Annotated in this window: 348 protein-coding genes, 5 tRNA genes, 4 pseudogenes and 1 riboswitch (1 of these 358 only partly in view); of the genes and pseudogenes, 113 read left to right on the forward strand and 244 right to left on the reverse strand. The window is 71.8% G+C overall.

Going from position 1 to position 377,093, the window contains the following annotated elements:
- From Q1B24_RS01555 to Q1B24_RS01565, 3 genes are all read right to left on the reverse strand, one after another.
- A protein-coding gene (locus tag Q1B24_RS01555; RefSeq protein WP_299922479.1) for an ABC transporter permease crosses the window boundary here: on the reverse strand, nt 1–1,003 show its 5' portion. 278 nt of this gene lie to the left of the window's left edge; only the first 1,003 of its 1,281 coding nucleotides appear in the window; the start codon lies at nt 1,001–1,003; the stop codon falls past the left edge of the window.
- A gap of 20 nt (nt 1,004–1,023) precedes the next feature.
- Nucleotides 1,024–1,800, reverse strand: coding sequence for an ATP-binding cassette domain-containing protein (locus Q1B24_RS01560; RefSeq protein WP_299922481.1), 777 nt, complete (start codon nt 1,798–1,800; stop codon nt 1,024–1,026).
- Nucleotides 1,801–1,887: 87 nt separating this feature from the next.
- Entirely contained in the window at nt 1,888–2,988 is a 1,101-nt protein-coding gene (locus tag Q1B24_RS01565) for a substrate-binding domain-containing protein (RefSeq protein WP_299922483.1), read from the reverse strand.
- A gap of 201 nt (nt 2,989–3,189) precedes the next feature.
- On the opposite strand from Q1B24_RS01565, the gene aceB reads away from it, so the two are divergent.
- Nucleotides 3,190–4,770 carry a malate synthase A gene (gene aceB / locus Q1B24_RS01570; RefSeq protein ID WP_299922485.1) on the forward strand — a complete coding sequence of 527 codons (1,581 nt, stop codon included), beginning with the start codon at nt 3,190–3,192 and terminating at the stop codon, nt 4,768–4,770.
- On the opposite strand, the gene Q1B24_RS01575 is transcribed toward aceB, so the two are convergent.
- From Q1B24_RS01575 to Q1B24_RS01645, 15 genes are all read right to left on the reverse strand, one after another.
- Entirely contained in the window at nt 4,727–6,094 is a 1,368-nt protein-coding gene (locus Q1B24_RS01575; RefSeq protein ID WP_299922487.1) for a guanine deaminase, read from the reverse strand. The genes aceB and Q1B24_RS01575 overlap by 44 nt on opposite strands.
- On the reverse strand, nt 6,091–6,909 hold the full coding sequence (gene xdhC, locus Q1B24_RS01580) for a xanthine dehydrogenase accessory protein XdhC (protein WP_299922489.1): 819 nt from the start codon (nt 6,907–6,909) through the stop codon (nt 6,091–6,093). Before xdhC ends, Q1B24_RS01575 begins: the two co-directional genes overlap by 4 nt.
- Before the next feature lies 1 nt (nt 6,910).
- Nucleotides 6,911–9,286, reverse strand: coding sequence for a xanthine dehydrogenase molybdopterin binding subunit (gene xdhB, locus Q1B24_RS01585; RefSeq protein WP_299922491.1), 2,376 nt, complete (start codon nt 9,284–9,286; stop codon nt 6,911–6,913).
- Nucleotides 9,283–10,677: an FAD binding domain-containing protein gene (locus tag Q1B24_RS01590; RefSeq protein WP_299922493.1), complete on the reverse strand. Its 1,395-nt coding sequence runs from the start codon at nt 10,675–10,677 to the stop codon at nt 9,283–9,285. Before Q1B24_RS01590 ends, xdhB begins: the two co-directional genes overlap by 4 nt.
- Before the next feature lie 19 nt (nt 10,678–10,696).
- Complete coding sequence (locus tag Q1B24_RS01595; RefSeq protein ID WP_299922495.1) at nt 10,697–11,548, reverse strand: bifunctional allantoicase/(S)-ureidoglycine aminohydrolase; 852 nt, start codon at nt 11,546–11,548, stop codon at nt 10,697–10,699.
- Entirely contained in the window at nt 11,545–12,888 is a 1,344-nt protein-coding gene (gene allB / locus Q1B24_RS01600) for an allantoinase AllB (RefSeq protein ID WP_299922497.1), read from the reverse strand. Before allB ends, Q1B24_RS01595 begins: the two co-directional genes overlap by 4 nt.
- A 2-nt stretch (nt 12,889–12,890) precedes the next feature.
- A complete protein-coding gene (gene uraH, locus Q1B24_RS01605; RefSeq protein ID WP_299922499.1) occupies nt 12,891–13,211 on the reverse strand; it encodes a hydroxyisourate hydrolase in 321 nt (106 codons plus the stop codon).
- Complete coding sequence (uraD, locus tag Q1B24_RS01610; RefSeq protein ID WP_299922501.1) at nt 13,211–13,705, reverse strand: 2-oxo-4-hydroxy-4-carboxy-5-ureidoimidazoline decarboxylase; 495 nt, start codon at nt 13,703–13,705, stop codon at nt 13,211–13,213. Before uraD ends, uraH begins: the two co-directional genes overlap by 1 nt.
- Entirely contained in the window at nt 13,702–14,556 is an 855-nt protein-coding gene (gene pucL / locus Q1B24_RS01615) for a factor-independent urate hydroxylase (RefSeq protein ID WP_299922503.1), read from the reverse strand. The genes uraD and pucL overlap by 4 nt, the downstream gene beginning before the upstream one ends.
- A 3-nt stretch (nt 14,557–14,559) precedes the next feature.
- Nucleotides 14,560–15,813 carry an aldolase/citrate lyase family protein gene (locus Q1B24_RS01620; RefSeq protein ID WP_299922505.1) on the reverse strand — a complete coding sequence of 418 codons (1,254 nt, stop codon included), beginning with the start codon at nt 15,811–15,813 and terminating at the stop codon, nt 14,560–14,562.
- A gap of 20 nt (nt 15,814–15,833) precedes the next feature.
- Nucleotides 15,834–16,154 carry a hypothetical protein gene (locus tag Q1B24_RS01625; protein WP_299922507.1) on the reverse strand — a complete coding sequence of 107 codons (321 nt, stop codon included), beginning with the start codon at nt 16,152–16,154 and terminating at the stop codon, nt 15,834–15,836.
- 11 nt (nt 16,155–16,165) lie between these two features.
- A complete protein-coding gene (locus Q1B24_RS01630) occupies nt 16,166–17,878 on the reverse strand; it encodes a sodium:solute symporter family protein (RefSeq protein WP_299922509.1) in 1,713 nt (570 codons plus the stop codon).
- A gap of 309 nt (nt 17,879–18,187) precedes the next feature.
- Nucleotides 18,188–19,765: a glutamine-hydrolyzing GMP synthase gene (gene guaA, locus Q1B24_RS01635; RefSeq protein WP_299922511.1), complete on the reverse strand. Its 1,578-nt coding sequence runs from the start codon at nt 19,763–19,765 to the stop codon at nt 18,188–18,190.
- Between the two features lie 302 nt (nt 19,766–20,067).
- A complete protein-coding gene (locus Q1B24_RS01640; protein WP_299922513.1) occupies nt 20,068–21,804 on the reverse strand; it encodes a GMC family oxidoreductase in 1,737 nt (578 codons plus the stop codon).
- Entirely contained in the window at nt 21,801–23,417 is a 1,617-nt protein-coding gene (locus Q1B24_RS01645) for a succinic semialdehyde dehydrogenase (protein WP_299922515.1), read from the reverse strand. Before Q1B24_RS01645 ends, Q1B24_RS01640 begins: the two co-directional genes overlap by 4 nt.
- Before the next feature lie 124 nt (nt 23,418–23,541).
- On the opposite strand from Q1B24_RS01645, the gene Q1B24_RS01650 reads away from it, so the two are divergent.
- On the forward strand, nt 23,542–24,069 hold the full coding sequence (locus Q1B24_RS01650; protein ID WP_299922517.1) for a hypothetical protein: 528 nt from the start codon (nt 23,542–23,544) through the stop codon (nt 24,067–24,069).
- Here Q1B24_RS01650 and Q1B24_RS01655 read toward each other — a convergent pair.
- The 4 genes from Q1B24_RS01655 to Q1B24_RS01670 all read right to left on the reverse strand — a co-directional run bounded on the left by Q1B24_RS01655 (nt 24,066) and on the right by Q1B24_RS01670 (nt 29,595).
- On the reverse strand, nt 24,066–25,778 hold the full coding sequence (locus Q1B24_RS01655) for a glycerol-3-phosphate dehydrogenase/oxidase (protein WP_299922519.1): 1,713 nt from the start codon (nt 25,776–25,778) through the stop codon (nt 24,066–24,068). The two genes, Q1B24_RS01650 and Q1B24_RS01655, sit on opposite strands and share 4 nt — an antisense overlap.
- Nucleotides 25,779–25,822: 44 nt before the next feature.
- Complete coding sequence (locus tag Q1B24_RS01660) at nt 25,823–26,932, reverse strand: GuaB3 family IMP dehydrogenase-related protein (protein ID WP_299922521.1); 1,110 nt, start codon at nt 26,930–26,932, stop codon at nt 25,823–25,825.
- Between the two features lie 94 nt (nt 26,933–27,026).
- A complete protein-coding gene (locus tag Q1B24_RS01665; RefSeq protein WP_299922523.1) occupies nt 27,027–27,734 on the reverse strand; it encodes a TetR/AcrR family transcriptional regulator in 708 nt (235 codons plus the stop codon).
- A 25-nt stretch (nt 27,735–27,759) separates the two neighbouring features.
- Complete coding sequence (locus Q1B24_RS01670) at nt 27,760–29,595, reverse strand: NAD(P)/FAD-dependent oxidoreductase (RefSeq protein ID WP_299922525.1); 1,836 nt, start codon at nt 29,593–29,595, stop codon at nt 27,760–27,762.
- A 104-nt stretch (nt 29,596–29,699) separates the two neighbouring features.
- Here Q1B24_RS01670 and Q1B24_RS01675 point away from each other — a divergent pair, with 104 nt between their 5' ends.
- A complete protein-coding gene (locus Q1B24_RS01675) occupies nt 29,700–30,920 on the forward strand; it encodes a GAF domain-containing protein (RefSeq protein ID WP_299922527.1) in 1,221 nt (406 codons plus the stop codon).
- A gap of 147 nt (nt 30,921–31,067) precedes the next feature.
- On the forward strand, nt 31,068–32,711 hold the full coding sequence (locus tag Q1B24_RS01680; RefSeq protein WP_299922529.1) for a CHAP domain-containing protein: 1,644 nt from the start codon (nt 31,068–31,070) through the stop codon (nt 32,709–32,711).
- A gap of 10 nt (nt 32,712–32,721) precedes the next feature.
- Here Q1B24_RS01680 and guaB read toward each other — a convergent pair whose 3' ends face one another.
- The 4 genes from guaB to groES all read right to left on the reverse strand — a co-directional run bounded on the left by guaB (nt 32,722) and on the right by groES (nt 37,481).
- Nucleotides 32,722–34,224 carry an IMP dehydrogenase gene (gene guaB / locus Q1B24_RS01685; RefSeq protein ID WP_299922531.1) on the reverse strand — a complete coding sequence of 501 codons (1,503 nt, stop codon included), beginning with the start codon at nt 34,222–34,224 and terminating at the stop codon, nt 32,722–32,724.
- Nucleotides 34,225–34,466: 242 nt separating this feature from the next.
- Entirely contained in the window at nt 34,467–35,336 is an 870-nt protein-coding gene (locus Q1B24_RS01690; protein WP_299922533.1) for a GNAT family N-acetyltransferase, read from the reverse strand.
- Nucleotides 35,337–35,484: 148 nt separating this feature from the next.
- Nucleotides 35,485–37,107, reverse strand: coding sequence for a chaperonin GroEL (gene groL, locus Q1B24_RS01695; RefSeq protein ID WP_299922535.1), 1,623 nt, complete (start codon nt 37,105–37,107; stop codon nt 35,485–35,487).
- A gap of 80 nt (nt 37,108–37,187) precedes the next feature.
- Complete coding sequence (gene groES / locus Q1B24_RS01700) at nt 37,188–37,481, reverse strand: co-chaperone GroES (protein ID WP_056605525.1); 294 nt, start codon at nt 37,479–37,481, stop codon at nt 37,188–37,190.
- A gap of 189 nt (nt 37,482–37,670) precedes the next feature.
- On the opposite strand from groES, the gene Q1B24_RS01705 reads away from it, so the two are divergent.
- Nucleotides 37,671–38,861, forward strand: a complete 1,191-nt coding sequence (locus tag Q1B24_RS01705; protein WP_299922541.1) for a class I SAM-dependent methyltransferase — start codon at nt 37,671–37,673, stop codon at nt 38,859–38,861.
- Between the two features lie 13 nt (nt 38,862–38,874).
- On the opposite strand, the gene Q1B24_RS01710 is transcribed toward Q1B24_RS01705, so the two are convergent.
- A complete protein-coding gene (locus tag Q1B24_RS01710; protein ID WP_299922543.1) occupies nt 38,875–40,665 on the reverse strand; it encodes a glycoside hydrolase family 3 N-terminal domain-containing protein in 1,791 nt (596 codons plus the stop codon).
- A 250-nt stretch (nt 40,666–40,915) separates the two neighbouring features.
- Here Q1B24_RS01710 and Q1B24_RS01715 point away from each other — a divergent pair, with 250 nt between their 5' ends.
- The gene (locus tag Q1B24_RS01715; protein WP_299922545.1) at nt 40,916–42,310 is read left to right on the forward strand and encodes a nucleobase:cation symporter-2 family protein; all 1,395 of its coding nucleotides are present in this window, start codon (nt 40,916–40,918) and stop codon (nt 42,308–42,310) included.
- Between the two features lie 85 nt (nt 42,311–42,395).
- Here the strand turns inward: Q1B24_RS01715 and Q1B24_RS01720 are convergent, their stop codons facing one another.
- Entirely contained in the window at nt 42,396–43,022 is a 627-nt protein-coding gene (locus Q1B24_RS01720; RefSeq protein WP_299922547.1) for an MBL fold metallo-hydrolase, read from the reverse strand.
- On the reverse strand, nt 43,019–44,137 hold the full coding sequence (locus Q1B24_RS01725) for an S-(hydroxymethyl)mycothiol dehydrogenase (protein WP_299922549.1): 1,119 nt from the start codon (nt 44,135–44,137) through the stop codon (nt 43,019–43,021). The genes Q1B24_RS01720 and Q1B24_RS01725 overlap by 4 nt, the downstream gene beginning before the upstream one ends.
- A gap of 135 nt (nt 44,138–44,272) precedes the next feature.
- Between Q1B24_RS01725 and Q1B24_RS01730 the strand changes: the two genes are divergently transcribed.
- Together Q1B24_RS01730 and Q1B24_RS01735 are read left to right on the forward strand one after the other, a co-directional pair.
- Nucleotides 44,273–44,830 carry a SigE family RNA polymerase sigma factor gene (locus Q1B24_RS01730; RefSeq protein WP_299922551.1) on the forward strand — a complete coding sequence of 186 codons (558 nt, stop codon included), beginning with the start codon at nt 44,273–44,275 and terminating at the stop codon, nt 44,828–44,830.
- The gene (locus tag Q1B24_RS01735; protein ID WP_299922554.1) at nt 44,827–46,065 is read left to right on the forward strand and encodes a hypothetical protein; all 1,239 of its coding nucleotides are present in this window, start codon (nt 44,827–44,829) and stop codon (nt 46,063–46,065) included. The genes Q1B24_RS01730 and Q1B24_RS01735 overlap by 4 nt, the downstream gene beginning before the upstream one ends.
- Nucleotides 46,066–46,071: 6 nt before the next feature.
- On the opposite strand, the gene Q1B24_RS01740 is transcribed toward Q1B24_RS01735, so the two are convergent.
- Entirely contained in the window at nt 46,072–46,731 is a 660-nt protein-coding gene (locus Q1B24_RS01740) for a hypothetical protein (protein WP_299922556.1), read from the reverse strand.
- A gap of 119 nt (nt 46,732–46,850) precedes the next feature.
- Between Q1B24_RS01740 and Q1B24_RS01745 the strand changes: the two genes are divergently transcribed.
- Together Q1B24_RS01745 and Q1B24_RS01750 are read left to right on the forward strand one after the other, a co-directional pair.
- A complete protein-coding gene (locus Q1B24_RS01745; RefSeq protein ID WP_299922558.1) occupies nt 46,851–47,297 on the forward strand; it encodes a hypothetical protein in 447 nt (148 codons plus the stop codon).
- A complete protein-coding gene (locus Q1B24_RS01750; RefSeq protein WP_299922560.1) occupies nt 47,297–48,868 on the forward strand; it encodes a hypothetical protein in 1,572 nt (523 codons plus the stop codon). Before Q1B24_RS01745 ends, Q1B24_RS01750 begins: the two co-directional genes overlap by 1 nt.
- A 73-nt stretch (nt 48,869–48,941) precedes the next feature.
- Here Q1B24_RS01750 and tsaD read toward each other — a convergent pair whose 3' ends face one another.
- Genes tsaD through glmS form a run of 9 tightly spaced genes read right to left on the reverse strand, consistent with a single transcriptional unit; the run spans nt 48,942 to nt 57,830 of the window.
- Nucleotides 48,942–49,988, reverse strand: coding sequence for a tRNA (adenosine(37)-N6)-threonylcarbamoyltransferase complex transferase subunit TsaD (gene tsaD / locus Q1B24_RS01755; RefSeq protein ID WP_299922562.1), 1,047 nt, complete (start codon nt 49,986–49,988; stop codon nt 48,942–48,944).
- Nucleotides 49,981–50,436 carry a GNAT family N-acetyltransferase gene (locus Q1B24_RS01760; RefSeq protein WP_299922564.1) on the reverse strand — a complete coding sequence of 152 codons (456 nt, stop codon included), beginning with the start codon at nt 50,434–50,436 and terminating at the stop codon, nt 49,981–49,983. Before Q1B24_RS01760 ends, tsaD begins: the two co-directional genes overlap by 8 nt.
- Nucleotides 50,433–51,071, reverse strand: a complete 639-nt coding sequence (gene tsaB / locus Q1B24_RS01765) for a tRNA (adenosine(37)-N6)-threonylcarbamoyltransferase complex dimerization subunit type 1 TsaB (RefSeq protein ID WP_299922566.1) — start codon at nt 51,069–51,071, stop codon at nt 50,433–50,435. The genes Q1B24_RS01760 and tsaB overlap by 4 nt, the downstream gene beginning before the upstream one ends.
- 10 nt (nt 51,072–51,081) lie before the next feature.
- Entirely contained in the window at nt 51,082–51,972 is an 891-nt protein-coding gene (tsaE, locus tag Q1B24_RS01770; RefSeq protein WP_299922568.1) for a tRNA (adenosine(37)-N6)-threonylcarbamoyltransferase complex ATPase subunit type 1 TsaE, read from the reverse strand.
- Nucleotides 51,969–53,036: an alpha/beta hydrolase gene (locus tag Q1B24_RS01775; RefSeq protein WP_299922570.1), complete on the reverse strand. Its 1,068-nt coding sequence runs from the start codon at nt 53,034–53,036 to the stop codon at nt 51,969–51,971. Before Q1B24_RS01775 ends, tsaE begins: the two co-directional genes overlap by 4 nt.
- Nucleotides 53,033–54,202, reverse strand: a complete 1,170-nt coding sequence (gene alr, locus Q1B24_RS01780) for an alanine racemase (RefSeq protein WP_299922572.1) — start codon at nt 54,200–54,202, stop codon at nt 53,033–53,035. The genes Q1B24_RS01775 and alr overlap by 4 nt, the downstream gene beginning before the upstream one ends.
- 8 nt (nt 54,203–54,210) lie before the next feature.
- Nucleotides 54,211–55,611, reverse strand: a complete 1,401-nt coding sequence (locus tag Q1B24_RS01785) for an NAD(P)H-hydrate dehydratase (RefSeq protein WP_299922574.1) — start codon at nt 55,609–55,611, stop codon at nt 54,211–54,213.
- Nucleotides 55,612–55,614: 3 nt separating this feature from the next.
- Nucleotides 55,615–55,968: a holo-ACP synthase gene (locus Q1B24_RS01790; protein WP_299922576.1), complete on the reverse strand. Its 354-nt coding sequence runs from the start codon at nt 55,966–55,968 to the stop codon at nt 55,615–55,617.
- 17 nt (nt 55,969–55,985) lie between these two features.
- On the reverse strand, nt 55,986–57,830 hold the full coding sequence (glmS, locus tag Q1B24_RS01795; RefSeq protein WP_299922578.1) for a glutamine--fructose-6-phosphate transaminase (isomerizing): 1,845 nt from the start codon (nt 57,828–57,830) through the stop codon (nt 55,986–55,988).
- 65 nt (nt 57,831–57,895) lie between these two features.
- On the opposite strand from glmS, the gene coaA reads away from it, so the two are divergent.
- Entirely contained in the window at nt 57,896–58,864 is a 969-nt protein-coding gene (gene coaA / locus Q1B24_RS01800; protein WP_299922580.1) for a type I pantothenate kinase, read from the forward strand.
- A 49-nt stretch (nt 58,865–58,913) separates the two neighbouring features.
- Here coaA and Q1B24_RS01805 read toward each other — a convergent pair whose 3' ends face one another.
- A complete protein-coding gene (locus Q1B24_RS01805) occupies nt 58,914–59,873 on the reverse strand; it encodes a hypothetical protein (protein ID WP_299922582.1) in 960 nt (319 codons plus the stop codon).
- 161 nt (nt 59,874–60,034) lie between these two features.
- Complete coding sequence (locus Q1B24_RS01810; RefSeq protein ID WP_299922584.1) at nt 60,035–61,027, reverse strand: GNAT family N-acetyltransferase; 993 nt, start codon at nt 61,025–61,027, stop codon at nt 60,035–60,037.
- A gap of 140 nt (nt 61,028–61,167) precedes the next feature.
- On the opposite strand from Q1B24_RS01810, the gene Q1B24_RS01815 reads away from it, so the two are divergent.
- A complete protein-coding gene (locus Q1B24_RS01815; RefSeq protein WP_299922586.1) occupies nt 61,168–61,518 on the forward strand; it encodes a hypothetical protein in 351 nt (116 codons plus the stop codon).
- Here Q1B24_RS01815 and Q1B24_RS01820 read toward each other — a convergent pair.
- The 4 genes from Q1B24_RS01820 to rplM all read right to left on the reverse strand — a co-directional run bounded on the left by Q1B24_RS01820 (nt 61,515) and on the right by rplM (nt 64,486).
- On the reverse strand, nt 61,515–62,045 hold the full coding sequence (locus Q1B24_RS01820) for a hypothetical protein (protein ID WP_299922588.1): 531 nt from the start codon (nt 62,043–62,045) through the stop codon (nt 61,515–61,517). The genes Q1B24_RS01815 and Q1B24_RS01820 overlap by 4 nt on opposite strands.
- Before the next feature lie 13 nt (nt 62,046–62,058).
- Nucleotides 62,059–63,405, reverse strand: coding sequence for a phosphoglucosamine mutase (glmM, locus tag Q1B24_RS01825; protein WP_299922590.1), 1,347 nt, complete (start codon nt 63,403–63,405; stop codon nt 62,059–62,061).
- 122 nt (nt 63,406–63,527) lie between these two features.
- Nucleotides 63,528–64,028 carry a 30S ribosomal protein S9 gene (rpsI, locus tag Q1B24_RS01830; RefSeq protein ID WP_299922592.1) on the reverse strand — a complete coding sequence of 167 codons (501 nt, stop codon included), beginning with the start codon at nt 64,026–64,028 and terminating at the stop codon, nt 63,528–63,530.
- 14 nt (nt 64,029–64,042) lie between these two features.
- On the reverse strand, nt 64,043–64,486 hold the full coding sequence (gene rplM, locus Q1B24_RS01835; RefSeq protein WP_299922594.1) for a 50S ribosomal protein L13: 444 nt from the start codon (nt 64,484–64,486) through the stop codon (nt 64,043–64,045).
- A gap of 257 nt (nt 64,487–64,743) precedes the next feature.
- On the opposite strand from rplM, the gene Q1B24_RS01840 reads away from it, so the two are divergent.
- The 11 genes from Q1B24_RS01840 to Q1B24_RS01890 all read left to right on the forward strand — a co-directional run bounded on the left by Q1B24_RS01840 (nt 64,744) and on the right by Q1B24_RS01890 (nt 78,191).
- Entirely contained in the window at nt 64,744–66,069 is a 1,326-nt protein-coding gene (locus Q1B24_RS01840; protein WP_299922596.1) for an FAD-dependent oxidoreductase, read from the forward strand.
- Between the two features lie 137 nt (nt 66,070–66,206).
- Entirely contained in the window at nt 66,207–67,511 is a 1,305-nt protein-coding gene (locus Q1B24_RS01845; protein ID WP_299922597.1) for a citrate synthase, read from the forward strand.
- A 158-nt stretch (nt 67,512–67,669) separates the two neighbouring features.
- Nucleotides 67,670–70,015 (forward strand): helix-turn-helix domain-containing protein, encoded by a 2,346-nt coding sequence (locus tag Q1B24_RS01850; protein ID WP_299922599.1) that lies wholly within the window; start codon nt 67,670–67,672, stop codon nt 70,013–70,015.
- A gap of 145 nt (nt 70,016–70,160) precedes the next feature.
- Nucleotides 70,161–70,871 (forward strand): hypothetical protein, encoded by a 711-nt coding sequence (locus Q1B24_RS01855; RefSeq protein ID WP_299922601.1) that lies wholly within the window; start codon nt 70,161–70,163, stop codon nt 70,869–70,871.
- 1 nt (nt 70,872) lies between these two features.
- Complete coding sequence (locus tag Q1B24_RS01860) at nt 70,873–71,397, forward strand: SigE family RNA polymerase sigma factor (RefSeq protein ID WP_299922603.1); 525 nt, start codon at nt 70,873–70,875, stop codon at nt 71,395–71,397.
- A 31-nt stretch (nt 71,398–71,428) separates the two neighbouring features.
- Nucleotides 71,429–71,962 (forward strand): GNAT family N-acetyltransferase, encoded by a 534-nt coding sequence (locus Q1B24_RS01865; protein WP_299922605.1) that lies wholly within the window; start codon nt 71,429–71,431, stop codon nt 71,960–71,962.
- Nucleotides 71,963–72,049: 87 nt separating this feature from the next.
- Complete coding sequence (locus tag Q1B24_RS01870; protein ID WP_299922607.1) at nt 72,050–73,348, forward strand: trypsin-like peptidase domain-containing protein; 1,299 nt, start codon at nt 72,050–72,052, stop codon at nt 73,346–73,348.
- 120 nt (nt 73,349–73,468) lie between these two features.
- Nucleotides 73,469–74,620 (forward strand): acyl-CoA dehydrogenase family protein, encoded by a 1,152-nt coding sequence (locus tag Q1B24_RS01875; protein WP_299922609.1) that lies wholly within the window; start codon nt 73,469–73,471, stop codon nt 74,618–74,620.
- 10 nt (nt 74,621–74,630) lie between these two features.
- A complete protein-coding gene (locus Q1B24_RS01880) occupies nt 74,631–75,767 on the forward strand; it encodes an acyl-CoA dehydrogenase family protein (RefSeq protein WP_299922611.1) in 1,137 nt (378 codons plus the stop codon).
- A complete protein-coding gene (locus tag Q1B24_RS01885; protein WP_299922613.1) occupies nt 75,767–76,927 on the forward strand; it encodes an acyl-CoA dehydrogenase family protein in 1,161 nt (386 codons plus the stop codon). Before Q1B24_RS01880 ends, Q1B24_RS01885 begins: the two co-directional genes overlap by 1 nt.
- A 25-nt stretch (nt 76,928–76,952) precedes the next feature.
- A complete protein-coding gene (locus Q1B24_RS01890) occupies nt 76,953–78,191 on the forward strand; it encodes a hypothetical protein (RefSeq protein ID WP_299922615.1) in 1,239 nt (412 codons plus the stop codon).
- Between the two features lie 3 nt (nt 78,192–78,194).
- Here Q1B24_RS01890 and Q1B24_RS01895 read toward each other — a convergent pair whose 3' ends face one another.
- From Q1B24_RS01895 to Q1B24_RS01910, 4 genes are all read right to left on the reverse strand, one after another.
- A complete protein-coding gene (locus Q1B24_RS01895; protein WP_299922617.1) occupies nt 78,195–79,463 on the reverse strand; it encodes a glycosyltransferase in 1,269 nt (422 codons plus the stop codon).
- Entirely contained in the window at nt 79,460–80,491 is a 1,032-nt protein-coding gene (locus Q1B24_RS01900) for a hypothetical protein (protein WP_299922618.1), read from the reverse strand. Before Q1B24_RS01900 ends, Q1B24_RS01895 begins: the two co-directional genes overlap by 4 nt.
- A gap of 91 nt (nt 80,492–80,582) precedes the next feature.
- Nucleotides 80,583–81,611 carry a GNAT family N-acetyltransferase gene (locus Q1B24_RS01905; protein WP_299922620.1) on the reverse strand — a complete coding sequence of 343 codons (1,029 nt, stop codon included), beginning with the start codon at nt 81,609–81,611 and terminating at the stop codon, nt 80,583–80,585.
- Nucleotides 81,608–83,287: an ATP-binding cassette domain-containing protein gene (locus tag Q1B24_RS01910; RefSeq protein WP_299922627.1), complete on the reverse strand. Its 1,680-nt coding sequence runs from the start codon at nt 83,285–83,287 to the stop codon at nt 81,608–81,610. The genes Q1B24_RS01905 and Q1B24_RS01910 overlap by 4 nt, the downstream gene beginning before the upstream one ends.
- Before the next feature lie 296 nt (nt 83,288–83,583).
- Here Q1B24_RS01910 and Q1B24_RS01915 point away from each other — a divergent pair, with 296 nt between their 5' ends.
- A complete protein-coding gene (locus tag Q1B24_RS01915) occupies nt 83,584–84,900 on the forward strand; it encodes an Nramp family divalent metal transporter (RefSeq protein ID WP_299922629.1) in 1,317 nt (438 codons plus the stop codon).
- 3 nt (nt 84,901–84,903) lie between these two features.
- Here Q1B24_RS01915 and Q1B24_RS01920 read toward each other — a convergent pair whose 3' ends face one another.
- The 3 genes from Q1B24_RS01920 to mgrA are packed head-to-tail and all read right to left on the reverse strand — an operon-like array spanning nt 84,904 to nt 88,089.
- Nucleotides 84,904–85,638, reverse strand: coding sequence for an N-acetyltransferase (locus tag Q1B24_RS01920; protein ID WP_299922631.1), 735 nt, complete (start codon nt 85,636–85,638; stop codon nt 84,904–84,906).
- Between the two features lie 43 nt (nt 85,639–85,681).
- Entirely contained in the window at nt 85,682–87,058 is a 1,377-nt protein-coding gene (locus Q1B24_RS01925) for an FAD-dependent oxidoreductase (protein ID WP_299922634.1), read from the reverse strand.
- Nucleotides 87,055–88,089, reverse strand: a complete 1,035-nt coding sequence (gene mgrA, locus Q1B24_RS01930) for an L-glyceraldehyde 3-phosphate reductase (RefSeq protein ID WP_299922636.1) — start codon at nt 88,087–88,089, stop codon at nt 87,055–87,057. The genes Q1B24_RS01925 and mgrA overlap by 4 nt, the downstream gene beginning before the upstream one ends.
- A gap of 88 nt (nt 88,090–88,177) precedes the next feature.
- On the opposite strand from mgrA, the gene Q1B24_RS01935 reads away from it, so the two are divergent.
- From Q1B24_RS01935 to Q1B24_RS01945, 3 genes are read left to right on the forward strand one after another with little or no spacing between them, the layout of a single operon-like run.
- Nucleotides 88,178–89,440 (forward strand): cytochrome P450, encoded by a 1,263-nt coding sequence (locus tag Q1B24_RS01935; RefSeq protein ID WP_299922638.1) that lies wholly within the window; start codon nt 88,178–88,180, stop codon nt 89,438–89,440.
- Nucleotides 89,441–89,470: 30 nt separating this feature from the next.
- A complete protein-coding gene (locus Q1B24_RS01940; protein ID WP_299922639.1) occupies nt 89,471–90,178 on the forward strand; it encodes a sortase in 708 nt (235 codons plus the stop codon).
- A gap of 60 nt (nt 90,179–90,238) precedes the next feature.
- On the forward strand, nt 90,239–91,189 hold the full coding sequence (locus Q1B24_RS01945; RefSeq protein ID WP_299922642.1) for a phosphotransferase: 951 nt from the start codon (nt 90,239–90,241) through the stop codon (nt 91,187–91,189).
- On the opposite strand, the gene Q1B24_RS01950 is transcribed toward Q1B24_RS01945, so the two are convergent.
- A complete protein-coding gene (locus Q1B24_RS01950) occupies nt 91,186–91,794 on the reverse strand; it encodes a methyltransferase (RefSeq protein WP_299922644.1) in 609 nt (202 codons plus the stop codon). The two genes, Q1B24_RS01945 and Q1B24_RS01950, sit on opposite strands and share 4 nt — an antisense overlap.
- On the reverse strand, nt 91,787–92,623 hold the full coding sequence (gene truA, locus Q1B24_RS01955; RefSeq protein ID WP_299922646.1) for a tRNA pseudouridine(38-40) synthase TruA: 837 nt from the start codon (nt 92,621–92,623) through the stop codon (nt 91,787–91,789). Before truA ends, Q1B24_RS01950 begins: the two co-directional genes overlap by 8 nt.
- A 127-nt stretch (nt 92,624–92,750) precedes the next feature.
- Here truA and Q1B24_RS01960 point away from each other — a divergent pair, with 127 nt between their 5' ends.
- Genes Q1B24_RS01960 through Q1B24_RS01980 form a run of 5 tightly spaced genes read left to right on the forward strand, consistent with a single transcriptional unit; the run spans nt 92,751 to nt 95,785 of the window.
- The gene (locus Q1B24_RS01960) at nt 92,751–93,116 is read left to right on the forward strand and encodes a metalloregulator ArsR/SmtB family transcription factor (RefSeq protein ID WP_299922648.1); all 366 of its coding nucleotides are present in this window, start codon (nt 92,751–92,753) and stop codon (nt 93,114–93,116) included.
- Nucleotides 93,113–93,634, forward strand: a complete 522-nt coding sequence (locus Q1B24_RS01965) for an SRPBCC domain-containing protein (RefSeq protein ID WP_299922650.1) — start codon at nt 93,113–93,115, stop codon at nt 93,632–93,634. Before Q1B24_RS01960 ends, Q1B24_RS01965 begins: the two co-directional genes overlap by 4 nt.
- On the forward strand, nt 93,634–94,212 hold the full coding sequence (locus Q1B24_RS01970) for a maleylpyruvate isomerase N-terminal domain-containing protein (protein ID WP_299922652.1): 579 nt from the start codon (nt 93,634–93,636) through the stop codon (nt 94,210–94,212). Before Q1B24_RS01965 ends, Q1B24_RS01970 begins: the two co-directional genes overlap by 1 nt.
- Complete coding sequence (locus Q1B24_RS01975; protein WP_299922654.1) at nt 94,209–94,808, forward strand: dihydrofolate reductase; 600 nt, start codon at nt 94,209–94,211, stop codon at nt 94,806–94,808. The genes Q1B24_RS01970 and Q1B24_RS01975 overlap by 4 nt, the downstream gene beginning before the upstream one ends.
- Before the next feature lie 20 nt (nt 94,809–94,828).
- A complete protein-coding gene (locus Q1B24_RS01980; RefSeq protein WP_299922656.1) occupies nt 94,829–95,785 on the forward strand; it encodes a ketopantoate reductase family protein in 957 nt (318 codons plus the stop codon).
- A gap of 208 nt (nt 95,786–95,993) precedes the next feature.
- Here the strand turns inward: Q1B24_RS01980 and rplQ are convergent, their stop codons facing one another.
- The 11 genes from rplQ to Q1B24_RS02035 all read right to left on the reverse strand — a co-directional run bounded on the left by rplQ (nt 95,994) and on the right by Q1B24_RS02035 (nt 111,114).
- Complete coding sequence (gene rplQ / locus Q1B24_RS01985; protein ID WP_299922658.1) at nt 95,994–96,596, reverse strand: 50S ribosomal protein L17; 603 nt, start codon at nt 96,594–96,596, stop codon at nt 95,994–95,996.
- Between the two features lie 164 nt (nt 96,597–96,760).
- Nucleotides 96,761–97,777 (reverse strand): DNA-directed RNA polymerase subunit alpha, encoded by a 1,017-nt coding sequence (locus Q1B24_RS01990; protein WP_299922660.1) that lies wholly within the window; start codon nt 97,775–97,777, stop codon nt 96,761–96,763.
- A gap of 125 nt (nt 97,778–97,902) precedes the next feature.
- The gene (gene rpsD, locus Q1B24_RS01995) at nt 97,903–98,511 is read right to left on the reverse strand and encodes a 30S ribosomal protein S4 (protein WP_299922661.1); all 609 of its coding nucleotides are present in this window, start codon (nt 98,509–98,511) and stop codon (nt 97,903–97,905) included.
- Between the two features lie 28 nt (nt 98,512–98,539).
- The gene (rpsK, locus tag Q1B24_RS02000) at nt 98,540–98,935 is read right to left on the reverse strand and encodes a 30S ribosomal protein S11 (protein ID WP_056906616.1); all 396 of its coding nucleotides are present in this window, start codon (nt 98,933–98,935) and stop codon (nt 98,540–98,542) included.
- 82 nt (nt 98,936–99,017) lie between these two features.
- Entirely contained in the window at nt 99,018–99,392 is a 375-nt protein-coding gene (rpsM, locus tag Q1B24_RS02005) for a 30S ribosomal protein S13 (protein WP_172262137.1), read from the reverse strand.
- Between the two features lie 155 nt (nt 99,393–99,547).
- The gene (rpmJ, locus tag Q1B24_RS02010) at nt 99,548–99,661 is read right to left on the reverse strand and encodes a 50S ribosomal protein L36 (RefSeq protein ID WP_004008316.1); all 114 of its coding nucleotides are present in this window, start codon (nt 99,659–99,661) and stop codon (nt 99,548–99,550) included.
- Between the two features lie 30 nt (nt 99,662–99,691).
- The gene (gene infA / locus Q1B24_RS02015; protein WP_056599768.1) at nt 99,692–99,913 is read right to left on the reverse strand and encodes a translation initiation factor IF-1; all 222 of its coding nucleotides are present in this window, start codon (nt 99,911–99,913) and stop codon (nt 99,692–99,694) included.
- A 221-nt stretch (nt 99,914–100,134) separates the two neighbouring features.
- Entirely contained in the window at nt 100,135–102,597 is a 2,463-nt protein-coding gene (locus Q1B24_RS02020; protein WP_299922667.1) for a transglutaminase domain-containing protein, read from the reverse strand.
- Nucleotides 102,594–103,775, reverse strand: a complete 1,182-nt coding sequence (locus Q1B24_RS02025; RefSeq protein ID WP_299922669.1) for a DUF58 domain-containing protein — start codon at nt 103,773–103,775, stop codon at nt 102,594–102,596. Before Q1B24_RS02025 ends, Q1B24_RS02020 begins: the two co-directional genes overlap by 4 nt.
- A 16-nt stretch (nt 103,776–103,791) precedes the next feature.
- Complete coding sequence (locus Q1B24_RS02030) at nt 103,792–104,763, reverse strand: MoxR family ATPase (protein ID WP_299922671.1); 972 nt, start codon at nt 104,761–104,763, stop codon at nt 103,792–103,794.
- 69 nt (nt 104,764–104,832) lie between these two features.
- Complete coding sequence (locus tag Q1B24_RS02035; protein WP_299922673.1) at nt 104,833–111,114, reverse strand: fibronectin type III domain-containing protein; 6,282 nt, start codon at nt 111,112–111,114, stop codon at nt 104,833–104,835.
- A gap of 176 nt (nt 111,115–111,290) precedes the next feature.
- On the opposite strand from Q1B24_RS02035, the gene Q1B24_RS02040 reads away from it, so the two are divergent.
- A complete protein-coding gene (locus Q1B24_RS02040; protein WP_299922675.1) occupies nt 111,291–112,469 on the forward strand; it encodes an FHA domain-containing protein in 1,179 nt (392 codons plus the stop codon).
- Complete coding sequence (locus Q1B24_RS02045) at nt 112,466–113,929, forward strand: serine/threonine protein kinase (protein WP_299922677.1); 1,464 nt, start codon at nt 112,466–112,468, stop codon at nt 113,927–113,929. The genes Q1B24_RS02040 and Q1B24_RS02045 overlap by 4 nt, the downstream gene beginning before the upstream one ends.
- A gap of 24 nt (nt 113,930–113,953) precedes the next feature.
- On the opposite strand, the gene Q1B24_RS02050 is transcribed toward Q1B24_RS02045, so the two are convergent.
- From Q1B24_RS02050 to rpsJ, 25 genes are all read right to left on the reverse strand, one after another.
- Nucleotides 113,954–114,985, reverse strand: coding sequence for a TerC family protein (locus Q1B24_RS02050; protein ID WP_299922679.1), 1,032 nt, complete (start codon nt 114,983–114,985; stop codon nt 113,954–113,956).
- A gap of 217 nt (nt 114,986–115,202) precedes the next feature.
- The gene (map, locus tag Q1B24_RS02055) at nt 115,203–116,027 is read right to left on the reverse strand and encodes a type I methionyl aminopeptidase (protein WP_299922681.1); all 825 of its coding nucleotides are present in this window, start codon (nt 116,025–116,027) and stop codon (nt 115,203–115,205) included.
- Between the two features lie 16 nt (nt 116,028–116,043).
- Nucleotides 116,044–116,619 (reverse strand): adenylate kinase, encoded by a 576-nt coding sequence (locus Q1B24_RS02060; protein WP_299922683.1) that lies wholly within the window; start codon nt 116,617–116,619, stop codon nt 116,044–116,046.
- Nucleotides 116,620–117,915: a preprotein translocase subunit SecY gene (gene secY, locus Q1B24_RS02065; protein WP_299922685.1), complete on the reverse strand. Its 1,296-nt coding sequence runs from the start codon at nt 117,913–117,915 to the stop codon at nt 116,620–116,622. It lies immediately after the preceding gene.
- Nucleotides 117,916–118,121: 206 nt separating this feature from the next.
- The gene (rplO, locus tag Q1B24_RS02070) at nt 118,122–118,562 is read right to left on the reverse strand and encodes a 50S ribosomal protein L15 (RefSeq protein WP_299922687.1); all 441 of its coding nucleotides are present in this window, start codon (nt 118,560–118,562) and stop codon (nt 118,122–118,124) included.
- Nucleotide 118,563: 1 nt separating this feature from the next.
- Nucleotides 118,564–118,746 carry a 50S ribosomal protein L30 gene (gene rpmD / locus Q1B24_RS02075; RefSeq protein ID WP_056599717.1) on the reverse strand — a complete coding sequence of 61 codons (183 nt, stop codon included), beginning with the start codon at nt 118,744–118,746 and terminating at the stop codon, nt 118,564–118,566.
- A complete protein-coding gene (gene rpsE, locus Q1B24_RS02080; protein WP_299922690.1) occupies nt 118,746–119,363 on the reverse strand; it encodes a 30S ribosomal protein S5 in 618 nt (205 codons plus the stop codon). Before rpsE ends, rpmD begins: the two co-directional genes overlap by 1 nt.
- A 46-nt stretch (nt 119,364–119,409) precedes the next feature.
- On the reverse strand, nt 119,410–119,793 hold the full coding sequence (gene rplR, locus Q1B24_RS02085) for a 50S ribosomal protein L18 (RefSeq protein WP_299922692.1): 384 nt from the start codon (nt 119,791–119,793) through the stop codon (nt 119,410–119,412).
- Between the two features lies 1 nt (nt 119,794).
- On the reverse strand, nt 119,795–120,337 hold the full coding sequence (gene rplF / locus Q1B24_RS02090; protein WP_254182544.1) for a 50S ribosomal protein L6: 543 nt from the start codon (nt 120,335–120,337) through the stop codon (nt 119,795–119,797).
- Between the two features lie 34 nt (nt 120,338–120,371).
- Entirely contained in the window at nt 120,372–120,791 is a 420-nt protein-coding gene (gene rpsH / locus Q1B24_RS02095; protein ID WP_172262165.1) for a 30S ribosomal protein S8, read from the reverse strand.
- 69 nt (nt 120,792–120,860) lie between these two features.
- Nucleotides 120,861–121,046 carry a type Z 30S ribosomal protein S14 gene (locus Q1B24_RS02100; RefSeq protein WP_011757321.1) on the reverse strand — a complete coding sequence of 62 codons (186 nt, stop codon included), beginning with the start codon at nt 121,044–121,046 and terminating at the stop codon, nt 120,861–120,863.
- 1 nt (nt 121,047) lies between these two features.
- On the reverse strand, nt 121,048–121,614 hold the full coding sequence (rplE, locus tag Q1B24_RS02105; RefSeq protein ID WP_210439929.1) for a 50S ribosomal protein L5: 567 nt from the start codon (nt 121,612–121,614) through the stop codon (nt 121,048–121,050).
- Nucleotide 121,615: 1 nt separating this feature from the next.
- Nucleotides 121,616–121,969: a 50S ribosomal protein L24 gene (rplX, locus tag Q1B24_RS02110; RefSeq protein ID WP_216659223.1), complete on the reverse strand. Its 354-nt coding sequence runs from the start codon at nt 121,967–121,969 to the stop codon at nt 121,616–121,618.
- A 3-nt stretch (nt 121,970–121,972) separates the two neighbouring features.
- The gene (gene rplN, locus Q1B24_RS02115; RefSeq protein ID WP_299922704.1) at nt 121,973–122,341 is read right to left on the reverse strand and encodes a 50S ribosomal protein L14; all 369 of its coding nucleotides are present in this window, start codon (nt 122,339–122,341) and stop codon (nt 121,973–121,975) included.
- A gap of 103 nt (nt 122,342–122,444) precedes the next feature.
- Nucleotides 122,445–122,729, reverse strand: coding sequence for a 30S ribosomal protein S17 (gene rpsQ, locus Q1B24_RS02120; RefSeq protein ID WP_210439927.1), 285 nt, complete (start codon nt 122,727–122,729; stop codon nt 122,445–122,447).
- The gene (gene rpmC / locus Q1B24_RS02125) at nt 122,726–122,968 is read right to left on the reverse strand and encodes a 50S ribosomal protein L29 (RefSeq protein WP_204811325.1); all 243 of its coding nucleotides are present in this window, start codon (nt 122,966–122,968) and stop codon (nt 122,726–122,728) included. Before rpmC ends, rpsQ begins: the two co-directional genes overlap by 4 nt.
- The gene (gene rplP, locus Q1B24_RS02130) at nt 122,968–123,387 is read right to left on the reverse strand and encodes a 50S ribosomal protein L16 (RefSeq protein ID WP_210650189.1); all 420 of its coding nucleotides are present in this window, start codon (nt 123,385–123,387) and stop codon (nt 122,968–122,970) included. Before rplP ends, rpmC begins: the two co-directional genes overlap by 1 nt.
- Nucleotides 123,388–123,390: 3 nt before the next feature.
- Complete coding sequence (gene rpsC, locus Q1B24_RS02135) at nt 123,391–124,194, reverse strand: 30S ribosomal protein S3 (protein ID WP_299922711.1); 804 nt, start codon at nt 124,192–124,194, stop codon at nt 123,391–123,393.
- Nucleotides 124,194–124,637 (reverse strand): 50S ribosomal protein L22, encoded by a 444-nt coding sequence (gene rplV, locus Q1B24_RS02140; RefSeq protein WP_299922713.1) that lies wholly within the window; start codon nt 124,635–124,637, stop codon nt 124,194–124,196. Before rplV ends, rpsC begins: the two co-directional genes overlap by 1 nt.
- On the reverse strand, nt 124,634–124,915 hold the full coding sequence (gene rpsS / locus Q1B24_RS02145) for a 30S ribosomal protein S19 (RefSeq protein ID WP_090969263.1): 282 nt from the start codon (nt 124,913–124,915) through the stop codon (nt 124,634–124,636). The genes rplV and rpsS overlap by 4 nt, the downstream gene beginning before the upstream one ends.
- A 5-nt stretch (nt 124,916–124,920) precedes the next feature.
- Entirely contained in the window at nt 124,921–125,757 is an 837-nt protein-coding gene (rplB, locus tag Q1B24_RS02150; RefSeq protein WP_299922718.1) for a 50S ribosomal protein L2, read from the reverse strand.
- Between the two features lie 25 nt (nt 125,758–125,782).
- Nucleotides 125,783–126,088 (reverse strand): 50S ribosomal protein L23, encoded by a 306-nt coding sequence (rplW, locus tag Q1B24_RS02155; protein WP_186342465.1) that lies wholly within the window; start codon nt 126,086–126,088, stop codon nt 125,783–125,785.
- Entirely contained in the window at nt 126,085–126,957 is an 873-nt protein-coding gene (rplD, locus tag Q1B24_RS02160) for a 50S ribosomal protein L4 (RefSeq protein WP_299922723.1), read from the reverse strand. Before rplD ends, rplW begins: the two co-directional genes overlap by 4 nt.
- A gap of 2 nt (nt 126,958–126,959) precedes the next feature.
- Nucleotides 126,960–127,637 carry a 50S ribosomal protein L3 gene (gene rplC, locus Q1B24_RS02165; protein WP_299922725.1) on the reverse strand — a complete coding sequence of 226 codons (678 nt, stop codon included), beginning with the start codon at nt 127,635–127,637 and terminating at the stop codon, nt 126,960–126,962.
- A gap of 9 nt (nt 127,638–127,646) precedes the next feature.
- Nucleotides 127,647–127,955 (reverse strand): 30S ribosomal protein S10, encoded by a 309-nt coding sequence (gene rpsJ / locus Q1B24_RS02170; RefSeq protein WP_008360994.1) that lies wholly within the window; start codon nt 127,953–127,955, stop codon nt 127,647–127,649.
- A gap of 437 nt (nt 127,956–128,392) precedes the next feature.
- Here rpsJ and Q1B24_RS02175 point away from each other — a divergent pair, with 437 nt between their 5' ends.
- Nucleotides 128,393–128,800: a hypothetical protein gene (locus tag Q1B24_RS02175; protein WP_299922727.1), complete on the forward strand. Its 408-nt coding sequence runs from the start codon at nt 128,393–128,395 to the stop codon at nt 128,798–128,800.
- Here the strand turns inward: Q1B24_RS02175 and Q1B24_RS02180 are convergent.
- From Q1B24_RS02180 to Q1B24_RS02190, 3 genes are read right to left on the reverse strand one after another with little or no spacing between them, the layout of a single operon-like run.
- Nucleotides 128,776–129,516, reverse strand: a complete 741-nt coding sequence (locus tag Q1B24_RS02180) for a tRNA (guanosine(46)-N(7))-methyltransferase TrmB (protein ID WP_299922729.1) — start codon at nt 129,514–129,516, stop codon at nt 128,776–128,778. The genes Q1B24_RS02175 and Q1B24_RS02180 overlap by 25 nt on opposite strands.
- Nucleotides 129,517–129,559: 43 nt before the next feature.
- A complete protein-coding gene (locus Q1B24_RS02185) occupies nt 129,560–130,939 on the reverse strand; it encodes an aspartate aminotransferase family protein (protein WP_299922731.1) in 1,380 nt (459 codons plus the stop codon).
- Nucleotides 130,936–131,394: an Lrp/AsnC family transcriptional regulator gene (locus tag Q1B24_RS02190; protein WP_299922733.1), complete on the reverse strand. Its 459-nt coding sequence runs from the start codon at nt 131,392–131,394 to the stop codon at nt 130,936–130,938. Before Q1B24_RS02190 ends, Q1B24_RS02185 begins: the two co-directional genes overlap by 4 nt.
- A gap of 194 nt (nt 131,395–131,588) precedes the next feature.
- On the opposite strand from Q1B24_RS02190, the gene Q1B24_RS02195 reads away from it, so the two are divergent.
- From Q1B24_RS02195 to Q1B24_RS02250, 12 genes are read left to right on the forward strand one after another with little or no spacing between them, the layout of a single operon-like run.
- Nucleotides 131,589–133,034, forward strand: a complete 1,446-nt coding sequence (locus Q1B24_RS02195; protein ID WP_299922735.1) for a gamma-aminobutyraldehyde dehydrogenase — start codon at nt 131,589–131,591, stop codon at nt 133,032–133,034.
- Nucleotides 133,035–133,070: 36 nt separating this feature from the next.
- Nucleotides 133,071–134,321: an extracellular solute-binding protein gene (locus Q1B24_RS02200; protein ID WP_299922737.1), complete on the forward strand. Its 1,251-nt coding sequence runs from the start codon at nt 133,071–133,073 to the stop codon at nt 134,319–134,321.
- Nucleotide 134,322: 1 nt separating this feature from the next.
- A complete protein-coding gene (locus Q1B24_RS02205) occupies nt 134,323–135,429 on the forward strand; it encodes an ABC transporter ATP-binding protein (RefSeq protein ID WP_299922739.1) in 1,107 nt (368 codons plus the stop codon).
- The gene (locus Q1B24_RS02210; RefSeq protein WP_299922741.1) at nt 135,426–136,337 is read left to right on the forward strand and encodes an ABC transporter permease; all 912 of its coding nucleotides are present in this window, start codon (nt 135,426–135,428) and stop codon (nt 136,335–136,337) included. The genes Q1B24_RS02205 and Q1B24_RS02210 overlap by 4 nt, the downstream gene beginning before the upstream one ends.
- A gap of 10 nt (nt 136,338–136,347) precedes the next feature.
- Nucleotides 136,348–137,223, forward strand: a complete 876-nt coding sequence (locus Q1B24_RS02215) for an ABC transporter permease (protein ID WP_299922743.1) — start codon at nt 136,348–136,350, stop codon at nt 137,221–137,223.
- Between the two features lie 60 nt (nt 137,224–137,283).
- A complete protein-coding gene (locus Q1B24_RS02220; RefSeq protein ID WP_299922746.1) occupies nt 137,284–138,645 on the forward strand; it encodes a saccharopine dehydrogenase C-terminal domain-containing protein in 1,362 nt (453 codons plus the stop codon).
- Nucleotides 138,645–140,006, forward strand: a complete 1,362-nt coding sequence (gene gabT / locus Q1B24_RS02225) for a 4-aminobutyrate--2-oxoglutarate transaminase (protein ID WP_299922748.1) — start codon at nt 138,645–138,647, stop codon at nt 140,004–140,006. The genes Q1B24_RS02220 and gabT overlap by 1 nt, the downstream gene beginning before the upstream one ends.
- A complete protein-coding gene (locus Q1B24_RS02230; protein WP_299922750.1) occupies nt 140,006–141,460 on the forward strand; it encodes an NAD-dependent succinate-semialdehyde dehydrogenase in 1,455 nt (484 codons plus the stop codon). The genes gabT and Q1B24_RS02230 overlap by 1 nt, the downstream gene beginning before the upstream one ends.
- A 10-nt stretch (nt 141,461–141,470) precedes the next feature.
- Entirely contained in the window at nt 141,471–142,832 is a 1,362-nt protein-coding gene (locus Q1B24_RS02235; RefSeq protein WP_299922752.1) for a transaminase, read from the forward strand.
- Nucleotides 142,829–143,305, forward strand: coding sequence for an AraC family transcriptional regulator (locus Q1B24_RS02240; protein ID WP_299922754.1), 477 nt, complete (start codon nt 142,829–142,831; stop codon nt 143,303–143,305). The genes Q1B24_RS02235 and Q1B24_RS02240 overlap by 4 nt, the downstream gene beginning before the upstream one ends.
- Nucleotides 143,306–143,314: 9 nt before the next feature.
- Nucleotides 143,315–143,758 (forward strand): VOC family protein, encoded by a 444-nt coding sequence (locus Q1B24_RS02245; RefSeq protein WP_299922756.1) that lies wholly within the window; start codon nt 143,315–143,317, stop codon nt 143,756–143,758.
- Nucleotides 143,759–143,789: 31 nt separating this feature from the next.
- Complete coding sequence (locus tag Q1B24_RS02250) at nt 143,790–144,215, forward strand: hypothetical protein (RefSeq protein WP_299922759.1); 426 nt, start codon at nt 143,790–143,792, stop codon at nt 144,213–144,215.
- A gap of 9 nt (nt 144,216–144,224) precedes the next feature.
- Here Q1B24_RS02250 and Q1B24_RS02255 read toward each other — a convergent pair whose 3' ends face one another.
- From Q1B24_RS02255 to Q1B24_RS02290, 8 genes and pseudogenes are all read right to left on the reverse strand, one after another.
- A complete protein-coding gene (locus Q1B24_RS02255; RefSeq protein ID WP_299922761.1) occupies nt 144,225–144,815 on the reverse strand; it encodes a mismatch-specific DNA-glycosylase in 591 nt (196 codons plus the stop codon).
- Nucleotides 144,816–144,921: 106 nt separating this feature from the next.
- Nucleotides 144,922–146,115 (reverse strand): elongation factor Tu, encoded by a 1,194-nt coding sequence (gene tuf, locus Q1B24_RS02260; RefSeq protein ID WP_299922765.1) that lies wholly within the window; start codon nt 146,113–146,115, stop codon nt 144,922–144,924.
- Between the two features lie 90 nt (nt 146,116–146,205).
- On the reverse strand, nt 146,206–148,323 hold the full coding sequence (fusA, locus tag Q1B24_RS02265; RefSeq protein ID WP_299922767.1) for an elongation factor G: 2,118 nt from the start codon (nt 148,321–148,323) through the stop codon (nt 146,206–146,208).
- 89 nt (nt 148,324–148,412) lie between these two features.
- On the reverse strand, nt 148,413–148,883 hold the full coding sequence (rpsG, locus tag Q1B24_RS02270; RefSeq protein WP_135838828.1) for a 30S ribosomal protein S7: 471 nt from the start codon (nt 148,881–148,883) through the stop codon (nt 148,413–148,415).
- On the reverse strand, nt 148,883–149,254 hold the full coding sequence (rpsL, locus tag Q1B24_RS02275) for a 30S ribosomal protein S12 (RefSeq protein ID WP_056906817.1): 372 nt from the start codon (nt 149,252–149,254) through the stop codon (nt 148,883–148,885). Before rpsL ends, rpsG begins: the two co-directional genes overlap by 1 nt.
- 198 nt (nt 149,255–149,452) lie before the next feature.
- Nucleotides 149,453–150,709: pseudogene (locus tag Q1B24_RS02280) on the reverse strand (MFS transporter); the annotation flags it as partial.
- Between the two features lie 56 nt (nt 150,710–150,765).
- Entirely contained in the window at nt 150,766–151,209 is a 444-nt protein-coding gene (locus Q1B24_RS02285; protein ID WP_299922773.1) for a MarR family transcriptional regulator, read from the reverse strand.
- 188 nt (nt 151,210–151,397) lie between these two features.
- Entirely contained in the window at nt 151,398–152,885 is a 1,488-nt protein-coding gene (locus Q1B24_RS02290; protein ID WP_299922775.1) for an NCS2 family permease, read from the reverse strand.
- Nucleotides 152,886–152,954: 69 nt separating this feature from the next.
- Between Q1B24_RS02290 and Q1B24_RS02295 the strand changes: the two genes are divergently transcribed.
- Together Q1B24_RS02295 and Q1B24_RS02300 are read left to right on the forward strand one after the other, a co-directional pair.
- Nucleotides 152,955–153,242: a DUF2530 domain-containing protein gene (locus tag Q1B24_RS02295; protein ID WP_254182517.1), complete on the forward strand. Its 288-nt coding sequence runs from the start codon at nt 152,955–152,957 to the stop codon at nt 153,240–153,242.
- Nucleotides 153,239–153,850 (forward strand): class I SAM-dependent methyltransferase, encoded by a 612-nt coding sequence (locus tag Q1B24_RS02300; RefSeq protein ID WP_299922780.1) that lies wholly within the window; start codon nt 153,239–153,241, stop codon nt 153,848–153,850. Before Q1B24_RS02295 ends, Q1B24_RS02300 begins: the two co-directional genes overlap by 4 nt.
- 12 nt (nt 153,851–153,862) lie before the next feature.
- Here Q1B24_RS02300 and Q1B24_RS02305 read toward each other — a convergent pair whose 3' ends face one another.
- Nucleotides 153,863–154,645 carry a DUF3027 domain-containing protein gene (locus tag Q1B24_RS02305; RefSeq protein ID WP_299922782.1) on the reverse strand — a complete coding sequence of 261 codons (783 nt, stop codon included), beginning with the start codon at nt 154,643–154,645 and terminating at the stop codon, nt 153,863–153,865.
- A 111-nt stretch (nt 154,646–154,756) separates the two neighbouring features.
- Between Q1B24_RS02305 and Q1B24_RS02310 the strand changes: the two genes are divergently transcribed.
- Nucleotides 154,757–156,205, forward strand: a complete 1,449-nt coding sequence (locus tag Q1B24_RS02310; RefSeq protein WP_299922785.1) for an MFS transporter — start codon at nt 154,757–154,759, stop codon at nt 156,203–156,205.
- Nucleotides 156,206–156,244: 39 nt separating this feature from the next.
- Here the strand turns inward: Q1B24_RS02310 and Q1B24_RS02315 are convergent, their stop codons facing one another.
- The gene (locus Q1B24_RS02315; protein ID WP_299922787.1) at nt 156,245–156,640 is read right to left on the reverse strand and encodes a cold-shock protein; all 396 of its coding nucleotides are present in this window, start codon (nt 156,638–156,640) and stop codon (nt 156,245–156,247) included.
- A 201-nt stretch (nt 156,641–156,841) separates the two neighbouring features.
- On the opposite strand from Q1B24_RS02315, the gene Q1B24_RS02320 reads away from it, so the two are divergent.
- Nucleotides 156,842–158,965 carry a S8 family serine peptidase gene (locus Q1B24_RS02320; RefSeq protein ID WP_299922789.1) on the forward strand — a complete coding sequence of 708 codons (2,124 nt, stop codon included), beginning with the start codon at nt 156,842–156,844 and terminating at the stop codon, nt 158,963–158,965.
- Nucleotides 158,966–159,022: 57 nt separating this feature from the next.
- Here the strand turns inward: Q1B24_RS02320 and Q1B24_RS02325 are convergent, their stop codons facing one another.
- The 6 genes from Q1B24_RS02325 to Q1B24_RS02350 all read right to left on the reverse strand — a co-directional run bounded on the left by Q1B24_RS02325 (nt 159,023) and on the right by Q1B24_RS02350 (nt 166,311).
- A complete protein-coding gene (locus Q1B24_RS02325; protein WP_299922791.1) occupies nt 159,023–160,393 on the reverse strand; it encodes an MFS transporter in 1,371 nt (456 codons plus the stop codon).
- Between the two features lie 46 nt (nt 160,394–160,439).
- On the reverse strand, nt 160,440–161,210 hold the full coding sequence (locus Q1B24_RS02330; protein WP_299922793.1) for a 3-hydroxybutyrate dehydrogenase: 771 nt from the start codon (nt 161,208–161,210) through the stop codon (nt 160,440–160,442).
- A gap of 98 nt (nt 161,211–161,308) precedes the next feature.
- The gene (locus tag Q1B24_RS02335) at nt 161,309–163,156 is read right to left on the reverse strand and encodes a helix-turn-helix domain-containing protein (RefSeq protein ID WP_299922795.1); all 1,848 of its coding nucleotides are present in this window, start codon (nt 163,154–163,156) and stop codon (nt 161,309–161,311) included.
- A 35-nt stretch (nt 163,157–163,191) separates the two neighbouring features.
- Entirely contained in the window at nt 163,192–164,325 is a 1,134-nt protein-coding gene (locus Q1B24_RS02340; RefSeq protein WP_299922797.1) for an RDD family protein, read from the reverse strand.
- A 43-nt stretch (nt 164,326–164,368) separates the two neighbouring features.
- On the reverse strand, nt 164,369–165,499 hold the full coding sequence (locus Q1B24_RS02345; protein WP_299922805.1) for an FHA domain-containing protein: 1,131 nt from the start codon (nt 165,497–165,499) through the stop codon (nt 164,369–164,371).
- Nucleotides 165,496–166,311: a protein phosphatase 2C domain-containing protein gene (locus tag Q1B24_RS02350; protein WP_299922807.1), complete on the reverse strand. Its 816-nt coding sequence runs from the start codon at nt 166,309–166,311 to the stop codon at nt 165,496–165,498. Before Q1B24_RS02350 ends, Q1B24_RS02345 begins: the two co-directional genes overlap by 4 nt.
- Before the next feature lie 332 nt (nt 166,312–166,643).
- Here Q1B24_RS02350 and Q1B24_RS02355 point away from each other — a divergent pair, with 332 nt between their 5' ends.
- The 3 genes from Q1B24_RS02355 to Q1B24_RS02365 all read left to right on the forward strand — a co-directional run bounded on the left by Q1B24_RS02355 (nt 166,644) and on the right by Q1B24_RS02365 (nt 170,966).
- Complete coding sequence (locus Q1B24_RS02355; protein WP_299922809.1) at nt 166,644–168,650, forward strand: helicase C-terminal domain-containing protein; 2,007 nt, start codon at nt 166,644–166,646, stop codon at nt 168,648–168,650.
- Nucleotides 168,651–168,753: 103 nt separating this feature from the next.
- Entirely contained in the window at nt 168,754–169,320 is a 567-nt protein-coding gene (locus Q1B24_RS02360; protein WP_299922811.1) for a CGNR zinc finger domain-containing protein, read from the forward strand.
- Nucleotides 169,317–170,966: a DNA repair helicase XPB gene (locus Q1B24_RS02365; RefSeq protein WP_299922813.1), complete on the forward strand. Its 1,650-nt coding sequence runs from the start codon at nt 169,317–169,319 to the stop codon at nt 170,964–170,966. The genes Q1B24_RS02360 and Q1B24_RS02365 overlap by 4 nt, the downstream gene beginning before the upstream one ends.
- A gap of 102 nt (nt 170,967–171,068) precedes the next feature.
- On the opposite strand, the gene Q1B24_RS02370 is transcribed toward Q1B24_RS02365, so the two are convergent.
- A complete protein-coding gene (locus Q1B24_RS02370) occupies nt 171,069–172,112 on the reverse strand; it encodes an NAD(P)-dependent alcohol dehydrogenase (protein ID WP_299922815.1) in 1,044 nt (347 codons plus the stop codon).
- Between the two features lie 49 nt (nt 172,113–172,161).
- Nucleotides 172,162–172,632, reverse strand: coding sequence for a MerR family transcriptional regulator (locus Q1B24_RS02375; RefSeq protein ID WP_299922818.1), 471 nt, complete (start codon nt 172,630–172,632; stop codon nt 172,162–172,164).
- Between the two features lie 93 nt (nt 172,633–172,725).
- On the opposite strand from Q1B24_RS02375, the gene Q1B24_RS02380 reads away from it, so the two are divergent.
- Nucleotides 172,726–173,592 (forward strand): oxygenase MpaB family protein, encoded by an 867-nt coding sequence (locus Q1B24_RS02380; RefSeq protein WP_299922820.1) that lies wholly within the window; start codon nt 172,726–172,728, stop codon nt 173,590–173,592.
- Complete coding sequence (locus Q1B24_RS02385; RefSeq protein WP_299922822.1) at nt 173,589–174,173, forward strand: hypothetical protein; 585 nt, start codon at nt 173,589–173,591, stop codon at nt 174,171–174,173. The genes Q1B24_RS02380 and Q1B24_RS02385 overlap by 4 nt, the downstream gene beginning before the upstream one ends.
- A gap of 7 nt (nt 174,174–174,180) precedes the next feature.
- Here the strand turns inward: Q1B24_RS02385 and Q1B24_RS02390 are convergent, their stop codons facing one another.
- Nucleotides 174,181–174,903 (reverse strand): GntR family transcriptional regulator, encoded by a 723-nt coding sequence (locus Q1B24_RS02390; protein ID WP_299922824.1) that lies wholly within the window; start codon nt 174,901–174,903, stop codon nt 174,181–174,183.
- A gap of 163 nt (nt 174,904–175,066) precedes the next feature.
- Here Q1B24_RS02390 and Q1B24_RS02395 point away from each other — a divergent pair, with 163 nt between their 5' ends.
- Nucleotides 175,067–175,633, forward strand: a complete 567-nt coding sequence (locus tag Q1B24_RS02395) for an alpha-ketoglutarate-dependent dioxygenase AlkB (protein WP_299923195.1) — start codon at nt 175,067–175,069, stop codon at nt 175,631–175,633.
- Nucleotides 175,634–175,645: 12 nt separating this feature from the next.
- Here Q1B24_RS02395 and Q1B24_RS02400 read toward each other — a convergent pair whose 3' ends face one another.
- The 7 genes from Q1B24_RS02400 to Q1B24_RS02430 form a co-directional block, all read right to left on the reverse strand.
- A complete protein-coding gene (locus Q1B24_RS02400) occupies nt 175,646–176,365 on the reverse strand; it encodes an SRPBCC family protein (protein ID WP_299922825.1) in 720 nt (239 codons plus the stop codon).
- Nucleotides 176,366–176,367: 2 nt separating this feature from the next.
- Complete coding sequence (locus tag Q1B24_RS02405; protein WP_299922826.1) at nt 176,368–177,213, reverse strand: xanthine dehydrogenase family protein subunit M; 846 nt, start codon at nt 177,211–177,213, stop codon at nt 176,368–176,370.
- Nucleotides 177,210–179,672: a xanthine dehydrogenase family protein molybdopterin-binding subunit gene (locus Q1B24_RS02410; protein WP_299922827.1), complete on the reverse strand. Its 2,463-nt coding sequence runs from the start codon at nt 179,670–179,672 to the stop codon at nt 177,210–177,212. Before Q1B24_RS02410 ends, Q1B24_RS02405 begins: the two co-directional genes overlap by 4 nt.
- Nucleotides 179,669–180,154, reverse strand: a complete 486-nt coding sequence (locus Q1B24_RS02415) for a (2Fe-2S)-binding protein (protein WP_299922830.1) — start codon at nt 180,152–180,154, stop codon at nt 179,669–179,671. The genes Q1B24_RS02410 and Q1B24_RS02415 overlap by 4 nt, the downstream gene beginning before the upstream one ends.
- Nucleotides 180,155–180,282: 128 nt before the next feature.
- A complete protein-coding gene (locus Q1B24_RS02420; protein ID WP_299922832.1) occupies nt 180,283–181,347 on the reverse strand; it encodes a ScyD/ScyE family protein in 1,065 nt (354 codons plus the stop codon).
- Nucleotides 181,348–181,462: 115 nt separating this feature from the next.
- Entirely contained in the window at nt 181,463–182,680 is a 1,218-nt protein-coding gene (locus tag Q1B24_RS02425) for a transcriptional regulator (protein ID WP_299922834.1), read from the reverse strand.
- A 125-nt stretch (nt 182,681–182,805) separates the two neighbouring features.
- On the reverse strand, nt 182,806–183,720 hold the full coding sequence (locus Q1B24_RS02430; protein ID WP_299922836.1) for a hypothetical protein: 915 nt from the start codon (nt 183,718–183,720) through the stop codon (nt 182,806–182,808).
- A 231-nt stretch (nt 183,721–183,951) separates the two neighbouring features.
- Here Q1B24_RS02430 and Q1B24_RS02435 point away from each other — a divergent pair, with 231 nt between their 5' ends.
- Nucleotides 183,952–185,391: an HNH endonuclease signature motif containing protein gene (locus Q1B24_RS02435; RefSeq protein WP_299922839.1), complete on the forward strand. Its 1,440-nt coding sequence runs from the start codon at nt 183,952–183,954 to the stop codon at nt 185,389–185,391.
- A 311-nt stretch (nt 185,392–185,702) separates the two neighbouring features.
- Here the strand turns inward: Q1B24_RS02435 and Q1B24_RS02440 are convergent, their stop codons facing one another.
- From Q1B24_RS02440 to Q1B24_RS02455, 4 genes are read right to left on the reverse strand one after another with little or no spacing between them, the layout of a single operon-like run.
- The gene (locus tag Q1B24_RS02440) at nt 185,703–186,836 is read right to left on the reverse strand and encodes an XdhC/CoxI family protein (RefSeq protein WP_299922841.1); all 1,134 of its coding nucleotides are present in this window, start codon (nt 186,834–186,836) and stop codon (nt 185,703–185,705) included.
- Nucleotides 186,829–187,956 carry a VWA domain-containing protein gene (locus Q1B24_RS02445; RefSeq protein WP_299922843.1) on the reverse strand — a complete coding sequence of 376 codons (1,128 nt, stop codon included), beginning with the start codon at nt 187,954–187,956 and terminating at the stop codon, nt 186,829–186,831. The genes Q1B24_RS02440 and Q1B24_RS02445 overlap by 8 nt, the downstream gene beginning before the upstream one ends.
- Nucleotides 187,953–188,819: a MoxR family ATPase gene (locus tag Q1B24_RS02450; RefSeq protein WP_299923197.1), complete on the reverse strand. Its 867-nt coding sequence runs from the start codon at nt 188,817–188,819 to the stop codon at nt 187,953–187,955. Before Q1B24_RS02450 ends, Q1B24_RS02445 begins: the two co-directional genes overlap by 4 nt.
- A gap of 53 nt (nt 188,820–188,872) precedes the next feature.
- Nucleotides 188,873–189,418 carry a nucleotidyltransferase family protein gene (locus Q1B24_RS02455; RefSeq protein WP_299922845.1) on the reverse strand — a complete coding sequence of 182 codons (546 nt, stop codon included), beginning with the start codon at nt 189,416–189,418 and terminating at the stop codon, nt 188,873–188,875.
- 156 nt (nt 189,419–189,574) lie between these two features.
- Here Q1B24_RS02455 and Q1B24_RS02460 point away from each other — a divergent pair, with 156 nt between their 5' ends.
- Both Q1B24_RS02460 and Q1B24_RS02465 read left to right on the forward strand, forming a co-directional pair.
- Complete coding sequence (locus tag Q1B24_RS02460; protein WP_299922847.1) at nt 189,575–190,330, forward strand: DsbA family protein; 756 nt, start codon at nt 189,575–189,577, stop codon at nt 190,328–190,330.
- Nucleotides 190,327–190,974, forward strand: coding sequence for a vitamin K epoxide reductase family protein (locus Q1B24_RS02465; protein WP_299922849.1), 648 nt, complete (start codon nt 190,327–190,329; stop codon nt 190,972–190,974). Before Q1B24_RS02460 ends, Q1B24_RS02465 begins: the two co-directional genes overlap by 4 nt.
- A gap of 28 nt (nt 190,975–191,002) precedes the next feature.
- On the opposite strand, the gene Q1B24_RS02470 is transcribed toward Q1B24_RS02465, so the two are convergent.
- From Q1B24_RS02470 to Q1B24_RS02495, 6 genes are read right to left on the reverse strand one after another with little or no spacing between them, the layout of a single operon-like run.
- Nucleotides 191,003–191,347: a cupin domain-containing protein gene (locus Q1B24_RS02470; protein ID WP_299922851.1), complete on the reverse strand. Its 345-nt coding sequence runs from the start codon at nt 191,345–191,347 to the stop codon at nt 191,003–191,005.
- Nucleotides 191,344–191,763, reverse strand: coding sequence for a hypothetical protein (locus Q1B24_RS02475; protein WP_299922853.1), 420 nt, complete (start codon nt 191,761–191,763; stop codon nt 191,344–191,346). Before Q1B24_RS02475 ends, Q1B24_RS02470 begins: the two co-directional genes overlap by 4 nt.
- Nucleotides 191,760–192,491, reverse strand: a complete 732-nt coding sequence (gene narI / locus Q1B24_RS02480) for a respiratory nitrate reductase subunit gamma (protein WP_299922855.1) — start codon at nt 192,489–192,491, stop codon at nt 191,760–191,762. Before narI ends, Q1B24_RS02475 begins: the two co-directional genes overlap by 4 nt.
- The gene (narJ, locus tag Q1B24_RS02485) at nt 192,488–193,186 is read right to left on the reverse strand and encodes a nitrate reductase molybdenum cofactor assembly chaperone (protein WP_299922857.1); all 699 of its coding nucleotides are present in this window, start codon (nt 193,184–193,186) and stop codon (nt 192,488–192,490) included. The genes narI and narJ overlap by 4 nt, the downstream gene beginning before the upstream one ends.
- Nucleotides 193,186–194,850 carry a nitrate reductase subunit beta gene (narH, locus tag Q1B24_RS02490; RefSeq protein WP_299922859.1) on the reverse strand — a complete coding sequence of 555 codons (1,665 nt, stop codon included), beginning with the start codon at nt 194,848–194,850 and terminating at the stop codon, nt 193,186–193,188. Before narH ends, narJ begins: the two co-directional genes overlap by 1 nt.
- A gap of 23 nt (nt 194,851–194,873) precedes the next feature.
- Nucleotides 194,874–198,572 carry a nitrate reductase subunit alpha gene (locus Q1B24_RS02495; RefSeq protein ID WP_299922862.1) on the reverse strand — a complete coding sequence of 1,233 codons (3,699 nt, stop codon included), beginning with the start codon at nt 198,570–198,572 and terminating at the stop codon, nt 194,874–194,876.
- A gap of 215 nt (nt 198,573–198,787) precedes the next feature.
- Here Q1B24_RS02495 and Q1B24_RS02500 point away from each other — a divergent pair, with 215 nt between their 5' ends.
- Nucleotides 198,788–200,146, forward strand: a complete 1,359-nt coding sequence (locus Q1B24_RS02500; protein WP_299922864.1) for a nitrate/nitrite transporter — start codon at nt 198,788–198,790, stop codon at nt 200,144–200,146.
- On the forward strand, nt 200,143–201,540 hold the full coding sequence (locus Q1B24_RS02505; protein WP_299922866.1) for an MFS transporter: 1,398 nt from the start codon (nt 200,143–200,145) through the stop codon (nt 201,538–201,540). Before Q1B24_RS02500 ends, Q1B24_RS02505 begins: the two co-directional genes overlap by 4 nt.
- 13 nt (nt 201,541–201,553) lie before the next feature.
- Here Q1B24_RS02505 and Q1B24_RS02510 read toward each other — a convergent pair whose 3' ends face one another.
- From Q1B24_RS02510 to Q1B24_RS02550, 9 genes are all read right to left on the reverse strand, one after another.
- Nucleotides 201,554–202,054, reverse strand: a complete 501-nt coding sequence (locus Q1B24_RS02510) for a hypothetical protein (protein ID WP_299922868.1) — start codon at nt 202,052–202,054, stop codon at nt 201,554–201,556.
- Nucleotides 202,055–202,139: 85 nt separating this feature from the next.
- The gene (locus Q1B24_RS02515) at nt 202,140–202,982 is read right to left on the reverse strand and encodes a hypothetical protein (RefSeq protein WP_299922870.1); all 843 of its coding nucleotides are present in this window, start codon (nt 202,980–202,982) and stop codon (nt 202,140–202,142) included.
- Between the two features lie 247 nt (nt 202,983–203,229).
- Nucleotides 203,230–204,795 carry a hypothetical protein gene (locus Q1B24_RS02520; protein WP_299922872.1) on the reverse strand — a complete coding sequence of 522 codons (1,566 nt, stop codon included), beginning with the start codon at nt 204,793–204,795 and terminating at the stop codon, nt 203,230–203,232.
- Between the two features lie 189 nt (nt 204,796–204,984).
- Nucleotides 204,985–206,613: a chaperonin GroEL gene (gene groL / locus Q1B24_RS02525; protein WP_299922874.1), complete on the reverse strand. Its 1,629-nt coding sequence runs from the start codon at nt 206,611–206,613 to the stop codon at nt 204,985–204,987.
- Nucleotides 206,614–206,831: 218 nt separating this feature from the next.
- A complete protein-coding gene (locus Q1B24_RS02530) occupies nt 206,832–208,361 on the reverse strand; it encodes a pilus assembly protein TadG-related protein (RefSeq protein WP_299922876.1) in 1,530 nt (509 codons plus the stop codon).
- Entirely contained in the window at nt 208,361–208,786 is a 426-nt protein-coding gene (locus tag Q1B24_RS02535; RefSeq protein WP_299922878.1) for a TadE/TadG family type IV pilus assembly protein, read from the reverse strand. Before Q1B24_RS02535 ends, Q1B24_RS02530 begins: the two co-directional genes overlap by 1 nt.
- A 200-nt stretch (nt 208,787–208,986) precedes the next feature.
- Entirely contained in the window at nt 208,987–209,853 is an 867-nt protein-coding gene (locus Q1B24_RS02540) for a hypothetical protein (RefSeq protein WP_299922880.1), read from the reverse strand.
- Nucleotides 209,850–210,707, reverse strand: coding sequence for a hypothetical protein (locus Q1B24_RS02545; RefSeq protein WP_299922882.1), 858 nt, complete (start codon nt 210,705–210,707; stop codon nt 209,850–209,852). The genes Q1B24_RS02540 and Q1B24_RS02545 overlap by 4 nt, the downstream gene beginning before the upstream one ends.
- Nucleotides 210,708–210,716: 9 nt before the next feature.
- Nucleotides 210,717–211,556, reverse strand: a complete 840-nt coding sequence (locus Q1B24_RS02550; RefSeq protein ID WP_299922884.1) for an SGNH/GDSL hydrolase family protein — start codon at nt 211,554–211,556, stop codon at nt 210,717–210,719.
- A gap of 124 nt (nt 211,557–211,680) precedes the next feature.
- Here Q1B24_RS02550 and Q1B24_RS02555 point away from each other — a divergent pair, with 124 nt between their 5' ends.
- Both Q1B24_RS02555 and Q1B24_RS02560 read left to right on the forward strand, forming a co-directional pair.
- The gene (locus Q1B24_RS02555; protein ID WP_299922886.1) at nt 211,681–212,910 is read left to right on the forward strand and encodes a DUF2157 domain-containing protein; all 1,230 of its coding nucleotides are present in this window, start codon (nt 211,681–211,683) and stop codon (nt 212,908–212,910) included.
- Nucleotides 212,907–213,404, forward strand: coding sequence for a GDYXXLXY domain-containing protein (locus Q1B24_RS02560; RefSeq protein ID WP_299922888.1), 498 nt, complete (start codon nt 212,907–212,909; stop codon nt 213,402–213,404). The genes Q1B24_RS02555 and Q1B24_RS02560 overlap by 4 nt, the downstream gene beginning before the upstream one ends.
- Nucleotides 213,405–213,422: 18 nt before the next feature.
- On the opposite strand, the gene Q1B24_RS02565 is transcribed toward Q1B24_RS02560, so the two are convergent.
- From Q1B24_RS02565 to Q1B24_RS02585, 5 genes are all read right to left on the reverse strand, one after another.
- Nucleotides 213,423–213,698, reverse strand: coding sequence for a MoaD/ThiS family protein (locus tag Q1B24_RS02565; RefSeq protein ID WP_299922890.1), 276 nt, complete (start codon nt 213,696–213,698; stop codon nt 213,423–213,425).
- A gap of 15 nt (nt 213,699–213,713) precedes the next feature.
- A complete protein-coding gene (gene thrC, locus Q1B24_RS02570) occupies nt 213,714–214,994 on the reverse strand; it encodes a threonine synthase (protein ID WP_299922892.1) in 1,281 nt (426 codons plus the stop codon).
- Between the two features lie 10 nt (nt 214,995–215,004).
- A riboswitch (SAM riboswitch) is annotated at nt 215,005–215,144 on the reverse strand.
- 76 nt (nt 215,145–215,220) lie between these two features.
- Nucleotides 215,221–216,051 carry a trehalose-phosphatase gene (gene otsB, locus Q1B24_RS02575; protein WP_299922894.1) on the reverse strand — a complete coding sequence of 277 codons (831 nt, stop codon included), beginning with the start codon at nt 216,049–216,051 and terminating at the stop codon, nt 215,221–215,223.
- A gap of 69 nt (nt 216,052–216,120) precedes the next feature.
- Entirely contained in the window at nt 216,121–216,666 is a 546-nt protein-coding gene (locus Q1B24_RS02580) for a LytR C-terminal domain-containing protein (RefSeq protein ID WP_299922897.1), read from the reverse strand.
- Nucleotides 216,667–216,731: 65 nt separating this feature from the next.
- The gene (locus Q1B24_RS02585; RefSeq protein ID WP_299922899.1) at nt 216,732–217,025 is read right to left on the reverse strand and encodes a DUF3263 domain-containing protein; all 294 of its coding nucleotides are present in this window, start codon (nt 217,023–217,025) and stop codon (nt 216,732–216,734) included.
- A gap of 183 nt (nt 217,026–217,208) precedes the next feature.
- On the opposite strand from Q1B24_RS02585, the gene Q1B24_RS02590 reads away from it, so the two are divergent.
- Nucleotides 217,209–218,651, forward strand: a complete 1,443-nt coding sequence (locus Q1B24_RS02590) for a trehalose-6-phosphate synthase (protein ID WP_299922901.1) — start codon at nt 217,209–217,211, stop codon at nt 218,649–218,651.
- Here Q1B24_RS02590 and Q1B24_RS02595 read toward each other — a convergent pair whose 3' ends face one another.
- From Q1B24_RS02595 to Q1B24_RS02610, 4 genes are read right to left on the reverse strand one after another with little or no spacing between them, the layout of a single operon-like run.
- A complete protein-coding gene (locus Q1B24_RS02595) occupies nt 218,652–220,223 on the reverse strand; it encodes an FMN-binding glutamate synthase family protein (RefSeq protein WP_299922903.1) in 1,572 nt (523 codons plus the stop codon).
- 58 nt (nt 220,224–220,281) lie between these two features.
- On the reverse strand, nt 220,282–221,001 hold the full coding sequence (locus Q1B24_RS02600; RefSeq protein WP_299922905.1) for an anti-sigma factor: 720 nt from the start codon (nt 220,999–221,001) through the stop codon (nt 220,282–220,284).
- Nucleotides 220,988–221,629, reverse strand: a complete 642-nt coding sequence (locus Q1B24_RS02605) for a sigma-70 family RNA polymerase sigma factor (RefSeq protein ID WP_299922907.1) — start codon at nt 221,627–221,629, stop codon at nt 220,988–220,990. Before Q1B24_RS02605 ends, Q1B24_RS02600 begins: the two co-directional genes overlap by 14 nt.
- Nucleotides 221,630–221,668: 39 nt before the next feature.
- Nucleotides 221,669–222,310 carry a fasciclin domain-containing protein gene (locus tag Q1B24_RS02610; protein WP_299922909.1) on the reverse strand — a complete coding sequence of 214 codons (642 nt, stop codon included), beginning with the start codon at nt 222,308–222,310 and terminating at the stop codon, nt 221,669–221,671.
- Nucleotides 222,311–222,436: 126 nt separating this feature from the next.
- On the opposite strand from Q1B24_RS02610, the gene Q1B24_RS02615 reads away from it, so the two are divergent.
- The 6 genes from Q1B24_RS02615 (at nt 222,437) to pdxY (ending at nt 228,896) form a co-directional block, all read left to right on the forward strand.
- Nucleotides 222,437–223,690, forward strand: a complete 1,254-nt coding sequence (locus tag Q1B24_RS02615; RefSeq protein ID WP_299922911.1) for an alpha/beta fold hydrolase — start codon at nt 222,437–222,439, stop codon at nt 223,688–223,690.
- Entirely contained in the window at nt 223,687–225,036 is a 1,350-nt protein-coding gene (locus Q1B24_RS02620) for an MFS transporter (protein WP_299922913.1), read from the forward strand. The genes Q1B24_RS02615 and Q1B24_RS02620 overlap by 4 nt, the downstream gene beginning before the upstream one ends.
- The gene (locus Q1B24_RS02625) at nt 225,033–226,469 is read left to right on the forward strand and encodes an aminotransferase class V-fold PLP-dependent enzyme (protein ID WP_299922915.1); all 1,437 of its coding nucleotides are present in this window, start codon (nt 225,033–225,035) and stop codon (nt 226,467–226,469) included. Before Q1B24_RS02620 ends, Q1B24_RS02625 begins: the two co-directional genes overlap by 4 nt.
- Entirely contained in the window at nt 226,466–227,176 is a 711-nt protein-coding gene (locus Q1B24_RS02630; protein WP_299922917.1) for a uracil-DNA glycosylase, read from the forward strand. The genes Q1B24_RS02625 and Q1B24_RS02630 overlap by 4 nt, the downstream gene beginning before the upstream one ends.
- Before the next feature lie 73 nt (nt 227,177–227,249).
- Nucleotides 227,250–228,023 carry a class III extradiol ring-cleavage dioxygenase gene (locus Q1B24_RS02635; RefSeq protein ID WP_299922919.1) on the forward strand — a complete coding sequence of 258 codons (774 nt, stop codon included), beginning with the start codon at nt 227,250–227,252 and terminating at the stop codon, nt 228,021–228,023.
- A gap of 9 nt (nt 228,024–228,032) precedes the next feature.
- Nucleotides 228,033–228,896 carry a pyridoxal kinase PdxY gene (pdxY, locus tag Q1B24_RS02640; RefSeq protein WP_299922921.1) on the forward strand — a complete coding sequence of 288 codons (864 nt, stop codon included), beginning with the start codon at nt 228,033–228,035 and terminating at the stop codon, nt 228,894–228,896.
- An 84-nt stretch (nt 228,897–228,980) separates the two neighbouring features.
- Here the strand turns inward: pdxY and Q1B24_RS02645 are convergent.
- Nucleotides 228,981–229,055 (reverse strand) — tRNA-Thr (locus Q1B24_RS02645).
- 49 nt (nt 229,056–229,104) lie between these two features.
- Here Q1B24_RS02645 and Q1B24_RS02650 point away from each other — a divergent pair.
- Nucleotides 229,105–230,949: a glycoside hydrolase family 13 protein gene (locus Q1B24_RS02650; RefSeq protein WP_299922923.1), complete on the forward strand. Its 1,845-nt coding sequence runs from the start codon at nt 229,105–229,107 to the stop codon at nt 230,947–230,949.
- A gap of 17 nt (nt 230,950–230,966) precedes the next feature.
- On the forward strand, nt 230,967–232,175 hold the full coding sequence (locus Q1B24_RS02655; RefSeq protein ID WP_299922925.1) for a DUF4032 domain-containing protein: 1,209 nt from the start codon (nt 230,967–230,969) through the stop codon (nt 232,173–232,175).
- On the opposite strand, the gene Q1B24_RS02660 is transcribed toward Q1B24_RS02655, so the two are convergent.
- From Q1B24_RS02660 to cysS, 3 genes are all read right to left on the reverse strand, one after another.
- Entirely contained in the window at nt 232,159–233,694 is a 1,536-nt protein-coding gene (locus Q1B24_RS02660) for a metallophosphoesterase (protein ID WP_299922927.1), read from the reverse strand. The genes Q1B24_RS02655 and Q1B24_RS02660 overlap by 17 nt on opposite strands.
- Nucleotides 233,695–233,764: 70 nt before the next feature.
- Nucleotides 233,765–234,721 carry a 23S rRNA (guanosine(2251)-2'-O)-methyltransferase RlmB gene (gene rlmB, locus Q1B24_RS02665; RefSeq protein ID WP_299922929.1) on the reverse strand — a complete coding sequence of 319 codons (957 nt, stop codon included), beginning with the start codon at nt 234,719–234,721 and terminating at the stop codon, nt 233,765–233,767.
- A gap of 62 nt (nt 234,722–234,783) precedes the next feature.
- Nucleotides 234,784–236,184: a cysteine--tRNA ligase gene (gene cysS / locus Q1B24_RS02670; RefSeq protein ID WP_299922931.1), complete on the reverse strand. Its 1,401-nt coding sequence runs from the start codon at nt 236,182–236,184 to the stop codon at nt 234,784–234,786.
- 110 nt (nt 236,185–236,294) lie between these two features.
- Here cysS and Q1B24_RS02675 point away from each other — a divergent pair, with 110 nt between their 5' ends.
- A complete protein-coding gene (locus Q1B24_RS02675) occupies nt 236,295–237,500 on the forward strand; it encodes a peptidase C39 family protein (RefSeq protein ID WP_299922933.1) in 1,206 nt (401 codons plus the stop codon).
- 14 nt (nt 237,501–237,514) lie between these two features.
- On the opposite strand, the gene Q1B24_RS02680 is transcribed toward Q1B24_RS02675, so the two are convergent.
- Nucleotides 237,515–239,032, reverse strand: a complete 1,518-nt coding sequence (locus tag Q1B24_RS02680; protein WP_299922935.1) for a molybdopterin-dependent oxidoreductase — start codon at nt 239,030–239,032, stop codon at nt 237,515–237,517.
- A gap of 37 nt (nt 239,033–239,069) precedes the next feature.
- On the opposite strand from Q1B24_RS02680, the gene ispF reads away from it, so the two are divergent.
- Nucleotides 239,070–239,555 (forward strand): 2-C-methyl-D-erythritol 2,4-cyclodiphosphate synthase, encoded by a 486-nt coding sequence (gene ispF / locus Q1B24_RS02685; RefSeq protein ID WP_299922938.1) that lies wholly within the window; start codon nt 239,070–239,072, stop codon nt 239,553–239,555.
- 8 nt (nt 239,556–239,563) lie between these two features.
- Nucleotides 239,564–240,247, forward strand: a complete 684-nt coding sequence (locus Q1B24_RS02690; RefSeq protein WP_299922940.1) for an IspD/TarI family cytidylyltransferase — start codon at nt 239,564–239,566, stop codon at nt 240,245–240,247.
- Here the strand turns inward: Q1B24_RS02690 and Q1B24_RS02695 are convergent.
- On the reverse strand, nt 240,228–240,821 hold the full coding sequence (locus Q1B24_RS02695) for a 2-C-methyl-D-erythritol 4-phosphate cytidylyltransferase (RefSeq protein WP_299922942.1): 594 nt from the start codon (nt 240,819–240,821) through the stop codon (nt 240,228–240,230). The two genes, Q1B24_RS02690 and Q1B24_RS02695, sit on opposite strands and share 20 nt — an antisense overlap.
- A gap of 2 nt (nt 240,822–240,823) precedes the next feature.
- Nucleotides 240,824–241,309 carry a CarD family transcriptional regulator gene (locus tag Q1B24_RS02700; RefSeq protein ID WP_056602200.1) on the reverse strand — a complete coding sequence of 162 codons (486 nt, stop codon included), beginning with the start codon at nt 241,307–241,309 and terminating at the stop codon, nt 240,824–240,826.
- 190 nt (nt 241,310–241,499) lie between these two features.
- Here Q1B24_RS02700 and Q1B24_RS02705 point away from each other — a divergent pair, with 190 nt between their 5' ends.
- The 3 genes from Q1B24_RS02705 to Q1B24_RS02715 are packed head-to-tail and all read left to right on the forward strand — an operon-like array spanning nt 241,500 to nt 243,454.
- The gene (locus Q1B24_RS02705; RefSeq protein ID WP_299922948.1) at nt 241,500–242,210 is read left to right on the forward strand and encodes a UbiA family prenyltransferase; all 711 of its coding nucleotides are present in this window, start codon (nt 241,500–241,502) and stop codon (nt 242,208–242,210) included.
- Between the two features lie 21 nt (nt 242,211–242,231).
- Nucleotides 242,232–242,714 carry a hypothetical protein gene (locus Q1B24_RS02710; protein ID WP_299922950.1) on the forward strand — a complete coding sequence of 161 codons (483 nt, stop codon included), beginning with the start codon at nt 242,232–242,234 and terminating at the stop codon, nt 242,712–242,714.
- Nucleotides 242,711–243,454 carry a phosphoglyceromutase gene (locus Q1B24_RS02715; protein ID WP_299922952.1) on the forward strand — a complete coding sequence of 248 codons (744 nt, stop codon included), beginning with the start codon at nt 242,711–242,713 and terminating at the stop codon, nt 243,452–243,454. Before Q1B24_RS02710 ends, Q1B24_RS02715 begins: the two co-directional genes overlap by 4 nt.
- A gap of 187 nt (nt 243,455–243,641) precedes the next feature.
- Here Q1B24_RS02715 and phoU read toward each other — a convergent pair whose 3' ends face one another.
- A complete protein-coding gene (gene phoU / locus Q1B24_RS02720) occupies nt 243,642–244,292 on the reverse strand; it encodes a phosphate signaling complex protein PhoU (protein WP_299922954.1) in 651 nt (216 codons plus the stop codon).
- 120 nt (nt 244,293–244,412) lie between these two features.
- On the opposite strand from phoU, the gene Q1B24_RS02725 reads away from it, so the two are divergent.
- The 3 genes from Q1B24_RS02725 (at nt 244,413) to Q1B24_RS02735 (ending at nt 247,504) form a co-directional block, all read left to right on the forward strand.
- Nucleotides 244,413–245,651: an ATP-binding protein gene (locus tag Q1B24_RS02725; RefSeq protein ID WP_299922956.1), complete on the forward strand. Its 1,239-nt coding sequence runs from the start codon at nt 244,413–244,415 to the stop codon at nt 245,649–245,651.
- Nucleotides 245,648–246,325, forward strand: a complete 678-nt coding sequence (locus tag Q1B24_RS02730) for a response regulator transcription factor (protein WP_254180847.1) — start codon at nt 245,648–245,650, stop codon at nt 246,323–246,325. The genes Q1B24_RS02725 and Q1B24_RS02730 overlap by 4 nt, the downstream gene beginning before the upstream one ends.
- A gap of 261 nt (nt 246,326–246,586) precedes the next feature.
- On the forward strand, nt 246,587–247,504 hold the full coding sequence (locus Q1B24_RS02735; protein ID WP_299922963.1) for a DMT family transporter: 918 nt from the start codon (nt 246,587–246,589) through the stop codon (nt 247,502–247,504).
- Here the strand turns inward: Q1B24_RS02735 and Q1B24_RS02740 are convergent.
- From Q1B24_RS02740 to Q1B24_RS02755, 4 genes are all read right to left on the reverse strand, one after another.
- Nucleotides 247,501–248,022, reverse strand: coding sequence for a YbjN domain-containing protein (locus tag Q1B24_RS02740; RefSeq protein WP_299922965.1), 522 nt, complete (start codon nt 248,020–248,022; stop codon nt 247,501–247,503). The genes Q1B24_RS02735 and Q1B24_RS02740 overlap by 4 nt on opposite strands.
- Nucleotides 248,019–249,275 (reverse strand): D-inositol-3-phosphate glycosyltransferase, encoded by a 1,257-nt coding sequence (gene mshA, locus Q1B24_RS02745; RefSeq protein ID WP_299922967.1) that lies wholly within the window; start codon nt 249,273–249,275, stop codon nt 248,019–248,021. Before mshA ends, Q1B24_RS02740 begins: the two co-directional genes overlap by 4 nt.
- A 95-nt stretch (nt 249,276–249,370) precedes the next feature.
- Nucleotides 249,371–249,745 carry a hypothetical protein gene (locus tag Q1B24_RS02750; RefSeq protein ID WP_299922969.1) on the reverse strand — a complete coding sequence of 125 codons (375 nt, stop codon included), beginning with the start codon at nt 249,743–249,745 and terminating at the stop codon, nt 249,371–249,373.
- 73 nt (nt 249,746–249,818) lie between these two features.
- Nucleotides 249,819–250,712 carry a ribonuclease HI family protein gene (locus Q1B24_RS02755; protein WP_299922972.1) on the reverse strand — a complete coding sequence of 298 codons (894 nt, stop codon included), beginning with the start codon at nt 250,710–250,712 and terminating at the stop codon, nt 249,819–249,821.
- 25 nt (nt 250,713–250,737) lie between these two features.
- Between Q1B24_RS02755 and Q1B24_RS02760 the strand changes: the two genes are divergently transcribed.
- Both Q1B24_RS02760 and Q1B24_RS02765 read left to right on the forward strand, forming a co-directional pair.
- Complete coding sequence (locus Q1B24_RS02760) at nt 250,738–251,490, forward strand: SDR family NAD(P)-dependent oxidoreductase (RefSeq protein ID WP_299922974.1); 753 nt, start codon at nt 250,738–250,740, stop codon at nt 251,488–251,490.
- A gap of 20 nt (nt 251,491–251,510) precedes the next feature.
- Nucleotides 251,511–252,200, forward strand: coding sequence for an amino acid racemase (locus Q1B24_RS02765; protein ID WP_299922976.1), 690 nt, complete (start codon nt 251,511–251,513; stop codon nt 252,198–252,200).
- A gap of 30 nt (nt 252,201–252,230) precedes the next feature.
- On the opposite strand, the gene Q1B24_RS02770 is transcribed toward Q1B24_RS02765, so the two are convergent.
- The 4 genes from Q1B24_RS02770 to Q1B24_RS02785 form a co-directional block, all read right to left on the reverse strand.
- Nucleotides 252,231–253,130: a hypothetical protein gene (locus Q1B24_RS02770; RefSeq protein WP_299922978.1), complete on the reverse strand. Its 900-nt coding sequence runs from the start codon at nt 253,128–253,130 to the stop codon at nt 252,231–252,233.
- The gene (locus Q1B24_RS02775) at nt 253,123–254,337 is read right to left on the reverse strand and encodes an SAM-dependent methyltransferase (protein ID WP_299922980.1); all 1,215 of its coding nucleotides are present in this window, start codon (nt 254,335–254,337) and stop codon (nt 253,123–253,125) included. Before Q1B24_RS02775 ends, Q1B24_RS02770 begins: the two co-directional genes overlap by 8 nt.
- Nucleotides 254,338–254,483: 146 nt before the next feature.
- On the reverse strand, nt 254,484–255,752 hold the full coding sequence (locus tag Q1B24_RS02780) for a hydroxyacid-oxoacid transhydrogenase (protein ID WP_299922982.1): 1,269 nt from the start codon (nt 255,750–255,752) through the stop codon (nt 254,484–254,486).
- A complete protein-coding gene (locus tag Q1B24_RS02785) occupies nt 255,745–256,644 on the reverse strand; it encodes an NUDIX domain-containing protein (RefSeq protein ID WP_299922984.1) in 900 nt (299 codons plus the stop codon). Before Q1B24_RS02785 ends, Q1B24_RS02780 begins: the two co-directional genes overlap by 8 nt.
- A gap of 43 nt (nt 256,645–256,687) precedes the next feature.
- On the opposite strand from Q1B24_RS02785, the gene Q1B24_RS02790 reads away from it, so the two are divergent.
- Entirely contained in the window at nt 256,688–257,716 is a 1,029-nt protein-coding gene (locus Q1B24_RS02790; RefSeq protein WP_299922986.1) for an acyltransferase family protein, read from the forward strand.
- On the opposite strand, the gene Q1B24_RS02795 is transcribed toward Q1B24_RS02790, so the two are convergent.
- The 25 genes from Q1B24_RS02795 to Q1B24_RS02915 all read right to left on the reverse strand — a co-directional run bounded on the left by Q1B24_RS02795 (nt 257,646) and on the right by Q1B24_RS02915 (nt 293,134).
- A complete protein-coding gene (locus tag Q1B24_RS02795) occupies nt 257,646–258,428 on the reverse strand; it encodes a lysophospholipid acyltransferase family protein (protein ID WP_299922988.1) in 783 nt (260 codons plus the stop codon). The genes Q1B24_RS02790 and Q1B24_RS02795 overlap by 71 nt on opposite strands.
- Before the next feature lie 47 nt (nt 258,429–258,475).
- Nucleotides 258,476–259,723: a geranylgeranyl reductase family protein gene (locus tag Q1B24_RS02800; protein ID WP_299922993.1), complete on the reverse strand. Its 1,248-nt coding sequence runs from the start codon at nt 259,721–259,723 to the stop codon at nt 258,476–258,478.
- A 110-nt stretch (nt 259,724–259,833) separates the two neighbouring features.
- The gene (locus Q1B24_RS02805; RefSeq protein WP_299922995.1) at nt 259,834–263,679 is read right to left on the reverse strand and encodes a DNA-directed RNA polymerase subunit beta'; all 3,846 of its coding nucleotides are present in this window, start codon (nt 263,677–263,679) and stop codon (nt 259,834–259,836) included.
- Between the two features lie 117 nt (nt 263,680–263,796).
- Entirely contained in the window at nt 263,797–267,378 is a 3,582-nt protein-coding gene (locus tag Q1B24_RS02810; RefSeq protein WP_299922997.1) for a DNA-directed RNA polymerase subunit beta, read from the reverse strand.
- Between the two features lie 254 nt (nt 267,379–267,632).
- Nucleotides 267,633–268,412: a hypothetical protein gene (locus Q1B24_RS02815; protein WP_299922998.1), complete on the reverse strand. Its 780-nt coding sequence runs from the start codon at nt 268,410–268,412 to the stop codon at nt 267,633–267,635.
- Nucleotides 268,409–269,077, reverse strand: coding sequence for a hypothetical protein (locus tag Q1B24_RS02820; RefSeq protein WP_299923000.1), 669 nt, complete (start codon nt 269,075–269,077; stop codon nt 268,409–268,411). The genes Q1B24_RS02815 and Q1B24_RS02820 overlap by 4 nt, the downstream gene beginning before the upstream one ends.
- Before the next feature lie 47 nt (nt 269,078–269,124).
- The gene (locus tag Q1B24_RS02825; RefSeq protein WP_299923002.1) at nt 269,125–270,438 is read right to left on the reverse strand and encodes an MlaD family protein; all 1,314 of its coding nucleotides are present in this window, start codon (nt 270,436–270,438) and stop codon (nt 269,125–269,127) included.
- Nucleotides 270,435–271,877 carry an MCE family protein gene (locus tag Q1B24_RS02830; RefSeq protein ID WP_299923004.1) on the reverse strand — a complete coding sequence of 481 codons (1,443 nt, stop codon included), beginning with the start codon at nt 271,875–271,877 and terminating at the stop codon, nt 270,435–270,437. Before Q1B24_RS02830 ends, Q1B24_RS02825 begins: the two co-directional genes overlap by 4 nt.
- The gene (locus Q1B24_RS02835) at nt 271,874–273,034 is read right to left on the reverse strand and encodes an MCE family protein (RefSeq protein ID WP_299923006.1); all 1,161 of its coding nucleotides are present in this window, start codon (nt 273,032–273,034) and stop codon (nt 271,874–271,876) included. Before Q1B24_RS02835 ends, Q1B24_RS02830 begins: the two co-directional genes overlap by 4 nt.
- A 3-nt stretch (nt 273,035–273,037) precedes the next feature.
- Nucleotides 273,038–274,000 (reverse strand): MCE family protein, encoded by a 963-nt coding sequence (locus Q1B24_RS02840; RefSeq protein WP_299923008.1) that lies wholly within the window; start codon nt 273,998–274,000, stop codon nt 273,038–273,040.
- Nucleotides 273,997–275,034, reverse strand: a complete 1,038-nt coding sequence (locus Q1B24_RS02845) for an MlaD family protein (protein WP_299923010.1) — start codon at nt 275,032–275,034, stop codon at nt 273,997–273,999. The genes Q1B24_RS02840 and Q1B24_RS02845 overlap by 4 nt, the downstream gene beginning before the upstream one ends.
- A complete protein-coding gene (locus Q1B24_RS02850; RefSeq protein ID WP_299923012.1) occupies nt 275,031–276,305 on the reverse strand; it encodes an MCE family protein in 1,275 nt (424 codons plus the stop codon). The genes Q1B24_RS02845 and Q1B24_RS02850 overlap by 4 nt, the downstream gene beginning before the upstream one ends.
- 7 nt (nt 276,306–276,312) lie before the next feature.
- Nucleotides 276,313–277,137 (reverse strand): ABC transporter permease, encoded by an 825-nt coding sequence (locus Q1B24_RS02855; protein WP_299923014.1) that lies wholly within the window; start codon nt 277,135–277,137, stop codon nt 276,313–276,315.
- 3 nt (nt 277,138–277,140) lie between these two features.
- Nucleotides 277,141–277,926 (reverse strand): ABC transporter permease, encoded by a 786-nt coding sequence (locus Q1B24_RS02860; protein ID WP_299923017.1) that lies wholly within the window; start codon nt 277,924–277,926, stop codon nt 277,141–277,143.
- A 7-nt stretch (nt 277,927–277,933) separates the two neighbouring features.
- A complete protein-coding gene (locus Q1B24_RS02865; protein WP_299923019.1) occupies nt 277,934–278,890 on the reverse strand; it encodes an ABC transporter ATP-binding protein in 957 nt (318 codons plus the stop codon).
- Between the two features lie 149 nt (nt 278,891–279,039).
- On the reverse strand, nt 279,040–279,915 hold the full coding sequence (locus tag Q1B24_RS02870; protein WP_299923021.1) for an HDOD domain-containing protein: 876 nt from the start codon (nt 279,913–279,915) through the stop codon (nt 279,040–279,042).
- A 253-nt stretch (nt 279,916–280,168) separates the two neighbouring features.
- Complete coding sequence (locus Q1B24_RS02875; RefSeq protein ID WP_299923023.1) at nt 280,169–280,612, reverse strand: PA2169 family four-helix-bundle protein; 444 nt, start codon at nt 280,610–280,612, stop codon at nt 280,169–280,171.
- Nucleotides 280,613–280,724: 112 nt separating this feature from the next.
- Nucleotides 280,725–281,705 (reverse strand): electron transfer flavoprotein subunit alpha/FixB family protein, encoded by a 981-nt coding sequence (locus tag Q1B24_RS02880; protein WP_299923025.1) that lies wholly within the window; start codon nt 281,703–281,705, stop codon nt 280,725–280,727.
- A complete protein-coding gene (locus Q1B24_RS02885) occupies nt 281,702–282,472 on the reverse strand; it encodes a hypothetical protein (RefSeq protein ID WP_299923027.1) in 771 nt (256 codons plus the stop codon). The genes Q1B24_RS02880 and Q1B24_RS02885 overlap by 4 nt, the downstream gene beginning before the upstream one ends.
- On the reverse strand, nt 282,472–284,994 hold the full coding sequence (locus tag Q1B24_RS02890) for an FAD-dependent oxidoreductase (RefSeq protein ID WP_299923029.1): 2,523 nt from the start codon (nt 284,992–284,994) through the stop codon (nt 282,472–282,474). The genes Q1B24_RS02885 and Q1B24_RS02890 overlap by 1 nt, the downstream gene beginning before the upstream one ends.
- A 154-nt stretch (nt 284,995–285,148) precedes the next feature.
- Complete coding sequence (locus Q1B24_RS02895) at nt 285,149–286,852, reverse strand: BCCT family transporter (RefSeq protein ID WP_299923031.1); 1,704 nt, start codon at nt 286,850–286,852, stop codon at nt 285,149–285,151.
- A 146-nt stretch (nt 286,853–286,998) separates the two neighbouring features.
- Entirely contained in the window at nt 286,999–289,029 is a 2,031-nt protein-coding gene (betT, locus tag Q1B24_RS02900) for a choline BCCT transporter BetT (protein WP_299923033.1), read from the reverse strand.
- A 27-nt stretch (nt 289,030–289,056) separates the two neighbouring features.
- Nucleotides 289,057–290,775, reverse strand: coding sequence for a choline dehydrogenase (betA, locus tag Q1B24_RS02905; protein ID WP_299923035.1), 1,719 nt, complete (start codon nt 290,773–290,775; stop codon nt 289,057–289,059).
- On the reverse strand, nt 290,772–292,250 hold the full coding sequence (locus tag Q1B24_RS02910; RefSeq protein ID WP_299923036.1) for an aldehyde dehydrogenase family protein: 1,479 nt from the start codon (nt 292,248–292,250) through the stop codon (nt 290,772–290,774). Before Q1B24_RS02910 ends, betA begins: the two co-directional genes overlap by 4 nt.
- A gap of 98 nt (nt 292,251–292,348) precedes the next feature.
- Complete coding sequence (locus Q1B24_RS02915) at nt 292,349–293,134, reverse strand: IclR family transcriptional regulator (protein ID WP_299923037.1); 786 nt, start codon at nt 293,132–293,134, stop codon at nt 292,349–292,351.
- A gap of 130 nt (nt 293,135–293,264) precedes the next feature.
- Between Q1B24_RS02915 and Q1B24_RS02920 the strand changes: the two genes are divergently transcribed.
- A complete protein-coding gene (locus Q1B24_RS02920) occupies nt 293,265–294,944 on the forward strand; it encodes a formate--tetrahydrofolate ligase (protein WP_299923038.1) in 1,680 nt (559 codons plus the stop codon).
- Nucleotides 294,945–294,963: 19 nt separating this feature from the next.
- Here the strand turns inward: Q1B24_RS02920 and Q1B24_RS02925 are convergent, their stop codons facing one another.
- A complete protein-coding gene (locus Q1B24_RS02925) occupies nt 294,964–296,460 on the reverse strand; it encodes a trimethylamine methyltransferase family protein (RefSeq protein ID WP_299923039.1) in 1,497 nt (498 codons plus the stop codon).
- A 50-nt stretch (nt 296,461–296,510) separates the two neighbouring features.
- On the opposite strand from Q1B24_RS02925, the gene Q1B24_RS02930 reads away from it, so the two are divergent.
- From Q1B24_RS02930 to Q1B24_RS02950, 5 genes are all read left to right on the forward strand, one after another.
- The gene (locus Q1B24_RS02930) at nt 296,511–297,284 is read left to right on the forward strand and encodes an IclR family transcriptional regulator (RefSeq protein WP_299923040.1); all 774 of its coding nucleotides are present in this window, start codon (nt 296,511–296,513) and stop codon (nt 297,282–297,284) included.
- Nucleotides 297,281–297,946, forward strand: a complete 666-nt coding sequence (locus Q1B24_RS02935; protein ID WP_299923041.1) for a corrinoid protein — start codon at nt 297,281–297,283, stop codon at nt 297,944–297,946. Before Q1B24_RS02930 ends, Q1B24_RS02935 begins: the two co-directional genes overlap by 4 nt.
- Complete coding sequence (locus Q1B24_RS02940; protein WP_299923042.1) at nt 297,946–298,830, forward strand: dihydropteroate synthase; 885 nt, start codon at nt 297,946–297,948, stop codon at nt 298,828–298,830. Before Q1B24_RS02935 ends, Q1B24_RS02940 begins: the two co-directional genes overlap by 1 nt.
- Nucleotides 298,831–298,840: 10 nt before the next feature.
- Complete coding sequence (locus tag Q1B24_RS02945; protein WP_299923043.1) at nt 298,841–300,832, forward strand: ASKHA domain-containing protein; 1,992 nt, start codon at nt 298,841–298,843, stop codon at nt 300,830–300,832.
- 73 nt (nt 300,833–300,905) lie between these two features.
- On the forward strand, nt 300,906–301,412 hold the full coding sequence (locus tag Q1B24_RS02950; RefSeq protein WP_299923044.1) for a DUF1638 domain-containing protein: 507 nt from the start codon (nt 300,906–300,908) through the stop codon (nt 301,410–301,412).
- On the opposite strand, the gene Q1B24_RS02955 is transcribed toward Q1B24_RS02950, so the two are convergent.
- Both Q1B24_RS02955 and Q1B24_RS02960 read right to left on the reverse strand, forming a co-directional pair.
- On the reverse strand, nt 301,409–302,257 hold the full coding sequence (locus tag Q1B24_RS02955) for a methylenetetrahydrofolate reductase (RefSeq protein WP_299923045.1): 849 nt from the start codon (nt 302,255–302,257) through the stop codon (nt 301,409–301,411). The two genes, Q1B24_RS02950 and Q1B24_RS02955, sit on opposite strands and share 4 nt — an antisense overlap.
- A 129-nt stretch (nt 302,258–302,386) precedes the next feature.
- Complete coding sequence (locus Q1B24_RS02960; RefSeq protein ID WP_299923046.1) at nt 302,387–303,097, reverse strand: hypothetical protein; 711 nt, start codon at nt 303,095–303,097, stop codon at nt 302,387–302,389.
- A 196-nt stretch (nt 303,098–303,293) separates the two neighbouring features.
- Here Q1B24_RS02960 and Q1B24_RS02965 point away from each other — a divergent pair, with 196 nt between their 5' ends.
- Entirely contained in the window at nt 303,294–304,493 is a 1,200-nt protein-coding gene (locus Q1B24_RS02965) for a histidine kinase (RefSeq protein WP_299923047.1), read from the forward strand.
- On the forward strand, nt 304,490–305,167 hold the full coding sequence (locus Q1B24_RS02970; protein ID WP_299923048.1) for a response regulator transcription factor: 678 nt from the start codon (nt 304,490–304,492) through the stop codon (nt 305,165–305,167). The genes Q1B24_RS02965 and Q1B24_RS02970 overlap by 4 nt, the downstream gene beginning before the upstream one ends.
- A gap of 123 nt (nt 305,168–305,290) precedes the next feature.
- On the opposite strand, the gene rplL is transcribed toward Q1B24_RS02970, so the two are convergent.
- Together rplL and rplJ are read right to left on the reverse strand one after the other, a co-directional pair.
- Nucleotides 305,291–305,680, reverse strand: coding sequence for a 50S ribosomal protein L7/L12 (gene rplL, locus Q1B24_RS02975; RefSeq protein ID WP_299923049.1), 390 nt, complete (start codon nt 305,678–305,680; stop codon nt 305,291–305,293).
- 89 nt (nt 305,681–305,769) lie between these two features.
- On the reverse strand, nt 305,770–306,435 hold the full coding sequence (gene rplJ / locus Q1B24_RS02980; RefSeq protein ID WP_299923051.1) for a 50S ribosomal protein L10: 666 nt from the start codon (nt 306,433–306,435) through the stop codon (nt 305,770–305,772).
- A 285-nt stretch (nt 306,436–306,720) separates the two neighbouring features.
- Here rplJ and Q1B24_RS02985 point away from each other — a divergent pair, with 285 nt between their 5' ends.
- Nucleotides 306,721–307,710, forward strand: coding sequence for a DnaB-like helicase C-terminal domain-containing protein (locus Q1B24_RS02985; protein ID WP_299923053.1), 990 nt, complete (start codon nt 306,721–306,723; stop codon nt 307,708–307,710).
- A gap of 37 nt (nt 307,711–307,747) precedes the next feature.
- Here the strand turns inward: Q1B24_RS02985 and Q1B24_RS02990 are convergent, their stop codons facing one another.
- From Q1B24_RS02990 to Q1B24_RS03015, 6 genes are all read right to left on the reverse strand, one after another.
- Nucleotides 307,748–308,605, reverse strand: a complete 858-nt coding sequence (locus Q1B24_RS02990) for a hypothetical protein (RefSeq protein ID WP_299923055.1) — start codon at nt 308,603–308,605, stop codon at nt 307,748–307,750.
- Nucleotides 308,606–308,773: 168 nt separating this feature from the next.
- Nucleotides 308,774–309,496: a 50S ribosomal protein L1 gene (gene rplA / locus Q1B24_RS02995; RefSeq protein ID WP_299923057.1), complete on the reverse strand. Its 723-nt coding sequence runs from the start codon at nt 309,494–309,496 to the stop codon at nt 308,774–308,776.
- A 62-nt stretch (nt 309,497–309,558) separates the two neighbouring features.
- Nucleotides 309,559–309,987: a 50S ribosomal protein L11 gene (gene rplK, locus Q1B24_RS03000; protein ID WP_056907132.1), complete on the reverse strand. Its 429-nt coding sequence runs from the start codon at nt 309,985–309,987 to the stop codon at nt 309,559–309,561.
- Nucleotides 309,988–310,205: 218 nt separating this feature from the next.
- Entirely contained in the window at nt 310,206–311,054 is an 849-nt protein-coding gene (gene nusG / locus Q1B24_RS03005) for a transcription termination/antitermination protein NusG (protein ID WP_299923062.1), read from the reverse strand.
- A 50-nt stretch (nt 311,055–311,104) separates the two neighbouring features.
- Nucleotides 311,105–311,362, reverse strand: a complete 258-nt coding sequence (gene secE / locus Q1B24_RS03010; protein ID WP_299923064.1) for a preprotein translocase subunit SecE — start codon at nt 311,360–311,362, stop codon at nt 311,105–311,107.
- Between the two features lie 39 nt (nt 311,363–311,401).
- A tRNA-Trp gene (locus Q1B24_RS03015) sits at nt 311,402–311,474 on the reverse strand.
- A gap of 150 nt (nt 311,475–311,624) precedes the next feature.
- On the opposite strand from Q1B24_RS03015, the gene Q1B24_RS03020 reads away from it, so the two are divergent.
- On the forward strand, nt 311,625–312,674 hold the full coding sequence (locus Q1B24_RS03020; protein WP_299923066.1) for an adenosine deaminase: 1,050 nt from the start codon (nt 311,625–311,627) through the stop codon (nt 312,672–312,674).
- 181 nt (nt 312,675–312,855) lie between these two features.
- On the opposite strand, the gene Q1B24_RS03025 is transcribed toward Q1B24_RS03020, so the two are convergent.
- From Q1B24_RS03025 to Q1B24_RS03065, 9 genes are all read right to left on the reverse strand, one after another.
- Nucleotides 312,856–313,914 (reverse strand): UDP-N-acetylmuramate dehydrogenase, encoded by a 1,059-nt coding sequence (locus Q1B24_RS03025; RefSeq protein WP_299923069.1) that lies wholly within the window; start codon nt 313,912–313,914, stop codon nt 312,856–312,858.
- Complete coding sequence (locus Q1B24_RS03030; protein ID WP_299923071.1) at nt 313,907–314,311, reverse strand: MaoC/PaaZ C-terminal domain-containing protein; 405 nt, start codon at nt 314,309–314,311, stop codon at nt 313,907–313,909. The genes Q1B24_RS03025 and Q1B24_RS03030 overlap by 8 nt, the downstream gene beginning before the upstream one ends.
- Nucleotides 314,308–314,721 (reverse strand): MaoC family dehydratase N-terminal domain-containing protein, encoded by a 414-nt coding sequence (locus Q1B24_RS03035; protein WP_299923073.1) that lies wholly within the window; start codon nt 314,719–314,721, stop codon nt 314,308–314,310. Before Q1B24_RS03035 ends, Q1B24_RS03030 begins: the two co-directional genes overlap by 4 nt.
- Nucleotides 314,722–314,888: 167 nt before the next feature.
- Nucleotides 314,889–315,059 carry a 50S ribosomal protein L33 gene (gene rpmG, locus Q1B24_RS03040; protein WP_056907127.1) on the reverse strand — a complete coding sequence of 57 codons (171 nt, stop codon included), beginning with the start codon at nt 315,057–315,059 and terminating at the stop codon, nt 314,889–314,891.
- A 49-nt stretch (nt 315,060–315,108) separates the two neighbouring features.
- Nucleotides 315,109–315,185: transfer RNA gene (locus Q1B24_RS03045), tRNA-Met, on the reverse strand.
- 38 nt (nt 315,186–315,223) lie between these two features.
- Nucleotides 315,224–315,296, reverse strand: a tRNA-Thr gene (locus Q1B24_RS03050).
- A gap of 46 nt (nt 315,297–315,342) precedes the next feature.
- Nucleotides 315,343–316,761, reverse strand: coding sequence for an amidase (locus Q1B24_RS03055; protein WP_299923075.1), 1,419 nt, complete (start codon nt 316,759–316,761; stop codon nt 315,343–315,345).
- A gap of 41 nt (nt 316,762–316,802) precedes the next feature.
- On the reverse strand, nt 316,803–317,357 hold the full coding sequence (locus Q1B24_RS03060) for a DNA-3-methyladenine glycosylase I (RefSeq protein WP_299923077.1): 555 nt from the start codon (nt 317,355–317,357) through the stop codon (nt 316,803–316,805).
- A 32-nt stretch (nt 317,358–317,389) separates the two neighbouring features.
- On the reverse strand, nt 317,390–318,337 hold the full coding sequence (locus Q1B24_RS03065; protein ID WP_299923079.1) for a pirin family protein: 948 nt from the start codon (nt 318,335–318,337) through the stop codon (nt 317,390–317,392).
- Between the two features lie 134 nt (nt 318,338–318,471).
- On the opposite strand from Q1B24_RS03065, the gene nemA reads away from it, so the two are divergent.
- From nemA to Q1B24_RS03080, 3 genes are read left to right on the forward strand one after another with little or no spacing between them, the layout of a single operon-like run.
- Nucleotides 318,472–319,566: an N-ethylmaleimide reductase gene (gene nemA, locus Q1B24_RS03070; RefSeq protein WP_299923081.1), complete on the forward strand. Its 1,095-nt coding sequence runs from the start codon at nt 318,472–318,474 to the stop codon at nt 319,564–319,566.
- Nucleotides 319,567–319,624: 58 nt separating this feature from the next.
- On the forward strand, nt 319,625–321,508 hold the full coding sequence (locus Q1B24_RS03075; RefSeq protein ID WP_299923083.1) for an ABC transporter ATP-binding protein: 1,884 nt from the start codon (nt 319,625–319,627) through the stop codon (nt 321,506–321,508).
- A complete protein-coding gene (locus Q1B24_RS03080) occupies nt 321,505–323,430 on the forward strand; it encodes an ABC transporter ATP-binding protein (RefSeq protein WP_299923085.1) in 1,926 nt (641 codons plus the stop codon). The genes Q1B24_RS03075 and Q1B24_RS03080 overlap by 4 nt, the downstream gene beginning before the upstream one ends.
- A gap of 6 nt (nt 323,431–323,436) precedes the next feature.
- Here the strand turns inward: Q1B24_RS03080 and Q1B24_RS03085 are convergent, their stop codons facing one another.
- The 3 genes from Q1B24_RS03085 to Q1B24_RS03095 form a co-directional block, all read right to left on the reverse strand.
- Nucleotides 323,437–325,293 carry a glycoside hydrolase family 15 protein gene (locus tag Q1B24_RS03085; protein ID WP_299923087.1) on the reverse strand — a complete coding sequence of 619 codons (1,857 nt, stop codon included), beginning with the start codon at nt 325,291–325,293 and terminating at the stop codon, nt 323,437–323,439.
- On the reverse strand, nt 325,283–326,701 hold the full coding sequence (gene zwf / locus Q1B24_RS03090) for a glucose-6-phosphate dehydrogenase (RefSeq protein ID WP_299923089.1): 1,419 nt from the start codon (nt 326,699–326,701) through the stop codon (nt 325,283–325,285). The genes Q1B24_RS03085 and zwf overlap by 11 nt, the downstream gene beginning before the upstream one ends.
- Nucleotides 326,702–326,763: 62 nt before the next feature.
- Entirely contained in the window at nt 326,764–328,011 is a 1,248-nt protein-coding gene (locus Q1B24_RS03095) for a homogentisate 1,2-dioxygenase domain-containing protein (protein ID WP_299923091.1), read from the reverse strand.
- 64 nt (nt 328,012–328,075) lie between these two features.
- Here Q1B24_RS03095 and Q1B24_RS03100 point away from each other — a divergent pair, with 64 nt between their 5' ends.
- Genes Q1B24_RS03100 through Q1B24_RS03110 form a run of 3 tightly spaced genes read left to right on the forward strand, consistent with a single transcriptional unit; the run spans nt 328,076 to nt 331,413 of the window.
- On the forward strand, nt 328,076–328,954 hold the full coding sequence (locus Q1B24_RS03100; RefSeq protein ID WP_299923093.1) for a hypothetical protein: 879 nt from the start codon (nt 328,076–328,078) through the stop codon (nt 328,952–328,954).
- Nucleotides 328,951–330,180, forward strand: coding sequence for a fumarylacetoacetase (gene fahA, locus Q1B24_RS03105; RefSeq protein ID WP_299923095.1), 1,230 nt, complete (start codon nt 328,951–328,953; stop codon nt 330,178–330,180). The genes Q1B24_RS03100 and fahA overlap by 4 nt, the downstream gene beginning before the upstream one ends.
- 51 nt (nt 330,181–330,231) lie before the next feature.
- Nucleotides 330,232–331,413 (forward strand): glycosyltransferase, encoded by a 1,182-nt coding sequence (locus Q1B24_RS03110; protein ID WP_299923097.1) that lies wholly within the window; start codon nt 330,232–330,234, stop codon nt 331,411–331,413.
- Here Q1B24_RS03110 and mptB read toward each other — a convergent pair.
- Nucleotides 331,404–332,753 (reverse strand): annotated as a pseudogene (gene mptB, locus Q1B24_RS03115) (polyprenol phosphomannose-dependent alpha 1,6 mannosyltransferase MptB); the annotation flags it as partial. The gene Q1B24_RS03110 and the pseudogene mptB overlap by 10 nt on opposite strands.
- 112 nt (nt 332,754–332,865) lie before the next feature.
- On the opposite strand from mptB, the gene Q1B24_RS03120 reads away from it, so the two are divergent.
- Together Q1B24_RS03120 and Q1B24_RS03125 are read left to right on the forward strand one after the other, a co-directional pair.
- Nucleotides 332,866–333,774 (forward strand): phosphodiesterase, encoded by a 909-nt coding sequence (locus tag Q1B24_RS03120; protein WP_299923099.1) that lies wholly within the window; start codon nt 332,866–332,868, stop codon nt 333,772–333,774.
- A gap of 35 nt (nt 333,775–333,809) precedes the next feature.
- Nucleotides 333,810–334,490 carry a histidine phosphatase family protein gene (locus tag Q1B24_RS03125; protein WP_299923101.1) on the forward strand — a complete coding sequence of 227 codons (681 nt, stop codon included), beginning with the start codon at nt 333,810–333,812 and terminating at the stop codon, nt 334,488–334,490.
- 19 nt (nt 334,491–334,509) lie between these two features.
- Here the strand turns inward: Q1B24_RS03125 and Q1B24_RS03130 are convergent, their stop codons facing one another.
- The 4 genes from Q1B24_RS03130 to Q1B24_RS03145 all read right to left on the reverse strand — a co-directional run bounded on the left by Q1B24_RS03130 (nt 334,510) and on the right by Q1B24_RS03145 (nt 338,220).
- On the reverse strand, nt 334,510–335,850 hold the full coding sequence (locus tag Q1B24_RS03130) for a nitrate/nitrite transporter (RefSeq protein WP_299923102.1): 1,341 nt from the start codon (nt 335,848–335,850) through the stop codon (nt 334,510–334,512).
- Nucleotides 335,847–336,803, reverse strand: a complete 957-nt coding sequence (locus tag Q1B24_RS03135; RefSeq protein ID WP_299923104.1) for a carbohydrate kinase — start codon at nt 336,801–336,803, stop codon at nt 335,847–335,849. Before Q1B24_RS03135 ends, Q1B24_RS03130 begins: the two co-directional genes overlap by 4 nt.
- A gap of 7 nt (nt 336,804–336,810) precedes the next feature.
- Nucleotides 336,811–338,040, reverse strand: coding sequence for an AGE family epimerase/isomerase (locus Q1B24_RS03140; RefSeq protein WP_299923106.1), 1,230 nt, complete (start codon nt 338,038–338,040; stop codon nt 336,811–336,813).
- 98 nt (nt 338,041–338,138) lie between these two features.
- Nucleotides 338,139–338,220: transfer RNA gene (locus Q1B24_RS03145), tRNA-Tyr, on the reverse strand.
- Between the two features lie 86 nt (nt 338,221–338,306).
- Between Q1B24_RS03145 and Q1B24_RS03150 the strand changes: the two genes are divergently transcribed.
- A complete protein-coding gene (locus Q1B24_RS03150) occupies nt 338,307–338,798 on the forward strand; it encodes a YajQ family cyclic di-GMP-binding protein (protein WP_299923108.1) in 492 nt (163 codons plus the stop codon).
- 286 nt (nt 338,799–339,084) lie between these two features.
- Here Q1B24_RS03150 and Q1B24_RS03155 read toward each other — a convergent pair whose 3' ends face one another.
- Together Q1B24_RS03155 and Q1B24_RS03160 are read right to left on the reverse strand one after the other, a co-directional pair.
- Nucleotides 339,085–339,312, reverse strand: coding sequence for a hypothetical protein (locus Q1B24_RS03155; protein WP_299923110.1), 228 nt, complete (start codon nt 339,310–339,312; stop codon nt 339,085–339,087).
- 417 nt (nt 339,313–339,729) lie between these two features.
- Nucleotides 339,730–340,386, reverse strand: a complete 657-nt coding sequence (locus Q1B24_RS03160; RefSeq protein WP_299923112.1) for a B12-binding domain-containing protein — start codon at nt 340,384–340,386, stop codon at nt 339,730–339,732.
- Between the two features lie 277 nt (nt 340,387–340,663).
- Between Q1B24_RS03160 and Q1B24_RS03165 the strand changes: the two genes are divergently transcribed.
- A complete protein-coding gene (locus Q1B24_RS03165) occupies nt 340,664–342,604 on the forward strand; it encodes a 2-oxoacid:acceptor oxidoreductase subunit alpha (RefSeq protein ID WP_299923114.1) in 1,941 nt (646 codons plus the stop codon).
- Nucleotides 342,604–343,725 (forward strand): 2-oxoacid:ferredoxin oxidoreductase subunit beta, encoded by a 1,122-nt coding sequence (locus tag Q1B24_RS03170; protein WP_299923116.1) that lies wholly within the window; start codon nt 342,604–342,606, stop codon nt 343,723–343,725. The genes Q1B24_RS03165 and Q1B24_RS03170 overlap by 1 nt, the downstream gene beginning before the upstream one ends.
- Before the next feature lie 36 nt (nt 343,726–343,761).
- Here the strand turns inward: Q1B24_RS03170 and Q1B24_RS03175 are convergent, their stop codons facing one another.
- Complete coding sequence (locus tag Q1B24_RS03175; RefSeq protein WP_299923118.1) at nt 343,762–344,172, reverse strand: hypothetical protein; 411 nt, start codon at nt 344,170–344,172, stop codon at nt 343,762–343,764.
- A gap of 101 nt (nt 344,173–344,273) precedes the next feature.
- On the opposite strand from Q1B24_RS03175, the gene rarD reads away from it, so the two are divergent.
- On the forward strand, nt 344,274–345,182 hold the full coding sequence (rarD, locus tag Q1B24_RS03180) for an EamA family transporter RarD (protein ID WP_299923120.1): 909 nt from the start codon (nt 344,274–344,276) through the stop codon (nt 345,180–345,182).
- A 231-nt stretch (nt 345,183–345,413) separates the two neighbouring features.
- Nucleotides 345,414–346,672 (forward strand): annotated as a pseudogene (locus Q1B24_RS03185) (IS256 family transposase).
- A 537-nt stretch (nt 346,673–347,209) separates the two neighbouring features.
- On the opposite strand, the gene Q1B24_RS03190 reads toward Q1B24_RS03185, so the two are convergent.
- The 16 genes from Q1B24_RS03190 to Q1B24_RS03265 form a co-directional block, all read right to left on the reverse strand.
- The gene (locus Q1B24_RS03190; protein ID WP_299923122.1) at nt 347,210–348,208 is read right to left on the reverse strand and encodes a polyprenyl synthetase family protein; all 999 of its coding nucleotides are present in this window, start codon (nt 348,206–348,208) and stop codon (nt 347,210–347,212) included.
- Nucleotides 348,205–349,797 (reverse strand): NADH-quinone oxidoreductase subunit NuoN, encoded by a 1,593-nt coding sequence (gene nuoN, locus Q1B24_RS03195; protein ID WP_299923124.1) that lies wholly within the window; start codon nt 349,795–349,797, stop codon nt 348,205–348,207. The genes Q1B24_RS03190 and nuoN overlap by 4 nt, the downstream gene beginning before the upstream one ends.
- Nucleotides 349,794–351,281: an NADH-quinone oxidoreductase subunit M gene (locus Q1B24_RS03200; protein ID WP_299923126.1), complete on the reverse strand. Its 1,488-nt coding sequence runs from the start codon at nt 351,279–351,281 to the stop codon at nt 349,794–349,796. The genes nuoN and Q1B24_RS03200 overlap by 4 nt, the downstream gene beginning before the upstream one ends.
- Nucleotides 351,278–353,188, reverse strand: a complete 1,911-nt coding sequence (nuoL, locus tag Q1B24_RS03205) for an NADH-quinone oxidoreductase subunit L (protein ID WP_299923199.1) — start codon at nt 353,186–353,188, stop codon at nt 351,278–351,280. The genes Q1B24_RS03200 and nuoL overlap by 4 nt, the downstream gene beginning before the upstream one ends.
- Before the next feature lie 94 nt (nt 353,189–353,282).
- Nucleotides 353,283–353,576 carry an NADH-quinone oxidoreductase subunit NuoK gene (gene nuoK, locus Q1B24_RS03210; protein ID WP_254180917.1) on the reverse strand — a complete coding sequence of 98 codons (294 nt, stop codon included), beginning with the start codon at nt 353,574–353,576 and terminating at the stop codon, nt 353,283–353,285.
- The gene (locus Q1B24_RS03215) at nt 353,573–354,385 is read right to left on the reverse strand and encodes an NADH-quinone oxidoreductase subunit J (RefSeq protein WP_299923129.1); all 813 of its coding nucleotides are present in this window, start codon (nt 354,383–354,385) and stop codon (nt 353,573–353,575) included. The genes nuoK and Q1B24_RS03215 overlap by 4 nt, the downstream gene beginning before the upstream one ends.
- The gene (nuoI, locus tag Q1B24_RS03220) at nt 354,382–354,939 is read right to left on the reverse strand and encodes an NADH-quinone oxidoreductase subunit NuoI (RefSeq protein ID WP_299923131.1); all 558 of its coding nucleotides are present in this window, start codon (nt 354,937–354,939) and stop codon (nt 354,382–354,384) included. The genes Q1B24_RS03215 and nuoI overlap by 4 nt, the downstream gene beginning before the upstream one ends.
- Entirely contained in the window at nt 354,932–356,272 is a 1,341-nt protein-coding gene (gene nuoH / locus Q1B24_RS03225) for an NADH-quinone oxidoreductase subunit NuoH (protein ID WP_299923133.1), read from the reverse strand. The genes nuoI and nuoH overlap by 8 nt, the downstream gene beginning before the upstream one ends.
- Nucleotides 356,272–358,776: an NADH-quinone oxidoreductase subunit G gene (locus Q1B24_RS03230; protein WP_299923135.1), complete on the reverse strand. Its 2,505-nt coding sequence runs from the start codon at nt 358,774–358,776 to the stop codon at nt 356,272–356,274. Before Q1B24_RS03230 ends, nuoH begins: the two co-directional genes overlap by 1 nt.
- Nucleotides 358,773–360,083 carry an NADH-quinone oxidoreductase subunit NuoF gene (nuoF, locus tag Q1B24_RS03235; RefSeq protein ID WP_299923137.1) on the reverse strand — a complete coding sequence of 437 codons (1,311 nt, stop codon included), beginning with the start codon at nt 360,081–360,083 and terminating at the stop codon, nt 358,773–358,775. Before nuoF ends, Q1B24_RS03230 begins: the two co-directional genes overlap by 4 nt.
- Nucleotides 360,084–360,143: 60 nt before the next feature.
- Nucleotides 360,144–360,818, reverse strand: coding sequence for an NADH-quinone oxidoreductase subunit NuoE (gene nuoE, locus Q1B24_RS03240; protein WP_299923138.1), 675 nt, complete (start codon nt 360,816–360,818; stop codon nt 360,144–360,146).
- Nucleotides 360,815–362,155, reverse strand: coding sequence for an NADH-quinone oxidoreductase subunit D (locus tag Q1B24_RS03245; protein ID WP_299923140.1), 1,341 nt, complete (start codon nt 362,153–362,155; stop codon nt 360,815–360,817). The genes nuoE and Q1B24_RS03245 overlap by 4 nt, the downstream gene beginning before the upstream one ends.
- Complete coding sequence (locus tag Q1B24_RS03250) at nt 362,155–362,808, reverse strand: NADH-quinone oxidoreductase subunit C (protein ID WP_366916414.1); 654 nt, start codon at nt 362,806–362,808, stop codon at nt 362,155–362,157. The genes Q1B24_RS03245 and Q1B24_RS03250 overlap by 1 nt, the downstream gene beginning before the upstream one ends.
- A 206-nt stretch (nt 362,809–363,014) precedes the next feature.
- Nucleotides 363,015–363,569, reverse strand: a complete 555-nt coding sequence (locus Q1B24_RS03255) for an NADH-quinone oxidoreductase subunit B family protein (RefSeq protein WP_254180924.1) — start codon at nt 363,567–363,569, stop codon at nt 363,015–363,017.
- Nucleotides 363,570–363,575: 6 nt separating this feature from the next.
- Nucleotides 363,576–363,935, reverse strand: coding sequence for an NADH-quinone oxidoreductase subunit A (locus Q1B24_RS03260; RefSeq protein ID WP_191194416.1), 360 nt, complete (start codon nt 363,933–363,935; stop codon nt 363,576–363,578).
- Between the two features lie 212 nt (nt 363,936–364,147).
- A complete protein-coding gene (locus Q1B24_RS03265; RefSeq protein ID WP_299923147.1) occupies nt 364,148–364,837 on the reverse strand; it encodes a demethylmenaquinone methyltransferase in 690 nt (229 codons plus the stop codon).
- A 102-nt stretch (nt 364,838–364,939) separates the two neighbouring features.
- Here Q1B24_RS03265 and Q1B24_RS03270 point away from each other — a divergent pair, with 102 nt between their 5' ends.
- On the forward strand, nt 364,940–365,935 hold the full coding sequence (locus Q1B24_RS03270; protein ID WP_299923149.1) for a L,D-transpeptidase family protein: 996 nt from the start codon (nt 364,940–364,942) through the stop codon (nt 365,933–365,935).
- Between the two features lie 25 nt (nt 365,936–365,960).
- Here the strand turns inward: Q1B24_RS03270 and Q1B24_RS03275 are convergent, their stop codons facing one another.
- The 4 genes and pseudogenes from Q1B24_RS03275 to Q1B24_RS03290 all read right to left on the reverse strand — a co-directional run bounded on the left by Q1B24_RS03275 (nt 365,961) and on the right by Q1B24_RS03290 (nt 368,839).
- Nucleotides 365,961–366,326, reverse strand: a complete 366-nt coding sequence (locus tag Q1B24_RS03275) for a hypothetical protein (RefSeq protein WP_299923151.1) — start codon at nt 366,324–366,326, stop codon at nt 365,961–365,963.
- A gap of 100 nt (nt 366,327–366,426) precedes the next feature.
- On the reverse strand, nt 366,427–366,678 hold the full coding sequence (locus tag Q1B24_RS03280; protein ID WP_299923153.1) for a hypothetical protein: 252 nt from the start codon (nt 366,676–366,678) through the stop codon (nt 366,427–366,429).
- A gap of 634 nt (nt 366,679–367,312) precedes the next feature.
- A pseudogene (locus tag Q1B24_RS21820) lies at nt 367,313–367,588 on the reverse strand (AMP-binding protein); the annotation flags it as partial.
- Nucleotides 367,589–367,651: 63 nt separating this feature from the next.
- The gene (locus Q1B24_RS03290) at nt 367,652–368,839 is read right to left on the reverse strand and encodes an AMP-binding protein (protein WP_299923157.1); all 1,188 of its coding nucleotides are present in this window, start codon (nt 368,837–368,839) and stop codon (nt 367,652–367,654) included.
- Nucleotides 368,840–368,958: 119 nt separating this feature from the next.
- Here Q1B24_RS03290 and Q1B24_RS03295 point away from each other — a divergent pair, with 119 nt between their 5' ends.
- Complete coding sequence (locus tag Q1B24_RS03295) at nt 368,959–370,200, forward strand: isochorismate synthase (RefSeq protein ID WP_299923159.1); 1,242 nt, start codon at nt 368,959–368,961, stop codon at nt 370,198–370,200.
- 14 nt (nt 370,201–370,214) lie between these two features.
- Here Q1B24_RS03295 and Q1B24_RS03300 read toward each other — a convergent pair whose 3' ends face one another.
- Nucleotides 370,215–370,850 carry an MBL fold metallo-hydrolase gene (locus Q1B24_RS03300; protein WP_299923162.1) on the reverse strand — a complete coding sequence of 212 codons (636 nt, stop codon included), beginning with the start codon at nt 370,848–370,850 and terminating at the stop codon, nt 370,215–370,217.
- Between the two features lie 136 nt (nt 370,851–370,986).
- Between Q1B24_RS03300 and Q1B24_RS03305 the strand changes: the two genes are divergently transcribed.
- A complete protein-coding gene (locus tag Q1B24_RS03305) occupies nt 370,987–372,198 on the forward strand; it encodes a glycoside hydrolase family 16 protein (RefSeq protein ID WP_299923164.1) in 1,212 nt (403 codons plus the stop codon).
- A 51-nt stretch (nt 372,199–372,249) separates the two neighbouring features.
- Here Q1B24_RS03305 and menD read toward each other — a convergent pair whose 3' ends face one another.
- From menD to Q1B24_RS03320, 3 genes are read right to left on the reverse strand one after another with little or no spacing between them, the layout of a single operon-like run.
- Entirely contained in the window at nt 372,250–373,854 is a 1,605-nt protein-coding gene (menD, locus tag Q1B24_RS03310) for a 2-succinyl-5-enolpyruvyl-6-hydroxy-3-cyclohexene-1-carboxylic-acid synthase (protein ID WP_299923166.1), read from the reverse strand.
- Nucleotides 373,851–374,804 carry an o-succinylbenzoate synthase gene (locus Q1B24_RS03315; protein WP_299923168.1) on the reverse strand — a complete coding sequence of 318 codons (954 nt, stop codon included), beginning with the start codon at nt 374,802–374,804 and terminating at the stop codon, nt 373,851–373,853. Before Q1B24_RS03315 ends, menD begins: the two co-directional genes overlap by 4 nt.
- Entirely contained in the window at nt 374,801–375,820 is a 1,020-nt protein-coding gene (locus tag Q1B24_RS03320) for an AMP-binding protein (RefSeq protein WP_299923170.1), read from the reverse strand. The genes Q1B24_RS03315 and Q1B24_RS03320 overlap by 4 nt, the downstream gene beginning before the upstream one ends.
- Before the next feature lie 71 nt (nt 375,821–375,891).
- Between Q1B24_RS03320 and Q1B24_RS03325 the strand changes: the two genes are divergently transcribed.
- Together Q1B24_RS03325 and Q1B24_RS03330 are read left to right on the forward strand one after the other, a co-directional pair.
- Nucleotides 375,892–376,179 carry a DUF1330 domain-containing protein gene (locus Q1B24_RS03325; protein ID WP_299923172.1) on the forward strand — a complete coding sequence of 96 codons (288 nt, stop codon included), beginning with the start codon at nt 375,892–375,894 and terminating at the stop codon, nt 376,177–376,179.
- Between the two features lie 52 nt (nt 376,180–376,231).
- Nucleotides 376,232–376,396, forward strand: coding sequence for a hypothetical protein (locus Q1B24_RS03330; RefSeq protein ID WP_299923175.1), 165 nt, complete (start codon nt 376,232–376,234; stop codon nt 376,394–376,396).
- Between the two features lie 12 nt (nt 376,397–376,408).
- On the opposite strand, the gene Q1B24_RS03335 is transcribed toward Q1B24_RS03330, so the two are convergent.
- Nucleotides 376,409–376,885, reverse strand: coding sequence for a hypothetical protein (locus Q1B24_RS03335; protein WP_299923177.1), 477 nt, complete (start codon nt 376,883–376,885; stop codon nt 376,409–376,411).
- Nucleotides 376,886–377,093 lie beyond the last annotated feature (208 nt).

The following is a 377,093-nucleotide window of genomic DNA, read 5'->3' on the forward strand; positions in this document are numbered from 1 at the left end:
CCGCGAGCAGTCCGCTGATCGCGGCCATGCTCGAGCAGATGACGAAGGCCATGATCCGCACGCGCTTGACGTTGATTCCGGCACGCCGCGCCGCCTCCGCGTTGCCGCCGACGGCGTAGAGGTGGCGGCCGAAGCGGCTCTTGGTCAGCACGTAGGTCCAGAACAGGAGCAGTGCGATCACGACGGGAGCCACCCACGGGATGCCGCTGATCTCGAACAGCTCCGGGTTGGGCGCGCGGTTGGCGCTCAGGAGGGCGGTCAGGCCGAGCACGATCACCGCGAGGACGGCGATCTGGATGACGACCAGGCCGAGAGGCTTGTGGACCAGCCCCTTCGCCGAGAGCGAGCGGTAGCGCCACAGCGAGAGCGCGGCGAAGCCCACCACGATCAGGATCGCCGCGATCCACCCGGCGGTGACCGGGACGTTCTTGATCGACAGTCCACGGAGGACCGCGTCGTTGAAGCGGAGCGACCCGCCCGAGCCGATCAGCTTGAGCGGCACCGCCTGCAGGGCGAGGAAGAAGGCGAGGGTGACGACGAAGGAGGGGATCCCCAGGAATGCGACGAGCGAGCCGATCGCCAGGCCGATCACCGCACCCACGGCGACACCGGCCAGGGTGGCCGCCCACCACGTCCAGTCGTAGTCGATGAGCATCAGCGCGATGATCGTGGCCGACGCACCGCCCGCGACGCCGGCCGACAGGTCGATCTCGCCGATCAGCAGGACGAAGACGATGCCCATCGCCAGGACGATGATCGAGCCGGACTGGATGACCAGGTTGGCCATGTTGTAGGTCGTGAGGAACCGGTCGTTGAGGGAGGCGAACACGGCGAAGAGGAAGACCAGGCCGAGGATCGCGGGCAGGGAACCCATGTCACCGCCGCGCAGGCGGTTGACGTAGTCACGGGCCGAGTCGCCGATGGTGGCAGCCTGCCGGTTGTCGTTGTCGAAGCCGCTGGGGGCGGGGCTGGGAACGGATGCGGTGTCGGTGTCAGTAGTCATGGTGGAGTCTCCGGTCCTTCTCAGACGTCCGCGGTCAGGGCGTTCTCGGCGATGCCGAGGTCCCCGGAACGCCCTGCGGTGATGAGCTCGACGATCTGGCTGTGCGTGACGTCCTTGGCCGGGACGTCGGCCGCCACCCGGCCGAGGTAGAGCGCGGTGATCCGGTCGGCGACCTCCAGGACGTCACCCATGTTGTGCGAGATCAGCACCACACCCAGGCCACGGTCGGCGAGACGGCGTACGAGGTCGAGGACCTGTCGCGTCTGGGCCACACCGAGGGCCGCAGTGGGCTCGTCGAGGAGGACGACCTTGGAGTTCCACAGGACCGCCTTGGCGATGGCCACGGTCTGACGCTGGCCGCCGGAGAGACTGGCGACGCTCTGGCGCACCGACTTCACGGTGCGCACCGAGAGCGAGGCGAGGGTCTCGCGGGCACGCGTCTCCATCGTCACCTCGTCGAGGCCGAAGCGGCTGGTCTCCTCGCGCCCGAGGAACATGTTCTCGACGATGTCGAGGTTGTCGCACAGCGCGAGGTCTTGGTACACGATCTCGATGCCGAGGGCGGCCACGTCACGCGGGCCGTGCACCTCGACCTTCTTGCCCTCGAAGACGTAGTCCCCGCTGTCGCGGCCGTAGATGCCGGCGATGATCTTCACGAGGGTGGACTTGCCCGCACCGTTGTCGCCGACGAGCGCGGTGACCTGTCCGGGATAGACGGCGAAGTCGACGTCGTGCAGCACGTGCACCACCCCGAAGCTCTTGTTGACTCCGCGCAGCTCGAGCAGCGGTTCAGGCATTGACCTACTCCGATCCAGATAATTTGTTGTTCGCGTCACGGAACGGCGTCCGGGTCACCGACCCGGACACCGCTCCGTGCCAGGCGATCAGGAGATGCCGGCCTCGGCGCACAGGTCGGCGAACTCGCCGGTGCACACGTCCTCGGCCTTCTGGCCACCGTCCTCGATCACGTCACCGACGTTGTCCTTGGTGATGGCCTGCGGCTCGAGCAGGATCGACGGCACGTCGCGGCCACCCTCGGTGTCCTCGGTCACGCCGGTCGTCTCGGCGTCCTCGCCGTTGACGAGCGCGATCGCGGCGTCGGCCAGCGCCTCGGCCTCCTGCGTGGCGGACTTGTAGACCGTCATGCACTGGGTGCCGGCGAGCACGTTCTGCAGGCCCTCGACCGTCGCGTCCTGGCCGGTGACCGGGACCTTGCCGGCCTGGCCGTTGCCCTCGAGGATGCTGATCGCGGCACCGCCGAGACCGTCGTTGGCCGCGAGGACCCCGTCGACCTTGCCGTCGGCAGCGGTGTAGAGCTGCTGGAAGATCGTGGCGGCCTCCTCGTTGTCCCAGTCCGGGACGGCCTGCTCACCGACGACCGTGTAGTTGCTCATCTCGTCGAGCACGCTGTGCGCACCCTCGGCGAAGAGCGTGGCGTTGTTGTCGGTGGGCGAGCCGTTGAGGAAGACGATGTTGGCCTTCTTGTCGCCGAGGCAGTCCGCGAGGCCCTGGCCCTGCAGCTCACCCACGACGGTGTTGTCGAACGACACGTAGTACTCCGCCGACCCGCCGAGGGTGAGTCGGTCGTAGTCGATGGTCGCGACGCCCTGGGAGCCCGCCTTCTCCTGGATGGCGGCACCCGACTCGGAGTCGAGGTTGACGATCGCGAGGACCGTCACGCCGTTGCCGATCATGGTGTCGGCGATCTGGGTCATCCGCTCCGCGTCACCCTCGGCGTTCTGGATGTCGTACTCGACACCCGCCTCGTCGAAGGCCGCCTCGAGGGCCGGGCGGTCCGCGCTCTCCCAGCGCACCGAGGACTCGGTGTCGGGGAGGATGACGCCGATCTTGCCCGTGGCCTCGCTCCCGCTGTCGGAGCCGCTGCCGGAGTCACCGGAGTCACTGCTGTCGTCGCTGCCGCAGGCGGTCAGCGCCATCGAGAGGCCGAGCAGGGGGACCAGGACCAAACTGTGCTTGCGCTTCACGCGAACCGCCTCCTAGCGATCTGTCGTACGGCTGCCGCTGAGCGCGGAGGCGCGTACATATGTTGTTCCACGCAACATATATGGGGTGACCACCGTCACGTCCAGACCGTCGCGGTGCCTGTTGCCGGTTCGTTACCAAAACGGCCGACGAGGCCCCTGTGGACTGGACCACCGGTCCGTCGTGAGGGCTAGCGTGGCGCCATGACCGGCCTCGACGTGTCCGCCCCTCCCGTGCCGCGGTCCGAGGAGGTGTTGACGCCGGAGGCGCTCGCCTTCGTGGCCGACCTCGACGCGCGGTTCCACGAGCGGCGCGACGAGCTGCTCGCCGCGCGCCGGGCCCGGCGCGCGGAGGTCGCCCGGACCGGCCGCCTCGACTTCCTGCCCGGGACCGCGGACGTGCGCACGTCGGAGTGGACGGTCGCGCCGGTGCCCGACGACCTGCGCGACCGCCGCGTCGAGATCACCGGCCCCACCGACCCCAAGATGGCGATCAACGCCCTCAACTCGGGTGCGCGCGTGTGGCTCGCCGACCTCGAGGACGCCAACACGCCGCACTGGCGCAACGTCGTGGGCGCCCAGCTGACCCTGCGCGACGCCGTCCGGGGGCGGCTGACCTTCACCTCTCCCGACGGCAAGGCGTACGCCGTCGCCGACCCCGCGCACGCGCCGGTGGCCCTCCCCCGCCCGCGCGGGTGGCACTTCGACGAGGCCCACCTCACCGCCGCCGGCCGACCGGTCGTCGCCGCCCTGGTGGACTTCGGGCTGCACTTCTTCCACAACGCCCGCGAGCTGCTCGCCTCCGGGAGCGGGCCCTACTACTACCTGCCCAAGCTGGAGTCCCACCTCGAGGCGCGCCTGTGGGACGACGTCTTCACCCACGCCGAGGCGGCGCTCGGGGTGCCGCACGGCTCGGTGCGCGCGACCGTGCTCATCGAGACCATCACGGCCGCGTTCGAGATGGACGAGATCCTCTGGGAGCTGCGCGACCACGCGGCGGGACTCAACGCCGGCCGCTGGGACTACCTGTTCAGCATCATCAAGAACTTCCGCGACGCAGGACCGGGCTTCACCCTGCCCGACCGCAACGCGGTGACCATGGCGGCACCGATGATGCGGGCCTACAGCGACCTGCTCGTGCAGACCTGCCACCGCCGGGGCGCCTTCGCGATCGGCGGGATGGCGGCGTTCATCCCGAGCCGGCGCGACCCGGAGGTCAACGAGCGCGCCTTCGCCAAGGTGCGCGAGGACAAGACCCGCGAGGCCGGCGCCGGCTTCGACGGCTCGTGGGTGGCCCACCCCGACCTCGTGCCGTTGTGCGCCGAGGTGTTCGACGCCGCACTCGCCGGGGCTCCGAACCAGCTGGGCGTCACGCGCGACGACGTGTCGGTCTCGGCCGACGACCTCCTCGCGGTCGGCCAGACGCCCGGCGAGCGCACCGAGGCAGGACTGCGGGGCAACGTGCGGATCGGCATGCAGTACCTCCACGCCTGGCTGTCCGGCAACGGCGCCGCCGGCATCGACAACCTCATGGAGGACGCCGCCACCGCCGAGATCTCGCGCTCGCAGGTGTGGCAGTGGGTGCACAACGACGCCACGCTCGACACCGGCGAGGTGGTCACGCGCGAGCTCGTCGAGCGGCTGGTCGCCGAGGAGCACGAGGCCCTCGCCGGCGCGGTGGACGACGACGCCCGCCAGCTCTTCGTCGACTGCGCGCTGGGCGAGGAGTTCCCCGACTTCCTCACCCTGCAGGCGTACGACGTCCTGCTGGCGCGGGGCGACTGACCGGCCGGACGAACCCGCCCGAGGCGACCTGGTCGCCACCGACCCACACGTCGGCGACGTCGGCGTCACCGGCGAGCGCGAACACCTTGCCGAGCGCCTCCTCCGGCGACCCGGCGTGCCGCAGCCCGATGTCGAGCGCGGTGCCGACGGGTGGACGCACGCAGATCGCGTCGAACTGCTTGCCGGGGCTGAGGTCGCCCGTCACGTCACCGAGGCCGAGCGCCGCCGCACCGGCCGCGGTGCTGAGGTGCAGGAGGTGCCCGGCGGCCAGCGGCAGCCCGTCGGCGCCGAGCAGGTGCTGCAGGAAGTAGGCCTGCAGGCCCTCCTTGAAGATCGAGAACCCGGTGCCCGCCCCGACGTCGCTGCCGAGCGCGACCCGCACACCCGCACCGACGTGGCGGCGCAGGGAGAACATGCCCGACCCCAGGGCGGCGTTGCTCGTCGGGCAGTAGGCCACCGCCGTGCCCCGGGCGGCCAGCACGGCGAGCTCGGCATCGGTCGGGTGGACGTTGTGGGCCAGCACCGAGCACCCGCCGAGCAGCCCGTGGTGGTCGTAGGTGTCGACGTAGTGGGCCCGGTGCGGGAACTGGTCGGCGACCGTGGCGACCTCCGCGTTGTTCTCGTTGACGTGGGAGGTGAAGCAGGCGCCGTCGACCGCGGCGAGGACGTCGGCGCAGGAGGCCAGGATCTCGTCGGACGCCGAGAGCGCGAAGCGGGGCGTGACGGCGTAGCGCAGCCGGCCGCGCCCGTGCCAGTCCTTCGCCAGCCGGACCGCCTCCTCGTGGGAGCGCTCGGCGGTGGTGAGCAGCGGCTCCGGCAGCACGCGGTCGCTGACCACGAGCCCGCTCGTGATCCGCAGCCCGAACCGTTCGGCCTCGGTGAAGAGCGCGTCGACCGCGGGCGCGAAGTGGGACCCGAAGACCAGGGACGTCGTGGTCCCCGCGGCGATCAGCCCGGCCACGAGCTCGCCGGCCACCGTGGCGGCGTACGACGTCGACGCGAGGCGCTCCTCCTCCGGCAGGGCGCACCGCTCGAGCCACTCGAGCAGCGGCATGCCGAGCGCGCCGATCACCCGCACCTGCGGGAAGTGGACGTGGGTGTCAACCAGGCCCGGCAGCAGGATCCCGGCCCGCAGGTCGATCACGGGCGCCGCGGGGAGACGGGCCGCGACCGAGGCGAAGGGCCCCCGGTCGGTGATCACGCCGTCGTCGGAGACCGCGAGGCCGAGATCGTCGTCGTAGCGGAAGGCGGGGCCGCTGGAGGTGAACGGGTCGTCGGGGGCGTCGTAGGCGCGGGCCCGGTAGACGACCCCGGCACCGCTCACCTGAGGGTCCTGCGGTCGGCGGCGAGGAGGTCCATCAGCTCGGCCGCGACCGAGACCGCGATGGCGACGGGCAGCTTGGACGAGGAGGCGGGGCCGGGCAGCCCGATCGGGCAGCGGATGCGAGCGACGGCTGCTTCGTCGTGCCCCTCCACAGCGAGCCCCGTGCGGAAGCGGGCCCACTTGGCGGCCGAGCCGATCAGCCCGACCGAGCCGAGGTGCGTGCAGCGCAGTGCCGCGTCGCAGAGGGCGAAGTCCTCGGCGTGGTCGTGGGTCATGACCAGCACGTGGGTGCCGGGCGGGACGGCTCCCAGCGCCAGCTCGGGGACCGGTGAGTGGTGGACCCGCACCCGGGCCTCGCCGTCGGCCGGCAGGGCGAGCCGCTCGTCGGCGAGCAGGCCGGGGCGGGAGTCGACGAGGTGCAGGTCGAGGTCGTGCGCCGCGAGGATGCGGGCCAGCTGGAGACCGACGTGGCCGAGGCCGAAGATCGCGACGGAGCCGACCACCGGCAGCGGCTCGAGCAGCAGGGTCACCTCGCCACCGCAGCACTGGCGGCCGTGATCGGTGCGGGCCTTGTCGGTGAGGCCGAGGACGAGCTGCTCGGGGGTCTGGGTCCCCTGATCGACCATCGTCCGGGCGCGGGCGAGTGCGGTCTCCTCCAGGTTGCCGCCGCCCACGCTCCCCCACGACTCCCCGGCCGAGACGACCATCTTGGCGCCGGCGTCGCGGGGCGCGTGCCCGCGGACGTCCACGACGGTCACCAGCACTCCCGCCTCCCGCTGCTCCCGCAGCCGCTCGACCGCTCCCAGCCAGTGCATGTCAGCCCTCCCCCGCCGCGCCGGCCGCCTGCTCGGACCGGGGGTGGAGGGGCGGCGCCGCCGGGTCCGGCCGGTCGGGCACCGCGCCGGGCAGGCCCTCGACGACGTGGTCGGGGGCCGCGCCCCGCGCGCGCTCGGCCGCCCAGAAGACCGCCTCGGGCGTGGCCGGGGAGGCGAGCTCGACGCTGGCACCCTCCGGTCCGAACGCCGCGACCGCCTCCCGCAGCGCCTCACGGACCGCGAACGCCAGCATGAGCGGCGGCTCACCGACCGCCTTCGAGCCGTAGACCGCACCGTCCTCGTGGGCGTGCTCGAGCAGGGCGACGTGGAGCTCGTCGGGCAGCTCGCCCAGGCTCGGGAGCTTGTAGGTGCTGGCGGACTGGGTGGTCAGCCGGCCGCGCCCGGGGCCGTCGGACTCGTCCCAGCGCAGGTCCTCCATCGTCAGCCAGCCCACCCCCTGCACGAAGCCGCCCTCGACCTGGCCGATGTCCACGAGCGGGGAGAGGCTGTCGCCGACGTCGTGCACGATGTCGACCCGCACGGTGCGGTGGGCGCCGGTGAAGCCGTCGACCTCGACCTCCGCCGCGGCGACGCCGTAGGCGAAGTACTTGAAGGGGTGGCCGCTCATCAGCGTGGAGTCCCAGTGGATGCCCTCGGTGCGGTAGAAGCCCGCGGCCCACAGCTGCACCCGGCTGAAGTAGGCCTCCCGCACCAGCTCTGCCCAGGGCAGGCCGCGCCCCGCGTCGACCTCGCGGAGGCGCGCCAGGACCTGCTCGCAGGCGTCCTTGACCGCACCCCCGTTGAGGTCGGTGCTGGAGCTCGCCGCTGTCGCGGACGTGTTGGGCACCTTGTCGGTGCGGGTGGGTGCGACGCGGACCTTCGCGAGGGGCACGCCCAGGGTGGTGGCCGCGACCTGCAGCATCTTGGTGTGCAGCCCCTGGCCCATCTCGGTGCCGCCGTGGTTGATCAGCACCGACCCGTCCTTGTAGACGTGCACGAGCGCGCCGGCCTGGTTGAAGGCGGTGAAGTTGAAGGAGATGCCGAACTTCACCGGCGTCACCGCGAGGCCGCGCTTGCGGTGGGGGTGGGCGGCGTTGAAGGCCGCGACACCGGCCCGACGGCGTACGACATCACCGGTCTCGAGCACCTGGTCCCACGCGGCGGCGAGCCGCTCGGGGTGGCGCACCACCTGACCGTAGGGCGTGGCCTGGGACTCGACGTAGAAGTTCTTCCGGCGCAGGTCGACGGGGTCGACCCCGAGCAGCGGGGCGCAGCGACCGAGGATGTCCTCGATCACCAGCATCCCCTGCGGCCCGCCGAAGCCGCGGAAGGCGGTCTGGGAGGTCTTGTGGGTGCGGGCCACGCGGCCGTGCAGGAGCACGTGCGGGATCCAGTAGGCGTTGTCGACGTGGCACAGCGCCCGGGCCAGCACCGGCTCGCTGAGGTCGAGGCTCCAGCCGCCGTCCGAGGTCAACGTCGCCTCGAGGGCCGCCAGCCGCCCGTCGTCGTCGAAGCCGACGCGCCACTGGGCGTGGAAGCCGTGGCGCTTGCCGGTCATCGTCATGTCGTGGGTGCGGCTCAGGCGGAGCCGGACGGGCCGACCGGTCAGGACCGCACCGAGGGCGGCGATCGCCGCGAAGCCGTGCGGCTGCATCTCCTTGCCGCCGAAGCCACCGCCCATCCGCAGGCACTGCACGGTGACGTGGTGGCTGTCGAGGCCGAGCACGTGCGCGACGATCTCCTGCGTCTCGCTCGGGTGCTGGGTGCTGCTCTGCACGAACACCTGACCGCCCTCGTCGACGAGCGCCAGCGAGGCATGGGTCTCGAGGTAGAAGTGCTCCTGCCCCGCCATCTCGGTGACGCCGCTGAAGACGCGGGTGGCGCCGGCCAGGCCCTCCTCGACGTCACCCCGGGCGATGACCGGTTGGCCGCCCTGGAAGTGCTCGGCCTCGATCGCCTCGGCGAGGGACACGATCGCGGGCAGCTGCTCGTAGTCGACCTCGACCGCGGCCGCGCCCTGCCGGGCTGCCTCGAGGGTGTCGGCCAGCACCCAGCAGACCGCGTGGCCGACGAACATCACGACCTCGGGGAACAGCGGCTCGTCGTGCTTCACGCCGGCGTCGTTGGTGCCGGGCACGTCGTCGGCGGTCAGCACGCGGACGACGCCCGGCACGGCGAGCGCGGGTGTGGCGTCGAGCCGGGTGACCCGGGCGTGCGGGTGGGGCGAGCAGACCGGGTGCGCGTGCAGGACGTGCGGCGTGCGGTGCACCAGGTCGTCGGTGTAGAGCGCGTGGCCGGTGACGTGCAGGGCGGCGCTCTCGTGGGGCAGGGCGAGGCCGACGACCGCGTCGTCCGGGCGCTCGGAGAGGCGGCTCACGACGACTCCCCCTCGCCCCACGCCTCGCACCACCAGGCCCGCAGCGCGTTGCCCAGCATCGCCGAGCGGTAGGCGGCGCTGGCCCGCTGGTCGTCGATGGGCGTGCCCTCATTGGCGAGCACCAGCGACGCCGCCTCGACGGTCTCCGCGGTCCACGGCCGACCCTCCAGGGCGGACTCGGTGGCGCGGGCGCGCAGGGGTGTCGCGGCGACCCCGCCGAGACCGATGCGTGCCCGCACGACGGTGCCGTCGACGACGTCGAGGGCGGCGGCCACCGCGACGCTGGAGATGTCGTCGTAGCGACGCTTGGCGACCTTGCGGAAGGTGGCGTGCGCGGCCAGCGGTGCGGGCACGCGGACGGCCCGGATGAGCTCGCCGGCGCGCAGCACGGTCTCGCGGTAGCCGGTGAAGAAGTCGGCCAGCGCGACCTCCCGGTCGCCGTACGCCGAGGCGAGCACCACGGTGGCGTCGAGGGCGAGCAGGGCGGGCGCGAGGTCGCCGATCGGCGACGCGGTGGCGAGGTTGCCACCGATCGTCGCGCCGTTGCGGATGAGCGGCGAGGCGAAGAGCGGCCACACCTCGGTGAGCAGCGGCACGGTGCCACCGAGCGCGGCCTCGACCTCGCTCAGGGTCAGCGCGGCGCCGATCTCGATCGGGCCGTCCGTAGAGAAGCCCCGCAGCTCGGGCAGCCGGTCGACCGCGACGACGTGGGACGCCCGACGACCGCGCAGGTTGGCCTCCACGCCCCAGTCGGTGGACCCGGCGACCACCACGGCGTCGGGGTGCTCCGCGAGGAGCGCGAGGGCCTCGGCGAGGTCGCCGGGACGGTCGAAGCCGTCGACCCGGGTGCGTACGACGTCGGGCGCGGGCCGGGCCTGCCTCTCGGCCAGCGGGTCCGCCGGCGCAGGAGCGTCGAGGGCGCGGGCCGCGTCGCGGATCGGGCGGTAGCCGGTGCAGCGGCACAGGTTGCCCGCGATCGCGTGCAGGTCGAACCCGTCAGGACCCTCGGGGCGGTCGGGGCGGTAGTACTCCGCGGCCATCGAGCACGCGAAGCCGGGCGTGCAGTAGCCGCACTGGGAGCCGCCGCCGGCCGCGAGCCCGGCCTGCACGGGGTGCAGGTGCTCGGGCGTGCCGAGGCCCTCCGCGGTGACGACCTCCTGCCCGTCGAGCGCGAGGGCCGGCACGAGGCAGGCGTTGACCGGCGTCCACCGGCTCCCTGCGCCGGCGGGGCGCACGACCATCACGGCGCAGGCGCCGCACTCCCCCTCCGCACACCCCTCCTTGGCCCCGGTGAGCCCGAGGCCGCGCAGGAAGTCGAGCGCGTTGGTGTGGGTGGGCGTGCCGACGAGCGGGCGCGGTCGCCCGTTGACGGTCACCTGCGGATCCGGCATGTTCCTCCCCCTCGTGAATCTACGCGCCCGACGTCACGACCGGGTGAAGTCGCGGGTGCCGGTTGACGTCCTTGTAGAGCAGGTAGCGGAACCGGCCGGGACCGCCGGCGTAGCAGGCCTGCGGGCAGAAGGCGCGCAGCCACATGAAGTCGCCCGCCTCCACCTCCACCCAGTCCTGGTTGAGCAGGTAGACCGCCTTGCCCTCCAGGACGTAGAGCCCGTGCTCCATCACGTGCGTCTCCGGGAACGGGATCGCGCCGCCGGGCTCGAAGCTCACGATGTTGACGTGCATGTCGTGGCGCACGTCGAGCGGGTCGACGAAGCGCTGCGTGCCCCACGCGCCGCCCGTGTCAGGCATCGGCTCGATCGCCACGTCGTCCTCGTGCACCACGAAGGGCTCGGGCACCTCGACGCCGTCGACGCGCTCGTAGGCCTTGCGGATCCAGTGGAACGTCGCGGACTCCCCGGTCGTGCGCAGCGACCAGGCCGTGCCGGGCGGGAGGAAGGCGTAGGTCCCGGGACGCAGGGCGTGCACGTCTCCCCCGGACCGTCCGCCGACGCGGAGCTCGGCGGTCCCGTCGACGACGAGGAGCACCGACTCCGCGTCGGGGTCGTCGTCGGGCCGGTCCGACCCGCCGCCCGCCGCCACCTCGACGACGTACCACGAGAACGTCTCGGCGAAGCCGGACAGCGGCCGGGCGATCACCCAGAGGCGGGTGTCGTCCCAGTGCGGCAACCGGCTGGCGGTGATGTCGCTGAGCGTGCCGCGCGGGATGACGGCGTACGCCTCGGTGAAGACCGCCCGGCCGGACTGGCCGGTGGTCAGGTCGGTCTGCGACGGCAGCCCGCCCCGTGGCACCCAGTAATTCATCGGGCCTCGCCTCTCCTCAGCAGTCGTCCCCGTGGCCCGGCCGCCAGGTCGACCGGACGACCGCGCAGCCAGGTGGCCCGCACGGTGCCGGTGAGCGTACGCCGGGCGTAGGGCGTGACCGGGTTCTTGTGGTGGAGCGCGGCGGGGTCGACCACCCGCTCCTCGTCGGGCGCGAACACGCAGAGGTCGGCGTCGGCGCCGACCGCGATCTCGCCCTTGCCGGCCAGGCCCACCCGGCGGGCGGGCGCCGTGGCCATCCAGCGCACCACGTCGGTGAGGGGTACGCCGCGCTCGCGGGCGCCCGTCCAGACGACCGGCAGGCCGAGCTGGAGGGAGGCGATGCCGCCCCAGGCGTCAGCGAAGTCGCCGGTGTCGCGGTGCTTGAGGTCGGCGGTGCACGGCGAGTGGTCGGAGACGACGAGGTCGATGTCGCCGTCGGCCAGCGCCTGCCACAGCGCGTCGCGGTTGGTGGCGTCGCGGATCGGAGGGCAGCACTTGAGCTCGGTGGCGCCGTCGGCGACGGTCGCGGCGTCGAAGTGGAGGTAGTGCGGGCAGGTCTCCACGGAGACGTCGACGCCGTCGGCCCGCGCGGCCCGCAGGGCCGGCACCGCGCCGGAGGCACTCAGGTGCACCACGTGGGCGCGCCCGCCGGTGCGGCGGGCGGTGTCGATGACCAACGAGACGGCCCGCTCCTCGGCGGCATCCGGCCGGCTCTCCAGGAAGCCTCGGTAGGCCGTGCCGTGGGCACACTCGGTGATCTCGTCGCCGTCCTCGGCGTGCACGATCATCAACGAGCCGATCCGGGCGGTCTCGGCCATCGCGGTGGCGAAGTCGGCCGCGGCCAGGTGCGGGAACTCCTCGACGCCGGAGTCGAGCAGGAAGCACTTGAAGCCGAGGACGCCGGCCTCGTGGAGCGGTGCCAGGTCGGCGACGTTGCCGGGGACGGCGCCGCCCCAGAAGCCGACGTCCACCCACACCTGGTCGACCGCGACGCGACGCTTCTCCTCCAGCGCCGCGACCGTCGTGGTGGGCGGGACGCTGTTGAGCGGCATGTCGACGATCGTGGTGACGCCGCCGGCGGCCGCGGCCCGGGTGGCGCTGGCGAAGCCCTCCCAGTCGGTGCGCCCCGGCTCGTTGACGTGGACGTGGGTGTCGACCAGCCCCGGCAGCAGCACCTCGTCGTCGGTGAGCTCGACGACCTCCGGCGCCGCGAGATCGTCGTACGCCGCCAGCGCGACGACGCGACCTTCGCGAATGCCGACCGCGACGGCTTGCTCCACGCCGTCGACGACCGCGCGAGCGGCACGGATGACGGTGTCCAGCTCCGTCGGGGGTGCCACGCTCAGCTGCCCCGGTAGGTCGAGTAGCCGAACGGGCTCAGCAGGAGCGGCACGTGGTGGTGCCGGTCGTCGACGACGCTGAACACGACGACGACCTCGGGGTAGAAGGCGGCCCGGTCCTGCGCGGCGAACCACGCCCCGGTGTCGAAGCGCAGGACGTGGTCCTCGGCGACGAGGTCGGCGGCGAGGTCGCCGACCCGGCCGTCGGCGTCTGTCACGGCCTCGGCGAGGACGCTCCCGTCCGCGGACTCGAGCGTGACGCGCAGGCCCGTGGCCGGCCGTCCGGTCGCGGTGTCGAGGACGTGGGTGCTCAGCGACGCCATCAGGACAGTGCCTCCCTCATCCGCAGGACGGCGATCTGGGTCAGCTGGTCGATCGTGGCGGCGCGCTCGAGGTCGTCGCTGTTGTCGAGGCGCTGCTGCAGGTGCTCGAGGATGTCGTGCCCGTCGCGGCCCGCCGCCCGGACGATGAAGACACGACCGAAGCGCTCCTCGTAGGCGCGGTTGCCGTCGGCGAGCCTGCGGGCGAGATCGGCGTCGTCGTGGTCGACGCCGGACTGCTCGCGCGCGGAGTGGTCGGCGTCGTGCAGCGCTGCGTCGGCACGCTCGCCGATGCGGGGGTGCCGGGCCAGCGCCTGCGTGAGGTCCTCGTCGGAGATGGTCGCCGACGCGGCGACCATCGCGGCCTCGACGTCGCCGAGGGTGTCGTACGGCCTGCCGGCGACGACCCGGTCGGCCCACCGCGGCGCGTCGAGGCAGGTCAGCAGCAGCTGCCGGGCCTCGTCGTCGCTCGCGGCGTCGAAGCGGGAGACGCTCATGGCTCCTCCCGCATGACGGTCGCCTCGATCAGCCCGTAGGGCCGGTCGGCGGCGATGAACACCTCGCCCGGGTTGTCGAGCCCGAAGGGCTCGAGGTCGACGAGGAAGTGGTGCTTGTTGGGGGCCTCGAAGGAGATCCGGTCGATCTCGTCGTGCGCCTCGAGCACCGCGCGGCCCATCGCGTAGAGCGTCTCCTGCAGGGCGCGGCTGTAGGTCGTCGCGAAGGTCGCCAGGAGCCTCGCGCGCACCGCGTCCCAGGTGGTGTTCCAGTCGACGTCGTCGAGGCGGGAGAAGCGCCAGGCGGCCTTCAGCTCGGTCGCCAGGACGCGGTCGTCGGCGTCGGCGAGCGTCGTGTACTCGTCGCGCAGGAAGCCCGTGAACTCCGAGCCGGTCGACTTCAGCACCACCAGGTCGCGCAGCCCGGAGGTGACCACCGGTCCCGCCGACGTCACCTCGACCACCGTGGTGCGCACCTCGCCACCACGCCGCACGAAGGCGTGGTCGTGACCGAAGCCGTTGACGGGGATCCGGTCCCACGCGTGCTCCTCGACCCGCACCACGGCTCCCTCCGCGGCCGGCGTGGCCTCGAGCAGGCGGCTGCCGAGCGCGATCGCGTAGTCCTCGGGCGAGCTGACACCGTGCTTCTTCGCGTAGGCGAACGCCGTGTTCTTCTGCGTGTCGGTGGGGAGCACGTGCGACTGGTCGCCGTCGGTGTGCGCCGCGGCGAAGTCGCCGTGGAGCGACGTCGACACGGTGAGGTCGCGGATCTGGTGGCGCTCGGTGTCGCGCACGATGCGCACCACACGCGTCTCCGCCTTGCCGTAGCGGTTCGGTCCAAGAACGATCCCCATGCCTCAGCCTTCCTGTCCTCGGGTGCGGTGTGCCAGCCCGGCGAGCCGGTGCGGGTCGAGCCCGGTGCCCTCGCCCACCTCGTCCTGCGACAGGGCGCCGCAGTCGGTCCCGCGCAGCAGGAAGTCGGCGAGCGCGCGGGCGGTCGCCGGCTCGTCGAGGACGCCGGAGTCGCGGCGCTCGACGTAGGTGCGCAGCCGGTCCGCCGCGGCTGCGAGCCCGTCGCGGTAGAACCCGAACGTGGCCGCGAACCGGGTGGGCAGCTGCGCCGGGTGGAGGTCCCACCCCTGGTAGTAGCCACGCGCGAGCGAGCGCCGCACGAGCCGCAGGTGGTTGGCCCACGCGGCCTCGACCTCGTCGGGCCCGCCGACCGGCAGCAGGTTGGTGGAGCCGTCGGAGAGGCGTACGCCGGTGCCGGCCGCGGCGGCCTGCATGACCGCCTTGGCGTGGTCGGCGACGGGGTGCTCGAGGCTCTGGTGGGCCGCGGCGATGCCGCAGGAGGCGGAGTAGTCGTAGGTGCCGTAGTGGAGGCCGGTGCAGCGGCCGGCCGAGGCGTGCACCATCCGCGCGACGAGCGCGCTGCCGTCGGGGCCCAGGATCGACTGCGGGGTCTCGACCTGGATCTCGAAGCGCAGGGCCCCGTCGGCGAGGCCCAGCTCGCGCTCGAGTCGCGTGGCCACGTGGACGAGCGCCTCGACCTGCTCGACAGCGGTCACCTTCGGGAGCGTGACGACGAAGGTCGGCGGCAGCGGGCCGTCCTCGACCAGACCGGCGACGAAGAGGGTCAGGGTGCGCACGCCCCGGGCCCGGGTCGGGGCCTCGAACCCCTTGAACCGGATGCCGGTGAAGGGCGCGGCCGTCCCGGCGTCGAGGGCCGCCCGCAGGTCGCGCGCCGCACGTCGTACGTCGTCGTCCTCCTCGTCGTCGGACCGGGTGCCGTAGCCGTCCTCGAAGTCGATGCGGAGGTCCTCGACGGGCTCGCGCTCGAGCTTGGCGCGCACCAGCGACAGCAGGTCGCCGTCACCGTCGAGGAGCGCGAGCAGGCGGTCCTCGTGCTGCTCCACCACACCGAGCGCGGCCGCGCCGTGGTCGCCGATCAGGCCCGGGTGGAAGCGGTCGGCCGGGACGTACACGGTGTGGACGGGCTGACGCCCGGCGCGCTCACCCGGGTAGTGGGCCGCGAGCGCGGCGTCGACGTCCGCGAGGCGGACGTCGAGCTCGCTCGCGAGACCACCGACGAGGTGGTCGAGGCTCTCCATGCGGAGACCCTAGACCCGCGTCAGTGCGTCGGGGGGCGCTTGCGCTGGGGCGCCGGGCGGGTCGGGTCGTCGTCGGGCCGGTCGAAGCCCTCCGGCACGACGATGGGCCGCAGCCGCGCCCAGCCGATGAAGACGGCGGCGACCACGATCAGCGCCAGCCCGGTCCACAGGTTGGCGTTGACGCCCCCGGTCTTGTCCGGCTCGTGCTCGCCGAGCAGCCCGGCGAGCACGAGGATCACGCCGTAGATGCCCATGAGGGCGCCGATGATGTTGCGGATGTCGAACGCGCCGGCCTTGTGCGGAGCGGCTGAGGTGTCGGACGTGCCGGACGTGTCGGTCATGGTGGCCCCTCTCAGAAGGCGAAGTTGAGGATGATGACCATCGCGAGCGAGATGCCGGCGAGCGGGAGCGTGCGGCGCCACCAGGGGTACGACGCCTCGTGGGGGTCGGTGCGCTCCTCGCGCGGCGTCTCGGAGTAGACCAGGCCCCTGAGCTCGGAGGCGGGCTTGGGCTTGGTCACCAGGGAGACCACGACGCTCAGCACGATGTCGACCGTGAAGGCGACCGACGCCGCGAGGAAGGCCACACCCTGGCCGGACAGCTCGAAGACACCAGCCGCAGCGGTGCGGTCGACCGCGATGGCCGACAGGGTGCCGGCCACGAGTCCCACCCAGCCGGCCGTCGGGGTCATCCGCTTCCAGAACATGCCCAGGATGAAGGTCGCGAACAGCGGTGCGTTGAAGAACCCGAACAGCGTCTGGAGGTAGTTCATGACGTTGTCGTAGCCGAGCGCGATCTGGGCGGTGAAGATCGCGACGACCGTCGCGCCCACGGTGGCGATCCGGCCGATCCGCAGGTAGTAGTCGTCGCTGTGGTTCTTGCGGATGTAGCGCTGCCACAGGTCGTAGGAGAAGACCGTGTTGAAGGCGGAGATGTTGGCCGCCATGCCGGCCATGAAGGCCGCGAGCAGGCCCGCGATCGCGAGGCCGAGCAGCCCGTTGGGCAGGACGTCGCGCATCAGGAGCAGCAGCGCGTCGTTGTAGGCGACGCCCTCCCCGGACGCGCCGCCCTCGGGACTGCCGCCGTTCTTGAGGTCGATCATCTCCTTGACCAGGACGGCGGAGATCATGCCCGGCACGATGACGATGAAGGGGATGAACATCTTGGGGAAGGAGCCGATGATCGGCGTCTTGCGGGCCGAGGAGATGGAGTCGGAGGCCATCGCCCGCTGCACCTCGACGAAGTTGGTCGTCCAGTAGCCGAAGGACAGCACGAAGCCGAGCCCGAAGACGATGCCGATGACCGACAGGAGCGGGGAGTCGAAGCCGGAGAGCGCCTGGCCCGGCCAGGCGTTGAGCTGTTGGTCCGCTGGCGGCGCCTCGGACGCGGACGACGCCCCGGCCGACGCGGCGGTGATCTTGTCGGTCAGTCCGTCCCAGCCACCGACGCGGTGCAGGCCGATCAGCGTGAGCGGGACCAGGGAGGCCACGATGACGAAGAACTGCAGCACCTCGTTGTAGATCGCGGCGCTCAGTCCGCCGAGGGTGATGTAGGAGAGGACCACGACGCCCGCCACGATCAGCGCGATCCAGATCTCCCAGCCGAGCAGGGCGCGTACGATCCCCGCCAGCAGCGCGAGGTTGACACCCGCGATCAGCAGCTGCGCGACCGCGAAGCTGATCGCGTTGACGAGGTGCGCGCCCGTCCCGAACCGTCGGAACATGAACTCCGGCACGGAGCGGACCTTCGAGCCGTAGTAGAACGGCATCATCACGACGCCGAGGAACAGCATCGCCGGGACCGCGCCGACCCAGAAGTAGTGGAACGTCGGCAGGCCCAGCTCGGCACCGTTGGCCGACATGCCCATGATCTCGACGGCCCCGAGGTTGGCGGAGATGAAGGCGAGACCGGTCACCCAGGCCGGGAGCGAACGTCCCGAGAGGAAGAAGTCGATCGACTCCGACACCGACCGCCGGGCCATCACGCCGATGCCGAGCACGAAGCCGAAGTAGATCGCGACCAGCAGGTAGTCCAGCCAGGTCGCGTCGATCAGGGTTTCGGACACGCGTTCCTCCCGAGCGTCAGCAGTGATTCAGTTGGGGCCACCGAGAAACCTAGACCCCGGGCGACGGCGGGCGCGACCACCCCTCGGGAGGTCAGTCGCCGACGACGACCTCCACCTCGAAGCCCTCGGAGCTCTCCAGGTGGCGCGATGTGCTGCTCGCCACCGGCGTGCGGGTAGCGGTGAGCAGGACATGTTCCGAGGGCCGAAAAGGTGTATCACTCACCGCTCCCCGCCGGACCGCCCGGGTGGCGGTGCGTGAGGCAAGTTTCGGGGCGTCAGAACCTGCGCCACTCACCGCTGCCGGCGAGCTCACTCCCACTCGATGGTGCCCGGAGGCTTGGAGGTGATGTCGAGGGTGACCCGGTTGATCTCCTCGACCTCGTTGGTGATCCGCGTGGAGATGCGCTCCATCACCTCGTACGGCAGGCGGGCCCAGTCGGCGGTCATCGCGTCCTCGGAGGTGACCGGGCGGATCACGACGGGGTGGCCGTAGGTGCGGCCGTCGCCCTGGACGCCGACGGAGCGGACGTCGGCGAGGAGCACGACCGGCATCTGCCAGATGTCGCGGTCGAGGCCGGCGCGGGTGAGCTCCTGGCGGGCGATGGCGTCGGCGCGGCGCAGGATGTCGAGGCGGTCGGCCGTGACCTCGCCGATGATCCGGATGCCCAGGCCCGGGCCGGGGAACGGCTGGCGCCACACCATGTCCGCCGGCAGGCCGAGCTGCTCGCCGACGAGGCGGACCTCGTCCTTGAACAGGGTGCGCAGCGGCTCCACGAGTGCGAACTCGAGGTCCTCGGGCAGGCCGCCGACGTTGTGGTGCGACTTGATGTTGGAGGTGCCGGCACCTCCGCCGGACTCCACGACGTCGGGGTAGAGCGTGCCCTGCACGAGGAAGCCCACCTTGTCGCCGTGCTCGGCCGCCTCGCCGAGCACCTGCACCTCGGCGGCCTCGAAGGCGCGGATGAACTCGCGGCCGATGATCTTGCGCTTCTCCTCCGGGTCGGTGACCCCGGCGAGGGCGGACAGGAACGTCTCGCGCGCGTCGTAGACGTGGAGGTTGACGCCGGTCGCGGCGACGAAGTCGCGCTCGACCTGCTCGGCCTCGCCCTCGCGGAGCAGGCCGTGGTCGACGAAGACGCAGTGGAGGCGGTCGCCGATGGCGCGCTGCACGATGGCGGCCGCCACGGCGGAGTCGACGCCGCCGGACAGGCCGCAGATCGCCAGGCCGCTGTCGCCGATCTGCTCGCGGACGCGCTCGATCTGCTCCTCGGCGATGTTGAGCATGGTCCACGTCTGGCGCGCGCCGGCGATGTGGTGCAGGAAGTGCTCGAGCACCTTCTGGCCGTGCTCGGAGTGCAGGACCTCCGGGTGCCACTGGACGCCGGCGAGGCCGCGGCCCACGTCCTCGAAGGCGGCGACCGGGGTGTCCTCGGTGGAGGCGAGCACGGTGAAGCCCTCGGGTGCCCGCGCGACGGAGTCGCCGTGCGACATCCAGACCTTGTGCTCGGTCGGGAGGCCCTCGAGGAGCGTGCCCGGCTCGGAGACGGAGACCGGCGTACGTCCGTACTCGCGCGCGCCGGTGTGGGCGACCTCGCCGCCGAGGCCCTTGGCCATCAGCTGGAAGCCGTAGCACATGCCGAAGACCGGCACCCCGGCCGTGAAGACACCGGAGTCGATGCCCGGGGCGCCCTCGGCGTAAACGCTCGACGGGCCGCCCGACAGGATGATCGCCTTCGGCTTGCGCGCGAGCATCTCGGCCACCGGCATGGTGTGCGGAACGATCTCGGAGTAGACCCGCGCCTCGCGGACGCGCCGCGCGATCAGCTGGGCGTACTGCGCCCCGAAGTCGACGACGAGGACCAGGTCGTGCTCTCCAGGCTGCGTCACGCGCCGAGTCTATCGACGTACGCCCCTGGGATGGGACCGGGCCGAGACGCGGCCGAAATCGCCCCAGGGCCCGATCGGGGAGCGAGTGCGGAGCATCGGGCCCGGCCCGCTCATCCCGGTCCGAAATCGCCCCAGGGCCCGATCGGGGAGGGAGGGTGATCGGGCCCTGGGGCTTTGGCTCCCAGCCACTGCGAGCAGCGACGGGACGAGAGACCCGGCCCTTGGGAGGGAGCATGACTGCCGGGTCCCTCACCCGGCCCAACGATGTCTCCGAGAGGTGGTTACGGCCCGATCGGGTGTTTTCAGCTCACGCCGACGATGGGCAGGCGCAGTGCTCCCGGCGCGGCCTCCGGGACGGCGGGGTTCTTCGGCGCCACCGGAGCGAGCCGGCGGTAGGCCGAGCCGAGCGCCGGACGCGGGTCGGCCTCGCCCTTGTTGGGCCAGAACGACATCGCGCGCTCCGCCTGGGCGGTGATCGTGAGCGACGGGTTGACCCCGAGGTTCGCCGACACCGCCGAGCCGTCGACCACGTGCAGGCCGTCGTAGCCGTAGAGGCGCTGGTAGGGGTCCACGACACCGGTCGCGGGCGAGTCGCCGATGGCGCAGCCGCCGATGAAGTGCGCCGTCAGCGGCATCCCGAGGGGCTCGCCGATCGCGCCGTAGGCCCGACGGGCGCCCATGATCCGAGCCAGCCGGCGTACGGCGTCGTAGGCCGGTGCGATGTAGGTCGGGTTGGGGGCGCCGTGGCCCTGGGTCGACGACAGGTAGCCGAAGCCGCCGCGCTTGCGCCACACCGTGGTGATCGAGTTGTCGAGCGTCTGCATGACCAGGGCGACCACGGTGCGACGCGACCACGTGTCGAGCGAGTAGAGGTCGCGCAGCCCGTCGCGCTGGCGCCACAGCTCCTTGCCCCACGTGCGCCACCGCTTCTCGCCGAGCACCTCGTCGACGAGCACGGTCGCCATCAGCGGCATCACGTTGCGACCGCGGCCGTAGCGGACGGGCTCGACGTGCGTGTGCTCGTCGGGGTGGAAGCTCGAGGTGATCGCGACGCCGTCCGTCCAGTCGACGGCGTCGTCGTTGGCGGTGGCCCAGAGGATGGCTTCGGAGTTGGTGCGCGTGAGGACGCCCAGCCGGTCGGAGATCCCGGGCAGCGAGCCCTCGGCCTTGAGGCGGTGCAGCAGGCGCTGCGTGCCGATCGCGGCGGCGGAGAACACGACGTGGTCGGCGGTGAAGGTCCTGACCGCTCGCCGGCGCGACAGCTTGGCCTTGGTCCAGCGGGCCGTGACCTCGTACCCGCCCCCGGCGCGAGGTCGTACGTCGGTGACGGTGGTCAGCGGGTGCACGACGGCGCCGTTGCCCTCGGCGAGGTGGAGGTAGTTCTTGACCAGGGTGTTCTTCGCGTTGTGCCGGCAGCCGGTCATGCACGAGCCGCAGTTGATGCAGGTGGACCGCTCCGGCCCGGCGCCGCCGAAGAACGGGTCGGGCACCGTCTCGCCCTCGGCCTGCCCGGGCTCCCCGAAGAAGACGCCCACGGGCGTCGGCACGAACGTGTGGCCGACCCCCATCTCGTCGGCCACCTTCTTCATCGCCACGTCGGCGGGCGTGGTCCTGGCGTACGTCGTGACGCCCAGCATCCGCTTGGCCTGGTCGTAGTAGGGCGCCAGCTCGGACCGCCAGTCCGTGATGTGCGACCACTGCGGGTCCTGGAAGAAGGGCTCCGGGGGCTCGTAGAGGGTGTTGGCGTAGTTGAGGGAGCCGCCGCCCACACCGGCGCCGGCGAGGATGAAGCAGTCGTGGACGATGTCGATGCGCTGGATGCCGTAGAGACCGACCTCCGGGCGGAAGAGGAACTTCTTCACGTCGCCGCCGTGCTCCGGCAGCTCGTCGTCGGCGAAGCGGGCGCCGGCCTCGAGCACCCCGACCGAGTAGCCCTTCTCGGTCAGCCGCAGGGCCGTGACCGAGCCGCCGAAGCCCGACCCCACGACGAGGACGTCGTAGTGCGTGGCCTCGGGGGCGGCTTGCGGGGTGGAAGTCATGCCAGGCCCAGCTTGTTCATCAGCCGCAGCGCCCCGGTCATGACCTTGGCGTTGGTCTCCTCCGACATCCCGAACATGGGCGCGATCGGCATGAGTCGCTGCGTGGCGACGGACTGTGCCTCGGTGTAGCGGTGGATGCCCTCGGCGCCCTGGCGGCGGCCGAGGCCGGACTCGCGCATGCCCCCCATCGGGGCACCCAGCGAGCCGAACGTCGCGCCGTAGGCCTCGTTGACGTTGACGGTGCCGCACCTGATGCGACGGGCGAGCGCGCGACCGCGCGCAGCGTCGCGGGTCCAGACCGAGGCGTTGAGACCGTAGCTGCCGTCGTTGGCGCGCTCGACCGCCTCGTCCTCGCTGTGGAACCGGTAGAGCGAGACGACCGGGCCGAAGGTCTCCTTGCCGAAGCACTCCATGTCGGCCGAGACACCCTCGAGGATCGTGGGCTCGAAGACGAAGGGGCCGAGGTCGGGACGGTGCCGGCCGCCGGTGAGCACGCGCGCACCCTTGGCGACGGCGTCCTCGACGTGACGGGTCACCGTGTCGAGCTGGGCCTGGGAGATCAGCGAGCCGATGTCGACCGACCAGTCCTGGCTGGCGCCGAGGGTCATCGCCTGCGTGCGCGAGACGAAGGCGTCGACGAAGCGGTCGTAGACCTGGTCGGCGACGAAGAGGCGCTCCATCGACACGCACAGCTGGCCGGCGTTGGAGAAGACCGCGCGGGTGGCGCCCTCGGCGGCCCGCTGGACGTCGGCGTCGCGGAGCACGAGCATCGGGTTCTTGCCACCGAGCTCGAGGGAGCAGCCGATCAGCCGCTCGGCGCACCCCTGCGCGATGAGCCGGCCGGTGGCGGTCGATCCGGTGAAGCAGACGTAGTCGGCGTGGGCGACGATCGCGCCGCCCACCTCGGGACCGGGGCCGGCGACCACCTGCCACGTCTCGGCCGGGATGCCCGCCTCCTCGAGGAGCTGCGCGGCGAGCAGCGCGGTCAGCACGGTCTGGGCGTCGGGCTTGGAGACCACGGCATTGCCGGCCAGCAGCGCCGGGATGCCGTCGCAGAGCGCCATCGAGAGGGGGTAGTTCCAGGGCGAGATGATGCCGACGACGCCCTTCGGCACCCGGTTGACCTCGGCGCGGGTGAGCACCGGGAACATGCCGCCGACCCGCCGGGTGTCGAGGTGCTCGTGGGCGGTGCGGGCGTAGTAGCGCGCCGTGAGCGCGAGGTGGGCGACCTCGAGGTACGCGTCCTTGCGGGCCTTGCCCGACTCCCACACCACCAGGTCGATGAGCTCCTGCTGGCGGTCGAGCAGCAGGTCGTGCAGGCGGAGCAGCGCCGCCGCCCGGTCGTCGACGGAGGTGGCCGCCCACGACACCTGGGCGCGGCGGGCCCGGGTGAACGCCTCGGCGACGTCGGCGGGACTCGACTGGGGGACGTGCGCGAGCGGCGTGCCGCCGATCGGCGACGCCACGGCGAGCGTGTCCCCGGTGGTGCTGACGAGGCGCCGCGTGAGGCTGGCGACGTAGGCCCGGTCGAGGCCGTAGGCCGCGGTCGCGTCGTGCTCGGGGTCCGCGGGCCCGTCGGTGATGGGACCGGAGGCGGGGGTCTGCTCACTCATTCCTGCAGCGTAGGTCGCGGTCGACGCCGTTGCTACCGGTTGGTCACTTCGTCCCAACATTCGACATATCGGCCAGATTTGTCCAACCGCGATCGGGCACGCCGCCGGCGTCTAGGCTCGCCGCATGACGACGCCGGTGCCCGCCTCCGCGCCCTTCGCCCCGTCCACCCGCATCCTGGCCGGCTCGCTCATGGGCGCCCTGGTCGTGATCGGGGTCGCCCTGTCGGTGGTGCTGCCCGCCCCGGACGCGTTCCCCCTCCTGCCGCTGGCGGTGCAGGTGCTGGCCGGTGTCGTCGCGCACCTGCTGCTCGAGACCGTCGGCTACCGCACCCCGCCCCTGGCCGCGGACCTCTCCGACGACGAGGCGGCCGCACAGGCCCGCACCCGCTGGCAGGCGCTGATGATCATGCGGTTCGCCATCGCGGAGTTCATCGCGATCGCCTCGGTCGCCGCCGCGTTCGTGCTGCCCGACGGCAGCATCCTCACCTACCTCGGCGGCGCCGCCGTCTCGCTGGTCCTGATGGTCGTGCACGTGTGGCCGGGTGCCCGACCGGTCGGCAAGGTCGCCGACGCGCTCGAGGCCGGCGGCAAGCGCTCCGGCCTGCGCGAGGCCTTCGGCCTGTCGGCACCGGGACCGATCCAGCGGCTCTAGACGATCTCGGGAGCCTTGACCCTCGCCTCGTCGGCCTCCTGGTCGGTCGGCATGAGCTGGCTCTGCCGCTCCGCCTCGACGCGTCGCAGGTAGTGGTCGACCTCCGCTTCGGTCTGCGCCTCGTCCCACCCCAGCGCCTCGGCCATCAGCTCGGCTGCCGGCCTGGAGGCGGCGATCCCGCGGTCGAAGGTCTCGATGGACACGCGTGTACGCCTGGCCAGCACGTCGTCGAGGTGGCGCGCGCCCTCGTGGGTGACGGCGTAGAGCACCTCGGCGCGCAGGTAGTGCTCGGCCCCGGGCAGGGGCTCGCCGAGATCGGGACGACGGTGGATCAGGGCGAGCAGCTCGTCGACGAGCCCGCCGTAGCGACCGAGCAGGTGGTCGATCATCCCGATCTCGAGGCCGGACGCGCGGCTGAGCGCGACCCGCTGGTTGGTGCGCGCCTCGTGGCCCCACGCCCCCATCAGCGGCACCCGGTCGGTGATCGAGGCGGGGGTGGCGTCGAAGTCACGGATCGCGTGGTCGACGGCGTCGCGCGCCATGACGCGGTACGTCGTCAGCTTGCCGCCGGCGACCAGCACGAGGCCGGGCACGGGGTTGGCGACGGTGTGCTCGCGGGAGAGCTTGGTGGTCTCTCCCATGTCGCCCTCCTTGCGCATCGGCTTGAGGAGCGGGCGGAGGCCGGCGTAGACCCCCACCACGTCACGGTGGTCGAGCGGGTCCTTGAGGAGCCGGTTGGCGTGCTCGAGCACGTAGTCGATGTCGGTCTTGCTGGCGGCGGGGTGGGCCAGGTCGAGGTCCCAGGCCGTGTCGGTCGTGCCGATGATCCAGAACTGGTCCCACGGGATCACGAACAGCACGGACTTCTCGGTCTTGGTGATGAAGCCGCACTCGGACCGGATCCGGTCCTTGGGCACGACGACGTGGATGCCCTTGCTGGCGTCGACGTCGAGCTGCGCCTCGCCGCCCACCAGGTCCTGCACCTCGTCGGTCCACACGCCGGCCGCGTTGATGACGACGCGGGCTCGGATCTCGAGGTCGCGCTGGCCCTCGAGGTCGCGGGCCCGTACGCCGACGACGCGGTCGCCCTCGCGCAGGAAGCCGGTCACCTTGGTCCGGGTCGCCACGTGGGCGCCGTTGTTGGCGGCGGTGCGGGCGATGGTCATCACCAGCCGGGCGTCGTCGACCTGGCAGTCGTAGTAGCGGATCGCGCCGTGGAGGTCGTCGGTGCGGATGTCGGGCGCCATCCGGGCGAGCTGCTTGCGGAAGACGTGCTTGTGCTTCGGCACGCCCATGTCGTACTTGCCCGTCATCGCCATCGTGTCGTAGAGCGCGACGCCGGCACCGACGTAGGGGCGCTCCCACGCGTGCTCGAGCGGGTAGAGGAACGGCACGGGCCGTACCAGGTGCGGCGCGAGCCGGGTGAGCAGCAGGCCGCGCTCCTCCAGCGCCTCCTTGACCAGCGCGAAGTCGAACATCTCCAGGTAGCGCAGGCCACCGTGCACCAGCTTCGACGAGCGCGAGGAGGTGCCGGAGGCCAGGTCGCGCTGCTCGACGAGGCCCACCTTGAGGCCGCGCGTGACCGCGTCGAGAGCGGCGCCCACGCCGACGATGCCGCCGCCGACGACCAGCACGTCGAGCTCGCCGGACCCCAGCTGCTGGAGCGCGTCGGCGCGCTGGTCGGCATCGAGGGCCTTGGCGAGCGTCATGCGGTCAGTGTCTCAGGGGCGCCCCAGCCCGGACCGACCGAGGATCAGTGCTGGACGACGACCTCGATGCGCTGGAACTCCTTGAGCTCGGTGTAGCCCGTGGTCGCCATGGCGCGGCGCAGGGCGCCGACGAGGTTCATCGTGCCGTCGGCGGTGCGCGAGGGACCGAACATGATCTCCTCCAGCGAGCCGACCGGGTCGAACTGCACCCGCTGGCCGCGCGGGAGCTCGGCGTGCGTCGCCTCGCTCCCCCAGTGGAAGCCCCGGCCCGGGGCCTCGCTGGCACGGGCGAGCGGCGAGCCGATCATCACCGCGTCGGCGCCGCAGGCGATCGCCTTGGCGATGTCGCCCGAGCTGCCGATGGAGCCGTCGGCGATGACGTGGACGTATCGGCCGCCGGACTCGTCGAGGTAGTCACGGCGGGCCGCGGCCACGTCGGCGACCGCGCTCGCCATCGGCACCGCGACGCCGAGGACCGTACGCGTGGTGTGGGCGGCACCGCCGCCGAAGCCGACGAGCACGCCGGCGGCGCCGGTGCGCATGAGGTGGAGCGCGGCCTGGTAGGTCGCACAGCCGCCCACGATGACGGGGACGTCGAGCTCGTAGATGAACTCCTTGAGGTTCAGCGGCTCGGCGTTGCTGCTCACGTGCTCGGCGGAGACGGTCGTGCCGCGGATGACGAACATGTCGACCCCTGCGTCGACGACGGCCTTCACGTGCTCCTTGGTGCGCTGTGGCGACAGCGACCCGGCCACGGTGACACCGGCGGCGCGCACCTCCTTGAGGCGCGCGGTGATCAGCTCGGGCTTGATCGGCTCGGTGTAGATCTCCTGCATCCGGCGGGTGGCGTCGGCGCCCTGGAGTCCGGCCACCTCCTCCAGCAGGCCGGTCGGGTCGTCGTAGCGCGTCCAGAGGCCCTCGAGGTTGAGCACCCCGAGCCCGCCCATCTGCCCGAGGGCGATCGCCGTCGAGGGCGACATGACGGAGTCCATCGGCGCGGCGAGCACGGGGATGTCGAAGCGGTAGGCGTCGATCTGCCAGGCGGTGCTGACCTCCTCCGGGTCGCGGGTGCGCCGGGAGGGCACGATCGCGATGTCGTCGAAGGAGTAGGCGCGGCGACCGCGCTTGGCACGGCCGATGTCGATCTCGCTCATGACCGGAAGCCTATCGGCGAGCAGCAGGCCCGGCCGGGCCCCCACCCGACCGGACCTTCTGGACCCGGGATCCATACCCCACGTTTGGATCCGGTCAGATGGTACCCAATTCTGGGCCGGGTGGCACACTTCCGCCGATCGAGCTGCTGGGACGGCCCCCGGTCGGTCCGTCGGTCGCTCCGTCGACGGCCGTGCGCAGCGACCGGCGCAGCCACGCGGCGTACCGCTCGACCGTCCAGCCGCGGTGCTGCGCGAGCGTCAGGTAGGTCTCCGCGCGCGTCAGCAGGTAGACCTCGTCGACGGCGTCCGGCGCCGGCTCCCCCCGCGCGAGCAGCCGCACCAGGTCCTCGCACATCGCCGCGTGGGCGAGGTGGGCACCCCGGACGAGGTCGCGCAGGGCGGGGTCCTGCTCGGCGCCAGTCCCCAGCACCCACACCAGCGGACCCATCGGTACGACGATGCTGCAGGCGAGCTCGACGAACCGGTCGAGCCGCACCTCCACGTCGGGCTCGTCCTCGAGCCGCAGGGCGGCGAAAGCCTCCAGCAGCCCGCCGCGGCGCCCGAACCCGGCGGACCGGAAGGCCGCCATGAAGACACCGGCCTTGGTGCCGAAGGTCTTGGTCACCAGCTCGACGGACACCTCCGACTCGGCAGCGACCAGGGCGAGGGTGGTGCCGCTCCAGCCCCGCTCGGCGAACAGCCGCGCGGCCACCTCGGCGACGTGGATCCGTCGTCGCTCGGCGGCCGCGCGGCGCCCGCTGGCGTCGTACGAGCGGCGCTCCGGGGCGGCGTCCTGCTCCACCCCGCGAGCCTAGGTGACCCGGGTGCTACCCGATGTGGTGGACCTCCTGGAGCCCGTGGACGGGCGTCTCGATCCCCTCGTGGCGCGCCTTGAGCTGCAGCGCGAGGTAGAGGGAGTAGTGCCGCGACTGGTGGAGGTTGCCGCCGTGCATCCAGAGGTTGTCGACCTGCGTCGGCTTCCACATGTTGCGCTGCTCGCCCTCCCACGGGCCGGGGTCCTTGGTCGTCTCCGACCCGAGTCCCCAGCACTTGCCCAGCCGGTCCGCCGTCTCCTGGTCGACCAGGTCGGCCACCCAGCCGTTCATCGAGTTGTAGCCGGTGGCGAGGACGACCACGTCGGCAGGAAGCGTCGTCCCGTCCTCGAGCACGACCGCGTCCTCGGTGAGGTGGTCGACCTGGCCCTGCACGAGCTTCACGTCACCGTTGGCGACGAGCTCGGCGGCACCGACGTCGATGTAGTAGCCCGAGCCACGGCGCAGGTACTTCATGAACAGCCCCGAGCCGTCGTCGCCCCAGTCGTGGCGGAACCCGGACGCCTCGAGCCGCTCGTAGAAGTCCTTGTCCTTCTCGGCCATCGCCTCGTAGGCGGGGATCTGGAAGGTGTGCAGGATCCGGTACGGCAGCGACGCGAAGATGAGGTCGGCCTTCTCGGTCGTCACGCCCGCGGCCAGCGCGCGCTCGGAGTAGAGGTCGCCGAGCCCGAGCTCCATCAGGCTGTCGCTCTTGACGATGTGGGTGGACGAGCGCTGCACCATCGTCACGTCGGCGTCGTGCTCCCACAGCGCGCCGCAGATGTCGAAGGAGGAGTTGTTGCTCCCGATCACGACGGCCTTCATGCCGGCGTACGCGTCGGGGCCGGGGTGGGCGGACGAGTGGTGCACGTCGCCGCGGAAGACGTCCGTGCCGGGCAGGTCGGGGATGCGCGGCTTGCCGCTCATGCCGGTGGCGAAGACCAGCTGGGTCGGCCGGAGCGTGAGCGGCTTGCCCTCGCGCTCGACCTCGACCGTCCACTGCTGCGTCTCGTCCGACCAGCTCGCGCTCGTGGCGACGGTGCTCGACCAGTAGGGCACCTCCATGATCGACACGTAGGACTCGAGCCAGTCGCCGATCTTGTCCTTGGGCGCGAAGACCGGCCAGTTGTCGGGGAACTTCAGGTAGGGCAGGTGGTCGTACCAGACCGGGTCGTGCAGGCAGAGCGACTTGTAGCGGTTCCGCCACTGGTCGCCGGGACGCGGGTGCTTGTCGATGACCAGGCTGGGCACGCCCAGCTGGCGGAGGCGGGCGCCGAGCGCGATCCCGCCCTGGCCGCCGCCGACGACGAGGACGTACGGCTGCGTCGTGCTGCCGAGGCTCTCGGCCTCCGCCTGACGCCGCTCCTGCCACGTGACCCGGTCCTTGGTCGCGCCGTGGTGGGTGCCCATCGGTCGGTGGGTGCCGCGCGGCTCCTCGTGGCCCTTGAGCTCGTAGAGCGCCGTCAGCAGCGTCCACGCCCGGTCGTCGCCGTCCTCCTGGGTCAGGCGGAGCAGGCCGTTGCCCCGACCCACCGCGGTCTCGAAGCCGATCCACGCCGTCACGACGCCGTCGGCCTCGTCGGGAGGCTCGGTGGTCGCCATGCCCGACGGGGCGACCCGCGCCCCGACGTCGGTCACGAGCCCGGCCACCTGGTCGCGACCCTCGACGGTCTTGATGTTCCAGGTGAAGGCCACCAGGTCGCGCCAGTAGCAGTCGGTCGCGAACAGCCCGGCTGCCGCCTCTCCGTCACCGGCGGACACTGCGGCCTCGAAGCGGGCGAGCCACGCGTCGACGCGTGCCTGCGGGTCGCTCGAGCCGCTGGCGGTCTCGGGTTCCAGGGTCTGGGTCATCGTCTCTCCTTCGCCTACGCTGGTGTGACCGAGCACACACCTCGTCCGCCGGGTGGCGACAGGGTTGCGAGACGTTGCAACGGGCCCGGCCCGGAGGGACACCCATGACCGACCGCGAGCTGCACCGCAGCCGTGAGGCTGCGATGTCCGGTGGCGCGCACGGACCGCGGGCCCGTACCGAGATCGCGGCCTCGTGGCGACGCGTGGCCGCCACCGGCCTCGACCCGGGCGCGGGCGCCGAGATCCCGCCGCTCGTCGAGCTCGAGCTGGAGCGACGCCGTGCCGCGAGCGGCCTGGCCGACCTGGTGCCCCGCCTCGCCGAGTCGCTCGCACCTGTCGTCGACGCCGGGCAGCTGGTCGTCGTGGCCGACGCCGAGGGGCGGGTGCTGTGGCGCCTGGGCAGCAGCGCGGTGCGGCGGATGGCCGACGGCCTCGGGTTCGTCGGCGGCTCCGCGTGGACCGAGGCCAACGTCGGCACCAACGCGATCGGCACCGCCCTCGTCCTGGGCACCGCCGTCCACGTGCAGGGGCCCGAGCACTTCGTCGAGTCGCACACGCGGTGGGGCTGCGCCGCGGCGCCGCTCGTCGACCCGTGGACCGGTCGCACCCTCGGCGTGCTCGACGTCAGCGGCCCGAGCCGCGGCATGCACCCCGCCGAGCTCGCGCTCGTGCAGCTGGCGGCACAGATGACCTCGTCCGAGCTGGTCGCCCGGCACCGCGCCGACCTCGACCGGCTGCGGGCACGCGCGGCTCCCCTGCTGGCCGGGCTGAGCGGTGACGCCCTCGCCATCGACCACGCCGGGCACCTGGCTGCCGCGATCGGCAGCCGCAGCCCCGACCGGGTGGCGCTGCCCGACCGCCTCGTCGCCGGCCGGGTGTGGCTTCCCACGCTCGGACACGCCACCGCGGAGCCGCTCGACGGCGGCTGGCTGCTGCGCCTCGAGGGCGACGAGCGGGCCGAGCCGTCGACGTCGTCGCTGGTGCTCGAGCTCGACGGGGACCCCCGCCTGCGGGTCACCGGCTCCAGCGGCTCGTGGTCGCGCAGCCTGTCGCCGCGCCATGCCGAGATCCTGCTGTCGCTGCTGACCTCCGGCCCGGAGGGGCGGACGGCGACCCAGCTCTCCGAGGACCTGTTCGCCGATCCCGGCCGCACCGTCACCGTCCGCGCCGAGATGTCGCGGCTGCGCCGCCTCGCGGGGAGCCTCCTGCTCTCCGCGCCCTACCGCCTGGCGCACGGCCTGGCGACGGAGGTCCGCGGCGACCGGTCCTCGGCGATGCCACGCTCCTCCGCACCGGTCGTACGCCGGTGGCGCGCCGACGTGTGAGCGTTCGGCAACGGCTCGTGCACGGCTCGGCAAAGACGGTCACGCACCCCTGACGCCCTGCCTACCGTCGTGCAGGTGGGGAGACGAGGGAGCAGAAGGCTCGCGCGCGCTGTCGCGGCGACCTGCCTGGCCAGTGGGGTGCTGGGTGTGGGCACCACGGCAGCGCACGCGGCCGACGACTACCCGTGGGCCTGGCAGGGCCAGTGCCCGATCCTCCCGCAGGCGCCGATCGAGGAGCCCGCGCCGGCTCCCCCACCCGCACCCGAGCCCGGCCGGCAACCCGGACAACCAGGACAACCCGACCAGCTGGGCGAGTCACCGGCGCCCGTCATCGAGCCCCCGCCGCCCCCGCCGCCGGTCCTCGACCCGGTCTCCGGCCACCTCTACGACCCGCGCGGGCCGCGGCCGACGTGTGCCCGCAACGTCTGGTCGATCAACGGCTCGATCGGCGACCCGTGGGGCTTCGTGCTCCGCAACTGCACCAGCTTCGTCTCGTGGCGCCTGCACGAGCGCAACGGCCTCGCGGGCTTCGCCAACGACTACCGGGGCGAGCACTGGGGCAATGCCAACCGCTGGGACGACGTGGCGCGCCGGCTGGGCTACCGGGTGGACTCCGTGCCCGCCATCGGTGCCGTCGCGCAGACCGACGCGGGGCGCGTCGGCCACGTGGCGTGGGTGAGCGCGATCGGCCCCGGGACCGTGACGATCGAGGAGTACAACCTCGCCTCGCCCGGCGGCTACGGCACCCGCACGGTCCCGGTCGGTGAGTTCCGCTACCTGCACCTCGCCGACGTCGCTCCCTCGCCGCTGGTCGGCTCGGACCGGCCCGTCGTCGCGGTGTCCGACGACCGCGGCGGTTCGTGGACCGCGCGCGTCGACGACACCGGCACGCTGCTCGTGGCCGCCCCCGGCCGACCGGCCCGCGTCGCCGGCACCCGGGGGGCCTTCACGCCCGTGGTCGCGCCGGCGCTGAGCGTCGACCACCGCGGGCGGCCGTGGGTCGCCGCCACCGCACGTGACGGTCGGGTCCTGGTCGGTACGACGCGTCGCGGGCGCCTCGTCCTGCGCCCGGTCGGCACCTCGGCCCCGACGGCGAGCCCCGCGCTCGCCCCGTCACGCACCCACCGACCGGTGCTCGCGACGGTCTCGGCGGACGGCACGCTGGTGACCCGGCGCCTCACCCGCGAGGGTCGCTGGAGTCGTCCCGACCGCGTCGGACGGCCGGCGTCCTGGTCGACCCACACCGCGCCCGTGCTCGGCACGGACGCGACCGGCCGTACGTGGCTGGTCGCGGTCGGCGCACGGGGCGCGACCTTCACGCAGCCGCTCGAGCGCGGCCGCCTGCAGCGGCTGGCCGGACCGACGGCGTCGCCCACCTCGACGCCAGCGCTCACCACCGCCGGTGACGGCACCACGCGGCTGCACCAGGTCAGCGCGACGGGACGCCTCGTCGTACGCACGCTCACCGGTCGGCGGTGGACCCGGCCCACCGCGCTCGCCGGGCAGTGGTCGCCGTACGCCTCACCGGCCGTGGGCGAGGCCGGTGGCGGCCTGCACGTGGTGGCCACCGACCGCACCGGTGCCGTCGTGGTGCGGAGCGCGGTGCCCGGCCAGCCCTCGCGCCTGCCGGTGCGCGTGCGCGCCCCGCGTGACCTCACCCGCTCGCCCGCTCTGGTGATGCGTCGTGGGGCCGGCCTGTTCGTGGTGACGCGCTCCGGACCACGCCTGCTGGCCCGCCCGACGCCGGCCGTCGTCGACCCGCTGCCTGCGCGCAGCAGCTCCGCTCCCTGAGGAGCGCGGGTCAGCTGCCGCTGTAGTTGGGCGCCTCGACGGTCATCTGCACGCCGTGGGGGTGGCTCTCCTTGAGCGAGGCCGACGTGATCCGGACGAACCGGCCCTTGTCCTGCAGCTCGGGGATGGTGCGGGCGCCGACGTAGAACATCGACTGGTTGAGCCCGCCGACGAGCTGGTGGGCGACCGCGGACAGCGGCCCGCGGTAGGCGACCTGGCCCTCGATGCCCTCGGGCACGATCTTGTCGTCGCTGGCGACCTCGGCCTGGAAGTAGCGGTCCTTGGAGTAGGACTTCTTGCCGCGGCTGCTCATCGCCCCCAGCGAGCCCATGCCGCGGTAGGACTTGAACTGCTTGCCGTTGACGAACACGACGTCGCCGGGCGACTCCTCGCAGCCGGCGAGCATCGAGCCCACCATCACCGCGTCGGCTCCGGCGACGAGGGCCTTGGCGATCTCCCCGGAGTGCTTCATGCCGCCGTCGGCGATCAGCGGGACGCCGGCCGGCTTGGTGGCCAGCGACGCCTCGTAGACCGCGGTCACCTGCGGCACGCCCACGCCCGTGACGACGCGGGTGGTGCAGATCGAGCCGGGCCCCACGCCCACCTTGACCGCGTCGGCGCCCGCGTCGACGAAGGCCTGCGCGCCCTCGCGGGTCGCGACGTTGCCGCCGATGACCTGCACGTGCTTCGTCGCCGGGTCGGACTTGAGCCGGCGGACCATGTCGAGGAGGAGGTGGACGTGGCCGTGGGCTGTGTCGGCGACGAGCACGTCGACGCCGGCCTCGACCAGCGTCGTGGCGCGCTCCCAGGCGTCGCCGAAGTAGCCGATGGCGGCGCCGACCAGCAGCCGGCCGTCGGCGTCGTAGGACGCGTGCGGGAACTGCTCGCCCTTGACGAAGTCCTTGACGGTGATCAGGCCGCTGAGCCGGCCCTCGCCGTCGACGAGCGGCAGGCGCTCGCGCTTGTGGGCCCGCAACAGGGTGGTGGCCTCGTCGCGAGAGATCCCGACGTGCCCGGTGATCAGGCCGTCGCGGGTCATCACCTCGTCGACCTTGGTGGTGGCCCACTCCGCGACCGGGGTGAAGCGCAGGTCGCGGTTGGTGATGATGCCCAGCAGGTGGTCGTCGAGGTCGACGACCGGCAGGCCGGAGACTCGGTACTCACCGCACAGCCGGTCGAGCTCCTCCAGCGTCGCGTCGGGGCCGATGGTGACGGGGTTGGAGATGATCCCGGTCTGGGTGCGCTTGACCAGGTCGACCTGGCGGGCCTGGTCCTCGATGGAGAGGTTGCGGTGCAGGACGCCGATGCCGCCCTCGCGGGCCATGGCGATCGCCATCCGGGCCTCGGTCACGGTGTCCATGGCCGCGCTCACGAGCGGGACGCGGATCGAGATCTCACGGGTCAGGCGGGTGGTGGTGTCGATGTCGCTCGGGGCGAGGTCGGACTCCCCCGGCAGCAGCAGCACGTCGTCGTAGGTGAGGCCGAGCGCAGCGAACTTCTCCGGGATCTCCACGCGCCCATTCTACGATGCGGCGGCAGGGCGCCCGGCCCCGGTGACCCGGCTGGTCCCGGGGTGGTCGAGGATTGCCGGGACGCGCGTGCAACCTCCCGGCGGCGTCACTGCGTTCAGACGGACATGGAGCAGAACAGTGCGTGACGAGGGGGCGTTCGTGGAGTTCGCCGCGTCGTCGCGAGCCCACCTCCGGCGCACCGCCTACCCCACCTCGGCGAGATCATCCGCTGACCCCGGGAACCTCAGGCGCGTGCAAGCCTCCGCACCGGGATCCGCACGGTGAGGTCGTCGCTGCCCATCCGGATCCGTCCGCGCAGGCCCGTGCCGAGGACGAGCGGCAGCACGGCCGGATTGTCCGCTGCGGTCCGTACGACGATCTCCTCGGCCTCGGAGGTCCGCGCCGCCCGCGCGGTCTCCAGGAGCAGCCGCGACCCGATCCTGCGGCGCCGCCAGGCCGGGTCGACCGCCAGCTCGACGTGCCAGGCGCCCCCGTCGTCGACCGCCCAGGTGGCCTGGCCGACGACGACGCCCGCGACGACGGCGCGCACCTCGCCCTCGTGCACCTCGAGGACCGGCTCCTGGTCGGCCGACAGGTCCTGCGGCCCGGGCGCCGGGGTCGCCGCCGCGGCAGCGAGCACGTCCGCCACGAGCTCGGCGAGCGCCCTGCCGCGGGCGTGCTCCGCGGCCGTGAACGGCGCCGTACGCCGCAGCTGGACCACGACGTCGCCGATCTCGAGGTCCATGCCGTCCATCAGCGGTGAGAGCCCCGCGGCGTCCCGGTCGGCCTCGGCGTCGAAGAGCTGCGCCACGACGTCGGGGAAGGTGGCCGGCTCGGCGAGGATGCTGCGCGCCGCCAGGACATAGCGGGTCGGCTGGTCGGCCAGCGCGGCCTCGGTGCACGGGAGCACGCTCACGCGGGTGCCGCCCGACCGCTCGACGAGGTCGGCGAGGTCGGCGAGCTCCCAGTCGCCCGGCGTACGGAGCACGAGCTCGTCCGTCACCCGGTCCACGCCGGGGAAGACCTGGAGGCCCAGGATGTTCACGCCGGCCGCCCCGCAGGCGGTGGTCAGCTCGGCCAGGGCACCGGGACGGTCGTCCAGGGTCGTCCGCACTCTCCACAACATGTGCCGATGGTGCCCGGGCGATGTTTCGAACGGTGGTGCGAGGTGTGACGCGCGCGTCACATGGCGACGGCCCGCCCCGCCCCCGCCGAAGTGGCGGAGCGCGGAGCGGGCCGTACGGACCTGGTGGAGCGGCCGGTCAGTGGCCGTGGCCGTGACCGTGGCCGGCGGCGGCCGCCGGCTCCTCCTCCTCGGGCTTGTCCACGACGAGCGTCTCCGTCGTGAGCAGCATCGCGGCGATGGACGTCGCGTTGACGAGCGCCGAGCGGGTGACCTTGACAGGGTCGAGGACGCCCTGGGCGACCAGGTCGCCGTACTCCTCGGTGGCGGCGTTGTAGCCGTTGCCGACGCCGAGCTCGCGGACCTTGGAGGTCACGACATAGCCGTTGACGCCGCCGTTCTCGGCGATCCAGCGCAGCGGCTCGTCGGCGGCCTTGCGGACCACGCGGACACCGGCGGCCTCGTCACCGGTCAGGCCGAGGTTGTCCTCGAGCACCGACACGGCGTGGATGAGCGCGGAGCCACCGCCGGGGACGATGCCCTCCTCGATCGCGGCACGCGTCGCGGAGACGGCGTCCTCGATGCGGTGCTTCTTCTCCTTGAGCTCCACCTCGGTCGCGGCGCCGACCTTGATCACGCAGACACCGCCGGCGAGCTTGGCGAGGCGCTCCTGGAGCTTCTCGCGGTCCCAGTCGGAGTCGGTGTTCTCGATCTCGGCCTTGATCTGGTTGACGCGGCCGTCGACGGCCGTGCTGTCGCCGGCGCCGTCCACGATCGTGGTGTGGTCCTTGGTGATGACCACGCGGCGCGCCTGGCCCAGGACCTCGAGGCCCACCTGGTCGAGCTTGAGGCCGACCTCGGGGGCGACGACCTGACCACCGGTCAGGGTCGCGATGTCCTGCATCATCGCCTTGCGGCGGTCACCGAAGGCCGGGGCCTTGACGGCGGCGACGTTGAAGGTGCCACGGATCTTGTTGACCACGAGCGTCGAGAGCGCCTCGCCGTCGACGTCCTCGGCGAGGATGAAGAGCGGCTTGCCGGTCGCGATGACCTTCTCCAGGACCGGGAGGAGCTCCTGGATCGAGGAGATCTTGCCCTGGTGGAGAAGGATGTAGGGGTCGTCGAGGACGGCCTCCATCGACTCCGGGTCGCTGACGAAGTAGGCCGAGATGTAGCCCTTGTCGAACTGCATGCCCTCGGTGAACTCGAGCTCGGTGCCCATGGTGTTGGACTCCTCGACCGTGATCACGCCGTCCTTGCCGACCTTGTCGAAGGCCTCGGCGAGCAGGTCGCCGATGTGGCTGTCGCGGCTCGAGATCGTCGCGACGGACGCCATGTCCTCGCGGGACTCGACCTCGCGGGCCGCCTCGCGCAGGGCGTCGCCGACTGCCTCGGCCGCCGCGTCCATGCCGCGCTTGAGACCCATCGGGTTGGCACCGGCCGCGACGGCGCGCAGGCCCTCGTGGACCATGGCCTGCGCCAGGACGGTGGCGGTGGTGGTGCCGTCACCAGCGATGTCGTTGGTCTTGGTGGCCACCTCCTTGGTGAGCTGGGCACCGAGGTTCTCGAACGGGTCGTCGAGCTCGATCTCGCGAGCGACGGTCACTCCGTCGTTGGTGATGGTGGGGGCGCCCCACTTCTTGTCGAGGACGACGTAGCGGCCCTTGGGACCGAGCGTCACCTTGACGGCGTTGGCGAGGGCGTCGACGCCGCGCTCGAGGGCGCGGCGGGCGTTCTCGTCGAACTCCAGGATCTTGGGCATTGCTGTGCTCCTCTAGGGGTGTTCGGGGCCGAACGACACGGATCCCGGCTGGCGCGAGGCCAGCCGGGATGCCAGGTGCGTCAGGAGACGACGGCGAGGATGTCGCGGGCGGAGAGAATGAGGTACTCCTGGCCGGCGTACTTGACCTCGGTGCCGCCGTACTTGCTGTAGATGACCTTGTCGCCCACGGCGACGTCGAGCGGGACGCGGTTGCCGTTGTCGTCGATGCGACCGGGACCGATCGCCACGACCTCGCCCTCCTGGGGCTTCTCCTTGGCGGTGTCCGGGATGACCAGGCCGGAGGCGGTGGTCTGCTCGGCTTCGAGCGTCTGGACGACGATGCGGTCCTCGAGGGGCTTGATGTTGACCGACACTTCGGATCAACCTCCACTTTCTCGTACGAGAGATCTTCAGGACGTGGGCTCGTGATCCGGCGGCACGCCGTCGCGGGGGTCGTGCCAGGCTCACGAGCGCTGGCGCTCTCGGGGTGAGAGTGCCAGAGCAGACGCTAGCACTCTGCCCGATCGAGTGCTAGCGGGTGTCGCCGCTGACAGGATGGCGGCGTGGAGATCGAGACGCTGGACTGGCTGCGCACGGCCGAGGGCGCCCGCCTGCTCGCGGCCGCCGACCGGGCCTGGGCGGACCACCCGGGCGACCCGGTGCGGGTCGCGGGCGACGTACGCCGGGTCGAGCCCGACGCGGAGAAGGCCGCGGCCGCCACCACGCAGGCCCAGCTGCGGGCGAAGGCCGTGGTGAAGTTCGGCGAGGCCGCCCACCTGATGTTCTTCACCCCCGACGCGCTCGAGCAGGCGACGCGGGCGCGGGTCGCGGACCACCGGGCCGCCCGGCTCGCCGCCGCGATCCCCGGCGGCAGCGTCATCGACCTCGGCTGCGGGATCGGCGGCGATCTCGTCGCCTTCGCCCGGGCCGGGCTCGTCGCAGGCGGGGTCGACCTCGATCCCGTCCGCGCGGCGATGGCACGCGCGAACCTCGAGGTGCTGGGGCTCCCCGGCGCCGCGCAGGTGGGTGACGCGACGACCGTCGACCCGCGCGCGTTCGACGCCGCCTTCGCCGACCCGGCGCGTCGGGGCGGTCGGGGGCGGGTCTTCGACGTGGAGGGCTGGACGCCGCCGTGGCCGTGGGTGCTGGACCTGCTGGCCCGCCGGTCGCTGGTCAAGGTCGCCCCCGGCATCGGTCACGACCTGGTCCCGGTCGGCGTCGAGGCGGAGTGGGTCAGTGACGGCGGTGACGTCAAGGAGGCCGTGCTCTGGTCGCCCGACCTGGCGACCACCGACCGCCGCGCCACGGTGATCGGCGAGCACGGTCTCGCCACCCTCACCGACGAGGACTCCCCCGCCGACGGGGAGGCAGGGACCGAGGTCCGCAAGGTCGGGGCCTACCTCTACGAGCCCGACGGCGCCGTGATCCGCGCCGGCCTGGTCACGGCGGTCGCCGCCGGCGTGGGTGGCGGCCTGGTCGACCCCCACATCGCCTACGTCACCAGTGACGCCTCGTTCCGTACGCCGTTCGCGCGGGGATACCGCGTCGTCGAGCACCTGCCCTACCGCGAGAAGCAGCTCCGCGCGGCCCTGCACGAGCGCGGGATCGGCCGCCTGACGATCAAGAAGCGCGGGGTGCAGGTCGTCCCTGAGGAGCTCCGCAAGCGGCTGTCGCTGCGGGGGGACGACGAGGCGACGCTGGTGCTCACCCGGGTGTCGGGGCAGGGCACGGCCCTGCTCGTCCAGCCGTTCTGACCGGCGCCTCTCGTCAGCAGCCGGGGCGTGCGACGCCCGACACGGTCACGGGCAGTCGACCCGGCGCTGCGGCCTGTCCGGTCAGCACCTCGACCAGCACCTGCATCGCGGCGGGCGTGTCCCCGTAGGTGGCGATCCGGGTCGGAGCGGCCACCCGGCCCAGCACCCACGGGCTGTCGGTGGCCACGGCGACCTGACCGTCGACCGGCGCGTCCTTGAACCCGGTGAAACCGACCTGCGTGCCCGCAGCGAGCCGGGCCTCCTCGCCGGCGTTCCACGCGTCGAGGCGCCGTTCGCGGCGCGCCTCGGACCTCTCCCAGGCGCGCACGCGGCTCTGGTAGGCGCGCTTGCGCTCCTTCTTCCGCCGCTCGGGCCGCGGCTTCGCGTCGGTGAGGGTCGCCGGTGCTGCGCGGCGCGCCAGCACCGTGATCCCGGCCGCCTCGGCCGCGGGGGTGAAAGTCCCCACCGCGCCCGGGTCGCCGTAGGCGTGCACGACGTCGCCGACCAGCCGTCCCGAGCACGCTCCGTCGGTGACGGTCACGGCGGCTGCGGACAGCCGTCGCGAGGCGGCCGGCGCCGAACTGCGGGCCTTCCCTGGACCGGAGAGCTGGGTCAGCAGGGCGATCTGCCGCGCGGCCGCCTGCTCGAGGCGCCGCCGGGGCAGGTCGCCGCGGCGTACGGCGCGGACCAGCGCCGCCCGTGCGACGGCGGGCGACGGGGGCATGAGCAGGACGTCCGAACCGGCGCGCAGGGCCTGCACCGCCGTCCGCCCGGGGTCACGGCCGCGGGTGACGGCCGCCATCTCGAGCGAGTCGGTCACCACGAGTCCCTCGAAGCCGAGCTCGTCGCGCAGCAGGCCGGTGACGACCTTGCGCGACAGCGACGACGGCACCCGGGGGTCGATGGCGCGGACGTCGAGGTGGCCGACCATCACCGCCGGGAGCCCCGCCTCGACACCGCGGGCGAACGGGACGAGGTCGGACTCCTCGAGCTCTGCCCTCGTCCTGGTCTGCACGGGCAGGGTCAGGTGGCTGTCGGCCGGCACGGACCCGTGGCCCGGGAAGTGCTTGATCACGGGCAGCACGCCGGCCTGGGTGAAGCCGGTGGCCGCGGCGACGACGTGCTCGGCGACGACGCCGGGCCGCGACGAGGCTGACCGCGAGCCGATCGTCGGGTCGCCGGGGCCCGAGGTGACGTCGGCGTCGGGCGCGAAGTCGACCGTGAAGCCGAGCCCGCGCAGCTCGCCCGCCCCGGCGGCGTACGTCGCCCGCGTCAGCCCGGGGTCGTTCGCGGCGCCGGTGCTCATGAAGGTCGGGAAGCGGGTCGCCGCACCCCGCAACCGCTCGACCACTCCGCCCTCCTGGTCGACGCCGAGGAAGAGCGGCCACTTCCGGGGCACCTGACGGGTGAGGGTCCGGTTGACGGCCCTGACCTGGTCGGCCGAGGCGACGTTGGCGCTGAAGGCGATGACCCCGCCGAGGTGCAGGTCACGGACCATCCGCACCGGAGCCCGGGTGCCTTGCCAGTCGGCGACGATCACCTGTCCGGCGAGGTCCGGCAGCTCCATCCGCCTGACGATCCGCGCCGCGCGGTCCAGCTCGTCCCCGTCGGGCCCCCAGCCCTCCGCCAGCCCGAGCTCCTCCGACGGCGTCGGCGGGACGGTCGGCGTGCTGGTCGCCGCGGTGCTCTCGGCCGACCGCTCCTCGTCGCGTCCCGGGGCCTGGCCGTCGCACGCGACCAGGGAGGCGACCAGCACGAGGGAGGTTCCGAGGCTCGCCAGGTGGGAGGCCGGTCGCGAGCGCATCACGCCATGGTGGCACGGACGCCCGGCCCGCTCGTCGGGGAGACGCCCCCCGGGGCGATCGCGGAATCGGCAGGCGACCCACAGAAGATCCACCAGTGATCAACGCGCAACCCACAGGCGACCCACGGGCGACCGCTGATCGCGTCGGCAGACCTTCACACCTGGCAGGGCGGATCGTGTCAACTTGTTGCGTGGCCCGGGTCGGAGGGCTCTTGTGAGGATCTGCGGAACCCCCTGGGAGAGGAACACCATGACCTCCGACCGATCACCCCGCAACGAGCCGTCGACGCTGCCGGCCCACGTGAAGTACGACATCGACGAGATGCCCCCTGTCGGGGAGGCGATACTGCTGGCGCTCCAGCACGTGATGGTGATGATGGCGAGCAACGTCACCATCCCGATCATCCTGGCCACCGCCATCGGCGCGACGACCGGGGAGACCGTCTTCCTCGTCCAGGTCGCGCTGTTCGCCGCCGGTCTCACCACGCTGATCCAGACGATCGGCATCGGTCCGGTGGGCGCGCGGCTGCCGGTGGTGCAGGGCACGAGCTTCGGCTTCCTCGTGGTGTCGATCCCACTGGCACGGGACTACGGGCTCGCAGCGGTGCTCGGCGGCGCGCTCTTCGCCGGCTTCGTGAAGTTCGCACTGGGCTTCAGCCTGAGGTGGCTGCGCAACCTGTTCCCCCCCCTGGTCAGCGGCATCGTGGTGCTGGTCATCGGCATCGGCCTGCTGCCGACCGGCATGCTCCTCTTCGCTGGCGGCAACGGCGCGGAGGACTTCGGTTCCTGGGAGAACCTCGGCCTGGCCAGCCTCGTCCTCGTGGTGCTGCTGCTCGCCTACCGCTTCGGCCGCGGGATCATCGCCTCGGCCTCCGTGCTGGTCAGCCTGGTGGTCGGCTACCTCGTCGCGATCGCGCTCGGGAAGGTCGACTTCACCCCCGTGGCGGACGCGTCGTGGTTCGCCTTCCCGACCCCGCTCGAGTTCGGCATGGACTTCCCGGCGGCGGCCTTCATCGCCATGGGCGCGATGGCGATCGCGGTCTCGATCGAGACGATCGGCGACCTGTCGGCCATCACCAAGGCAGGCGCCGGACGCGAGGTGACCGACCGCGAGCTCGCCGGTGGCGTCATGGGCGACGGGGCGGCCACCAGCATCGCCGCCCTGTTCTCCGCGCTCCCCAACACCACCTTCGGGCAGAACGTGGGCCTGGTGGCCCTCACCGGCGTGATGAGCCGCCACGTCGTCTCCATCTGCGCCGGTTTCCTCATCGCCCTGGGCCTCGTGCCCAAGCTGGCCGCGGTCATCACCGTGATGCCCGCCGCGGTGCTGGGCGGCGCGGCGGTCGTCATGTTCGGCATGTTGCTCGGGGCCGGCATCCAGCTGCTCTCCGAGTGCCGCCTGGACCGTCACGACCTGATCGTGATCGCGGCGTCCATCGGCGTGGGCCAGGGCTTCGCGGCCGTTCCCGCCGCGGCCGAGGTCATGCCCGAGTCGCTCCGGGTGCTGATGATCTCGGGCATCCTGCCTGCCGCGCTCATCGCGGTCGTGCTCAACCTCGCCCGTCCCGCACCCGAGGTCGGGGCCGCGTTCGTCGACGTGGACACCGCCCTTCCCGAGACCGTGCGCCGGCCCGACCGGCAGTAGTCACCCGGCAGCAGACAGCGGCTGAGCCGCCCGGCCCGTACGACGCCAGGCGGCTCAGCCGGGCATCACTCCGGCCTCGGGCGGCTCAGCCCGAGAGGCCCTCGCGCTCGGCGCCGATGGTGGTGTCGGGGCCGTGCCCGGTGTGCACGACGGTCTCGTCGGGCAGCTCGAGCAGGCGACGACGGATGGAGTCCACGATGACGTCGGAGTCGGAGTAGGAGCGTCCCGTCGCGCCCGGCCCACCCTGGAACAGGGTGTCACCGGTGAAGACGCAGCCGAGGTCGTGGACGTAGAGGCACACCGCACCCGGCGCGTGGCCCGGGGTGTGGATCACCGTCACGGCCGCACCACCGATGGTGAGCGTCTGGCCGTCGGACAGGTCGACGTCCCACAGCTCGGCGCCCTCCTCGTCGCCACCGTGGGTCAGCTCCCACAGCGGCCGGTCGTCGGGGTGCAGCAGGATCGGCGCACCCGTACGACGACGCAGCTCGGGCGCCACCCGTACGTGGTCGTCGTGCGCGTGCGTGCACACGATCGCCTTCACCGTCCGGCCCGCGACGACCGCCAGGATCGCGTCGACGTCGTGGGGGGCGTCGACGACCAGGCACTGCTCGTCGTCGCCGATCACCCACACGTTGTTGTCGACCTCGTGGGTCTCCCCGTCCAGGGAGAAGGTCCCCGAGACGACGGCGTGGTCCACGCGGGCGGTCACAGGACCACGACCGAGCGCAGCACGTCCCCGTGGTGCATCTTCTCGAACGCGGCCTCGACGTCGCCGATGCCGATCTCCTCGGTGACGAAGGCGTCGAGGTCCAGCCGGCCCTGCTGGTAGAGGTCGACCAGCATCGGGAAGTCGCGCGAGGGCAGGCAGTCGCCGTACCAGCTCGACTTGAGCGACCCACCGCGACCGAACACGTCGATGAGCGGGATGTCGGGCATCTTCATGTCGGGCGTGGGCACCCCCACCAGGACGACGGTCCCGGCCAGGTCACGCGCGTAGAACGCCTGCTTCCACGTCTCCGGGCGACCGACCGCGTCGATCACCACGTCCGCGCCACCCTCGTGACCCGTCCCGTCCGGCGGCGGCGTCAGCGACCGGATCGCCTCGACCGCGTCGACCTTCTTCGAGTTCACCGTGTGGGTGGCACCGAGCGTGCAGGCCTGCTCGAGCTTCCGGTCGTCGATGTCGACGGCGATGATCTTCGAGGCTCCCGCCAGCGCGGCGCCGGCGATCGCTGCGGCACCGACGCCGCCGCATCCGATCACGGCGACCGTCGAGCCACGCCCGACGTTGCCGGTGTTGATCGCCGCACCCAGACCGGCCATCACGCCGCAGCCGAGGAGACCCACCGCCGCGGCCCGGGCCGACGGGTCGACCTTCGTGCACTGGCCGGCGGCGACCAGCGTCTTCTCCGCGAAGGCACCGATGCCCAGCGCCGGCGACAGCTCGGTGCCGGCCAGGTCGCCCTCCGCGAGCGTCATCTTCTGGGTGGCGTTGTGGGTCGCGAAGCAGTACCACGGCTCGCCCCGGTCGCAGGCCCGGCAGTTGCCGCACACGGCGCGCCAGTTCAGCACCACGAAGTCGCCGGGAGCCACCGACGTCACGTCGGGGCCGACCGACTCGACCACGCCCGCGGCCTCGTGGCCGAGCAGGAACGGGAAGTCGTCGTTGATGCCGCCCTCCCGGTAGTGGAGGTCGGTGTGGCACACCCCGCAGGCCTGGATCTTGACCACCGCCTCGCCCGGGCCGGGATCGGGGACGTTGATCGTGGTGAGCTGCACCGGCTCGCCCTTCGCGAGCGCGACGACGGCCTGGACCTGCTGCATGTGGGTGCCTCCTGTGGGTCGGGTCGACGAGAGCCTTGCAACGTCGACCAAACAGATGCAACCACCTCCCGGTCGGTCGCGTCCTCATCCCGACACGCCACGCACGACGGCACGAGGACCACGGGGAGGTGCAGGGTGACCACGACACTCGTGGACATGGGTTCGCAGGGTGCGGGATCCGCCAAGGACGCCGCCTTCTCGGCGTACATGTCGGCGCGCCAGCCGGCGCTCTACCGGACGGCGTACCTCCTGGCCGGCGACCACGCCGCAGCCGAGGACCTGCTCCAGACGGCCTTCGCCAAGCTCTACCTCTCCTGGGACCGGATCCGCGACCGCGAGGCGCTCGACGGCTACGTCCGTCGGATCATGGTCAACGAGAACAACTCGCTGTGGCGGCGGGCGTGGAAGCGGCGCGAGCACGCGACCGACACGATGCCCGAGACCGGGGCGCTCGACACGTACGACGACGGGATGGGCGGCGAGCTGTGGTCGTTCGTCCAGACCCTGCCGCCCAAGCAGCGCTCGGTCGTGGTGCTGCGCTACTACGAGCAGCTGAGCGAGGCCGAGATCGCCGACGTGCTCGGGATCTCCGTCGGCACCGTCAAGTCCCAGGCCAGCCGCGCGCTGGCCGCGCTGCGGGCCCGTGCGCCGCAGTCCCTCCACCCCCACCAGCCCGGAGACGATGCACGATGAGCCGAACTCCTCTCGAGGACCAGGTGCACGACGCGCTCCACCGCACCGCCGCACCCCTGCAGCGCGCCCCCTTCACCGTCACCGACGTCCGGACCCGCGCCCGCCGCATCCAGCGCCGACGCACCGCCGTCGCCGGAGCCGCCGTCGCCGCCGTCCTCGCGATCGCGATCCCGGTCGGCGCGAGCATGGTCGGGCCCACTCCTCGCAGCGACGTCCCGCCCGCGACGCAGCCGCCGGCGCCCCGGATCACCGGGACGGTGCGCATCGACCCGCTCAGCGCACCGACGGGTCCCGACGTCGCCGTGCCCCTCATCAACGTCGACGACCCGAGCCTGGTCGTCGACGGCGAGACCATCGACCTGCCGCGGCGCTACGACCAGCTGACGCCGTACGTCGAGGGCTGGATCGGCACCGCCCCCACCGACGACGGCGGCGGGCGCTCCGTGCAGGTCCTCGACCCCGACTTCCGGGTCCTCGACGCGGTCGCGCCGGCCAGCCCCATGGTCGTGTCGGCCGACGGCTCCCGCATCGCCTGGGCGAACCATGACGGGGTGCGCTGGACGCTCGTCGACCGGGACCGCGACGGGGACCGCGCGGAACGAACGACCTCCCTCGCACCCGGCCCCGCGGACGCCCGGGTCCGACCCGTCGGCTTCCTGCCCGGCGAGGCGCTCCTCGTGGCCACGACCGATCCCGCCACAGGTCAGGAGTCGGCGCTCGTCGTCACCGCCGACGGCAGCACCTCGCCGCTCCCCGCCGCCCTGCGGGTGGGCTCGTCGTCCGAGGTCACCGGCCTCTACTCCGTCCAGACGGAGTTCACCGGAGACGGCTCCTGCTGGGAGGTCCGCGACGCCGGCGCAGACGGCGCCGAAGTCTGGCGGACGTGCGACTACTCGCTCCTGGGCTTCAGCCCCGACGGCCGGCACCTGCTCGGCTTCACCGACTACCTGACGGCGGAGGGCTCCCCCACGCTGGCGGTCCTCGACGCCGCGACCGGCGAACGGGTGGTCGACTTCGAGGTGGTCGGCGCCCGCACGGGGGTCGTCGCCATCAACCCCGAGGTCGCGTGGGAGGACGACAGCACGGTCGTGGCCACGCTGGTGACCGGCGAGCGGCAGTACGTCGTACGCCTCGGGCTCGACGGCACGGTCGAGCGGGTCGGCGGCGAGGCGGTCGACCTCCGTCCGGGTCAGGTCGCGCTCAAGCTCGCCGCCCCCGGCGTCACCTCGGGCTGAGGAGTCTCACAAGCGCATCCGCGGGCTGGAGTAGCTCGCGACGACTGACTGGAGCAGCTCCTGCTGCACCTCGTCCGGCACCTTGGGGTCGAAGTTCAGCTGGACCTTCGTGACGCGGTTGTCCTCCCAGAGCGTGACGGCGTGCATGTCATAGAACTTGTCCCTCGCCGTGTAGTAGCCGGAGGTGAGACCGCCCATGAGGACGTCGTCCTGCTTCTCGTAGTTCGGCGGCTTCTGCCCGCGCTTCCAGAAGTACCTCTCGGCCTGCTTGGGCGTCAGCACGTCGCCACCCGTCGGGGACACGCTGAGCAGCGCGCCCCCGCTCTTCCCGTCCACGCGCCCGAGGGCGGTGTCGACGACCACGGAGTCGAAGGTCTGCTGCCATCCCTTGGGCACGTTGACCCGGATGTCGTCGACCTCGAGCCGCGGCCCGGACGCAGGCTCGACCGTCTCGGCCTCGGGGACGAGCAGCGGCTCGGTCGGGCTCGGGGTCAGGGTGTCCGTGGGGTCGTCGGTCGGGGACGTCGACGACGTCTCGGTCCCGGACGGGTCGGTCCCGCCGTCGTCGCTCCCGCACGCGCCCAACGCCAGCACCGTCATGATCAGGACCGCCACCGCCGCGGTTCCGCGTCCACCCATCGTCGTACCCCCGAGTCGTCGTCGCACGGCCCAGACGGTAGCGGACCGCACCTGTTTCCCCGCTTTTCGTCGGGGGGCGAGGGCGTCTGTGAAAATGCCTCCGACAACGACGTTTCACCGCCGGGCACGGCGGGAATGGGGGACGCATGCTGACCGCTGCAGACGTAGGACTCGTGACCGACGTGATGAAGGGCATCAACGCGCCCGAGAGCCTCATCCAGAGGATCACCGCGCTGCTCACCAGCAACTCCGACGGACTCGTCGGCACGGAGGTCATGCCGGTCGGGACCGGTCACTTCGGCGGCTCCACCACCGGTCACCGACTGGGCGTCAACGCCCAGATGGCGCACCAGGAGGCCGTGGACGAGTTCCAGAAGCTCGCCGACTCCCTGCGCACCTACAGCGACGCCATCAAGCTCTGGGCCGACGAGGTCCGTGACGTCGACGGCAGCACCAACGCCGAGATGACGATGCGTGCGGCCGCGCTCGCCCAGGTCACCGACCACATCGGCCAGGCGCGCGACCAGTCCTCGAGCACCACCATGGGTGACGGCCAGTACACCGAGCCCCCGGCCGCTGGGGACGGTGCCTGATGACCGACGGAGTCGAGCGCGCACGGCTGCGCACCTACCTCACCGGCGCCCAGCACGAGACGACCGACATGGCCGGGGACAACTGGAGGCAGTGCGGCTACCTCCTCGCCGAGACCGCCGCGGCGCTGCGCAAGGGAGCCTCCCAGATCCGCGACGGTGAGGGTGAGGGCCAGGACGGCGGGCTGTCGGGGATGATGGCCGACACCCTGCTGGCGGCCTTCGAGGCGTCCTCCACGAGCATGGAGGACAAGGGCACCCGTCTCGTCGGCGGTGGTGACGCCCTCAAGGACACGGCTCGCGTGATGAGCAACGCCAAGACCGCCGAGGCGGGCATGGCCGACCTCCAGCAGCCGCCGGCCTACACGGCGCCGACCCCGATGCCGGGCGTCCAGCCCACGCCGCAGGAGATCCAGGCCGAGGCCAACAAGCGGCAGGCAGCCAATCAGGAGATGGCGGCCTACAACACCGCCCGCGCGCAGCAGGAGGCCGCGGCCGCGCAGTGGACGCAGAAGCTCGACGCCGTCTTCCTCGGCTCGATCCCGCCGATGCAGGCGATCCACGGCCAGCCCGACCCGACCGAGCCGCCCCCGTCCGTGCCGAGCAGCCCGACCGGCCCGTCGCTGCCGACGACGCCCTCCACGCCGGGCACGCCCAGCACCCCCGTCTCGACGCCTCCGAAGGATCCGACGGTGGGCAGGGAGCCTCAGTTCGACCTGGGCAGGGACCCGCAGTTCGACCTGGACAGGGATCCGGACCGGGACCCCGGGAGGCCCGAGAGGCCCGAGAGGCCCGACCCGATCGACCCGGAGAGGCCCGACCCGATCGACCCGCAGCCTCCCCGCAACCCGATCACCACGCCCATCCACCCGACGCACCCGACCGACGTCCAGGGCCCCACCAGCACGGTGACGGGCTCGTCGCAGAGCGGTGTGACCTACACCCCCTCCGCGGGGCAGGCTCCCGGTGCGGTGTCGACGGGCGGCGCGGCCGGCGGCGTGAACGCTGCGGCGATGGGCGCCGCAGGTGCCGCCGGCGGTGCCAGCGGCATGGCGGGCGGCATCCGTGCCGGCTCCGCTCCCGCTCCGACCGGCGGCTCTCCTGCCCGTCCGATCGGCGCGACCGGGCGCAGCGGCAGCGCGGGTGCGCTCTCGCGTCCCGCCGGTTCCGCGGGCTCGCCCGCAGCGCGTGGCGCGTCGGCGGGCTCCCCCGCCTCTGCCCGTGGCGCGGGCTCGGCCGCAGCGCGTGGCGCGTCGGCGGGCTCCCCCGCCTCTGCCCGTGGCGCGGGCTCGGCCTCGGCGCGCGGCGCCGGTGCAGCAGGTGCCCGTGGCGCCGGCTCGGCAGGTGCGCGCGGTGCCGGTTCGGCCGGCGGCCGTGGTGCCGGGTCGGCCGGTGGTCGCGGCGCGGCCCAGGGCTCCGGCCGCGGATCGAGCGGTGCCCGTGGCGGTGCCGGCGGGGCCTCGGGTCGCGGCGGCCGCAAGGGTGAGCGTGACCAGACGACCGACCGCGACAGCCTCGTCTACGAGCAGGACTGGCTCAGTGACGACGACGTCGCCCCCGGAGTCCTCGACTGAGCGTCGTCTCGTTCGAGCGTGCGTGATGCAGGCCCCCGCTCTCGGGCGGGGGCCTTCGTCATCTCCGAGGCCGTCAGGCGACGACGGTCGTGATCGGCTGGGACGAGTCGGCCGGCAGGTCGAGCAGGGACGGCGTACGACCCCGGGCGACGAGCTCGGCGCCGAGGGCGGCGACCATGGCGCCGTTGTCGGTGCACAGGCCCGGCCGCGGGACGCGCACCCGGATGCCCTGCGCCGAGGCCCGCTCCTCGGCCATCGCGCGCAGCCGGCTGTTGGCGGCCACGCCGCCGCCGATGAGGATGTCCTCGATGCCGCGGCTGGTGGCTGCGTCGATCGCCTTGCGGGTCAGCACGTCGCAGACCGCCTCCTGGAAGGACGCGGCGACGTCGGCGACGTCGATGGAGACGCCCTCACGCTGCTGCGTCTCGACCCAGCGGGCGACGGCGGTCTTGAGACCGGAGAACGAGAAGTCGAAGCGGTGCCGCTCGAGGTCGCGGCGGCTGGTGAGACCACGCGGGAAGTCGATGGCGACGCTGTTGCCGCTGCGCGCCTGCTTGTCGATGTGGGGTCCGCCGGGGAACGGCAGGCCGAGCAGCCGGGCGACCTTGTCGAAGGCCTCCCCCGCCGCGTCGTCGATGGTCGAGCCCATGGGCTCGACGCCGACCGTGACGTCGGTGACCTCCAGCAGGCTCGAGTGGCCGCCGGAGACGAGCATGGCCAGGCACGGCTCGGGCAACGGGCCGTGCTCGAGCTGGTCGACCGCGACGTGGGCGGCGAGGTGGTTCACGCCGTAGATCGGCTTGCCCAGGCCGAGCGCCAGGGCCTTGGCGCTGGCCACGCCCACCAGCAGCGCGCCGGCCAGGCCGGGACCGCTGGTGACGGCGACGGCGTCGATGTCGCTCAGGGCGATGCCGGCCGTCTCCGCGGCACGCTCGATCGTCGGGACCATCGCCTCGAGGTGGGCGCGGCTGGCGACCTCGGGCACCACGCCGCCGAAGCGGGCGTGCTCCTCGACGCTGCTCGCGACCGTGTCGGCCAGGAGGGTGTGGCCGCGGACGATGCCGACCCCCGTCTCGTCGCAGGAGGTCTCGATCCCGAGGACCAGCGGCTCGTCAGTCATGGGCCGTCGCCGTGTGCTCGCGGGCGGCGCCCGGCAGCCAGCGGCACATCACCAGCGCCTCCGACCCGTCGCGGTAGTAGTGCGGGCGCACGTCGATGACGCTGAACTGCCGCGCCACGTAGAACCCGAGCGCGGAGGAGTTCGTCACGCTCACCTCCAGCAGCATCCGCGAGGCGCCCTCGGTGTCGACGAGCAGCTCGTCGAGCAGGCGCGAGGCGATGCCCGTGCGGCGCGCGTCGGGACGTACGCCGATGCGGAGCAGGTCGACGATGTCGCCCGCGGTCATGGTGACGGCATAGCCGGAGAGGTCGTCGGCGACGACGAAGCGACGCCCGAGTCCCTCGATCTCCTGGCGGATCAGCGCCTCGTTCCACGCGTCGGGGCCGAAGAGCTCCTGCTCGAGGGCGCTCAGGGCGGGGAGGTCGGCGAGCGTGGCGGGACGGATCAAGACACGGTCTTTCTGGGTGCGCCGGCGACCGCGTCGGGGCGCCGCAGGTAGAGGGGCTCGGGGTCCAGCAATTCTACGAGCTCGGCCGCGACGCCCGCAGCCAACCAGCCCGCGCCCGGGCGCACGGGGGCGATCGCGTGCGGGAACGCCTCGGGGTAGAGCTCGGGCCCGGCGCCGGCCACGGGCGCGTCGGTCGCGACCTCGGCCGGACGCGTGACGACCGGGCCCTCGAGCCGTCGGCCGTCGGCGTCGTAGGAGGCCAGGTAGACCTCCTTGCGCCGGGCGTCGGTGGCGACGAGGAAGCTGCCGGGGGTCGTGCGCCTGCTGACGACCTCGAGGGCGACGGCGTCGAGGGAGCAGACCCCGTAGACGGGGATGTCGAGCACGAACCCGAGGGTGCGGGCCGTCACCACGCCGACCCGGAGTCCGGTGAACGGCCCCGGGCCGACCCCGACGGCGACGGCCGTGAGGTCCTGTCGTACGACGCCCGCCTCCTCCATGGCGCGGGCGATGAGCGGCGCGAGGTGTTCGCCGTGCTTCATCGGCTGCTCGGACGAGTGCTCGACGACCACCCGCTCGCCGTCGTGGAGGGCGACGGAGACCAGCGGGGTCGCGGTGTCGAAGGCGAGGAGCACGGCGTCGAGGCTACTGGCCGACGATCCAGCGCAGCGAAACCCGCCGCGGGTCGAGCTCGTCGGTGGCCGGCGCGTCGCCGACGGTGCGCTCGATGACGACCTCGAGGCGCGAGTCGGCCAGGCCCTCGGCCAGTCCCGCGCCCCACTCCACCACGGTCACGGCCGAGTCGAGGGAGGCGTCGAGATCGAGGTCGTCGAGCTCGTCGAGCCCGCCGAGCCGGTAGGCGTCGACGTGCACGAGGTCGGGCCCCTCGCCCAGGGCCGGGTGCACGCGGGCGATCACGAACGTCGGTGAGGTCACGCCGCCGCGCACGCCCAGGCCCTCGCCGAGGCCTTGGGTGAAGGTCGTCTTGCCGGCGCCCAGCTCACCCGTGAGCACCACCAGGTCACCGGCGACGAGGCCGGAGCCCACGCGGGCGCCGAGCGCGCGCATCGTCTCGGCGTCGGGGGCGTCGAACGTCGTGCCGAGCCACCGCGCGAGCTCGACGTAGGGGCTCGTGCCACCGGTAACGACGAAGTCGTGCGCCTCCCAGAAGGCGACGGTGCCGGGCAGCTCCTCGCGGGCGACGACGCGCACCGCCGAGCGCCCGGTGGCCGCCTCCACGGCCGCGTCCACCAGCGCGGAGGCCACTCCCCTGCCCTGCGCCGCGGGTGTCACGCCGAAGCGGCGCAGCACCAGCGCGCCGGGCGTGGGGTCGAGGACGACGCAGCCCACCGGCTTCCCGTCGAGGACGGCGAGCAGGCCGCCCCGCCGGGCCAGCAGCCGCCGGACGGAGTCGAGGTTCTCGCCGAGTGCATCGGCCGGCGGGTCCAGGACCGGTCGGGCGCCGAACGCCTCCTGCACGACCGCGAGGACGTCGGCGGCCGCCTCGGGACCGATCCGGCGTACGACGACGCTCACAGCAGGCCCTGCCCCTGGGCGAGGGAGATCAGGTCGTCGAGCTCGGCGGTGACCTGCTTGTGCCGCTCGAGCAGCACCATGTGGCCCGCGCCCTCGCACTCCAGCAGGCTCGAGCCCGGGATCCGGCTGTGCAGCTTGCGGCTGTGCCCGATGGAGGTGATCTTGTCCTCGGTGCCGCAGATGATCGACGTCGGCACGCGACCGAGCGGCTCGAGGTGGTCGAAGTGGTCGAGGGTCGCGAAGGCGGGGTAGAAGTCGGCGACCACCGCGAACGGCGTCGCGTCGAGCATCGAGAAGACGAACTCGACGTGCGAGGCGGGGACAGGGTCGGTGCCGAACGCGTAGCGGTCGGTGACGACGTCGGCGACGGCGTGGCCCCACCCGCGAGCGAGGTCGACGATCCTGTGGCCGCGGTCGAGGGTGCGCACGGCCCGACCGAGGAAGCGGCCGCCGAGGCCGAGGGGCAGCATCGGGAACAGGATGCGGCCCGGGTCGAGGCCGCCGGCCGTGGTGGACATCAGGGCAGCACCGACCACCGTGTCGCCGAACAGCTCGGGGTAGTGCTCGGCAAGCGAGATGACGCTCATCCCGCCCATCGAGTGACCGACGACGACGCAGCGTCCGGGGACCGTGTGCTCGATGACGCGGCGCAGGTCGTGACCGAGCTGCTCGAGCGTGCAGTGCTCCTCGTCGGAGCGCGCGGAGCGCCCGTGGCTGCGCTGGTCGTAGAAGACCGTGCGGACCTGGCCGCGGTAGGCGGCACGCTGGAAGTGCCAGGAGTCGAGGTTGAGCGAGTAGCCGTGCACGAAGACGACCGTCAGGTCGTCGTCGGTCGCGGGCACCCCGCCGAAGTCCTCGGGCTCGTCGATCTCGACGTGCAGGTCGACCGCGTCGTCGGCGACGACCACCCGCGGCGCGCTGTGGAGCTCGCCGAACCCCACCTCCTCGCCGGCGACACGGTTGCCGATGACGCGGTTCTGGCGCGCGATGCCCACGGCGCCGGCAGCAGCGGCCAGGCCGGCTGCGCCCACGACGGTGCCGAAGATGCGGCCCTTGATGCTCAACGGGTGGTCCTCACGGAGTCCTCGGTGTCGGTGTCGGTGTCGGTGTGGACGTGGCGGCGGGTCAGCCGACCGCCGACCCGGGTCACGATCTCGTAGCTGATCGTGTCGACGGCGTCGGCCCAGTCCTGGGCGGTGGGCTCGCCGAGGTCGCCCGGGCCGAAGAGGACGACCTCGGTCCCGGTCGGCGGCAGCTCACCGTGGAGCTCGACGACGAGCTGGTCCATGCACACCCGCCCGCGGATCGGTCGCTGCGAGTCGTCGACCCAGACGTGGGCGGTGTTGCCCGCGGCCCGTGGGACACCCTCGCCGTAGCCGACCGGCACGACGCCGACGGTGGTGTCCTCGTCGGCGTACCAGGTGTGCCCGTAGGAGACGCCCTCCCCGGCCCGCACGACCTTGCTCATCACCAGGCGTGCGCGCACGGTCATGGCGGGCCGGAGGCCGACGCGGGGGCTGGTGCCGGGCGCCGGGTCGAGGCCGTAGGTCGCGATGCCGCAGCGGACGAGGTCGAAGTGCGACGAGGGCCGCAGGAGCGTCGCGGCGGAGTTGGCGAGGTGAGTGACGTCGGGGTCGAGCCCGGCCGCGTCGGCCAACGCGAGCGCCTCGCGGAAGGCCGCCTCCTGGGCGTCGTTGGCCGGGTGGGCGGGCTCGTCGCTGGCGGCGAAGTGGGACCAGATCCCGGTGACGGTGATCCGCCCCTGCCGCTCGAGGTCGCTCGCGACCGCGAAGAGGTGCTCCCACTCCGAGCGGGAAGCTCCCCCGCGGGAGAGGCCGGTGTCGACCTTGAGCTGCACCCGGGCGGGGCCGACGGCGGCGATCTCCTCGAGCTCGGCCACGGAGTAGGCGGTCAGCTCGACCCCGGCCGCGACCGCGGCGGCGAAGTCGTCGCCGGGGGCGCTCAGCCAGCAGAGCAGGTGGCCGTGGTCGCCGGCGGCCCGCAGGGTGAGTGCCTCCTCGATGGTGGCCACCCCGAGCCAGTCGGCGCCGGCGTCGCGGGCGGCGGCGGCCACCTCGACCATGCCGTGCCCGTAGCCGTCGGCCTTGACGACCGCCATCAGCTGGACGGGACCGTCGACGCTCACGAGGTCCTTGAGGATGCGGACGTTGTGCCGCACGGCAGCGAGGTCGACCACGATCTCGGCGCGCGTGGGCACGGGATCGCTCATGCGTGCGATCATCCCAAACCTTCGAGGGTGTCGCGCACCAGCCGCGGGATCTGGACCGCGACCCGGCTCGCGGTCAGCGGTCCACCACCGGCCGCCTGGGTGGCGGCGGCCCCGTGCAGCCACGACCCGACCGACGCGGCGTCGTAGGGCGCGAGCCCCGCTGCCAGCAGGGCGCCGACCAGTCCGGCGAGCACGTCGCCGGCGCCGGCGGTGGCCAGCCACGGCACCCCGGTGGTGGTCACGCGCACCCGTCCGTCGGGGTCCGCGACGAGCGTGTGGTGGCCCTTGAGCAGCACGACGCAGCCGAAGCGCTCCGCCGCGGCGCGGGCGTGTGCGAGCGGCGAGGCCTCGACCTCCTCGCGCTCCGCCCCGAGCATCGCGGCCAGCTCGCCGGCGTGGGGGGTCAGCACGCAGCCGGGGACCGGGCCGTCCACGTGGCGCAGGGCGTCGGCGTCGACAACGACGGGTACGTCGTCGGCGCGGGCCTCGGCGAGCATCGCGCCGGCGTCGTCACCGCCGCCGGGGCCCACCACCCAGGCTTGGACCCGGCCCGCGCCGACCACCTCGGGGTGCGCGCTGCGGACGGTGTCGGCGATCGCCTCCGGACCGACGTAGCGCACCATCCCGACCAGGCCGGCGTTGGCTCCCGCCACGGCGAGCAGCGCAGCGCCCGGGTAGGTGCCCGAGCCTGCGCGGACGCCGACGACCCCGCGGGTGTACTTGTGGGCGACGTCGTCGGGTCGCGGGAGCAGGTCACGCACGTCGGCGGGCTGGAGCGCCTCGACGGCCGGCGGGCCGAGGTCGGTGGCGTCGAGGCCCAGGTCGACGAGGTGCACGGCGCCGCTGGCGAGGGACGCGGGGTCGACGAGGTGGGCGACCTTGTGGGTGCCGAAGGTGACCGTCAGGTCGGCGCGGACATGGGGTCCGTCGACGGTGCCGCCGTCGACGTCGACCCCCGACGGCACGTCGACCGCCACCACGGGTACCTCGGGGAACCGCTCCAGCGCCGCGACCGCGTCGGGACGGAGTCCGGGGCGACCCCCGATGCCGACGATGCCGTCGACCAGCACGTCCGGCTCGGAGGACAGGGCGTCGAGATCACGGACTGCGCGCCCTCCGGCACGCTCGAGCGCGGCCAGGCCGGCCGGGTGCACGCGATCGGCGAGGAGCAGCGCCTCGACCGCGGCGCCCCGGGCAGCGAGTCGTGCGCCGGCCCACAGCGCGTCACCGCCGTTGTCGCCGGGGCCGACGAGCAGCAGCACCCGCCGGCCGTATCCACCGCCGAGCAGGTCGAGCACCGCGGCGGCCAGGCCCGCGGCGGCGCGCTGCATCAGGGCGCCCTCGGGCAGGCGGGCCATCACGGCCGACTCGGCCCGGCGTACGTCCTCGACGAGGTGGGCGCGCAGCACGGCTCAGGACTCCAGGACCACGACGGCCGAGGCGATGCCGGCGTCGTGGGACAGCGAGACGTGGACGTGGGCGACCCCCATCGCCTCGGCGCGGGCGGCGACGGTCCCGCGGATCTCGAAGCGCGGGCGACCGGTCTCCTCGGAGACGATCTCGGCGTCGTGCCACGCCATCCCGACGGGCGCGCCGAGCGCCTTGGCGATCGCCTCCTTCGCGGCGAACCGCGCGGCCAACGACGCCGGCGGGCGCGACGCCTCGTCGTCGGTGAACAACCGTGCACGCAGGGACGGGGTGCGTTCGAGGGACTGGACGAAGCGGTCGATGTCGACCACGTCGATGCCCACGCCGATGACCGGCACGCGACTAGCCCCGGCCCTTACTCGACCGTGACGGACTTGGCGAGGTTGCGCGGCTGGTCGACGTCGTGGCCGAGCTGGGTGGCCAGCTCGCACGCGAAGAGCTGCAGCGGCACGACGGCGACGAGCGGCTGGAGCAGCACCGGCACCTGGGGCAGCGTGATCAGCACGTCGGCGTACGGCGTGATGGCGGTGTCGCCCTCCTCGGCCAGGCAGAGCGTGCGGGCGCCGCGTGCACGCACCTCCTGGATGCCACTGATCATCTTGTCGTGCAACTGGTCGCGGCCGCGGGGCGGCACCACGCACAGGATCGGCAGGCCCTCCTCCACCAGCGCGATCGGGCCGTGCTTGAGCTCGCCGGCGGCGAAGCCCTCGGCGTGGAGGTAGGCGATCTCCTTGAGCTTGAGCGCGCCCTCGAGCGCCACCGGGTAGCCCGCGTGGCGGCCCAGGAAGAGCACCGAGCGGCTGCCGACGTGGTCGCGCGCCAGTCCATAGACCTGCTCGGCCTTGGCGAGCACGGTCTCGATGTGGCCGGGCATCTGGTCGAGCTGGTCCATGACCTGCGAGATCTCGTCGCCGTAGCGGGTGCCCTTGACCTGCGCGAGGTAGAGCGCGAGGAGGTAGCAGGCGACGAGCTGGGTCAGGAAGCCCTTGGTGGACGCGACACCGATCTCGGGCCCGGCATGCGTGTAGATCACGCCGTCGGACTCGCGCGGGATGGTCGAGCCGTTGGTGTTGCAGATCGAGAGCACCTTCGAGCGCTGCTCACGCGCGTGGCGGATCGCCTGCAGGGTGTCGGCGGTCTCGCCGGACTGGCTGATCGCCACGACGAGCGTGGAGGCGGTGAGGATGGGGTCGCGGTAGCGGAACTCGCTGGCGAGCTCGACCTCCACCGGGATGCGGCACCAGTGCTCGATGGCGTACTTGGCCACCATGCCGGCGTAGAACGACGTACCGGCGGCGATGATGATGATCTTGTCGATGTCGCGCAGGTCCTGGTCGGACAGGCGCATCTCGTCGAGCTGCAGCAGGCCGTCGGTGCCGCGGCGACCGAGCAGCGAGTCGGCGACGGCGCGCGGCTGCTCGAAGATCTCCTTGCGCATGAACCAGTCGTGACCGTCCTTCTCGGCGGCCGAGAGGTCCCAGTCGACGTGGTAGCGCCGGCCCTCGGCGGGCGTGCCGTCGAAGCCCGAGACGCTGACGCCCTCGCGGGTGATGGTGACGACCTGGTCCTGGTCGAGCTCCATCGCCTCGCGGGTGTGCTCGATGAAGGCCGCGACGTCGGAGCCGAGGAAGTTCTCGCCCTCGCCGATGCCGACCACGAGGGGTGAGTTGCGGCGGGCCGCGACGACCCGGTCCGGGTCCTGCGAGTCGACGGCGACGAGCGTGAAGGCGCCCTCGAGGCCGCGGCAGACGTTCTGCATGGCGACCGTCAGGTCGACGCCGGTCTCGAGCTGCTCCTCCAACAGGTGGGCGGCGATCTCGGTGTCGGTGTCGGAGGCCATCTCGACGCCCTCGGACTCCAGGCGGGCGCGCAGCTCGGCGAAGTTCTCGATGATGCCGTTGTGCACCAGCGCCACCCGGCGCGCGCGGCCGAGGTGGGGGTGGGCGTTGCGGTCGGTCGGCGGGCCGTGGGTGGCCCAGCGGGTGTGGCCGATGCCGGTGGTGACCTGCGGCAGCGGGGAGTCGGCGATGGCCTTCTCGAGGTTGGCCAGCTTGCCGGCGCGCTTGTCCGACACGATCGTGCCGCCGTCGACGAGGGCGATCCCGGCGGAGTCGTATCCGCGGTACTCCAGGCGCCTGAGGCCTTCGATCACGACGCCTTCAGCCGGTTTGGCACCTACGTACCCGACGATTCCACACATGGCCGGGGAGTCTATCGGCAGGCCGCTGCACGCCTGCGCCCCCGTGCGGTGCCACAATCGCACCCATGTCCGAGGTCGCACCGCCCTCCAACGGTGGCGAGACCTCCCCCTACGTCGAGCTCGAGCGGGCGGCGTGGGCACAGCTGGCCGGCACGGCCGAGACGACGCTGACGCGCGACGAGGTCGCCCGGCTCCGGGGCCTCGGCGACCAGCTCGACCTGCGCGAGATCGAGCAGGTCTACCTCCCGCTCTCCCGCCTGCTGAGCCTCTACGTCGCGGCCAACTCCCGGCTCCACCGCGAGCAGGAGGAGTTCCTGCACCGCGTCACCCCGCCGCGTACGCCGTTCGTGATCGGCCTCGCGGGCTCCGTCGCGGTCGGCAAGTCGACCACCGCGCGCGTCCTGCAGCAGATGCTCGCCCACTGGCCCGAGCACCCCAACGTCGCGCTCGTGACGACCGACGGCTTCCTGCTCCCCAACGCCGAGCTCGAGCGCCGCGGGATCCTGCACCGCAAGGGCTTCCCGGAGTCCTACGACCGCCGGGCGCTGCTCAAGTTCGTCATCGACATCAAGTCTGGCCGCGACGAGGTCGAGGCGCCGATCTACTCCCACCTCGTCTACGACGTCCTGCCCGACGAGAAGGTCGTGGTCAAGCGGCCCGACATCGTCATCATCGAGGGCCTCAACGTGCTCCAGCCCGCGCGCGTGCGCGACGACGGCCGCACCGGTCTCGCGGTCAGCGACTTCTTCGACTTCTCCGTCTACGTCGACGCCGCGCTCACCGACATCAAGCGGTGGTACGTCGACCGCTTCCTGCGGTTGCGCGAGACCGCGTTCCGCGACCCGGCGTCCTACTTCCGCAAGTACGCCGCGCTCTCCCACGACGAGGCCGTCGACCAGGCCACCCGCATCTGGGACTCGATCAACGAGCCCAACCTCGTGCAGAACGTCGCCCCCACCCGCTCCCGCGCCAACCTCGTCCTCCGCAAGGACGCCGACCACTCCGTCCGCTACGTGCGCCTGCGCAAGCTCTGAGGCCTCGCCCGCGGACGTCATGGGAATCCGCGGTTCGAACCTCGATTTCTCATGACGTCCCGAGCGGGCAGCCGCGCGAGACCAGCGCGTCGATGATCTGGGCGAAGAAGTCGTCGGCCGCCGTGCGCAGACCCACCAGCGGCAGCCGCAGCACGATCGCGCGGTCCAGCGTGACGGCGTTGTGGCGCAGGGCGTCCGCGACGACGTTGGTCGCCCACTCGTGGTGGATGCCGTCGATCTCGACCACGACGCCCCACTCCTCCCAGCACACGTCGAGGTACCACCGGCCGTCCCGGCCCTGCCGGACGACCTGCCGGCTGGGCTCCGGCACGCCACGACGCCGGCACTCCTGGGCGAACTCGTGCTCGCCGAGCGAGCGCACGCCACCGAGGAGGTCGGTGATGACCGTGGTGACGAGCAAGCGCCGTCGGTCCCGCTTCACGGTCAGGACGTGGGCGCCGAAGCGGTCGGCGGTGGTCATGCGCTGCTGGACGGTCATGGTCAGCAGGAGCGTGGCCTGCTTGTCGCTGCGTGCCCAGAGCGCAGCCCGTACGCCGGCGACCTCGGGCCGGGTGCGCGGGATCCCGCTGGGTGCCAGGTCCGTCGTCAGCAGCCGTCGGGTCTGTCGGATGTCGACGCCCGCCGCCTTCCTGGCCAGGACGCCCCTCGGCACCGACACCCGGATGACGTCCTCGGTGTAGTGCTCCAGCCCGCCCGCGATGAGTGCGGACGCACCGTCGAGGCAGCCGCGGTCGCCGGACTCGAGGACTGCCGCCCACATCCGGCCCTCCTTCGCGAGCGGCCCGGTGTGCACGGCGATCGACTGGGTGTGGACCGGCCTCCAACGACCGCCGGTCAGGTGGGCGCCGAGCTCCCCGCACGTGATGCCGAGCCCGCGCAGCTGGTCGCGCGACACGACGCCTCCCTGGGCGTCTCCGACGACGCGCACGGCCGTACGTCGTTGGTCCCGCTCCTCGCGGCTGCGTGGGGCCTGTCCTCGTCCTGGCATCCGGCGATGCTCGCCGACGAAGCAGAGGTCGCCCCCGGTCACCGCGCTGGCCCTGTGGAGGGCGACGACGGGCAGGCGGTTGTGGACGACCAGTGGCTCGCCGCCTCACCGGGACGTCATGGGAATCCGCGGTTCGAACCTCGATTTCCCATGACGTCCGCTCACAGCTTCTTCTGCAGCTCCAGCAGCGTCTCGATGGTGCGGTAGCCCAGCGCCTCGTTGACGGCGAACATCTGGGTGTTGACCTCCGCGTTCGAGGTGTCGACGGAGACCAGGTCGGGGTACGTCGCCACCGCGAGGTCGTGGGTGGCGAGCTTGAGCACCAGCCCGAGCCGCCGGCCCCGGTGGGCGGGGTCGACGAGGGTGATGCCGACCTGCGCGTGCACCCGGTCGGTGTCGTCGACGCGTACGTCGCTCACGCCGGCCACGGAGCCGTCGGGGGCGAGCGCCATCGCGGTGTGCACGTGCCGGCCGACCGACACCTGCAGCTGCTCGGCCTCCCGGATCCTCTCCGGCGTCCACTCCGAGGCCCGGAGGTCGAGCTCGCCGAGCGGGATCTCGGAGAACAGCATCCCGAGCAGCCGCCCGAAGGAGCCGACGTGGTCGTCGGGGCAGACGGTGTCGAACGTGATGATCCGGTAGCCGTCGGGCGTCGGCGCCCGAGCCGCCAGCGACTCGCGACGGTCGAGGTAGTCGGCGACCGCGAGCTCCTTGATCGACTCGCGGCTGGCCACCTCGAAGCCCTGCGAGTGGGCGAACGCCTCCGCCGGTGCCGTTCCTCCTGGCGGCAGGTACGCCTCGGCGGTGAGGGTGGTGCGACCGTGCCCGCGCGCGAGGACCTCGATCTCGGCGAGCAGCGCCGACCCGATGCCCTCGCGGCGGCGGACGGCGTCGACGTACACCGCCGAGCCGGCGAGGTGCAGGTTGTCCTGCGAGGTGAGGATCGCCATGCCGGCACCGACCATCTCCCGGCCGTCGATCGCACCGAGGAGGGTGGTCGTGCGCTCGGGGTTCTCCGCCGGCAGCGCGACGCGGCTCTGCTCCCACACCGGCCACGGCTTCCCGGGCCGCTCGGCCGTGGCGGCGTGACCGACCTCCCACCACGCCCGCAGCGCCGCCTCGTTGCGGGGGTTGATCTGCTCGATGTCGACCACGTGGCGACCGTAGCCGCGCACCCGCGCACGCGCACGCCGATGTCTGAGGGCGTCGTGAGGGCCAGGTCGGGCCGCGGACGTTCACGGCGTCCTCAGATAACGGGGTGCGTGACCTGCTCCCGCTTTGGCAGGGTCGCCGCATGACGACCGCCTCACCCCTCCGCGACCGGCTGCGCGCAGCGATGCTCGACGCCCGGCGGGCACGCGACGCCGAGACCACCTCGACGCTGCGGACCGCCCTCGCGGCGCTCGAGAACGCCGAGGCAGTGCCCGCCGGTGCACGCGCTGGCGCGCTCGAGGACGCACCGGTCGGCGCCGGGGCCACCGAGGCGGAGCGGCGGCAGCTCACTGACGTCGACGAGCTCGCCGTCCTCGACGCCGAGATCGCCTCGCTCCTCGAGGCCGGACGGGCGTACGCCTGCTCGGTCCCCGAGCGCGCGGCCGCCGCCCGCAGGGCGGCGCAGACGTTGACGGGCCTGCGCGGCGACTAGCGGCGCGAGGCGCGCCGAAACCGCGCCGCCTCGATCCGGTCGGCCTCGCGGATCGCCGACCTCGCCATCACCCGTCCCCGCCAACGCACGATCGCTCCGATCACGAGGACGAAGACGGGCATGCCGATCCCCAGCCAGAGCCAGGTGGCGAGCGGTGAGCTCGTCTCCACCGACGAGCCGTCCGGCGAGACCCACAACGTCCAGGTGTCACCGACCTCACGTTGGGCGGGCCCTGAGCGACGGAACGTCGCGGTCCGCACGACGTCGCCCTCGGACCAGCGCAGCTCGTAGGAGGTCAGGGTGCGGTCGTCCTCCCCCGGGCGGGGGCCCTCGCGCACGGCGACGACCGTCGTCTCCTCCTGGTCGGTCCCGCCCAGCAGGTGAGCGCGCGTGCCCGGCATCAGGGCGACCAGCACCACGGCGAGCACCAGCCCGATCCCGACCCCGAGGACGACGTCACCAGGTGAGAGCCACCCGCGCTGCTGGGGCTCTCGCTCGTCGGAACCGGGTCGTGGGTCGCCGTTCACAGCAGGTCGCTGCCTACAGCGCCAGCTGGCGGCGTACGACGTCGGCGAGCCGCGAGGCGACGCCCTCGGCCTCGTCCTCGGTGGGCGCCTCGACCATCACCCGCACGATCGGCTCGGTGCCCGAGGGGCGCAGCAGGATCCGGCCCCGCTCCCCCAGCACGGCCTCCTCCTCCGCGACGGCCGCGGCCAGCACGGCGTCCTCGTCGGCGCGGGACTTGTCGACGCCGGACACGTTGAGGAGCACCTGCGGGAGCCGCGTCATCACGGAGGCGAGGTCGGCCAGCGACCGACCGGTGGTGGCCATCCGCTCCATGACGTGCAGCGTGGTGAGGATGCCGTCGCCCGTCGTGGCGTGGTCGCTGAGGATGACGTGGCCGGACTGCTCGCCGCCGAGGTTGTAGCCGGAGACCTTCATCGCCTCGAGGACGTAGCGGTCGCCCACCTTGGTCTGCCGCACCCCGACGCCGCCCGCGCGCATGGCGTGGACGAAGCCGAGGTTGCTCATCACGGTCGCGACGACCGTGTCCTTGGCCAGCCGCCCCTGCTCGAGCAGCGAGAGGGACAGGATCGCGAGGATCTGGTCGCCGTCGACGACGTTGCCCTCGGCGTCGACGGCGAGGCAGCGGTCGGCGTCGCCGTCGAGCGCGAAGCCGGCGTGGGCGCCGTGCTCGACGACGGCCTTCTGCAGGTCGCCGAGGTGGGTGGACCCGCAGTCGTCGTTGATGTTGAGGCCGTCGGGGTCGGCGTGGATCGCGATCACGGTCGCGCCGGCGTCCTCGAGCGCGCGCGGGCCGGCGGCGTGCGCGGCGCCCTCGGCGCAGTCGAGGACGACCTTGAGGCCCACCAGGGGGTGGCTGATCGTGCTCTCGAGGTGGGCGGCGTACTCCTCCACCGCGCTCTCGTAGACATCGACCCGGCCGACGGCGCCACCGGTGGGCCGCTCCCACGGCTCGCCCATGCGGCGCTCGATGGCGATCTCGATCGCGTCGTCGAGCTTGTGGCCGCCCCGGGCGAGGAACTTGATGCCGTTGTCGGGCATCGGGTTGTGCGACGCCGAGAGCATCACGCCGAGGTCGGCGCCGAGCCGGTCGGTCATGTAGGCCACGCCGGGCGTCGGCAGCACGCCCAGCAGCAGCACGTCGACCCCGGCCGAGGCGAGGCCCGCGACGACCGCGGCCTCGAGGAACTGCCCGGAGATGCGGGTGTCACGGCCCACCACGGCGAGAGGACGATGCCCCTCGAACTCGCCGCGGTCGGCCAGGACGTGTGCGGCGCAGACCGAGAGGTCGAGGGCCAGCTCGGCGGTGAGATCGGCGTTGGCCAGGCCCCGGACGCCGTCCGTGCCGAAGAGTCGCGTCATGGCCCGGGAGCCTACGGGTCGCGCACGCCCGCCGCAGAAACGAGGTCTGCCGGACGGGGGTGCAGATGCGACGAGGCCCGCACCGTCGTGACGACGGTGCGGGCCTCGAGGTGCAGGCTGGGTCAGCGCTTGCTGAACTGCGAGGCCTTGCGGGCCTTCTTGAGACCGGCCTTCTTGCGCTCGACGACGCGGGCGTCGCGGGTGAGCAGACCGGCCTTCTTGAGCGCCGGGCGGTTGGCGTCGGTGTCGATCCCGTTGAGGGAGCGCGCCACGCCGAGGCGCAGGGCACCGGCCTGGCCGGCGATGCCGCCGCCGTGGATGCGCGCGATCACGTCGAAGCGACCCTCGAGCTGAAGCTCGACGAACGGCTCGTTGGCGATCTGCTGGTGCAGCTTGTTGGGGAAGTAGCTGTCCATCGAGCGGCCGTTGATGGTCCACTCGCCGGTGCCGGGGACGATGCGCACGCGGGCGACGGCCTCCTTGCGGCGGCCGGTGGCCGCGCCGGGGGCGATGGTGGCCGGACGGGCCGGGGTGTCGGCCGAGGCGTCGCTCTCGGACGTGTAGGAAACGCCCTCGGCGTTGGCCTCGAAGGTCTCCTCGACCTCGGTGGTGTTCTCAGTCATCTGTGAGTCCTCAGTCACTGGGAGATCTGCGAGATCTCGAACGGGGTGGCCTGCTGGGCCAGGTGCGGGTGGTCGGGGCCGGAGTAGACCTTGAGCTTCTTCAGCACCTGGCGACCGAGCTTGTTCTTCGGGAGCATGCCCCACACAGCGCCTTCGATGGCCTTGCGGGCGTCCTTCTCCAGGAGCTCACCGAAGGGGGTGGCCGAGAGGCCGCCCGGGAAGCCGGAGTGGCGGTAGGCCATCTTGGTGGTCTTCTTCGACCCCGAGAGCGACACCTTCGAGGCGTTCACGATGATGACGAAGTCGCCCATGTCCATGTGGGGGGCGAAGGTCGGCTTGTGCTTGCCGCGGAGGAGGTTGGCGGTCTGGACGGCGAGGCGGCCCAGGACCACGTCGGTGGCGTCGATGACGTGCCACTCACGCTGGATGTCAGCGGGCTTGGGGCTGTACGTGCGCACGGCGGTATCCCGTTCTGGTTCGTTGGTCCCGGCCCTCGGACGAGGGCCGACTGGTGCTGCTGCGGCTTCTGACGAACACGGCCCGGATCGCTCCCCGGCTCCGCTGGGAGACTGGGGATGACGTCCGGATCTGCGCCCGGTCCCTGAGGGATCGGGCGCGGCAGGAGTCGCGACCAGCAAGACTACGGCTCACGCGCGAGGGGGGTCAAAACGAGGAGCGGGCACCCGGAGCGCGGTCGCGTGAGCACAATGGCTCCGTGCGCAACGGCGGCGTCTCCTTCTGGTGGCAGCAGGTCGGGCTGCCCACTCCCACCGACCGGCTCGAGGGTGACATGTCGTGCGACGTGGTGGTCGTCGGCGGCGGGCTCACCGGGCTGTGGACGGCGTACTACCTCGTCGAGGCCGATCCCGACCTCGACGTCCGCGTCGTCGAGGCGGAGTTCGCCGGCTTCGGCGCCTCGGGCCGCAACGGCGGGTGGCTCTCGAGCGAGCTCGCCGGGAGCGCGCGGACGTACGCCGCCGTGGCGGGCGAGGACGGCGTACGTCGCCTGCGTGACGCGCTGCGCGGCACGGTCGACGAGGTCGTCGGCGTGGCCGCGCGCGAGGGCATCGAGGCCGACATCGTCCGCAGCGGCGTGCTGAGCGTCGCGCGGTCGGAGGCGCAGCGCCAGCGCCTCGGCGGTGAGCTCACCGCGGCCCAGGTGGCCGAGCGGATCCGGGTGGCCGGCGCCGTGTCGGGCCACCTCGACCCCGACTGCGCGCGGGTGCAGCCCGCGAAGCTGGTGGCCGGCGTCGCCCGCGTCGTGCGGGAGCGCGGCGTACGCATCCACGAGGGCACCCGCGTCACGTCGGTCTCCCCCGGCACGATCGCCACCGAGCGCGGCACGCTGCGCGCCCCGGTGGTGCTGCGCTGCCTGGAGGGCTTCACCGCCGGGCTCTCCGGGCACCGGCGCGACTGGCTGCCGATGAACTCCGCGATCGTGGTCACGGCGCCGCTCACCGCGTCGCAGTGGCGCGAGATCGGGTGGGAGGGCGAGGAGCTGCTCGGCGACGAGGCGCACGCCTACTGCTACGCCCAGCGCACCGCCGACGGCCGCATCGCGATGGGTGGACGCGGCGTGCCCTACCGCTTCGGCTCGCGGACCGACGACGACGGCCGCACCCAGGACCGGACCGTCGAGCAGCTGCGCTCCACGCTGACGACCCTCTTCCCCTCGCTGGCCGGCGTGCGGCTCGACCACGCCTGGTGCGGGGTGCTGGGCGTGCCGCGCGACTGGAGCGCCAGCGTGGCCTACGACCCCGCGACGGGCCTCGGCCATGCCGGCGGCTACGTCGGCTCGGGCCTCACCGCCACCAACCTGGCGGGCAGGACGCTGCGCGACCTGGTGCTCGGCCACGACACCGAGCTGACCCGGCTGCCGTGGACCGGGCACCGGGTCCGGAGGTGGGAGCCGGAGCCGTTGAGGTGGGCCGGGGTGCACGCGCTGTACGGCCTCTACCGCGCCGCCGACCGTCGCGAGGACGCCGGCCTGGCACGCACCAGCCGCATCGCCCGGGTGGCCCACCGCGTCGCCGGACGGTGATGCCGTCCGGTGCCGCCGCACGTCCCACTGCTGGACACCTGATTCGCGGTCGTCACACGCCCCGGTCTAGGTTGAGGGGACCCCACAGACGTACACAAGACGCTCGAAACGCATCGAGCGCAGAGACAGGAGCCGACGTGACCGACGTTGCGGCCAAGGATTCCCTGACTGTCACCGACAACCGGACCGGTCAGACGTACGACATCGCGATCACCGACAACACGATCGCCGCCAAGGACCTCGGACAGATCCGCCTCGATGAGGAGCAGCCCGGTCTCGCGACCTACGACCCCGGGTTCGTCAACACCGCCTCGTGCCGCTCGTCGGTGACCTACATCGACGGCGACAAGGGCATCCTGGAGTACCGCGGGTACCCCATCGAGCAGCTCGCGGAGAAGTCCAACTTCCTCGAGGTGGCCTACCTCCTCATCCACGGCGAGCTGCCCACCAAGGAGCAGTACGACACGTGGGTGCACGAGATCACTTACCACACGTTCGTGCACGAGAACGTGAAGTCGTTCATGCAGGGCTTCCGCTACGACGCCCACCCGATGGGCATGCTGATGGCCTCCGTCGGCGCGCTGTCGACGTTCTACCCCGACGCCCGCAACATCAGCGACGCCGACAACCGGCACATGCAGATCGTGCGGATGATCGCGAAGATGCCGACCCTCGGCGCCTGGGCGTTCCGCCACGCGCAGGGCAAGCCCTACGTGTACCCGGACAACGACCTGGGCTACACCGCCAACTTCCTCTCGATGCTCTTCAAGATGAGCGAGTCGAAGTTCGAGGCCGACGAGCGCCTGGTGAAGGCCCTCGACGTGCTCTTCATCCTCCACGCCGACCACGAGCAGAACTGCTCGACCAACGCGGTCCGCTCGGTCGGCTCCTCGCAGGTCGACCCCTACTCCGCCGTCTCGGCGGGCGTGGGCGCGCTCTACGGCCCGCTGCACGGCGGTGCGAACGAGGCCGTGCTGCGGATGCTCAAGCGCATCGGCAGCAAGGAGAACATCCCCGCCTTCATCGACGGCGTGAAGGACGGCAACGAGCGCCTGATGGGCTTCGGGCACCGGGTCTACAAGAACTACGACCCGCGCGCGAAGATCATCAAGAAGTCCGCCGAGGACGTCTTCGAAGTCACGGGCACCAACCCGCTCCTCGACATCGCGCTCGAGCTGGAGAAGATCGCGCTCGAGGACGAGTACTTCGTCAAGCGCAAGCTCTACCCCAACGTGGACTTCTACTCGGGCCTGATCTACGAGGCCTTCCAGTTCCCGCCGGAGATGTTCACCGTGCTCTTCGCCATCGGCCGTACGCCGGGCTGGCTGGCGCAGTGGTCGGAGCTGGTGCAGGACAAGGACCAGAAGATCGCCCGCCCCAAGCAGATCTACACCGGCGACCGCGAGCTCACCTTCACCGCGGCGTCCGAGCGCTGGGCGTAGTCCCCGGCTCACCGTCGTACGCACAACGCCCCCGGCCTCATGGCCCGGGGGCGTTGTGCGTCGTGGACCTCGGGTCGTCCAGTGCTTCAACAGGACCGGGGCCGGTCACTACACTCCCGAGCACTCGGGGTGGCGACGGCATCGGTCACGGAGGTGACGTGGGGACACGTGGGGACAGCACCCTCGGCAGGGTGCTGCGCGGGATGCGCGAGGACGCCGGCCTCTCCCAGGAGGAGCTCGCCGAGCGCGCGGGGTTGAGCCCGCACGCGATCAGCGCCCTCGAGCGCGGGACCCGTACGCGCCCCTACCCCCACACGCTGCGCTCGCTCGCCGCAGCGCTGGACCTCACCGAGGAGCAGCGCGCGACCCTGCTGGCGGCCGTCCCGTCGAGGGCACCGCGCGCTTCCTCCACCGCTTCGGGCGCCACCCCCGGCGCCACTCCCGAGACCGCTCCCGGCCGGCGCGAGCTGCCGGTCCCCGCCACGCCGCTGATCGGTCGTGACGACGACGTCGGGCGGGTGGGCGACCTGTTGCGCGGGAGTCGCCTGGTGACCCTCAGCGGGCCCGGCGGCGTGGGCAAGACCCGCTTGTCGCTGGCGGCGGCGGCGGCCGTCCGCGACCGCTACGCCGACGGCGTGCTGCTGGTCGAGCTCGCGCCGCTCCTGGAGCCGGGCCAGCTGCTCCCCGCGGTCGCCGACGCCGTGGACGCCACCCGCGACCCCACCCGGTCGGTGGCCGATGACATCGTCGACCGGTTGCGCGGCCAGCACCTGCTCCTGGTGCTGGACAACGTCGAGCACCTCCTCGACGCCGCGCCCGACGTCGCCGCCCTCGTGGAGGCGGTGCCCGACCTCTCCGTCCTGGCGACCAGCCGGGCGCCGCTCCGCGTGCGCGGCGAGACGGAGTACGCCGTCGACCCGCTCGAGGTGGACGACCTGCCGGACGGGTCGCCCTCCCCCGCCGCCCTGCTCCTGCTCGACCGCGCGCAGCGGGTCAACCCCGGATGGGGTGCCGACCCGGCCGACGCCGTGGCGGTCGGCGCCACCTGCGAGCGCCTCGCCGGGCTGCCGCTCGCCCTCGAGCTCGCCGCCGCCCGGGCGCGGCTGCTCGACCCCGGCTCGCTGCTGGAGCGGCTCGACACGGCGCTCCAGGCGGGGCCGCGCGACCTGCCGCCGCGCCAGCGCACGATGCGGGCGACGCTCGACTGGAGCCAGGGACTGCTCGATGCACCGGCCCGCCGGCTACTGCGGCTCATGGGGGTCTTCGCCGGTGGCACCACCCTCGCCGACCTCGAGGCGATCGCGGCCCGCGTCGGCATCGCCGACGACGAGGTCGTCACCAGCCTCGAGGAGCTCGTCGAGCACTCGCTGGTCCTCGCCGAGGGCCAGGGGCGCCTGCGGATGCTCGAGCCGGTGGCCCAGTACGCCCGCGACCTGCTGCGGGAGGCGGACGAGTGGGACGAGGCCGCACGCGCCCACGCGGCCCACTACCTGACGGTCGCCCAGGCCAACCACTCGAGCTATCGCGACGGCGGCCAGGTCGCGGCGCTCCACCGCATCGACCTCGAGCACGCCAACCTCACCGCGGCCGCCGAGCGCTCACTCGCGGCGGGAGACATCGAGACCCCGGCCCGGATGGCCTGGGAGCTGTGGCTCTACTGGTGGCTGCGCGGGCACCACGACCACGGCCGGCGGTTCGCGGAGACCGCCCTCCACCACGCCGCCGACCTGCCCGACGACGTGCACGCCCGCGCCGCGCTCGCGGCCGCCACGATGGCCTTCGCGATGGACGACGTCACGGCGGCCGCCGCCTCGTGGGCACGGGCCCACCAGCACGCGGGTGACGACCCGGTGGTCCTCTCCAACGCTGTCGCGGGCGAGGGCCTGGCGGCGCTCGTCGACGGCGACCTCGTGCTGGCCCGTGACCGTTTCGAGGAGGCCATGCACCATGCCGCGGTCGGCGGACCCGAGGTCCAGTGGACCTGGGGGTTGGCGCACGTCTGGCTGGGCACCGTCGCACTCCTCGACGGTGACGCCGACGAGGCAGTGCGGCTGATCGAGGCCGGCCTGGACTCGGCCAGGAGCCGCGAGGACCGGTTGTCGTCCTACATCGCCCTCTACAACCTCTTCCAGGTCGAGCTCGGGCGCGGCGACCACGACGCCGCCCGCCGCCACCTCGAGGAGAGCACCCGGCTCTCGCTCGAGACCGGCGACCAGGCCAACCTCGCCTACCTGCTCGACGCGGGCGCGGTGCTCGCCGCCGCCTCCGACCAGCACGCACGGGTGCCGCTGCTGCTGGGTGCGGCTCAGGCGATCCGGGAGGCGCAGGGAGCCCGAGGCTACGGCTACTACCGGCCGGACCCCGACACCATCACCGCCGCGGCCGACGACGCGCGGTCGCACCTGGGCGCCGACCGCTACGACGACGCCCTGGACACCGGGCGCGGGTTCTCCCCCCTGCAGGCCGCGGCGATGCTGCGCGGCCCCGACCCGACCCCGGCCTGACAGGGGCCTGACAGGCCGGACGGGGGCCTGACACCGGCTCGTACATCCCTCGCACACCTGCGGCTGTCCGTGGTCCACGGCGTCGTACGCACCGAGGGTGGTGGCCCGGCACGGATCCGTGCCCCCACCACCCGAGGAGCCACAGATGAGCACCACGCTCGATCCGTCCACCGCGTCCGGTCCGCACCGCGATGCCGGCACCGGCGCACCCACCCGGCCACCCGGCCGCGTCTGGGTGCTCGCCGGCCTCGGCGCCGGCCTCGCGGGCATCGCCTCCGTCCTCGCCAGCGGCATGGTCGACGCCGTCTACGACCCGGCCAACGGCGGGGACGCCGAGGCGATCACCGACGCCACCGCGGAGCTGGTGCCGCAGATCCTCACCTTCCACACCGCGACGATGGTCTCGTGCGCCCTGCTGGTCGTGTTCGCGGCAGGCCTGCACCGACACCTGCAGCGACGTACGCACCCCGACAGCATCGTGCCGGGGGTCGCGGCGATCGGGCTCGTGATGGTCTGCGTCGCCCAGCTGCTGGGCGCCGGGCTGACGACCGAGTTCGCCTTCGGGCTCTCCGATCCCGACGACGTGCTCGTCCCCGAGACGGTCGTCTTCTTCGGCCACTGGATCGGCACCATCCCGTGGCTGTGGGGCGGCATCGGGCTGACCGCCCTCGCCCTGGCCAGCGCGGCGCTGAAGCAGGGCGCGTTCTCCCGCTGGCTCGGCTGGACCAGCCTCGTGCTCGGGGGACTGACCACCGTGCTCCTGGTCAGCCCGCTGCAGTACATGGCGGGCATGACCGGGCCGATCTGGCTCGTGGTCGTCTCCGCCGCGCTCCTGCGCTCGGTGCGCCGGTCCTGACATGGCCGCCGTCGTGCACGACGAGGCGCCGACGGCGCCCGACTTCGCGTCGTACGTCGCCGCCCGGCGACCGGCCCTGCTCCGCTGGGCGCGCGTCGTCGCGGGCGACCCGCACAGCGCGGAAGACCTGCTCCAGGACTCACTGGTCAGGGTCCTCCCCCGCTGGGAGGGCATCCGCGAGGGCGCGGCGGCCGACGCCTACGTCCGGCGCACCATCACCCGCCAGTACGTCAGCTGGCAGCGGCAGCCGTGGCGACGCGACGAGGTCGCCTCGGCCGCCGTGCCGGAGACCGCTCCGGCCGACGGGCCGGCCACGACCGTGGAGCACGCCGGGCGGCTCTGGGACCTCGTCCTGGCGCTCCCGCCGCAGCAGCGTGCCGCCGTCGCGCTGCGCTACTACGAGCAGCTGAGCGTGGCCGAGACGGCCGCGGTGCTCGGCTGCTCGACCGGCACCGTCAAGTCCAACACCAGCCGCGGCCTCGCGGCGCTACGCCGGTCCGTCGCCCACGCGGCGCCGAGCCCCTGACCACCCCGAACGACCGCCGAGAGGACCTCCCATGCCACCGCCGCCCACCACCACCGACAAGACCCGCCCCACCTGGCTGCCCGCCGACTTCCGCCACCCGACACGGGTCGACGTCCCCTTCGGGCACCACCTGCGACCGATCCGCGCCGAGGACACCGACCTGGACATGGTCGCCGTGATGGGCTCGCGCGATCGGCTGTGGAGCATCTACGGCGAGGCGTGGGGATGGCCGCCCGCCGACATGACGCACGAGGCCGACCGCGCCGACCTCGCCCGCCACGCGGCGGAGATGGAGACCCACGAGTCCTTCAACTACGCGCTCCTCGACACCGACGAGACGGCGCTGCTGGGCTGCGTCTACATCGACCCGCCGGAGAAGCCGGGCGCCGACGCCGAGATCTCCTGGTGGGTCGTGGACGAGTGCGTGGGGACCGAGCTGGAGGCGGCCCTCGACGAGCTGGTCCCGCGCTGGATCGCCACGGAGTGGCCGCTGGAGCGGCCGCGCTACGTCGGGCGCGACCTCACCTGGGCGGAGTGGCTGGCGCTTCCCGACCTGCCCCGCTGAGGCCGCGCAGTGATCCGCGGCGAGGTCTCTGCACCTTCCCAGCCCGTTCTCAGGGCATCCACAGGGTCGCGGCGCATCGTCGAGGACATGAGCGACGGACAGACCCCCCAGCACCCCCAGCCGGCCGACGACAACCCCTACCAGCGCGCCTCGGCGGGGTGGACCGGCACCGAGTCGCACCACACCCAGCCCCTGCCGCCGGCGTACGGCGCGCAGTCGGGGTTCCCCGTCCAGCAGCCCGCTCAGACGCCGCCGCGCGAGCGCGCGGGCCGGGGCCGCGCAGGTCTGGTCGCCGCGGTCGTCGCCACCTCCCTGCTGGTCGGCGGAGGGGCCGGCATCGGCGGTGCGGCCTGGTGGGACGCCACGCAGGACGGGTCGGGCGGCTCCTCGCAGACCAGCCCGGTCTCCACCTCTCCGGTCGCCTCGCAGTCGCAGACCCCGGCCGCCGACGGGTCGGTGGAGTCCGTGGCGCAGAAGGTGCTGCCCAGCGTCGTCAAGATCGACGTCACCACGGCCCAGGGCGGCGGGTCCGGCTCCGGGATCGTCCTCACGGCCGACGGCACGATCCTCACCAACAACCACGTGGTGGAGGGCGCCGAGGCGGGCAGCCTCACCGTGTCCTTCGACGACGGCACCAGCGCGGAGGCCGAGGTCCTCGGCACCGACCCGCTCACCGACACCGCGGTCATCAAGGCTGCGGGGGTCTCCGACCTGACTCCGGCCACCATCGGCAAGTCCGCCAACCTCGGCGTCGGCGAGAGCGTCGTCGCGATCGGTTCGCCGTTCGGCCTCGACGCCACCGTCACCAGCGGCATCGTCAGCGCGCTCGACCGTCCCGTCAACGTCGGCTCCGACGACCAGGGCAACTCCACGACGTACCCCGCGATCCAGACCGACGCCGCGATCAACCCCGGCAACTCGGGCGGCCCGCTCGTGGACCTGACCGGTGCCGTGATCGGCATCAACTCCTCGATCCGCACGGCGGCGTCGCAGTCGCCCTACGGCGGCCAGTCCGAGGCGGGCTCGATCGGCCTCGGGTTCGCGATCCCCATCGACGAGGTGATGCCGATCGTCGACCAGATGGCGGCAGGCGAGACCCCGACCCACGCGCGCCTCGGCGTGCAGGTCGGCGACCCGCAGACCGGTGAGGGCGCCGGCGCCGTCGTGAGCGAGGTGACGCCCGGCTCGACGGCGGACAAGGCCGGCCTGGACTCCGGCAGCGTGGTCACCAAGGTCGACGACCAGCGGATCACCGGCGCCGACTCTCTCGTCGCGACCATCCGCTCCTACCGCCCCGGCGACTCGGTGACCCTCACCTGGACCGACAGCGGCGGGGAGGAGCAGAGCGCCGAGCTCGTGCTCGACTCCGACGCCACACAGGGCTGACCCCCGGTAACGGGTCCGACACCGCACTCCCGCCCCCATCAGTGGGGGCGGGAGTGCGTGCATGGACCCGTTACCGGGTGACCGCCATGATGGGGCCACCCGTCCGACCCGAGGAGTCACATGCAGCTCGAGCTCAGCCCCGCCGACGCGGAGTTCCGGTCGCGGATGCGGGAGATCTTCACGACCAAGGTCCCGCAGGAGATCCGCGACACCGTGCTCGAGGGACGGCACCTCACCCGGGACCAGATCGTGGAGGCCCAGCGGACCCTCAACGCCGAGGGCCTCGCCGTGCCGCACTGGCCGGTCGAGTGGGGCGGCCAGGACTGGACCGAGCTCCAGCGGCACCTGTGGCACGAGGAGATGCAGCGCGCGGGCGTGCCGATCCCGCTGGCGTTCAACGCGTCCATGATCGGGCCCGTGATCGCCCACTTCGGCACCCAGGAGCAGAAGGAGCGCTTCCTCCCCGCCACTGCCAACCTCGACATCTGGTGGTCGCAGGGCTTCTCCGAGCCCGACGCGGGATCCGACCTCGCCAGCCTGCGCACGAGCGCGGTGCGCGACGGCGACGACTGGGTCGTCAACGGTCAGAAGACGTGGACCACGCTGGGCCAGCACGGCGACTGGATCTTCACCCTCGTCCGCACCGACCCCGAGGTGAAGAAGCAGGCCGGCATCTCGATGCTCCTCATCGACATGACCACGCCCGGCGTCGAGGTGCGCCCGATCGAGCTCATCGACGGCGGCCACGAGGTCAACGAGGTGTGGTTCTCCGACGTGCGGGTGCCCGGCGACCTGCTGGTCGGTGACCTCAACGGCGGCTGGACCATCGCCAAGTTCCTCCTCGGCAACGAGCGGGTCGGCGTCGCGCCGGTGGGTGCGACCAAGCGGGCGCTGTCGGCGCTCAAGTCCCACGCGGGCGCCCTGCTCGACGACCCGCTCGTGCGGGCCCGCATCGCCGAGCTGGAGAACGACCTGCTCGCCCTCGAGCTCACCGCGCTGCGCGTGGTCGCGCACTCCTCCGACGGTGCGCCGCACCCCGCCTCGTCGGTCCTCAAGCTCCGCGGCACCGAGCTCCAGCAGGCCGTCAGCGAGCTCGCCCTCGACCTGGCGGGTCCGGCCTCGCTGGCCGCCCGTGCGGACGACGACTCGCCCCAGGAGGGCTGGGCGCGCCGTGCGGCGCCGACCTACCTCAACCTCCGCAAGGCCTCCATCTACGGCGGGTCCAACGAGATCCAGCGCCAGATCATCAGCCGCACGATCCTGGGACTCTGAGGGGGACGACGTGGACTTCACCTACGACGACGAGCAGCAGGCGCTGCGCGAGGCCGTCCGCGGCCTGCTCGCGACGGCGTACGCCGACCACGAGGCGCGGCGCCGCACGGTGGCCGACGACCCGGGCTTCGACCGCGCCCTGTGGGGGCGCCTGGCCGAGATGGGCGTCCTCGGGCTGCCCTTCAGCGAGGCCGACGGGGGCGTCGGCGCCGGTCCGGTCGAGATCGGGATCGTGTGCCAGGAGCTGGGCCGCGTGCTCGCGCCCGAGCCCTACCTGTCCGGGGTCGTCCACGCCGGAGGCCTGGTGGCCGCGGTCGGGACGGCGGAGCAGAAGGCCGAGCTGCTGGGGCGCCTCAGCGCCGGCGAGGTCCTGCTCGCTGCGGCCGACACCTCCCCCGGCGACCGCTGGACCTCGGACGCCGACGGCGTACGTGCCTCGGTGGCCGACGGTACCTGGACCCTCGACGGCGTCGCCGACCCGGTCATGGGCGGCGCGTCCGCCGACCACCTCGTCGTCACGGCAGCGCTGCCCGACGGCGGCACGGGCGTCTTCGTCGTGGACGCGGCCGCGGCGTCGGTGACCGGCTACGCAGCCGCCGACCTGACCCGGGCGGCCACGGTCCGCTTCGAGGGCAGTGAGGCCACTCCGCTGGGCGAGCCCGGCCGCGACCTGTCGGCCAGCATCGCCACGATCAGCGACCTGACCCGCATCATGGGCGCCAACCAGGCGCTCGGCGTGATGCAGAGCCAGGTCCGCGCGACGACCGACTACCTCAAGAGCCGCAAGCAGTTCGGGGTCACCCTCAACACCTTCCAGGCGCTCACGTTCCGCGCCGCCGACATGTACGTCTCGCTCGAGCTCGCCCACAGCACCGTCGACTGGGCGACCATGACCATCGCGGGCGGCGACCGCGAGGTCGTGGCCGACGCCGCCGACCGCGTCGGGCTCCAGGTCGGCCGGGCGGCGCGCCACATCGGGCAGGAGGCGATCCAGCTGCACGGCGGCATCGGCATGACCGCGGAGTACGCCGTCGGCGTGGGGACCGCGCACCTCACGGTGCTCGAGCAGTGGCTCGGCAACGCCGGGCACCACCTCGGCCGGCTGTCCGCGCGCGTCACCGACCACGAGCTGGTGGACGCGGTCTGATGGACCTCTCGCTCACCGACGAGCAGCAGGCCTTCCGCGACCTCGCCCGCGACTTCCTCGAGCGGGAGGCCGTCCCGCACCGGATGCGGTGGGACCACGACGAGTCCGTCGACCTGGCGATCGTGCCGAAGATGGCCGAGCTGGGGTTCTTCGGACTCACCATCCCCGAGGAGTACGGCGGCGTGGGTGGCGACTACGTCACCTACTCCCTCGCGATGGAGGAGCTCGGCCGGGCCGACTCCGCGCTGCGCGGCATCGTGTCGGTGAGCAGCGGCCTGGTCGGCAAGTCGATCCTGGACCATGGCTCCGAGGAGCAGAAGCAGGAGTGGCTGCCCCGGCTCGCCTCCGCGACGGCACTCGGGTGCTTCGGGCTCACCGAGCCGGGCACCGGGTCCGACGCGGGCAACCTCACCTCCCGGGCGGTCCGCGACCCTTCGACAGGCTCGGACTGGGTGATCGACGGCCAGAAGCTCTTCATCACCAACGGGACGTGGGCCGACGTGGCCCTCGTCTTCGCGCGCACGAGCGACGACGGCCCGCGGGGCGTGACCGCGTTCCTCGTCCCGACCGACTCCCCCGGCTTCGAGGCCCGCGAGGTGCGCAACAAGCTCGGTCTGCGCGGCCAGGCCACCGCCGAGCTGTTCCTGTCCGGCGTACGCGTCCCGGACTCGGCCCGGCTCGGCGAGGTCGGCCAGGGCTTCAGGATCGCGATGGGCACCCTCGACAAGGGCCGTCTCGCCGTCGCCTCGGGCTGCGTCGGGATCGTGCAGGGCTGCCTCGAGACGTCGGTGGCGTACGCCACGGAGCGCACGCAGTTCGGCAAGCCCATCGCGTCCTTCCAGCTCGTGCAGGACCTCATCGCCGGCATCTCGCTCGACGCCGACGCTGCGCGGCTGCTGGCCTGGCGGTGCGCCGACCTCATCGACCGGGGCCAGCCCTTCGGGGTCGCTGCCTCCAAGGCCAAGCTCTTCGCCTCGGAGGCCGCCGTGCGCGCCGCGAACAACGCGATCCAGGTGCACGGCGGGGCGGGCTACGTCGACGACTTCCCGGTCGCGAAGTACCTGCGGGACGCGCGGGTGATGACGCTCTACGAGGGCACGTCGCAGATCCAGAAGCTCATCATCGGCCGCGCCGAGACGGGCATCAGCGCCTTCGGCTGACGCCGTACGCCCCTAGACTCCGGGCGTGCGCCAGGCAGCCGTAGTGCCTCCCGTCGTCGGCCTGGCCGTCGCTGCGCTCGTCGTCGTCCTCACCGGCCAGGGCGGCAGCCCGACGACCGTCACCGCACCCGCGGTGCCGGCGGAGATGGCGGGCTACTCGCACCTGACCGGCTCGGTCTCGTCGTCGCCACCTGGATCCGTCGTCGCGCTGTGGCAGCACGGCTACGGCGTCGAGTTCCTCGACTTCCCCCAGGCGGTCGTGCTGGGCGCGGGAGGCGACACCTACCGCCGCGTCGACGTCGCCGAGGGGCGCGCCGGCGGGGAGACCCAGGGCGACCCGGCGCCGATGCTGCTCTCGCCGGACGGCAGCCGGGTGGCGGTCGGCGACCACGACATGGACCGCTCCGACGTGGTCGTCGTCGACCTGAGCACCGGCGACACCACCCGCCACCCGCTCCCCACCGGGCGCAGCGTCGTCCCGGTGGCCTGGTCCGCGGACGGTCGGACGCTCGCGAGCCTGGTCTCCGACGAGGCCACCAACCCCTACTCCGGCGGTCGCATCACCGGCGACATCGCGGTGCTGGACCCCACCGACGGCGCCACCGACGTGCTGGACCTCGACAGGTCGTCCACCGGGGCCGCGTTCTCGCCCGACGGATCGGAGGTGGCGGTCGACCAGTCCGGGGTGGTCACCGTCGTTGACCTGCAGGACGGTGCCGAGCGGAGCCTCGAGGTCGACGGGGTGCTGGCGGGTCCCGCCGCCTGGTCACCCGACGGCCGGCTGCTCGCCGTCACGACGACGAAGCCGGTACAGGCGCCGCCGGGTGTGGAGGCTCCCGGCATCCCGACCGGGCTGGCCTTCGTCGACGCGACCGGGGGCGCCGGCGACGTGCCCGACCCCCTTCCGCTCGACCTCACCGGTCCGGGGCGCGTCCTGGGCTGGTCCGGCCAGGACGAGGTGCTCACCGTGCTCGCCGTCGAGGGCACCGACACGTGCTGCGGGTACGACCAGCAGACCCTCTCCGTGGTCCCGCTCGACGGCACCGAGCCGCGCACCCTGATGCGGATGTCGGACCTGACGTCCTTCGGCGTCGGTCGCTTCCAGCTGGCCGCGTCCGTCGCCGCCTCGCTCGAGGTCGTCACCCCCGACGACGTCGACCGAGGCCCGTGGCCGTGGCCACTGCGTGGCGTCCTCGCCGTCGCGGCCGGCCTGCTGGCGTGGGTGCTCGCGCGCGCCGTGCTGCGCCGCACGCGTCGTTCGTAGCCGTCAGGCCCAGCCCCCGAGCCACGCCGCCAGCGTGACGTCCTCGGTCCACGGCCGCAGCGTCGCGTCGAGCGGCGGGCCTGCGGTCGCGAGGTCGGGGCGCCCCCACCGCTCGGCCCGACGGCGCAGGCGCAGGTCCTGCAGCTCGGCGCGACCGGCCGCGACCTCGCGGGAGCCCATGCCCCCGTCGAGGCCGTCGAGGAGCGACGTCCACGCAGCGACGTCGCCGAACAGGCACTGGCGCACCTCGAGGTGGAGCCGTGCCGACGCCGGCACGTCCTCCTCGGCCGGCACCGCCCGGGGGTCGTCGCCCACCAGGTCGCGCTGCCGCTCCGTGAGTCGTACGACGGTGCGCGGCAGCGCGGCCAGCAGCGAGTCGACGCTCACCAGCAGCTCCGCGTCGCCCAGGGTCGGGGCGAGGGTGACGACCAGGTCGGCCGGACCGCGCGTCAGTCCGCGCCAGGTGGTGCCGGGCGCGGACGTGCGATCGGCGACGGCCACAGTCTCGGCGAGGAGTGCGCCCGGGTCCGCCTCACGGGCTCCCGCGTCCGGTCCGTCGTGCCAGGCGACGGCGTCGCGGCGGTGCGCCACCAGGCCGCCGGCGGTCCAGGAGCGGTGGGCGAAGTCCCAGTCCTCGCCGCCGTAGGCGGAGAAGGTCTCGTCGAAGCCACCGACCTCGTCGTACCACCAGCGGCTGCACGCGAGGACGGCGCTGATGACGAAGCGGTGGCTGGTGTGGTCGGCGTCCAGCAGGTCGCGGCTGTCGGCGTACGCGTCGCGGAGCCAGGCCGGCTCGGGCAGCTCCAGCGGTGGCGCGACCTCCTCGATCGCACCGTCCGGCGCGGTGCCGGCGAGGTCGGCGTGCCGGCGGCGTCCCACGACCAGCGCCTCGGGCAGGGCCTCGGGCAGGGCGACCATGCGCTCGACGAAGTGCGGCTCGGGGACGGTGTCGGCGTCGAGCAGCACCAGCAGCTCACCCGTGCTCGCCGCGACGCCGAGGTTGCGCGCGGCTGCCGCCCGGAAGCCGTCGTCGTGCTGCCGGACCACGCGCACCCCGGGCGGGACCTCGGGCGCCCGGTGCGACCCGTCGTCGGTGACGATCACCTCGTCCGGCAGCCGGGTCTGGCGGCGCAGTGCCGCGAGCGTGCGGTCGAGCTCGTCCTGCTGCTCGAAGTGGGTGACCACGACCGACACCCGCCGCCGGGGCGCACCGTCGGGCGCGAGGTCCCAGCGGTTGCCCGGCACCGAGGTGCCCCAGGGCGGCGCGGTCATCCGACCGACGCCCACCACGCGCGGTAGGCCGCGGCCGTCTCCTCGATCCGCGGACCGAGGTCGGCGTCGGGAGCGGTCCACGTCGACGTCGGCCGGCGCAGCACGGCGTCGAGGCGCGGGACGAGGGTGGAGTCGTCGAAGAGGCTGAGGGTGCCGGGACGGAGCGCGGCCATCTCGCGGGCGTAGGAGCCGTCGCGCACGAGGGGGCGCCGGCCGGCGGCGATCCAGGAGTTGAGGCTGCCCGACGCGGAGACGTTGCGGTGTGCCGTCACCCCGACCGCCACGCCGCGGAGCGCGTGGACCAGGTCGTCCTCGGGCACGCGGCCGGTGACCTCCACCGGCACTCCCCTGTCCCGGGCCGTGCGGACCAGCCCGTCGACCTCGTCGGCGTGGCCCGGCGCAGCGTCGCCGAGGATCCGCACCGAGGCCATCGTTCCGGCCCGTCGCAGCGCGGCGACCGCGCGGACGACCTGGCGGTGGCCCTTGCCGGGGTAGACGAAGCCGAAGACGCCGACCACCGGCTCCGGGTCGACGGCTCCGCCTGCCGCAGCGGACGGAGCGGGTCGACCGGGCCGACCGGGCGCGACGGGCACCGGCAGCGGGATGACGGTCCCGCGGGCCCCGGTGGCGCTCCAGCGGTCGACGAGGGCGTGCTCGTGCCACGAGTTGGTGGCCCATGCGTGGCTCGCGCGCACGATGCGTCCGTACGCCTCGGCACGCGCGGCGAACACGGGGCCGTCGGTGGGCTGCGGGACGTCGTGCAGGGTCACCGTCAGGCGCACCCGGCGGGCGAGCCGCTCCACCGCGGCCGCCGCCTCTCCCGGCTCGCGGCCCAGCAGCCGGTCGGTCAGGTGCAGGTGCACCGCCGCCCCGGGGACGAGCTGGGCGACGTCGCGGACCACGGGCGCGCGGGCAGCGCCGGCCACCTCGCCGGCGTATCGGGTGACCCCGTGCGTGTCGGGGCCGAGGAGCAGGTGGTGCGGCGCGGCGAGGTCCGTGTCGTGGAGGTGGGAGGCGGGCCTGAGCACCCGATCATCCTCATCGACGTTGGACAGACCCGTGCTCCCCCCAAGGCATGGGGCGCGGCCACACCGGCGTGAGCGTGCGCACGCTGCGGGGTCAGGTCGTGGCGAGCTTCTTCTGGAAGTCGCCCAGGCGCGCGACCGGACGGAAGCCGAGCACCTCGTTGACGCCGATCATGTGGCTGTTGACCTCGGCGTTGTAGGTCGTCAGCCGGGTGATGTCGGGCCGCTCGCTCTGCAGCAGGCGCAGGTTGGCCACCTTGACCGCGACCCCCAGCCGGTGGCCCCGGTGGGCACGACGCACGAGCGTGCCCCACTGGTAGGCATGACCCGTCTCGTGGGCGGTCGTGGCGAGGTCGGAGTAGGCGACCACGTCCCCCGAGGACGACAGCGCGACGGTGTTGTACTTCGTGCGCCCCTGCCGCGCGACCGTCTCCTCACGCTCGCGCACGGCTTCGGTGCTGACCGCCTCCGGCTCGAGCTCGAGGTCGCCGGTGGGCGCTTCGGTGGCCAGGATCGACGTGATCTCGGCCCATCCCTGCAGCAGGTCGTCGGGCACCGGACCGCTCCACGAGCGGAGCGTGTACGCCGGGTGGGATCGGGCCGCGTCGTCGGCGAGCCCGGCGAGCAGGTCGTCGTCGACCGGCAGCCGGAGCTCGCGCTGCACCTCGGACAGGGCGAGCTCGTAGCCACGAGCCCGGGCGAACTCCGGCCCGGAGGCACCGTCGCCCGCCGACCCGGCGTCGTACGGCCACGACGACAGGCCGGTGAGCACGCGACGTCCACGCGCGCGGGCCTCGTCCTCGAGCAGCGTGAGCAGGGCGGTGCCGGTGCCCCGACGCCGGTGGGTGGGCAGCACGTGGACGTCGAGCTCGGCCAGCTCGACGTTGTCGAGCAGCGGGGTGCGCAGCCACCCCGCTCCGACCGTCGTCCCGCCCGCGACGGCCGACCAGGCACCCGACCGGCTGTGGCTACCGGCGGCCTGCATCGTCGCCCGCAGCTCCTCCAGCTGCCACGGCGTCGCTACCTCGCCCAGCTCGTGGCGCGCCGAGGCCTCGTACACGTGGTGCCAGGCGGCGAAGGCGGTGTCGTCGGTCGGGTCGACCGGCAGGATGTCGAGGCTCATCGGGCGCGGGACACCCGACCCTCGTCCCAGACCGGGCCGTCGGACTCGTAGACCTCGCCGTCGGCGCCGTAGACCAGGAAGCGGTCGAAGCCGCGGGCGAACCATCGGTCGTGCGTCACCGCCAGCACGGTGCCGTCGAAGGCCTCGAGCCCCGCCTCGAGCGCCTCGGCGGACTGCACGTCGAGGTTGTCGGTGGGCTCGTCGAGCAGCAGCAGCGTCGCCCCCGACAGCTCGAGCAGCAGGATCTGGAACCGCGCCTGCTGACCGCCGCTGAGCGAGTCGAACCGCTGCTCGCCGGCGTGGGCGAGCTCGTAGCGGTCGAGCACCCGGCTGGCGGCCTCGCGGCCCATGCCGTCACGGTGGTCGTCGCCGCGGTGCAGGATCTCCAGCAGGGTGCGCCCGACGAGCTCGGGGTGCTCGTGGGTCTGCACGAACCACCCCGGCCGCACCCGCGCCCCCAGCTTGGCGCTGCCGGTGTGCGCCACCGGCGCAGGCGGTACGCCGACGGGCTGGTGCTCGACGTCGGGGTCGCTGCCGCCGGCGGCGAGGAGGCGCAGGAAGTGCGACTTGCCGGAGCCGTTGGAGCCCAGCACGGCCACCCGCTCGCCGTACCAGACCTCGAGGTCGAACGGCTTCATGAGGTGGGTCAGCTCGAGGTCGGTGCACACCACCGCCCGCTTGCCCGTGCGCCCGCCCTTGAGCCGCATCTTCACCTGCTGCTCGCGCGGCTGCTCGGTCGGCGGGCCCGCTTCCTCGAACTTCTTCAACCGCGTCTGCGCCGCCTGGTAGCGGCTGGCCATGTCGGAGTTGTAGGCCGCCTTCTGCTTGTACATCAGCATCTGGGCGCGCAGCTTGGCGTACTCCTCGTCCCAGCGGCGGCGCAGCTCCTCGAAGCGCTCGAACCGCTCGGCCCGCGCCTCGTGGTAGCTCGCGAAGCCGCCGGGGTGGGTCCACACCAGGTTGCCCGCACTGCCGAGCTCGACCGTGACGATGCGGGTGGCGGTGTTGTCGAGCAGCTCGCGGTCGTGGCTGATGAACAGGATGGTCTTGGGCGACTCCCGGATGCGCTCCTCGAGCCAGATCTTGCCGGGCACGTCGAGGTAGTTGTCCGGCTCGTCGAGCAACAGCACCTGGTCGGGCCCCTGCAGGAGGTACTCCAGCACCAGCCGCTTCTGCTCACCGCCCGACAGCGTGGTGAGCGCGCGGTACTTCGCCCGGTCGAAGGGCATCCCCATCGCAGCGGTGGTGACCTTGTCCCACACCACCTCGAGGTCGTAGCCGCCGACGTCGCCGTAGTGCCCCAGCGCCTCGGCGTACGCCATCTGCACCGGCTCGCTGTCGTCGTCCATCAGCCGCAGCTCCTGCGCCGCGACCTCCTGCGACCAGCGGCGTACGTCGGCGGGCGCGACCGACAGCAGCAGGTCCGCGACCGTCTCGTCGGCGCCCCCGTGGCCGACGAACTGGCGCATCACCCCGAGCCCGCCCGAGCGCGTGACCACCCCGGCGTGCGGCTTGAGGTCTCCGGTGACGATCCGCAGCAACGTGGTCTTGCCCGCGCCGTTGGCGCCGACCAGCGCGACCTTCTGCCCGTCGCCGACCCGGAAGCTGACGTCGTCGAGCAGCACCCGCCCGTCCGGCAGCTCGTAGCGCACTCCGGCGACATCCACATGACCCACGGCCGCATTCTCGCAAGCCACCCAGCCCGCCGTCGCGTGGATATCCCCGCGCCACTACCTGAGGGCCACGCAGACGTCATGAGGATCCGGGATTCGAACCTCGAATTCTCATGACGTTACGACGAGCCGCCGTCGACCAGCGCGGGGCCCTGGTCACGGCTCCGCCAGGACGAGATTCACCGCCACGACCCGTCCGACGCGGACGTGCCCATCCGCGCCGGTTCGCAGATCTCGCCTACGGCCAGGAGTCGCCGCACCGCCGGCCACTGGTCCAGACCACCGTTAGGGTGCTGGCCATGGCTGACACGACCTCCACCGGCTCGACCGGCTCGACCGGCTCGACCGGCTCGACCGGCTCGACCGGCTCGACCGGCTCGACCGAGCAGACCACCGCCCCCCGTTGGCGGATCATCGGCCCCGGGCTCGTCGTCGCCGCGACCGGCGTCGGGGCGGCCGACCTCGTCGCGACGCTGATCGCGGGGCAGAAGTTCGGCTACACGCTGCTGTGGTGCGTGGTCGTGGGCTGCCTGATGAAGATCGTGCTCGTCGAGGGCGCCGGTCGCTACTCGCTCTCCACCGGACGCACGATCTTCGAGGGCTGGCGTTCGCTGGGCGCCTGGACGACGTGGTACTTCGCGCCGTACATCGTGGTGTGGGGCTTCGTCTACGGCGCCGCCGCGATGGCCGGCACCGGCCTCGCGCTGGCCGGCCTGACCGGCGTCCTGTCGGTCACCTGGTGGGGCATCCTCTCCGGCCTGCTCGGCCTGGTGCTCGTGTGGACCGGGCGCTACAGCGTGTTCGAGAAGGTGCTCGCGGCGCTGGTCGGGATCATGTTCGTCACGATGGTGGGGGCCGCGCTGCTGACCGTGCCCAACCTCGGCGAGGTGCTCACCGGCCTGGCGCCGAGGATCCCGGAGGACGGGCTGATCAACACCCTGGCCCTCGCCGGCGGTGTCGGCGGCACCATCACGCTCGCCGCCTACGGCTACTGGCTGCGCGAGAAGGGGTGGAGCACCCCGGCCTACATGCGGGTCATGCGCATCGACAACACCGTCGCCTACGTCGTCACCGGCATCTTCGTCCTGGCCACCCTGGTGGTCGGCGCCGAGCTGCTCTACTCCACGAGCGTGGCCATCGAGTCCGGCGACGCGGGCCTCCTCGACCTCGGCGTCGTGCTGCAGGATCGCTACGGCGACTGGGCCGGCAAGCTCTTCCTGGTCGGCTTCTGGGCCGCCGCGATGTCCTCGCTGGTCGGCGTGTGGAACGGCGTGAGCCTGATGTTCGCCGACTTCATGACCAACGTGACCGGCGGCGAGGAGAAGGACGCCCGCGCCGGCGGCAAGTGGTACAAGGTCTACATCCTCTGGCTGACGTTCCCGCCGATGGTGATGATGTTCCTCGGCAAGCCCGTGTGGCTGATCCTCGCCTACGGCGTCCTCGGCGCGTTCTTCATGCCGTTCCTCGCGATCACCCTGCTGTGGCTGCTCAACACCGACCGCACTCCCGCGGAGTGGCGCAACAAGCTGCACTCCAACGTGCTCATGGCGATCATCGCGCTCGCCTTCCTCGCGCTGTGCGTCAACGAGGTCCGCAAGCTCGTCAGCGGCGCCTGACGCTCACACGCCGGTGGGGTGCCTGACCCAGACGTTGGGCTCGACGTAGGTCACCGTGCCGTGCTCGGCGTCGCACATCACCGGCGCCAACGCCCCGGGTACGACGACCGGGCCGGTCGTGTCGAACGCCAGCCCGGTCCACTCCCGCCACTCCTCGACCGTGCCGGGGATGACCATGGAGCGCGGCGCCACCCGGTCGATCCGTCCGCCCGCCCGGACGTGCACGCGCAGCCACGGGTCGATGGGCAGCCCGTCGTGGCGGGTGCGGGCGGCGTACGCCGTCATCGACTCGTGCACGTCGCTCTTGCCGTTGGGGCGCACGGGCGCGAGCAGCTCGGGGAAGCCGAGCCGGCCGGCGTTGTCACGCAGCGCGGTGACGATCCGGCCCGACAACCCGGTGCCCTGCAGGCCGGGCTCGATGGCGATCTCGACCGCGGAGACGGCGTTGGGCTCCTCGCCCCACAGCGCGGTCAGCAGGCCGCTGCGGATCGCGAAGTCCCACCCCGCGTCGGGCAGCTCGTCGTCGTCGAGCCGGAAGGGCACGGAGTGCGCCTTGGCGACCTGGCGCCCCGACGCGTCGAGGCAGACGAGCACGAACTCGGCGAAGTGCTCCAGCGAGGCGTAGTAGCCGTTGCCGATGGGGTCGTGCTTCATGAATTCCGGCCACGACGTCTCCATGTCCCAGAAGGTGTCCATGAGGTCCGGCCGCTCGGCGAGGGTGACGATCTCGACGTCCATGTCGTCATCCTGACCGACCCGGACGGCCGGCGCCCGCCGTTTTTCAGAGCCGCTCGGCCACCCGCCGCGCCGCGATCTGCAGGACCTCCCACGTCGTGGCGAACGGCGGGGCGTAGGAGAGGTCCATCCAGGCGAGGTCGTCGACGGATCCGCCCGCCCACAGCACGGCGGCCGCGGTGTCGATGCGCTTGCCCGCGCCGTGCCCGCCCACGACCTGCACGCCGAGCAGCCGGCGGGTCGCGCGGTCGGCCATCACCCAGATCGCGATCGGCTCGGCCTCGGGCATGTAGCCAGCGGCCGTCGAGCCCTCGGTGACGAGGGCGACCGGGTCGAAGCCGGCGCCCTCCGCGTCGGCACGGGACAGCCCGGTGCGGGCGATCTCGAGGTGCACCTCGCCCGAGGAGAAGCGCGTGATCGACGTGTCGACCATCCCGTCGAACGACAGGTCGCCACCCGCCAGGCTGTCGCCGAGCGCCCGCCCGTGCTTGGTCGCGTGGGTGCCGAGCGGGCGGAAGACCCACTGGTCGTCGATGCGGCGGCGCACCTCGCAGCAGTCCCCGGCCGCCCAGACGTGGTCGGCCACCCGCCCCTGGGGGTCGGGCCGCAGCGCCCCGTCCTCGGTCATCTCCAGTCCGCTGCCCGCCAGGAACCCGGTGGCCGGCTTGACGCCGACCGCCACCACGACGAGGTCGGCCTCCCGCGAGCCGCCTTCCCAGTGCACCCCGGTCACCCGGTCGCCGTCGAGCTCGAGACCGGTGACCTCGGCGCCGAGCACCAGCTCCACCCCCGCATCGACCAGCCCGGTGTTGACCCGGTCGGACATCTCGTCCTCGAGCATCCCCATGCCGCGCGTACGGGTCAGGACGGTGACACCGAACCCCTGCTCGAGTGCCGCCTCCGCGACCTCGACGCCCACATAACCCGCCCCCACGACCACCACGTGCGCGCCCGGTCCGACGCGCGCGAAGCTGCGCACCCACGCGGCGCCGTCGTCCAGGGTCTTGACCACGCCCACCCCGTCGTACGACGTCCCGTCGGGGCGCAGCGCCCAGTCGGGCACGACCGCCGGGGCACCGGTGGCGACGACCAGGTCGTCGTAGTCCAGCACGTCCCCCGCGGCCGTCGTCACCGTGCGTGCCGCCAGGTCGACCGCGACGACCTCGGTCCCGAGGCGCAGGTCGATGCCGGCGTCGCGGTGCTCGTCGGCGGTGCGGGCCACCAGGTCGTCACCGCTGCCGACGTCTCCGGCCATCCAGTAGGGGATCCCGCAGGCGCTGTAGGACGTGTGGCGCCCCGCCTCGAGGGCGACGACGGACAGCGCCTCACCGCGTCCCGCCGCCGTGCGGAGGGCCTGGTGCGCCGCCGACATGCCGGCGGCGTCGGCGCCGACGACCACCACGCGCCTGGGGGCCGGGCTCATTCCTCGATCTGCTTCGCCCAGAGGTTGACTCCGGAGTCGACGGCGTAACGGTCGATCTCGGCGAGCTCGGCCTCCGTCAGCGGCGTCGCGTCGAGTGCGTCGAGGTTGGTGTCGAGCTGCTCCACGCTGGAGGCCCCGATCACCGCACTCGTCACGCGGTCGTCGCGGAGCACCCACTGGAGCGCCAGCTGCGCGAGCTTCTGCCCGCGGCCCTCGGCGATCGCGTTGAGCGACCGCACGCGCCCGAGCGTCTCGTCGTCGAGGCCGGTGATGGTCGAGCCGTCGCGAGCCGCACGGGAGTCCTCCGGGACGCCGTCGAGGTAGCGGTCGGTGAGCAGTCCCTGGGCGAGCGCGGTGAAGGCGATGCAGCCCATCCCCTGCTCCTCGAGCTCGTCGAGCAGCCCGCCCTCGATCCAGCGGTTGAGCATCGAGTAGGACGGCTGGTGGATGAGCAGCGGCGTGCCGAGCTCGCGTGCGACGGTGGCTGCCTCCCGCGTGCGCTCCGGGGAGTACGACGAGATGCCGGCGTAGAGCGCGCGCCCGGACCGCACCGCGGTGTCCAGCGCCATCATCGTCTCCTCGACGGGCGTCTCCGCGTCGAAGCGGTGGCTGTAGAAGATGTCGACGTAGTCGAGCCCCATCCGCGCGAGCGACTGGTCGAGGGAGGCCAGGACGTACTTCCGCGAGCCGCCGCCCTGGCCGTAGGGGCCCGGCCACATGTCGTAGCCCGCCTTGGTCGAGATGACGAGCTCGTCGCGGTAGGCCGCGAAGTCGTCGGCGAGGTAGCGGCCGATGTTCTCCTCGGCGCGGCCGTAGGGCGGGCCGTAGTTGTTGGCGAGGTCGAAGTGGGTGACCCCGCGGTCGAACGCCCGTCGCAGGATGGCGCGCTGCGTCTCCTCGGGCCGGTCGGTGCCGAAGTTCTGCCACAGCCCGAGGGACAGGGCCGGCAGCCGGAGGCCGCTGCGGCCGGTCCGCCGGTAGTGCATCCCGGTCGTGTCGTCGTACCTGTCGGGGGCTGCTTCGTAGGCCATGGCGCACATCCTGCCCGGTCCACGTTCAGGGGCGCGCCGGGGTTCTTCCTGATCGACGGTGACCGCGCAGGTGGGCTTGACTGGGTGCATGACCTCCTCGCTGCGCGGGACCGCCTTCCGGCTCGCGCTGTCGACCGCACGGCGGGTGCCCTACGTGCGCCGCGTGCCGGCGGGGATCCGGTTCCCGCTCGAGCGCGACGGGGTCGACCCGGTCGCCCGGCTGGCGACGACGCGTGAGACCGGTGAGGTGGTGCGCCTGGCGAGCCTGTTGGGCACCCGGGTCTGGCTGGTCACGGGGTACGGCCCGGCGCGGGCCGTGCTGGCCGACTCCGGCTCGTTCGCCAACGACGTGCGCGACATCATCGGCCGTCAGGACCGATCGCCGGCCGAGCGGATCGGTGGGCTCGGGATGACCGACCAGCCCGACCACGGACGTCTGCGCGGTGTTCTCACGCCGTGGTTCACCCGCCGCAGGATGGCCGAGCTCCAGGACGACATCGACCGCGTCGTCGCTGCCGCGCTCGACGACATGGCCGCCCACGGACCGGTGGTCGACCTCGTCGAGCGGTTCGGCTTCCGGGTCCCGTTCGGGGTCATCTGCGACCTGCTCGGCATGCCCGAGGTCGACCGCGACGAGTTCCGGCGGCACGGCGCTGCCCGCTTCGACCTCCGCGACGCGGGCAGCGGGATCTTCGACACCGCCGCCGGCACCCGGCAGTTCCTGATCGACCTGGTCGCGTCCGAACGGCGCAGCCCGCACCTCCCCGACGGGCTGGTGGCGCAGATGGTGGCCGAGCACGGCGCCGACTTCGACGACGTCGAGCTGGGCGGCCTGGCAGACGGGGTCTTCCTCGGCGGCTACGAGACCAGCGCCAGCATGCTCTCGCTCGGCACCTGGGTGCTGCTCCAGCACCCGGCAGCGTGGGCGACCCTGCAGCGAGGCGAGCCCGCCGAGGTCGACCGGGTGGTCGAGGAGCTGCTGCGCTTCGTGTGCCCGGTGCAGATGGCGTTCCCCCGCATCGCACGCCACGAGATCACGGTCGGCGACCAGGTCGTCCAGCAGGGCGACATCGTCCTCGTCTCGCTGACCGGAGCCGAGCGCGACCCGGCCCACCGCGTCGACCCCGAGCAGTTCGACCCGACCTCCGCCGGAGCGGGCACCCTCGCCTTCGGCCACGGGCTGCACCGGTGCGTCGGTGCCGAGCTGGCCCGGATGGAGCTGCGCACCGCCCTCGTCGCACTGGCCCGCAGGTTCCCCGACCTGGCACTCGCCTGCGACCCCACCGACCTGCGGTTCACCGAGCTCGCCATCGTCCACGGCGTGGCAGCCCTGCCGGTCCGGCTGGGGTGAGGGCGACCACCCGCTGCGTACGGTGGAACGGTGGTCCGGAGCGTCGTCGCCCTCCTCGCCGCGGCCGTCGTCGCGGTGGTGTCGGGCTGCTCGGCCGAGGGCGCGCGACGTACGACGAGTGAGCCCGCCCGGACGCCCGCCAGCCCACCCACCAGCCCACCCAGCGCGACGCCGTCCTCCCCACCCGCCGAGCAGCCGACCCCGCCCGTCGAGAAGACGACACCCGAGCCGCGCCGCTCGTTCGTCACCATCCCCGCGATCGGCCTGCGCGACTTCCCGGTGGTGCGCTACCGCGGGTCACCCGACGACGCCCCCGGGACCGCCCTGCAGAACGCCGGCGAGATGGCTTCGCCCCGCGGACCGCGCGGCGGCACGGGGCCCGGCGAGGTCGGCAACTACATCGTCACCGGGCACCGGCTGACCGGGACCGCTCCCCTGCGCAACTCTCCCTTGCTGGACCGCGGTGACCGGATCCTGGTCCGCACCGGTGACACCGTCCACGTCTACGAGGTACGGCGTACCCGCTGGACGTCGTTCCGGCAGCCGGCCTCCCTCCGCGCCCAGCGCGCCGAGGTGCCCGGCCGGCCTGCCGCGGACGCGACGAGGCCGATGATCACGCTGTCCACCTGCGCCACGCTCGAGGACCACGCCGCCGGCAACTACTGGTCCGACGAGTTCGACAACCCCGAGCACCGCATCGACAAGATCGGCGTCCTCGTCGCGACGCGGCCGGCCTGACGACCGGTCCGCCCGAAATGGCGTTGCCGGCGCGGCCCGGACCGGGATTGGATGCCCGCCATGCCGACCACTCCTGCCTCGCCCGGGCTCAGCGACCGGTGGCGCGACCCCGGCTTCCTCGACGCCGCCCACGCCTGGATCGCCGACCGGCTGAGCGAGTGCGACCGCGCCGTCGTCGGGGCGATCGAGCAGCCCCACGTCACCGACTGGTCGACGGTCATGCGGGTGCCGACGGAGGACGGACCGGTGTGGTTCAAGGCCAACGACGAGAGCATGCGCCACGAGGCGGCCGTGACGGCACTGGTGGCGCCACGCTCCGCCGGGCGGGTGCCGACGCCGCTGGCCGGGGATCCGCGCACCGGCTGGCTGCTGCTCGCGGACGCCGGCCCCCGCCTGCGCGACGTCATCCCCGTCGAGCGCAGCCTCGAGCGGTGGCACGACGTGCTGGAGGCCTACGCCCGGATCCAGGTCGCGTGCGAGGACGAGGTCGACGCGCTCCTGGCAGCCGGGCTCCCCGACCGGCGGCTCACCACGCTGCCCGAGGCGTACGACGACCTCCTCGCGCGCCTCGACGACACGGACCCGCGCCTGCCGGGCGCAGGCGCGATCGCCGACCTGTGCGAGCGGCTGGCCGCGTTCGGCATCGAGGAGACCGTCCAGCACGACGACCTCCACGACGGTCAGGTCTTCCTCGGCAACGGCGTGCACCAGGTGCTCGACTGGGGTGACGCCTGCGTCTCCCACCCCTTCTTCACCCTCGCGGTCACGCTGGAGGGCGTGGTGGCGTGGGGTGTCGACGACGAGGAGGGGTCCGAGGACGTCGAGCCCTACCGGACGTCCTACCTGCGCCCCTACGCCGAGCGCTACCCGCTGACGGACGCCGACCTCCACGAGGCGGCGCGGGTCGCCACGCGCCTGGGCTGGATCTGCCGCGCGGTCAACGGCCACCTGCCGCAGGACCCGGGCCACACCCACACCCGGCTGCGGATGTTCCTGGACGGCGGAGCCTAGGCGGGCGCCTCGGCCCGCCGGGTCTCCAGCACGCGGAAGCCCTTGCTGCTGGCGAGGCGCTCGGTCGGCCAGCCCTGCTCGGTCAGCCACCGCTGGAGGGAGTCGGCGCCGAGGTTCTTGCCGACGACGCTGACCATCCGGCCGCCGGGGGCCAGACGGGGCAACCAGGTGAGGAGCAGCTCGTGGAGCGCCTCCTTGCCGATGCGGATCGGCGGGTTGGACCAGATCTCGTCGAAGACCTGGTTGCCCGGCACCTGCTCGGGCAGGCAGGCCACGAAGCGCGAGTCGAGGCCGGCGGCGCGGGCGTTGTCGTTGGCCAGCAGCAGTGCGCGCTCGTTGACGTCGACACCGGTCACGTTGGCCAGCGGCACCGCCTTCGCGATCGCCAGGCCGATCACGCCGTAGCCGCAGCCCAGGTCGAGGAACTGGCCCTGCACGGGCGGCTCGAGCTCCTTGAAGAGCACGGCGGTCGCGTGGTCGAGGTGGCCGCGGCTGAAGACACCCGACCCGGTGTCGAGCGTCAGGGCGTGGCCCCACAGGTCGGCGGTGAAGCTCTCCCGCTCGAAGGGCACGCCGGGGTCGGCGGTGAAGTAGTGCTCAGGCATCGATCGCCTCTCGTCGGGCTCGTGCGCGCTCGGCCTGGGCGGCCAGCTCGTCGTCGTCGGGATAGCCGACCTCCTCCAGCGTGAGGCCGTGGGCGTGCACCACACGCACCCCCTGGTCGCGTCGCCGCCCGGCCATCACCTCGGCCGGCCAGCCGACGGGCTGCCGTCCCTCGCCGACCGCGATGAGGCAGCCGACCAGCGCGCGCACCATGTTGTGGCAGAAGGCGTCGGCGCGGACGGTGCCGACGACGAGGCCGGCGTCGTCGCGGCGCCAGTCGAGGTCGAGCAGGGTGCGGACGGTGGTCGCGCCCTCCCGCTGCTTGCAGAAGGAGGCGTAGTCGCGGAGGCCGAGCAGGGGCGCGGACGCCTCGTTCATCGCGTCGAGGTCGAGGCGCCTGCCCCAGGTCAGCACGTGGCCGCGCACGAGCGGGTCGGCGAGCTCCTGGGCGTCGGCGATGCGGTAGGCGTAGCGCCGCCAGACCGCCGAGAACCGGGCGTCGAACCCGTCGGGCGCCTCCACCATCCGGCGTACCCGCACGTCCGGCGGCAGGATCCCGTCCACGCGCCGCGCCAAGGCCTGCGCCGGGGGGTCCTGGGAGCGTCCGGCGGAGGCGGCCAACAGGTCGGCGACGACGTCCACGTGCGCCACCTGCCCGCGCGCGTGGACGCCGGCATCGGTGCGACCGGCCACGGTCACGCGCACCTCCGGCACCCGCAGCGCGGTGGCCAGCGCGGCTTCCAGCGTTCCCTGGACCGTACGACGCCCCGGCTGGGCGGCCCAGCCGGAGAAGTCGGCGCCGTCGTAGGCACAGTCGATCCGCAGGCGCACGACAGCGATCCTAGGCGTCGACCGCGCCCACCCCGATCCCGCCCGACCTTTGTCAACCAAGTGGTTGACAACTGCTGCCGCGGCGGCCTACCTTCTATTCAACCAATCAGTTGAAGAAGGGTGCTCCGTGACCGACCAGCTCTCCCGTGTCTTCGCCGCACTGGCCGACCCGACCCGGCGCGACATGGTCGCCCGCCTCACCGAGGGCGACCACTCCGTCAACGACCTGGCCGCGCCCTACGACGTGAGCCTGCAGGCCGTCTCGAAGCACCTCAAGGTGCTCGAGGACGCCGGCCTGGTGACGCGGACGCGGGAGGCCCAACGACGTCCGGTGCACCTGGAAGCCGAGGTGTTCGACCTCATGACGAAATGGATCGAGCGCTACCGCCGACAGGCCGAGGAACGCTTCGGGCGCCTCGACGCCGTGCTCGCGCGGATGCAGGACGACGACGACCCCAGCTCCACCCACCCGCAGGAAGGAACCGCATCATGACCACCGTGCAGAGCAACGACGCTGCCACCCGCTACCCCGAGGCCGCCATCGAGGCCGACCCGACCGTGCCGGCCATCCACATCTGGCGCGACTTCGCCGCGACGCCCGCCCAGCTGTTCCGCGCCCACACCGACCGCGATCTCTTCGCCCAGTGGAGCGGTCCGAGCAGCGTCGGCGCCGAGATCACCGAGTGGGACGCGCGCGAGGGCGGCTGCTGGCGCTACACCGCCCGCGGCCTCGAGGGCCGCGACGAGTTCGAGACCTCCTTCCACGGGTGCTTCCACACCGTGCGCGAGGACCGCCTCGTCCAGACCTTCACCTGGGACGGGATGCCCGACGCCGTCGCGCTGGAGACGATGACCTTCGAGGACCTCGGCGACGGCCGCACCCGGCTCCACGCCTTCAGCCTGTGCGACTCCTTCGAGGCACGCGACGGCTGGCTGAGCAGCGGCATGGAGGTCGGCGTCCACGACGGCTACGCCGCCATCGACCGGATGCTCGCCGAGGGCACCCTCTGATGGCCCTCCCCGACGACCCGGCGGACCGCCACGCGGCGGTCGCCGGGGGCTTCGGGCGGCTGGTGGCGCAGACGACCGACTGGTCGGCGCCCGCCCCGGTCGACGGGTGGACGGCTCGCGACGTCGTCGGCCACCTCGTCGGCTGGTTCCCGCCCTTCCTGGCAGGCGGCGGCGTCGACCTGTCCGCCGGCCCCTCGGCGGACGACGACCCGGTCGCTGCGTGGCGGCACCAGGCCGTCGCCGTGCAGGCCCTCGTCGAGGAGCGGGGCCACGAACCGTTCACCCATCCCCGCGCCGGCAGCCACCGGCTCGCCGACGCGGTCGACCGCTTCTACACCGCCGACGTCTTCATGCACTCGTGGGACCTCGCCCGTGCCGGCGGCCATGAGCCGGGGCTCGACGACGACTACGCCGGCCAGCTGCTGGAGGGGATGCGCCCGATCGAGCAGCTGCTCCGCGACTCCGGGCAGTACGGCCCCGCGGTCCCCGTGCCGGACGACGCGCCCGTCGTCGACCGGCTCATGGGCTTCGTCGGTCGCGATCCCGCCTGGCGCGCCGGCACCGGAGGCACCCCATGAGCACCGTGGTGATGAGCAACGTGGTCTCGGTGGACGGATTCATCGCCGACCTGCACGACGATCCGGGCCCCCTGTTCGAGTGGTACTTCAACGGCGACCGGGCGCTGGACGCCCAGGACATGGCCGACCCGGCGCCCGGCGGACTGCGGGTGTCGCAGACGTCGTACGACTACGTCCGCCCCGTGTGGGACTCCATCGGCTGCATGGTGATCGGGCGCCACCTGTTCGACATCACCAACGGGTGGGAGGGGCGTCCCCCGACGGGTGACCACGTGGTCGTGGTGTCGCACCGACCGAAGCCAGAGGGGTGGCACCCGGAGGCGTCGTACCACTTCGTCGACGACGTGACCACGGCGATCGCCACCGCGCGTGACCTGGCCGGCAACCGGACGGTGTCCGTCGCCGCCGGCGACGTGGGCGGACAGGCCCTCGCCCTCGGTCTCGTCGACGAGGTGGCCATGGACGTCGTGCCGGTGGTCCTCGGCACCGGCAAGCGCTACTTCGGCGCGGTCGAGACCCAGCACCTCCTCGACGACCCGGAGGTCGTCGTCCAGGGCGACCGGGTCCTCCACCTCCGGTTCCGCGTGCGCCGCTGACCCCTCGTAGGGTCGAGGCCATGAGGTACGTCGTCTACGGTGCTGGCGCCGTCGGTGGAGTCATCGGCGGCACGCTCGCCCGGGCCGGCCACGCGGTCACGCTGGTGGCTCGGGGCGCCCACCTCGAGGCCATCAGGGCGGAGGGCCTGGTGCTCGACGCCGGGGACGGCCGCCACCGCATCGACGCCCCGGCCACCGACACGGCGGCCGAGGTCCGGTGGACCGACGACACCGTCGTGGTGCTGGCGGTGAAGTCCCACCAGGCGACCGCCGCCCTCGCCGACCTCCGCGCCCACGCCCCGGCCGACGTACCCGTGGTCTGCGCCACCAACGGCATCGCCACCGAGGCTGCTGCACTGCGCCTGTTCGCGAGGACGTACGCCGTCTGCGTGATGCTCCCGGCGACCCACCTCGAGCCCGGCGTGGTGGTGGCGTCGTGCCACCCGACGCCGGCGATCCTCGACATCGGCTGCTTCCCCGGTGGCACCGACGCCACCACCGCTGCCGTGGCCGCAGACCTCCGCGCCGCAGGGATCGCGTCGGAGGAGCGCGCCGACATCATGGCGATGAAGCGCCGCAAGCTCGTGATGAACCTCGGCAACGGGGTCGACGCGTCCTTCGCCCAGGGCGACGCTGCCGCCGAGCTCGCCGAGCGGGCCCAGGCCGAGGGCGAGCGGGTGCTGGCCGCGGCCGGCCTGACCGTCGTCACGGCCGAGGAGGAGCGCGAGCGGCGCGGCGCGACCCTGCAGCGCCGGCCGGACCTCGAGCGTCGCGGCGGCTCCACCTGGCAGAGCCTCACCCGCGGCACCGGCGACTCGGAGATCGATTACCTCGCCGGGGAGGTCGTGCTCCAGGGCCGGCTGCACGGCGTCCCCACGCCGGTCAACGACGCCGTGGTCGCGGCCACCCGCCACCTCGCCGCCACCGGCGGCGCCCCCCGCAGCCTCGACGCCGCCGAGGTCCTCGCCCGCCTCTGAGCCCCGCCGAGCGGTGGGTGAGACACCTTCTCGGCCCTCCGAACCTGCACCACTCACCGCCATGACGACCAGCGGTGCGTGAGCCACCTTTTTGCGCGCCCAGAACCTGGCTGGGCCACCGCTCCCCCGCGTGTCGTCGTACGCCGCCCCGGACGCACGAAGGCCCGCCACCCCCAGCGGGGTGACGGGCCTCGGTGAGGACCTGGGATCAGGCCTTGGGCTCGTCCGACTCCTCGGCAGCCTCAGCGGCGGCCTCGTGCTCGGCGGCAGCAGCCTCGTGCTCCTCGGCGGCAGCCTCGTGTGCCTCGGCAGCAGCCTCGTGCTCGGCGGCCGCGGCCTCGTGCTCCTCGGCCGAAGCGGTCTCGGCGGTGGTGTCCTCGACCGGCTCGTCGGCGGCGGGCGCCGGAGCGGCAGCAGCCGACGTCTTCTTGGTCGAAGGCGCCTTCGGGCTGTAGGCCTCGGTCACCAGCTCGATGACCGCCATGGGGGCGTTGTCGCCCTTGCGGGGGCCGATCTTGGTGATGCGGGTGTAGCCACCGGGACGCTCGGCGAAGGTCGGCGCGATCTCGGTGAACAGCGTGTGCACGACCGACTTGTCGCGGACGGTCTTGAGGACCTCACGACGGTTGTGCAGGTCGCCGCGCTTGGCCTTGGTGATCAGCTTCTCCGCGACCGGGCGCAGCAGGCGCGCGCGGGTCTCGGTGGTGGTGATCCGGCCGTGCTCGAACAGGGCGGTGGCCAGGTTCGACAGCATCAGGCGCTGGTGGGCGGGGCTGCCGCCGAGGCGGGGGCCCTTCTTGGGCTTGGGCATTGGTCTTCTCGTTTCTCCCGAGCCGTATCAGGTACTCGAGTAGATGGGTTTCAGTGGATCTGGGTGGTGATGGTGCGTGCCACGCAAGGCGGAGGAGGAAGGCGTCCCGGGTTTGGACGTCGACCGACGACAACGCCGCGAGGCGCGTGCCAGCGCCGCTCAGATCAGAGCTGCTCGTCCTCGATGAACGCATCGTCGTCATCGTCGCCGTAGGCGGCGAGGGCGGCGTGCGGGTCGAAGCCGGGCGCGCTGTCCTTGAGCGAGAGGCCCATCTCGACGAGCTTGGCCTTCACCTCGTCGATGGACTTCGCGCCGAAGTTGCGGATGTCGAGCAGGTCCTGCTCCGAGCGCGAGATGAGCTCGCCCACGGTGTGGATGCCCTCGCGCTTGAGGCAGTTGTAGCTGCGGACCGTGAGCTGCAGGTCCTCGACCGGCAGGGCCAGGTCGGCAGCCAGCTGCTCGTCGACGGGCGACGGGCCGATGTCGATGCCCTCGGCCTCGACGTTGAGCTCACGGGCCAGGCCGAACAGCTCGACGAGCGTCTTGCCGGCCGAGGCGATCGCGTCGCGGGGACGGATCGACTGCTTGGTCTCGACGTCGATGACGAGCTTGTCGAAGTCGGTGCGCTGCTCGACACGGGTGGCCTCGACCTTGTAGGTCACCTTCATGACGGGGCTGTAGATCGAGTCGACCGGCATCCGGCCGATCTCGTTGTCGGCACCCTTGTTCTGCACGGACGAGACGTAGCCGCGGCCGCGCTCGACGACGAGCTCCATCTCCAGCTTGCCCTTGTCTGACAGCGTGGCGATCTTGAGGTCGGGGTTGTGCACCTCGACGCCGGCGGGCGGGGTGATGTCGGCGGCGGTGACGTCACCGGCGCCGGACTTGCGCAGGTACATCACGACCGGCTCGTCGTGCTCGGAGGAGACGACGATGCCCTTGAGGTTGAGGATGATCTCGGTCATGTCCTCGGTGACGCCCTCGATGGTCGAGAACTCGTGGAGCACCGAGTCGACCTTGATGCTGGTGACGGAGGCACCGGGGATCGAGCTGAGGAGCGTACGACGCAGCGAGTTGCCGAGCGTGTAGCCGAAGCCGGGCTCGAGGGGCTCGATGACGAACCGCGAACGGAACTCGTCGACGGTCTCTTCCGTGAGGGTAGGGCGCTGAGCGATAAGCACGGAGTTTTTCCTTTCCGGATCCACCCACTATTTGACGGATCCGAACCTGATGAGGTTGGCGGAGAAGAAGGAATGGGACGAGCTGAGCCGGTGGTCGCCCGCCGAGGGCGACCACCGGCGGTGGATCACTTCTTGGAGTAGAACTCCACGATCAGCTGCTCCTGGACCGGGACGTCGATCTGCGCCCGGACCGGGACCTGGTGGATCAGGACGCGCATCCGCGACGGGATGACCTCCATCCAGGCGGGGGTGACGCGCTCGCCGTGGGTCTCACGGGCCACGATGAGCGGGGTCAGCTCGAGCGACTTCTCGCGCACGTCGATGATGTCGTGGTCGGTGACCTGGTAGGACGGGATGTCGACCTTCTTGCCGTTGACCAGGAAGTGGCCGTGCACGACGAGCTGGCGGGCCTGACGACGCGTACGGGCGAACCCGGCGCGGTAGACCACGTTGTCGAGGCGGCACTCGAGGAGCTGCAGGAGGTTGTCGCCGGTCTTGCCCTGGCGACGGCTGGCCTCCTTGTAGTAGCGGACGAACTGCTTCTCCATCACGCCGTAGGTGAAGCGCGCCTTCTGCTTCTCACGGAGCTGCAGCAGGTACTCGGACTCCTTGATGCGACCGCGGCCGTGCTGGCCGGGGGCGTAGGGACGCTTCTCGAAGGCAGCGTCGCCGCCGACGAGGTCGACACCGAGACGGCGCGACTTGCGGGTCATGGGACCGGTGTAGCGGGCCATGTGTCAGTCTCTCTTTCTCAGTCTCGGGTCAGACGCGGCGGCGCTTGGGCGGCCGGCATCCGTTGTGCGGGGTGGGCGTGACGTCCTGGATGGTGCCGACCTCGAGGCCGATGGCACCCAGTGACCGGATGGCGGTCTCACGACCCGAGCCCGGGCCCTTGACGAAGACGTCGATCTTCTTCATGCCGTGGTCCATGGCGCGACGGCCGGCGGCCTCGGCAGCCATCTGGGCGGCGAAGGGGGTGGACTTGCGCGAGCCCTTGAAGCCGACGGTGCCGGCAGAGGCCCACGAGATCACCGCACCGGTCGGGTCGGTGATCGTGACGATGGTGTTGTTGAACGTGCTCTTGATGTGGGCTTCGCCCTGAGCGACGTTCTTCTTCTCCTTGCGGCGCACCTTGGTCGCGCGGCTCTTGGGAGGCATTCAGTAACTCCTGATGAGGTCTGGTCTGGAAGCTTGCGTAGGGACTGAAGTGATCAGCGCTGCACCCGATGAGGGGCGCAGATCACTTCGCCTTCTTCTTGCCGGCGACGGTGCGCTTGGGACCCTTGCGGGTGCGCGCGTTGGTCTTGGTGCGCTGACCGCGGACCGGGAGGCCCATGCGGTGGCGGCGACCCTGGTAGCTGCCGATCTCGATCTTGCGGCGGATGTCCGCCTGGACCTCACGGCGGAGGTCACCCTCGATCTTGAAGTTGGCTTCGATCTCGTCGCGAAGCTTGACCAGCTCCTCGTCACCGAGCGTGTGAACGCGAGCGTTCGGGTCGACGCCGGTGGTCTCGAGCAGCTGCTGGGCGCGGGTACGGCCGATGCCGTAGATGTAGGTGAGAGCGACCTCGATGCGCTTGTCGCGCGGGAGGTCAACACCAACGAGGCGTGCCATGTGGCGGTTCCTTGTCTGTTCTCGCATCGGTTTCGGTTCGTGTCGCGTCCCATCCCGCCTCGGGTGGGCTCCGGCCGGTGCTCCGGAGGTGACTTCGACTCAGGCGGTGCCCGGTCTAGCGATCACGTTGTGGGGTGGTGCAGGTGCTGCTGGTCTCAGCCTTGCCGCTGCTTGTGGCGCGGGTTCTCGCAGATGACCATGACCCGACCGTGACGGCGGATGACCTTGCACTTGTCACAGATGGGCTTGACGCTGGGGTTGACCTTCATGTCAACGATCCTTGCTACTCGGCTGGCTGGTTACTTGTAGCGGTAGACGATGCGACCCCGCGTGAGGTCGTACGGCGAGAGCTCCACCACGACCCGGTCCTCGGGGAGGATCCGGATGTAGTGCTGTCGCATCTTGCCGCTGATGTGCGCGAGCACCTTGTGCCCGTTGGCCAGCTCCACGCGGAACATGGCATTGGGAAGGGCCTCCACGACGGTGCCCTCGATCTCGATCACGCCTTCTTTCTTCGGCATGTCCTCCACAATCTGTTGCAGTGCTGGATCAAAATGCTGGTGTCTACCGTGGCCCGGGAACCGCCCGGCACCCTGCTGCGCAGGTGGCCGGTGGACCTCGTGAGGCGGTCCGGGGAGCCTCTTCCCCGGGCACGCGTGCAGCCGTCTGGGACGATCACACGAGATTCCGGGCAGCCGCGAGGCGCCACGAAACACAGCCCACGTTGGGCCGACGCACCAGTTTAGTCAGGCGTGCGTCGAGAACGCCAATCACCGAGGGCGCGCAGGCGCCGGGTCACCGCCGCGACACGCCCGGGCGCGGGGGCGGGGTCCTCGACCGGGGCCGGCGCTGCGTCGCGCGTGGGCGCGGACGTCGTACGCCGCAGGGAGCGGAGGCTGACGGCAGCGCGGACCCGCTGCCACCGGCCCACGTCGTGCGACATCGCCCGGCGCTCGGCGTCGACCGACTCCCAGTAGGTGCTCGCCGAGGCCACCTCGGGCACGCTCGGGCCGAAGACGAAGCTGTCGGCCCGGCGGGCCAGTGCACCGGCCTGCCCGGACACGATCCCGACCGACTGCTCGCGGCGGGTGACGGTCGGGCCCAGCGGCACGGGCTGACCGAGGTCGCGGGCGTGGTCCACGAGCTCGCGCCAGGCACCGACGAAGCGCGCCGAGGGCGAGGCCGCGCTGCGCCGACGGTGCCGACGGAACGCCTTGAGCCCGACCACGGCGGCCAGCAGCAGCGCGGCCACGAGCAACGGCACCCCGACGTACGTCAGCACGATGCCGACCCACGCGGGAAGCCCCGGGATCAGGCTCTCCTCGTCCTCCTCGGCCTTCTTCTTGCGGGTGGCCTTGCGCTCCTTGAGGTCGGCGTCGCTCTGCTCCCCCGCGTCCGACGGCGGCGGGATCGGGTTGGGCGGCGGGATGACCGTCCCGGACATCGGCGTGTTGGTCTCCGGCACCTGGTCGGCCGGCGGGGTGTCCGACATGAACATCTCGGTCGGCAGGGTCTTCCACGACCCGTCGGCGGCGCGGAGCTCGACCCACGCCGCGACCTCCTTGCCGGTGACCCGGCCGCCCTCCGGCACGACTGCGCCCAGCACGACGCGGGCGGGCACACCGATGTCGTTGGCGATCAGTGCCATCGTCGCGGCGTACTGCTCGTCGTTGCCGACGATCTGCGGCGCGTTGACGAACTCGTCGGACAGCCGCCAGGCGCTGTGGCCGGCGACGTAGATGCGCTCGGTGCGACCGATGCCGTCGGAGTACTTGCCCTCCGAGCGGAGGTGCTCGGCCGCGGCCAGCACGCGGTCCATGGGGTCGGTGCCGCCCTCCTCGCTCCACTTCTCGGCCGGGCCCTGGATGAACGCCGCGCCCGCCGGCAGCGGCGTCAGGTCGGCCGACCCGACGGTCTCGTCGGTGAGCTCGTCGTCGGGCTCAACGGCGGTGAAGGAGTAGCGGTCGCCGGGCTGCATCCCGGTCGGGACGACGGCGGTCGAGGTGGCGAGGTTGTAGCGGAACACCTCGGCCTTGGCACGTGCGTCACTGGTCTCGAAGGCCATCGACCGCAACGCGCCGACGGTGGGCAGCCACACCCCGCTCCACCCCTCGCCGAGGGTGACGCTCGCCTCGACCTCCGTGCCCCGGACCGGGTTGTCGATCGTGGACGAGACACGCTGGAAGGAGTCGTCGGCAGGGCCGGGCAGGGCGTTGTCGGTGGCGCCCCACACCATCCCGTCGTAGCGGTCCATCGTCGCGAACCGCACCCGGGTGCCGACCGGGACGCCGTCGATGTCGAGCAACGTCTTGTCGTAGACGTTGGCGGGGTTGGGCTCGCCCTTGAGGTCGACGTACTTGCGGAAGCCGGCGAGCGGGGAGGGGTAGCGGCCGATGTCGAAGGGCGGCTCCACCCAGGAGCGGGCCACGGCACGGCGGGAGTCGTCGGCGACGAACAGCGCGCTCACCGGGTGCGCGAGGAGCGCCGCGAGACCCAGCATCACGACCGCGCCGACACCGCGGACGTACGACGTGCTGCCCCCGTGCACGGTGGCACTCGCCCGGCGGGCCCGGACCGCCAGCCAGCCGAGGGCCAGCGCGGTGAACACGGCGCCCTGCAGGACGAGGGACTGGGGGTGCCGCACCCCGAGCAGGATCGCCGCGGAGAGGACGACGGTCATCCCCGCCACCGGCAGCAGTGCTGCGAGCCAGGCGCGACGCACCGGCTGGTGGGCGAGCGCGGTGCCGACCAGTCCGGCGACCATGCCCGCCAGCCACGGCAGCACCAGCAGCGGCCCGTCGCCGTCGACGGGCGGCAGCGTGGTCAGCAGGTCCTTCCAGCCGAAGATCGCCTGGTCCGCGACGCGGGCGAGGGTCGATGCCCCGGGGAGGGTGTAGGCGTCGCCCAGCGAGCGCAGGCAGAGCGGTCCCCCGAGCAGGAAGAACAGCACGAGACAGATCACGACCGCGGAGATGACCGGCCAGCCCGCAGCGCGGGTCAGGTGGGTGACCACGACTGCGAGCACGGCGCCGAGCAGGCCGACCACGAGGTAGGCCGAACCGGTGAACGAGGACCCGAAGGCCGACAGCGCCACCGCGGCCAGGGCGAGCGCGAAGCCCATGTCGACCCACGAGTCGCGGTCGGGCACCAGGGCGCTGCGGCGTACGCGCGTGCGGGTGCCCGTTGCCGACGCGTCCGGTCTCATCGGACGCTCCAGCGGAGGAGGCCGCCGAGGTCTTCCTTGGCGGCGAGGTGGAGCACCGGGAGACCGCCCGTCTCGGTGACGCGGCTGGTGCCGTGGGGGTCGACCACGATGCCGAAGCGACGCACCTCGGGCGGGAAGGCCGCGGACGAACGCAGCAGGTCGGTGAACGGCGACTCGCTGCCGCCGATGAAGAAGGCGAGGCTGGTGTCGGGTGCCAGCATGGTGGCCTGGCGACCCGACTCGACCAGGCCGCGGTCCCCGAAGTCGGCGCGGCAGACAGCGTCGAGGGCGAGGTGGCCGTCGGAGCCCGAGGACGCGTGCGCGCCGCACACGAACGACACGTCGAACTCGTCGAGCACCGCCCGCACTGCGATGGAGGCGGCCACCGCCATCGCGGTCTCGAAGTCCTCGGGGTCGGACCAGGCGTCGAGCCGGTCGTCGACGACGATCGTGGCGTGGCTGCGGCGGGTGTCGAGGTACTGCCGCACGAGGAGGGCCGACTCGCCGGTCGAGGCCATCACCTTCGCCGACGACCGCCAGTGGATGTGGCGCAGATCGTCACCCGGGACGTACTCGCGCAACGCGTGGAAGGCGAGGTCGCTCTGGCTGACGGCGTCGGTCGAGACTCCCTCGAGGTCGCGCATCAGGCCCGCGCCCAGGGACTCCATCGGGACGAGGTGCGGGCGCACGAGCACCTCACGCACCGGCGTCCAGACCACGTCGCGGGAGAAGATGCCGACCGGGTCGCCCCGTCGCGTCATCGCCGGCCCGACCGCGATCACGCCGCGTCGCTCGGTGCGGATGGTGAACGACTCCTCGTGGGCCGCGCCGGGCGCGAGCGAGCTGATGCCGTAGCGGTGGACCGCCGACCCGACCGGGACCTCGAGCGTCGTCGGGACCAGGCGGGAGGAGGCGCGGTTGACGACCTGGACGCCGGCCGCGACCGACTCCCCCGCCGCCACCCGCTCGGGCTGCAGGCGCAGGTCGACCGTCACGGACGTACGGCCGAGGAGGAAGGGCAGCGCGAGCACCGTCAGCACCAGGCACCCCGTGCCCAGCACCGCCAGCTCGCGCCAATGCGCGACCACGGCGACCAGGAGCGCGCCCAGGCCGAGGCCGAGGACCAACCAGCCGATCGGCTTGATGACCTCGAGCGCGTGGTTCAGCCGCTGCCTCATCGACCTCATCGACGCGTCAGGCCCCTACGCGGTCGGTCGGGGGCGCGACGGCGTCGAGCAGGCGCGAGATGACGGTCTGGACGTCGACACCGCTGAACTGCGCCTCGGCGTCGAGCAGCAGCCGGTGCGAGAGCACCGGCTCGGCGAGGTCCTTGATGTCGTCGGGGACCACGTGGTCACGACCGTCTGCGGCGGCCCACGTCTTCGCGACGCGGACGAACGCCAGGCACCCGCGCGCCGACAGCCCGAGCTTGACGTGCGGCTGGCGGCGCGACTCCTCGGCCAGCTCGGCGACGTAGCCGATGACCGCGGGGTCGACGTAGACCTCGTCCGCCAGACCGCTCATCTGCGCGATCGTGGCGGCGGTGATCACCGGCGTGACCAGGGCGGCGCGGTCGCGGACGGCCGCGTTGTTGAGCAGCTCGACGGTCGCCTGGCGGTCGGGGTAGCCGACCGAGGTCTTCATCAGGAACCGGTCGAGCTGGGCTTCGGGCAGCCGGTAGGTGCCGGCCTGCTCGATGGGGTTCTGCGTGGCGATGACGAGGAACGGCCGGCCGACGGGGTGCGCGACGCCGTCGACGGTGACGCGCCCCTCCTCCATCACCTCGAGCAGCGCCGACTGCGTCTTGGGCGAGGCACGGTTGATCTCGTCGGCCAGCACGATGGTGTGGAAGATCGGGCCCGGGTGGAACTCGAACGTGCCCTTGTGCTGGTCGTAGACCGTGACGCCGGTGACGTCGGAGGGCAGCAGGTCGGGCGTGAACTGGATGCGGGCGTGGCTGCCCTGCACCGTGTTGGCCAACGCCCGGGCCAGCATCGTCTTGCCCGTGCCCGGAAAGTCCTCGAGCAGGATGTGCCCCTCCGAGAGCAGGCAGGTCAGCGCGAGCCGGACGACGTGGCGCTTGCCGAGGACGGCCTTCTCCATGTTGTCGGTGAGCTGGTCGAAGGTCGACTTGAACCATTCGGCCTGTTCATGGCTGATCGTCACGAGGTGCTCCTGGTGTGGGGGACGGGTCGATGGGGGTCGGGCGCTGACGTGTCCGTGGCTGGTGGCGCGTCACCAGTCCCGCCACCCGGATCCCGCGGACTGGTAGCTGCCCTCGTTGGGGCGGTAGTCGGGTGTGGTGCAGTTGAGGGCGACCTGACCCAACGCGACCGAGCCGTAGTGGAAGGCGTTGCCTCCCCGGTCCTCGGCGGGCTCGACGGAGAACAGGATGTCGGAGCGGAAGCGGCGCTGGATGGTGCAGGTGTAGCGCGACATGAAGCCGCGGACGCTGAAGTTGATGAACGCGCAGTTGTCGTCCTCGCACGTGTCACCGGTCCAGCCCCGGGAACCACAGTCCGGCACGTCGGCCGGGCGATCGGCCCGGGTCGAGCAGCGGTCGCCCCGGAAGATGACGACCTCGGGCTCGGGCGGCGCCGCCGTGGAGCCGTCGGCGGTGCGCGACACGGGTCCGCGCCCGTTGGCCGGGTCCGAGAGCGTGACGGTCACCCGCTCACCGTGGCGGAAGCCGACGTCGAGGTTCTGGGTCTGGACGCTCCACTGCCCGGCCGGCACCTGGAACGACTGGTTGCGATCGGCGGAGGAGACGGTGACGGTCGCCGGACGACCGTTGGACGTCCCGCTGACCACCCAGGACAGCCTCCGGCCGTCAGGGACGGGCTGGATCGACGCGAGGTGGTCGGGCTGGAGAGGTCCGTAGGTCTGCACGTTGACCACTCCGCTGAGCGTGCACCCGGCAGGAGCGTCCTCGTTGCACACGCGGAGCTGCACGGGGTAGGCCTGCATGTTGTCGGGCACCTGGACGCGCGGGGCGTTGGTGCCGGTCTGCTGCGGGTAGTTCCTCGCGATGCCACCACCGACGAGGACGTCGACGCGGCTCGTGGAGCCCCTCGAGTCCGGGACGGTGTACTGGAGCTGGATCTCCTGGTTCGCACCGGTGGCAGTCGCCTGGAACGACCCCCACGGGGCCGGTCGGCCGACGGCCTGGATGGCGGTGGGAGCGCTGGGCTGCGAACGCTTCCCCGTCTCGCCGACGGGCTGGTTCGCGGCGACCACCGTGTAGGAGTAGGTCAGCCCGTCGTAGGGAACCCCCGTGTGGGTGCAGCTGAGCGATGCCAGCATCTGGCACCCGGGCACGGGTCGTGAGTCACCGCCGGTGGTGTAGCTCACGGTGTAGGCCGTGGGTCCGGGCCCCTCGGGAAGCACGGCCTGCCAAGCGATGCGGATGCTGGTCTGGTTGGCACCGGCCTCGAGGTCCGATACCGCCGGAGCCGCTGGCGCGGACGGAGTGCCGAGCGGCTGCATCGGCGAGGAGGTCCGCACCAGCGAGTAGCCCACCTGGTTCTGCGCCTTCACGTCGAAGGTGTACTGACGGTTGTTGTCCAGCCCCGTGGCGATGTAGGTCATCGTGTTGCCGGGGACGGTCGCCGTCGGGCCGCCGGGCCAGGTGATGGTGTAGTCCAGGATCCTCGAGGTGTTGGTGGTCGGCTTGTCCCAGCCGATGGTGATCTGCCCGTCGCCGCGCTCGATCATGCGGATGTTCTGGACCCGGCCGGGCTGGGTGTCGGCACGGGCGGTGCGGGACAACTTGCTCCAGTCGCCGCCCCCCACACGGTTCACCGCCTGGACGCGGAAGCTGTAGTTGCCGCCCGTCTTGAGCTTGCGGAACACGCACTCGTTGGTGTCGCAGCGCTGCCGGGTGCCGGACCTCTCCTCACGCACGAAGTAGTGGGTGACGGGAGCGCCGCCGTCGTCGTCGGGCGGCGCCCATCCCATCTTGATGGTGCCGACCTCGTCGGAGAGCGGGTAGGGGCGCGGCTCACCGGGCGCTCCCGGCACCCCGACGACCCGGAACTGGATGCGGCCCCGCGCGCGGCGGGTGGGCGGCGGGTCCGACTCGTCGACGTCGCTGACGACCAGGTCGAAGCCCGCGTCCACCCCGCGGGCGTCCTCCGAGGCGCGCAGGGTGAGCCGGCCGCCGTCGACGCTCGCCTTGACCGCCGGGTTGCCGGTGTTCTGGACCGACACGATGCGCGGCTGCGGGTCGGCGACGCCGGCCTCGAGGTAGGCGCCGATGTCGTAGCTGCGGGACTGCCCGGCCTCCATCGTCTCCACGCGGATCGGCAGCAGCCTCGGCGGCGGCGCCTGGGCGAGCCGGAAGCGCACCTCCTGGGTGTTGCTGTCGCCCGCCCGCACGGTCAGGACGGCCTCACCACCCTCGGTGGCATCGTCCGCGGCGGTGATCGCGACGACGGAGCCCAGCGGGCTGCTGACGTCGACACCGTCGACCGTCTGGCTCCACTCGGCGGAGAAGTCGAGTCCCACGGCGTCGCGGGGGTCGACCGTGAACACCTTGCAGTAGGTGGCGATGTCGAGGTCGTAGCGCTGGCCGGCCGACATCGGGATGACGCTCGAGGGGCACTCGAGCGACGGGGTGTCGTCGCCGACCACGACAGGGATCGACAGGATCGCCGTCACGCCGTCCTCGGTCGTCGTGGCGTCCTCGTTGCCGCTGGCGTCGGTCGCGGTGGTCACCTCGACGAGCACCGAGCCCGGCCCGCGGAAGCCCGCCTGCGCGGACAGGGTGAAGCGGTTGTCCCCGTCGGGGCCGACGGTCAGGGCAGTCGGCGAGGCGGACCACGAGCGACGGCCCGAGGCCAGGCGCACCCGTCCCCCGTCGGGCGCGGCGATGTAGTCGGAGACCTTGCCGGTGGTGCTGGAGCCGGCGTCGAGCTCGATGAGCGACCCGGGAAGGACGTAGGGCAGACCGTTTCCTGTGGGCGGGACGTACACCGACGCGGCCGCGGTGGCCCCGTCGGCGTCGCGGACCTGGAAGGGCAGCACCTTCGGGGCCTCGCCCCGGTTGGCGCGCACCTGGGTCCCACCGACCACCCGGGCCGACGGGTCACCGGAGACCTCGACCACCTCGAGGTCCTCGGCGGCACCGTCGGGGTCGTAGGCGCCCTCGAGGACGTCGACGGTGACGCTCCCGCTGTCGTCGGCCCGGCCGAAGGCGTCGTAGACGATCGGCGGGTTGTCGTAGTCGGCCGCCGTGGTCAGCGTCATCGTCGCGCGTGACTCGTCGATGCCGTTGGTGACCCGGTAGACGAGCACGGTCGGTGGCGCCTTGGCGGAGTCGGGCGCCGGCACCGTCACCAGGTTGGTCTCGGGGTCGAGGCGGGCGCCGTCGGGACCGTCGAGGATCTCGATCTCGACCGAGTCACCGGCGGCGATGAAGTCGTTGGCGAGCGGGTCGAAGGTCGCCGTACGTCCCGGCTCGACGGTGAGTCGGTCCTCGACGGCCAGCGGCGGCTGGGGCTGCCCCGGCTCGACGACCGCCACCCGGACCGTTCCGGTCGCGAAGGCACCCTGCGAGTCGACGACCGAGTAGGTGAACTCGTCGGTGCCGACCGTGCGCGGGTAGGCCTGGTACTCCAGGAAGTTGCCGCCGACGGCCTCGATCCGACCGAGCCGCGGGGCGGAGGTGATGCCGGTGACCGTGACCGGATCGCCGTTGCGGTCGACTCCCACCCCGGGGATGCGGACCTTCACCGTGTCCCCGGAGACCACCCGGCCCTCGAGGGTCGGCGGCTCGGGGGCGTCGTTGGGGTCGTCGGCCGGCACCACGGTCACCCTGAGGGTGCCGTCGGCCCGCTTGCCCTCGAGGTTCTGGGCGACGTAGGTGACGGTGTAGGTGTCGCGCTCCTCGATGTCGTCGGGCGCGACGTAGCGGACCACGCGCCCGGACACGAAGGCCTTGCCGACGTCGCCGGTGACGTCGATGGGCGCGACCACGGCGAGCCGGCCGGGGGTGTCGGTGCTCGACAGGTCGTTGAGCAGGGCGAGGCGGTCGCCGGCCGGGGACACGTCGTTGTCGAGCACCGGCGCCGAGACTGCTGCGCCGGCTCGCACCACGACCTTGTCGGAGACCGTGATGGGGGTGTTGTCGGCCGGCGCCGCGCGTTGGGTGACCACGACCTCGCCCTGGACCGCGGAGCTGCTGCCGTTGCTGATCGTGTAGGCGACGGTCTGCGTCGACGGCACGAGGTCGGGGCGGGTCGCGGAGATGCGCAGCCACCGCCCGTCGACGATCGCCACGTCCAGCTGGCCGTCGAGGTCCGCACTCGCGCGCAGCACAACCAGCAGCCCGCCCGCAGGGTCGAGGTCGTTGGCCAGCACGTCGACGATGCCCGGGTTCTGCCCGAAGACGGTCAGGGTGTCGGGCATGGCGATCGGCTCGGCCGCCCGCTTGGGACGGGCCCGCACGTCGACCCGGATCGTCGCCTGGTCGAGGGGTGCGTTGCCGAAGGCTGCGTCATAGCTGAGGAAGTAGGTCCCGGCACGTTCACCGGTGAAGGTCAGCTGGCCGGAGTCGAGGTCGGAGACGACCTCGGCGCCGGGCTGCCGGGGCACCTTGCCGCCCAGCGAGAGCTCGGCGTCGGTGGCGTTGGGGTCCGACCCGGGCAGGTCGTTGAGCAGGGGCCGGATCTTGATCGGCTTGCCGACCTCGCCGCGTACGACGTCGGGCTCGGCCTGCGGGGCGTAGGCCTTCTGGTCCTTGGGCGCCTGGACCTGGAAGCTCATCGACTTCGTCACGGGTGCGGAGCGTCCGTCGGTGACGGCGAACTCCACGCGGACCAGCTGCGGTCCGTCGGCCGCGCCGGACGGGGCGGTGAAGCGGATGCGGCCGTCGGCGGTGGTGCGGGCAGCGGCACCCGTCTGCTCGCCACCCACGGCCGTCGCGGAGTCCAGGAGCAGGGTGTCGCCGTCCCGGTCGTCGCGCCAGTCCGCGAGCACGGGTACGGCGAGCTCGCCCCGGTGCGGCACCTTGTAGGTCGGCTTCTTCCAGCCCTCGCGCAGCGTGGGCGGCTCGTTCTGCTCGGTCCCACGCACCTCGACGTCGACGGAGGCGTTGGCCGAGACGCCGTTGCGGCCGTCGTCGATGAAGTAGTCGAACCGGGCGGGCCGGGCGTCCTCGGGCATCTGGAGGACCAGCGTCTGCCCGTCGGGGCTGATCTCGACGCGCGCACCGCCGGACGGCTGGTCCACGTCGACGATGCTCAGCAACCGCCCGGTGGGCGCCGAGTCGTTGTCGAGCGGGTGCAGCACGGTCGTACGACCGGCGCGGACGCCGTAGGAGTCGGGCTTGGCGCGCGGCGGTCGGCTGTCGGCGTCGCTCTGGTTCTCGTTCTCCTCGTCGTCGTCCTTGTTCTTCTTCTTCGACGTGAAGGCTTCCCAGTTGTCGATGCGGACGGGCTTGTCCTGCTGAACGTCCCAGACGTTGCCGCTGTTGGCGTCGTTGAGGACGATCTCGCCGCGGTTGACCCGGAACGCGAGGTTGGTCGCGTTGCCGCCGAGGTCCTTCTCGTTGACGTCCTGCGACCCGCACTGCACGGCGAGCGCTCCGAGCCCGCCGGACCAGGCGCCGAAGACGCAGGCGCCGAGGCGGACCGGCTCGACCGGTGTCCCGGAGCTGTCGGAGACGGTGGTGACGTCGCCGGAGTCGAGGTCGACGCTCAGCAGCCCGTCGGGCGCCCCGACCAGCACCGCGTCGTAGGCCGGCCCCGGCTGCTGCAGCCGACTCCCCGGCGGCACGGTCACGGTGGCCCCGTCGACGACGCCGAGGACTCCCGCGTCGGCATCGAGGGTGACGACGCGGTCGCCGACGGTGGTGACGTCGGAGACCTGGCCGGCGTCACCGGACAGGTCCCGCGCGCGCGGCTTGCGGAAGCCCGCGGCGGTGGGGGCCAGCGTCGTGACGGTGCCCTCCTCGGTGGACGTCACGACCACCGTCCCCGACTGGCTGACGGTCAGGGCCGCGCCCTCGCCGACCTCGGCGAGCGGCTTCGCCTGCCGGTCGACGGCGCTCACCACCGGCTTGCCGAGCTGGTCGTCGTAGCGCACCGCCCACACCTCGCCGGTCTCGGCGTCCGCCGTCGCGAGCGTGCCGCCGGCCATGGCGACGTCACCGGAGACCGGGACCGCCGCGGAGCCGCCGTCCTGGGCCTCGAGCCGGCTGGTCTCGATGACCTGCCCGCGGCTCGTCCCGGCGTCGAGGGTCACGACGGCCGCGCCGTCCTGGACCACGTCGAGGCGGGCCTTGCCGTTGTCACCCGGCACCACGCCGTCGAGCTGGTTGATCGGCTTGTTGAGCCGGCCGGACCAGCCCTTCTTGCCGTTGACGACCCAGACCCCGCCGTCGTTGAGCTCGGCCTCGTGCTTCTTGTAGCCGTCGGCGGACACGGCGTAGACGATGACGGCGGTCGTCGCGATCGCCAGCGCGACGCCGGAGGCGATGCCCGCCCGGTGTCGACGCAGAGCAGTCACACGTGCCACGCGAGTCCCCCTTGGCCCCACGGATGAGGTGCGCCCGCCGCACTCACCCAGGCAGGAGCGTATGTATGTCTCAGACGTTCGGACAAGTTTCCGACAAATCCCGACCATGTGCGCGGGACAGGCGTGATGGGTGATGATGGAACCGTGGGCGTGTACGAGGGGAGCCGACGTTGATCGTGGAAGCGCGGTACGCCAGTGGGGCCGGCGTGCTCGTCGGCAGCGGCGCGCACTGGGTGCTGCTGACCGACCCCGGTGACGAGCGGGTCGTCCAGGAGATCTGGGAGGCCCTCGCGCTGACCGCGCCGTCGGGGGCGAGCGCCGCCGAGCGGGTGCTGGCGATCGCCGAGAAGGCGTTCGAGGGCGATCCGCCCGGCCTGGCCCTCGTCGACTTCACCTCCGGCGCCTCCACGACCGTGTCGCGCGGCGCCGGGCACGTGCGCCTCGCCGGACCGGCGCGGGTGCTCAGCCTCGACGCCGGCGCCGACCCCGACGGCCTCGCCAGCACCCGGCGCCTCGTGGGCGGGGTCGTCTCCGCAGACCGGGTCGAGCTCACGCCCGTCTCGGCCCGCACCGCCCCGGTGCACCGCGCCCAGGAGACCGCGCCGCCCGCGGCTGCCGCCCTCATCGACGGCATCCCCGACGCCATCCTGGCCGCCAAGGGTCCCGACGGCCCTCCCCCGCGCACCCGCGTACGCCGTCCGGTCGAGGACACCGGCTCCCTGGTCGACACCTCCGAGCCCGACCCCCTGATGATGCAGCGCATCGAGGAGGGGGCGCACACCACGATCCGGCCTCCGTCGGCTCCGACGTCGGCTCCCGAGCCCGACGGGCACGACGATCATGACGGCGCGACGTCGCTGCGACCGGCCCACCTCACCCACGGCACGACCCCCACGGTGCTCGCCGTCAGCTGCCCGCTGGGCCACCTGACCCCACCGATCGCGCCGCAGTGCCGGGTGTGCCACCAGCGGGTCGCCCCGCAGGAGCCGCGGCGGGTGGACCGGCCGTCGCTGGGGGGCCTGCGCCTCCCGACCGGCGAGGTCGTCCCCCTCGACCGGGGCGTGATCCTGGGCCGCAAGCCCGCGCCCGCCCAGGGCAGCACCGACTGGCCGCACCTCGTCCACCTGCCCTCCGACCACTCCTTCGTGTCGAGGCAGCACCTGCAGCTCGAGCTCGACGGGTGGGACGTGATCGCCCGCGACCTCGACAGCCGCGGGGGCACCACGATCGCTCCCCCGGGTCGCGACCCGGAGCGGATGAAGCCCGGCGACGCCTACGTGCTCGAACCCGGCACGGTGCTCGACCTGGCCCACGTCTACAGCGTCCGCTACGAGTCGGGGGCGGTCGCCCGGTGAGCGCACCTGTCATCCCGGGGTTCGCGTTCGTCGAGCACCTGGGCAGCGGCGGCTTCGCCGACGTCTTCCTCTATGAGCAGCAGTGGCCGCGCCAGCGCGTCGCGGTCAAGGTCGTCCGTCCAGACGTCCCGCTGACCGACCGCGAGAAGTACCTGTTCACGGCCGAGGCCAACGCCATGGCACGCCTCGCCGACCACCCCTACATCGTCTCGGTGATCACGGCCGGGGTCACGGCCGAGGGCGGCCGCCCGTTCCTCGTGATGCGCTACTGTCCCCCGCCCGACCTCGGCGTGCGGGTCCGCGCCAACCCGATGGCGCCGGTCGACGCGGTCTCCACCGGCATCAAGCTGGCGAGCGCGATCGAGACCGCGCACCGCTCGGGGATCCTGCACCGCGACATCAAGCCCAGCAACGTCCTCGTCACGACCTACCACGAGCCTGCGCTGACCGACTTCGGCATCGCCGGTCACATCGCCGACGTCGAGGGCGACAGCGACGTCCGCATCTCCTACCCCTGGTCGCCGCCCGAGCTCCTCGACGGTCGGTCCAACGGGTCGGTGGCCTCCGACGTCTACTCCCTCGGCGCGACCATCTGGCACCTGCTCGTGGGCAGGTCCCCCTTCTCGATCCCGTCGGGCGACAACTCCACCCGCGCCCTGAGCGCGCGCATCCTGCACGCCGCTCCCCCGGCCACCCAGCGCCCCGACGTCCCGCCCGCGCTCGACCGGCTCCTGCAGCAGTGCCTCGCCAAGCGTCCCGAGCACCGTCCGGCCAGCGCCCTCGAGCTCGCCCGCGCGCTCCAGCGCATCGAGTCGGCGGCCGGCTGGGCGCGCACAGCCGTCGCCGTGGAGGGCGACCGGCCCGACGCGTCCGTCGGCGTCGGTGAGGCACGCGCGGCATCGGGCGCACCCGGCTCGTTCGGGTCCTCCGGGCCGGCGGGGTCGACGGGTCCTGCCGAGGACGCGACGGCGATGAAGCCGGTCACCGTGATCTCGGCGAGCGGCCCACGGCGGATCGCGGCCCAGGACCCCTCACCGCTCGCCCCGGACGGCGAGGAGGAGCGCGCCGGCGTGCCGGGCCTGGTCTGGGCCGGCGTCGGTGTCGCGGTCCTCGCGCTGCTGGTCGGCTTCCTCGTCCTCGGCGGCAACGACCGGGCCGAGGACCCGGGCGTGGTGGTCCCGACGGAGTCCCAGACACCGGGCGACGTCGTTCCCGATGTCCTCATCGAGGCGGTCACGCTCACCGGCAGCCGCACGCCGCGCGGGGTGCTGTTCGAGTGGCGGCCGCCCGTGCCGGTGGAGAACGGCGACTCGTTCAGCTGGCACCGCGACGACACCGACGAGTACGGCAGCACGTCGCGGAGGCGGCTGCTCGTGCGCACCGACGACCCGGTGTGCCTCGACGTGCGGATGACCCGCGGGTCGGACAACTCGCCCAGCGCGAGCCAGTGCGTGTCCTGACCCGCGGGTCCCGACGTCAGGGGGTCAGTCGTCCTCCCAGTCGCGGCGCGGGCCGGTGGCCGCGTCCTGCTCCTCCGGCGACATCCGGCTCGAGGCCCACAGCGACAGCACCGCGGTGATCGCCAGCGTGGCGACGATGACCACGAGCGAGAGCCAGATCGGGATCTCCAGCCAGGCGTAGTCGAGGGGCTCGCCGCCGTTGATGAACGGCAGCTCGTTCTCGTGCAGGGCGTGGAAGAAGAGCTTGACGCCGATGAACGCCAGCAGGAACGCGAGGCCGTAGGAGAGGTAGATCAGGCGCTGCAGGAGGCCGCCGATCAGGAAGTAGAGCTGGCGCAGACCCATGAGCGCGAAGATGTTCGCGGTCAGCACCAGGTAGGGCTCCTTGGTGATGCCGAAGATCGCCGGGATCGAGTCCAGCGCGAACAGCAGGTCGGTGGTGCCGAGGGTGAGGATCACGATGAACATCGGCGTGATCATCTTCTTGGCGCCCTCGCCGGTGATGACCAGGCTCTTGCCGTGCCACTCCGAGGTGGCCGGGAAGCGACGCTCGACGAACGCGACGAGCTTGTTCTCCTCGAACTCGTCGTCCTCGTCCTCGGCGCCTTCCTTGGCGAGCTTGAACGCGGTGTAGATCAGGAACAGGCCGAAGAGGTAGAAGATCCAGCTGAAGTTGCTGATCGCGGCCGCGCCGACGGCGATGAAGATGGCCCGCATGACCAGCGCCATCACGATGCCGATCATCAGGGCGTACTGCTGCAGCTCCCGAGGCACGGCGAACTTGGCCATGATGATGATGAAGATGAAGAGGTTGTCGATGGAGAGCGAGTACTCCACGAGCCAGCCGGAGTAGAACTCGAGCGCATACGTGCCGCCTGAGGTGTACCAGACGCCGAGGCCGAAGAGGATGGCCATGCCGACGTAGATCGAGAGGTAGGTCGCACACTCCTTCATGCTCGGCTCGTGCGGCCGGCGGCCGACCACGGCGAGGTCGAAGGTGAAGATCGCAAGGGTCACCACGCCAGTGGCGATCCAGACCCAGGTGGGTACGTCCACGCTGTTGCTCCTAGGGATGAGGCGAGATCGGTGTCCGCGCAGCGCACGGACGCCAGAGGTCTCTTCCGCTCGCCCGCCCGGGAAGACCCGGGGTGACGAACCAGTGGCACCGGGCGCCGCTCGCGCGGACGCCGTACTGACGACACCACTGCCGAGGAATACTCCCCTCCAACCGCGTCAGTCTGTCATGCGGCTCGGGGAGGGAGTGAAATCGACGTCAGCGTCCGCCGAATGGGACGCCGAGCGCGGCCAGCCGGCCCTGCCCGCCGTCGACCGCCGTGAGCACCCAGGCGCCCTGCGGCGTGACGGTGAACGTGTGCTCGAAGTGGGCGGCGAAGGACCCGTCCACGGTCGCCACGGTCCACTCGTCCTCGAGCAGGTCGGTGTGCTTGCTGCCCAGCGTGACCATCGGCTCCACGGCGAGCGCGAGGCCCTCGACGATGGACGGGCCACGGCCGCGTCGGCCGACGTTGGGCACGTTGGGCGGCATGTGCATCTCCGTGCCGATGCCGTGGCCGGTGTAGTCCTCGAGGATCCCGTAGCGACCCTGCGAGCGGACGTAGGTCTCGACGGCGTGGCTGATGTCGCCCACCCGGCCGCCGAGCCGGGCAGCGGCCATGCCGCGCCACAGCGACTCCTCGGTCACCCGCAGCAGCTCGGTCACGTCGTCGGACACCTCGCCCACCGGGACGGTGATCGCGGCGTCGCCGTGCCAACCCTCGACGATCGCGCCGCAGTCGATCGAGACGACGTCACCCTCGGCCAGCGTGCGCGGGCCCGGGATGCCGTGCACCACCTCGTCGTTGACCGAGGCGCAGATCGTCGCCGGGAACGGCGGGTGGCTGTAGCCCTTGAAGGACGGCACGCCGCCGTGGTCGCGGATGTTGGTCTCGGCCAGCGTGTCGAGCTCGAGGGTGGTGACCCCCGGCCGGACGGCGGCACGGAGCAGCTCGAGGGTCTCCCCCACGAGCCGCCCCGCCACACGCATCAGGTCGATCTGCTCGGGGGTCTTGATCTCGATCCCCCGGTCCCGGAACGCCATGGCCCTGCGCCGGCGGTCAGCTCTGGGGGACGACGTCGAGCGCGTCGAAGATGCGGGTCGTCACCTCGTCGACCTCGCCCATCCCGTCGACCTCGACGAGGATCCCGCGCTCGCGGTAGACGCCGATAAGGGGCTCGGTCTGCTCGGCGTAGACCTCCTGGCGGCGGCGGATGACCTCTTCGGTGTCATCGGCGCGGCCATCGGTCTGCGCCCGCTGGAGCAGACGCTGCACGAGCTCCTCGGCGTCGACCGTCAGCACGACGACGGCGTCGAGCTGGTGGCCGGTGAAGGCGATCATCCCGTCGAGCTCCGTGACCTGGGCCAGGGTGCGGGGGTAGCCGTCGAGCAGGAAGCCGGGCGCGGCGTCGGCCTCGTCGATGCGGTTGCGCACCATCAGGTTGGTGACCTCGTCGGGGACGTACTCACCGGCGTCCATGAAGCGCTTGGCCTCGACGCCGAGCGGCGTGCCCTGGGAGACGTTGGCGCGGAAGATGTCGCCGGTGGAGATCGCCGGGATGCCGAAGTGGTCGGCCACGAACCGGGCCTGGGTGCCCTTGCCCGCCCCCGGCGGGCCCATCAGGATCAGTCTCATCTACTTAAGGAATCCTTCGTAGTTGCGCTGCTGGAGCTGGCTCTCGATCTGCTTCACGGTGTCGAGTGCCACGCCGACCATGATGAGGATGGACGTGCCGCCGAACGGGAAGTTCTGGTTGGCCTGGATCATCGCGAAGGCGACGAGCGGGACCAGCGAGATCAGACCGAGGTAGAGCGCTCCAGGGAACGTGATGCGGGACAAGACGTAGGACAGGTAGTCCTCGGTCGGCTTGCCCGCCCGGATCCCGGGGATGAAGCCGCCGTACTTCTTCATGTTGTCCGCCACCTCGACGGGGTTGAAGGTGATCGAGACGTAGAAGTACGTGAAGAAGATGATCAGCAGGAAGTACGTCGCCATGTAGAGCGGGTGGTCACCGTTGACGAAGTAGGTCCCGATGAAGTCGAGCACGGGGTTCTGGCTCTCGGGGTTGAACTGCACCGCCATGGCCGGGAGGTAGAGCAGCGACGAGGCGAAGATGACCGGGATGATGCCGGCCTGGTTCACCTTGAGCGGGATGTAGGTGGAGTTGCCACCGAACATCTTGCGCCCCACCATCCGGCGGGCGTACTGCACCGGGATGCGGCGCTGGGCCTGCTCGATGAAGATGACGCCGGCGACGAGGATCAGGCCGATCACCATGACGATGGCGAAGGTGACCCAGCCCTGGGACGTCTGCACGCTCCACAGGGACGCCGGGAAGGTGGCGACGACCTGGGTGAAGATCAGGATCGACATGCCGTTGCCGATGCCGCGGTCGGTGATCAGCTCACCGAGCCACATGATGACCGCGGTGCCGGCGGTCATGGTGACGACCATGACCAGGAAGGTCGCGGTGCCGTCGTCGTGCAGCAGGTCGCGGGTGCAGCCCTGCAGCAGCGCGCCGCTGCGGGCGAGGGCCACGATGCCGGTGGCCTGCAGCACGGCCAGGCCGAGCGTCAGGTAGCGCGTGTACTGGGTGATCTTCGTCTGACCGGCCTGGCCCTCCTTCTTCAGCGCCTCGAGCCGTGGGATCACCACGACGAGCAGCTGCAGGATGATGGAGGCCGTGATGTACGGCATGATCCCCAGCGCGAAGATGGTGAGCTGGAGCAGCGCACCACCCGAGAAGAGGTTGATCAGGCTGTAGAGGCCGCCCTCTTCGAGCTGGTCGATGCACGCCTGGACGTTGGCGACGTGCACACCCGGGGTGGGCACCTGGGAGCCGAGCCGAAAGATCGCGATGATCAGCAGGACGAAGAGCAGCTTGCGCCGCAGGTCCGGAGTCCGGAAAGCGTTGGCGAACGCGCCTAGCACTGGTTCCTCTTTCGTATGGGTGCCCAGCCAGGATCGGCGGGCGGACGAGACACCCTCGCCGTCGTACGGCGGAGGGCCCGGGGAAGCCTAACAGTCGGGGTTCGGCCCGCTTCCTCCCCGCCGACGAGCAAGGGGAGAACGACGAAGGCCCGGCCGACAGTTCCTACTGTGGGCCAGGCCTTCACCGGATGAGCGAGATCGCAGCCTCAGGCCACGGTCGCGGTGCCGCCGGCAGCCTCGATCTTCTCCTTGGCGGAGCTCGAGAACGCGTCGGCGCTGATCTGGACGGCGACCGAGATGTCGCCCTGGCCCAGGACCTTGACGGGCTGGTTCTTGCGAACCGCACCCTTGGCGACGAGGTCCTCGACCGTCACGGTGCCACCCTCGGGGAAGAGCTCCCCGAGGCGGTCGAGGTTGACGACCTGGAACTCGACGCGGAAGGGGTTCTTGAAGCCCTTCAGCTTGGGCAGGCGCATGTGGATCGGCATCTGGCCACCCTCGAAGGCAGCAGGCACCTGGTAGCGCGCCTTGGTGCCCTTGGTGCCGCGGCCGGCCGTCTTGCCCTTGGAGCCCTCACCGCGACCCACACGGGTCTTGGCGGTCTTGGCGCCCGGAGCGGGACGCAAGTGGTGCAGCTTGAGCGTCATGTCACTCCACCTCCTCGAACGTCACCAGGTGACGGACAGTGTTGATCATGCCCCGGATCTCCGGGCGGTCTTCCTTCACGACGACGTCGCCGATCCGCTTGAGACCGAGCGAGCGCAGCGTCTCGCGCTGGTTGGCCTTGAGGCCGACCAGTCCGCGCTTCTGCTGGACCTTGAGCTGTGCCATCAGGACTGCACCCCCGCGGTCTCGGTCTGGCCCTCGGCGCGTGCCTTGAGCAGCGCGGCGGGGGTCACGTCCTCGACGCGCATGCCACGGCGAGCAGCCACGGCCTCGGGCTCCTCGAGCATCCGCAGCGCCTCGACGGTCGCGTGGACGATGTTGATCTGGTTGGACGAGCCGAGCGACTTGCTCAGCACGTCGTGGATGCCGGCGCACTCGAGCACCGCACGCACCGGGCCACCGGCGATGACGCCGGTACCGGGAGCGGCGGGACGCAGCAGGACGACCCCCGCGGCCTTCTCGCCCTGGACCGGGTGCGGGATGGTGCCCTGGATGCGGGGGACCTTGAAGAAGTGCTTCTTGGCCTCCTCGACACCCTTGGCGATCGCGGCAGGGACTTCCTTCGCCTTGCCGTAGCCGACGCCGACCAGGCCTTCACCGTCGCCGACGATCACGAGGGCGGTGAAGCTGAAGCGACGACCACCCTTCACGACCTTGGCGACTCGGTTGATCGCCACGACTCGCTCGATGTAGACAGACTTCTCGGCCTGGCCACGACCGTTGTCGCGTCCGCGACGGTCGCCCGAGCCACCGCTGCGCTGTCCGCGCTGGGCTCCGCTCATGAGATGTGCTCCATATCTAAGTTCTCTCTCTGGTCGCGTGAGGCGATCAGAAGGACAATCCGCCCTCGCGGGCGGCATCGGCGAGGGCCGCGATGCGGCCGTGGTACTTGTTGCCGGCCCGGTCGAAGACGACGTCCTCGATACCGGCGGCCTTGGCACGTGACGCCACCAGCTCGCCGACGAGCTTGGCCTTGGCGGTCTTGTCGCCCTCGGTGCCACGGACGTCGGCCTCCATGGTGGAGGCGTAGGCCAGGGTGGCGCCCTGCAGGTCGTCGACGACCTGCACCGAGAGGTGCTTGGCCGACTTCGTGACCACCAGGCGCGGACGCTCGGCGGTCCCGTTGATCCGCTTGCGACCACGCGCCTGGCGGCGCAGGCGCGCCCGGACGCGGTTGGCGGTGTGCTTGTTGTTGCTCAGCGAGATCGCCATGTCACTTACCGGCCTTTCCGACCTTGCGGCGGATGTGCTCGCCGGCGTAGCGCACGCCCTTGCCCTTGTAGGGCTCGGGCTTGCGGAGCTTGCGGATCTTGGCCGCAACCTCTCCGACGAGCTGCTTGTCGATGCCGACGACGCCGAGCTTGGTCGGGCCTTCGGTGGTGAAGGTGATGCCCTCGGGGGCGTCGAAGATGATCGGGTGCGAGTAGCCGAGCTGGAACTCGAGCTGGGTCGGACCCTTGGGCAGGACGCGGTAGCCCACGCCCACGATCTCGAGCTTCTTCTCGTAGCCCTCGGTGACGCCCACCACCATGTTGTTGATGAGCGTGCGGGTCAGGCCGTGGAGCGAGCGGCTGTTGCGCTCGTCGTCGGGACGCTGAACCTCGAGGACGCCGTCCTCGCCCTTGGCGACCGTGATCGGCGCGGCGATGGTGTGCGACAGGGTGCCCTTGGGGCCCTTGACGGTCACCAGCGACTCATCGATCGCGACGTCGACACCGGACGGGACCGCGATGGGGAGCTTGCCAATGCGCGACATGCTTCTCTCTCTTCCTGGTCTCAGATGGTCCGGGTCACCAGACGTAGGCGAGGACTTCGCCGCCCACGCCCTTCTGGTTCGCCTGGCGGTCGGTGAGCAGGCCCTGCGACGTCGAGATGATCGCGACGCCGAGGCCACCGAGGACCTTGGGCAGGTTCGTGCTCTTGGCGTAGACGCGCAGGCCGGGCTTGCTGATGCGGCGAACACCCGCGATGGAGCGCTCCCGGTTGCGGCCGTACTTGAGGGTCACGGTCAGCGTCTTGCCGACCGAGGGCTCGCCCTCGGCGGTGACGTTGTCGGCGACGTCGTAGGAGGTGATGTAACCCTCCTGCTTGAGGATCTCCGCGAGGCCGGCCTTCATCTTGCTGTAGGGCATCGACACCACGTCGTGGTACGCCTGGTTGGCGTTGCGCAGACGCGTGAGCATGTCTGCGATCGGGTCAGTCATCGTCATGATGTGGTTCTTTCTCGTCGTGGTTTCCCGCAGCTCACGGCCGCGGGACCTTCAACGTGTGTGAGGTGATTACCAGGAGGACTTGGTGACGCCGGGGAGCTCGCCGCGGTGGGCCATCTCCCGCAGGCAGATCCGGCACAGGCCGAACTTGCGGTAGACGGCCTTCGGGCGACCGCAGCGCTGGCAGCGGGTGTAGCCGCGGACAGCGAACTTCGGCTTGCGGGCGGCCTTGACCTTGAGGGCAGTCTTCGCCATGTCAGTTCTCCTTGAACGGGAACCCGAGCTGCTTCAGCAGCGCGCGGCCCTCGTCGTCGTTGGTGGCCGTGGTGACGACCGTGATGTCCATGCCGCGCGACCGGTCGATCCTGTCCTGGTTGATCTCGTGGAACATGACCTGCTCGGTCAGACCGAAGGTGTAGTTGCCACGCCCGTCGAACTGCTTGGGCGAGAGACCGCGGAAGTCGCGGATGCGGGGAAGCGCCAGGGACAGCAGGCGGTCGAGGAACTCCCACATGCGGTCGCCGCGCAGCGTGACGTGGGCGCCGATCGGCATGCCCTCGCGCAGCTTGAACTGCGCGATCGACTTGCGCGCCTTGGTCACGGCCGGCTTCTGGCCGGTGATCGCGGTCAGGTCGCGGATCGCGCCCTCGATGAGCTTGGAGTCACGCGCAGCCTCGCCGACGCCCATGTTGACCACGATCTTGGTCAGGCCGGGCACCTGCATGATGTTGGCGATGTCGAACTCGGAGCGCAGGGCGGGGACGATCTCCTCGCGGTAGCGCGCCTTGAGACGGGGAATCTCAGTGGTCTGGGTCTCGGCCATCTCAGATCTCCTTGCCGGACTTGCGGGACACGCGGACCGACCGGGTCGCGGCGTAGGTCGAGCCGTCGGGACGGCGCTTGGTGACCTCGTCGCGGCGGAAGCCGACGCGCGTGACGCCGTCACCCTCGACCAGCATCACGTTGGAGACGTGGATGGGGGCCTCGCGGGTGATGATGCCGCCGGTGGTGTTGGTCTGCTGAACGGACTTGGTGTGGCGCTTGACGAGGTTGACTCCCTCGACGATCACCCGGTCCTCCTCGCGGAGCACCGAGATGACCTTGCCCTGGGCACCCTTGTCCTTGCCAGCGATCACCTTGACGGTGTCGCCCTTCTTGATGTTCATGTTCTTACCCATCTCTCACAACACCTCCGGGGCGAGCGAGATGATCTTCATGAAGCGCTTCTCGCGCAGCTCGCGGCCGACGGGGCCGAAGATGCGCGTGCCACGGGGCTCGCCGTCGCTCTTGAGGATGACGGCGGCGTTCTCGTCGAAGCGGATGTAGGAACCGTCGGCGCGGCGACGCTCCTTGACGGTGCGCACGACCACGGCCTTGACGACGTCGCCCTTCTTGACGTTGCCACCGGGGATCGCGTCCTTGACGGTGGCGACGATGACGTCACCGATGCCGGCGTAGCGACGCCCAGAGCCACCGAGAACACGGATGCAGAGGATCTCCTTCGCACCGGTGTTGTCGGCGACCTTGAGTCGCGACTCCTGCTGGATCATTGATTTCTCCTGGTTGTCGAGCTGGTTCTCGCCCTCTCAACGGGGGGCGAGCCTGGCCGAACTGATATGTGGAAACTTGTGCTCGAGGTCGCGGGGCCTCAGGTCACTTGGCCTTCTCCAGCACCTCGACGAGGCGCCAGCGCTTGGTGGCCGACAGCGGACGGGTCTCCATGATGAGGACCCGGTCGCCGATGCCGCACTGGTTGGTCTCGTCGTGCGCCTTCAGACGCGACGTCTTGCGCAGGACCTTGCCGTAGAGGGCGTGCTTCACGCGGTCCTCGACGGCGACGACGATGGTCTTGTCCATCTTGTCGCTGACGACGAGGCCCTCACGGACCTTGCGCTGGTTGCGCTCGTCGGCCGACTGGGTCGCAGTGTTCTCGCTCATGCCTTCGCCTCTTCGTTGGTGCCCGGGGTGGTACGGATGCCGAGCTCGCGCTCGCGGACCACGGTGTAGATGCGGGCGATGTCCTTCTTGACCACGCGCAGGCGGCCGTTGCTCTCGAGCTGACCGGTCGCGGCCTGGAAGCGCAGGTTGAACAGCTCCTCCTTGGCCTCGCGCAGCTTGGCCTCGAGGGCGGGTGCGTCGAGCTCGTCGAGCTCGTGTGCGTTGAGCTTGGTAGCCATCAGAATTCACCGGCCTCACGGGAGATGAACCGGCACTTCATCGGGAGCTTGTGCATCGCGCGGCGCATGGCCTCACGAGCAGTCACCTCGTCGACACCGGAGAGTTCGAACATGACGCGGCCGGGCTTGACGTTCGCCACCCACCACTCGGGCGAGCCCTTGCCGGAACCCATGCGGGTCTCGGCGGGCTTCTTGGTCAGCGGACGGTCCGGGTAGATGTTGATCCAGACCTTTCCGCCACGCTTGATGTGACGGGTCATGGCGATACGGGCCGACTCGATCTGTCGGTTGGTCACGTAGTGACCCTCGACCGCCTGGATCCCGAAGTCACCGAAGGCGAGCGACGTGCCGCCCTTGGCGGCGCCGCGACGCTTGGGGTGGTGCTGCTTGCGGTGCTTGACACGACGGGGCATCAACATGGCTCAGGCCTCCGTTCCTGCGCTCGGTGCCGCCTCGGCCGGAGCCTCGGTGGACTCGGCGCGAGGTGCGCGGTCGCCGCGCGAGCCACGGCTCGGGCGCTCGCCGCCACGGGTGTTGGGACGACCGCCGCGACCCGGAGCACCGGCGCGGGCGGCCTGCTGGGCCTGGCGCTCGGCACGGGTGCCGGCGACCTCGCCCTTGTAGATCCAGACCTTCACGCCGATGCGACCGAAGGTGGTCTTGGCCTCGTAGAAGCCGTAGTCGATGTCGGCGCGGAGGGTGTGCAGGGGCACGCGGCCCTCGCGGTAGAACTCCGTGCGCGACATCTCGGCACCGTTGAGGCGACCCGAGCACTGGATCCGGATGCCCTTGGCACCGGAGCGCATCGAGGTCTGCATGGCCTTGCGCATGGCGCGGCGGAACTGCACGCGGCCGGCGAGCTGCTCGGCAACGCCCTGGGCGACCAGCTGCGCGTCGATCTCGGGCTGCTTCACCTCGAGGATGTTGAGCTGCACCTGCTTGCCGGTGAGCTTCTCGAGCTCGCCGCGGATGCGGTCGGCCTCGGCGCCGCGGCGACCGATGACGATGCCCGGGCGGGCGGTGTGGATGTCCACCCGCACGCGGTCACGGGTGCGCTCGATCTCGACCTTGGAGATGCCCGCCCGCTCCATGCCCTTGGAGAGCAGCTTGCGGATGGCGACGTCCTCACCGACGTACGACTTGTAGAGCTTGTCGGCGTACCAACGGCTCTTGTGGTCGGTGGAGATGCCCAGGCGGAAGCCGTTCGGGTTGATCTTCTGACCCATCAGGCACCCCTTCCGTTCTTGTTGGCGCGGCCGTTCTTCGTGGCCAGCGCGTCGGCCGGCTGCACCGCGAGGGTGATGTGGCTGGTGCGCTTGTTGATGCGGGTCGCACGGCCCTGGGCACGCGGACGCCAACGCTTCATCGTCGGGCCCTCGTCGACCATGGCGACGGAGAGCACGAGGTCGGCCCGGTTGAGGCCCTCGGTGGTCTCCGCGTTGGCGATCGCGCTCTCCAGCACCTTGTAGACGGTCTCGGAGGCGGCCTGCGGCGCGAACTGCAGCAGGGTCAGGGCCTCATCGACCTGGAGGCCGCGGACCATGTCGACGACACGGCGGGCCTTCATCGGGGTGATCCGCACGTAGCGTGCGCTCGCATAGGCGCCCGGCTGGTCGCCGAGCAGCGTGCTGCGGCGCGCACTGGTGCGGCTGCGCTCGGTGGTGCTCATCGACGGCGTCCCTTCCGGTCTTCCTTGACGTGCCCGCGGTAGGTGCGGGTGGGGGCGAACTCCCCGAGCTTGTGGCCGACCATGGAGTCGGTCACGAAGACCGGGACGTGCTTGCGACCGTCGTGCACGGCGATGGTGTGGCCGATCATGTCGGGCACGATCATCGACCGGCGCGACCAGGTCTTGATGACGTTGTGGCTGCCCTTCTCGTTCTCGGCGTCCACCTTCTTCTGAAGGTGGTCGTCGACGAAGGGGCCCTTCTTGAGGCTGCGAGGCATGTCGGTTACTTCCTACCCTTGCCGGACTTGCGACGACGGATGATCTGGGAGTCGCTGGCCTTGCGCTTGCGCGTGCGGCCCTCGGGCTTGCCCCAGGGGGAGACGGGGTGGCGACCACCGGACGTCTTGCCCTCACCACCACCGTGCGGGTGGTCCACCGGGTTCATGACGACACCGCGGACGGTCGGGCGGACGCCCTTCCACCGCATGCGGCCGGCCTTGCCCCAGTTGATGTTGGACTGCTCGGCGTTGCCGACCTCACCGATCGTGGCGCGGCAGCGCACGTCGACGAAGCGCATCTCGCCCGAGGGCATGCGCAGCGTGGCGCGGCTTCCCTCGCGGGCGACCAGCTGGGCGGAGTTGCCGGCCGAGCGGGCGATCTTCGCGCCGCCGCCCGGTCGCATCTCCACGCAGTGGATGGTCGTACCGACCGGGATGTTGCGCAGCGGCAGGTTGTTGCCGGGCTTGATGTCGGCGTTGGGGCCGGACTCCACCGGGGTGCCCTGGGTCAGACCCTTGGGCGCGACGATGTAGCGCTTCTCGCCGTCGGCGTAGTGCAGCAGCGCGATGCGCGCGGTGCGGTTGGGGTCGTACTCGATGTGAGCGACCTTGGCCGGGACGCCGTCCTTGTCGTAGCGACGGAAGTCGATGATGCGGTAGGCGCGCTTGTGACCGCCACCCTTGTGCCGGGTGGTGATGCGGCCCTGGTTGTTGCGACCGCCGTTCTTCGGCAGCGGGCGCGTCAGCGACTTCTCGGGCGTGGACCGGGTGATCTCGACGAAGTCGGCCACCGACGAGCCACGACGGCCCGGGGTGGTCGGCTTGTACTTGCGGATAGCCATATCAGTTTCCTAGTCAGGAGCCCGGTCAGGAGACCGGACCTCCGAAGATGTCGATGCGGTGACCCTCGGCGAGGCTGACGATCGCGCGCTTGGTGTTGGGCCGCTTGCCCAGGCCGTAGCGGGTGCGACGCGTCTTGCCCTGGCGGTTGATCGTGTTGACCGAGGTGACCTTGACGTCGAAGACCTTCTCGACCGCGATCTTGATCTCGGTCTTGTTGGCGTCCGGGTGGACGATGAAGGTGTACTTGTTGGCGTCGAGCAGGCCGTAGCTCTTCTCCGACACGACCGGGGCGATCAGGACGTCGCGGTGGTCCTTGTGCAGGGTGCTCACTTGTCGCTCTCCTTCTGGTCGGCGCGGGTCAGACCGGCGGCCTCGGCGTCCTCGGCGGACTTGAACCAGAAGTCGCCACCGGAGACGTCGTAGGCGGCGTCGCCCTCGACGAGGTAGGTGCCGGACTGCAGGCCCTGGACCTCGTAGCCCTTCGGGTTCTTGCCGCTCTTGAGCGGGGCCTTCGCACCGGCGGGGAGCGCCGGCTCGTCGGTGGCCTGCTCGGTCGCGGCGGGCGCGGCCGACTCGGTCTTCGCGGTGGAGGCGCCAGCGACGCTGGTGCCGTTCACGAAGGCGTCGTAGGCACCCTTGGTGAAGACCACGTCGTCAGCGGCGACCACGTCGTAGGTGTTGAGCTGGTCGACGGCGACGATGTGGACCTCGGGCGCGTTGCGCAGCGAGAGCCAGGTGAGGGCGTCGGAGCGCTCGAGCACCACGAGGTAGCCCACGCGGTCGGTCAGCGACGTCAGCGCGGCGATCGCGGCCTTGGTGGAGGGCTTGTCGCCCGACACCAGACCGTCGACCACGTGCACGCGGCCGTTGCGGGCCCGGTCGGAAAGGGCACCGCGCAGGGCGGCTGCCTTCATCTTCTTGGGGGTGCGCTGGGAGTAGTCGCGCGGCTGCGGGCCGTGGACGGTGCCACCGCCGGCGAACTGCGGGGCGCGGGTCGAGCCCTGGCGGGCGCGGCCGGTGCCCTTCTGCTTGTAGGGCTTGCGGCCACCGCCGCGGACCTCGCCGCGGGTCTTGGTGGCGTGCGTGCCCTGGCGTGCAGCAGCCTGCTGCGCCACGACGACCTGGTGGATCAGGGGGATGTTGACCTCGACGTCGAAGATCTCGGCGGGGAGGTCCACCTTGACGGTGTTGACAGCCATGCTCAGGCCTCCTTGCCAGTAGCGGCGGAGTTCTTGGCGGCCGAGCGAAGGACGACGAGACCGTTCTTGGGGCCGGGAACGGCGCCCTTGACCAGGATCAGGCCCTTGTCGGCGTCGACGGCGTGCACCGTCAGGTTCTGGGTGGTGACCGTGTCGGTACCCATGCGGCCCGACATGCGGGTGCCCTTGAACACGCGACCCGGGGTGGCGCAGGCGCCGATGGAACCGGGCTTGCGGTGGTTGCGGTGCGCACCGTGCGAGGCGGAGACGCCGGAGAAGCCGTGACGCTTCATCGTTCCGGCGAAGCCCTTGCCCTTGCTGGTGCCGGTGACGTCGATCTCCTCGCCGGCGGCGAAGGTCTCGACGGTCAGCTCCTGGCCCACGGTGTAGCTCGCGGCGTCGGCCGTGCGGATCTCCGCGACGTGGCGACGCGGCGTGACGCCGGCCTTGGTGAAGTGACCGGCCTCGGGCGAGTTGACCTTGCGGGCCTCGATCTCGCCGAAGCCGACCTGGATGGCGTTGTAGCCGTCCACCTCGGGCTGGCGGACCTGGGTCACGACGTTGGTCGCGGCCGCGATCACGGTGACGGGGACGACCTTGTTGTTCTCGTCCCAGAGCTGGGTCATGCCGAGCTTGGTGCCCAGCAGCCCCTTCACGTTGCGTTCGAAAGTCTTAGCCATGTCGTCGCCTCAGAGCTTGATCTCGATGTCGACACCGGCAGGCAGATCGAGACGCATCAGCGAGTCGACGGTCTTCGGCGTCGGGTCGATGATGTCGATCAGGCGCTTGTGCGTGCGCATCTCGAAGTGCTCGCGGGAGTCCTTGTACTTGTGGGGCGAACGGATGACGCAGTACACGTTCTTCTCGGTCGGCAGCGGCACAGGGCCGGCGACCTTCGCACCCGTACGGGTGACGGTGTCCACGATCTTCCGCGCCGAGGTGTCGATCACCTCGTGGTCATAGGCCTTGAGCCTGATGCGGATCTTCTGTCCCGCCATAGGTCCCTGTCCTCTTCGATCTCGTACGCCTGGTCTGGTTTCGGCTCTCCGCCCCTGGTGGGCGGGTGCCGCCTGTCTCTCCTCCACCCTCCGACCCCCGCGGTCGGGCGTGTCGCGCTGCCAACTGAAACTGATCTGGCTCGTGACACGACCCCGAGGGGAAGCGGTGATGCTCTGGGTGGCACCCGACGGTTGTCGGATCTGGTCGGGTCTCCGATCACCATGTGACCTGGCGCGGTGCACGCAGACGACTGGCTCGATCAAGGAGACGCGATTCAGAAGTCAAGGTGTGTGCCGCACCCCGGCGACCCGCCGGAGCAACCGGAACATCTTGACAGACCGGACGCGCCCACGCCAAATCGCACACGTCCGGCTCGATCGGCGGCCCGGGCCGAAGGCCTCTTGCCCCGCCCCGGAGGCCGACCTACCGTCGACGGATGGCCGGCCCGGTCGCGCTCCTGCTCTGCACCCTGATGCTGGGTGCGGCGGTGGGGCTGGCCCTCTACCAGGCCGAGCTGGGCAGGGTGGTGCGCGGCGTGCGCACCCGCCTCTCTCCTCCCCCCGCCAGGCCGTCGGCCCCGTCGATCGAGCAGCTCGCGGCGTCCCTGCGGCGGGTGCGGCGCGAGGTCGTCTCCCCCGTGCCCGGGACCCCGATGGCGCGCCGGCGCGGCACCGTGGCGGCGTACGACGACCTGCTGGCGCTGGCAGCACGCGCGCTCGGGGTGCCGGACCTGCTCACCGGCATGCGCGAGGGCGCCGACCGCGACGCCGAGCGACTGCGGCTCGAGCACCTCCTCCGCGGCGCCGGCCTGGTGCTCGATCAACCGCGGTCGGACCGCCGGTAGCAGAAGTCGGCGATGTCGCGGCCGACGTCGCGGCCCTTCCGCTCGAAGCGGGTGACCGGCCGCTCCTCCCACCGCTCGACGCGGCCGCCCTCGAGGGTCGGCTCCGCGTCGAGCACCTCGCGCATCTGGTCGGCGTAGTCCCCCCAGTCGGTGGCCAGTCGCCACGCGCCACCGGGCACCAGTCGCGACGAGGCGAGCGCGGCGTTGGCGGGGTTCACCAGCCGCCGCTTGCGGTGCTTGGTCTTGCGCCACGGGTCGGGGAAGAAGGTCCAGATCTCGGCGAGGCTGGCCGGGCCGAGGAGGTTCTCGAGGGTCCAGACGGCGTCGACGGAGCAGAAGCGCACGTTGTCGGCACCTGCCTCCGCGACGCGCCACAGCGAGTCGGCGATGCCGGGGAGCCACACCTCGAGCCCGAGCACGTTGTGGTCAGGACGCGCGGCAGCGAGCACCGACGTGGCCTCACCGATGCCCGGGCCGATCTCGACGATCAGGGGCGCCTCGCGACCGAACCACTCCGCGAGCGAGAACCCCGGGCGGTCGACGGCCTCCTCGGGGATCACCCAGTCGGCGTGGTGGGCGGCCCACGACTCGGCCTGGCGCGGCGTGAAGCGGCTGCCCCGCCGCGAGTAGGTGAGCACCTCCCGCATCCGGCGCCCGTCCGCGGTGAGCTTGTGGTGCGGGCGGGCGGGGCGTACGACGTCGTTCACGAGGTCCATCCTCCCCGCTCCCCCGGTTCGGACGCACATCTGCGCCGACGGGTCAGAGGTGCTCGAGCGCGCCCGTGAGCACCGAGCGCAGCCGCTGCTCGATGTCGTCGAACTCGGGCTGGCCGATGATGAGCGGCGGCGCGAGCTGGATCACCGGGTCGCCGCGGTCGTCGGCCCGGCAGTAGAGGCCGGCCTCCCACAGCGCACCGGAGAGGTAGCCGCGCAGCAGCCGCTCGGACTCCGCGTCGTCGAACGTCTCCTTGGTCTCGCGGTCCTTGACCAGCTCGATGCCGTAGAAGTAGCCGTGCCCGCGCACGTCGCCGACGATCGGGATGTCGAGCAGCTTCTCCAGGGTCGCCCGGAACGCGGGGGCGTTCTGCTGGACGTGGTCGGTGAGGCCCTCCCGCTCGAAGATGTCGAGGTTGGCCATCGCCACCGCCGACGAGACCGGGTGGCCGCCGAAGGTGTAGCCGTGCGCGTAGGCCGTCGCGCCCTGCTTGAAAGGCTCGAACAGCCGGTCGCTGGCGATCATCGCGCCGATGGGCGAGTAGCCCGAGGTCATGCCCTTGGCGCAGGTGATGATGTCAGGTTGGTAGCCGAACTCGGTCGCACCGAACATCTCCCCCACCCGGCCGAACGCACAGATCACCTCGTCGGAGACGAGCAGGACGTCGTACTCGTCGCAGATCTCCCGGACCCGCTCGAAGTAGCCGGGCGGCGGCGGGAAGCAGCCGCCGGCGTTCTGGACCGGCTCGAGGAACACGGCCGCCACGGTGTCGGGGCCCTCGAACTCGATGGCCTCGGCGATCCGGTCGGCCGCCCAGCGGCCGAACGCCTTCTCGTCGTCGCCGACATAGTCCGGACGCCGGTAGAAGTTGGTGTTGGGCACCTTGTGGGCACCCGGGACCAGCGGCTCGAACATCTCCTTCAGCGGCGGGATGCCCGTGATGGACAGCGCGCCCTGCGGGGTGCCGTGGTAGGCGACGGCACGGGAGATGACCTTGTGCTTGTTGGGCCTGCCGGTGAGCTTGTAGTACTGCTTGGCGAGCTTCCAGGCCGACTCGACCGCCTCGCCGCCGCCGGTGGTGAAGAAGACGCGGTTGAGGTCGCCGGGGGCCATCGCCGCGATCCGGTCGGCCAGCTCGACGGCACGCGGGTGCGCGAACGACCAGAGCGGGAAGAACGCGAGCTCCTTCGCCTGCCTGGCGGCCGCCTCGGCGAGCTCCTCGCGGCCGTGGCCGACCTGGACGACGAACAGGCCGGCGAGGCCGTCGATGTACTCGCGTCCGTGGCTGTCCCAGATCTTGTGGCCCTCGCCCCGCACGATCAGCGGCATCTCGCCGCCGTTCTCGTAGGTCGAGTGCCGCGTGAAGTGCAACCAGAGGTGGTCGCGCCCGGCGGCCTGGTAGTCGAACGACTGGTCGATGCTCATCGTGTACCCCAGTTGTAGTGCTGCTTGTTGAGCTTGAGGTAGACGAACGTCTCCGAGGAGACGACGCCCTCGAGCTCTCGGACCTGACGGATGACGTCGAGCAGGTGCGGGTCGTCCTCGCACACCACCTCGACGAGGAGGTCGAAGCTGCCCGCGGTGGTGACCACGTAGTCGACCTCGGGCACGGCGGCGAGCCGGTCGCCCACCTTCATCGGGTCGCCCTCGGTGCGGACCCCGATCATGGCCTGGCGCGTGAAGCCGACCTGCGTGGGATCGGTGACAGCGACGACCTGCATCACCTCGGAGTCCAGCAGCTTCTGGACCCGCGCGCGGGCCGCGGCCTCGGAGAGGCCCACCGCCTTCGCGATGGCGGCGTACGAGATCCGGCCGTCCTCCTGGAGCAGCTCGATGATGCGCTTGGCGGTCGCGTCGAGCCGCACGGTCCCCTCACCCACGCCCGTCCCCGCTTCGCTCGCTCATGGCGCCCATCGTGGTGCCCGAACCGGCGGTCCGCAAGTCATCGAGCGCGGAATCCGCATTTCGCGGCTGTTAATTCTGCGATTCCCGCACAATCTTCGGCAACAACTATGGCGATGGCCGCCCCACCCGTCCTAGTCTCCCCTCACTGCACCCGACCGGGAGGACCCCCGTGACCAGCCCACGCACGCTGCGCAACTTCATCGGTGGCACGTACGTCGACGGCGGCGCCGGCGCCACGAGCGACGTCGTCGACCCGACGACCGGCCAGGTGGTCGCCCACGCCCCCGTGAGCGGCGCGGAGGAGGTCGACGCGGCCTACGAGGCGGCCGGGCGAGCCTTCGGCGAGTGGGGTCGTACGACGCCCTCCGAGCGGCAGCAGGCGCTCCTGGGCATCGCCGGCGCCATCGAGTCGCACGCCGAGGAGCTGATCGCCCTCGAGTCGGCCAACACCGGCAAGATCAAGGCGCTCACCGCGAGCGAGGAGATCCCGCCGATGGTGGACCAGCTGCGCTTCTTCGCCGGCGCGGCGCGGGTGCTGGAGGGCAAGGCCGCGGGCGAGTACATGGCCGGCCACACCTCGTGGATCCGGCGCGAGCCGATCGGCGTCGTCGGCCAGGTGACGCCGTGGAACTACCCGCTCCTCATGGCGGTGTGGAAGATCGGCCCGGCCCTGGCGGCCGGCAACACCGTGGTCCTCAAGCCGAGCGACACCACGCCGGAGAGCACCCTGCGGCTGGCCGAGATCGCCGCGGAGCACCTGCCCGCGGGCACGCTCAACGTGGTGACCGGCGACCGCGAGACCGGACGCCTCCTCGTCGAGCACCCGACGCCGGGACTGGTGGCGATCACCGGGTCCGTCCGAGCCGGGGCCGAGGTCGCGGCGAGCGCCGCACCCCAGGTCAAGCGGGTGCACCTCGAGCTGGGCGGCAAGGCGCCGGTCGTGGTCTTCGACGACGCCGACATCGAGGCCGCGGTCGAGGGGATCGCGATCGCCGGCTACTTCAACGCCGGGCAGGACTGCACCGCGGCCACGCGGGTCCTCGTCGCCCCGGGCATCCACGACGACTTCGTCGCCGCGCTCGCCGACTACGCGAAGGGGTCGGCCCCGGTGGGCCTGCCCGACGACGAGGACGCCCTCTTCGGCCCCGTCAACAACGCGACCCAGTTGGCCCGGGTGAGCGGGTTCATCGAGAACCTGCCGGCCCACGCGACCGTGTCCGCCGGTGGCAACCGGCGTACGGACCTCGGCGACGGCTACTTCCTCGAGTCGACCGTCCTCTCCGGGCTGCGGCAGGACGACGAGGCGATCCAGAACGAGATCTTCGGACCCGTCATCACGGTGCAGCGCTTCACCGACGAGGAGGAGGCGGTCCGCTGGGCCAACGGCGTCGACTACGGCCTCGCGTCGTCGGTGTGGACCAGGGACTTCGGCCGGGCGATGCGCATGTCGAAGGCGCTCGACTTCGGGTGCGTGTGGATCAACACCCACATCCCCCTCGTCGCGGAGATGCCGCACGGTGGCTACAAGAAGTCCGGCTACGGCAAGGACCTCTCGATGTACGGCTTCGAGGACTACACCCGCATCAAGCACGTCATGGCCAACATTGAGATCTAGAGGGCGAGAGCCGAGCGACGCGGAGGAGATGCACTGATGACACCCATCCCGAGGCGGCGGCGACCCCTGTCCCCACCGGCCGCTGCGCTGACGGCAGCAGCCGGCGGCGGACTGAGTCGTCGGGCCCTGCTCGGCACCGGCGTCGCCGCCGGCGCCGGCCTGGCGCTCAGCGGGTGCGCCCCGCCCGAGCCGCCGGCGGCGAGCGGGCTCGCCGCGCTCGACCTCCCCACCGACGTCTCCGACACCGAGAAGACCCTCCAGTGGGCCAACTGGACGGCCTACCTCGACATGAACGGCAAGGAGACGACGTCCCCGACCCTGGACGCGTTCCGGGAGCAGAGCGGCCTCGACGTCGGCTACTTCGAGGAGATCGACGACAACGACTCCTACTACGCCAAGGTCGGCCCCCAGCTGCGTGCCGGCCAGGACATCGACCGCGACATCATCACCCTGACCGACTGGATGGCGGCCCGGCTCATCCGCGACCAGGTCGTCCAGCCGCTGGAGCTCATCCAGATGCCCAACGTGGTCAACAACCTCCTGCAGCCGCTCAAGGACGCCTCCTTCGACCCCGGCCGGCTCCACTCGATCACGTGGCAGAGCGGCTTCGCGGGCATCGGCTACAACCGGGAGAAGGTCGGTCGTGAGCTCAAGTCGCTCGACGACCTGTGGACCGACGACCTCAAGGGAAAAATCGTGGTGCTCTCGGAGTTCCGCGACACGGCCGGCCTGGTCATGCAGTCCCAGGGCGTCGACATCGAGAGCGACTGGGGCCAGGCGGAGTTCGAGAAGGCGCTCGACTTCATCGAGCAGAAGATCGACGAGGGCTACATCCGCAAGGTGAAGGGCAACTCCTACATGGAGGACCTCACCAGCGGCAACGCGGTCGCGGGCATCACGTGGAGCGGCGACATCTTCGTCCTCGCCTACGACACCGAGGACCCCAGCTGGACCTTCACCCTGCCCGAGTCGGGCGGCACGCTGTGGTCGGACAACATGATGGTCCCCATCACCTCGACCCACCGCAGGAACGCCCAGCGGCTGATGGACTACTACTACGACCCGGCCGTCGCGGCGCAGGTGGCCGCGTGGGTCAACTACGTGTGCCCCGTCGAGGGCGCCCAGGCCGAGATGGAGAAGATCGACCCCGAGCTCGCCGAGAGCCCGTGGATCTTCCCCACCGCCGACTTCATCGCCGACAACAACGTCCAGCAGTTCCGGGTGCTCGACGCGGACGAGGACATCCTGTACGCCGACCTGTGGTCCACGAAGGTGATGGGGAACTGACATGGCCGGATTCCGCGAGGCGCGAGGCGACCTCCAGCTCGAGAGCGTGACCAAGACCTTCGGCGACTTCACCGCCGTCGACGACATCGACCTGACCGTCCCGCGCGGCTCGTTCTTCGCGCTGCTCGGGCCCTCGGGCTGCGGCAAGACCACCACCCTGCGGATGGTCGCGGGCCTCGAGCAGCCCACCGCCGGGCGGGTGCGGATCGGCGACACCGACCTCACCGGGTCGCGGCCCTACGAGCGGCCGGTCAACACCGTCTTCCAGTCCTACGCCCTGTTCCCCCACCTGACCATCCACGACAACGTCGCGTTCGGGCCGAAGCGTCGCAAGGACAAGGACGCGGCGCAGCGGGCCGACGACGCCCTCGAGCTGGTGCAGATGACGTCCTTCGCGGCCCGCAAGCCCGCGCAGCTCTCGGGCGGGCAGCAGCAGCGCGTGGCGCTGGCCCGGGCACTGGTCAACCACCCCGAGGTGCTGCTGCTCGACGAGCCGCTGGGCGCCCTCGACCTCAAGCTGCGACGCGAGATGCAGGTCGAGCTCAAGCGCATCCAGACCGAGGTGGGCCTGACCTTCATCCACGTCACCCACGACCAGGAGGAGGCCATGACCATGGCCGACACGGTCGCGGTGATGAACCGGGGCCGCATCGAGCAGCTCGGTCCTCCCGCCGAGCTCTACGACCTCCCCCGCACGCGATTCGTGGCCAACTTCCTCGGCCAGGCCAACACCGGGGTCGGCACGATCGAGGGCCGCGACGGCGACCACCTGGTGGCCGACGTCCTCGGCACCAAGGTCAAGGTCCTCGAGGCGCGCTCGCAGGTGCACGACGGCGAGATGATGTTCGGCGTACGTCCCGAGAAGGTGACGGTCTCGCGCAAGCAGCCCGACGGCGTCGGCAACGACGTGAAGGGCGTGGTGCGCGACGTGTCGTTTCTCGGGGTGGCGACCAGCTATCTCGTCGACATGCCCAGCGGCACCACGTGGAGCTGCTACGAGCAGAACCTCGACGTCGAGCCGCTCGACCTCCGACCCGGTGACGATGTCTGGCTGACCTGGAACCCCGGCCACGCGTTCGGGGTGCCGGTGGAGGAGATCGCCGTATGAGCGCCCTGGCCCACGTGGCCGGCGACCCGGCGGTGGCTCCGCCTCCCCCGGCGCCGGAGACGAAGAAGCGCGGCTGGACGGCGTACCTCCTGCTGCTGCCGGGGGTGCTGTGGCTCGGCGTCTTCTTCATCCTGCCGCTCGTGCAGCTGGCGTCGGTCAGCCTGCAGAGCCGCTACCCGGGCTTCCCCGGCTACTACTACCGCGACCTGAACTTCGAGAACTACGTCAGCGCCCTGACCGACTACGCGCCGCACTTCGCGCGCTCGTTCCTCTACGCCGGCCTGGCGACGTTCTTCGCCTTCGTCGTGGCCTACCCGTTGGCCTACGCGATGGCGTTCAAGGTCGGCCGCTGGCGCAACCTGATGCTGATCTGCGTCATCGCGCCGTTCTTCACCTCGTTCATCCTGCGCACGTTCGCCTGGTCGCAGATCCTCGCCGACGAGGGTCCCGTCGCGGCGGTGCTCAACTTCCTGCACCTGCTGCCCGGCGGCAACATCATCAACACGCCGCTGGCCGTGATCGCCGGTCTCACCTACAACTTCCTGCCGTTCATGGTGCTGCCGATCTACGCCTCGCTCGAGCGGGCCGACCCGCGGGTGATCGAGGCCGGGGGCGACCTCTACGCCAACGGCTTCACGACCTTCCGCACGGTGACCCTGCCCATGTCGATGCCCGGCGTGCTCGCCGGGACGCTGCTGACGTTCATCCCGGCGGCCGGCGACTTCGTCAACATGGAGCTGCTCGGTCCCCAGCGCGGGAAGATGGTCGGCAACGTCATCAACGACCAGTTCCTCGCCGTCCCGGGCGGATACCCGGTGGCCGCGGCCCTGTCGTTCACGCTCATGGCCGCGATCCTGGTGATGGTCTTCCTCTACGTACGCCGCTTCGGCACCGAGGAGCTGGTGTGACGTGGCCACGATGACCCCCCCGACGACGACGCCGGCCCCGCCGGCCGACCGCTCGCCCGCCTACCGGCCCTCGAGCGCCAAGCGGGTCCAGCTGTGGCTGGCCAACCACTTCGCGGTCCTCACGGCCGTCCTGGTGCTCCTCTACCTCTTCCTGCCTGTCGCCTACACGTTCGCGTTCTCCTTCAACGACCACGGCAAGACCAACATCGTGTGGCAGGGCTTCACCTGGGAGCACTGGCAGGACCCCTGCGGCGTGCCGGGTGTCTGCGAGTCGCTGGTCACCTCGCTGCAGGTCGGCGTGATCTCCACCGTCGTCGCCACGGTCCTCGGCACGCTCATGGCGCTGGCCATGGTCCGCTACCGCTTCCGCGGCAAGGCTGCGAGCAACCTGCTGATCTTCGTGCCGATGGCCACCCCCGAGATCGTCATGGGCGCGGCGCTGCTGACGATCTTCGTGCAGGGCTTCGCCAACATCGGCATCAACCTCGGCTTCACGACGATCGTCTTCGCCCACATCATGTTCTGCCTGAGCTTCGTGGTCGTCACCGTCAGGGCCCGCATCCAGTCCCTCGACCCCCGGATCGAGGAGGCCGCGCAGGACCTCTACGCCAGCCCGATGCAGACCTTCTGGAAGGTCACCTTCCCGCTGATCCTGCCCGGCATCGCGGGCGCCGCGATGCTCGCCTTCTCGCTGTCCTTCGACGACTTCATCATCACGAACTTCGTCTCCGGCAACGAGGCGACGTTCCCCAAGTTCGTCTACGTCGCCTCCCGCCGGGGCATCCCGGCCGAGGCCAACGTCATCGGCTTCTCGATGTTCGTGATCGCCGTGCTCCTCGTCGTGGGTGCGCAGGTCGTGAGCTCGCTCCGGGCCTCCAAGAAGTGACCCCCTGCCCCGCACACCGACCTGACCGACCTGACAGACCTGACAGAGAAGAGACGACGAGTGCCTGAGCCGATGCGTGTGCTGATGGTCGGGGCCGGCGGGGTCGGTGACGCCGCCGCCCGGATCGCGGTGGAGCGCGACTTCTTCGAGGCCTGGGTGGTGGCCGACTACGACCTCGCCCGGGCCGAGCGCACCGTCGCCGCGGCGCGCGGACGCCGTACGGGCGAGGAGCGCTTCACCGCCGCGCAGGTCGACGCCTCCGACACCGAGGCGGTGACGGCGCTCGCCCGGCAGGTCCGCGCCACCCACGTCTTCAACGCGGTGGACCCCCGCTTCGTGATGCCGATCTTCACCGGCGCGCTGGCCGCGGACGCCGACTACCTCGACATGGCGATGAGCCTGTCGGTGCGCCACCCCGACGTCCCCTACGAGGAGGTCGGGGTCAAGCTCGGCGACGAGCAGTTCGCCCGGGCCGGCGAGTGGGAGGCCGCCGGCCGCCTGGCGCTGCTCGGCATCGGCGTCGAGCCGGGGCTCTCCGACGTGTTCGCGCGCTACGCCGCCGACGAGCTCTTCGACCACATCGACGAGCTCGGCACCCGCGACGGCGCCAACCTCGTCATCCGCGACGACGACGGCAACGAGGTATTCGCGCCCGGCTTCTCGATGTGGACGATCATCGAGGAGTGCCTCAACCCGCCGGTCGTGTGGGAGCGGGAGCGGGCCGGCGGCGACCTCGAGAAGGGGTTCTTCACCCTGCCGCCCTTCTCCGAGCCCGAGGTCTTCGACTTCCCCGAGGGGATCGGACCGGTCGAGTGCGTCCACGTCGAGCACGAGGAGGTCCTCCTGATGCCGCGCTGGGTCGAGGCCGACCGGGTCACCTTCAAGTACGGCCTCGGCGAGGAGATGATCGCGATCCTCCGCACCCTCCACACGCTCGGCCTCGACTCGACCGAGCCCGTCTCGGTCAAGGGCGTGGAGGTCTCGCCCCGCGACGTGGTCGCGGCCTGCCTGCCCGACCCCGCGACCATCGGTCCGCGGATGGAGGGCAAGACGTGCGCCGGGCTCTTCGTGACCGGCACCGGCAAGGACGGCGCGCCGCGGTCGACGTACCTCTACCACGTCGTGGACAACGCCGACTCGATGCGCGACTACGGCGCCCAGTGCGTGGTCTGGCAGACCGCGATCAACCCCGTCGTCGCGCTGGAGCTGCTGGCCGACGGGACCTGGTCGGGCAGCGGCGTCCTCGGCCCCGAGGCGCTGCCTCCGAAGCCCTTCCTCGACCTCCTCGCCGCACCCAAGCCCGACGGGTACGGATCCCCGTGGGGCCTCGAGGACAGAACACCCCACGACGTTCTTCTCCCCCGCTCCGCTCCTCCGAACAACGCCGCAGGGACCCCGAAGGACCGGACCAAGGACCACTGATGACCCTCTCCCAGCAACGCATCCTCGCCACCGAGATCCCCGGCCCGCGCTCGCAGGCCCTCCAGGCCCGCAAGGTGGCGGCCGTCTCGGCCGGCGTCGGCACGACCCTGCCGGTCTACGTCGAGCAGGCGGGCGGCGGGATCCTCCGCGACGTCGACGGCAACCAGCTCATCGACTTCGGCTCGGGCATCGCCGTCACCACGGTCGGCAACGCCGCCCCGCGGGTGGTCGAGGCGGTGCAGCGGCAGGTCGCCGACTTCACCCACACCTGCTTCATGGTCACGCCCTACGAAGAGTACGTCGCGGTGTGCGAGAAGCTCGCGACGCTCACCCCCGGCGACCACGAGAAGCGCTCGGCGCTCTTCAACTCGGGCGCCGAGGCCGTCGAGAACGCGGTGAAGGTCGCGCGCCACCACACCGGTCGCGACGCGATCGTGGTGTTCGACCACGCCTACCACGGCCGCACCAACCTGACCATGGCGCTGACCGCGAAGAACATGCCCTACAAGCACCGCTTCGGGCCGTTCGCCGGCGAGGTCTACCGCGCGCCGATGGCCTACCCCTACCGCTGGCCCGGCGGCGCGGACGCCTGTGCCGAGGAGGCCTTCGACGCGTTCGTCGCCACGGTGCACACGCAGGTGGGCGAGGCGAACTGCGCGGCCGTGCTCATCGAGCCGATCCAGGGCGAGGGTGGCTTCATCGTCCCGCCCCCGGGCTGGCTGCCGCGGGTCGCCGAGTGGTGTCGCGAGCAGGACATCCTGCTCATCGCCGACGAGATCCAGACCGGCTTCGCGCGCACCGGCGACTGGTTCGCCTGCGACCACGAGGGCGTCGTGCCTGACCTGGTGACCACGGCGAAGGGCATGGCCGGCGGCCTGCCGCTCGCCGCCGTGACCGGTCGCGCGGAGGTGATGGACTCCGTCCACGTCGGCGGTCTGGGCGGCACCTACGGCGGCAACCCGGTCGCCTGCGCGGCCGCGCTCGCCGCGATCGAGACCATGGACGCCGAGGACCTGCCGGCCCGGGCGCGGCAGGTCGAGGCCGCCTTCCTGCCCCGGCTCCGCGCACTCGCCGAGCGGCACCCCGACCGGGTGGGCGACATCCGCGGGCGGGGCGCCATGCTGGCGGTCGAGCTGGTCAGCGACGGCCCGGGACGTACGCCGGACCCGGCGCTCGCCGCGGCCGTCCACCGGGCCTGCTCCGCGGACGGGCTGGTCACGCTCACCTGCGGCACCTTCGGCAACGTGTTCCGGTTCCTGCCGCCGCTCGCGATCGGCGACGACCTGCTCGCCGAGGGGCTCGACGTCTTCGAGGCCGCCTTCGACGCGGCGGTCGACGGCACCAGTGGCAAGGTGGGGTGATGGCTGACAACACCGTGCTCGAGACCGTCCCGACCCGGCTGCTCATCGGCGGAGCGTGGGTCGACGCCACCGGCGGCGGCACCTTCGAGGTGCACAACCCTGCCGACGCCGGCGTCCTGACCCGGGTCGCCGACGCGACCCCCGCCGACGGCGAGCGCGCGCTGGCCGCCGCTGCAGCCGCCCAGCAGGAGTGGCGCGCCACGGAGCCGCGCGCCCGCGGCGAGATCCTGCGCAAGGCCTTCGAGCTGCTGACCGAGCGTGCCGACGACTTCGCCCGGCTGATGACCCTCGAGATGGGCAAGACGCTCGCCGAGGCGAAGGGCGAGGTGACCTACGGCGCCGAGTTCTTCCGGTGGTTCTCCGAGGAGGCCGTGCGCATCCACGGGCGCTACTCCCCCGCGCCCTCCGGCAGCACCCGGCTGATCACCATGAAGGGCCCCGTCGGCCCGACGCTGATGATCACGCCCTGGAACTTCCCGCTCGCCATGGGGACGCGCAAGATCGGTCCGGCCATCGCCGCCGGGTGCACCATGGTGGTCAAGCCCGCCGCCGAGACGCCGCTGACGATGCTCGCCCTCGCCGCGCTGCTCGAGGAGGTCGGCCTGCCGGCCGGCGTGCTCAACGTCATCACCACCACCGACTCCGGCGGGGTCTGCGAGCCCATCATCACCGACCCCCGCCTGCGCAAGCTCACCTTCACCGGGTCGACGGCGGTGGGCAAGAAGCTCGTCGCCCAGGCCTCCGACCAGCTGCTGCGGGTCTCGATGGAGCTCGGCGGCAACGCCCCGTTCCTCGTCTTCGAGGACGCCGACCTCGACGCTGCGGTGGACGGCGCGATGCTCGCCAAGATGCGCAACATCGGCGAGGCGTGCACCTCGGCCAACCGGTTCCTGGTGCACGAGTCGGTCGCGGAGGAGTTCTCCCGCCGGTTCGCCGAGCGGATGGGCGCACTGAGGGTCGGCGACGGCACCGAGGACGGTGTCGACGTCGGACCGCTGATCACCGACAAGGCGCGGGCGGGTGTCCACGAGCTGGTCGACGATGCCGTGTCCGCCGGGGCCCGTGCGCTCGTCGGCGGCGAGGTCCCCGCAGGGGCGGGCCACTTCTACCCGCCGACCGTGCTGGTCGACGTACCCTCGAGCGCCCGGGTGTTCCGCGAGGAGATCTTCGGCCCCGTCGCCCCGGTCTCGACCTTCGCCGACGAGGAGGAGGCGCTGCAGCGGGCCAACGACACCGAGTACGGCCTCGTCGCCTACGTCTTCACCCGCGACCACGCCCGCGTGCTGCGGGTCAGCGAGGCGTTGGAGTTCGGGATGGTCGGCGTGAACACCGGCATCGTGTCCAACCCGGCGGCTCCCTTCGGTGGCGTGAAGCACTCCGGCTTCGGCCGCGAGGGTGGCTTCGAGGGCATCGAGGAGTACCTCGAGACCAAGTACGTCGGCAGCGCGCTGTGAGCCGCCGACCATGACCACCATCGACCGTGGGCGACTGGCGGCGCTGCACGCCGAGGAGCAGCAGCGCTTCGTCGACCTGCACCCGACCTCGGCACGGCTCGCCGCCGAGGCCGGCGAGCACCTGCTCGCCGGGGTCCCGATGCCGTGGATGACGCGGTGGCCGGGGTCGTTCCCGCTGTTCGTGGAGTCGGCCGCGGGCGGTCGCTTCACCGACGTCGACGGCCTGGCCTACGTCGACCTGTGCCTCGGCGACACCGGGTCGATGACCGGTCACTGCCTGCCGGCCGTCGCCGACGCCGTGCGGGAGCGAACCGAGCGCGGCATCACCACGATGCTGCCCTCGACGGACGCCGCCTGGGTCGCCGGCGAGCTGAGCCGACGCTTCGGGCTCCCCCGCTGGCAGATGGCGATGACGGCGACCGACGCCAACCGCTTCGTGCTCCGCTTCGCCCGCCACCTCACCGGACGGCCCCGGATCGCGGTGATGGACTGGTGCTACCACGGCACGGTCGACGAGACGCTCGGCGTCCTCGAGCACGGCCGGGCGGGTGACCGGGTCGTCGCGCGGCCGGGTGCGCTCGGTCCGCAGGTCGACGTGGCCCGGACGACCGCCGTGGTCCCGTTCAACGACCTCGACGCGCTCGACACCCGGCTCGCCGAGGGTGACGTCGCCTGCCTGCTGATGGAGCCGGCGCTGACCAACATCGGGATCGTGCTGCCCGACGACGGCTACCTCGCTGCTGTCCGCGAGGTCACCCGGCGTCACGGGGTGCTGCTCGTCAACGACGAGACCCACACGATCTGCGCCGGTCCGGGCGGAGCCACCGCGGCGTGGGACCTCGAGCCCGACCTCGTGGTCATCGGCAAGCCGATCGGTGGTGGCATCCCCGTCGCGGCCTACGGCATGACCGAGGAGGTCGCCGCGCGCCTCGAGGGTCCGATGCTCGGTCACGACATCGACGTCGCCGGCGTCGGCGGCACTCTGTCGGGGTCGGCGCTGGCCATGGCCGCCGTGCGGGCGACGCTCTCCACCGCCCTGCGGCAGGAGGACTTCGAGGTCTCGATCCCCCTGGCCGAGCAGTTCACCGACGGCATCCGCGAGGTCATCGCCGAGCACGACCTGCCCTGGCACGTGCAGCGGCTGGGCTGCCGTGCGGAGTACTGGTTCTGCCCGCCGCCGCGCACCGGCGCGGAGGCCGCGGCGGCCGTCGACGAGGAGCTCGACGCGTTCTTCCACCTCTGGACCGTCAACCGCGGGGTGCTGCTGGCTCCCTTCCACAACATGTCGCTGTTCTCGCCGTTCCACGACCGGACCGACGTCGACGCGCACACCTCGGCGTTCCGCGGCGCGGTGGAGGCGCTGCTCGGATGACCGCCCGCCCGACCGGGCAGCGCCGCGTCCCCGGCGACGTGCTGGTGCACCTGCGCCGCACGCGCGACCACCTCGACCGGCACTTCGCCGAGCCCTTCGACCTCGACCACCTCGCCGGCCTCGCCGGGATGAGCCGCTTCCACTTCCTGCGGTCGTTCGCGCTGACGTACGGCGTGACGCCGGCGGCGTACCTCTCCGAGCGACGCGTCGAGCGGGCCCAGGACCTGCTGCGCGCGGCGAACCTCACCGTGACCGAGGTGTGCCACGCAGTGGGCTACAGCAGCCTGGGCTCGTTCAGCGCGCGGTTCCGGGCGATCGTCGGGGAGAGCCCGAGCGACTTCCAGCGTCGCTACGCGTCCGCGGGCAACCCGCGCATCCCCGGGTGCTACGTCTTCATGGCCGGGCTCGTCGAGAAGCGCGACGTGGGGAGCACCGCAACGCAGGAGAAGCACGGCGACACCGGAGGTTCCTAGGCTCGTCCCATGATCACCAACATCTCCCTGCTGTCCGTCTGGGTGAAGGACATCGACGAGTCCCTCGCCTTCTACACCGACGTGCTCGGCTTCGAGGTCGGCGACGACCTCCAGCTCGGGCCCGACTTCCGCTGGTGCACGGTCGTGCACCCGAAACAGCCCGAGGTCCACCTCCACCTCACCACGCCCAGCGGCCCCCTCCCCGACTACCTCATCGAGGCGATGAGGCGCGCCCAGGACGAGGGCGGGCTGCCCGGGGTGGGGTTGAACGTCGACGACTGCCGGGCGACCTACGAGGACCTCAGGGCCAAGGGCGTGGAGTTCCTGCAGGAGCCCGAGGAGCGGCCCTACGGCGTCGAGGCCCTGATGCGCGACAACTCCGGCAACTGGATGGTCCTGGTCGAGAAGCGCGACTACGTCCCCGAGGACTTCGATGGCGTCGACATGGGCTGACGCCCGGCTCCGCCCGGCGTACCGTGGACGGATGAGGAGCGGGCTCGCGACCGTCGGCGTGCTGCTGCTGGCGCTCGTGGTGCTCCGGGTGGCCTGCGCGGCCCTCCGCGGCGACCTGGGCGAGTGGCGCAGCGCCCGCGCTCTCGGGCGGGTCGCGCAGCGGGCACGGCGTCGCCGGCACGGGGCCGAGGTGGTCCCGGTCGGCCGGCCGGTCGAGCAGGTGGCCGCCGACCTGCGCCGGCTCCACGCCGCCTTCCACCGCGGCGGGATGCGCTTCGCGAAGTACGAGGGCTGCCGCCTGGCCTACGACCGGGTGCTCGGCGAGGCCGCCGACATCGCGGGCTGCCCGCACCTGCTCGCGGTCCTGCCGCCCGGGGAGGAGCTCGACCACGAGCGTGAGCGGGTGGAGGGGCTGCTCGTCCACCACGGCCTGCTCCCGCCGCCGTACGCCGTCTGAGTCCGGGTCTCAGGACCCAGGCGTGCGCTCGAGCACCCCGGCGGCCCGGGCCGCCTCGGCGTAGGCCGCGGCGAGCGTGTCCACGGTGTCGTGCGCGTTGAGCCCCGACGGGTTGGGCACGACGAACACGCGCGAGCTGCCCCAGCGTCCGGGCTGCTCCCCGACCTTCGCGCCCCGCTGGCCGAACGCTGTGCGGTAGGCGGTGACACCGGCGACGGCCACGACGGACGGGCTCCGCTCACCCACGAGTGCGCGAAGGCGCTCCCCGCCGTCGCGCAGCTCCTCGGTCGTGAGCTCGTCGGCCCGCGCGGTCGCCCGCGCCACCACGTTGGTGATGCCGATCCCCCGCCGGCGCAGCTCGTCGCGGTCCTCGTCGGTCATCCCGGCCGACGGGTCGATCGGCCTCGGGACGATCCCGGCCCGCAGGAGCGCGGGGTAGAAGCGGTTGCCCGGGCGGGCGAAGTGGCTCTGGGTCGCGGCGGTCCACAGCCCCGGGTTGATGCCGACGAACAGCAACCGGAGCGGCTGGTCGTCGGCCGGGAGGAGGTCCGGGACCTCGACGTCGCGGAACGACTCCAGCTCCGCCCTGGTGAACCCCATGACCCCATCCTGCCGGGCCGGGCCCACGACGGACGCACGAGACCCCGCCTCCCTTGCGGGAGACGGGGTCTCGGGTGCTGCGGTGCCGGTCAGTGACCGGCGGTGATCACTTGGTGATCTTGACGACGCGGCCGGCGCCGACGGTGCGGCCACCCTCGCGGATGGCGAAGCGCAGGCCCTCGTCCATCGCGATGGGCTGGATGAGCTCGACCGACATCTCGGTGTTGTCACCCGGCATGACCATCTCGGTGCCCTCGGGCAGGGTCACAACACCGGTCACGTCAGTCGTACGGAAGTAGAACTGGGGACGGTAGTTGTTGAAGAACGGCGTGTGACGGCCGCCCTCGTCCTTGCTGAGGATGTAGACGGAGGCGTCGAAGTTGGTGTGCGGGGTGGTCGTGCCCGGCTTGATCACGACCATGCCGCGCTCGACGTCCTCGCGCTTCGTGCCACGGAGGAGCAGACCGACGTTCTCGCCCGCCTGGCCCTCGTCGAGGAGCTTGCGGAACATCTCGACACCGGTGACGGTGCTCTTCTGCGAGCCCTCGCGGATGCCGATGATCTCGACCTCCTCGTTGACCTTGACGATGCCACGCTCGATGCGACCGGTGATGACGGTGCCACGACCGGTGATCGTGAAGACGTCCTCGACGGGCATGAGGAAGGGCTTGTCGGTCTCGCGCTCGGGGGTCGGGATGTAGTCGTCCACGGCCTGCATGAGCTCGGCGATCGAGTCGGCCCACTTGGCGTCGCCGTTGAGGGCCGGGAAGGCCGCCACGCGCACGACGGGGATGTCGTCGCCCGGGAACTCGTACTCGGAGAGGAGCTCGCGCACCTCCATCTCGACGAGCTCGATGAGCTCCTCGTCGTCGACCATGTCGCACTTGTTGAGCGCCACGACCAGGGCGGGCACGCCGACCTGGCGGGCGAGCAGCACGTGCTCGCGGGTCTGCGGCATCGGGCCGTCGGTGGCGGCGACCACGAGGATCGCGCCGTCCATCTGCGCCGCGCCGGTGATCATGTTCTTGATGTAGTCGGCGTGACCGGGGCAGTCGACGTGCGCGTAGTGACGCACCTCGGTCTGGTACTCGACGTGCGCGATCGAGATCGTGATACCGCGCTGGCGCTCCTCGGGAGCCTTGTCGATCTGGTCGAACGCCGAAGCCTCGTTGAGGTCCGGGTGCTTGTCGTGCAGCACCTTGGTGATCGCCGCGGTCAGCGTCGTCTTGCCGTGGTCGATGTGACCGATGGTGCCGATGTTGACGTGCGGCTTGGTCCGCTCGAACTTCGCCTTAGCCACTGGGGCTCCTCCTGATTGTTGTTCTCTGCGTGTGAGAGTTGGTGACTCGTGGGTGTGGGTGGTGCTGGTGCCGAGGATCCGAGGCGCGAACTACTCGCCGCGGACCTTCTTGATGATCTCGTCGGCGATGTTCGTGGGAACCTCGGCGTACGAGTCGAACTCCATCGAGTACGACGCCTGACCAGAGGTCTTGGACCTCAGGTCGCCAACGTACCCGAACATCTCGGACAGCGGCACGAGGGCGCTCACGACCATGTCGCCGTGACGCTCCTCCTGCGCCTGGATCTGGCCGCGGCGCGAGTTGATGTCGCCGATGACCGTGCCGAGGAAGCTCTCGGGGGTGGTCACCTCGACGGCGAACATCGGCTCGAGCAGCACCGGCTTGGCCTTGCGTGCGGCCTCCTTGAAGGCCTGGTTGCCGGCGATCTTGAACGCGAGCTCGGACGAGTCGACGTCGTGGTAGGCGCCGTCCTCGAGCGAGAACTTCACGTCGACCATGGGGTAGCCGGCGAGCACGCCGAACTCCATGGCCTCCTGGCCACCCTGGTCGACCGAGGGGATGTACTCCTTCGGGACGCGACCACCGGTGACGTTGTTGACGAACTCGTAGCCCGCGCCGACGCCGGTCTCGGGGTCGATGTTCGGCCCGAGGTTGACGACGACCTTCGCGAACTGGCCGGAGCCACCCGTCTGCTTCTTGTGGGTGTAGGAGTGCTTCTCGACCGTGTTGCGGACCGTCTCGCGGTAGGCGACCTGCGGCTTGCCGACCGTCGCCTCGACGCGGAACTCGCGCTTCATGCGGTCGACGAGGATCTCCAGGTGGAGCTCGCCCATGCCGGCGATGATCGTCTGCCCGGTCTCCTCGTCGGCCTTGACCGTGAAGGTCGGGTCCTCGTCGGAGAGACGCTGGATGGCGGTACCGAGCTTCTCCTGGTCGCCCTTGGTCTTGGGCTCGATCGCGACCTCGATCACCGGGGCCGGGAACGTCATCGACTCGAGCACGACCTGGTTGTTCGGGTCGCTCAGGGTGTGGCCGGTCTTGGTGTCCTTGAGGCCCATGACGGCCACGATCTGGCCGGCGCCGACCGACGCGATCTCCTCACGCTTGTTGGCGTGCATCTGGTAGACCTTGCCGATCCGCTCCTTGCGACCGTTGACCGAGTTGACCACGGTCGAGCCGGCCTCGAGCTTGCCCGAGTAGACGCGGACGTAGATCAGCTTGCCCAGGTGCGGGTCGGAGGCGATCTTGTAGGCGAGGCCGGAGAACGGCTCGTCGTCGGAGGGCTTGCGGGAGATGGCCTCCTCCTCGTCGCGCGGCGAGTGACCGACGATGGCGTCGATGTCGAGCGGCGAGGGGAGGTACTTGACGACCGCGTCGAGCAGGGGCTGGACGCCCTTGTTCTTGAACGCGGTGCCGCAGAGGACCGGGTTGACCTTGTCGGCCAGCGTGGCGCGACGGATCGCGGCCTCGAGCTCCTCGACGGTGAAGTTCTCGTCACCCTCCTCGAGGTACTTCTCCATGATGTCGTCGTCGGCCTCGGCGAGCGTCTCGATGAACTTCTCGCGGTACTCCGCGGCCTGCTCGGCGAGGTCGGCCGGGATCTCCTCGACGTCGTAGTCCTCACCCATCTTGGTCTCGCCGCGCCAGGTGAGGGCACGCATGCCGACCAGGTCGACGACACCGAGGAAGTCGGACTCCGCGCCGATCGGCAGCTGGAGCACGAGCGGGGTGGAGTTGAGGCGCTCGACCATCATGTCGACGCAGCGGAAGAAGTCCGCGCCGGTGCGGTCGAGCTTGTTGACGAAGCACATGCGGGGGACGGAGTACTTGTTGGCCTGGCGCCACACCGTCATGGTCTGCGGCTCGACACCGGCAACACCGTCGAAGACCGCCACGGCGCCGTCGAGGACGCGCAGCGAGCGCTCGACCTCGGCGGTGAAGTCCACGTGGCCGGGGGTGTCGATGATGTTGATCTGGTGGTTCTTCCACCAGCAGGTCGTCGCGGCCGACGTGATGGTGATGCCGCGCTCCTGCTCCTGCTCCATCCAGTCCATCGTGGCGCCACCCTCGTGGACCTCACCGATCTTGTAGGTGATGCCGGTGTAGAAGAGGATGCGCTCGGTGGTGGTGGTCTTGCCGGCGTCGATGTGCGCCATGATGCCGATGTTGCGGACCTTGTTGAGGTCGGTGGTGATGTCGACAGCCACTGTTGTGTCTCAGTCCCTCGGAAGTTGGTGGGAGCTCGTGGGGTGAGGGGCCGTACGACGCGCGCTGCGGGTCGTACGGCCCCTCGCCGTCACCAGCGGTAGTGGGCGAAGGCCTTGTTGGACTCGGCCATCTTGTGGGTGTCCTCGCGCTTCTTCACAGCGGCACCGAGGCCGTTGCTCGCGTCGAGGATCTCGTTCATCAGACGCTCGGCCATGGTCTTCTCACGGCGGTCGGCGGCGTAGCCCACGAGCCAGCGCAGGGCCAGCGTGGTGGAGCGGTTGGCCTTGACCTCGACGGGGACCTGGTAGGTCGCGCCGCCGACGCGGCGGGACTTGACCTCGATGGCCGGCTTGACGTTGTCCATCGCGCGCTTGAGCGTGACGACCGGGTCGGTGCCGGTCTTCTCGCGGCAGCCCTCGAGTGCGGTGTAGACGATGCGCTGCGCCACAGCCTTCTTGCCGTCCTGCAGGACCTTGCTCACGAGCTGGGTGACCAGCTGGGAACCGTAGACCGGGTCGACGACGAGGGGGCGCTTGGGAGCGGGACCCTTGCGAGGCATTACTTCTCCTTCTTCGCGCCGTAGCGGCTACGGGCCTGCTTGCGGTTCTTGACACCCTGGGTGTCGAGCGAGCCGCGGATGATCTTGTAGCGGACACCGGGAAGGTCCTTCACGCGGCCGCCGCGGACGAGCACGATCGAGTGCTCCTGCAGGTTGTGACCGACACCCGGGATGTAGGCGGTGACCTCGACGCCACTGCTCAGGCGCACGCGGGCGACCTTGCGGAGGGCGGAGTTCGGCTTCTTCGGGGTGGTCGTGTAGACGCGGGTGCAGACGCCTCGGCGCTGCGGGGATCCCTTCAGGGCAGGCGTCTTGTTCTTGGACACCTTGTCCTGGCGGCCCTTGCGGACCAGCTGGTTGATGGTGGGCACCTGGTGGTTCCCTCTCTCTGTCTGCTCATCACGGTCCGACGCGGTGCCGGACTCGGGTGTCGTGCGCTGCTGCATGTGCCTGTTGCGAATACCGTGGCCAGCCGGGGCGCGGCCTGGAACGCCGCGAAGTCCGAGCATGGGCATGGGTCTGGACGTGCCAGACACGAAGATTGAGGCTACTCGGGCGCCACGGCAGGGTCAAAATGCCGCTGGTGCCGCCCGGACGCCCGGTTCGACGACCCGCCGCTCCCGCTCGCGCCGCGTGCGGTCGAGCCGGAGGTAGAGCCCTGCCGAGAGCGCCACACCGGCGATCGTGAGCAGCCCCCCGCCCAGCAGCGTCCAGCGAGCGCCGTACTCCTGGCCGATCCAGCCGATGACGGGCGCACCGACCGGGGTGCCGCCCATGAAGATCATCAGGTAGAGGGCCATCACGCGACCGCGCACGCCGGCGTCGGTGTGCAGCTGCATGTAGGTGTTGGCGCTGGTGATGAAGGTCAGGGCGGTGAGGCCGGTGACCGGCGCGAGCAGCGCGAAGGTGAGGTAGGAGGGCATCAGCCCGGCCAGCATCACCGAGGCACCGAAGGCCAGGGCGGCCCCCACGACGAGGCGCTGGCGCACGTGGCTGCGGCGGGCGGCGAGCAGGGCGCCGGCGAGGGAGCCGACAGCCAGGAACGAGCCGAGCAGCCCGAACTCCTCCGGCCCCTTGCCGAACACCTCGGTGGCCATCAGCGCCGAGGTGATCTGGAAGTTGAGGCCGAAGGTGCCGGCGAAGAACACCAGCCCGAGGACGAGCAGCAGGTCGGGGCGGGCCCGGACGTAGGCCACGCCCTCGCGGATCGCGCCGGGTCCCCGGTCAGCAGGCGCCGCGGCGTCGATCCGGCTGGCGTCGAGGTGGCGCAGCGACCAGATCGGGGCGGCGTACGACACCGCGTTGAGCAGGATGACCCACCCGGTGGCCACCGCTCCCCCGCCGAAGGCGGCGATGAGGACGCCGGCCAGGCCGGGGCCGACGAGGCGGGCGGCGTTGAAGCTGGCGGAGTTGAGGCCGACGGCGTTGGTCAGGTCGACCGGGTCGACGAGCTCGGAGACGAAGGACTGGCGAGCCGGCGCGTCGAAGGCCGACGCGGAGCCGAGGAGGAAGGCCAGGACGTAGACGTGCCAGACCTCGGCGACGCCGGTGACGGCGAGGATGCCGAGGACGGCGGCGGGCAGCGCCATGCCGAGGTTGGTGAGCTGCAGCAGTCGCTGCTTGGGCATGCGGTCCGCGATCAGGCCGGCGAACGGCGTCAGCAGCAGGAACGGCAGGAACTGGAGCCCGGTCGTGATGCCCAGCGCGGTGGCGCCGGACCCGACGGCGAGCTCGAGCACCAGCCAGTCCTGGGCGACGCGCTGCATCCAGGTGCCGGTGTTGGACACGACCCCGCCGGCTGCGTAGCGACGGTAGTTCGGGTTGGAGAGGGAGCGGAACGTGGGACTCGTGGTGACTCCTCAGTCGGTCATGGGTCAGGTGGTCAGTCGGCGACGGCGAGCCGGGCCAGGATCGGGGCCGCGTCGCGGAGGGTGGCGCGCTCGGCGGGCGTGAGCTCGCTCAGGCGCCGGGACAGCCAGGCGTCGCGGCGCTGGCGGTCGGCCAGCACGGCGGCACGGCCGGCGTCGGTGAGGGAGACGACGACCTGGCGGCCGTCGGTCTCGTGGGGGCGCCGCTCGACGTAGCCGTCGGCCTCGAGGCAGTTGACGGTGCGGGTCATCGACGGGGGCTGGACGCGCTCGGCGCGGGCCAGGTCGCCGACGGTCTGCTCGCCCGTCCGGACCAGCAGCCCCAGCACGACCATCTGCGGGATGCTCAGGTCGTTGTCGGGGTGGCGCTCGGAGACGAGGCGGCGGCGCAGGCGCATGACACCGGCCCGAAGCTCGGAGGCGAGCCCGGCGTCGGTGCGGAGGTCGGCGGTCGGCATGTCGTTAGCGTAACTCATTACCTGTGCTAACCATTCCGTCGGCCCCGCGCACTGCCGGGGACTCCCCGCCCATGCGGGGAGTCCGTCACCTGGAGGCCGTTGCAACCCCCACCAAGTGGCAGAGTCCCCGCTCGAGCGGGGACTCTGCCGAGGGGGTCCGGGCGAAACCCGGATCAGTGGTCAGGCGATCAGGAGAGCCAGCCGCTGATCGGCGTGTAGGCGAAGTAGACGACGAACAGGGCCGCGACGACCCACATGAGCGGGTGGACCTCGCGGGTCTTGCCGACGACGACCTTGATGAAGACGTACGCCACGAAGCCGGCGCCGATGCCGACCGAGATCGAGTAGGTGAAGGGCATGAGGACGACGGTGAGGAAGGCCGGGATGGCCACCTCGAGGTCGCGCCAGTCGATCTCGGTGACCTGCTGCATCATCAGGAAGCCCACGAGCACCAGCGCCGGGACGGCCGCCTCCGAGGGGATGGCCGCGACGAGGGGCGTGAAGAAGGTGGCCAGCAGGAACAGCGCGCCGGTGACCACGGAGGCCAGACCCGTGCGGGCGCCCTCGCCGACGCCCGAGGCGCTCTCGATGTAGGACGTGTTGGACGAGACACCGGCGGCGCCGCCGGCGATCGCGGCGACGGAGTCGACGACCAGGATGCGCTGGGCGCCCGGCGGGGTGCCCTCCTCGTCGTTGAGGCCGGCCTCGGCGCCGATCGCCGTCATCGTGCCCATCGTGTCGAAGAAGTCGGCCAGCAGCAGCGAGAAGACGAGGAGCAGGGCGGCCAGCACGCCGGTGCCGGCGCTGCCGAAGGCGCCGAAGAGGTCGACCTCGCCCAGCGTGTCGAAGGACGGCAGGCCAACGACGTCGCCGCTGAGCGTCGGCACGCTGAGCGACCAGCCCTTGGGGTTGTCGGCCGAAGCCGCACCCAGGCCGGCGATGGCCTCGACGACCACGGCGACGACGGTGGTGACGAGGATCGAGATGAGGATCGCGCCGCGCACCTTGCGCACCCAGAGGGCGACCATGAGCGCCAGGCCCAGGCAGAACACGAGCACCGGCCAGCCGCCGAGGTGGCCGTCCGCACCGAGCTGGACCGGCACCGTGGTCTGGAAGGCGTCGGGGATGCGGGTCACGACGCGGGCGTCGACGAAGCCGATGAGGGCGATGAAGAGGCCGATGCCGACCGAGATGGCGACCTTGAGCTGCTGGGGCACGGCGTGGAACACGGCCTTCCGGAAGCCGGTGAGCACCAGCAGCAGGATGATGATGCCCTCGAGGACGACGAGACCCATCGCCGCGCCCCACGTGGACTGCCGGGCGATGGTGCTGGCGACGAACGCGTTGAGCCCCAGGCCGGTGGCCAGCGCGAGCGGGAAGTTGGCGAACCCGCCCATGGCGATGGTCAGCAGGCCGGCGACCAGCGCCGTGCCGGCGGCGATGGCCGGGATTCCGCTGCCGGGCTCGGCGCCGCCGCCGAGGAAGGCGCCCGTCGAGTCGGGCACGAAACCGAGGATGAGCGGGTTGAGCACGATGATGTAGGCCATCGTCAAGAAGGTGACGACGCCTCCGCGGACCTCCTGGCCGACGGTCGAGCCGCGCTGGCTGATCCGGAAGTAGCCGTCGAGGCCGGAGCCCTGCGGTCGCTGTCGCTGTGTCTGCGTCTGGTCGCTCACAGGACCGCAGTGTGGCACGACTGCGCTACGCCCGTGTTTCGCGTCTTCCCCCGCGTGTAGCGTGAGCGCGTGGACCTGGGCGACGAGCAGCCGACGCAGCACGAGATCGGGCGCCGCACCTACATCGTGGCGCAGGTCGAGCCGCTCGACGTCGACGGTGTCCGCACCACCGAGGTCGGCACCGCCCTGTGGTTGTTGGGCTTCCTCGGGCTGCTGCCGTTCTGGGGTGCACTCGAGGACAGCGGCCGCACCTGGTGGCTGTGGACCTGCCTCGCCGGCTTCGGCCTGGGCCTGTGCGGCCTGGAGTACTGCCGCCGCCGGCGCAAGGAGCGGGCCTCGCAGCAGGCCGTCCGATGAGCACCCCGACGAGCCGGGCGAAGACGCGCTGGGAGCTCGCCGGCCCGGCCAACCTCGGCTACGGCCGGCACTTCGCCGACCTCGTCGACCGGGGCGCCGACGTGGCGGGCGAGGCCCGGCTCGCTGACGCGCTCGTGCCCCGCGGTGCCCGCGTCATCGACATCGGCTCGGGCATGGGTCGCGTCGCTGCCGCGCTGACTGACCGGGGCCACGACGTCGTCGCGACCGAGCCGGACCCCGCGCTGCGGGCCCAGTCACGGGCGACGTACGCCGACCTCGAGGTCCTCCCCCACGATGCGCTGGCCCTCGACCCGGCGGAGGTCGGCACGTTCGACCTCGCGGTGCTCGTCGGCAACGTGATGATCTTCCTCGCCGAGGGCACCGAGCGGTCGGTGCTGGCACGCGTGGGCGACCTGCTCGTCCCGACCGGGCGGGCGCTGGTCGGCTTCCACCTGCAGCCGGTCAAGGCCGGCAGCCGCACCTACCCCGCCGACGAGTTCGTCGCCGACGCGGAGTCGGTCGGCCTGCGGGTGGTGCACCGGTTCGGCAGCTACGAGCTGCACGAGCCCGTCGACGACTACGCCGTGTGGGTGCTGGCGAGGGACTAGCTCGCGCGAGTTCTAGAAGGTCTCGAGCTCGTCCTCGACGAGGGTGTCGAACACGTGGTCGGGCAGCGGGAGCGGCTGCTGCTTGCGCGCGAGCTTGACCTCCGAGTGGGCGCCGCAGCCGTGGTCGAGGGTGACCACGCGACCGTCGTCGTTGGCGTTGCCGTTGGCACAGACCCCGAAGCGCGTCGAGAGCGAGCCGTTGAGCCGCACCAGGAAGCCGCACGACCAGCAGGTGTCCGGGGCGCTCTTCGCCAGCGGCGCGTCGGGACCACCAGGTCCGGCCTGCCAGCGCTCGGCCGCCATGTCGATGCCCTCGCGGCTCAGGGTGCGCACGCGACCCAGGCCGAGGTCCTCGGCCACCTGTCGCACCTGCGCCCGGGCATCGCCGTCGAGCGGGTCGTCGCCGACGAGGTAGGTCGGGACCAGCCGGACGTCCTCGTCCTCGACGGGAAGCAGGTCGCCGGGCGAGAGGTCGCCGGGCTGGAGCCGCTCCTTGTAGGGCACCCAGTCGGGCGCCACGATGGCCTCCTCGCCGGGCAGCAGGACCACCTCGTTGACGGTGAGGTCCTTGCCGCGCTTGGCCCGCGTCATCGTGACCGACCAGTACCAGCCCGGGTAGCCCCGGCGGGCACAGGCGAAGTGGTGGGTGACGACGCGCTCACCCTCGGCACGCGCGCCGAGGTGCTCGCCGAGGTCTGCCGGCTCGGCGACCTCGAGGACGACGCTGCGCGCCAGCTCCACGGCCTTGGCGAGGACCGAGTCGGGCTTGCCGGCACGAGTGGGGAGAGCGATCACCTGCGCATCATGGCAAATGGTCGGTGGCCCTGTCCCGTCGGGGACCCTCGGCGAGACCGGACCTCCGGGTGTCGGCGGCGGAGGTCGAGGCAGTAGGTCAAGATGGTGCTCGTGACCTCCGACCGTCCCGATCCCGCCCCGGGGCCGCAGTCGGGACCGCAGTCGGGGCGGTCCGAGACGGCCACCGACCCGCCCCGCGCGGGTGCCGCCGCGCCCCCCTCGGGCACCGTACGACGCTCGCTCTCGGGCGCGGCGCGGGGAGCCCGGGCCGCGGGCCGCGGCGCGGGGACTGCAGGGCACTACGCGGTCACCCAGGCGCGGCGGGCCACCCGCGCGGAGGGGGCCGGCGACTCGGGGCTCTCACGCCTGATCGAGCTCCACGCCTTCAACGCCGCCGGCGACGCCGCCGTCGCCATCTCGCTCGCCGGCACCCTGTTCTTCCAGGTCCCGACCGGGGAGGCGCGCGGCCAGGTCGCGCTCTTCCTCGGCCTCACGATGCTGCCCTTCGCGATCGTCGCGCCGCTCATCGGCCCGTTCCTCGACCGCTTCAGCCACGGTCGACGGTGGGCCGTCGGCGCGACCATGGCGATCCGCTGCTTCCTGTGCTGGGTGCTGGCGACGGCGGTGGTCAGCGAGTCCGACTGGCTGTTCCCCGCGGCGCTGGGGTGCCTCGTCGCCTCGAAGGCGTACGGCGTCACGCGCGCCGCCGCGGTCCCCCGGCTGCTGCCGCCCGACCTGACGCTGGTCAAGGCCAACGCCAGGGTGTCGCTGGCCGGCGTGGTGGGGGCGGGCCTGTCCGCGCCGCTCGCGATCCTGGCCTCGACCTTCGGCCCGGAGTGGTCCCTGCGCTACGGCTTCCTGGTCTTCGTGCTCGCGACGATCTGGGCCATCCGGTTGCCCGAGAAGGTCGACGCCAGCAGGGGCGAGGGCGAGATGGTGCTCACCGGCCCCACCGAGGCGGGGCGCACCGGGCGACGCCCGCGCACCCGCATCCCGGGGGACGTGGCGTTCGCGCTGCGTGCCAACTGCGGGCCACGGTGGCTCTCGGGGTTCCTGACGATGTTCATGGCGTTCCTGCTGCGCGACAACCCGATCGGTGACATGCGACCCGAGGTGCTGCTCGGGCTCGTGATCGGCGCAGCGGGCCTCGGCAACACCCTCGGCATCACGATCGGGTCGCTGCTCAGACGCCTCAACCCGGCCGTGACGGTGGTGCTCGCCCTGCTGGCCGACGCCGTGGTCGCGACCCTGGCCGCGGTGTTCTACGGACTCGTCACCCTGGTGCTGCTCGGCCTGACGGCGGGGCTGGCGCAGGCCCTGGCCAAGCTGTCGCTCGACTCGACGATCCAGCGCGACGTCCCCAGCCGCATCCAGGCCAGCGCGTTCGCCCGCTCCGACACCACCCTGCAGCTGGCCTGGGTCATCGGCGGTTTCGTCGGGATCGCGATGCCGCTGATGCCACAGCTCGGCCTCGGCATCGCCGCCGGCCTGCTGGGCCTCTGGGCGTCGTTCGTGCTGTTCAGCCGCTCGGGCCGGGCGTCGCGACCGGCCCGCACCTGACGTCGTACGACGCGTGGCGCGGGCAGGGCCGGAGTCGCCTCAGACGTCGAGCTCGTCGGCCAGGGCGCGCAGCACCTTGGCCGTGCCGCGCGCGGCAGCTCGCTCGGGGTGCCGACCCCGGCGGTAGGTCTCCTCGACACCCTCGAGCATCTTGATGAGGTCCTCGACGATGGTCACCATCGCCTCGGGCTGCTTGCGCTGGGCGTTGCGCTGGTTGCGGGCGACCGAGGCCGGAGCGTCGATGACGCGCACCTGCAGCGCCTGGTCGCCGCGGCGGCCCTGGGCGATGCCGAACTCCACCTTGGTGCCGGCCTTGAGCGTGGCCGTGCCCTCGGGCAGCGCGTCGGCGTGGACGTAGACGTCCGGGCCGTCCTCCTGCGACAGGAAGCCGAAGCCCTTCTCCGCGTCGTACCACTTCACCTTGCCACTCGGCACGGTCCACCCCACTCAGCTCTGCGCTCGGCGCCGCGTGGAACCACGCGGCGGGCACAGGATAGGGGGCCGCACCGCGCACGGACCAACGGGTTGTCACCCGGGGGGCTTTGATCTGGTGACACCCCTGCTGGGACCATGGGAGGCTCGGGGGTCCCACCGCGGGGGCGGGGGACGACACGGACGACCAAGCGGGAGAGACGCGTGCGCACACGACGGACGAGACGGTTGCTCGGCTGCGGCGCGCTCGCGCTCGCCCTGGGCCTGTCCGTGCCCGCCGTGGCGCCGGGCGCCGCGACCGCCGACGACGCCCCTGCGGCCGCTGCTCCGGGTGACCTCGTCCTCGTGACGCTGACTGGCGCCGGCACCTCCGCCGGTCGCGCGGAGGCGCCCGAGCTGCTGGCGGAGCAGGACGCCGTCCTCGCGGCCATCGGCGCGGGCGAGCCCGTGTACCGCTGGACCACGGCGCTCAACGGCTTCGCCGCCCGGTTGACCGCGGACCAGCTGACCACCCTCGACGACCAGCCCGACGTCACCTCGATCGAGGTCGACTCGATCCGCCCGCTGGCGGGACGCCCGTCGCTGGCCGCCGTCCGCGACGCCGCCGCCAGCCCCCGCCTGCGCGGCGGGGCCGGCGTGGTGATCGGCGTCGTCGACTCGGGCATCGCGCCGGAGTCACCCGCGTTCGCCGAGGTCCCGGGCCTCGGGGCCGACCCGGAGGCCTTCGCCGGTGCGTGCGTGGAGGGCGACGGCTGGACCCCCGAGGACTGCACGCGCAAGATCGTCGGCGCCCGCTGGTACGTCGACGGCTTCGGCGCCGAGCGGGTGAGGTCATCGGAGTCGCTGTCCCCCCGCGACGCCCTCGGCCACGGCACGCAGGTCTCCTCGGTCGCGGCCGGCAACGCCGGTGTCAGCGTCCGGGTCGACGACCGCGACGCAGGCTTCTTCGGCGGCGTGGCCCCGCAGGCACGGATCGCCGCCTACAAGGCCTGCTGGGGCGCACCCGACCCCGCCGACGACGGCTGCTCGACCGCTGACGTCGTCTCGGCGGTCGACGCCGCGGTCGCCGACGGCGTCGACGTCCTGAGCCTCGCCCTCTCCGGTGGCGAGCGCATCGACACCCTGCAGCTGGCGCTGCTCGGCGCTGCCGAGGCCGACGTGGTCGTCATCGGCGCCTCCGGCAACGCGGGCAGGTCGGCCTATGCGGCCCACGCGGGTCCGTGGGTCACGACGGTCGGCGCCGCCGTGGGCCGCATGTCGCGGGCCCGTGTCTCCCTCCCGGGCGGCCGGTCGTGGGCCGGCGGCGGACGCCCCTCGGAGGTGAGGGGCCGCGCCGTGCTCGCCCAGGACGCGGCGGCGCCGGGGGCGTCGCGACGCGCGGCCGCGCAGTGCCGGCTCGAGGCCCTCGACTCACGCCTGGTCGCGGACCGGGTGGTGGTCTGCCGGCGCGGGGCGATCGGGCGCATCGACAAGTCCGAGGCCGTCGCGCAGGCAGGCGGCCGCGCCATGGTCCTGGTCAACCGTCGTCCCGGCTCCGTCACCGCCGACCTCCACTCCGTGCCGACCGTCCACCTGTCGGCGTCCGCCGGTCGGTCGTTCAGCCGTTGGGTGTCCCGACACCCCGACGCGCGGGTCACGGTGTCGCGCGTCGCCGGCGACCCCGGCACCCGGCGTACGGCCCGGTGGAGCGCCGCGGGCGACCCGCGCGGGATCACGGTCAAGCCCGACGCCGTGGCCGACGGCGACGCCGTGCTGGGCGCCCTGCCGGGCTCCACCGGCCGCACGTGGGGCGTCTTCAGCGGCAGCTCCGCGGCGACGGCACACGCCAGCGGGCTCGCGGCGCTGGTCCTCGGCGAGCACCCGGAGCGGTCCGCCTCCGTGGTCCGGTCGCTCCTGGTGACGTCGGCCCGGCCGGTTCCCGGCTCCTCCGTCCTGGAGCAGGGGTCCGGTGCCCTCCCGTCCCGGGCGCCGACCGCGCACCTCGCCCTCGACGTCGCTCCCGAGGAGTGGCGCCGCGCCGTGCGCCGCCACCGTCTGGCGCGCCTCAACACGAGCTCGCTCCTGATGCCCGCGCGGCAGCGCCGCGCGGTGCGCACGGTGACCAACATCGGCACCCGTCCGGAGTACTTCTCCGTCACCGCTCGCGGCTTCACCTCGCACCGCGTGCGCGTGCAGCCGCTGGCCGTACGCCTCGCGCCCGGCGAGTCGGCCGACTTCACCGTCACGGTGTCCGGGCCCACCGCTCCCGGCCGCCTCGACGACGGCATGCTGGTCTGGCTCGGCGCCCGCGGCGGCGTCACCCGCGTGCCGGTCGCCCTGACCCGCTGACGCCGACGGGCCGCCGTCCCGCAGGGGACGACGGCCCGCGCCGGGCGTGGAGGGGGTTCAGTCCTGGAGCACCCGGTCGTGGCGCAGCGAGCTCGCCCTGGTCTCGTGGGCGACCAGCACGGCGATGACCGTGATCACCGACGCGATGGTCATGTAGATGGCCACCTTGGGCACGTTGCTGACCCCGGCGCTGGCGTCGCCGAGCAGCTCGATGGCGATGATCGGGGCAAGGGCGCCGGCGAAGATCGACGCGAGCTGGTAGCCCACGGAGGCGCCGGTGTAGCGGACCGAGGTGCCGAAGAGCTCGGAGAAGAAGGCTGCCTGCGGGGCGTACATCAGCGCGTGCAGGACCAGGCCGACGACGATCGCCAGGATGATCTTGCCCTCGGACCGGGAGGCGATCAGGTCGAAGAAGACCCACGACCACGCGGCGACACCGACGGCCCCGACGAGGTAGAGCGGGCGACGTCCGACGCGGTCGCTGAGCGCGCCGACCAGCGGGATGGCCACGAAGTGCACCACGGAGCCGATGAGCAGCGCCTTGAGGATGAGCGACTTGTCGTCGGCGGTGCCGGCGTAGATCGTGAGGAACGAGATCGAGATGATGGTGAACAGGTAGTAGGAGATGTTCTCGGCCATGCGCATGCCCATGGCCACCAGGACCTCCTTGGGATACTTGCGGAAGACCTCCACCAGCGGCAGGTGGGGCGTCTCCTTGGTCGCGAGCTCGGCCTTGGCCTCGGCGAAGACCGGCGACTCCTCGATCGAGAGGCGCACCCAGAGGCCGACGGCGACGAGCACGGCGCTCAGCAGGAACGGGATGCGCCAGCCCCAGGACTCGAAGGCGGCGTCGGACTGGACGGCCGCGAGCACCCACAGGACACCGGTGGCGAACAGGTTGCCCAGCGCCACACCGGCCTGCGGCCACGAGGACCAGAAGCCGCGCTGGGAGTCGTCGCCGTGCTCGGCCGCCATGAGGACGGCTCCGCCCCACTCGCCGCCGACCGCGAAGCCCTGGAGCAGCCGGCAGGTCAGCAGCAGCAGGGGCGCGGCGACGCCGATGGAGGCGTAGGTGGGCAGCAGCCCGATGGCGAAGGTCGCGACGCCCATCAGGAAGAGGGAGGCGACCAGCATCTTCTTGCGGCCGACCTTGTCGCCGAAGTGCCCGAAGACGATGCCGCCGAGCGGCCGGGCGACGAAGCCGAGGGCGTACGTGCCGAAGGCGAGCAGCGTCGCGGTGGCGGGCTCGCTCTCGGGGAAGAACAGCGTGCCGAAGACCAGGGCCGCGGCAGAGCCGTAGAGGAAGAAGTCGTACCACTCGACGGCGGTGCCGATCAGCGAGGCGAAGACGACCTTGACGATGCTGGTGCGCTCCGGCTCGGTGCCGGGCGCGCCGCGCCCGGCGGCGCTGGTGGTGTCGGTGCTCATGACGTGCCTTTCATGGGGGAACTCAGTGCGGTGAGGAGCGGGTCGGTCAGGCGGCGGTCCAGCCGCCGTCGAGGGAGAGCGAGGTCCCGGTCATCGAGGTCGCGGCCGGGCTGCAGAGGAAGGCCACCGCCTCGGCGACCTCCTCGGGCTCGACGAGCCGCTTGAGCGGGGTGCGGGCGAGCAGGACGGAGTCGAGGACCTCGTCCTCTGCGATGCCGTGGGTCCGGGCCTGGTCGGCGAGCTGCCCCTCGACGAGCGGCGTACGCACGTAGCCGGGGCACACGGTGTTGCTCGTGACGCCCTTGTCGGCCGCCTCGAGCGCGATGACCTTCGAGAGGCCCTCGAGCCCGTGCTTGGCGCTGACGTAGGCCGACTTGTAGGCCGACGCGCGATGGCCGTGGACGCTGGAGACGTGGATGAGCCGGCCCCAGCCGCGGGCGTACATCCCGGGCAGGACGCGGCGCGCGAGCAGGAACGGCGCGTGCAGCATCAGCGCGTGGATGGCGCGGAACCGCTCGGGGTCGAGCTCCTCGATCGGCGCGACGTGCTGGATGCCGGCGTTGTTGACGAGGATGTCGACGTCGAGGTCGAGGCCGGCGATGGCCGCCTCGTCGGTGAGGTCGACGACGTGGGGCGTGCCGTGCACCTGCGCGGCGACCTTGGCGACGCCCTCGTCGTCGCGGTCGAGCAGGTGCACCTCGGCACCGGCCGCCGCGAGCCTGGCGGCGACCGCCGCGCCGATGCCGCTGGCAGCGCCGGTCACGAGGGCCTGCCGTCCGGCGAGGGCGAGCGGCGGGGAGGGGGTGGCGGTGGGCATGGCCCTCACCGTAGGGAGCGAGGTGACGTACGGCACATGGGCGCCGAAGCCACAGTTGAGCGGCGACGATGTGGCGTCGACCCACTTCCGGGCGTGGGTCAGTCGCCCTGGAGGCGGGACAGGCGGAGCGCGAGCTGGAGGTCGAGGGACCGCTCGGGCTCGCGCCAGCCGGCGCCGAGGAGCTCGCCGACGCGCTCGAGCCGCTGCGTCACGGTGTTGGGGTGGACGTGCAGGGCGGTCGCGGTGTCCTTCAGGTGGCCCCCGCTGGCGAACCAGGCCTCGAGCGTGGCCAGCAGGCCGGTCCCCCGGCGCTGGTCCCAGGCGAGGACCGGGCCGATCGTCGCCTCGACGAACGCCGTGACGTGCTCACGGTCGTTGTCGCCGAGCAGCAGGCGCGCGACGCCGAGACCGGCGGGGTCGCTCACGTCGCCCCGGCGGCCGAGGCGCACCAGCGTGTCGAGGCAGCGTCGCGCCTCGTGGTGGGCCGCCACCAGCCGGTCCCCGTGGAGCGCGTCGCTCGTGCCGGCGACCCCGACGGTCGCCACTCCGCCCAGCTCGGCCACCGCCGCACGCAGGTCGCCCCCGACCAGGAGCGGGTCCTCGCTCGGGACCACCACCACGACGGCGCCGCGGTGCTCCCCCGCGAGGCCGGAGCTGCGTCGCGCCAGCGTCACGGCGGCCCGGCTCGCGCGGTGCCGGTCGGCACCGTCGACGGTGGCGGCGGCCACGACCACCGGGCCGTCGAGGCTGGCGCTGTGCCGGCGTACGCGGTCGCGCAGCCGCTCGCGCGACGCCGGGTCGGACTCCAGCAGGTCGGCGAGGAGCTGACCCCCGAGGCGTTCCTCGGCGTCGGTGACCGAACGGGCGAAGAGCAGCACGAGCGCCGTGACGAGCGCCCCGCGCTCGAGCGTACGACGACCGGCGAGGTCGAGCGGCTCGTCGCGGCGCAGGACCAGGGTCGCCACGTGCTCGGTGCGGGCGAGCGCGGCCGCGACCAGGCCCGACCCGGTCGCCACCGACCGGCCCGAGGCCACCGCGTCGGCGACTGCGTCGGCCACCGCGTCCGGCCGGTCCGGCCCGGTGCCCTCCCCCGCCAGCAGCTCCCCGGTGGGCGCCCAGACCGACACCGCGCCACCGAGCACGCCGGAGAGCACCTCGGCCACCTCGGCGACCCCTCCGCCGCCGATGAGCAGGTCGGTGAGACGGTCGTGGGCCAGCGCTGCGGCGTCGACCGCCTCGGTGTGCCGGGTGAGGGAGCGGTTGGCCTCGTCGAGCTCGGCGAAGAGCCGGGCGTTCTCCAGGGCCACCACCGCGTGCGCCGCGAACGAGGTGAGGAGGCTGACCTCCGACTGCGGGAAGCGGCGTACGGACCGGTGCACCGCGAGCAGGGCGCCGATCACGACGCCGTCGAGCACCAGCGGCACCCCGAGGATGGCGCGGATCTGCTCACCGGCCACGGCCTCGTCGATGTAGCCCTGGTGCACGAACCTCTCGTCGGTGGCGTAGTCCTCGGTGAAGTAGGCCGCGCCCGTCTGGGCGACCAGGCCGAGCAGACCGGTGCCGAGCGGCAGTCGCAGGGTCTGGAACTCGCGCGTCAGCGCACCGTCGGTGACCTTCATGTAGGACGCGCCGTCGTCCTCGTCGTTGAGCGAGAGGTAGGTCATGTCGCAGTGCAGCAGCTGGCGCGCGCGGCGCACGATCGCGGCGAGGATCGTGTCGACGTCGCGGATGGCGGTGAGGTCGGAGGCCGTCTCGTAGAGCGCGGACAGCTCCGCCTCGCGCGAGCGCATGCGGCTCATCAGGTCGCGCAGCCGGAGGGCGACGTCGTACTCCGAGCGCAGCCGGGCGGCCTCCGCCGTGCCGGCACCCGCCTCGCGCTCGGCGAGGTGCTCGTCGAAGGCGGCCAGGGGCGCCTCGTCGTAGAGCAGGTCCAGGAAGGTCGCCACGTCGCACATCCTGCCCCGTCAGTGCCGTGCCGTCCTCAGCCCTCCCGCGAGACGACCATCTCGCGGTCGCCGTAGACGACCTTATCGCCGTCGACCAGCGCCGCGGGCTTGCCCGGGGCGAGCTGGCGCGCGACACCCTGGCGCACCAGGACGGTGCCGTTGGTCGAGCCGCGGTCCATCACCACGATCGTCCCGTCCGGCGCGGGACCGAACTGGGCGTGCGTCTTGGAGACCGACATGTCGGCCGAGGCCAGCGGGATCAGGTGGGCGACCTGCTCGCCGGCCCGGGCCTCGGGACGGCGGCCGACCAGCGCGAGGCCGGCGATCACGAAGCTCTCGCCGTTGTCGAAGTGCACCCGCCAGCGCGGAGGTGCCATCGGCGTCCCCGGCGCCGGATGGGGACGGACCGGCTGGGCGGGCAGGCGGTGCGACGGCGGCTGGGACGGCGGCTGGGACGGCGGCGCCGGCGGCGCCGGCGGCTGGGCCGGCGGGGACGACCACTGCTGGGCGGGCACGGGCTGCGGCTGTGCGGGCTGGTGCACGGGGGCGGGAGCCGGGGCCGGAGCGGGCGCGGGGCGTGCGAGGTCGGCGGGAAGCGGCTGGCGGCGCATGGAGTGCTCGGAGCGCTCGGGCGTCCTGACCTGCTCGACCGGAGGGGCCGGCACGAGCCGCATGGCGGTGAGGTTGACGATGTGGCGCGGGGCGTCGTCAGCAGCGGTGTCGGCGACCTCGACGACGGGACGTACGTCGACCACGACGGTGTGGGCGAGGTGGTCGTGCCAGCCGCGACGCTGGCGGCCGCGGTCCTCCACGGCCGTCCACGCCAGGGTGGCCACCCCGATGCCGAAGGTGGGCAGTCCGGCCACGCCGAGCACGAGCGAGCGCAGCAGGGCCGGGCCGACCCCGATCGGGGTGCCCGTGCCGTGGTGCACCACCCGCAGCCCCGAGACGGCCTTGCCGGGCGACGTGCCGCTGACGCCCTGCACGACGGCCAGCACGAGCCAGATCAGGACCGTCGCACCGGCGACGGCGCCGACGACGGTCCACAGGTCGTCGGAGACGAACAGGGCGGTCGCGACGCCGACGGCGGCGATGAGGCTCCAGGCGAGGAGCCGGTCGACGGCGAAGGCGGCGAAGCGTCGTTCGAGCTCGGCGACGGGATAGGTCATGGACTGGGGGTGCTGGGTCACGGCTGGTCTCGGTGGGCGCTGGTCAGGGGTTGGTGACCTGGATGGTGACACCGTCGCCGAGGTCGAGGACCGCGCCGGGGATCAGGCTGACGGCGATGCCGGGCTTGAGCTCCTCGGGGTCGAGACCGGGCTGGGCCAGGACGGTGCCGTTGGTGGAGCCGAGGTCGGTGGCGATGGCGGAGCCGTGGTCGGCGCCCGCTCCGGGCCGGATCTCGAGGTGGGTGGAGGAGATCTCCTGGTGGGGGCTGGGCACCGTCACCACGTGCGGCTGGTCGTGGGAGGCGAAGCGGCGTGCCTCGGGCGCGCGACCCACGAGCACGGTGCGGTCGACGGACACCACGTCACCGGTGGAGAAGACGAGCGAGGCGACCGGCTGCGCGACCACGTCGGGGGCGATCTCCTGCCCGGGGATGGGCGGACGCTCGAAGTCGGAGACCGGGCCGCCCACCTGGGTCTGGCCGTCGCGGTCGGCCCAGTCGTCCTCGACGGCCGGCGTCTCGCCCGTCGGCGTGGGGTCGTCCTCGGGCGAGCCGAACTGCATCGGCGCGGCCGGGGGCACCGGCACAGGCGCCTGCGCCTCCTCCGGAATGGGCGCGAGATCCGGCTCCGCCTCGGGCTCGGGCACGCGCGCTGCGGGGTCGGGACCGACGGCGTCGGCGGCCTCGTCGACCGGGGACTCCTCGGCAGCGGGCTCGGGCGCCACGGGCTCGTCGGCGACGGACGCGGACGGCGTACCGAACTCGACGACCGAGACCCGGGCCAGGCCCGGGGTGAGGTGGCGGTCGGCGGAGCCCTCACCGGTCAGGGTCACGCGGACGCTCGAGACGCCCACCAGGACCTGCTCGGCCCAGGTGGTGCCGGGCGTGGCGCTGAGGACCTCCTCGCCTCCGGCCGAGGAGACGGTCGCCGTCGGGGCACCCCGCACGATCAGGCGGGTCGCCTCGTCGTCGTGGGAGACGAGGGCGAAGTGGTCGAGGCTGGACAGCCCGCCCGCGAGAAGGGCGTCGAGCAGGGCGTCGACCCCGGCACCGGAGTCGGCGAGGTCCCACAGCGTGGCCACCCGGCCGCGCTGGCTGCCCGGCAGCAGGACGGTCACCCGGTCACCGACCACGGCGTACCAGTCCCCCGGCGCGAACCTCGCCTCAGTGCTCACAGTCGTCCCCCCAGCTTCGATTCGAGACTCTCCAGCTGGCGCCGGGAGTCATAGGTCGCGTCCTTCACCAATCCCACCACATCGACGACGACCGCCGTGGCGTTGTCACGTCCCCCGGCGGCCACCGCTGCGCGCACCAGCGCGTCGGCGGCGTCGCGCGGGTCGGCGACCGACTCGAGGATCTCCTCGATCTCCTTGTCCTCGATCATCCCGGTCACGCCGTCGCTGCAGAGCAGGAGGCGCTCGACCGAGCCGAGGGGCAGGAGGAAGAAGTCGGGCTGGATGCCCTCGGGGCTGCCGAGCGCCCGCGTGATGACGTGCCTCTCCGGGTGGACCGCGGCCTCCTCGGCCGTGATGTGGCCGGCGTCGATCAGCTCCTGGACCACGGAGTGGTCGACGCTCACCTGCTCGAGGCGGCGCTCGACGATGCGGTAGATGCGCGAGTCGCCGAGGTTGGCCAGGAGCCACTTGGTGGCACCGTCGTCGACGACCAGGACCGCCACCACCGCGGTGGTGCCGGCGTGCCAGCCGGGGTGCAGCGCGCGGTGGGCGTCGCCGTAGTCGACGATGCGCGCCTGCGCACGGGCAAAGGCGTCGGCGACGAGCTCGGCGCCGCGCCGGGGGTCGTAGGACTCGGCGAGGCGCTGGAACTCCTCGACGACCATCTGGCTGGCGACGTCGCCGCCGGAGTGGCCGCCCATGCCGTCGGCGACGACGAAGACGGGAGGCGCGACGAGGTAGGAGTCCTCGTTGACCTTGCGCACCAGTCCGACGTCCGTCGACGCCCCGTGGTGCAGATCAACGTCCAGCATGTCGGCCCTCTTCGCCCCGTGTCGAGATGTGGGGCCGCGGTGCCGGCCCGGCGAGTAGCGTAAGAGGGATGTCCAGTTCAGCGCGGACGACACCCGCACGCACCCTTGCCGACCAGCTGCGCAGCTGGCCGGACGATCGGCTCGTGGCGCTGCTCAGGGCCCGTCCAGATCTCGCCACACCCGCCCCTCAGGATTCCTCGCAGCTGGCCTCGCGGGCTGCCACACGGTCGTCGATCCATCGCGCCCTCGACGGGCTCGACCGCCTGGAACTTTCCGTGCTTGATGCCCTCCTGGTTGCAGGTCAAACCACTTCGGCCGACCTGATCTCGATCGTGCGCGCCGACGAGGCGCGCACGGCAGCCGCACTGCAGCGGCTGCTCGACCTGGCCCTGGCCTGGGAGGCCCCCGGCGGCGTGCGGGCGCTCACCGGCGTGGCCGACGCGATGCGGGGCATGCCGGGCCTGGTCAGCGGCCTGCGACCCTCCAGCCCCGAGCCCGCGAGCCCCGACGAGGTGGCGGCGCGGCTCGCCGAGCTCACCCCGGCCGCGACCGCGCTGCTGCGCCACGTGGACGACCACGGCGGCGAGGGCACGACCGGCTCGGCGAGACGCACCGTGTCACCGGCCGAGGCCCGGTCGCCGGCCGAGGAGCTGATCAGCAGGCGCCTGCTCGTGCCCCGCGAGGGTGACGCCGTCGTGCTGCCGGGCGAGGTGGGTCTCGCCCTGCGCGGTGGCCGTACGACCCGGGAGCCGGTCGACGAGGTGCCGCCCCTGGCGACGTCGTCGCGCGACGTCTCGCTCGTCGCCCGGACCGCCGCGGGCGCGGCCTTCGACGTCGTACGCCGCGTGGAGCTGCTGCTCGACCACTGGGGCGTGCAGCCGCCGAGCGTCCTGCGCAGCGGCGGGCTCGCCGTCCGCGACCTCAAGGCAGTGGCCCGCGAGCTGCACGTCGACGAGCCGGGGGCTGCCCTGGTCGTCGAGGTGGCGCTCACCGCGGGGCTCGTCGCCGAGGCGGCCGACAGCAACGGCACCCCCTCCTGGTTGCCCACCGACGACTTCGACGTCTGGTCGGGCCTGCCGCTCGCCGAGCGGTGGACCCGCCTGGTGGGCGGGTGGCTGGCCAGCAGCCGGGTGCCCTCGCTGGTGGGGTCGCGCGACCCGGCCGGCAAGGCCTGGAACGCGCTCGCCCCCGAGCTCTCCAGCGGGCTCGCCGAGGAGGCCCGGCGGCTCGCGTTGCAGGTGCTGGCCGAGGTGCCCGAGGGCGAGGTGCTCGCGGTCGGAACGGGCATCGCGTCGCTCGTGCAGCGCATCGCCTGGCTGCGTCCGCGCCGACCGACGGTCTTCGCCGACCTGGTCACCGCCGCGCTGTCGGAGGCCGCCGTGCTCGGGGTCGCCGGCGCTGGGGGCCTGCCGCCCAGCGGGCGCTCCGTGGCGCTCGGTGACCTGCCGGCGGCCGCCGAGGCGATCGACCCGCACCTCCCCCGCCCGGTCGACCACGTCCTCCTCCAGGCCGACCTCACGGCCGTCGCCCCGGGTCCGCTCGAGACCGAGGTGGCCCGCCGCCTGCACCTGCTCGCCGACGTGGAGTCCCGCGGCGGCGCGACGGTCTACCGCTTCACCTCCGGGTCGCTGCGCCGCGGCTTCGACGCGGGGTGGTCGAGCGGCGAGGTGCGCGACTTCCTCACCTCGGTCTCGCACACGCCGGTGCCCCAGCCGCTGGAGTTCCTGGTCGACGACGTCGCCCGCACCTTCGGCACCGTGCGGGTCGGGCACGCCGAGGCGTTCCTGCGCGCGGACGACGAGGCGGCCCTGGCCGCCCTCGTGCACGACCCGCGTGGGCGGAGCCTGGGCCTGCGCCTGCTCGCGCCGACGGTCGCGATCGCCACCTCCCCCCTCGACGTCCTGCTGCCGCGGCTCCGCGAGCTGGGCGCCGCCCCGGTCGTGGAGGCGGCCGACGGCACCGTCCGGGTGAGCCGCCCCGACCTCCAGCGCGCCCGCACCCGTCGCGGCCGCCGGCCCGCCGGTGCGGTGGAGGCGCGGCAGGCTGCGCAGGTCCAGGCCGTGGCGACGGCCATCCGCGCCGGCGACCGGGCCGAGTCGTCCCGGCCCGCGAGCGCCGAGGCGACGACCACCCCCTCCGGCGCGCTGGCCGCCCTGCGGGAGGCCATCGAGGCGGGGAGCACGGTGGTCATCGGCTACGTCGACAACCACGGCGCGACCGGCGAGCGGGTCGTCGACCCGCGCCGTCTCGACGGCGGTCGGCTCTCGGCGTACGACCACCGTGCCGACGACGTCCGGGAGTTCGCCGTGCACCGCATCACACGCGTGCGCCACGCCTGAACACCCCACGACGTTCTCCTCCTCCGCTCCGCTCCCCCGGACAACGCCGCAGGGACCCCGACACGCTGAGCACCCCACGAGGCAGCCTCCGTAGACTCGGACGATGGACTTCATCCGGTACGCCGAGCGCGCGGCCGCGCTCGTCAACGCCGACCTGCCCGACGAGGAGGCGCTGCGCGAGCACCTCGCCGACCGCTCCTGGCTGCACCGTTCGGTGGTCGGGGCCGACGTGGACTCCGTCCGGACGTTCCAGGACGAGCTGCGGCCCGTCTTCGAGGCCTCCGACGTCGACGACGTGGCGCTCGTGGTCAGCTCGCTCAACGACCTGCTCGCCGAGCATCCCGTCACGCCGATGATCTCCGACCACGACCCCGACAACCTCCACATGCACGTGGCCAACCGGGCCGCGTCGGTCGCCGAGCTGCTGGTCGGCGAGGCACTGATGGGGCTCGCCAACCTCGTGTGCGACCTCGGCGCGACCCGGCTCGGCATCTGCTTGGAGCCCCGCTGCGACCACGTCTTCGTCGACACCTCCCCCAACCAGTCGCGCCGCTACTGCTCCGACCGGTGCTCCTCGCGTGCCAACGTCGCGGCCTTCCGCGCCCGACGCCGGGCCGAGCAGGTGGGCGACGACCCGGCCGCGGGCCGGGCCGAGGCGGCCACGCGATGAACGACGGCCCCCTCATCGTCCAGTCGGACAAGACGCTGCTGCTCGAGGTCGACCACCCCTCGGCCGCCGAGGCCCGCAAGGCGATCGCGCCCTTCGCCGAGCTCGAACGCTCCCCGGAGCACATCCACACCTACCGCCTCACGCCTTTGGGGCTCTGGAACGCCCGCGCCGCGGGGCACGACGCCGAGCAGGTCGTCGACGCCCTGCTGACCTGGTCGCGCTACGCCGTGCCGCACGCGCTCCTCGTGGACGTCGCCGAGACGATGGGCCGCTACGGCCGGCTGCGGCTGGAGAAGCACCCCGTCCACGGACTGGTGCTGTCCTCGACCGACCGCCCGGTGCTCGAGGAGGTGCTCCGCGCCAAGAAGGTGGCCGGGATGATCGGCGCGCGGATCGACGACGACGCGGTCGTGGTCCACCCCAGCGAGCGCGGCAACCTCAAGCAGGCCCTGCTCAAGCTCGGCTGGCCGGCCGAGGACTTCGCGGGCTACGTCGACGGCGAGGCGCACGACATCGACCTCGCCGAGGAGGGCTGGACGCTGCGGCCCTACCAGCGCGAGGCCGCCGAGTCGTTCTGGGACGGCGGGTCCGGCGTCGTCGTGCTCCCCTGCGGGGCCGGCAAGACCATCGTCGGTGCCGCGGCGATGTCCCACGCCCGCGCGACCACGCTCATCCTCGTGACCAACACCGTCAGCGCGCGGCAGTGGAAGGACGAGCTCGTCGCGCGCACCTCGTTGACCGAGGACGAGATCGGCGAGTACTCCGGTGCCGTCAAGGAGGTCCGTCCCGTCACGATCGCGACCTACCAGGTGCTGACGACGAAGCGGAAGGGCGTCTACCCGCACCTCGAGCTGCTCGACGCCCGCGACTGGGGGCTCATCGTCTACGACGAGGTGCACCTCCTGCCGGCCCCGATCTTCCGGATGACCGCCGACCTGCAGGCCCGGCGCCGGCTCGGGCTCACCGCCACCCTCGTGCGCGAGGACGGGCGCGAGGGCGAGGTCTTCTCCCTCATCGGCCCCAAGCGCTACGACGCCCCGTGGAAGGACATCGAGGCGCAGGGCTACATCGCGCCCGCCGACTGTGTCGAGGTGCGGGTCAGCCTCCCCGACGGCGAGCGGCTCGCCTACGCCACAAGCGACCCCGACGCCCGCTACCGCCTCGCCTCGTGCACCCACGCCAAGATCGACGTCGTACGACGCCTCGTGCAGCAGCACGCCGGGCAGCCGACCCTGGTGATCGGGCAGTACATCGACCAGCTCGACGAGATCGCCGAGCTGCTCGACGCCCCCGTCATCAAGGGCGAGACCCCGGTCAGGGAGCGGCAGCGGTTGTTCAACGCGTTCCGCTCCGGCGAGATCGGGCTGCTGGTGGTCAGCAAGGTCGCCAACTTCTCCGTCGACCTGCCGTCGGCCGAGGTGGCCATCCAGGTCAGCGGGTCGTTCGGCTCGCGCCAGGAGGAGGCCCAGCGCCTCGGGCGGCTGCTGCGGCCGAAGACGGAGGGCCGCAGCGCGCACTTCTACACGATCGTCTCGCGTGACACCGTCGACGCCGACTTCGCCCAGAACCGACAGCGGTTCCTCGCCGAGCAGGGCTACGCCTACCGCATCGTGGACGCCGGGGACCTGTCCTCCGAGTCGAGCTGAGTCGAGCCGAGTCGAGCTGAGTCGAGCTGAGCCGGGCGCACGTAGAACAGTGGAGCCCGCGGCCGGTAGGTCCGGCCGCGGGCTCCACTGTCGACGCCTCGATCAGGCGAGGGTGCTCGTGTCGATCACGAACCGGTAGCGCACGTCGGAGGCCAGTACCCGCTCGTACGCCTCGTTGACCTGGTCGGCCGAGATCACCTCGACCTCGGAGACGATGCCGTGCTCGGCGCAGAAGTCGAGCATCTCCTGGGTCTCGGCGATGCCGCCGATCATCGAGCCGGCGAACGAGCGCCGGCCGCCGATGAGGGAGAACGCGTTGACCGGCAGCGGCTCCGGCGGGGCGCCGACGTTGACCAGGGTGCCGTTGACGGCGAGGAGGCCGAGGTAGGCGTTCACGTCGATCTTCGCGCTGACCGTGTTGACGACCAGGTCGAAGGAGTCGGCGAGGGCCTCGAACGTGTCGGGGTCGCTGGTGGCGAAGTAGTGGTCGGCGCCCAGACGGAGGCCGTCCTCCTGCTTCTTCAGCGACTGCGACAGCACGGTGACCTCGGCGCCCATCGCGTGGGCGATCTTGACGGCCATGTGGCCCAGGCCGCCGAGCCCGACGACGGCGACCTTCTTGCCGGGGCCGGCCTGCCAGTGCTTGAGCGGGGAGTACGTCGTGATGCCGGCGCACAGCAGCGGCGCGGCGGCTGCCGGCTCGAGGCCGTCGGGCACCCGGAGCACGAAGCCGGCGTCCACGACGACGTGCGTGGAGTAGCCGCCCTGGGTGGTGGTGGTGCCGTCGCGGTCGGTGACGGCGTACGTGCCGACCATGCCCTGGCGGCAGTACTGCTCGTCACCGGCCTTGCAGTTGTCGCACTCCCCGCACGAGTTGACCATGCAGCCGACACCGACGCGGTCGCCCACGCGGTGCGTGGTGACGTCGGTCCCGACCTCCTGGACGGTGCCGACGATCTCGTGACCGGGCACGACGGGGAAGGGCTGCGGGCCCCAGTCACCGTTGACGGTGTGGATGTCGGAGTGGCAGATGCCGGCGTACTCGATCGCGATGAGCACGTCGTGGGCGCCGACCTCGCGGCGCTCGATGGTGGTGGGGGCCAGCGGCTCGCCGGCCGAGGGGGCTGCGTAGGCGTTCACGCGCATGTGGGGGTGTTCCGTCCTTGTGTGAGGGTGTGCTGACCGGAGTGGCCGGTCAGTGGATCGGGTCGTGCGTGACCGCGCGGAGCTCGTCGGCGAGCGCCCGCGCCTGGTCGGAGACCTGCTCGCTGCGCGCCGTGTCCCCGTCGCGGACCGCCTGCCAGTAGGCGATCTTGAGGTCGACGTAGCGCTGGCGGAGCACCAGCGCCCGCGCCTCGGTCGTGAGGCGCTCCTGCTGGTCGCGCAGGAGCCGCTCCTGGTCGGCGGCCGCGTCCGCCCCGAGCCGGTTGTTGGCCATGTAGAGGCGCATGTCGCCGACCGACATGCCGGTCGCGGCGAGGCACGAGACCCACATCAGCTGGTCGAGGTCCTCGTCGTCGTAGACGCGGTGCCCGCTGCTGGCGCCACGGCTGATCGGGGAGATGACCCCGATCTGCTCGTAGTAGCGCAGCGTGCTGGCCGGCAGGCCGGTGAGGGCTGCCGCCTCCTTGATGGAGTAGCTGCGAGGGAGGGCGTGGCTGGTCACGTCATCGACCGTAGGAACTTCGAGTACTCGAAGTCAAAGAACCGGCAGCCACACGGTCAGGCCCGCTTCGGACCCTTGGCTAGCCTCGGCGACGTGACCCTCCGTGACCGCCTCGGCGCCGAGCTGTTCAGCAAGGTGGCCGGCCCCGACGGCCCCCGCAACCGACAGCGCGTCCACGGCACCCCGGGGCCGCGGTGGTTCGAGGCCGGCTCCCCCATCGCCCGCGTGCACGGCGACGCCTCGATGTTCGTCGGCGGCATCCGCGCGGTCATGCTGCAGTCGCTGCACCCCGCCGCGATGCAGGGCGTGGCCGACCACTCGGGCTACCGCGGCGACATGTGGGGACGGCTCGCACAGGTCTCCACCTACATCGCGATGACGACCTTCGGTGCCGAGCAGGACGCCCTGCAGATCATCCGCGCCGTGCAGCGTGCCCACGAGTCGGTGACCGGCACGATGCCCGACGGGACGCCGTACGCCGCCTCGGACCCGCACCTGCTCGGCTGGGTCCACGCCGCCGAGATCCACAGCTTCCTCGTCGCCCACGACCGCTACGGCCACCGACCGCTGGTCGGACCGGAGCGTGACGAGTACGTCGCCCAGACCGCCGTCGCCGCCGAGCACCTCGGCGTGATCGGTGCACCGCGCTCCGAGGACGACCTGCACGCGACGCTGGCGGCGTACGGCTCCGAGCTGCGTGGCACGCCGGCCGCCCAGGAGGCCATCCGCTTCCTCCTGCTGCACCCCGACTTGCCGGTGGCCGCGCGCCCGGGCTACCTCGCGCTGGCCTCGGCCGCCATCGGGCTGCTGCCCGCCGACGCACGTCGTGAGCTGCGGCTGCCGCCCGTGCCGCCGGTGACCAACCGGGTCCTCGGCGCCGCGGCCACCCGGACGATCCGCTGGGCGATGGCGTCGGGCCACGCCGAGGCCCGCGAGCTGCAGCAGGCGACCCAGCAGTGAGCCTCGCCGAGCGCTGGCCGCTGGCCGACCACCACGCGCTCCGCGACGAGCTGCTCACCGCCTGGGACCGCCCGGGCTACCACGACCTGCGCCACCTCGAGGAGGTGCTCGACCGGCTCGCCGCGCTCACGGCGGCGGGGGTCGGGTTCGACCCGACCATGGTCGGGCTCGCCGCGTGGTTCCACGACGCGGTCTACGACGGGTCGGCCGACGACGAGGAGCGGTCGGCACAGTGGGCCGAGCGCGCGCTCCCTGCGGCGTACGCCGACGAGGTGGCGCGGCTGGTGCGCATGACCGCCCACCACCGCCCTGCCGACGACGACACCTCGGGTGCCGCGCTCAGCGACGCCGACCTGGGCATCCTCGCCGCACCTCGCGAGCGCTACGACGCCTACGCCGGCGGGGTGCGGGAGGACTTCGCACACGTCAGCGACGACGACTTCCGGACCGGTCGCGCGGCAGTGCTGCGCGAGCTCGCCGTCCGCCCGCGCCTCTTCAGCACCCCTCAGGCCCGGGAGCTCTGGGAGGTCGCGGCGCGTGCCAACCTGCGACGCGAGCTGGACGCGCTCGGCGGCGACTGAGGCAGGGTCAGTGGTCGTTGAGCTGGAGGTAGACCGTGAAGCGGTCGTGCCGGTAGCAGGTGCGCGAGACCTCGACGATCCGGCCGTCGGAGACCGCTCGACGGGCGTGGCGCAGCACCGGGTCGCCCTCGGCGACCTCGAGGATCGCCGCCTCGTCGGCGCTCGCCCGGTCGGCGCTGATGGAGTCCTCGACCTCGGTCGGGCGCAGGCCCCGCGAGGCGAGGGCTTCGTAGAGGCTGGTGGGCGTGCCGTGCTGCAGGAAGCCCGGCAGCAGGACCTCGTTGAGGTAGGCGTCCTCGACGCACACGATGGCCTGGTCGGCCCGACGCAGGCGACGCCAGTGGAGCACGGGGTCACCGGGCGAGATGTCCAGCGCCCTCGCGACCCCGGGGCCGGCCTGCTCGACGCGAGCCAGGAGCGTCTGCGACTCCGGCAGCATCCCGCGGCGGCGGATCTCCTCGGTGAACGACGTGAGGCGGCCGGAGGTCCGGGGCGGCTGGGCGACGAAGGTGCCGCGGCCGGGGATCCGCTCGAGGAGGCCCTCCGCCACGAGCGCGTCGAGTGCCTGTCGTACGGTCATCCGGGCCACGCCGAAGCGCGCCACGAGCTCGCGCTCGGACGGTGCCGCCGAGCCCGGTGGTTGCGACTCGATCAGGCCCCGGACGTGCTCACGGACCTGCACGTGCTTCAGCGCCCGCTGGCGCGGGACGACGAGGTCCACCGGTTCCATACCCCTGAGGGTAGGTCCGGACTGGACCAGAGTCTCCTAGTTGACCAATACTGCGGCAAACCCTTGATCATTTCTTGATGTTCGAACGGGTGTTCGACAGGTCGGCTATCATGGCCGCGTGGACTTCCAGACGTCCCTCTTCGCCGATGACACCACGGGTTCCGTGGCACTGTCCCCTGAGCGTCGCCGCCTCTCGCACGGAGCGTGGGTCGACGTCCAGCGCGACTGGCTCCGCGACCCCGACGCCGTCTTCTCCGCCCTCGTCGAACGCGTCCCGTGGCGGGCGGAGCGACGCGAGATGTACGACGCCGTGGTCGACGTGCCCCGGTTGGTGCACACCTACCTCGCCGACCACCCGTTGCCGCATCCCGCCCTGACCGAGGCCAGGAGCACGCTGAGCGAGCACTACCTCCCGGAGCTGGGCGAGCCGTTCGTGACCGCCGGTTGCTGCTACTACCGCGACGGACGCGACTCCGTCGCCTGGCACGGCGACACCATCGGCCGGGGCCGCACCGCCGACACCATGGTCGCCATCGTGAGCGTCGGCGACCCGCGCCGGCTGCTGCTCCGACCGCGCGACGGGGGTGGGTCCATCGCCCTCACGATGGGCCACGGCGACCTCGTCGTGATGGGCGGGTCGTGCCAGCGCACCTGGGAGCACGCCGTGCCGAAGGTCGCCCGCTCCGGTCCGCGGATCTCGGTCCAGTTCCGCCCGCTCAACGTCTTCTGACCGCGACCCCGCTCACCGCCTCCGCAGCAGCCGCCACAGCAGGACCAGGACGACGAGGCCAGCGAGGCCCTGTCGCCAGTAGGACTTCGCCAGCACCGGGAGCACGGCGCTCCCGAGGTCGAGCGCCTCGGGCTCACGCGGCGGAGCGGCAGGCCTGGCCCGCGGAGGCGGTTGCGCCGCCTCCGGCGGTCGCGCCGCTGGCGGTGCCGACGCAGGCTCGACCGCCTCCGGGACAGCCGCCGCCGGGATCTCGACCGCCTCGACCGCCTCCGCCGTCTCCGGGGCCTCCGGGGCGGTCAGTCGCTCCTCGAGGCAGCTGACGAACTGCCCGAGCAGCTTGTCGGAGACGTCCTGCATCACCCCGCGCCCGAACTGCGCAGGCTTGCCGGTGATGGCGAGGTCGGTCGCCACCGAGACGTCGGTCGAGCCACCGGCGTCGGTCATCGAGACGGTGACCTTCGCGCCCGCCGTGCCGTTGCCGCGCTTGTCCTTGCCCTTGGCGTCGACCACGAAGCGGTGCGCCTCGGTGTCCTTCTCGACGAACGTTCCGGAGCCGTTGTACTGCAGCGCGATCGGCCCGAGCTTGACCTTCACCGACCCGGAGAAGGAGTCCTCGTCGGCCTCGGTCACCTGTGCACCGGGGAAGCACTCGGCGACCGAGGCGATGTCGTTGAAGTGCGCCCAGGTCTCCTCGACGCCGATCGGGACGGTGAAGTTGTGGCTCAGCTCCACGCCTACGCCCCCGCCGCCTTCAGCACGGCCCGCCCGGTCAGCACCCGCGCGAGGTGCTGGCGGTAGTCGGCGGCGCCGTTGAGGTCCGAGGGCGGGTTGGTGCCGTCCGACGCCAGGTCCGCGGCAGCACGTACGCCGTCCTCCGTCGCGCTGGCCCCCGCGAGGGCCTGCTCGGTCGCGGTCGCCCGAAGCGGGGTCGAGCCCATGTTGGTCAGCCCCACCCGGGCCTCGTCGATCGAGCCCCTCACGGTCGCGGCGACGGCCACGATCGGCCACTGGTGCGCCACTCGCACGAACTTCTCGTAGTGCGCGCCCCAGCCGGTGTGCTTGGGGATGCGCACCTCGGTGAGGATCTCGTCGTCGCCGATCGCGGTCTCGAAGAGGTCGACGAAGAAGTCCGCCGCCTCGACTGTGCGTGTGCCGCCGGGTCCGGCGATCACGAACTGCGCGCCGAGCGCCAGCGCCGGGGCGCCGAGGTCACCGGCCGGGTCGGCGTGCGCGAGGGCGCCGCCGAAGGTGCCGCGATGCCGGATCTGCGAGTCCGCCACCTCCGCCGCGGCCTTCGACAGCAGCAGCGCGTGCTCCCTGACCAGGCTGTCGTCGCGCACGTCGTGGTGGGTGGTCATCGCGCCGATCACGAGCGCGTCCCCGTCGTCACGGATGCCTCGCAGCGAGGCGATGCCGCCGAGGTCGATGACGACCTCCGGTGCGTTGAGCCGCATCCGCAGGACCGGCAGCAGGCTCTGGCCGCCGGCCAGGATCTTCGCGTCGTCCCCGTGCTCGCCGAGGGCGGCCAAGGCCTCCTCGACCGACGCCGGGGCGAGGTAGTCGAACTCCACCGGGATCACTGGCCCGCTCCTTCGTCCTGGTTGAGGGCGCCTTCTTCGAAGTGCGGCATCGCCGCCTGGGGTGTCGGTGCGTCACCGTCGTGGGCGTGGATCGCGCGCCACACCCGCTCCGGGGTGCACGGCATCTGGATGTCGTTGACGCCCAGGTGTCGTACGGCGTCGACGACGGCGTTGACGACCGCCGGCGTCGACGCGATGGTGCCGGCCTCGCCGACACCCTTGGTGCCCAGCGAGTTGGTCGTGCAGATGCTCGGTTCGTCGGTGTGGACGACGTCGAAGGAGATCGTGTCGGCCGCGGTCGGGAGCAGGTAGTCGACGAACGAGCCGCTCACGAGCGTGCCGGACTCGTCGTGGACGGCCTCCTCCCACAGCGCCTGGGCAATGCCCTGCACCAGCCCGCCGTGCACCTGCCCGGCGACGATGAGCGGGTTGATGATCGTGCCGATGTCGTCGCAGCAGGTGTACTTGCGCATCTTGACCGCGCCGGTCTCGGTGTCGACCTCCATCGCGCACAGGTGGGTGCCGTGGGGGTAGTTGAAGTTCACCGGGTCGTAGGTCGCGTCGGCGTCGAGGCTCAGCTCCATGCCGTCGGGGTAGTCGTGGCCGGCGAACGTCGCCGTCGACAGCTCCTGGATCCCCATGCCCTGGTCGGTGCCGCGGACGGTGAACCGCCCACCGGAGTACTCGAGGTCGTCGGCGTTGGCCTCGAGCAGGTGTGCGGCGAGCACCTTGGCCTTGTCGATCACCTTGTCGACGGCCTTGACCAGTGCCTCCCCACCGACGACCAGCGACCGAGAGCCGTAGGTGTCGAGGCCCTTCGGGGCCACCTGGGTGTCGCCGTGCAGCACCTCGACGTCCTCGAACGGGACGCCGAGCCGGTCCGCCACGATCTGGCTGAACGCGGTCTCGTGGCCCTGGCCGTGGGCGCTGGCACCGGTGACGACCTCGACCTTGCCGAGGGGGGTCATCCGCACGCTTGCGTTCTCCCAACCGCCGGCGCCGTAGTCGAGGCTGCCGAGGACCCGGCTGGGCGCCAGGCCGCACATCTCGGTGAAGGTCGAGACGCCGATGCCCAGCTGGACGCGGTCGCCGCGCTCGCGGCGCTCTGCCTGCTCGCGCCGCAGCTCGTCGTAGCCGAAGGACTCCTTGGCCTTCGCGGTCGCCGCCTCGTAGTTGCCCGTGTCGTACTCCAGCCCCGCCACCGTGGTGAACGGGAACTCCTCGTGGGTGATCCAGTTGCGCTCGCGGATCTCGAGCGGGTCGACGCCCACCTCCGCGGCGAGCTCGTCCATCAGCCGCTCGATGGCGTACGTCGCCTCGGGCCGGCCGGCGCCGCGGTAGGCGTCGGTGAAGGTGGTGTTGGTGAGGACGGTCTGGCACTCGAAGCGGTAGGCCGGGAACTTGTAGATCGCGTTGAACATGAAGGCGCCGAGGACCGGTACGCCGCCGCCGACGATCGCGACGTAGGCGCCGAGGTCGGCGTCGAGGTGCACCCTGAGCGCGGTGACCTTGCCGTCCTTGTCGGCAGCCAGGGTGAGCGTCTGGACCTGGTCGCGGCCGTGGTGGGCCGCCATCAGGCTCTCGCTACGGGTCTCGGTGTACTTCACCGGCTTCATCAGCCGACGGGCCACGGCCCAGGCGATCCACTCCTCCGGGGTCGCCTGGAGCTTGCCGCCGAAACCACCACCGACGTCGGGGGCGATGACCCGGATCTTGCTCTCGGGCACGCCGGTGGTGGCCGCCAGGGCGAACCTCAGGATGTGCGGGATCTGGGTCGCCGACCACATCGTGAGCTGCTCGCCGGTCGGGTCGACGACGACGCTGCGCGGCTCCATGAAGGCAGGGATGAGCCGCTGCTGGCGGTACTCCCGCTCGATGACGATGCCGCCGTTGCGCGCCTCCTCGATGGCCGCCTCGACCTCGCCGCCGGTGCCGGCGTCCTGGGAGTCGAAGACCCACAGCGCGGACTTGTTCGTGCCGAGGTCGGGGTGCGCGAGGACCTCGTCCTCGAGGGCCTTCTTGATCCCGACGACGGCCGGCAGCTCGTCGTACTCCACGTCGACGAGCTCGGCCGCGTCGCGCGCCGCGGCGGCGCTGCGGGCGACGACCACGGCGACGATCTCGCCGGCGAAGGCGACCCGGTCGGCGGGCATCGGCGAGTGGCCGGGGGTCTTCTGGTCCGGCGTGATGGGCCAGGCGTTGATGCACACGCCGAGCTCCTCGCCGAAGTCCTTGCCGCTCAGCACCGTGACGACGTTCTTCGAGGCCTTGGCGGCCTCGGTGTCGACGGAGGTGATGGTGGCGTGCGCGAAGGGGCTGCGGACCATCGCGAGGTGCAGCATCCCCGGCAGGGTGATGTTGTCGGTCCAGCGCGTACGGCCGGTGATCAGCCGCTGGTCCTCCTTGCGGCGGCGGTCCTTGCCGATCTCGGCAGCCGGGCGGTCCTGGGTGGCGGTCATGACGTCGCCCCCGCTGAGGTCTGCTCGGCGGCGTGGAGGACGCTCTTGACGATGTTGTGGTAGCCGGTGCAGCGGCAGAGGTTGCCCTCCATGCCGAGCCGCACCTCCTCCTCGCTCGGGTGCGGGTTCTCCGCGAGCAGGTCGACGGCCTGCATGATCATCCCCGGCGTGCAGAAGCCGCACTGGAGGCCGTGGCACTCGCGGAAGGACTCCTGCACCGGGTGCAGCTCGCCCTCCGCCGCGTCGGCGAGGCCCTCGATGGTGGTCACCGTGCGGCCGTTGGTCTGCACCGCGAGCACGTTGCACGACTTCACGCTCGTGCCGTCGAGGTGGACCGTGCACGCTCCACAGTTGGAGGTGTCGCAGCCGATCACGGTCCCGGTCTTGCCGAGCTTCTCCCTCAGGTACTGCACCAGCAGCATCCGGGGCTCGACGTCGTCGGAGACCGAGGCCCCGTCGACGGTGAGTTCGATCTTGGTCATGCGCGCCTCCGTGCGTGTGAGGTGGATCACTCGACGCCGACGCTAGGCCGGGCCGGTTGGCAGCCGGTTGGTCGGTCCAAGCCGGCTGCCAACCGGTCCCCGCCACCCCGCACGCACGGAGGTCTGGCTCAGTAGCGCAGCACGACGCCCTTCGGCTTCTGCGACAGCACCTGCGCGCTGACGAAGAGGTCACCGTCGGCCCACTCGACCGCGGCGGGCATCATCACCTCGGCGTACGGCTTGGCCGTCGTGCGACCGGCCTTGATGCGCGAGACCTGGCCGCCGAAGAGCTGCGCGACATACACGTCGCCGTTGTCCGCGACCGCGACACCCGTGGCACCGGCGAAGCCTGAGGCGACCTCACGGACCTTGCCGGTCTTGATCTTCACCTTGACCAGTCGGCCCTGGGCCCCGGTGCTGCCGTCCTCAGGACCACCGGGGAGCAGCGTGACGTAGAGCCAGCCGCCCTTGCCCACCTCGACGTCGGTCGGCACCGGCTCGAAGTTGAAGGTCTTGCCGACGGTGCAGGCCGGCAGCTTGTTGGCGGCAGCGGCCTCCGCGGTGACGACCACGGGCACCGGAGGCAGGACCGCGAGGGTCTTGACCTTGCCGTTGGGCTTGACCGACACGATCGTGTTGCCGGCGGCGTCGGCGACGTAGGTGATGCCCTTGTGCACGGTCGAGCCGTAGGGGTGCGACTCCATGATGCCCGTGTAGGACGCGGGCACCTCCGGCGGCATCTGGGCCGCGCAGGCGGCGTCCAGCCCGCCCGCGAAGCCGTAGGCCACGTCGCCGTCGGGGTTCCGGGTGCGCTCGTGGTCCCACAGGTCGGCCACCTTGCGCGGCTTCGCGCCCGGCCGCATGGTCCACAGTGCGGTCCTCTTGCGCTTGGTCGTCGCGAAGCGGACGGTCCCACCCGCCTCGGACAGGGCGCCGAGCTCGACGCCCTTGCCGGCCGCGAAGACCACTTCAGGCTTGGCACCGGGCGCGACCGCGGTCAGCAGCCCGGCGAAGTTCTGGGCGACGTAGGCGGTGCCGTTGCCGGCGACGACCATGCTGAGCGGCGAGACCAGCTTCTTCGCCACCGTCGTTGGTTCGGGTGCCGTGGAGGCACTCGCGGCGGGGCTGCCCAGGAGGCTCCCCGTGAGCGCGACGACGGCTCCTGCCGCCATCGCTCGTCGTGTTGCGGCCATGCTTGCTCCCTCGTACGTGGCCGCACTCTCCGGTGCGGCGCCTCGACGCAGGATCGTGCACCGCCAGACGAGCGCGGTCCACTGCATTTGCTCGATCTACCCACAATGGGAGGGGTCAGCGCAGGCTGGCCAGCCTCCCCTTCAGGAGGGGCGCGACCGGGTGGTGCACCGGCAGCGCCGCCAGGCACGCCTCCACGACGGCGGTGTCGTAGGGGGCCAGCTCGCTGTAGCGCAGCACCGCGTCGGCGTCCGGGCGCGCCAGCAGGGCCTCGCGCACGCTGACCGCGAGGTAGTCGCCCATCTGCACCAGCGCGGGCGAGTCGGTGCCGGGAAGGAGGTCGCCGCCGTAGGCGCGCACGGCGGCCCGGACGTCACCGCGGCGGAGCAGCCGCTGCACCTCCTCGACGTCGGTGGTCACGGGCATGGTGAGGCGGTAGGGACGGGAGGACAGCTGCCCCGACAGGGCCGCGCGCAGGTGCGACACCTCCGCCTTCAGGGTCGAGGTGGTCACCGACGCATCACCGTAGAGCAGCGCGTGGAGGTGCTCGACCGACAGACCGGAGGGGTGGAGGGCCAGCAGGGCCAGGATCTCGGTCTGCCGCCGGTTGAGGAGCAGCCGCTGCCCATCGAGCCACACCTGCGCGGTGCCGAGCAGGGTCAGGGTGAGGCCGGGCTCGGCCGGCGCCACGTCGCCCGCCAGCGTCGTACGACGATCAGCCGGGAGCGCCCCCTCGATGAGACGCGCCATCACGCGCGCGGTGGCGAGACCGATGGGGTGCGTGCGGTCCCAGGTCGTCGACAGGTCGATCACGCCGAGCGACCGACCGGTCACCGGGTCGAAGACCGGGGCTGCCCAGCACACCCAGTTGTGCACCACCTCGGCGTAGTGCTCGGCGCTGAAGACCATCGAGGGCGTCCCGGTCCTGCCGGCGATGGCCAGCGCGTTGGTGCCGACGCTCTGCTCGTCCCACCGGCCCCCGGGGACGAAGTTCACGCTCTCGGCCTTGCGCCGCATGACGCGGCCCCCGTAGGTCCAGAGGATCCGGGTCTGGTCGTCGGTCACCGCCACGACGAGGTCACCGTCCTCGGCAGTGCGCCGCAGCTCGTCCTGGACCCGGGACACCGCGGTCTGCAACGGCGAGGCGGCCCAGAAGTCGGCCGTGTCGCCCTCGTCGTCGAGCGGCGCCTGGGTCACCCCGGGCGAGACGACGCCCGACAGCTCCCAGCTGCTGAGGATCTCGGGACGCACGGCCTCGGCATCACCGGCCTCGACGAAGCGCGTCCAGGCGCGGACGGCGTCCACGCGTCGGGCGTGCAGGTCATCGCTGTTCATGGCGGCTCCCGGTCGGTCGCCGCCAACCTAGCCCGAGTGTGATGAGCGCAACAGGGAATCCGCCAGCAGGTCGACCGGAGGTCGTCCGCTGGTCGGGTCACGGCGCAGCGGTCGCGCCGGCCTGCTCAGCGCACGCGCGCGAAGGTGGCGACGATGCCCGGGTGGTCGGTGACCAGCTTCCGGTAGGACTGGAACGAGCGGATGCGGAAGGCCGAGTCGCGCTCGCCCATCACGTAGTCGATCCCTGACCCACCCTTGCGGCCGGTGTAGTTGGTCTCCAGTCGCAGGGGCCGGGTGATCCGTCCCTTGACGAGGTCGTCGGTGGTGTCCCGGTTCTCGGTGACGTTGCAGTCGCACATCCCGACGAACTGCTGCGCCTCGGGAGCGTCCGTGGCGATGGAGCGGATGCGGCTGGCCATCCGCCACATCGCCTCGACACCTCGACGGTTGGCGTAGTTGGGCCCGCCCGAGCGGCGGTTGTGCAGGTGGTTGGGCAGGTGGAAGCTCAGGGCCCGGATCGTGTGACCGGTCTTCCGGTGCCTGAGCACGGCCGCAACGCCGTACTGGTCATGCGCGATGCGGCCGGAGTAGCGCCGCCAGGTCGTGCCGGTCAGGAGCGGGGCCCAGGTCTTCTCGAGCTCCCACACGTCCTTGTCGAAGGCGATCGGGTTGTCGTCGGTGCCGGTCGGGCCCTTCGGCATCAGCAGGGTCCACGACTTCGGCAGTGCCGCGCGCAGCGCCGGCCGGCTGAAGAGGCGCTCCTGGAACCCGATGACCGAGGCGTCGCCGTCGAGCACCTGCCTGATGTCGTGGCGCATCCCGGCGACGCGCATGCCCTTCTTCAGGTTCAGCGTCGCCACGCCGAACTTCGCGCCCGAGGTGAAGGCCGCCCGCTTCTGCTCCTGCTTCTGCTCAGGCGCCTGCTGGCGCGCCTGGGCCGGCGAACCGCCGAGCGCCAGGCCGGAGAGGATCAGGACCGCCACGGCGACGAGAGCGGTCGGTCGGACGAGGGCACGGGGCAGCACGGCGGGAAAAAACATCCCGAAGAAGGTAGGTGAGACGCGACCAAAGGACCAATTCGGCGCCGCGGCGGCGGTCCAGCGTCCGCTGTTCGCGGGGGGATGAAGTCGCGTCACGAGACTCGCCCGCTCCGTTGGTCGAGGAGGGGCGAAGTCCCGTCACGAGGCCCCGGATCTGCCTGCAGATCAGTCGTCCACAGGCTGCTGTCGCGCGGGGTGCGAGTGTCAGACCCCACGTCTACAATCGAACACATGAGCGAAGCGCTGGAGGACCGGGTGGCAGGTGGGGTCGAGGACCTCACCGCCTCCGACCTGCTCGCTTCGATCCGCTCGGCGCGCGAGGTCGAGAACCAGGCCGCAGCTGACCAGCTCGTGCTGGCCGCGCAGTGGGCGGATCTGCACCCGCCCAAGTCGATCCACGACGCGGCGACGTTCTCCGTACCGGCAGCCGGGGGGGAGCACGAGGAGCCCATCGCCGGTGAGGGGTGCCCGTTGGTGGCGGAGTTCTGCATCGCCGAGCTCGGCGGCGTCCTCGGCGTCTCGACGGTCGCGGCGAAGAAGCTCATCGGGCAGGCGCTCGAGCTGCGGCACCGGCTCCCGCGGTTGTGGGCCCTGGTCCACGCCGGCCGGGTCCCGGCGTGGAAGGCCCGCTCGGTCGCGGAGACCACCATCCACTCCTCACCCGCACTCACGAAGGAGGCCGCCGGGTTCGTCGACAGCCAAGTCGCCGCCGTCGCCGGGAAGGTCGGCCCCGCCCAGCTCGACCGCCTCGTCGCAGAGGCGATCAAGCGGTACGACCTCGCCACCCCCGACCCCGCCGATGATCCCGAGGACGGGTGGCTCCACGTCGACCCCCGCCACGTCACCATCGACACCCAAGAAGTCCACTTCGCCGGCACCATGCGCCTCGAGGCCGAGATCGACCTGGCCGATGCGATCGACCTCGACCGGGTCCTGACCCAGGGCGCCGCGACCCAGGCCGCTCTCGGGTCCACCGAATCGCTCAACGTACGCCGCGCCAAGGCCCTCGGCGACCTCGCCCGCACCCAGACCGGCCTCGACCTCCACACCACAGGCTCCGCTGCCGCCGCGAAGACCGAGGACGGCCTGCCGGTCGCACGCGAGGTCGTGCTGCACGCCCACTTCAACGCCCACTTCGACGCCTCCACGGTCGGCGAGCAGACCGTGTTCGGGCCCACCGGCCGGCTCGAGGAGCGCCAGCGGCTCGTGCTCCTCGACCAGGTCAAGGCGCGGTGTGCCGACTCCCGGACGAAGGTCACCATCAAGCCCGTCATCGACCTCAACACCCAGCTGGCCACCGACGCCTACGCAGTGCCCAACCGCATCCGCGAACAGGTCATCCTCCGCGACAAGAACTGCGTGTTCCCGCGGTGCACGAGACCGGCCCGACGCTGCGACATCGACCACGTCATCCCCCACGACCCCGACGCCGAAGCCGAGGGCAGACCCCAGCCCGGGCCCACACAGACCGACAACCTCGCCGCCTTGTGCCGCGGCCACCACCGACTCAAGACCCACTCCGCCTGGCGCTACGACATGGTCGCACCCGGCATCTACGAGTGGACCTCCCCGCACGGCTACCGCTACCGCCGCGACCACCACGGCACCACCGCGATCGAACCGCCCGACACGACGGGCCCACCCAGCGTCCCGCGACCACGCCGACCATGACCCCGCCCCACACCCCGCCACCCACCAGGTAGCGGGGCCATCGGCACGTGTCCACTGCACCGACGAGCTGGTCAGACCTGTGTGCGGCGGATGAACCACTCGGTCGACAGGAGTTCCTTGCGGTCCATCGGTGACAAGCGGGCGATGAGCCCCGGAAGAGCGCCTCGGTCGACCTCAGAACGGTGAGCCAAGATGGCCGCTCCTTCTGCCTCAGCCACCGAGAGACGTCCACTCGGTATGTGACCTCCTCGTCCGGAGTCGACGAGAAGACGAAGGGACCGGCCCCGGACCGCCCCAGCACGGGAATCGCGTCAGTCGTCGTGGTGGATGCGTCCCTGCGTGCTGGCCAGCCGCTCCCCCGAGCCACCCCACTGACGCGCGACGATCTCCGCGGCGATCGACACGGCGGTCTCCTCGGGCGTCCGGGCGCCGAGGTCGAGGCCGATCGGGGACGACAGGAGGGCCAGCTCCGCCTCCCCCAGCCCCGCCTCGACGAGCCGCTCCAGCCGCTCGTCGTGCGTACGACGCGAGCCCATGGCACCGATGTAGCCGGGTCGTACGTCCTCGTCGAGGCGCAGCGCGACCTCGAGCAGCGGTACGTCGAACTTCGGGTCGTGGGTGAGGACCGCCAGGACCGTGCGTCGGTCGATGCGGCCGGCGTCGAGCTCGGCCTGCAGGTAGCGGTGGGGCCAGTCGACGACCACCTCGTCGGCACCGGGGAACCGCGACGTCGTGGCGAAGACGGGACGGGCGTCGCACACCGTCACGTGGTAGCCCAGGAAGGACCCGACCTTGGCGACGGCGGCCGCGAAGTCGATGGCGCCGAAGACGAGCATCCGCGGCTTCGGTGCGAAGCCCCAGACGAAGACCCGCATCCCCTCACCGCGCCGCTCACCGTCCGGGCCGTAGGTCAAGGTGGCGTTGGTGCCCGCCGCCAGCAGGCCGAGGGCGTCGTCGTGCACCGCGGCGTCCGCGCGCGGCGAGCCGAGGCTGCCCTCCGCAGGGACGTCGGGCCGCACCACCATCCGGCGCCCCACCCACGTGGGGTCCGGGTGCTCGATCACGGTCGCCAGGGCCACCGGCCGCCCGGCCTCGATGTCGGCGGCCACCTCCCCCAGCTCGGGGAAGGTCTCGCGCGAGACCCGCTCGACGAAGACGTCGAGGATGCCCCCGCAGGTGAGCCCGACCGCGAACGCGTCGTCGTCGGAGACGCCGTAGCGCTCCAGCACGGGCTCGCCCGAGGCGACGACGGACTGCGCGAGGTCGTAGACCGCACCCTCCACGCAGCCTCCCGACACGGAGCCGACGGCGGTGTCGTCGGGTCCCACCAGCATCGAGGCGCCGGAGGGACGCGGGGCGGAGCGGAAGGTCGCCACGACCGTGCCGACGCCGATGGTCTCGCCGGCCTCCCACCACTGCATCAGCTCGGGCAGCACGTCACGCACGCGCGATCACCTCCGTGAGGTCGGCGAAGGTCGCCAGCGAGTGGCCGGCGAGGAAGTCGTCGCAGTGCGGCAGCGCGGCCACCACCCCGCCCTGCAGCGGCTCGTAGCCCGCCTTGCCGCGGTGGGGGTTGACCCACACCACCCGGTGCGCGATGCGCTGCAGCCGCTCCATCTGCTCGCCGAGCAGCCCGGCATCGCCGCGCTCCCAGCCGTCGCTGAAGACGACGACCACCGCGCCGCGCGCCATCCCGCGCTGGCCCCACCGGTCGAGGAAGACCCGCAGCGTCTCGCCGAGCCGGGTGCCGCCGGACCAGTCGGGCACGACCTCCCCGGCCGCGACGATGGCACGATCGGCGTCGGGCGTGGTGAGCGCGCGGGTCACGTGGGTCAGCCGGGTGCCGAGGGTGAAGGTCTCGACGGTGCCGCCGGAGGTTCGCGCCGAGCGGGTGAGCCGGTGGGCCAGGCGCAGCAGCGCGTCGGCGTACGCCGTCATGGACCCGCTGACGTCGACCAGCAGCACCACCCGGCGGGGACGGGTGCCGCGCCGGCGCCACGCGATCCGGCCGGGCTCACCGAGGTGGCGCAGCGAGTTGCGCAGGGTGCGCGAGGCGTCGAGCTCGCCGCGGTGCCACCGACGGTGGCGTGCCGTACGACGTACGGGCGGGTGCAGCGAGAGCCGCACGAACATCGCCGCGAGACGCCGCCTCTCCGCCGCGTCGAGGGAGGCGACGTCGCGGTGCTGGAGCACCTCCGCCTCCGACGCCATCGCCCGGACCACGTCCTCCTCCTCGGTCTCCCCGGCCCCGCCGGCGCCCTCAGCCTCGGGGAGCAGGTGCGCGGTCGACGGGCGCGAGGCCTCGCGCTGCTGGGCGCGGGGCAGCCCGTCGCGCGGGTCGAACCACGCCGCGAAGACCTGGTCGTAGCGGGCGAGGTCGTCGGGTGAGCCGCAGAGGGTGGCGCGTCCGGCCCAGTAGGTGGCCTGTCGGTCGTCGGCACCGACGGTCGCCACCGCCGCGAGGAACCCGTGGGCGCGGTCCTGCGTCACGGCGACGCCCGCGGCCCGGAGCGCGCGGGTGAAGCCGAGGAGCACCTCGTCGGCCTCGTGGAGGACGTCGTTCATCGCGACAACATCCGGTCGAGCGCGGCGCGCACGCGGTCGGCGTCCTCGCGATACTTCAGCAGGGCGCCGAGGGTGCTGGCCGCCGACGCCAGGTCGAGGTCGGTGGTGCCGAGGTAGGTCAGGGCACGGGCCCAGTCGAGCGTCTCCGCGACGCCGGGCGGCTTGAGCAGGTCGTCGCGAGCACGCAGCTGCTGGACCAGCCCCACCACCTGGCGGGCCAGGGTCTCGCTGACCTCAGGGGCGCGCGAGCGGACGATCTGCACCTCCCGGTCGAGGCCGGGGTGGTCGATCCAGTGGTAGAGGCAGCGCCGCTTCAGCGCGTCGTGCAGCTCGCGGGTGCGGTTGGACGTGAGCACCACCAGCGGAGGTTCGGGCGCGGTGACCGTGCCGAACTCGGGGATGGTGACCTGCCACGTCGAGAGCACCTCGAGCAGGAAGGCCTCGAACTCGTCGTCGGCGCGGTCCACCTCGTCGACCAGCAGCACGGCCGGCGCCTGGCGCAGCGCGGCGAGCACCGGTCGCGCGAGCAGGAAGCGCTCGTCGTACAGGCTCTTCTCGGCCTCGTCGGAGTCGACGTCGCCGGCAGCCTCGAGGGCGCGCAGGTGCAGGATCTGGCGCGGGAAGTCCCAGTCGTAGAGGGCCTGGCTGGCGTCGATCCCCTCGTAGCACTGCAGCCGGACCAGGGGCAGGTCGAGGCTCTGCGCGAGCGCCTCGGCGAGCGCCGTCTTGCCGGTGCCCGGCTCGCCCTCGAGGAGCAGCGGGCGCTGCATCCGGGCGGCGAGGAAGACGACGGTCGCCAGCTCGTCGTCGGAGAGGTAGCCGGTCGCGCCCAGCCGGGCCGCGACGTCGGCGGCGGAGTCCATCCCGTGCACCATGGGACTCAGGCTACGACCCCGCACGTTGGCCGGACGTTGGGTCAGCGGTGGTCCACGTCGGCGCCGGTCGCGAGGTCGCCGCACTCGACCAGCTCGACGTCGTGCGCAGCGAGGTAGTCACGCGCGCCGCGGTCGCCGGTCGCGGTCGCCACGACGCCCGCCCAGTGGTCGCGACCGAGCAGGACCGGGTGCCCCGACACCCCGTCGTACGCCGCCCGCGCCAGCGTCGTGCGCCCGTGCGCGGCGTCGAGCACCCGGTCCACGACGGCGGCGTCGACGTCGGGGAGGTCGACCAGCGAGACGAGGACGCTGTCGTGGTCGGTGCGGGTCAGCGCGTCGAGCCCTGCGCGCAGCGAGGCACCCATCCCCTCGGCCCAGTCGTCGGCGCGGATCCGGGAGACCGACATCGGCAGCAGCGCGGACGCCCGGCGTGCCTCGGCCCCCAGCACCACCACGATCTCCTCGCACGGGCGCAGCGCCTGCACCGCGCGCAGCAGCCACGAGGTGCCGTCGGCGTCGCGGGCCAGCGCCTTGGGCCCGCCGAAGCGGCTCCCCTCTCCGGCAGCCAGCAGCAGTCCGACGGTCACCCGGGTAGCATCCCCGAGCGGTGCGGTGCTCTTCAACCCACCTCCCGCGACTCGGGACCTTGGGCCCGCGATGTCGGGCCGTTGGCCCACGGCGCCAGTGCCGCCGGACTCACAGGCTGGACGCAGACCGCCACCATCCCGCACGCGAGGACCCGCATGAGCACGCGCACGCAGCCGCCGACCCCGCCGACCCGGCCCACCCGACGGGGCACGTCCCAGCCGCCCGCCGCCCGCTACCGCGTCGCCCGGTGGGTGGGCGTCGGGGTCCTCGTCGCACTGGTGGTCGCCGTCATCGCGGTCGTGCTCCGCGACCCGGCCACGACGGACCCGGCTCCCGGCGCGGGCGACGGCGCGGTCGTCGCGCCCAGCGGGCTGGGAGCGGACGGCTCGATCCTCATCGGGGACGGGCCGGTCACCGTCACGATCTACTTCGACTACCTGTGCCCGGCGTGCGGCGCGTTCGAGGAGGCGAACGGCGAGACGCTCGAGCAGCTGCTCGAGGCCGAGGACGTCACGGTGGACCTCCGACCCATCTCCTTCCTGGACCGACTCTCGGAGGGCACCGAGTACTCCACCCGTTCCGCGAACGCCCTGGCGACGGTGGTCGACTCCGCACCCGATCACGCCTGGTCCTTCCACCGGGCGCTGTACGCCCACCAGCCGCCCGAGGGCGCCGAGGGCCTGACCGACGAGCAGCTGGCGAGCATCGCCCGCGACGTCAGCGTGCCGGTGCAGGTGACGGAGCTCTTCGCCGAGCGCCGTCACGAGGCGTGGGTGGCCGAGCAGACCGCCCAGGCGTTCGACAGCGGCGTCACGGGGACGCCCACGATCCTGGTCGACGGCGAGCCGTTCACCGGTGACCCGTACCAACCCGGCTCGCTGGCGGCCGTCGTCGAGCGGGCGGCGCCGTGACCGCGCAGGCGACGCGGAGCGGCGTCGTGGGCGGGACGTCGGGACGGGCAACCGCCCCGTCACGGATCCGCGGGTCCTGGCTCGCGATGCTCTTCTGGTCGGCGGCCAGCCTCACCGCTGCCTTCGTGCTGGCCACGGAGGCCGTCACCCTCGCCGGCGACCAGGAGGCGACCTTCGGCTGCGACATCAATGCCGTTGTCAGCTGCGGCACCGTGGGCAGCTCCTGGCAGGCGTCGGTCTTCGGCTTCCCCAACGCGTTCTTGGGCCTGGTCACCGAGCCAGTGGTGCTGACCATCGCCGCCGCCGGGCTCGCCGGCGTACGCCTCCCACGCTGGATGATGCTGACCGCACAGGTGGGCTACACCCTCGGTCTCGCCCTGGCCTACTGGTTGCTCTACCAGGCGATCTTCCACATCGGCGCGGTGTGCCCGTGGTGCCTGCTGGTCACGGTGGCCACCACCTTCGTGTTCGTGGAGATGACCCGCATCAACGTGCTGGAAGGTCACCTGCCCCTCCCACGAAGGGCACGCCGGTTCGCCGAGGAGCTCATCCACCACCGGCTCGACCTGCTGGCCACCGCGGTGTGGCTGTGCGGGGTCCTGCTTCTCCTCGTCACGCGGTACGGCAGCGCCCTGCTCGGCTGACCCGCCCGCCCGGCCGGCCGTCGGGCGCTCAGGCTCCCGGCACGCCGTGCAGGCCGACGGTCAGGAGCACGGCCGCGTCCTCGAGCGCCTCGAGGTCATGCCGGGTCGGCGGGATCTCGACGTGGTCGCCCGCCTCGCCGTCCCAGGTCTCCTCGCCCGCGTGCAGCCTGACCCTGCCGCGCAGCACCTGCAGGGTCGCCTCACCGGGGCTTTCGTGCTCACCGAGCCGGCGTTGCGCGGCGAGGGCGATGAGCGTCTGGCGCAGCACGCGCCCCTGTCCGCCGTGGAGGGTGTGGGCGCTGCGTCCGGCGCTGCTGCGGCGGGCCTCCGCGAGATGCTCGTCCGCCAGTGCCGTCAGCGAGGTGGTGTTCATCGTCGTCCTCCGAGGTTCGTCGTGGCTGCCGCGGCACGTGCCGCGACGTCGGTGTCGGAGCAGAAGCCCGACCCGGAGCGCTTGAGGCAGAGCAGGCCGAGGAGGGTGTGCTCAGCGTCCACCACGGCCAGCCGACGCAGTCCGGTGCCGGCGAGCTCGTCCCGTAACCGGGCCGCGTCGGCATCCGGCCCGACGGTCCGCCCGGACAGGGTCGACCACCACAGCGCCGGCCCGTCCTCGGGCGCACCCGGCGGCAGGTCCGCGCGGGTCAGCGTCCCCCGCAGCGTCCGCCCCTCGGTGAGGAGCAGGAGGTGGACGTGGCCGTCTGCCAACGCCGACCGTGCCTCGTCGACCGAGACCCTGACCGGCAGGGTCTTCGGGAGGGTGATCATCTGGTCGCGGACCAGTGCCGTCACCGCGGGACCTGGTCCCAGCCGCGGCGGGGTGCCGCACTGCCGAGCGAGCGGTCGTCGCGTGAGCGGTAGACGACGTAGGGACGCGTCAGGTAGCCGACGGGGGCCGAGAACACGTGCACCAGCCGGGTGAAGGGCCACAGCGCGAAGAGGCCGAAGGCGACGAGGGCGTGCAGCTGGAAACCGATCGGCGCCTCAGCCATCAGGTCGGCGTCGGGCTGGAAGGCGAGGAACGAGCGGTACCAGACCGACACGCCCTCGCGGTAGTTGTACTCCCCGCCGAGGCTGAAGATCGAGCCCGCGATGGTGTTCCACATCCCGAGCACGATGGCCGCGCCGAGGAAGGCGTACATCACCTTGTCCATGACGGTGGTGGCGGAGAAGACCGGCCCGACCGTGCGCCGGCGATAGATGAGGATGGTCATGCCGACCAGCGCCACCACCCCGGCGATGAGGCCACCGATGACCGCGACGTAGTGGTAGAGGTGGTCGTCGACCCCGACGGCCTCGGTCCAGGAGCGCGGGACCAGCAGCCCGATGACGTGGCCGCCCACGACGCCGAGCATGCCGAAGTGGAACAGCGGCGAGCCGAGCCGGAGCAACCGGTCCTCGTAGAGCTGGGAGGACCTGGTGGTCCAGCCGAACTTGTCGTAGCGGTAGCGCCACAGGTGCCCGACGACGAAGACCGCGAGGCACAGGTAGGGGACGATGACCCAGAGGAAGACGTTCATCGTGGGGCTCCTACGGGGATGGTGGCGGTCGAGATGAGGGCGGGGCCGGACAGGGCCGGGTCGGCGCCGTATCCGGACAGGCCGACCTCCTCGGCGGGCGGGCCCTGCTCGACGAGACGGCGTACGGCGTCGGCGTCCTCACCCTTGAGCTCGGGCAGGGTGGCGCAGATCGCCAGCAGCGCGGCGGCCCACGGGGAGCCGACGGAGCCGTCGTCGTTGCGCCAGCCGGTGAGGGCGACACGCAGCATCTCCACCCCGGCGCGGTGGTCGTTGAGCAGCCGCCACGCGATGTCGGTGTCGACCGTCGCGCCGAACTGGAGCACGGCGCACAGGTGGTCGGGCAGCTCTCCGAGCTCCTCGGCCCACTCCACCCCGCCCTCGCGGTAGGCCTCCTTGAACTGCACGAGCGCCGCGCCCCGCCTGCGGGTGTCGCCATAGGCGAAGTAGGTCAGGTAGAGCGCGCACTTGCGCGTGTGGTCGAAGGTGGCGACGTAGTCCTGCTGGGCCTCGGCGAGCGGCACCCGGCGCAGGTGATCGAAGAGCCCGGCGAGGTGCGGGTGCTCGGGGGTCAGTGCCTCGAGGTCGTCGAGCGAGGCGATCAGCTCCTCGGTCGGGTAGTCCAGGAGGGCCGAGCAGACCCCCCAGACGCGCGCGGCGTCCTCGTTCGGCTTGGAGGCAGCCCTGCGACGGAACATCACGCGCCACCCCCGTCGCCGCGTGGTGGGAACATCCCCTCGGGAGTCCCCTTGCCGTCCCAGTTGAGGAGGTTCACCCGGCTGGCCTTGTCGTCGGGTGCGGCGAGCGTGTCGGAGGTCTGCCGGTCCTGGAGCATCCGGAAGTTCTCCACCGCCACGGGCGTCGGGTAGCCCGCGCCCTCGCCCAGCAGTGCCTGGTCGTAGTACGAACCAGCCGCGTCGAAGTCGACCGAGCACTCGGTCGCCAGCTCCTCCAGCGCGTGCGCCTGCTCTGCGTGGGCCGGCGGGATCACGTAGCGGTCGGCGTACTTGGCGATCGCCAGCAGGCGGAACATCTCGTACATCTCCTCCTCCGTCATTCCGACGGCAGCGGGGATGTTCGCATCGGGCTCGCGCCCGAGGTTGATGTCACGCATGTAGGAGCGCATCGCGGCGAGCTTCTTCAAGACGCCGTTGACCGGCTCGACATCGCCCGCCGTGAAGAGGTTGGCGAGGTACTCGACCGGGATCCGCAGCGCGTCGATCGCGGCGAACAGGTTGCCCCGGTCCTCGGCGTCCTCACCGGTCTCCTTGACGACGTCGACCACGGGCGACAACGGCGGGATGTACCAGACCATCGGCATCGTGCGGTACTCCGGGTGCAGCGGCAGGGCGACCTTGTAGTCGGTGATGAGCCGGAGCACGGGCGACTTCTTCGCCGCCTCGATCCAGTCGGCCTCGATGCCTGCGGCGAGGGCCGCTCGCTCGACCTCGGGGTCGCGGGGGTCGAGGAACACGCTGCGCTGCGCCTCGTAGAGGTCGTGGTCGTCCTCGACCGACGCAGCCTCGAGGACCGCGTCTGCGTCGTAGAGCATGAGCCCGATGTAGCGCAGCCGGCCCACGCAGGTCTCCGAGCACACGGTCGGGATGCCGACCTCGATCCGCGGGTAGCAGAAGGTGCACTTCTCGGCCTTGCCGGTCTTGTGGTTGAAGTAGACCTTCTTGTAGGGGCATCCCGAGACGCACATGCGCCAACCGCGGCAGCGGTCCTGGTCCACGAGCACGATGCCGTCCTCGGCGCGCTTGTAGATCGCGCCGGAGGGGCACGACGCCGCGCAGGAGGGGTTGAGGCAGTGCTCGCAGATGCGCGGCAGGTAGAACATGAAGGTCTCTTCGAACTCGAGCTTGACCTTGTCCTCGATGCCCTTGAGCATCACGTCACGCGCGGCGTGCTCCTGCGAGCCGCCGAGGTCGTCGTCCCAGTTGGCCGACCACTCGACGTTCATGTCCTTGCCGGAGATCAGGCTCTTGGGCCGGGCCACCGGGAAGGTGTCGGTCTGCGGGGAGCTCGTGAGCGTCTCGTAGTCGTAGGTCCACGGCTCGTAGTAGTCGTCGATCGAGGGCAGCTTGGGGTTGGAGAAGATGGTGAGGAGCTTCTTCAGCCGCCCGCCGGCCCGGAGCGCCAGCCGCCCGTTGGGCTTGCGGATCCATCCGCCCTGCCACTCGTCCTGGTCCTCGTAGGTCCGGGGGTAGCCGAGGCCCGGCCGGGTCTCGACGTTGTTGAACCAGACGTACTCCATCCCGGTGCGGTTGGTCCACGCCTGCTTGCAGGTCACCGAGCAGGTGTGGCACCCGATGCACTTGTCGAGGTTCATCACCATGGCCATCTGAGCCATCACGCGCATGTTGTGTCGTCTCCTCTTCCGGCTCAGTACTCGACCGGCGCGGTCCGCTTGCGGATCATCGTCACTTCGTCCCGGTTGTTGCCGATCGGACCGATGTAGTTGAAGAAGTAGGCGAGCTGGGCGTAGCCGCCGACGATGTGGTTGGGCTTGAGCAGCACGCGGGTGAGGCTGTTGTGGATGCCCCCGCGCTTGCGGTCACGCTCGGTCAGCGGCACGTCGATCAGCCGGTCCTGCGCGTGGTGCATGTAGACGGTGCCCTCGGGCATCCGGTGGCTGACGATGGCCCGGGCCGCTACGACGCCGTTGCGGTTGACCATCTCGATCCAGTCGTTGTCCTTGATCCCGACCTTGGCGGCGTCGCGGTCGGAGACCCACACCGACTGGCCACCTCGCGACAGCGAGAGCATGAACAGGTTGTCCTGGTACTCCGAGTGGATCGACCACTTGTTGTGCGGCGTGAGGTAGCGGACCGAGACGCCGAGCTCGTTCTGCTCGCCGATCGGCGCCTCCCCGAAGAGCTCGGTCATGTTGAGCGGCGGCCGGTAGACCGGCAGCGCCTCACCCATGCCGAGGAACCAGTCGTGGTCGACGTAGAACTGCTGGCGACCGGTCAGGGTGTGGAACGGCTTCTTCCGCTCGATGTTGATGGTGAACGGGCTGTAGCGCCGGCCTCCGGACTCCGATCCCGACCACTCCGGCGAGGTGATCACCGGCACCGGCTGGACCTGGGTGTCGGCGAAGGTGATCTGCTTGCCCTCGTGCTCGGCGGCAAGGTCGTGCAGCTGCATGCCGGTGCGCTTCTCCAGGAACTTGAAGCCCTGGGTGGCCAGGTGGCCGTTGGAGACCCCGGCCAGGTGGAGCATCGCGTCGGCCATCTGGACGTCGGTCTCGACCTTGGGCTGGCCGTCCCCGGCGCCGCCGTGGACCACCCCGTTGCGGGTGCGCAGGATGTCGACCTCGCGCTTGACGTCGTAGGCGACGCCCTTGGTGAGCATCCCGACCTTCTCCAGGAGCGGGCCGATCGAGGTCATCTTGTCGAAGATCGCGGTGTAGTCGCGCTCGGCGACCGCGATCACCGGCATCGTCTTGCCCGGCACCGGGTCGACCTCGCCGAGCTTCCAGTCCTTGACCACGCCGTGCTCGGAGGCCATCGCCTCCGGCGTGTCGTGCCACAGCGGCTTGGCGATGACGTCCTTGCGGGTGCCGAGGTGGTCGACAGCGAGCTCGGAGAACTTCTTCGCGATCACCTTCCACGCGTCCCAGTCCGACTTCGTCTGCCACGGCGGCGCGATCGCCGGGTTGAACGAGTGGACGAAGGGGTGCATGTCGGTGGTGGAGAGATCGTGCTTCTCGTACCAGGTCGCGGCCGGCAGCACGACGTCGCTGAAGATCGTCGACGACGTCATCCGGAAGTCGATCGTCATCAGCAGGTCGAGCCGGCCCTCGGCCGCCTTCTCCGCCCACACGACGTCCGTCGGGCGCTGGTCCGGCGGCGCCTCCACCGCGGTGGCGGCCGAGTCGGTGCCCAGCAGGTGGCGCAGGAAGTACTCGTTGCCCTTGGCCGAGGAGCCGAGCAGGTTCGAGCGCCACAGCGACAGCACGCGCGGGTGGTTGTCCTCGTGCTCGGGGTCCTCGACGGCGAACCGGAGGCTGCCCTCCTTGAGCTGCTGGGCGACGTACGCCGGAGCCTCCATGCCCGCCGCCTCGGCGTCGTCGGCCAGCTGCAGGCTGCTGCGGTCGAACGTGGGGTACGACGGCGACCACCCGAGCCGGACCGACTGGGCCAGCAGGTCCATCATCGTCCTCCCGGCGAAGACGCCCGTGCCGGAGTCGAGGTCGTCGGCGCTGAAGCCGTCGTAGCGGTACTGCGAGGTGTTCACGTACCAATAGGCGGTCTGGTTCATGTGACGCGGCGGCCGGTGCCAGTCGAGCGCGAAGGCCATGTGCTGGAAGCCCATGATCGGGCGGATCTTCTCCTGCCCGACGTAGTGGGCCCAGCCTCCGCCGTTGCGGCCCTGCGTACCGGTGATCGTGGTGAGCAGGAGGATCGCGCGGTAGATCTGGTCGGAGTGGAACCAGTGGTTGACCCCGGCGCCCAGCAGGATCATGCCGCGACCGTCGGTGTCGATGGCGTTCTGTGCCCACTCCCGCGCGAGGCGGGTGACCTGGCTGGCCGGGACGCCGGTGTGCTGCTCCTGCCACGCGGGCGTGGCGGGGACGGCGGGGTCGTCGTAGCCGCGGGGGTCCGACTCGCTGGCGCGCGGCCACACCCCCGGCAGGCCGTCGCGGGCGACGCCGTACTGCGCGAGCAGCAGGTCCAGCACGGTGGTGACCACGCGCTCGCCCACGCGGGCGACGGGCACGCCGCGGCGCTCGTGGACGACCTTGCCGTCGGCCGCGTCGAAGCGCGGCAGCTCGACCTCGACGGACTCGCGGGTCCCGCCCTGGTGGTCGCGGTACATGCTGAGCGCGGGGTCGATGTCGCCGAGCTCGAGGTTCCACTTGCCCAGGCCCTCGTCGCCGAAGCGGTCGCCGATGGAGCCGTGCGGGATGCGCACCTCGCCGGTGGCGGCGTCGATGACGGCCGGCTTCCACATGGCGTTCTCGCTGTCCCCGCCGAGGTCGCCTTCGACGAGGAACTTGCCGGGACGGTAGGCCCCGGAGGCGTCCGGCTCGAGGCAGACGAGGTGTGGCAGGTCGGTGTACTGCTTGTTGTAGGACTCGAAGAACGGCGTGCTCGCGTCAGCGAAGAACTCCTTGAGCACGACGTGCCCCATCGCCATCGCCAGCGCACCGTCGGTGCCGGGCGCCGGGCTCACCCACTCGTCGGCGAACTTCACGTTCTCGGCGTAGTCGGGCGCCACGGCGATGACCTTCTGCCCGCGGTAGCGCGCCTCGGTCATCCAGTGGGCGTCGGGCGTGCGGGTCATCGGGACGTTGGAGCCCCACATCATCAGGTAGCCGGCATCCCACCAGTCCCCCGACTCCGGGACGTCGGTCTGGTCGCCGAACATCTGCGGCGAGGCATTCGGCAGGTCGGCGTACCAGTCGTAGAAGGAGAGCATCGGGGCGCCGATGAGCTCGAGGAAGCGCGCGCCCGAGGTGTAGGAGACCGGCGACATCGCGGGGATCGGTGAGAAGCCGGCGATCCGGTCGGGACCCCACCGCTTGACGGTGTAGACGTGCGCCGCGGCAATGATCTCGACGACCTCGTCCCACGTCGCGCGCACCAGGCCACCCTTGCCGCGAGCCTTCTTGTAGACCCGCGCCTTCTCCTCGTCCTGGACGATGGATCCCCAGGCCACGACCGGGTCGCCGTACTGCTGCTTGGCGGCGCGGTACATCTCGAGCAGCACGCCGCGGACGTAGGGGTAGCGCACCCGGGTCGGGCTGTAGGTGTACCAGCTGAACGCGGCGCCGCGCGGGCACCCGCGCGGCTCGTACTCCGGGCGGTCGGCACCGGCACTGGGGTAGTCGGTCTGCTGCGCCTCCCAGGTGATGATCCCGTCCTTGACGTAGACCTTCCACGAGCAGGAGCCGGTGCAGTTGACCCCGTGCGTGGAGCGCACCACCTTGTCGTGGCTCCAGCGGTCGCGGTAGAAGACGTCGCCCTCGCGGCCGCCCTTCTTGTGCAGGGTCCGCTGGTCCTCGCTCACCTCCGCCTTGGTGAAGAACCGGCGGCTGCCGATCAGTGCCGACGTCAGGGAGCTTTCGTGGGGCATGGTGGAGATCCTCCGGGCAGGGTCGAGGCGGTCGGCGATTTCGACCCTAGACACCACGCACGCCCCACCGCCACCATCTGGGGGAGCGAGCAGCACAAGGTCACCAATAAAAGGACTTTGGTCCCGAATTGGTCCTCCGGCCGTGCACAAGGGCCGCCCCATCCACCACAGTCGTCCTGGCGGGCCGCGCAGGGCGGCCCCACGGAGGAGTCGAGATGAGCGAGCCCCAGACCGGTCGCAGCCGGGTGCTCTGGCTGTCCACCGTGGCGTTCACGCTGATGTTCGCCGTGTGGCTGATGTTCGGGATCCTCGGCAAGCCCATCCAGGAGGAGTTCGGCCTCTCCGAGGTGCAGCTGTCGTGGATCGTGGCCGCTGCCGCCCTCAACGGCTCGCTCTGGCGGCTGCCCGCTGGCATGGTCACCGACCGCATCGGCGGGCGCAAGGTGATGACCTTCCTGATGCTCGCGACCGCGGTCCCCGCGTTCCTCGTCTCCCGCGTCGAGTCCTACGGCGCGCTGCTCGTGCTGGCCTTCCTGGTCGGCTTCGCCGGCAACGCCTTCTCGTCGGGCATCGCGTGGAACTCCGCGTGGCAGCCCCGCGAGCACCAGGGCTTCGCCCTCGGCGTGTTCGGCGCCGGCAACGTCGGCGCTTCGGTCACCAAGTTCATCGGCCCGCCGCTCATCGCCGCCACCGCGGGGGCGACGTACTTCGGCTTCATCGAAGGCGGGTGGCGGCTCGTGCCCGTGGTGTACGCCGTGCTGCTGGTGGTCATGGCCGCCCTGCTGTGGTTCGGCACACCGAGCCACGACCTCGCGCCCGGCACCGGGCAGCCCCTGCGCCACCAGCTGCGTCCGCTGCGCAGCGTGCGCGTGTGGCGCTTCAGCCTCTACTACGTCGCCGTGTTCGGCGCGTACGTCGCGCTCGCCGCCTGGTTGCCCACCTACTACATGGACAACTTCGACGTCTCGTTGCAGACGGCTGCCCTGCTGACGGCGACGTACATCTTCCCGGCCAGCCTCCTGCGGCCCTACGGCGGACACCTGTCCGACCGCTTCGGTGCGCGCCGCGTCATGTACTGGACGTTCGGCGCCATGCTGCTGGTGACCGGGATCTTGATGATGCCCAACGGGCACATCGTGATCAACCACCCCGACGGGTCGCAGAGCGAGCACCTGGCCTACAGCATCGGGCTGGCGCCGTTCGCGGTGCTCGTGTTCCTCCTCGGGTGCGCGATGGGAGTCGGCAAGGCGGCGGTCTTCAAGCACATCCCCGAGTACTTCCCCGACAACGTGGGCGCGGTCGGCGGCCTCGTCGGGATGCTCGGCGGCCTGGGCGGGTTCTTCCTGCCCCCGCTCTTCGCCTACACGAAGGCCTGGTCGGGCTTCCCCTCGAGCACGTTCTTCGTCCTGTTCGTGCTCACCCTCACCTGCGCGGCCTGGATGCACTGGACCGTGGTCCACATGCTGCACACCCAGTCCCCCGAGCTGGCAGGGCGGCTCGAGAACCCCAACGACGACCGCCGGCCCGGGCTGGGCGTGGCGCACGACCGACTGCCTGAGGAGGCACGCGCATGACCACCGACGCACAGCCGCGCAGGAGCGGCGAGTGGCTGGAGTCCTGGGACCCCGAGAACGAGGAGACGTGGGACGAGCGCCTGGCGTGGCGGACCCTGTGGCTCACCACGTTCGCCCTGTTCCTCGCCTTCGTCGCGTGGTTCCTGCCAAGCGCACTCATCCCCAAGCTCAACCCGCTGGGCTACAGCTTCAGCACCACCCAGCTCTACTGGATGGCCGCCATGCCGGGCCTCTCTGCGGGCCTGTTCCGGCTCCTGTGGATGGTCCTGCCCCCGATCATGGGCACCCGGAAGATGGTGGCCCTCACCTCCCTGCTGCTGGTCTTCTCGACCCTCGGGTGGGGCGTACGCGTCCAGGAACCCACCGCGCCCTACTGGGAGCTGATGGTGCTCGCCTTCCTGGCGGGCATCGGCGGAGGCGCGTTCTCTGGCTTCATGCCGAGCACCTCCTACTTCTTCCCGAAGCGGAAGCAGGGAACGGCGCTCGGGCTCCAGGCCGGGCTCGGCAACTTCGGCGTCTCCGCAGTCCAGCTGCTCACGCCCTACCTCATCGGCTTCTCGTGGCTGGCGTTCTTCGGGTCGAACCAGACGATCTCGATGCCCGGCAAGGCACCCCAGGACGTCTGGTACCAGAACGCCGCCTTCATCTGGATCCCGCTCATGGTCCTTGCCGCCATCCTCGCCTGGACGATGCTCAAGTCCGTGCCGATCAAGGCCAACATCCGCCAGCAGTTCGACATCTTCGGCAACGTCGACACCTGGCTCATGACGCTGCTGTACATCATGACCTTCGGGACCTTCTCCGGACTGGCGGCCCAGTTCGGCCTGCTGATGGCAGACCTCTACGGCATCAGCAACCCCGACATCGTCCAGGGGACAGGTGCCGCGGCGACCGTCCTGGTCGAGGGCTACGACGTCCCCGACGTGGTGAAGTTCGTCTTCCTCGGTCCGCTGGTCGGCGCCGGCGCCCGTGTGCTGTTCGCCCCGTTGACCGATCGCACAGGGGGCGCGATCTGGACCCTGGTGTCCGGTGTCGGACTGATCATCTCGATCGCCTTCACCATCCCGGCTCTGACCCCGGACGCCACCTCGGCTGCGACGCTGGAAGCCGGGTTCGACCAGTTCCTGTGGGGCATGCTCGCGATCTTCCTCTTCGCCGGCATCGGCAACGCATCGACGTTCAAGCAGATGCCGATGATCTTCGAGAAGCGGCAGGCAGGCGGCGTCATCGGCTGGACCGCGGCGATCGCTGCTTTCGGCCCGTTCTTCTTCGGGATCGGCGTCACGACCCTCGGCCCGACGACCTTCTACGCCATCGGGATCGCGTGGGCCGTCATGTGCGTGGCCATCACCTGGGTCCGCTACGCCCGGAAGGGAGCACCGAAACCCGGGTGACGCGCACAGGCCGTCAGTCCGGGAAAGCCTCGGTGTACATCGCCTCGAGCTCGGGGTCGGTCTCCGCGGTGAAGCCGCACAGGGTCACCCGGTCGCCGTCGGCGCTGACGAGGTAGGTCTGGCCCTCCTGGAAGTCGACGGCCATCAGGAGGTCGTCGAGGCTCCTGCTGGGCGCCTCGACGGTGACCGTCGACGCGTCCCCGCCGGCGTACCACTGCTCCACCTCGAGGGTGGCGGTCCCGTCCTCGACCGAGGTGACGGTGCCCTCGAAGGCGGTGTCGAAGGTGGACAGCACCTCCGCGGACGGCATCGCGCACTTGCCCGCCGTCGACCCGTCGGCGACGAGGGCAAGGGTCTCGCTGGAGCTCGTCGCGGACGGGCTCTCGCTGGTGGACGGCTCAGTGGTGGCCGCGGTGTCGTCCTCGGACCCGCAAGCGGAGAGGACGAGGACGAGGGTCGCCGCGAGGGCGGGGAGCAGGCGGACGGTGCGGAATCGGTCATCGTGTCGGCTCATGGCAGGCATCCCTTCGTCAGGCGTGAGGAGCGGCCTCGCTCCTGTGCAGGTGGGACGGGACGCGCGTCGAGCGGGTTCCCGTGGATCATCGACCGTCGTCCTCGTCCTCCTCCTCGACGCGGCGCTTGATGCGTCCGAGGCCGGGGATCTTGCCGAGGATCTCGTTGAGCTCCCGGGAGACGTCGAGCAGGTCGTGCAGGTCGGGGGCCACCGACCCCAGGGTCGCCAGGACGGGCAGGATGTCGCGCTCGAACTGCTCGGTCACCGCGGGGAGATGGTCCACGAGGGTCACCAGCGCGGCCACCTCGTCGGGGTGCGTGGTGTCGGCGAGCGTCTGCAGCGTCGGCTGGAGCTTGGTCAGGGACGGCTCCAACGCGTCGAGCAGCCCGCCGGCCCGGCCCGCCTGCACGGCAGCGCCGTCGACCACGGCATCCACCCGCTCGATCTCCGCCGCCGCGGCGTCGACCACGGTGCCCACCCTGGCCACCTCGGTGGTCGCTGCGTCCACGACCCCGCCCACACGCCCGACCTCGGCGGTCGCTGCGTCCACGACCGTGCCCACCCTGGCCACCTCGACGGTCGCTGCGTCCACGACCCCGCCCACACGCCCGACCTCGGCGGTCGCGGCGTCCACGACCGTGCCCACCTTCGCCACCTCCGACGTTGCCGCGTCCACGACCGTGCCCACCCGGGCCACCTCGGCGGTCGCTGCATCGACGACCGTCCCCACGCGCCCTACCTCGGCGGTCGCTGCATCGGCGACCACCTCGACGCGGTCGACGATGGCGGACGCCCGGGCGAGGAGGACCTCGGCCTGGTCGAGCAGCGCCAGCATGCGCGGCACCGCACCGAGGAGCGCCTCGACCTGCTCGCTCCCCCGCTCGAGGGCTGACATCACGTCACGGGGTCCGGGCACGGGCAGGCGCATGCGCCATTCCTACCAGCGGCTCCCCGAGGCAGCCCTTGCGGCGGGCGCGGTGGCTCCCCGCGAGGGGTACGCCACCGAGCCCGCCAACGCACGTGCGGCGGTAGTGGCCGTCGAAGCCGCGTTCCGGGGACCACATCCGCAGCACGTGCGGTGCCCCGGACCTCCGCCGTCGACCTTGGTCGGAAAATGAGAGCAGGACCGCCGCCGGAGCGGAGGCCCTGCTCATGGTGCGGGTACGTCGAACTGGTCAGCTCGCCGAGAACGGAACCGCGAACTGGTTCACGGTGGAGCCGGTGGCGGGCAGGCCCAGCTCGCTGGCGGTCGCGGACCGCAGGAGCCAGCCACCTCGCGTGTTGTTGGTCGCGATGCCACTGCACGCGGGGTTGTCGAAGCCGATCGCCTGGAACGACACGGACGTCGAGAAACCGTTCGTGACGCTGGTCGGGACCATCCACGTGTTGAGGGTGCGGCTGAACACGCCGTACTTGCCCATCATGAATCGGTTGCCCGGGTTGTTCGAACCGCCGCCGTCGTTGAGGTAGGCCTGGCCGCCCGCCGCCGTGGCGCACGCGTTCGTGTAGTAGACCTGTGCAGGATTGACGACGCCGTTCCACGTGGCGGTGAAGAGGTAGCCCGTCGAGGTCACGAACGACACGCTGCCGCGGTCCATGGAGACGACCTTCCCCAGCGTGACCTCGTTCGCGTCCTTCAGCGTCAGCCCGCCGCCGGCGGGGCCCGCCGGACCGGTCTCGCCGGTCGCGCCGGTGTCGCCCTTGGGTCCGGTGGCGCCGACGGGGCCCTGAGGGCCGGCCGGTCCCACGGGGCCGACGGGTCCGGTTGCTCCGGCGGGTCCGACCGGGCCGGTTGCCCCGACGGCACCGGCCGCACCGGTGGAACCAGTGGCGCCCGCCGCTCCTGTGGCGCCCGTCTCGCCGGTCTCGCCCTGGTCGCCCTGGTCACCCTTGGGACCGATCGGGCCGCGGAGGTTGACCACGGGCGCCCAGCCGTTCGCCGTCTTCTCGTAGGCGTCCCACGACGTCGTGTCGAGGTACCAGTCGCCGACGGCGCCCGTCCCCGCGGAGGGCGCACCTGCGCCGCGCAGCCACGCGCTGCCGGCCGCGCCGGTGTCACCCTTGGCACCCGTCGCGCCGGTGTCACCCCGATCACCCTTGGCTCCGGTGTCACCCTTCTCGCCCGTGTCGCCCTTCGCACCAGCGGCACCCGTGGCGCCGGTCAGGCCGGTGTCGCCCCGGTCGCCCTTGGCTCCGGTGTCACCCTTCTCGCCCGTGTCGCCCTTCGCGCCGGCGGCACCCGTGGCGCCCGTCGCGCCGGTGTCGCCCTTGGCACCCGTCGCGCCGGTCTCGCCCCTCGCGCCGGTCGCGCCGGTCGCGCCGGTCGCGCCAGCCGAGCCGGTGTCACCCTTCGAGCCCTGGGGACCGACGGCTCCGGGAGCACCGGTGGCGCCCATGATGTTCACGCGGAACTCCCAGCCGCGCGGGGTGTTCTTGTACGCGTCGCCGGTGGCGGTGTCGAGGTACCAGCTGTTGGTGGAGCCGTCTTTCGCGGCCGGGGCTCCCACGCCGGAGTTCCAGCTCGTGCGGAGGCTCTTGACCGCCGCGGTGCTGAGCTGTCGCTTGCCGAGAGAGCGATCGGCGATGTCAGCGCCGGTGACGGACTTGTCCTTGATGTCCTTGCCGGTGATCAGTGCCCCGGCCGTGGCGCCTCCCACGCCGGCCGAGACCACCAGGGCACCGGCGACGAGCAGGGCTGAGACGGTGCGCCCCTTCGGGCGCGCAGGCAGGAACGAAGGCACGATGGGTGAACCCCTCAGAGTCACGAGCGCCACCTCGGTGGTGGCGCGACACCGGGAGCCTAGGGACTGCCGGAGCCGGTGTCCGGCGAACACCGCAATCACCTGTAAGGGTGTACTGAACGCGACAAGGCCCCCGCCGGAGCGGGGGCCTTGTCGGTGGTGCTGTGGATCAGGTGGAGCTGACTGGACTCAGAAGTCCATGCCGCCCATGCCGCCCATGTCGCCGCCGGGCATGGCCGGCGCCTTCTCGGGCTTGTCGGCCACGACGGCCTCGGTGGTGAGGAACAGCGCGGCGATCGACGCGGCGTTCTGGAGCGCCGAGCGGGTGACCTTGGCCGGGTCGATGATGCCCTCGGCGATCATGTCGACGTAGTCACCGGTCGCAGCGTTGAGGCCGTGACCGGCCTCCAGGTTGGCGACCTTCTCCGCAACGACGCCGCCCTCGAGGCCGGCGTTGACAGCGATCTGCTTGAGCGGGGCGGAGGTCGCGACGCGCACGATGTTGGCGCCGGTCGCCTCGTCACCCGACAGGTCGAGCTTGTCGAACGCGGTGGCAGCAGCCTGGACGAGCGCCACGCCGCCGCCGGCGACGATGCCCTCCTCGACCGCGGCCTTGGCGTTGCGGACGGCGTCCTCGATGCGGTGCTTGCGCTCCTTGAGCTCGACCTCGGTGGCCGCGCCGACCTTGATGACGGCCACGCCGCCGGCCAGCTTGGCGAGGCGCTCCTGGAGCTTCTCGCGGTCGTAGTCGGAGTCCGACTTCTCGATCTCGGCACGGATCTGGTTGACCCGGCCCTCGATCTGGCCCTGGTCGCCCGCGCCCTCGACGATGGTGGTCTCGTCCTTGGTGATGACGACCTTGCGGGCCTGGCCGAGGAGCTCGATGCCGGCCGACTCGAGCTTGAGGCCGACCTCCTCGGAGATGACCTGGCCACCGGTGAGGATGGCGATGTCCTGCAGCATGGCCTTGCGGCGGTCACCGAAGCCGGGAGCCTTGACGGCGACCGACTTGAAGGTGCCCTTGATCTTGTTGACGACCAGGGTCGACAGCGCCTCGCCGTCGACGTCCTCGGCGATGATCAGCAGCGGCTTGCCGGACTGCATGACCTTCTCCAGCAGCGGGAGGAGGTCCTTGACCGTGGAGACCTTGGAGTTGGCGATGAGGATGTAGGGGTCCTCCAGCACCGCCTCCATGCGCTCGAGGTCGGTGGCGAAGTAGGCCGAGATGTAGCCCTTGTCGAAGCGCATGCCCTCGGTCAGCTCGAGGTCCAGCCCGAAGGTGTTGGACTCCTCGACGGTGATGACGCCTTCCTTGCCGACCTTGTCCATCGCCTCGGCGATGATCTCGCCGACGGTGGTGTCAGCGGCGGAGATCGACGCGGTGGAGGCGATCTGCTCCTTGGTCTCGACGTCCTTGGCCATGGCGAGCAGCTGCTCGGACACGGCGGCGACGGCGGCCTCGATGCCGCGCTTGAGACCCATCGGGTTGGCGCCGGCCGCGACGTTGCGCAGGCCCTCGCGGACCATGGCCTGGGCCAGGACGGTGGCCGTCGTCGTGCCGTCACCGGCGACGTCGTCGGTCTTCTTGGCGACCTCCTTGACCAGCTCGGCGCCGATCTTCTCGTAGGGGTCCTCCAGCTCGATCTCCTTGGCGATCGAGACGCCGTCGTTGGTGATCGTGGGGGCGCCCCACTTCTTCTCCAGGACGACGTTGCGGCCCTTGGGGCCGAGGGTGACCTTGACGGCGTCGGCGAGGGTGTTCATGCCCCGCTCGAGGCCGCGGCGGGCCTCCTCGTTGAAAGCAATCAGCTTGGCCATATCGCGTGCGATTCCTATCGACGTGAGTCTGTGTGTCGACACCAGGCAGGCTGCCCGCGACGGACGATCCCGCTCGGCCGGCGATCCATTCCCGCCGGCGTCGGGGACCTCAGCGTCACCTGGGTCGTTTGTCACTCTCGTGATGAGAGTGCCAGCGTCATGTTTAGCACTCGCACCCCGAGAGTGCAAACGTCAGGTCAGGCTCGTGCAGCCGCCGCTCAGGGCAGCTTCACCAGGCGTACGCCGCTCGAGACCTGTGCCACCGCCGTCTTGAAGATGTCGGCGAGCTCGCTCCCCTGAGCCGCGCAGAAGTAGTAGTCCTTGTCGGTGTTCTCCTCGACGCGAGATGCGGTCGTCGTGCACGGGCTGGCCTCGCTCGGGACACCCGAGTCGGCTGGCGACGCTGCTTCCGCCAGCGCGTCACGGGTCCACGTGCCTGTCGAGGAGCCGTCGGAGCAGTTGGCCGATGTGGCCTCGCCGAACCCGATCGTGATGACCAGGACGTCCTGCTCCTTCGCGTTCTCCGCCACGTCCACGAGCTTCTGGCACCCGTTCTGCCCCTTGGACCAGCCTGCGTTCTGCCGCCCGGAAGCGACGTCGCCGGAGTCGCTGAGACTGGTCGAGCCGCCCTCGAAGACCTCGAACGGGCGACCGTCGGTCTCGAAGACGATCACCTTGCGCACCGTCCCAGGCCGCGCCGGCATCCCCGCGAGATTGTTCTCCGACGAGTAGAGCAGCTTGCGCGCTGCCCCTTTCATTGCCGACGCCAGGTGCGTGCCGTAGTAGGGGTCCGACGACCCGTTGCCCGGATCTCCCCATGCACCCTTGGCACACGTCAGACCGCGCACGACGGGATCCCCGGTGTTGGTGCGCTTGCCCGAGCCGGTCCCCGAGACGTAGTTGTTGCTGAAGTTGGTGGCCACCCAGACCCCGGCCTTCATGCCGTCCTCGATCTCACCGGTGGTGACGCGACGCGGCGGCGGGCCGGGCTTGGTGGGGCAACCGGTGTTGGGGACGGACTTGTTGATGGTGCCGAGGGCGACGTAGTGCATGGTCGGGTCCATCGTCAGCAGCGTGTCCTTGATGGCGTCCATCATCGTGTTGCGGTTGTCGTTGGACATGCTGGGCGTTCGGTCCGCCATGAACACCACGTCCAGAGGATTGGGCGAGTCCTGCCCGCACGACCCCTTGCAGGCGGCCGACGCCACGGATCCGGTCGACCCCTCGCTCTTGCCGAAGACGTTGGCGAAGCCGAAGGGCACGTCCTTCTCGGCCACCACCTCGACGGTGTTGCAGGTGGTCGTGAGGCTCGGCGCGCACGGGATCTTGCAGATCTTGGTGTTGCACCGCAGGTCCGGATACTTGGACGTCGTGAAGGGCGCCGTCCCGGGGTTGCACGTGCTGGGGATCTGGTCGACACGCACGCTCGCGGAGGCCCCGGTCGAGGCGACCACGCACCACAGCCGGATGCGCGGGTTCTGCTCGGTGAAGTCGATGCGCAGGTCGGGGTCGTTGGTCAGCGCCATCTCGCGGGCGGCGTCCATCGCGGCGTCGCCGCTGGCCGGCATGGTGAAGGCGCCGGCGTGGGCCGCCGCGTCGACGGCGTCGTGCAGCTTCTGACGTTCCATCGCGAGCATCGCGATGTCGATGCCGATCGCCGCCACCCCGAAGATGACGACGGAGAGGATGACCGTCATCAGGGCGACGGCCCCGTCCTCGTCGCGGCGCCGCGACCAGGGGCGGCGCATCACTCGATCCTCATGCGGTTGGTCTTCGCGAGGTGGAAGTCCCCGCCGCCGCCCACGAGGTCGCCGATGGGCGTGATCCAGTCGTGGGTGAAGTCGACGGTGACCTCGGCGACGCCGCCGCTCTCCTGACCCGCGTCCCAGCTGGTGCACGTCGTGCTGTCCTGCTTCTTGCACGCGACGGTGATCGTGAACGTGCCCCCGAGGTCCGACATCCCGCGGGTCACCGCGGACCGGATCTCCGACTCGGTGGCCCCCAGGCTCGCCTCCCGCACGCCTTCGCGGGCCGCGTTGTTGACGATCGCGTAGCGGTTGATGGCGAACCCGAAGTCGATGATCCCGAAGAGGACGACGAGCAGGACCGGCACGACGAGTGCGAACTCCACCGCCGCCGCACCGCGATCCCCGCGTGGGCGTGTTCTGGGCATGACTATTTCCTCCCGCAGGTGCGACGCGGGAGAAGGCTCCCGCCGCCGCGAAGGTTGTGACGGTGATCCGGCACGGATGACGGATCACCGGTCCCGCCCGCACCCCCCAGCGCAGGCAAGACAAGGGCAACCTAACCGGAGGGGGGCACGCTCCACCCCCCGGAGCGGGATTTGTTTGCCGAGCGGTCTAGACCGGGCGGTCAGGCGCGAGCGGCGAGCCGGGCAGCGACGAGGTCGGCGAACGGCTCGGCGTTGGCCGGCGACACGTCCAGGTAGAGCCCCGGCTCGATCAGCTCGAGCTCGCTGACGACCCAGTCGCCGTCCCAGCGCAGCAGGTCGACGCGGAGGTAGTCCAACGGTCGGTCGAAGCGCCCGGCCATCGCGTCGTACGCCGTCATCACCAGGTCGCCCACGTCGCCGGTCGCGACGGCGCGCACCTGGCCACCGAACTCCTCGTTGACCCGTACGTCGCCCTCCCCCGGCAGCTTGTCGAAGCGCTGCCCGAGCCTGCCGTCGAGGACGTAGCCCGACGACTCCCCGTGGGTGCGGATCGACTCGACGAGCGGCTGCACGACCCAGGGCCCGTCGACCTCGGGGTAGTCGGGGTGGCTGCGGACCGGACGGCCCAGGCGCGGGTCGTCGGGATCGGTGACCACGAGGAGTCCTGCTCCGCCGGCACCCACGCGAGGCTTGACGACAGCCGTGCCGAAGTGGCGTACGCCGTCGGCCAGCTCGTCGCGGTCGTCGGCGAGAAGCGTCGGCACGACCGGCAGGTCGCCGAGCTCGGTGAGGTAGCGCTTGTCGTGGTTCCAGGCGAAGACGTCGGCGCCGTTGAGCAGGCGGGCCTGGTCGAGCGACGCCGTCCACGCGAGGAACTCGGCGTGCCGGGTGACGTAGTCCCACGTGGAGCGTACGGCGACGAGGTCGGCGTCCGACCAGTCGACGGACGGGTCGTCCCAGCGGGCCCAGGCGAAGTCGATGCCACGGTCGCGGAGCACGGCGTCGAGGGCGCCCGCGCCGGGCTCCCCCTGCGGCAGGTCACCGCTGGTGGCGAGCAGGACCGTCATGACTCGTCGGGGTCACCCGAGTCGTCGGGCAGCTCGGAGGCGCCGTAGAGCTCGTGCGCGACGTTGTCGCGGTTGGTGCCCTCGCGGTTGTCGCCCTTCTCGATGATCACGAGGTTGTGGTAGCAGTGCACGGCGCGGACCCACTGGTCGGTGTAGGTGGGCTCGTAGTCCTCGAGGAGGAACTCCTCGTGGTTGAGGCCGTCGACGAGGTCCTTGACGAGGTCCATCGACGTGCCGGGCGCCCGGGGGTCGAGCTGGCCCCCCCACGCCGGCCAGTAGGAGGTCTGGGTGTCCTCGATGCAGTAGATGGCGCCGTCGGGAAGCAGCGGGAACAGGATCCGGAAGGACTCGCGCACGTGGGCCGGGATGTGGCTGCCGTCGTCGATGACCACCAGCGGCGCGCCCTGCTCGTCGATGATCCGCTGCAGGACCTCGGGGTCGGTCTGGTCGCCGAGGTAGGTGTGGATGTGGCCCCGCGTGAGCCACGTCTTGTCCTCGATGTCGAGCCCGACGATGCGGGCCTTGGGGAAGAACCAGCGCCACATCTTCATCGAGGCCCCGCTCTTGCGGCGCTTCTTGTAGCCGCCGATCCCGAGCTCGAGGAGCGTGAAGGACTCGCCGCGCAGGTGCTGCAGGTGGCGCTCGTAGTGGGGGGTGTACTTGTGGACGCCCCACTTGTCGGTGCGGAACTCGATGGCCAGCTCGGTCAGGTTGCTGGCCAGCAACCGACGACGGCGCTCGGCCTTCGGGTCGAGCGGCTCGGGCTCGGCCGGCGCGGGCGACGCCTGCATCCTGCCGGCCTTCTTGGCAGCCTTCTTGACGGCCTGGCCGGCTCGTCGAGCAGTGGTGCGCACCCGGGAACCCTAGCCTGACCCACCCACCCCGGGTGCGTGGTGCCCGAACGGCACGTCGGCCACGACACCGAGGGCCGCGAGCACCGAGGGGAGCATCGCCTTCGCGGTCCGCTTGTAGCCGTGGGCGCTCGGGTGGAAGCGGTCGAGGCTGAACATCTCGTCCGGGTTGGTGATGAAGAACGGCCCCACCACGTGGGCCAGCGACACCACCCTCGCGCCCTGCTCGAGGGCGGCCGCCCGCTGGGCGTCCGCGAGCTGCCGGGAGGCCCGCGACCCGAGCGCCCGGAGGGGTTGCGGCACCGGTCGCAGCGCCCCGAGGTCCGGGCAGGTGCCGACGACGACCTCGGCCCCACGGGCCCGCAGGTCGGCGACCGCCTCCGCCAGGTGGCGTACGGACTCCGCGACCGGCACCCGGTGGGTGACGTCGTTGCCGCCGACGACGATGACGGCCACGTCCGGGCGGTAGCCCGGAGGAAGCGAGGCGAGCTGCGCGCCGAGCATGCTGCTCTCGGAGCCCACCAGGGCGGCGGTCCGCAACCGCACCGACCTTCCGGCGTCGGCGGCGATGCCGCGCGCCAGCCGGCTGCCCAGGGTGTGCTTCGCCTTCTCCGCGCCGAGCCCCGCCGCGATCGAGTCGCCGAGCACCAGCAGGTCGACCGGCTCGCCGTACTTCCGCTTGTAGTGCCGGTCGGCGTCCGGGGCCTGCTCGCCGAGCGGCTTGCCGATCGCCCGCCGGGCCTGCGCGGCCTGCCGCTGCAGCAGCTCCCGGGCGCCGTACGCCGTTCCTCCCGCGACGCCGCCGAGGACGGCCAGCGCAACGCCGGCCCGGGTCAGGTGTGTGCTCCCCACGGCACATGTGAACCAGACCGACCTGAACGTCCGCGCAACCGCGGGCGTCCCGAGACCCAACGGCACCCCACAGATGGGTCGATGTACTCAGGACAGTCCCGCCACGGCGCGGGAGGGTGGAGGCATGACCGACACCTCGTCATCGTCACCGGCCGTCGTCACCCGCCCGGTCGCGCCGCAGCAGCTCGCCTGGCTGCGCACCGAGCTCGCCGACTGGACCTCGCAGGGGATCATCAGCGAGGAGCAGGCGACCCGCATCTCGTCGCGCTACCGCTCCGAGCACCACGCGCGCATCAGCGTGGGCCGGGTCCTGCTCTACCTGGGCGCCGGCTTCGTCGGCGTCGGACTGATCTGGCTGGTCGCCGCCAACCTCGACGAGCTCTCCCCCATCGCTCGCTTCGTGACCGTCGCGACCCTCTGGCTCGCCTTCCTGGTGGGCGGCGAGGTGCTGGCCGCCCGGCGCGCCTCCCCGCCGCTCGTCGGCGCCGCACGCCTCCTCGCCTCCCTCGGCGCCGGTGCGGTCCTGTTCCAGGCGGCCCAGTCGCTGCAGGTTCCCGCCTACGAGCCTCGCCTCGTCGGCCTCTGGTCGGCCGGGACCCTGCTCCACGGCTACCTGACCCGGTCGCACATGCCCTTCTTCGTCGGCCTGGTGACCGGCGTGGTGTGGTGGTTCTGGCAGCCGCTGTGGGACGCACCCAACGGCCTCACCGTGGTCCTCCTCCTCGGCGCCGGCACCGTCCTGGCCTCGAGCCTGGCCGTGCTGCACGACGGGTGGATCGACTCCTACGCCTGGGCCTGGCGCACGGTGGGCGGCGGGATGGCGCTGCTGGCGCTCTTCGCCGCCGCGATCCCCGACATCGGCTCGGACGGCGTCGAGTGGACGACCTGGCTGGTGGTCGCGCTCGTCGCCGCCGGCGTCGCGGCGGTGGCCGCGGTGCTCACCCGTCCGGGCCTGCGCGTGCTCGAGCCCCTCGGTGCCATCGTCGTGCTCGTCGTGGCCACCCTGATCGCGCTCTGGACCACGGGGACCGACACGTCCTCGGTGGACGCCGCCGACTGGGGTCATGCGGCGGTCTCGGTCATCGCCTACGTCGTCCTCGCCGTCGGGCTGGTCGCACTCGGCACCGTCCGCGACCACCCGCCCCTGATCTGGATGGCGATGGCGGGGCTGGTGGTCTTCACGACCTTCCAGAGCTTCGCGGTGTTCGCGCCGATCGTCACCGGTGCCTGGCTGTTCGTGGTGCTGGGCACCGTCTTCCTGGCGACCGGCTTCCTGTTCGACCGGGCCCGCCGACAGCTGGCCCACGCCCTCGACAACGACTCCTCCGCCGGAGCCGAAGGAGCAGCCCGATGAACCGCATCGCCGTCACCGGCATCGTCGCCGTCAGCCAGCTCGTCCTGGTCGGCGTGGGCGTCGCGCCGCAGCTCTCCGCCCGGATCGCGGGCGACGCCTACGTCGTGCGCGTGGCGCCCGTCGACCCGATCGACCCGTTCCGTGGTGCGTACGTCGCCCTCGACTACCCCGACCTCCGCCACGACACGTCGCAGTCCTTCGTGGAGCCGGGCCTCGGCGCCCTCGACGACGGCGAGTCCGGCGAGGTCTACGTCAGCCTGACCGAGGAGGACGGGGTCTGGGTGGCCGACGCGTGGTCCCGCACGCGGCCGGACGAGGGTCCCTACCTCGCCTGCGACGACCGCTCGTGGCAGATCCGGTGCGGCATCGAGAGCTGGTTCCTGCCGCAGGACGAGGCGCGGGCGGTCGACGAACAACTGCGAGACGGAGCGGTCGCCGAGCTCCGCGTCGACGGGCGCGGCAACGCCGCCGTGGTCGACGTACGAGCCTCGTGACGGATTGCCGCCAGGGCCTCAGCCGCCGGCGACCGCCGGGATCACCGAGATCTGGACGCCGTCGGGCGTCGCGGTCTGCAGCTCGTCGAGGAACCGGACGTCGTCGTTGCCGACGTAGACGTTGACGAAGCGGCGGAGCTGGCCCGCCTCGTCGAGGATCCGGCCCTTGATGCCCGAGTAGCTCGAGTCGAGATCGTCGAGGACCGCCGCGAGGGTGTCGCCCTCGGCGCTCACCTCGGACTCGCCGCCGGTGTAGGTGCGCAGGATGGTGGGGATCCGGACCGAGACAGCCATGAGGTCTTCCTTCGTTCAGAGGACGTTGGACGCCACGAAGGCGTCATAGGACGGGGCGATGGTGGCGGCGGGCCCGACGCGGTCAGACACGGCGTCGAGGGTCTTGAGGCCGTGGCCGGTGTTGATCACGACGGTCTCGAGCGAAGGGTCGAGCTGACCGGTCTCGACGAGCTTCTTGAGCACGCCGACGGTCGTGCCGCCGGCGGTCTCGGTGAAGATGCCCTCGGTGCGCGCCAGCAGCACGATCGCCTCGCGCACCTCGTCGTCGGTGATGTCCTCGACCGCGCCGCCGGTGCGCCGGCAGATGTCGAGCACGTAGATGCCGTCCGCGGGGTTGCCGATGGCGAGGCTCTTGGCGATGGTGTCGGGCTTGACCGGGCGGATCGCGTCGGTCTCGGCCTTGTAGGCCACCGAGACCGGGGAGCAGCCGGCGGCCTGGGCGCCGTACACCTTGTAGGGCTTGTCCTCGACCAGGCCGAGGGCGATCAGCTCCTGGAAGGCCTTGTCGACCTTGGTGAGCTGGGAGCCGGACGCGACGGGGATGACGATCTGGTCGGGCAGGCGCCAGCCGAGCTGCTCGGCGATCTCGTAGCCCAGCGTCTTGGAGCCCTCGGCGTAGAAGGGGCGCACGTTCACGTTGACGAACGCCCAGCCCTCCTCCTCACCGGCGATCTCGGAGGCGAGCTTGTTGACGTCGTCGTAGTTGCCGTCGACCGCGACGAGCTTCTCGGTGAAGACCGCCGAGTTGACCTTCTTGGGCGTCTCGAGGTTGCTCGGGATGAACACGACCGTGGGGATCCCCGCGCGCGCACCGGCCGCGGCGACGGCGTTGGCGAGGTTGCCCGTCGAGGGGCAGGCGAAGACCTTGGCGTCGAACTCGCGGGCGGCGCTCAGCGCGCAGGCCACGACCCGGTCCTTGAAGGAGTTGGTGGGGTTGGTGGAGTCGTCCTTGACCCACAGCTTCTCCAGGCCGAGCTCGCGGGCGAGGTTCTTCGCCTCCAGCAGCCGCGTGAAGCCGGGCTCGGTGTTGGGGCTCTGCTCGATGTCCGTCGGGACCGGCAGCAGCGCCTTGTAGCGCCAGATGTTGCGCGGCCCGGCGGCGATCTCCTCGCGGGTCACGACGGGGAAGTCGTAGGACACCTCGAGCGGTCCGAAGCACTCCGGACAGGCGTACGACGGCCCCAGGGTGACCTCGTGCCCGCACTCGCGACAGGCGAGCGCGCGGGCGTTGCCGAAGGCCCCCTCGCGCAGCTGCTTCTTCGGCGTGGTGGTGGTGTCGTCCAGCAGGGTGCTCATGAAGTCCTCCTTCTCATCTGTCCCCGCGACTCTCGCTGGGGTCGGATTTGGCACCTGCTCCCGCGACTGCCGGCCGTGAGGCGGACAGGAGGCTCGCGGGTGGTTGCCGGGACTTCGTCGGGCCGTTCCCTCAGTCCCTCGTGATGAGCAGGCTCAGCCTAGGCAGGGCGTCTCACGATGCGCACATCGAGTCCACGATGTGGTCAGTGCGGGGTCCGCCGTACGGTCAGCGCCGCGCGGCGAGGCCGGACAGGAGCTCGACGACGCCCGCGGGGCCGTCCACGACGACGTCGGCGAGCCGGACGAGGTCGGGCTGTTCGGTGGAGGCGGAGCACACGACCAGGCCGGGCAGGCCCTCGGCGCGCAGCGAGCGGACCGCCTCGAAGGCCTCGACGTCACCGAGGTCGTCACCGCCGAAGATCACCCCGGTGGCCTCCTGCTCGGCGACGAAGGCCCGCAGCGACTGACCCTTGTGCATGTCGCCCGAGCGGATCTCGATGACGTTGCGGCCGGGCTCGATCGTCAGGTGGTGGCGCTCGGCGAGGGCGGCGATGGGCTTGACCAGGCGTTCGAAGGCGCCGACCGGGTCGTCCATGCGGCGCGTGTGCACCGCGACGGCGAGACCCTTCTCCTCGACAAACGCCTCGGCGGCACCGGCGCCGCGCAGGACTGCGGGCAGCTCGCGCTCGAAGCTGGCCAGCCCGGCCGGGGGCCGCGGCGACCGGATCCGCTGCTCGGTCGCCGACCAGCGCTCGTTGCCGTACTGGCCGAAGACGAACAGCTCGGCACCACGGTCGAGCATCGCGTTGCCGAGCGCGTCGAGGTCGCCCATGGCAATGGCCTGGCGTGCCGGTCGTCCGGTGATCACCGCGACCGCTCGCACCACCTCGGCGAGCTCGAGGAGGGCTCCCGGGGCCGCCGGGTGGAGCCGGGCGGCCTCGGGGTCGTCGACGACCGGTGACAGCGTGCCGTCGAAGTCGAGGCCCACGACGACGCCGTCGAGGACGTCGCGTACGGCGTCGTAGTGGGCGCGCGCGTCGTCGGAGGTGAACTCCATGGGGTCAACCCAACCACGGAAGGTCCGCGGACGCGGAGCCTGTCCGGGGCCGACCGGGATCAGCCGGGATCAGCGCGGGGCGTCGGCCGTCAGGATGACGGTGAGCCGGTCGCGCTTCATCACGCCGACGGCCGGGGCGGTGCGCTTGATCCCCAGGTCGAGGGCAAGCTGCTTGCCGGCCGCCTTGAGCCGGGGCGGGAAGTAGACGGTGCTGGTGGGGATCAGGCCCTGCCAGTTGTCCTCGCCGACCACGGCCCAGCCGACACCGGTGGCCTTGGTGGCCGTCTCGGCGGCCAGGCCCCGGATGCCGGAGTTGTTGTAGACCTCGACGTAGACCTCGCCCCGCTCGAGCTGCGGCTTGGGCTTGGGCTCGGGCGTCTTCGTCGGGGTCGGGGACGGCTCCGCGGTGGGGCTCGGCGTCTGGCCGGCGCTCGCGATCGTCGCGGTGTCGACACGGCGCTCGGTCGGCGCCTGGTCGCGGGTGGCGACGAAGGTGATCGAGGCCATCGCGACGGCGAGGACCGACAGCATCACGAGGGGGGACGGGAAGGCCACCCCGCGCTCGTCACGTCGACGGGGCGAGGTGGTGCGGCCGGTGCTGGGGAAGGAGGCCATGGGGAAGGTGACCAATCGTGAGTGGGCGGGCCGTGACGAAGGAGTCGGTCTCAGGTGTCGCGGTGTCAGACCTCGAAGCCGAGGCGGCGCGCCGAGCGCTGCCGCTGGCGGGAGGCCCGCAGCCGGCGGAGGCGGCGTACGAGCAGGGGGTCGGCCTCGAGGGCCTCGGGGCGGTCGATCAGGGCGTTGAGGACCTGGTAGTAGCGGGTCGAGGACATGTCGAAGTTCTCGCGGACCGCCTGCTCCTTGGCGCCGGCGTACTTCCACCAGTGGCGCTCGAACTCGAGGATGTCGCGATCGCGCTGGCTGAGCCCGGCAGCAGTCTCCTGCCCGGCTGCGATGTGCTCGGCTGCGTCCATCGGACATCTCCTCCTCGACCCCACATCCACCCGTGACCGGGCGGACGGCATGAGTCTAGGCGACGAACGACAACGATGTCATTCGCCTCCGGCGAGTCGTCTGGACAAAACCCGCGGTGCTCTCGTGGGGCGGGACACCGCGGGGTGGTCTGCGACTCGCCGGCCGTCGCTAGGGTTGGCGACGTGAGTGGAGCTCCGCAGGCAGACCTCGTGATCGTGGCCAACCGACTGCCCGTGGACCGGGTCGTCGCCCCCGACGGGACCGCGTCGTGGCGCACCTCCCCCGGCGGGCTGGTGACCGCCCTCGAGCCGGTGCTGCGCGCCAACGACGGAGCGTGGATCGGCTGGCCGGGCTCGGCCGACGACGAGGACTTCGAGCCGTTCGTGGAGGACGGGCTCTCCCTGGTCCCGGTGGCACTGAGCGCGCGTGAGGTCGAGGAGTTCTACGAAGGCTTCTCCAACGGCACGCTGTGGCCGCTCTACCACGACGTGATCGCCAAGCCGGAGTTCCACCGCGAGTGGTGGGACTCCTACGTCGCGGTCAACCGCCGCTTCGCCGACCGGGCCGCCGAGGTGGCGGCCGAGGGCGCGACCGTGTGGGTGCAGGACTACCAGCTCCAGCTCGTGCCCCAGATGCTGCGCGCCAAGCGCCCCGACCTGCGCATCGGCTTCTACCTCCACATCCCGTTCCCGCCGGCCGAGCTCTTCTCCCAGCTGCCGTGGCGCCGCCAGATCCTGGAGGGACTGCTCGGCGCGGACCTGATCGGCTTCCAGCTGCCCGGCGCCGCCGCCAACTTCGTACGCCTCGTGCGCAGCCGCGTCGGCCACAAGACGCACCGCGACACCATCTACCTGCCCGACGGCCGGCCGGTGAAGGCGACCGCGTTCCCCATCTCGATCGACACCGCCGGGTTCGAGGAGCTCGCCCGCTCGGAGGCGGTGACCGAGCGCGCCAAGGAGATCCGCGAGGCGCTCGGGAACCCGCGGCGGATCTTCCTGGGGGTCGACCGGCTCGACTACACCAAGGGCATCCACTCCCGGCTGCGTGCCTTCGGCGAGCTGGTGCGCGACGGCAAGCTCGACGTGGAGGACGCGGTCTTCGTGCAGGTCGCGACGCCCTCACGCGAGCGGGTCGAGCAGTACCGCATCCTGCGCGACGAGATCGAGCTGCTCGTGGGCCGGATCAACGGCGACCACGGCCGGATCGGACGGCCGGCGATCTCCTACATGCACTCCTCCTACCCGCGCGAGGAGATGGCGGCGCTCTACCGCGCCGCCGACATCATGGTGGTGACCCCGTTCCGTGACGGGATGAACCTCGTCGCCAAGGAGTACGTCGCCTGCCGCTTCGACGACGACGGCGCGCTCGTGCTGTCGGAGTTCGCCGGCGCGGCCCAGGAGCTGCGCCAGGCCTGGCTGGTCAACCCCTACGACATCGACGGCATGAAGTCCGCCCTGCTCGACGCCTTCGCGGCGGACAAGAAGGAGACGTCGCGGCGGATGCGGGCGATGCGCAGGACCGTCGTCCAGCACGACGTGGCGAAGTGGGCCGCCGACTTCCTCCGCGAGCTCGAGGAGCTGCCTGAGCAGCACGACAAGACCGTCCGCCAGTCGCGCTCGGGCTAGTCAGGCCCGCGGGCTCGTCCCCTCGGCGGCGCCGTGGGTGGCGTCCTGGGCGACCATGATCTCCTCGATCTCCTTGACCAACCGCGGGCCGAGCCGCTGCCACGCGGGGTCGTAGCCGTACGCGGTGCCGAGCCCCACCGCCGTACGGGTGCCGTCGAGGAGGTCGATGTCGCGCGGGCCGATGAGGCCGGGGTGGACGACGCCGATCGCCTCGGACACCTTGAGCAGGTCGCGACGCAGCGAGCGGACGTAGTTGGCCGCGCGCACGCTCTTGAGCCCCACATCGAGGCCGCGGGTGTAGCGGGGGTTCTGGGTGGCGATGCCGACCGGGCAGTGGTCGGTGTGGCACTTCTGGGCCTGGATGCACCCGATGGCCATCATCGCCTCGCGGCCGACGTTGACCATGTCGGCGCCGAGGGCGAAGGCCACGACCGCGTTGTCCGGGATGCCGAGCTTGCCGGCACCGATGAACACCACGTCGTCGCTCAGCCCGGCCTCAGCGAAGCGTCGGTAGACCTCGGAGAAGGCGATGCGGAACGGGTAGGCGACCGAGTCGGCGAAGATCATCGGAGCCGCGCCGGTGCCGCCCTCGCCCCCGTCGATGTTGACGAAGTCGACACCCCGGCCGCCGCTCGACATGGCCTCGGTCAGCTCGTCCCACATCGTGAGGTTGCCGACCGCGGACTTGATGCCGACCGGCAGGCCGGTGGCCTGCGCCACGGACTCGACGAAGTCGAGCATCGAGTCGACGTCGCCGAAGACGTCGTGGCGGCTGGGCGAGGCGCAGTCCTCGCCCTCGGGGATGCCGCGGATCTCGGCGATCTCGCGACTGACCTTCTCCCCCGGCAGCATCCCGCCGAGCCCGGGCTTCGCGCCCTGGCTCAGCTTGACCTCGATGGCGCTCACCGGCGCCGACTGGACGAGGTCGACGAGCCTGGCCATGTCGAAGCGCCCGTGCTCGTCGCGGCACCCGAAGTAGGACGTGCCGATCTGGAAGACGACGTCGCCGCCGTGCCGGTGGTGCGGCGACAGCGCGCCCTCGCCGGTGTTCTGCAGGCACCCGGCCATGGCGGCGCCCTTGTTGAGTGCCTCGATGGCCTTGCCCGACAGGGAGCCGAAGCTCATCCCGGAGATGTTGACCACCGACCCCGGACGGAAGGCCTGCGGGCGACCGCGCGCCGCGCCCATGACCTTGGCGCACGGCAGCGCGATCTCCTCCTGGGCGTGGGGCATGGTCGCGGCGCCGGGTCCGGTGAACGTGCGGTGCTTGATGATCGGGTAGCCCTCGACCCGCTCGACGTCGTTGTCGGTGCCGAAGCCGAAGTAGTTGTTCTCCAGCTTCGAGCTCGCGTAGACCCAGCGGCGCTGGTCACGGCTGAACGGCCGCTCCTCGTCGTTGCTGGTGACGATGTACTGCCGCAGCTCGGGCCCGAACCTCTCCAGGAAGAACCGGGCGTGCCCGATGATCGGGAAGTTGCGGACGATCGCGTGCTTCGTCTGGACCAGGTCGTGCACGGTCGTCGCAGCTGCTGCCGCGGCCGTGCCGCCGAGGACGGCGTACCTCCACTTCATGACCCGTTCCTAGTCGTCGCGCGACGCGTTGTCGAGGACGACCCGTCCCGATGGGGGGTCAGGCGAGCTCACCGCGGGCGATGCTCACCCCGGAGTGGGTGGGGTCGCCGTCGTCCGGCTCGACCGAGATGTCGACGATGCGGTAGCCCTCGTCGATGAGGTCCATGGGGACGGCGAACTCCCCCTCGTCGCCCGAGGCCAGCAGGCCGATCGAGATCATCCGCTCGCCGTCGACGTTGATCAGCCACACCTCGCGGACGCCCGGCTCGTCGCCGAGCTCGCTGGCGCTGACCCGGATGGTGAAGGTGTCGTCGGTCTGCACGGCGCTCGCCTTGCCACGCTCGGCGTCGCTGTCGAGGGCGGTGAGGGCGGTCGCGGCCACGACCGTGCCGGCGTCGCCGGGCGGTGGCACGGCCTCGGGGGCCTCCGTGGACCCGGTGCCGATGCGCCCGAGCCCGACGCCGGCGAGGAGGGCGAGCGCAGCAGCCACGCCGGCGAGCCAGAGCGGCACGCCCCGACGGGCCGACGGCTCGGCGGCAGCGGGCCGGGCGAGCGGGGTCGGGACATCGCCGGCGCGCACCTCGGCCAGGACCTGGTCGCGCAGCCCGGCAGGGGGCGGGACGAGGGCGTCGGCGCCCGCGCGGCGGCGTACGCCGGTGAACGCGGCCACCAGGCCGGCGCACTCGGGGCAGGTCTCGGCGTGCTCGCGCACGTCGGCGGGACCGTCCGAGGGGTCGAGTGCGAGCCCCGCGAGCTGCTCGGGATCAGCGTGACTCATGGCGCACCCCCTCGAGCTGTTGGTGGAGCTTCATCAGGCCACGACGTACGTGGCTCTTCACGGTGCCGAGAGGGAGGCCGACCTTCTCGGCGATCTCGGCATGGCTGTGCTCCTCCCAGAAGGCGAGGAACATGATCGTGCGGCGCGGGTCCGGCAGCTCTTCGACTGCCTGGCGGACCACGAGTCGTTCGGCGACGTCGTCGTCGGCGGATTGGTGGTCCCCGTCGCGGGCACCCGGCAAGGACACCACGGCCGCGAGCCTGGCGGCGTCGCGGGCGCGGGCGGCGCGCACGTCGGCGACCTTGTGCCGCGCGATCCCGACGAGCCAGGCCGGCAGCGCAGCGGGGCTCGGGGTCAGGGTGTGCCGACTGCGCCACGCCGCGACGAACACCTGCTGGGTGACCTCCTCGGCGTCGTGGGGGTCGTGCAGGGCACGCAGCGCGTAGGTGTGCACGAGGGCCGACCAGCGGTCGTAGACCTCCTCGAGAGCCGTCTCCTCGCCTGCGACGAGGCGCGTGGCGAGCGCGAGGACGACGTCGTCCTGCTCGTGCTCGAACGACATCGCCTCGGTGACCACCGGGCCACCGTACCGGCGCCCCCCGCGGGCGGGGAACGGGATGATGGTCATCGTCGCTCCCCGCCCGTCAGGCGTCGGTCAGGCCGTCACTCAGAGGTCGATCGGACGGAGCACCCGGTCGATGCCGTGCGCGATCTGCTTGTTCCCCTTGTTGAGGTCGAGCGCCTTCAGGATGACCTTCGGGTCGCGGTCGTTCTTGTCGCGGTCCTTGAGCGTGATCTTCACGCTGGGCTTCATCTTGACGTCGACCTTGATCTTGCCGCCCTGGGCCGTGGTCAGCTTGGCCCCGTCGGACTTGAGCACCTTGTTGCTGGTGAGCGTCTTCCCCGGCACGACGTGGTAGAGCAGGATCGTCTCGATCGTGTCGACACCCGCGAGGTCCACGAGCGCCGTGAAGAGCTTCTTCTCGCTCTTGATCGTCTTGCCGGTCAGGTCCTCGGCCAGCAGACGGAACGCCTGGTCGGTGGGCGCGAAGGCGGTGAGCCGCTTCGAACCGTCGGCGAGCACGGTCACCGGGGAGCCCGGCTTGGCCTTGGCCACGGCCAGGACCGCCTCGGTCACGATGTCGAAGTCGTTCTTGTTGCTGTCGAACTTGTTGCCGTCGGAGACAAGCACGCCGGCGAGGGCGTCCTCACCTGGTGCGGCCTTGGCGCTCGCGGCGGGGGCCGTGGCCTGCACCGCACCCAGGGCGAGGGCCGAGGCGGCGAGGATGGCGGGAACGCGACGCTTCATGGGGGATCCTTCCGTCGGGGGCGCCGGTTGGCGCCCGTCACCCTCTTCTCCGGCCCGACCCCGCCACTGGATGCACCCGCCCAGGATTTTTCTTCCACGTGGATTTCCGCCACGTAGATTTCATCCATGGACCTCATCCCCAAGCCCGACCAGGTGGTCGCCGCGGCCGGCAACGTCGCGCACACGCTGCTCTACGGCGGGCTGGCCGACCTGCGGCCGATGCCCCGCACGCTCATCGACGACGGCGAGCTGCGCGAGGTCTACCACTACCGCCCCGCCGCCGGCGTCGCCGAGACCGGTGACCCGATCCTGCTCGTCACTCCCCTGGCGGCTCCCGCGCTCTGCTACGACCTGCGCCGCGACTGCTCCCTCGTCGAGCACCTGGTGACGCAGGGGCGTCCGACCTACCTGCTCGAGTACGGCCAGGTCTCCTTCAAGAACCGGGCGCTGGGCATGGAGCACTGGGTCGACGAGGTGCTGCCCGAGGCCATCCGCAGCGTCCACGAGCACGCAGGCGGGCGCGGGGTGCACCTCGTCGGCTGGAGCCTCGGTGGGATCTTCACCCTCCTCGTCGCCGCCGACCGGCAGGACCTGCCGATCGCCTCGATCACGGTGGTCGGGTCGCCGGTCGACGTGACGAAGGTGCCGCTGGTCGCGCCGGTGCGCCCGCTCCTGAACCTGACGCAGGGCACGGGGGTGGTCACGCGCGCCTACCGTGCACTGGGCGGCGTACCGACCCCGCTCGTCAACTGGGCCTTCACGGCCGCCTCGGCCCAGAAGGTGCTCACGAAGCCGATCGCGATCCTGACGCACCTCGACGACACCGACTACCTCGCCCAGATGGAGGCCGTCACCCGCTTCATGTCCAACATGACGGCCTACCCGGGCCGCACCTTCGGGCAGCTCTACCACCGCTTCGTCCGGGGCAACGCCCTCGCGACGGGCCGCATGGAGATCGGCGACCGGACCGTCGACCTCGCCGGGATCTCGGTGCCGACCCTGGTGTTCGCAGGGAACACCGACGGCATCGCGCCGCTCCCGGCCGTACGCGCCGTGGTGCCGCTGCTGACCGGCTCGCCGCAGGTGCGCTTCGAGGTCGTGCCCGGCGGCCACCTCGGGATGCTGACCGGCCGGGCCGCCCGCGGGACGACCTGGACCGCCATCGACGAGTGGGTGGACGAGTGGTCGGGCGACCCGCTGCCGACGAAGCGGACGGCTTCGAAGAAGCCGGCCTCGAAGAAGGGCGCGAAGAAGAAGGGGGCGGCGAAGAAGGGCGCGGCGAAGGCGGCCGCCGCCGCTGAGGCCTCGGCCGGGTCGATCGGGTCGAACCCCTCGCGTCGCTACGGGTCGGCGAGCTCGCGCGCGCTGGGTGGACGGTGAGGACGGCGGTCGACGCCACACGCCTGCCGCTCGGCGTCCGCATCGGCTACGGCAGCGGGTCGGTGGCCACCGGCGCATTCGGCACAGTCCCGGGCCTGATGCTGCTGCCGTACCTCACCGACGAGCTCGGCATCGCCGCGCTGTGGGCCGGCGTCATCGTCTTCCTGCCGAAGGCCTGGGACGTGGTGCTCAACCCGGTCGCCGGGCGGGTCAGCGACCGCACCGTCGACCCCGCCGGCCCCCGGCGGCCGTGGCTGGTGCGGGCCGGGCTGATGCTGGCCGGCGCCTTCGCGCTGATCTTCGCGGCGCCCGACCTCGACAGCCGCTGGCTCGAGGCAGGCTGGGTGCTCGTCTTCTTCGTGCTCGCAGCGTCGGCGTACGCGTTCTTCCAGGTGCCCTACGTCGCGATGCCGGCCGAGATCACCTCGTCGTACGACGAGCGCACGCGGTTGATGACGTGGCGCGTCGCGATCCTCGCGCTCACCATCATGGCGGCCGGAGCGACCGCGCCGCTGATCCGCGACGCGGTGGGCGGGCGCGACGGCTACCGCGTGATGGGCGTCGTGATGTCGGTGGTCATCCTGGTGGGCGTGCTGGGCGCCTGGTGGGGCACCCGGCGTGCGCCGATCGGCGCCGTGGGTGCGGGCGCGGGGTCGTTGGGTGAGCAGCTGCGCGTCGTCTCGCAGGCCCGCGACTTCCGGGTGCTGCTGACCACCTTCGTCCTGCAGGCGCTCGCGACCGGCTGCATGCTGGCCGGCGTCGCCTACGTCGCCGAGGACCTGCTGGGGAGCGCGACTGCTGCCACGATCCTGTTCGTCTGCTTCGTCGGCCCGGCACTGGTGCTGACCCCGCTGTGGGCGCGCTGGGGCGCGCGCGTCGGCAAGAAGCAGGGGTACGTCGCCGCGTCGCTGGTGCTCGCCGCGGGGGCCGCCCTCGCCGTGCTGGCGCGCGGCGGCAACGACGTCTGGACCTTCGTCGCGACCGGACTCGTCGGTGTGGGCTACGCCGGCTGCCAGGTCTTCCCGATGGCCATGCTGCCGGACGTCGCCGCGGTCGACGCCGCCGTGACCGGAGAGAACCGGGCCGGCGTCTACACCGGGGTCTGGACCGCCGGCGAGACGCTCGGCCTGGCCGTGGGTCCGGCGGTCTTCGCCCTGGTGCTCGCGCTGGGCGGCTACCTGTCGAGCGAGGGGCGCGACATCACCCAGCCCGACTCGGCGCTGACGGCGATCGCGCTGGGGTTCTCCGTCGTGCCGGCTGTCCTGATCGTGGCGAGCCTGTGGTGGCTGCGCCAGTACGCCCTCGATCCCGCCGACGTGGCGGCCGTGGAAGGAACCGTCCAGTGACCGACACGATGCAGAGGCTCGCTGCCCTCCAGGCCCGGGACCTGCCGGTGCACGGGGGCCGCACGCTGGCCTACGTCTACGACTCCGGCGACCCCGAGGTGGACCGCGTCGCCCGCGAGGCGGTGGCCGCCTACGCCGCCTCCAACGCGCTCGACCCGACGGCGTTCCCCTCGCTGCTGCAGATGGAGAACGAGCTGGTCGGCTTCGCGTGCGGGCTGCTCGACGCGCCGGCCTCCGCGGTCGGGACGGTGACATCGGGCGGCACGGAGTCGATCCTGCTGGCGGTCCAGGGTGCGCGCGACAGCCGGCCCGACGTCGTACGACCCCGGATGGTGCTGCCGGCGACGGCCCACGCCGCGTTCCACAAGGCGGCGCACTACTTCGGCGTCGAGGCGGTCCTGGTGCCGGTGGGCCCGGACTTCCGGGCCGACGTCGCAGCGATGACCGCGACGATCGACGACGACACCGTGCTGGTCGTCGCCAGCGCGCCGTCGTACGCCCACGGGGTCGTGGACCCGGTGACGGGGATCGCCGCGGCGGCCGCCGCGCGCGGGGTGCGCTGCCACGTCGACGCGTGCATCGGCGGGTGGGTGCTGCCGTACGCCGCCCGGCTGGGGCGGACGGTGCCGCCGTGGACGTTCGCCGTCGACGGCGTCACCTCGATCTCCGTCGACACCCACAAGTACGCCTATGCGCCGAAGGGCACCTCCCTGCTGCTGCACCGTGACGCGGCGCTGCGCAAGCCGCAGTTCTTCGCCTCGGCGGCGTGGCCGGGCTACACGATGCTCAACGCCACGACGCAGTCGACCCGCTCCGGCGGTCCCGTCGCCGGCACCTGGGCCGTCGTCGAGCACGTCGGCGACGCCGGCTACCTCGAGCTCGCCGACCGCGCCCTCACGGCGGTCGACGCGATCGTGGCGAGCATCTCGCGCGAGCCGGCGCTGCGGCTCGTGGTGCCACCCGACTCGACCCTGGTGACGTTGGCGACCGACGCCTCGTGCGACCCGTTCACGCTGACCGACGAGCTGGTGGCGCGCGGGTGGTACGTCCAGGCGCAGCTGTCCTTCGGTGACGACGGCCCGAGCATCCACCTGTCGGTGAGCGCCGGGACGCTGGCGCACGTCGAGGACTTCGCCTCGGCACTGTCGGAGGCTGTGGCGGCGGCGCAGGCGGCCGGCCCGGTCGAGGTGGACGCCGGTGTCGTGGCCTTCATCGAGGCGCTCGACCCGGCGACGCTCGGTGACGACGACTTCGACGGCCTGCTCGCCGCGTCGGGGCTCGTGGCTGCGTCGGACGACGGCGACCTCGAGCTGCCGAGCCGGATGGCGGAGGTCAACGCCATGCTCGACGTCGCGTCACCACGCATGCGCGAGGCGCTGCTCGTCGCCTTCCTCGACCGCCTGCAGCGGCCCGTCCGCAAGGACGCCCGATGAGCGCGCTCGCCGGACTGGTCGACAAGGGGCTGGTGGCCCCCGACTGGACCGAGGCACTGGCCCCCGTCGACGACCGGATCGAGGCGATGGGCCGGTTCCTGCGCGAGGAGGTGGCCGCCGGGCGCAGCTACCAGCCGGCGGGCGACCTCGTGATGCGGGCGTTCCAGCGCCCGCTCGCCGACGTACGCGTCCTGGTCGTGGGGCAGGACCCCTACCCCAACCCCGCACACCCGATCGGGCTGAGCTTCGCCGTCGAGCGGCACGTGTGGCCGCTGCCGCCGAGCCTGGTCAACATCTACGTCGAGCTCCGCGACGACCTCGGCATCGTCCCGCCGCGGCACGGCGACCTGTCGGCGTGGGCCGACCAGGGCGTGATGCTGCTCAACCGCACCCTGACGGTGCGCCCGGGCGACTCCAACAGCCACCAGGGCAAGGGCTGGGAGGCGGTCACCGAGCAGGCGATCACCGCACTCGCCGACCGCGGCGGTCCCTGCGCGGCGATCCTGTGGGGCCGGCACGCCCAGAAGCTCAAGCCGCTGCTCGGCGAGGTGCCGTGCGTCGAGTCGGCGCACCCCTCGCCACTCAGCGCGCGGCGCGGGTTCTTCGGGTCCCGGCCCTTCAGCACCGTCAACCGGTTGCTGGAGGACCAGGGTGCCGGGCCGGTCGACTGGACGCTTCCGGCGTACGACGACGTGCCCGCGCGGTAGTCCATCGTCCTGCCACCTCTTGCCACCGGACCACCGCGGGAATATAGTTGAAGCAACAACTATTGAGGACGTCATGACCACTCCCATGCCCGCCCTGTACATCGGCCACGGTGCCCCGCCGCTGCTCGACGACCCGATCTGGTCCGGCCAGCTGGCGGCCTGGGCGAAGGACCTGCCTCGCCCGAAGGCGATCCTCATCGTGTCGGCGCACTGGGAGTCGGCGCCGGTGAGCCTGTCGGCCAGCGGCGCCCCGCTGGTCTACGACTTCGGCGGGTTCGCGCCGAAGTACTACCGAATGACCTACGAGACGCCAGACGCCACGGCGCTGGCCCAGCGCGTCGCGGCGATGATGCCCAGCGGCGAGCCGGTGCACCAGCACGTCTCGCGCGGCCTCGACCACGGCGCCTGGGTACCGCTGAAGATCATGTACCCCGAGGCCGACATCCCGGTGCTGCAGATGTCGCTCCCGACCGACGACCCGCAGCGCCTGATGAAGCTGGGCGAGCGACTGCGCCCCCTGCGCGAGGAGGGCGTGCTGATCATCGGCTCCGGCTTCCTCACCCACGGCCTGCCCTTCCTCGAGGAGTTCCACATCGAGGCCGCCGCCCCGGGCTGGTCGGTGGACTTCGACCTCTGGGCCGCCGACGCCCTCGCCCGCGGTGACGTCGACACGTTGTCGGCCTACCGGTCCAAGGCGCCCGGCATGCCGTACGCCCACCCGACCGTCGAGCACTACACGCCGCTGTTCGTGACCCTGGGCGCGGCGATGACCGCCGACGAGCCGGGGATCCAGGTCATCGAGGGCTACTGGATGGGGCTCTCGAAGCGCTCGCTGCAGGTGGCCTAAGGTCGGTCCGTGCGCGTCCTCTCGATCCAGTCCCACGTCGCCTACGGCCACGTCGGCAACTCCGCGGCCGTCTTCCCCCTGCAGCGCCTCGGTCACGAGGTGTGGCCGGTGCTGACGGTGAACTTCTCCAACCACACCGGATACGGCGCGTGGCGCGGGCCGCTGATCGCGGCCGCGGACGTCGCCGAGGTGATCACCGGCATCGGCGAGCGGGGCGCCTTCGAGACGTGTGACGCGATCCTGTCGGGCTACCAGGGCTCGCCGGAGATCGCCGACGTCATCGCGGACGCGGTCGCGCAGGTCAAGGCGGCCAATCCCGACGCGACCTACACCTGCGACCCGGTGATGGGCAACGCGACCTCGGGGTGCTTCGTCAACCCGGCGATCCCGCCGAAGTACCGCTCGACGGTGATCCCCGTCGCCGACGTGCTGACGCCCAACCAGTTCGAGCTCGGCTTCATCACCGACCGCGACGCCCTGAGCGGCCCGTCGTCGCTCGAGGACATCCTGGCGGCGGTGGACGAGGTGCGCGCCCTCGGTCCGTCGACCGTGCTGGTCACGTCGGTCGACCGCGAGGGGGCCGACGAAGGCGTCATCGAGATGCTGGCCGTCACCGCCGACGGCGCCTGGCTGGTCACCACCCCCCGCCTGCCGATGAAGGCCAACGGGTCGGGCGACATCACGGCCGCGCTGTTCACCGCCCACCTGCACACGACCGGCTCCCCCGCCGAGGCGCTCGCCCGCACGGCCTCGTCGGTCTTCGCCGTGCTGAAGGAGACGCTCGACTCCGGCGAGCGCGAGCTGCGCCTCGTCGCCGCCCAGGACGCGATCGCCTCCCCCGCGTGCGAGTTCGAGGTCACCCAGGTGCGCTGACCTGCGCAACGTAGGCAGTTGGCAGTGACGACGTACGCCGTCGCGCTCCGCCCGGGCGCAACGGACCCGAACTGCCTGGGTTGGTGGAGCCGCGTGAGAGATTCGAACTCTCGCAACCCAATTTACAAGATTGGTGCTCTACCCCTGAGCTAACGCGGCGTGCGCCCGAGGGCGCGGCGGCCATCCTAGGTGAGGAAGGATGGGGCCCGTGAGCCTCCTCGACGACCCCCACCACGACGGGTCCCCGCTCTACGTCTCCGACGAGGCACCTGAGCTCGGCGCGACCGTGATCGTCCGGGTCCGCACCAGCGCCGACGACCCGGTCGACGCGGTCTGGCTGCGCACGACGTACGACGCCGAGCCGGTCTTCCACCCGATGACCTCCACCACCACCGGCGACGTCGTCTGGTGGGAGGGCGAGCTGCCGGTGCACAACCCGGTGACGCACTACCGCTTCCTCCTCGTCCGGACCCGCGCCGACGGGGAGGGCGAGCAGGAGTGGCTGACCGGCGCCGGGCTGGTGGGCCACGACCTCCCCGACGCCACCGACTTCCGGGTCGCCGCCCACCCGCCCGCGCCCGACTGGGGGCGCGACGGCGTCGTCTACCAGGTCTTCCCCGACCGCTTCGCCCGCTCCGCCGCGGCCGACGAGCGCGAGGTGCCCGACTGGGCGCTGCCGGCCGAGTGGGACGACGAGGTGGTCTTCGAGGGCAGCGACCCGCGCACGCCCATGCAGCTCTACGGCGGTGACCTCGACGGCGTCACCGAGCACCTCGACCACGTCGCCGCGGTCGGCGCCGACATCGTCTACACGACGCCGGTCTTCCCCGGCGAGAGCAACCACCGTTACAACGCCACGACCTTCACGGAGGTCGACCCGCTGCTCGGCGGCAGCGAGGCGTACGCCCGGCTGAGCGCCGCCGTCCACGAGCGGGGCTGGCGGATCCTCGGCGACCTCACCACCAACCACACGGGTGACACCCACGAGTGGTTCCTCTCCGCGGTCGACGACCCCCGCGACCCGCACCGCTCGTTCTACTACTTCGACGACGACGGCACCTACGCCAACTGGATGGGCCACGGCACGCTGCCGAAGATCAACCACGCCAACCTCGACGTCCGCCACGCGATGGTCGACGGCCCCGACTCCGTCGTCGGCCGCTGGCTGCAGGCGCCCTACGACGTCGACGGGTGGCGCATCGACGTGGCCAACATGACCGGCCGCCTCGGCGCCATCGACGTCGCCCACGAGGTCGCCCGCACCGTGCGCGCCACCGCGGCCGCCCTGCACGAGGACCCGTGGGTGATCGGCGAGCACAACCACGACGCCACCGGTGACGTCGACGGCGACGGCTGGCACGGCACGATGAACTACTCCGGCTTCTCCTGGCCGGTCTGGTCGTGGCTGCGCGACCCGGCCTCACCCGCGCGTCCCTTCGGCCGCCCCGTGCCGGTCCCCCGCCGCGGTGGCGTGGCCGTCGTCGACACGTTCCGGGCCTGGCAGGGCGCGCTCGGCTGGCGTGCCACCGCGTCGAGCTGGAACATCCTCGGCTCCCACGACTCGGCCCGCATCCGCACGCTCGTCGGTGGCGACGCCGCCGTCCACCGGGTCGCGGCGGGCCTGCAGTTCACGATGCCGGGCGTGCCGATGATCTTCGCCGGCGACGAGATCGGGCTTGAGGGCGTCAACGGCGAGGACGCCCGCCGCCCGATGCCGTGGCACCGCCGCGAGGAGTGGGACGTGCAGACGCTCACGACGTACGCCGACCTGGCCCGGCTGCGGCGCGAGCACCCGGCGCTGCGCCGGGGCGGGCTCCGCTGGGCGCACGTCGACGCCGACACCATCGCCTACCTGCGCGAGCACCCCACCCAGACCGTGCTGGTCGTCGCCCGCCGCGCGGCCGGAAGCGCCTTCACGCTCACCGGCACGGCGGGCCGCCACCTCTTCGGCTCCGAGCCGGGCGGCGCCGACCTGTCCCCCCGCCCCGACGGCGTCGAGGTCGCGGCGACCTCGGGACCGCGGCTCGACATCTGGGAGCTCGGCACCCGGTGAGCGAGTAGCGTGCGCCCATGGCCATGCGGATCGTTGCCAGCCGGCCGGACCCGGCCATCCTGCGCCTGCCCTGGCACCTGCCGCTGGAGGAGTGGCCCGACGACGTCGTCGTACCACTGCCCCGCGGCCTCTCGCGCCACATCGTGCGCATCGTGCGGCTGGGCAGCAGCGTCTACGCCGTCAAGGAGACCAACGACGACATCGCCTTCCGGGAGTACCGGATGCTGCGCGACCTCCAGCGCATGGGGATGCCGTCGGTCGTGCCGCAGGGCGTCGTCACCGGGCGCGAGAGCCGCGCCGGCGAGGACCTGCCCGCGGCCCTGATCACCCACCACCTCCGGTTCTCGCTGCCCTACCGCAGCCTGTTCAGCCGCGGGATGGACGCCGAGCACGTGCCGACGCTCATCGACGCCATCGTCGTGCTGCTGGTCCGGCTGCACCTCGCCGGCTTCTACTGGGGCGACGTGTCGCTGTCCAACGTGCTCTTCCGGCGCGACGCCGGCGCGCTCGCGGCCTACCTCGTGGACGCCGAGACCGGGGAGCTGCACGAGGCTGTGGGCGACCGGTTGCGGGACTACGACATCACGGTCGGGTGCGAGAACATCTTCGCCGAGCTGATGGACCTCAGCGCGAGCGGCGCGGTGCAGCGCCCCATCGACGGCTTCGCGATCATCGAGCACCTGCGCTCGCGCTACGAGGCGCTGTGGCGCGAGCTGACCGACCTCGAGGAGTTCGGCGCCGACGAGATGTGGCGCATCGAGCGTCGCGTCGAACGGCTCAACGACCTCGGCTTCGACGTCGACGAGCTCGACATCATCACCGACCTCGGCGGCGACACGATCCGCATCCAGCCCAAGGTGGTGGACCTCGGCCACCACACCCGCGAGCTGCGCGACCTCACCGGCATGACCGTCGAGGACAACCAGGCGCGCCGGATCCTCAACGACATCGCGTCCTTCACCGCCCACTACGACCTCGGGCGCGAGGACCGCCACGTCGTGGCCAGTCGCTGGGTGCACCAGATCTTCGAGCCGATCATGGCGATGATCCCGCCCGACGCCACCGGCAAGCTCGAGCCGGCCGAGGTCTTCCACGAGATCCTCGAGCACCGCTGGTACCTGTCCGAGCAGGCCGGCCACGAGGTCGACATCCACGCGACCGCCCGCGACTACATCGACCGCTTCCTCACGGCCAAGCCCGACGAGGCCATCACGGGTCAGGAGTGACCGGGGCAGGAGTGATCGGGGCCCACTCGCCGACCTGCCACGTTCCGTTGGTGCGCAGCCGCACCCACTGCAGCCCGACCGGGCGTCCGTCGGCGTAGGTGATCAGGCTGACCTCGGCGTCGCGCCGCGGCTTGCTGCCCAGCGCGATGGCGTACGCCGCTCCGCCGGTCGTGCCGGTGGTCCATCGGTAGCCGATGGCACCGTCGTCGCCCACGACCGGGTCGGGGCCGTTCTGGACGTGGGTGTGCCCGCCGACCACGAGGTCCACGCATCCCCGGGTGAGCGCCTCGCGACCGAGGTTGGCGTCGTGGACCAGCATCGTGCTCACCCGCTCGCCGTCGTCGGCGGCCTCGCAGGCGGCGTCCGCGAGCCGGTCCTCCACCTCGGCGAAGCTCAGCCCCGACTCGTCGCGCCAATTGCCGAGCCCGCTGCTGCGGGGGTCGTCGACGCCCAGGAGGGTGCCACCCCACGGGGCGTCGACCACCTCCCCGTCGAGCATGGTCCACCCGAGGTCGGCGAGATAGGTGCTGACGAAGTCTCCGTGGTCGTGGTTGCCGGCGACGCCGAAGCGCTCCCAGTCCTCGAACGCCGCCTGCAGCGAGTCGAGGCTGAAGGCCTCCCAGGGCTGGCCGGTCGACGTGTCGTCGCCCGCGTCGAGCACGACGCTCGCGCCGGCGGCCTCGCCGATGGCCCGCGCCACCCGGTCCATGCCGATGTTGTCGTGCCGGTCGCTGACCAGCAGGGCCACGGTCTCGCCCTCCTCGGCGACCCGCAGCCCCAGCTCGGGCAGGTCGGCGGCCTCCTCGGCTGCCGTGGAGTAGAACTCCTTGCTCTTGTCATAGGTGTCCAGGGCGCTCAGCACGAGTCGCTTGCTCTGCGTGGTGACCGGGCCGGTGCGCACCTCGATGGCTTGCGCCTCCTCCGGGAGCGCGACGTCGGGACCGACCAGCTCCTCAAGCGGCTGCCAGCTGCCCTGGGCCTCCTGGGTCTCCTCGTCGCTCTCCCACGGTTGCCACACCAGCAGGGGGAGCACCAGCAGCAGGACGAGCGCGAGGAGGCCCTGCCGCGTCCCGAGCCCCCGGAACAGCTCGCCGCGGCGGTGGCGCCCCAGGAGCAGGAAGACCACGACCGGCAGCAGCCCGACCGCGAGGCCGCGCAGCGCGGCCGACAGGGCCATGTCGAGGACGACGCCCTGCACCTTGTCGATCGGAGCGGTCGGGTCGCCGGCGATCAGTGCGTAGCGCTGGACCAGCTCCTCGATCGAGCCGACCTCGGTCTTGCCGAGCGTCAGCGTCACCCCGAGCGGACCGACGTCGCGGAAGCGGAGGTCGGGCAGCAGCGGCCCGGTCTCCACGACGGCGTCGCGCGCCAGCGTGGGGCGTACGACGGTGTCGTGGCCGACCAGCACGACGGTCCGGCTGCTGTTGAGGAACAGCGACACCGCGACGACCAGCCCCAGCGCCACGCTGCCGGCGAGCAGGACCGCGCCGACGAGGAGCCGCCGTGGGGTGGATGTCACTCGGGGTCCCTGCGGCCTTGTTCGGGGGAGCGAAGCGGCGGAGAAGAAGGCCGTGGGGTACAGCTCATCGTCAGGCGCGCGCCTGCGAGATGGCGTAGAGGGCGACCGAGGCGGCGACGCCGGCGTTGAGCGACTCCAGCTGGCCGGCCATCGGGATCGACACGATCTGGTCGCAGGTCTCGGCGACCAGACGGCCCAGCCCCTTGCCCTCGGACCCGACGACCACGACGAGCGGTCCCTCGGCCAGGCCACCGGGTGCGACCAGCTCGGGGAGCGAGATGTCACCGTCGGCTGCCAGGCCGACGACCATGCAGCCCGCCTCCTGGTAGGCCTTCAGCTGCCGGGTCAGGTTGACCGTCTGGGCGATCGGGAGGCGGGCGGCGGCACCCGCACTGGTCTTCCATGCCGACGCGGTCATGCCGGCTGCGCGGCGCTCCGGGATCAGTACGCCGTGGGCACCGAAGCCCGCCGCGGAGCGGACGACCGCGCCGAGGTTGCGCGGGTCGGTGACCGAGTCGAGGGCGACGACCAGCACCGGCTCCTTGGCCTCGGCCGCCCGGTCGAGCAGGTCGTCGGCGTGGGCGTACTCGTAGGCCGGCAGCCGGGCCGCGAGCCCCTGGTGGACGGCCCCGCCGGTCATCCGGTCCATCTCGTTGCGAGTCACCTCGAGCAGGGTCAGGCCCTGCTCGGCGGCCAGCTTGAACGCCTCGCGCATCCGGCCGTCGCGCTCGGTGCCCTCGGCGACGTAGACCCCCGCGACCGGCACGCCGGCCTGCAGCAGCTCGACGACGGAGTTGCGACCGGCCGCCCACTCGGCGTCCGCGGTCGTACGCCGCTTGGGGCGGGTGGTCTTGTCGCGCTCGGCGCGCTTGGCCGCCTTGTGGGCCTGGTGGTAGGGCCGGTCCTTGGCCTTGGGCGTGGGCCCCCGGCCCTCGAGCCCCCGGCGCACGCGCCCGCCCGAGCCGGCAGTGGGGTTGCCCTTGCCGGTCTTCTTGATCGCGCCCTTGCGCTGCGAATTACCGGCCACGAAGTGCCCCCTCTCGATGATTGAGGAGGGCCCCCAGGGCCCGTCTCGAAATCCCAGCCATGTCACACACTCCACTTCGGGCCGGTCGGGGTGTCCTCCACCTCGACACCGGCCGCCTTGATCTGGTCGCGGATGGCGTCGGCGCGGGTCCAGTCCTTGGCCTCGCGTGCCGCCGTCCTCTCCTCGAGCAGGCCCTTCACCAACGCGTCGACGACCTCGGTCAGCCGGTCGTCGGTCCGCCCGGCCGCCCAGGCGGGGTCGGCGGGGTTGAGCCCGAGGACGTCGAGCATCGCGATCACCTCGCCGAACTTCTGGCCCAGCGCCTCCGACGACCCGTCGGCCAGCAGCCGGTTGCCCTCGCGGACCGAGTCGTGGATGACGGCGACCGCGGCGGGCGTGCCGAGGTCGTCGTCCATCGCCTCACGGAACGCGTCGGGCACCGAGGCGAACCACGTGCCGACGACCGGGGCGGCGCGGTCGAGGAAGTCCTCGATGCGCCGGAACGCCTTGGCCGACTCCTCGAGCGCCTCGAAGCTGAACTCGACGTGCGAGCGGTAGTGGGCCGCGACGATGTAGTAGCGCAGCTCGATGCCGCGCACCCGCTCGAGCACCGACGGGATGAGCATCGAGTTGCCCAGCGACTTGCTCATCTTCTCGCCGGCGGTGGTGATCCAGGCGTTGTGCAGCCAGTACGACGCGAACGGGCGGCCCGCGGCACGCGACTGGGCCTGCTCGTTCTCGTGGTGGGGGAAGCGCAGGTCGACGCCGCCGCCGTGGATGTCGAAGGCCGGGCCGAGGTACTTGCCGGCCATCGCCGAGCACTCGATGTGCCAGCCGGGCCTTCCTCGACCCCACGGCGACGGCCACGATGCCGTCTCCGGCTCGATGCCCAACTTCTGTCCCTTCCACAGGGCGAAGTCGCGGGGGTCGCGCTTGCCGCGCGGGTCGGCGTCGCCGGCGGGCTCCATGTCCTCCACGCGCTGGCGGGTCAGCTCGCCGTAGGCCGACCAGCTGCGCACGTCGAAGTAGACGTCACCGCTGCCGTCCTCGGCGGCGTAGGCGTGACCGCGGGCGATCAGCTGCTCGATCAGCTCGACGATCTCCGGGACGTGGCCGGTCGCACCCGGCTCGTAGGTCGGCGGCAGCACGTTGATCGCGGCCAGGGCGGCGTCGAGCTCGCGCTTCATCGCGGAGGCGAGGGCGTACCAGTGGACGCCCTGCTCGGCGGACTTGGCGAGGATCTTGTCGTCGATGTCGGTGACGTTGCGGATGAAGTCGACCTCGTGGCCGGTGGCGGCGAGCCAGCGGCGGAGCACGTCGAAATTCACCGCGGAGCGCACGTGGCCCACGTGCGGCTCGGACTGCACGGTCAGCCCGCACACGTAGATGCCCGCCCGGCCCGGGGTGAGCGGGACGAAGTCGCGGGTCTCGCGCGTCGCGGTGTCGTGGAGCCTCAGGGTCACCGGGCAAGTCTAGGGCGACGGAGGCGATCCGCCGGCTTCGCGGGGCGCCCCGCCTCCGCGGGAGATGTGACTCCTGAGACGTGTGGGACTTTCCGGGTTATCGTCGACCGGTGCTCCGACGTGTCGCGGTCCTCGCCCTTCCCCTGCTGCTGGCCAGCTCCTTCGCCCCTCCGGCCGGTGCCGTCGACGGCGAGCCCTCGGCGCGCACGCGTGCGACGCCGCAGGTCGAGCTCGCGTCGTGGAGCAGCTACCGCGACCTCAAGGCCGGCCAGCGCAAGGGACTCAAGCTCGGGCGCGGACAGGTCTCCCTCCTGAAGGCCAGGCCCCGCACCGTCGCCGGCAAGTCCTACGAGGCCGGCACCTGGACCTCTCCGTGGGCCTCCCCGGGCTTCGGGGCGACCGCGATCATCCCGTCGTGGGAGGCCACCGTCCCGGGCCGCACCCTCGTGCGCGTCGAGCTGCGGGCGCAGGACGCCAGCGGTCGCACCGGCACGTGGGACACCGTGGCCGACTGGGCGCGCACCAACCGCCCCGTGCCCCGCCGGACCTACTCCGGCCAGGCCGACGACCTCGGCCGGGTCAGCGCCGACACCTGGTTCGCCACCTCCGCCGTGACGGCGTACCAGCTGCGCGTCACCCTCATGCGGCCGAAGGGCTCGAGCAAGGCGGTCAGCCTCGAGCGCGTCGGCGCGGTCGCCTCGGCGGACGCGACCGCGGCGCGGCCGACCTCGCAGCCCGGCCCGGCGGCCGGCACCGTCCTGCCCGTGCCGACGTACTCCCAGATGGTCCACAGCGGCCACTACCCCACCTGGGGCGGCGGCGGCGAGGCGTGGTGCTCACCCACGTCGCTGGCGATGGTGCTCGCCTACCACGGCATCTCCCCGACCCCCACCGGCATCACGGCCGGGCACGCCGACGCCGTCGTGGACCACACCGCCAAGATGGTCTACGACCACGGCTACCGCGGCACCGGCAACTGGGCCTTCAACACCGCCTACGCCGCCACGCTGGTCGGGGGCGACTCCTACGTCACCCGGATGCGCGACCTGCGCGAGGCCGAGGACTTCATCGCCGCCGGGGTGCCGCTGATCGTCTCGATCGCCTTCGGGCGCAACCAGCTCACCGGAGCCCCGATCTCGGCCAGCAACGGCCACGTGCTGGTCGTCGTCGGCTTCGAGTCCGACGGCGACGTCGTGGTCAACGACCCCGCCGGCGCCACCAACGCCGACGTGCGCCGCGTCTACGACCGTGCCCAGTTCGAGCGGATCTGGATCGCCGCCTCCGGCGGGACGGCGTACGTCGTCCGCAACGGCTGACACCGGGGAGCTGCTCAGCCGGCGCTGAACTCCACCGCGTGCCAGCCCGTGGCCCCGTCGGGGTCCGGGGAGCGTACGACGCTGGTCTGGGTCTCGCCGTCCTTGCCGGTCGCCCGGACCCGGACCTCGTGGTCCCCCTCGGGCACGTCGATCGTCACCGACCACTGCACCCACGTGTCCACCGACGGGACGCCGCCGAGCTCGGCGCGGGTCCACGCGCCGCCGTCGACCTGCACCTCGACGGAGTCGATGCCGGTGTGCTGGTGCCAGGCCACGCCGCCGAACGTCACGGCCCCGGCCGGCACCTCGGCACCCCCGCGCGGGACGTCGATGCGCGACGCGACCTTGACCGGCCCCTCCGCCGACCAGCCCCTCGTCGTCCAGTAGCCGGTCGAGCGGGCGAAGGTGCTGACCTCGAGGTCGACGACCCACTTGGTGGCCGACACGTAGCCGTAGAGACCGGGCACGATCGTGCGCACCGGGAAGCCGTGCTCGATGGGCAGCGGATAGCCGTTCATCGCGACGGCGAGCATCGCGTCGCGATCGTCGGTCAGGGCCTCGAGGGGGGTCGCGCAGGTCCAGCCGTCGTGGGAGGTCTGGAGCACGCAGTCGGCCTCGGCGTCGACGCCCAGCCCGGCCAGCAGGTCGGCGAGGCGGATGCCGCTCCAGCGGGCGTTGCCCACGAGTTCGCCGCCGACCTCGTTGCTCACGCAGCTGAGCGTGATCCACGACTCCGTCATCTGGCGCGCGACGAGGTCGGAGTAGCTCAGGGTGAGCTCCCGGTCGACCATCCCGTGGATGCGCAGGGACCACTCGTCCGGCTCGATGGTCGGCTTCGCGATGGTCGTGTCGATCAGGTAGAAGTCGTCGGCCGGCGTCTGCCACGGGGTGATCCCGGCCAGCCCGATCGCGGTGCCGGCCGGTGGCTGGCGCCGGGTCACGCCCGGGATGCGCAGCAGCCGGCGGCTGACCTCGACGTGGCGGCGACCTGCGCCGACCAGCCGGCCGGCGACCGCGATGCCGACGGCGGCCACCGACACCGCCCCGGCGACCATGAGGAACACCCGTCGCTCGCGCGAGGCCAGGTCGGGCCGGCCCCGGCCCCGGTGCAGGGCGTCGGTGAGGGCGGAATGCAGCGTCACCCAGGTGAGCAGCCCGACGGCGACCGGCAGCGCGTCGACCGCACCGGCGCCCCGCTGGCTCAGCACCGCGGCCAGGCCCAGCCCGGCAAGGGGCAACCAGACGAGCAGCGGGCGGTACCACCCGCCGCGTCCCAGCAGGCCGGCCAGGGCGAAGCAGCCCAGCAGCAGGAGCAGGATGACGCCGACGAGGAACGGCTTGTCGTAGTGGCCCAGCACGGAGATGGCCCGTTCGGCCACCGGGCCAGGGGTGAGCCGGATGACCGACTCGGCCACCGCCACGACCGGCGCCTCCCGGATGGTGAGCACCATCGCGGTCGCATAGCTCGTCGCCAGCCCCGCGAGACCGGCCACGACTCCGGCGAGCACCCAGGGAGTACGGCGAACGGTCACGCGACCATTGTGACGGGGCGTCCGGCATGATGCCGACGTGACCTCCCCCTTCCCCGTCCCGCGGATCGGCATCGGCACCGACGTGCACCGGCTCGTCGCAGGCGTGCCCATGCACGTCGCCGGCCTGGCGTGGCCCGACGAGCCGGCCGGCCTCGAGGGCCACTCCGACGCCGACGTGGCCGCCCACGCCGCGTGTGACGCGCTCTTCTCCGCGTCGGGTCTCGGCGACCTGGGCAGCAACTTCGGCACGTCCGCGCCCGAGTGGGCCGGCGCGTCGGGTGCGACGCTGCTCGCGGAGACCGCCCGCCGGGTGCGGGCCGAGGGCTGGGAGATCGGCAACGTCGCCGTGCAGGTGATCGGCAATGTCCCCCGCCTCGGCCCGCGCCGCGACGAGGCCGTCGCCGCCCTGTCTTCTGCACTCGGAGCGCCGGTGAGCCTGTCCGCCACCACCACCGACGGCCTCGGGCTGACCGGCCGCGGTGAGGGCGTGGCGGCGATCGCCACCGCGCTCCTCACCCGCTGAGGCCGCGCGTGTCCACCGCTGTCGTCATCCTCGCCGCCGGCTCCGGCAGCCGGGTCGGGGCAGAGGTCAACAAGGTGCTGCTCCCGCTGCGCGGGGTCCCGGTGCTCGTGTGGTCGGTGCGCGACGCGCTCGCCCTGCCCGACGTACGCCGTCTCGTGCTCGTCGTGCGCCCCGAGGACCGGGCCGCCGTCGAGGCCGCCGTCGCCCCGCACCTCGGTGACCGCGAGGTGCTGGTCGTCGACGGGGGCGCCACCCGGCACGCATCGGAGTGGGCCGCCCTCCGGGTCCTCGCCCCCGCCATCGAGGCGGGCGAGGTCGACGTCGTGGTCGTCCACGACGGGGCCCGGCCGCTCGCCGGGCGTCCGCTGTGGGAGGCCGTGGTCTCCACCGCCCGCGAGGTGGGCGGCGCCATCCCGGTGGTCCCGGTGACCCAGCTCCTGCGCGCGAACCACACGCTCGTCACCGAGCACGTGGGCGGGGTGCAGACCCCGCAGGCCTTCCGTGCCGCCGACGTGCTCGAGGCCTACCGGGCCGCCTCGGCCGAGGGGTTCGAGGGCACCGACACCTCGGCGTGCGTCTCGGCCTACCGCGACGTCGAGGTCGCGGCCGTCGCCGGCAGCCCGCTCAACCTCAAGGTCACCTTCCCCGAGGACGTCGCGCTCGCGGAGGAGCTCAGCCCGACCGGGTCGTGAGCGCGTCGAGGAGGCGTACGTCGTCGGCCGAGGACACCCGCCGCCCCTCGGGGGGTGCGTCCATCGTGTCGACCGCGTGACCTGCCGCGGCCAGGTCGGCGACGGCCCGGGCCAGGTCGGTCGACGGCCGCTGCGGCAGCGTGGCCAGGACGGCGGCGGGAAGCACGAGCGGGGACGCGACGGCGACCAGGGCGTCACGGTCGAGCGTCTCCCCGACCAGCTGCCCCGCGTCGCCGCCGGTCACCACCTTGACGGTGTCGGTGACCGGGCGGGTGCCCACCACGGGGCGGCCCGACGCGCGGGCGTGCTCGAGGCACGCGGCAAGGAAGGCGGGCGGGGTCATCGGGCACAACGCGTCGTGGAGGACCAGGTCCTCCCCCGAATCGACGAGCCCCTCCCAGGAGACCGTCGCGTCGGCGAGGTCGACGCCGGACTCCCCGAGCGCCCAGGCGGCGCAGGCCACCAGCGCCTCGCCGTGGATGAGCGTGTAGGGCAGGGCTCCGCGGCCCTCCTCCAGAACGAGACCGAGGCCCCTGGGAACGTCGTCCCAGGGGCCTCGACCAGCGTCGTCCACGCTCAGGAGGCGAGCACCTCGTCGAGCATGGCCTCGGCCTTGTCCTCGTTGGTCTTCTCGGCGAGCGCGAGCTCGGAGACCAGGATCTGGCGAGCCTTGGCCAGCATCCGCTTCTCGCCGGCGGAGAGGCCACGGTCACGCTCGCGGCGCCACAGGTCGCGCACGACCTCGGACACCTTCATCACGTCACCGGAGTGCAGCTTCTCCAGGTTGGCCTTGTAGCGGCGTGACCAGTTGGTCGGCTCCTCGACGTGGGCCGCACGCAGCACGTCGAACACGCGGTCGAGGCCCTCCTTGTCGACGACGTCGCGGACGCCGACGAGATCGAGGTTGCAGGCCGGGACGCGCACGACCAGGTCCTGCTGTGCGACGATCCTGAGGACGAGGTACTGCCGGTCCTCTCCCTTGATCGTCCGCATCTCGATGTCCTCGATGACCGCGGCCCCGTGATTGGGATAGACGACCGTTTCGCCAACGGTGAAAGTCATATGTTCAGTTCCCCTTCCTAGGTGAACATTCTAACACGGCTCCGGGACACCTCCTGACGCGTTTGCGCAGGTCAGAGGCCCTGTCCGGGCTTGACAGATCGCGTGGTGCTGTGGTGCGCGCCCTCCCTCGGACCGCCGCCGGACCGCCGTCCGCCCGCCGCCGGACCACTGCTGGTCCATACTGCGCCCCATGCCTCGGGCCCTCGTGACGACTCCGTCGCTGCTCCTCGTCCGGGCAGCGCACCCACGCCAGGCCCTGGCCACCGCGGCCGTCCTGGGTGCCGCCGCGGCCGTCGCCGGGCGCCCGCTGCGCGAGGTCGGCCTGGTCGCCACCACGGTGCTCGTCGGGCAGTCGCTGCTGGGCTGGTCGGACGACCTCGTCGACCGGGAGCGCGACGCGCGGCGGAGCCCCGGCAAGCCGCTCGCCGGAGGTCGTCTCGACCCGGGGACGGTCTGGTTCGCCCTCACCTGCGCAGTGCTGCTCGTCGTGCCCCTCGCGGTGGCCAACGGACGCCGGGCCGGGGCGACGTACCTCGCCCTCCTCGTCGTGTCCGCGGTCGGCGACCGGTTGCTCCGTGCGCGGGCGCTGTCGTTCGTGCCCTGGATGGTGAGCTTCGCGCTCTACCCCGCGTTCCTGGCGTACGGCGGCTGGGGCGGGGTCGGCGCCCCGACACCGCCGACGCCCGTGCTGGTCGCCCTCGCGGCGGCCCTCGGACTGGGCGTCCACGTGCTGCTCGCGCTGCCGGGCCTCGTGCACGACCACGAGGAGGGTGAGAAGTCCTTCCCGATGCTCGTGGCGCTGCGCACCGGCACGCCGCGCCTCCTCCTGCTCGCAGGCGTGTGGACGGGGCTCGTCGTCGCCGCGATCCTGATCGCAGGGCGGACCGTCGGGCTGACCTGAGCCGACGCTAGGCTGTCCGCCATGCGACTCCGATCACTCGCGACCGCCGCCGCGGTCATCGCGCTCGCCGCACCGCTGACCTCCTGCGGGTTCGACTACGCCACCGAGCGCGACTACACCCCCGCCGGCGGCGCCAACAACCGCGAGGGCGTCGTCGACCTCCTCTCCGCCGTGGTCGTCTCCGGCGCCGAGGGGTCCGGGACCTTCGTGGCCTCGCTGTCCAACAACGACGGCTCCGAGGAGCAGTCGCTCACCGGGATCTCCGGCGTCCCCGGGAGCGATGGTGCGACCATCGAGGCCGCCGAGTTCGAGCCCATCACCGTGCCGGCCGACGGCCTGGTCAACCTGGCCGACCCCCCCGCCGGCATCGTCCTGACCGGCGAGTTCACCGCCGGCGACTTCGTCCCCCTCGCCATCGACTTCGGCAACGGGGAGCGCATCTCGCTCAACGTCCCCGTCGTCGCGAACGACACCGGCTACTGGGAAGGCATGGACGCCTCATGACACACACGCTCGTCCTGCTCCGCCACGGCGAGAGCGAGTGGAACGCCAAGAACCTCTTCACCGGGTGGGTCGACGTCGACCTCACGGAGAAGGGCCGCGCGGAGGCGGTCCGAGGGGGCGAGCTCCTCGTCGAGGCGGGCCTGCTCCCCGACGTCGTGCACACCTCGCTGCAGCGCCGCGCCATCACCACCGCGCACCTGTCGCTCGACGCCGCCGACCGCCACTGGATCCCGGTGAAGCGCTCCTGGCGCCTCAACGAGCGTCACTACGGCGCGCTCCAGGGCAAGGACAAGAAGCAGACGCTCGACCAGTACGGCGAGGAGCAGTTCATGCTCTGGCGCCGCTCCTTCGACACCCCGCCGCCGCCGCTCGACGACTCCTCGGAGTTCTCCCAGGCCTCCGACCCGCGCTACGCCGACCTCGGTGACGAGCTGCCGCGCACCGAGTGCCTCAAGGACGTCATCGCCCGGTTCCTGCCGTACTGGGACGCCGAGATCGTGCCGGACCTCCAGGCCGGCAAGACCGTACTGGTGGCCGCCCACGGCAACAGCCTGCGCGCGCTGGTCAAGCACCTCGACGGCATCAGCGACGAGGACATCGCGGGGCTCAACATCCCCACCGGCATGCCGCTGGTCTACCGCCTCGACGAGGACATGCGTCCCACCGTCGCCGGCGGCGAGTACCTCGACCCCGAGGCCGCCGCGGCCGCAGCCGCGGCCGTCGCCAACCAGGGTCGCTGACCAGTCCGGGGCGAGGAACGAGCCCCGGGACGTGGGGTCAGCGAGATTGAGCAAGCCCCGCGGCTGAGGAACGAAGCCGCGACGGGCGCGTCGAAACCGGCCACGTTCCGTATCGCGGTGAATGACGCAGCTCTTCGGCGTCCGGAACCTGCGCCACGCACCGCTCGGCGGGTGAGAGGGGCGTACGTCAGTCGCGCGCGGGCATGTCGCCGGTGACGACGAAGACGACGCGGTTGGCGACCGAGACGGCGTGGTCGGCGATGCGCTCGTAGTAGCGCCCGAGGAGGGCGATGTCGACGGCGGCCTCGACGCCGTGCTGCCAGTCGTTGGACAGCAGCTCGGTGAAGCTCTTGCGGCGAAGCTGGTCCATCACCTCGTCGTCGCGACCGAGCTCGATGGCCGCCTCGACGTCACGGTCGATGATGATGCTACGCACCCGACGGACCATGTCCTCGGCGGTCGCGGCCATCTTCTCCATCGTCGGCCGCAGCTCGTCGGGGACCGCGACGGACGGCACCCGCAGGCGCGCGATCTTGGCGACGTGGACCGACAGATCGCCCATCCGCTCGAGCTCGCTGACCATCCGCAGCGCCGAGACGATGACACGCAGGTCGCCGGCGACGGGCTGCTGGAGCGACAGCAGCGCGAACGCGGTGTCGTCGACCCGCTCGCGGGCCGCGTCGATCGCCTTGTCGTTGCCGATCACCTGCTCGGCGGTGTGCACGTCGCCGGTCATCAACGCCTTGGTGGCCTCGCGTACGGCGATCTCGACCTGTCCGCAGATCTCGGACAGGTCGGCGAAGATGCCGTCGAGCTGGTCATGGAAAGCCTCACGCATGTCGGGCACTGTAGGCAATCGAAGCGAACAGATGTGCGTGCTCGATGAACGAGGGGTGAACACTCCGTGCCCCGTGTCCATCCGGTCAGGGCGCACGCTCGCGATGCGTACGATGAGGACGTGGATCCGACGACGCAGGCTGCCCTGGCCGCGCTCGTCGGGGCCATCGTCGTCGGCGGTGCGGTGCTCGCGTGGCACATCAGCGACCGGCAGCGCCACACGCTCCCCGAGGCGGAGGAGCCCGTCGTCCAGGCGGGTGTCGCGGCCGTCCTGAGCATCCTGCGCTCCAGCGCCGTCGTCGTGGACGAGTCCGACCACGTCCGCAAGGCGTCGGCGCCGGCGTACGCCTTCGGTCTGGTGCGCGGCGACACCGTCGTGGTGCCGGAGCTGCTCGACCTGATCGCGCAGGTCCGCCGCGACGGACAGATCCGCGAGAGCGACCTCGACATGCCCGCGCCCGACGGCGGGTTCACCCGCACGTTCACGGCCCGCGTCGCCCCGCTCGGCGCCCGGCTGGTGCTGGCCCTCGTCGAGGACCGCACCCGCGAGCGTCGCGTGGAGGCGGTGCGCCGCGACTTCGTGGCCAACGTGAGCCACGAGCTCAAGACCCCGGTCGGCGCGATCCGGCTGCTCGCCGAGGCCGTCACCGACGCCGCCGACGACCCCGAGGCCGTCCAGCGCTTCGCCGGCCGGATGCTCACCGAGAGCGACCGGCTCTCCAAGCTGGTCCAGCAGATCATCGAGCTGTCGCGGCTGCAGGGCCACGACCCGCTGGAGACGCCCGTCATGGTCGACCTCGACGCCGCGGTCGCGACCGCCGTCGACACCAGCGCCATGGAGGCGGCCGCCAAGCTGATCACCGTGGAGTCCCGTGGCGAGCCCGGCCTGGAGGTCTTCGGCTCGCAGGAGCAGATCGGTGCGGCCATCAGCAACCTCGTCGCCAACGCCGTCGCCTACTCCAACGAGGGCTCGCGCGTCGTCGTCACGACCCGCTCCGTGGGGACCCAGGTGCAGATCTCGGTCGTCGACCAGGGCATCGGCATCCCGGCCGAGGACATCGACCGCATCTTCGAGCGGTTCTACCGCGTCGACCCGGCGCGACACCGCTCGACGGGCGGCACCGGCCTCGGCCTCTCGATCGTCAAGCACGTGGCCGCCACCCACGGCGGCGACATCGCGGTGTGGTCGGTGCAGGGCCAGGGCTCGACCTTCACGCTCACCCTCCCCCACCACTCGGAGCCCGGTCAGGGCTCCGGTCGCACCACCACCCCGGTCGAGGTCGTCGCCCCGCGGCACCTGGACCCCGACCTCGATCCCGATCCCGCCTCGCGCACGACCCAGCAGGAGACCAAGACATGACCCGCGTACTCGTCGTCGAGGACGAAGAGAGCTACAGCGACGCCCTCGCCTACATGCTCCGGAAGGAGGGCTACGAGGTGGCGATCGCCGCCGACGGCAACACCGCCCTCACCGAGTTCGACCGCTTCGGCCCCGACATCGTGCTGCTCGACCTCATGCTCCCGGGGATCCCCGGCACGGAGGTCTGCCGGCAGATCCGCCAGACCTCCTCGGTCCCGGTGATCATGGTCAGCGCCAAGGACGACGAGGTCGACAAGGTCGTGGGCCTCGAGCTCGGCGCCGACGACTACGTCACCAAGCCCTATTCCCCGCGCGAGCTGGTGGCCCGCATCCGTGCCGTGCTGCGTCGCGGCCACGAGCCCGAGCTGATGCCCGACACGCTCGAGGCCGGTCCGGTGCGGATGGACGTCGAGCGCCACGTCGTCACGGTCGACGGCACGGAGCAGCGGCTGCCGCTCAAGGAGTTCGAGCTGCTCGAGATGTTCCTGCGCAACCCCGGGCGCGTGCTCACCCGGGGCCAGCTCATCGACCGCGTCTGGGGCTCGGACTACGTCGGCGACACCAAGACGCTCGACGTGCACGTCAAGCGGCTGCGCGCCAAGCTGGAGCCCGACCCGGGCGAGCCGAAGTACCTCGTGACCGTCCGCGGACTGGGTTACAAGCTGGACCTCTGACCGAAGGGAAGAGGTCCAGCGCGCCGCGCTGGGCAGCGGTGCACGAGGAACGAGTGCAGCGCGTGGCCCAGGCGGATCGAGCAGTCCCGCTGCCGAGGAACGAGGCAGCGAGGGACGTGTCGAGATCTACGACCTCGTGACGGGTCTCGTGACGGGACTTCGTCCCTCCTCGACCAGCGGCCCGGGCCCAGCGGCGGGATGTCGTCGTACGGCGTCCGAAATGCGCTGGCGGCCGGTCATGACCGTACCTAGCCTTGACCCGTGACGACCACGACCGAGACCGCCGGGACGCAGCCCACCACCACCGCCCCGGCCCCCTGGCTGCCGGTCGCCGCGGGCGCCGTCACGCTCGTCATGTGGGCCTCGGCGTTCGTCGTCATCCGGCACGTGGCGCACGACGTCAGCCCCGGCGCGCTCGGCTCGGGTCGCCTGCTCGTCGCGGCCCTCGTCGTGCTGCCGCTCGTCCTCAGGCACGGCTGGGTGCGCCCCACCCGCCGCGAGTGGACGCTGCTGGCGGCCGGCGGCGTCGGCTGGTTCGGCGTCTACAACCTGGCCCTCAACGCCGGTGAGCGCCACGTCGACGCCGGCACCGCCGCGATGATCATCCAGATCGGACCGGTCATCGTCGCCCTGCTCGCCGTCCCGCTCTTCGGCGAGCGCCTGCACACATGGCTGGTCGGCGGCATGGTCGTCGGGTTCGCCGGCGTCGCGGTGATCGCCCGCGGTTCCTCGAGCGACGCCGACGCCAGCCTCCTCGGCGTGGGCCTCGTGCTGGTCGCCGCGGTGATGTACGCCGTCGGGGTGCTGACCCAGAAGGTGCTGCTGCGCCGCCTGCCGTCCGTGCAGGTCGTGTTCGTGTCGTTCCTGACGGGCGCGCTCATCTGCCTGCCCTTCTCCGGCGACCTGCCCGGCATCGTCGCCGACGGTGGCGCCGAGCTGTGGTGGATCGTCTACCTGGGCGTCCTGCCGACCGCCGTCGCCTTCACCACCTGGGCCTACGCGCTGACCCACACCGACGCCGGCGCCCTGTCGCTCACGACGTTCCTCGTGCCCGGGATCGCCACGCTGGTGGCCTGGCTGACCATCGACGAGGTCCCGCCGACGCTGAGCTTCGTCGGCGGCGCACTGGCCATCGTCGGCGTGCTGATGACGCGCCGGAGGCCGAGGGCCGGACGCTAGGCCTCGAGCCAGCCGCGGAACGCCTCGAGGTTGCGGGTCGACTCCCCGCGGGAGATCCGCCACTCCCACTCCTTGCGGATCGAGGAGGCGAAGCCGAGCTCGAGGATCGCGTTGAACGACTCGTCGGCGTTGGCGAGCACGGAGCCGAGGATCCGGTCGAGCTCGTCGGGGTCGATCGAGGCCAGCGGCAGCCGCGCCTCGAGGTAGATGTCCCCGTGGCGGTCCACGGCGAAGGAGACGGCGTACATCCTGAGGTTGCGCTCGAGCAGCCAGCGGTGCACGCGCGCGTGGTTCTCGTCGGGGTTGCGGCACACGAAGGCGTGCACGCCGAGCGCGTGGGCGCCGACGTCGAGGCGCACGGGCGTCTGCAGCTTCTTCTCCCCCGGGAGCGTGAGCGAGAAGCTCGCGCCCTCGACGCCCTCGCGGGTCGTCTCGTCGTGCTCGATCTGGTTGGCGACCAGGTAGTCGCGGACGACGTCGACCGACGTCGCGGTGGCGGACGGGGAGGGAGCGCTCATGAGGCCATCTCAGCACTCATGCGCCCGCCGGCCCGCTCGTAGGCCGCCAGGGTGCGCTCGGCGGTGCGCTCCCAGGAGAAGTCCTGCGCGTGGGCGACCGCGCCGCGCCCGAGCCGCGCCACCAGCACCGGGTCGTCGATCAGGCGGCGCAGGCTCGCGGCCCAGTCGCGGGGCTCGTGGGTGTCGACGAGGAGCCCGCTCACGCCGTCACGGACCACCGTGGTGAGCCCGCCGACCGCGGCGGCGACCACCGGGGTGCCGGTGGCCTGCGCCTCGACGGCGACGAGGCCGAACGACTCGTTGTAGGACGGCACCGCCACCGCGGTGGCGGCGGAGGTCCACACGGCGAGCTCGGCCTGGCTGACCGGCGGGACGAACCGCACGACGTCGCCGATCCCGAGGTCGGCCGCCAGGTCGGCGAGGGCGGTGGGGTGCTCGAGCCCGGAGCCCGACGGCCCGCCCACGACGGGTACGACGAGCCGGTGGCGCAGTGACGGATCCTGCGCGAGCAGCACCGCCACCGCCCGCAGCAGCACGTCGGGGGCCTTGAGGGGCTGGATACGACCGGCGAACAGGAGCACGGCCGCGTCCTCGGACAGCCCGAGCTGGCGCCGGGCCTCTGCGCGCCCGCGAGGGGCGAAGACCGTGAGGTCGACCCCGGGATGGATCACCTCGACGCTGTCGGGGCGGGCGCCGTAGAGGTCGACGAGCTGGCGGGCCTCGGTGTCGGTGTTCGCGACGAGCAGGTCGGCCGCCTCGACCACCTGCTCCTCGCCGATCACGCGGGAGACGGGTTCGGGGCTGTCGCCGTCGGCGAGCGCCTCGTTCTTGACCTTCGCCATCGTGTGCATCGAGTGGACGAGGGGGACGTTCCAGCGGTCGCGGGCCAGCGCGCCGACCTGGCCGGAGAGCCAGTAGTGGGAGTGGACCGCGTCGTAGTGGCCGAGCGGCTGCATCGCCTCGGTGCGCAGCACCTCCCGGGCGAACGTGCACAGCTGCCCGGGCAGCTCGACCTTGGCGAGCCCCTCGAACGGCCCCGCGGCGACGTGCCGGACGAGCACGCCGTCCGCCGCCTCGACGACCTGAGGCAGCGTGGAGGAGGTCGCCCGCGTGAAGACGTCGACCGCGATGCCCTGCTCGGCCAGACGCCGGGAGAGCTCGATCACGTAGACGTTCATCCCGCCGGCGTCGCCCGTCCCGGGCTGGTCCAGCGGTGAGGTGTGCAGGCTGATCATCGCGACCCGCTCGCCCACGTTGCCTCCTCGAGACCTCGACTGCGCGCCCTGGTCAGGGCACCTCAGGCACAACCACGGGAGGTGTCCCGGGATTCCCGGGTCGGGTCAGCGCCTCAGCGGGCGTGGGCGCCGGCCGCGGTGCGGCGGCCGGTCGAGCGGCTGCGACCGCGCACCAGCGCGAAGCCACCGAGGGCCGCCGCCACGACACCCCAGAAGCCGTCGTACCAGGAGGCGTCGGCCGGTCGGAACGCCTCGATCACCGAGAGTGCCAACAGGCCGGAGGCCACGGCGACGACGGCCCGCACGGCCACGGCGTCGCCCTTGACCAGTGTGGTGCCGAAGACGGCCGACGCGACGAGCACGCATGCCAGACCGAGGAGGTGGAGGGTGTCGACGAGGGGGCCGTCACCGCCACCGAGGAGCGCGTGCAGGATCCAGAGCACGCCGCCCAGGAGAGCGAGCGACGCGGCGAGCTTCGCAGGAGGCATCGCCCGAGTGTGCCACGACTCACCCCTCCGGGCGGTCCCGGGGCGGCCCTGGAGGCGGTCCGGGGTCGAGGGATCAGGGCTCGTCGGTGCCCTGGTGGTAGCGCTGCTGCCAGTGCCCGCCGGCGCGCACCCACAGGCTGCTCCGCAGGGTGGACCGGTCGTCGGCCAGCGCCCGCCAGAGGAGCAGGATCGTGTCGCGGTCGACCCGCTCCACGGAAACCACGTCGAGGCTGACCGGTGCGATCGGACCGATCTCGGCGAGCACGTCGTCGCGGGTCCACAGCCGACCCGAGCGTCCGACCTCCTGCCAGGCGGGGTGGAGCAGGGCGGCGACGGCCGCCCGGTCGCCGCGCACCTCGTCGGAGAGAAGCGCGCGCTCGAGGGCGACGACGTGCTCCTCGTCGGTCGGCGTCGCCAGGTCCGACCGGTCGGCGAGGTCGCTGAACAGGTCGGGCTCCTCCTCGACCTGGCCGACCTCGGCGGCGGGGTGGGCGACGCTGCTGCCGACGAAGCCCGGCCCGGCATCGGGCTCGACCCCGCGCTGGTACGCCGACGCGGCGGCGTTGGCGCGCCGGTCCGCCGCCTCGTTGAGCTCGTGGCCCGCGTGGCCCTTGACCCACTCGAAGCGGACCCGGTCGCGCCGGCCGTCCATGGCGGCGTCGAGCGCCTTCATCAGCTCGACGTTGAGCACGGGCTTGCCGTCGCTCTTCTTCCAGCCCTTGCGCTTCCAGCCCGGCATCCACTTGGTGACGGAGTCGATGACGTACTTGCTGTCGCAGAAGACGTGCAGCTCGTCGTCGACGTGGGCGGTCTGCTGGAGGAGGTCGAGGACGGCCATCAGCTCCCCCATGTTGTTGGTGCCGCGCGGCCAGCCGCCGGACGCCCAGCAGTCGTCGTCGACGTACCACGCCCAACCGGCCGGGCCGGGGTTGCCGAGTGCCGAACCGTCGGCCGCCGCGATGATCACCGGCACATCTTGGCAGGATGGCCGCATGAGCGATGACAGCACCCGGCCCCGCACCGCCGTCGTGACCGGCGCCTCCAGCGGGATCGGTGCGGCGACCGCCCGCGCCCTGGCCGCGGAGGGCTTCCGCGTCGTCTGCGCGGCCCGCCGCAGCGACCGCATCGAGGAGCTCGCGGCCGAGATCGGTGGCGAGGCGATCACCTGCGACATCACCGACCAGGCCTCGGTCGACGCCCTCGCCGCGGCGGTGCCGACCTGCCACGTCCTGGTCAACAACGCCGGCGGCGCCGTCGGCGTCGACCGGGTGGACGGGGCCGACGTCGACGCCTGGCGCTGGATGTACGACGTCAACGTGCTCGGGCTGGTCCGGGTGACCAAGGCGCTCCTGCCCGCGCTCCGGGCCAGCGGCGACGCGGTGATCGTCAACGTCGGGTCGACCGCCGGACGCTGGGCCTACGAGGGCGGCGCGGGCTACACCGCGGCCAAGCACGGCGTGAAGGTGGTCACCGAGACGCTGCGGCTCGAGCTCAACGGCGAGCCGGTGCGGATCAGCGAGGTCGCCCCCGGCATGGTGCGGACCGACGAGTTCTCGCTCGTGCGCTTCAGCGGCGACCAGGAGCGCGCCGACGCGGTCTACGCCGGCGTCGACCAGCCGCTGCTGGCCGAGGACGTCGCCGACGCCATCGCGTGGGTGGCCACCCGGCCCTCCCACGTCGACATCGACGAGCTCGTCATCAAGCCGCGTGCCCAGGCTGCGGCACACAAGGTGCACCGGTCCTGAGTCATGGGAGACTGCCGCGCGTGAAGACCATCGGACTCGTCGGCGGCATGAGCTGGGAGAGCAGCGCGGTCTACTACCGCGACCTCAACCTCGGGATGCGGGAGCGGCTCGGCGGGCTGTCGTCACCGAAGCTCGCCCTCACCACCGTGGACTTCGCCGAGGTGACGCACCTCGAGGACGACGAGCGCTGGGACCAGGTCGGGCTGCTCCTCGCCGACGCCGCGCGCGGGGTCGAGCGGGCTGGCGCCGACTTCCTGCTGCTGTGCACGACGACGTTCCACAAGGTCGCCGACCAGGTCGAGGAGGCCGTCGGCATCCCGCTGCTCCACCTCGGCGACGTCGTGGCCGAGGCGGTCCGGGCCGCGGGCGTCGAGACCGTCGGGCTGATCGGCACGAAGGTCGCCATGTCGGAGTCGTTCTTCGTCGACCGGCTCGAGGACCACGGACTCTCCGTGCTGGTGCCCGACGCCTCGCACCACGACTTCCTCAACGACGCGATCTACGAGGAGCTCGTGCACGGTGTCGTGCTGCCCCGCACGCGCAGCCGGGTCGTGTCGATCATCGAGGAGCTGTGGGACGCCGGCGCGGGCGGCGTGCTGCTCGGGTGCACCGAGCTCGAGCTGCTGGTCAAGCAGGCCGACGTCGAGCTGCCGGTCTTCCCCTGCACGACGCTGCACGTCCAGGCCGCGCTCGACGCGGCGCTTGCCTGAGGGTTTCGAGACGGTCGCTGCGCGACCTCCTCAACCAGCGGGCAGGGGCAGGGCGTACGCCGTCGCGAGCCAGCGCAGGCTCGTCCACGCCGGCGAGCGCAGGTCGGTCGCGCCCGCCGACGCCGGCAGGCCCACCCGGAGCACCTGGGAGCGGGCTCCCTCGGTGCTGACGAGCAGGCCGTCGCCGGAGAGGGCGACTCCTTCGCCCTGGTCCTGGTCGGGCAGCTCCCACGACGCGACGCCCTGCCACGACGGGAACGCCGACAGGTGGGCCTTCGTGTAGGTGCGCACGACCACCCCTCCCCCGCCGGGCAGGAACGTCGCGTCGGTGACGAGGCCCGGGGCGTCCCCGACCTCGGTGAGGAGGTTGGGCCGGTCGGCGCGCAGGCGCTGCGGGGCGGCGTACACGGTGCCGGCGAAGACGCCCTTGGTGATGACGTGGAGCCGGCCCGTCACGGGGTGGGTGACCAGCGCCTCCGCGTCGTGGGAGCCGTCGGGGTAGACGAGCTCGCGGACCTCGGGCGTGACCTGGCGGTCGCCGCGTCCGACGGGGACGCGCAGCACCTCGACCGAGTCGCGCACGTGCCGGTTGTCGCCGATGTCGGCGACCCAGACATGGCCGGGACCTGCGGGCGCGAGGGCCTCCACGTCCTCGGGGTCCGCGGCCCACGACGTGACCCCGACCGTCTCCCCGGTCGCGGGGTCGACGGTGAAGACGCGACCGGAGTCGCCGGAGTCGTTGGTGGTCACGACCAGGCCGGCGTCGGGCCCGCGGCCGGGCAGCACGACGAGCCCGCTCGACTCCACGATCTCGGGGTCGGCGAAGCGGAACGCGGGGTGGTCGGCCGCGCCGGGCGCACCGGCTGCGGCGCCCAGCAGCAAGGGCACGAGCACGAGTGCTCCGACGGCGGCCCGGCGGGGATCAGCCATGGTCGAGCAGCTCGCCGAGCCGGGGCCGGACGCCCCACGCGGCGAGCAGGTCGTCGTACTCGGCGGCCGCCTCGGACCCGTCGGCCCCGGTGCGCACCGCTCGCAGCAGCGTGTTGCGTGGCGTGTGGGCGCTCTCGACGAACTCCACGACGTCGACGCGGTAGCCCTCGCGGCGCAGGAGGGCGGCCCGCAACGCGTCGGTGAGCGTGTCGGCGAAGCGCTCGCGCAGGATGCCGTGGCGGGTGAGCATCGCGTAGGGCTCGGGGACCGCCGTGGTGCGCAGCTGGGCGGCGATGTCGTGGTGGCAGCACGGCGCCGCGAGGACCAGGGGTGCCCCCCACTCGAGTGCCCGCCCGAGCGCGTCGTCGGTCGCGGTGTCGCAGGCGTGCAGGGCGAGCACGACGTCGGGCGCCTGCGCGAGCGGCGCGTGCGCGATCGAGCCGACGACGAAGTCCGCGTCGATGCCCAGGTCGGCGGCGACGCGCGAGTTGTGGTCGGCCGACTGCTGCTTGACGTCGACCCCGGTCATGCGGACCGGCAGCCGGTCGCTGAGGAACGCGTGGGCGGCGAAGGTGAGGTAGGCGTTGCCGCAGCCGAGGTCGACGACGCGCAGCGGGTCGTCGGGCGTGGGGGTGCGCACCCGGCCCTGCGCGATGGCCTCGGTGAGGCTGGCGTCGAGCAGGCGGACGAACTCCTCCACCTGCCGGTACTTCGCCTGCCGCGTCGGCTTCACCCGCCCCTGGGCGTCGCTGATCCCGAGCGCCCTGAGCACCGGGTGGTCCTCGGGGAGCAGCCGGTCCTTGGGCCGGTCGTGGCCGCGCGAGGGCGCGACCTCCTCGTCCCGCGTCGAGGTGTGCAGCAGCGGCACGCCCTTCTTGGTCACCCGCAGCTGGTGGGTCTCGGTGGCGGTGTCGACATGCCAGTTGGCGAACGGCTCCGCCAGCAACGCGTCCACCGCGGCCTCGGCCGCCTCGCCGACGAGGTGGTTGGTGGTGTGCGCCTGCGTGGCGTCGTACGACGTCACCTGCAGGTGGCGCCCGGCCTTCAGGTCCACGACCCGGACCTCCACGCGACGTACCTCGCGTCCGTCCACGACCGGCACCGGCCGGCCCTTGCGCCGACCGCTCGCCAGCGCGCGCACGAGGCTGTCGGCGCCGAGGACCGCCGAGCGGAGGGTGGCGAGCCCCGCCTCCGGACCCGTGCTCACAGGACGGCGGCGATGACGACGATGAGGATCAGCGCCCCCAGCGCCACCGGGATCACGAGTCGGCGATGGCGGGGGTTCATGACCTCATCGTAGGCGGCGGGCGGTCGGCCACCTACTCCGTCGTGCAGCCGGGCGGCGGGCCCCGGTCACCAGTGCTCGAGCGACTCCCGGAACACGGCGGCCAGGTCCTCGGCGGTGACCTCGACGGGGGCGGTGGCCAGCAGCCGCTGCTGCTGGAGCGCGCCCTCGACCAGGGCGTCGACGTCGCCGGCGCCGTAGCCGAGCTCGGCCAGCCCGCTCGGCAGCCCGACGTCGCGCATCAGCCCCCGGAGCACGTCCGGCAGCGTCTGACCCGTGCCGCCGAGGAGCTCGGCGGCCCGGCGGTGCCGCTCGGGCGCGGCGTCGTGGAGCAGCGCGAAGGCGGCCGGCGCCGTCATCACGACGGCCATCCCGTGCGGAATGATCGGCTCGTCCGCCGGGTAGCCCGCTGGACGGTAGTCGCGGACCCGGCCGGCGATGGGGTAGGCGCAGGCGTGGGGCACGTGGACGCCGGCGTTGCCGAAGCCCAACCCGGCGAAGGTCGCGGCGAGGGCCATCTGCTCACGGGCCTCACCGTCGGACCCGTCGCGGACGGCTCGCCGGAACGAGCCGGCGAGGAGGGACAGCGACTTCTCCGCCCACATGTCGGCGATCGGGTTGGCGCCGCAGTAGGGGACCCGCTGCTCGGGTCGCTTGGCGTCGAAGTCGGCGTACCACCGAGCCGTCCAGCTCTCGAGCGCGTGGCAGAGGATGTCCATGCCCGCGGAGGCGGTGACCATCGCGGGCTGCGTCATGGTCAGGTCTGGGTCCACGACGGCGAGGGTGGGCCGGAGCCGGGCGTGGGAGATGCCGGTCTTCACCGCCAGCGCCAGGACGTCGAGGACGCAGATGGTGGTCGACTCCGCACCCGTGCCGGTGGTCGTGGGCACCGCGACGAGCGGCAGGAGGGGGTGCTCGGGCGCCCGGCCCCCGCCGACGGGCGCGTTGACGTAGTCCATCAGCTCGCCGGGGTTGGTCAGCATCAGGTCGACCGCCTTGGCGGTGTCGATGGACGAGCCGCCACCGACCGCGACCACGGCGTGGAAGGGTCCGGCCGCCCGGGCCGCGGCGACGGCCGCCTCCAGGGAGGCGTCGGTCGGCTCGACGTGCGCCTCGGCGTAGAGGACCACCTCCAGCCCGCGGGACCGCATGCCGTCGGCGATGCGGTCCGGGTGGCCGGTGGCGGCGACCCCGGGGTCGGTGACGAGCAGCACCCGCCGCGCCGCGTCGCCGGGGACGTCGCGGCACAGCTGCTGGACGTCCCACCCGATCTCGTCGCTGGCCCCGCGCCCGAACTTCAGCCCGGGGGCGGCGTAGGTGAAGACGGTCTCAGTCACGATCTGCTCCCAACGCGTAGGTGACCACGTCGAGCACGTCGACCTGCCCGGACGCGACGTCGGCCGTCGGCACCCACGCGACGGCGTCGGTGGTCCCGTCGACCTCGACCACCCGGGGCTCGCCGTCGGCGACGCTCGCGCGGTAGAGCAGGTGCACGCCGTGGTAGTCCTCGATCCGGCCGGACGGCGCGGTGCCGGCGAAGTGGGTGTCGTGCACGCCGAGCAGGGCGCCGACCTCGCACGCCAGCCCGCACTCCTCCTCGACCTCGCGCGCCAGCGCGACCGACGGGTGCTCGCCGTGGTCCACGCCCCCACCGGGCAGCGTCCACCTCCCGGGGTGCGCGGCGCTCCCTGAGAGCCGGGTCAGCAGCACCTGCTCGCCCTCACGGCGCCGGGTGACGACGGCGTACGCCGCGACGCGCTGCAGGCGGAACGGCTGGTGGTCGACGAGGGCCTCGGTCACCACCGACGACACCGGCACGGCGCCCGAGGCGACCTCGGCGAGGGTCTTCCACGCAGCCTCGATCGTGGAGCCGTCGACCTCGACCACCCGCGGTGCCGGTGAGTCCGGCGGCACCCAGCCCTCGTAGACCAGACGGATCGCGTGCGCGTCGACGAGCTGCCCGTCCCGGGGCGAGCGGGGCATGTGGGCGCTGTAGACCCGCGCCCGGTCGCCGACGGTCGCGTCCAGCCCGGTCTCCTCCTGCACCTCGCGGATCAGGGCGTCGCGCGGGTCCTCGCCGTGGTCGACCCCGCCGCCCGGCAGCGTCCACAGCTCGGAGCGGGAGACCCGGGGCGCCAGCCGGCTCAGCAGGATCTCGACCGCACCGCCGCGCTCGCGGAGGATGACGGCGTACGCCGCCACCCGCTGTCGCCTCGGCAGGGATCCCATGCGTCCAACCTAGTGAAGGACGGCGTGAAGTACGGTGAGCGCCGTGCCCCCCGCGTCCCGTGATCCGTGGCTCGACAACGTCAAGATGGTCCTGGTCACGCTGGTCGTGGTCGGGCACGCCATCGGGCTGGTCGAGGCCACCGCGGGCAGCCACTGGGTCTACGACTTCATCTACCTGTGGCACATCCCCGCGTTCGTCTTCGTCAGCGGCTACCTCTCGAAGTCCTTCGAGTGGGACCGGAGGCGGATGAAGAGCCTGCTCTACACGCTCGCGATCCCCTACCTGCTCTTCGAGCCGGCGCTGTTCTACTACCGCCGCGAGGTGGTCGGCGAAGATGTGACCGGGCCACTGTGGCTCGAGCCGCACTGGACCATGTGGTACCTCGTCGTGCTGCTGATGTGGCGCCTGGTCACCCCGATCCTCAAGCGGCACTGGCTCTTCCTGCCGCTCTCGGTGATCGTGAGCCTGGTCGGCGGGATCTGGGACACCGAGGCCCTGATGATCCCCCGGTTCCTCGGCCTGCTGCCGTTCTTCGTGCTCGGCCTGCACCTCAAGCCCCGCCACCTCGCGCACCTCGACGACGTGTGGGTGAAGGTCGCGGCGGTGCCGGTGCTCGTCGGCATCGGGGTCATGGCGCTCTACACCGACACCTGGGCGGAGTCGGCGCTGCTCTGGTACGACACCGGCTACTCCGAGATCCCGATCGACAACGAGTTCGTCTTCCAGACCCGGTTGACGGTGATGATGGTCGGCCTGCTCGGCGCCTTCGCGGCGATCTCGCTGGTGCCGCGGCGCAGCCTCGGCTGGTTCACCACGATGGGCACCGCCACGATGGTCGTCTACCTCTTCCACGGCTTCGTCATCAAGACGTTCAAGGCCCTCGGCTGGCCGGACTTCACCGCCTCCTACCCGACAGCGGGCCTGGTCCTCACGATCCTGGGCGCGATCGGCCTCGCGCTCCTGCTCGCCTCCCCGCCCGTGCGGCGGGTGCTGGAGCCCTTCACCGACCCCCTCGGCTGGCTGGAGTCGCGCCGCCGGACCCGGACCGGCAAGGCCCCCACGTCGGCCTGACCGCGGCGCGCGGCACCACGTCGAGGTGGGCGGCCTCGGCGCGGGTCGGCGCGTGCCCGCCGAGGTGTGCGGGGTACCACGGTGCGTGCTCGCCCGGCTGCGGGCGGTGGTGGGGCAGTCGCTGGAGCTCCTCGAGCTGCACCGTCAGCACCTCCCCGAGCCGTCGGGTCGCGTCGGTCAGGTCCTCCCCCGCCCCGATGCGGAGGGACGGGCCGAACGACACGTCGACGCGGCGTCCGCGGGTGAGGTCGGGGCGCGGTGCGCGACCGCGCTCGTCGGGCAGGCCGACCGACCAGACGCGCTGCGAGCCCCAGACAGCGACCGGCACCACGGCGGCGCCGGTCTCGCGGGCGAGGCTCGCCACCCCGCGCATCAGCGAGCGCACGGTGTAGGAGTAGCTGATCCCCGCCTCGGGGAACGCACCGACCGCCTCACCGCCGCGCAGCAGCCCGCGGGCGACGACGTACGCCCCCGCGGGCGCCTCCCGGTCGACCGGGACGTGCCGCATCGCGGTCATCGCGCGCGCCACCCCGGGCACGTGCCAGACGTCGTGGCGGGTCATGAACCGGATGAAGCGACCCGAGGACCGGGCAGCGTCCTGCACGAACACGAAGTCGGGGTACGACACGTGCGTGGCCGCCAGCAGCACCGGGCCCTCCGTCGGCACGTGCTCGGCACCCGTCCCGGTCACCTGCATCCCGAGGGCACGCATGCCGGTCCGTCCGAGCGCGACCGCAGCCCGGTAGGTGCGCTCCCGGCTCACGCGAAGGGCGGCCGGGCGTCGCGCGCCATCGACCGGCGGCCCGCCCAGCGCCAGACCCGGGCCGCGCGGTCGCGGTCGGCGTCGTCGACCAGGTTGCCCATCCAGCGCAGGGCCAGCGTCATCAGCCAGTCCGAGCGCATCCCGGCCGGGCCGAGCGCGGCCACGACCCGGGGCTGGGTCGCGATCCCGGCGAGCCGGCGGGCGATGGAGAACGCCTCGCCGTAGTGCTCGACCAGCGTCGAGCGCCACGCCTCGCCCAGCCCGACGCCGCCGACGATGTGCTCGGCGACGAGACGACCCGTCTCGAGGCCGTAGTCGATGCCCTCGCCGTTGAGCGGGTTGACGCAGGCCGCGGCGTCGCCGATGAGCGCCCAGTTGGGCCCGGCGACGTTGCTGACCGCGCCGCCCATCGGCAGGAGCGCCGAGGTCGGTTCGCGCAGCTCGCCCGAGAGCCCGAAGTCGGCGCCGATCGTGTCGGCGTAGGTCTGCATGAGCGGCTTGATGGCGACCTCGGCGGGACGCCTGCTCGTCGCCAGCGTGCCGGCGCCGAGGTTCACCGTGCCGTCGCCCAGCGGGAAGATCCAGCCGTAGCCGGTGACGAGCTCGCCCTGCTCGTCGCGCAGCTCGAGGTGCGAGCTGATCCACGGGTCGTCGCTCATCTCCGAGTCGACGTAGGACCGGCCGGCGACGGCGTAGACGGTGTCGCGGTGCCACTCGCGACCCAGCAGCTTGCCCAGCGGCGACCGGACGCCGTCGGCCACGACGAGCCACCGGCAGGCGATCTCGAAGGTGCCCTCGGCGTCGCGGAGCTCGACCGCCGCCACCCGCTCCCCGTCGCGTCGTACGCCGACCGCGCGGGCGCCGTCGACGGCACGGGCGCCGCTCTTGATCGCCACCGTGCGCAGGTGGTCGTCGAGCTCGGTGCGGGCGACCGCGGATCCCCAGTCGGGCAGCGAGCCGCCCGGCCAGGGCAGCAGGAGCGTCTGGCCGAAGCCGTGCGCGCGCAGGCCCTCGTTGACCGTGTGGGCGCGCAGCCAGTCCTCGAGGCCGAGCTTCTGCATCTCCCCGATCGCGCGGGGGGTCAGCCCGTCACCGCACGTCTTGTCGCGCGGGAACGTGGCCGCGTCGACCAGCACGACGTCGAGCCCGGCACGGGCGGCCCAGGCGGCGGCGGCGGAGCCGGCAGGGCCCGCGCCGACGACGAGCACGTCGGCGGAGGAGGGGCGCGAGGAGGGGGTCGTCACGCCGGAATTCTGACAGGGCCGATCTCGATACGCACAACGCCCGCCCTCGCAAGCGAGGGCGGGCGTTGGTGCTACACGATCTGGCTCGTCACACCAGAACTTCGCTTCGCTCAGTTCTGGTACGAGCCAAAGTCGAAGTCGTCGAGCGCGACGGCCTGCGACGACGGACCGAAGTCGTAGTCGTAGGAGTCGTAGCCGGTGACCGAGTAGGCCGCGGCGCGCGCCTCCTCGGTCGGCTCCACCCGGATGTTGCGGTAGCGCTCGAGGCCGGTGCCGGCCGGGATGAGCTTTCCGATGATCACGTTCTCCTTCAGGCCACGGAGGCTGTCGGAGCGGCCGTTGATCGCGGCGTCGGTGAGCACTCGGGTGGTCTCCTGGAAGGAGGCCGCCGAGAGCCACGACTCGGTCGCGAGCGAGGCCTTCGTGATGCCCATGAGCACCGGGCGACCCGAGGCCGGCTTGCCGCCCTCGGAGACCACGCGCCGGTTCTCCTCCTCGAACCGCACCCGGTCGACCAGGTCGGACGGGAGCAGGTTGGTGTCACCGGACTCGATGACCGTCACGCGACGCAGCATCTGCCGCACGATGATCTCGATGTGCTTGTCGTGGATCGCCACGCCCTGCGAGCGGTAGACCTCCTGGACCTCGTCCACGAGGTGCTCCTGGGCCTTGCGGACACCGAGGATGCGCAGCACGTCCTGCGGGTCGGGCGTACCGGACGTGATGTGGTGACCGACGTTGATGTGGTCGCCGTCCTCGACGTTGAGGCGCGAGCGCTTCGACACCGGGATCTCCTGGACCTCGGAGCCGTCGTCGGGGGTGACCACGACGACGCGGGCCTTGTCGGTCTCCTCGATCTTCACGCGACCGGCGGACTCCGAGATCGGCGTACGACCCTTGGGCGAGCGGGCCTCGAAGAGCTCGACCACACGGGGCAGACCCTGCGTGATGTCGTCGGCGGAGGCCACACCACCGGTGTGGAACGTGCGCATGGTCAGCTGCGTGCCGGGCTCACCGATGGACTGGGCGGCGATGATGCCGACCGCCTCACCGATGTCGACCAGCTTGCCGGTGGCCAGCGAGCGGCCGTAGCACTTGGCGCAGGTGCCGGTGCGGGCGTCGCAGGTCAGGACCGAGCGGACCTTGACCTCGACGACACCGGCGGCCACGAGCTCACCGATCTTGACGTCACCCAGGTCCTCGCCGGCCGTGGCGAGCACCTCACCCGTCTCCGGGTGGAGGATGTCGACGGCCGAGGAGCGGGCGTAGGCCGCGGTCTCCACGTGCTCGTCGTCGATCCGCTTGGGCAGGCCACGCTCGGTGCCACAGTCGTCCTCACGGATGATGACGTCCTGCGACACGTCCACCAGACGACGGGTCAGGTAGCCCGAGTCGGCGGTGCGGAGCGCGGTGTCGGCGAGACCCTTGCGGGCACCGTGGGTGGCGATGAAGTACTCGAGCACCGTCAGGCCCTCGCGGAAGTTGGCCTTGATCGGGCGCGGGATGATCTCGCCCTTCGGGTTGGCCACCAGACCACGCATGGCCGCGACCTGCCGGATCTGGTTCATGTTCCCGGACGCACCCGAGTCGACCATCATGTAGATCGGGTTCTTGCGGTCGAAGTTGGCCTCCATCGCGCGACCGACCTCAGCAGCAGCCTGGGTCCACAGCTCGATGAGCTCCTGACGACGCTCGTCGTCGGTCATCACACCGCGCTCGTAGTTCTTCTGGACCTTCTCGGCCTGGGCCTCGTAGCGGGCCAGGATCTCGGCCTTGCTGTCGGGCGTGGTGACGTCGTCGATCGAGACGGTCACACCCGAGCGCGTGGCCCAGTGGAAGCCGGCGTCCTTGAGGGCGTCGAGCGAGGCAGCGACCTGCACCTTGGTGTAGCGCTCGGCGAGGTCGTTGACGATCGCGCCGAGGCGCTTCTTGCCGACCTCCTCGTTGACGAACGGGTAGTCCGCCGGGAGCGTGTCGTTGAAGTGGACACGGCCGAGGGTGGTGTCGAGCTGGAGCGCGGTCCGCTCCTCCCAGTCGGCGCCGAGCTCGAGGTCGAGCGGCGGCACCACGTCGGTGAGGCGGATGCTGATCTTGCTCTGCAGCGTGATCTCGCGACGGTCGAAGGCCATGATCGCCTCGGCCGGGCTGGAGAAGACGCGACCCTCGCCGGGCTCACCGTCACGCTCGGCGGTCAGCCAGAACAGGCCGATGATCATGTCCTGCGAGGGCATGGTCACCGGACGGCCGTCCGACGGCTTGAGGATGTTGTTGGTCGACAGCATCAGGATGCGGGCCTCGGCCTGCGCCTCCGCGGACAGCGGGAGGTGCACGGCCATCTGGTCACCGTCGAAGTCGGCGTTGAACGCGCCGCAGACGAGCGGGTGGATCTGGATGGCCTTGCCCTCGATCAGCTGCGGCTCGAAGGCCTGGATGCCGAGGCGGTGCAGGGTGGGCGCGCGGTTGAGCAGCACGGGGTGCTCGGTGATGACCTCTTCGAGGACGTCCCACACGACCGGGCGGGCGCGCTCGACCATCCGCTTGGCGGACTTGATGTTCTGCGCGTGCGACAGGTCGACCAGGCGCTTCATGACGAACGGCTTGAACAGCTCGAGCGCCATCTGCTTGGGCAGGCCGCACTGGTGCAGCTTGAGCTGCGGACCCGACACGATGACCGAACGGCCCGAGTAGTCCACGCGCTTGCCGAGCAGGTTCTGACGGAAACGACCCTGCTTGCCCTTGAGCATGTCGGAGAGCGACTTCAGCGGCCGGTTGCCCGGGCCGGTGACGGGACGACCGCGACGACCGTTGTCGAAGAGGCTGTCCACAGCCTCCTGCAGCATCCGCTTCTCGTTGTTGACGATGATCTCGGGCGCGCCGAGGTCGAGCAGCCGCTTGAGGCGGTTGTTGCGGTTGATGACGCGGCGGTAGAGGTCGTTCAGGTCGGAGGTGGCGAAGCGGCCACCGTCGAGCTGGACCATCGGACGCAAGTCCGGCGGGATCACCGGGACGGCGTCGAGCACCATGCCGATGGGCTGGTTGCCGGTCTTGCGGAACGCGTCGACGACCTTGAGGCGCTTGAGGGCGCGGACCTTGCGCTGGCCCTTGCCGTTGGCGATCGTGTCGCGCAGCGACTCGACCTCGGCCTCGATGTCGAAGTCCTGGAGGCGCTTCTGGATCGCCGTGGCGCCCATGTGGCCCTCGAAGTACTTGCCGAACCAGGTCTTCATCTCGCGGTAGAGCAGCTCGTCGCCGAGCAGGTCCTGGACCTTGAGGCTCTTGAAGGTGTCCCAGACCTCCTCGAGGCGCGCGATCTCACGGTTGGCGCGGTCACGGAGCTGGTTCATCTCGCGGTCGGCGCCGTCGCGCACCTTGCGCTTGGCGTCGGCCTTGGCACCCTCGGCCTCGAGGGTGGCGAGGTCCTCCTCGAGCTTCTTGGCGCGGTCCTCCACGGAGGTGTCGCGACGCTTCTCGAGGCGCTCGCGCTCCAGGCCGACCTTGTTCTCGAGGGAGTCCATGTCGCGGTGACGGGCGTCCTCGTCGACCGAGGTGATCATGTAGGCGGCGAAGTAGATGACCTTCTCGAGGTCCTTCGGCGCCAGGTCGAGCAGGTAGCCCAGGCGCGACGGGACGCCCTTGAAGTACCAGATGTGGGTCACGGGCGCGGCGAGCTCGATGTGGCCCATGCGCTCGCGGCGGACCTTGGAGCGGGTGACCTCGACGCCACAGCGCTCGCAGATGATGCCCTTGAAGCGCACGCGCTTGTACTTGCCGCAGTAGCACTCCCAGTCCCGGGTGGGACCGAAGATCTTCTCGCAGAAGAGGCCGTCACGCTCGGGCTTGAGCGTGCGGTAGTTGATGGTCTCCGGCTTCTTGACCTCGCCGTGGCTCCACGTGCGGATGTCGTCCGCAGTGGCCAGGCCGATCTGAAGCTGGTCGAAGAAGTTAACGTCGAGCACGATGGCTGTAGTCCTTCGTTAGTACGTGGAAAGTGCAGCTGGGGGACCGAGGGGCCCGCCCGCTGGTCGGGACGGTCGCGCTAGCGACCGGCCCGAGACCACCGGGCGGGCGTCACCTCAGACTTCTTCGACGGAGCTGGGCTCGCGGCGGGACAGGTCGATGCCGAGCTCCTCGGCCGCCCGGAAGACGTCTTCCTCGGCGTCCTTGAGCGAGATCGGGCTGCCGTCCTGCGACAGCACCTCGACGTTGAGGCAGAGCGACTGCATCTCCTTGACGAGCACCTTGAACGACTCGGGGATGCCGGAGTCGGGGATGTTCTCGCCCTTCACGATGGCCTCGTAGACCTTCACGCGGCCGGGCACGTCGTCGGACTTGATCGTCAGCAGCTCCTGAAGGGCGTAGGCGGCGCCGTAGGCCTCCATCGCCCAGACCTCCATCTCACCGAACCGCTGTCCACCGAACTGGGCCTTACCGCCCAGCGGCTGCTGCGTGATCATCGAGTAGGGGCCGGTCGAGCGAGCGTGGATCTTGTCGTCGACGAGGTGGTGCAGCTTGAGGATGTACATGTAGCCGACAGCCACCGGCTCCGGGAACGGCTCACCCGAGCGACCGTCGAAGAGGTTGGCCTTGCCGTCCTCCTTGACCATCCGCTCACCGTCACGGTTGGGCAGCGTGGAGCCGAGCAGCCCGGTGATCTCGTCCTCGCGGGCACCGTCGAACACCGGGGTCGCGACCTTGGTGTTCGGGTCGGCCTGGTCGGCGCCGATCGCGATGAGGCGCTTCTTCCAGTCCGACTCGCCCTTCTCGCCAGACAGGTTGAGGTCCCAGCCCTGCTTGGCGAGCCAGCCGAGGTGCAGCTCGAGGATCTGGCCGATGTTCATACGACGCGGCACACCCAGCGGGTTGAGCACGACGTCGACCGGGGTGCCGTCCTCCATGAACGGCATGTCCTCGATCGGCAGGATCTTGGCGATGACGCCCTTGTTGCCGTGGCGTCCGGCGAGCTTGTCGCCGACCGAGATCTTGCGCTTCTGCGCGACGTAGACGCGGACCAGCTGGTTCACGCCCGGGGGCAGGTCGTCGCCGTCCTCGCGGTCGAAGACGCGCACGCCGATGACCGTGCCGGCCTCGCCGTGCGGGACCTTCATCGAGGTGTCGCGCACCTCGCGCGCCTTCTCGCCGAAGATCGCGCGGAGCAGGCGCTCCTCGGGGGTGAGCTCGGTCTCGCCCTTGGGCGTGACCTTGCCGACCAGGATGTCACCGGGGGTGACCTCGGCGCCGATGCGGATGATGCCGCGCTCGTCGAGGTCGGCCAAGCCCTCCTCGGAGATGTTCGGGATGTCCCGCGTGATCTCCTCGGGGCCGAGCTTGGTGTCGCGGGCGTCGACCTCGTGCTCCTCGATGTGGATCGAGGTGAGGACGTCCTCCTGCACCAGGCGCTGGCTGAGGATGATCGCGTCCTCGTAGTTGTGGCCCTGCCACGGCATGAAGGCGACGAGCAGGTTGGTGCCCAGCGCCATCTCGGCGTCGTCGGTGCAGGGACCGTCGGCGATCGGCGTACCGACCTCGAGGCGGTCGCCGGCCTTGACCAGCGGGCGCTGGTTGATGCAGGTGCCCTGGTTGGAGCGACGGAACTTGGCAAGCTTGTAGGTCTGGTAGGTGCCGTCGTCGTTCATCGTCTCGATGGCGTCGGCGGACACCTCCTTCACCACTCCGGCGTTGTCGGCGACGACCACGTCACCGGCGTCGACGGCGGCGCGGTACTCCATGCCGGTGCCGACCAGCGGGCTGTCGCTGGTGATGAGCGGAACGGCCTGGCGCTGCATGTTGGCGCCCATGAGCGCGCGGTTGGCGTCGTCGTGCTCGAGGAACGGGATCAGGGCCGTCGCGACCGACACCATCTGGCGCGGGGAGACGTCCATGTAGTCGACCTCGTCGCGCAGGATCGCGTCGACCTCGCCGTTCTTCTGGCGGACCAGCACGCGCTCCTCGACGAAGCGCATCTTGTCGTCGAGCGGCGCGTTGGCCTGCGCGATGACGTAGCGGTCCTCGTCGTCGGCGGTGAGGTAGTCGATCTGGTCGGTGACCACGCCACCCTCGACCTTGCGGTAGGGGGTCTCCACGAAGCCGAACGGGTTGATCCGTCCATAGGAGGCCAGCGAGCCGATCAGGCCGATGTTGGGGCCTTCAGGGGTCTCGATGGGGCACATGCGGCCGTAGTGCGACGGGTGGACGTCACGGACCTCCATGCCGGCGCGGTCGCGGGACAGACCACCGGGGCCGAGGGCCGAGAGGCGACGCTTGTGCGTCAGGCCGGCGATCGGGTTGGTCTGGTCCATGAACTGCGAGAGCTGCGAGGTGCCGAAGAACTCCTTCAGCGCCGCGACCACGGGGCGGATGTTGATCAGGGACTGCGGCGTGATGGCCTCGACGTCCTGGGTCGTCATCCGCTCGCGCACCACGCGCTCCATGCGGGCCAGGCCCGTGCGGAGCTGGTTCTGGATGAGCTCGCCGACCGTGCGCATGCGGCGGTTGCCGAAGTGGTCGATGTCGTCGGCCTGGACCTTGACGGGGGCACCGTCAGGACCCTCGACGACGTTGCCCTCGGCGTCGACCAGGTCGGGCGAGTCGGCCTGAACACCCGCGGCGTGCAGCTGCACGACGTAGCGGATGGCGGCCACGACGTCGTCGATGGTCAGCGTCTGCTGGTCGAACGCCTCGTGGAGGCCGAGCTTCTTGTTGATCTTGTAGCGGCCGACCTTCGCCAGGTCGTAGCGCTTGGGGTTGAAGTAGTAGTTGTTGAGCAGCGTCTGCGCGGCCTCGGCCGTCGGCGGCTCGCCCGGGCGGAGCTTGCGGTAGATGTCGAGCAGCGCGAGACGGGTGACCTCGTCGTTGACCTGCTCGGCGGTGGGGGCCTCGCCCCGCGCCTTCTTCTGCAGCTCCTCGTAGACGACCTCGTAGCGGACGCTGTCCTTCTCGAGGGTCAGCATCATCGACTCGTACTGGCCGAACTCCTCGCGGATCTGCTCGGTGGTCCAGCCGAGCGCCTTGAGCAGCACGGTGACGTTCTGCTTGCGCTTGCGGTCCAGGCGCACGCCGACGAGGTCGCGCTTGTCGATCTCGAACTCGAGCCAGGCACCGCGGCTCGGGATGAGCTTGGCGGTGAAGATGTCCTTGTCGGACGTCTTGTCGGGGCTCGACTCGAAGTAGACGCCCGGGGAGCGCACGAGCTGCGAGACGACGACGCGCTCGGTGCCGTTGATGATGAAGGTGCCCTTGCGGGTCATCATGGGGAAGTCGCCCATGAAGACCGTCTGGCCCTTGATCTCGCCGGTCTCGTGGTTCATGAACTCGGCCGAGACGTAGAGCGGGCGGGAGTAGGTGAAGTCCTTCTCCTTGCACTCCTCCTCGGTGTACTTCTCGTCGAGGAAGACGGGGTTGTCGAAGGAGAGCATCATCGTCTCGGAGAAGTCCTCGATCGGGGAGATCTCCTCGAAGATCTCCTGCAGACCGGTCTTCTCGGAGACGTCCTCACCGGCAGCCCTGCGGGCGGCCACCTCCGCCTCCCAGCGCTCGCCGCCGACCAGCCAGTCGAAGCTGCTCGTCTGGAGCGAGATGAGGGGGGGAACCTCGAGAGGTTCGGTGATCTTTGCGAAAGAGGTGCGACGGTGGTTACCAGCGGAGCTGCGCGCGGCCAAGAGGTGTCCTCACAAATGAGCAAGTGATCGGCGCTTGCCGACCACCACGACGACCGTCCGGAAGGCGTCAGGCATCTGAGGGCAGGCGCAAGGATTCACGATAGCGCAACTCAGGACACGCCACAAACGCGGGTCGCCATTTCTCCGGCACTGGGCCTGAGGGTCCGCTCCACGCGTTGGCCACGACTATGAACGCCACATCGCCCCGGGTCAAGCAGAACGCGCCGATTGGCCGCCCCCTGACCCGCCCCCACCTACCCCTGGGTGGGAGAGGTGGTGAGGTCGTCGACCAGCCACTCGCCGTCCACGCGCTGCATCGAGACGGTGACCTGGTCCTTGTAGACGACCGGCTCGGCGCGGAGCTTGTTGGTCGTCGGGCGGTCCACGAAGACCAGCACCTGCACCCGGTCCTCGCTCGCCCGCACGATCCCCGAGGCCACGACCGAGGCGGTGACCCGGGTCTGCGTCCGCGGCGCGTTCTCCTCCAGCACCGTGAAGAGCTTGTCGTACTCCTCGCGGTAGCCGCCCGTCATCAGCGCCTGGGCCTCGCGCTGGTCGGCCTTGAGCGACTCGTGGTCGTAGGAGAGCACGGGTACGACGGCGCGCTCCGCAGCCACCTGGGCATCGCGGACCGACGGGTCGTCGCCGGGGGCAACGCCCCGGGTCCACGTCCACGCCGTCGCGACCACGAGCCCGGCCGCGAGCACGCCCAGGCCGGCGAGGAGCCAGGTCGGGACGCCACGCGAGGCGTCGGGTCTCGTGACGGGCGCCGGGGCGCCCTCCTCGACCAGCGGCGGGCTGGCCGGGGTGTCCTCCTCGACCAGCGGCTCCACGCGCTGCGCCGGCAGTGTCTCGTCGTACGCCGCGCGGGCGACCGGGTCGAGCAGCACCTTGGCCGCCCGGTTGAGGGTGTCGAAGCGCCGGTCGCCCGGCTCGAGGTCGGCGATGCGGCCCTTCCAGGCGGCGCGGACGTCCTCCGTCGGGGCGTCGTGCGGCACGTCGAGGACGTCGTACCAGGTGGGTGCGTCGGTCACGGCGTGCTCCCCCCGCCCGCGCCGGGCTCGTCGGCCGCGCCGGGCTCGTCGGGCGAGCTCACGGGGGTGAAGTCGTCGACGAGCCACTCCCCCTCGATCATCACCAGGTCCACGGTGAAGCGGAACGGCAGCGGCTCCTGGTCGACCGCCTGCTCCTTCTCCGCCTCGCCCTGGCGGTAGCTGTCGGTGAACGCCCCCGCCACGAGCACGCGCGCCGAGTCGTCGTCGACGGAGGAGACGGCGGTGGCGAAGACGTCGGCGGTGCGGGTGATCCGACCCTGGGCGACGAGCTGCTCGGCGGTGGCCACCTGCTTGTCGAAGTCGGCCGCGAACTTCGGCGTGATGACCTCGCGGACCTGCTCGCGGTAGGCGGGCATCTGGCCGGAGTCGTCGAGCAGGTCCGGGCTGTAGGTGCCGAGCCGCTTCACGAACTGGTCGGTCAGGCTCATCACCTGCTCGCGCTCCTCCGGGTGGTCGAGACCGCCGTCGGCGGAGGTGCGTCCACCGGCGGTGAGCCAGACGAGCAGGGCCGTGCACGCCACGACGACGAGCGCGAGCGCGACAGCCACGAGGCGCCGCCGGCGCGGCGGGGGTGCAGGGTCACGGGTGGTGGACCCGGTCTCGACGGACTCGCCCGGTCGGGCGAGGTCGGTCAGCACGGACATGTTCCCTCCCTGGAGCTCTGACCCCTCCTCCAAGGGGTCTGAAAGGGTCAACGACCACCGGCGCCGGTGGTCACGCCCTCACCGAGCAGCGGCTCGAGGTAGAGCCACTTCCAGCTGTCCTCGCCGAGCGTCCGTGGCGCCGCGGCACGCGCCCCGGTGAGCCGCTGGATCTCGGCCGGGTCGGACGTCACGGCACCCGTCTCCGGGTCGTACGCGAAGTCCGCGGCCCCCCAACCGGTGGCCGCCCGCGGCGCCTGGATGTTCTGCGCGCCACGAGCGTTGGACTTCGAGGCGGGCTCGGTGCAGCCGGCGCCCTCGTTCATGGCGGCGTCGCTGCCGTCGAGCGGAGAGCGGCGGTCGGTGCCCTCGTAGCCGCCGAGACACACCTGCGGCTCCTGGGTCAGGACCATGCCGAAGTGGGCGTCGTACAGCCCGGTGCCCGGCGACCTCGACACGACCGTGTAGCCGCCCTCGACGACGTAGGGGTAGATGACCAGCAGCTGCTCGATGCCGTCGAGGTGCTTGACCACGACCTCGCCGGTCGTCACCAGGTTGTTGATGAGGTCGCCGAGCTCGACCTCGTTGTCCTCGAGGAAGACGCGCAGCTCGTTGGCGCCCAGCGAGCCGTCCTCGATGAGCCGGCGCAGGTCGCGGTCGTGGTCGGCCACCGTGGTGGAGAACGTCGAGAGGTCGCGGGCGAAGCGACGGAAGGCGCGCTCGGAGTCGATCTGGCCGTTCAGCACCGTGTTGCTGTCACGGATCAGGTCGACGGTGACGTCGAAGTTCTGCTCCGCCACGGTGATGAGCTCGCTGCTGCTGTCGAGGATGGTCTGGAGGTCGTCACCGGCTCCCCTGAACGCGACCCCGAGCTCGGAGGTCACGGTGCGCAGGTCGTCCTGGTCGACGCTGCGCACGGTCTCGTCGAGGTGCGTGAGCAGCGTGTCGGTCTGGATCGGTGTCGTCGTCAGGTCCCGGGCGATCTCCGACCCGTCCGCGAGGAACGGAGCGTCGTCGCTCTGCGGCTGCAGCTCGACGTACTGCTCGCCGACGGCCGACCGGTTGCCGACCAGCGCGCGGGCGTCGGCGGGGATCTCGTCGTGCTCCTCGTCGATGTCGAGCACGAGGTCGACACCGTCGTCGGTGAGGACGAGCTCGCTGACCTCTCCCACGCGCACCCCGCGGTAGGAGACCTCCGCCCCGGCGAAGGCGCCTCCGGAGTCGGCGAAGTGGGCCACCACGGTGTAGCTCTGGTCCAGGAGGAGGCGGTCGAGGCGCGCGTAACGGGCGCCCACGAAGCTGACGCCCACGAGCGTGATGAGGGCGAACACGAGCAGCTGCAGCTGGGTGCGGCGGGTGATCATCGCGTCACCATCCCGGGGACGAGGAGGCTCACCAGCGCGGGGTCGTAGCGCTCGGCGAGCTCCCCCATCGTCGGCCCCCGACCGCGGTCGGGCGGTGTTCCGGCGGCGTACGCACCGGGGCGGGGCAGGCCGGGCAGGCTGATCGTCGGCAGCGGCGGCACCGGGACTGTCGGCAGCGTCGGGTCGGGCAGCGGCACGGTGGGATCACCCGAACCGCCGCACAGCCCGGGCACGGGCGCCTGCTGGCACACCACGCTGATGACCGAGCCCGGGAGGCCGACGCACGCGGACGCGTCGCCTCGGCGCAGCCCCTCGAGGCAGTCGTTGATCGCGTCGAGGGCGTCCTGGCACAACCGGCTGGTGTCGGGGAGCGGGCCGTCCTGCGGCAACGCGCTCAGCGGGATGCACGCCTCGGTCGGCAACGTGGTCGGGATCGTCGTCGGGATCCCGGTCAGGTCGACGTCGAGGGTGATCGACAGGTTGGTGTAGTCGCCCATGTGCAGGTTGCGCGCCACCTGGGGGTCCCGCCCCACGACCTCGTCGACGAAGGGGTAGGTGAGGAAGACGTTGAAGGCGTTGGTGAAGTCGTCCCCGGACGCGGCGAGCTGGGTGAGCACCGGGTCGAGTCGCTCGAGCGAGGTGATCGTGGCGTCCTTGGACCGGGCGATGACGTCCACGGCGACCGACGACAGCTGGTCGAGGGCGGCCAGCATCTCGACGAGGTCGTCGCGCTGGCGGTCGATCGAGTCCAGCGCGCTGGGCAGCTCCTCGAGCGCGCGGTCGATGGTGGGCAGCTGCTTCTCCGCCGCGAGCGCGAGCCGGTTGAGAGACTCGATCGCGTCGACGATGTCGGCCTTGTTCTCGTCGAGCTGGCCGGTGAAGGTGCGCAGGTTGCGCAGCACGGAGCGCGCGGAGTCCTCGCGGCCCTCGAGGGCCAGGTTGAGCTCCTGGGTGATGGTCTTGAGCTGGGCGACGCCTCCTCCGTTGAGCAGCAGGCTCAGGGCGCCCAGCACCTCCTCGACCTCCGGGTTGCGACCGGCGCGCTCGATCGGGATGACGGCCCCGTCCTGGAGCCGGGACGCGATCGCCCCCTCGGCGGGCGCGCTCAGCTCGACGAACTTCTCGCCGAGCAGGCTGGTCTGGCGCAGCTCGGCCACCGCGTTGCCGGGCAGGTCGACGTCGCGCCGGACCTCGAGCGTGACGAGCGCCTGGTAGCCCTGGAGGTCGATGGCGCTGACCTTGCCGACGCTCACGTCGTTGACCTTGACGGTCGACTGGGGCACCAGGTCGAGGACGTCGGCGAACTCCACCTTCACCGTCATCGGGTCCTCCCCCACGTCGGGCCCGCCCGGGAGCGGCAGCGAGTAGACGCTGGCGTCGCACGCGGAGAGGAAGAGCGTGGCGAGCACGCCCAGCACGAGCACCTTGAGCCGCGTCATCGCTGTTCCTCCGGGTCTGCGGCGACCAGCCCGCCGAGGGAAGGGTCGAACACGTCCTGCGCGGGGAGCGGCGCCGGCGTGCGGTCCAGGGCACCGGCGCGCGGCCGGGCGAGCAGGTCGGTGATGCGGTCGCACACCTGGCCCGAGCGCTCGACCTGGCCGACGAAGCCGCACAGGAACGCGGCCGGGTCGATCTCGAGCTGGTTGATCGACTCGCCGAAGTTGGCGCGGGTGTCGAGGGTGCCGGCCTGCGGGTTGTAGGTCAGCGCGAGGTTGTTGAGGGCCCCCGGAGCCACGCGCAGGATCTCGTCGAGCGCTGCGCGCTGGCGCACCAGCACCTTGGCGACCCGGTTGATCCCGGTGATGTTGCGGCTCAGCGAGCCCTTGTTCTCCTCCACGAACTCCTTGACCGCCGTGAGGGCCACCGACAGGTTCTTCGTCGCGGCGACCAGCTCCTCCCGCTCACCCGCCAGCATCGTCGAGACGTCGGCGAGGGACTGGTTGAACTGGCGCACCGTCTGGTCGTTGTCGGCGAGGGTCTCCATGAAGCTCCCCAGCGCCTCGACCGAGCCGAACAGCTCGTCGGAGTTGCCGGCCAGCGTCGAGCTGAGGCGGGAGTAGTCCTTGACGGTCTGCCGGAAGGTCGCACCCTGACCGCCGAAGTTGTCGGCCGTGACCGACAGCAGGTCGGAGAGGGCGCCCGACTTGTTGGCGCCCCGCGGCCCGAGGGCGACGTTGAGCCGGTCGAGGCTCTCGTATATCTGGTCGAGCTCGAGCGGCTCCGCGGTGTCCTCGACGGTCAGCTCCGCACCGTCGGTGAGGACGTCACCGGTGCCGGGATAGGCGGGGGTGAGCTGGACGTAGCGGTCGCCCACCACCGACGGCGCGACGATCACCGCGCGGGCATCGGCCGGCAGCCTGACCTCGTCGTCGTACGTCATCGTCACGGTCACGTCGGTGCCGGTGGGCTCGACGCGCGTGACCGTGCCGACGGGCACGCCGAGGACACGGACGTCGCTGCCCTCGTAGACGGAGATGGCACGCGGGAAGTGGGCGACGACGGTCTTGGAGGCGTCGCCGCCGAGGACGGTGACGGCCGCCGCGACGACGAAGCCGAGCACGACGAGCGGGGCGAGGAAGCGCTTCACGAGGTCCATGGCTCAGCCCACCTGCGGGACGGGTGGGAAGTTGGAGATCCAGGTGTCGAACCACGGACCGGTGCCGAGGGTGTTGGCGAAGACGCGGTAGAACGGCGCCATCAGTCGCAGGCTGCTGTCGAGGTTGTCCTCGTTCTTGTTGAGCACCGCCACGACGTTCTCGAGGTGGGCGAGGGCCGGCTTGAGGTCCGCGCGCGACTGGTCGATGAGCCGGGTGAGCTCCTTCGAGAGGGTCGTGCTGGAGACCAGCAGGTCGTGCACGGCCTCGCGGCGGGCGACGAGGGCCCGGAACAGCACGTCGCTGTCCTCCATCAGCGCGATGATGTCCTGGTCGCGCTCGTCGAGGACCGTCGAGACCCGCTCGAGGTTGACCAGCAGCGTGTTGAGCTGCTCGTCCTTCGCCGCGATGTTGGACGAGAGCCGGCTCAGGCCGTCGAGCGCGCCCCGGAACTCCTCGGGGGTGTTGCGGGTGAGGTCGGCGAGGGTGGTGAGCGAGTCGGCGAGCTGGTCGGTGTCGATCCGGTCCGAGGTCGAGGCGAGGCCCTCGAAGGCCTCGACCACGTCGTACGGCGAAGAGGTGCGCGCCGCGGGGATCGTGGCTCCCTCGGCGAGCCGGCCGCCTCCGGCGGGCTCGAGCGCGAGGAACATCGCGCCCAGGATCGTCTTCACCTTGATCGCGGCGCGGGTGTCACCGCCGAAGTCGGCGGCGTCGTCGACCTTGAAGCTGACCCGCACCTCGTCGCCGGCGAGCGCGATCTCGTCGACCTTGCCGACCCGGACGCCGGCGATGCGGACCTCGTCGTTGACCTTGAGCCCACCGGCCTCGGTGAACATCGCGTGGTAGGTGTCCCCGCCACCGATGATCGGCAGGTCGTCGGCCCGCAGCGCGGCGACCAGCGTCAGCGCGAGGACGACGAGGCTGATGGCCCCGACGACGACGGGGTTGCGCTCGCGGAAAGGTTTCATCCGAGGTCACACCTGTCGGAGCCGGTGGAGTACTTCACCGGGATCGAGACGTCGCGGGGCAGGTTGACGCGCCCCTGGAACTCGCAGAGGTAGAAGTTGAAGAACGAGCCGTAGATCGCGGTGCGGCCGATCTTGGTGAGCTTGATCGGGAGCACCTGGATCGCACGGTCGAGCTCGGCCTTGTTCTTGTCGATGTTGCCCGCGACGGCGCGCAGCTCCTTGATGTCCTTCACGAAGGGCTCGCGGATGCCGTCGATCAGGGAGGCGGTCTCGACCGACAGGGCGGAGACCTCCTCCAGCGAGCCGAGGATCGCGTTGCGGTCCTTCTTCAGCCCGCCGACCAGCGTGCGGAACGACTGGATCAGCCGGGTGAGCTGCTGGTCGCGGTCGGCGACGTGGTCGAGCACCAGCGACAGGTTGTCGATGAGGTCGCCGATGACCTCGTCCCGGTCCGCGAGGGTGGAGGTGACCGACGCGGTGTGCGCGAGCAGTCCCTCGAGGGTCCCGCCCTCCCCCTGGAACACCTGGACGAGCTCGTACGACAGCTGGTTCACGTCGTCGGGCGAGAGCGCCTCGAAGAGCGGCTTGAAGCCGTTGAAGAGCACGGTGAGGTCGAGCGCCGGCGTGGTCCGCGACACCGGGATCGTCGAGCCGGCCGGCAGCCGCCGGGTGTCGCCCACCTCCTGCGTCAGCGAGATGTAGCGCTGCCCGACGAGGTTGCGGTAGCGGATCGCGGCGTTGGTGCCGCCGTTGACCGAGGTGTCGCGGTCGACCGAGAACGTGATCAGCGCCCGGGTGCGGTCGACGATCTCCACCTCGCTCACCGTCCCCACGCGGACACCGGCCACGCGGATGTCGTCGCCCGTGGTGACGCCGGTGGCGTCGGTGAACTCGGCGCGGTACTCGCGCGACGAACCGAAGTCGAGGTTGCCGATGGTCACGACCAGCACGGTCGTGGCGAGCGACGTGACGACGACGAAGACCAGCAGCTTGACCAGGTCGATCGAGGTCCTGGCGTCCAGGATGCGGCTCATCGCAGCGACACCTCCGCCCCGCGCGCCATCGGCCCGACCAGGAGGACACCGAGGTCGGGTACGTCGTCGCCGCTGACGCCGAGCCCGGGCGCGAGCAGCGCCTTGAGCAGCGCCGTCTCGTCGCGCCCGCCCGCGAAGCCGGCAGCGGTGCCGGACCAGCCGGGACCGACCCGGCTGGTGCCCTTGCCGGTGGGCTCGTCGATCCCGTCGACGAAGTCGGGCTGGGAGGTCAGCGGGTTGCTCTGGGACCACGGTGGGGAGGGAAGCGTCCCGCAGTGGTAGCCGCGCTTGTCGCCGTAGACGGGAGCGTCCTGCGGGCCGTAGCCGCGCGGCTGGTTGGGCAGCGTCTCCAGCACGATGTGGAGGGTGAAGCCGCGGAACGCCTCGGCCTGGAGCTTGCCGGCGCCGACGATGCCGCCGAGCAGGCACGGGTAGCCCGGGGCGTAGCGCGCGAACACCTCGAGCTGCGCCGCGCCGAGGTCGGCGAGGCGCACCAGGTTGTCGCCGTTGGCACGGGTGAAGCGCTCGGTGACGGCCGCGAACCTGGACACGTCGTTGAACAGCGCCTTCAGCCTGTCCTCGCGGTCCTCGAGCGTCGACGTGGTGGTGATGGTGTTGCGCAGGATGGTGGCGACCTCCGGCAGCACGTCGGCGTAGGTGTCGGAGACCCGCGCGGTGAGCCGCAGGTCCTCGACGAGGGCCGGGAGCTCGGGGTTGAACCGGGTCAGGTAGGCGTCCAACGTCTCCAGCGTCTCGCCGAGCTGCTCCCCGCGCCCCTCGAGGGCGGTGGCCACGGCGTTCAGGGTGGTGTTGAGGTCCGCGGGCTGCACCGCGCGCAGGAGGGGGTAGAGGTCGCTGAGCACCTCCTCGACCTCGATCGAGAGATCGGTGCGCTGGATGACGTCCCCGTCGGCGATCGGCTGCGCCGACGAACCACCGTCGGGGACGACCAGCGAGACGAACTTCTCGCCGAAGAGGGTCTTCGGCAGGATCGAGGCGGTCACGTCGCGCGGGATGTCGGTGGTGCGGTCCTGGTAGAGGCCGAGCGTGATGTCGGCGCCCTCGACCGTCGGCTCGTAGTCGAGCACCTCGCCCACGATGACGCCCTTGATCTTGACGTCGGCGCGCTGCGGCAGCTGGAGCCCGATCTTCGAGGCCTTCACGGTGACCTCGTCGTAGTCGCTGAACTTCTGGGTGAACACGCCGTACGTCGCCCACCCCGCGGCGAGCATCAGCACGAGGAACAGCACACCCAGGGCCTTCGTCCTCATCACCCGCTCACCCCGCCAGCCGCACGGTGGTGGCCGCGCCCCAGATGGCCATGGACAGGAGCAGGTCGAGCACGTTGATCGCGACGATGCTGGTGCGGACGGCGCGGCCCACGGCGACGCCCACGCCGGCGGGTCCACCGGAGGCGTTGTAGCCGTGGTAGCAGTGGATGAGGATCACGGTCACGGCGAAGACGAGCACCTTGCCGAAGGACCACAGCACGTCGCCCGGAGGCAGGAACGCGTTGAAGTAGTGGTCGTAGGTGCCGGGTGACTGGCCGTAGAACTGGGTCACCACGAGCCGGCTCGCGAAGTACGACGAGAGCAGCCCGACGACGTACAGCGGGATGATGGCGATCAGGCCGCCGACCACCCGGGTGGCGACGAGGAACGGCATCGACGGGATGGCCATCACCTCGAGGGCGTCGACCTCCTCCGAGATCCGCATGGCCCCCAGCTGCGCGGTGAAGCCGCAGCCGACCGTCGCGGCGAGCGCGATGCCGGCGACCAGCGGCGCGATCTCGCGGGTGTTGAAGTAGGCGGAGACGAAGCCCGAGAAGGCCGCGGTGCCGAGCTGGTTGAGCGCGGCGTACCCCGAGAGCCCGACCTGGGCGCCGGTGAAGAAGGTCATGCCGATGATCACGCCGACCGTGCCGCCGATGACGGCGAGCGCACCCGAGCCGAGGGTGACCTCGGCGAGGATCCGCATGATCTCGCGGGGGTAGCGGGTCACCGAGCGGGGAACGGCCCTGAGCACCGCGAGGTGGAAGGCCAGCTGGCCACCCAGGCCGTCGAGGGAGGCGAGCGGCTTGGCGTAGACGTCTCGTAGTGGCATCGCTCATCCGCCCTTCGGGGGCACGACCTGCAGGTAGATCATGCTGAGGACGAAGTTGGCCACGAAGAGCAGCAGGAAGGTGATGACGACGGACTCGTTGACGGCGTCGCCGACGCCCTTCGGTCCGCCCTTGGCGTTCATGCCCTTGTAGGAGGCGACGACCGCCGCGATCAGGCCGAAGACGAGCGCCTTGATCAACCCGATCCACAGGTCGGGCAGCTGGGCGAGCGCGGTGAAGCTGGCGAGGTACGCACCGGGCGTGCCGTCCTGGAGGATCACGTTGAAGACGTAGCCGCCGCTGACCCCGACGACGCTGACCATGCCGTTGAGGAAGAACGCGACGAGCATGCACGCCAGCACGCGGGGGACGACGAGGCGCTGGATCGGGTCGATGCCCAGCACCATCATCGCGTCGAGCTCCTCCCGGATCTTGCGCGCACCGAGGTCGGCGGCGATCGCCGAGCCACCCGCACCGGCGATCAGCAGCGCCGTGCCGATGGGGGCCGCCTGCTGGATCACCGCGAGGACCGACGCCGAGCCGGTGAACGACTGGGCGCCGAACTGCTTGATCAGGCCGCCGACCTGGAGCGCGATGACGGCACCGAACGGGATCGCGACCAGGGCGGTCGGCACGATGGTGACCGACGCGATGAACCACGCCTGCTGGATGAACTCGCGCACCTGGAAGGGTCGCCGGAACAGCCCGCGGAAGACGTCGAGGGCGAAGGCGAAGAGGTTGCCGGCCACCCCGATGGGCGCGAGCGCGCGCGAGGACATGGACGTGGTCATGGACTCGTCAGGCTCCCGGTGCCAGGCCGGCGTTGCTGGACTCGAAGGAGCCGGGCGGCGGGGTGACGCCGTGCTCGCGGCACCACTCCCCCGCCGGGCGCTGGCTGCGGCGCGGGATGCCGTTGGACGGGTCGAGCTGCAGCGGGATGGGGGGCAGCGGAGGCAGCTCCTGGCCGGCCTCGGCGGCGAGCTCGTCGGCGTCCTTCTCCTCCGACATGCCGATCGGGCCGACCCGCTGCGCGTTGAGGAACTGGCGTACGACCGGCTCCTCCGAGCTCAGCAGCTGCTCGCGCGGCCCGAACATCGCGAGGTGCCGGTGGTAGAGCAGCCCGATGTTGTCGGGCACGGTGCGCGCGGTGTTGATGTCGTGGGTGACGATCAGGAAGGTGGCGTCGATCTGGGCGTTGAGGTCGACGATCAGCTGGTTGAGGAAGGCCGTACGCACCGGGTCGAGGCCGGAGTCGGGCTCGTCGAACAGCACGATCTCGGGATCGAGGACGAGCGCCCGGGCCAGGCCGGCACGCTTGCGCATGCCGCCTGAGATCTCCCCGGGCAGCTTGTCCTCGGCGCCGAGGAGGCCGACGAGGTCCATCTTCTCCATCACGACGTCGCGCACCTCGGACTCGGACTTCCTGGTGTGCTCGCGCAGCGGGAAGGCGACGTTGTCGTAGAGGTTCATCGAGCCGAACATCGCGCCGTCCTGGAACAGCACGCCGAACAGCTTGCGGATCTCGTAGAGCTCCCGCTCCGGGCAGCTCGCGATGTCGGTGCCCTCGATGATGATCGAGCCCTTGTCGGGCTTGAGGAGGCCGATGAGCGTCTTGAGGAACACCGACTTGCCGGTGCCCGACGGCCCGAGCATCACGCAGATCTCGCCGGCCGGCACGGTGAGCGTGACGTCGCCCCAAATGAGCTGCTTGCCGAAGGACTTCGTGAGGTCGTTGACCTGGATCTCGACACCCATGTGCACCCTCCTGCCGTCTCGTCCCTGGCCCTGGGCGGGCTCCCGTCCCGTGCTGCTACTGGGTGGACAACGCGGGAGGTCGCGAGAGGTTACGGGCGCGATGAGACGGCCGTCACTGCGGCTGGGAGGCGCGGGCAGCAGGGGGCGGCTCAGCCGCCGTAGCGGTCGGCCACCTCGCCGAACCGCTCGCTCGACCTCGCCACGATCTCGCGGTAGTCGGCGTCGTCGAGCTGCAGGATCCTCATCAGGGGCGCGACCTCACGGCGTCGGGCCTCCTGGCTCTCCTGCTCCTCCGGGTCCGCGTCCCGGGTGGTGATCTCGAACGACATCGCGCAGGCCAGCGCCACTGCCGCACTCACGGCGGACAGGTCCTCGTGCGCCTCGTGGTGGTCCCGGATGCCGTCGACGATCGTCAACGGGAGTCCCCACGCCTCGGCCACCGCGCCGCCGATGTCGGCGTGGGTGAGCCCGAAGACCACCCGCTCGGTCTCGAGCAGGCCCAGGCCGTCGGTGGCGGCGGCCAGGGCCAACGTCTCGAGGACCTGCTTCCCGAAGTGCCGGGCCAGCACGATCTTGCCGAAGTCGTGCAGCAGCGCGGCGGTCCCTGCCTCCGCCGGGACCGGAACACGCGCGCGGGAGCGGATCACCTCGGCCGCGATCGACGCGGCCACCGAGCGCTCCCAGAGCGCGCCCGGCTGGAGGCCGTACGCCGGCAGCGCCTGCAGCATCCTGCCGCCGACACGCGAAGCCAGGGTCAGCGACAGCAGCGTGCTGGTACCGAGCCGCACCGCGGCGTCACGCACCGACGTGACGTTCGCGCGGTGGCCGAGTGCGGCCGAGTTGGCCAGGCGCAGCACGTCCGCGGTCAGCGAGACGTCGAGGGACACCACGTCGCTGATCTCGCGGATGTCGGAGTCCGGGTCCGCAACCAGCGTGGCCAGTCGGGCGACGGTGTGGGGCAGGGGTTCGACGGACTCGGCGGCGGCCAGCAGGTCCGCCGGGTCCACGAGCGGTGCGGTGGTCACGTCCGGGTGATCGGCACGCCGGGGCGAGACCTGAGGGAGACGGGGGCGGCAGATCGCTCGGCGGGTCACAGATCCGCAACGACCGGACTTCTCAGGATGCACGGGGTGAATCCCTCAACGGTCCCTCAGAGGCGCTTGGTGTAGTCCTCTCCGGCGGTGGTCCGATGGAACCCCCGAAACGTCGGGCCACCGTCCCCCCGCGTGGTGGCGCCACGCCCGACGTCGTCATGTGCAACGACGCCGGGCGAAGCGACTAGCTCGCCTGCTGGAGCGCCTTGACCTCGTCGCGGGCAGCGACCACAGCAGCCTGCTGGCGTACGACGACCTCGCGGAACCCGGCGCTGAGGTCCTTCTTCAGGGCGTCCTCGTACTCGGAGACCGCGTGGTCCTCACCGGTCAGGGCCGCCTTGAGCACGGCCTCGGGGTCGTCGCCGGTGAGGGCATCCTTCACCGCGATCCAGCCGCGGTGCACCGCCGCGGCGACAGTGCCGCTCTCGTCGACGTCGTCACCGTAGTCGTGACCCATGTCGACGATCTCGCGCCAGAATCCGGCACGCTGGTCGGAGAAGCGCTGCAGGGTCGTGGCCCATTCGGGGTGCTTGCCGTCGCGGAGCTTCTCGGCCGCGTCGGCGAAGCCCCGCTCGCCGTCCTTCAGCGTCTCGACGAGTTCCTGGGCCGCCTTGGCGTCATCAGACATCTCTGCTCCTTCGTGGGATGGAAGTCCCACCGTTGCGGACTCCTCGCGTCCACGAATCACCCGTGGGGATGCGACGGCTCCGCAGGCGCCACCACTGGGCCCGCGCCCCTGACTAGCCGCGGCGGCGTCGGATCTCGGCGTTGATCGCCGGGACGACCTCGTGCAGGTCGCCGATCACCGCGTGGGTCGCCCGGGTGACCATCGGGGCGTCCGGGTCGGTGTTGATGGCGAGGATGGTCTTGGCGCTGCTGCACCCCGCCCAGTGCTGGATGGCACCGCTGATGCCGCACGGGATGTAGAGGTCGGGCGAGATCCGGCTGCCCGTCTGGCCGACCTGCTCGTGGTGCGGTCGCCACCCGAGCGAGGTCACGACCCGCGAGACCCCGAGCGAGCCGCCGAGCAGCTCGGTGAGCTCGAGGATGTCGTCGAACCCCTCGGCCGACCCGGCGCCGCGCCCGGCGCCGACGACGACGCGGGCCGACTTCAGGGTGCCCGAGAGGTCGGGCTCCGGCTCCTCGGTCGAGACGACCCGGGCCAGCAGGTCGGCGTGGGCCACGTCGGGGGTCTCCACGACCAGCTCACCGGCACCCGCGGTGGCGGCGGGCGTGGCCTCCACCGCGTGGCCGGCCAGGGTGAAGATGGCCGGCCGCTGGGCCAGGCTCATCTCCTCGAGCGCGGCGCCGCCGACGACCTGGCGGGTCACGGTGAAGGGCGACAGGCTGCTGAACGACACGACGTTGGCGGCCATCGGCAGCCCCGACCGGGCCGCGACGTGGGCCAGGACCTCGTTGCCGCGCGCGGTGCCGGCGGCGGTAACCACGACCGAGCCGGCCCGCTCCCGCACCTCGAGCAGGCCTGCCGCCCATGCGGCCCCGGAGAAGGAGTCGTACGCCGGGCCGGTGAGGGCGTGGACGCGACGTGCGCCGTACGACGCCAGGGTGCCGACGAGCGCGTCGCCGGCGTGGCCGACGACCACCGCGTCGACGGGCACCCCTCCCCCGGCAGCGGCGAGGTCGCGCGCGAAGGTCATCGCCTCGCGCGAGGTCTCCACGACCTCGCCCGCCGGCGTCACCTCGACCAGGACGACGATCATCGCGCGAGCACCCCCAGCTCCTCGAAGAGGTCGACGACCGCGGGTGCGCTCGCCGGCCCCTCACCCAGCACCTGCACGGTCGACGGCGACGGCGACGGCAGCACCAGCCGGACGCGGGACGGTCCGACCGGGTCGGTGGTGGGCCGGCGCTCCTCGATCGGCGCCTTCTTGGCCTTCATCCGCCCCGGGACGCTCGGGTAGCGGGGGTCGACGCCGCCCTCGAGGACCGTGACCACGGCCGGCAGGGGGAGCCGGAAGGTCTCGTGCCCGTCGGGCCCGGAGCCGCTCGCGGTCACCACGCCGTCGGTCACCGAGACGGTGCTGACGCCGTTGACGACGGGCCAGCCGAGCTCGTAGGCGAGGCGGATGCCGACCTGGAAGTCACCGGTGTCGGCCGCGTCGTTGCCGAGCAGCACCAGCTCGTGCGGCGTGCCTGCCGCCTCGTGGTCGCGGACGACCGCGGCGATCTCACGGGCGACGTCGGCCGGGCCGAACGCCTGCGGGTCGGCCACCACGTGGGTGGCTGCGGCACAGCCGACGGCGAGCGCCGCGCGGAGCTGCTCCACGGCGTCGCCGTCGCCGAGCGTCATGACCGTCGCCGCACCATCGTCGGCGGCGATGCGGACCGCGAGCTCGACCGCGCACTCCTCGTGGGCGCTCGTCGTGAAGCCGGCGTACCGCCCGTCGACGCCCTGGGCGTCCTCGGTGAGGACGACCTCGCTCGTCGCGTCGACGACGCGCTTCACGCACACGAGCGGGTGGACCATCACCTGATCCGCTCGTTCGAGGGGTCGAGGAGCGGGGTGGCGTCGACGGACCCGACGGTCACCGGGTAGAGCTCCTCCATGTAGGACACGGCGAGCTCGTTGCCGACCACCGCCTCCTCGGGAGGCAGGTAGGCGAGCAGCACGTGCTTGCCCAGCGACGGCGCGGACCCCGCGCTGGTGACGTACGGGTGGTGACCGTGCCCGTCGGTGAGCGTGCCGCCGTCGCGGGTCAGGATCGGCTCACCGCCGAGCATGTAGCGCTTCGTGCCGGCAGCGGACGTGTGGTCGTCGACGGTGAGCGTGCAGAGAACCGATGCCGGGTCCTCGGCGCGCTGTGCCAGGTAGGCCTCCTTGCCGACGAAGTCGGCCGCCTTGACCTTGGGACGCTGCATCCCGGCCTCGACGATGGTCCGCTCGGAGTCGAGCTCGGCGCCGTAGGCCCGGTAGCCCTTCTCGATGCGACCCGTCGTGCCGTAGACGCCTATCCCAGCCGGGACCGCTCCGTGCGGCGCGCCCGCCTCGAGGAGTGCGTCCCACAGCCCGGCGGCGTGCTCCATCGGGACGTAGAGCTCCCAGCCCAGCTCGCCGACGTAGGAGATGCGGGAGGCCAGGACGGACGTGTCGGCGAGCTCGACCTCCCGGCAGGTGAGGAAGCCGAACCCGGCGTCGGAGACGTCGTCGGACGTCAGCGAGGAGACGATGTCGCGTGCCCGCGGCCCCCAGATGCCGATGGTGGACACGTCGTCGGTGAGGTCGGTCAGGGTCGTGGATCCGGTGTCGGGCAGGTGGCTCGTGAACCAGGCCCGGTCGGCCATGCCGTGCGCGCCGCCGGTGACGACCCGGTAGTGCTCGTCGCCCAGCCGCATCACCGTGAGGTCGGAGCGGAAGCCGCCCTTCGCGTCCAGGACCGGGGTGTAGACAACCTTGCCGACCGGGACGTCGCACTGCGCGACGCAGGTCGTCTGCACCACGTCGAGCGCCTCGGGTCCCTCGATGTCGAAGACGCAGAAGGCGGACAGGTCGATGACGGCAGCGGCCTCGCGCATGCGGAGGTGCTCGGCGTTGATGATCGGGCTCCACCACCGGGCGTCCCACTCGTGCTCGCGCGGCATCACGGCGTCGCCGTACTGCTCGAGCAGCGCGGCGTTCGACTCGTACCAGAAGGGTCGCTCCCAGCCGGCGGTCTCGAAGAAGACGGCGCCGAGCTTGGTCTGCGAGTCGTGCATCGGGGAGAGTCGCTGATCGCGGTCGGACTCGTACTGCTCGGCGGGGTGGACGATGCCGTAGGTCTTGATGAACGACTCGGTGGTGCGCAGCCGGGTGTGCTCGCGGCGCTTCTGGTGCTGGTGGAAGCGAGCGATGTCGCTGTGGTGCAGGTCGATCTCCGAGTGGCCGTGGGTCATCCACTCCGCGACGGCACGCCCGACACCAGGACCCTCCTTGATCCACACCGCGGCGGCGGTCCAGAGCCCGGCGACCTCGCTCTCGCCCAGGATCGGGTTGCCGTCGCAGGTGAGCGAGAGCAGACCGTTGATGGCGTAGCGCATCTCCGCCCCCTCGGCCCCGAGCAGCTCGGGCATCAGCTCGTAGGCCTGCTCGAGCTGCGGGTCGAAGTCGTCAGAGGTGAACGGCATCTCGGTCGGCGACAGCTTGGCCTGCTCGATCGAGGGGATGTCCTCGGGCTCGTGCAGGATCGCGCGGTGGGCGTAGGAGCCGACCTCCATGTCGGCGCCGTGCTGGCGCTCGTAGCAGAAGGTGTCCATGTCGCGGATGATCGGGAAGGAGATCTCGCCCTCCTTCTCCGCCAGCTGCGGACACGGACCGACGCTGATCATCTGATGCACCGCCGGGGTGAGCGGGATGCTCACCCCGGCCATGTCACCGAGCTTGGGGCTCCACACGCCCGCCGCGATGACGACGGTGTCGGTCTCGATGTCGCCGCCGGTGGTGCGCACGCGGGTGATCCGTCGCCCGCGCGGGCCGTCCTGGGTGTCGAGTCCGACGACCTCGACCGTGGGCACCACCGTCAGCTCGCCGGTCGCGAGCGCCCGCTCACGCATGATGGTGCCGGCGCGCAGCGAGTCGACCACGCCCACTCCGGGCGTCCAGAACGCGCCGATGAACTGGTCCTCCTCGATGAAGGGCACCTTCTCCTTCACGAAGGCCGGGCTGACGAGCTCGGCCTCGATCCCCCAGGCCTTCGCGCTGGACATGCGGCGCCGCAGCTCCTCCATCCGCTCCTCGGTGCGGGCGATCTCGAAGCCGCCGGACTGCGTGAAGACACCCATCTCCCGGTACTGCGCGACCGAGTCGAGCGTCAGGTCGGTGATCTCGCGGGAGTGGTCGACGGTGAAGATGAAGTTGGACGCGTGGCCCGTCGACCCACCGGGGTTGGGCAACGCCCCCTTGTCGATCTGCACCACGTCCGTCCACCCGAGCCGGGTGAGGTGGTGCACGAGGCTGTTGCCGACGATGCCGGCTCCGATCACGACGACGCCGGCGGTCGCGGGGACATCTGCCATGGCTGGCTCCTGGTGCGGGAGGACTCACGATGTGTTGCGCATCGCGCAACAGGTTGCGCTATGTGCGACGCCTCGAAATGTACGCCGCCGCCCCGGCGCACTGTCAAGGGTGCGCAGGGGCGGCGGCTCGGTCCGAGCGGGGTTCGCGTCCGGGTCAGGCCCTCGCGTCGTCGTCCGGCCCGGGGCTGACGTCGTCGGGGTCGGCGCCGAGCGCGGCCAGGGCGACCGAGTGGTTCTCGACCGAGTCGTACTTCTGCGCGTGCAGCACGGCCTTGCGCACGCGCGACGGGAGGGTCGACTCGTACGGCTCGGCGCGCAGCGCCTTCATCAGGGACACGCACATCGCGCAGATCACCAGCATGAACGGCCCGGCCACGATGATCACCAGCGTCTGGAGCGCGCCCAGGCCGCCGGAGAACAGCAGCACGGCCGCCACCGCGCCCTGCGCGACGCCCCAGAAGATGACGAGCCAGCGCATCGGCTCCTCCTTGCCGTGCTGGCTCAGCATGCCCATCACGATCGAGGCCGAGTCGGCACCGGTGATGAAGAAGATCGCCACGAGGAACACGGCGAGCACGACGGTGATGCTCGCGAGGGGGTACTCGCGCAGCGTCGTGAACAGCGCGCTCTCGGTGCCCTCCTCCGCGAGCACCGCGCCGAGGTCCTTGGCGCCGGAGAGCTGCAGGTCGAAGGCGGAGCCGGCCAGGATGGAGAACCACACGAACGAGACCAGGCTCGGCACGAGGATCACGTAGACCACGAACTGCCGGATCGTGCGGCCCTTGGAGATGCGTGCGATGAACATGCCGACGAAGGGCGTCCAGGAGATCCACCACGCCCAGTAGAAGATCGTCCAGGCGCTCAGGAACTCGCTGCCACCGAAGGCTCCGGTGCGGAAGGCCATCGTGGGCAGGTGGGTCAGGTAGCCGCCCAGGGACTCGGTGAAGGTGCTGAGGATGAACACCGTCGGGCCGACCACGAAGAGGAAGAGGACGAGCAGCAGGGCTGCGATCGCGTTGGCGTTGGACAGCAGCTGCACGCCCTTCTCGATGCCGGTGACCGCCGAGATCACGAAGCAGACCGTGAGGAACCCGATGACGGCCACGGTCAGCCACCGGGAGTCCCCGGCGCCGAAGACGTCGTCGAGGCCGCCGGTGATCTGCAGGGCGCCGAGACCGAGGGAGGTCGCGGACCCGAAGAGAGTGGCGAAGATGGCGATGATGTCGATCGCCTTGCCGGGACCACCCGTGGCGTGGCGGCCGAGCAGGGGACCGAAGGCGCCGGACACCAGGTTGCCGGTGCCCTTGCGGTAGGCGAAGTAGCCGATCGCGAGGCCGATGACGGCGTACATCGACCACGGGTGGAAGCCCCAGTGGAAGAAGGCGTACTCCATCGCGACGCGTGCGCTGTCAGGTGTGGACGGGTCCCCACGGCCCGGCGGGATGCTGCTGGCGTCGGTGGCGGTGAGGTAGGTGAGCGGCTCCGCGACACCCCAGAACATCAGGCCGATGCCCATGCCGGTCGCGAACATCATCGAGACCCAGGAGAACGTCGAGAACTCCGGGGTCGAGTCGTCTGGACCCAGCCGGATGTTGCCGTAGCGACTGATGGCGAGGTAGGCGGAGAAGGTGAGGAAGAGCGCGCTGACGAGGATGAACAGCCAGCCGAACAGCGACGTCAGCTTGCCGAGGATCGTGGACGTCGTCTCGCCCATCCCGGTCGAGTCGATCGTTCCCCACAGGAGGAACGCGACGGCCAGCCCGGCGGCGACACCGAAGGTCACCTTGTCGAGCGGGAAGTTCCCGTCCTTGCCGGCCGGTGGGACCAGGGACTCACCCACGGGTTCCTTGAGCGCCATGCCCGTCTCCCATCTGTTGCGCTTGGCGCAACGTTGTGCGTGACCTGCAACAACGAAGAGTGCTCCGGCCCCGTGCGCGTGTCAAGGGTGGCGGTTCGGGACCGCGGTCGTCACTGGGTAGGTCACTGGGTACGTCACTCGGTACGTCACTCGGTGCGCAGGAACTCCAGGTGGCGCTCGTACTGGTCGAGGCAGTCGTGGATGACCTGGTCGCTCGTGTAGCCCATCACGTCGTAGTCCTGCCCCCCGTCGAGGAGGTGCACCTCGAGCCGCGCGTACTGGTCGCGGTCGCCGATCATCCGCCCGCCGTAGGTCGGCACCGGTGAGAGCCGCACCTGCACCCGGTAGACGAACTGCCCCTCGTCGCCGTCGGTGGTGAGCTCGGCGTAGGGGGCTCCGGCCACGTCGCCGTGGACCACCGAGGCCCGGACGCCCATCGACGTGAGCTCCTCGGCGACCTCGCGCACGGCGGGCTCGACCGTCGAGCCGAGGTAGGCCGTGGCCGCCTCCTCGTCGACGAAGTTGATCGTCCTGGCGAGGCGGGACTTCCACGCCTTCCGCGTGTCGTGCCCGGCACCCGTGCGGGCCGAGAGCAGCGGAGACATCCCGCGTACGCCGGTGTCGGCCTTGCGTCCTTCGTTGCGGATCGCGCGGAACAGGCCCCACATGACGAGCACGAGCACGAACGCGAACGGCAGGCCCATGATGATCGTGGCGTACTGCAGGGCCAGGATCCCGCCCACGGCGAGCATCGCGATGGTCAGCAGGCCGGTGATGCTGGCCCAGCTGATCCGCAGCCACGCGGCGCAGTCCTGCTGCACGTCGTGGAGCTCCGAGCACAGGTTGCCCATCACCAGCGCCGCGGAGTCGGCCGAGGTGATGTAGAACAGCAGGCCGACCACGACGGCCAGGAAGATGACGGCGTCGGCGAACGGGTAGTCGCGCAGCAGGTCGTAGAAGCCGACCCCGGTGAAGTCGACGGCCGCCTCGGCGAACGCGTCGTCGCCGTTGCGGACCTTGTCGATCGCGGCGTTGCCGAAGATCGAGATCCACATGACGATGTAGCTGAACGGGATCACCATCGTGCCGAGCACGAACTGCCGGATCGTGCGGCCCCGGGAGATCCGGGCCAGGAACTGGCCCACGAACGACGCCCACGCCACCCACCACGCCCAGAAGAACAGCGTCCAGAGCTGCATCCACTCCTGGGTGTCGGTGAAGGCGAAGGTCTCCATCGACTTGGCCGGGAACGAGCGGACGAAGTCGCCCACGTTCATCACCACGGCGTTGAGCAGGAACGACGTCTGGCCGGTGATCAGCACCCAGCCGGCGAGCGCGAGGGCGAGCAGCACGTTGAGCTGGGACAGGAACCGGATGCCCTTGTCCACGCCGGTGGTGGCCGACACGGCAGCGACCGTGACCGCCAGGATCGCCAGGGCCGACTGGGCCGCCGTGCCCACGGGCACGCCGAAGATGACGTTGAGCCCGACGTTGAGGAACACCACGCCGATGCCGAGGCTGGTGGCCACCCCGAAGATCGTGCCGAGGACCGCCGCGGTGTCGACGACGTGGCCCAGCGGCCCCTCGACCCTCTTGCCGAAGACCGGGTAGAGCGCGGACCGGACGGCCAGCGGCAGGTTCTTGCGGTAGGAGAAGTAGGCCAGGGCCAGGCCCATCAGCGCGTACATCGCCCAGCCCGTGACGCCGTAGTGGAACAGCGTCCAGACCGTCGCGTCGCGAGCCGCGTCGACGGTCCCCGGCTCACCCACGGGCGGCGCGGTGTACTGCGAGACCGGCTCGATGACGGAGTAGAACATCACGTCGGTGCCGATGCCGGCCGCGAAGAGCATGCTCGCCCACGCGAAGGTCGAGAACTCCGGGCGCGAGTGGTCGGGACCGAGGCGGATGCTGCCGTAGCGGGACATCCCGAGGAAGACGACGAAGACGACGATGGCCGTGGCCAGGGCGACGTAGAACCAGCCGAACCCGGTGCCGACCCTGCCCACGAGGTCGCCGATGACGCTCTCCGCGTTGGCCGGAGCCACGATCGCCCACAGCGTGACCAGGCACACGCCCGCGAACGCCGTGATGAAGACCGGCCACCGCACGTTGGGGCGGGGGGCACGCTCCGGGTGGGGATCGCCGGGTGGAGCGGAAGCGTCGAGCTGTGCGGTCATGTGGACCTCCGGGCTGGGCGGGACGGGTCACGTGGCGTTGCGAGGATCTCCGGGCGGGTAGAGCGGGGACGGGTCGCGGTGGCGGTAGTAGGGCACGTCGGCGGGCGACAGCGGGGTGTTGCCGAGGACCAGGTCCGCGGCCTTCTCGGCGACCATCATCACCGGGGCGTAGATGTTGCCGTTGGTGACGTAGGGGAAGACCGAGGCGTCGACGACCCGAAGCCCCTCGGTGCCGTGCACCCGCAGGGAGAGGGGGTCCACGACCGACAGGTCGTCGGTGCCCATCTTCGCGGTGCACGAGGGGTGGAGGGCGGTCTCGGCGTCCTTCCGCACCCAGTCCAGGATCTCCTCGTCGGTCTCCACCGCAGTGCCCGGCGACAGCTCACCGCCGTTGAACGGTGCGAACGCCGGCTGGTTGAGGATGTCGCGCGCGACGTGCACCGCCTCGACCCACTCGCGCTTGTCGTTGACGGTGGAGAGGTAGTTGAAGAGCATCTTCGGCTTCTGGCGCGGATCGCTCGAGGCGATCCGCACCCAGCCGCGGGTGTCGGCGTACATCGGGCCGATGTGCACCTGGTAGCCGTGGGCGTAGCGGTCCTGACCGGCGGGCGGCGACCCGTCGTAGCGGATCGCGATCGGCAGGAAGTGGAACATGAGGTTGGGCCAGTCGACGTCCTCGTTGGACCGGGCGAAGCCACCGCCCTCGAAGTGGTTGGACGCCGCGGTGCCGGTGCGCTTGAACAGCCACTCGAGCCCGACCAGCGGGCGGTTGCGCCACTTGAGGCCCTCGACGATCGAGACCGGCTGGAGCGAGGCGTACTGGATGTAGACCTCGAGGTGGTCCTGGAGGTTCTCGCCGACGCCCGGCAGGTCGTGCACCATCTCCACGCCGAGCGGCTGGAGGTGCTCCGGGTTGCCGATGCCGGAGAGCTGGAGCAGCTGCGGGGAGTTGATCGCACCCCCGCAGAGGATGACCTCGCCGGCATCGACGCGGTCGTGCCTGCGACCGGCGCGCAGGTAGTCCACGCCGACCGCGCGCCTGCCCTCGAAGCGGACCTTGGTGACGTGGGCGAACGTCTCGACGGTGAGGTTCTTGCGGCCCATCACCGGGTGCAGGTAGGCGCGGGCCGCTGACATCCGTACGCCGTTGACGATGTTGCGGTCGAAGCGGCCGAAGCCCTCCTGCCGGTAGCCGTTGACGTCATCGGTCAGCGGGTAGCCGGCCTGCTGGGCGGACTCGAAGAACGCGCTGAAGAGCGGGTTCGTCGCCGGGCTCCGCTCGAGCTTGAGCGGCCCGGAGCCACCGCGCCACGCGTCGGCACCGACCATGCCGTCGGGCAGGACCAACGACTCCATGCGCTTGAAGTAGGGCAGGCAGTGCCGGTAGTCCCAGGTCTCCATGCCCGGGTCGGCGGCCCAACGCTCGTAGTCCATCGGGTTGCCGCGCTGGAAGATCATCCCGTTGATCGACGACGAGCCGCCGAGCACCTTGCCGCGGGCGTGGTAGACCCGGCGACCGCCCATGGCGGGCTCCGGCTCCGACTCGTACCTCCAGTCGTAGAGCGGGTTGCCGATCGGGAAGGGCAGGGCCGCCGGGGCGTGGATGAGCGGGTCGAACCGGTCCGTGCGACCGGCCTCGAGCACCAGGACGCTCGTGGCGGGGTCGGCCGAGAGCCGGTTCGCGAGCGCGCACCCGGCGGAGCCGCCGCCGACGATCACGAAGTCGTACGCCTTGCGCGTGCTCATGAGCCCGACCCTCCGAACCATCGCTGCGGCTCGGGGGCGATGTTGTGCCAGACGTGCTTTGTCTCGCGGTACTCCTCCAGCCCGGCACGGCCGAGCTCGCGCCCGATGCCCGACTGCTTGTATCCGCCCCACTCCGCCTGGGCGACGTAGGGGTGGTAGTCGTTGATCCAGACCGTGCCCATCCGCAGCCCGGCCGCGACGCGTTGGCCCCGGCCCGCGTCCTGCGTCCAGACCGCGCCCGCGAGGCCGTAGATGCTGTCGTTGGCGATCCGCACGGCCTCGGCCTCGTCGGTGAAGGTCTCGACCGTGAGCACCGGGCCGAAGGACTCGTCCTGAGTCACGCTCATCGAGCTGGTGCAGCGGTCGAGCACCGTCGGGAGGTAGTAGAAGCCGTCAGCCAGGGCGGGGTCGTCCGGGCGGGCCCCGCCGCAGCGCAGCACCGCCCCCTCCGCGAGACCGGCCGCGACGTAGGCCTCGACCTTCTCGCGGTGCGCGGCGCTGGTCAGCGGCCCGGTCTCGGCGGCCTCGTCGAACGGTCCGCCGAGGCGGATGTCGCGGGCGCGGGCGACGAGGTCGTCGACGAAGCGGTCGTGGAGCGACTCCTCGACGAGGAGGCGGGCGCCGGCCGAGCACACCTGGCCGGAGTGCAGGAACACCGCCGTCAGCGCGAAGTCGAGTGCGGTGTCGTAGTCGGCGTCGGCGAAGACGATGTTGGGGTTCTTGCCGCCGAGCTCGAGGGCGACCCGCTTCACGGTGCCCGACGCGGCGGCCATGATGCGCTTGCCGGTGGCCAGGCCACCCGTGAAGGAGACCAGGTCCACGCGGGGGTCCTCCGAGAGCGGGGCTCCCGCGGTCGGTCCCTCCCCCAGCACCAGGTTGGCCACGCCCGCGGGGAGCCCCGCCTCCTCGAGCACCCGCATGAGGTGGACGGCGGTGTGCGGCGTGATCTCGCTCGGCTTGAGGACGAACGTGTTGCCCGCGGCCAGGCACGGCGCGACCTTCCACGCGACCTGCAGCAGCGGGTAGTTCCACGGCGTGATCAGCCCGCAGACCCCGACGGGCTCGTGCACCACCCGGCTGACCACGGACGGGTTGCCGGTGTCGACGACCCGCCCGCCCTCGGCGTCGGCCGCGTGACCGAAGTGGCGGAACACCGACACGACGTCGTCGACGTCGTACCCGCCCTCGACCAGCCGCTTGCCGGTGTCGAGGGACTCCGCGCGGGCGACGGCGTCCCGGTCGCGCTCGAGCAGGTCGGCGACACGGAGCAGCAGGTCGCCGCGCTCCCGGCTCGACCACCCGGGCCACGGTCCCTCGTGGAACGCCCGGTGGGCCGCCGCCACGGCCAGCTCGGTGTCTCCGGCGTCCGCCTCGGCGACCTCGCCCACCAGTGAGCCGTCCGCCGGGCAGCGGATCTCCCGCCGACCACCCCCGCGGGCCGGGATCCAGCTGCCGTCGATGTACAGGTCGGCCACGGTCGCCTCGCTCTCTCTGCGGAAGGATCCTGCTGCCCGGGTCCGGGCGTCAAGGTGTGGGCTGGTCCGGCGATCCCCCCGTCGGCCGGGCCCCTACGTCAGCGGTGCCCCCAGCCGAGGCGGTGGGAGACCTCGGACGCGGCCGCGACGACGCGGCGTACGACCTCCTCCACCTGCTCCTCGGGGAGCCGGAACGACGGACCGGACACGCTCATCGACGCGACCACGTCCCCGTGCGCGTTGCGGACGGGTGCGGCCACCGCCGTGAGCCCGACCTCGAGCTCGTCGACCGCGACCGCGTAGCCCTGCTCACGCACGCGCGCCACCTCCTCGCGCAGCTCCCGGCGTCCGGTGATGGTGCGCGGCGTGTAGGTCGCCAGCGTGCCGAGGACGGCCTCGAGGCCGGCGTCGTCGAGGCCGGCGAGGAGCACCTTGCCGTTGCTCGTCGCGTGCAGGGGGATGTGCTGGCCGACCCAGTTGTGCGGCTGGAGGGCCGATGACCCCGCGACCTGGTCGAGGTAGAGCGCAGAGCTCTCGGCGAGCACCGCGATGTTGACGGTCTCCCCCGTGTCGGCGGCGAGCTGGCGGGCGATCGGCCGTGCCTCCTGCACGAGGTCGAGCCGGGCCGTGGTGGCACCGGCGAGTCGCAGGATGCCGACGCCGAGGCGGTAGCGGCCCCGGTCGGCGGTCTGCTCCACGAGCCGGTGCGCCTCGAGGGTGGCGACCAGGCGGAAGGCCGTGCTCTTGTGCACGCCGAGCTCCGTGGCGATCTCGGTGACGCCGGACTCGCCCGTGCGGGCCAGCACCTCGAGGATCCCGAGCGCCCGGTCGACCGACTGCACGCCGGCGCCCGTCACGGCGGGGCTGGAGACGGTGTCCACCATGGGGGGACACTAGCGCAGGCGCTGTTGCGTATCGCAGACTGCGTTTCGTCAAGCGCAACACCGCTGTCACCCCCAGCGCGGCCCCACCGCGCGAGGAGCCACCGTGCCGCCCACCGGCGAGGAGCCCGCCATGCAGTCCGACATCGAGATCGCCAACGCCGCCGTCCTGCGACCGATCCGCGAGATCGCCGAGGAGACGCTCGGGATCAGCGAGGAGCACCTCGTCCCCTACGGCCACCACAAGGCCAAGGTCGACGTCGGCTACCTCACCTCGCTGGCCGACCGACCGCTCGGCCGGCTCGTGATGGTCACCGCCCTGTCTCCCACGCCACCGGGCGAGGGCAAGACGACCACGACCGTCGGCCTGACGGACGCGCTCCACGGCCTCGGTCACCGGACCGTCGCCTGCCTGCGCGAGCCGTCGATGGGGCCCGTGTTCGGCATGAAGGGTGGTGCGGCCGGGGGCGGCTGGAGCCAGGTCGTGCCGATGACCGACATCAACCTGCACTTCACCGGCGACTTCGCCGCCATCGCGGCCGCCAACAACCTGCTCGCGGCGCTCATCGACAACCACGTCCACCACGGCAACGAGCTCGACATCGACGTACGCAGCGTGACCTGGAAGCGCGTCGTGGACACCAACGACCGGGCGCTGCGCGAGGTCGTCGTCGCACTGGGCGGGCACGCCAACGGCTTCCCGCGGGAGGACGGCTTCGACATCGTCGTGGCCTCCGAGCTGATGGCGATCTTCTGCCTCACCGAGTCGTGGGCCGACCTCAAGAAGCGCATCGGCGACATCGTCATCGGCTACACCCGGGCGATGGCTCCGGTCACCGCCCGCGACCTCGGCGCCGAGGGCGCCATGGCCGCGCTGCTGCGCGACGCCCTCGCCCCCAACCTCGTCCAGACCCTGGAGGGAGCACCCGCCTTCGTCCACGGCGGTCCGTTCGCCAACATCGCCCATGGCTGCAGCTCGGTGATGGCCACCCGCGCGGGCCTGCGGCTGGCCGACATCGTCGTCACCGAGGCCGGCTTCGGCGCCGACCTCGGCGCCGAGAAGTTCGTCGACATCAAGTGCCGCAAGTCCGGCCTGCGTCCGGACCTGGCCGTCGTGGTCGCGACCGTGCGCGCCCTGAAGTACCACGGCGGTGTCGCGCTGGCCGACCTCGGCCGCGAGGACGTCGCGGCCGTCGAGGCCGGCATGACCAACCTGCGCCGCCACCTCGCCAACATCCGTGACGTCTACGGCGTCCCCGCCGTCGTCGCGGTGAACCGCTTCCCCACCGACACCGACCGTGAGGTCGACCGGGTGGTCGCGCTCGTGGCCGACGAGGGAGTGCGGGCCTTCCCCGCCACCCACTTCGCCGACGGGGGCAACGGCGCGAAGGGCCTTGCGGAGGGCGTCCTGGCGTCGCTGGCCGAGCCGTCGCCGTACGAGTTCTCCTACACCTACGACGACGACCTCTCCCTGACCGCCAAGGTCGAGGCGATCGCGACCCGGCTCTACGGCGCCGGCCTCGTGACGTGGGACGCCAGGGCGCGCCGGCGCCTGCAACGCATCGAGCGCGACGGCTACTCGCAGCTGCCGGTCTGCGTCGCCAAGACCCAGTACTCCTTCTCCACCGACCCGGCGGCGCTGGGCGCGCCGTCGGGCCACGAGCTGCACGTGCGGGAGGTACGTCTCTCCGCGGGCGCGGGGTTCGTGGTCGTCGTGTGCGGCGACATGATGACCATGCCCGGACTGCCCAGGGACCCCTCGGCCGCGCGCATCGACCTCGCGGACGACGGGACGATCCTGGGGCTCAGCTGATCCCCGCGTCGGGCGCTGCTCAGTCGCCGAGCTCGGCGCGCCGACGGATGACGTAGTCCTCGAGCTCCTCGCGGACCGCGTCGTCGATCGGCGGCTGCTCGTAGTCCTCGAGCGCCTTCTTGTAGGCCACCTGGGCGCGGTCGTTGGCGTCGTGGCCGCCGTTGCGCATCCAGCGCTCGTAGTTCTCCGAGGACGACAGCAGCGGGCGGTAGAAGCACGTGCGGAAGCGCTCCATCGTGTGCATCGCCCCGAGGAAGTGCCCACCGTGACCGACCTCCTCGTGCGCCCCGAAGGCCATCGAGTCCTCGTCGATCTCCAGGGGCGTGAACTCGTGGCGGAGCATCTGGAGCAGCTCGACGTCGACGATGAACTTCTCGTAGCCGGCGACCAGGCCGCCCTCGAGCCAGCCGGCGGAGTGCATCACCCAGTTGGCACCGGCCAGGAAGGTCGGCATCAACGTCATCAGCGCCTCGTAGCCGGCCTGCGCGTCCGCCACCTGCGAGGAGGTGAGGCCGCCTCCGGTGCGGAACGGGAGCCCGAAGTGGCGGGCGATCTGCCCGGTGCAGAGCAGGCCGAGCCCCGACTCCGGCGTGCCGAAGGTCGGCGACCCGGACTGCATGTCGATGTTGGAGAGGAACGACCCGAAGATCACCGGCGTACCGGGCCGGACCAGCTGGGACAGCGCGATCCCCGACAGGGCCTCGACGATCTGCTGGACCAGGGCGGCGGGGATGGTCACCGGTGACATCGCGCCCATCAGGATGAAGGGCGTCAGCACCACCGGCTGGCCGGCGGCGGAGTACTCGAGCTGGGCCTCCAGCATGCGATCGTCCCAGCGCAGCGGCGAGTTGCAGTTGATCAACGAGATCGTCGCCGGCGTCTCCTCGATCGCCTCGCGCGACCCGAACAGGATCGAGGTCATCGCGATCGTGTCCGCGGCATTGACGCCCGAGACGACGTTGCCCATGTAGACCTTGTCCGTCAGCGTCTGCAGGGCGTACGTCATGTCGAGGTGACGGCTGTCGAGCGGCGTGTCGTTGGGCTCGCAGATCACTCCCCCGGCGGAGTCGAGCACCGGGAAGGACTGCGCCAGCTTGGTGAAGCTGCGGAAGTCCTCCATCGTCGCGTCGCGGCGTACGTCGCCCTGCCGCACGAACGGCGGCCCGTAGACCGCGCCGAAGGCCATCGAGTCACCGCCGATGTGGATGGTGTGCTGGGGGTTGCGCGCCTGCACGTCGAACTCGCGCGGCGCCTTGGCGACCTGCTCGAGCACGAAGTCGGGATCGAGGAAGACGGTGTTGTCCTCGACGCGCTGCCCCGCCCGGCGGAAGAGCTCGAGCGCTCGCTCGTCCATGAACTCCACGCCGATCTCGGTCATCAGCCGGCGCCACCCGCGATCGAGGGTCGCCATGGCCTCCTCGGACAGCACCTCGTAGCGCGGCATCGCGTTGCGGAACACCGGGACCTCCCTTGACCTCGACTGACGACGGCTTCTAGCCTCATGATGTGGAACCAAGGTTCCACATCATGGAACGACTGGGAACCCCTCCGAAAGAGGACTCACGCATGAGCGAGACGGCCACCGGCACCAGGGCGCTGGACCGCGCCGCCGACCTGGTCGCCACGGTCGTCCACGCCGACGAGCCGATGTCCTTCGCCGAGCTCCAGGACGCGAGCGGGCTCGCCAAGTCGACGACCTCGCGACTGCTCACCGCGCTCGAGCGCTCCGGCCTGCTCGAGCGGGACCCCTCCGGGTCCTACGTCGCCGGCCGGCTCTTCTGGCTCTACGCCGCGCGCCACGACCCGTGGGAGGAGCTGGTCCGGCTCGCCCGGCCGGTGATGGACCAGCTCGGCGCCGACACCGGTGAGACCGTGCACCTCAGCGTCTCCCGTGGCGACCGGGTGGTGCAGGTGGCGCAGGTCGACTCGACCTTCCTGCTCGGCACCCGCGACTGGACCGACATCGAGGTGCCGGCGCACTGCTCGGCCCTCGGGAAGGTCCTGCTGGCCTGGGGTGCGCTGGAGCTCCCCGACGGCGAGCTCGAGCGGCCGACGCCCGCCACGCTCCAGGATCGCGAGGCCGTACGCCGCGACGGCGTGCGGTGCCGCGAGCGCGGTTATGCGTTGACAGAGGACGAGCTGGAGATCGGCCTGACCGGAATCGCCGTGCCCGTCTTCGGCATCCGCGACGACGTCGTCGCCTCGCTCGGGATCTCCGGCCCCACCCCCCGGCTGGCGCAGCGGCTCGACGAGCTCGGCCGCCGCCTGCTGGACCAGTCCACCGCGCTGTCCTCCCTGCTGCGCGGCCCCGCCCGTCCGACCGAGGAGGTGGTCGCATGACCCCCGAGGACATCCTGCAGGCCCTCTACGACGAGACACTGGTGGGCAACGCCCCGCGGGTGCTCGAGCTGACCAACCAGGGGCTCGACCTGTCGATGGAGCCGCAGACGCTGCTCTTCGACGCGTTGATCCCGTCGCTGGAGGAGGTCGGCGCCCGCTTCGAGCGCGGCGACTTCTTCGTCCCGGAGATGCTCATCGCCGGTCGCGCGATGGCAGGAGCCATGGAGCGGCTGCGCCCGTTGCTCGCCGAGACCGGGGTGGCCACCGTCGGCAAGTTCCTGATGGGCACCGTCAAGGGCGACGTGCACGACATCGGCAAGAACCTCGTCAACATCATGCTCGAGGGCGCCGGGTTCGAGGTGATCGACCTCGGCGTGCAGGTGGCGCCGGAGAAGTTCGTCAGCGCGATCGACGAGCACCAGCCCGACATCGTCGGCTTCTCGGCGTTCCTCACCACCACGATGCCGATGTTCAAGGCCAACATGAACGCCCTCGAGAAGGCCGGGATGCGCAACGACGTGATCGTCATGGTCGGCGGCGCGCCCGTCACCCAGGAGTACGCCGATGCCGTCGGGGCCGACGGCTACGCGGCCGACGCCTCGCAGACGGTCAAGCGCGCCAAGAGCCTGCTCGAGGCGAAGCGCACGAAGGTCCCCGCCTGATGAGCATCGCCGAGCCGCTGCGCACCGTCCTGCGCTCGGCCTCGCGCGAGGTCGTGATCGGGCACGACACCCGGTTCACGATCATCGGCGAGCGGATCAACCCCACCGGTCGCCGGATCTTCCAGGAGCAGCTGCGCGCGGGGGACTTCTCCGCGATCGAGCGCGACGTGAAGGCCCAGGTCGAGGGCGGCGCCGACGTCCTCGACATCAACATGGGCGTGCCGCTCACCGACGAGCCCGACCTGCTGGCGAAGGCCATCACGATGGTCCAGGGCCTCACCGACCTGCCCGTGTGCATCGACTCCTCGGTGGTCGAGGCCCTCGAGGCCGGCCTCACCGCGTACGAGGGACGCGCCCTCGTCAACTCCGTCACCGCGGAGGACGAGCGCCTCGAGCTGATCCTCCCGCTGGTGAAGAAGCACGACGCGGCGATCATCGCGCTGCCCAACGACCACGACGAGATCCCGATGGAGGCCGACAAGCGCCTCGAGCTCACCGCCAAGATCGTCCGGGTCGCCACCGAGGAGTTCGGCATCGCGCAGGCCGACATCGTCATCGACCCGCTGGCGATGCCGATCGGCGCCGACACCACGACGAGCCTGGTGACCTTCGAGGTGATGCGCCGCATCCGCGACGACTTCGGGGTGAACATGACCTGCGGAGCCTCCAACGTGTCCTTCGGCATGCCCGGACGCCACACCCTCAACGCCGCCTGGCTGCCGATGGCGATGGCGTCGGGCCTCACCAGCGCGATCATGGACGCGCGGACGCCGCAGGTGGTGGAGGCGGTCAAGGCCGCCGACCTGTTCCTGGGCCACGACGACTGGGGCATGGCCTGGATCTCCGCCCACCGGGCCAAGCAGGCAGCCGTCGAGGGCGCGTGACGGCGTCCCGATGAGCCGACCGCCCGACGGGCCGGACTTCTCGCTCGCCGACGTCGCCCGCGAGGGCCTCATCGAGCGGCCGGGAGCCGAGCCCGTACCCCACGACGGCTCCGGCCGCGTCGACCTGTCCTTCACCGTCCACGGCACGGCCGAGGACGGCGCGGAGGTCCCGCCGACGCTGCGCGGCGTACGCGTGCCCCCGGGCGTGACCGTCTTCGACGCCGCCTCGTGGAACGGCATCGCGATCGACTCGACCTGCGGCGGCCACGGCACCTGCCACAAGTGCCGCATCCAGGTCACCTCCGACGGCGAGGTCCCCCTCACCCGCCACGACGTCCGCACGTTCACCCCCGACCAGCTCTCCGCAGGCTGGCGGCTCGGCTGCCTGCTCCACGCCACCCGCGACCTGGCCGTCGAGGTCCCGCCGCTGACCACGCGACCCAAGGCCGCGACGGTGGGCATCGGTCGCCAGGTCATCCTCCGGCCGGCCCTGCAGAAGCGCTACGTCGAGCTCGACGAGCCGACGCTCGCCGACCAGCGCACCGACCTCGTCCGGCTCACCGACGCCATCGACGACCTCGAGCTGACCGCCGACCTCCACGTCCTGCGTCGGCTCTCCACGGTGCTGCGCCAGGCCGACTTCAAGGTCACCGCCGTGGTCCTCGACGAGGCGCTCGTCGACGTCGAGCCCGGCGACACCACCGCCATCCGCTACGCGATCGCCTTCGACCTCGGCACCACGACCGTCGTCGGCACCCTCCTCGACGTCGGCACCGGGACCCCGCTGGCCGTCGCGTCCAGCCTCAACGCCCAGCAGCCCTTCGGCGGCGACGTCATCACCCGGATCAGCGCCACGATGATGGACCCGGATGCGCTCGGCCGCCTCCAGCAGGCCGCCGGCGCCACCCTCGCCGACCTGGCGCGGCGCGTGTGCCGCGAGGCGGGCATCGAGCCCACCGACGTCTACGAGGTGGCGGTCGCCGGCAACGCGACGATGACCGCCCTCGTGCTGGGCATCGACCCCGAGCCGCTGGGGGTCGCCCCGTTCGTCATGTCGGCGGCCCAGCCGCCCTCCGTGCTGGCCTCGGAGATCGGGCTCGTCCTCCATCCGCGGGCACGCGCGTTCTTCTTCCCGGCGCTCGGCGCCTACGTCGGCGGCGACATCGTCGCCGGCATGCTCGCCACCGGCATGGACCGCGACAAGCGCACCCGCCTGTTCATCGACGTCGGCACCAACTGCGAGATCGTGCTGAGCGACGGCGAGACGCTCCTCTCCACCGCTGCTCCCGCCGGCCCGGCCTTCGAGGGCGGCGCGATCCGCTGCGGCATGCGCGCCGCGGACGGGGCGATCGAGGTGGTCAAGGTCGACCCGCACACCGACGACCCGGCCGAGGCGGTCCGGCTCGGCGTGATCGGTGACGTCGAGCCCAGGGGGCTGTGCGGCTCCGGCCTGGTCGACGCCGTCGCCGAGCTGGTGCGGGTGGGACTGCTCGACCACACCGGACGCCTGGTGCCCGACGAGGAGGCGAAGGGGATCGCCCCGGCGCTGGCCGACCGCCTGGCCCTCGTCGGCGAGGAGCGGGTCTTCCTGCTGCACCGGCCGGCTCCCGACGCCGAACCCGCCGAGTGCGTCTACCTCTCGCAGCGCGACGTCCGCGAGCTGCAGTTCGCCAAGGCTGCGATCTCCACCGGCTGGTCGCTGCTGCTCGACGAGCTCGGGCTCGAGCACCGCGACGTCCAGCAGGTGCTGCTCGCCGGGTCGTTCGGCAGCTACCTCTCCCCCGCATCGGCCGTCCGCATCGGCCTGGTGCCGCGGCTTCCCGTGCTGCGGATCGTCGCTGCCGGCAACGTCGCCGGCGAGGGGGCGAAGATGGCCCTGCTGTCGGTGCGCGAGCGCGCCGGCGCCCTGGCGCTGCTGGAGGAGGTGACGTATGTCGAGCTCTCCGACCGTCCCGACTTCAACGACGCCTTCGTCGAGCAGCTCTCGTTCGGTCCGCCGTGACCGGGTCGCCCTGATCGCCTGCGGGGCCCTCGCCCAGCCCGCTGCGGCCGTCGTCGACCGCCACGGCTGGGCCGTGGACGTCCATCCGCTCCCACCGCTGCTGCACAACCACCCCGAGCGGATCGCGGGCGAGGTGCGCACGCTGGCGGCGCGGCTCGCGGCGACGTACGGCCGGGTCGTCGTCGGCTACGCCGACTGCGGCACCTACGGCGCCCTCGACGACGTGTGCCGCGAGCTCGGGCTCACCAGGCTCCCCGGCCTCCACTGCTACGACGTCTATGCCGGCGCGTCCCGCCTCGAGCGCTTCTTCGACGAGCAGCCCGGCACCTACCTGCTCACCGACTTCCTGGTGCGGTCCTTCGCCCGCACCGTGGTCCAGGAGATGGGGCTCGACCGCTACCCCGAGCTGCGGGAGGCCTACTTCGGCAACTACACCCGCGTCGTCTGGCTGGCCCAGGCGCCCGACGACGAGCTGCGCGAGCTGGCCGACGGTGCAGCCGCGACGATCGGGCTGCCCCTCACGGTCGTGGAGACCGGCGACCACGGGCTCGAGCAGGCCCTGGCCGGCCTCGTCACCTAGACATCGCGCAGTCGTTCGAGCATCTCGGTGCGCCAGGCCTCGGTCTCGGCGACCTGGTTGAACGTGAAGACGTGCAGGCCCTCGACGAGCGCTCCGTCCTCCCCCAGTGCGGGCGCGCACTTCTCCAGGAAGGACTCGCCGGTGAACCCGCCCGGTGCGGCGAGCCGGGCGAAGAGGCCCTTGTTCTTGGCGAGGAACTTCGTCGACTCGCCCACCCCGATCCTGGTCGCCATCGCCAGCAGCTTGGTGCGCTCGACCGGCCCGGGCAGCCCCAGCAGCAGCGGCATCGCGACACCCCGGGCGCGGAGCCTGCGCACCCAGTCGCGCACGACCGCGGGGTCGAAGGTGAGGTTGCTGACGATGTGGGTGGCGTAGCGCCGCTTGTCCCACATGGACTGCACGGTGAGGTCGTCGTGGATGGTCGGGTGCGACTCGGGGTAGCCGGTGATCCCGACGTGGGCGAACGGCGAGCCGAGCTCCTTCAGGTCCTCGAGCAGCGCGAGCGCGTCGGGGTAGTCACCGACCGCCTCGGCGTCGCCGCCGGGCACGAACACCCGGCTGATGCCCTTGCCGCGCAGCCGTTCGGCGATCTCGGCCAGCTCGGCACGTCCGGACACCATGCGTGCGGCCAGGTGGGGGACGACGACGTAGCCGTGCCCGGTGAGGCGCTCGGACAGGTCGAGGGTGGCCTCCAGCCCCTTGGACGGCGACGCGGTCACCGTGACCGCACGGTCGCGGGGCAGGTGGGTGAGGACCTTGTCCTCGGTGGCCGCGGTGGGCAGCACCTCGTAGCGGGCGTTCTCCAGCAGCCGGACCACGGTCGCCGCAGCTCGCTTGTTGCGCATGGAGCAACTCATTTCATGATGCGCATCAGATGCGCCTCATGGTAGTCCGTCGACCACCCGAGGAGAAGTGGCATCGGACGCCCGAGCGGCGGCCGCCACGGCGAGTGGCGGCCGCCGGACGGGTGGGGGTCAGGCGCCGACCCGGTTGCGCTGCACCAGGCGCCAGCCGACGACGTACGACGGCGCGTAGCACAGCAGGGCGAGCCCGATGCCGATCGGACCGCCGACGACGCCGAAGGCGATCATCGGGAGCAGGCTGAGCGGCACGAGCCACCAGGCGATCACGCCGGCGCGGGCCAGCCCGGCGTAGAGCACCGGGAAGCCGAGCAGGGCGAAGACCTTCGCCGACAGCAGCCACACCGCGACCGAGGGAGCGCCGGTGACCTCCTCGAAGACCGAGACCGCGGTCGCGGCCGGGAGCTGGTGGTCCAACGCGGGCAGGACCCAGTCGCTGTAGAGCAACCCGGAGAACTGGATGGAGCCGAACGCCGCAGCCAGCCCGCCGAGGACGGTGAGCATCCGTCCCCGGCGTCCGCGGACCAGGCCGATCGCGGCGATCGCCCCGAACGCCGCGAGCACCCACGAGTAGTGGAAGAGGTTGGCCGAGAGACCGGTGAGGAACGGGTCCGCGCCCAGGGACTCGATGTAGGCCCCGGCACTGCCGTCGTCCTGCGGGGGGCTGGTCGCCGCCCCGGCGACGAAGAGCAGCGACGACGACGCCAGGGCGACACCGCCGAGGGCGCCCAGCAGGCCGGGCTGGCCGGCGGCTGCCGGCTGATCGGTGGACCGCGCGGTGGTCTCGGCGGCGTGACGGGTGGTCGCGGTGGGTGAGCTGGTCACGATCTGTCCTTCGGTGAGGTGGTGGTCTGACACCTCGAAGTCTTCGCCGTGGAGGACGTGCCGTGGATCGGCCGCGGAGCCCGTGACGGCCGCCCTCACGGACCCCTCCCCGCAGCTCGGGGTCCTCCGCCGGGAGGACACCGGGTCGTCTGCGCGGACGACCCCGGGAGCGCCGACCGCTCCCTAGAGTGAGCGCATGGACAGCACGGCCCGCCGCACCGCCGCCTATCTCGTGGTCGCCACTGTCGTCGCGATCGCGGCGCTCCTCGAGGCCGGTTACGGCGGCCCCGGCGCGGCCCTGTCCCCCGTGACCGTCCTCGCCGCGCTGCTCACCGGCGTCTCGGTGGCGCTCGGCCGGTGGTTCCCGCTGGTCGGCGTCGTGCTGCTCAACGCGACCATGGTCGCCTCCCAGCTGATCAGCTCCTCCGGCCTCCCGATGGTCGGCGGGGCGCAGCTGATCGCCTGCGTCCTGCTCGTGGGCAACGCCGCCTACCTGCTTCCGCGCGTCCCGGCGCTGGTCGCCTACGGCGTCTCGGCCGTCGTCCCACCGCTGTGCCTCGTCATCGAGGGCGAGTCGGTCTGGGAGTTCGTCTTCTTCGCCCTCATCCTCGCACCGGCGTGGGCTGTCGGCGTCCTGCTGCGGCGGGAGCAGCTCCGCTCCGCCGAGCTCGCCGCCCTCGCGGCCGAGCTCCACGCCGAGCGGGAGAAGCAGGCCGAGGTGGCGGTGGCCGAGGAGCGCACGCGGATCTCGCGGGAGCTCCACGACGCCGTCGCGCACACCGTCAGCGTGATGACCCTGCAGGTCGGGGTCGTACGCCGTCGGCAGGAGCCCGGGTCGGTCGAGGAGGAGACCCTCCTGCGCGCCGAGGGCCTGGGCCGCCAGGCCGTCGACGAGCTGCGCCGGATCGTCGGCATCGTGCGCCAGGGGGAGTCCGCGACGCTGGCTCCCGTGCCGTCGCTCGACCTGCTTCCCGGCCTCGTGGAGGAGGTGCGCCGCACCGGGGCGGTCATCGAGCTGCAGACGTCGGGCGATGCCTCGACGGTCCCGCGAGCCGTGGCGATCTCGGCCTACCGGGTGGCGCAGGAGGGCCTGACCAACGCCCTGCGCCACGCGCCCGGGGCGCCCGTCGTCGTACGCGTCGACGTCCGTCCCGGCGAGGTCCGCGTCACCGTCGACAACGCGGCGCCCGACCGGCACGCGGAGGCACCGGTGGGCGATCCTGCCCACGGCGGCCACGGGCTGGCCGGACTGCGCGAGCGCGTCTCCGTGCTGGGTGGCGACCTCGTCGCCGGCCCCACCCCGGACGGTGGCCACCGACTGGCCGCCACCTTGCCCACTGCCGTGCCCGCCTCGGTGCCCACTGCCGCTCCGACTGCCGGGGCGGTGCCGCGGTGAGCGGTACGACGTTGCGCGTCGTGGTCGCCGACGACGAGGCGATGGTCCGGGCCGGGTTGCGGCTGCTCCTCGACGGCGAGGCCGACCTCGAGGTCGTCGGGGAGGCGGTCGACGGGGAGGACGCCGTCCGCGTCGTCCGCGACCTGCGACCCGACGTCGTGCTGATGGACGTGCGCATGCCCCGGCTCAACGGGCTCGACGCGGCGCGGGAGGTGCTCGCCGACGTGCCGGGCACGCAGGTCGTGGTGCTCACGACCTTCGACGAGGACGAGGTCGTCGACGAGGCCCTGCGGCGCGGGGTCGCCGGCTTCCTGCTGAAGAGCTCACCGCCGGAGGCCATGCTGGACGCCGTGCGCCGGGCGGCCGCGGGGCAGGGGGTGATCGACCCGAGCGTCGTCCCCGGCGTGATCAGGAGGCTGGGCCACGCACCCGCGGCCCGGCGGCGCGCACCCGAGCTCGACCTCCTCACCCCGCGGGAGACCGACGTGCTGCGCCTGGTCGGGCTGGGCCTGTCCAACGCCGAGATCGCAGCCGACCTCTATCTCGGCGAGACGACCGTCAAGACCCACCTCGGCCGCGTCCTCGACAAGCTCGGGCTGCGGGACCGGGCCCGCGCGATCGCGTGGGCCCACCGGTCGGGGCTGCTCGAGGACGACGGCACCACCCCGCCCTGACAGCGGCCCTGAGGCGCTGACGGCGGGGCCAGGACAGCCGAAGGGCGGCCACCCCTGCTGGGGTGACCGCCCTTCGACGGTTGCTGCGGTGCAGCGAGTGCTAGCCCACGGACCAGCGGAGCGTCACTTGACGGTGACGGTGGCGCCGGCGGCCTCGAGGGCCTCCTTGGCCTTGTCCGCGGCGGCCTTGTCGACGTTCTCGAGGATCGTCTTGGGCGCGGCCTCGACGAGGTCCTTGGCCTCCTTCAGGCCGAGGGAGGTCAGGGCGCGCACCTCCTTGATGACGTTGATCTTCTTGTCGCCGGCGGCCTCGAGGACGACCTCGAAGTCGGTCTTCTCCTCGGCGGCGTCGCCACCGGCAGCGCCACCGGCGGCCGGGGCAGCGGCCACGGCGACGGGGGCAGCGGCGGTCACGCCGAAGGTGTCCTCGAACTGCTTCACGAACTCGGAGAGCTCGATGAGGGTCATCTCCTTGAACGCGTCAAGGAGCTCGTCGGTGCTGAGCTTCGCCATGATGGCAAACCTTTCGTCAGTGGGCGGCAGCGTGGCGCGGAGCGACACGCTCGCCCGATGTGTTCTGTAGGTGGTGTACGTCGGCCTGGTCAGGCGTCGGTGGACTCGGCGGCCGGCTCGGCAGCCTCGTCGGTCGCCGCGGGCTCGGCGGCCTCCTCCGAAGAGGGGGCCTCCTCGACCGGGGCGTCCTCGGCAGCCGGAGCAGCCGGCGTACCGGCACCACCTGCGAGGATCGAGGGGTCCTGCTCGGCCTTGGCCTGCAGCGCACCCGCGAGACGGGCGGCCTGGGCGATCGGCGCGTTGAGCAGGTAGACGGCCTGGGAGAGGCTGGCGAGCATCGCGCCCGCCATCTTGCCCAGGAGCACCTCGCGCGACTCGAGATCGGCCAGCTTGGCGATCTCGGCAGCGTCGAGGGGCTTGCCGTCCAGGACTCCACCCTTGATCACAAGGGCGGGGTTGGCCTTGGCAAAGTCACGCAGACCCTTGGCGGCCTCGACCACGTCTCCATTGATGAAGGCGATGGCGGTGGGGCCGGTCAGCAGGTCGTCGAAGCCTTCGATGCCCACCTCGGTGGCGGCGATCTTGGCAAGCGTGTTCTTGACCACGGCATAGTTGGCGTTCTCGCCGAGGGCACGCCGCAGGTCCTGCAGCTGCTTCACGGTGAGCCCGCGGTACTCGGTCAGCACAGCGCCGGCGGAGCCGTTGAAGGACTCAACGATCTCTGCGACGGCGGCAGTCTTTTCTGGCCGCGCCATGGGTCTCCTTCCGGGGTTGACCACCGGCATCTGGCCCACAGACGACGAACGCCCTGAGCACAGGCTCAGGGCGTGGGTGCGGCCGGAGCCGCTGCTCTGAATCCTGCGCCGGCCGCCCGCTGCTGCGGACCTTCGGTCACGAGCGAGGAGCTCGTGACAACCTGCGGTCTCTGGTTTCGAGTGGAACAGTACGCGCCGGGGCGCGGACCAGACAAATCGGTGGGGTCGGCCCGCAAACCGCGCAATCGCCCCACCCCGGCCGCCCATCACTGGTCCAATGGCCCCGTGGATCACCAGCTCATGACCGTGGGGGCCTCCCTGGCCCGTAGCGACGAACGCATGCTCACCGGACGCAACGCGGCCGGGCGCCTCTGGAAGACCGGCTTCGGGGGCCTCGACCCCCTGATCGGGGGCGGGATGCGGGCCGGCTCCCTGGTGCTGCTCGCCGGACCTCAGGGCCTCGGCAAGTCGACGTTCGCCCTCCAGGTCGCGCGCAACAACGCCGCCACCGGCCGCCCGGTCCTCTACTTCTCCTACGAGCACGACGCCGAGGACCTGACGCAGAAGCTCATCGCCATGGAGGCCGGCGAGCTCGACGACTCCGACCAGGTGCGGGTCACCAGCATCAGGTCCATCTTCGACGACCTGTGGGTCAGCTCCCTGGAGCACCGCCTGGAGTCGGTCCCCTCCGGTGTCGAGGCGCTGACCCGTGTCGCGCAGTACTCCGAGATGCTGTTCGTGCACCGCTCCACCGGCTCACGCACCGACCTCGCCGCGATCCAGAACGCCATCGACGCCGTGCGCGAGCTCTCGGGCACGACCCCGCTGGTGGTCGTGGACTACCTGCAGAAGGTGAAGTCGGCCCACGAGGACGAGGAGTCCAGCACCACCGAGATCGTCGAGGGCCTCAAGGACCTCGCCATCGACATCAGCGCGCCGGTCCTCGCGATCGCCGCGGCCGACAAGGAGGCCCTCCGCTCGGGCAAGCGGATGCGGGCCAACGACCTGCGCGGCTCGAGCGCCCTGGCCTACGAGGCCGATGTCGTGCTGGTGCTCAACAACAAGTTCGACATCGTCGCCCGCCACCACCTGACCTACGACCTCGGCAACGCCGAGCGCTTCCGCGACTACGCCGTCCTGACGGTGGAGAAGAACCGATTCGGTCGCGACGGAGCGGTGCTGCAGTTCCGCACCCGCTTCGACCAGGGCCGCTACGAGCCGGAGGGCTCGGAGGTCAAGGAGCAGCTGATCGACGAGCGGGTCTTCCGGGAGTGAGGGGCCGTGTCAGTCTTGGCGACCCGCCCGCCGTCGCTCACATCCCCGGCTGCTGGGTGACCTGGCTGGCCGGGGGCTCCTCGATCTCGACGTCGGTGCCGAAGTCGGAGTAGGTGCCCTCGGTGGTCGTGGTGGTCGGCTTGCCGCCGCCGACGGCCGGGATCTGCATGGTCTGGGTGAACTTGCGGGGCAGGTCGTCGGCGTCGACCCACATCTCGGTCACGAGCTCGTCGGGGAGCATGTCGGCCATCGCGGCCGGGAACTCCATGGCCTTGAGGTACTGCGTCGGGTCGAGGGTGATCCGGTAGCGGTTGGCCTCGACGCCGTCGACGTCCTCGGACCCGACGAGCTCGAGCTTCTTCGGCGCCTCCATGGCCTTGAACATGACCTCGGGATCGGTCGCCTTGCCGATCATCCCGAACAGCGAGTTGGGGTCGCTCAGGTCGATCTTGAGCCACTTGTCGCCGGTGCCGAGGTCGGGCGACTTCATGTACATCGCCTTGCCGAGCAGGATCATCTCCATCGCCTGCGCGCCCGTGCTGGAGGCCTGCATCTCGACGCCGTCGGCACCGAAGCGGGCCTGGCCCGTCATGGTCTGCGTCTGGCCGGCGGAGCCCGACGTGGTCTCGAACGCGAAGGTCTCGGCCTCGCGCATGGCCTCCATGACGGCGGGATAGAACTCGTCGGCGGACAGCTCGGCCAGCGAGGCCTCGGCAGGCTCCTCGGTCTCCTCGCCGCCGGCCGCCTCGTCGGTGGTCGCGTCGCTGCTCTCGTCGGTCGCCGAGCTGGTGGACTCGCCGGAGCCGGAGTCGTCGCTGCACGCGGCGAGCCCGACCCCCATGGTCAGCACCAGGGCGGCAGAGCCGAGGCGGCGGGCGAGGGGCGTGACGCGCATGTGTGTCTCCTGGGACGAGTGGTACGACGGTTCGGGTGGCAGGTGTGCCACTGACGTTCTACCCGATGCACCCCCAGCCAAACGGCGTACGGCCGCGGGAAGCAGAACGGGAAGCAGAACGGCCCGGCCGCCCCGAGGGGGCGACCGGGCCGGTCAGGCGGCGGTGGATCAGGCCTGGACGGCCTCGTCCTCCGACGCGACGTTCTTCACGCGGTTGGGGTCGACCTGGATGCCGGGGCCCATCGTCGTGGAGACGGTGATCTTCTTGATGTAGCGACCCTTGGAGCTGGCCGGCTTGAGACGCAGCACCTCCTCGAGGGCAGCGGCATAGTTCTCCGCGAGCTGGGCCTCGGAGAAGGACGCCTTGCCGATGATGAAGTGCAGGTTGGCGTGGCGGTCGACGCGGAACTCGATCTTGCCGCCCTTGATGTCCGTGACGGCCTTGGCGACGTCGGGGGTCACCGTGCCGGTCTTCGGGTTGGGCATGAGCGAGCGCGGGCCGAGGACGCGGCCGAGGCGGCCGACCTTGCCCATCATGTCGGGCGTCGCGACGACGGCGTCGAAGTCGAGCCAGCCGCCGGCGACCTTCTCGATCAGCTCGTCGCCACCGACGAACTCGGCGCCGGCCTCTCGGGCGGCGTCGGCCTTGTCGGCGTTGGCGAACACGAGGACACGGGCGGTCTTGCCGGTGCCGTGCGGGAGGTTGACGGTGCCGCGGACCATCTGGTCGGCCTTGCGCGGGTCGACACCCAGGCGCATGACGACGTCGAGGGTCTCGTCGAACTTCTTCTTGGAGCCACCCTTGGCGATCTTGATGGCGGCCAGCGGCGCGTAGAGCTCGTCCTTGTCGAACGTCTCGGCGGCCGCGCGGTAGGTCTTGCTGCGCTGCATTGTCTTCTCGATTCTCTGGTGCGAAGGATGTGGTTAGCGAGCCAGCGCGGCTCTCCCACGTGTCAGTCGGTCGTGACGCCCATCGAGCGCGCAGTGCCCTCGACGATCTTCATGGCCGCGTCGATGTCGTTGGCGTTCAGGTCAGGCAGCTTGGTGGTCGCGATCTCGCGGACCTGGTCCTTGGTCAGCTTGCCGACCTTGTCCTTGTGCGGGACGCCCGAACCCTTGGAAAGCCCGGCAGCCTTCTTGATGAGCTCGGCGGCCGGCGGGGTCTTGGTGATGAAGTCGAACGTGCGGTCCTCGTAGATGGTGATCTCGACGGGGATCACGTTGCCGCGCATGGACTCGGTCTGGGCGTTGTAGGCCTTGCAGAAGTCCATGATGTTGACGCCGTGCGGGCCGAGCGCCGTACCGACCGGCGGGGCCGGGGTGGCCGAACCGGCCTGCAGCTGCACCTTGACGAGTGCGGCGATCTTCTTCTTGGGAGGCATTGCCTTCTTCTTTCTCTCGTGTGGTCATGACGAGGGCACCTGCCCCCTGCCACGGGTTGTTGCTACTTCATTGTCGCTTCTGCACGGCCAGCGATGAAATCAAGCCGCTCAGGTGGGTTTCAAGACGCGTCACGCAATCCCTCGCTCCGCTCGGGTCTACGTCGACGCTCCTCAACCTCTTCGTCCTGCGAAGTCCTCGCAAGCTCGGACTTCGGGACTCAGACCTTCTGGATCTGCGAGAACGACAGCTCGACCGGCGTCTCGCGGCCGAAGATCTCGACGAGGGCCTTGACGCGCTGGGACTCGGCGTTGATCTCGGTGATCGTCGCGTGGAGCGTGGCGAACGGACCGTCGACCACCATGACCGAGTCGGACACGTCGAAGTCGGCGACCTCGACCGGCTTGCGCGGCGTGGTGGAGGCACCCTTCTCGCCCGAGGCGGCGGCCTCGGCCTCGGCGACGGCAACGACGGCCGGCGCGAGCATGTCCTCGACCTCGCTCATGCTCAGCGGCACGGGCTGGTGGCTGTGGCCCACGAAGCCGGTGACCGACGGCGTGTGGCGCACGGCGGACCAGGACTCGTCGGTGAGGTCCATGCGGACCAGGACGTAGCCGGGGAGGACGGTGCGGGTGACCATCTTGCGCTGGCCGTTCTTGATCTCCGCGACCTCCTCGGTGGGGACCACGATCTCGTGGATGTAGTCCTCCATGTTGAGGGAGATGATGCGGTTCTCGAGGTTGTGCTTGACCCGCTTCTCCATACCGGAGTAGGTGTGCACGACGAACCAGTCGCCCGGCTTGGCCCACAGCTCGCGGCGGAAGGCCTCGAGGGGGTCGTTGTCCTCGGCGGCGGTGTCGGTGGACTCCTCGTCGGAGTCGGCGGACTCCTCGTCGACCGGCTCCTGGTCGGCGGCCTCGGTGTCGGACACCTCAGGGGCGTCGTCACCGGCCTCGTCGGTCACGTCCTCGGTGTCCTCGACGACGTCGGCGTCGGCGTCCTCGGGGGTCACCTCGTCGACGGACTCGACCTGGTCGTCGACCTGGTCCACGTCATGGTTGTCAGACACGTCTCACTCCGTAGTTCGTAGCTGGGGGCGGGGAACTGTCTCCCCCGTCGTCACTGGACGCTGCTGCCGCCGGTGAAGACCTCGAAGACCAGCTTTCCGAAAGCCAGGTCGAGGACCGTCACGAGCGCCATCACCACGACGACGAAGACCAGCACGACGAAGAAGTAGGTGATCAGCTGCTGCTGGGTGGGCCACACCACCTTGCGGAGCTCGGCCACCACCTGGCGCAGGAACGTGGCGGGGCTGGTGCGCCCACGGTCGTCGCCGCGCGAGTCGCGCCGGTCCTGAACCGCGTTGCCGTCAGCCACGTCATCCACCTTCTCGTTGTTGCTGTGCAGTGTTCCTCGCAGGGCACGAGGGACTTGAACCCCCAACCTTCGGTTTTGGAGACCGATGCTCTGCCAGTTGAGCTAGTGCCCTCCGGTGGCCTCGTCCCCATCACTGGGGGCATGCCGAAGCATGTGGCGAAACCACCAATCCGGAAGCATACGGGGCGGCCCCGGTCCCAGTCGAACCGAGGCACCCCACCGGCCGAGCGGGACGCGCACCGGGTCCCCCTACGATGCGGGCATGGCAGGTGCGGGGGCAGGGCCGGCGGAGGGTGCTGAGCAGCGCCGCGAGGTGTCCCGGCTCCCGAAGGCCCACCTCCACCTGCACTTCACCGGGTCGATGCGGCACGGCACGCTGCTCGAGCTGGCCGAGCGCGACGGCATCGCGCTGCCCGACTCGCTGGTCGAGGACTGGCCACCGCGGCTGAGCGCCGCCGACGAGAAGGGCTGGTTCCGCTTCCAGCGCCTCTACGACGTGGCGCGCTCGGTGCTGCGCACGCCCGACGACGTACGCCGCCTCGTGCTGGAGGCGGCCGAGGACGACGTGCGCGACGGCGGTCGCTGGCTGGAGATCCAGGTCGACCCCAGCGGCTACGCCGCCCGCTTCGGCGGCATCACCGCCTTCACCGACCTCGTCCTCGACTGCGTGCGCAACGCGTCGGAGCGCACCGGGCTGGGCATCGCGGTCGTCATCGCCGCCAACCGCACCCGCCACCCGCTCGACGCCCGCACGCTGGCGCGCCTGGCCGCCCAGTACGCGGGCCGGGGCGTGGTCGGCTTCGGGCTGTCCAACGACGAGCGCCGTGGGCGCACGGAGGACTTCGAGGGGGCGTTCCGGATCGCCGAGCGCGCCGGTCTGCTGCTCGTGCCGCACGGCGGCGAGCTGCGCGGGCCCGACCACGTGCGGCAGTGCCTCGACCGCCTCGGCGCCCACCGCCTCGGGCACGGCGTACGCAGCGCGGAGGACCCGGCACTGCTGGACCGGCTCGTCGGGTCCGGCGTCGCGCTCGAGGTCTGCCCGGTCTCCAACGTCTCGCTCGGCGTCTACAGCGACCTGACCTCGGTGCCGCTGCCGCAGCTCCTCGCCGCCGGCGCGACGGTCGCGCTGGGCGCCGACGACCCGCTGCTCTTCGGCTCCCGGCTCGCCGGTCAGTACGCCACGATGCGCGCCGCCCACGACCTCGACGACGCCACGCTGGCCCGGCTGGCGCTGATGTCGTTCGAGGCCTCGCAGGCACCGTCCGACGTCGTGGCGGCGGCGAAGCGGGACATCGCCACCTGGCTCGCCTGAGCCTCCCCACGAGGTATCTAGGGACGATCTGGCGGCAAAAGGGGTCCCCCGCCCACAGTTTCGTCCCTAGATACCGGATGAGCCCAGGACCGCGCACGTGCGGCGGAAGTGGCCCCGGATCCGCCGTTCCAAGGGCCACATCCGCCGCACGTGCTGACAGGTGGGCCGCCGAGGCCTGGGGTCAGAGGGAGCAGCCGACCGTCACGGGCTCGTTGACGAGGGTGACCCCGAAGCGCTCGCGCACCCCGTCGCGGACCTCCCGGGCCAGGGTGAGCAGCTCCTCGGTGGTGGCGCCGCCGCGGTTGGTGAGGGCGAGCGTGTGCTTGGTGGACAGCCGTACCCGGTCCCCCGCGGCCGCGCTGGCGTAGCCCTTGCCGAAGCCGGCGTGCTCGATGAGCCACGCGGCGCTCGACTTCACCGAGCCGTCGGGCTGGTCCCAGCGCGGGGCGCCGTCGGGCAGCGCGGCGGCCTGCTCGGGGGTCAGGAACGGGTTGGTGAAGAACGAGCCCGCGCTCCAGGTGTCGTGGTCGGCGTCGTCGAGGACCATCCCCTTGCCGCCCCTGAGGGCGAGCACGGCGTCGCGCACCGCCGCCAGCGGGGCCCGCTCGCCCGGCTGGACGCCGAGGTGGCGCGCCAGCTCGGCGTACGCCACCGGCTCGGACAGGTCGCCCTGCCGCAGCTGGAAGGTCACCTCGAGCACGACGTAGCGCCCGGGCTCGGCCTTGAAGCGGCTGTGGCGGTAGCCGAAGGCGCAGTCCGCGGCGGCGAAGGTGCGCTGCGTGCGGTCGACGCGGTCCCACGTGCGGACCCGGGAGATGGTCTGCGAGACGTCCTGGCCGTAGGCGCCGACGTTCTGGATCGGCGTCGAGCCGACGGCTCCGGGGATCCCGGACAGCGCCTCGATACCGGCCCACCCGTGGGTGACGGCCCGCGCCACCAGCGCGTCCCAGTCCTCGCCTGCCGCCACCGTGAGCACCACGCCCCCGCACTGGGCGAGGGCGTCCACGTCGCAGGTGTCGGTGTCGGCGTCGACGCCGGTGGTCGCGACCTGCACCACCCGGCCGTCGAAGCCCTCGTCGGCGACCACCAGGTTGGAGCCGCCGGACAGCAGCAGGACGGGCGTGCCGGCAGCGTCGGCGTCGGCGACGGCGGCGACCAGCTCGCACTCGGTGGTGGCCCGCACCCACTCGCGGCCGGGACCACCCAGGCGCAGGGTGGTGTGGTCGCGCAGGTCAGGCACGGACGGTGGCCTCGCGCACGACGGCCTTCGGCATGCCGAGCACCTTCTGGCCCTCGCAGGTCACCTCGAGCGCGAGGGTGACGAGTCCGTCCGCCACCGACTTCACGGTGCCGCCGACGACGACCTCCGCACCGCCCTCGGCGGGTACGACGACGGGGCTGGTGAACTTCGCCCCGAGGTCGACGACCTCCGCGCCGCCGGTCCACTCCGCGACCGCGCGGCCGACCAGGGCGAGGGTGTACATGCCGTGCGCGATCACCCCGGGGAGGCCGACGCTGCGGGCGACGTCCTCGTCCTGGTGGATCGGGTTGTGGTCGCCGCTCGCGTCGGCGTAGGCGACGAGGTCGGCACGGGTGACCGTGAAGGTCCTGGTCCCGAGCACGTCCCCGGCGATCACTGGCCCGCCTCCGACCCGGCGGAGTGGACGAGGGTGGCCTTGCCGGTGCAGACGACCGCTCCGGTGGCGTCGGTGATCTCGCTGGCCGTGGCGATGATGTCGGCACCGCCGATCTGCCGCAGACCGGTCACGGTGAGGGTCGCGGCGAGCTCGTCGCCGACGGCCAGCGGGCGGGCGTAGGCGAAGCGCTGCTCGCCGTGCACGATGCGGTGCAGGTCGATCGCCTCGGCGTCGAGGAAGGCCTGCATCGCGTCGAAGGCGAGCACGATCGGGAAGGTCGGCGGGACGGCGTCACCGGGCTCCCCCGGGTGGCCGACGGCAGCGGCGAAGGCGCTGACCCGCTCGGGGGTCACGGACAGGGGGGCCGGCGCGGGGAACTCACGCCCCACCAGCGAGGGGTCGACGGGCATGTCACGACACTAGCCGGGCACGAGGGACGAGTGCGCGGCGTGGGGCGGGAGGTCGAGCAAGCGCGCGAGCGAGCTTGCGAGCTCGCGACCGCGCGTCGAAACCAGGGCCTACAAACACGACAACCCGTCCGAGTACTCGGACGGGTCGGGTGTGACGAAGAACGGCGTCAGCGGGTCTCGCGGTGGATCGTGTGCCGGCGGTCGCGCGGGCAGAACTTCTTCAGCTCGATCCGGTCGGGGTCGTTGCGCCGGTTCTTCTTGGTGATGTAGTTGCGCTCCTTGCACTCCGTGCACGCGAGCGTGATCTTGGGGCGAACGTCAGAGCTCTTGCTGGCCATGAGGAGATCCTTGGGTTGCGGGTGGTGCGGAGGCTGCTGCGATTTCGGGTGGTAGCGGGGGCGGGACTCGAACCCGCGACACCACGATTATGAGCCGTGTGCTCTAACCACCTGAGCTACCCCGCCGCGGAGGAAGGACCACCCCGGAGGGAGGACCGACCCAGAGCCCCTTTACGGAATCGAACCGTAGACCTTCTCCTTACCATGGAGACGCTCTGCCGACTGAGCTAAAGGGGCAACGACGGAGAACGATACACACGCCCCGCCACGATGAGAAATCGGCTCAGGCAACGCCCGGATCGGCGTGGATCCGGGGCCATCCGACGGCCTCCTCGAGCTCGTAGGCGAGCCCCAGGAGGCGTGCCTCGCGGCCCGCTCCGGCGCCCAGCATCATGCCGTGCGGCAGCCCGGCGGCGGTAGTGGCGAGGGGCAGCGAGATCGCCGGCTCACCGGTCGCGTTCTGCAGTGGCGTGAAGGCCACCCAGTCCATCAGCCGGCCCATGATCTCGTCGTAGTCCTGGTCGGGACGCAGGTGCCCGACGCGCGGCGTCTCGGTCGCGAGGGTCGGCGTCAGCGTGATGTCGTACGACGCCCGGTGCCGCGCGGCGAGACGCTGGGAGCCCCGCAGCACCGCGATCGAGAAGGGCTGCTTGTGCAGGTTGCGCGCCGCGTGGCGGGCCAGGCCGAGGGTCAGGTTGTCGAGCTTGGTCGGGTCCCAGGTGGGCCCGAAGTCCTTCTTGCCGCGGCGCGCGATGGCCAGGGCGAGCATCGACCAGAAGCGGACGAAGTGCTCGGGGAAGCTGTCCGGCACCGGGTTGTCGACCTCCTCGACGTGGTGGCCGAGCTGCTCGAGCAGCGCGGCGGTGCGCAGCGTCAGCTCGCGCACCTCGGGGCTGCAGGAGCGGCCGATGCCCTCGGTCACCACCGCGACGCGGAGCCGGGCCCGGCTGGGCCGGGTGATGTCGCCCACGGGAGCGAGGAGCGGGTTGCGCCACACCTTCTCGGCCTCGCGATAGAACGCGGCCGTGTCGCGGACGCTCCGGGTGAGGACGCCGTCGGAGACGATCCGCACCGGCATGTCGCGCATCATCCGGTCCTGGGCGAGGCGACCGCGGGTGGGCTTGAGGCCGACGAGACCGTTGACCGCGGCCGGGATCCGGATCGACCCGCCGCCGTCGTTGGCGTGCGCGATGGGCACTGCCCCGGCCGCGACCAGGGCGGCGGAGCCGGCGGACGAGGCGCCGGCGTAGTGGTCGGGGCTCCACGGCGAGCGCACCGGCCCGAGGCGCACGTGGTCGGCCGCCCCGGAGAAGCCGAACTCCGAGAGCTGGGTCTTCCCGAGCGGGATGAGCCCCGTGGCGAGGTACATCCGGGCGAAGTCGCCGTCGGCCTGCTGGGGCTGCGCGGTGAAGGCGTCGGAGCCGTGCTGGGTCGGCATGCCGGCCACGTCGACGTTGTCCTTGACGAACGTCGGCACGCCGGCGAACCAGCCGCCGCGCGGGTGGCGCGCCTCGGCGCGGGCGCGGTCGTAGGCGGCGTACGCCACCGCGCCGAGGGCGGCGTCGACCTGCTCGGTGCGGGTGATGGCGGCCTCGACGACCTCGGGCACGGACACCAGCCCGGAGCGCAGGGCCTCGACGAGGCCGGTGGCGTCGAGGTGGGCGAGGGCGTCGTCGGCGGAGAAGGCGTGCACGCGCGTCATAGCGGGGCAGCCTACGGACTGCACCGGCGCGGCGGGAGGGATCAGCGGTCGGCGCACCCGCGCCGGTGGCAGCCCTCGAGGTGGTCGTCGACGAGGCCGACGGCCTCCATCAGGGCGTACATGGTGGTGGGGCCGACGAAGGCGAAGCCGGCCTTCTTGAGCGCCTTGGACAGGGCGACCGACTCGGCCGAGGTGGTGGGCACGTCGGCCGTGGTGCGCGGCGGCGGACCTGGCTCGGGCCGGAAGGACCAGATGAACGCCTCCAGCCCGCCACGGTCGCGCAGGTCGACCGTCGCACGCGCGTTGGTGATCGCCGCGTCGACCTTGCGTCGGTTGCGGACGATGCCCGCGTCGGCCATCAGCCGTACGACGTCGCTGTCGTCGTAGGCGGCGACCGCGTCGGCGTCGAACCCGGCGAAGGCGGCGCGGAAGTTGTCGCGCTTGTCGAGGATCGTGCGCCACGACAGGCCGGACTGGAAGGCCTCGAGCGTCAGCCGCTCGAGGTGGGCGGCCTCGCCGTCGACGCGCAGGCCCCACTCGGTGTCGTGGTAGGCGAGGTTGACGGGGTCACCCGCCCCCCAGGGGCAGCGCGCCACCCCGTCAGGGCCGACGACGGGACCGGCGCCGCTCAGCGCCGCTCCTTGAGCCGCACGTTGGGCAGGACCGGGGCGGGGATGGGCGGCAGGTCGAGGTCGACCGTGCCGAAGCGGCCCGCGGACACCTCCCGGCCGTCGGCCACGACGTCGTCGGGGCCGCCACCTGCCGCGATCTGGTCCTGCCACTCCTGGCGGTAGCCGGCGATCTCGTCGTGGCTGCGGCCGATGAAGTTCCACCACATCACGATGGGCTCGCCGAAGGGCGGCCCGCCGAGGAGGAGCAGCCGGGCCTCCTCCTGCGCGGTCAGGGTGACGGTGGTCCGCCCGTGCGGGAGGTGGGCGAGGTCGCTGGGTGCCAGCTCCTGGCCGTCGACGTCGACGGTGCCCACGTCGAGCAGGACGCCGTGCTCGAAGGTCGGGTCGACCTCCACCTCGAGGCTCCTGCCGGGGGCGAGCATGACCTCGGCCCCGAGGAGCGGGGTGTGCACGGCGACGGGCGAGCTCGCGCCGAGCAGCGAGCCGATGAAGACCCGGGCCTCCCACCCCGGCCCGCGGACCGGGTCGGGGGCGAAGTGCTCGAAGCGGGGCTCGACGTGACGACTGTCGTCGGGCAGCGCGATCCAGAGCTGGGCGCCGTGGAGCGTGGTGGTGCCGCGCGTGGAGACCTCGGTGTGGCTGATCCCGCGGCCGGCGGTCATCAGGTTGATCTCGCCGGGGCGCACGGTGGCCAGGCTGCCGACGGAGTCGCGGTGCTCGAGCTCGCCGTCGAAGAGCCAGCTCACGGTCTGCAGCCCGGTGTGCGGGTGGGCCGGGAGGACCATGCCGCCGGTCTCGTCCACCTCGTCGGGGCCGTAGTGGTCGATGAAGCACCAGGCGCCGATCAGGGACCGGTGGCGCTGCGGGAGCGTACGTCGTACGCGCATCGCACGCGGGCCCCCGAGCGGGACGTCACGCGGAGCGAGCACCTCGACATCGGTCATCGACCGCCACGCTACCCCCAGGGGTGAACGAGCGCAGGTGGTCGCGTCCCCTGCGGCCCCGGGCCGACCGTGAACAGGGTCACGGTGGCCGCGGCGCCGGAACAACCGACCGGTCGCGACGGTTGGCGGCTGGCGTGCCCTTCCTCTTCGAGCCCCTGTCCCTCGGCGCCGTCCGCGCCGACAACCGCGTGCTGATGGCACCGCTGACCCGGATGCGCGCCTCGGTGCCGGGCGACGTGCCCAACGACCTGATGCGCGAGTACTACGTGCAGCGCGCCGGCGCCGGCCTGCTCATCTCCGAGGGCACCCAGATCAGCCCCGAGGGCAAGGGCTACATGGACACCCCCGGCATCCACAGCGACGAGCAGGTCGCCGGCTGGCGCCGCATCACCGACGCCGTGCACGAGGCCGGCGGGCGGATCGCCGCGCAGCTGTGGCACGTGGGGCGGGTCTCGCACGAGTCGTTCCACGACGGCGAGCTACCGGTCTCGGCGAGCGACGGGCCCTACCGCAACCGTACGACCGTGCGCGGCGAGGACGGCCGCCCGACCCGGGTCAGCTGCCCGGTCCCCCGGCCGCTCGGCCTCGACGAGATCCCCCGGCTGCTGGAGGACTACCGGCGCGCCACCGTCAACGCCCGCGAGGCCGGCTTCGACCTCGTCGAGATCCACGGCGCCCACGGCTACCTGCTCCACCAGTTCCTCGCCGCGGACAGCAACCGGCGCACCGACGAGTACGGCGGCTCGCTCACCAACCGGGCACGACTGATGCTCGAGGTCACCGACGCCGTCGTCGACGCCTGGTCCGCCGATCGCGTCGCGATCCGGATCTCCCCGATCGGCTCGTTCAACGGCACCGAGGACTCCGAGGGCGCCGAGGCGGGGTTGTACGTCGCCGGCGAGCTCGGCCGGCGCGACCTGGCCTTCCTGCACCTCTCCGAGCCGGACTGGGCCGGTGGCCCGGCGCTCGACGACGACTACCGCCGCGCCCTGCGCGCGGCCCACCCCGGCCCGATCGTCGGCGCGGGCAGCTACGACCTCGCCAAGGCCGAGCGTCTGCTCGGCGCCGGGCTGATCGACGCCGCGGCCTTCGGCCGGTCCTTCATCGCCAACCCCGACCTGCCGCGCCGGCTCGCGGAGGGGCTGCCGCTCAACCCGCCGCGGCCCGAGACGTTCTACGGCGGCGACGCCGAGGGCTACACCGACTACCCGGCGTACGGCGCGGCGTGACCCCCGGTCGATAACGGTTCGTGCCCGCACGGCACCGACGCCTAGGGTTCGACACGAGATGCAGGACTACCCACCTCGGATCGCGACGTTCTTCACGGGCACGGACGCCGCACCCACGCCGGACCCCGACACCCGATCGCCGTTGGCGTTCCTGCGCTGGATCCTCGGCCAGCAGAAGGCCCTGATCGCCCTCTCGTCGCTCTGCTACGCGCTGTGGTTCCTCCCGATGACGCTCGGGCCGTGGATCTTCGGTCGAGCCGTCGACGAGGGCATCGTCGGCGGGTCCGAGGCAGCGCTGCTGGGCTGGGCGGCGCTGCTGCTGGTCGTGGTCGTGATCGGCGGCGTGTTCGGCATCGTGTCGCACACGCTGGTCGTGCGCAGCTGGCTGGTCGCGCTCTACGGGGCCCTGGAGATGGTCACCCGCAAGGTGGCCCAGATGGGCCACGTGCTGCCGCGCCGCTCGCCCACCGGCGAGGTGCTCAGCGTGGCCTCGAGCGACTCCGACGAGTTCGGTGCGCTCAGTGAGATCCTGGCGCGCACGGTGGGCCAGCTGGCGTCCTACCTCACCGTCGCCTTCATCGTGCTGACGATGTCGTGGCAGCTGGGGCTGCTGACCCTGGTGGCCGCACCGGTCCTCGTGGGTGCGGCCCTGCCGCTGCTGCGCCCCCTGCACCGTCGCCAGCAGCTCGAGCGCTCCCGGACCTCCGACCTGACCTCCCTGGCGACCGACATCGTGGCCGGGCTGCGCATCCTGCGCGGCATCGGCGGCGAGCAGACCTTCGGTGCCAACTACGCCCGGCAGTCGCAGTCGGCCCGGCAGGCCGGCGTGGCCGCCGGCATCTGGCAGGCGGTCGTCGAGGCCGTCGGCGTGCTGCTCTCGGGCATCTTCCTCGTGGCGCTGGTGTGGCTCGGGACCCGGCAGGTGCAGGACGGCACCCTCAGCATCGGCCAGCTCATCACCTTCCTCGGCTACGGCCTCTTCATGGTGAGCCCGATCCGCACCTTCTTCGAGTTCGCCCAGAAGAGCACCCGGTCGCTCGTCAGCGCCCGCAAGGCCGTCGCGATCTTCGACGAGCAGCCGCCGTGGCGCGACCCGGCCGAGCCGGTCGCCCTCGACGGCACCGCACCGCTGCACGACGCGGCCAGCGGGCTCACCGTGCAACCGGGAGTGCTCACCGTGGTCGTCAGCGCGGTGCCCGAGCAGAGCGCTGCGCTGGCCGACCGGCTCGGGCGCTACCTGCCCGCCGACACCGAGCCCGTTCCCCTCGCGGAGGAGGACGGCACCAAGGGGCGCGCCGCCCGACGCTCGCGGGCCGAGCGGGCTGCCGAGCGCGCCCGGATCGCGGCGCTCGACGAGGAGCGGGCGCGCCGGGAGTGGGGCGTCACCCTCGGCGGGATCGACCTCTCCCACGCCCGCCTCGACGACGTACGCCGGCAGGTGCTGGTCAGCGACACCACCAGCCAGCTCTTCGCCGGCACGCTGCAGGACGCCGTGGACCCCCACGCGCGGCTGACGCGCGAGCAGGCCGAGGAGGCGCTGCGGATCGCCAGCGCCGAGGACGTCTACGACGCGCTGCCCGAGGGGTGGCAGGGCCAGCTCGACGAGCGCGGTCGTGGTCTGTCCGGCGGCCAGCGCCAGCGGGTGGTCCTGGCTCGCGCCCTGGCCGTCGACGCGCCGGTCCTCGTGCTGGTCGAGCCCACGTCCGCGGTGGACGCCCACACCGAGGCCCGCATCGCGGCCCGGGTCGCGGAGTCGCGCCGGGGCCGCACGACCGTGGTCACCACGGTCTCGCCGTTGTGGCTGCACCACGCCGACCGGGTCGCGCTGCTGCACGACGGCACCGTGGTCGCCGAGGGTCGCCACGCCGACCTGCTGGCCGACGACGAGGCCTACCGGCGCGTGGTCACCCGCGAGCTCGACGAGGAGGAGATCGTCCGATGAGCACCGACCTCCTCGCCACCTCCGCCGAGACCTGGCGCGACCGGGCCGCTGACCCGCCGGCCGTCCCGCCCGAGCTCGACCCTCCCGGCCGGGTCGGGCTGCGCGAGCGCAACCACGCGCTCTGGCAGCGCCACGACCTGCGCCGGCAGCGGGCCGAGGCCGTCTACGACTCCTCGCGCAACCCGGTGCGCGGCTGGCCGGTGTCGGGCAACCGCGCGGTGCTGGCCTTCTTCGGCGGCCTCGTGCGAGAGCGCAAGCGCTCGTTCGTGCTGCTGGTGGTCCTCAACGCGCTCGCCGCCGCGTCCGCGCTGGTCGTGCCGCGGCTGCTCGGGTCGCTCGTCAACCGGGTCGCCGCCGAGGGCGCCGCGGTGACCGGCCTCGGCACGCTCGCGCTGGCCGTGGTCGGCGTCGTCGTCCTGCAGGCCGTCTTCACCTTCGGGGCCCAGCGCACCTCGACCCACTTCGGCCAGGACCTCCTCGCCTCGGCGCGCGAGCACGTGGTGCGCACGATCCTGCGGCTCCCGGTCGGCCGGGTCGAGGGGGCCAGCACGGGCGACCTCGTCACCCGCGTCACCCGCGACGTCGGCACCATGGCCCGCTCGGTGCAGTGGGGCGTGCCGCGGCTGCTGATCTCCTTGATGACCGTCGTGCTGTCGGTCGTGGCGATGCTGCTCAACTCGGTCGTGCTCGCCGTGCCCGCCCTCGTGGTGTTCGCCCTCTGCGCCCCGGCCGTGCGCACCTACCTGCGACGCGCGCCCAAGGCGTACATCACCGAGGGCGCGACGTACTCCCGCATCAACACCACCCTCACCGAGACCGTGGAGGGCTCGCGCACCGTCGAGGCGCTGGGCCTCTCCTTGGCGCGGGTCCGGGCGGGCTCGGACGACATCGCCGTCTCGGCGCAGGCCGAGCGCTACGGCATGACCCTGCGCAACGTGCTCTTCGCGGCCCTCAACGCGGCCTTCCAGGTGCCGCAGGTCGTCACGCTCGTCGTGGGCGCCTACGGCTACAGCCAGGGGTGGGTCGACCTCGGCCAGATCACCACCGCGCTGTTGTACGTCGTCGCGCTGGCCGAGCCGCTCGACGCGGTGATCGGCGAGGTCGATCGCCTGCAGGTCGGTGCCGCCTCGACCAGCCGCCTGCTCGGCATCGCCGAGGTGCCGCCCGACCGGGAGCCCGGCGACCGGGTGCCGGCCGGCGTCGACCTGGCCGCCGAGGACCTCCGGTTCGCCTACCGGGAGGGCCACGACGTGCTGCACGGCGTGGACCTGCGGCTGCGCACCGGCGAGCGGCTGGCGGTCGTGGGACCGAGCGGGTCCGGCAAGTCGACGCTCGGGCGCCTGCTGTCGGGGATCAACCGCCCCCGCACCGGCTACGCGCGCGTGGGCGGCGTGGACCTCGTCGACCTCCCGCTCGAGGTGCTGCGCACGGAGGTCGCGCTCGTGACCCAGGAGCACCACGTCTTCATCGGCACCGTGCGCGACAACGTCGTGCTGGCCCGCGAGGACTCGCCCGACGACGCGGTGCGACAGGCGCTCGCCGCCGTCGGCGGGTGGTCGTGGGTCGAGCGGCTGCCCGAGGGGCTCGACACGATGATCGGCTCCGGCCGCTTCTCACTGACGCCGGCGCAGGCCCAGCAGGTGGCGCTGGCCCGGCTGATCATCGCCGACCCCCACACGCTCGTGCTCGACGAGGCCACCTCGCTCATCGACCCGCGCACCGCGCGCACGCTCGAGGGCTCGATGAACAACCTGCTCGAGGGCCGCACCGTCGTGGCGATCGCCCACCGGCTCCACACCGCCCACGACGCCGACCGCATCGCGGTGGTCCTCGACGGGCGCATCGTGGAGCTCGGCAGCCACGACGAGCTGATCGACCTCGACGGGGAGTACGCCGACCTCTGGCACGCCTGGACGTCCTGAGGCCGGTCAGCCGTCGAGGCTGCGGTCGAGGTTGATGACCGCGCTGATCAGGCTGAGGTGGGTGAAGCCCTGCGGGAAGTTGCCCAGCTGCTCGCCGTTGAGGCCCACCTGCTCGGCGTACTGCCCGAGGTGGTTGGCGTAGGTGAACATCTTCTCCAGCGCCAGGCGGGCGTCGGCGAGACGGCCCGCGCGGGTCAGCGCCTCGACGTACCAGAACGAGCAGAGGGAGAACGTGCCCTCCTCGACCGGGGCGTCGCCGTCCTCACCGGCCGAGACCCCGTCGCCGAAGGCGCCCGGGTCGTAGCGCAGCACCAGGCTGTCGGAGACGAGCCGGTCCTCGATCGCGGCGAGGGTGGACAGGAAGCGCGGGTCGTCGGGGGCGAGCATCTTCACCATCGGCATCAGCAGCGCGCCCGCGTCCAGCACGTCGCTGTGCGCGAAGGCGGTGAACGCGCCGAGGTCGTCGTTCCAGCACTCGGTCATCACCCGCGCGTAGATCTCGTCGCGGGTGGCGGCCAGCTCGGTGAGGTCGCCGGGCAGCCCGCGGCGGCGCGCCACCCGCATCATCCGCTCGACGGCGACCCAGCTCATCACGAGCGACGTGGTGTGGGTGCGTGGCTCCGACCGGATCTCCCACATGCCGGCGTCGGGGCGCTGCCAGTTGTCCCTCAGCCACGACACGATGCGGCTCAGGTCGGTCCACGCGTCGTGGCTGATGCCGCGCCCGTGCTTGTCGAAGAGGTAGACCGAGTCGACGATCTCGCCGTAGACGTCGAGCTGCAGCTGGTCGACCGCGCCGTTGCCGACCCGCACCGGGCGGGAGTCGCGGTAGCCGGCGAGGTGGTCGAGCTCGCGCTCGTGCGGCCGGCCGCCGTCGAGGTCGTAGAGGACCCGCAGCGGGCCGAGCTCGTCGTCGCAGTCGTCGGCCGCCTCGCCGAGCCGCTCGGAGAGGAAGCGCACGAACGCCGCCGCCTCCTCGGTGAAGCCGAGGCGAAGCAACGCGTAGACGCTGAACGCGGCGTCGCGGACCCACACGTAGCGGTAGTCCCAGTTGCGCGAGCCGCCGATGCGCTCCGGGAGGCTGGTGGTGGGGGCGGCGACGATGCCGCCGGTCGGCTCGTGGCACAGCAGCTTGAGGGTGAGCGCGGAGCGGTCCACCCACTCCCGCCACCGGCCGGTGTAGGTCGACTGCGCGAGCCAGGCCCGCCAGAAGGCCGCCGTGGACTCGAAGAGCTCGGACACGTCCGAGCGGGCGCACCCCTGCGCGGCCTCGCCGGGCGCCAGCACCTCGAGCACGAAGAGGGCGGACTCGCCGGTGGCCAGGCCCAGTCGCGCGGTCGCGGCGGTGGCGGCGACGTCGAGGTCGACGGTGCTCGACAGGGCGAGGTGGACGTCACCGTCGGCGAAGCGGACGACGCCGTCCTCGACGCTCAGGTCCGGGTCGGTGCTGCCGTAGTCGGGTCGCGGCGCCATGTGCATCGTCAGGTCGACCGTGCCGCGCAGGCCCACCACGCGGCGGACGAGCCGCTGCCGGTGGTCGGGGTCGTGGGCGCGCAGGACGGGCATGAAGTCCTGCACCTCGACCACGCCGTGCTCGGTCATGAAGCGGGTGACGAGGATGTTGGTCTCGGGGTGGTAGTACTGCTGGCTGCGGGCGTCCGGGTCGTCCGGCCCCAGCCGCCACGAGCCGCCGTCGGGGTCGAGGATCGAGGCGAACACGCTCGGCGCGTCGAAGCGGCCGGGACAGAACCAGTCGATCGTGCCGTCCGTCGCCACCAGGGCTGCGGTGCGGAGGTCGCCGATCAGGCCGTGGTCCGCGATGGGCGCGGCGGGGCCACCCGCGCCCGGCGCGTCACTCGCCATCGGCGTCGCCGCTCCCGAGACGCCAGCCCCCCTCGGGCAGGTCGAGCGCCTCGGCCGGACCCCACGAGCCCTGCACGTAGGGCAGCGGCGCGGGCCGGTCGTCGAGCACCGGCTGGCACACCTCCCACAGCCGTCGCGTCTCGTCGGCGTGGGCGAACAACGTGTGGTCGCCGTGGAGCACGTCGAGGAGCAGGCGCTCGTAGGCCTCCAGCGGCTCGTCGTGCGGGAGCTCCTCGCCCAGGTCGAGGCGCATGGTGGCCGGGGCCAGCTCCATCTCCGGGCCCGGCCGCTTGCCGAGGACGTCGACGTGGATCTGCGCCTCGTCGGCCAGCTCCAGCACCAGCTCGTCGCGAGCGCGTCCCACGCCGAAGACCGTCGAGTCGGGCGCGCGGAAGCGCAGCGTGACCGTGCGCCGGGTCCCCGCCATCGCCTTGCCGGTGCGCAGGAAGAACGGCACGCCCTGCCAGCGGTCGTTGTCGACCCGGGCCTCGAGGGCGACGAAGGTCTCGACGTCGGAGTCCTCGTCCACGTCGTCCTCGTCGCGGTAGCCGTCGTACTGGCCGAGCACGACGCGGGCCGGGTCGATCGGGCGGACGTCGGCGAACACCGCGGCACGCGCGCGTCGTACGGCGTCGGCGGACCACTCCCCCGGGTCCTCGAGGGCGACCGCGCCGAGGATCTGGAACAGGTGCGTGGAGACCATGTCGCGCAGCGCGCCGGTGGACTCGTAGAACGAGCCGCGGCCCTCCATCGCCAGCGTCTCGGGGACGTCGACCTGCACCGAGGCGATGCTGTGGCGGTTCCACGCCGGCTCGAAGAGGGCGTTGGCGAAGCGCAGGGCGAGCAGGTTCTGCACGGCCTCCTTGCCGAGGAAGTGGTCGATGCGGAAGACCTGCTCCTCCTCGAAGACCTCGTGCACGTCGCGGTCGAGCTCGTCGAAGGACGCGAGGTCGAGCCCGAACGGCTTCTCGATGACCAGGCGGGCCCGCTCGGCCAGCCCCTCCCGCCCGAGCATGCCGACCATCCCGGACATCGCGGTCGGCGGCACCGACAGGTAGACGACGCGGCGTACGTCGTCGCCGAGCCCCTCCTCGACCTCCCGCACCCGGGCGGCGAGGTCCGCACCGTCGTCGGCGTCGGAGGTCTGGAACGACAGCCGCTCGAGCAGGTCGCGCGCGACGTCGTCGTCGAGGTCGTCGACCGAGTCGCGCAGGCCCGCGCGCACCTCGTCGCGGAACTCGTCGTCCGAGCCCGGCGAGTGCCGGCCGCTGCCGATGACGGCGTAGTCCTGCGGCAGCCGTCCGGCCGCCGCGAGCCGGTAGAGGCCGGGGAACAGCTTGCGGGCCGCGAGGTCGCCGCGGGCGCCGAAGAGGAGGAAGACGCAGGGCGGGAGGTCTGCGGAGCTCATGCCGACCACGCTAGTGACCACCCGAAGAGAGGGGCCGCCTCGCGCCCGCCCGGGCCGCGGCCTCAGCTGTTGCTGTAGACCGCCGGTCCCCCGTCGTCCCCGGCTGCGCCCTCCGGAGCGGCGGGGCCGCGTCCCGCCCACGTCCAGGCGTACGCCGGGTCCTCCACCGCGAGGCCGCCTTCACCGAGCTCGAGCGGGGCGAACGTGTCGACCATGACGGCCGACTCGTCGAAGTACTGCACGCCGAGGCTCGCCTCGATCGCGCTGGGCTGCGGGCCGTGCGCGTGACCACCGGGGTGCAGGCTGATCGAGCCGATGCCGATGCCCGATCCCTTGCGTGCCTCGTAGTCGCCGCCGACGTAGAACATGACCTCGTCGGAGTCGACGTTGGAGTGGTAGTAGGGCACCGGGATGGCGAGCTCGTGGTAGTCGACCTTGCGGGGCAGGAAGTTGCAGATCACGAAGTTCCAGCCCTCGAAGACCTGGTGGACCGGCGGCGGCTGGTGCACCTTGCCGGTGATCGGCATGTAGTCCTCGATGTTGAACGTGTACGGGTAGAGGCAGCCGTCCCAGCCGACCACGTCGAAGGGGTGGGTGGCGTACGTCATCCGGGTGCCGACGATCCCCGCGCTCGTGCGGTGCTTGACCAGCACCTCGACGTCGGCGCCGTCAGCCTGGAACGTCTCGGCGGGGCCGTGGAGGTCGCGCTCGCAGTAGGGGGCGTGCTCGAGGAGCTGGCCGAAGCGGGAGAGGTAGCGCTTGGGCGGGTGGATGTGGCTGTTGGCCTCGACGGCGTAGAGCCGCGACGGCTCGGCCGGGACCCAGCGGTGGTCGGTCGCGCGCGGGACGACGACGTAGTCGCCGGCGCGGTAGGGCACGACCCCGAAGACGGTCTCGACGGTGCCGCTGCCGGCCTCGACGAAGACGCACTCGTCGCCGATGGCGTTGCGGTAGAGCGGCGAGGGGTCCGTGCCGGTGACGACGTACGCGATCCGGACGTCGTTGTTGCCCAGCACCAGCCGGCGGCCCTCGACCGGGCAGGCGCCTGCCCCGGAACCGGGGTAGTGCAGGTCGTGCAGCTTGAGGTGGCGCGGCTTGAGCGGGTGGTTGGGCGCGCGCGTCTGGTCGGGCTGCTCCCAGACCTGGCTGTCCACGATCGCGCTCGGCACGCCCCGGCGGTAGAGGAGCGAGGAGTCGGACGAGAACCCCTCCTCGCCCATCAGCTCCTCGCGGAAGAGGTGGCCGTCGTCGTCGCGCAGCTGGGTGTGGCGCTGGCGGGGCAGCCGGCCGAGTGCTCGGTAGTGGGCCATGGGTGCGTCCAATCATCCGACTATCGGACGCGAGCGTCCGCTATCTGGTGGCTAGAGTAGCCCCGTGACCCCGTCCCCCGCATCTGTCGAACCTCCCGGAGCAGCGGGCTGGCCCGAGGAGTGGCGCGGCCTCGTCGACGACGCCGCGATCTTCCCGCCGGGCGACGTCCCCCTCCACGACGCCACCGCCGCGCACACCGAGCGCCGCCGTGAGTGGTGGGGCGACCTGGTCGGCAGCTTCGTCCTGCGCGACACCGACTTCCCGCTCGTACGCGGGTTCGGCGCACCGCTGTCGGTGGTCGTCACCGGCGGAGCGGGCCAGCTCGCCGGTCCCCTCGGGGCGGCGACCCGGCTCGGTCTGCACGTGGCGGCCGTCGAGATCGCGGTCCGCGACGTCGACGACCCGGTGGGCAACGTCCGCCGGATCGACGCCGCCCTGCGGGCGGCCGAGGTCGACGTGCCGCTGTACGTCGAGCTCCCCGGCCCCGCGACCGCCCGCTGGCTCGCGGCCGCCGACGAGGTCGCCGCCTGCGGGCACCGGCTCAAGCTGCGCCTCGGCAACGTCGACCACGACCTGGTCCCCGACTCCGCGACCGTCGCCGGCTGGATCGATGCCGCGCTCGACCGCGAGACCCGCTTCAAGGCGACCGCCGGGCTGCACCGCGCGGTCCGCCACGACCCCGAGGGCGGCGGCGCGCACGGCTTCGTCAACGTCCTGGTCGCCACGAGGACCCTCTGGGACGGCGGCAGCGTCGTCGACGCCGAGGCCGTGCTCGAGCAGCGTGACGGTGCCGCGCTCGCGGCCGCCCTCGCCGACGGCGGGGTCGCCGCGACGCGGCGCTGGTTCACCTCGTTCGGCTCGTGCTCGGTCACCGAGCCGCGCGACGACCTGCTCGCCCTCGGACTCGTTCCCGTATCCACCGACCTGGAGGACAACGCATGAACCGCACCAGCTGGGTCGAGGGAGCCGCCGGCTCCGGCTTCGACGTCGACCACCTGCCCTACGGCGTCTTCGCGCGCTCCGGCGAGCGTCCGCGGGTGGCGGTGCGCATCGGCGACCAGGTGCTCGACCTCAGCGTGGTCGCGGCCGCGGACATGGTCGACACCCACGCGCTGTTCGACCAGCCCACCCTCAACCCGTTCATGGCGGCCGGGCCGGCGGTCTGGGAGTCCACCCGGGCCTGGGTGACCGGGCTGCTGACCGACCAGACCGAGCGCGACCTCGTCGAGCCGGCCCTGGCCCCGGTCGACTCGGTGACGATGCTGCTGCCGTTCAGCGTGGGCGACTACGTCGACTTCTACGCCTCCGAGCACCACGCCTCCAACGTCGGGCGGATGTTCCGCCCCGACTCCGAGCCGCTGCTGCCCAACTGGAAGAACCTCCCCGTGGGCTACCACGGTCGCTCGGGCACGGTCGTGGTGTCGGGCACCGACGTCGTACGCCCGTGCGGGCAGCGGGTTTCGACAGGCTCAACCGACGGCAGCGTGCCGACGCCGACCTACGGGCCCTCGCAGCGGCTCGACATCGAGGCGGAGCTCGGCTTCGTGGTCGGCGTGCCGTCGGCGCTCGGCGACCGGGTCCCGACCGCCGACTTCGCGCGCCACACGTTCGGCGTCGTGGGTCTCAACGACTGGTCCGCGCGCGACATCCAGGCCTGGGAGTACGTCCCGCTCGGTCCGTTCCTCGGCAAGTCGTTCGCCACGTCGATCAGCGCGTGGGTCACCCCGCTGGCCGCGCTCGACGCCGCCTGGACCGAGCTGCCCGGCCAGGACGACCCGGAGGTCCTCGACTACCTCCGCGTCGACGGGCCCGCCGGCCTCGACATCGAGGTGGAGGTGGTGCTCGACGGCGAGGTCGTCGCGCGCCCGCCCTACCGCACGATGTACTGGTCGCCTGCCCAGATGCTCGCCCACACCACGGTCAACGGCGCCAGCCTGCGCACCGGCGACCTGTGGGGGTCGGGCACCGTCTCGGGCCCCGAGCGTGACCAGCGCGGCTCGCTGCTCGAGCTGTCGTGGGGTGGCAAGGAGCCGTTCACCGTCGCGGGGCGCGAGCGCACCTTCCTCGAGGACGGTGACGAGGTGACGCTGCGCTACTCGGCGCCGGGCACCGGCGGCGGCCGGATCTCGCTCGGCGAGGTCACCGGGCGGATCCTGCCCGCCCGCTGACGTCCAGACCGCGCTCGCCGACCGTTCACCTGCCTGGGCCAGCCTGCGCCCATGCGCATCGCCCAGCTGGCCAACTTCGTCGGACCTGCGTCGGGAGGCATGCGCACCGCCCTGCGCGCCCTGGGCAGGGGGTACGTCGCAGCCGGCAACGCCCGCCTGCTCGTCGTACCCGGCCCGGAGGACGCCCGGACCACGACCCCGCTGGGCGACGTGGTGCAGCTCCGGGCGCCGCGGGTCGGTGGCGGCTACCGCCTGATCGTCGAGCCGTGGCGCGTCATCGAGGTCCTCGAGCAGTGGCGGCCCACGTCGGTCGAGCTCAGCGACAAGCTGACGCTGCTGCCGGTCGCCCGGTGGGCCGGGCGCAACGGGGTCGGCTCGGTCCTGCTGTCGCACGAGCGCCTCGACGACATGCTCGCGCTGCGCACCGGCCTCGACACGACGTCCAAGGTCTCCGTGGGGCTGCTCAACCGGCTGCTGGTGCGCAGCGTGGACACGGTGGTCGTCACCTCCGACTACGCCCGGCGCGAGTTCCAGCAGGTCGCCGACGCCGCGGACTGCCCGGTCGTCCGTGTGCCGCTCGGCGTCGACCTCGAGACGTTCCGGCCCCGGCCGTACGCCGCGGGAGACGTGCTGCGCCTCGTGCACGCCGGCCGTCTCTCCCGCGAGAAGAGCCCCCACCTCGCCGTCGCGACCGCGGTCGCGCTGCACCGCCGCGGCGTACCCGTGCGCCTGGACGTCTACGGCGTCGGACCGCACCTCGACGAGCTCGTCGAGGTCGCGGAGGACGCACGCGTCCGCTTCCACGGCTACGTCGACTCCCCCGACCGGCTGAGCCGGGCCCTGGCGCGCGCCGACGTCGCCCTGAGCGTGTGCCCGGGCGAGACGTTCGGGCTCGCCGTGCTGGAGGCACTCGCCTCCGGCACCCCCGTGGTCACCGCCGACCGCGGCGGTGCGCGCGAGCTCGTGGACGAGTCGTCCGGCGCCTGGGCGGCACCGGAACCGGAGCCGCTGGCCGACGCCGTCCTCGAGGTGACGGCCCGCCCGGTGGCCGGGCGCCGCGCGGCCGCACGGGCGCGTGCGGAGGACTACCCGTGGTCGACGACCGTGGCGTCGATGCTCGCGGTCCACTCCTCGGCCGCGATGCCGGAGAGCCGCTCGCGCGCCCGGCGGGTCACCAGCAGCACCACGGCCACGGCGGCCACCACGAGGGAGCCGACCACGATCGCCAGGTAGGCGCCGTGCAGGGAGGAGTCCATCGGCGCCACCAGGCCGCCGACGAGCGAGACGGCGACCAGCGCCACGGTGGCTCCCCGGCCGAGCCGCTGGACCGCCACGAACGGCACCATCCACAGCAGGTACCACAGGTGCACCACCGGACTCAGAGCGACGACGGCGAGCATGACCAGACCGAGCGCGCGGACCGCCGCTGCGGGGTCGGCGGTCGGGCGGGTGGCCAGCACGCGGGCGACGACCGCGACGACCGCGACCTGCGCCAGGGTGCGGACGAGGTCGAGGAACGTCGCGTCCGGCAGGCCGGAGCCCACGGCCCGGGCGAGGAGGTCGAGCCAGCCGCCGAGCAGCGTCGGCAGCGACAGCGGGGTGAGGACGCTGCCGGGCACGGACAGCGCCCCGACCCAGCCGACGCCCAGTCCCCAGACCACGCCCGGCAGGACGAGCGCCGTGACCGCGACGGCTGCGACGCGGACCGCGTGGCGCACCCGGAGCACGAGGGGCGCCGCGGCGGGCAGGGTCAGCAGCACGACTGCCACGCAGGCCAGGCCTCCCGGCAGCTTCACCCCGGCCGCAAGGCCGGCGACCAGGGCACCGGCGACCCACCCGTGGTCGCGGGCGAGGACGACGGCGGCCGCCATCAGCCCGACCGTGAGGAGGTCGTTGTGCAACCCGGCGACACCGTTGGCGAGCACCAGCGGCGAGGCGAGCACGAGGCCGGAGGCGAGGGCCGGGTCCGCCCCGCACCAGCGCGCCATCCTCGGCACCGCCCACGCCAGCAGCACCAGCCCGACGAGCGCCAGGCCGCGGTGGGCCACCACGAGCAGCCACGGGTCGCCGGTCAGGCCCGCGGCGAGGTCGCCGCCGATCAGCGGCACGGGACCGTACGGCGTGGGCGTGCCCATCCAGCGCGGGTCGACGCCCTCCACGATCGGGCCCGGCACCGCGCGCGGCCCGACCAGGCTCCACGGCCCGTGCCCGTAGGGCGAGATCCCCCGGTCCGCCATCGTGCCCTGGGCGGCGTACGACCATCCGTCGCGGGAGAAGAGCGGCGGAGCCAGGAGGAGCGGCAGCGACCAGGCGACTGTCGCGGCGCGCACCCTGGTCACCAGGGCCGGTCGGCTCACGACGTCGGCGCGGGACGCGAGGCGGCACAGGCGGAGCCAGGCCGAGGCCAGCAGACCGAGGCCCACCAGCACGACCACCAGACCCAGCATCCGCCCGGTGGCCGAGCCCCGTACGGGCTGCAGCAGGTCCACCACCGCGTAGCCGCTGGGGATGGTCGCGACCACCAACCCGCCGAGCAGCACCAGCAGGCTGCCGACCACCCCGCGCGCCACCACGAGCGGGACGCTATTCGCGGACGCCGACCGCGACCCGACGGCCGGGTGAACGGCCGGCCAACCCCGGTGACGACGCGTCGCTGTCCTTGTCGCTGGTCCTAGGCTGCTCCCCGTGAAGCAGCTCGGCCAGTACGCCGCCCCGCGGCACGTCGTCGCCCACCTCAGCGACCCGCACCTGATCGGCGGCGGCGGTCTCCACTACGGCGTCGTCGACAACGACGCCAACCTGCGCCGCACGCTCGACCGGCTGGCGGCCGTGTCCCCGGCCCCGCAGGCGATCGTCTTCACCGGTGACCTCGCCGACCGGGCCGAGCCCGACGCGTACGACACCCTCCGCTCGATCGTCGAGCCCTTCGCCGCAGGGATCGGCGCGACGGCGGTCTGGACGATGGGCAACCACGACGAGCGAGCGCCGTTCGCGAAGGCACTCTTCGACTCCGACGACGCCGGATGCCAGGACCGCGTCCACGAGGTCGACGGGCTGCGGATCGTCGCGCTCGACACCAGCGTGCCGGGCTACCACCACGGCGAGCTGCTCCCCGAGCAGCTGGCGTGGCTCGCCGACGTGCTGGCCGCCCCTGCCGAGCACGGCACGCTGCTGGCGATGCACCACCCGCCGCTCCCGCTGCCGATGATCCGCGCCGCCGAGCTGATCGAGCTGCACGACCAGCAGGCGCTCGCCGACGTCATCGCCGGGACCGACGTGCGCGGCATCCTGGCCGGCCACCTCCACCTGCCGACGTGGTCCACCTTCGCCGGCGTACCCGTCTCGGTGACCGCGGCCAGCTGCTACACCATCGACCCGGCGCCGGTCGACCGCTTCGTCTCGGGGGTCGACGCGGGCCAGGGGTTCACGATGGTGCACGCCTACGACGACCGCCTCGTGCACACCCAGGTGCTGCTCGAGCGCGGCACCGAGGTGAGCCACCTCGGCTCGGACATCGCCGCCGCCCTGGAGGACGTGCCGCTGGAGCAGGCGCGCGAGCTCGCCTCCAGCAAGACGTCCCCGTTCAACACCTGACCCACCTCCCCCAGCCCAGCCCGAGGACCACTGCCTTGCGACTCCTGCTCATGCGTCACGGCCAGACCCACGCCAACGTCTCCGGCGAGCTCGACACCGCCCACCCCGGCCTCGACCTGACCGACCTGGGCCGCGCGCAGGCAGCCGCGGCCGCGCAGGCGATCGCCGACGAGCGCCTCGACGCGATCTACGTCTCGAGCCGGGTGCGCACCCACCAGACCGCCGCCCCCACCGCCGCGGACCGCGGCCTCGAGCCGGTCCAGCTCGACGGGTTGCAGGAGATCGACGCCGGCGACTTCGAGATGCGCAGCGACCACGATGCCGTCGCCGGCTACATCGGCGCCGTCGCCACGTGGCTCGAGGGGGACCTCGCCCACCGGATGCCCGGCGGTGAGACGGGTGAGGAGTTCCTCGCCCGCTACGACGCGGCGGTGCGCGCCATCGTCGAGGCCGGCCACGACGCCGCCCTCGTCGTCAGCCACGGCGCCGCGCTCCGCACCTGGGTCTCGACCCGGATGGTCCCCCATCCCGACGCCCCGCCTGCGACCCAGCCGCTCCACAACACCGCGCTCATCGTGCTCGAGGGCGACCACGACTCCGGCTGGGAGATGGTGTCCTGGCAGGGCCACCCCGTCGGTGGTGACTTCCTCGACGACCCGACCGCCGAGGACCCCACCGGCGACCTCGACCCCGACGGCGACGGCGAGATCGGCTGACCCCTGCGCGCCGGGCGCGCTACACGCCCTCGGTGCCGATGCCCGGGTGGACGAAGGGGTGCCCGGCTTTCATCTGCTCGACCGAGCCCGGGTGCATGCGGGCAAGGTGGGCCAGGCCGCGGCGGCGGTAGCGGAGGGTCTGGACGACGCCGAGCGTCCAGAAGACGTACTGCACGGCCAGCGCGAGCTTGAAGTCGCCGAGGGTGTAGGACTCCATGCCGCCCGGCGAGGACAGGTCGAGGACGACGCCGATCAGCGCCATGGTCAGCAGCGAGGCGGTGAAGCCGCCGATGTTGACGAGCCCGTTGGCGCGGCCGGTCTCGTGCGGGGGCGTGAACGAGCGGGCGAGGTCGAAGCCGACCATCGAGGCCGGTCCCCCGCTGGCCGTGGCGAACGCCATCACCACCACCAGCCACGTCGGCGCGACGCCGGGCCAGAGCAGGACCGCGGTCCACGGCACCACCATGGTGAGGACGACACCGACCACGATCCACGAGCGGTAGTAGGGCAGCCGGCCCACCAGGCGTGCGAGGACCAGCCCACTCACCACGGCCCACGCCGTCATCGCCATCAGCAGGGTGCTGGCCTCGCGCGACGACCAGCCGAGGCCCTGCACCAGGAACGGGTAGCCCCACAGCAGGGTGAAGACCGTGACGGAGAACTGCGAGGAGAAGTGCGACCACATCCCCAGCCGCGTGCCGGGGTTGCCCCACACCGTGCGCACCGACTGGGCCAGCGCGCGCAGCTTGATGGCCACCACGTCCGAGCGCCGGTAGGGCGAGTCCTTGACGAGGGCGAGGACCGCGACGAGCATCACGACTCCGAGACTGGAGGCCAGCGCGAACGTGCGCGTCCAGCCCAGCTCCTGGAGGAGGTACGCCAGCGGGCCGGCCGCGGCGATCGCGCCGAGCTGCCCGGTGAGGCCGGTGAGCTGGGTGACCATCGGCGCCTGCCGCACCAGGAACCAGATCGTGACGAGCCGGATCACGCTCACGAAGATCATCGCGTCGCCCGCGCCCACGACGGCGCGGGCCGCGACTGCTCCGCCGAAGGAGGTCGTGAAGGCGAAGGCCAGCTGGCCCGCACTCATCATCACCAGGCCGGCCAGCAGCATGGCGCGCGAGCCGTAGCGGTCCAGCAGGACCCCGACCGGCACCTGCATGCCGGCGTAGACCACCAGCTGCAGCACGGTGAACGTCGCCAGGCGGGTGGCGCTGATGTCGAACCGCTCGGACGCGATGATCCCTGCGACGCCGAGCGAGCTGCGGTTGAAGACCGCCAGCACGTAGACGGCGAGGGAGACCAGCCAGATGATCCAGGCCCGCCGCCTGCCGATGTCGTGGATCTGCTCCGCGCTCACTCCTGCCCGGCTTCGCGGCCCACGCCGAGCGCGGAGGAGAGCTCCGCGCGCGTCGGCGGGTCGGCGCCCGGTCGGGAGACGTTGATCGCCGCGCCCACGGCGGCGGTGGTGACGACGTCGAGCAGGTCGCGGTCGGTCAGCGCTGCGAGCGCCTCGGCGGCACCCTCTCCGTGCACGCCGAGCGCGAGGAGGGCGTCGATGAGCACGCCGCTGAACGTGTCGCCCGCACCGACGGTGTCGGCCACGGCGACGGGCACGCCCGGCACCTCGAGCGCGGTCCCGCCGGGGCGTACGGCGACCGCGCCGGCGCCGCCACGCGTCACGACGACCAGCCCCGGGCCGGCGTCGGCCCACCGGGTGGCGGTCGCGACGGGATCGTCGCCGGGGTGGAGCCAGTGGAGGTCCTCGTCGCTCACCTTGACCACGTCGGCGAGCGCGACGAGCTGCTCGACGCGGGCCACCGGGCCGGCGCGGTCGGGGGTGATCGCCGGACGCGCGTTGGGGTCGAGGGAGAGGAGCGCCCGTCCGCGGTGGGTGCGGAACGCCTCGAGCACCGTGTCGGCACCCGGGTCGAGGACCGTCGCGATCGAGCCCACGTGGAGCACGTCGCACGCCTCCTCGGGCACCGACCGCAGGTCCCAGTCGAGGTCGAACTCATAGGTCGCGGCGCCGGTCTCGTCGAGGGTCACCGCCGCGCTCGACGTGCGTCCCGAGCTGGTCGGGCCGGCCAGCACGGTGACGTCACTGGCCTCCAGCCACGCGCGGACGGCGACACCACGCTCGTCGTCGCCGAGCAGCGTGACGAGGCGTACGTCGCGCTCGAGCCGGCCGAGGGTGATCGCGACGTTGGCGGGGCTGCCGCCGGGGTGGTCGCGCGTCGTCCCGTCGGGAGCGGGCACCACGTCGACGAGCGCCTCGCCGACGACGAGGATCCGGGGCTGCGCGTCGGTCATGCCCCCATCATGCCCGGGCCGTCCGACCGTCCGACAGCGCCACCGCACGGGCGAGACTCGGCGCCAGCGGCATCCGTGGGAGGAGGGTCGCCTGGACCGCGTGGTAGAGGTCGGGCTTGCCGGGCCACACGCTGGCCTGCGGCCAGTTGGCCGCGTCGAGCTCGTGGTGCCACGACCCGCGCTCCCGGTCGAGGAGGTGCTCCCGGGCGTAGGCCCACCACTCGGCGTAGCGCCGTGCGTAGCGCCCCTCACCCGTGCGCCGGTGCAGCGCCGCGGCGGCCGCGATCGCCTCGGCGGTCACCCAGTGCATCCGCTCGCGGACGACGGGCCGGCCCTCCCAGTCGGTCGTGTAGACGAAGCCCGGCGCTCCGTCGGCGTGCCAGCCGTCCGCGACCGCCCGGTCGAAGAGCAGGCGCGAGGTGTCGAGGAGCCCGGCGGGTGCCACCTCGCCCAGGGTCGCCTCGAGGTGGAGCAGCAGTCGCGACCACTCCAGACCGTGCCCGACGGTCGCGCCGTAGGGCTTGAACGGGTCGTCGGGCCGGTCGCGGTTGAGGTCGAGGTCGACCGCCCAGTCGGGGCCGAAGTGCTCGGGCAGCCGTCCGTCGTACGACGGTGCGAGCTCGACCACCAGGCCGGCCAGCCGGGCCGCCCGCCGGTGCCACACGTCGTCGCCGGTGACGTCGCCGACGGCCAGCATCGCCTCGAGCGCGTGCATCGTGGAGTTGAGGCCGCGGTAGGGAGCGGGCGTCGTCCAGGCCCGGTCCCACTCGTCGACCACGCGCCCGAGGTCGTCGTCCCAGAAACGTGCCTCGAAGACCCGCGTCGCCTCGGCCAGCAGCGGCTCCGCGCCCGGCAGCCCGGCCACCACGGCCGTCGACCCGGCGAGCATGACGAAGGCGTGGGCGTAGCAGGACTTGGCACCGTCGGGCTCGCCGTCGGGGGCAACGGCGCCGAACCAGCCGCCGTGCTCGTCGTCGCGCAACGTCGTACGCAGCCCCGCGAGGGCGGCCGTGGCGATCGACGCGCTCCCCTCGACGCCCATCAGCGCACCGAGCCCGAAGACGTGGACCATGCGGCTGGTGATCCAGGTGTGCACCGGGCGAGCGAGGTCGGGCGCGCCGTCGTCGTCGAGCCACGCCGCGCCACCGCGTGGGTGCACGACACGGCGGCCGAAGCCGAGCAGGCGCCGGCACTCGTCGTCGAGCCAGGCGTCGTCGGGCGGGGCAGGATCGCTCACCCGGGCAGTCAAGCAGTCGGCACCCACACCGCACGAGGCCCCGGACGCACGAGACCCCCGCACACCGTGCGGGGGTCTCGCGACTGGACTGCGTCCAGTGGCAGGTAGAGGATTCGAACCTCTGTAGGCAATGCCGGCTGATTTACAGTCAGCTCCCTTTGGCCGCTCGGGCAACCTGCCGGGCCGTGCGGAACAATAGCAAGGCACGCACTTCACCACGAATCGCCGGGGCCCGCTCCAGGAGGCCCCCAAGGAGGCACAACGACATGGCTGACTCGAGCTTCGACATCGTGAGCAAGCTGGACCGCCAGGAGGTCGACAACGCCCTCAGCCAGGCGGCCCGCGAGATCGCGACCCGCTTCGACTTCAAGGGCACCGGGGCGTCGATCGAGTGGAAGGGCGAGCAGGCGATCGAGATCACCGCCTCCGCCGACGACCGCGCCAGCGCGGTGCTCAGCGTCTTCCAGGACAAGCTGATCAAGCGCAACCAGAGCCTCAAGATCCTCGACGCCTCCGAGCCGCGCCAGTCCGGCCAGGTCTCCAAGATCGACATCGCGCTGAAGGAGGGCATCACCTCCGAGGACGCGAAGAAGATCTCCAAGCTGATCCGCGACGAGGGCCCCAAGGGCGTGAAGGCGCAGGTGCAGGGCGAGGAGCTGCGCGTCTCGTCCAAGAAGCGCGACGACCTCCAGGCCGTCCAGCAGCTGGTGAAGTCGCAGGACTACGACTTCGCTGTGCAGTTCACCAACTACCGCTGAGCTGCGACGTCTCCGCAGGTCTGCAGCTGGGGCCGTCGCCCCAGTCCGTACAGCGTCCGCGAGCAGTCCGCCAGGACCACCCGCATGAGAAGATCGCCGACGCCCGAAGCCAGATTGAGCAGGCACGGGCGTGGCTCGCCGACTTCGCCGCCGACCACCCGCCAACGCCGCCCCCACCGCCGCACCCGGTCGTGCCCCGGCCCAGCGCGCGGCCCACGGACCCGCGCCAAACCGGCGGCTACGCGGATCTGCGCCTGCACCTGTGGCGACGCCCCGGCCGCAACGACTAGGGCCGGTCCGGGTCGTCTTTGCCGTCTTGGCTGCTCAGTCCCCATGACCGACGCGCCTGCTGGTCCTCGAGGGCGTTGCGGTCGTAGGGCGACGTTCCTGCGTACCGCTTCTGACGCCAGGCCACCCATCCGAACAGGGCGATCAGCAGCCCGAGCAAGATCAACCAGAAGACCAGCATGGCGACCACCTCTGCGACGAGATTACGCCGCCGGGCGGTCTGCATCGCCGTGGTCTAGCCGGGACGCGGGGCCGCCTTCTGGTGGGACCGAACTGCCCCAGCACTTACTGGCGCGTCGGAATCCCGCCGAATGGCACGGCAAGCCTGTGGAACGGAGCCACGCCTCCAGCATCGACGGCGCTTGCCCCGACTAGTCCGCAGGACGGCCGTCTAGGACCACCGCCATCGCGGCCGGTGGAGTTCACCAACTACCGCTGAGACCGGCGGTGTCAGGACGGTTCGGTCGGAAACGTCGAAGATCTGTCGAAGTCCGGGACCGCCGGCGTCGCGCTGCCTAGGTTTGCTCGTACGCGGGTGGGAGTCGCACGGGGGACTGCCGCACCGCCAGAGGCGGGAGCGCCCCGCGACCAGGGGGTTGGTCGTGGGGCGTTCTTCATGCGGCGGGCACCTTCCTGACCACCGTCACCAGCCACCGCGGAGCTGCGCCAGTGCGCCGACCAGCACCACGACGGCACGGACGGGGTCGGCCGGCAGCGGGAGCGCACCGATCTCGGCGAGGGTCTGCTCGTCGGCGCCGCGCCCGGCGGCGTACAGCGGGTGGTCGGCGGCGAGCTTGCGCAGCGCCGAGGCGTGCGAGGTGAACATCGTCGGTCGCGTCGCCGCCAGCACGACCGCGTCGGCACCGGTGCCCCGCGCCGCGGTGAGGATGGCCGGCACGGGGGTGTCGGCCCCCAGGAACCGCACCCGTACGCCGCGCTCGCGCAGCATCAGCGCCACGCACAGCAGGACCATGTCGTGCCGCTCCCCCGGCGGGCAGGCGAGCAGGACGACCGGCGCGACCGCGGCGGCGTCCGCGAGGAGCGGGGCCGGGGGCACGGCGGCGAGCGCGGTCAGCTTGCGCCGAAGCATGTCGCTGACGAAGTGCTCGTGGGCGACCGACAGCGTGCCGTCCTCCCAGCGGTCGCCGACCTCCTGCAGGAAGGGCAGGACGACACCCGTCACCGCGCCGGACAACGGCACGTCCCAGAGCAGCCGGGCGATGGCGACCTCCGCCGCCTCGGCGTCGAAGGTCTCGACAGCCGCCCAGAGCTCGTCGGACGTGGTGGTCGTGATGCTCACAGTCGCACGCTAGCCCCGCCGACGTCCCACCGCAGACGTTCGCCCCGCCCCGCGGGGTGGTCGGACGGCCGCCGCCTTCCGCGAGCCCAGCACGGGTCCCGCCGCAGGGGTGAGCCAGACGGTGCTGCCGCCGCGAGCGTGTCGTGGGTCACGGACGCAGCGAACGGGGTACTGGGGAGGCGTCCATCACGTGGGGAGCGGCAGGAATCCGCTGGGCCCGCGACTATCGTGGGCAGCCGGGACAGGACTCTCGCGACACGTAGGAAGCAGGGCAGAGGTGACCCACACCGACAAGCAGGTCAAGCAGCTCGACCGCGTCATCATCCGGTTCGCAGGGGACTCCGGTGACGGCATGCAGCTGACCGGTGACCGGTTCACCCAGGAGACCGCGGCGTTCGGCAACGACCTGGTCACCCTGCCCAACTTCCCCGCCGAGATCCGGGCGCCCCAGGGCACCCTGCCCGGCGTGTCGTCGTTCCAGGTGCACTTCGCCGACCACGACATCCTCACCGCGGGCGATGCCCCCGACGTGCTGGTCGCGATGAACCCGGCTGCGCTGCGCGCCAACCTCGGCGACCTCCACAAGGGCGCGACGATCATCGTCGACACCCACGACTTCACCGCCCGCAACCTCACCAAGGCGGGCTACACCGCCAGTCCGCTCGACGGCGACACCCTCGCCGAGTACGCCCTCCACACCGTCGACCTGACCGGCATGACGGTCGAGGCGGTCAAGGAGTTCGGTCTCTCCCGCAAGGACGCCTCACGCGCGAAGAACATGTTCGCGCTCGGCCTGCTGTCGTGGATGTACGGCCGTCCCACCGACCCGACGACGGCGTTCCTGACCAAGCGCTTCGCCAAGGTGCCCGACATCCGCGACGCCAACCTCGCGGCGTTCAAGGCCGGGTGGAACTTCGGCGAGACGACCGAGGCCTTCGCGGTCCAGTACGAGATCAAGCCGGCGGTGATGGCCCCCGGCACCTACCGCAACATCACCGGCAACCTCGCGCTGGCCTACGGCCTGGTCGCGGGCGGCGTGCAGTCAGGTCTCCCGCTGTTCCTCGGGACCTACCCGATCACCCCGGCCTCCGACATCCTCCACGAGCTGTCGAAGCACAAGTCCTTCGGCGTGACGACGTTCCAGGCCGAGGACGAGATCGCCGGCGTCGGCGCCGCCATCGGTGCGTCGTACGCCGGTCACCTCGGCGTGACGTCCACCTCGGGCCCCGGCGTGGCGCTGAAGTCCGAGGCGATCGGCCTGGCCGTGATGACCGAGCTGCCGCTGGTCGTCGTCGACGTCCAGCGCGGGGGCCCCTCGACCGGCCTGCCCACCAAGACCGAGCAGGCCGACCTGCTGCAGGCGATGTTCGGGCGCAACGGCGAGGCGCCGGTGCCGATCGTGGCGCCCCAGTCCCCCGGCGACTGCTTCGCCGCGGCCGTCGAGGCCACCCGCATCGCCGTCACCTACCGCACCCCGGTGCTGCTGCTCTCCGACGGCTACCTCGCCAACGGCTCCGAGCCCTGGCGCGTCCCGGCCGTCGACGACCTGCCGGTCATCGACCCCGCGTTCGCCACCGAGAAGAACCACTTCCCCAACGGCGCGGACGACCCTGACTCTTCTGAGTTCTGGCCCTACCTGCGTGACGAGAAGACGCTCGCGCGACCGTGGGCGATCCCCGGGACCGCCGGCCTCGAGCACCGCATCGGCGGCCTCGAGAAGGGCGACGGGCACGGCAACATCTCCTACGACCCGGCCAACCACGACTTCATGGTCCGCACCCGTCAGGCCAAGGTCGACCGGATCGCCGACTCGATCCCGCCGGTCGAGGTCGACGACCCGTCGGGCGAGGCCAAGGTGCTGGTCCTCGGGTGGGGGTCGACCTACGGCCCCATCGGTGCCGGCGTACGCCGCGTGCGCAAGGCCGGCTACCGGGTCGCCCAGGCGCACCTGCGCCACCTCAACCCCTTCCCGAGCAACCTCGGCGAGGTCCTCAAGGGCTACGACAAGGTGCTCGTGCCCGAGATGAACCTCGGCCAGCTCTCCCTGCTGCTGCGCGCGAAGTACCTCGTCGACGCCGTCGGCTACAACCACGTCCGCGGACTGCCCCTCAAGGCCACTGAGCTCGCCCACGCGATCGGCGAGCTGGTCGGACAGGCCGAGGGCGTCGACATCGACCTCGGCGTCTGGGGCGAGCCCTCCCAGAAGGAGCACATCTGATGAGCACCTCCCCTCTCACGGACCTCGGCCTCCCCGGACTGCGTTCCGGCACCGAGCAGGTACCGGCGGCCGACGGGCCGCAGACCGGCAAGGACTTCACCTCCGACCAGGAGGTGCGCTGGTGCCCCGGGTGCGGCGACTACGCCGTGCTCAAGGCCGTCCAGTCGTTCCTGCCCGACCTGGGGCTGCGCCGCGAGAACATCGTCTTCGTCTCCGGCATCGGCTGCTCCTCGCGCTTCCCCTACTACCTCGACACCTACGGCATGCACTCGATCCACGGCCGTGCGCCGTCGATCGCCACGGGCATCGCCACGGCACGCGAGGACCTGTCGGTGTGGGTCGTCACCGGTGACGGCGACGCGCTGTCGATCGGCGGCAACCACCTCATCCACGCGCTGCGCCGCAACGTCAACATGACGATCCTGCTCTTCAACAACCGGATCTACGGCCTGACCAAGGGCCAGTACTCCCCCACCTCGGAGACCGGCAAGGTCACCAAGTCGACCCCGATGGGATCGGTCGACCACCCATTCAACCCGGTGTCGCTGGCGCTCGGCGCCGAGGCGTCGTTCGTCGCGCGCACGATCGACTCCGACCGCAAGCACCTCACCTCGGTGCTGGCCGCCGCCGCCGCGCACCGCGGCACCTCGCTGGTCGAGATCTACCAGAACTGCCCGATCTTCAACGACGGCGCGTTCGACGCGATCAAGTCACCCGACACCAAGGCCGACGCGATCATCCCGCTCGTGCACGGCGAGCCGATCACCTTCGGCGCCCGGCTGGAGGACGGTCGTGGGTCCAAGGCCCTCGTACGCGACCCGGCGTCCGGCGGCGTGAAGGTCGTGGCGACCACCGACGTGGCAGCCGACGACGTGCTCGTCCACGACGCCCACTGCGACGACCCGACGATGGCGTTCGCGATCTCGCGCCTGACCGCGGCCGACTACCTCGACCAGTCGCCGATCGGGATCTTCCGCCAGGTGGAGCGGCCGACCTACGACGACCAGGCCCGCGAGCAGGTCGCGTCCGCGACGACCGACGCCGGAAATGACGGCACCGCCGACCCCTCCGCCCGTCTGGCGGAGCTGATCGGCGGTGGCGACACCTGGACGATCATCTGATCGTCCGTCAGGTCGTCGGGTCGCGGTGACCGGGGCTCAGTCGAAGTAGAGCGTCCAGACCTTGCCCTTGGTGTTGCCGAAGCCGTTGGAGTTGTCGACCTTCGAGCGCCACTTCCAGCGACCGCGGTCCGGGGCGTAGATGCGGGTCTTGAAGACGCCGCTGTCGTTGGTCTTCACCTTCTTGACGGTCTTCCACTTGCAGCTGCCGCACTTCTTCTTGAGGATCTTCACCTTCTGCTCGGCGTAGGGCAGCAGGGTGCCGTCCAGCTGCGGCTCCATGACGGTGCCCTTGAGCTTGAAGGCGTTGTAGGAGACCTGCTTGGTCTTCGGCGGGATCTCCTCGATGATCCGCTTGGGCTGCGACCCGGCGCCGGCGCTCGTGCTGAGCGCTCCGACGACGAGCAGTGCGGCGACGAGCGCCGCCAGGACGGTGCGGAGTGTCCGCATGGTGAGTTCCCCCTCAGTGGTGATGACGTGTCTGACCCGCCGGGGGTCCCGCCCCCGAGGCCACCCCATCGTAGGCGACGGGCCGCCCCTACACTTCCGGAGTGCCAGATAGCCGACGCGGACTGATCTTCGGCGCGCTGGCCTACATCCTCTGGGGCACGTTCCCTCTCTACTGGACGCTGCTCGAGCCGGCCGGTGCGCTCGAGATCCTCGCCCACCGCATCGTCTGGTCGGTGCTGACGATGCTCGTCATCCTCGTGCTGGCGCGACGCGTCCCGCAGTTCCGCGCCCTGCTCCGCGACCGGCGCAAGCTCGTCCTGATCAGCTGCGCGGCCGTGGTCATCACCATCAACTGGGGTGGCTACATCTGGGGCGTCAACAACGACCGCGTCGTCGAGACGTCGCTCGGTTACTTCATCAACCCGCTCGTGACCGTGCTCATGGGCGTCCTCGTCCTCGGGGAGCACCTGCGGCGGCTGCAGTGGATCGCGATGGCGATCGCGTTCGTCGCGGTCGTCGTGCTCACCCTCGACTACGGCCGGCCGCCCTGGGTCGCGCTCGTGCTGGCCTTCTCCTTCGGCACCTACGGCCTGCTCAAGAAGCAGGCGGGCGTCGGCGCCGTGGAGAGCATCACGCTGGAGACCATGGTCATCGCGCCGTTCGCAGCGGCGTACGTCGCCTGGCTCGTCGCGACCGGCACCTCCAGCTTCGGCAGCAACGGCGTCGGGCACGCCCTCCTCTTCACCACGACCGGTGTCATCACGGCCGTGCCCCTCATGCTGTTCGGCGCCGCGGCGATCCGGGTCTCGATGGTCTCGCTCGGGCTGCTGCAGTACCTCGCCCCCACCATCCAGTTCGCCCTCGGCATCCTCGTCTTCCAGGAGGACATGCCCGCCAGCCGCTGGATCGGCTTCGGCCTCGTCTGGGTCGCCCTCGTGATCTTCACCGTGGAGGCGCTCAATCACCGCCGCCGCCAGCTGCGCCTCGTCGCCCACGCCAGCGCCGTGTGACTCCCGCCCCCGAGCGGTGGCCCACCCACACTCCGGTCGCGCGGAAGGTGGCTCCACCACCGCTGCAGCGGTGAGCCACGCAGCTGGGTGAGTCCCCTGGGGTGGTGGAAGTAGAAGACCGGCTCGACCACGGATCAGCACTGGAGTGAGTGTCGATCCGAAACGAGGGCGGGCCACCGCGTGAGGCTCTGCGAGAAGGCTCTAATCAACTCGTAGAACAGGACTCACGCGATGACCCTGAACCAGTCTGCCCTGCTCGAGCTCACCCAGATGTTGCGCACCGCTGATGGCGGCGATCTGATGCGTCAGATGCTCGGCCTGATGCTCCAAGCCCTGGTCGATGCCGAGGCCACCTCGGTGATCGGCGCCGAGCCGCACCAGCGCACCGCCGAGCGCACCACGCACCGCAACGGCACTCGACCCAAGACGGTGTCCACGACCTCCGGCGACCTGACGGTCAAGATCCCGAAGCTGCGTCAGGGGTCGTTCTTCCCGACCCTGCTCGAACCACGCCGTCGAGTCGACGTCGCGCTGCACGCGGTGGTCATGGAGGCCTACGTCCACGGCGTGTCCACCCGCAAGGTCGATGACCTGGTGGTCGCGCTTGGCGTCGACACCGGGATCAGCAAGTCCGAGGTCTCCCGGGTCTGCGCCGGCCTGGACGAGCAAGTCGCGGCCTACGACACCCGCCCACTGGACCACTGCGCCTTCCCTACGTGTTCCTCGACGCGACGTACTGCAAGGCCCGCGTCAACGGCCGGGTGGTGTCCCAGGCGGTCGTGATCGCCACCGGCGTCAGCGCAGACGGGCGCCGTGAGGTGCTGGGCAGCCAGGTCGGCGACAGCGAGTCCAAGGCGTTCTGGACCGAGTTCCTGCGCGGGCTGCGCGAACGCGGCCTGGACGGCGTGCAGCTGGTCATCAGTGACCACCACCGCGGGCTGATGGCCGCGGTCGACCAGGTCATGGCCGGCACGACCTGGCAACGCTGCCGGGTCCACTTCATGCGCAACGTCTTGACCCGGGTACCGAAGGCGTCTTCGGCGATGGTCGCGACCACGATCCGCACGATCTTCGCCCAGCCCACCGGCACGCTGGTGCGTGAGCAGGTCGAGGTCGTCGCGACCATGCTCGAGGCGAAGCTGCCCGACGTGGCCGCGATGCTGCGTGAGGCACGCGAGGAGATCACCGCGTTCGCCGACTTCCCCGCAGCGCACTGGTCGAAGATCTGGTCGACCAACCCACTCGAGCGGCTCAACCGAGAGGTCAAGCGGCGCACCGAGGTCGTCGGGATCTTTCCCAACCCCGCAGCGCTGCACCGGCTCACCGCCTGCGTGCTGATCGAGGCCCACGACGAATGGCAGGTCGCCGATCGTCGCTACCTCTCAGAAGGCTCCATGGCCCTGCTGAACCCGCCCGAGCCCACCGCCCTGGCCCCCGCCAGCAACACCAACAAGGAGGTCATCGACACCCCCGCCGCCGTCACGGCATAGTTCAACCCAGCAGAGCGCCACGCGCCGCTACTTCCACCACGCCACGGGACTCAATCACGCAGCTTCTCAGGCCGCAGAACCTGCCTCACGCACCGCGCGCCGGCCGGTCGCCCGCTGGCGGTGAGCCACGCAGCTTCTCAGGCCGCAGAACCTGCCTCACGCACCGCGCGCCGGCCGGTTGCCCGCTGGCGGTGAGCCACGCAGCTTCTCAGGCCGCAGAACCTGCCTCACGCACCGCTCCCCCGCGCGCCGACGTACGACACGTGAGGTGGCGGTGGCCCACCCACGCTCCGGTCGCGCGGAAGGTGGCTCCACCACCGCTGCAGCGGTGACCCACGCAGCTTCTCAGGCCGCAGAACATGCCTCACGCACCGCGCGCCGGCCGGTAGCCCGCTGGCGGTGACCCACGCAGCTTCCCAGGCCGCAGAACATGCCTCACGCACCGCTCCACCCGGGCACGAGCGGTGGCCCACCCACATTCCGCCAGCTGGAAAGGTAGCTCCACCGCCGCTCGCGGCGGCGGCGGTGCGGCGAGCGTCAGGAGGTGCGGGTGGCGACGATGTCGGCGAAGGACTCCAGCGCCGTACGGACGGGGCCGGGGTCGAGGGCCTCGAGGAGCTTCTTGGCGCGGGCGGCCTCGGCGAGCACGTGGTCACGGGCCTGGTCGATGGCGGGGTGGCGGCGCAGCAGCTCGAGGGCCTCGGCGTGCTCGGCGTCGTCGGCGAGCGGGCGGCCGAGGAGCGAGAGCAGACGGGCGTCGGCCGGGTCGGTCGAGGCCTGGGCCATCAGGACGGGCAGGGTGGGTACGCCCTCGCGCAGGTCGGTGCCCGGCGTCTTGCCGGAGGTGTCGGACTCGGAGGCGATGTCGAGGATGTCGTCGGTCAGCTGGAACGCCGAGCCCACGATCTCGCCGTAGGAGCTCAGCGCCTCCACGACCTCGGCACGCGCGCCGCTGAACATCGCGCCGTAGCGCGCGGACGTGGCGATGAGCGAGCCCGTCTTGCCGGCGACGACGTCGAGGTAGTGCGCCAGCGGGTCCTCCCCGGGACCAGGCGGGACCGTCTCCATGATCTGGCCCTCGACGAGGCGGGTGAAGGTGCGGGCCTGGATGAGGACGGCCTCGGGTCCGAGCTCGGCGGTGAGCTCGGAGGAGCGGCCGAACAGGAAGTCGCCGGTGAGGATGGCGACGTTGTTGTCCCACCGGGCGTTGGCGGTGTGGGCGCCGCGGCGCAGGGACGCCTCGTCCATCACGTCGTCGTGGTAGAGCGAGGCCACGTGGGTGAGCTCGACGACGCAGGCGGCCGTGTCGACGGCGTCCGCGTCGGGGTCGGGGCCCGCCTCGGCCGCGAGCAGCACCAGCAGCGGCCGGAAGCGCTTCCCGCCGGCCATCATGAGGTGGGTCGCGGCCTCCGAGACGAACTGGGCGCGCCCCTTGCAGTGGTCGGCGAGCATCTCCTCGATGCGCGCCAGCCGCTCGACGAGCCGCTCCTCCAGAGCGGGGTCGACGACGGGCATGGCGAGGGGCGAGTCGGTCACCTGATGAATTCTCCCGCAACCGCCGCCAGGTCGAGCACCGGGCCCGGCAGCACGCCGAGGACGAGGGTGATCGCGGCCCCGACGGCGATGGTCGTGGCGGTGAGCACCGAGGGGTACGCCACGCTCGGACCGTCGCCCACGGGCGCGTCGAAGTACATGACCTTGATGACCCGGACGTAGAGGTACGCCGCCACGATGCTCGCGAGCACCGCAGCCACCACGACCGGCCAGGCGCCCGCCGCGAGGGCCACGGAGAACACCGCGAGCTTGCCTACGAAGCCGGAGGTGAGCGGGATGCCCGCCATGGCCAGCAGGAAGAACGCGAAGACGGCCGCCACCACGGGCGACTCCTTGCCGAGGCCCGCCCACCGGTCGATGGCGGTGGTCTCGCCACCGCCGTCGCGCACGAGGCTGACGACCGCGAAGGCGCCGATCGTGGCGAAGCCGTAGGTGGCGAGGTAGAAGAGCACGGCCTGGACCGAGCTGATCTCACCGACGGCCAGCTGGTCGGCGGCCTGCAGACCGATCACGCCGGTGAGGATGAAGCCGGTGTGCGCGACCGAGGAGTAGGCAAGCAGGCGCTTGATGTCGGTCTGCGTGATGGCCAGGGCGGCACCGACGAACATCGACAGCACGGCGATGATCCACAGCATCGGCTGCCACGACCAGCGGTCGGCGCCGAGCGCGACGTAGAACAGGCGCATGATCGCGCCGAACGCGGCGACCTTGGTGCCGGCCGCCATGAAGGCGGTCACCGGGGTCGGAGCGCCCTGGTAGACGTCGGGGGTCCATGCCTGGAACGGCACGGCGCCGACCTTGAAGAGCAGGCCGACCGACAGCAGTCCGGTGCCGATGAGCAACAGGGCCTGGTTGCCGACGTCGTTGCGCACCGCCTCATTGATCGAGGCGAAGTCGAGCGAGCCGGCGAAGCCGTAGAGCAGCGCCGCGCCGTAGAGGAAGAAGCCGGAGGAGAACGCACCGAGCAGGAAGTACTTGAGCGCGGCCTCCTGGCTCAGCAGGCGCCGCCGGCGAGCGAGGCCGCTCAGGAGGTAGAGCGGCAGGGAGAGGATCTCGAGGCCCACGAACATCGTCAGCAGGTCGTTGGCCGCCGGGAACAGCATCATGCCGAAGACCGCGAACATCATGAGCGGGTAGACCTCGGTGTGCTCGCGGTTGGCCGCGATCGACGCGGTCTCCGCATCCGTGCCCGGCACGGCGGCGGCCTGGCCGGCGAACGCCGACACCCCGCCGTCGAGGTGGCGCTCGGCGAAGAGCAGCACGCCGGCGATGGCCAGCGCGAGGACCAGGCCCCAGATGAAGAGACTCGGCCCGTCCACCGCGATCGTGCCACCGACGGCCAGCACGCCGCGCGCGGCGCCGTCGTCGTACGTCTGGACGTCCTGGGCGACCAGCACGACCCCGACGAGCGCGAGCACGAGGCCGCCGAGGGCCAGCACCACCTGGGTGGTGTAGCGGACCGAACGCGGGAGGAACGCCTCGACGACGACGCCGAGGCAGGCGACACCGAAGACGACCAGCAGGGGCCAGAGCTCGAAGTACTCGATGCTGGGCTTCACGAACTCGGTCACTGGGGACCACCCTCCTGGCCGATGCCCACACTCGCGAGCGAGTCGTGGACGAACGGGTTGATGACGTCGAGCAGCGGCATCGGGTAGAAGCCGAACAGCACGAGCGCGAGCAGCAGCGGGGCGAGGATGCCCACCTCACGGCGGTCGAGGTCGGCCACCGGAGCCATGCCGACCCGGTCGGGGCCGGTCATCGTCCGCTGGTACATCCAGAGCGCGTAGAACGCGGCCAGGACGATCGCGAGCACCGCGACCGAGCCGACCAGCCAGTGGTGGTCGAACGCGGCGATGATGACGAGCATCTCGGAGACGAACGGCGACAGGCCGGGGAGGCCGGCCGCGGCGAGGCCACCGACGAGGAAGAAGCCGGCGAGCACCGGGGCTGCCTTCTCGACCCCGCCCATCTCGCGGATGGAGGCGGTGCCGGTGCGGTGGATCAGGAATCCGGCCACCAGGAACATCAGCGCCGTCGCGATGCCGTGGTTGACCATGTAGAGGATCGCACCGGTGCTGCCGTTGGAGCTGAAGACGAAGATGCCCAGCACGATGAAGCCGAAGTGCGAGAGCGACGTGAGACCGATCAGGCGCAGGATGTCGTCCTGGCCGATGGCGACCAGCGCGCCGTAGATGATCGAGACCAGCGCGAGCACGACCACGACCGGCGTCGCCCACTGGGAGGCGTCGGGCAGCAGTCCGAGGCAGAACCGCAGCATGCCGAAGGTGCCGATCTTGTCGAGGATGCAGACCAGCAGCACCGAGGTGCCGGTGGTCGCCTTCTCCGTCGTGTCGGCCAGCCAGGTGTGCACCGGGAACATCGGCGCCTTGATCGCGAACGCGACGAAGAAGCCGACGAACAGCCAGCGCTGGGTCGTCTCGTCGATGTCGATGGCGGCCAGGTCGCTGATGAGGAAGCTCGGGCTGCCCGCGTCGGCGGAGACGACGTAGAGCCCGATCACCGAGGCGAGCATGATGAGCCCGCCGGCGAGCTGGTAGATGAGGAACTTGGTCGCCGCACGCCCCCGGCCGGCCCGACCGAAGCCGCCGATGAGGAAGTAGGCCGGGATCAGCGTGGCCTCGAAGACGACGTAGAAGAGCAGCACGTCGGTGGCGGTGAAGACGGCCAGCGACATGGCCTCGAGGGCCAGGGTCCAGGCGAAGAAGGACTTCGCGCCGTTGTTGCCCGGGGCGTCGGACTCGTGCCAGCCGGCGAGCAGCACGATCGGCACGAGGACGACCGTGAGCAGGACCATGAGCAGGCCGAGGCCGTCGACGCCGAGCGCGTAGTGGACCCCGAGGGACTCGATCCACGTGCGGGTCTCGGTGAGCTGCATGCCGCCGCCCACCGTGTACTGCGTCGCGGCCACGATTCCGGCCACGAGGGTCGCGGCAGCGAAGCCGAGGCCGACCAGTCGGGCGAGCGCGGCCGGCACGAAGGCCGTGACGAGCGCGCCGACGAGCGGCAGCAGGATCAGGACAGTCAGGATCATCCGAGGTTCACCGCCAGCAGAGCGAGGACGACCAGCAGGGCGCCACCGAGGAGGGACAGGGCGTAGGAGCGGACGAAGCCGTTCTGGACTCGACGCATCGTGGTGGACAGGCCGCCGACGGCGGAGGAACCGCCCTCGACGACGCCGTCGACCCCGACGCGGTCGAAGGTGGTCAGGCCACCGACCAGCCCGGCTCCGGGTCGTACGACGACCGCGTCGTTGATCGCGTCGCCGTAGAGGTCGGCACGAGCGGCGCGGGTCGCGAACGACACGTCCTGCGGGGCCTCGCGCGGGATCTCGCGCTTGCCCACCAGGAACCAGGCGGCGGCCACGCCGAGGGCGACGACGGCGGTGATGATCAGCGTGATCACGATGGCCGGCAGCGGCGGCTCGTGGTGCTCGGCGACACCGGTCACCGGCTCGAGCCAGGTGACGATCCAGTCACCGAGGAGCAGGGCGCCGCCGAGGACCGACAGCGCGGCCAGCACGATCAGCGGGACGGTCATCACCTTGGGCGACTCATGCGGGTGCACGTCGGCCTCCCAGCGCTTCTCGCCGAAGAACGTCATCAGCATCAGGCGGGTCATGTAGAAGCCGGTGATCCCGGCGCCGAGGAGGGCCAGCAGGCCGATCACGAGGTTGTCGGCCAGGGCCGACTCGATGATCTTGTCCTTGGACCAGAAGCCGGAGAAGCCCGGGAATCCGATGATCGCGAGGTAGCCCATCGCAAACGTCAGGAAGGTGACCGGCATCGCCTTGTTGAGCGCGCCGTAGTGGCGCATGTCCACGTCGTCGTTCATCCCGTGCATCACCGAGCCCGCACCGAGGAACATGTTGGCCTTGAAGAAGCCGTGCGTGAGCAGGTGGAAGATCGCGAACGGGTAGCCGACGGGGCCGAGGCCGGCGGCCAGCATCATGTAGCCGATCTGGCTCATCGTCGAGCCGGCCAGCGCCTTCTTGATGTCGTCCTTGGCGCAGCCGAGGATCGCGCCCCACAGCAGCGTGACGGTGGCGACGATGACGACCGCGGTCTGCGCGACGGGGGTGAGCTCGTAGATGAAGTTCGAGCGGACCACGAGGTAGACGCCGGCGGTGACCATGGTCGCCGCGTGGATGAGGGCCGAGACCGGGGTCGGGCCCTCCATCGCGTCGAGCAGCCATGCCTGCAGCGGCACCTGGGCGGACTTGCCGCACGCGCCGAGCAGGAGCAGCAGGCCGAGGGCGTTGAGCGTGCCCTGGCTCGCCTCGCCGGCGAGCTCGCTGACCGCGCCGAAGTCGGTGGTGCCGAAGGTGGCGAACATCAGCGCGATCGCCAGCGACAGGCCGATGTCACCCACACGGTTGATGACGAACGCCTTCTTGGCCGCGGCCGCGGCCGACGGCTTGTGCTGCCAGAAGCCGATGAGCAGGTACGACGCCAGGCCGACGCCCTCCCAGCCCAGGAAGAGGCCCACGAAGTTCGCCGAGAGGATCAGCGTGAGCATCGCCGCGACGAACAGGTTGAGGTAGCCGAAGAAGCGGCGACGGCGCGGGTCGTGCTCCATGTAGCCGATGGCGTAGACGTGGATCAGCGACCCGACGCCGGTGATGAGGAGCAGGAACAGCGCGGCGAGCTGGTCGTAGAGCAGGTCCATGCCGACCGTCAGCGAGCCGGTCTCGAACCAGGTCCAGAGCTGCTGGCCGACCTGGCGCGACTCGGCGTCGCGGCCGAGGAGCGCGACGAACAGCACGAGGCTGAGCACGAAGGACAGCGCCGCCATCGCGGTGCCGACGAGGTGGCCGTGCTTGTCGGCGGCCGCCTTGAGCGAGGCCGGCAGGAACGGCGCGACGCCGAGCAGCAGGACCGCACCGAGCACCGGGAGGGCGATGACCAGCCACAGCAGGTCGAAGACGCCGCCGGCTCCCATGTCGGGCGCGACCACGGGCGTGTGCGCACCCTCCTCGGCCATCGGCAGGCCGGCCGCGAGGACTGAGTGGGACAACAGGTTCACGAGCGCTCCCTCAGTACTTCAGCAGGCTGGCGTCGTCGACCGAGGCCGAGCGTCGGGTGCGGAAGATGGTCATGATGATCGCGAGCCCGATCACGACCTCGGCAGCCGCCACGACCATCACGAAGAACGCGGTGATCTGGCCGTCGAGGTTGCCGTGCTGGCGGGCGAAGGCCACGAACGCCAGGTTGCAGGCGTTGAGCATCAGCTCGACGCACATGAACACCACGATGGCGTTGCGGCGCGTGAGGACACCCACGCAGCCGATCGTGAAGAGGATCGCCGAGAGCACGATGTACTCGGTCACTTGACGTCCTCCTCGGTGGTGGCGGGCGCGCCGGCCTTGCCCGAGGTCTCGGGCATCGCGGTGGGGTCGCCGATCTGACGGCGTACGTCGTCGATGTCGTCGGCGAGCGCGGGAGCCGAGCGGACCGTGCCGCGGGCGGCGAGCACCCGGGAGACCGACGACTCGGCGGCGGTGCCGTCGGGCAGCAGGGCCGGGGTGTCGACCGCGTTGTGGCGGGCGTAGACGCCCGGCGAGGGCAGCGGCCCGAGGTGCTTGCCGTGCTCGGCGTAGTCGCGCATGCGCTGCGCGGCCAGCTCTGCCTGGCCTGCCTTCGGCGTCAGGCGCTCGCGGTGGGCGAGCACCATCGCGCCGAGCGCTGCGGTGATCAGCAGGGCGCTGGTGGCCTCGAAGGCGAAGACGTAGCGGGAGAACAGGATGTTGGCGATGGCCGGCACGTTGCCGCCGGCGTTGGCCTCGTCGAGCCCGACCACCGCGCCGAGCGCGACCTGGCTGATGCCGAGCACCAGCACGGTGCCGAACAGCAGGCCGAGGACGACCGCCATCACCCGCTGGCCGCGGATGGTCTCCACGACGGAGTCGGTCGCGTCGACGCCGATGAGCATCATCACGAACAGGAACAGCATGAGGATCGCGCCGGTGTAGACGATGATCTGCACCGCGAAGAGGAAGGGCGCGTCGAGAACGGCGTAGAGGAACGCGAGGCTGATCATCACCACGGCGAGCAGCAGCGCGGCGTGCACGGCCTTCCGGACGAACAGGATGCCCAGCGCGGCGGCCACCATGATCGGGGCCAGGATCCAGAAGGTCATCGGGTGGCCCCCCGGTAGTAGTCGCCCTCGTCGTCGCCGAGCCGCATCGCGTGCGGCGGCTCCTCCATGCCCGGCAGGAGCGGCGCGAGGAGGTCGGACTTCTCGTAGATCAGGTCGGCGCGGTTGTCGTCGGCGAGCTCGTACTCGTTGGTCATCGTCAGCGCGCGGGTCGGGCACGCCTCGATGCAGAGCCCGCACAGGATGCAGCGCAGGTAGTTGATCTGGTAGACGCGGCCGTAGCGCTCACCGGGGCTGAAGCGTCCCGAGCCGTCGGGCAGGTCGACGTTGGACGCGCCCTCGACGTAGATCGCGTCGGCGGGGCATGCCCACGCGCACAGCTCGCACCCGATGCACTTCTCCAGGCCGTCGGGCCAGCGGTTGAGCTGGTGCCGGCCGTGGAAGCGCGGAGCGGTCGGCATCTTCTCGAACGGGTACTGCTCGGTGACGACCTTCTTGAACATGGTCCGGAAGGTGACGCCGAACCCGGCGATCGGGTCCCAGAGGCTCTCCTTGACGCCCTTGGACCCCTGCCCGGACTGAGGGGACTCACTCATGGTTCTCCTCCGCTGCAGCGGTGACGGTGGTGCGGCTCTGGGCGAACGTCAGCGGCGCGGCGCCTCCGCGCACGGCGCCGCCGGTGGGCATGGGCGGCACGGGGAAGCCGCCGGCGAACGCGTCGTGGGGCTCCTCGCCCGCCTCGACCGGGGACTCGTCGTCCGACGTGTCGCCCTTGTCGCCGACGAACAGCAGCCCGACCGTGAGGACGAGCAGCACCGCGATGGCCGCGACGAGGTAGGTGCGGTTGATGTTGCCCTCGAGCGAGATGACGCGGATGGTCGCGACGGCCACGATCCAGGCCAGGGAGACCGGGATGAGGATCTTCCAGCCGAGCGCCATGAACTGGTCGTAGCGCATGCGGGGCAGCGAGCCGCGCAGCCAGACGAACATGAAGATGAAGATGAAGACCTTGCCGAAGAACCACAGCAGGGGCCAGTAGCCGCTGTTGGCGCCCTCCCACACGTTCTCGATGCCCCACGGCGCAGCCCAGCCGCCCAGGAACAGGGTGGTGGCGATGGCCGACACGGTGGCGAGGTTGATGTACTCGGCGAGGAAGAACAGCGCGAACTTCAGGCTGGAGTACTCGGTGTGGAAGCCGCCGACCAGCTCGCCCTCGGCCTCGGGGAGGTCGAAGGGGGCCCGGTTGGTCTCGCCGACCATCGAGATCACGTAGATGACGAACGACGGCAGCAGGATCAGCCCGAACCACAACCGGTCCTGGGCGGCGACGATCTCCGAGGTCGACATCGACCCGGCGTAGAGGAAGACGGCGACGAGCGCGAGGCCCATCGCGACCTCGTAGGAGATCATCTGCGCGCTCGAGCGCAGGCCGCCCAGCAGGGAGTAGGTCGAGCCGGACGACCAGCCGCCGAGGACGATGCCGTAGATGCCGATCGAGGCGATGGCGAGCATGAAGAGCACCGCCACCGGCATGTCGGTCAGCTGCAGCGGCGTCTGGTGGCCGAAGAAGTTGACCTCGGGACCGAGCGGGATGACCGACCAGGTGACGAAGGCCGGCACGACGGCGATGACGGGCGCGAGCAGGAAGACGACCTTGTCGGCCGCCTTGGGGATGATGTCCTCCTTCAGCGCGAGCTTCACGCCGTCGGCGAGCGACTGCAGGAGGCCGAAGGGGCCGTTCACGTTGGGCCCGACGCGGTGCTGCATCCGGGCCACCACGCGGCGCTCGAACCAGATGTTGAACAGCGTCAGCAGCACCAGGATCAGGAAGATGAAGACGGCCTTGAGGGCGATGACCCACCACGGGTCCTGGCCGAAGGCGGCCAGGCCCGGGTCGGGCAGGTCCGCCGCCAGCGGGGCGAGGTGCATCACTGAGCTGCTCCCTTCAGGGTGACCGTGCTGCCGGGCGAGGCGAGCTCGGCGAGGACGCCGCGACCGGTCGACCGGGCCGGGACCCAGACGACGCCGTCGGGCATGTCGGCGACCACGACGGGCAGCGTCATGCTGCCCCGGTCACCGGTGACGGTGACGAGCTGCTCGCCGCCGGGCTGCGCCTCGAGCATGCCGAGCACCGACTCGTACGACGCACGGCTCACGCGCGCGACCGGCCTGCGGGCGGTGGCGCGGAGGTGCTCCTCACCGTCCTGCATCGAGCCGAGGTCGACGAGCTGCTTCCAGGTGGCCAGCGCGAAGCCGGTGCCGGCCTTCCTGGGTGCCTTGGCCGGCTTGGGCGCCTTGCCGGCGTCGAGTGCCGGGCGGGCGCCGTCCCACGGGCCGAGGGACTGCATCTCGTCGCGCACCTCGGCGACCGTGCGGAAGCCGAGCGGGCGACCGTGGCCGATCGAGGCGAGCTCGTCGGCGATGCCGGACAGGACCCGCAGGTCGGGCAGCGACGCCGGGTTGGCGAACACGGCGTCGAAGGACCGCGCCCGCCCGTCCCACGTCACGAAGGTGCCGGCCTTGTCGGCGACCGGGGCCACCGGGAGGACGACGTCGGCGACGCGCGTCACGTCGGTCTCGCGCAGCTCGAGGCTGACCACGAAGCCGGCCGCGTCGAGGGCGGCGCGGAACGCTGCCGGGTCGGCGGTGTCGTCGGGGTCGACGCCACCGACGACGAGGCCGCCGAGGTCGCCCTTGGCCAGCGCAGCGACGATCGCGTTGCCGTCCCGGCCGACCTTGGCGGGGAGGGACTCCGTACCCCAGGCGGCACCCATGTCGACGCGCGCGGACGCCTCGGTGAGCGGACGCCCGCCGGGCAGCAGGTTGGGCAGGGCACCGGCCTCGACGGCGCCACGGTCGCCGGCGCGACGCGGCACCCACGCGATGCGGGCACCGGTGCCGGCGGCGAGGTCGGCTGCGGCGCTGAGCGCACCGTGGGTCTGGGCGAGGCGCTCCCCGACGAGGATGACGGCGTCCTTGGTGACGCCGTGCTCGGCGTCCTTGAGCGAGCCGATCACCTCGACCTCGGTGCCGGGCCCGGCCGGCACGAGGCGGCCGTCCATCTTGGTCAGGCCGCGCGAGGCGTAGGGCGCCACGGACACGACCTGGGTGCGGCCGCGCCTGGCGGCCTTGCGCAGGCGCAGGAAGAGCGTCGCCGCCTCGTCCTCGGGCTCGAGGCCCAGCAGCACCACGACGGGCGCGGCCTCGAGGTCGGCGTAGGTGACGTCACCGGCGAGCGCGACGTGGCTGGCGAGGAAGCTCGCCTCCTCCGCGCTGTGCGGGCGGGCCCGGAAGTCGATGTCGTTGGTCCCGAGCGAGACGCGGGCGAACTTGGCGTACGCGTAGGCGTCCTCGGCCGTCAGCCGGCCGCCGGTGAGCACGGCGGACGCCCCGGCGTCGCGGAGACCACGGGCCGCGACCGCGAACGCCTCGGTCCACGACGCGGGGCGCAGCTCGCCCCGGGTCCCGTCGGGCAGGACGTCGCGGACCTGCGGGTAGGTGATCCGGTCGGCGGCCTGTGCGTAGCGGAAGGCGAAGCGGTCCTTGTCGCTGATCCACTCCTCGTTGACCTCGGGGTCGTTGCCGGCGAGGCGCCGCATGACCTTGCCGCGACGGTGGTCGATGCGGATCGCGGCGCCGCAGGCGTCGTGCTCCGCGACGCCGGGCGTCGAGACGAGGTCGAACGGGCGGGAGCGGAAGCGGTAGTCGGCCGACGTCAGTGCGCCGACGGGGCAGATCTGGATGGTGTTGCCGGAGAAGTAGCTCTCGAAGGGCTCGCGCTCGTAGATCGCGACCTGCTGCAGCGCACCGCGCTCGGCGAGGGCGATGAAGGGGTCGCCGGCGACCTGCTCGGAGAAGCGGGTGCAGCGGGCGCACAGGACGCAGCGCTCGCGGTCGAGCAGGACCTGGGCGGAGATGTTGATCGGCTTGGGGAAGGTGCGCTTGATGCCACCGGACTCGGAGAACCGGCTCTCGCCGCGACCGTTGCTCATCGCCTGGTTCTGCAGGGGGCACTCACCGCCCTTGTCGCAGACCGGGCAGTCGAGCGGGTGGTTGATCAGCAGGAACTCCATGATCCCCTGCTGGGCCTTGTCGGCCACCTCGCTGGTGGCCTGCGTGTTGACGACCATGCCCTCGGCCACCGGCAGGGTGCAGGAGGCCTGCGGCTTGGGGAAGCCGCGGCCGTTGCCGGCGTCGGGGATGTCGACGAGGCACTGGCGGCACGCGCCGACCGGGTCGAGCAGCGGGTGGTCGCAGAAGCGCGGGATCTGCACCCCGACCTGCTCGGCCGCGCGGATGACCAGGGTGTCCTTGGGGACGCTGACCTGGACGCCGTCGATGGTCAGGGTGACCAAATTGTCGGCGGTGCCCTGAGGAGGCGCGCCAGCGCCGTCTCGAAGGGTCTTCTCCGGCGCCTTGTCGGTGGCGGTCATGCAGTTGCTCCCACGGGTGCGAAGGCGGTCGAGGCGGCCGGGTCGAACGGGCAGCCGCCGTGCGTCAGGTGCGCGAGGTACTCGTCGCGGAAGTGCTGGATCGAGCTCGAGATCGGGCTCGTGGCACCGTCGCCGAGCGCGCAGAACGCGCGGCCCAGGATGTTGTCACACTGGTCGAGCAGCAGGTCGAGGTCGGACTCGTGGCCCTCGCCCTTCTCCAGGCGGGCCATCGTCTGGGTGAGCCACCAGGTGCCCTCGCGGCACGGGGTGCACTTGCCGCAGGACTCGTGCTTGTAGAACTCGGTCCACCGCAGGACGGCACGGACCACGCAGGTGGTCTCGTCGAAGATCTGCAGCGCACGGGTGCCGAGCATCGACCCCGCCGCGCCGACCGCCTCGAAGTCGAGGGGCACGTCGAGGTGCTCGGGCGTCAGGAGCGGGGTGCTCGAGCCGCCGGGCGTCCAGAACTTGAGCTCGTGGCCCTCGCGGATCCCCCCGGCGAGGTCGATGAGCTGGCGCAGGGTGATGCCCAGCGGGGCTTCGTACTGGCCGGGGTTCTTGACGTGGCCCGAGAGGCTGAAGATCCCGTAGCCGTTGGACTTCTCGGTGCCCATGCCGGCGAACCAGGCGGCGCCGTGGGTGATGATGCTCGGCACCGAGGCGATCGACTCGACGTTGTTGATCACCGTCGGGCTGGCGTAGAGACCGGCGACGGCCGGGAACGGCGGGCGCAGGCGAGGCTGGCCGCGGCGACCCTCCAGGCCCTCGAGCAGCGCCGTCTCCTCGCCGCAGATGTAGGCGCCGGCGCCCGCGTGCACGATCAGGTCGAGGTCGAAGCCCGAGCCGTGGATGTTCTTGCCGAGGTGGCCGGCCAGGTAGGCCTCCTGCACCGCGCGCTGAAGGCGGCGGATCACGTGGAGGACCTCGCCGCGCACGTAGATGAACGCCGTGTTGGCCCGGATCGCGTAGGAGCTGACGATGGCGCCCTCGACCAGCGTGTGCGGGCTGGCCATCATGAGCGGGATGTCCTTGCAGGTGCCCGGCTCGGACTCGTCGGCGTTGACGACGAGGTACTTCGGCTTCGGGTTGTCCTGCGGGATGAAGCCCCACTTCATGCCGGTGGGGAAGCCCGCGCCGCCACGGCCGCGGAGTCCGGACTCCTTGACGGCGTTGATCACGTCGTCCGGGGCCATCGCGAACGCCTTGTCGAGGGCGGCGTAGCCACCGCGCTCCTCGTAGGCCGCGAGGGTCCAGGCGCGCTCGCCGTCCCAGTTGTCGGTGAGGACCGGGGTCAATGTGTCAGCCACGGAGTGCCCCTTCTCGGTTGTCGAGTGCCGCGAGCTTGCGAGTGGCGTATCGAGACACGGTCACTTCTCTCCCTCCGGAGCCGTCCAGCCCTTCTCACGGGCGATCTTCAGGCCGGCCAGCGAGGCGGGACCGGCGGTCGGGCCCTCGTCGGCACGGTCGTCGGGGAAGCCGGCGAGCACCCGCTCGGCCTCACGCCAGGTGCAGAGCCGCGGGCCACGCGTGGAGTGGACCTCCTTGCCGGCGCGCAGGTCGTCGACGGCCTGCACGGCGGACTCGGGGGTCTGGTTGTCCATGAACTCCCAGTTGACCATCATCACCGGGGCGTAGTCGCAGGCCGCGTTGCACTCGATGTGCTCCAGCGTGATCTTGCCGTCGGCGGTGGTCTCGTCGTTGCCGACGTCGAGGTGCTCCTTGAGCCGCTCGAAGATGAGGTCGCCGCCCATGACCGCGCAGAGCGTGTTGGTGCAGACCCCGACGTGGTAGTCGCCGACCGGCTTGCGCTTGTACATCGTGTAGAACGTCGCGACGCCGTTGACGTCGGCGGCGCTGATGCCGAGGATCTCGGCGCAGGCCTCGATGCCCTCGGGCGTGATCCGTCCCTGCACCGACTGCACGAGGTGCAGCATCGGGAGCAGGCCGGAGCGGGCCTCGGGGTAGCGGGCCGCGATCTCGCGCAGCTCAGCCCAGGTCTTGTCGTCGAGCGTGGGCCCGCCCAGCTCGTGGTCGATCGTCATCGGTCGACGCCTCCCATCACGGGGTCGATGGACGCGATGGCGACGATGACGTCGGCGACCATCCCGCCCTCGCTCATCACGCTCGTCGCCTGCAGGTTGGTGAACGACGGGTCGCGGAAGTGCGCGCGGAAGGGTCGCGTACCGCCGTCGGAGACGACGTGGGCGCCCAGCTCGCCGCGCGGCGACTCGATCGGGACGTAGGCCTGGCCCGCGGGGACCCGGAAGCCCTCGGTGACCAGCTTGAAGTGGTGGATCAGCGCCTCCATGGACTCACCCATGATGTGGCGGATGTGGTCGAGGCTGTTGCCCATGCCGTCACTGCCGATGGCGAGCTGGCTGGGCCACGCGATCTTCTTGTCGCCCACCATGACGGGCGCGCCCTCGAGGCCCGCGAGGCGGTCGGCGCACTGCTCGACGATCCTGAGCGACTCCCACATCTCGTTGAGCCGGATGCGGAAGCGGCCGTAGGAGTCGGCCGTGTCCCACGTCTGGACCTCGAAGTCGTAGTCCTCGTAGCCGCAGTAGGGCTGGGTCTTGCGCAGGTCCCAGGCGTAGCCGGTCGAGCGGAGCACCGGGCCGGTGAGGCCGAGCGCGATGCAGCCGGCCAGGTCGAGGTGGCCGACGCCCTCGAGGCGACCCTTGAAGATCGGGTTCGCGTTGCAGAGGGCGGCGTACTCGGGCAGCCGCTTCTTCATCAGCGTGATGAAGTCGCGGATCTCGTCGAGGGCGCCGGGCGGCAGGTCCTGGGCGACGCCACCGGGACGGATGAACGCGTGGTTCATGCGCAGGCCCGTGATCAGCTCGAAGAGGTCGAGCACGAGCTCGCGCTCGCGGAAGCCGATCGTCATGACCGTCAGGGCGCCGATCTCCATGCCGCCGGTCGCGATGGCGACCAGGTGGGAGGACATCCGGTTGAGCTCCATCAGGAGCACGCGCATGACCTGCGCCTTCTCCGGGATGTCGTCCTCGATGTCGAGCAGCCGCTCCACGCCCAGGACGTAGGTCGCCTCGTTGTAGAACGGGGAGAGGTAGTCCATGCGGGTGCAGAACGTCGTTCCCTGCACCCAGGAGCGGTACTCCATGTTCTTCTCGATGCCGGTGTGGAGGTAGCCGATGCCGCAGCGCGCCTCGGTGACCGTCTCGCCCTCGAGCTCGAGGATGAGTCGGAGCACCCCGTGGGTGGAGGGGTGCTGCGGGCCCATGTTGACCACGACCCGCTCCTCGGCGGACTCGCCGATGCTCTGCGTGATCGAGTCCCAGTCCTGGCCCGTGACGGTGAAGACGCGGCCCTGGCTGGTCTCGCCGGGCGCTGCGTAGAAGTCCTGCTCGGTAGTCATCAGTTGTACGACCTTCGCTGGTCCGGCGGAGGGATGGAGCCACCCTTGTACTCGACCGGGATGCCGCCGAGCGGGTAGTCCTTGCGCTGCGGGTGGCCCGGCCAGTCGTCCGGCATGAGCACCCGGGTCAGAGCGGGGTGACCGTCGAAGATCAGCCCGAACATGTCGTAGGTCTCGCGCTCGTGCCAGTCGAGCGTCGGGTAGATGCTCACCAGGCTCGGCACGTGGGGGTCGCTGTCCGGCGCGGTCACCTCGAGTCGGATGCGCCGGTTGTGGGTCATCGACGTCAGGTGGTAGACGGCGTGGAGCTCACGTCCGGTGTCCTCGGGGTAGTGCACGCCGCTGACGCCGGAGCAGAACTCGAAGCGGAGGGCCTCGTCGTCGCGGAGCATCTGGGCCACGAAGGGCAGGTCCTCGCGGCGGACGTGGAAGGTGATCTCGCCGCGGTGGACCACGACGCTCTCGATGGCCGAGGTCAGCTCGGTGGCCTCGAGCCGCGCCTCCAACGCACCCGCGACCTCGTCGAACCAGCCGCCGTAGGGCTTCTGGGACGGGGCCGGGAAGACCGTCGCGCTGACGAGACCGCCGTAGCCGGAGGTGTCGCCGGTGCCGCTGACGCCGAACATGCCGTGCCGCTCGCCGACCGCGCGCACCTCGCCGGTCGGGGCGGGGAGGTTCTCCGGCGACTGCTCGGGCGCCGGCTGCTCGACCCCGCTGCCGGTGCCGGTCTCGGACTTGGCCTTCTCGAGGTTGCGCTCCTCGGCGGGACGCGCGGACTCGTTGGCGTCGGTCTTGTCGTCGGACTCGTCCTGGGCCTTGCCGGCGGCCTTCTCGTCGGGCTTCTCGTCGGGCTTGTCGGTCACCTGAGCAGACCCTTCATCTCCGAGGTGGGCAGGGCGCGCAGCGCAGCGGTCTCGAGCTCGGCGACCTCGTCGCGACGGTTGGCACCCAGCTTGGTCTGCTGGACCTGGTCGTGCAGCTTGAGGATCGCGTCGATGAGCATCTCCGGGCGCGGCGGGCAGCCGGGGAGGTACATGTCCACCGGGACGACGTGGTCGACGCCCTGGACGATCGCGTAGTTGTTGAACATGCCGCCCGACGAGGCGCACACCCCCATCGCGAGGACCCACTTGGGCTCGGGCATCTGGTCGTAGATCTGGCGCAGGACCGGGGCCATCTTCTGGCTCACCCGGCCGGCGACGATCATCAGGTCGGCCTGGCGCGGGCTGGCGCGGAAGACCTCCATGCCGAAGCGCGCGAGGTCGTACTTGGGGCCGCCGGTGGTCATCATCTCGATGGCGCAGCAGGCCAGCCCGAAGGTGGCGGGCCAGAACGACGCCTTGCGCATGTAGCCCGCGACGCCCTCGACAGTCGTCAGCAGGACGCCGGACGGCAGCTTCTCTTCAAGTCCCATGGCTGGTCAGTCCCAATCCAGTCCGCCGCGGCGCCACACGTAGGCGTAGGCCACGAACACAGTCGCGATGAACAGGACCATCTCGACGAGGCCGAAGAGGGCCATCTGGTCGAAGTGGACGGCCCACGGGTAGAGGAAGATGATCTCGATGTCGAAGACGATGAAGAGCATCGCGGTGATGAAGTACTTCACCGGGATCCTGCCGCCTCCGACGGGCTGCGGCGTCGGCTCGATGCCGCACTCGTAGGAGTCGAGCTTGGCCCGGTTGTAGCGCTTGGGACCCACGACGGCGCTCATGATCACGGAGAAGACCGCGAAGCCCGTCGCGATGAGTGCCAGCGCCAGGATCGGCGTGTAGAGCTCCATCGCTTCCCTTCCGGTGGACCTGCGCCACGCCCTGCTGGACATGTGCCCTTGTGAATGGCTTCACGAGTGGCGCGGGCCACAGTCTAGGACTCCGGTGCGGCGTGCGTCACGTCGGGGGGCAGACCGCCCGGCGACCGCCCGGCCACCACTCTTTGCGGCCCTGACCTGCGGATTTAGGTGACGAAGACATGCCCTAAATCGCGCGGGCGGGTTCAGGCAGTGGCGCGGTGCAGGGCGACGATGCCGCCGGTGAGGTTGCGCCACTCGGGGCGCTGCCAGCCGGCCTCCGCGAGCATCGCCGCGAGCCCCTCCTGGTCGGGCCAGGCGCGGATCGACTCCGCGAGGTAGACGTAGGCGTCGGCCGCGCTCGCGGTGAGCGAGGCGATCCGGGGCAGGGCCTGCATGAAGCCGTCGAGGTAGAGCGTGCGGAAGGCGCCGTTGGTGGGGGTGCTGAACTCGCACACCACGAGCCGGCCCCCCGGCCGGGTGACGCGGAGCATCTCCCGCAGCCCTGCGACCGGGTCGACGAAGTTGCGCAGGCCGTAGGAGATGGTCACCGCGTCGAAGGTGTCGTCCAGGAACGGCAGCCGGGTGCCGTCGCCGGCGACGAAGGGCAGCGCGGGCCGGTCCTTCTTCCCCTGCTGCAGCATGCCGACCGAGAAGTCGCACGGGACGGCCGTGGCCCCGTGGGCGCCGAAGGGCTCGCTCGAGCAGCCCGTGCCGGCGGCGAGGTCGAGCACCAGGTCGCCGGGCTGCGGGGCGACGGCCTCGACCATCGCGCGGCGCCAGGTGCGCTGGATCCCCGCCGTCATGAGGTCGTTGGTGAGGTCGTAGCGCTTGGCCACGGTGTCGAACATGCGACGTACGTCGGTCGGTTGCTTGTCCAGGTCAGCGCGGGCCACGCCGCGAGCGTAGGCGTCCGAACCACGGAGGGCGCAACGTGGGGGTGTCGTCGTACGTCCTTATGATCACCACCGTCGACGGCACCACCGGGGAGGACCCACATGTCACGCCATCGCGCTCCTGCGCTCGTCCTCGCACTTCTCTGCGCCCTCACCGGCCTCAGCGGCGTCGCCGCGACCGGAGCCGCCTCCGCCGCGCCGGCGGTGCGGGCCGCCTTCACGCCGATGCAGCTCGGTGACGCGGGGTGGCGGGTGCGGGTGCTCCAGAGCCGGCTGCACCAGCTCGACCTGCACTCCGAGGTCGTCACCAACCGGTTCGACCGCGAGACCCGCGACGGCGTCGCGACCTTCCAGCGCCGCCGCGGCTGGACCGCCGACGGCGTCGTCGACGAGCGCACCTGGCTCAAGATCGTGAGCCTCACGACCGGGCCGACGACCGAGGCGCTGCACAACGTGTACACCCCGGGCCGGCCGCTGCTGCAGCGTGGCGACACGGGCATGTGGGTGCGCCAGGTGCAGGCACGGCTGAAGCAGGTCCGGTGGTACGACGCCAAGGTGACCGGTCGCTACTCCCGCGCCACCGTGCAGGCGGTGAAGGGCTTCCAGGCCAAGCGACGGATCCCGGTGACCGGCGCGGTCGACCGGCGCACGCTCACCCGGCTCAAGGCGATGACCCGCACGCCGACGAAGGCCGAGCTGTTCAACATCGTGCCCTCCGGCCCGGCCCTCGACCCACGCTGCCTCTCCGGTCGGGCGATGTGCGTCGACAAGACGTCACGGTCGCTGCGCTGGGTCGTCGACGGCGTGGTCCTCGAGACCGTCGAGGTGCGCTTCGGGTCCGACGAGCTGCCCACCCGCGAGGGGGCCTTCACCGTGTTCCGCAAGTCGCGCGACCACGTCTCGAGCCTCTACGACACCCCGATGCCGTTCGCGATGTTCTTCTCCGGCGGGCAGGCGGTCCACTACTCCCCCGACTTCGCCGCCAACGGCTACAACGGCGCGTCCCACGGCTGCGTCAACGTCCGTGACCGCGCCACGGTGGCCTGGCTGTTCGACCGGGTCAGGCTCGGCGACAAGGTGATCGTCTACCGCTCCTGACCCGGTCCGTCGCGTTCGGTCGTGCTCAGATCTCGATCTGGGTGGAGAGCGAGGCCAGCTTGTGGCGGGCCATGGCGAGGTTGGCGCGGCTCTTGTCGAGCACCAGGTAGATGAACAGGCCCGGGTGTCCCTTGGGCAGGTTGATCAGGTGGTAGGCCTTGCCGAGGGTGATGAGGATGTCCTCGATCTGGTCGTCGAGGCCGAGGCTCTCCATCGTGCGCATCTTGGCGCGGACCACGTCGGTGTTGCCGGCGGCGGCGATGTCGAGGTTGAGGACCGAGGCGTCGCCGGCCTGGCCCAGCGCCATGCCGGACTGATAGTCGACGAGGAGCGCGGCGACCGCGCCGTCGATGCCGACTGCTTCCTTGAGGATCACGTCCACGTTGGTCATGCGAGTGCCTTTCGTGTGGTTCCCGCCGCGTCGTGCGGTGGGAGGAGGGAGTGGCCCGGGGCGGGTGCCGCGGTGCCGGCGCGGCGAGGTCGCCGCGCCCTCACTCGGGTGCCTGGCGGGCGCGCGAGAGAAGCAGCTGGTCGAGGAAGGACTCCCCCGACATGAGGGGCAGCGACGGAAGGAACGCCGAGGCGTCCACCTCGGGCTCGAGACGCAGGCCGAAGTGGTCGCCGGGTGCGCGACGCGACCGCCGTGGCAGCAGGGCGGCGTCGCCGAGGACCACCGGCGGCGGCTCGGGCAGGTCGGCGGCGCGGAGGTCGGTGAGCGTGACGACCTCGAGCGCACCACCCATCTCGGCGAGGGTCGCACGCACCGCCTCCGTCGGCGCCGGCGTGACCACCAGCGGGCCGCGGGCCGACGAGGGCGCGCCCGGGGCGCGCCCGGATCCGGCGCGCCACGCGCGGGTCCGGCGTGCCCTTGGGCACGGCCGGCGCCAGGACCCGCAGCACGTCGGGCAGGGCGTCGGCGTGCCGCTCGGGGACGACGAGGACCGAGGGGTGCGCGATGGTCGCGACCTCGGGCAGGCGCGCCGCGTCCTCGACCACGCAGAGGGTGAAGCCGAGGTCGAGGTGCGCCTCCCGCACCACCTGGACCAGGGGGTCGGCGGCGTCGCCCGCCACCAGGGCCACCGCGCGGGGGTCCAGCACGCCGTCGCGCAGGGCGCCCTCCGGAGCGCGCCCGACGGGCGTCGCGCCCGAGAGGAGCCGGGGGCCCGCGCCGTCCGGGTCGACGATGCTGTCCGCACGCTCGACCGCCGTCGGGTCCATCACGAGCCGTTCCGCGCCGAGCTCGAGGAGCCGGGCCCACCCGCGGCCGCCGTCGAGGGAGAACAACCCGGCCCGGGTCAGCGCGACCCCGTCGAGGCGGGAGAGGTCCGCGGGATCCTCGGCCACCACGAGGCGTACGTCGGCACCGTCGAGGTCGCGCGCCAGCTCGGCAGTCGTCACGCCGGGTCCGACGTGGACCACCACCGCGCCGATCGCCCTGATGGCGAGGTCCAGCTCGGGGTGCGCGTGGTCGGACGACAGCAGGGAGAGGACGACTTGGTCCACGCGCAGCCCGCTGCGGACCAGCCCAGCCGCGGCGCGCTCGACCGTCTGCGCCACCTCGGCCCAGGTGCGCGGCGTGACGCTGTCGGGGCCGACGAGCAGGAACGCGGCGTCGTCGGGGCGTTCGCGCGACAGCCGTGAGAGCGACTGCACGAACAGTTGGGGAGCGGTCTCGCTCCCGGAGACGGCCCGGCTGCTCCGACGCCCGGGCGCTGCTCAGCTGCCGGGCGTACCAGCGAGCGAGAAGGCCGAGTCCAGCCCGTCGCCCGCCCTCCCGCGACGCGGGAGGGACACCGAGGAGGCCTCGACCCGGGGCGCGGCCGGCACCTCGACCACCGCGTGCTCGCGCGCGAGCTCGAGCCGGACGGCGGGGTGGTGCGCGATGCGTCCGAGGCGGAAGCCCAGGGTGGTCGCCAGCGCGCTGACCCTGCGGTGGACGCGCGCGTCCATCACCAGCACCCGCAACCGGCCGCCCCACCAGGGCGCCAGGGCGGTGACCTCGGCGGCGAGCTTGCGCTCCTTCGAGCCCAGCCGCGCCTCGGCCACCTGCGCGGACGCGGCGTCGAGGACCTCGCGCGGCGTCGCGTGCCACGGCGAGCCGTCGACGCTGCCGGCCTCGAGGAGGTCCTCCAGCACCCTGGCTGCCGCGTGGTCGAGCAGCACGTGGGTCGGCGCCACGTGGGCGAGGGCCGCCTCGAGCTCCTCCGGGGTCTCGACCCAGGCGAGGGTGCAGCCCGAGGTCAGGTGCGCGTCACGCGCGACCGTCGTGAAGCGGTCGGCCGCCTCACCCGTCAGCAGGACGACGTCGGTGCCGGTGAGCTCGGACAGGGCACCGGAGCACTCGGGGCGGAAGAGCCACGCCTGGGCCTTCTCGCGCGGCAGGGCGAGCACCGGCGCCGAGGGGGCCCCGGCGCGCACGCCGGCGACCCAGGACAGCAGGTCGGGCTGGCGCTTGCGGCGCTCGAGGCCCATCCCGCGCAGGCGCTCCCAGGACCGGTCGTCGCACTCGAACAGCTGGGCGTCGGCGAGGGCAGCCCGCCGGAGCAGGGACAGGCGACGCTCGTCGTCGACGACGACGAGCCGCACCTCCACCTCGTCGAGGAGCCGACCCACCTCGGCCGGGTCGAGGTGCTCGGGCAGCAGCAGCGGCACCGCCCCGGCGACGCGCGTGGCGAGCTCGAGCTCGAGCTGGCGCACGCCGGTCGGGACCCGGAGGACCACCACCTGGCCCGGGTTGACCCCGGCCTCGATCATGCCGGCGGCGCCGTCGATCACCCGGCGGTAGAGCTCGTTCCACGTCAGCGTGGTCCACGACCCGTCGCGCACCTCCGTCACGGCGACCTCGAGCGCACGGTTGCGCGCGTGGCGTTCCAACCGGACGAGAGGAGATTCGTGGGCAGGCACGTGCGGGCTCCTAGGGGTGTCGGTTACCGAGGCAACCTAGGTGACGTACGCCTCTCCTGTTCGCCGTTTGGGCGATCTCTCGTCCCCGCCCTGCACGCCTCGGCGTAGGCTCCCCCCTCGTGACGACCCCCGCGTCCGCCTCCACCCCGCCGCTCGTCGTGCGCACCGTCCCGGTGGACCCGGCGGACCTCCGCCTCCTCGACCTGCTGCCCCGGCACGACCCGGTCAGCTGGCTGCGCCGCGACGAGGGGCTGGTCGGGTGGGGCGTCGCCGCCCGCCTGGACACGTCGGGACCGACACGCTTCAGCGACGCGGTGAAGTGGTGGTCGGAGACCGTCGCGCGCGCCGACGTCGAGGACCAGGTCGTCGAGCCGGGCACGGGCCTGGTCTCGTTCGGGGCCTTCGCGTTCGCCGACGAGCCCGGCGACTCCGTGCTCGTCATCCCCCAGGTCGTCGTCGGACGTCGCGGCGACCGGGCCTGGCTGACGACCGTCTCGGTCGAGGCGCCGGAGCTGGTCCCGGCCACGGCCCCCGATCCGCCCGTCGGGCTCGTCTTCTCCGACGGCGCTCGCAACGGCGAGGAGTGGATGTCGGTCGTGGCCGAGGCCGTACGCCGCATCTCCGCCGGCGACCTGGAGAAGGTGGTGCTGGCCCGCGATCTGATCGCCACCACCGACGAGCCGCTCGACGTCCGGTGGCCGCTGCGCGAGCTCGCCGCCCACTACGAGATGTGCTGGACCTTCCACGTCGACGGGTTGTTCGGCGCCACCCCCGAGATGCTCGTGCGACGCGAGCGTGGCCTGGTGACCTCCCGGGTGCTGGCCGGCACCATCCGGCGTACGGGCGACGACGAGCGCGACCTCGCCCTCGCCGCCACCCTGGCCCGCTCGTCGAAGGACCTCGAGGAGCACGAGTACGCCGTGCGCTCGGTCGCCGACGCCCTGGAGCCGCACTGCTCGTCGATGAACGTGCCGGAGGCGCCGTTCGTCCTCCACCTGCCCAACGTCATGCACCTGGCCACCGACGTCAACGGCGTGGTCCACGACGACGCGACGTCGCTGCAGCTGGCCGAGTCGCTGCACCCCTCCGCGGCCGTGGGCGGCACCCCGACGGCCGAGGCGACGCGTCTCATCTCCGAGATCGAGGGCATGCCGCGCGACCGCTACGCCGGCCCCGTCGGCTGGATGGACGCCTCCGGCGACGGCGAGTGGGGCATCGCGCTGCGCTCGGCGATGGTGACCGAGGGCGGCGTCCGGCTCTTCGCCGGCTGCGGCATCGTGGCGAGCTCGGACCCCGAGGCCGAGCTGGCCGAGTCGCAGGCGAAGTTCGTGCCCGTGCGCGACGCGCTCGGGGCCGGCTGAACCACTCCTCTGGGTCAGAGGTCCTGGCCGGGCTCGCGACGCTCGAAGGCCTGGCCCTCCGGCAGGAGGTTGGCCATGTGCGTGGCGACCATGTCGAGGCCGATGTCGCTGTAGACGCGGTCATGGATCGCCAGCGATCGCGGTGCGGCGACCTCGCGCACGAAGTCGATCGCCTCGCTGACCTTGAGCCAGGGTGCGCTCACCGGCGCGAGCAGGACGTCGACCGCGCGGCCGGGCGCCGTCAGCGCGTCACCGGGGTGGTAGACGCTCGCTCCTGCGGACTCCAGGACGTAGCCGGAGTTGTCGAAGCGGTCGTAGTCGGGATGGATGACCGCGTGCTTCTCGCCGACGACCTCGACCGCCGTGCCGGCGACCTCGAGCCGGTCGCCGGGGCGCACGACGGTCACGCGAGCCGCGACCTCGGGCGCCTGCTCGCGGAGCAGCCGCTCGACGGCGGCGATCGTCCAGATCGGCACGTCGCTGCCGAGGAGGTGGTCGGGATGCACGTGGTCGGCGTGCTCGTGGGTGATCAGCACGGCGTCCGCGCCCTCGAGCGCCGCGGGGTCGGTGAAGACTCCGGGATCGATGACGACGACCCCGCCGTCACCCTGCACCCGGACGCACGCGTGGCCGAACTTGGTGATCCGCATGGTCCCCACCATAGGCGCGCGCCGCGATCGGGAAATCGCCGAACGGGTGGGGCGGAAGGTTAGGGTGGGGCAGCCTCCGACGGGTGGAGTGCCCTGGGGGAAACACCAATCGCACCCGAGACGAAGAGAGTCCTTTATGTCTGCACGCCGCGTGCTCGCAGGCAGCGCCGCCGCGCTGCTCCTGCCCGCGTCCCTGCTCCTGACGGTCGAGACCGGCTCGGCCACCGACTCCGCGGCAAGCGCCGCGTCGACGTCGGTGACCTCGTCGGTGGCCAGGAAGGCCGGCCAGAAGATCTCCGTGGAGGTTCTCCCGCAGATCGTCCAGCAGGGCAAGCGCACCGCCAGCGCGAGCTCGGCCAAGGCCGCCGTCACCGCGACCATCAAGCCGGTCAAGGTCGGCCGCAAGGTCGTCCTCGAGCGGCTCAGCGGCTCGTCGTGGAAGAAGGTCGGCACCGCCAAGCAGGAGCGCTCCGGCGACGCCAACTTCCGTGCCGCGGTCTCCAGCAACGGCGCCGCTGTCACCTACCGCGTGACCGCGCAGAAGTTCAAGGGCCTCAAGAAGGTCTCCAGCTCGGCCGCCGACACCGCGCAGTGGCTGACCCCGACCTTCAGCGACGAGTTCTCCGGCGGCTCCCTGAGCCCCGTGTGGAGCATGCGCGGCCAGGACTACGAGGCCCAGAGCAAGCGCAAGTGCTCCAAGGGTGACCCGAAGGCCGTCAAGGTCGGCGGCGGCGCCCTGCGCCTGAGCGTCATCAAGGACAAGTCGGCCAAGGGCAAGTGCAAGGCCACCTCGCGCAAGCTCAAGAAGAAGATCTCCTACCGCCTCAACGGCCACGTCGGCACCGAGGGCGCGTTCAGCTTCAAGTACGGCGTCGCCGCCGCGCGCGTGAAGATGAACAAGTCGCAGGGCCAGCACGCCAGCTTCTGGTCGCAGCCCGTCGGCGGCAACGGCCCCGGCAGCGACGGCCACGAGATCGACATCATCGAGTACTTCGGTGACAAGCACCCGCAGGGTGGCCTCACCAGCTTCATCCACTGGTACAAGGGCAAGCGCCTGATCAAGACCGGCTCGTGGATCAAGGACTCGAAGTCGTTCCTGAAGAACAAGCGCGACGGCTGGTCGAAGAACTACCACGTGTTCTCGGTCCAGTGGACGCCGAAGACGCTCATCTTCCGCATCGACGGCAAGGAGACGTGGCGCACGTCGAAGCGCGTGTCCAAGGCCCAGCAGTACCTCATCCTCAGCCTCCTCGCCTCCGACTACGAGGCCCTGGAGATGAACGACAAGAAGCTGCCGCAGAACATGTACGTCGACTGGGTCCGCGTGTGGGAGACCCCGCAGGCCTGAGCCTCTGACGCACCGCAGCACCACGGTCCGCGCGCTGGTCCACTCCCTGACTCAGGGAAGGGCCAGCGCGCGGATCTTTTCGTCCAGCTCGCGGCGGTTGTCCCGGCGCACCCGCGCCTCGACGACCTCGATGCCGCCGTTGGGCATCGCGAGCGCCTGCTCGAGCTCGGGCAGGCTGCCGACCTGCAGGTGCGGCACCCGCGCAGCAGCGCAGAGGCTCGTCAGGTCGGCCCCGTGCGGGGTGCCGAAGAGGGTGTCGAAGCGGTCGGCGTGCTCGGGCGCTCCCTGCTCGAGGGTCGCGAAGATCGACCCGCCGTCGTCGTTGACCACGACGATCGTCAGGTCCGGCCGCTCCTCGCGCGGGCCGAGGAGGAGACCCGTCGTGTCGTGCAGGAACGTCACGTCGCCCATCAGCGCCAGCGCGCGTGAGGACCGCGGTCGGCCGAGCGCTGCGCCGACCGCCGAGCTGACGGTCCCGTCGATGCCGGCCAGGCCGCGGTTGGCGATGACCTTGCGGCGGCCACCGACCTCGTAGCGGGCGACCATCAGGTCGAGGTCCCGGATCGGGTTCGAGGCACCCACGAACAGCAGGCCACCCGGCGGCAGCGCGCGGCTGACGGCCCCGGCCACCTCGTACGGCGTGAGGTCGGGCTCCTCGGCGAGGAGGCGGTCGAGCTGCTGCGACACCGACCGGTCGGCCTGCTGCCAGGCGTCGGCCCACGACGTGTCGGTCGCGTCCTCGACCAGCAGGTGGTCCGCCTCGTGGTCGACCGGGAAGGGGCGGCGCGTCCACATGCCGCGGTGCCGCGCCGAGACGACCTCGACGTCGGCCCGCCCGAGCAGGCGCGAGACCGGGCGCGACAGGGTCGGGTGGCCCAGCACCAGGACCCGCTCGACCTGCTCCCCGAGCTCGCCGTCCAGCAGGAGCCGGTAGGTGCGGATCGCGCTGGCACCGGTGCGGCAGCCGCTCGACGGCTCCGCGAGCAGCGGCCAGGCAGCCCTCTGCGCGATGACGCGGGCGATGGGCCCGGCATCGTCGCCGGCGACCACCACGGTGCGGGGGCCTGCTTCGACCATCAGGCTGGTCTGCACCGGGCCGGGGTCGTCGTCGACCCACTCGGGGGCACTGTCGGCAGGCGTCCATGCGTCGTCGGGGAGCAGCGGGTCGTCGAGCTGGACGTTGAGGTGGACCGGCCGGCGGTGGCGGTGCTGCCGCAGGAAGCCGAGGAGCTCCTCGAGGTCGGCTGCCGCCACGTCGAGGGTCGCCGCGAACGCACCGAAGATGCGGGCCTGGTCGGTGGTCTGGTTGGCGCCGGTGCCGCGCAGGCGGGCCGGGCGATCAGCGGTGACGACCACCAGCGGGACCCCGGCGTGGGCCGCCTCCATCACGGCGGGCAGCAGGTGGGCGACGGCCGTCCCGGAGGTGCACACGACGGCGGCCGGGTCGCCTCCGACCTTGGCCAGGCCCAGGGCGAGGAAGCCGGCCGTGCGCTCGTCGATCCGGGTGTGCAGGCGCAGGCCACCGGCCTGGGCGGCGTCGTGCAGCGCGAAGGACAGCGGTGCGTTGCGCGAACCGGGAGCCAGGACCACCTCACCGACGCGTGCACCGCGCAGCGCCGTCACGACCGTGCGAGCCAGCTGCGTCGAGGCGTTCACGAGGACCGATCCTGCCCTACGTCACTGAGCCGGGCGCGCCAGTGGGCCACCCGGTCGTCGGCGGCCGCGAGCCGGGCGAGGGCGTCCTCGTCGACCACCGGCCGCCCCACCCGCAGCATCCCGTCGACCGGCAGGAGCGGGTCGGCCGCGACGTCGTCGGTGAGCATCTGGACCGTGGCCAGCCCGCAGGCGTGGTGCAGCTCCGGCAGGGCCGCCGCGAGGGCGACGCCGGCCGCGATGCCGACGCTCGACTCGATGGCGCTGGAGACCACGACCGGCATCCCGATGTCCTCGGCGATCCGCAGGCATGCCCGGACACCGCCGAGCGGCTGGACCTTGAGCACCGCGATGTCAGCTGCCTCGAGGTCGCGCACGCGGTAGGGGTCCTCGGCCCGGCGGATCGACTCGTCGGCGGCGATCGGCACGGCCACGCGACGGCGGACGACGGCCAGGTCCTCGACGGCCGCCACCGGCTGCTCGACGTACTCCAGACCGCCGGCGGCGCGGTCGATCGCCGCGATCGCGCGGACCGCCTCGTCGACGTCCCACGCACCGTTGGCGTCCACGCGCACCAGGCCGTCGGGCCCGAGGGCGTCGCGCACCGCCTCGACGCGCGCCACGTCGTCGGCCAGCGTCTGGCCCCGCTCGGCGACCTTGACCTTGGCCGTCCGGCAGCCGCCGGCCCTGACGATGGCGTGTGCCCGCTCGGGGTCGGTGGCCGGGACGGTGACGTTGACGGGTACGACGTCGCGCAGCGGCTCCGGCCAGCCCACGTCGGCCGCCTCGTGCGCGCAGGCGAGCCACGGGCGCGCGGTCGCGTCGTCGTACTCGAGGAACGGCGACCACTCCCCCCACCCGGCGTCGCCGCGCAGGAGCACCCCCTCGCGCTCGGTGATGCCGCGGAACCTCGTGCGCAGCGGGATGGAGAAGACGTGCAGGTCGGCCGTCACAGCGCGGCCCGGATGGCCTGCCGGTCGACCTTGCCGTTGGGCAGCAGCGGCAGGCTGTCGACCCACCGGAACTCGCGCGGCGCCCACGACCGGGGGTGCTCGAGGCTGACCCAGTCACGCAGCTCGCCCTCGCGGACGTTGCCGACCACGACGGCGACGACCCGCTGGCCCCACTCGGGGTCGGGGACGCCGAGGACCTCGGCGTCCTGGACGAGCAGGTGCTGGCGCAGGCGCTGGGCGACGGCGGTCACCGGGATCTTCACGCCGCCGCTGACGACGACGTCGTCGATGCGCCCGATGACCTGCAGGCGCCCGTCCTCGTCGAGGCGTCCGGCGTCGGAGGTGAGGAACCAGCCGTCGACGACGGACTCGGCGGTCAGCGCGGGGTCGTCGGCGTAGTGGCTGAACAGGGTGGGTCCGGCGATCCGGATGCGCCCCTCGGCGCCGATCGTCACGCCGACGCCGTCGAGGGGCAGGCCGTCGTAGACGCACCCGCCGGAGGTCTCGGAGGAGCCGTAGGTCGCGACGACGCGGACGCCGAGCTCCTCGGCTCGCCGGCGCACCTCCGGGTCCAGCCCGCCGCCGCCGACCAGGACGGCGTGGCAGCGCGCGAGGGCGGCGACCTGCTCGGGATTGCCCACGATGCGGTGCAGCTGGGTGGGCACGAGCGAGGCGAACGTCGGGGTGTCGGCGTGGTCCGCGGCCATCGCACGCCCGACGTCGAGGCCGTCGACGACGACGGGCTCGTGCCCGGCGACCAGGGAGCGCACGATGACCTGCACCCCCGCGACGTACGACGACGGGAGGGCGAGGAGCCACCGGCCGGACCCGCCGAGCCGGCGCGCGGACGCCTCGACGCTGGCGAGCACGGCGCGGCGCGGGATGACGACGCCCTTGGGCCTGCCCGTGGAGCCGGAGGTCTCGATCAGGAGCGGCGGAGCGGCATCGGCCTCCAGCCACCGCGACAGCTGCCGGATGGCGACGGAGGGTTCGTCCGAGGGGCGCAGGAAGCTCACCCGACGAACGCTAGTGGCTCTGCCCCGGCTCGCGGGCTCCGCTCCGCGGCGCACGTCGTAGTGTCGCGACCATGACCGCGTACTGGATCACCACCTACAAGGCCGTCCACGACCCCGACAAGGTGGCGGCCTACGCCACCCTCGCCGGGCCCGCGCTGACCGCGGCGGGCGGGCGGTTCCTGGCGCGGGGCGTGCCGGAGGTGACCTTCGAGAAGGGCGAGGCCACCCGCACGATCGTGATCGAGTTCCCGTCGGTCGAGGCGGCGGTCGCCGCGCACGACACCGAGGCCTACCAGGAGGCGCTCCGCGCCCTCGACGGCGGCGCGGACCGCGACATGCGCGTGGTGCCGGGCGCGTAGCCGCCGCCGAGCGCCGCTTCGATCCCCGTCGGGGGCGTGGCATCGTGGAGGGATGGACGCCTTCCGGCTCGTCATGACCGTCGTCGTGATGGTGGGGGTCGTCGTCGCCATCCTGCTCTTCGAACGACGCCGGGCGGAGCGCATCAGGCGTGACACCGCGCGGATGGCGCAGGGCCACCCCGATCCCGAGGTGGAGGACGACGGCCGTACGCCGTAGCCGCGGGTCGCCTCAGGTGGCGACGGCCTCGCGGACCCGGTCGAGCATCGCCTGCTCGCCGGCGCTGACCTGCTCGGCGTGGAAGCCCATGAAGCCGCCCTCCTTGGCGGCCTCGGCCGCCGCCTGGGCACTCGCGAGCAACCACGCGCCGTACGCCGTCGCCTCCTCGGCCGTCGCGGTGCCGGCCACGACCGCCACCACCTCGCGCAGCTCGGCGACCACCTCGTCCCCGACGGCCGGCCCCGTGGGCTTGTACCCCTTCAGCGGGTGACGGCGCTCCTGCACCATGCCCTGGACGTCGAGCGCCACGTCGGACAGGAGCTCCTCGCGGCTCGGCGGGCTGGTGGCCGACCTCATCGAGGCCATCGTCTCCTTCGCGGCCTCGATGGGGCCGCCCGGATCGGCCAGGGAGATCGCCAGCCCGGCCACGAACGGCGCCCGCACGATCCGGGCCCATTCCTCCTCGGAGAAGTCACTCTTCGTCGTCACGCCATCGTCCCTTCCGCGCGGTGGCCGCACCCCGTCCGAGCCCGGCACGGTCGCCAGTCTCCGCCGCGCCCGGGACGACGGCATCCCACGCCACGGGGGAGGTCGGACTCCGAGCGGACCCTTCGTGGCACCTAGGGCGTGTCTCCCAAAGATCGGCGGGGATGGCCGGGATTGTTGACGCATGTCGCGTTCTGCCGTGTTGAACGAC

It is taken from the genome of uncultured Nocardioides sp. (genome assembly GCF_947488025.1).
Lineage (GTDB): Bacteria > Actinomycetota > Actinomycetes > Propionibacteriales > Nocardioidaceae > Nocardioides.

Bases quoted from the DNA above. Each gene is read 5' to 3' on its own strand.
- Q1B24_RS02020 (WP_299922667.1), bottom strand. From the start codon at position 102,597: ATGAGACCGGACGCGTCGGCAACGGGCACCCGCACGCGCGTACGCCGC.
- Q1B24_RS02370 (WP_299922815.1), bottom strand. From the start codon at position 172,112: ATGCGCGTGAACGCCTACGCAGCCCCCTCGGCCGGCGAGCCGCTGGCC.
- Q1B24_RS03280 (WP_299923153.1), bottom strand. From the start codon at position 366,678: ATGGGTGGTGCGCTCGAGGTCGTCACGCTCACCGACCTCCGCGCCGCC.
- Q1B24_RS02100 (WP_011757321.1), bottom strand. From the start codon at position 121,046: ATGGCGAAGACTGCCCTCAAGGTCAAGGCCGCCCGCAAGCCGAAGTTC.
- nuoE (WP_299923138.1), bottom strand. From the start codon at position 360,818: ATGACGATCGACCACGAGCTGGGCGGGCCCACGCTCGACGACAAGACC.
- Q1B24_RS02885 (WP_299923027.1), bottom strand. From the start codon at position 282,472: ATGGTCCACCCGCTCGTGTGCGTGAAGCGCGTCGTCGACGCGACGAGC.
- rplB (WP_299922718.1), bottom strand. From the start codon at position 125,757: ATGGCTATCCGCAAGTACAAGCCGACCACCCCGGGCCGTCGTGGCTCG.
- Q1B24_RS02285 (WP_299922773.1), bottom strand. From the start codon at position 151,209: ATGCCGACCGCCGACCTCCGCACCGACGCCGGGCTCGCCTCCGAGCTT.
- Q1B24_RS01715 (WP_299922545.1), top strand. From the start codon at position 40,916: ATGACCTCCGACCGATCACCCCGCAACGAGCCGTCGACGCTGCCGGCC.
- Q1B24_RS01650 (WP_299922517.1), top strand. From the start codon at position 23,542: ATGACGACGCCGGTGCCCGCCTCCGCGCCCTTCGCCCCGTCCACCCGC.
- Q1B24_RS02215 (WP_299922743.1), top strand. From the start codon at position 136,348: ATGACCCCCCCGACGACGACGCCGGCCCCGCCGGCCGACCGCTCGCCC.
- Q1B24_RS01905 (WP_299922620.1), bottom strand. From the start codon at position 81,611: ATGAGCCTCGACATCCTGCCGGTCGACCCGACCGACGACACCGCCTTC.
- Q1B24_RS02250 (WP_299922759.1), top strand. From the start codon at position 143,790: ATGAGGAGCGGGCTCGCGACCGTCGGCGTGCTGCTGCTGGCGCTCGTG.
- Q1B24_RS02300 (WP_299922780.1), top strand. From the start codon at position 153,239: ATGAGCACCCCGACGAGCCGGGCGAAGACGCGCTGGGAGCTCGCCGGC.
- Q1B24_RS02505 (WP_299922866.1), top strand. From the start codon at position 200,143: ATGACCACCGACGCACAGCCGCGCAGGAGCGGCGAGTGGCTGGAGTCC.
- rpsG (WP_135838828.1), bottom strand. From the start codon at position 148,883: ATGCCTCGCAAGGGTCCCGCTCCCAAGCGCCCCCTCGTCGTCGACCCG.
- Q1B24_RS03270 (WP_299923149.1), top strand. From the start codon at position 364,940: ATGTCACGCCATCGCGCTCCTGCGCTCGTCCTCGCACTTCTCTGCGCC.
- otsB (WP_299922894.1), bottom strand. From the start codon at position 216,051: ATGGAGTTCACCTCCGACGACGCGCGCGCCCACTACGACGCCGTACGC.
- Q1B24_RS02615 (WP_299922911.1), top strand. From the start codon at position 222,437: ATGGACCTCATCCCCAAGCCCGACCAGGTGGTCGCCGCGGCCGGCAAC.
- rpsK (WP_056906616.1), bottom strand. From the start codon at position 98,935: ATGCCTCCCAAGAGCCGCGCGACCAAGGTGCGCCGCAAGGAGAAGAAG.
- Q1B24_RS01655 (WP_299922519.1), bottom strand. From the start codon at position 25,778: ATGACGCTCGCCAAGGCCCTCGATGCCGACCAGCGCGCCGACGCGCTC.
- Q1B24_RS02580 (WP_299922897.1), bottom strand. From the start codon at position 216,666: ATGGCCTCCTTCCCCAGCACCGGCCGCACCACCTCGCCCCGTCGACGT.
- rpmG (WP_056907127.1), bottom strand. From the start codon at position 315,059: ATGGCCAGCAAGAGCTCTGACGTTCGCCCCAAGATCACGCTCGCGTGC.
- Q1B24_RS01915 (WP_299922629.1), top strand. From the start codon at position 83,584: ATGGCTGACACGACCTCCACCGGCTCGACCGGCTCGACCGGCTCGACC.
- Q1B24_RS02060 (WP_299922683.1), bottom strand. From the start codon at position 116,619: ATGAGACTGATCCTGATGGGCCCGCCGGGGGCGGGCAAGGGCACCCAG.
- narI (WP_299922855.1), bottom strand. From the start codon at position 192,491: ATGAACGTCTTCCTCTGGGTCATCGTCCCCTACCTGTGCCTCGCGGTC.
- Q1B24_RS02255 (WP_299922761.1), bottom strand. From the start codon at position 144,815: ATGGGGTTCACCAGGGCGGAGCTGGAGTCGTTCCGCGACGTCGAGGTC.
- Q1B24_RS01560 (WP_299922481.1), bottom strand. From the start codon at position 1,800: ATGCCTGAACCGCTGCTCGAGCTGCGCGGAGTCAACAAGAGCTTCGGG.
- Q1B24_RS03080 (WP_299923085.1), top strand. From the start codon at position 321,505: ATGAGCACCGACCTCCTCGCCACCTCCGCCGAGACCTGGCGCGACCGG.
- rplL (WP_299923049.1), bottom strand. From the start codon at position 305,680: ATGGCGAAGCTCAGCACCGACGAGCTCCTTGACGCGTTCAAGGAGATG.
- fahA (WP_299923095.1), top strand. From the start codon at position 328,951: ATGAACCGCACCAGCTGGGTCGAGGGAGCCGCCGGCTCCGGCTTCGAC.
- Q1B24_RS02565 (WP_299922890.1), bottom strand. From the start codon at position 213,698: ATGGCTGTCTCGGTCCGGATCCCCACCATCCTGCGCACCTACACCGGC.
- alr (WP_299922572.1), bottom strand. From the start codon at position 54,202: ATGAGCGATCCCGTGCCCACGCGCGCCGAGATCGTGGTCGACCTCGCT.
- Q1B24_RS02350 (WP_299922807.1), bottom strand. From the start codon at position 166,311: ATGCTGGACGTTGATCTGCACCACGGGGCGTCGACGGACGTCGGACTG.
- Q1B24_RS02940 (WP_299923042.1), top strand. From the start codon at position 297,946: ATGAGCATCGCCGAGCCGCTGCGCACCGTCCTGCGCTCGGCCTCGCGC.
- rpsI (WP_299922592.1), bottom strand. From the start codon at position 64,028: ATGACTGAGAACACCACCGAGGTCGAGGAGACCTTCGAGGCCAACGCC.
- Q1B24_RS01920 (WP_299922631.1), bottom strand. From the start codon at position 85,638: ATGGACGTCGAGATCGTCACCCTCGCCGAGCGGCCGGACCTCATGGAC.
- Q1B24_RS02560 (WP_299922888.1), top strand. From the start codon at position 212,907: ATGAACCGCATCGCCGTCACCGGCATCGTCGCCGTCAGCCAGCTCGTC.
- rpsS (WP_090969263.1), bottom strand. From the start codon at position 124,915: ATGCCTCGCAGCCTCAAGAAGGGCCCCTTCGTCGACGACCACCTTCAG.
- betT (WP_299923033.1), bottom strand. From the start codon at position 289,029: ATGACCGCACAGCTCGACGCTTCCGCTCCACCCGGCGATCCCCACCCG.
- Q1B24_RS02700 (WP_056602200.1), bottom strand. From the start codon at position 241,309: ATGACTTTCACCGTTGGCGAAACGGTCGTCTATCCCAATCACGGGGCC.
- Q1B24_RS03200 (WP_299923126.1), bottom strand. From the start codon at position 351,281: ATGATCCTGACTGTCCTGATCCTGCTGCCGCTCGTCGGCGCGCTCGTC.
- rplV (WP_299922713.1), bottom strand. From the start codon at position 124,637: ATGAGCACCACCGAGCGCAGCCGCACCAGTGCGCGCCGCAGCACGCTG.
- Q1B24_RS02510 (WP_299922868.1), bottom strand. From the start codon at position 202,054: ATGAGCCGACACGATGACCGATTCCGCACCGTCCGCCTGCTCCCCGCC.
- rplE (WP_210439929.1), bottom strand. From the start codon at position 121,614: ATGGCCGAGACCCAGACCACTGAGATTCCCCGTCTCAAGGCGCGCTAC.
- Q1B24_RS01640 (WP_299922513.1), bottom strand. From the start codon at position 21,804: ATGACTTCCACCCCGCAAGCCGCCCCCGAGGCCACGCACTACGACGTC.
- Q1B24_RS02855 (WP_299923014.1), bottom strand. From the start codon at position 277,137: ATGCCACTACGAGACGTCTACGCCAAGCCGCTCGCCTCCCTCGACGGC.
- Q1B24_RS02890 (WP_299923029.1), bottom strand. From the start codon at position 284,994: ATGGCAGATGTCCCCGCGACCGCCGGCGTCGTCGTGATCGGAGCCGGC.
- Q1B24_RS01865 (WP_299922605.1), top strand. From the start codon at position 71,429: ATGCCACCGCCGCCCACCACCACCGACAAGACCCGCCCCACCTGGCTG.
- Q1B24_RS02865 (WP_299923019.1), bottom strand. From the start codon at position 278,890: ATGGGTGTCGAGATCCAGGTCAACGACCTCACGAAGTCCTTCGGCAAG.
- groL (WP_299922874.1), bottom strand. From the start codon at position 206,613: ATGGCCAAGCTGATTGCTTTCAACGAGGAGGCCCGCCGCGGCCTCGAG.
- Q1B24_RS03325 (WP_299923172.1), top strand. From the start codon at position 375,892: ATGACCGCGTACTGGATCACCACCTACAAGGCCGTCCACGACCCCGAC.
- Q1B24_RS03175 (WP_299923118.1), bottom strand. From the start codon at position 344,172: ATGCGGACACTCCGCACCGTCCTGGCGGCGCTCGTCGCCGCACTGCTC.
- mgrA (WP_299922636.1), bottom strand. From the start codon at position 88,089: ATGGCCTACGAAGCAGCCCCCGACAGGTACGACGACACGACCGGGATG.
- Q1B24_RS02500 (WP_299922864.1), top strand. From the start codon at position 198,788: ATGAGCGAGCCCCAGACCGGTCGCAGCCGGGTGCTCTGGCTGTCCACC.
- Q1B24_RS03305 (WP_299923164.1), top strand. From the start codon at position 370,987: ATGTCTGCACGCCGCGTGCTCGCAGGCAGCGCCGCCGCGCTGCTCCTG.
- Q1B24_RS03135 (WP_299923104.1), bottom strand. From the start codon at position 336,803: ATGACCGACGCGCAGCCCCGGATCCTCGTCGTCGGCGAGGCGCTCGTC.
- Q1B24_RS03095 (WP_299923091.1), bottom strand. From the start codon at position 328,011: ATGGCCCACTACCGAGCACTCGGCCGGCTGCCCCGCCAGCGCCACACC.
- Q1B24_RS01975 (WP_299922654.1), top strand. From the start codon at position 94,209: ATGAGCACCGTGGTGATGAGCAACGTGGTCTCGGTGGACGGATTCATC.
- rpmJ (WP_004008316.1), bottom strand. From the start codon at position 99,661: ATGAAGGTCAACCCCAGCGTCAAGCCCATCTGTGACAAGTGCAAGGTC.
- Q1B24_RS02540 (WP_299922880.1), bottom strand. From the start codon at position 209,853: ATGACGGTCCTGCTCGCCACCAGCGGTGACCTGCCGCAGGGGGAGCCC.
- Q1B24_RS02360 (WP_299922811.1), top strand. From the start codon at position 168,754: ATGGACTTCATCCGGTACGCCGAGCGCGCGGCCGCGCTCGTCAACGCC.
- Q1B24_RS02860 (WP_299923017.1), bottom strand. From the start codon at position 277,926: ATGACCACGTCCATGTCCTCGCGCGCGCTCGCGCCCATCGGGGTGGCC.
- Q1B24_RS02210 (WP_299922741.1), top strand. From the start codon at position 135,426: ATGAGCGCCCTGGCCCACGTGGCCGGCGACCCGGCGGTGGCTCCGCCT.
- gabT (WP_299922748.1), top strand. From the start codon at position 138,645: ATGACCCTCTCCCAGCAACGCATCCTCGCCACCGAGATCCCCGGCCCG.
- Q1B24_RS01945 (WP_299922642.1), top strand. From the start codon at position 90,239: ATGCCGACCACTCCTGCCTCGCCCGGGCTCAGCGACCGGTGGCGCGAC.
- Q1B24_RS03230 (WP_299923135.1), bottom strand. From the start codon at position 358,776: ATGACCGCCACCGACAAGGCGCCGGAGAAGACCCTTCGAGACGGCGCT.
- Q1B24_RS01670 (WP_299922525.1), bottom strand. From the start codon at position 29,595: ATGACCCAGACCCTGGAACCCGAGACCGCCAGCGGCTCGAGCGACCCG.
- Q1B24_RS03255 (WP_254180924.1), bottom strand. From the start codon at position 363,569: ATGGGACTTGAAGAGAAGCTGCCGTCCGGCGTCCTGCTGACGACTGTC.
- Q1B24_RS02515 (WP_299922870.1), bottom strand. From the start codon at position 202,982: ATGCGCCTGCCCGTGCCCGGACCCCGTGACGTGATGTCAGCCCTCGAG.
- rpsM (WP_172262137.1), bottom strand. From the start codon at position 99,392: ATGGCACGCCTCGTTGGTGTTGACCTCCCGCGCGACAAGCGCATCGAG.
- Q1B24_RS02340 (WP_299922797.1), bottom strand. From the start codon at position 164,325: ATGACCTATCCCGTCGCCGAGCTCGAACGACGCTTCGCCGCCTTCGCC.
- Q1B24_RS02935 (WP_299923041.1), top strand. From the start codon at position 297,281: ATGACCCCCGAGGACATCCTGCAGGCCCTCTACGACGAGACACTGGTG.
- Q1B24_RS02785 (WP_299922984.1), bottom strand. From the start codon at position 256,644: ATGGGATCCCTGCCGAGGCGACAGCGGGTGGCGGCGTACGCCGTCATC.
- Q1B24_RS01895 (WP_299922617.1), bottom strand. From the start codon at position 79,463: ATGACCGCGCCGCCCTGGGGCACCTCGGTGCCGGGCAACCGCTGGGAC.
- Q1B24_RS02820 (WP_299923000.1), bottom strand. From the start codon at position 269,077: ATGTCCGTGCTGACCGACCTCGCCCGACCGGGCGAGTCCGTCGAGACC.
- Q1B24_RS03300 (WP_299923162.1), bottom strand. From the start codon at position 370,850: ATGCGGATCACCAAGTTCGGCCACGCGTGCGTCCGGGTGCAGGGTGAC.
- groL (WP_299922535.1), bottom strand. From the start codon at position 37,107: ATGCCCAAGATCCTGGAGTTCGACGAGAACGCCCGCCGCGCCCTCGAG.
- Q1B24_RS02600 (WP_299922905.1), bottom strand. From the start codon at position 221,001: ATGAGTCACGCTGATCCCGAGCAGCTCGCGGGGCTCGCACTCGACCCC.
- Q1B24_RS03245 (WP_299923140.1), bottom strand. From the start codon at position 362,155: ATGACTACCGAGCAGGACTTCTACGCAGCGCCCGGCGAGACCAGCCAG.
- Q1B24_RS01620 (WP_299922505.1), bottom strand. From the start codon at position 15,813: ATGGAGAGCCTCGACCACCTCGTCGGTGGTCTCGCGAGCGAGCTCGAC.
- Q1B24_RS02235 (WP_299922752.1), top strand. From the start codon at position 141,471: ATGACCACCATCGACCGTGGGCGACTGGCGGCGCTGCACGCCGAGGAG.
- Q1B24_RS02770 (WP_299922978.1), bottom strand. From the start codon at position 253,130: ATGGCTGATCCCCGCCGGGCCGCCGTCGGAGCACTCGTGCTCGTGCCC.
- rplA (WP_299923057.1), bottom strand. From the start codon at position 309,496: ATGCAGCGCAGCAAGACCTACCGCGCGGCCGCCGAGACGTTCGACAAG.
- glmS (WP_299922578.1), bottom strand. From the start codon at position 57,830: ATGTGTGGAATCGTCGGGTACGTAGGTGCCAAACCGGCTGAAGGCGTC.
- Q1B24_RS02880 (WP_299923025.1), bottom strand. From the start codon at position 281,705: ATGATCGTCGTCCTGGTCGAGGTGACGCCGGCGGGCGAGGTCGTGGAG.
- Q1B24_RS02585 (WP_299922899.1), bottom strand. From the start codon at position 217,025: ATGGACGCAGCCGAGCACATCGCAGCCGGGCAGGAGACTGCTGCCGGG.
- Q1B24_RS02845 (WP_299923010.1), bottom strand. From the start codon at position 275,034: ATGAGCCGCATCCTGGACGCCAGGACCTCGATCGACCTGGTCAAGCTG.
- Q1B24_RS02965 (WP_299923047.1), top strand. From the start codon at position 303,294: ATGGACAGCACGGCCCGCCGCACCGCCGCCTATCTCGTGGTCGCCACT.
- Q1B24_RS01815 (WP_299922586.1), top strand. From the start codon at position 61,168: ATGACGACCGCCTCACCCCTCCGCGACCGGCTGCGCGCAGCGATGCTC.
- rpmC (WP_204811325.1), bottom strand. From the start codon at position 122,968: ATGGCTACCAAGCTCAACGCACACGAGCTCGACGAGCTCGACGCACCC.
- Q1B24_RS02430 (WP_299922836.1), bottom strand. From the start codon at position 183,720: ATGTTTTTTCCCGCCGTGCTGCCCCGTGCCCTCGTCCGACCGACCGCT.
- Q1B24_RS01870 (WP_299922607.1), top strand. From the start codon at position 72,050: ATGAGCGACGGACAGACCCCCCAGCACCCCCAGCCGGCCGACGACAAC.
- Q1B24_RS03035 (WP_299923073.1), bottom strand. From the start codon at position 314,721: ATGCCCGTCGACCCCTCGCTGGTGGGGCGTGAGTTCCCCGCGCCGGCC.
- Q1B24_RS02955 (WP_299923045.1), bottom strand. From the start codon at position 302,257: ATGCGCAACAAGCGAGCTGCGGCGACCGTGGTCCGGCTGCTGGAGAAC.
- rplC (WP_299922725.1), bottom strand. From the start codon at position 127,637: ATGGCTAAGACTTTCGAACGCAACGTGAAGGGGCTGCTGGGCACCAAG.
- nuoL (WP_299923199.1), bottom strand. From the start codon at position 353,188: ATGGGAGCCGGCGGCGTCTTCGACCTGCTGTGGCTGGTCATCGCCCTC.
- zwf (WP_299923089.1), bottom strand. From the start codon at position 326,701: ATGAGCTCCGCAGACCTCCCGCCCTGCGTCTTCCTCCTCTTCGGCGCC.
- Q1B24_RS02990 (WP_299923055.1), bottom strand. From the start codon at position 308,605: ATGCGCGTCACGCCCCTCGCCCGCCGCCTCGGCTCTGCCGCCCTGGTG.
- Q1B24_RS02730 (WP_254180847.1), top strand. From the start codon at position 245,648: ATGACCCGCGTACTCGTCGTCGAGGACGAAGAGAGCTACAGCGACGCC.
- Q1B24_RS01950 (WP_299922644.1), bottom strand. From the start codon at position 91,794: ATGCCTGAGCACTACTTCACCGCCGACCCCGGCGTGCCCTTCGAGCGG.
- Q1B24_RS01725 (WP_299922549.1), bottom strand. From the start codon at position 44,137: ATGCAGCAGGTCCAGGCCGTCGTCGCGCTCGCGAAGGGCGAGCCGGTG.
- Q1B24_RS01965 (WP_299922650.1), top strand. From the start codon at position 93,113: ATGACCACCGTGCAGAGCAACGACGCTGCCACCCGCTACCCCGAGGCC.
- Q1B24_RS02760 (WP_299922974.1), top strand. From the start codon at position 250,738: ATGAGCGATGACAGCACCCGGCCCCGCACCGCCGTCGTGACCGGCGCC.
- Q1B24_RS02655 (WP_299922925.1), top strand. From the start codon at position 230,967: ATGGCCATGCGGATCGTTGCCAGCCGGCCGGACCCGGCCATCCTGCGC.
- tsaD (WP_299922562.1), bottom strand. From the start codon at position 49,988: ATGACTGACGAGCCGCTGGTCCTCGGGATCGAGACCTCCTGCGACGAG.
- Q1B24_RS02835 (WP_299923006.1), bottom strand. From the start codon at position 273,034: ATGGACCTCGTGAAGCGCTTCCTCGCCCCGCTCGTCGTGCTCGGCTTC.
- glmM (WP_299922590.1), bottom strand. From the start codon at position 63,405: ATGACGCGACTCTTCGGCACGGACGGCGTCCGGGGCCTGGCCAACGCC.
- Q1B24_RS02470 (WP_299922851.1), bottom strand. From the start codon at position 191,347: ATGAACACCACCTCGCTGACGGCACTGGCGGACGAGCATCTCGCGGAG.
- Q1B24_RS03215 (WP_299923129.1), bottom strand. From the start codon at position 354,385: ATGACCTTCTGGATCCTGGCCCCGATCATGGTGGCCGCCGCGCTGGGC.
- Q1B24_RS03065 (WP_299923079.1), bottom strand. From the start codon at position 318,337: ATGACCGATGTCGAGGTGCTCGCTCCGCGTGACGTCCCGCTCGGGGGC.
- nuoH (WP_299923133.1), bottom strand. From the start codon at position 356,272: ATGCACCTCGCCCCGCTGGCGGCGGACCTGCCCGACCCGGGCCTGGCC.
- Q1B24_RS01860 (WP_299922603.1), top strand. From the start codon at position 70,873: ATGGCCGCCGTCGTGCACGACGAGGCGCCGACGGCGCCCGACTTCGCG.
- Q1B24_RS02460 (WP_299922847.1), top strand. From the start codon at position 189,575: ATGAGCACGCGCACGCAGCCGCCGACCCCGCCGACCCGGCCCACCCGA.
- Q1B24_RS02025 (WP_299922669.1), bottom strand. From the start codon at position 103,775: ATGAGGCAGCGGCTGAACCACGCGCTCGAGGTCATCAAGCCGATCGGC.
- rplJ (WP_299923051.1), bottom strand. From the start codon at position 306,435: ATGGCGCGGCCAGAAAAGACTGCCGCCGTCGCAGAGATCGTTGAGTCC.
- Q1B24_RS03155 (WP_299923110.1), bottom strand. From the start codon at position 339,312: ATGCAGACCGCCCGGCGGCGTAATCTCGTCGCAGAGGTGGTCGCCATG.
- uraH (WP_299922499.1), bottom strand. From the start codon at position 13,211: ATGGCGTCGCTGAGCACCCACGTCCTCGACACCGCGACCGGACGGCCG.
- Q1B24_RS02185 (WP_299922731.1), bottom strand. From the start codon at position 130,939: ATGAGCATCGACCAGTCGTTCGACTACCAGGCCGCCGGGCGCGACCAC.
- rplN (WP_299922704.1), bottom strand. From the start codon at position 122,341: ATGATCCAGCAGGAGTCGCGACTCAAGGTCGCCGACAACACCGGTGCG.
- Q1B24_RS02715 (WP_299922952.1), top strand. From the start codon at position 242,711: ATGACACACACGCTCGTCCTGCTCCGCCACGGCGAGAGCGAGTGGAAC.
- Q1B24_RS02495 (WP_299922862.1), bottom strand. From the start codon at position 198,572: ATGCCCCACGAAAGCTCCCTGACGTCGGCACTGATCGGCAGCCGCCGG.
- thrC (WP_299922892.1), bottom strand. From the start codon at position 214,994: ATGAGCACCCTGCTGGACGACACCACCACCACGCCGAAGAAGCAGCTG.
- Q1B24_RS02230 (WP_299922750.1), top strand. From the start codon at position 140,006: ATGGCTGACAACACCGTGCTCGAGACCGTCCCGACCCGGCTGCTCATC.
- Q1B24_RS02750 (WP_299922969.1), bottom strand. From the start codon at position 249,745: ATGCCTCCTGCGAAGCTCGCCGCGTCGCTCGCTCTCCTGGGCGGCGTG.
- Q1B24_RS02945 (WP_299923043.1), top strand. From the start codon at position 298,841: ATGAGCCGACCGCCCGACGGGCCGGACTTCTCGCTCGCCGACGTCGCC.
- Q1B24_RS01855 (WP_299922601.1), top strand. From the start codon at position 70,161: ATGAGCACCACGCTCGATCCGTCCACCGCGTCCGGTCCGCACCGCGAT.
- Q1B24_RS02605 (WP_299922907.1), bottom strand. From the start codon at position 221,629: ATGACCATCATCCCGTTCCCCGCCCGCGGGGGGCGCCGGTACGGTGGC.
- Q1B24_RS02325 (WP_299922791.1), bottom strand. From the start codon at position 160,393: ATGAGCACCGACACCACCAGCGCCGCCGGGCGCGGCGCGCCCGGCACC.
- Q1B24_RS02610 (WP_299922909.1), bottom strand. From the start codon at position 222,310: ATGAAGCGTCGCGTTCCCGCCATCCTCGCCGCCTCGGCCCTCGCCCTG.
- nuoI (WP_299923131.1), bottom strand. From the start codon at position 354,939: ATGAGTGAGTCCCCTCAGTCCGGGCAGGGGTCCAAGGGCGTCAAGGAG.
- Q1B24_RS01595 (WP_299922495.1), bottom strand. From the start codon at position 11,548: ATGAATTACTGGGTGCCACGGGGCGGGCTGCCGTCGCAGACCGACCTG.
- Q1B24_RS02705 (WP_299922948.1), top strand. From the start codon at position 241,500: ATGCCTCGGGCCCTCGTGACGACTCCGTCGCTGCTCCTCGTCCGGGCA.
- Q1B24_RS01745 (WP_299922558.1), top strand. From the start codon at position 46,851: ATGCTGACCGCTGCAGACGTAGGACTCGTGACCGACGTGATGAAGGGC.
- Q1B24_RS02795 (WP_299922988.1), bottom strand. From the start codon at position 258,428: ATGCGTGCCCTCGGGATGCAGGTGACCGGGACGGGTGCCGAGCACGTG.
- rpsD (WP_299922661.1), bottom strand. From the start codon at position 98,511: ATGGCCCGCTACACCGGTCCCATGACCCGCAAGTCGCGCCGTCTCGGT.
- Q1B24_RS02425 (WP_299922834.1), bottom strand. From the start codon at position 182,680: ATGAACAGCGATGACCTGCACGCCCGACGCGTGGACGCCGTCCGCGCC.
- coaA (WP_299922580.1), top strand. From the start codon at position 57,896: ATGTCCGAGGTCGCACCGCCCTCCAACGGTGGCGAGACCTCCCCCTAC.
- Q1B24_RS02635 (WP_299922919.1), top strand. From the start codon at position 227,250: ATGACCACTCCCATGCCCGCCCTGTACATCGGCCACGGTGCCCCGCCG.
- Q1B24_RS02930 (WP_299923040.1), top strand. From the start codon at position 296,511: ATGAGCGAGACGGCCACCGGCACCAGGGCGCTGGACCGCGCCGCCGAC.
- rplF (WP_254182544.1), bottom strand. From the start codon at position 120,337: ATGTCGCGCATTGGCAAGCTCCCCATCGCGGTCCCGTCCGGTGTCGAC.
- rplK (WP_056907132.1), bottom strand. From the start codon at position 309,987: ATGCCTCCCAAGAAGAAGATCGCCGCACTCGTCAAGGTGCAGCTGCAG.
- Q1B24_RS03150 (WP_299923108.1), top strand. From the start codon at position 338,307: ATGGCTGACTCGAGCTTCGACATCGTGAGCAAGCTGGACCGCCAGGAG.
- map (WP_299922681.1), bottom strand. From the start codon at position 116,027: ATGGCGTTCCGGGACCGGGGGATCGAGATCAAGACCCCCGAGCAGATC.
- Q1B24_RS01970 (WP_299922652.1), top strand. From the start codon at position 93,634: ATGGCCCTCCCCGACGACCCGGCGGACCGCCACGCGGCGGTCGCCGGG.
- Q1B24_RS01590 (WP_299922493.1), bottom strand. From the start codon at position 10,677: ATGCCGGATCCGCAGGTGACCGTCAACGGGCGACCGCGCCCGCTCGTC.
- Q1B24_RS02630 (WP_299922917.1), top strand. From the start codon at position 226,466: ATGAGCGCGCTCGCCGGACTGGTCGACAAGGGGCTGGTGGCCCCCGAC.
- Q1B24_RS02420 (WP_299922832.1), bottom strand. From the start codon at position 181,347: ATGGCCGCAACACGACGAGCGATGGCGGCAGGAGCCGTCGTCGCGCTC.
- Q1B24_RS01710 (WP_299922543.1), bottom strand. From the start codon at position 40,665: ATGCGCTCGCGACCGGCCTCCCACCTGGCGAGCCTCGGAACCTCCCTC.
- Q1B24_RS02180 (WP_299922729.1), bottom strand. From the start codon at position 129,516: ATGGACCTCGTGAACGACGTCGTACGCCCCGCCCGCCCGCACCACAAG.
- narH (WP_299922859.1), bottom strand. From the start codon at position 194,850: ATGCGCGTGATGGCTCAGATGGCCATGGTGATGAACCTCGACAAGTGC.
- rpsC (WP_299922711.1), bottom strand. From the start codon at position 124,194: ATGGGTCAGAAGATCAACCCGAACGGCTTCCGCCTGGGCATCTCCACC.
- rpsJ (WP_008360994.1), bottom strand. From the start codon at position 127,955: ATGGCGGGACAGAAGATCCGCATCAGGCTCAAGGCCTATGACCACGAG.
- Q1B24_RS02535 (WP_299922878.1), bottom strand. From the start codon at position 208,786: ATGCCCAGAACACGCCCACGCGGGGATCGCGGTGCGGCGGCGGTGGAG.
- Q1B24_RS03020 (WP_299923066.1), top strand. From the start codon at position 311,625: ATGGCAGGTGCGGGGGCAGGGCCGGCGGAGGGTGCTGAGCAGCGCCGC.
- Q1B24_RS02555 (WP_299922886.1), top strand. From the start codon at position 211,681: ATGACCGACACCTCGTCATCGTCACCGGCCGTCGTCACCCGCCCGGTC.
- xdhC (WP_299922489.1), bottom strand. From the start codon at position 6,909: ATGCACTGGCTGGGAGCGGTCGAGCGGCTGCGGGAGCAGCGGGAGGCG.
- Q1B24_RS02330 (WP_299922793.1), bottom strand. From the start codon at position 161,210: ATGCCCACCGCCACCCCCTCCCCGCCGCTCGCCCTCGCCGGACGGCAG.
- Q1B24_RS02390 (WP_299922824.1), bottom strand. From the start codon at position 174,903: ATGGAACCGGTGGACCTCGTCGTCCCGCGCCAGCGGGCGCTGAAGCAC.
- Q1B24_RS01660 (WP_299922521.1), bottom strand. From the start codon at position 26,932: ATGAGCGAGATCGACATCGGCCGTGCCAAGCGCGGTCGCCGCGCCTAC.
- infA (WP_056599768.1), bottom strand. From the start codon at position 99,913: ATGCCGAAGAAAGAAGGCGTGATCGAGATCGAGGGCACCGTCGTGGAG.
- Q1B24_RS01885 (WP_299922613.1), top strand. From the start codon at position 75,767: ATGGACCTCTCGCTCACCGACGAGCAGCAGGCCTTCCGCGACCTCGCC.
- Q1B24_RS02175 (WP_299922727.1), top strand. From the start codon at position 128,393: ATGGCCGGCCCGGTCGCGCTCCTGCTCTGCACCCTGATGCTGGGTGCG.
- rpsE (WP_299922690.1), bottom strand. From the start codon at position 119,363: ATGAGCGGAGCCCAGCGCGGACAGCGCAGCGGTGGCTCGGGCGACCGT.
- Q1B24_RS02595 (WP_299922903.1), bottom strand. From the start codon at position 220,223: ATGAAGTGGAGGTACGCCGTCCTCGGCGGCACGGCCGCGGCAGCAGCT.
- Q1B24_RS03330 (WP_299923175.1), top strand. From the start codon at position 376,232: ATGGACGCCTTCCGGCTCGTCATGACCGTCGTCGTGATGGTGGGGGTC.
- narJ (WP_299922857.1), bottom strand. From the start codon at position 193,186: ATGTTCCGTCGCAGGGCTGCCTCCAAGCCGAACGAGGACGCCGCGCGC.
- rpsQ (WP_210439927.1), bottom strand. From the start codon at position 122,729: ATGAGCGAGAACACTGCGACCCAGTCGGCCGACGAGCGCAACCAGCGC.
- Q1B24_RS02415 (WP_299922830.1), bottom strand. From the start codon at position 180,154: ATGACCAAGATCGAACTCACCGTCGACGGGGCCTCGGTCTCCGACGAC.
- Q1B24_RS02530 (WP_299922876.1), bottom strand. From the start codon at position 208,361: ATGCGCCGCCCCTGGTCGCGGCGCCGCGACGAGGACGGGGCCGTCGCC.
- Q1B24_RS02205 (WP_299922739.1), top strand. From the start codon at position 134,323: ATGGCCGGATTCCGCGAGGCGCGAGGCGACCTCCAGCTCGAGAGCGTG.
- phoU (WP_299922954.1), bottom strand. From the start codon at position 244,292: ATGCGTGAGGCTTTCCATGACCAGCTCGACGGCATCTTCGCCGACCTG.
- Q1B24_RS02740 (WP_299922965.1), bottom strand. From the start codon at position 248,022: ATGAGCGCTCCCTCCCCGTCCGCCACCGCGACGTCGGTCGACGTCGTC.
- Q1B24_RS03075 (WP_299923083.1), top strand. From the start codon at position 319,625: ATGCAGGACTACCCACCTCGGATCGCGACGTTCTTCACGGGCACGGAC.
- Q1B24_RS01675 (WP_299922527.1), top strand. From the start codon at position 29,700: ATGACCGACCGCGAGCTGCACCGCAGCCGTGAGGCTGCGATGTCCGGT.
- pucL (WP_299922503.1), bottom strand. From the start codon at position 14,556: ATGGGGATCGTTCTTGGACCGAACCGCTACGGCAAGGCGGAGACGCGT.
- Q1B24_RS02850 (WP_299923012.1), bottom strand. From the start codon at position 276,305: ATGAGGACGAAGGCCCTGGGTGTGCTGTTCCTCGTGCTGATGCTCGCC.
- Q1B24_RS02840 (WP_299923008.1), bottom strand. From the start codon at position 274,000: ATGAAACCTTTCCGCGAGCGCAACCCCGTCGTCGTCGGGGCCATCAGC.
- Q1B24_RS02920 (WP_299923038.1), top strand. From the start codon at position 293,265: ATGCAGTCCGACATCGAGATCGCCAACGCCGCCGTCCTGCGACCGATC.
- Q1B24_RS03170 (WP_299923116.1), top strand. From the start codon at position 342,604: ATGAGCACCTCCCCTCTCACGGACCTCGGCCTCCCCGGACTGCGTTCC.
- rplX (WP_216659223.1), bottom strand. From the start codon at position 121,969: ATGGGTAAGAACATGAACATCAAGAAGGGCGACACCGTCAAGGTGATC.
- Q1B24_RS01935 (WP_299922638.1), top strand. From the start codon at position 88,178: ATGACCTCCTCGCTGCGCGGGACCGCCTTCCGGCTCGCGCTGTCGACC.
- Q1B24_RS02410 (WP_299922827.1), bottom strand. From the start codon at position 179,672: ATGACCGCCACCCAGGACCGCCCGGCTGCCGAGATCGGCAAGGACCGC.
- uraD (WP_299922501.1), bottom strand. From the start codon at position 13,705: ATGAGCGTCTCCCGCTTCGACGCCGCGAGCGACGACGAGGCCCGGCAG.
- Q1B24_RS01625 (WP_299922507.1), bottom strand. From the start codon at position 16,154: ATGACCGACACGTCCGGCACGTCCGACACCTCAGCCGCTCCGCACAAG.
- rplO (WP_299922687.1), bottom strand. From the start codon at position 118,562: ATGACGCTCAAGCTGCACCACTTGCGTCCCGCTCCGGGCGCCAAGACC.
- Q1B24_RS02435 (WP_299922839.1), top strand. From the start codon at position 183,952: ATGAGCGAAGCGCTGGAGGACCGGGTGGCAGGTGGGGTCGAGGACCTC.
- Q1B24_RS03275 (WP_299923151.1), bottom strand. From the start codon at position 366,326: ATGACCAACGTGGACGTGATCCTCAAGGAAGCAGTCGGCATCGACGGC.
- Q1B24_RS02445 (WP_299922843.1), bottom strand. From the start codon at position 187,956: ATGAACGACGTCCTCCACGAGGCCGACGAGGTGCTCCTCGGCTTCACC.
- Q1B24_RS01735 (WP_299922554.1), top strand. From the start codon at position 44,827: ATGAGCCGAACTCCTCTCGAGGACCAGGTGCACGACGCGCTCCACCGC.
- aceB (WP_299922485.1), top strand. From the start codon at position 3,190: ATGACCGGCCTCGACGTGTCCGCCCCTCCCGTGCCGCGGTCCGAGGAG.
- rplD (WP_299922723.1), bottom strand. From the start codon at position 126,957: ATGGCTGTCAACACCGTCAAGGTGGACCTCCCCGCCGAGATCTTCGAC.
- Q1B24_RS01805 (WP_299922582.1), bottom strand. From the start codon at position 59,873: ATGCCAGGACGAGGACAGGCCCCACGCAGCCGCGAGGAGCGGGACCAA.
- betA (WP_299923035.1), bottom strand. From the start codon at position 290,775: ATGAGCACGCGCAAGGCGTACGACTTCGTGATCGTCGGCGGCGGCTCC.
- rplP (WP_210650189.1), bottom strand. From the start codon at position 123,387: ATGTTGATGCCCCGTCGTGTCAAGCACCGCAAGCAGCACCACCCCAAG.
- Q1B24_RS02875 (WP_299923023.1), bottom strand. From the start codon at position 280,612: ATGTCTGATGACGCCAAGGCGGCCCAGGAACTCGTCGAGACGCTGAAG.
- Q1B24_RS01645 (WP_299922515.1), bottom strand. From the start codon at position 23,417: ATGAGTGAGCAGACCCCCGCCTCCGGTCCCATCACCGACGGGCCCGCG.
- Q1B24_RS02830 (WP_299923004.1), bottom strand. From the start codon at position 271,877: ATGACGCGGCTCAAGGTGCTCGTGCTGGGCGTGCTCGCCACGCTCTTC.
- Q1B24_RS02240 (WP_299922754.1), top strand. From the start codon at position 142,829: ATGACCGCCCGCCCGACCGGGCAGCGCCGCGTCCCCGGCGACGTGCTG.
- Q1B24_RS01875 (WP_299922609.1), top strand. From the start codon at position 73,469: ATGCAGCTCGAGCTCAGCCCCGCCGACGCGGAGTTCCGGTCGCGGATG.
- rplQ (WP_299922658.1), bottom strand. From the start codon at position 96,596: ATGCCCAAGCCCAAGAAGGGCCCCCGCCTCGGCGGCAGCCCCGCCCAC.
- Q1B24_RS02710 (WP_299922950.1), top strand. From the start codon at position 242,232: ATGCGACTCCGATCACTCGCGACCGCCGCCGCGGTCATCGCGCTCGCC.
- Q1B24_RS02200 (WP_299922737.1), top strand. From the start codon at position 133,071: ATGACACCCATCCCGAGGCGGCGGCGACCCCTGTCCCCACCGGCCGCT.
- Q1B24_RS02825 (WP_299923002.1), bottom strand. From the start codon at position 270,438: ATGATCACCCGCCGCACCCAGCTGCAGCTGCTCGTGTTCGCCCTCATC.
- Q1B24_RS03085 (WP_299923087.1), bottom strand. From the start codon at position 325,293: ATGGCGAGTGACGCGCCGGGCGCGGGTGGCCCCGCCGCGCCCATCGCG.
- Q1B24_RS01750 (WP_299922560.1), top strand. From the start codon at position 47,297: ATGACCGACGGAGTCGAGCGCGCACGGCTGCGCACCTACCTCACCGGC.
- rplR (WP_299922692.1), bottom strand. From the start codon at position 119,793: ATGGCGATCTCGCTGAGCAACAACAAGCACACCGCCAACCGCGTCCGG.
- Q1B24_RS02245 (WP_299922756.1), top strand. From the start codon at position 143,315: ATGATCACCAACATCTCCCTGCTGTCCGTCTGGGTGAAGGACATCGAC.
- Q1B24_RS03260 (WP_191194416.1), bottom strand. From the start codon at position 363,935: ATGGAGCTCTACACGCCGATCCTGGCGCTGGCACTCATCGCGACGGGC.
- Q1B24_RS02450 (WP_299923197.1), bottom strand. From the start codon at position 188,819: ATGGACTCCGCCGCCGACGTCGCGGCCCGGCTGGGCGCGACCGGCTAC.
- Q1B24_RS03055 (WP_299923075.1), bottom strand. From the start codon at position 316,761: ATGACGCGCGTGCACGCCTTCTCCGCCGACGACGCCCTCGCCCACCTC.
- Q1B24_RS02365 (WP_299922813.1), top strand. From the start codon at position 169,317: ATGAACGACGGCCCCCTCATCGTCCAGTCGGACAAGACGCTGCTGCTC.
- Q1B24_RS01980 (WP_299922656.1), top strand. From the start codon at position 94,829: ATGAGGTACGTCGTCTACGGTGCTGGCGCCGTCGGTGGAGTCATCGGC.
- Q1B24_RS01925 (WP_299922634.1), bottom strand. From the start codon at position 87,058: ATGAGCCCGGCCCCCAGGCGCGTGGTGGTCGTCGGCGCCGACGCCGCC.
- Q1B24_RS03110 (WP_299923097.1), top strand. From the start codon at position 330,232: ATGCGCATCGCCCAGCTGGCCAACTTCGTCGGACCTGCGTCGGGAGGC.
- Q1B24_RS02915 (WP_299923037.1), bottom strand. From the start codon at position 293,134: ATGGTGGACACCGTCTCCAGCCCCGCCGTGACGGGCGCCGGCGTGCAG.
- rpsH (WP_172262165.1), bottom strand. From the start codon at position 120,791: ATGACGATGACTGACCCGATCGCAGACATGCTCACGCGTCTGCGCAAC.
- Q1B24_RS02895 (WP_299923031.1), bottom strand. From the start codon at position 286,852: ATGGCGCTCAAGGAACCCGTGGGTGAGTCCCTGGTCCCACCGGCCGGC.
- rpmD (WP_056599717.1), bottom strand. From the start codon at position 118,746: ATGGCACAGCTCAAGGTCCAGCAGAAGCGCGGACTGGTCGGCCTCAAG.